The organism is Fusibacter sp. A1, from assembly GCF_004125825.1.
Taxonomy (GTDB): Bacteria; Bacillota; Clostridia; order Peptostreptococcales; family Acidaminobacteraceae; genus QQWI01.
In genome coordinates, this window is sequence record NZ_QQWI01000003.1 from 57672 (window position 1) to 382663 (window position 324992).

Annotated in this window: 303 protein-coding genes, 2 rRNA genes, 4 riboswitches and 2 other annotated features; of the genes, 57 read left to right on the top strand and 248 right to left on the bottom strand. The window is 44.2% G+C overall.

The window, feature by feature from the left end; genetic code table 11:
* Window positions 1-107: 107 nt before the first annotated feature.
* From DWB64_RS04280 to DWB64_RS04290, 3 genes are all read left to right on the top strand, one after another.
* Complete coding sequence (locus DWB64_RS04280; protein ID WP_129486964.1) at window positions 108-1007, top strand: response regulator; 900 nt, start codon at window positions 108-110, stop codon at window positions 1005-1007.
* Window positions 992-2119 (top strand): esterase family protein, encoded by a 1128-nt coding sequence (locus DWB64_RS04285; RefSeq protein WP_129486965.1) that lies wholly within the window; start codon window positions 992-994, stop codon window positions 2117-2119. Before DWB64_RS04280 ends, DWB64_RS04285 begins: the two co-directional genes overlap by 16 nt.
* 101 nt (window positions 2120-2220) lie before the next feature.
* Entirely contained in the window at window positions 2221-3339 is a 1119-nt protein-coding gene (locus DWB64_RS04290) for an HD-GYP domain-containing protein (protein ID WP_129486966.1), read from the top strand.
* Window positions 3340-3472: 133 nt separating this feature from the next.
* On the opposite strand, the gene abc-f (DWB64_RS04295) is transcribed toward DWB64_RS04290, so the two are convergent.
* Window positions 3473-5155, bottom strand: coding sequence for a ribosomal protection-like ABC-F family protein (gene abc-f / locus DWB64_RS04295; protein ID WP_164980230.1), 1683 nt, complete (start codon window positions 5153-5155; stop codon window positions 3473-3475).
* A 346-nt stretch (window positions 5156-5501) separates the two neighbouring features.
* On the opposite strand from abc-f (DWB64_RS04295), the gene DWB64_RS04300 reads away from it, so the two are divergent.
* From DWB64_RS04300 to DWB64_RS04310, 3 genes are all read left to right on the top strand, one after another.
* Window positions 5502-5777 (top strand): CD3324 family protein, encoded by a 276-nt coding sequence (locus DWB64_RS04300; RefSeq protein WP_129486968.1) that lies wholly within the window; start codon window positions 5502-5504, stop codon window positions 5775-5777.
* 253 nt (window positions 5778-6030) lie between these two features.
* A complete protein-coding gene (locus tag DWB64_RS04305) occupies window positions 6031-6621 on the top strand; it encodes a DUF1062 domain-containing protein (protein ID WP_164980231.1) in 591 nt (196 codons plus the stop codon).
* A gap of 233 nt (window positions 6622-6854) precedes the next feature.
* The gene (locus DWB64_RS04310; RefSeq protein WP_129486970.1) at window positions 6855-7628 is read left to right on the top strand and encodes a GNAT family N-acetyltransferase; all 774 of its coding nucleotides are present in this window, start codon (window positions 6855-6857) and stop codon (window positions 7626-7628) included.
* Between the two features lie 92 nt (window positions 7629-7720).
* On the opposite strand, the gene DWB64_RS04315 is transcribed toward DWB64_RS04310, so the two are convergent.
* The 19 genes from DWB64_RS04315 to purR form a co-directional block, all read right to left on the bottom strand.
* Window positions 7721-8113 carry an NUDIX domain-containing protein gene (locus DWB64_RS04315; protein ID WP_129486971.1) on the bottom strand — a complete coding sequence of 131 codons (393 nt, stop codon included), beginning with the start codon at window positions 8111-8113 and terminating at the stop codon, window positions 7721-7723.
* A 55-nt stretch (window positions 8114-8168) separates the two neighbouring features.
* A complete protein-coding gene (locus tag DWB64_RS04320; RefSeq protein WP_164980232.1) occupies window positions 8169-8279 on the bottom strand; it encodes an AAA family ATPase in 111 nt (36 codons plus the stop codon).
* A 682-nt stretch (window positions 8280-8961) separates the two neighbouring features.
* A complete protein-coding gene (glmS, locus tag DWB64_RS04325) occupies window positions 8962-10791 on the bottom strand; it encodes a glutamine--fructose-6-phosphate transaminase (isomerizing) (RefSeq protein WP_129486973.1) in 1830 nt (609 codons plus the stop codon).
* A gap of 473 nt (window positions 10792-11264) precedes the next feature.
* The gene (gene glmM, locus DWB64_RS04330; protein WP_129486974.1) at window positions 11265-12611 is read right to left on the bottom strand and encodes a phosphoglucosamine mutase; all 1347 of its coding nucleotides are present in this window, start codon (window positions 12609-12611) and stop codon (window positions 11265-11267) included.
* Window positions 12612-13035: 424 nt separating this feature from the next.
* Window positions 13036-13578 (bottom strand): 2-oxoacid:acceptor oxidoreductase family protein, encoded by a 543-nt coding sequence (locus tag DWB64_RS04335; RefSeq protein WP_129486975.1) that lies wholly within the window; start codon window positions 13576-13578, stop codon window positions 13036-13038.
* A gap of 1 nt (window position 13579) precedes the next feature.
* Window positions 13580-14326 (bottom strand): thiamine pyrophosphate-dependent enzyme, encoded by a 747-nt coding sequence (locus DWB64_RS04340; RefSeq protein ID WP_129486976.1) that lies wholly within the window; start codon window positions 14324-14326, stop codon window positions 13580-13582.
* The gene (locus DWB64_RS04345; RefSeq protein WP_129486977.1) at window positions 14326-15387 is read right to left on the bottom strand and encodes a 3-methyl-2-oxobutanoate dehydrogenase subunit VorB; all 1062 of its coding nucleotides are present in this window, start codon (window positions 15385-15387) and stop codon (window positions 14326-14328) included. Before DWB64_RS04345 ends, DWB64_RS04340 begins: the two co-directional genes overlap by 1 nt.
* Window positions 15388-15402: 15 nt before the next feature.
* Window positions 15403-15618 carry a 4Fe-4S binding protein gene (locus tag DWB64_RS04350; protein ID WP_129486978.1) on the bottom strand — a complete coding sequence of 72 codons (216 nt, stop codon included), beginning with the start codon at window positions 15616-15618 and terminating at the stop codon, window positions 15403-15405.
* A 48-nt stretch (window positions 15619-15666) separates the two neighbouring features.
* Window positions 15667-16344 (bottom strand): ATP-binding protein, encoded by a 678-nt coding sequence (locus DWB64_RS04355; protein ID WP_129486979.1) that lies wholly within the window; start codon window positions 16342-16344, stop codon window positions 15667-15669.
* A gap of 101 nt (window positions 16345-16445) precedes the next feature.
* Entirely contained in the window at window positions 16446-17519 is a 1074-nt protein-coding gene (buk, locus tag DWB64_RS04360; RefSeq protein ID WP_348983823.1) for a butyrate kinase, read from the bottom strand.
* A 14-nt stretch (window positions 17520-17533) separates the two neighbouring features.
* On the bottom strand, window positions 17534-18436 hold the full coding sequence (locus DWB64_RS04365) for a phosphate butyryltransferase (RefSeq protein ID WP_129486981.1): 903 nt from the start codon (window positions 18434-18436) through the stop codon (window positions 17534-17536).
* Window positions 18433-19518, bottom strand: coding sequence for a butyrate kinase (gene buk, locus DWB64_RS04370; protein WP_129486982.1), 1086 nt, complete (start codon window positions 19516-19518; stop codon window positions 18433-18435). Before buk (DWB64_RS04370) ends, DWB64_RS04365 begins: the two co-directional genes overlap by 4 nt.
* A 192-nt stretch (window positions 19519-19710) precedes the next feature.
* Entirely contained in the window at window positions 19711-21420 is a 1710-nt protein-coding gene (locus DWB64_RS04375; RefSeq protein ID WP_129486983.1) for a sigma-54-dependent Fis family transcriptional regulator, read from the bottom strand.
* A gap of 16 nt (window positions 21421-21436) precedes the next feature.
* A complete protein-coding gene (locus DWB64_RS04380; RefSeq protein WP_129486984.1) occupies window positions 21437-22684 on the bottom strand; it encodes a YbbR-like domain-containing protein in 1248 nt (415 codons plus the stop codon).
* Window positions 22668-23492 (bottom strand): diadenylate cyclase CdaA, encoded by an 825-nt coding sequence (cdaA, locus tag DWB64_RS04385; protein WP_243118952.1) that lies wholly within the window; start codon window positions 23490-23492, stop codon window positions 22668-22670. Before cdaA ends, DWB64_RS04380 begins: the two co-directional genes overlap by 17 nt.
* Window positions 23493-23652: 160 nt before the next feature.
* Window positions 23653-24603: a ribose-phosphate pyrophosphokinase gene (locus tag DWB64_RS04390; RefSeq protein WP_129486985.1), complete on the bottom strand. Its 951-nt coding sequence runs from the start codon at window positions 24601-24603 to the stop codon at window positions 23653-23655.
* A 44-nt stretch (window positions 24604-24647) separates the two neighbouring features.
* A complete protein-coding gene (locus DWB64_RS04395; RefSeq protein WP_243118945.1) occupies window positions 24648-25871 on the bottom strand; it encodes a DapH/DapD/GlmU-related protein in 1224 nt (407 codons plus the stop codon).
* A 162-nt stretch (window positions 25872-26033) separates the two neighbouring features.
* Window positions 26034-26330, bottom strand: coding sequence for a septation regulator SpoVG (spoVG, locus tag DWB64_RS04400; protein WP_129486987.1), 297 nt, complete (start codon window positions 26328-26330; stop codon window positions 26034-26036).
* Between the two features lie 139 nt (window positions 26331-26469).
* Entirely contained in the window at window positions 26470-27303 is an 834-nt protein-coding gene (gene purR, locus DWB64_RS04405; RefSeq protein ID WP_129486988.1) for a pur operon repressor, read from the bottom strand.
* Between the two features lie 201 nt (window positions 27304-27504).
* On the opposite strand from purR, the gene murC reads away from it, so the two are divergent.
* A complete protein-coding gene (gene murC / locus DWB64_RS04410; protein ID WP_129486989.1) occupies window positions 27505-28872 on the top strand; it encodes a UDP-N-acetylmuramate--L-alanine ligase in 1368 nt (455 codons plus the stop codon).
* 37 nt (window positions 28873-28909) lie between these two features.
* Here murC and DWB64_RS04415 read toward each other — a convergent pair whose 3' ends face one another.
* The 8 genes from DWB64_RS04415 to DWB64_RS04450 form a co-directional block, all read right to left on the bottom strand.
* The gene (locus tag DWB64_RS04415) at window positions 28910-30163 is read right to left on the bottom strand and encodes a chloride channel protein (protein ID WP_129486990.1); all 1254 of its coding nucleotides are present in this window, start codon (window positions 30161-30163) and stop codon (window positions 28910-28912) included.
* 12 nt (window positions 30164-30175) lie between these two features.
* The gene (locus DWB64_RS04420; protein WP_129486991.1) at window positions 30176-31150 is read right to left on the bottom strand and encodes an LCP family protein; all 975 of its coding nucleotides are present in this window, start codon (window positions 31148-31150) and stop codon (window positions 30176-30178) included.
* 78 nt (window positions 31151-31228) lie between these two features.
* The gene (gene lspA, locus DWB64_RS04425) at window positions 31229-31675 is read right to left on the bottom strand and encodes a signal peptidase II (protein ID WP_129486992.1); all 447 of its coding nucleotides are present in this window, start codon (window positions 31673-31675) and stop codon (window positions 31229-31231) included.
* Window positions 31676-31684: 9 nt separating this feature from the next.
* Window positions 31685-33235 (bottom strand): cardiolipin synthase, encoded by a 1551-nt coding sequence (gene cls / locus DWB64_RS04430; protein WP_129486993.1) that lies wholly within the window; start codon window positions 33233-33235, stop codon window positions 31685-31687.
* 8 nt (window positions 33236-33243) lie between these two features.
* Entirely contained in the window at window positions 33244-33873 is a 630-nt protein-coding gene (trmB, locus tag DWB64_RS04435) for a tRNA (guanosine(46)-N7)-methyltransferase TrmB (RefSeq protein WP_129486994.1), read from the bottom strand.
* A 114-nt stretch (window positions 33874-33987) separates the two neighbouring features.
* Complete coding sequence (pyrE, locus tag DWB64_RS04440) at window positions 33988-34620, bottom strand: orotate phosphoribosyltransferase (RefSeq protein ID WP_243118946.1); 633 nt, start codon at window positions 34618-34620, stop codon at window positions 33988-33990.
* On the bottom strand, window positions 34621-36192 hold the full coding sequence (locus tag DWB64_RS04445; RefSeq protein WP_129486995.1) for a putative glycoside hydrolase: 1572 nt from the start codon (window positions 36190-36192) through the stop codon (window positions 34621-34623). It abuts the gene before it with no gap.
* A 72-nt stretch (window positions 36193-36264) separates the two neighbouring features.
* Entirely contained in the window at window positions 36265-37167 is a 903-nt protein-coding gene (locus DWB64_RS04450) for a nitroreductase family protein (RefSeq protein WP_129486996.1), read from the bottom strand.
* A 168-nt stretch (window positions 37168-37335) separates the two neighbouring features.
* Here DWB64_RS04450 and DWB64_RS04455 point away from each other — a divergent pair, with 168 nt between their 5' ends.
* The gene (locus DWB64_RS04455; protein ID WP_129486997.1) at window positions 37336-38721 is read left to right on the top strand and encodes an MBL fold metallo-hydrolase; all 1386 of its coding nucleotides are present in this window, start codon (window positions 37336-37338) and stop codon (window positions 38719-38721) included.
* A 66-nt stretch (window positions 38722-38787) separates the two neighbouring features.
* On the opposite strand, the gene DWB64_RS04460 is transcribed toward DWB64_RS04455, so the two are convergent.
* From DWB64_RS04460 to DWB64_RS04545, 18 genes are all read right to left on the bottom strand, one after another.
* The gene (locus DWB64_RS04460) at window positions 38788-39168 is read right to left on the bottom strand and encodes a response regulator (protein ID WP_129486998.1); all 381 of its coding nucleotides are present in this window, start codon (window positions 39166-39168) and stop codon (window positions 38788-38790) included.
* A 17-nt stretch (window positions 39169-39185) separates the two neighbouring features.
* Window positions 39186-39893 (bottom strand): chemotaxis protein CheX, encoded by a 708-nt coding sequence (locus tag DWB64_RS04465; protein ID WP_129486999.1) that lies wholly within the window; start codon window positions 39891-39893, stop codon window positions 39186-39188.
* 130 nt (window positions 39894-40023) lie between these two features.
* The gene (locus DWB64_RS04470; protein ID WP_129487000.1) at window positions 40024-40614 is read right to left on the bottom strand and encodes an ECF transporter S component; all 591 of its coding nucleotides are present in this window, start codon (window positions 40612-40614) and stop codon (window positions 40024-40026) included.
* A 101-nt stretch (window positions 40615-40715) separates the two neighbouring features.
* Window positions 40716-40830, bottom strand: a riboswitch (FMN riboswitch).
* 56 nt (window positions 40831-40886) lie between these two features.
* The gene (gene tpx, locus DWB64_RS04475) at window positions 40887-41390 is read right to left on the bottom strand and encodes a thiol peroxidase (RefSeq protein ID WP_206736645.1); all 504 of its coding nucleotides are present in this window, start codon (window positions 41388-41390) and stop codon (window positions 40887-40889) included.
* A 190-nt stretch (window positions 41391-41580) separates the two neighbouring features.
* On the bottom strand, window positions 41581-42123 hold the full coding sequence (gene thiT / locus DWB64_RS04480) for an energy-coupled thiamine transporter ThiT (RefSeq protein ID WP_129487001.1): 543 nt from the start codon (window positions 42121-42123) through the stop codon (window positions 41581-41583).
* Window positions 42124-42175: 52 nt separating this feature from the next.
* Window positions 42176-42270, bottom strand: a riboswitch (TPP riboswitch).
* Between the two features lie 362 nt (window positions 42271-42632).
* A complete protein-coding gene (gene groL / locus DWB64_RS04485; protein WP_129487002.1) occupies window positions 42633-44261 on the bottom strand; it encodes a chaperonin GroEL in 1629 nt (542 codons plus the stop codon).
* A 13-nt stretch (window positions 44262-44274) separates the two neighbouring features.
* Entirely contained in the window at window positions 44275-44544 is a 270-nt protein-coding gene (locus tag DWB64_RS04490) for a co-chaperone GroES (RefSeq protein WP_129487003.1), read from the bottom strand.
* 106 nt (window positions 44545-44650) lie between these two features.
* Window positions 44651-44998: a metalloregulator ArsR/SmtB family transcription factor gene (locus tag DWB64_RS04495; RefSeq protein ID WP_129487004.1), complete on the bottom strand. Its 348-nt coding sequence runs from the start codon at window positions 44996-44998 to the stop codon at window positions 44651-44653.
* A 15-nt stretch (window positions 44999-45013) separates the two neighbouring features.
* Window positions 45014-46231 (bottom strand): EAL and HDOD domain-containing protein, encoded by a 1218-nt coding sequence (locus DWB64_RS04500; protein WP_129487005.1) that lies wholly within the window; start codon window positions 46229-46231, stop codon window positions 45014-45016.
* 90 nt (window positions 46232-46321) lie between these two features.
* Window positions 46322-46999: a DUF554 domain-containing protein gene (locus tag DWB64_RS04505; protein ID WP_129487006.1), complete on the bottom strand. Its 678-nt coding sequence runs from the start codon at window positions 46997-46999 to the stop codon at window positions 46322-46324.
* A gap of 8 nt (window positions 47000-47007) precedes the next feature.
* Entirely contained in the window at window positions 47008-47856 is an 849-nt protein-coding gene (locus tag DWB64_RS04510) for a DNA glycosylase (protein WP_129487007.1), read from the bottom strand.
* 139 nt (window positions 47857-47995) lie between these two features.
* Window positions 47996-49324, bottom strand: coding sequence for an NCS2 family permease (locus tag DWB64_RS04515; RefSeq protein ID WP_129487258.1), 1329 nt, complete (start codon window positions 49322-49324; stop codon window positions 47996-47998).
* Window positions 49325-49497: 173 nt separating this feature from the next.
* On the bottom strand, window positions 49498-49746 hold the full coding sequence (locus DWB64_RS04520; RefSeq protein WP_129487008.1) for a hypothetical protein: 249 nt from the start codon (window positions 49744-49746) through the stop codon (window positions 49498-49500).
* Window positions 49747-49750: 4 nt separating this feature from the next.
* The gene (locus tag DWB64_RS04525; RefSeq protein ID WP_129487009.1) at window positions 49751-51388 is read right to left on the bottom strand and encodes a PucR family transcriptional regulator; all 1638 of its coding nucleotides are present in this window, start codon (window positions 51386-51388) and stop codon (window positions 49751-49753) included.
* A gap of 236 nt (window positions 51389-51624) precedes the next feature.
* Entirely contained in the window at window positions 51625-52674 is a 1050-nt protein-coding gene (gene cobT / locus DWB64_RS04530) for a nicotinate-nucleotide--dimethylbenzimidazole phosphoribosyltransferase (protein ID WP_129487010.1), read from the bottom strand.
* Between the two features lie 90 nt (window positions 52675-52764).
* Window positions 52765-52936: riboswitch (cobalamin riboswitch) on the bottom strand.
* Between the two features lie 7 nt (window positions 52937-52943).
* The gene (locus DWB64_RS04535) at window positions 52944-53297 is read right to left on the bottom strand and encodes an MGMT family protein (RefSeq protein WP_129487011.1); all 354 of its coding nucleotides are present in this window, start codon (window positions 53295-53297) and stop codon (window positions 52944-52946) included.
* A 498-nt stretch (window positions 53298-53795) separates the two neighbouring features.
* Entirely contained in the window at window positions 53796-55142 is a 1347-nt protein-coding gene (gene gdhA, locus DWB64_RS04540; RefSeq protein ID WP_129487012.1) for an NADP-specific glutamate dehydrogenase, read from the bottom strand.
* Between the two features lie 317 nt (window positions 55143-55459).
* The gene (locus DWB64_RS04545) at window positions 55460-56278 is read right to left on the bottom strand and encodes a hypothetical protein (RefSeq protein ID WP_129487013.1); all 819 of its coding nucleotides are present in this window, start codon (window positions 56276-56278) and stop codon (window positions 55460-55462) included.
* A gap of 243 nt (window positions 56279-56521) precedes the next feature.
* Here DWB64_RS04545 and DWB64_RS04550 point away from each other — a divergent pair, with 243 nt between their 5' ends.
* Window positions 56522-56692: a 4Fe-4S binding protein gene (locus tag DWB64_RS04550; protein WP_129487014.1), complete on the top strand. Its 171-nt coding sequence runs from the start codon at window positions 56522-56524 to the stop codon at window positions 56690-56692.
* A gap of 39 nt (window positions 56693-56731) precedes the next feature.
* On the opposite strand, the gene DWB64_RS04555 is transcribed toward DWB64_RS04550, so the two are convergent.
* The 3 genes from DWB64_RS04555 to DWB64_RS04565 all read right to left on the bottom strand — a co-directional run bounded on the left by DWB64_RS04555 (window position 56732) and on the right by DWB64_RS04565 (window position 59329).
* On the bottom strand, window positions 56732-57184 hold the full coding sequence (locus DWB64_RS04555) for a MarR family winged helix-turn-helix transcriptional regulator (RefSeq protein ID WP_129487015.1): 453 nt from the start codon (window positions 57182-57184) through the stop codon (window positions 56732-56734).
* A 12-nt stretch (window positions 57185-57196) separates the two neighbouring features.
* Window positions 57197-58375 (bottom strand): acetyl-CoA C-acetyltransferase, encoded by a 1179-nt coding sequence (locus DWB64_RS04560; RefSeq protein ID WP_129487016.1) that lies wholly within the window; start codon window positions 58373-58375, stop codon window positions 57197-57199.
* A 324-nt stretch (window positions 58376-58699) separates the two neighbouring features.
* A complete protein-coding gene (locus DWB64_RS04565; RefSeq protein WP_129487017.1) occupies window positions 58700-59329 on the bottom strand; it encodes a redox-sensing transcriptional repressor Rex in 630 nt (209 codons plus the stop codon).
* A 224-nt stretch (window positions 59330-59553) separates the two neighbouring features.
* Between DWB64_RS04565 and DWB64_RS04570 the strand changes: the two genes are divergently transcribed.
* The gene (locus DWB64_RS04570) at window positions 59554-61476 is read left to right on the top strand and encodes an ATP-binding cassette domain-containing protein (protein ID WP_164980233.1); all 1923 of its coding nucleotides are present in this window, start codon (window positions 59554-59556) and stop codon (window positions 61474-61476) included.
* Between the two features lie 53 nt (window positions 61477-61529).
* On the opposite strand, the gene tsaD is transcribed toward DWB64_RS04570, so the two are convergent.
* From tsaD to DWB64_RS04675, 21 genes are all read right to left on the bottom strand, one after another.
* The gene (gene tsaD, locus DWB64_RS04575) at window positions 61530-62537 is read right to left on the bottom strand and encodes a tRNA (adenosine(37)-N6)-threonylcarbamoyltransferase complex transferase subunit TsaD (RefSeq protein ID WP_129487019.1); all 1008 of its coding nucleotides are present in this window, start codon (window positions 62535-62537) and stop codon (window positions 61530-61532) included.
* Window positions 62534-62986: a ribosomal protein S18-alanine N-acetyltransferase gene (gene rimI / locus DWB64_RS04580; protein ID WP_129487020.1), complete on the bottom strand. Its 453-nt coding sequence runs from the start codon at window positions 62984-62986 to the stop codon at window positions 62534-62536. The genes tsaD and rimI overlap by 4 nt, the downstream gene beginning before the upstream one ends.
* Complete coding sequence (gene tsaB, locus DWB64_RS04585; RefSeq protein ID WP_164980234.1) at window positions 62980-63657, bottom strand: tRNA (adenosine(37)-N6)-threonylcarbamoyltransferase complex dimerization subunit type 1 TsaB; 678 nt, start codon at window positions 63655-63657, stop codon at window positions 62980-62982. The genes rimI and tsaB overlap by 7 nt, the downstream gene beginning before the upstream one ends.
* Before the next feature lie 3 nt (window positions 63658-63660).
* A complete protein-coding gene (tsaE, locus tag DWB64_RS04590; RefSeq protein ID WP_129487022.1) occupies window positions 63661-64110 on the bottom strand; it encodes a tRNA (adenosine(37)-N6)-threonylcarbamoyltransferase complex ATPase subunit type 1 TsaE in 450 nt (149 codons plus the stop codon).
* A 168-nt stretch (window positions 64111-64278) separates the two neighbouring features.
* On the bottom strand, window positions 64279-64932 hold the full coding sequence (locus DWB64_RS04595) for a hypothetical protein (protein WP_129487023.1): 654 nt from the start codon (window positions 64930-64932) through the stop codon (window positions 64279-64281).
* Between the two features lie 98 nt (window positions 64933-65030).
* Complete coding sequence (locus DWB64_RS04600) at window positions 65031-67184, bottom strand: Tex family protein (protein WP_164980235.1); 2154 nt, start codon at window positions 67182-67184, stop codon at window positions 65031-65033.
* Between the two features lie 53 nt (window positions 67185-67237).
* Window positions 67238-68360 (bottom strand): peptide chain release factor 2 gene (gene prfB, locus DWB64_RS04605; protein WP_371682595.1). Its coding sequence is split into 2 segments (ribosomal slippage): window positions 67238-68287 and window positions 68289-68360, totalling 1122 coding nucleotides; the frame shifts between segments, so codons are not numbered across the junction.
* 23 nt (window positions 68361-68383) lie between these two features.
* Window positions 68384-71059: a preprotein translocase subunit SecA gene (gene secA / locus DWB64_RS04610; protein WP_164980236.1), complete on the bottom strand. Its 2676-nt coding sequence runs from the start codon at window positions 71057-71059 to the stop codon at window positions 68384-68386.
* A 160-nt stretch (window positions 71060-71219) separates the two neighbouring features.
* Window positions 71220-71798 (bottom strand): DUF5317 family protein, encoded by a 579-nt coding sequence (locus DWB64_RS04615; RefSeq protein WP_129487025.1) that lies wholly within the window; start codon window positions 71796-71798, stop codon window positions 71220-71222.
* The gene (locus DWB64_RS04620) at window positions 71788-72369 is read right to left on the bottom strand and encodes a DUF5317 family protein (protein ID WP_129487026.1); all 582 of its coding nucleotides are present in this window, start codon (window positions 72367-72369) and stop codon (window positions 71788-71790) included. The genes DWB64_RS04615 and DWB64_RS04620 overlap by 11 nt, the downstream gene beginning before the upstream one ends.
* A complete protein-coding gene (locus tag DWB64_RS04625; protein WP_129487027.1) occupies window positions 72359-73636 on the bottom strand; it encodes an HD-GYP domain-containing protein in 1278 nt (425 codons plus the stop codon). The genes DWB64_RS04620 and DWB64_RS04625 overlap by 11 nt, the downstream gene beginning before the upstream one ends.
* A gap of 253 nt (window positions 73637-73889) precedes the next feature.
* Window positions 73890-74519 (bottom strand): hypothetical protein, encoded by a 630-nt coding sequence (locus tag DWB64_RS04630; RefSeq protein ID WP_129487028.1) that lies wholly within the window; start codon window positions 74517-74519, stop codon window positions 73890-73892.
* Between the two features lie 71 nt (window positions 74520-74590).
* Window positions 74591-76540, bottom strand: a complete 1950-nt coding sequence (locus DWB64_RS04635; protein ID WP_129487029.1) for a PAS domain-containing sensor histidine kinase — start codon at window positions 76538-76540, stop codon at window positions 74591-74593.
* Window positions 76541-76703: 163 nt separating this feature from the next.
* Window positions 76704-79025 (bottom strand): ATP-dependent DNA helicase, encoded by a 2322-nt coding sequence (locus DWB64_RS04640; protein WP_129487030.1) that lies wholly within the window; start codon window positions 79023-79025, stop codon window positions 76704-76706.
* A gap of 74 nt (window positions 79026-79099) precedes the next feature.
* The gene (locus DWB64_RS04645; protein WP_129487031.1) at window positions 79100-79873 is read right to left on the bottom strand and encodes a lytic transglycosylase domain-containing protein; all 774 of its coding nucleotides are present in this window, start codon (window positions 79871-79873) and stop codon (window positions 79100-79102) included.
* 248 nt (window positions 79874-80121) lie between these two features.
* Window positions 80122-80625 carry a MarR family winged helix-turn-helix transcriptional regulator gene (locus tag DWB64_RS04650; protein WP_129487032.1) on the bottom strand — a complete coding sequence of 168 codons (504 nt, stop codon included), beginning with the start codon at window positions 80623-80625 and terminating at the stop codon, window positions 80122-80124.
* Window positions 80626-80640: 15 nt separating this feature from the next.
* Window positions 80641-80886, bottom strand: a complete 246-nt coding sequence (locus DWB64_RS04655) for a hypothetical protein (protein WP_129487033.1) — start codon at window positions 80884-80886, stop codon at window positions 80641-80643.
* Between the two features lie 18 nt (window positions 80887-80904).
* Window positions 80905-81435, bottom strand: a complete 531-nt coding sequence (locus DWB64_RS04660; protein WP_129487034.1) for a hypothetical protein — start codon at window positions 81433-81435, stop codon at window positions 80905-80907.
* Window positions 81436-81583: 148 nt separating this feature from the next.
* Window positions 81584-82837, bottom strand: coding sequence for an aspartate aminotransferase family protein (locus DWB64_RS04665; protein ID WP_129487035.1), 1254 nt, complete (start codon window positions 82835-82837; stop codon window positions 81584-81586).
* 145 nt (window positions 82838-82982) lie between these two features.
* Window positions 82983-83693, bottom strand: a complete 711-nt coding sequence (locus DWB64_RS04670; protein WP_129487036.1) for a sulfite exporter TauE/SafE family protein — start codon at window positions 83691-83693, stop codon at window positions 82983-82985.
* 136 nt (window positions 83694-83829) lie between these two features.
* The gene (locus DWB64_RS04675) at window positions 83830-85644 is read right to left on the bottom strand and encodes a heme NO-binding domain-containing protein (RefSeq protein WP_129487037.1); all 1815 of its coding nucleotides are present in this window, start codon (window positions 85642-85644) and stop codon (window positions 83830-83832) included.
* Between the two features lie 164 nt (window positions 85645-85808).
* On the opposite strand from DWB64_RS04675, the gene DWB64_RS04680 reads away from it, so the two are divergent.
* Window positions 85809-86327: a peroxiredoxin gene (locus DWB64_RS04680; protein WP_129487038.1), complete on the top strand. Its 519-nt coding sequence runs from the start codon at window positions 85809-85811 to the stop codon at window positions 86325-86327.
* 126 nt (window positions 86328-86453) lie between these two features.
* Window positions 86454-87245, top strand: a complete 792-nt coding sequence (locus DWB64_RS04685) for a histidinol-phosphatase HisJ family protein (protein WP_129487039.1) — start codon at window positions 86454-86456, stop codon at window positions 87243-87245.
* Window positions 87246-87443: 198 nt separating this feature from the next.
* On the opposite strand, the gene DWB64_RS04690 is transcribed toward DWB64_RS04685, so the two are convergent.
* The 10 genes from DWB64_RS04690 to speD form a co-directional block, all read right to left on the bottom strand.
* On the bottom strand, window positions 87444-88193 hold the full coding sequence (locus tag DWB64_RS04690) for a hypothetical protein (RefSeq protein WP_129487040.1): 750 nt from the start codon (window positions 88191-88193) through the stop codon (window positions 87444-87446).
* 8 nt (window positions 88194-88201) lie between these two features.
* Window positions 88202-89410 (bottom strand): HD-GYP domain-containing protein, encoded by a 1209-nt coding sequence (locus DWB64_RS04695; protein ID WP_129487041.1) that lies wholly within the window; start codon window positions 89408-89410, stop codon window positions 88202-88204.
* A 25-nt stretch (window positions 89411-89435) separates the two neighbouring features.
* Window positions 89436-89786 carry a hypothetical protein gene (locus DWB64_RS04700; protein WP_129487042.1) on the bottom strand — a complete coding sequence of 117 codons (351 nt, stop codon included), beginning with the start codon at window positions 89784-89786 and terminating at the stop codon, window positions 89436-89438.
* An 11-nt stretch (window positions 89787-89797) separates the two neighbouring features.
* Complete coding sequence (locus DWB64_RS04705) at window positions 89798-91192, bottom strand: ATP-binding protein (protein ID WP_164980237.1); 1395 nt, start codon at window positions 91190-91192, stop codon at window positions 89798-89800.
* A 1-nt stretch (window position 91193) separates the two neighbouring features.
* A complete protein-coding gene (locus DWB64_RS04710) occupies window positions 91194-91886 on the bottom strand; it encodes a response regulator transcription factor (protein WP_129487044.1) in 693 nt (230 codons plus the stop codon).
* Between the two features lie 17 nt (window positions 91887-91903).
* Window positions 91904-93262 (bottom strand): hypothetical protein, encoded by a 1359-nt coding sequence (locus DWB64_RS04715; RefSeq protein ID WP_129487045.1) that lies wholly within the window; start codon window positions 93260-93262, stop codon window positions 91904-91906.
* Between the two features lie 177 nt (window positions 93263-93439).
* Complete coding sequence (locus tag DWB64_RS04720) at window positions 93440-93601, bottom strand: XapX domain-containing protein (RefSeq protein ID WP_129487046.1); 162 nt, start codon at window positions 93599-93601, stop codon at window positions 93440-93442.
* Between the two features lie 8 nt (window positions 93602-93609).
* Entirely contained in the window at window positions 93610-93762 is a 153-nt protein-coding gene (locus DWB64_RS04725) for a XapX domain-containing protein (RefSeq protein WP_129487047.1), read from the bottom strand.
* A gap of 138 nt (window positions 93763-93900) precedes the next feature.
* A complete protein-coding gene (gene sfsA / locus DWB64_RS04730) occupies window positions 93901-94575 on the bottom strand; it encodes a DNA/RNA nuclease SfsA (protein ID WP_129487048.1) in 675 nt (224 codons plus the stop codon).
* A gap of 55 nt (window positions 94576-94630) precedes the next feature.
* The gene (gene speD, locus DWB64_RS04735) at window positions 94631-95461 is read right to left on the bottom strand and encodes an adenosylmethionine decarboxylase (RefSeq protein ID WP_129487049.1); all 831 of its coding nucleotides are present in this window, start codon (window positions 95459-95461) and stop codon (window positions 94631-94633) included.
* A gap of 256 nt (window positions 95462-95717) precedes the next feature.
* Between speD and DWB64_RS04740 the strand changes: the two genes are divergently transcribed.
* Window positions 95718-96416: a response regulator transcription factor gene (locus DWB64_RS04740; protein ID WP_243118947.1), complete on the top strand. Its 699-nt coding sequence runs from the start codon at window positions 95718-95720 to the stop codon at window positions 96414-96416.
* Window positions 96413-97273, top strand: coding sequence for a sensor histidine kinase KdpD (locus tag DWB64_RS04745; protein WP_129487050.1), 861 nt, complete (start codon window positions 96413-96415; stop codon window positions 97271-97273). The genes DWB64_RS04740 and DWB64_RS04745 overlap by 4 nt, the downstream gene beginning before the upstream one ends.
* Before the next feature lie 52 nt (window positions 97274-97325).
* Here DWB64_RS04745 and DWB64_RS04750 read toward each other — a convergent pair whose 3' ends face one another.
* The 6 genes from DWB64_RS04750 to DWB64_RS04775 all read right to left on the bottom strand — a co-directional run bounded on the left by DWB64_RS04750 (window position 97326) and on the right by DWB64_RS04775 (window position 103710).
* Window positions 97326-97805 carry a GNAT family N-acetyltransferase gene (locus tag DWB64_RS04750; protein ID WP_129487051.1) on the bottom strand — a complete coding sequence of 160 codons (480 nt, stop codon included), beginning with the start codon at window positions 97803-97805 and terminating at the stop codon, window positions 97326-97328.
* Window positions 97806-98048: 243 nt separating this feature from the next.
* Window positions 98049-98573, bottom strand: a complete 525-nt coding sequence (locus tag DWB64_RS04755; protein ID WP_129487052.1) for a hypothetical protein — start codon at window positions 98571-98573, stop codon at window positions 98049-98051.
* A 335-nt stretch (window positions 98574-98908) separates the two neighbouring features.
* Window positions 98909-101275 (bottom strand): glycogen/starch/alpha-glucan phosphorylase, encoded by a 2367-nt coding sequence (locus tag DWB64_RS04760; protein WP_371682597.1) that lies wholly within the window; start codon window positions 101273-101275, stop codon window positions 98909-98911.
* Window positions 101276-101305: 30 nt separating this feature from the next.
* On the bottom strand, window positions 101306-102319 hold the full coding sequence (locus DWB64_RS04765; protein ID WP_129487054.1) for a LacI family DNA-binding transcriptional regulator: 1014 nt from the start codon (window positions 102317-102319) through the stop codon (window positions 101306-101308).
* Between the two features lie 273 nt (window positions 102320-102592).
* Entirely contained in the window at window positions 102593-103315 is a 723-nt protein-coding gene (locus DWB64_RS04770) for a DUF2161 family putative PD-(D/E)XK-type phosphodiesterase (protein ID WP_129487055.1), read from the bottom strand.
* Window positions 103316-103323: 8 nt separating this feature from the next.
* Window positions 103324-103710 carry a VOC family protein gene (locus DWB64_RS04775; protein WP_129487056.1) on the bottom strand — a complete coding sequence of 129 codons (387 nt, stop codon included), beginning with the start codon at window positions 103708-103710 and terminating at the stop codon, window positions 103324-103326.
* A gap of 189 nt (window positions 103711-103899) precedes the next feature.
* On the opposite strand from DWB64_RS04775, the gene DWB64_RS04780 reads away from it, so the two are divergent.
* Window positions 103900-104865 (top strand): nitronate monooxygenase family protein, encoded by a 966-nt coding sequence (locus tag DWB64_RS04780; protein WP_129487057.1) that lies wholly within the window; start codon window positions 103900-103902, stop codon window positions 104863-104865.
* Between the two features lie 54 nt (window positions 104866-104919).
* On the opposite strand, the gene DWB64_RS04785 is transcribed toward DWB64_RS04780, so the two are convergent.
* From DWB64_RS04785 to DWB64_RS04815, 7 genes are read right to left on the bottom strand one after another with little or no spacing between them, the layout of a single operon-like run.
* The gene (locus tag DWB64_RS04785) at window positions 104920-106272 is read right to left on the bottom strand and encodes a lycopene cyclase family protein (RefSeq protein WP_129487058.1); all 1353 of its coding nucleotides are present in this window, start codon (window positions 106270-106272) and stop codon (window positions 104920-104922) included.
* Window positions 106273-106291: 19 nt separating this feature from the next.
* Window positions 106292-107074 (bottom strand): inositol monophosphatase family protein, encoded by a 783-nt coding sequence (locus DWB64_RS04790; protein WP_129487059.1) that lies wholly within the window; start codon window positions 107072-107074, stop codon window positions 106292-106294.
* Window positions 107071-108276, bottom strand: a complete 1206-nt coding sequence (locus tag DWB64_RS04795; protein ID WP_129487060.1) for an ABC transporter permease — start codon at window positions 108274-108276, stop codon at window positions 107071-107073. Before DWB64_RS04795 ends, DWB64_RS04790 begins: the two co-directional genes overlap by 4 nt.
* Window positions 108269-109051 carry an ABC transporter ATP-binding protein gene (locus DWB64_RS04800; RefSeq protein ID WP_129487061.1) on the bottom strand — a complete coding sequence of 261 codons (783 nt, stop codon included), beginning with the start codon at window positions 109049-109051 and terminating at the stop codon, window positions 108269-108271. The genes DWB64_RS04795 and DWB64_RS04800 overlap by 8 nt, the downstream gene beginning before the upstream one ends.
* A complete protein-coding gene (locus DWB64_RS04805) occupies window positions 109048-109263 on the bottom strand; it encodes a hypothetical protein (protein WP_129487062.1) in 216 nt (71 codons plus the stop codon). The genes DWB64_RS04800 and DWB64_RS04805 overlap by 4 nt, the downstream gene beginning before the upstream one ends.
* A 33-nt stretch (window positions 109264-109296) precedes the next feature.
* On the bottom strand, window positions 109297-109860 hold the full coding sequence (locus DWB64_RS04810) for a helix-turn-helix domain-containing protein (protein WP_129487063.1): 564 nt from the start codon (window positions 109858-109860) through the stop codon (window positions 109297-109299).
* A gap of 10 nt (window positions 109861-109870) precedes the next feature.
* Entirely contained in the window at window positions 109871-110578 is a 708-nt protein-coding gene (locus DWB64_RS04815; RefSeq protein ID WP_164980238.1) for a radical SAM protein, read from the bottom strand.
* A 220-nt stretch (window positions 110579-110798) separates the two neighbouring features.
* Between DWB64_RS04815 and DWB64_RS04820 the strand changes: the two genes are divergently transcribed.
* From DWB64_RS04820 to DWB64_RS04830, 3 genes are all read left to right on the top strand, one after another.
* Window positions 110799-111992: an ABC transporter permease gene (locus DWB64_RS04820; RefSeq protein ID WP_129487065.1), complete on the top strand. Its 1194-nt coding sequence runs from the start codon at window positions 110799-110801 to the stop codon at window positions 111990-111992.
* The gene (locus DWB64_RS04825) at window positions 111989-113158 is read left to right on the top strand and encodes an ABC transporter permease (RefSeq protein WP_129487066.1); all 1170 of its coding nucleotides are present in this window, start codon (window positions 111989-111991) and stop codon (window positions 113156-113158) included. Before DWB64_RS04820 ends, DWB64_RS04825 begins: the two co-directional genes overlap by 4 nt.
* Before the next feature lie 120 nt (window positions 113159-113278).
* Complete coding sequence (locus DWB64_RS04830) at window positions 113279-114295, top strand: hypothetical protein (protein ID WP_129487067.1); 1017 nt, start codon at window positions 113279-113281, stop codon at window positions 114293-114295.
* Window positions 114296-114366: 71 nt separating this feature from the next.
* Here the strand turns inward: DWB64_RS04830 and DWB64_RS04835 are convergent, their stop codons facing one another.
* Window positions 114367-115842 (bottom strand): YjjI family glycine radical enzyme, encoded by a 1476-nt coding sequence (locus tag DWB64_RS04835; protein ID WP_129487068.1) that lies wholly within the window; start codon window positions 115840-115842, stop codon window positions 114367-114369.
* A gap of 257 nt (window positions 115843-116099) precedes the next feature.
* On the opposite strand from DWB64_RS04835, the gene DWB64_RS04840 reads away from it, so the two are divergent.
* Window positions 116100-116372: a GNAT family N-acetyltransferase gene (locus DWB64_RS04840; RefSeq protein WP_129487069.1), complete on the top strand. Its 273-nt coding sequence runs from the start codon at window positions 116100-116102 to the stop codon at window positions 116370-116372.
* 57 nt (window positions 116373-116429) lie between these two features.
* Here DWB64_RS04840 and DWB64_RS04845 read toward each other — a convergent pair whose 3' ends face one another.
* The 4 genes from DWB64_RS04845 to DWB64_RS04860 all read right to left on the bottom strand — a co-directional run bounded on the left by DWB64_RS04845 (window position 116430) and on the right by DWB64_RS04860 (window position 120161).
* Window positions 116430-116882 carry a rhodanese-like domain-containing protein gene (locus DWB64_RS04845; RefSeq protein WP_243118948.1) on the bottom strand — a complete coding sequence of 151 codons (453 nt, stop codon included), beginning with the start codon at window positions 116880-116882 and terminating at the stop codon, window positions 116430-116432.
* Between the two features lie 12 nt (window positions 116883-116894).
* Window positions 116895-117956 carry a M42 family metallopeptidase gene (locus DWB64_RS04850; RefSeq protein ID WP_129487070.1) on the bottom strand — a complete coding sequence of 354 codons (1062 nt, stop codon included), beginning with the start codon at window positions 117954-117956 and terminating at the stop codon, window positions 116895-116897.
* 27 nt (window positions 117957-117983) lie between these two features.
* Window positions 117984-119363 carry an MATE family efflux transporter gene (locus tag DWB64_RS04855; protein ID WP_129487071.1) on the bottom strand — a complete coding sequence of 460 codons (1380 nt, stop codon included), beginning with the start codon at window positions 119361-119363 and terminating at the stop codon, window positions 117984-117986.
* 90 nt (window positions 119364-119453) lie between these two features.
* Window positions 119454-120161 (bottom strand): uracil-DNA glycosylase, encoded by a 708-nt coding sequence (locus DWB64_RS04860; protein WP_129487072.1) that lies wholly within the window; start codon window positions 120159-120161, stop codon window positions 119454-119456.
* 202 nt (window positions 120162-120363) lie between these two features.
* Here DWB64_RS04860 and DWB64_RS04865 point away from each other — a divergent pair, with 202 nt between their 5' ends.
* Window positions 120364-121251, top strand: a complete 888-nt coding sequence (locus DWB64_RS04865) for a fumarylacetoacetate hydrolase family protein (protein WP_129487073.1) — start codon at window positions 120364-120366, stop codon at window positions 121249-121251.
* A 34-nt stretch (window positions 121252-121285) separates the two neighbouring features.
* On the opposite strand, the gene nagB is transcribed toward DWB64_RS04865, so the two are convergent.
* The 8 genes from nagB to DWB64_RS04905 form a co-directional block, all read right to left on the bottom strand.
* Window positions 121286-122035 carry a glucosamine-6-phosphate deaminase gene (nagB, locus tag DWB64_RS04870; RefSeq protein ID WP_129487074.1) on the bottom strand — a complete coding sequence of 250 codons (750 nt, stop codon included), beginning with the start codon at window positions 122033-122035 and terminating at the stop codon, window positions 121286-121288.
* Window positions 122036-122046: 11 nt separating this feature from the next.
* Window positions 122047-123177 carry an N-acetylglucosamine-6-phosphate deacetylase gene (gene nagA, locus DWB64_RS04875; RefSeq protein WP_129487075.1) on the bottom strand — a complete coding sequence of 377 codons (1131 nt, stop codon included), beginning with the start codon at window positions 123175-123177 and terminating at the stop codon, window positions 122047-122049.
* 8 nt (window positions 123178-123185) lie between these two features.
* Window positions 123186-124265, bottom strand: coding sequence for a DUF871 domain-containing protein (locus tag DWB64_RS04880; protein WP_129487076.1), 1080 nt, complete (start codon window positions 124263-124265; stop codon window positions 123186-123188).
* Window positions 124266-124277: 12 nt separating this feature from the next.
* A complete protein-coding gene (locus tag DWB64_RS04885; RefSeq protein WP_129487077.1) occupies window positions 124278-124583 on the bottom strand; it encodes a PTS lactose/cellobiose transporter subunit IIA in 306 nt (101 codons plus the stop codon).
* A gap of 226 nt (window positions 124584-124809) precedes the next feature.
* Window positions 124810-126096: a PTS sugar transporter subunit IIC gene (locus DWB64_RS04890; RefSeq protein ID WP_129487078.1), complete on the bottom strand. Its 1287-nt coding sequence runs from the start codon at window positions 126094-126096 to the stop codon at window positions 124810-124812.
* A 116-nt stretch (window positions 126097-126212) separates the two neighbouring features.
* Entirely contained in the window at window positions 126213-126512 is a 300-nt protein-coding gene (locus tag DWB64_RS04895) for a PTS sugar transporter subunit IIB (protein WP_129487079.1), read from the bottom strand.
* Between the two features lie 283 nt (window positions 126513-126795).
* Complete coding sequence (locus tag DWB64_RS04900; protein ID WP_129487080.1) at window positions 126796-127062, bottom strand: HPr family phosphocarrier protein; 267 nt, start codon at window positions 127060-127062, stop codon at window positions 126796-126798.
* Window positions 127063-127250: 188 nt separating this feature from the next.
* Window positions 127251-129941: a sigma 54-interacting transcriptional regulator gene (locus tag DWB64_RS04905; protein WP_129487081.1), complete on the bottom strand. Its 2691-nt coding sequence runs from the start codon at window positions 129939-129941 to the stop codon at window positions 127251-127253.
* A 189-nt stretch (window positions 129942-130130) separates the two neighbouring features.
* Here DWB64_RS04905 and DWB64_RS04910 point away from each other — a divergent pair, with 189 nt between their 5' ends.
* From DWB64_RS04910 to DWB64_RS04920, 3 genes are all read left to right on the top strand, one after another.
* Window positions 130131-130898 carry a hypothetical protein gene (locus DWB64_RS04910; RefSeq protein WP_129487082.1) on the top strand — a complete coding sequence of 256 codons (768 nt, stop codon included), beginning with the start codon at window positions 130131-130133 and terminating at the stop codon, window positions 130896-130898.
* Between the two features lie 62 nt (window positions 130899-130960).
* Window positions 130961-131926, top strand: a complete 966-nt coding sequence (locus DWB64_RS04915) for an FAD-dependent oxidoreductase (protein ID WP_129487083.1) — start codon at window positions 130961-130963, stop codon at window positions 131924-131926.
* 73 nt (window positions 131927-131999) lie between these two features.
* Complete coding sequence (locus tag DWB64_RS04920) at window positions 132000-132629, top strand: thioredoxin family protein (RefSeq protein WP_129487084.1); 630 nt, start codon at window positions 132000-132002, stop codon at window positions 132627-132629.
* Between the two features lie 232 nt (window positions 132630-132861).
* On the opposite strand, the gene DWB64_RS04925 is transcribed toward DWB64_RS04920, so the two are convergent.
* Entirely contained in the window at window positions 132862-133374 is a 513-nt protein-coding gene (locus DWB64_RS04925; RefSeq protein WP_129487085.1) for a QueT transporter family protein, read from the bottom strand.
* Window positions 133375-133670: 296 nt separating this feature from the next.
* Between DWB64_RS04925 and DWB64_RS04930 the strand changes: the two genes are divergently transcribed.
* A complete protein-coding gene (locus tag DWB64_RS04930) occupies window positions 133671-134129 on the top strand; it encodes a YbhB/YbcL family Raf kinase inhibitor-like protein (RefSeq protein ID WP_129487086.1) in 459 nt (152 codons plus the stop codon).
* A gap of 798 nt (window positions 134130-134927) precedes the next feature.
* Here DWB64_RS04930 and DWB64_RS04935 read toward each other — a convergent pair.
* From DWB64_RS04935 to DWB64_RS04960, 6 genes are all read right to left on the bottom strand, one after another.
* Window positions 134928-136220: a hypothetical protein gene (locus tag DWB64_RS04935; protein WP_129487087.1), complete on the bottom strand. Its 1293-nt coding sequence runs from the start codon at window positions 136218-136220 to the stop codon at window positions 134928-134930.
* Window positions 136204-137376, bottom strand: coding sequence for an HlyD family secretion protein (locus DWB64_RS04940; protein WP_129487088.1), 1173 nt, complete (start codon window positions 137374-137376; stop codon window positions 136204-136206). The genes DWB64_RS04935 and DWB64_RS04940 overlap by 17 nt, the downstream gene beginning before the upstream one ends.
* A 12-nt stretch (window positions 137377-137388) precedes the next feature.
* Window positions 137389-138231: a carbohydrate ABC transporter permease gene (locus tag DWB64_RS04945; protein ID WP_129487089.1), complete on the bottom strand. Its 843-nt coding sequence runs from the start codon at window positions 138229-138231 to the stop codon at window positions 137389-137391.
* Window positions 138231-139082, bottom strand: coding sequence for a carbohydrate ABC transporter permease (locus DWB64_RS04950; RefSeq protein WP_129487090.1), 852 nt, complete (start codon window positions 139080-139082; stop codon window positions 138231-138233). The genes DWB64_RS04945 and DWB64_RS04950 overlap by 1 nt, the downstream gene beginning before the upstream one ends.
* Window positions 139083-139097: 15 nt before the next feature.
* Window positions 139098-140387 carry a hypothetical protein gene (locus DWB64_RS04955; RefSeq protein ID WP_129487091.1) on the bottom strand — a complete coding sequence of 430 codons (1290 nt, stop codon included), beginning with the start codon at window positions 140385-140387 and terminating at the stop codon, window positions 139098-139100.
* Between the two features lie 62 nt (window positions 140388-140449).
* A complete protein-coding gene (locus DWB64_RS04960; RefSeq protein WP_129487092.1) occupies window positions 140450-141739 on the bottom strand; it encodes an ABC transporter substrate-binding protein in 1290 nt (429 codons plus the stop codon).
* Window positions 141740-142379: 640 nt separating this feature from the next.
* Between DWB64_RS04960 and DWB64_RS04965 the strand changes: the two genes are divergently transcribed.
* Window positions 142380-142565 (top strand): hypothetical protein, encoded by a 186-nt coding sequence (locus tag DWB64_RS04965; protein WP_129487093.1) that lies wholly within the window; start codon window positions 142380-142382, stop codon window positions 142563-142565.
* Window positions 142566-142634: 69 nt separating this feature from the next.
* Here DWB64_RS04965 and DWB64_RS04970 read toward each other — a convergent pair whose 3' ends face one another.
* The 4 genes from DWB64_RS04970 to DWB64_RS04985 all read right to left on the bottom strand — a co-directional run bounded on the left by DWB64_RS04970 (window position 142635) and on the right by DWB64_RS04985 (window position 146683).
* On the bottom strand, window positions 142635-143972 hold the full coding sequence (locus tag DWB64_RS04970) for an RNA-binding domain-containing protein (protein ID WP_129487094.1): 1338 nt from the start codon (window positions 143970-143972) through the stop codon (window positions 142635-142637).
* 233 nt (window positions 143973-144205) lie between these two features.
* Window positions 144206-144514 (bottom strand): hypothetical protein, encoded by a 309-nt coding sequence (locus DWB64_RS04975; RefSeq protein ID WP_129487095.1) that lies wholly within the window; start codon window positions 144512-144514, stop codon window positions 144206-144208.
* Between the two features lie 69 nt (window positions 144515-144583).
* Complete coding sequence (locus tag DWB64_RS04980; protein WP_129487096.1) at window positions 144584-145063, bottom strand: pyridoxamine 5'-phosphate oxidase family protein; 480 nt, start codon at window positions 145061-145063, stop codon at window positions 144584-144586.
* Between the two features lie 66 nt (window positions 145064-145129).
* Complete coding sequence (locus DWB64_RS04985) at window positions 145130-146683, bottom strand: hypothetical protein (protein WP_129487097.1); 1554 nt, start codon at window positions 146681-146683, stop codon at window positions 145130-145132.
* Between the two features lie 264 nt (window positions 146684-146947).
* On the opposite strand from DWB64_RS04985, the gene DWB64_RS04990 reads away from it, so the two are divergent.
* On the top strand, window positions 146948-147304 hold the full coding sequence (locus tag DWB64_RS04990) for a carboxymuconolactone decarboxylase family protein (protein ID WP_164980239.1): 357 nt from the start codon (window positions 146948-146950) through the stop codon (window positions 147302-147304).
* A gap of 147 nt (window positions 147305-147451) precedes the next feature.
* Here DWB64_RS04990 and DWB64_RS04995 read toward each other — a convergent pair whose 3' ends face one another.
* The 6 genes from DWB64_RS04995 to DWB64_RS05020 form a co-directional block, all read right to left on the bottom strand.
* On the bottom strand, window positions 147452-148066 hold the full coding sequence (locus DWB64_RS04995) for a DUF2812 domain-containing protein (RefSeq protein ID WP_129487099.1): 615 nt from the start codon (window positions 148064-148066) through the stop codon (window positions 147452-147454).
* Complete coding sequence (locus DWB64_RS05000; protein WP_129487100.1) at window positions 148053-148385, bottom strand: PadR family transcriptional regulator; 333 nt, start codon at window positions 148383-148385, stop codon at window positions 148053-148055. The genes DWB64_RS04995 and DWB64_RS05000 overlap by 14 nt, the downstream gene beginning before the upstream one ends.
* A 471-nt stretch (window positions 148386-148856) precedes the next feature.
* Window positions 148857-150398, bottom strand: a complete 1542-nt coding sequence (yjeM, locus tag DWB64_RS05005) for a glutamate/gamma-aminobutyrate family transporter YjeM (RefSeq protein ID WP_129487101.1) — start codon at window positions 150396-150398, stop codon at window positions 148857-148859.
* A 479-nt stretch (window positions 150399-150877) separates the two neighbouring features.
* On the bottom strand, window positions 150878-152224 hold the full coding sequence (locus tag DWB64_RS05010) for an MATE family efflux transporter (RefSeq protein ID WP_129487102.1): 1347 nt from the start codon (window positions 152222-152224) through the stop codon (window positions 150878-150880).
* A 2-nt stretch (window positions 152225-152226) separates the two neighbouring features.
* Entirely contained in the window at window positions 152227-153174 is a 948-nt protein-coding gene (locus DWB64_RS05015) for a tocopherol cyclase family protein (RefSeq protein ID WP_129487103.1), read from the bottom strand.
* An 88-nt stretch (window positions 153175-153262) separates the two neighbouring features.
* On the bottom strand, window positions 153263-155383 hold the full coding sequence (locus DWB64_RS05020; protein WP_129487104.1) for a UvrD-helicase domain-containing protein: 2121 nt from the start codon (window positions 155381-155383) through the stop codon (window positions 153263-153265).
* A 173-nt stretch (window positions 155384-155556) separates the two neighbouring features.
* On the opposite strand from DWB64_RS05020, the gene msrA reads away from it, so the two are divergent.
* Window positions 155557-156036, top strand: coding sequence for a peptide-methionine (S)-S-oxide reductase MsrA (gene msrA / locus DWB64_RS05025; protein WP_129487105.1), 480 nt, complete (start codon window positions 155557-155559; stop codon window positions 156034-156036).
* A gap of 68 nt (window positions 156037-156104) precedes the next feature.
* On the opposite strand, the gene DWB64_RS05030 is transcribed toward msrA, so the two are convergent.
* Window positions 156105-157334 carry an MFS transporter gene (locus tag DWB64_RS05030; protein WP_129487106.1) on the bottom strand — a complete coding sequence of 410 codons (1230 nt, stop codon included), beginning with the start codon at window positions 157332-157334 and terminating at the stop codon, window positions 156105-156107.
* Between the two features lie 281 nt (window positions 157335-157615).
* Between DWB64_RS05030 and DWB64_RS05035 the strand changes: the two genes are divergently transcribed.
* Window positions 157616-158104 carry a transposase gene (locus DWB64_RS05035; protein WP_164980240.1) on the top strand — a complete coding sequence of 163 codons (489 nt, stop codon included), beginning with the start codon at window positions 157616-157618 and terminating at the stop codon, window positions 158102-158104.
* A 218-nt stretch (window positions 158105-158322) separates the two neighbouring features.
* Here the strand turns inward: DWB64_RS05035 and DWB64_RS05040 are convergent, their stop codons facing one another.
* The 11 genes from DWB64_RS05040 to DWB64_RS05090 all read right to left on the bottom strand — a co-directional run bounded on the left by DWB64_RS05040 (window position 158323) and on the right by DWB64_RS05090 (window position 176113).
* Window positions 158323-158628 carry a hypothetical protein gene (locus DWB64_RS05040; protein ID WP_129487108.1) on the bottom strand — a complete coding sequence of 102 codons (306 nt, stop codon included), beginning with the start codon at window positions 158626-158628 and terminating at the stop codon, window positions 158323-158325.
* Between the two features lie 102 nt (window positions 158629-158730).
* Window positions 158731-160149: an amidohydrolase gene (locus DWB64_RS05045; RefSeq protein ID WP_164980241.1), complete on the bottom strand. Its 1419-nt coding sequence runs from the start codon at window positions 160147-160149 to the stop codon at window positions 158731-158733.
* Between the two features lie 636 nt (window positions 160150-160785).
* Window positions 160786-162009 (bottom strand): MerR family transcriptional regulator, encoded by a 1224-nt coding sequence (locus DWB64_RS05050; protein ID WP_129487110.1) that lies wholly within the window; start codon window positions 162007-162009, stop codon window positions 160786-160788.
* A 10-nt stretch (window positions 162010-162019) separates the two neighbouring features.
* Window positions 162020-164830, bottom strand: a complete 2811-nt coding sequence (locus DWB64_RS05055) for an EAL domain-containing protein (RefSeq protein WP_164980242.1) — start codon at window positions 164828-164830, stop codon at window positions 162020-162022.
* A 122-nt stretch (window positions 164831-164952) separates the two neighbouring features.
* Window positions 164953-167220, bottom strand: coding sequence for an ATP-dependent Clp protease ATP-binding subunit (locus tag DWB64_RS05060; protein ID WP_129487112.1), 2268 nt, complete (start codon window positions 167218-167220; stop codon window positions 164953-164955).
* Between the two features lie 140 nt (window positions 167221-167360).
* Window positions 167361-169310, bottom strand: coding sequence for a threonine--tRNA ligase (gene thrS, locus DWB64_RS05065; protein WP_129487113.1), 1950 nt, complete (start codon window positions 169308-169310; stop codon window positions 167361-167363).
* Window positions 169311-169603: 293 nt separating this feature from the next.
* Window positions 169604-171973 carry a right-handed parallel beta-helix repeat-containing protein gene (locus DWB64_RS05070; protein WP_129487114.1) on the bottom strand — a complete coding sequence of 790 codons (2370 nt, stop codon included), beginning with the start codon at window positions 171971-171973 and terminating at the stop codon, window positions 169604-169606.
* A 67-nt stretch (window positions 171974-172040) separates the two neighbouring features.
* Window positions 172041-173003, bottom strand: coding sequence for an ABC transporter ATP-binding protein (locus DWB64_RS05075; RefSeq protein ID WP_129487115.1), 963 nt, complete (start codon window positions 173001-173003; stop codon window positions 172041-172043).
* The gene (locus tag DWB64_RS05080) at window positions 173003-174037 is read right to left on the bottom strand and encodes an ABC transporter ATP-binding protein (RefSeq protein ID WP_129487116.1); all 1035 of its coding nucleotides are present in this window, start codon (window positions 174035-174037) and stop codon (window positions 173003-173005) included. Before DWB64_RS05080 ends, DWB64_RS05075 begins: the two co-directional genes overlap by 1 nt.
* A gap of 14 nt (window positions 174038-174051) precedes the next feature.
* Window positions 174052-175182 (bottom strand): ABC transporter permease, encoded by a 1131-nt coding sequence (locus tag DWB64_RS05085; protein ID WP_129487117.1) that lies wholly within the window; start codon window positions 175180-175182, stop codon window positions 174052-174054.
* 1 nt (window position 175183) lies between these two features.
* Window positions 175184-176113, bottom strand: coding sequence for an ABC transporter permease (locus DWB64_RS05090; RefSeq protein WP_129487118.1), 930 nt, complete (start codon window positions 176111-176113; stop codon window positions 175184-175186).
* 361 nt (window positions 176114-176474) lie between these two features.
* Here DWB64_RS05090 and DWB64_RS05095 point away from each other — a divergent pair, with 361 nt between their 5' ends.
* Window positions 176475-176906: a DUF3899 domain-containing protein gene (locus DWB64_RS05095; RefSeq protein WP_129487119.1), complete on the top strand. Its 432-nt coding sequence runs from the start codon at window positions 176475-176477 to the stop codon at window positions 176904-176906.
* 56 nt (window positions 176907-176962) lie between these two features.
* Here the strand turns inward: DWB64_RS05095 and DWB64_RS05100 are convergent, their stop codons facing one another.
* Genes DWB64_RS05100 through DWB64_RS05115 form a run of 4 tightly spaced genes read right to left on the bottom strand, consistent with a single transcriptional unit; the run spans window position 176963 to window position 182209 of the window.
* Window positions 176963-179614, bottom strand: coding sequence for a calcium-translocating P-type ATPase, PMCA-type (locus DWB64_RS05100; RefSeq protein WP_256369610.1), 2652 nt, complete (start codon window positions 179612-179614; stop codon window positions 176963-176965).
* Between the two features lie 15 nt (window positions 179615-179629).
* Window positions 179630-180433, bottom strand: a complete 804-nt coding sequence (locus DWB64_RS05105; protein ID WP_129487121.1) for an ABC transporter permease — start codon at window positions 180431-180433, stop codon at window positions 179630-179632.
* 1 nt (window position 180434) lies between these two features.
* Window positions 180435-181235, bottom strand: coding sequence for a hypothetical protein (locus DWB64_RS05110; RefSeq protein WP_129487122.1), 801 nt, complete (start codon window positions 181233-181235; stop codon window positions 180435-180437).
* Complete coding sequence (locus DWB64_RS05115) at window positions 181232-182209, bottom strand: ATP-binding cassette domain-containing protein (protein ID WP_129487123.1); 978 nt, start codon at window positions 182207-182209, stop codon at window positions 181232-181234. Before DWB64_RS05115 ends, DWB64_RS05110 begins: the two co-directional genes overlap by 4 nt.
* A gap of 372 nt (window positions 182210-182581) precedes the next feature.
* Here DWB64_RS05115 and DWB64_RS05120 point away from each other — a divergent pair, with 372 nt between their 5' ends.
* Window positions 182582-183856 (top strand): stalk domain-containing protein, encoded by a 1275-nt coding sequence (locus DWB64_RS05120; protein ID WP_129487124.1) that lies wholly within the window; start codon window positions 182582-182584, stop codon window positions 183854-183856.
* Between the two features lie 49 nt (window positions 183857-183905).
* On the opposite strand, the gene DWB64_RS05125 is transcribed toward DWB64_RS05120, so the two are convergent.
* From DWB64_RS05125 to DWB64_RS05160, 8 genes are all read right to left on the bottom strand, one after another.
* A complete protein-coding gene (locus DWB64_RS05125; RefSeq protein ID WP_129487125.1) occupies window positions 183906-185897 on the bottom strand; it encodes an aminopeptidase in 1992 nt (663 codons plus the stop codon).
* Window positions 185898-186008: 111 nt separating this feature from the next.
* Window positions 186009-187610: a CTP synthase gene (locus tag DWB64_RS05130; RefSeq protein ID WP_129487126.1), complete on the bottom strand. Its 1602-nt coding sequence runs from the start codon at window positions 187608-187610 to the stop codon at window positions 186009-186011.
* Between the two features lie 270 nt (window positions 187611-187880).
* A complete protein-coding gene (locus DWB64_RS05135; protein ID WP_129487127.1) occupies window positions 187881-188273 on the bottom strand; it encodes an OsmC family protein in 393 nt (130 codons plus the stop codon).
* Window positions 188274-188352: 79 nt separating this feature from the next.
* Window positions 188353-189711, bottom strand: coding sequence for a S41 family peptidase (locus DWB64_RS05140; RefSeq protein ID WP_164980243.1), 1359 nt, complete (start codon window positions 189709-189711; stop codon window positions 188353-188355).
* 11 nt (window positions 189712-189722) lie between these two features.
* On the bottom strand, window positions 189723-191246 hold the full coding sequence (locus DWB64_RS05145; RefSeq protein WP_129487129.1) for an S-layer homology domain-containing protein: 1524 nt from the start codon (window positions 191244-191246) through the stop codon (window positions 189723-189725).
* 20 nt (window positions 191247-191266) lie between these two features.
* Complete coding sequence (locus DWB64_RS05150; protein WP_129487130.1) at window positions 191267-194230, bottom strand: S-layer homology domain-containing protein; 2964 nt, start codon at window positions 194228-194230, stop codon at window positions 191267-191269.
* A 10-nt stretch (window positions 194231-194240) separates the two neighbouring features.
* On the bottom strand, window positions 194241-200942 hold the full coding sequence (locus tag DWB64_RS05155) for an IPT/TIG domain-containing protein (protein ID WP_129487131.1): 6702 nt from the start codon (window positions 200940-200942) through the stop codon (window positions 194241-194243).
* 10 nt (window positions 200943-200952) lie between these two features.
* The gene (locus DWB64_RS05160) at window positions 200953-201936 is read right to left on the bottom strand and encodes an S-layer homology domain-containing protein (RefSeq protein WP_129487132.1); all 984 of its coding nucleotides are present in this window, start codon (window positions 201934-201936) and stop codon (window positions 200953-200955) included.
* A 242-nt stretch (window positions 201937-202178) separates the two neighbouring features.
* On the opposite strand from DWB64_RS05160, the gene DWB64_RS05165 reads away from it, so the two are divergent.
* Together DWB64_RS05165 and DWB64_RS05170 are read left to right on the top strand one after the other, a co-directional pair.
* Complete coding sequence (locus tag DWB64_RS05165; RefSeq protein ID WP_129487133.1) at window positions 202179-202973, top strand: mechanosensitive ion channel family protein; 795 nt, start codon at window positions 202179-202181, stop codon at window positions 202971-202973.
* Window positions 202974-202985: 12 nt separating this feature from the next.
* Window positions 202986-203192 carry a DUF4250 domain-containing protein gene (locus DWB64_RS05170; RefSeq protein ID WP_129487134.1) on the top strand — a complete coding sequence of 69 codons (207 nt, stop codon included), beginning with the start codon at window positions 202986-202988 and terminating at the stop codon, window positions 203190-203192.
* Window positions 203193-203236: 44 nt separating this feature from the next.
* Here the strand turns inward: DWB64_RS05170 and DWB64_RS05175 are convergent, their stop codons facing one another.
* Together DWB64_RS05175 and DWB64_RS05180 are read right to left on the bottom strand one after the other, a co-directional pair.
* Window positions 203237-204958 (bottom strand): DUF4153 domain-containing protein, encoded by a 1722-nt coding sequence (locus DWB64_RS05175; protein WP_129487135.1) that lies wholly within the window; start codon window positions 204956-204958, stop codon window positions 203237-203239.
* A gap of 96 nt (window positions 204959-205054) precedes the next feature.
* Window positions 205055-206647 (bottom strand): hypothetical protein, encoded by a 1593-nt coding sequence (locus DWB64_RS05180; protein ID WP_129487136.1) that lies wholly within the window; start codon window positions 206645-206647, stop codon window positions 205055-205057.
* A gap of 217 nt (window positions 206648-206864) precedes the next feature.
* On the opposite strand from DWB64_RS05180, the gene DWB64_RS05185 reads away from it, so the two are divergent.
* The gene (locus DWB64_RS05185) at window positions 206865-208106 is read left to right on the top strand and encodes a helix-turn-helix domain-containing protein (protein WP_129487137.1); all 1242 of its coding nucleotides are present in this window, start codon (window positions 206865-206867) and stop codon (window positions 208104-208106) included.
* Between the two features lie 10 nt (window positions 208107-208116).
* Window positions 208117-208569 carry a hypothetical protein gene (locus DWB64_RS05190; protein ID WP_129487138.1) on the top strand — a complete coding sequence of 151 codons (453 nt, stop codon included), beginning with the start codon at window positions 208117-208119 and terminating at the stop codon, window positions 208567-208569.
* An 86-nt stretch (window positions 208570-208655) separates the two neighbouring features.
* Here DWB64_RS05190 and DWB64_RS05195 read toward each other — a convergent pair whose 3' ends face one another.
* The 25 genes from DWB64_RS05195 to DWB64_RS05315 all read right to left on the bottom strand — a co-directional run bounded on the left by DWB64_RS05195 (window position 208656) and on the right by DWB64_RS05315 (window position 233698).
* Window positions 208656-209843: an MFS transporter gene (locus DWB64_RS05195; protein ID WP_164980244.1), complete on the bottom strand. Its 1188-nt coding sequence runs from the start codon at window positions 209841-209843 to the stop codon at window positions 208656-208658.
* A gap of 114 nt (window positions 209844-209957) precedes the next feature.
* Window positions 209958-211262: a hypothetical protein gene (locus tag DWB64_RS05200; protein WP_129487140.1), complete on the bottom strand. Its 1305-nt coding sequence runs from the start codon at window positions 211260-211262 to the stop codon at window positions 209958-209960.
* A 191-nt stretch (window positions 211263-211453) separates the two neighbouring features.
* On the bottom strand, window positions 211454-211984 hold the full coding sequence (locus DWB64_RS05205) for a helix-turn-helix domain-containing protein (RefSeq protein WP_129487141.1): 531 nt from the start codon (window positions 211982-211984) through the stop codon (window positions 211454-211456).
* Between the two features lie 289 nt (window positions 211985-212273).
* The gene (locus DWB64_RS05210) at window positions 212274-212657 is read right to left on the bottom strand and encodes a VOC family protein (protein WP_129487142.1); all 384 of its coding nucleotides are present in this window, start codon (window positions 212655-212657) and stop codon (window positions 212274-212276) included.
* Window positions 212658-212752: 95 nt separating this feature from the next.
* Window positions 212753-213181, bottom strand: coding sequence for a GNAT family N-acetyltransferase (locus DWB64_RS05215; RefSeq protein ID WP_129487143.1), 429 nt, complete (start codon window positions 213179-213181; stop codon window positions 212753-212755).
* Window positions 213174-213497, bottom strand: a complete 324-nt coding sequence (locus DWB64_RS05220) for a YciI family protein (RefSeq protein ID WP_129487144.1) — start codon at window positions 213495-213497, stop codon at window positions 213174-213176. The genes DWB64_RS05215 and DWB64_RS05220 overlap by 8 nt, the downstream gene beginning before the upstream one ends.
* Before the next feature lie 47 nt (window positions 213498-213544).
* Window positions 213545-214225 (bottom strand): lysoplasmalogenase, encoded by a 681-nt coding sequence (locus DWB64_RS05225; RefSeq protein ID WP_129487145.1) that lies wholly within the window; start codon window positions 214223-214225, stop codon window positions 213545-213547.
* 33 nt (window positions 214226-214258) lie between these two features.
* Window positions 214259-215740, bottom strand: a complete 1482-nt coding sequence (abc-f, locus tag DWB64_RS05230; protein ID WP_129487146.1) for a ribosomal protection-like ABC-F family protein — start codon at window positions 215738-215740, stop codon at window positions 214259-214261.
* A gap of 566 nt (window positions 215741-216306) precedes the next feature.
* Complete coding sequence (locus tag DWB64_RS05235) at window positions 216307-217053, bottom strand: OAM dimerization domain-containing protein (RefSeq protein ID WP_129487147.1); 747 nt, start codon at window positions 217051-217053, stop codon at window positions 216307-216309.
* A complete protein-coding gene (locus DWB64_RS05240; RefSeq protein ID WP_129487148.1) occupies window positions 217053-218609 on the bottom strand; it encodes a lysine 5,6-aminomutase subunit alpha in 1557 nt (518 codons plus the stop codon). Before DWB64_RS05240 ends, DWB64_RS05235 begins: the two co-directional genes overlap by 1 nt.
* Before the next feature lie 24 nt (window positions 218610-218633).
* Window positions 218634-220262 (bottom strand): hypothetical protein, encoded by a 1629-nt coding sequence (locus DWB64_RS05245; RefSeq protein WP_129487149.1) that lies wholly within the window; start codon window positions 220260-220262, stop codon window positions 218634-218636.
* Window positions 220250-221305: a hypothetical protein gene (locus DWB64_RS05250; RefSeq protein ID WP_129487150.1), complete on the bottom strand. Its 1056-nt coding sequence runs from the start codon at window positions 221303-221305 to the stop codon at window positions 220250-220252. The genes DWB64_RS05245 and DWB64_RS05250 overlap by 13 nt, the downstream gene beginning before the upstream one ends.
* 8 nt (window positions 221306-221313) lie before the next feature.
* Window positions 221314-222567 (bottom strand): lysine 2,3-aminomutase, encoded by a 1254-nt coding sequence (ablA, locus tag DWB64_RS05255; protein ID WP_129487151.1) that lies wholly within the window; start codon window positions 222565-222567, stop codon window positions 221314-221316.
* Window positions 222568-222578: 11 nt separating this feature from the next.
* On the bottom strand, window positions 222579-223616 hold the full coding sequence (locus DWB64_RS05260) for a zinc-binding dehydrogenase (RefSeq protein WP_129487152.1): 1038 nt from the start codon (window positions 223614-223616) through the stop codon (window positions 222579-222581).
* A gap of 202 nt (window positions 223617-223818) precedes the next feature.
* Entirely contained in the window at window positions 223819-225195 is a 1377-nt protein-coding gene (locus DWB64_RS05265; RefSeq protein ID WP_164980245.1) for a sigma-54-dependent Fis family transcriptional regulator, read from the bottom strand.
* Between the two features lie 30 nt (window positions 225196-225225).
* A complete protein-coding gene (locus DWB64_RS05270; RefSeq protein ID WP_129487153.1) occupies window positions 225226-225756 on the bottom strand; it encodes a hypothetical protein in 531 nt (176 codons plus the stop codon).
* A gap of 5 nt (window positions 225757-225761) precedes the next feature.
* Window positions 225762-226175, bottom strand: coding sequence for a DUF1934 domain-containing protein (locus DWB64_RS05275; RefSeq protein WP_129487154.1), 414 nt, complete (start codon window positions 226173-226175; stop codon window positions 225762-225764).
* A complete protein-coding gene (locus tag DWB64_RS05280) occupies window positions 226172-227203 on the bottom strand; it encodes a D-alanine--D-alanine ligase family protein (RefSeq protein WP_129487155.1) in 1032 nt (343 codons plus the stop codon). Before DWB64_RS05280 ends, DWB64_RS05275 begins: the two co-directional genes overlap by 4 nt.
* Window positions 227204-227899, bottom strand: a complete 696-nt coding sequence (locus DWB64_RS05285) for a GntR family transcriptional regulator (protein ID WP_129487156.1) — start codon at window positions 227897-227899, stop codon at window positions 227204-227206.
* A 4-nt stretch (window positions 227900-227903) separates the two neighbouring features.
* The gene (ispE, locus tag DWB64_RS05290; RefSeq protein WP_243118949.1) at window positions 227904-228767 is read right to left on the bottom strand and encodes a 4-(cytidine 5'-diphospho)-2-C-methyl-D-erythritol kinase; all 864 of its coding nucleotides are present in this window, start codon (window positions 228765-228767) and stop codon (window positions 227904-227906) included.
* Between the two features lie 170 nt (window positions 228768-228937).
* Window positions 228938-229876 carry a carbamate kinase gene (gene arcC / locus DWB64_RS05295; protein WP_129487264.1) on the bottom strand — a complete coding sequence of 313 codons (939 nt, stop codon included), beginning with the start codon at window positions 229874-229876 and terminating at the stop codon, window positions 228938-228940.
* A gap of 100 nt (window positions 229877-229976) precedes the next feature.
* Complete coding sequence (argF, locus tag DWB64_RS05300; protein ID WP_129487157.1) at window positions 229977-230969, bottom strand: ornithine carbamoyltransferase; 993 nt, start codon at window positions 230967-230969, stop codon at window positions 229977-229979.
* Window positions 230970-231108: 139 nt separating this feature from the next.
* Entirely contained in the window at window positions 231109-232341 is a 1233-nt protein-coding gene (gene arcA, locus DWB64_RS05305) for an arginine deiminase (RefSeq protein WP_129487158.1), read from the bottom strand.
* A gap of 310 nt (window positions 232342-232651) precedes the next feature.
* Window positions 232652-232924: a Veg family protein gene (locus DWB64_RS05310; RefSeq protein ID WP_129487159.1), complete on the bottom strand. Its 273-nt coding sequence runs from the start codon at window positions 232922-232924 to the stop codon at window positions 232652-232654.
* A gap of 117 nt (window positions 232925-233041) precedes the next feature.
* Window positions 233042-233698, bottom strand: a complete 657-nt coding sequence (locus DWB64_RS05315; protein WP_129487160.1) for a YkgJ family cysteine cluster protein — start codon at window positions 233696-233698, stop codon at window positions 233042-233044.
* Between the two features lie 42 nt (window positions 233699-233740).
* Here DWB64_RS05315 and DWB64_RS05320 point away from each other — a divergent pair, with 42 nt between their 5' ends.
* Complete coding sequence (locus DWB64_RS05320) at window positions 233741-233977, top strand: hypothetical protein (RefSeq protein WP_129487161.1); 237 nt, start codon at window positions 233741-233743, stop codon at window positions 233975-233977.
* Between the two features lie 226 nt (window positions 233978-234203).
* Here the strand turns inward: DWB64_RS05320 and DWB64_RS05325 are convergent, their stop codons facing one another.
* Complete coding sequence (locus DWB64_RS05325; protein ID WP_129487162.1) at window positions 234204-234482, bottom strand: hypothetical protein; 279 nt, start codon at window positions 234480-234482, stop codon at window positions 234204-234206.
* A gap of 177 nt (window positions 234483-234659) precedes the next feature.
* Between DWB64_RS05325 and DWB64_RS05330 the strand changes: the two genes are divergently transcribed.
* Together DWB64_RS05330 and DWB64_RS05335 are read left to right on the top strand one after the other, a co-directional pair.
* Window positions 234660-235823: a hypothetical protein gene (locus tag DWB64_RS05330; RefSeq protein WP_129487163.1), complete on the top strand. Its 1164-nt coding sequence runs from the start codon at window positions 234660-234662 to the stop codon at window positions 235821-235823.
* A gap of 20 nt (window positions 235824-235843) precedes the next feature.
* Complete coding sequence (locus DWB64_RS05335; RefSeq protein ID WP_129487164.1) at window positions 235844-236278, top strand: Lrp/AsnC family transcriptional regulator; 435 nt, start codon at window positions 235844-235846, stop codon at window positions 236276-236278.
* 64 nt (window positions 236279-236342) lie between these two features.
* Here DWB64_RS05335 and DWB64_RS05340 read toward each other — a convergent pair whose 3' ends face one another.
* The 3 genes from DWB64_RS05340 to DWB64_RS05350 all read right to left on the bottom strand — a co-directional run bounded on the left by DWB64_RS05340 (window position 236343) and on the right by DWB64_RS05350 (window position 239407).
* A complete protein-coding gene (locus DWB64_RS05340; protein WP_129487165.1) occupies window positions 236343-237935 on the bottom strand; it encodes a hypothetical protein in 1593 nt (530 codons plus the stop codon).
* 106 nt (window positions 237936-238041) lie between these two features.
* Complete coding sequence (locus DWB64_RS05345; protein WP_129487166.1) at window positions 238042-238965, bottom strand: SPFH domain-containing protein; 924 nt, start codon at window positions 238963-238965, stop codon at window positions 238042-238044.
* A 1-nt stretch (window position 238966) separates the two neighbouring features.
* Window positions 238967-239407: an NfeD family protein gene (locus DWB64_RS05350; protein ID WP_129487167.1), complete on the bottom strand. Its 441-nt coding sequence runs from the start codon at window positions 239405-239407 to the stop codon at window positions 238967-238969.
* Window positions 239408-239592: 185 nt separating this feature from the next.
* On the opposite strand from DWB64_RS05350, the gene DWB64_RS05355 reads away from it, so the two are divergent.
* From DWB64_RS05355 to DWB64_RS05365, 3 genes are all read left to right on the top strand, one after another.
* Entirely contained in the window at window positions 239593-240435 is an 843-nt protein-coding gene (locus DWB64_RS05355; protein ID WP_129487168.1) for a sensor histidine kinase, read from the top strand.
* 65 nt (window positions 240436-240500) lie between these two features.
* Complete coding sequence (locus DWB64_RS05360) at window positions 240501-241868, top strand: sensor domain-containing diguanylate cyclase (RefSeq protein WP_129487169.1); 1368 nt, start codon at window positions 240501-240503, stop codon at window positions 241866-241868.
* A 63-nt stretch (window positions 241869-241931) separates the two neighbouring features.
* Window positions 241932-243689 carry a M3 family oligoendopeptidase gene (locus DWB64_RS05365; RefSeq protein ID WP_129487170.1) on the top strand — a complete coding sequence of 586 codons (1758 nt, stop codon included), beginning with the start codon at window positions 241932-241934 and terminating at the stop codon, window positions 243687-243689.
* Window positions 243690-243763: 74 nt separating this feature from the next.
* Here DWB64_RS05365 and DWB64_RS05370 read toward each other — a convergent pair whose 3' ends face one another.
* The 9 genes from DWB64_RS05370 to DWB64_RS05410 form a co-directional block, all read right to left on the bottom strand.
* Window positions 243764-244219 (bottom strand): GNAT family N-acetyltransferase, encoded by a 456-nt coding sequence (locus DWB64_RS05370; protein WP_129487171.1) that lies wholly within the window; start codon window positions 244217-244219, stop codon window positions 243764-243766.
* 88 nt (window positions 244220-244307) lie between these two features.
* A complete protein-coding gene (locus tag DWB64_RS05375) occupies window positions 244308-244517 on the bottom strand; it encodes a heavy-metal-associated domain-containing protein (protein ID WP_129487172.1) in 210 nt (69 codons plus the stop codon).
* Window positions 244518-244539: 22 nt separating this feature from the next.
* A complete protein-coding gene (locus DWB64_RS05380; RefSeq protein ID WP_129487173.1) occupies window positions 244540-246993 on the bottom strand; it encodes a heavy metal translocating P-type ATPase in 2454 nt (817 codons plus the stop codon).
* Window positions 246994-247002: 9 nt separating this feature from the next.
* On the bottom strand, window positions 247003-247269 hold the full coding sequence (locus DWB64_RS05385; RefSeq protein ID WP_129487174.1) for a DUF1294 domain-containing protein: 267 nt from the start codon (window positions 247267-247269) through the stop codon (window positions 247003-247005).
* On the bottom strand, window positions 247262-247744 hold the full coding sequence (locus DWB64_RS05390) for a helix-turn-helix domain-containing protein (protein ID WP_129487175.1): 483 nt from the start codon (window positions 247742-247744) through the stop codon (window positions 247262-247264). The genes DWB64_RS05385 and DWB64_RS05390 overlap by 8 nt, the downstream gene beginning before the upstream one ends.
* A gap of 100 nt (window positions 247745-247844) precedes the next feature.
* Window positions 247845-248228 (bottom strand): hypothetical protein, encoded by a 384-nt coding sequence (locus DWB64_RS05395; RefSeq protein ID WP_129487176.1) that lies wholly within the window; start codon window positions 248226-248228, stop codon window positions 247845-247847.
* An 85-nt stretch (window positions 248229-248313) separates the two neighbouring features.
* Window positions 248314-249093 carry an ABC transporter ATP-binding protein gene (locus tag DWB64_RS05400; RefSeq protein WP_129487177.1) on the bottom strand — a complete coding sequence of 260 codons (780 nt, stop codon included), beginning with the start codon at window positions 249091-249093 and terminating at the stop codon, window positions 248314-248316.
* Complete coding sequence (locus DWB64_RS05405) at window positions 249090-250145, bottom strand: iron ABC transporter permease (protein ID WP_164980246.1); 1056 nt, start codon at window positions 250143-250145, stop codon at window positions 249090-249092. The genes DWB64_RS05400 and DWB64_RS05405 overlap by 4 nt, the downstream gene beginning before the upstream one ends.
* A 95-nt stretch (window positions 250146-250240) precedes the next feature.
* Complete coding sequence (locus DWB64_RS05410) at window positions 250241-251215, bottom strand: ABC transporter substrate-binding protein (RefSeq protein ID WP_129487179.1); 975 nt, start codon at window positions 251213-251215, stop codon at window positions 250241-250243.
* Window positions 251216-251292: 77 nt separating this feature from the next.
* Window positions 251293-251459, bottom strand: a riboswitch (cobalamin riboswitch).
* 649 nt (window positions 251460-252108) lie between these two features.
* On the opposite strand from DWB64_RS05410, the gene DWB64_RS05415 reads away from it, so the two are divergent.
* Genes DWB64_RS05415 through DWB64_RS05425 form a run of 3 tightly spaced genes read left to right on the top strand, consistent with a single transcriptional unit; the run spans window position 252109 to window position 253591 of the window.
* Entirely contained in the window at window positions 252109-252396 is a 288-nt protein-coding gene (locus DWB64_RS05415; RefSeq protein ID WP_164980247.1) for a helix-turn-helix transcriptional regulator, read from the top strand.
* Window positions 252377-253336: a permease gene (locus tag DWB64_RS05420; protein WP_129487181.1), complete on the top strand. Its 960-nt coding sequence runs from the start codon at window positions 252377-252379 to the stop codon at window positions 253334-253336. The genes DWB64_RS05415 and DWB64_RS05420 overlap by 20 nt, the downstream gene beginning before the upstream one ends.
* A 12-nt stretch (window positions 253337-253348) precedes the next feature.
* Window positions 253349-253591, top strand: coding sequence for a thioredoxin family protein (locus DWB64_RS05425; RefSeq protein ID WP_206736646.1), 243 nt, complete (start codon window positions 253349-253351; stop codon window positions 253589-253591).
* A gap of 46 nt (window positions 253592-253637) precedes the next feature.
* Here the strand turns inward: DWB64_RS05425 and DWB64_RS05430 are convergent, their stop codons facing one another.
* The 5 genes from DWB64_RS05430 to DWB64_RS05450 all read right to left on the bottom strand — a co-directional run bounded on the left by DWB64_RS05430 (window position 253638) and on the right by DWB64_RS05450 (window position 257756).
* Window positions 253638-254000 (bottom strand): methylglyoxal synthase, encoded by a 363-nt coding sequence (locus tag DWB64_RS05430; RefSeq protein ID WP_129487183.1) that lies wholly within the window; start codon window positions 253998-254000, stop codon window positions 253638-253640.
* Complete coding sequence (locus tag DWB64_RS05435; protein WP_129487184.1) at window positions 254001-254498, bottom strand: hypothetical protein; 498 nt, start codon at window positions 254496-254498, stop codon at window positions 254001-254003.
* A gap of 56 nt (window positions 254499-254554) precedes the next feature.
* Window positions 254555-255553 carry a tryptophan--tRNA ligase gene (trpS, locus tag DWB64_RS05440; RefSeq protein WP_129487185.1) on the bottom strand — a complete coding sequence of 333 codons (999 nt, stop codon included), beginning with the start codon at window positions 255551-255553 and terminating at the stop codon, window positions 254555-254557.
* A gap of 51 nt (window positions 255554-255604) precedes the next feature.
* Window positions 255605-255811: a binding site (T-box leader), on the bottom strand.
* Between the two features lie 59 nt (window positions 255812-255870).
* On the bottom strand, window positions 255871-257301 hold the full coding sequence (gene glnA, locus DWB64_RS05445) for a type I glutamate--ammonia ligase (protein ID WP_129487186.1): 1431 nt from the start codon (window positions 257299-257301) through the stop codon (window positions 255871-255873).
* 14 nt (window positions 257302-257315) lie between these two features.
* On the bottom strand, window positions 257316-257756 hold the full coding sequence (locus tag DWB64_RS05450) for an Lrp/AsnC family transcriptional regulator (RefSeq protein ID WP_164980248.1): 441 nt from the start codon (window positions 257754-257756) through the stop codon (window positions 257316-257318).
* 224 nt (window positions 257757-257980) lie between these two features.
* Here DWB64_RS05450 and DWB64_RS05455 point away from each other — a divergent pair, with 224 nt between their 5' ends.
* The gene (locus DWB64_RS05455) at window positions 257981-258517 is read left to right on the top strand and encodes a ribonuclease H (RefSeq protein WP_243118950.1); all 537 of its coding nucleotides are present in this window, start codon (window positions 257981-257983) and stop codon (window positions 258515-258517) included.
* Between the two features lie 66 nt (window positions 258518-258583).
* Here DWB64_RS05455 and DWB64_RS05460 read toward each other — a convergent pair whose 3' ends face one another.
* The 4 genes from DWB64_RS05460 to DWB64_RS05475 all read right to left on the bottom strand — a co-directional run bounded on the left by DWB64_RS05460 (window position 258584) and on the right by DWB64_RS05475 (window position 264003).
* Window positions 258584-260365, bottom strand: a complete 1782-nt coding sequence (locus tag DWB64_RS05460; RefSeq protein WP_129487189.1) for an ABC transporter ATP-binding protein — start codon at window positions 260363-260365, stop codon at window positions 258584-258586.
* Complete coding sequence (locus tag DWB64_RS05465; RefSeq protein ID WP_129487190.1) at window positions 260352-262121, bottom strand: ABC transporter ATP-binding protein; 1770 nt, start codon at window positions 262119-262121, stop codon at window positions 260352-260354. The genes DWB64_RS05460 and DWB64_RS05465 overlap by 14 nt, the downstream gene beginning before the upstream one ends.
* A 159-nt stretch (window positions 262122-262280) precedes the next feature.
* Window positions 262281-263522, bottom strand: a complete 1242-nt coding sequence (locus tag DWB64_RS05470) for an NADH-quinone oxidoreductase subunit F (protein ID WP_129487191.1) — start codon at window positions 263520-263522, stop codon at window positions 262281-262283.
* Between the two features lies 1 nt (window position 263523).
* Entirely contained in the window at window positions 263524-264003 is a 480-nt protein-coding gene (locus DWB64_RS05475; protein WP_129487192.1) for an NAD(P)H-dependent oxidoreductase subunit E, read from the bottom strand.
* Window positions 264004-264150: 147 nt separating this feature from the next.
* Here DWB64_RS05475 and DWB64_RS05480 point away from each other — a divergent pair, with 147 nt between their 5' ends.
* Complete coding sequence (locus tag DWB64_RS05480; RefSeq protein WP_129487193.1) at window positions 264151-264576, top strand: hypothetical protein; 426 nt, start codon at window positions 264151-264153, stop codon at window positions 264574-264576.
* Window positions 264577-264804: 228 nt separating this feature from the next.
* On the opposite strand, the gene DWB64_RS05485 is transcribed toward DWB64_RS05480, so the two are convergent.
* The 8 genes from DWB64_RS05485 to rd (DWB64_RS05520) all read right to left on the bottom strand — a co-directional run bounded on the left by DWB64_RS05485 (window position 264805) and on the right by rd (DWB64_RS05520) (window position 269864).
* The gene (locus DWB64_RS05485) at window positions 264805-266256 is read right to left on the bottom strand and encodes an aminotransferase class I/II-fold pyridoxal phosphate-dependent enzyme (RefSeq protein WP_129487194.1); all 1452 of its coding nucleotides are present in this window, start codon (window positions 266254-266256) and stop codon (window positions 264805-264807) included.
* Window positions 266257-266276: 20 nt separating this feature from the next.
* Window positions 266277-267380 carry a M20/M25/M40 family metallo-hydrolase gene (locus DWB64_RS05490; protein ID WP_129487195.1) on the bottom strand — a complete coding sequence of 368 codons (1104 nt, stop codon included), beginning with the start codon at window positions 267378-267380 and terminating at the stop codon, window positions 266277-266279.
* Between the two features lie 126 nt (window positions 267381-267506).
* The gene (gene rbr / locus DWB64_RS05495) at window positions 267507-268082 is read right to left on the bottom strand and encodes a rubrerythrin (RefSeq protein WP_129487196.1); all 576 of its coding nucleotides are present in this window, start codon (window positions 268080-268082) and stop codon (window positions 267507-267509) included.
* A 23-nt stretch (window positions 268083-268105) separates the two neighbouring features.
* On the bottom strand, window positions 268106-268615 hold the full coding sequence (locus tag DWB64_RS05500; protein WP_129487197.1) for a ferritin: 510 nt from the start codon (window positions 268613-268615) through the stop codon (window positions 268106-268108).
* A 24-nt stretch (window positions 268616-268639) separates the two neighbouring features.
* On the bottom strand, window positions 268640-269014 hold the full coding sequence (locus DWB64_RS05505) for a desulfoferrodoxin (RefSeq protein WP_129487198.1): 375 nt from the start codon (window positions 269012-269014) through the stop codon (window positions 268640-268642).
* An 82-nt stretch (window positions 269015-269096) separates the two neighbouring features.
* Window positions 269097-269507: a Fur family transcriptional regulator gene (locus DWB64_RS05510; RefSeq protein WP_129487199.1), complete on the bottom strand. Its 411-nt coding sequence runs from the start codon at window positions 269505-269507 to the stop codon at window positions 269097-269099.
* A 12-nt stretch (window positions 269508-269519) separates the two neighbouring features.
* Complete coding sequence (rd, locus tag DWB64_RS05515) at window positions 269520-269678, bottom strand: rubredoxin (protein ID WP_129487200.1); 159 nt, start codon at window positions 269676-269678, stop codon at window positions 269520-269522.
* 27 nt (window positions 269679-269705) lie between these two features.
* Window positions 269706-269864, bottom strand: coding sequence for a rubredoxin (gene rd / locus DWB64_RS05520; RefSeq protein ID WP_129487201.1), 159 nt, complete (start codon window positions 269862-269864; stop codon window positions 269706-269708).
* 365 nt (window positions 269865-270229) lie between these two features.
* Here rd (DWB64_RS05520) and DWB64_RS05525 point away from each other — a divergent pair, with 365 nt between their 5' ends.
* Window positions 270230-272827: an FAD-dependent oxidoreductase gene (locus DWB64_RS05525; RefSeq protein ID WP_129487202.1), complete on the top strand. Its 2598-nt coding sequence runs from the start codon at window positions 270230-270232 to the stop codon at window positions 272825-272827.
* 39 nt (window positions 272828-272866) lie between these two features.
* On the opposite strand, the gene DWB64_RS05530 is transcribed toward DWB64_RS05525, so the two are convergent.
* The 5 genes from DWB64_RS05530 to DWB64_RS19205 form a co-directional block, all read right to left on the bottom strand.
* The gene (locus DWB64_RS05530) at window positions 272867-273223 is read right to left on the bottom strand and encodes a DUF3795 domain-containing protein (RefSeq protein ID WP_129487203.1); all 357 of its coding nucleotides are present in this window, start codon (window positions 273221-273223) and stop codon (window positions 272867-272869) included.
* A 68-nt stretch (window positions 273224-273291) separates the two neighbouring features.
* Window positions 273292-274215 carry a YafY family protein gene (locus DWB64_RS05535; protein ID WP_129487204.1) on the bottom strand — a complete coding sequence of 308 codons (924 nt, stop codon included), beginning with the start codon at window positions 274213-274215 and terminating at the stop codon, window positions 273292-273294.
* A gap of 17 nt (window positions 274216-274232) precedes the next feature.
* Window positions 274233-274943, bottom strand: coding sequence for a gamma-glutamyl-gamma-aminobutyrate hydrolase family protein (locus tag DWB64_RS05540; protein ID WP_164980249.1), 711 nt, complete (start codon window positions 274941-274943; stop codon window positions 274233-274235).
* Window positions 274944-275003: 60 nt separating this feature from the next.
* Entirely contained in the window at window positions 275004-275498 is a 495-nt protein-coding gene (locus DWB64_RS05545; RefSeq protein ID WP_129487206.1) for an NUDIX domain-containing protein, read from the bottom strand.
* 473 nt (window positions 275499-275971) lie between these two features.
* Entirely contained in the window at window positions 275972-276109 is a 138-nt protein-coding gene (locus tag DWB64_RS19205) for a hypothetical protein (RefSeq protein WP_164980250.1), read from the bottom strand.
* Between the two features lie 159 nt (window positions 276110-276268).
* On the opposite strand from DWB64_RS19205, the gene DWB64_RS05550 reads away from it, so the two are divergent.
* Window positions 276269-277219 carry a helix-turn-helix transcriptional regulator gene (locus tag DWB64_RS05550; protein ID WP_129487207.1) on the top strand — a complete coding sequence of 317 codons (951 nt, stop codon included), beginning with the start codon at window positions 276269-276271 and terminating at the stop codon, window positions 277217-277219.
* A 66-nt stretch (window positions 277220-277285) separates the two neighbouring features.
* On the opposite strand, the gene DWB64_RS05555 is transcribed toward DWB64_RS05550, so the two are convergent.
* From DWB64_RS05555 to DWB64_RS05570, 4 genes are read right to left on the bottom strand one after another with little or no spacing between them, the layout of a single operon-like run.
* A complete protein-coding gene (locus DWB64_RS05555) occupies window positions 277286-278365 on the bottom strand; it encodes a Gfo/Idh/MocA family protein (RefSeq protein ID WP_129487208.1) in 1080 nt (359 codons plus the stop codon).
* Entirely contained in the window at window positions 278366-279331 is a 966-nt protein-coding gene (locus tag DWB64_RS05560) for a sugar phosphate isomerase/epimerase (protein ID WP_129487209.1), read from the bottom strand. It abuts the gene before it with no gap.
* A gap of 21 nt (window positions 279332-279352) precedes the next feature.
* Window positions 279353-280081: a sugar phosphate isomerase/epimerase gene (locus DWB64_RS05565; protein ID WP_129487210.1), complete on the bottom strand. Its 729-nt coding sequence runs from the start codon at window positions 280079-280081 to the stop codon at window positions 279353-279355.
* 26 nt (window positions 280082-280107) lie between these two features.
* Window positions 280108-281184: a Gfo/Idh/MocA family protein gene (locus DWB64_RS05570; RefSeq protein ID WP_129487211.1), complete on the bottom strand. Its 1077-nt coding sequence runs from the start codon at window positions 281182-281184 to the stop codon at window positions 280108-280110.
* Window positions 281185-281381: 197 nt separating this feature from the next.
* Here DWB64_RS05570 and DWB64_RS05575 point away from each other — a divergent pair, with 197 nt between their 5' ends.
* Window positions 281382-282287 carry an AraC family transcriptional regulator gene (locus tag DWB64_RS05575; protein WP_129487212.1) on the top strand — a complete coding sequence of 302 codons (906 nt, stop codon included), beginning with the start codon at window positions 281382-281384 and terminating at the stop codon, window positions 282285-282287.
* Between the two features lie 162 nt (window positions 282288-282449).
* A complete protein-coding gene (locus DWB64_RS05580; protein ID WP_129487213.1) occupies window positions 282450-283649 on the top strand; it encodes an OFA family MFS transporter in 1200 nt (399 codons plus the stop codon).
* Window positions 283650-283703: 54 nt separating this feature from the next.
* Here DWB64_RS05580 and DWB64_RS05585 read toward each other — a convergent pair whose 3' ends face one another.
* From DWB64_RS05585 to DWB64_RS05615, 7 genes are all read right to left on the bottom strand, one after another.
* On the bottom strand, window positions 283704-284552 hold the full coding sequence (locus DWB64_RS05585) for a DMT family transporter (RefSeq protein WP_129487214.1): 849 nt from the start codon (window positions 284550-284552) through the stop codon (window positions 283704-283706).
* 87 nt (window positions 284553-284639) lie between these two features.
* Window positions 284640-284906 carry a metal-sensitive transcriptional regulator gene (locus DWB64_RS05590; protein WP_129487215.1) on the bottom strand — a complete coding sequence of 89 codons (267 nt, stop codon included), beginning with the start codon at window positions 284904-284906 and terminating at the stop codon, window positions 284640-284642.
* Window positions 284907-284917: 11 nt separating this feature from the next.
* Window positions 284918-285526: a TlpA disulfide reductase family protein gene (locus DWB64_RS05595; protein WP_129487216.1), complete on the bottom strand. Its 609-nt coding sequence runs from the start codon at window positions 285524-285526 to the stop codon at window positions 284918-284920.
* A gap of 11 nt (window positions 285527-285537) precedes the next feature.
* On the bottom strand, window positions 285538-286218 hold the full coding sequence (locus DWB64_RS05600) for a cytochrome c biogenesis CcdA family protein (protein WP_164980251.1): 681 nt from the start codon (window positions 286216-286218) through the stop codon (window positions 285538-285540).
* Window positions 286219-286324: 106 nt separating this feature from the next.
* Window positions 286325-288811 carry a DsrE/DsrF/DrsH-like family protein gene (locus DWB64_RS05605; protein WP_129487218.1) on the bottom strand — a complete coding sequence of 829 codons (2487 nt, stop codon included), beginning with the start codon at window positions 288809-288811 and terminating at the stop codon, window positions 286325-286327.
* A 384-nt stretch (window positions 288812-289195) separates the two neighbouring features.
* Window positions 289196-290845, bottom strand: coding sequence for a hydroxylamine reductase (gene hcp / locus DWB64_RS05610; RefSeq protein ID WP_129487219.1), 1650 nt, complete (start codon window positions 290843-290845; stop codon window positions 289196-289198).
* 26 nt (window positions 290846-290871) lie between these two features.
* Window positions 290872-291597, bottom strand: coding sequence for an ATP-binding protein (locus DWB64_RS05615; protein WP_129487220.1), 726 nt, complete (start codon window positions 291595-291597; stop codon window positions 290872-290874).
* 174 nt (window positions 291598-291771) lie between these two features.
* On the opposite strand from DWB64_RS05615, the gene DWB64_RS05620 reads away from it, so the two are divergent.
* Window positions 291772-292443 carry a Crp/Fnr family transcriptional regulator gene (locus DWB64_RS05620; RefSeq protein ID WP_129487221.1) on the top strand — a complete coding sequence of 224 codons (672 nt, stop codon included), beginning with the start codon at window positions 291772-291774 and terminating at the stop codon, window positions 292441-292443.
* A gap of 58 nt (window positions 292444-292501) precedes the next feature.
* Here the strand turns inward: DWB64_RS05620 and DWB64_RS05625 are convergent, their stop codons facing one another.
* Window positions 292502-292729 carry a glutaredoxin family protein gene (locus DWB64_RS05625; protein ID WP_129487222.1) on the bottom strand — a complete coding sequence of 76 codons (228 nt, stop codon included), beginning with the start codon at window positions 292727-292729 and terminating at the stop codon, window positions 292502-292504.
* Between the two features lie 204 nt (window positions 292730-292933).
* On the opposite strand from DWB64_RS05625, the gene recU reads away from it, so the two are divergent.
* Entirely contained in the window at window positions 292934-293485 is a 552-nt protein-coding gene (gene recU / locus DWB64_RS05630) for a Holliday junction resolvase RecU (protein ID WP_129487223.1), read from the top strand.
* Here recU and rsmA read toward each other — a convergent pair.
* From rsmA to metG, 5 genes are all read right to left on the bottom strand, one after another.
* On the bottom strand, window positions 293464-294339 hold the full coding sequence (gene rsmA, locus DWB64_RS05635; protein WP_129487224.1) for a 16S rRNA (adenine(1518)-N(6)/adenine(1519)-N(6))-dimethyltransferase RsmA: 876 nt from the start codon (window positions 294337-294339) through the stop codon (window positions 293464-293466). The two genes, recU and rsmA, sit on opposite strands and share 22 nt — an antisense overlap.
* Complete coding sequence (gene rnmV / locus DWB64_RS05640) at window positions 294332-294883, bottom strand: ribonuclease M5 (RefSeq protein WP_129487225.1); 552 nt, start codon at window positions 294881-294883, stop codon at window positions 294332-294334. The genes rsmA and rnmV overlap by 8 nt, the downstream gene beginning before the upstream one ends.
* A gap of 1 nt (window position 294884) precedes the next feature.
* On the bottom strand, window positions 294885-295940 hold the full coding sequence (locus DWB64_RS05645) for a 3D domain-containing protein (protein ID WP_129487226.1): 1056 nt from the start codon (window positions 295938-295940) through the stop codon (window positions 294885-294887).
* Window positions 295941-295948: 8 nt separating this feature from the next.
* Window positions 295949-296716 carry a TatD family hydrolase gene (locus DWB64_RS05650; protein WP_129487227.1) on the bottom strand — a complete coding sequence of 256 codons (768 nt, stop codon included), beginning with the start codon at window positions 296714-296716 and terminating at the stop codon, window positions 295949-295951.
* 154 nt (window positions 296717-296870) lie between these two features.
* A complete protein-coding gene (gene metG / locus DWB64_RS05655; protein WP_206736647.1) occupies window positions 296871-298793 on the bottom strand; it encodes a methionine--tRNA ligase in 1923 nt (640 codons plus the stop codon).
* A 49-nt stretch (window positions 298794-298842) separates the two neighbouring features.
* Window positions 298843-299067 (bottom strand) — a binding site (T-box leader).
* Window positions 299068-299237: 170 nt separating this feature from the next.
* Between metG and DWB64_RS05660 the strand changes: the two genes are divergently transcribed.
* The gene (locus DWB64_RS05660) at window positions 299238-299639 is read left to right on the top strand and encodes a hypothetical protein (RefSeq protein WP_129487229.1); all 402 of its coding nucleotides are present in this window, start codon (window positions 299238-299240) and stop codon (window positions 299637-299639) included.
* Between the two features lie 44 nt (window positions 299640-299683).
* Here DWB64_RS05660 and DWB64_RS05665 read toward each other — a convergent pair whose 3' ends face one another.
* Window positions 299684-301117 carry an NAD-dependent succinate-semialdehyde dehydrogenase gene (locus DWB64_RS05665; RefSeq protein ID WP_129487230.1) on the bottom strand — a complete coding sequence of 478 codons (1434 nt, stop codon included), beginning with the start codon at window positions 301115-301117 and terminating at the stop codon, window positions 299684-299686.
* 120 nt (window positions 301118-301237) lie between these two features.
* On the opposite strand from DWB64_RS05665, the gene DWB64_RS05670 reads away from it, so the two are divergent.
* On the top strand, window positions 301238-301717 hold the full coding sequence (locus DWB64_RS05670; protein WP_129487231.1) for a hypothetical protein: 480 nt from the start codon (window positions 301238-301240) through the stop codon (window positions 301715-301717).
* Between the two features lie 221 nt (window positions 301718-301938).
* Window positions 301939-302181 carry an AbrB/MazE/SpoVT family DNA-binding domain-containing protein gene (locus DWB64_RS05675; protein WP_129487232.1) on the top strand — a complete coding sequence of 81 codons (243 nt, stop codon included), beginning with the start codon at window positions 301939-301941 and terminating at the stop codon, window positions 302179-302181.
* Window positions 302182-302239: 58 nt separating this feature from the next.
* Here the strand turns inward: DWB64_RS05675 and rsmI are convergent, their stop codons facing one another.
* The 7 genes from rsmI to DWB64_RS05710 are packed head-to-tail and all read right to left on the bottom strand — an operon-like array spanning window position 302240 to window position 308300.
* On the bottom strand, window positions 302240-303055 hold the full coding sequence (gene rsmI, locus DWB64_RS05680; RefSeq protein WP_129487233.1) for a 16S rRNA (cytidine(1402)-2'-O)-methyltransferase: 816 nt from the start codon (window positions 303053-303055) through the stop codon (window positions 302240-302242).
* Window positions 303056-303059: 4 nt separating this feature from the next.
* Window positions 303060-303818 (bottom strand): tRNA1(Val) (adenine(37)-N6)-methyltransferase, encoded by a 759-nt coding sequence (locus DWB64_RS05685; RefSeq protein WP_129487234.1) that lies wholly within the window; start codon window positions 303816-303818, stop codon window positions 303060-303062.
* A gap of 54 nt (window positions 303819-303872) precedes the next feature.
* Window positions 303873-304817, bottom strand: a complete 945-nt coding sequence (locus DWB64_RS05690) for a stage 0 sporulation family protein (RefSeq protein WP_129487235.1) — start codon at window positions 304815-304817, stop codon at window positions 303873-303875.
* Complete coding sequence (locus tag DWB64_RS05695; protein WP_164980255.1) at window positions 304810-305766, bottom strand: DNA polymerase III subunit delta' C-terminal domain-containing protein; 957 nt, start codon at window positions 305764-305766, stop codon at window positions 304810-304812. Before DWB64_RS05695 ends, DWB64_RS05690 begins: the two co-directional genes overlap by 8 nt.
* Window positions 305759-306463 carry a thymidylate kinase gene (locus tag DWB64_RS05700; RefSeq protein ID WP_129487237.1) on the bottom strand — a complete coding sequence of 235 codons (705 nt, stop codon included), beginning with the start codon at window positions 306461-306463 and terminating at the stop codon, window positions 305759-305761. The genes DWB64_RS05695 and DWB64_RS05700 overlap by 8 nt, the downstream gene beginning before the upstream one ends.
* A gap of 9 nt (window positions 306464-306472) precedes the next feature.
* Window positions 306473-307828: an aminotransferase class I/II-fold pyridoxal phosphate-dependent enzyme gene (locus DWB64_RS19555; protein ID WP_129487238.1), complete on the bottom strand. Its 1356-nt coding sequence runs from the start codon at window positions 307826-307828 to the stop codon at window positions 306473-306475.
* Window positions 307818-308300 carry a hypothetical protein gene (locus DWB64_RS05710; protein WP_129487239.1) on the bottom strand — a complete coding sequence of 161 codons (483 nt, stop codon included), beginning with the start codon at window positions 308298-308300 and terminating at the stop codon, window positions 307818-307820. The genes DWB64_RS19555 and DWB64_RS05710 overlap by 11 nt, the downstream gene beginning before the upstream one ends.
* Before the next feature lie 425 nt (window positions 308301-308725).
* Here DWB64_RS05710 and DWB64_RS05715 point away from each other — a divergent pair, with 425 nt between their 5' ends.
* Window positions 308726-309901 carry a pyridoxal phosphate-dependent aminotransferase gene (locus DWB64_RS05715; protein ID WP_129487240.1) on the top strand — a complete coding sequence of 392 codons (1176 nt, stop codon included), beginning with the start codon at window positions 308726-308728 and terminating at the stop codon, window positions 309899-309901.
* Between the two features lie 24 nt (window positions 309902-309925).
* On the opposite strand, the gene DWB64_RS05720 is transcribed toward DWB64_RS05715, so the two are convergent.
* The 11 genes from DWB64_RS05720 to DWB64_RS05775 all read right to left on the bottom strand — a co-directional run bounded on the left by DWB64_RS05720 (window position 309926) and on the right by DWB64_RS05775 (window position 320340).
* Window positions 309926-310165: a hypothetical protein gene (locus DWB64_RS05720; protein ID WP_129487241.1), complete on the bottom strand. Its 240-nt coding sequence runs from the start codon at window positions 310163-310165 to the stop codon at window positions 309926-309928.
* Window positions 310162-310938 carry a glutamate racemase gene (gene murI / locus DWB64_RS05725; RefSeq protein ID WP_129487242.1) on the bottom strand — a complete coding sequence of 259 codons (777 nt, stop codon included), beginning with the start codon at window positions 310936-310938 and terminating at the stop codon, window positions 310162-310164. The genes DWB64_RS05720 and murI overlap by 4 nt, the downstream gene beginning before the upstream one ends.
* Window positions 310939-311505: 567 nt before the next feature.
* Window positions 311506-312345, bottom strand: a complete 840-nt coding sequence (nadC, locus tag DWB64_RS05735) for a carboxylating nicotinate-nucleotide diphosphorylase (RefSeq protein ID WP_243118951.1) — start codon at window positions 312343-312345, stop codon at window positions 311506-311508.
* A 1-nt stretch (window position 312346) separates the two neighbouring features.
* Window positions 312347-313873: an L-aspartate oxidase gene (gene nadB / locus DWB64_RS05740; RefSeq protein WP_129487244.1), complete on the bottom strand. Its 1527-nt coding sequence runs from the start codon at window positions 313871-313873 to the stop codon at window positions 312347-312349.
* A 9-nt stretch (window positions 313874-313882) separates the two neighbouring features.
* Complete coding sequence (nadA, locus tag DWB64_RS05745) at window positions 313883-314794, bottom strand: quinolinate synthase NadA (RefSeq protein ID WP_129487245.1); 912 nt, start codon at window positions 314792-314794, stop codon at window positions 313883-313885.
* 219 nt (window positions 314795-315013) lie between these two features.
* A complete protein-coding gene (locus DWB64_RS05750) occupies window positions 315014-315667 on the bottom strand; it encodes a GntR family transcriptional regulator (RefSeq protein WP_206736648.1) in 654 nt (217 codons plus the stop codon).
* Window positions 315668-316123: 456 nt separating this feature from the next.
* Entirely contained in the window at window positions 316124-317680 is a 1557-nt protein-coding gene (locus DWB64_RS05755; protein WP_129487247.1) for a cell wall metabolism sensor histidine kinase WalK, read from the bottom strand.
* Window positions 317667-318359 (bottom strand): response regulator transcription factor, encoded by a 693-nt coding sequence (locus tag DWB64_RS05760; protein WP_129487266.1) that lies wholly within the window; start codon window positions 318357-318359, stop codon window positions 317667-317669. The genes DWB64_RS05755 and DWB64_RS05760 overlap by 14 nt, the downstream gene beginning before the upstream one ends.
* Before the next feature lie 132 nt (window positions 318360-318491).
* Window positions 318492-318917, bottom strand: coding sequence for a hypothetical protein (locus DWB64_RS05765; protein ID WP_129487248.1), 426 nt, complete (start codon window positions 318915-318917; stop codon window positions 318492-318494).
* Between the two features lie 104 nt (window positions 318918-319021).
* Window positions 319022-319858, bottom strand: a complete 837-nt coding sequence (locus DWB64_RS05770; protein WP_129487249.1) for a PhzF family phenazine biosynthesis protein — start codon at window positions 319856-319858, stop codon at window positions 319022-319024.
* Between the two features lie 8 nt (window positions 319859-319866).
* Window positions 319867-320340: an LURP-one-related/scramblase family protein gene (locus tag DWB64_RS05775; RefSeq protein WP_129487250.1), complete on the bottom strand. Its 474-nt coding sequence runs from the start codon at window positions 320338-320340 to the stop codon at window positions 319867-319869.
* A 151-nt stretch (window positions 320341-320491) separates the two neighbouring features.
* On the opposite strand from DWB64_RS05775, the gene DWB64_RS05780 reads away from it, so the two are divergent.
* Window positions 320492-321676 carry an MFS transporter gene (locus DWB64_RS05780; RefSeq protein WP_164980256.1) on the top strand — a complete coding sequence of 395 codons (1185 nt, stop codon included), beginning with the start codon at window positions 320492-320494 and terminating at the stop codon, window positions 321674-321676.
* Window positions 321677-321794: 118 nt separating this feature from the next.
* A complete protein-coding gene (locus DWB64_RS05785; protein WP_129487252.1) occupies window positions 321795-322385 on the top strand; it encodes a metallophosphoesterase family protein in 591 nt (196 codons plus the stop codon).
* Here the strand turns inward: DWB64_RS05785 and DWB64_RS05790 are convergent.
* The 3 genes from DWB64_RS05790 to DWB64_RS05800 all read right to left on the bottom strand — a co-directional run.
* Complete coding sequence (locus DWB64_RS05790) at window positions 322378-324279, bottom strand: BMP family ABC transporter substrate-binding protein (protein ID WP_129487253.1); 1902 nt, start codon at window positions 324277-324279, stop codon at window positions 322378-322380. The genes DWB64_RS05785 and DWB64_RS05790 overlap by 8 nt on opposite strands.
* Before the next feature lie 457 nt (window positions 324280-324736).
* Window positions 324737-324853, bottom strand: a 5S ribosomal RNA gene (gene rrf, locus DWB64_RS05795).
* A 47-nt stretch (window positions 324854-324900) separates the two neighbouring features.
* Window positions 324901-324992: ribosomal RNA gene (locus tag DWB64_RS05800) — 23S ribosomal RNA — on the bottom strand; the annotation flags it as partial.

Below are 324992 nucleotides of genomic sequence, written 5' to 3' on the forward strand. Positions count from 1 at the left end.
GAGCAGATTGGGCAATAATTTTGAGGCTGTCGTTTTCCACTTTTGTGTTGACTCTCGTGCCACACCAGAGTGTACAATAGTAAGTGACGAACTTAAAGGAGAAAACCATGTATTCAATCGGACAGATTTCCAAACTGGTAAACCTATCAACAGACGCCCTGCGCTACTACGACGAGATCAACCTGCTTAATCCGTCTTATGTGAATAAGAAGAGCAACTACCGCTATTACTCGAAAGACCAGATACAGCAGTTACTGTCGATCATCGAACTGAAGCATCTCGGATTCAGTCTGGATGCAATCAAGCAGCTCATGGACTGCACCGATCCGAAAGCGCTCGAATCCGCATATCGGCTGAAGATGAATCAGATGACAAATGATATCAAGGAAATGCATCAGCTTGCCGACCGGCTAAATAAAAAATTGTCTAACGTGACAGGTTCCGTTGAACCTGTCACAGTGCTGCTTATCGACGATTCCGATTTTATGAGGTTTATGCAAAAGGACATTCTTGAAAAGAACGGCTACAAGGTGGTTGCCGAAGCGGCGGACGCCATGGACGGTATCGCGGCATTCTTAAAACATGCTCCGGACCTTGTCCTGATGGACATCGACATGCCTAAAATGGACGGCATCACAGCGTTAAAAAGACTGATCGAAATCGACTCGACCTGCAGGGTTGTCATGTGCGCGGCTTGCAGTACGCTGCAGACAGTGGTCGATTCGCTCAGCTTAGGAGCCACCGGATTTATCGCTAAGGCCTTTCATGTCGACGATTTTCTAAATACGATCGACGTATCCATGAAGGGTGAGTTCGACACCTCAAGACACATGCTCACAACCCTTTCATACGATAAGACCTTCATGAAAAAACACTCCTATCGCATCTGTACCCAGCACGAAATCGACCGAATAGCACGATCGCATCATTCCTATCAAGCAAACGATTCGGCAAACTTGATCAGGACGAGTTCTGGAACACCGTTGAACGCATGGAGTATCCTCTAATCGAAGCGATCGACGACCAGTACTGCACAGTGACTTTTCTTTATCATGAGGGACAGTCGCCTGTTGAAAACATCGTCCTTCACGGAACAGGCATCGGCTTTGAATACATGAAAAACCGAATGGAAAAAATCGCTGATACGAACATCTGGTACAAGACCTACCGTCTGCCGAACGATATCGAGTTCATCTACTGGATGTCCATAAGCGATAGGCTTGATGATGACAGCGTCTACAGACACAACAACTTCACGTTAGATACGCTCAACCCAAAGACCTTTTTCATGAAAGACGACCCCGAAAAGCCTGTAGGCAAAGACTTTGTCAGCTCCTATGTCAGGATGCCTAAAAATCCAAACAAGGAGTGGACCCAAAAGAACCACAAGGTCCCTGAAGGCGACTTGGAGAAGGTCCTCTTTAAAAGCGAACGCCTCAACAACGAGAGAAGACTCTGGATCTACACTCCCATTGGCATGAAAAGGGACAACTGCCAAGTAAAAAAACTGCTTATTTTGAATGACGGCAACACCTATGTGAATTGGCTGTCTGCAACAAAGGTGCTCGACCATCTGATCCATGCTAAAAAAATCGAGCCCGTCATAGTTGTCTTTGTAAGCTCTACCGCCACAAGGGTGGACGAACTGACCTTCAATGACGAGTATAACGCCTTTTTAACAACTGAGTTGCTGCCCTATATTCAGACCAGGCACCCGGCGGACAGGACAAAAAACGACACCCTCCTCGGTGGATTCAGCCTAGGTGGATTGGCTTCTGCATACGCCTGTCTCAAACACCCCGATGTCTTTGGCAAATGCATCTCACAGTCCGGTTCGTTCTTCTGGAAGGATAGCACGTACAAGCAGGATGAATGGCTGCTCGACCAGTACGAAAAACACCCACCGCTTGCAGTCGAATTTTACATCACCTACGGAATACTTGAGAACACACCGATCGCCAAACCGACGCTTATCGAATCCAACGAGCGTATGATCTCCATTTTGAAAGCTAAGAACTACAAAGTAACCAGCGAGGTATTCAGGAGCGGTCACGATTATCTAAACTGGGGTGAGACCTTCGCAAGCGCCATGATCGCACTGATTGCATCGGACAGATAGATTTTCCATTCAAAGCATGAAGTCAAATCAAATATTTATGATGAGACCCCAAAGAATTTGGTATAATAGGCTTAAGTAATAATACGTATAGGAGCCTACTCATGGAAAATGTGATTTCAAAAGAAGTAAATAGACTGATTGATTATAAATTCTCACTCCTTGTAAACTCATTTGTAAACACAAATCATTTGTCTAAGACAGATTTTATCAATCATTCTTTCGATACCGTATTTGACCTAATCGATGAAGCCCAAAAAGGATCCTATTATGAACTGATCGGCGATCATTACGTACCCATCGCTTCAAAAGGATATGACCTCAATTTATTGAACCAACTCAAATTTACAAAATACGACGCCTTCATCGACTACAAAAGCCCAGACAACCAGTTGATAGACGCCTATGAGATAAAAGTCACAAAACGCGACGACGCACGCTTTTCTAAAGAAATGCTCGACATCTTCAAAGCGCTGGGCACCTACGAAAACTATATCTCCCTGTATGCGCCGATAAAACTCAGCAGTGAGAAAATCGGTGTCATCTGCCTTGAAAACTTTAGCGGAGTTCCCTTCACAGAACAGTCGAAGATGCTTTTAAAACTATTCGCACAACAGTTTTCAAACATCTACACGCTAAAGCACTATCAGGAGCAGTCCGACATAAGGTATCAGAACATCACAAACGTCCTTGTCAACGCTATCGAGGTCAAGGATTCCTATACGGTAGGCCATGCCAACAGAGTGCAGGAGCTTTCGCTTAAGATCGCTTCAAAAATTAAGTTGTCGGACGAGCGGATCAACGTTCTTAAAAACGCCGCCATCCTTCACGATGTGGGTAAAATAGGAATTCCCACCGAAGTCCTGATTAAACCTGCAAAATTGACCGACCAGGAATACAAGACCATCCAGGAACACCCCTTGCACGCTCAAAAAATTCTAAGCGGCATCGATGGTTTTGCAGAAATCGCGGAGTTGGCCTATTGCCACCACGAACATTATGACGGCACCGGTTATCCCAGAGGCCTTAAAAACGAACAGATCCCATTCGAAGCACAAATCATTCAAATCGCTGATGTGTTCGATGCGATGACCTCCGAAAGAGCTTATCGTCAGGCATTTTCGGTAGAAAAGGCACTCGCTGTCCTGATCGAGGAAAAAGGTCGCCAGTTTCATCCAGAGCTGGTCGATATCATGATCGAACTTAACCAAGATGAACGCTAAATAAAAACCGCATCTTAATCGAGATGCGGTTTTTTGCTTATGTTTTATCACTTGCTTTGAATATCACACTGACCCAATCCTATATTTCCCAAATATCTCTCTAATAATCCATCCGCTCTCAATACTGCTTGTTTTATTGTCTAATTTTTACTATCAAGCAACTTGATTTATAGTCGTCGTAATCCCCTAAGTAATTGACCAGTTTTTTCTCTTCTAGCGCAACAATTCTATTGCACATGCGATTGATGAAGTATCTGTCATGTGAGATGAAAAGCAGCGTGCCTTTAAAGTCAGCCAGTGCCGATTCGATGCTTTCTATAGCTTCAATGTCCAAGTGATTTGTAGGCTCATCAAGGATGATTGTGTTCACGTTTTCAAAAAACAACTTGCTCAGCTTTAAACGAATTCGCTCACCACCGGAGAGGTGCCTTATCTTTTTATGGACATTGCCACCGTAAAACATGAATCGAGCCAGGTGTTCCCTCGCTTTTCCTTCTAGCACCTTCAAGTCATCGCAAAAGCATTCCAGTACCGTATCGTTCTCGTCCTCAAAAACAAGGTTTTGCGGCAAATAGGCGATTTTCGTACTCGCACCCAGCCTGATTTCTCCCTTATCCTGTTCAAGTTCATTCAGAAGCATTTTGACAAAGGTGCTTTTACCGCTACCGTTGGGGCCGATGAGCGCCACTTTATCGCCGTACATAACATGCATGTTGGCGTGTTCAAATAGGACCCTGTCCCCGAACTTCTTGCAAAGGTCAGTCACTTCGATTACCGAGTTTCCAGACCTTGAACCAGACGCAATATCCAGTTGCATGGTCCGATTTTGGGTTTTCACCTTTTCAACTTTTTTCATCTTGTCTAGCTTGATCTCCAGACTCGCGGCACGCTTGTTGAACTTTGAATTGTCAGCTTTATCAGCCCAGCGTTTCAATTCTTTAATGCTTCCCTTGATTTGCGAGATTTCCTTGCTATGCTGTTTGTACTTGTTGGACTGAATAAGCCTTTCTTCCTCTCGCTGCCTGATAAAGTCGGTATAGTTTCCATGATAGGTTTTACACCGTTTGTCACTCAGCGCTACAATCTTGTTTACGGTCTTATCTAAAAAGTATCTGTCATGAGATACAATAACGACAATCCCCTTATAGCTGTTAATAAATGTTTGCAACCATTCAACCGACTCCATGTCAAGATGGTTGGTCGGTTCGTCGAGCAGCAGCACGTCGGGTGTCTCAATGAGGAGTTTTCCTAAAAGGACGATCTTCTTCTCGCCACCGCTCAACCTTTCGAAGGCGCTACTTAAAAACTCATCGTTGAACTTGAGCCCTGTGCAGACTTTCTTTAGTTTTTCCTCGGTCTCATAACCGCCTTTCACTTCGTATTCCTGGGTAAGCCGGCTATAGTTTTCAAGGGTCCTTGTCAGTTCCACATCCTTCAAGTGTGTCATCTCACCCTCTAGCCGTCTTAGCTGAGCTTCCAGCTCTAAAAGGGCTGAAAAGCTTGAATTCAGAACATCATAAACGGTCTCACCGCTATCGAACTTTGGAACCTGTTCCAAATAGGCCGTGCTAGTATTTTTTGTGACCTTCACCCATCCCTCATCGTAACCCGGTGGCACGGGAGCATAAGGGTAACCCGCACAGTGCCTCAACTGTATCATTCCTGCTATCAGTTTCAGTATCGTTGTTTTCCCGGTACCGTTATTTCCTACAATACCGACTCTTTCAGCCCCTGTTATGTGAAAACTGACTGTATTGAACAAAAGATGGGCATCTAAAAACTTTTTCACCTGATCAAATCTAATTTCGTGCATCATAAACCTACTTCCTTGCATTCCTCAATAACTGTGTCACTAAAAAAGTATCATTTTCCAAAGAAGATAGACACCTCATCTTCTTATCTAGGTAGAAGTTGAGGTCCATTCACCAACCTTTCAAAATATGACACTTGCGTTACATGATTACTCACTTTATTGAAGAATTATCCATATCGGTCTATGATGAATTTAACATAACAAAGGAGGACCCCATTTTATGCTAAGATATGTTATTACTGCGTAGCAAAAGCTATCGCGTAAATTGAATAGGTTGTAACAACCAAATGTCAGTAAAGATAGCTTTTGCAAATCCTTAAATCAGTCACATTACATTTAGGAGGCGCAGATGAGCTATACCAATGCAAAACAAATATTACCAGACGAGATTATTGAACTCATTCAGAATTATGTCGAAGGTGAATACTTATATATCCCTAAAAAAGCGGATAACAGAAAAGCTTGGGGGGAAAACACGAAGACAAGGAATGAGCTTCATACGCGAAACTCGAGTATCTACAAGGACTATATCGAAGGCTTAAGCACCGCTGAACTTGCCGATAAATACTATCTGTCGATAAAGAGCATTCAACGTATCGTTCTAAACCTAAAGAAGTCATCTTAAACCAACGCTTGCCGTTGGTTTTTTATTGCGCTTTAAACGCCTATAACTTGATTCATAAACAAACATGAGGTCGTATCTTCACCCTACCAGCCCTATACTTAAGCTATCAAGAATACGAAAGGAGCGCACATTTATGCTTAGAGAGATCTCAATTGCATAGCAAAGGCTATGCATAGATAGATAAATTATTTATGAATAGCCTTTGCTTTCCCTAATGTAACTTTAGTTTCTACACAAAATTAGGAGAATGCATATGAGCTATTTGAACACTGTAACATGGACCATCGAACCGCTGGCATTGCCAACCGTTATCAAGACTTGCTCCAAATGCGGGCACAAGGCCACTTTTGTCAATACTGAAAAGTTCAGAGTCAACGCAAATAAAATGAGTCTGGATATCTGGTTGATTTACTGCTGTGAAAAGTGCAAGTCGACTTATAACCTCACCGTCCACGAACGTATTAGTCCGCAAGAGATGCCCCTTACCATGCTTGAGCGTTTTATGGGCAACGACTTGCAGTTAGCAAGAGAGGTGGGCTTTGACTCGATACTCCATCAAAAGAACAAAGTGCACCTCGACCTTGCATCCGTACCCTTTGACATTACAGGAGAGATGGTGAACTTGGATGCCCCCGGCATGATAGAGTTAAAGTGCCCTTTCAATTTAGGGCAACGCGTCGACAAAATCTTGAGTAAGAAATTGAACGTCTCAAGATCAGTCATCAAGCGGCTGCATGAGTCTGGAAAGTTAACCGGTCCCAAAGCAAAAGGATTGCTGAATGAAAAGGTCAAGTCCGATAGGTCTTTGAGGATTTCAATTAATACCATGAAAGCAATTGGTTAAAGCGCTTGCTGAAATAAAAAAGCACAAGATACTTGATGTCTTTCATCAAAATCTTGTGCTTTTAAGTTCTCCATGTCATAGTCAACCACACAATTCAGAATCGGTTTGTTCATCATAAATAAAATATTCCAGAACTTTAATACTAATTACTTTAATTGTAAAAATGAGCTTTCAAAGATACAATATAACTCATAAGGGAAAAACTACGTCCTATAATTTCAAGGAGTTGCAATATGAAAAATTTAGAAAAAACACTATTGTATCATGAGCTATCAATGACTTATAGCGATACTTCAAAGATTCAAAAATATGATTTACCCAGTGGTTATCACTATGAGTTTTATCGTCCTGGCGATGAGGAAGAATGGGTGGAAATTCAAATGGAATCAGGTTCTATTTGCAATTCCAAAAAAGCTTTGGAATATTTCCATGCTTTCTTTGATTATTTTAAGGTTGAATTAGATAAACGTTGTTTTTTTATAGTTAATGATAATTATGAAAAAATAGCAACCGCAACCATTTCTTTATTGGAGAATAATGAAGATGAGTATGAAGCCACAGTTGATTGGGTTGCCATAAAAAGCGAATATCAAGGGAAGGGTTTATCAAGACCGTTGATATCAAAGCTTTTGGAAGTTGCTAATAATTTAGGTCATGATAAATTAATGTTGCACACACAAACGCATACTTGGTTGGCAGCCAAATTATATCTAGATTTTGGCTTTGAACCATACAATATGACGAATGGTTCAGAAGGATGGCAAATATTGAAAAAGCTTACTAACCATCCTAAGCTAAAAAATATTTCTTCGATAAGTAACGATAAGATGTTTTCAAAACTTGCACTATTAATAGATGAGAAGCTAAGTACTATGTTTGAAAAAGATTATTCCTATTCCATTTGGTATAAAAATGGTAGAAACGATGTTTACGTATATTGTGATGGAAAAGAATATGAGTACAAATATTATGAAAAACAAGAGGCTATTGAATTAGAAGTGATTTGATATAAAAAGGTGAAACATGAAATTGCAATTCTTAATATCTGATGTTTTCAACTAAATCAGAATTCTTCTTTTCAATGCTTTAATAAAAATGCTCAAGAAGTGAGATATTCATTCAAAATCATCTGACACGTACTACAAAAAGGCGAAGGTGGGTTATTTTCATCAAATTGAACGATTTCACTAAAATGACTATTATCTATAAATGATGAAACATCTTGTACATATCCTTTAACAGTTCCCATAGTCATCTCATTAACATGGTTTTCAAAGACAATATTCAAGTCACCTAAATAGTCAGTGGTCACTAGGTTAAGATTTGTCTGTTCCAAGCAATACCGTACTGCAGTTTCCAACACACTTTCGTTGATCCTTGTAGGACCTGCAGGCAACTCCCAATAACCACTTTTTCTGTTTTTGAAAAGTAGAACACCACTATCAGTTATTGGCAGTATAAAGACTACATCTATATTTTTTTTGATATACATATGAACATCTCCTTGTATATGAAAGCAAATCAAGCGACTCCTTATATCTCTTCTTTCAGTACGCTATATTCTCGAAAACAGTTTTGGGAACTGTTTTTAATACTTCTTTTGCTATTGTTGTTTTCCCTACTCCATTTGGTCCACATATGAATATCAGCTTTTTCATAAAGTAATTCTCCTTTCGGTTCCTGATCATCTATGAAGATACACACACGATACCGCTTTAAAGGAAGAGGCATGCCTATACCATTTGCATTCCTCAAGGGTAGTCAATACAAATATGTTACGCTCATCAATTTGGCACCACTTCTCACGAAAACACTTTATGATTGGTTCAACATATACAAATCCCTCTTCAATGTAAGCATTAATAATGTCTTGGGCTTTTTCAGTCTCTTGGTATTCACTCCATATTGTAGCAGCTCTCATGAAACATTCTTCGAAAACCCTAAACCAGGAAGTAGCAGACGAATCCCATGCATACAGATAATCTATCATTTGCCTGTGAATCGGCGTCAGTAACTCAACTTGTCCGTGTATCTCTGGCTTACACGCTACAAGTGCGTCCTTAAAGTAATGATGTAAGTATTCGCAACCCTGTATTGGTACTTTGAGAGAAATGTAAAATCGGATCGCTTATCACGCCTTGGGGTTAAAGTATTTACCAGCTACTTTGAACTGCCGTTATGGCGTATCTTATTATTTTGCTCATTCAAGCTGTAGAAAATGTTACACAAAAACACGTCGAAAAGTACAAGGGCATCCACGTTCCTCCAACTACAAAACCCTTCTATCCAAAACCACCCTATCCATAAAAAAAGGTGCACCATATCGGTACACCTCAGTTTCTATTCCACTGTTACCGACTTAGCCAAGTTTCTTGGCTTATCCACATCGTTGCCGCGGTTTAGGGCAACATAGTAGGCAAGGTACTGCATTGGGATTACTGATAAGAGCGGAGCTAGAAGGTCATCGCATTTTGGAATGTAGATGACTTCGTCGGCAACGCTTACGATGCTCTTGTTTCCTTCTTGTGCGATTGCCACCACGTAGGCACCACGCGCTTTTACTTCTTTGATATTGCTTACGGTTTTTTCGTATAGTTTCGACTGTGTGGCAAGGGCGATTACCAGTGTTCCCTTTTCAAGCAGTGCGATTGTGCCGTGCTTTAGCTCGCCAGCAGCGATTGCAAAGGAGTTGATATAGCTTAGCTCTTTAAGTTTTAAAGAGGCTTCCATTGCGATGTCCACATCGGCTCCTCTCCCCATAAAGAAGACGCTGTCGTTGTTGAACTGTTCTGATGCGACCTTTTGGATCTGCTTTTCTGTTTCTAGTGCGTCGGCAGTCAAGGCTTCCATTCCGCTTAGTTTTTCAATCCATGTCTTGTACTGTACATCGTCCACGTTGCCATTGAGTGAACCAAGGTGCAGCCCTAGCATGTAGAAGGCCATCAGTTGGGTTGTGAAGGCTTTTGTAGAAGCGACGCCTATCTCAGGACCTGCCCAAGTATAGAACAGGTCGTCTGAATCCCTAGCGACTGACGAGCCAACTACATTGACGATGGATAGGACTCTTGCGCCCAGTCTTTTCGCTTCTCTTAGCGACTGCAGGGTATCGAGTGTTTCTCCCGATTGTGACACTGCGATAAAGAGCGTGTTCTCATCGACAAAAGGCTCGCTGTATCTGAATTCGGACGCGACTTCTACCGATACTGGAATTTTAGCGATTTTTTCTATGGCGTGTTTGCCGATCAGTCCTGCGTGGTATGCGGTACCGCATGCAACGATATAGACTTTATTGATCTTTCTAAGCATTTCTGGTGTTAGGTGGATATGTTCAAAATTGAATTTACCCTCACTGTTGATTCTTCTGTGTAGCGTATCGTGAAGTCCTTTTGGCTGTTCATGGATCTCTTTTAGGGTAAAGTGCTCGTAACCTTCTTTTTCTGCCGATTCTGCATCCCAAGTCACTTCGAAGATGTCACGCTGAACCGGTTGTCTGAAAGCGTCGAATATTTGAACGCTATCTCTTTTTAGGATCACCACCTCATCATTTTCGATCAGGTATACCTGTTTTGTGTATTTGAGTAGCGCAGGAATATCCGATGCGATAAACTGTTCGTGCTCTCCAAGTCCGACCACAAGCGGGCTGTCTTTTCTTACTGCGATCAGTTCGTCAGGGTGGTTCTTGCTTACAACACCAATCGCATAGGCGCCTTCCATTCTGTCTATCGCGCTGTATACGGCATCCACCAGGTTGCCTTCGTAGTAATAATCAATTAGGTGGGCGATGACTTCTGTATCCGTTTCAGATTGGAACACGATCCCCTTTTCAGCAATCAGCCATTCCTTGATCTGCGAGTAGTTTTCGATAATACCGTTATGGATGACTGCGATATCACCTGCGACATTCGTATGCGGGTGCGCGTTCAGGTCTGACGGCTCACCGTGAGTGGCCCATCTTGTATGACCGATACCGATATGGCTGTCCATCGAAAGCGGCTCGATATGGTCCGCCAGATTTTGAAGTCTTCCCTTATACTTGTGTACTTCTAGGTTGCTGCCGTTCAAAATAGCGACTCCCGCAGAGTCGTACCCTCTGTACTCGAGTTTCGCAAGTCCTTCAAGAAGAACAGGAACTGCGTTTCCTACACCAATATAACCAACTATTCCACACATATTATTCACCTCTAGTATTTGACTGTTTCGTATATACCCACCACGGCGATGGATAATAAAAAAGCCTTCAGCAGGCTGAAGGCATTAAAAAAAGCGGCACAATATGCCACTTTACACACGCAAAAATGCGCACGAAGAAACTTTGCTTAAGTTGTCTCAGCTAACCTAGGTATTGTCTCTGTGATTGCTCACAGGTTTTGACCTGTCGTTAACGGCACTGAGTTGCCGCAGGGTACCCGCCGAACTTTCGATAAACCCTGTCCTCGTCCCCCACTGTACATATTATCTATCATCACTATCTGACAAATAACTCATAACCAGTGGATCTGGCGCTTGAAATGAAATTGTAAGTTTCTTGTATTTTCTCACCTCCTGTTTTGACAGTATACCATAAGTAGGCCGACCAAAACCAAAATTCATAAAAAATTCATCAAAAAGTAATGTAGGAGCGTAAAACGCCCCTAGTAGCCACTCTATTTGTAAACATCCTCGATCACTTTGATAAGCGTGTCGCAGTGCTGTCTGATCACTTCAAGATTAGATCCTTCGAGCATGACCCTGACAAGCGGTTCTGTACCAGACGCTCTGATCAGCAGTCTGCCATCGTTGCCTAAGGCCTTTTCCACCGCGTCGATCTCCGTTTTTATTTCAGGACGGTCCAGGATCTTATGTTTTTCGTCATTTGGCACATGCGTGTTTTTCATTATCTGAGGATACACTGTCATGATGCTGGCAAGCTCAGACATTTTCTTGCCGCTTTCCTTAAGTACCGTCGCAAGATGCAGCGCCGACAAGAGGCCGTCACCAGTGGTGTTGTATTCAAGCATGATCACATGCCCGGACTGTTCGCCGCCGATAGAGTATCCGCCTTCTTTCATCGCTTCAAGCACGTATCTGTCGCCCACTTGTGTTTTAACCGATTTCAGATTCACCGATTCAAGCGCCTTGTCAAAGCCCATATTGCTCATGACTGTCGACACTACGGTATCATGCTTGAGCTTACCCTGACCAGCAAGCGCCTTTGCGATGATGACCATGATCTTGTCGCCGTCTACCTCTTCGCCGTTCTCATCGACTGCAAGCATACGGTCGGCATCGCCGTCAAAGGCAAGACCAAGATCCGCTCCGACTTCTTTTGTCAGCCTAGCCACTTTATCAAGATGCGTCGAACCGCAGTCCTTGTTGATGTTAAGCCCGTCCGGATGGTTGTTGATCACGACGACTTCAGCGCCAAGTTCCCTTAAGGTGCTCGGTGCCACTTCAAAGCTCGCCCCGTTAGCGCAGTCCATCGCTATCTTAAGACCTGTCAGGTCTCCTGTGACGGTTTCTTTCACTTTTGTCGCATAGACATGATTGGCCTCAAAATGGTGGATACGTCTACCGACCTTGGTGCCGCCGATTTCTTGCTCGTACTCGATGGCTCCGCTGATAAGACCTTCGATCTCATCTTCTTGCTCGTCAGTAAGTTTGAATCCGTTACCGCTGAAAAACTTGATTCCATTGAACTCCACAGGATTGTGGCTCGCAGAAATCATCACACCGGCATCCGCATTGTAGTGCTTGATCAGATGCGGTATAGCAGGCGTCGGTGTAACCCCGACAAGATATGCGTCGCAACCGGCCGACATGATCCCCGCCATCAGGGACGCTTCAAGCATATAACCCGATACGCGCGTGTCTTTACCGATAACGATACGAGCGCCCTTCTTGCCTTTTGACAACACATACGCGCCGTATTTTCCTAATTTAAAAGCTAGCTCCGAAGTCAGTTCCACGTTAGCAACGCCCCTAACCCCGTCAGTACCAAATAATCTACTCATTGATAACTCCCTATTCTAATCGATTGATATTATACTTCCAGTTGTAACATTCATCCTTCTAATTATAACGTTTATCCCACCATTTTAAAAGCGCAGAAAATTTGGTCGTTTGGTAACCGTCAGAAGTAGCTATTCTTTATGTCCTTGTACGGGTAGGCTTTATGTCTACCCACCCTTAAAACAGTTTTTAGCATTTATTCAATTCGTGTCTCAGTGCCCTCAGAAAGCGCAGCGTCTCACCATAGTGGACATTTGAAATACTGACAAGCGTCTGATGCTATCTTAGATATGCGACTAAAGCCTTGCAACAAAAAATTCTCCGTGTGGTTTTCAAATTAAAAGCTCTTCCCCCTCACCAAACACCCCATCCCCGCCAATCAAAAAGAACAGCCGAAATCGGCTGTTCCTTTATTTGCTGCGAATTTTATGAAACGAGCGCAGCTCCTCGTGTGAGGGCTTCTTCATTCATTGGTAGCAAGTGAGCTTTAGAAGGACCGAACACTTTTTTAAGTGCTTCGATGATCGTTTCTTGCTTTACCGCACCAGTTAGTTTGATGTAGGCGCCAAGCATTACCATGTTGGCAACTTTTGCGTTACCTAGTTCAAGCGCAACTTCGTTTGCTGGAATGTAGTAAGCTGTAACATCGTCACGTGATGTCTTTTGTTCGATGAGCGAACTGTTGATCAGTAGCGATCCTCCAGTTTGAACATCGGTTTCGAACTTTGTAAGTGAAGGCAAGTTCATCACGATAGCGCATGTCGCGTTGTTCGTGATTACTGGAGAGCCGATAAGGCTTTCGCTTACGATTACGTTACAGTTGGCAGTACCGCCACGCATCTCAGGGCCGTATGAAGGCAACCAAGACACTTGCTTTCCTTCGATCATGCCAGCGTATGTCAAAAGCTGACCCATCGACATGATACCTTGTCCACCGAATCCGGACATGATTACTTTTTCATTTAGCATATTACTTTTCCTCCCCTGGTGTTCTGAAGTTGCCTAGTGGATAGTAAGGAATCATGTTCTCTTCTAACCATTTTAGCGAGTCAACAGGGTTAATACCCCAGTTTGTCGGGCAAGTAGAAAGTACTTCTACCATTGAGAAGCCTTTGCCATCAAGCTGATATTGGAAAGCATTTTTGATCGCTTTTTTCGCTTTTCTGATCGCTGCAGGACTGTGAACCGATACACGCTCGATGTAAGCCGCGCCTGGAACTGTCGCAAGCATTTCAGACATTCTAAGAGGCATTCCCATGCCTTCAACCGTACGACCAGCTTGAGCAGTTGTCGCCTTTTGACCGATTAGAGTCGTTGGAGCCATTTGACCGCCTGTCATACCGTAGATCGCATTGTTTACAAAGATCGTAGTGATGTTCTCTGATCTGTGCGCAACGTGTACGATTTCAGCAGTACCGATTGAAGCCAAGTCGCCATCACCTTGGTACGTGAATACGACATTGTTTGGTTTTACTCTTTTGATACCTGTTGCAACTGCAGGAGCTCTACCGTGAGCGGCTTCGTGCATGTCGCAGTTGAAGTAATCGTAAGCAAGAACCGAGCAACCAACTGGAGCTACACCGATTGTATCGCCAAGGACATCAAGTTCTACAAGTACTTCTGCAACTAATTTATGGATAACACCGTGTGTACAGCCAGGGCAGTAATGCGTTTGAACATTTACTAAACCTTCTGATCTTTCATATACCATAGCCATTATTTTGCACCTCCAACCATACTTCTAAGTTTTTCTTCAATCGCTTCTGGAGTTGGAATCATACCACCCGAACGACCGTAGAAGTCTACTGGTAAACGGCCTTCGTTTACGATTCTGATATCATCGATCATTTGACCCATACTCATTTCAACACAAAGAATTGATTTTGCTGTCTCAGGATACTCAGCAAATGCTTTCTGTGGGAAAGGCCATAATGTGATCGGACGAATAAGACCGACTTCGATGCCTTCTTCTTTAAGTGCAACAATCGCATTTTTAACGATTCTTGATGTCGTACCGTATGCTACACAAACAACTTCCGCTTTTTCCATGTTGAACGTTTCAAAGCGTTGCTCGTTTTCTTTCATTGTCGCGTATTTAGCAGTAAGACGAATATTGTGGTCTTCAAGCTGCTCTGGCTTCAAGAAAAGTGAGTTGATGATATTCGGTTTTCTTTCGCCTTTTGTTCCTGTAGTCGCCCAAGGTTGCGCAGGCAAGTCCATTTTAGGTGCTGGTCTGAACTCGATCGGTTCCATCATCTGACCGATCATACCGTCACCAACTACCATTACAGGGTTTCTGTAGTAATCCGCTTTATCGAATGACTCTTGAACAAGGTCAACCATTTCTTGCAGGTTACCTGGAGCATAAACAAGCAGTTTGTAGTCGCCGTTACCGCCGCCACGAGTAGACTGGTTGTAGTCCGATTGTGCCGGTTGGATACCGCCAAGACCAGGACCGCCACGAACGATGTTGACGATGACACATGGAAGCTCAGCGCCTGCGATATACGAGATACCTTCTTGCTTAAGCGCGATTCCAGGTGATGAAGATGAAGTCATCGTACGGACACCACATCCTGCAGCACCGTAAACCATGTTGATTGCAGCGACTTCTGATTCGGCTTGAACGAATACTCCGCCGTTTTTAGGCATTTCTCTTGACATATATTCAGGAATTTCATTTTGCGGTGTTATCGGGTAACCGAAGAACGCTTTACAGCCTGCTCTAATCGCAGCTTCACTAATTGCTTCGTTACCTTTCATCAATACTTTAGACATATTAGGCCTCCCCCACTAAAATCTTTCAACTGTGATAACAGAATCTGGACACATGATCGCACAGTTACCACAACCGATGCATTTATCCATCTCTACAACTGTAGCTGGATGATATCCTTTTGCATTAATATTTTTAGTATCCATTGTGATGATTTTTACCGGGCACGCCGTTGTGCACAGTTCACATCCTTTACAGATGTTTTGATCGAATGTTACTTTGCCTTTTGCCACGCTAATTACCTCCTAAACGTTATTGGTCACGTTTTCATTTATCAAAAGCTACATCCATGCGTCACGCATGTACATGTTTATGCTGAGCAGTTCCCCTTCTACTTGACTAGGGAGCACTTCAGCAACACTAGGAATCGCAGATGTATATACAATTGGAATCTCTAGTTTTTTTGCAGCTTGTTGAATCACTTGTTGTCCATGCATCACATGGTCGACTGTCGTTTCACGGAGCATGTGTGTGTTGTTGATGATGCCTGTCACTTTCACTCCGACTGTCGACTCTATCGCTTTGATATGCATGATGATCCCATCCACGCTTTGCGTTTCAGGCCTGCTGCAGTTGACCACTGCGAACATATCGTAGTCGCCTTCCACAAGGTATTTTTTGTATCTAGCCATCACTCTCGCTCCGGCAGCATCACCACCGACATCGAGAACCACATTGTAATCCTTGTTCTGTAGCGGACCGAGAATGCCTGGGTCCATGGAAGGCAGATCGAAATTGACGCCATTTCCCATGATACTCGATATGACAGTCACCCCTGCCTCTTCCATGATTTCATGCCGTTCTCTGGATCTGAAGTAGGGATTGACCACATCAAGATCTGCGATCGCTACCTTCTTATCGCTTTGTTTAGCTAGTTTAATCGCGTAATTTACAGAAAACTCTGTTTTACCGCTACCGTAATGTCCAATTATCACTCTGATTCTTGCATCGTTAATCATTTTAAGCCCTGCTTTCTATTCTACGTCAAGGTGTATCATTACGTTGTTATCGTAGAAAACACTACCAACAATTTGCCGATACATTCATACTCGCTAATGAACTAGCAGTAAACCTTAGCCTCTTCTTCACCCTTAAGCACGCGAAGTCCCCCAAGAGCAAGTGCTGACATCTCATCCTCACCTGGGTAGATGATCACTTTGCCTAAGAATTCGATATGTTCCTTGATCCAACCTGTAAGCACTTGACCATATGCTAGTCCGCCAGTCAGGATAATCGCATCGATGTCGCCTTTTAAGACTGCTGCGCACATGCCGATTTCCTTAGCTACCTGATACGCCATCGCCTCAAAGACAACTTTTGCGTTCTCGTCGCCGGCTTCGATCATTTTGATCACGTCTCTACCGTCATTTGTATTCAGGTAAGCGACAAGACCGCCTTGACCTTTGATCAGCTTTTTGATTTCGCCATGCGTGTATTTTCCTGAGAAGCAAAGTTTAGCAAGATCGCCAACCGGTAATCCACCGGAACGCTCAGGTGAAAACGGACCGTCACCATCAAGTGCGTTGTTGACATCTACCACTTTACCTTTTCTATGGGCACCCACTGAAACACCGCCACCCAAATGAGCTACAATAAAGTTGCACTCAGTATAGGCTTTGCCCATCTCGTCAGCCGCACGTCTTGCAACAGCCTTTTGGTTAAGTGCGTGGAAGATAGACTTTCTTTCAATTTCAGGCATTCCAGAAATTCTTGCGACATCTTGCATCTCGTCTACTACAACAGGGTCGACGATGAATGCAGGGATATTTAGGTTTGATGCGATCTCATTGGCAATGATGCCGCCTAGGTTTGATGCATGTTCACCTAGAACGCCAACTTTTAAGTCCTCGATCATTTCAGGAGTTACTCTATAGGTACCGCCGGCGATTGGCTTTAATAGACCGCCTCTACCGACTACAGCGTTTAATTTTGTCAAATTGATTCCCGCTTCGTTTAACGCGTCGAGAATCACTTGCTCTCTAAAATCATATTGGTCGAAAATCTTGTCGAATGCGTTGATTTCTTCTGTCTGATGTCTCAAAGTCGTTTCGAACACTTCTTTATCGTTGTCGTAAATCGCGATTTTTGTAGATGTCGAACCTGGATTTATCGCTAATATTCTAAAAGTTTCCATCATCTAGTACCCCTTTACTTAGCTGCCATCAATACGCCAAGAGCGATTGAATTTAATTTTGCATCGTCTGAATCCGCACGTGAAGTTAAAATTACAGGTGCTTTCGCTCCAACAATCACACCCGCACTTCTGGCATCTGTCAAGAAGCCAAGCGTCTTGTAAAGGATGTTTCCACCTTCAATGTTAGGAGCAAGTAGGATATCGCAGTCTCCTGCCGCCGGGTGGTCGATTTTCTTAAGCTTAGCCGCTTCTTTAGAAACTGCATTGTCAAGAGCGAATGGACCGCCTACCACACAACCTGTCAGTTCGCCTCGTTCGTTCATCGCAACAAGTTCACCCGCATCGACGGTCGCCGGCATTTTAGGATTCACTTTTTCTTTTGCACAGATCACGCCGACGTTCGGCACCTCGATGTCAAGGGCGTATGCCACTTGAAGTGAGTTTTCTATGATCTGCTTCTTAGCTTGCAAGTCAGGGGCGATATTCATCGCAGCGTCTGTAACTAAAAGTAGCTTATGGTATTTAGGCACATCGAAAAGTGCTACGTGAGAAAGAACATTGCCTGTTCTTAAACCGACTTCCTTATTGAGCACCGCTTTTAAAATCACAGCTGTATCTACAAGACCTTTCATCACCATCTGCGCTTTGCCTGATGATACAAGCTCAACTGCTTTAAGCGATGCATCAGCCATATCTGCGATATCGATGATCTCATACTCGCTAAGATCCACTCCGACTTCGCTGGCGCGTGCTTCGATTTCTGTCTTGTCACCTACAAGAATCGCTTTTACGATCCCTTGCGCTCTCGCACCGTCAACAGCCTTAAGAACATCACTGTCCTGAGCCACTGCTACTGCCACTGTTTTAGGTCCACGTTCTCTTGCGACTTTTAGCAAATCATCAAATGATGTAATCATGCTTTAACCTCATTTTCATATATCTTAACAGGATCTTCACCTGTTACCGTTCTTAAGTAACCTTCATTTAACGCTGTCATTTCATCTTCGCCCGGCTTAACGATCACAGGCGCCATGAAACCGACATGTTCTTTAATATAGTCAGTCAGGTACTTCGAGTAAGCGACTCCACCAGTGAGTACGATCGCATCGATATCGCCTTTAAGAACAGTGGCCATCGCCCCGATCTCTTTTGCGATCTGATATCCCATCGCCTCAAAGATAAGCTTCGCATTCTCATCTCCATTTTCAATCATCTTAAGGACTTCTCTCGCGTCATTCGTTCCAAGATATGCCACAAGACCGCCTTTACCTCTTAATTTAGGCTTTAGCATGTTCATCGTGTATTCTCCCGAATAGCACATTCTGACGATGTCGCCAACCGGTAATCCACCTGCGCGCTCTGGCGAGAAAGGACCCATTTCATTGGCATTGTTCGCATCGATCATCTTACCCTTTTTGACAGGAACCACAGAAATCCCGCCACCCAAGTGAGCGACAACCATGTTCAACGTTTCAAAAGGTCGCCCTAAATCGCTTGCGACATTGTGTGAAATCGCACGTACATTAAGTGCGTGTAACAATGATTTTCTCTCTATATCCGGCATACCAGATACTCTGGCTACCGGTTCGAACTCATCCACCGCCACAGGGTCTACGATATAAGCCTCTACACCTTCAACATCTGCGATAGAACGAGCGATGATTCCGCCTAAGTTTGAAGCGTGCTCGCCTTGAACTCCGATTTCCAAATCTTTGATCAGTGCCGGTGTTACTTTGTAAGTACCCGATGGCATAGGCTTCAATAATCCACCCCTACCAACTACGGCTTTTAGTGAAGTAGTCGGATAACCTTCTTCCGCCATCCACTCTAAAATCATGTCTCTTCGATAAGCATATTGGTCTGTAATTTTATCAAACTTATCGAGTTCCTCAGTTGAATGACTCAAATTCTTTTCTACCACCAAGTCAAGGTCTTTGAACAACGCCACTTTTGACGATGTCGAACCAGGATTGATGACAAGTACGTATTCTCTTGACATAGAAACACCTCCAGTATTCTTAACACCCCTATATAATGCAATTAGCATGCCAAAATAATAACAATCAGACAATAGCACTGTTGTGGGGTTCAAGTACCCCCTTATGAAAACGTTTTTCAGTTAGAGCACAACATGCGCAACATGATGCATGCAAAATAATGCACATAAAAATAACGTGCAATTACTTGCACGTTACATGAGTTTATATTTTTCCATCTTGTAATAGAGACTCCTAATGGAAATCCCAAGTTTTTTTGCTGCTTCCGTTCTATTTCCACCGTTTGCCTGAAGCACCTTCGCAAGGTAGGCGGCTTCTGACTGACCTAGATAGTCGGATAATGAAACCACGTCGAACTCGTCGACATTGCTTTCGGGTTCATAGATCACTGCACGTTTTTGGTCGTTGAAGAGCGGTAGATGTTGTGTGTTGATTCGCGTTTCTGTGATGCGCATCTGTATCATCGTTCTTCCGATGTAGTTTTCGAGTTCCCTGATATTCCCCGGCCATTTGTAAGCCCCAAGCGCGCAGATCACCTCATCAGAAACCGTCTGAATACTTCTGCCGAATTCCTGGTTGAACCTGAGCACTATACCGTCCACCAGTGATTTTAAGTCTTCGATACGGTCCCTCAGCGGGGGAATGACAATGGGAATGACATTGAGCCGATAGTAAAGGTCTTCTCTAAAACTTCCGGTCTTCACCGCTTTTTCAAGATCGACATGTGTAGCAGAGATCACCCTTACATCCACCTGAATGGGTTTTGTAGCACCCACCCTTACGATTTCGCGTTCCTGAAGCACCCGAAGGAGCTTCACCTGCGTACTGATGCTGATTTCGCCTATTTCATCAAGAAAGATGGTTCCTCCAGAGGCGCGTTCGAACAGTCCCATCCGCCCACCTTTGCTCGCACCGGTGAATGCTCCTTCTTCGTAACCGAAAAGTTCGCTTTCGAGTATGCTTTCACTGATCGCGGCACAGTTGACACGAACAAATTGCGCGTTTTTTCTGTTGGATGCGTTGTGGATGGCGTGAGCGAATAACTCCTTACCAGTACCACTTTCTCCGCGAAGGATCACCGTCGCAGGTGTAAGCGCGGCAATCTTCGCCTTTTCGATGGCATCCTTCATTTTTAAGCTTTCACCCAAAATATCATCGAAGGTATATTTGGCCTCAAGGTTTCTTATGATCTGCTTGGCCTGAGCCAGTTCCTTATTAAGTCTTCGCATCTCTGTGATATCGTGGAGTACGGCGACGGAACCTTTGATTTGACCGTCGACAAGTATGGGCGCCGCTGATGTCACAATGTCCTTTTTTGTTTTTCCAGACCTTACGACCACATTGTCAACCGGTCGTCCTGTTTTTAGCACCTGTCCGTGAACACTGTCCCCTTCTAGAAGGTCGACCGTGTAATCCTTGCCGATCACTTCCTCGGCTGTGTAGCCGGTGATCTGAGTATAGGCAGGGTTGATCAGAATATGGATGCCCTCCTGGTTCACAACGCTTATCGCATCCTGCGTGGCATTGAATACGGCCGCCATCGTCATTTGAATTTCTTTCAGGTTGGTGATCTCCTCAGCAAGCTGAACCATCTCCGATATATCCCTAAAGATCGCAACAGCTCCGATCAGAGTCCCTTTGTCCATCAGGGGCAACCTGCTTGTGATGATTTCGATGTCCCCAAGGACCTGCCTTTGATTAAGTTCAGGAGTTCCGGTGAGCACCACATCCATGAGCCTTGAGTTTTCGATGACATCTCCTACGAATCTGCCTATTACGTCATTGGCAGACATTTTAGTCAGTCGTTCGGCCGCATGGTTGAACAAGGTAATCGCACCATGGACATCGATGGCTATCATCGCGTCATGGGTGGAATCCAATATTTTTTGTAGGGCTTTTTCCATGAAAAATCTCCTATAGTTATTCTGTTGATTCTGTAATCAGAACGTTGACTTGGCGATCCTCCACTGGAAGCAACCACTCGACATCCGCATCCACCACAAGTGTGACGGGTAGGATGTATTCACCTGGTGCTTTTTCGGATAGTTCGATCAGCAGCTTGATGTCCTCAAGTTCGATCTGATTGATTTGACTCTCCACGCCGCTAAGGACGATTTCCAAAAGTTGTGGATCGGTTATGACGACCTCTGTGTTCTCAGCCTGGTTCAACCAAGTGATTTGATCGCTTGTCGGGCTAAAAGCTCGTTCAACAACTGCTTCGATTTCGAGGTTCAGCACGTGAACCGACTCAACCGATTCAGTCACACCCGCAGGCAGTGACAAAATCACTTCCTCCGCTTTTGACTCCGTGCGGTCCTTAAGGCTAATCGGTTCGATGGTCACACCATCGAGCTGATCGATCACTTCGGTGATTCCAACCAGGGTCACAAGCTGATTATCCAGTGCCGCACTGATCAGCTTATATCCGAGCGGCAGTTCATCTACGATAAGCGGTACGATCCTCACCGTTTTTTCTTCCATGATGTTGGCAATAAGTTTGGTTTCTTTAGAGGACAGAGTCACTTTATTGACCACTTCATCGTTCTCATCAAGCGGCACCAGCGTCGACACCCACTCGAACGTCGAACGGGCTTCAGTTAAATCGATATGGGCGACCACATGCGTCACCTTGTCGACAAATCGCCTAGGACCGGATACCACCACATCTTTTGGCACTGAACTGACTCCACCAAAAATATATGGCGCTTCTACACTTCCCTTTTGAACGATTTCTATTGGCATCTCCTTGTCGGTCAAACCGTCAAAGCTCAGCTCGATAATCGATTTCTCTATGGATTCAATCGAGATGTCATCGTTTAGCAAGGTCACCATGATGGAGAATTTTCCTTCTCCCTCAGTCGCCCTGTATAGATCGACAGTGATGCGTATATCATCCTGCGTCATCGCAAGCACTTCCTTACGCCTGCCTTTTACTTTCACATCGATCGCACGCGTGTAGTCACCGAAAATTTCTAGCTGCTCATCCGCAAGCTGCTCGATACCTAAGAAGTCAATCGGCACCCGATTGAAGGTTTTAATGATTTCAGGGTTCTCGATATCCATCACAAAAATCCAGAAGACGATTGCAAATAGTAAGGAGATTAGTTTCTGTGTCGTATTTTTAGTTAAATTGAACCGATCCCAAATATCCTTAAATATGTTCTTCACGTTTCACCCTCCCTGTCAACCAGCTGAAAGGAGATTCTTTTTTGGCTACTTTGAACTTCGAGCGCAAGATACTCGTCAGCGAATTCTTATCGATGAATCTCGAGAGCTTGCCATCCATCGCAAGGGAGATGACACCTGTTTCTTCTGATACGACAATCACCATCGCATCGCTTCTTTCCACTAGACCAAGGGCCGCACGATGTCTTGTTCCAAGATCGTTGCTTAGCGTGGTGGAATGGGTGAGCGGCAACAGGCAAGAAGCCGCAGTGATTCTATTCTTCTTGATGACGATCGCTCCGTCATGCAGCGGGGCATTGTGGAAAAAGATATTTTTGATAATTTCCGCAGTGATGAAAGCATCGATTTTGACACCGGTGTGCACCACCTCGTTAAGTCCCGTTTCACGTTCAATCGCAATGATCGCACCTGTTTTGGTACTTGCAAGACTTACGACAGCCTCGACGATCTCGCTTAACATCTGGTCCATCTCCTCTTCCATGATATCCGAGATGGATTTTCTAAGAAACTTGCTCCGCCCGATGTACTCAAGGGCGCGTCTAAGCTCCGGCTGAAATACGATAATGAGGGCCACCAGCCCTAATGTCATCATATTCTTGATTAAGAAATTGACCATTCTAAGCTCTGCCCACTCCGAAAGCTTCCAGACTATCAAAATTACAATTAGACCTTTAATCAGCTGTTCCGCCCTCGTTTCCTTCACGAGCATCAAGAACTTATAAAACAAAAATGCAATGATTAAAATATCTAACAGGTCATTGATTGTAACACTCATAAAATTGCTGATCACCTGTTCCAAGACTCATCACTCCCTCTATTGAAATCGTGTAAAACGACATTAGCTACAAGATATTGTCATAAGATTATTTTAACATACACATCTAGTGGACGATAGCATATTGTGCAAAGATTTGCATAAAAAAGACAGTCCTGATGGACTGTCTTGGGTGTTAATCGAATAAGCGACTTACCGAATCGTTATTGAAGATTCTTCTAATCGATTCTGCAAATACCGGTGCTACAGATAGGTGTTTCATGTTATCTGACAACTGATCTTGAGGAAGATAGATCGTATCAAGACAAACCAGCTTCTTAATCACTGAATTGTTGATTCTCTCAAGAGCAGGTCCTGACAGGATACCATGCGTGCAACAAGCATATACGTCTTTAGCACCTAGGTCCTGAAGCGCTTTTGCACCGTTGCAGATCGTACCAGCCGTGTCGATCATATCGTCGATAAGAATAACATTCTTACCCTTGATATCGCCGATGATGTTCATCACCTCAGAAACATTCGCCTCTGGACGACGTTTATCGATGATTGCGATCGGAGCGTTCAGATGTGTTGCAAAATCTCTGGAACGTGTAACGCTGCCAAGGTCAGGTGAAACGACTACCAAATCTTCGATATTCAAGTTTTTAAAGTAGTTGGCAAGAATCGGTCCGCCGATCAAATGATCGACAGGTATGTTGAAATATCCTTGTATCTGCGCAGCATGAAGGTCCATTGTAAGGATGCGGTCAGCACCGGCAGCCGTTATCAAATCCGCCAAAAGTTTTGCCGAAATCGGATCACGTGCTTTTGCCTTACGGTCTTGCCTTGCGTATCCATAATACGGAATAACCGCCGTGATTCTTCCTGCAGACGCTCTTTTAAGCGCATCGATCATGATTAACAGTTCCATCAAGTAACGATTGACAAGCGGTGGACTGACTGGCTGTATGATAAACACATCACAACCACGAACCGTTTCGCCGATGTTTACAGAAATCTCACCATCTGAAAATGCAGAAACCGTAGCATCACCTAACGGAATCCCCAACTCCTTACAGATTTTTTCTGCCAATGGTTTGTTGGCATTTCCAGAAAAGAGTTTAATCTTCTTACCTTTGCTGTGCATGTACATCCTCCTCAACACTTAGCGAATTCATCGCCACAACGAAATTATTTCTCCCTTTTGTTTAAAACCCAATCCTTCTTCTGAACCTGTCTTCCTCTAGCGATAGCTAAGCTATACTTATCGACATCATCTGTAATTGTCGACCCTGCAGCGACGTAGGCGCCTTCTCTTATTGTAACAGGAGCTATGAGGTTTGAACCGGATCCGACGAAAGCATCGTCTTCCACTGTTGTCTTGAACTTATTTTTGCCGTCATAATTCGCAAAAATAACTCCACAACCGATATTCACGCGTTTACCTACATGACCATCGCCAATATAACTAAGATGGGATACTTTCGCACCGTCATCAATACGTGCATTTTTTACTTCGACAAAATCGCCGATCTTTACGCCTTTTCCGATATCCGATTTCGGTCTCAGATAAGCATAGGGTCCAATCGTCGATTCATCATCCACTTTCGATGAGATCAAAGTGGAATCCTTGATTTTCACTCCGTTGCCGATCTGGCAGTCCTCGATCCGCACAGCCGGTCCGATTTCACAACCTTCTCCGATGACTGTCTTACCTTTTATAATCGACCCTGGATAAATGACACTGTCACTACCCACGACCACATCCGTATCGATCCAAGTCGAACTCGGGTCAACGACCAAGGTGCCCATCTCGAGGAGCGATTCTATTTTTTCTTGATTATAGGAATAGATGATTTGCTGAAGCGCCTTCATTGAGCTTGCTTCTTCTACATCTTCGGGTTCTAACTCATACATAAGGTGATCATTGAATAGTCGCATCAACGCCTTTTGAATATCTTTCAAAATCTCATCGCTGCTAAAGACTTCATAGGCTTCACTCACGATGGTCTTTAAGTGTTCGCTGGACATGGCGATCGCAAGAGGTCTACCATCAAGCATATAGGTCACATGCTCTTTATCCAAATGATCCGCCCGTTCACTGATATCGCTGATCAGCTGTCTGTTTATAAACGAAATCTTAGATTCGGTGATGATGACGGGCTCATGCGAAACCTTGTCCCAGTCAAAATCATCAATCAGATAATGCTCGCCTAAAAGTTCATGCCCAAGCAGTTCATCCGTAACCGCTTTTGGAGCGCTTGAGAAGATCACAACAGGATTGTTCGCAGCTTCATTGAGTTTAGCGACTTTTCTAATTAAGAGCGCCTGACCTAAAATCGGTTGAATATCTCGATGTTTTTTCGATCCTTTTAAATACTGGTTCTTCCCTGAAAATACGATCCATTTACTCATTAAGCTCTCCTTTGCTATCCTTATACTAACATCTGTCATTATAACATGTACGTATTAAATCTCAACCCACCAGTCAAGTTATTAAGCAATATTAAAACGTACATAAGGAAACCCACAACAAAATTGAAGTGGGCGTTTCATCTTCCTATTCGGTTACCACTTTTAAAAGGTGGCTACTTCAGCGTAGTTTCCATCAACAAACAGATCTTTTTGCTTTTCGTATGCGTCAAAAATAACATTTTGTAGGATCAATCTCGCATCACTGTTGATCGGATGTGCGATATCCCTATAATCCGCTTCCCCAACTTTGCGGCTTGGCATAGCAACGAATAATCCATTTTGTCCCTCAATGATCTTGATATCATGAATCACAAACATGTCATCGAGCGTAACCGAAACTACTGCTTTCATTTTTCCATCATTCTTAATTTTACGTACTCTAACATCTGTCACATTCATCGATTTACTCCCTACCTTCCATTCTGTCAGAAAATTTAAAAAATGAGCTCTGAGTTCATTTTACCTTAATTTTTTATCCTCTGCCAGTATTTAAGTAAAAATTTTAGAAATTTTTCCAATTGTGGAAGTATCGCCTTAATTACAGTTCCAGTTTGAGTGATTCCACCACCTCAAGATTAGGTGAAATATCGATGTTCTCAGGCGAAACATGTTTCAAATGCAATAAGGCATGGTAGTTCGTAAGCAATTTCTCTTTTGGTGTGCTTGACTCAAGAAGTACGCCGATACCCACCACGTTTGATTCAAACTCCTTCACCAAGTCGACCATTCCTTTAGCGGTTCCGCCGCCCTTCATGAAATCATCGATGATCAACACATTCGACTTTGCCTTGATCGCACGTTTAGGAGCGAACATCGTACCCAGCTTTTGCGAAGAACCAGAAACGTAGTTGATGCTCACCGTCGGACCGTCAGTCACTTTGTTGTCTTTTCTTACAATCACGAGCGGCACATTAAGATAATTGGCAGTCATAAACGCCATGGGTATACCTTTTGTCTCGATGGTAACCACATAATCCACATCATGACTCGAAAAAGCTTCTGCGAATATTTCTGCGACGCCTTTGATGAGTTCTGGATTATAAAGAAGGTCTGCAATATACAGGAACCCACCAGGAATAATTCTCTCCGGCCGCTTGATTTCGTCACACAGCCTGGTCAGAATCTCCATTTTATAACTCGACTCCACTCTAGGAATATATTTGACACCACCCGCTGCGCCAGGAATCGTAACGACCCTTCCCAAACGATTCTTATCCATAATCGATTTTACGATAGCGATATCTTCACTGATACTCGACTTGGCCGCCTCAAACATATCTGTGAAATGCTTAAAGGCGATCACCTTATTTGGATGCTCACTCAAAACCTTGACTATCAAACCAATTCTTTCGTTTCTTTTGATTTTACTCATAATGCCACCCATCTTTATCGTTAATTCCGAATTATTTTAAGTTCTGTAATCATTTTATTCGTATTCTTCGCTTAAATCAAGCATTTGAAAGATTATTACTCGCTTCCTACCATTAGCTATATGAAAATAGAGCACTTTTTGATATAATGCAATACGTATACTGTGTCACCTTAGACACTTTTTGAGAGGAATTTAATTAACATGAAATCATTATTAACAGCTGAACGTGTTCATTTCATAGGTATTGGCGGCATTTCAATGAGCGCTATCGCACACATCTTTATCGAAAAAGGAATCAAAGTAACCGGTTCTGATGCCAAGGCTTCTCCAGCCACCTTAAAATTGGAAGAAGCAGGCGCGACAATTTATATCGGTCACAGTTCCGATAACATCACCGACCAAGATGCTGTGGTATATACCGGGGCGATCTCAGATGACAATCCGGAGTTCGCAAAAGCACAATCGCTTGAAATCCCAACTTATAGAAGAACTCAAGCCATCGATGCGATTATGGAATCGTTTGAAGTCTCGCTTGCGGTCACCGGCACACATGGTAAGACAACGATAACCTCCATGCTTGCGATGATTCTTGAAGAAACTCCACAGGATGCCAGCTACCTTGTCGGAGCCAAGCTTCCGCATACCCACAAGGCATACAAGCTTTCTCCCTCAACACATATCGCTGTTGAAGCCTGTGAATATAAGGCTAGTTTTTTAGATCTTCACCCTACCACCATCATCGTCAACAATATCGAAGAGGAACATCTGGATTACTATGATGATTTGGACCATATCATAAGAACCTATCAGGAGTTTGCGACTCATTTGAAGCCTAAGAACTACCTGATACTCAATCATGATGATTTCAATACGAGAAGACTAATCAAAGATTGCAACTGCAATTTTGTGACGTACGGAATCAACGAGAGCTCCACATTCGAGGCAAGACAGATCACCTTTGACATGCATGGATACCCAAGCTTTGAAGTATTCTATGAAGATGAGAAGCTCATGGAGCTGACACTCAAGGTATGCGGTAAGTTTAATGTCTACAACGCTCTTGGTGCCATTTCAGCAGCTTACGTGAACGGAATCTCGATAGAAAGCATACAATCCGCGCTCTCAAAATTTTCTAATGCCGAGCGTAGATTCGAGATACTCGGTACCTATAAAGGCGCCACTCTTATTTCTGATTACGCACATCACCCTTCAGAAGTGAAAGTTACCGTTCAGGCTGCTAAGAACTTCGACAACAAGGAGATTTGTGTCGTATTCCAACCGCACACTTACTCACGCGTCAAGAGTCTGCTTCTTGAAATGTCAAGCGCCTTTAAGGATGTCAACCATCTCTATATCACAGATATCTACGCCGCAAGAGAAGCAAACACCTATAACATCCATTCACAGGATCTGGTGGATCTGATTATTGAAGAAGGTCAGAACGCCACCTATATCAAAGAACTAAAGGATGTAATCCCGCATTTGGATACTATCGCAAAGGACAACATGCTCATCATCATGATGGGAGCAGGCGATATCGACCAGTTCGCTCGAACCATTGTAGATTAATAAAACCGCTGATTACTCGTAATCAGCGGTTTTTTTATTACTTGAGCATATATACGTTTTCTTTCACAAGAAAATCAGAAACAAAGTGACCGATAAGCGCGACAGTCAGAATAGGAACGATCAGCTCGATACGCCCTGTCAGTTCAAGTGCTAAAACGATCGCGGCAAGCGGAGCGTGAGAAAAACCGCTTAACATCCCCACAATCGAGAACATCATCACATGGGGCAGTGTAAACAGCTCCAGACCCATCATCAGCATCACCCTGTGGATAATCACAGAAAAAATCAAACCTATCAACAGACCCGGGGTGAAGTTACCCCCACAGATTCCCGATCCAAGTTGTACGCTAGTCAATAAGAACCTTAAGACTAAAAATAGCAAAAGTGAACCTAGCGTGAACATCCCGCCGTTCGAAGTGACCAGCAGATCCAACCTGGTGTATAGGGTCTGCGGCACCAAAAGGGCTACGATCCCTGTAAATACACCTGCAAGCAGCAGCTGTTGGTTGCTTGAGAGCTTACTTTGCATGAGTGCGGAGACCGCTTTTAATCCAACCACATAAAAGGCAGCCAGGAATCCCATGAAGATTGCAATGACAATCACCATAAGCCATCCCGCCATTCCAACAGTTTCTATCTTTGCTACATCAGGAAATGCGATAAATGAATAGTTTCCGTAAATCAACTTATCAAGGCTCACCGCTACCACGCTCGATAAAAGGATCGGCACGATATAGTCAAAATACCGCCTTGCGAAAATCACTTCGACGACAATCAACGTTGCAAATAGCGGAGCATGCATCACTGCCGACAGCGCTCCTGCCACACCACAACCGATCAGCAGTCTGACGACTTCCCTTGGCAGCTTCAGATAGTGACCTAAATTTGAGCCGATGGCACCGCCTATATGTACTGTCGGTCCAAACTGACCGACTGCAAAACCGGTACCTAAGGCAACGATGGCATTCAAAATCTTTACAAAAACCTTGTTGGGTATCATCAGCCTTCTATCGATGGTATCGAGTTCATGTTTGACCGCTGTGACGCCAAAGCGTGTGTCTTTTTTTAACAGCACGTTGTGGGTGAACATGAATAAGAAGACGCTCGCCATGGGAATCATAAATCTAAGAAGGGCCTGTTTTTGATAAAGTCCGCTAAAATAACCGTTCATCATACTCACCAGATAATGGAACACAATGGAAAGCACGCCTGCGATGACTCCAATAAAAAAAGCGTACGCAACCATTTGAACGCGAAATCTTCTCGAAGTCACTTGATCATCTGAATGCATACGCCCCTCCTGTTATTCGCTGTCCACACCTCTGCGGTAGACAGCTATCAGTAATTCTTCTGTATCCTCTGCATCATGAATATAATAGCTCAACTTATTGAACATCACCTCACCCGGCAACATCGAAGCATAGATATCCGTTGAAGGATTAAATCCTACGACCGTCGTCGAGTAATAAAGCATATCTTGAAGCGGCATGTCCGTATACACGTAATTGAAAGCCGTTTCAATGACTTTGATCAATTTGAATTGAGATAAGGATTTTGTAATGACCGCTTTGACAAAACCGACCTGCCTCTGTGTCCTGTCAAGATCCGAACCTTCTTCACCGTTGTTTTTTCTCCATCTTAGGTACTCAACCGCTTTTTCACCTTTGAGCACTTGCTTGCCTTTTTGAATGTTTATATGCAGCGGTGGTTCAGCAGTCGGATCATCGTATACCAAATCTTTGTGTACATCGATTTCGACCCCACCGATGGTATCGACAATGTCAGCGACACCGTTATAATCGAGTGTCACAAAATGATGGATCGGTATCCCAAGTAGTTTGGACACTTGTGTTTTCATACCGTTGGAGCCACCGTCGACTTTGCCGTAACCGAACACGGAATTGATTTTATGCTGACCTGGCTTATCATAGCCGGGCACCTCGTTATAGGTATCTCTTGGCACTGTGATGATATCTAAAAGCTGATAATCCGGATCATATGAGGCTACCATGATCGTATCCGCTCTACCACCATCCGTACCTAGGATCACTACGTTTATCCTGTTAGAATACTCAACAAGATCTTCAAGCATTGTCAGATCAGCCAAATTCACATCTATGGGCTTCTCTTTTCCTTGAGGGCTCTGATCGGTGATATTGGGAACTTCAACAATCGACACTTGCCGTTTCATATGATTCAGATACGCATATAATCCCGATCCGAACAAAAGGGATGTGACTACAAGTGATAATAGAAAGACTTTAAAATAAAACTTCATGATTCGCTCCAGACTTAAAAATTGTGGTTTTTTTACTCTATAATTCTACCATAGCGACTGCGCTATTTTTCCAATGACTTATTTTTTTAATATAATTGAAAGCGCGAACAGGGCACATCCTACTACGATGAACATGTCCGCAACATTAAAAATAGCAAAATTAATAAATCTGGCATCCAGGAAATCCACCACAAAATCGATTCGCGCCCTGTCGATCAGATTGCCTATTCCGCCTCCAAGCATCATGGCAAAGGCGACCTTCGACATCACTTCGTCAGGACTTTGCGACCATTTCACCAAGTACACAAACATGATCGCCATGGCAATCGCTGTGACGATGACTAAGAACGACTGTTTATTCGATAAGATACTAAACGCAGCACCTGTATTTTCTGTGTATGTCAGATGAAAGACATCTTTGATGATCGGTAGGCTACCTATGGGTTTTACATAACTGACCACCAACCATTTTGTCAGCTGGTCAAGAATTACTGCAAGAATGATAATCGCTGTATATAAAAGCATGTTCTTCTCCTATTGAAGTGGGGACGCAATTCTACCGACTGCTTCAAGCAACCTATGCCACCACGGTCTCTTTGCGTGTTCTTCTAACGTTAACATATGTGACATTGTTATGTCATCAAGAAAATCTTCAGAAAGTCGTAGGATTTGCTCTTTGTCATATAAAAACGCGTTGATTTCAAAATTGATCTCTAAACTTCTGATATCCAGATTCGCGGTTCCTACCGTAGCGACGCTTTCATCGATGATCATCGTCTTTGAATGAACAAAGCCTTTTTCATACAGATAAATCGCCACTCCCGATTTAAGCAACTTTTCAATATTGGCCTTCCCCGCCCAGTAAACTAGAAAATGATCCGGCGTCGATGGAATAAGAATCCTTACGTCAAGACCCGACAATGCAGCGGTGATCAAACCTTCCATAATACTTTCTTCAGGGACAAGATAAGGCGTCGTGATCCATATCCTGCTTTCAGCTGTGGCAATCATCGTAAAGTAAGCCTGAAGCATGACTTCCCAGTCCGCGTCAGGTCCGCTCGCGGCAATCTGCACTAGGGAATGGTTGGTCACAGTCGTCTTGACTGAATAATCCTCATACATCAGCAGTTGCCTGCTGACAAAGGTCCAGTCCATCAGAAAGCAGTGCTGAAGTCCGTTGACGGCTTCGCCATGAATCCGTAGATGGGTATCTCTCCAAAAGCCTAAGTACTTATGCTTGCCGATATACTCATCACCAAGATTCATTCCTCCGACATATCCGTATTTTCCGTCGATCACGGTTATTTTTCTATGGTTCCTGTAATTCATCTCACGGCCGAATAAAGGCAGAATGAGGGGTAGGAACTCATAGCACTGAACTCCGGCCGCCTTTAAGCTGTTGATGTATTTGTTACCTAGCTTCCAGCACCCTACACTATCGTAGATCAGTCTAACTTCGACACCCGCAAGTGACCTTTCTATCAGCGCCTCCCTGATCATGTTGCCTATTTCATCATTTCTGATGATAAAATATTCCAAGTGGATATGATGCTTAGCACTCGAGATATCTTTTATCAGCTGGCTGAAAAAGGACGCTCCGTCAGAATAAATATCAATTTCATTCTCCAAAAAGAAAGGAGCTTTCGAATTGTTGAGCAGTAGATTCACAAGTCGCGAGTTCACAAGGCTATCATTGAAGTGATCCACAATATGGACCAGTCCGGACTGAACATCCGCACGCCTTGCCATATAGTCCTTTGTAAACTCAAGCTTAGACTGTGACAACCTTCGTTTTCTAAAGCTTCTTCCAAAAATCAGATAAGAAGCAAACCCCACAACGGGAAAAGCGATGAGTACGATCAACCACGAGATGATCTTATAGGGATTTCGGTTATCAAGAAAAATGAAAATTCCTATTCCCAGTACATAAAACGAGAAAAAAGCCTTGATCACAACTGCCAAGTCGGACCAATGGAGAAAATTGAAGATATGCCATTTTTGAAGCACACTTACCACCAGGAAACTGAGGATGGATAGCATCAGGATAATAGCAAAGTTGATTGCCCGTTTTAAAAGTCGTCCCATAGAACCCCCTAGAATTTCGCAATAATTCTATGAATCTTAAACCCTCTCTTAGCAAATCTTCTTTCGTATTCCGTCATGACATTGCTTTCGTCGTTAAGCGCGTGTAAGTCATCGGTATGTTCAACCACATCCAAATGCTCATTTAGGCTCTCAAGAGAAAACTCATATAGCGCTTTGTTGTCCGTTTTAAAAATCAACTTTCCATCTTGCGCGATGATGTCCTTGTAAACATCTAAAAATCTGAAGTGAGTGAGTCGCCTTTTCGCATGTCTTGCTTTCGGCCATGGATCGCTGAAGTTGAGAAAAATCCCGTCCACTTTCAACTCACCAAACCATTCTTTCATTTCAAGGGCATTGCCTCTAATGAATTTTATGTTCGTTACGTCTTTTTTAATCGCCTTCTCCACAGCAGTTAAAAGAACTTCTTCTCTTAATTCAACACCGATGAACTTGGCTTCGGGATGCCGTTTTGCCATCTCAGTTAAAAAACCACCTCTACCTGTTCCAATTTCAAGATAGACCTTTTCACCTGCTATGAACTCCTTAAGTTTATCATTTAATTCACTATTTGCATCAAGCGCATAGTCCACATTTGACATGTAGGCTTCAAACGCACCTGGAATTTTTCTTAATCTCATCAGTATTCCTCCTAGCTTTCTTTGCGATTATACCACATTTGTCGAGTTTTTTTTATAACTTACGTAAAAAAGCCAGTCTCAAGCACTAGACTTGGACTGGCTCTGGCTATTTTACTATTTTGTGAAAATTCTTGGATTTTCGCTCCACGCCTTAAGCGCCTCGAAATCCGCTTCTTTGATATAGCCTTCCTCTTTTGCGATAGGAAGCAGTGTCTTATAATCAGTCAGACTGAACTGTTTGATTCCCGCATCGGCAAACTTTTTTTCTACCTCAGGGAAATTGTAGGTAAAGATAGCACCGCAAGCCAGTACATCCGCACCCGCCTCTATTAACGCATCCACAGCTTTTAACGAACTGCCGCCTGTAGAAAAGAGATCTTCTACAAGGAAGACACGTTGTCCGACTTCCAACTTACCTTCGATTTGATTTCCTTTGCCATGTTCCTTCGCAGTGGATCTGACATAGACCATCGGCTTGTTCAGGATATCCGCGACCCAAGCAGCATGAGGTATACCCGCAGTTGCTGTTCCGGCAATGATATCCACTTCACCGAACTCCTCAGTGATACGGTCGGCAAACCCTTGTGCGATTAGCCTTCTAACTTCAGGATAACTCATCGTTAGGCGGTTATCGCAGTAAATCGGCGATTTGATTCCTGATGCCCATGTGAATAGGTCATCGGTTCCCACAAGGCTTACAGCCTTAATTTCCAAAAGTTTTTTGGCGATTTGTTCTCTCAGTAACATTTAATCCTCCTGTTCAGCTCTTAGAGCATCTTCTGAATAGACGTTTCCTGGATTCCATAACATGTACTCGTAGACACCGTTGTCTTCAAGCGCTTGAATCTGTGCCTTTACTTCATCAGCCCGGTAAGGAATATATCCCTTGACCCAGCGTGCGGTAAAATCTTGAATCCAAGGTCTCAATTTCGCAGGTGTTTCAAGGTTCGCATTACGCATGATCGCATCCTTTATCGAAGCGTCAATTGTCGCATACGGTTGCGCATCAGGCACAGCGAGTCCAAAATTATTAGGTCCATAATGTGAAGGATACATCATCGGAGCGATATAGTCAACCACATTGGTGACAGATTCCCAGTGCTGTCCGATGCCGACATCATTGATCGAAGTAGCCGCCCAACCGAAAACATCGGCTGTTATGTAGACTTCTTTCTTCGATAGACGCTCATAGGCGTAGGACAAGAATTTATGTATCGCTTCGGTTTTCGATTCGTCAAGATCGTTCTGAAAATCAAGATTCTTATCTAATTTCGCGCCCGTCGCAGGGAATCTGACGTAGTCGAACTGAATTTCATCGAAGCCTACATCCGCAGCTTCTTCGCAAATTCCGATCACATACTCCCACAAGTCCCTGTCGTATGCGGTTGACCACGAAATCTTGTCCCTGTCCGAATATAGCGCCCCGCTGTTCAGGTAGTGAAGCGCCCTATCAGGATAAGTCCTCGCATATTGTGGCGACTTGAAGGTTACAATACGGGCAATCAGGTAGATGTCATTTTCCTTAAGCTTTTGAATAAAAGGCGCAATCTCTTTGATCGCGATCTTGTCATTCATCTGCGGTAAATATTTCTCAGCGGATTCTGAATGGAACAGCAGGTATCCGTCGTCGTTTTTAACATCGATGACAAACGCGTTGATTTCAGTTTCATTGGCCAGTTTGATCAGATCATCAAGTCTTCCGTTGTCGTTTCGAGCGGTTGCTTGAGTCAGATACACCGCTTTTACTTCAACCGGTGGATTCTTCTCATATGTTGTCTTTTCAAAAGCGGAATAGTCTACCCCGTCGTAACTCATCTTGATCTGTTCCTGCCTGGTCTTGAAGAGTCGAGCGGCGTTTACGAATCCTTCAACCGCTTCCCCGTCAATTGCTTCTATTTGATAGGCTACGACTTCACCGGCTTCATTCAAGATACTTCCCTTCACCCAAACCGAAGTCTGGTGATCCAGCACCATACCAGACTCGACCGTCATCGCCTCATCCGAGTAAACATAAGTCAAATCCTTTGAGTAGTAAGTCTTTTCGGCGATTTCCAAGAGCTTCGCCGCTTTTTCCTCTTCTAGTCTTTTTGCTTCCTCAGCCAGTCTTTTTTCTTCGGCAGCAGCAGCCTCTTCGGCTTCCTTTTTAAGTCTTTCTTCTTCAAGACGTGCAGCTTCAGCTTCAGCGGACTTGTCCTGATCACTTTGAGTCACTTGCTGGCTCTCGTCGGTTTGACCTGATGCCCCTTCAGCCGCAACGTTTGTCGCGCACCCAGTAAGCAGAAGGACCGATATCATCATCACAATCATTAATTTTTTCATAAATTCCTCATATCATCCAATTTAGCTAAGTTCATTTAAAAGTGCCTCGCCAGCGAAGCGAAGCACTATTCTTTACATAAACGTATACGTTCCTGCAAGTAGATAATTCTCAGGAATACTATATTTGTTTTCTACTGATTCAAAATGCCATTTGCCTGGATACCCTTCGCCGTGCATCGCCACTTCGAAGTAAAGCATCGCGATACCCGCTTCTAAAAGTGCCATCCTGTCATCTTCAAAGCCGTCCTCTCTAGAAATAGCTAGGACAAATTGGTCGCGGTCGATAATAAAGCGCCACGGTTGTCTGTTCACAGAAGATGGTGCAAGACGCATATAGAAGAATACCGACGCATATCCGAGTTCTTCCAATTTTTCGACTGTGGCATTCTCACCCCAGGTCTTCATGTAGACGATATCTTCAATCGACATGCGACCGCTGACTGGATTGTTCAGGTACTCCGAATCAATATGCGGATACCCCAGTTGCTTTAGCGCCGATAAACCTGAATCCGCGTTTCCATAGATGTTTCCTATGCGGCTTTCATGTTTCGCATAACCGATTGCAATGATTCCAACCGCTTGTTCTCCCGATGGTAATTCTATGTATTCACCGATCATGTCCTCTGCGTTATTAGCACTTACCCAGCAAGTGGCGATTTCTTCTTTAGTCAGGTTCAGAACCAGCCATTCCCCTGCGTAGCCGCAAGCCTTCAAATTGTGCACCGATTCATTTGAACTAATCACAATATAATGAGGTGCTTGAATCATCACTCCATGATAGCCGGCATGTCCATCCATCGAAGAATAGAACTTTTGCCCCTCTTTTACAAATGTCATCTTAACGTTGACACCCTCCACTACCTGTGGGATTTCTTTTAGCAAGGAGTTGAGCGTATCAACATCTTTTGTCTCTAATGCTTTTTCTTTATACTCTCTAACCGAACGTCTTTTTTCAATTACCTTTAACATTTTCATTATATTAGTCCCCTTTCAACCGAATTCGTACCACTTTAAGTATAGCCTAATCGCACGCTAAATTCAGCAACAAATCATCAACAAAAGAGAAAATATTAATGTTTGCATGAGCCATATTCACTTTGGGTATACAGTAGTTAACAAAAGTCACAGACTAAGGAGCTCACTATGAAACTATTCTTCCACGGCGCAGCTGGTTGTGTCACCGGCTCAAACTACAGACTGGTCACAGAAAAGCAGACATTGGTTATCGATTGCGGTTTATTTCAAGGCAGCGTAACCGAAGAAAAACTCAATTACAACCCCTTTGATTACGACCCCGCCACCATCGACAACATGATTCTGACCCACGCCCATATCGACCACTCCGGCCGAATACCAAAGCTTGTAAAAGACGGATTTCACGGAAAAATCTACTGCTCCAAAGGCACCAAGGATCTCGCGGAGATACTCCTGCTGGACGCAGCAAAGATTCAAGAAGCCGACACGGAATGGGAAAACAAAAAAAGAAAACGCGCAGGCCTTGAACCTGTCGAACCGCTCTATCATACCGACGACGCCTACAACGCCCTCTCCTATTTTTACCCGATACCCGAAGGAGAACCCGTCACCATCGATGGCGGCTTAACTTTGGAGCTGACACCGACAGGACATCTTCTGGGTGCTTGCTCTGCCACCTTGACCGTCGAAGGAAAGAGAATCACCTTTTCAGGTGATCTGGGAACTGCCAATCCGATTCTGCTACCGGCACCAAAATCGATGCCGCCCACAGACATCGCAATATGTGAAACAACTTACGGCAACAGGATCCACCCACCAAGCGAAAAAAGGATCGCAGATCTGATAGAAGCGCTGACTGATACGCTCTCCCATGGCGGAACAGCGATCATCCCAGCATTTTCAGTAGGTCGAACCCAGCAAATTCTATATGATATCTATTCGCACATGAAAAACAATCCGAATTCGGAGATTGCCAAGTATCCGATTTATGTGGACAGTCCGCTTGCGATCGATGCCACTCAAATCTATTTGCATCATATGGATGAACTAAAAAAAGAAGTGAAGCTTAATTTAATGAAAAACCAATCGCCCTTCGCACCCGATAATCTGACCATTGTCCACGACATGAAAAAATCGATGGCGCTAAACAGCGATGTCACACCCAAACTCATCATTTCCGCCAGTGGCATGTGTGATGCCGGAAGAATTAGACACCACTTGAAGCATTACCTTTGGAAACCTAATACGGCCATCATATTTGTCGGGTACCAGGCCGAAGGTTCTGTAGGCAGGGCCATACTCGAGGGAGAACCTCAGATTGATCTGCTTGATGAGGTAGTCGCCATAAAGGCGAGAATCTACAAGTTGAGTGGTTATTCGGGTCATGGCGACCAGACCGACCTGATCAATTGGTTGAAGTCCACGCCTAAACTTGAGCACATCATTCTCACCCACGGCGAGACCGATGCGATCGAAGCGATGAGAGAACTGGTCTCACCGTTCGCAGAGCGAATCGACACCCCGCAAATCGGCGATGAAGTCGAACTTACATGAAAACAAAAACAAAAAAAATCGCGAAAGCGATTTTTTTATTTGCCTATTCAGCAGAAAGATACTCATTCAGAATCCTTCACCTTGACTGAAGTCCATGACGACATCTAAAATTTTTAGAACGGTATTTTCGTTAAACGGCTTAATGATATAGTGTTTAGCCCCACACTCGAGCGCTTCAAAGACCTGGTTCTTTTCATCAATCGCGCTGATCATGATAATCTTCGCATCGTGATATTTGTTTACGATATTCTTCACTGCTTCTATACCCGACATGATCGGCATGGAAATATCCATCGTCACCATATCAGGTTGCGATTTTGCATATAGCTCCACCGCTTCCACACCGTTTTTAGCTTCTTCAACCACGTCATGTCCAGCGCCAATTAAAATTCTTTTAAGCGTTTTTCTGATTACAGCTGAATCGTCAGCAATTAATATTCTGGCCATTTGTTTCCCCCTAATGTCTAGTAATTTATACCGATCAATTTGATATGAGTGCTTACTGATCCACATTCCGACTGCTTCACAGGTAAGTCTGAGATCACGCGCGCCCCGTCGATGGCTTGAATCAAAAGCGGGGTTCCCAATTTCACCTGATTTTGTTCATTGAAGTATTTTAACGACTGTCCCATCACGATATTGATGAGTTCTGAAACGCTTGCTTTGAGCAAAACCTCTTTTTCACTTTCTGGTATGGGTTCATAGAGGATTCTGTCCATAATCCTTACCGCCATTTCCTCACTTATGCTCAAGATTGCTACCCGAATAGCGTCGCTCCATGTAATCAGCAGGACATTATACTGATTGAGAATCAATTCTGTTGTTTCTTTATAGGCACCGAGCGTAAATTTCTCACACCCGAACTCATCTCTAATTATTTGACTCGCCTGCTCGGTCAACAAACTGAAGCAGTCGTGACCGCCGGATGCCGCATTTTGGCCCTCAACCTTTAAAATCGCATCATGGGCATCATGATAAAAATCTATTCTCTGGTCAGTACCTGCAATATCGATATCCGAAAAATCGAGTTCATGGAATTTCACCATTTGGGCATCCGCCGGTCTATGATTGAACCGTTTGACCAATTGCATATCACTTCGAAATCGTTTTGAACTGGAAAATGCCACATATGAAGCATCACAGTAATTTTCGACCCGTAACATAACTGGCATACTTGCCTCCCAAATCATTTTCTGCCTGATACTATGGTAATTATTATACCTCATTTAAACAATTTATAACACGTTTTTCCATTTTAATCAAAAAAACAGACGAAGCGAGCTTCGTCTGTTCAAGGTTAATTTATTTTTGCTTGTTTAAGAATCCGGATACTCTCTTATAGACCAAAAGTGTGACAACAGATACGATTGAACCCTTTATTAGGTTGAACGGCGCTATCGCAAAGATGAGGAATGTCAGCTTGTTTGTAACCAGTGGATTCATGAAGTTTGTAGCATCTACGACCATCTCCATCGTAAAGCCCATCATCGCAGCATAAAAAGGTAGAAGAATGAAGTAATTCGCCAAGACGCCAATGACTACCATCGAAATCACACCCGTGATCAGACCCATAATCGCACCTTTTTTATTTTTTTGCTTTGCGTAGACAAGCGCGGCAGGATAGACAAACGCACTACCTACTATGAAGTTTGCCAGCTCTCCGACTCCAGAAGTCTGAGACAGAGGAAGGTGTAACAGATTCTTGATAAGCTGTATCACCACACCTGCAATCGGACCAAGGGCGAACCCTCCGATCACTGCGACAATGTCACTGAAATCGAATTTTAGAAACGATGAAAAGACAGGTGGCGTCTCTAGAAACATCACTACAAAAGCGATGGCACTGAGAATTGCGATTTTTACCAGTTTGTTAAGATTTACATTCCTATTCATTGTTAACCCTCCAAAGATTATCTAATAATTGCGATATAACAATTCTCGGGACAAAAAAACCCTGATTCATCAGAATCAGGGCGTGGTCTTATCACTTAATTAAAGTTCTTCTCCCATCCAGACTATAACTGTCGGCTCTGGAATCTAACCAGATCAACCTTTCGGCTCGCGGGCTTTACCGCCGGTGGGGACTCGCACCCCGCCCTGAAGAAATTGCTATGCTATTGACATCAGATTAACAATGTTTGAGCGCTTTGTCAACAGGAGAATTATTAGATCAGTGCTTGAATCGCCTCAAGCGCCTTATCATAATCAGGATGATTAGTCACTTCATTTACATATTCAACATATTTGATCGTGTTGTCCCTATCCACGACAACCACACCGCGTGACAGCAATTTGAACTCTTCGATCATGAATCCATACTTTGAACCGAAATCACGGTTCTGGTAATCGGATACCACATCGATGTTCTCCACACCTTCAGCAGCGCAGAAACGCTTTTGTGCGAATGGCAGGTCGACTGTGATCGTCACGATTTGAACATCTTCCTTCAACTTACCCGCTTCCTCATTGAAGCGCTGAGTTTGAAGTGAGCAAACGCCCGTATCAATTGATGGCGCGACGCTGATCACCTTTACTTTATTATCTGTTTTAGAGTAAAAGTCAAAAGGAGATAAGTCTTGAGCCGTCGCTGTGAAGTTAGGAGCCTTTTGTCCAACCGCAGCCGCTTGTTTCACTGTAACAGTATTGCCGCCAAAAGTAATATTCATCATAATTCATTTCCTCCGCTTGGTTTATTAGTTAGGTTGATTCTTAATTGATAATGATTCTCTATGAGAATATAATACCTTTTTCTAAAGGGAATAGCAAGAGCAAATATAATAAATTATTGTAACGAAGTGGCTTCTAACGAAAAGCGCCGTGTAGGAAGGTCTACACGGCGTACATTTGAAATAGTACAGATTATGCCTGAAGCAGCATCTCACGTTTGATCGATTTTGCAAGCACCACGATAACTACAAACGAGATTAAGGCTTCAACACCCATGTATCCACCGTTGTATGTCATGGAGTAAATCCACGGATTTATACCTTCTGGAGCGTATTCTGCGAAGAAGACGGCACCAGAAACGACGTGTGCTGCAAATCTTGCGACCATCGCCAAGATGATTCCTGAAAAAGCTCCTGTGATCTTCACTTCTTTGGAAGTAGCAAACAGACCAGCTAGTCCAAGAACAGCAAAAGCTATCGGATAATCAAGCAGTGCTTGCACAGGAGTCGCTATATAACCACCCAAGGCGAGTTGAAGCAGACCGAACACTCCACCTGCCAAGAATCCAGGGCCGATACCCCAACGAAATGCGAAAATCAGAATAGGTATCATACTACCTGCTGTAACCGAACCACCTTGCGGCATCTCAAACACCTTCACAAGGTTTAGCACATAGGCAAGTCCAATCATGATCCCCGCCTCGACAAGCATACGTGTGTAATTTCTTGATCTCATAACTAGTATTCCTCCTCAAAAATATAAAAAACTGCTACAAAAAATATGCACCAGGATATCAGTCTCACTTCCCTACGCCAGTACTAACTGGATCAGGTTTGAAGGGTTGCTATTGCTCTCAGCCCGAAGGCACCCCTAGTGCAAATATTTACTTAACTACAACTTAACACGGTTTTGTGAAGTTGTCAACTAGTTGGGAGTCGTTCTCAGGTGAGTGTAAAGGGGATGAAAACAAAATGCAATATAATGCAATGAAATACCCTTCGGGTGTGATATATCGCTTTGCGATGTAAATAGTCGCTATACAACCATGATATAATATCCTTTCATATGCACTGGGCATATATCATACCGAAGGTATTTCATGTGTTTGCACATTTCACCCGGCCGTAGGACGGATATCATTGATGTAAATAAAAAAGAGGCCCATGGCCTCTTTCTTCACCTCTTCGGTACCTACAATACAAGCTCCCTTGCCGGTGGGGCGGTTCGAACAAAGTACGATCGAACTACATCATCCCCATGCCGCCCGGCATTCCGCCTGGCATTCCTGCTGGTGATTCTTCTTCTATGTCAGCGACTGCTGCTTCTGTTGTCAAGAACATCGCTGCAATAGATGCCGCGTTTTGTAGCGCGGACCTTGTCACTTTCGTCGGGTCGACGATTCCAGCTTCTTTCATGTTGACATACACGTTGTTGAGCGCGTCAAATCCGATACCGATCTCAGAGTTAAGTACTTTATCCACTATCACAGAACCTTCAAGACCTGCATTGTGTGCGATCTGTCTCACAGGTTCTTCTAGCGCTCGTCTGATGATAATCGCGCCTGTCTTTTCATCACCCATCAGTGTTTCGATCAGCGCTTCGACTTTGGCTACCGTATTGATATAAGCCGTTCCGCCACCTGGCACGATTCCTTCTTCAACAGCTGCACGAGTCGCGTTTAAGGCGTCTTCTATTCTAAGTTTCTTTTCTTTCATTTCAACTTCAGTCGCAGCACCTACTCTGACAACCGCTACACCACCTGAAAGCTTAGCCAGGCGTTCTTGTAGTTTTTCCCTATCGAAGTCTGAAGTTGCAGCCTCAATTTGAATTTTTATCTGTCTCACACGCTCCTGGATGACATCGTGGGCACCTTCACCGTTAACGATCGTCGTGCTGTCCTTATCGACTTTCACAAGGTGCGCGCGACCTAACATGTCTACTGTCGCTTCCTTTAGGTCATATCCAAGCTCAGTCGAAATCACTTGACCGCCTGTGACAATGGCGATATCTTCAAGCATCGCTTTTCTTCTGTCGCCAAATCCTGGTGCCTTGACGGCAACCACATCGAATGTACCGCGCAGCTTGTTCACTACGAGTGTCGCTAGCGCCTCGCCTTCGATATCTTCAGCGATGATCAGCAGTTTTCTGCCCTCTTGAACGATTTTCTCAAGGATCGGAAGTATCTCTTGGATGCTTGTGATTTTCTTATCTGTGATTAAAATATATGGTGATTCCAAAGAGGCAACCATTTTTTCATGGTCACTAGCCATGTAAGATGAAATATATCCTCTATCAAATTGCATACCCTCAACCACTTCAAGGTCAGTAGTCATGGTCTTTGATTCTTCAACAGTGATAACGCCTTCTGTTCCCACTTTTTCCATCGCTTCAGCAATCAGCTCTCCAATTTCTGAATCGGCAGCTGAAATGGAAGCGACATCGGCGATCGCCGATTTAGTGTCCACAGTCGCTGAGATATTCTTAATCTCCTCTACTGCCACCTTCACCGCTTTTTCAATGCCTTTTCTAAGAATCATAGGATTAGCGCCTGCAGCCACGTTTTTCAGGCCCTCGCGTACAATCGCCTGTGCAAGCAATGTCGCAGTTGTCGTACCGTCACCGGCGACATCGTTTGTTTTAGTAGCTACTTCTTTAACCAGCTGCGCGCCCATGTTTTCAAACTTATCTTCAAGTTCGATTTCTCTTGCGATCGTCACGCCGTCATTTGTGATAAGGGGCGATCCGAATTTTTTTTCAAGTATAACGTTTCTGCCCTTTGGTCCAAGTGTTACTTTTACTGTGTTCGCTAATTTATCAACGCCGATTTCCAGTCTTTTTCGCGCGTCTTCACTAAATAAAATTTCTTTTGCCATGTCAAAAACCTCCCTATTCTACAATTGCCAATATGTTTTCAACATCAATTACTGTATACGTATCGTTACCGATTTTCACATCAGATCCCGAGTATTGTTTAAAGATCACACGGTCACCGACACTTAATGGAAACTCAGCATCAGTATTAAGCGGTATTTCAACTACTTCGGCAATTTGTGGTTGTTCTTTTGCCTGTCCAGGTAAAACAATCCCGCTAGCTGTCTTTTCTTCTGCTTCAACGCGTTTGATTACTACTCTTTCTCCTAATGGTCTAATTTTCATGATGACCCTCCTTGTTTGATTTTAGCACTCTATAAAGACGAGTGCTAACTATACCAATATAAACTAAAAAAGGGATGATTTCAACCCCTTTTAATGCAATCATCATTCATCCATGCGTCACATGATGTCTTCCAGTATCAAAAACTGAAAAAACATGTTCATCATCGAGCGAATAATAAACTACTTTCCCTTCTTTCCTGTATTTCACCAACTTTTCCTGCTTTAAGATTCTCAGTTGATGTGAAATTGCCGATTGAGACATATCCAGTAGATTTGCCAAATCACAAACACATAATTCCTGTTCCTTTAATACACTGATAATCCTCAACCTGTTATAGTCGCCAAAGGCTTTAAAAAAGCTAGCTAGTCCCAGGTACTCGTCATTATCCAGCATATGCTTTCTCGCGGACTCGACCTTTTCAGGATGAATCACATCGCAATCACATATTTTCATTGAAGTTCCTTTCTGCTAATAGGTGTCCAATATCTCCTCTACCCACTGCATCGACTCAAAATAGACAGTTGGCAGTGATTGCTCGCTGAATGAGAGTTCATTGCAAAACTGATACATGCCAGTCCAGTCCGTCTGTTCATAACTTTTGACAAGTCCAAGCATATGACCTAGTTTGTTGATGTTCCCCTTTAAGGCACTGATGATGATATCGTCAAGCGGCAACTCGCTTAGCACATCGTCAAGCGACCTGTTCGTCATAATATCGATCAGCGATAAGAGACCAGTTAAAAAGGATTCATCGGCAAGCGACTTCAGACCAAGATGCTCAGCGAGCTTCTCCATCATTTTCCCTCGGATAAGGACCGTCCTGACCAGCTCGTCCGGCTTGTCCGCACTTACTTCTTGAAGCATCAGAAGCATCACCCATTTATTAAGCTCTTTGAGCCCCAGCATCACAAGCGCCTGACTGATCGTTTGAATTTTCGCGCTTCTGTAGAACGCCGCCGAATTGATGAGTTTTAACAACTTAAACGACAAGGACACATCGGATTCCACAACCTTCGACAACTTTTCATAATCAGGCGATTCGCTTGAAAGTTCCTGCATCAGCCTAAGGTATGAAGTCGAGATGGTCTTGATATCCGTCGTCTTTATCAGATCCGGTTTTGCAAAAAAGTAACCCTGAAAATAATGATAGCCTAGTCTTACCGCTTCGCGGTAATCGGTCATCGTCTCAACCTTTTCTGCCAGTAGTTTTACCGAGAACTGCTTGAGTCTCTCTGTCAGGACCAACCTATCCATAGGCGAGGTCATCATAAAATCTACTTTTACAATATCCGCATACTTCATGAGCGGCTCTGTGGGTCCATCAAGAACCATGTCGTCAAGAGCGATTGTATATCCCATCAGCTTGAATTTGATAATGGCATCAATCAGCTTATCAGTGACCGGCACATCTTCAAGCACTTCAACGACAAGCTTATCCTTATCGAAAAGAAGCGGAATTTCTTCAAGGATCAACTGATCGGTGAAGTTGATGAATGCCATTTTATTTGCAACAAGCTTTGAAAAATCAGTAACCATCATCGATTGGGTGATCACTTTCGACGTAGCCTGATTGCCATCAAAAAAAACACTGGTATTGAAACGGTCATCGCTTCTATATAACAATTCATAAGCAAATACATTAAGTTTTGTATCAAAAATAGGTTGTCTAGCTAAAAACTGTTCCATATTCCACCACCAGATCTATCGCTATCAATCATCAGTCATTTAACATCTATCCCATCCTATACCCAAAACCATGAGTTAAAATAAAATTTATCAGTTTAAAGTCAAAGAAAAGACCACAGCCATTGCGATGGCAGGCAAAAGATTTCCAACTCTGATTTTCATAATACCCAGCATGTTGATTCCAATCGCTATAATCAGCACACTTCCGACGGTTGAAATATCTGCGATAAGCACTTCGGTTAAAAACGGTTTCAAAAATCCCGCTCCGATGATGATACTACCTTGATAAAGGAGAACAGGAATCGCTGAGAAGGCTACTCCGATACCAAGAGTGCTCCCTAACAGGACACTGATCACGCCATCGATCAACCCCTTGGCGACAAGTACGCTGTGATCGTTATAAAGTCCGCTGTTCAAACTTCCTACAATCGCCATGGATCCAACACAAAAGAGTAGCGTCGCAGAGACAAAACCGCCAACAAAGCCATCCGACTTGATCGCAAATGTATCTTTGATCCATTGCGAAAAATTAGTCAGCCTATCCTCAATGCGCATCCATTCACCAAGAAGGGCTCCGCTTGCTAGCGACATCAGCATGATCAGCGGATTTGTCACCTTCAGCGCGCCCTGAAATCCGATAATCAGCACCCCAAGAGCCATGGCCTGAAGGATAAGGGTTTCAAAGCGCTCACTCACACGCCCTTTTAAGGCGATTCCCAAGCTTCCCCCTATGAGAATCGCAGCCGCATTTACAATATCACCAAACATGAAGTCACCTACTTCCTTTCAAGCTTTATGCTTCGCTCATAATAAAACATGTATTGTTGTACCAGGCCTCTTGCGACAGGAAACTTTCTTTCCAGCGCAAGCCTGATTTCTTTATCTCCACCTGCATCGATTCCCCATTTGTCCTTGGCAGCTTTTTTTATCCATGTATCTACAGGGAAAACTTCCCATCGGCCATAACCGAAAAGCGCGATACAGTCTGCCACCTTGCGGCCTACACCTTTTAGAAGCATCAGTTCTTTTACAAGCGCCTCGGTATCAAGCTCACACCAGTTTCGCCACTCTTTTGAAGCTGACAAATACTCGATGGTTTGTACAAAATAGGGCGCGCGGTAACCTACCCCCATCGCTCTAAAGTCACCTTCAGTAAGGTGTGTCACCTCTTCCACTGTCGGAAAAGCATAAACTTCCTCACCTTCCACAGTCCCAATGAGCCGTCCTGAGCAGATAGAAAGCTTATCAACAAAGTTACGGATTCTTGGAATATGATTGTTCGCGGACATGATGAAGGTCATGATCATCTCAAAGGGATCTTGCCTAAGTAGCCGTATGCCCCTGCCAAACTCGATTGAAGTTTTAAGGGTGGACTCCCGCTCAAGAATCGCATCGTTCGCGTCCTTATAAGACCTTTGCCCGTCCAGATAGGTGATCCAGTCCACCGGTTCTCCGATCATATTTTCTATCTGTACCGTACACTCATCAATCTGTACCATCTCACATAATCCATTCAAATGAACCACAAGAAACCTATTTTCTGCAAGCTCTTTCCACCGAAAGGATTGGCCGCTTTCATGAATTTTTTTTAAGTCGATTATGTCGCCAGTAAATCTAATCATCATGTCACCTCATAGATAAAAGTATACCTCAAGTACCTAAGGGTGTGAAGTAATTTAGAGATACGAAAGTCATCGTTCTTATCTTTTATAAGTAAAAACCGCCCTGGAGCGATTCATCACTCCAGAGCGGTCGATTTTAGGGTTATAGGAATTTCTCGATAATGAACTTGGCGATAAAGATTGCCGCTAGAACATAGGTTAATGTTGGAATATCTTTAGATTTTCCAGTAAATACTTTAACCACTACATACGACACGATACCAAAGATGATACCGTCTGCGATGGAGTAAGTGAAAGGCATCATGACAAATGTCAAGAAAGCTGGTAGGGCGTCTGAGAAATCATCCCATTTGATTTTAGCAACAGGAGCCATCATGAACATACCGACGATGATCAGCGCTGGAGCCGTAGCTGCCGCAGGAACAATTAAGAACAGCGGTGCAAAGAATAAAGCGACTGCAAAGAAGAACGCGGTAGACATCGCTGTAAGACCTGTTCTACCACCGTCTGCAACACCTGCTGCCGATTCAACATATGTCGTTACAGTAGATGTACCTAAAACGGCGCCGACAGTAGTTCCAATCGCATCAGCCATAAGCGCTTGCTTAGCGTTAGGCACCTTACCGTCCTTATCGAGCATACCCGCTCTATCGGATACACCAATCAGCGTTCCGACCGTATCGAACATATCTACAAATAGTAAGGTAAACAGAATGACCAGCATATCGCCGTTGAAGATGCTCGAAAACTCAAACTTAAAGAGAATCGGCGACAAAGAAGGTGGCATTTGAACCAGTGTGAAATTATCAAAATTGATTAGACCGAACGGTACGGCAATGGCAGTAGAAATCGCAATACCTATGAGTATCGCTCCACGTACGTTTCTAGCCAGCAGCACACCAGTGATTAAAAGTCCGATGATTGCGACAAGCGCACCAGGTGATGTCAAATCACCAAGCGAAACGATAAGTCCATCAAGCGACCCGTCAGGCAATGCGAATTTTCCGGATTGTACGATTCCCGCATTGACAAAACCGATCAAGGCGATAAATAGACCGATACCGACTGAAATAGCGTGTTTGATTCCCAAAGGAATGGCATTGATGATCGCTTCACGCACGTTGAAGAATGTAAGAAGAATAAATATGATACCTTCAATTAAAACGGCTGTTAAAGCGGTTTGCCAGCTATACCCCATCGCACCGACAATAGTGAATGCGAAAATGGCATTAAGTCCCATACCAGGCGCAAGTGCGAATGGTAGGTTCGCCATCATACCCATTGCGACCGTCCCCACGATTGCAGCGAGCGCTGTAGCAGTGAATAATGCACCCTTATCCATGCCTGTAGTACCAAGGATGAATGGGTTGACTGCCAATATGTAAGCCATAGTCATAAAGGTTGTTAAACCGGCTATCAACTCTCTACTTACAGTTGTTTTGTGTTCTGAAAGCTTGAAAAACTGCTCCAGAAAACCCTTGTTTTTATTCATGTAATACCTCCTGTCTTATATGTCAGATGACATAACCCCAAAACATTATATCAGATGATTCATGCATTAAAAGTGTTTTTAGTGTTTTTATCTATATATTTTTGTTAATATTACATAAAAAAAACGACTGCTCTTAGTCGTTTTCTTACAATTCATTCATCCCTATTGTCATGCTTTGATGGAACCACAATCAGTCCGCCATTGTTGATCATCCGGTCGATGACTTTTAAACTGACCCCTGTAGCCCTGTGGACCTCTATCATCTGGGCGTTGGGATGTGCGCTCACATAGTTCTTGACCACCTCATAATCCTGTCGTTCAAGCGGTTGGCAAGCGCTGCAATAGCCAGTATTGGCAGCTGTTTTATTGATTTTTCCACATCGTTTGCAGACAGTTTGCATAAGCTTACCTCTTGAGTTCTAAAATATGCTTGATTTTTAGTGCAGTCTGGAGGCCATAACGATCCTGTTCATCATCCAAATCCTTATTCGTAATTTCTTTAATACGGGTGATGCGATAGAGAATGGTGTTGTAGTGGGTAAACAGCGATTCAGACATCTTTTTTAAGTTGCCGTTCATCTCAAAATAAATCTCAAGTGTCTTTACAAGATCGGTATCCCTCTTTTTATCGTACGCGACTAGGGGTTCGATCGACGCCTGATAAAACTCAGTCAGTTCATCCCTAAGCACATCATGACTTAACAACTTATATATACCCAATTCGTCAAATATAATCGTTTTAGTTTGATTAATTCCAGAAAGTTCAATCGCTTTTAAGGCGTCTGTCAGACTCTGATGTGTATTGATGATGTCCTCATAGATTCTACCGACACCCACAATGAAATCAGGTACAAGCGATTTATCGCTCAAGGTCTCTTCGACATGGTTAAGAATTGTTCCGATGTTCTTTTTATAACTTACTTTGTCTTTCCACATGAACAGCAAGTTGATTGTCTGCTCTTTTGTAGAGACCAAATAGGTTTGAGAGACTTTCATCAGCATGAGTTCAAGTAGGTAGATCACCTTGGTCATCCGCTGCGACTTGATCAGACCTCCCTGATCTTCATCTCCGATCAGCTTGATGCTGACTATGCTATAGTGGCTTTCCGGTCTGAATCCATAGTTGCCAGCCCGTTCAATGGCCTTTTCCCGTCTGATCGAATCGTTTGCTATCAGGTCATCGAAAAATTCTGCCTTATACTTGTTTTCGACTTCCTTGATCGAAAGTTTCTTTAAGGATTCAATCGCCAAAAGTGAGGCAGCCGACTCAAGGCTTAATATATCGACATTTCCAATCGGTCTCTTATGCCCGTAGACGACTAAATGTCCATGCACCTCATCTTTTACAAGCACCGGGATGAATGTTCGCTCAACTGACTGTTCATCCACCGTTATCGTGTCTGTACGCTTTCTACCGATCACCATTTGCCTGGTTCTGGCATAGGTGTTGGTAATCTTTAAAAATCGTTCGTCCACTTTATATGGAGAGATCACCTCATCAAACTGATAATCGACATAAAAAGTAGGATGTTCGAGATTGCCTGTCAACATGTCTACGATATCCACAGCTGTACCGCCCTTAAGAAGGATAGCCATCGTCTCATTGTGGACAGCTTCCACCTTATCAAGAATTAGAGCTTGTCTATTGAGAAGTAATTTATAGATAGGGGTCATGATATCGTTGAAGGGCACTTCATAATCCAAATCGATTACGGGAAAACCAAGTTCATCAGCAAGTGCTACTAGCGATGGATCAAGTTCTTGGATATAAGGATAGATCTTCACACACAGACCGGCCAGACCTTTTTCCTTAAATTCAATAATCATTTGCTTCACTCTATTTAGCGGTTCATTTTTAAATACATATGCGGTAGTAAGCAAAAGCTCGCCTGGTTTCACCCAGTTCATGATGTCAAGATCGACCATGATGTTTACATTTACTACAAGCTCGTTGATGCCTTTTTTTCCGGCAATCAACTTTCCGCCTTTAAAAAAGTCCATCTCCATCAAGTCATTCAGTCCAATACCCTTTTCATTTATCATAACTGCCCCCCTGTTGTAACTTTTATACAGTTAACATACCCAAACTTTAAGCAATTATACCTAAAGAAGTAATATCCTTTTATATATTATCACCAATATCATACTTACTTAAGAGATACATTGCAAGAGAAAAATGAAGATTCTGAGAATTGACTTACTTACACAAATGAATAAAGCTGTGCACCAGCACAGCTTCAGTCTTATAACCATATGTTTTGAAAAACGCAACTCTCTTCTTAAACAACTCCGATTCCAGCTTCATCAAAAGTGATCATCTCTATCCCCATAAAGCAGGCGGCTTCTAGAATGTTGAACATCAATGCTCCACCTGTACCTTCACCAAGTCTCATATCCAAATCCAGCGGAGGGTCGACACCTAAGAGTTCAGAAGCGAATTTCGCCCCTTTTTCCTTGCTTTTATGCGAAGGAATCAAATACTCCTTGACCTTCGGGTTCAAACGAACAGCGACCAGTGCTGATACCGTCGCGATGAATCCGTCGACCACAATCGGTACCCCTTTAGAGGCCGCACCGATAAAGGCTCCACACATCGCACCAAGTTCAAATCCACCCACCTTGGCAAGCACATCGATCGGATCGTTTACATCCGGATTGTTGTTCCTTATCGCATCTCTGACTACATTGATCTTGTGCTTCACCCGTTCGTCGTCAAGGTTGGCTCCCATGCCTGTCACCTGTTCAGGATCTACATTTCCAAAGACAGACAGAATCGCAGCGCTAGGTGTTGTGTTGCATATTCCCATTTCACCGGTCGCCAATATATTATACCCTTCGTCAATCGCATCGACGGCAGTTTCAATACCTACCTCTATCGCACGAATCGCTTGCTCGCGCGTCATCGCAGGTTCTATTCTTAGATTTTTCGTTCCAAATGCAATTTTCTTATTGATGATTCCTGGCATTTCAATAGTCGCATTGACACCTACATCAACAGGTATAAGTTTAGCTTTAGCCTGTTTCGCAAGCGCACAGACCCCGGTATATCCTCTGACGAAATTCAGCGTCTGCTTCAGCGTCACATCTTGAGGGCACACCGCTACATTTTCATCGATCACACCATGGTCACCGCTAAATACAAGAATCGCCCTTTTATCGACAAGTGGTGAAAGCGTCTGATTGATGGCACTGAGTTGCACATAGTACGACTCAAGTTTTCCCATGCTTCCAACAGGTTTTATCAGATTATCGACCCTTGTCTGTGCTGTGTCCGACCATTTCGAGTCCACTTCCTTGATTGCATTTAACGCGTCATTCAATTTACTCATCGTAATCCCCTTTCGTACCTTCACTAGGCTTTTCGACATAAAAAAAGCCCAGATTCTTCTTTGACAAAAAGAACCTGGACTTTACCGTCATCCAAATTAAGCATGTATGGCAGGTCTCCTGGCTTAGCTTCAACACGACTTATGCCTTCCCGCTTACGCAGTGGCTGTGATAAGTCGTTCCACATTACAGTGATGGGTTCGCTGAGGATTTAAACCTCATTCCCTATTCTCCCTTACGGGCACCGATACCCCTATATTATAATCTGTTTTTACTTAAGTGGCAAGTCATCTTCTGGATCCACCACATGATGGAAGGGTCCCCTATAGGCATAGACATTCAAATTGACGCGGTCCTTATCGCTCATCACCACACCCTCCATCAGAAGCAGCGATTTCTGAAGCTCATAACCCTCATAGGTAGGCAGGGAAATATGCCCCGAGCTGTTGAGGACCCTATGCCAAGGCAGATCCGAATCTTGATAGCGCCTCATAGCCCCACTTACAAACCTAGCAGCCTTCGGGTTTCCTGCCGCCGCAGCCACTTGCCCGTAAGTCATGACATTCCCCTTAGGAATAGACATAATAACCGCAATCACCTTATCATAAAAACTCATCTGAGCCATAGTATACCTCTCTTTACCAAGAACGTAGTGTGTTCTTGGCGATGTAAGTCAACGTCTTTTGTTGACGGATCGGACAGTCTGTTCTTGGCGATGTAAGTCAACGCATTTTGTTGACGGATCGGACAGTCTGTGAACAACACTTTCCATCTTTATTCTACACGCTATCACAATCAATTGCAAATGGTTATCACTGAGAAGGAAGTTGATGGATAAGGACTATTATAATAGGAAGAAATAAAATAAAAGAAATAATAGAAGAAAAAATAAAAGAAATAATAAAAAGCGAATGATATGCCCTTCGGGCGTGAAATATCTTCGATATGATATAATCGCTTCGCGATTGTGATATGAAATCCTTTTATGGGCCGAAGGCGTATATCACATCCGCAGGATATTTCATGCACGCAGGGCATATCACCCGGCCGAAGGACGGATTTCATTGGTAACTATTAATCAATAAAAAAAAAGCTAGACCGAAGTCTAGCTTTTATTTATTGATTAATAGTTACCTTGTTGGTGCATAGCGTCAGCAACTTTTACGAAGCCAGCGATGTTAGCACCAGCAACTAGGTTGTATCCTAAGCCGTAAGCTTCAGATGCAGTAGCTGCGTTGTTGTGGATGTCGATCATGATTTGGTGAAGTTTTTCGTCAACTTCTTCAGCAGTCCAAGAAAGTCTCATTGAGTTTTGTGACATTTCAAGTGCAGAAGTAGCAACACCACCAGCGTTAGCTGCTTTAGCTGGACCAACAAGAACACCTTTTTCCATAAGGAACTTAAGTGCTTCGTTTGTAGTTGGCATGTTAGCGCCTTCTACTACGAATTTGATACCGTTAGCTACGATTGCTTCAGCATGCTCAAGGTGGATATCATTTTGAGTTGCACATGGCATGATGATATCAACTTTTCTGCCCCATGGTTTTTCACCAGCAAAGAACTCACAACCGAATTTATCAGCGTAGTCTTTTACTTTATCTCTACCAGATGCTCTCATTTCAAGAAGGTAGTTGATTTTCTCGTCTGTTACGATACCGTCTGCATCGTAGATGTATCCATCTGGACCAGAAAGAGTAACAACTTTACCACCAAGGTCTCTAACTTTGATGCAAGCGCCCCATGATACGTTACCGAAACCTGAAACAGCAACAGTTTTACCTTCGAAAGATAAACCTTCGTGCTTAAGCATTTCGTTAGCGAAGTATGTTACACCAAAACCAGTAGCTTCTGGTCTGATTAGTGAACCACCGTAAGGGCGGCCTTTACCAGTTAACACGCCGTTTTCAAACGCGCCTCTGATTCTTCTGTATTGACCGTACATGTAGCCGATTTCACGACCACCAACACCGATATCGCCAGCTGGAACGTCAACGTCTGGTCCGATGTGTCTGTAAAGCTCAGTCATAAAGCTTTGGCAGAATCTCATTACTTCAGCGTCTGATTTGCCGTTAGGATCAAAGTCAGAACCACCTTTACCGCCACCGATTGGTAAGCCAGTTAAAGAGTTTTTAAAGATTTGCTCAAAACCTAGGAATTTAACGATTGAAATATAAACAGTTCTGTGGAAACGAAGACCACCTTTGTAAGGTCCGATAGCTCCGTTAAATTGTACACGGAAACCTCTGTTTACTTGAAGGTTACCTGCATCATCAACCCAAGGAACTCTAAAGATGATTTGTCTTTCAGGCTCAGTGATTCTTTCAAGAATGTTTGCCTGTACCCACTCAGGGTGTTTGTCCATTACTGGCTCCAACGACTCGAATACTTCTTCTACTGCTTGTAGAAATTCTGGCTCATTAGCGTTTCTTGCCTGTACGCGCTCAAATACTTCCGAAATGTACTTGTTCATCATACCTCTCCCTTTTCGTGTTGCCGCATTATTTACGGCAAAGATTGTTAAGTTCTTAACCATTTCTATGGCTGCAAACCTTTTCCTAATCAATTTTCGCCTTTATCATAACGAATATTATCAAGTAAAACAATGTTTTTTTGTAAAAACATTTTTTGATTATGAAATTAAACTTGCAGTCTATTTACATAAAATAGCCATTACCAATACTTGCACAAACCAGACTGATAGTGGTTTTCACTTAACCGTGAAATATTTATCGATTTTTTAACATTTTCATTGCAAAATTAAATCGTCAGAAAATTTTGAACAATTCGTTAATTTTTTATCCGCTTCACTTGCCTTACATAGACTTCAATCCGAATCACATGTAACTGGGTCATTGCTTCAAGTCCATCTTTAAGAGCAATAATCAGCTTATTGATCCCTACGTGCAGCTTGCTCCCTAAACCACCGATGATCTCGACATGAATAATCACACCTTCTGGTTTCTCATTAAACTTTAGCTTAACAACAGAATGCACCACCTCACTTCGATCAAGATAGTAACCTGCAATTTGAGTGAGCGCCTTTGTCGAAATCGTATATTTCCCCAAGTAGCTGAAGGTCGGTCTGACAACAGACTTTTCCGCCATCTCAAGCCCGGTCTCCCGTTTAAAGGAAAACACCTTAAGCTTGTCTAGGAAATAACCGCTAAAATCACTTTTCAGCTCGACAGAAGGCACAGGTATAACGTGCTTGCCATGTTTACTCCTCATATCCCTTGCTGTCTGGATTTCTTCAGGAGTAGAAATATCATCGATATAGACCGTTTCGCTGATTTCTCCTATCCCCAACCGTCGTGCGATTTTCTCAACCATGGCATCCGAGGTTCCGATGATCAACAGCTTCTTAGGATTGTGAAGATCTAAGGCCGCCTTGACCTCCTGTAAGTGGCTGTCGTGATGGAATATCGCTCGTTTGACAGCGGCGATATACGTCTGCTCGCGCTTTGCGGACTTACCTGCAATTTTCTTATTGTGTTTGATCAGCAGACCATCATCGATAATGTAATGAATATCATGTTGTCTTGCGACAAATAGAGCGCGATGGCTTTTTCCTGTACCACTTGATCCTACCAGTGCATATACTTTCATAACCTCACCCATTTCTATGTACCCAGCAAACTTCTGGTCAACCCACTTCGTTTTAAAAATTTTAATGTTTAGATTTATATCGCTTAATTTATAACGATTCTCAATATAAAGACAGCATATTCACGTTTTTTTAACTTCACCTTACTTGTTATTGTAAATCATATCTCATATAATTCAATTACAAACTGACACATCAACACATAAACGTGTACCTCGTGTCAAATTTATAGGAGGATTCAAATTATGGCTTATATCATTAATGATTCTTGCATCAGCTGTGGCGCTTGCGAACCAGAATGCCCAGTATCATGCATCACTGCTGGCGATAGCATCTACGTTGTAGACGAAGCTTCATGCATCGACTGTGGCGCTTGTGCGAATGTTTGCCCTGTAGACGCAGCACAACCTAAATAAGGTATTTAAAAAGCTACTCGTAAGAGTAGCTTTTTTAGTTTATTTTTCAGATTTGTCTTCAAGCTGCTTGAATCCTTGATGAAGCCTACTCAAATATTTGAGTACGGCTTTTTCTTCATTTATGGTAAGCTCTGAAATTGCAAACTCGAGCGGGGCGTGCAACTTACTGCTCGCAACCGCCAGTTGCCTATCACCGAACTCGGTAAGACCAAGAACCACAAGTCTCTTGTCGACTGGGTCTTCTGATTTTTCTATCAGTTTTGACTTCAGTAGCCTAGAAACAAATTTCGCAAGATCCGCACGTGGATAATTCATATTTGTGCAAAGCGATTTAAGGGACTGAGGCTCATCATTCAAAACTTCCAATATGGCCACATCCATAATGTCGAGCTTGCACGTAGCTGTTCCAAGTTTTTTATTGCTATGGATGCGGTTCACACGCATTAGCGTTTTATTCAACATGGTATTCAGTTCTTTGCTGTACTGCGACATAGATAGACCTCACTATTTTTTTACGATTACCGCTTCACCCATACCGCCACCTATACAAAGTGTAGCTAGGCCAGTCTTAACTTCTCTTTTTTGCATTTCATGAATAAGTGTCACAAGAATCCTTGCACCACTTGCTCCAATAGGATGTCCAAGCGCGATTGCTCCGCCATTGACATTTGTAATCTCCATGTTTAACTCAAGCTCTTTTGCAACAGCAAGCGCTTGAGATGCGAAAGCCTCGTTTGCTTCCACCAAATCCAAATCAGCTACGGTCAAGTTCGCTTTTTTCAGCGCTTTCCTAACTGCAGGAACAGGACCGATACCCATGATTTCAGGAGCGACACCTGCAGATGCGTGGCTGACAACCGTCACAAGTGGCGTTAATCCAAGCTGATCCGCCTTTTCTTTGCTCATTACGATGATACAAGCTGCACCGTCGTTGATGCCTGATGCATTTGCCGCCGTTACACTGCCGTCTTTTTTGAATGCCGGGCGAAGTTTAGCTAATTTCTCAACAACCACGCCATGCTTGATATATTCATCTTCTTCAAATACAATAGGATCGCCTTTTCTTTGAGGAATCACTACTGGAATAATCTCGTCTTTAAATCTACCGCTTTTTTGAGCCGCCTCAGCACGGTTTTGTGAAACAACTGCAAACTCATCTTGTGCTTCTCTTGAAATTTCGTATTTTGAAGCTAAGTTTTCAGCCGTCTGACCCATATGGAAGTCGTTGAAGGCATCCCACAAGCCGTCTCTCACCATCGTATCATAAAGTTGACCATCGCCCATACGTTGGCCCCAACGAGCCTCTTTTAATAGATATGGCGCCATTGACATGGTCTCCATACCACCAGCAACCACGACTTCGTTGTCGCCACTGATGATGGACTGAACAGCAAGTGAAACCGACTTTAATCCAGAACCACAAATCATATTGATTGTCATCGCCGGTGTTTCGATAGATAGTCCCGCCTTAATCGCAGCTTGTCTGGCAACCCCCTGCCCTTGACCCGCTTGAATAACACAGCCCATCATCACTTCATCTACTTCTTTAGGATCCAGATTGATCTTTTCAAGGGCGCCCTTGATAACAGTCGCACCTAAATCCTGAGGAGTCACTTTACCGATTGCCCCACCAAATGATCCTATCGCTGTACGAACAGCAGATACAATTACTACTTCTCTCATATTCAATACCTCCAAGTTAATTATCGGGGAACCAGCCCGACTAGTGCCATTATAGCATATAGTGCTGGGATGGTGATAGTTATTGTGGCATATGCAAATGCATATCTAATAGCCGAAGGCTATATCATACACGAAGTGTATTTCATGCATTTCATGCATATCACCCGAACGCAGTTTGGATATCATTGTAGTAATAAAAAAACTAGACTTCGTCTAGTTAAAGAGCTCTAAGAGGTTATGCACCTCTACGGAATAACAAAATAAGTTATCCTGGCCGGTGGGGCGGTAATAAAAAAACTAGACTTCGTCTAGTTTTGTTTATTACTACTTACTCGCTCCCTTTAGGAAGTATGAGATTGTGAATAGGTCTTCGATTAGGTGAACGTTTTCCACGATGACATCTTCTGGGACCTTTAAATCGATTGGAGCAAAGTTCCAGATGGCTTTTATTCCATTGTTGACTAGCTTCTCTGCAACGTTCTGTGCCGCATCTCTGTTGGTGCATATGTAGGCGATGTCTATAGCTTCTTTTTCCAAATATTCGCTGATGTTTTCTACATCAAGCACCTCTACATCATGTATTTTCATACCGATGAGACGTGGGTTAAGGTCAAACATCGCTTGCAGATTGAATCCGAACTTTTCGAAACTTGTGTAATTCGCTAAAGCTTGTCCAAGATTTCCGGCTCCGATGATGATTGTCTTATAATCGCTTACAAGACCCAATATGCTACCGATTTCAGAAAAAAGTTCCTCTACATTGTAGCCGTATCCCTGCTGTCCGAATCCGCCAAAATTATTTAAGTCCTGTCTGATTTGTGACGCTGTGAACCCCATGATTTCTGAAAGTTCCTTAGAAGATATTCTTTTAACATCTTTCTCGAGCAAATCCTTTAAGTACCTGTGATACTTTGGCAAACGTTTAATAACCGCTCTTGAAATTTTTTCGCTCATCGCTACACCCACCCATTACTGTTTATTTGAAAGCATTGCTTTCTATCTAATGTTCGTTAAATGATAATTTATTTACCTAATAAAAATTATAGCATCCTGTTTTCACACTGTCAAACATCCAACCACCCCAAACATAGCGCTCTCAAGGTATATATCATGATTTTTTAAGTCGGGCACTATCACATAATATGATTTTCTGCTAAACTTGTATGGAGGTGATTTCAGTGATTGCATTATCATTTAGTCAAATAAAAAAAGCATATTACGAACAAACTGTGTTGGATTCGATTTCATTTTCGATAAACGCACAAGACAAATTGGGACTTATCGGCCGTAACGGCACTGGAAAAACAACCATATTACGCCTTATTGCAGGTGTTGAAGAACCAGATAGCGGTATGATTTATATGGACAGCAAACTCAAGGTAGGTTATATGAAGCAAACCGATGAGTTGGATGAGGACTACACATTACTCAGTTACTGCATGTCCGCATTCGAAGATTTGTTGTCTCTAGAAGAGAACCTAACTGCCATGGAACATGAAATGGCTAGTTTTAAGACAGACAATGAAGATTTTAAAATCTTCATGAGCAAGTACGAAGCCTTATCCCACAGCTTCGAACAGCAAGGGGGATACATATTCAGATCAAAGGTCAGGGGTATTCTAAATGGCCTAGGGTTTGGCGACGAATCACATGATCGCGCTGTTAAATCCTTAAGCGGTGGCCAGTTTGCAAGACTTAAGCTAGCCAGACTTCTGATCGACGAGCCCGACATCCTTATTCTTGATGAACCTACAAACCATTTGGACATCGCTACGACCAGTTGGCTTGAGAACTACTTGAAGCAGTATCCAAAAACATTGCTGCTAGTGTCGCATGACAGGTATTTTTTAGATAGCGTATGCACCAAAATCATGGAAATTGAAAATAGCAATACGATGATTTACGATGGCAACTATACGGTCTTCAAAAAGAAAAAGGAAGCACATCTTGAACAGCTGAAGCGTCAATATGAAAAGGCTCAGTCAGAGCGCGCCAAACAAGAAGAACTCATACGAAAATTCAAGCAGCGTGGAACCGAAAAATTGGCTAAGCGCGCGAAAAGCCGCGAAAAACGCCTAGAACGACTGGAAACTCCTGAATATGTCGCTAGCCGCGACAATAAGATGAAGCTGAATCTGAAGGCTGGTTTGAGTTCTGGAACCGAAGTCCTCCATGTCGAAAATCTTTGTAAATCCTATGGCGAACAAGAAGTCATACGCGATGTTTCCTTCAACGTGTTTAGGGGTGAACGGATCGGACTGATCGGACATAACGGCACGGGCAAATCAACCATACTCAAAATACTTGAAGGTTCTCTGGATTTTGATGAAGGTCAGATCAAATTTGGTCACCAAGTACTTTGCGCTTACTATGATCAAAGTATGGAAGATCTGGATCCCGAGTGCACGATTATCGAAGAAATTCATAATTTCGTCCCTTTGATGGATGAAGTGGATATAAGAACCCTCTTAGGTAGATTCCTGTTTACAAGCGATGATGTCTTCAAGCCGATCAAAGTGCTTAGCGGCGGCGAGAAGGCAAGGGTCATGCTTACAAAGCTCTTCTTGACCGACTCTAACTTCTTGATGATGGATGAGCCGACAAATCATCTTGACATCTACAGTAAAGAGGTGCTCGAAGACGCGCTTGGCTCGTATGACGGTACCATGATCGTCATCTCTCATGACCGGTATTTTCTTGATAAGATCTGTGACCAGATCCTAGAAATCGACAATCATGAACTGACGCTTTATCACGGAGGCTATAGCTACTACACAGAAAAGAAAGCTGCCTTGGCCGCAAAAGACGAACCGGACAAGCCACTTGTCACAAAGACTGAAAAGAGACAGGACAAGAAAAAAGAACGACAGATGATCAATCAAAAAAAATCGCTTCAATCACAGGTAAGTGAAATCGAAGCAATCATACACTCTACCGAAACACGCCTAGAAGAAATCGCCCACGAGCTATGCGATGAAGCGGTTTACAGCGATCCTGAAAAGACAAAGGCGATTTTGTCAGAAGAGAAACAGCTGAAAACCACACAAGAGGAATTATATGAGAAGTGGGAAGAAATCAACGAACAGTTGAGTGATATGTAAACGTTTAAAAGGACAGCGAACTCCATCGCTGTCCTTTTCTTATAGTTATAGCTCTATTCTCCAAGTCTAAGATTTGGTGTCGCATTCAGTGCGAGGTCGCATCCTACATGCTCCTTGCTATGATAAAAGGCGCTTGCTCCGATCATTGCGGCATTATCTGTACAAAGCACCAATGAAGGGTAGTAGACTCTGCAGTCCGTTTTTGAGATCGCCTCTGTGAGCGCCTCCCTAAGTCTTGAATTGGCAGCGACTCCACCTGCGACAACAAGGGTATCCATCTCATAGTCGGCTAGGGCGTCCATAGCCTTTGTCACCAAGACCTCGATGACCGCCTCTTGGAAACTGGCAGCAACATCCGCATCGACAACTTCGATGTTTTTCTGCTTTGCCTGGTTCAGATAGTTGAGCACTCCTGACTTGATACCTGAAAAACTAAAGTCATAGGAATCCTTTTCTAAAAAAGTTCTTTTAAAATGAATCGCCTCACGGTTTCCTTCTTTTGCGAGTTGATCGACATATGGTCCACCAGGGTACGGCAGTCCTAAGGTCCTAGCCACTTTATCATACGCCTCACCTATCGCATCGTCACGCGTCCTGCCGATCACCTCAAACTCGGTGTAGGACTTTGCAATAGCAAGATGGGTATGCCCGCCTGATACCACAAGACACATGTATGGCGGTTCGAGTTCTTTATTTTCAAGCAGTACAGAACTGATATGTCCTTCGATATGATTGACAGGTATCAGGGGTTTTCCTAGGGCAAAACTTAGGGTTTTGGCATAGTTCACACCCACAAGCAGCGCTCCTACAAGTCCAGGACCCTCTGTCACAGCAATCGCATCGACTTCATCAAACTCAAGACCTGCTGCCTCTAAAGCCTGGTCTATGACGTGTGCGATTTTATCCAAATGGTTTCTCGATGCGATTTCTGGTACCACACCACCATATAATTTGTGAATTTCTATTTGCGAATAGATTATACTTGATAGAATAGTTCTACCGTTTTCAACGATTGCGACCGATGTTTCATCACAGCTCGTCTCTATGGCAAGTATCTTCATTGCTTATCTCCTCTTAGATCGGCCCACATGATAAGAGCGTCTTCTCCTGTATCCTGATAATACTTCGGTCTCACTCCACGACTGACAAATCCAAAGCCCTTATAAAGTGCGATTGCAGGCTCATTCGATACACGTACTTCAAGTGTCAAGTGATTGATTTCCTCAGAAACGGCACGATTTACTAAATGTGCGATCAAAGCCTTTCCCAAACCATGTTTTCTGAAAGCCGGGTGGATCGCTACATTGGTGATATGTCCTTCATCCATAACGTGCCAATAGCCCGCATAACCGACGATCACACCATCTACTTCAATGACCATATACCGAGCCAGTCTATTAAGTGTCAGCTCACTCTCAAAGGACGCCCTATCCCATGGCGTTTTGAAAGATAAGGATTCAACAAGCATCACGCCGTCCAAATCACCTAGAGTCATATCACGTATCAGCATTTGGACTTCTCCTCAAGTTCACGCTCCGCCTGAGGTTTTCTTAAATAATCGGCTTCAAGCGACTTATAGTCGCTCAAGGTATAATCACCCTGTTCGTAAGCGTCAAATAGACCAATCGCAGTGTTTAAAACTTCCCTTTGGTCACCGAAATAGGCGCTTTCACCGAGTATATCCGAAATCAATCCACGATGAACAGGAACCCCGTCACCCACAAAAAGTACTTTTTTACCTTCAAGTTTCTCAAGCAGATCAACCATCTTCCATGTGTCAGCCTTTATAACGGCTCCTTGATGATCATAGACAGCCGTGTATACCTGTCCCCTTCTTGCATCGAGAATAGGGCAAACCAGTCCGCTGAACCTTTTTCCGTGGTAGCTTAGCGCCTTTAGTGTGGAAACCGCGTAAATAGGAGTGTTAAACGGATGCGCCAGTGCCTTAACCGTCGACAAGGCGATTCTAAGCCCTGTAAATGAGCCTGGTCCGTTCGCTACGATTATTCCACGGATATCAGATACCTTCGCATCACACTGTTTCAAAATCTGATCGATCAGCGGCAACAGGGTCTGCGAGTGCGTCTTTTTGCTGTTAAGTGTCGTGAACGCCAATAACATTCCATCCTTAGACAGCGCGCAGCTTGCTGTCTTAGTCGTTGCATCAATTGCAAGTAACATCATCTACTCCTTTATCTCAAAATCAAACGATTTATATCCATTTAATTCGAGTATTCGACCTTCTTCATGATTGTCAATCGTAATCAGAATCAACTGATCGGTTTCGACCTTCAGCTCATCAAGAATCTTGTCAGCCCACTCTATCAGAACTATTCCACCCTCATGCAGGTACTCGAAAAATCCGATTTCATCTAACGAGTCTATCGTATCGATTCTATAGACATCCGCATGATATAAAGGTCCTAACGAACACTCATACGCGTTTACAATATTATAAGACGGGCTTGCCATATACCCAGGTATATTCAGCGCCTCACCGATCGCTTTAGTAAGCGTGGTCTTGCCTGTACCTAAATCGCCAATCAAGGCGACAACATCCCCTTTGGAAAGCTTACCCGCTATCAGATGCCCTACATGCATCATCATCTCTTCATTTTTAGCATGAATTCTCATACAATGCCCTCGTTTCAAAATTGTGTGTTCAACATATGATTATATCACTATGTGGCGTATAAATGAAGTACATAGCGACATTTACAAGGCTTTGTAAAAAAGCGGCCGGAGCGAACAAAAAAAACCGTGCATCAGCACGGTTTTTGAATTTACTAGATCAGCCTGAACTTATGCTGTCTTCACTTTTACTTTTTTACTGAACGCAAGTATCGCTCCAAGTGCGATCGATAAGAACGCAGCCGCCATCACTCGGTATTCGGCAGGCAACATGAATGTGATCGTATGTGCAGGAATCCAGAAAAACGGAATCGTCTTCAGCACGATAAACGAAATGAATCCATCCCAGTCAATCGCAGCAGTGATGTCAGAAATCGAAATTTTGCCACTGCGTGAAGCCTTAAGGTCAAGGTAAGTATCCGTATACTTGTGCAGGCCCATAAAGGCAGGTGCGAAGAAACAGTTCATGATGGCACTTGTGAAGAATGCAAAAGCAAGTTGCACCCCTTCAAAAGGTAGGTACCCTTTTGCTTGAGCCGAAATAACGCCGCCGGCAAACACATTGAACATCAAGGTGATCAACATACCGATGCCACCCCAGATGACGATACGCCAAATAAGACCGGCTGGCTTCGAGTAATCGCCTTTGACGATTCTAATCGCCATCAGCTCACCCATCGTAGCCAAAATCGCAAATTTAACAAAACCCATTACATAAGGAACATCATGTGTCCACTTGTTAAAGTATACCTGAGTGGATGGCACTAGCATAAATGCAACGACAGCTGCAAGAGCCAACAACCAAATAAAATCGCCTTTTTTCATATTATCTCTCCTTTAGAATTGTATAATGTCACTATCATTATACCTAAATTCTCAAATTTTACAAAATAATTTTAAGGCTTGTCAAATAATTTTAAACTCTATTTACCGACCTGCTTCATACTGAGGGCGACTTTTTGACGTTTGACATCAATTCCTATCACTCGTACTGTAACAATGTCACCAACACTAACCACATCCATCGGCTTCTTGATAAAGCGGTTCGCCAACTCCGAAATATGAACCAGACCATCCTGCTTAACGCCTATATCCACAAACGCGCCAAAATCGACTACGTTTCTGACAGTCCCCTGCAGCTCCATTCCGTCGGTCAAGTCATCGATGGTCAGCACATCGCTCCTAAGTATCGGCGGCGCCATGTCTTCTCTGGGATCACGACCGGGCTTATCAAGCTCTTTAAGCAAATCTTCAAGTAGGATCATATGGATATCGAGCTCTTCCTTGAGTTTTCTCATACCATACAGATTTGCGAGCCCCTGGGCATTCGGTGCCTCAACGCCTATCATCTTAGGATCAATCTTCAATATCTCCATCAATTTTTTACATACTTCATAACTTTCGGGATGTACACCAGTACGGTCAAGCGCTTCTTTTCCAGTTGGAAGTCTCAAGAATCCAGCCGCCTGATTGAACGCAGCCTGACCGATCCCCTTAACCTTCAGTACTTCCTTACGGGTTTTAAACTCGCCCTTATCATAGCGATAAGAGACAAGATTCTTCGCAGTCGTCTTACTGATTCCCGCAATATGTCGCAGTAACGACTCTGAAGCTGTATTGATATCAACACCAACGCTGTTGACCGCATCTTCAACCACACCGTCTAGTACTTCTGTAAGCCTTTTTTGGTTAACATCATGCTGATACTGACCTACACCTATGGATTTTGGATCGATCTTTACAAGTTCAGATAAGGGGTCCTGTACACGCGCACCAATAGAAATAGCCCCTCTGATCGATACGTCGATATCCGGGTACTCGTCAGATGCGAGCTGCGACGCCGAATAGACCGAGGCTCCCGCTTCATTGACGATCATGTAATGCACTTCGCGGTCGATCGACTTAATCACATCTGCGACAAACTGTTCTGATTCACGTGAACCTGTCCCATTGCCTATCGCAATAAGATCCACCTTGTGTTTCTCGATAAACTGCTTCATGATTTTTGCGCTTTTTTCAATATCCATCTGAGGTTTTGTCGGAAAAATCGTCGTGTATTCCAACACTTTTCCAAGTTCATCCATCACAGAAATCTTACAGCCGGTCCTGTATGCCGGGTCAAAACCCATCACAACCTTTCCACGCAGTGGAGGTGACATCAATAGTTGCTTCAGATTGACGCCAAATATGCCTATCGCATGTTCTTCAGCCCTTTCCGTCATCGCGCTTCTTAACTCACGTTCAAGCGCAGGACTGATTAGACGCTTATAGGCATCCGTAAAGGCACTGTTCACAAATTGATTTTTCAACATATCTTTTAAAACACCACTACCGACCATTTCAACGGCCTTATCATGGTCCAGATCCATTTTCACCTTGAGGATGTTCTCCCGTTCGCCGCGGTTGACCGCTAAAATTCTGTGCGGAGGCATCTTCATGGCATTTTCCTGATAATCATGGTACATCGTATATGTTGCGGCTTCGTCACCTGATTTTGAGACAGCAGTCACGATCATCGCTTCTCTTTCATAGATTTTTCTAAAAGCGTCACGTACACTGGCCATATCGGATATGTGCTCTGCTACAATATCCATCGCGCCTGCAATCGCATCCTCGGCGGTATTTATACCCTTTTCCTCATCAATCAGCCTCTCTGCCTCATGGCGGATCTTAACTTCATCCGAAAGCAGCAATAGGATGTTTGAAAGCGGCTCCAATCCTTTTTCCTTCGCGATTGTCGCTTTGGTTCTTCGCTTTGGCTTAAAGGGCCTATAGATATCTTCAAGCTCCGATAGTTTCTCTGCCTTTGAAATCGCACGTTCAAGCTCGGGAGTCATTTGCTCAAGTTCAGTGATATGTCTTGTCACTTCGCTTTTTCTGTCCTCAAGACTTCTTAAATAAGTAAGTCTGTCACCAAGTTCGCGAAGTTGGGTATCGGTGAGCTTGCCGGTGACTTCTTTTCTATAACGGGCGATAAAGGGAATTGTATTCCCCTCGTCGATCAGTTCCACTGTCTTTTCAACTTGTCCAATTCCAATATTGAGTTCCTTAGCAATCTGTTCAAACATGCGTTTCATCATTCTTCTCCTAGCAAAAACACACCGCCTCATAAGCTGGCGGTGTGTCAAGTCTAAATTTCGTCGGTGTCATCACTTTTCTCACCTATCAGGTAGGCATCGATAAACAGATCGATATCGCCATCCATCACATTTTGCAACTGTCCATTTTCTGCACCAGTTCGGTGATCCTTGACCAGTTGATACGGATGAAAGACATATGATCTTATTTGGCTGCCCCATGATATCTGCGAAAAGTCGCCTTGAATATCTTCAATTTTTTCCTTATGTTCCTGCTCTTTTAAGACAATCAACTTCGCCATCAGCATTTTCATCGCTGTTGCTCTGTTTTTAATCTGAGACCTTTCGTTCTGACATTGTACTACAACACCAGTCGGTAAATGCACGATTCTTACTGCAGAATCCGTTGTGTTGACATGCTGACCGCCGGCGCCGCCAGATCTAAAGGTATCAATTCTAAGATCCACAGGATTGATATCGATCGCTTCCTCGTCATCAAGCTCCGGAATCACATCGATTGCTGCGAAAGAAGTATGCCTTCTGCCCGATGAGTCAAAGGGCGATATGCGAACAATCCTGTGGACGCCTTTTTCCGACTTTAAAAAGCCGTACGCGTTTGGTCCGCTATATCTGATCGTCGCACTTTTCAGGCCTGCCGTGTCATCCTTAAGATAATCCAGTATTTCAACCTTAAAGCCGCGTCTTTCACCCCATCTGAGATACATGCGGTAAAGCATTTCAGCCCAGTCGTTCGCATCTAAACCGCCAGAACCCGCATGAATTGACAAAATAGCGTTTTGCTTGTCGTACTCACCCGAAAGGAGCGCTTCGAGCCTGGCTTTTTTTAACGTCTTATCCAGCGTAGCAAGTCCTTCGACAAACTCCGCCTCCATGCTGTCGTCCTCTTCTTCAAGGGCCATCTCGCATAGCATTTCAAGTTCTTCATATTGCGTCACCAGCGACTCGTACATACCCAAGATCCGCTGGACATCCTTTTGTTCTCTCATTAGAGCGGTCGATTTAGCTTGATCGCTCCAAACACTTGGGTCGACAAGTGCTGCTTCAATTGTTTCAAGTCTCATTTTCAGCCGAGCTGAGTCAAAGTGAAACACTCAGATCTTGTAAATTTTCATGAAGTATTTTGAGCGTTTGCTTACCACGTTCAAAAGTTAACATGTAATCCCTCCTTTTAATTGGTATTAAAGATCAATACCATGGCACTTTTTGAATTTTTTACCGCTGCCACACGGACATGGATCATTTCGACCCACTTTTTCTTCTTTGCGTTTTACCGATTTCTTAGGCAGATCACCTTGATGTGACGCCTGTATCACCGCAGCCTCTTCACGTTTTGTTTCTGTCTTTACAGAAGCATGGAAAAGCATTTTTACAGTGTCCTCTTTAATATTGTGGATCATCTCGTTGAACATGTCAAATCCTTCGATCTGATATGTTTTAACTGGATCTTGCTGACCGATCGCGCGAAGGTTCATACCTTGTTTTAACTGATCCATCGCATCGATATGGTCAATCCACTTATCATCCACAACTTTAAGAAGCACATAGCGTTCAATTTCTCTCATCTTTTCTTCTGGAATCTCTGATTCGAGCTTATCATAGAAAGCTTTTGCCCTTTCAATGACTTTCGCTTTTAGATCTTCAACAGTAAGGTTCGCATCAAAAGGAAGTTCCATCCTTTCAACAAACATCACTTGGTGAAGGTGATCCTCAAGCGCTTTTAAGTTCCAGTCATCGACATATTGAGACGCCGAAGTGTGCTGATCGACGATAGAGTCTATCACATCCTCAACCATCGTCCATATATGATCCTTTAAATTATCTCCGCGAAGTACGCTTTGTCTTTCGCCGTAGATGATTTCACGTTGCTTATTGATGACATCGTCATACTGAAGAACATGCTTTCTGATACCAAAGTTGCGACCCTCGACTTTCTTCTGGGCTCCTTCAATGGATTTTGTAAGCATCTTCGCTTCAATCTGCATCTCGTCTTCCATACCGAGCTTATCTACCATACCCTTGATACGGTCAGACAAGAAGAGTCTCATCAAATCATCTTCAAAGGAGATATAAAACTGAGTCGAACCCTGGTCACCTTGACGACCGGCACGGCCTCTAAGCTGATTGTCGATACGTCTGGATTCATGACGTTCTGTACCTATGATATGGAGTCCGCCGGCGTTTTTCACCTTTTCGGCTTCAATATCCGTTTCGGCTTTAAAACCTGAGAAGATCGTATTGTAAATTTCTTTTGCAGCCCTTATCTCATCATCATGGTAATCAAGCGGCGAAGTGACTTTATTGAGCACATCATCACTGTAACCGCGTTTTCTCATTTCTTTTAAGGCCATAAATTCCGGGTTACCACCCAAAATGATATCCGTACCACGACCGGCCATGTTTGTAGCGATCGTTATCGCACCGAAGCGACCAGCCTGAGCGACTATTTCAGCCTCTCTGTCGTGATGCTTGGCATTAAGTACTTCGTGTTTGATGCCGCGTTTTTTAAGCAGACTGCTTAGGTACTCAGAAACCTCAATCGTGATCGTACCGACAAGTATAGGCTGTCCCGACTGATAACGGTTAGTGATTTCCTCTATGACAGCATCGTACTTGCCTTTTAACGACTTAAATACGACATCTTGCATATCGACACGCGCGATGGGTTTATTGGTCGGTACGATGACTACGTCCATACCGTAGATATGTTTGAATTCATCTTCCTCTGTTTTCGCTGTACCTGTCATACCAGAGAGCTTGTTATACTGTCTAAAGTAGTTTTGAAGTGTAATCGTCGCAAGCGTCTGCGATTCTCTACGTACTTCAAGACCTTCTTTGGATTCGATCGCCTGATGTAGTCCGTTGGAGTATCTACGTCCATTCATGAGTCGACCGGTAAATTCATCTACAATAAGAATTTCACCATCTTTAACGACATAGTCTACATCTCGTTTCATGGTAAATCTGGCACGCAGCGCTTGATTGATATGGTGAGAAAGCTCCATGTTTTCAGGGTCAGAAAGGTTTTCGATGTTAAAGAACTTCTCTGCCTTGACAACACCGCCCTCATCCGTAAGTACAATCGACTTCTCTTTTTCTTCAATCGAAAAATCAACTTCTTTTTTTAGTGTAACGACAAACTGATCCGCAAGGCCATATAGATTTGTCGATTTTCTTCCGTTACCGGATATGATCAGAGGAGTTCTCGCCTCATCGACCAAGATACTGTCGACTTCATCGATAATCGCATAATTCAGTTTCTTTTGAACCAATCGCTCCTGATGAACTACCATATTGTCTCTTAGGTAGTCAAAACCGAATTCGTTGTTCGTTCCGTATGTGATATCGCACATGTACATCAAGCTTCGTTCTTCGCCCTGCACATCATTCGTCAGGCATCCTACAGTAAGTCCCAAGAACTCGTGAACCTTACCCATCCAGTCTCTGTCACGCTTTGCCAGGTAATCATTGACGGTAACGACGTGAACGCCATCACCAGTCAGCGCATTTAAGAAAGAAGGAAGGGTAGCGACCATTGTTTTACCTTCACCGGTTTTCATCTCTGCGATTCTACCCTGATGTAAAACGATCCCCCCAAGTAGCTGAACCGGATAATGTCTTTTCCCAAGCGTTCTGACTGCAGCCTCTCTAACCAGCGCGAATGACTCATACAATAAGTCATCTAGTGTCTCACCCTTTTTGTAGCGATCCTTCAGGATACCTGTCATCGCCTGTAGTTCTTCGTCTGACTTCGCTTTCATCATCGGTTCTAAAGCTTCGATTTTCTCAACTTCCTTGTAAAGCTGCTTAATTTCCTTTTGTGATAACTTATCTGACATCCAATCCTGAAAACCCATACATGACCACCCTTTTTTATTTTTACGCAATCGCGCTAATATTCCGTCAATCATAGTGCAGTACTTCTATTTTAGCATACAATAGATTAATTATAGCGCTAAATTATGAATGTAATATGAACTAAAAAAATCAGACAAGCGCTTGTCTGATTTGATCGATCTAATATCTTCGTTTACCAGTATACGTTCTATAAGTGCGCACAATTTGAAGCTCGTTCTGTATAAACAGGATCATGCCTATCGCAATGATAAGATCAGGAATTCCGATCGCCACTGTAAAAGGATAAACATCCGGCATCAGAATGGTCTTGCCTAAGAACTTGCTCCAGTGAGTCGATTGGTTGAACAAAACATAATTCGCAATCTCGCCTGATTCAATCGCAAGTCTCATTTGAACCAGCTTTGCAGATGTGGCTCCTGCAAGTCGAATCGGCATAAGCATGTCGTTTAAGATCAATACGACAACTTGTAGTATCGCACCTAATCCCACTAACCATATTCCGCGTTTTTTTAAGTTTAGAAGTAGTGCAATAATCGCCATGGCAAGCCCTGCGATGGTAAAATACTTAGCATTGGTTGCAACAAACTCGACCGCATGTAGAAAGAACGGAATCAACTGCAACAAGAGTCCTAAGACAATCAGCATTGCACCCTTGACGTGGCTGTTTTCCAAATTGGATAAACGTCCACCTCTAATTACGCCTATGATCAACCCTAATAGAATCGCTTCAAACCACATTTTCAACCTCCGATATTTCAACTGATTCAACTGATTTCGATAATGAATAGGCTAATACGATAATCCCTATATCAATAATCAGATCCCCGATGCTTAACGTCTTTGGAAAAGGATAAGGTGGTCCAATAGAAATCCAGTCAGAAAGCACAGATAACTTAGTGCTGGAACTAATCAGCGCATGTCCAAAAATTTCAAATCTATTTAGGCTTTCAAGCGTCAAATCATATCCATATTTAACGGCCAACTGATCGCTTACAGGCATATATCCATTGTTCGAAAACACGACAACCGCATTTAATAAGATGCCCACGCCTGTTATTCCTAGTGACTTAAAACTCTTTATGTTATACGCAATAAAGATAAATAAAAGACCATAAATACCTAAATGTATAAAAAAAGTATACTCAACTACTCGAAAGACACCAAAATCAATCAGTAGTTGCGCAGACTGCTCGGTGATGATACTCGCCCACAACCAAGGCAGTCCTTTAAACTCATCGAATTTAAATTTATGCTTGTTTCTAGTGATAAAGAGCCAAATCACAGCTAGTATGACCGTCTCAACCAACATTTTCACGAACCTCATCAACGGTTACCTTAGACATCAGTTCGATGAAAGCATCAACAACCCTCGGATTAAATTGCCTTCCCGACGCATCGACTAGATTTTTCATCGCTTGATCATGCGTCAACGCCTTACGATAGGACCTGTCCGAAGTCATCGCATCGTAAGCATCTACCACCGTAATGATAGCAGCCTCAAGTGGTATCTCATCGCCTTTTAAACCGTCTGGATATCCTGTACCGTCATAGGATTCATGGTGGTGTCTGATTACTTCAGAAGCATTCTTCAAAAAATAAATTTCGTTGATAATACTTGCACCTATTTCAGGATGCTTCTTTATTTCATTGTATTCTTCTTCTGTAAGTTTTCCGGGTTTATTAAGTATCGCATCTAAAATCCCTATCTTACCAATATCATGAAGTAATGCGGAAGTGCGTAAATCGTCAATTTTTTTATCGCCAAACTTCATTCTTTTTGCAAGCTTAACAGAATAATCGGCAACTCGTTCAGAATGACCAACTGTATATTTATCTTTAGCGTCTATCGCTTTTGTGAATGAGTTTATGGTTTTAATATAAACATCCTTCATTTTTAGATACTGCACAAAAGTAAATCTCGCTAATAACAGGGGACCTAAGAAGAGCAAAACAATAAAAAATCCTAACTGCATTTGAGTAACTGCCATCAATATTCCTATAGGTGCAATTCCTAAAAATTTTGAAAATAGCCATAGGTTCTGCCTTAAGACTTTAAGAATAGGTGTATCTAGTACAAATGCAAATAACAAAGAAAACAAGGTTATATTGAGAGTAATATATGTTAGTATTGCGGCAATAACGCCTATTATATTTATTCCGCTTACAGTCCATCCAATTGAATTATTCAAGCAGTAATGATATAACGCACCAGATAATAGTGCAACAGATGCATCGGCACAACTATTAAACAGCCTTTTTAATAGTGAAGTATTAAACAAGTGTAAGTATTTCCCATTCTCGAACTCGACATGAAATAATGCACCTAGAAATGTCATTAACCCAGCATATACCGGGTCAAAAATAATCATTCCAGCTAACCCTATCGCAAATCCAAGAGATATATATCTGTTAGCTTCAATCTCGATTGTAAGACTCTCAATCAGTATCGCTAATCCAATATAACCAATTAATTTCCAAACCGGTACCATACTTAAACTTAACGCACTTGCTATTAAAACAACTGATCCAAATGATAATACTGTAGCATAATATATTTTAAATGAAATTTTGTCCATTGTATCTCCTAAATTAAAAGGTCAACTCAACAATCTATTTCCACTGTAAATGTGCACCACCAGCTAACGCCAATGACATAAGTGACATGAATAATACCATCAATCTTTTTTTCATAATTAGATAATCCTCCATTTTTTTAATCTCTGCAGGCTACGCTAAAGCAGACAGGAGTATTCGCTACGCTGTAAATGAAATTTGATTTTAGTAGTTCGTAGTTAAAGAAATAGTGTTTTGTTGACCTTTTAAAACATTTTAAACGAATAAGACACGATTCAAAGCATCTAAGACTGACTTGACGTATGCGTCGTGGGCGTGTTCTGTTACAACCGCCGTGCCGACAAGAGGAAACTCTTGCCTTCCGCGCATGAACGTCAAGACTGCATTGGCAATTTGAACACCGCCGATTTCATGCAGCTTAAATCCTTCAAGTACTATGTGTTCATTCGTGCTGAGGTGTTTTCTAACCACCTCAAGTGTTGCATTCGCTACTACTCGGTACTCACCATTTTTAGTGGCGACATCTGTGTAACAACCTTCAAATAAAACATCCTGGAGAGCGTACTTGACAGTAGCCGTTAGGTGTTGTCCGTGTTTAGTGACTTCTACCGACTTGTAGATGATTCTTGGCAACATTTCTTGCAGTGAATTATTCGCAACTTGAGCAACGCTGATCACCCTATGGTCGATCAACTGCTCATACTTTGCGGCAAGTACCGTTTGAATGTCTTTTGAAATCTGTTTTGCATGCCTTTTTTTGTCGGCGACAATGTGACACTCGATAATTTGGTCTTTTTCGTCTACGACCAGCTTCGATGAAATGACTCCTTGAACTTGAACCAATGAATTTTCCATCGATTCAAGCATAACAGATAAGCTCTCCATAATAAATGCCCCCATATACCTATTTCGGTATTTTTCTATCTCTATTTTTTATAGTTGACACAGTCATTGGTTTAATTTTCTATTGGCAACACAACTTTAAATGTGTTTTTTTGGTTGTCATACGCACAACCGATACTGCCTTTCATGTGAGACTCGATAATTTGACGTACGATGTGTAGTTCCATACCTTCAAGCGCATTGACATTCTGATTGATAATCCCTGCGAACATTTCGTCAATCACATCCGCCTGTATCTTTTCACCATCGTCCTTATATGTGATAAACACTTGTTTACCTACTTTTTCCACACTGATTTCAATTTTTCCGTTTCTAACTTGAGCAAAACTGAATTGCAAGGAGTTGATGATCATATTGTTGATGACATGCTCAAATAGAGTTTTGTCGACATCTAGCTCAATGCCTCTAGGACAATCGATCTCGATGATATGTTTCGTATGCTTGAAAAAGTGCTTGAGCTTTAAAACAGACTCTTCCAATAAAGACCGAAGCTGATAGGTGCGTACATCAAGTGTATCTGACGCCATTAGGTAATGGTTGAACAAAGAAATTCGGTCTGTAAGTATGTCCAGACTGTTCGATGTGTCATGAATTTTCTTTTTAGCCAAATTGAAATAGTTTTCAAGATCGTATTTGCTCATCGTCATTTCAGTAAACTTGTCATTAATGATTTCAAGTTCACGGTGATGGGCCTCTAGCTGTACTTTTGTATTGTCGGCATAGTGCTCTGCGACTTTTTCGAGTGCTTCTGCTAAAGCATACATCGGCACTTCTTCCTTTTTGTCTTGCTCTTCATGAACTCTGTGGATCTTATGCTTTAAGTCATCCACTTCTGTCATCAGGTTCGAGTTGAGTTGCCTTAAATCCTCAGTTTCTTCCTGAAGCTTTTTCATTTGGTTCTCATCAGTCGCTCTTGCTTCGACAGCGTCATCTGTAAGCGGTCTTGTAGAACCTACATAACCTTCACCAAACCGCTTGTCCGAATGGCTCTTTACAAAAGCCTCACCCATTTTAATGAGTCCGGCCTTCGTTTTGTATTCGTAAGTGGCTTGCACGATATTCTTGTCTCGATACAGTCTTGATGCAGATCTGTCAAATGCGGCATAGGCTTCATTCGTCATCATCATTACCGATCTCTTACCAATCAGTTCTTCCGGTTCATAACCTAAGAACTCCTTCACCGAGCTCGAGATGTACTTTATTTCACCATCTAGTGAAATGAACCAGATGACATCTGTAATGTGTTCAAACAATTTATTGACTGGCGATTCCACCGTCCGAACGACAGGCTTCACCTCCACCTGTGTCTCCTTGCTCCTTTTAGTTCTGTGCTCTTCCACCTTTGTGCGTCTGCTTACTGTTGTCAGATAATAGTTTCTTCTTTGCGAATAATCGGCAAAATAACTTCCAACACCAGAGATGATAAAACCAAGCAGCGTCATCAATGTGACCGTAAGTCGTTGTGGTCCCTCTAGCGGACTGAGTCCATAGACATATCCGATAAAGGAAAGTGTAAGCACAGCCATTGAGATAAATGCATATAGGTACTGTGTTCTTAACACCATAAATCCATAAACGATAAAGATCAAAATTCCAAGATCATATACTTGTACCGCACTAGCTGGTGCCTGCATTAAAATGAGTATATGTCCCACACCGGCGATAAACATCAATAAGGCCATCAAATAATGAAAGGACTTCTTAGCGAACTCGGTATAGGTGACGATAAAAACAATCAAGGAAGACGCTATGTAAAAAGTGAATCTGAAGAACCACGCCAAATCTTTGACTTCGGGCATGATCACAGCATCGGTTAATGCAAATAGCAGATAGATCAGTACACCGATAATAATTCCAATTCTCTTTTGACCAAGTTCCTTATCGAGTCGCTTGGACCAATAGTTCGCCTCCTCTTTTCCTTTGAACATCATAGTCAATGGGTTTAGATTCATCTCGTCCATGGACGTTGGAAAAATTGATAGAAAATCTGATTTAAGACTCATTTAAGTTGCCCCTTTTATCGTTAAGCAAATCGCTTTAATTGTATATTAACATTATCGCATATAATAAGCATCTTGATATGCAAGATGCTTATTTACTGCACTACAAATACACTCTACTCTATTATAGTAATGTTTGAGCCAATTGTTAATGTATTATTAACATTTAATCAAATAAATCGTGTATTTTTTTGATGTTTTCCTTGAATTGGTGTTCATTTGCCACAATTTCGTATGGTCGCCAGTGTCCTGGGAGTTCGGACAGGTATCTTGACTGCCCAAATCGTTTACCAATTAACATTAAAATTCCCTTATCCTGTTCGGTCCTAATTAATCTTCCACCTGCCTGAAACACTTTATTCAGTCCGGGATAGGTAAAAGCGTAGTCGAATCCGTTGAGTCCATGGGCGTCATAATAACTCTTCATAATCTGTCTTTCCTTACTTAGTGTCGGAAGGCCTACTCCGATGATGATCACACCTGTCAACCGATCGCCATGAAGGTCTATCCCCTCAGAAAAAACACCGCCCATGACAACGAGGCCGACATGTGTTTTTGTAGGGTTTGGGACAAAGTCTTCTAAAAACTCTGCACGGTCTTTTTCTGTCATACCGCTGCTCTGAACCGAAACATGGCCTTCATAGTCTTCATCGAAAAGCTCTTTGATCGTTTTCAGGTACGCATAGGATGGGCAAAAAACAAAGTAATTGCCTCTTCTTTCAGCGATTGTTCGCTTCACATCTTCAAAAATGGGTCTTAAGGTAACCTCACGATCCTTAGAATAAGTGGAATGCACCTGATTGATCACCAAGAGCCTATTTTTCACATCAAACGGACTCCCGACCTGAAGCCGCTTGCTACCGCTGTGTCCGAGCACCTGCTGGTAAAACTTGAGCGGCGAGAGCGTCGCCGAGAAACAGACCACATTATTGACCATGCCATAGGTTTCATTCAGTGCTTTTGAGGGATCCAGACATCTGATATGCAACTTCTTTTCTTCGTTCTCATCCAGCATGATGACGAACTGGTCGTCAAAATACTCGTAGATTCTTAAAAACCGGTGCATTTCAAAAAAATGATCCAGTACTTCATCATCCTTTGTGATGTCAGAAAACCTTCCCTCGTCTAGAAAATAGGCCAGTGCCTTATTGATGCTGTTGACCAACCTCAGCTTGATATCTTCCATCAGCCCCTGCTCGTCTTGAGTTTTCAGTTGCTCGTTAAATGCGGTATTGACGCTTCCAAGTAGTTTATGATAGCCCTTGTCCATCTCCTTGACATGAGCCCTAATCTCTAGCAGTCTGTTCTTATCTAAAAACGCAGAATACATATCCCGCGCTCTTTCATGTAAATTATGTGCCTCATCGACTAAAACGGCATAAGCGTTCTTTTGCGTAAAATGTCTCTTGATCTGAATAAAGGGATCAAAAAAATAATTGTAGTCACAAACGATCCCCTGCGCAAAGTTCGTCAAATCGAGTGCGAACTCAAAGGGACACAGTACATGTTGCTCGCAAAAGGTCTGGATGGATTCTGGTGTTTCTAGTCCGGCATCCTGCAAGAACAGGTGTAGCGCATCATTGACCCTGTCAAAATGTCCATTGGCATAAGGGCACTGATGCGGCTGGCACTTATAGACGTCGTTGATACACATCTTCTCCTTCGCCTGTAAACCGATGACAACCATATTAAGCCCCTCGTCCACGAGCTTCTGGTATGAATCAAGCGCCACTTTCCTATGGACCGTTTTTGAAGTCAAATAGAAGACTTTGTCCACAAGACCTTCCCCAAGCGCCTTAGTCGCAGGGAACAAGGTCGACATGGTCTTACCTATCCCTGTCGGTGCTTCAATGATGAGATTCTCGCTGTCCCTAATTGTCGCATATACAGCTTTAGCCATCACGTCTTGTCCAGGTCTGAAGCTTCCAAACGGAAACTTGATCTCTTTTGCAGTGACTTCGGCCCTGCTTTGTAAAAATGCTGTAAGTGTCGCCCAACGCTTATATTGCTCAACTGTTTCATATAAAAAGTCCGTCAGTTCCTTATAGGTGAAAACTACAGGAATGACTTTCGCGGCTTCGTTTTTTAGTGAGTAATACGTCAGCTGAACAGTGACGTCCCTTTTACCATGAGCTTCAGAATAGATGGCGCCATAGATTTTCGCCTGTGCCCAGTGAAGAAAAGAATAGTTTTCATCCAAGTCATCAAGATCCTGATAGGTCGACTTTATTTCATCGATTACGATACCGTGCTCATCATCTTTGATCCCATCAGCCCTTCCGCTCATTAAAAGAACGGTCGCATCATCAATAGCGAACTCCTTTTTCAGATGAACCTCTTTTTCAAAACCCTCATACTCGCTTTGAATCATCTGATGGATCTGTGTACCTTCTTGCATGGTGACAGCGCTCTTCAGTGACGAATCGATATCGCCTTCCCTATATATAAATTCAATTATGCCTCTAACCGATTCTTTTATCGTCTTCATTATCCACCTCTAAGAACATGTGTTCTTATTATAACACAGAAAAACCGCCTATCACATGTGACAGACGGTTAAAACTAATCGATATGATCGTACTTGTCCACCCTGCTAAGAATAGCTCTCGAATAGGTGGTCTGATACGTATGGTTTGCTTCAAAATACTTTGCCAAGTTATAAGGACCTCGATTATATTCTGATAGTATTCTGTGGTAATTCTCGCCATAAGCGTTTTTAAGCAAATGGATATAGCTGAGTGCAAGCCCTAAGTTGTATTCGGGTTCGAAAATCAAATCAGGATCGTAAGTAATCCCTATCTCATTGCCAAACTCTTCCGCCAACCATTTTTCAGTTGCAGGGATGATCTGCATCAGTCCTCTGTCTGCAGCTCCACCTACAGCTTCAGCATCAAAGTTGCTTTCGATTTCGATAATCGACAACACCAGCGATGGGTCAATATCGTACAAGTCTGTGTACTTGATCAGATACAACGACGATTCAAAATCAAGAGGTGTTTCCTCAAATACCTGATAGGCTCTTTTAACCTCTTCTTCAGAATAATTGATTATTTCTAAGAATCGATGCATCGCATCAAACATAACCTCTTTTTCCTTAGTATCCGTTACTTTTTTTGAAAGCTCCAAATTCTGCTTTCTAAGTTTGATGATTCTTTCTTCCTGATCATTTATCTGATTCAATAATTCAGTTTCTCTTTGTCCATGTTCAACATCCACAGTGTTCAGGATATTTTGATCTTTTGTTATTGTCTGATAACTCGCACCGATTGCGAACAATAACATCACGATAATCACGATTAGTAATATGTGAGCATGAATTTTTCCTTTTGAAAACATCACGTCACTCCTTTCCTATTTGTTATGCCAATAAAAAAGACAAAGCCGAAGCTTCATCTCATGACATAATACATAGGTTCGCCTCATATGGCAAGCTTAATTGCGATTTTCTAATGTTCATCACTTGACATGCAGTTATTTTTAACGTCCGTTAATAAATCGGCAATAGATTATACACTTGTACCCGCCTACCCTTTGCAGGTCTCAAAAAAAATAAAACGCCACTTGTCATGGCGTTTTATTAATTGTTATTTCGTTTTTGTCGTATTTCGCTCTAAATCGTCCTTGATCGCTTGAGCAGAAGCCGGTAATTCTGGTAAATCCAACTCATTTGTATACGCTAGTAAATCTGATAAGCACGCGATCATCCGATCTCGGCACGGATCTTTGATCCCGTCTGATATTTGTTTGTCAAGCGTATCTAAGATATCAAAACTCGCCTTGTGTAGCGCCATTCCTTTTTCAGTTAAATGAACATACTTGCTGCGTCCGTCGTTTTCACCGCGATGCCTAACGATCAGACCTTTCTTTTCAAGTGTGACAAGTAATCCGGTCAAGGTTGCCGGTTTGATCAACAGATCCTTTAGAATTTCGTTCTGCGTCTTCTCTTCACTTCCCCAAAGACTGCATAGAATTCTAAATTGACTATACGTCAATCCAATTTCCTCAAGCATTGCGTTATGACGATACGTCAGCATTTTAGATAAGTTTTGAACATAGTAGCTCACAAACTCAGAATAATCACGTTGCATAATTTTGACCCCCTGTTATAAAGTCATTACACCTACCTTTACAGATGTAAGAACTTCAAGTTCTGCTTTCAATTTGTTAATTTCAACCTCTTTATCTGCGACGAATTCAATAAGGATCAGACCTGTCGATGAGCACATATTACCCGCCTCATGGACGCCCAATCTGGTTTTAATGATACATCCGTGCGTAGATAGCAGCTCCTGTACCTTTAAGGCCTCTTCTTCGCGGTTGCCTACTTTAATACCCATAACTGTTGTCATCATGTTACTCCTTTCACATTAGTCATCATTTGTTATTATGATTCCTTCGCTTCTTAGAAACGCAATTTCATAGAGTGTCATAAATGCATACCAGTCGGGGTGAATAAAACGTTCTCGTAAGTCACGAATCATCATTGCCGTCAGATCGAACTTCTGCTCACTCGCTATCGATGTGATTGATCCATCAATCCAGTCATCAATACCGTTAATTACAATAGGTTCGATTAATACGGTCAGTTCAGTACGCTTCCAATTATTGCTTGATTTGCTTTGTGTCAGCACCTCTGAGTAGATCTTTTGATGAACATGTTCGATATCTAAAGCACCTAACTTTACTTCTAGCGATTTTACGACTGAAGCGATTTTCAGTTCGCTCTCTATCATCTGCTCACTTTCAGCTTCAGCATTTAAGTCCACTTCAACTTGCTCCACATAACTTTGGACCACAATAGAAGATGGATCAGGCAAAATCGCTAGGGCGATAAGAACGCCTGTTGCGACAGCGGTCACCAAAACAAGAAGACCGATTAAAATCCATTTCAGTTTCATCTAGCAATCCACCAACTCTCAGCACGATATTGAATTCACACTTATTACTATCATACCTTTTTTTAACCGACATTAAAATTAAATTTCAGATTCTACGCGTTTTTAATCTAAAAAAGCCAGAGCGTACGCTCTGACTTTTAGATAGGACTTATTTTGTTGGGAACATCTCGCCAATCACAGCTAACGCTTCGTCAATTGCTAGAAGTGCCGCGTCTAGATCTTCTGTCGTATGTCTAGCAGCGATATAACCGTGGTGGTAAGGTTGAATGAACAAACCTCGTCTGATCGTTTCCGTGTAAAACTGTGTACGTCTTTTTTTGTAATCGGCATCCACTTTGTCGAATGTGATGAATGGCATCGGTGGTATACCGGATAATGTTACAGGCGCATTATGCTTAGCGATCAACTTTTCGATACCGTCAAGGAAATATTGTCCTTTTTCCCAAACTGTTTCGATAATGTTGTCTCTTTCTAAGATCTCAATACATTTAAGCGCTGCAACCATTTCAAGACTGTTTGGGAAGAATGTGGACGAAACAAATACTTTCTCCTCAAGCACTTTCATGATTTCGGCTTTACCGACACAGGCGCTGATCGGATAACCATTTGCCATAGCCTTACCAAATACCGATAAATCAGGAGTGACTCCGTAACGCTCACCGGCTCCACCCATTGCAACTCTAAAACCTGTTCTTATCTCATCAAAGATAAGTACTACATTGTATTTGTCTGCAAGCGCCCTTACACCTTGAAGGTATCCTTCAGGAGGTGCCATAACAGGAAGCGCTAACGGATGACCTACTGGAGTGACAATGATGCACGCTGCGTTTTCATGATGAGCTTTCAGCGCTTCTTCAAGACTTTCCAGACTGCCGTATTCAAATTCAATCGTCAGTTCCTTGATGGCATCAGGTACACCGCCACCACTTTCAACACACCAGTCGTGCCATCCGTGGTATCCGCATCTTAAAATTTTGTCTTTACCTGTATAGCCTCTGGCAATACGTGTTGCGATACTGGTAACATCTGAACCCGTTTTCGCAAGAACAACCATCTCTGCACAAGGAATCAAGTCAATTAACTTTTGCTCCAACCTGTTCTGAACTTCTTGAACCATTGAAAAACAAAAACCCTTGTCCATTTGTGCTTTTACCGCATCATTGATTTCCGGCTCGTTATATCCAAGAATAATTGGGCCGTAAGCGCAAAGCATATCAATGTAGTCATTGCCATCGACATCGACGATATGTCCGCCATAACCGTGATCGATGAATATTGGGTATTCATCTGGAACAAAGTTATATGGACGTCTGATGCCTAAAAGTCCGCCTGGCGAAAGTCTTTTTGCTTCTTCATAAAGAGCCATCGACTTTTCTAAATTCAGTTTTGGTGCACTTTTCATAGTATCTCTCCTTACCTCTAACCGGTCATTTGGGGAATGACCGAACTATAGGGGAAATCATTATCGCGCCTTCATTATATCGTGCAATCGTATAAGACTCAATAGCTGATTTTTAAACCTGAAATCGCTTTGGTCTAATCACCGTTTATGCAGTCACAATCGCTGCGATTCCAGACACAATCATCAGAAACAAGGTCAGTCGCTTAAAAAGACGTTCGTTGATTCTATTTGATGAAAACATCCCGATCGCAAGTCCTCCAAGCATAAAGGGAAGAAGCGTAAGCGATTTTGACATCACAAGCGGAGTGATGACTCCACTTAAGATAAAGCCGGGAATACTCACCACATTCAGAAGTGTGAAGAATGCGGTCAAATTCGCTCTAAATGTCAACTTGTCCACATCCTGATTCGTTAGGAACAACACGACGGGTGGTCCGCTAAGCGATAAGGCGCCCTGCAAGATGCCAGAAACCAGGCCGACCACACCAAACCACTTCTGTGGCTGCTTGAGATGCGCCCGATACCCCTTAAGCATCAAAAGTCCCACAATCACAATGACAACTCCTGCCACTCTTTTGAGCTGGTCGGCGGGCACGCTTTTTAATAGCCAAACACCCACAGGTATGCCAAGGGCTCCTCCGATCACAAGAAACGTGATCATCTTAAGGTGAACATGTTTGTAAAGCTTAGACAACAAGATCACATTCAGCAAAATGCTGTAAAGTACTAGAATCGGTACTACAACCGTGATGGGAAGCAGCAACGTCAAAAGCGGTAGTGCCACTAAGGAAAACCCAAAGCTTGTCATTCCCTGTATCGCAGCCGCCAGTAAAATCATCAATCCCTGTAAAATCATTCATCCTACCTCGTTATTTTCTAAATGTCAAATGACCGCATGCCTGTCTATACTTAAACTATAACCATTGTAACAGATACTCTTGCAAAAACCGCAAAAAAAGCCGTGCATCACGCACGACTTTCTAGTTCGACTGTTAAATCTTATAACGCTTGAGCTCGTCCTTCAAGTTGTTTGTCAAGTTTCCTAACTCATGAATATAAAGGTCAAAATCTCGTAGCTGCTCGCTAAACTCAGTGACATTCGCACTCATTTCCTGAGAAGACGCGGAGTTTTCCTCTGCAATCGCAGCTAAGGTATGCATGTTCTCAAATACATGGTTGATCTTTTCCGTTTCACTTGAAAGCCTATCCGAAATTTCAGCGATGCCGATCGCCACCTGTTTGATTTTGTTTGTGGCCGTCTGATTCGATGAAGATACTTCCGTTAGCGTGTCATTGCTTTTTTCAAGTTGTCTATATTGGTCGGACACTTTCGTAATCATGCTATTCACATCACCTACAAAGGTCTTCAAACTGGTGTTGATCGTATTCACAGCACCTTTTGAATTTTCTGCGAGTTGGCGGACCTCCTCTGCGACGACTGCAAAGCCTCTGCCGTGCTCACCAGCGCGGGCAGCTTCGATCGATGCGTTAAGCGCCAGTAGATTGGTCTGTTCAGCGATTGCCTCCACCGTAGAGACGATTTGAATGATTCCATTCACCTTTCTTGCAAGCTCGTCTCCTTGCTCGTTCACAGAAGCGAAACTTTCCTTCACCTCATTCAAGTTTCCGGATACAGCGACCAGCTCATTGAATGACTGCTCAATATCAGACACCGCCTCCTCAAGATAGGCTTTCCTTTCAATCTCTTCAGAAGAAATTGAATTAAGCGTCATGATATTCTCATTTAAAACCGCTACGGACCGTTCAGTCTCTTGGGCTTGATGGGTTGCCCCTTCAGCCACTTCTTGAACCGCAAGTGCGATCACATCGGATACACCTGTCAAGTTTTGCACTACTGACTTGAACTTCAAATTGAAATTGTGAATATCATCCATCCCGCCTTTAAATAAGATGAAATCCGACTTCATGTTTTCCTTGATGGAAGAGACACTCTTGAATGTCTCTTCATAGCTATCGCCAGTCTTCACATGCACATTCCTATCAAAATTGAGTTTTCTAAGCTCGTCCAGCTCCTCTACAATCCCCTTGACGGGTCTGTTCACATGATAGGCGACAAATTGAGTGACCAGTAAAGAAACCACACCTAGAATCACAGCTTCAACAAAAGGGCTGACTCCTGTCAAACTCCAAGCAAGCAGAAAGACGACTATACTTGCAGGTATAGCTGTTTTAACAGCTACAGAATTGATAAAGCCCAGCGAGAAAACCCTTGATAAAGTGAAGGACTTTGTGATTCTATCCTCTTTTTCTGTTTTGAGTAGTACTTTCAGATAGTAGGTCCCATCCGGATCCTTTCCCTGATCCAGTATTTCAATCTCTAACTTCTCATTGAAAAACTCGGAGCTTCCGATCAATAAGCCTTGGAAGTAATCAAACATACCTCTTTTGGACCTATACGTGATAATAAACTCATTCGCAGAAATTTCTTCGGGAAGCATCCGCGGCGGTTTTGCCCCTGGTATCATTTTCGTCAGATTCGCATGGACAGTATCCATCATCATCAAAAATGCTTTTAATGAAGACCTTTCAAAAAAGGAAGGAAACCACTTGCTGAAACTTTCGATATTGTGTTTACCTATAATTCTCCAAAGCTCTGATGCAGGTTGGTTGATTACTCGTGCCACCGCCTCGACACCAGAGAATATTTCCGCATCCGATACATTGTCAGACGGTTTGATAACGATGTCCTCAGTCCAACCCGCTCCTTTATATAGGGCTTGAATCGCAGTCGGTCCATATAACTTTTCGATGGTTGTCATCCATACCGATACAACTGTTCCTTTCATACTCCACCTCTTTCAATCTAATTCTTCTGTTAAAATGAATAATACCCATAATTTATTATACAATAACACGTTAAAAGTTTTTTGTAAATGTAATCATTACATACTTGAATTAATTACATCATATGTTACAATAGATTTGTAATCAACTAAGGAGGAATTAATAAATGAGATTAGTAGGAAATAAAGCACCTGGTTTTTCAATGGCAACCGTTGATGGAGCAGGAAAAGAGTTTGGTAGGATATCACTAGAAGACTATAAGGGTAAATGGCTTGTACTATTCTTCTACCCACTTGATTTCACATTTGTTTGTCCAACAGAGATCACTGGATACTCAAAACGCATAGCAGACTTCAAAGCCCTCGATGCTGAAGTTCTTGGCGTAAGCGTTGACAGTGAGCATTCACATAAAGCTTGGATCAACGGCGATCTGGGAGCACTCAATTTCCCACTCGCTTCTGATATGACTAAACAGGTTTCACGAGACTACGGCGTACTTCTAGAAGATGCCGGAATCGCACTTCGTGGACTATTCATCATCAATCCTGAAGGCGATATTAAGTATTCAGTCGTTCACGACTTGAATGTCGGCCGCAGTGTAGATGAGACAATTCGTGTTCTAAAAGCACTTAAAACCGGAGGTTTGTGTCCTGTGGACTGGACCGAAGGCGAAGTGCTTTTATAATAAAAACATTCATACTCCCTCAAAACACCAACGTCCCCCAACGTTGGTGTTTTTCTTTTTTGAAGCATAGGATATCTCTTTCAAAATCGGGTATACTATAACTAGAAACCATAAAGGAGGCCCAACATGATAGATGCGCATATACACACCCACTTTTCACCAGATAGCGAAGCCGAACCACTAGAATACCTAGAAGAAGCGATCATAAAAGGAATCAACCACATCACATTTACAGACCATACGGATTTACTTTATCCTCATGATATGTCATTCGAGTTCGATCTGACAAAATACGACCACATGATTTCAGACTTGAAGCAAAGATACGGACATAAGGTGCATATTTATAAGGGCATCGAAATGGGACTGCAAAAAAACTGCATCATCGATTCTGAGCTGTTGCTGGAACGCTTTAAACCCGATTTCGTGCTTTGCTCGCTTCATACCGTAGAGGGACAGGACCTTTATTATGGTGACTTTTTCAGTAAGCATACCCCTCTTGAAGCAATCAGGATTTATCTACAAACCCTGCTTGATATCGTAAAACGCTTTAAAACCTTTAACGTGATCGGTCATCTGGATCTGCCCAAAAGGTATCAACCCGCGATTTATGATGTTCCTCTAAGCGAATATGTCGACTTGATCGATGCGATCTTCGACGAGATCATTCCACGAGGTCAAGGCATAGAAATCAACAGCTCGGGGCTCCGGGGTCCACACAAGCGTCCCTTCCCTGACTACGAGATTATCGCTCACTATATCAGACGCGGCGGCAAAATCATTACCTTCGGATCGGATTCGCACAGTGCCGACTCGCTGGGAGTCGGATACGACCTGATTACAGAATTTTTAAAGCACGAGGGCATCAAATCACTTTACGTCTTTAAGGACATGATCGGACAAGAAGTGCCTATCTAACTAAAAAAACCGGAGCGAGAGCTCCGGTGAGGTTGTTGATAAAGTCAACAAAATCGCAGACTGTTGACAAAGTTCAAGTTCAAGGAATGAGAAAAAGCAGCGGGCGCAGTGTATATAGACATACATAAGCGTGCTGCTTTTTTGAAATGACGAAGAAATTGGGCTTTGTCAACAGTCTGACCGGAGCGAGAGCTCCGGTTATTTTTTATTCTGCTGTTTCTGATAAAGGCTTTTGATTCGGCCTAGGTTGATCTGCGTATTCACTTTGTGTCCAGATGTCGGATCCTGAGTCGCAACCGCCTTTTTTTCAAGTTCCTCGAACAACGACTCCGTCTCAACGCTGCTCAACAACTCATGACCGCTCGACTCCTCCACACTACGTGTTCCTGATTCATCAGCAACACGCGTATCCGATTCATTGTCATCCTCCGAATCTATACCTTGTAGCGCGTCAGCCAAGGCCTCGATAACGTCGAAGGGATCTTTCGCCTTCGTCTTTTCATAGACCGACTTTAGCGTAGTGAGGTTCCTGCCAGCAAGCTCAAAAAGAATCAACGCCTGTCGTTTGCTTACGACTTCTTCAAAGATGGCTTTCACGTCATCCGATGTCACAGGCTTCTCTTCTTCAATATCCTTTTTATCAACAGATTCAACAATGGGTTCAAAACTTGCCGCAGCTGCGCTAGCATTGTTTTTCAGTACGTTTGAATGGTGAGGTTCAAGTCTTTCGACACTCTCCCTTTCAATCATGCCTTTTTTCATAAGGCCTTCAAGAGCAACTTTCGCCTCTTTTGAGTCAACACCCATTTTAAGTGCAAGAATATCCACACTCAATAGGCCTTCAAAGGCAGGTTGATTCGCATACCTTGCTATGACAACACACGCCATCTTCTCTTGTAAAGTTAAGTCATCACGATCGATGACGCTTGTTGAAACATAAAAATACACATGATCACCTATTCAATCTCTACTATTTGAATGTTATGTTGTTTCGATAAATCAATAAATCGACTTTCTATTTGCACGATCGGTCTTGTAGGATAATTGACATCGATATAGATGATTTTTCCTTGCTCACCAGTGTTCAGCGTGCATTTTTTGCCCAAATAAAAGGTAGCCAGATTGCTGAGGAGCGTATAGACGACCTGTGTGTCAAATAGTGTTCCGCTGTGCATCGCCAGATAGTCCGAGGCTTTAAAAGCGGATACCTTCTTCTGAAAAACCCTATCGTGGGTCATCGCGTCAAAGACATCGCAGACCATGATGATCTTAGCGTAGTCGTTGATCTGATCCCCTTTAAGCCGTAGCGGGTAACCGCTGCCGTCAATCCTCTCATGATGCTGCAGGGCGGCGAATTTAACACTCTGAGAAACACCTTTTGTCTTAAGCAGGGTCTGATATCCCCACTGGGCATGGTTCTTGACCACTTCAAACACCTTGTCGGACAGTTTTCCTGGATAGTTCAGCACTTCTGTGGGGAGCTTGAGTTTTCCGATATCGAATAATAGTCCTGTGAAGGCCAACTCCTCGATATGCTCCTGATCATAGCCCATCCACTTTCCTATCATGGCCGCCAGTATGCTCACCCTAAGGGCATGGTCGAATGTATAATCATCCGCTTCCTTAAGCTGATTAAGCCTCATCAACACGTCGTTGTTTCTAATCATGTCAGGAAGCATCTCTTTTACATTATCCTTAATCGCATCCGCATCAAGTACGTTATCGCTTACGATCGCATTGAGCAATTCCTTCGTATCATTGATCGTTTCGCCATGACGCTTGTCCAGCGGTAGATTGCCCTCGCCAGTCAGGAGTGTAATCGGCATCTGAACATTACAAATGCTTGCGACCTCTTCATCTATCTCTAGTTCTCTTAACTCTTCAAGTGCGATTCTAAGCTTTTTGGTATCCGTTACAAAGTTGTTTTCCGCCTGAAGCGATTCGATGCTCTCGATCATCTCATCTATACTGATCGATTCCTCGATCTGTTCAGGAAGATTTTCGAAAATAACGACTTCGAACACGCCAAGATTCTCAAGCATGTCGATATGTTTTCTTTTTATCACCGTTCCCTTGCTTAAGAGTTCTAAGCTGAAATCGGAATTATAGACAGGTTCAGCCAGTATCATGCTAGGTTCTAACGAAGAAACAGAAATTTTTCTCATCAAATCACCTCTTTCACATCAAGATTCAGTCATCTTTTAGCAACAGGCCTGCGTTATTGAACTTATTGCCGATCAAATCCATTCTATAATTGATCCACCTGCTATGATTGGTAAGCTCCGCTGTCTGAAGCATGAACTGACCACGTTTGAAAACGACTTCAGCCTTGAACTCCTCTTCTTTAAACGTATTGTAGACCTTCACGTAGTCCCCCTCGTAAAGCGGTGTGGCGTCATTCGCCAGCAGACCTGAAACGATCATCAACCGTCCTTCATCCTGCGCAGTCTTTATGTCATTCCACGTCATATCCATCCAATCGGACGAATAAGACATGATTTCTTCGTTCTCATTCCAAATCCTCATCGAAAAGTTCTTCATATGTATGCCTCCTATTTCATCGGTAAAATTACTGATACGGCAGTTCCTTTACCCAGCTCACTCTCTATTTTTAGAACTCCGTCATGCAGTTCTACGATTCTTTTAGTGATCGCCAGACCTAATCCGCTGCCTCCCTGATTAGGATTTGCTTTATAAAACCGATCGACGATCCGATCCAAATGCTCCTTTGCAATACCGGAACCGTTATCCCTGATCGTCAGGATCACCTTATCCTCCATAAGCGAAATCTGGCATACTACCGCCCCGCCTGTGGGCGTATGCTTGATCGCATTGTCTACGATGTTGATTAAGACCTGCTTCAGTCGATTTCTATCTCCATTAATAATTACCTCTTTTTCTGCGCTTGAAACATGGTAGGTCAAACCGCTTGTTTTTATCACCGTCGAAAACTGTTTAAAGACCCTTTCTATCAACTCCACTAGATTAAGAGGAATTTTGCTTAACACGATCCTCTCCGCTTCCAGCTTTGAAAAATCGAGCAGGTTTTCAACAAGTCCGTGTAATCGCTCCGTTTCTTTTGAGATGATCTCAAGCCCCAATTTGGTTTCTTCAACGTTTTCTATGCTTCCGGTCAAAATTGTCTCGCTCCAACCCTTAATGCTTGTAAGCGGGGTCCTCAGCTCATGGGAGATCGATGAAATGAAATCGTGTTTCAGCTTTTCGGTTTTCATGATTTCCTCAGCCATATAATTGATGGTATCCGCAAGCTCGCCTAACTCATCCTCCGCGTATTTCTGCGCTTTGATATTGAAATTTCCAAGGGCGATATTGTCAGCCACAGCTTTAAGCTCATAAATCGGTTCTACAATCCTTTTAGCCATAATCGTACTCAAGTTGAGTACGACAACCAGTACGCCTACGCCGATAAGGTAGGCGTACAACAGGTAGACCTTAACCGTCTTGTCCACTTCTTCGATGGAAGTCATGTACCTTAGCACTCCGATGATATTGCCAGACTCTGACAAGGGTGTCGAAACGGCCATGATCAGCTCATCGGTTTCCGGGCTTCTGCCACGCCAAACGCTGGTACTACCAGATTTCGCACTTAAAAACTCCTTGGTGGACACTTGATGGTCGCTGTTGAATCTTGCAGTAGACTCGATGATGTTCCCCTGTTTGTCGAGTATTTGCGCATCTACATACTCAGGGACAGAAGCGTTCTCCAGGATGAATTTGGCTTTCGAGCCCAAGGACTCGTATCCTAAAAATGTGTCATAGACCTCTACTGTGATCTGCATCCTGTCTTTGAGTATCTGCTCGATATTCTGGTAGTAGTAGCTATTGATTCCGAATGTGAAAATCAGTTCAAAGATAAGCACTGTAACAAAAATGATCACAACAAAAGTAAGTGTCAATTTTCGCTTGATACTCGATTTACGTGGCATATCAGTCCCTCTTCCACTTGTATCCTTTACCCCAAATCGTTTCGATATACTGCGGTGTAGACGGATCATCTTCAATCTTGCGACGTAATCGTCTGATGTTCACGTCGACAATTTTCATATCACCGTAGAAATTTTCGCCCCAGATCTTGTTTAAAAGATCATCCCGATTCAGCGTCAGATCCTGACTTTCGATAAATATCTTAAGCATCATGAACTCCGTCGGTGTCAGTACGATTTCCTTATCGTTTTTAAAGCACTGCCTCGTATTGATATTCAACCTGAAAGGACCGCTCTTCACTTCTTCTTCAATATATTTGTTTTCGTTGACTTTGACCCTTCTGTTAAGCGCCTTGACACGGGCCATCAGCTCAACAGGCGAAAATGGTTTTGTAAGATAGTCATCCGCACCGTGCTCAAGGCCCATCACCTTGTCAATTTCCTGTGCTTTTGCAGTCAACATGATAATACCCATGGTAGCGTTGTTTTCCCTAAGTCTCTGGCACACGGTAAGACCGTCGATACCGGGTAGCATCACATCTAAAATCGCTATGTCTATGTCGTCATGCTCTTCAAAGAGAATTAACGCTTCCTCTCCGGTTTGAGCCTCAATTACCTCATAGGCATTCCTTGCTAAATTGATTTTCACAAAACTTCGAATAGACTGATCGTCTTCAAGTACTAAAACTTTAGCCATGACTTCCTCCATCTTCACTAATCCAGAAACTGAAACTGAGTCCGTATTTCTATTTCCTTAAGCAGCATATCATCATAAAACGCTCTGTAACTTTCAAGTATATTATCAATAGGTAACCTATTATAACCTAAATACACCAAATTTCTCAGCTCGCCCAACTTATAAAAAGGCACGCCTTCCTCCTGAAGTTCCTTTACAAGATCCTTATACCCTTCTTGCGAAACCGCTTCTAGCGTGAACACTTTGTATAATACCGATTCGTCAGGGGTGATGTAGACATCCAGGTACTGTCTGCTCAAGTAGGCTCTAGACTTGATGATGATCATTTTGCCTTCGATGATCGCATCCGCCCACCTTTTTGGAAAATCGAACCTATACCCTTCACTTTCACTGATATAATTCATCTTATCAAGATCCAGACTGTCACCTGACCATTCATACCAGGTATTCAGATAAGGCAGCTCGGATTTGTCTTCATCATAGATATGGGGCAAGAACCGGTTACCGATCTCATAGATCCCGTCACCATCGATATCCTGACTGATGATCGGTATGTCTTTTACAGTAAGCTGATACCTGCTATCCGAAACCGATTCATCAAAAACCCTTTTCAGTCTTCCGTCATCATAGGCGATGATGTTCGTCGCAGACTTTGAACCGATCTTTGAATCTAGGAATACTCCATACAGTTCCTTGGACGCTTTAGCGAACACCACATTGTAGTAGCCGTTCACATTCTCATCAAGTGCGATTTCATCTACAATGCGAAACTCTCCCACCTCGTATTTGAGCAGTGTGGCCGATGCGAAATTATTGCGGTCCAGTTTGAGCACAAACAGATCCTTCAGAAAATCCCTGTCGATATCGTCGATGATTATTTCAGTATAAAGGTCTTTATAAAGCTCCACATACCCGTCTTTTTGCCATTCATAAACCACCAGGCTCTTAAAGGCTTCGCCCTCTGTGGTAAGACCCAACACAATATCTTCGATGCCGTCTTCGTTAAAGTCGATGAAGGAGGCGAAGGCTATATCTGATCCCACCGCTTCTACAGTGGCGCGTTTTTCCCATCCGTCTTCGTTTCGGTCGATGATCATCACACCCGAGGTGACTCTTGTCTTATCCGTGTAAAAGGCATAGACTTCATCCTCACCATCCTTGTCCCAATCGAAAAAATCGACCGAACTTAGGTTTTCAGAGATATATGGACGTACAAGACGGGCATTTGCAGGAAGATTTTGATCGATAACCTCCCTAGCCACCTCTTGATTGCCGATCAGTTTTGGTTTGCTGATTAACTCTTTTGGCGACTTCAACATCCCGCTGCAACCACTTAGCATTATCACAGTGATAAACAGACATATTAATCGTTTCACAAGTATTCCTCACTTTAAAGGTATTGTACAATTTGTACAGTCTTAGTCTAATTATACTGTTAAATCGTGGATTTTACTATGTTTGTGGATAATAAAAAAAGTAGTCCCCTAAGTGATGACACTTAGAAAATCTACTTTTTTGATATTTGCCATTTAATTATTGAGCCTTGCAAAAGACTAGAGTACGGTCATAACCCATCCTGCCAGTTTTCCACCCAGCAGTACGCCAACGACACCTAATACACCTGCAAAGACAGCTGGTGCAGGCGCTGGCAATTTAAGCTTTTTAAATACCACACCAAGTACAACACCTGCAAATAATGCTTGAAGCCATTCCATTCCATCACCTACTTTAGTATAATTGTACCTAGAAATACACCAACAATTCCCATTACTCCGCCAATTGTTCCTGGAGCAGGTAGTGGAAAACCTAATATGGTAAATACACCACCTACTATGACACCTGCAGCGAATGCTGTAGACCATTCTTTAATTTTCATATACTCACCACTTTCATAATACTGAACACCAATGTGCCCATAATCTATATTATAAGAGTTCACATGAAAATACTTTGTAAACCTTTCACCAATCAAAGGTCCTTTTTAAGCCTAATAAGGGTGGTTGTTATGGATAGTTTACAAGAACACCGGAATTTCACCCTCATAAATATAAGCCTGCTCCGTTATGGACATTTTAAAGGCCCTAATTTCAACGCCGGCACGACTTGCACTTCTTACGGCCTCACCAAAATCAGGGTCGTTTTTATCATTGGGTGTAAACTCAAATGCGTCGCTTCGTTGGACTAGAAAATAAATCGCACCGCGTCCCCCATGCAGGACATAATCCTTAAGATGGTTCACGTGCTTCACACCCCTTACAGTCGGCGCGTCAGGAAACATCGCAACACCGCCTACCACCAGGGTGACTCCCTTCACTTCTATAAACTGATCCGTCTCCTTGCAATAAAGGTCAAACCTTGAATCCCCATGCTTCACTTCTCTTTTATACACGCGTGGCTTATCCGAATTCTGTATCGTGCCGTCGCTTAACCAGTCAAAAATAAGTTTGTTTGGAAGCTGTGAGTCGATGGAGACCCACAATCCCTTGTGCTTTACAATTCTAAGCGTATATCTTGTTTTTCTTTCCGGCTTGTAATCATCACTAAGCAGCACCTCAACACCACTGGTCAGTAGCTCCTTCAACCTTCCGGTATTGGCCACATGCACCTGCTGAAGTTCTCCGTCGACTGTCACCTCGGAAACAAAACGATTGATTCTTTTTTTGAAAACACCCTTGACCCAATCACTCATCTTCCTACTCCTATAAAAAAGAGGCAGATTGAAATCCGCCCCTATTCCTTACCTCTTATAGATCTTCCATTTTACCCTTTGGAATGTTTCTTCCGTAGAATACTTCAAGCATCTCTTTTTTAAGACTTTCCTTCACCTTTTTACGTTCCTTAGGCTCCAGGTCCTTTTTCTTCACACCAAACAGGTAGTTATCCAGATCAAAATCCTTCAGAAGCAATTTCGTATGGAAGATGTTCTCCTGATAGACGTTAGTATCGATCATCTGATACTTGTCTTTGGTCTCTCTGTCCAAGAAGTTCTGAATGGAATTGATCTTGTGATCGATAAAGTGTTTTTTACCGGTGACATCTCTAGTAAAGCCTCTCACCCTGTAGTCCGCATAGATGATATCAGATTCAAAACTATGAATCAGATAGTTCAGTGCTTTCAGTGGTGAAATCTGCCCGCAAGTGCTCACGTCGATATCCGCCCTAAAGGTACTGACACCTTTGTCCGGATGGTATTCAGGATACGTATGGACCGTAATATGACTTTTGTCCAAATGTGCCACTACGGAATCGACATTCGGAAGCGGTCCAGGTGATTCAGAAGTCAAACTCTCATCCGGATTTTCCACAGCGCCTTCTGACACGAGGATCGTCACTGAAGCTCCTTGAGGATCATAATCCTGTTTAGCGATATTCAAAACATTCGCACCGATGATATCTGCGACGTTTGTTAGTATTTCTGTAAGCCTTGCCGCATTATAAGCCTCATCTATATAGCTGATATAGTCCTTCTTTTGACCTTCGTTTAAAGCATAACAAACATCATAAATATTGAAACTCAACGTTTTTGTCAGATTATTAAATCCGTATAATCTTAACTTGTTATTAGATTCAACCATTGTCAACCTCACTCCCAATTCATTATTCTCATCTATTAAAATCAGGTTTTATTATATGCCTTTTCATCCTCATTTTCAAGTAAAATTTTATATTATAAATTTTAAGTTTACCAATACTAAACTTTTGTACACAAAATCCACCTAACTCGAAATTATACTTCTTAAAACTTAAATTTACCTTAAATCAAAGCGTTTGCTATGGCAATCTACAAAATTTTCAGCTATCATTAAATCAGCTATCATAAGGAGAGATTACGTGAGACATACAATACTGGTTTGTGAAGATGAATACGACATTAGAGATCTAATTGTCACTTATTTGAATAGAGAAGGCTTTAATACCATTTCGGCTCATAACGGAGTAAAGTCCCTTGATATGTATCAGGCCAACAGCAACGAGATATCCTTGATCCTACTCGATATCATGATGCCCGGACTTGACGGATACGAAGTGCTTAGAAAAATACGCGAGCAGAGTAATGTTCCAGTCATCTTCTTGACCGCCAGGTCGGATGAAGAGGATAAGATACACGGACTAGGGCTTGGAGCTGATGATTATGTCGTAAAACCTTTCAGCTTGAAGGAAATCAGTTCTAGAATCAAAGCACAGATAAGAAGAAACACACAATATATCGAAAATAGCTCATCCACGCTGATTGTAAATGGTCCACTTACCTTAGACCTCAACCAGTATTTCGTGAAAAAGGATGACGAGATTTTGAATCTCAATCCAAAAGAGTTCAGCATGATGAAATTGTTTATGGAGAATCTGGAACAGGTTTTCACAAAAAAACAACTATATGAATCCATCTGGAACGACCCCTTTTATGGTGATGCAAATACCATCATGGTGCATATCAGCCATATCCGCGAAAAAATCGAAGAAAATCCAAAACAGCCGAAGCTCCTTAGAACGATCAGAGGCATCGGTTATCGAATGGAGAGAATAGAATGAATAAACGACAATTTTTGATGATTCAGTTCATCCTATTGAGCATATGTGCGTTCGGACTGGAGTTTTTACTGTTTCAGGACTACATGATGTTTTTTGCTCTAATCAATCCCTTGGTTTTGATGATTGTCATCATCTTCATTCACCCTAAAAATATGAAAGTGGCAAAACCTGCTGTGTCATCAAATGACGAAGTCGAAAAACTCGTCATGCACATCAACCACGACATCAATACGCCACTCACAAAAATCATTGGATTTTGCGAGTCAGCCCTCATGGAAGACACACAATCCGATTCCGCTTCCTACGAGAAGATCCTTTCGAGCGCTTTGGACTTAAAATCTATCAATACAAGCTATGTCAAGCTGATGCAGTTCAGCAATTCTACAAAGATCTCAAAATCACCACTCGACCTATGTGAAACACTAAGGTTGGTTCTGATTGAGTTCATTACGACGCTCGATCAGCATAACGTGCAATATGCCATAAGCATCCCCGAGAAGCCCGTCTATGTCCACGGTAACGCAAGGCTCATCAGAGAGGCTCTCAGAATCCTTATCGACAACGCTCTTACAAAACACTTGCCAAGTTCAAAGATCATGATTAAGCTCAAGCAGCATACCAATCATTGCCAGATCATCATCGAAAACCACGGCCAGGCGCCAGATCTTGAAAACGATCAGATCGCCCAATCCATTTTCACGTTTTCCAATGAAGGGTCAAGAGGAAGTTTGGGAAAGACAGGGGTGTCGCTTAAGCTCACAAAGGCGATCATCGAAAACCACAGAGGCTTAGTGGATTATAGCAGCGAAGGACCTAGAGGCCTGACCTATCAGGTGACGCTTCCAGTCCATCAATAAACAAATTAAAAGTGCCGTATCGACGAATTATTCGTCTATACGGCACTTCTTTTTACCTAAACGCTCCAAGCACAAGCCTCAGCGTCAATTCATGTTCTATTCTGATCTGATTGTCATAGAGAGGAATCGATGGCTTGATCTCCCTGGCCCTATCGACAGCACCGAAATCGACTTTCACTAGTGTGAAACCGAATTTTTGATAAAATCTCAGCGCATCCGTGTTATCATTTGTCGTTGTCACTTCCACAACACTTAAGTTGGCTTGATTGGCCTTGTTAAGTAGGGTCTTGATCAGCTTTGAACCATATCCACGCCCTTTTTCAGTTGCATTTAGCGATATGATTTCAAAACAGTCTTCTCTCAAGCGATACGTAGCAAATCCAAGCAGTTCATTCTGTTCATTCACAAGGGATATTCCTTCGAGTTCATTCGCATCATATCTTGTCTCATGGACGACAATGAACTCATCTTCCCAGTATTCTAAAAACAATTCCTTGATATCCGTGTCATTCAAAATTTTAATTTTAGTCATAGCACCCTCACCTCCAGTATATTATACATCAGATTTTCAAAAAAAAAAGGAAACCTGTGTAAGAGGTTTCAATAATTGAGGAGAGCTAATCTTGCTATAGGAAATCACCAACAGTATTGGCTTCTAACAGCAAAATAACAACTTAATAATACCATATCCTCATTCTTAAATCAGCGATTTAAGGTAATTTTAAGGTTAGAGAAAGGTTAGAAATTGATGAAGAAAGTATGAAGGTTTCTCCACTTAAAAAACCCACTGCGATGCAACTGCGATTAAGGGCACAAGCATGCTGAAAAACATGCCTAATTTGGGCTTCACAAACTGCATTTCAGAACATGTCCTAGTTCTTATGAGCGCAATCAGATCTTCAAGCGACTCGTAATGTTCAAGTACCGTTTGTCTGTCTTTCGTTGAAATTTTAATCCTTTTCACCTTACCGCTTACGCCCTCGATTACTTTCACTTTTTCAATTTCATGAAAAAAGATCAGTTCTCTTTTGGTGTCCCTGATATGGACGATATGCTCGGGAGAAGCTTCTATCCTGTGGTTCTTTAGTGTCTTGATTACTGATTTTCCCTCATAGAAAGTCACAAATGCCACAAGAACATTCAAAATGACAATAATTGAATTCACCGAATCATCGAAACTGATTCCCATACCATAGGCGACCCCTAAAAAGACACTAGGAAGCGCGATTGTTACAAGTCCTAAAAAGACCTGCAGGTATATGATGATTCTTTCAGAATATTTAAGTATGGTAACTTCCATACGAGCACCTCCTAACCTTATCAAACAAACTAATTAAAGCGATTACTCAACTTGTGTCCCTATACTATCACAGACTTGCCAAATTCATAATAACAATTCAGCAACAATTCGTTAATAGCTTTGTTATGTAACCGTAACATTTGAAACCGTTGCAAATACTAGGTTTGAATATCTCGAAATCGGTTTCGTTTTAAGTGTTACGAAAGTGATAAAACAAAAACATTTTCCCACCTTCATACTTTTTTCATAATTAGCCGGTCAGTCAGACGATCTCACAACCCTATTAGGAATGAAAATAAAGAAAACGTAGGGCAAGCCCCTACGTTTTCTGGAAATTATAATTTTTGATCTGTAACATGCCAGATTTCAGATGCATATTCTGCGATAGTCCTATCACTACTGAACTTACCTGAACCACACATGTTCATCCAGCACTTCTTAGCCCAACCAAGCTCATCCTTGTAACTGACAGCGACTCTGTCATGAGCCTCTCTGTAGCTTTCAAAATCTGCAAGGATGTAATAGTTGTCCGCTTCATGCCATGATGCGCCCTTCATCAACGATTCGAACAGTTCCTCAAACATGCCTGTCTCTTCATCATCAAAAGTACCGTCAACAAGGCTGTCGACAACCTTTTTGAGTCCCGAAGTGTTCTTGTACGGTTTCGTTGGAGAGTATAGGGAGTGAAGCACAGCGATATCTTCCACTTTAAGACCGAAAATAAAGTTGTTCTCCTCACCTGCCTCTTCTACTATTTCAACATTCGCGCCATCCAGCGTACCGATAGTCGGAGTACCGTTTAGCATGAACTTCATGTTTCCGGTTCCTGAAGCCTCTTTACCGGCAGTTGAAATCTGTTCAGAAAGGTCTGCACCCGTAAATAGACGCTCCGCATAGGAAACACGGTAGTTTTCAACAAATACCACTTTGAGAAGATCGCCGATTTCCGGATCATTGTTCACAAGGCTTGCGATATCATTGATAAATTTGATTACGCCTTTTGCTCTAAAGTAACCTGGAGCAGCTTTAGCTCCGAAGATAAAGGCTCTTGGAACCCAGTCACCCTTAGGATCTGCTTTAATTCGGTGATATAGGTCAAGAATATGGAATGCGTTAAGTAGCTGACGCTTGTATTCGTGAAGACGCTTGATCTGAATGTCGAATATCGCATCCACGTTCAGCTTAATGCCTTCGTGTTCCTCGATATAATCGGCAAGCTGCTGCTTCTTCACGCGCTTGATCGCCATGAAACGCTTAAGCACTTCTTCGTTATCTGCGAATTTTTCGAGTTTTCTAAGCTGGTCAAGGTCCGTCACCCAGCTCTCATCACCGATGAGTTCAGTGATCAGATCACTTAACTCCCTGTTTGAGTAATAGATCCATCTACGCTGCGTGATCCCGTTCGTCTTATTTACGAATTTTTCTGGGAACAGCTTGTACCAGTGGTTCAACTCCGAATCGATCAGTATTTGAGTGTGAAGCGCGGCAACGCCGTTCACTCTGCTCGAACCATAGATAGAAAGCCAAGCCATCTTGATATTACCATGGTCGATAATCTTGTAATCCAGCATGTCGACGATATCGATGTTCTTTTCTGTAAGGAGCTTATGCAGATGCAAGTCGATTTTTTTGATGATCTTGACGATTTCAGGCAAAATGCTTTCATAAGCTTCCACCGACCACTGTTCAAGCGCTTCTGCAAGAATAGTATGGTTTGTGTAGTCGCAAGTATTTTGACAAATCATCAGCGCTTCTTCAAACTTAATGCCGTCTGCCATGAGCAGTCTGATCAACTCAGGAACAGCGACAGCCGGATGAGTGTCGTTAAGCTGGATGCTGTGGTACTTATGGAACTTGTCCATTTTTCTGCCTGCGGCCTTATGCTTTTTCACCATATCTTGAATGGATGCGGATACAAAGAAGTACTGTTGCTTGATTCTTAGCAGTTTACCTTCTTCAGTATCATCGTTTGGATATAATACTCTAGAAATATCCTCGGCTCTATTTTTACCTGCAACGGCCTTATCATATGCCTGGTGGTTAAACGCTTCAAAATCAAACGGCTCCACTGATTCAGCTTGCCACAATCTTAGGGTATTGATATTTTTCGTATCAAAACCGATGATCGGCATATCGTAAGGAACCGCCTTTACCGTCATATCTTCAAATACGACTTCAACCGCTTCGCGGTCTTTACGAACCGTCCAAGGGTCACCGTGTGTCATCCATGCATCCGGTAGTTCCTTTTGGAAACCATCTTCAAAATACTGCTTGAACAAACCGTATTTATATTTGATACCGTAACCTGTTACAGGTAGGTTTAGCGTCGCACAAGAATCCAAGAAACATGCGGCAAGTCTTCCAAGACCGCCATTACCAAGTCCTGCATCGTACTCGACTTCTTCAAGGGCATTTAAGTCAACGCCAAACTCTTCCATCAGCGATTTTACATCGTCATAAGATCGCAGGTTGATCAGGTTATTGCCAAGCGCTCTTCCCATCAGGAACTCAGCAGATAGGTAAAACGCTCTTTTTCCTTCCTGATACTTGGCTTCAGTAGCGCTCCAGTCTGGTGAAATCTGACTGATGATCGCTCCAGAAAGCACTTCGTATTTGCCCTGTAGATCAAGTCTTTCAAATGGAACCCCATACTCTTTTTGCGCAACAATATTCATTGCTTGTTTTAAGTCATCTCTTCTCAACATACTATTCCTCCATGTACTCAACTTATGCTATTTGCTTATTACCTCTGAAACAGATGCTCTAATCAATAGTTCCGTGTCCAATATGACCTGTCTTCCACCGATTTTACTCTTTATGTGTTCCAGTAGAACTTCTGCGCTGATCCGTCCCATTTCTAAGACGGGTTGACTCACTGTTGCTATCGATGGATGGAAGTATTGACTGTAATCAAGTCCGTCAAAACCCATCACCGAAATGTCTTCCGGAATTCTTAATCCCGCATCCAAAATCGCCTTACCGACACCGATAGCCATTACATCGGAAATAGCGAAGATGGCCGTTGGACGCTCGTCCAAGTCCAGCATGTGTTTGCATGCGTCATAACCGCATTTGAACGTGTAGTCCGAGTCGACGATCAGAGACTGATCGATTTTTATGCCCGCATCGACAAGTGCGTTCTTATATCCCTGCATTCTCAGTCTGCCGACAGACGTGTCGTTTTCACTCGTCGTGACAAGGCCGATACGCCGGTGTCCCAATCGGATGAGATAGGCCACAGCATACTGTGCTGCGTGTTCGTTCTTTATCGTCACCGTAGACACATTGTGACTTGTCACACCACCCATATCTACAGAGGTCAATACGATAGGCACATCCAGACCTTCAAGGGCATTCATCCGTGCTTCAGTGAAATCACCACCCAAGCAGATCAGGCCTCTAAGTCTTTTTTCTTTAATAAATTCAATCGCCGCATCGGTATCATCCAGTGGCACATGGTGATAGTGCAGCACCATGCTATAGCCCTCTCTGGCAATCAGGTCCTCAATCGCTTGAATCATTTTACTGAAAAACGGATTGTCTCGACCCTTTACCATCACCCCAATCGTGTTGGTGGAAACCCTCTTTAAGTTTCTAGCACTGTTGTTGGGAATGTAATTGTACTGATCAATTATCCTTAGTACATGTTCCCTAGTTTCTGAGGATACATCCGGGTGATCGTTTAAAACCCGAGACACCGTGCTAACAGCTACTCCAGCAACCTTAGCAATGTCTTTAATATTCATAAACGCTCCTTACGGAAACGATATCGGTAACGTTTCCAACAAAGCCACAATATCATGTTTTAAATTTCATCACAATGGTAAAATAAGTTTTTTGTTAAAACTCACAAAAGCCATGTAATAAAAAATAGTCGAGAATCCACTCGACTGTCAATTGAGAAAGTTTCATAATAGATCACAAGGGATATTGCATAATAGATATTGATATGCTAAAGATCCTACTCCACTAGATATAGTTCGATCTTCTTTTTGAATGTAATTATGCAATTTCCTTAATTATTCATCCTTATCCACCAAACGGTCCAAATAGTAGTTTTCATAAAATACCACCAGGGCATCGAACTCCATCAACTTGCTCATCTGGGAATCGTCAAACTCATAAATGCCTTTTGCAGTCCTATTGAACCAACCATAGTGATTGCCGCTTACAATACTTTGCACGTCCACAAGTTCCGTCGCTTGTTTGATCACTTTTACCTGGGTCGGACCATTCATCCGTAAAAAACACGCAACATTAATAACACGCTCTCGATATGCGGTGACAATTTTCGATTTTGTCATCCCACCGGTATTCAAATCAAACTTTCGTTCATTGAACTCCTTTAAGAGTGCCTTCTGTGCCTTTTTGTCTTCCCTAAAGACTTCAAACTTCGGTAGCAAAGCCACTTCGACTAAAACACCGGACGGTCGTTCATCAATTAGAATCATTCCCAGGTGCAGTCTTTTAAGAAGCAGTTTCACTTCTGACATCCGTTTTCGTGCACGAATAGCTTCTGTGACAGGAAATGCCACATACACACTGGAGCAGTATTTTTGCCTTTCCACCGCCTGCATCACTAACTTTAGAGAAAAACTTTTCTTTAACTCAACTACCAGAACGTCTTCGCCTTTTACAGCGACAACATCGCATTTTTTTACTTCAGATTTAACCACATAACCTTTCTTTTCAAAAAAGGACTTTACGTGTGGATATAAGGCCGCTTCACTTTTAAATCCCATGGCATTACCTAAAAAATCAACTTCAGTGTATCATTTAGGAACATTTGAATTTCAAAATCGTATCCCTCAGGACCCTTAAAAAAGAAAGACTTTAATCCCAAATCTTCGAAGTGCTTAATCTCAGTAATTGTGTTTGGCGTATAGGATTTGATTTTTTCAAAACTGGCTTCAAGATCATCAACAGTCAGACTGATGAGTGTGCCACCTTTATATTCAGTCTCCACTGAACCTTTAGATCGATCAACAGCACCTAAAAACGCACCACCGGAAGTCTGATAAACGCGAGCCCATCCAGGATCAAACACCATCTCGAGTTCAAGTACGCTTTCAAAAAAATCGGTAGCCGACTCAAACTGATCAAAATATAAAAATGTCATCATAGAAGAAAATTTCATAATAGTCACCTCACAATTACGTTACCATAAATGCAATTGACGGACAAGTAATCATACCTTGAAACCAATCCGTTTGCCTTACAAAAAACATGATTAGTCATCATTTAATTGTTCCATAGTTTTTTATATGTTATAATAAGACCAGATACTAAATCTAATTTCAAATACTTCGAGAATTGAGGAAAGCATATGAAGTTTCCAAGCTTACAAATCAGCAAACTAAAGCCGAAGTTCCCTATTATCCAAGGCGGAATGGCAGTGAAGATCTCAACTGCAAGACTTGCCGCAGCAGTTGCGAATGAAGGCGGAATAGGAATCATCGCCGGCACTGGACTGACAATAGAAGAGCTTAAAGCAGAAATAAGAAAAGCACGTGAACTCACCGACGGCATCATCGGGGTAAACATCCTTTTTGCGGTCTCTGAATTCGCGGATCTTGTCAAGGTCTCCATCCAAGAAGGCATCGACCTTGTCATCTCAGGAGCAGGCTTCTCACGCGACATGTTCCAGTGGGGAAAAGAAGCGGGCACACCGATCGTTCCGATCGTATCCTCGTCAAAAGGCGCAAAAATGGCCGAAAAATTAGGCGCAAGTGCGATTATTGTCGAAGGCAAGGAAGCTGGCGGTCATTTGGGTACCGACAGAAGCATCAAAGACATCATCACAGAAGTAATCGAAGCGGTAAAAATTCCTGTTGTCGCCGCCGGTGGCATCATGGATGGTTTTGATATCCACGAGTTCGTAAAACTGGGCGTGCAAGGTGTTCAGATGGGCACAAGATTTGCAGCGACTCACGAATCCAATGCGTCAGAAGAGATGAAAGCGCATTATATCTCCTGTGGCAAAGAGGACGTGGTTCTAGTGGATAGTCCAGTGGGACTACCTGGCAGAGCGCTCAAGAGCACATTTACAGAAAGAATTAGAATTGACGGCGGAGAAACAATCGAACACTGCGTCAACTGTTTGAAGCGCTGTTCGAGATCCTTCTGCATCATGAACGGATTATATGCCGCAGTAGGTAATGACATCCCCGAAAACGCACTTTACTTTTCTGGCGAGAACATCCACAAGATAACAAGCATCCTATCCGTAAAAGAGGTCTTCGAAAACCTGAAAAGGGAATTCGCACAAGCGGATGCGATGGACAATCAGTAAAAAACACAAAAGTCATGGTTGAAAAACCATGACTTTTTTATGCAAAACTTCCGTTTATTCGTAAGCCTTATTATCAGAGATATCAAATGCAGGTTTAAACCCGATATCCGCTTTTTTTGTTTTTGCAACCGCCTCTCCGATGGTGTCTGCAAGAAAATAGGGTATTTCCTTCAGTAGCAGATTCCAATCCTCTTTTGGATAGATGCTCAAGAGTTCCAGCGGATTGAAGAATTTTACAAATTCCTTTGCGACTCCGCGGATCTCCTCCTGACTGATTGTCAGCGTAAAGATTTTTTCACACATGAGCGGTTCATTGTTGTTGAAGAAATCGATAAACTTATCGAGCTGTTCGGGTGTCCCGTTCGCCAAGAAGTGCGATGCGATGGCATCCATCAGAATCTGATGCTTTTCGTTGATATTGAACTGAATCATTCCTTTTAACGACGCTTCATCCAGCCTGTCCTTATCAAGAAGCTCCTCGATCGATTTGGCATAATGCTTGTAATTGTAAACGATAAATCCAAATCCCCAGCCGCATGGCGTGGTCCAGCAACCCGCATCGCCGATAAAGTCCACCCGGTCCTCAGCCTGCTTGACCGTAAGGTCTCCCGAAGGATACCATCCCCATTTCTCCTCTTTTATGACCGCATCCTTGAACTGACTGGTTCTGTCCTCATTATAGAGCACGTGTTTGAACTCAGTTCGCATCAAATCCTTTTGCACCTTGCTTTTTCTTAGATAGAGGATCAGCGGGAAGGAACTGTTTTCTGTCAGCACTTCGTATTCAAATACCGGTCTTCCGCCTTCAAGCGTCACATCATCACCCGCCTGGGTATCCTTAAAGGTCTGCCAAAGCATGTAATCTCCATTTTCCATGCCATGCAGACCATTGGGATGTTCGACGATCGCTCCATAAACAGACCACCAGTAATAGTTCTCATCGGTCTTATAATTCTTTTTCACCTGAGAGTCATGCCCCGAAGCGTCAATCAAGAGTTTCGCTTCGAATCTTCCCTTTGTAGTTTCCACAACCACCCTGTCCTCTTTGGTAACGTGGTCCGTATAGTAGGTTTCGAGAATAATCTCAGCACCCCGATCTAGAGCCTTTTCGCCCCAGAATTTGAGTATCGCATGTTCATCCACATAATAGTAACCCCCAGGCAGCGAAGTCTCCCATACGGTGTCCTTACCCGATGCTGTCGAACACAAGAGGCGGTTGATGCCTTTAGTCATAAAAGGTAGCACCTCGTCGTTTCCCTCTACAAGCGAAGCCGGTATGAACCAGCTCTTGGTGCAATCCTCAATCGAAGATTTTCCGTCAAGGATGAGAACACGCTTACTCCTTGCGAGTTCCGACCCGACACTTAATCCTGCAGGACCAGCTCCTATAACAATAACATCAAACATAACTTCCCCCTTGTCTTGTCTATACGACCTCTAAACCAAGTGCTTCTATCACATGCTTTACAATGCTTGAGTTGCCGCAAACCACCGATTGACCCCTTGCTTTCAACTTAAGGACCAACCCTCCGGCTTCTTCGATCAACAGCTTGCCCGCTGCCAGATCCCACGGTGCCAGATTATATTCCCAGTATCCGTCCAGATGGCCGCAAGCCACTTGCGACAGATCGAAAGCCGCAGCTCCCATCCTTCTGATCCCCCTTACAAGCGGAACCATTCTCTTGACTTCCTCAGCATTGTTTTGCGGGTGGGTGGCCCTATCATAGGGAAACCCCGTCGCGATGACACAATCGACAAGGTCCTCCTTTAAAGACACCTTGATTCCCGTGCCGTTGAGGCGGGCACCCTCACCCGCTATCGCCGTATAGGTCTCATCAAGTCTCGGAACATGGACCACTGCCAGTTTTGCTTCATTTTTAAAGGTTAAGGCGATTGAAATCGCGTAAATAGGAAGCCCTTGGGCATAATTTGTCGTCCCGTCAAGAGGATCTACAATCCAAAGCCAGTCACCGGTTTGACCGGTAAGCCCCGACTCCTCACCTAACATCTGACTACCTTTTATCAGCTTAAGCAGTTCCTTACAAAGCATGATCTCCGACTTCTTATCTACGCTTGTCACAAGATCTACCCTGGATGATTTCGAATCTACAGACAAGGACTCTGAAAACTGCTCCTTCACTTGGTAACGGCCCACTTTTTTCACAAGTGCGATCACCGCCTCAAGGATCACATTCAAGTTTTCATTCATGACGGAAACACCACCTTCTCCTTATGCATCATCGCTCTAGCGATCAAAATCAAAGCCACTGTGAATGCCATGGACGTGAAAAAGGCGATCATAACCATCAGCGTGTTCGCATTCCCTAAAAGAATTTGCTTCATGTTCACAAGGTTGTTGAAGATCGGTATGTAATACTGAACCGATGCCGCCTCGCTGCCTCCGAACATGTTCATAAATGCAGAAACCATCACAGCCATGTAGGCTGGTGTGATATATGCGCCAGCTTCCTTCACGCTGCTGGCGATCATGGAAAGCACAGAAATTATCGTCACATAAACCCCGACAAGTCCCAGCATGCACACAAGAAACAGAAACAACTCATAGGGCCCCAAGATGAACTCAGATAGGGTGAATCCTTCACCAGAGGATAAGAAACCCGCCGAAAAGGGAATCGAGAGCAGCACTCCCAAAAATGACGAAATCGTCGAGCACAGCGCGACTACCCCGAGACTGAGCATCTTGCCTCCGATGATCACTCCGCGATCAACCGGTGTGACAAGCATGGTCGCAAGCGTTCCCCGTTCTTTTTCGCCGGCGATCGAATCGATACCGATGCTCATCGCCCCAGCAAAGATGAATACCGAAATAAGCATTGGAATCAAGTCGGCGAACGACCGTTCAATGCCTCGTTCCTCCTGGGGTATGGCTATCTCCGAAGCGTCAAAATCATATACTTTAAGTTGGTTCTCGCCACCCAGCCGATTTGCGAGCACCTGATTACGGTAGCCCTCAAGCAGCTCATACACCTTTACGTTCGCTTCCTGAGCATAGTCGCTTTTAGGCGAGTATCTTCCAATCACAAGCGGCGAGGAACTCGTACTGCTATCAGCGACCTCTTCTTCAAAGTTTTCATCAAAATATAAGTAATAATCGAACACGCCGTCTAAAAGTAGCGTTTCAACTTCCTCTTCGATCAGTTCGCCTTTGGTGAGCCTAAGACTTTGATTCTGGTCGAACAGCACCACAATCGGGCCTGGAACATTCACGCCCAAGACTTCTGTCAAATGCTCGTCGATATCGTCAGATGTCTTTTGAATCATAATGCCCATTACCGAATAGATGAGGGCGATACTGATCATGGGTAAAATAAAGCTGGTCACCACAAGTCTTCTATCGGTGAACACACGCCTCAACTCTTTTTTCATAACAATCATCAACTGTTTAAACATCACCTGTCACCTGCGTTTCTTCATAGTAGTAACTGAAAAAAGCGTCCTCAAGACTGTTCGTTCGCGTTTGAGCCTTGATTTGATCGGCGGTACCTACCACTCTGATCGAACCATCAAGGAGAATCGCGATGCGGTCGCACAGTTTTTCGGCGACATGCATCATATGCGTCGAGAGGATAATGGTCTTGCCGCTCTTTTTCAACTCCACAAGATAGTCGGTAACAGCCTTTGCAGTGATTACGTCAAGTCCGTTGGTAGGCTCGTCGAAAATGACCACCTTGGGATCGTGAATCAGACTGACCACAATCGAAAGTTTCTGTTTCATCCCGGTAGATAAGTCCTTGATTTTGGTGTGTCTAAAGTCGCTTACACCAAATGATTCAAACAGATGCTCCATCCTGTCTTTCAAAAGCTGCACATCCATCCCGTGAAGCCGCCCAAAAAACTTTACAGTGTATTCGGGTGTAAAATGAGGGTCCAGCTTAAGCTCGCTGGTTAAAAAGGCAAGCGACTCCCTTACCTTTTCGCCTTCCCTTACACCGTGAAATCCGTTGATGTACACATCACCTTCTGTGGGCACGATTAGGGTCGATAGGCATCTTAAGGTTGTCGTCTTGCCGGCTCCGTTGGGTCCGAGCAAGCCAAAGATCTCATTCTTCTTCACCTCAAAGTCAATGCCTTTAAGGGCATGTTTGATCGGTGAATCCTCCTTGTTCGCAGCCCTCTGTTTTTTGGACAGCACAAAAGATTTCTTCAGCCCTTTTACAAGAATCATTGCTCCGAACCTTTCCTCTTGTCTTTGACAAACATGAGTAGGAATGCCAGCACCGCAGCCGCTATACCCGTGTACAACCATGGCTTTTGCAGAGGTACAGGACATGCACCACCCAATCTATATGATTCAATCCTTTGGTATAGCGTTATTCCTGCAATAATGACCGCGTAACCCATCAGAACGTTTGTCAGTCCTTTAATCCAGTTTTTCATTTTTCATCACCTTTCTTAGCTTACTATGATTCCCTACTCCTGTTCAGCAAGTCTGTTAGGATGGGAGACCGCAAGTATTTTAACAAGTTGGTTCGTGGCATTGTACCAGTTATGGCTTCTTGCAGAATTGAAATGAGCCGTTTCGCCCGGATACAGCTCATAGAGTTCATCGTCTACGACCAAAGTCAGAATCCCTTCAACGACATAGATGAACTCCTCCCCTTCATGTGAAAAGGTATCGATCTTCTCGAGTTCCTTTTGCGGCAATAGCTCGATCATTCGTGGAAAAAGCAATTTATCCGTATAGTCGCTGCTCATCTGGTAATAGATGAACTGATTTTCAACAGATAGGATGCTGCGCTGATGCCTCTTAAGTACGACGTCTTCGCGCTTCACAGCCGTCTTGAAGAAGTAGTTTAGGTTCACTTCTAAGGCATCGGATAATTTTTGAAGCGAGTCCACTGAAATTGTCGTCAGTCCCCGTTCAAGCTGTGAGATAAAGCCTGTGGAAAGCCCTGTCGCATCGCTCAAATTCTTTAGTGTCATTTCTTTTTTCACACGCATTTCCTTAATGCGCTTACCTAATTGATTCAACATTGATGACCTCCTAATCGACCAACACCACTTCTACACCGTAACTTTTCGCGGTGGCAACCAGTTCCTTCAGATAAGGCCCTCCGACCTGTTTATACTTCGCCCAATCGCCCTTGACACCATGAGGTCTAAAGGCGATGATCTTATACCGTGCGCCACTGTCTGCCTGCTTCAATCGCCCGCAAACCCATTTTACAGTCCGCTCAGAATCCAGTGATTCATGGACCACCGTTCGCACTTCATAAAGCATGTCCGCCTCAATCAGCATTTCAAAGGTTCTTAGTACGCCTGAGGGTTTCATTCCGGTCAAGTCCTTACTTTCCTCATCATCAATCGATTTTATATCCAGCATCACACCGCTGATAAAAGGCATGATCTGTTCAATAACTTCTGGTCGAGAACCGTTCGTATCGACCAGTACATCAACCTTCAGCTTATTGAGGGCCCTCACAAGCTCAAGCAGAAACTCGGCCTGAACCGTGCATTCGCCTCCAGAAACGGTTACTCCGCTGACAAAATTCAAGTAGGGTTTTAAGACCTCTACTATCTGGTCAACGTCCATCTTCGACACATCCTCGTCGGCCTGTGTGCAAATCGGAATCGTTTCGGGGTTGTGGCAGTAGCCGCAGTTCATATTGCAGCCCTGAAAAAAGATTACACTCCTGTTGCCGGGCCCATCCACATAACTAAAGGGTAGTATGCTACGAATATATCCAAACAAATTGTTCACCTGTCCTAATCTAACTTTAAAATCCATTTGTTTCTATATACATCATACCCAACCCCACAAGCCAAAACAAGAAATAAAAAAGCGCGTCGACCCCGTAATTAAAGATTGCATCCTCCTTCACACGGCCTTGTCAACAAACTTTTACCAATGCCTCAAGTGTTAAGTTCACTAATCTTTGTTATAATAAGGTAACTCGACAGGAGGAACCGCCATGACGCATTTAATCGCAGCGACGCTCAAGCGACAACTGAAATGGAAAAATACAATCATCATCCAGCTAGCACTCATTCTACTGACCCTGTTTATGCAGTTTTTGTTTTCTGGCTATGAGACCACACTTGTCAGTTCCGAGCAAATAAGGTTCGGTGTCGCAAGTGAGGACACGCATCCGGCTGCGACACTTCTGATCAACAGCTTTGCCACCAATGAGAATTTCACGTCGCTCTTTACCGTAGTGATCGATGAAAAGGACAGCGTCATCGATCAGTTCAATCGGGGAACGCTTGATGCATACATCATCATACCGGAAGGTTTTTCCTATGGCCTGATGTACTACGAAAATAAGCCCCTCAGCATCTATACCCATGCGGACAATCCTGTGAAGAATCGTCTGCTAGAAGGCGTATTCAACAGCTACAGCGAATATGTGACAGCAGTCGACCTGACTACCCTAAGCCTCTATAGGACGATGGACGATGCGGGGAGCACCGATGAAGCCAAGGTTAGCGCCAATGAGCAGTTTTCGGTCGAAATGATCACCGCTGCCATGGGAAGAGGGCGCCATTTCACCACCTCCACCCTTTCCTACTTGCCTAAGATCACAACGCTTCATTATATACTCCTTGCACTTCCCCTGAGTCTCATCGCATTTATGAGCATCGGATTTGGCCTATCGACGCTTGAAAGCAGACAGACCTCCACTTTTAAACGTCTGCTCACCACAGGAACCTCGCCGCTATTTATCGTTATGGCAGAGATTATCGCACAGACACTGCAGCTTGTAGGCGTCCTATTGCCCGTTGTGCTGGCAGTCTATTATACAGCAGACTTAAGCTTTGCCGGATCGGCCTTTCTGGCCTTTATCCTGTGCAGCATGCTTTTTGTAAGCATTTGGCGCAGCGTCAGCTATATGTTCAAAGACGCTCAGTCCCTCAGTTTTCTTGCCACCATCGTGACAAGTCTCTTGGTTTTGGCGGGTGGAGGACTGATTCCCTTTGTGCTGCTGCCTCTGATGGTCAAAAAAATCGGCGTATTCAGTCCTATTTATCTGATCCTACGCCTCGCCATCACCGGTGTCGGCTCTTCCTTTGTCACACTTGGCATACTTATGTCCCTGTTTGCCTTGTTCGTATCGATCGAGGTGATTCTAATTAAGAACACCCCTGTCCTGGAGGTACTAAAATGAGCCCTTTCAAATTGCAGGTGACACAGTTGTTAAGAGCAAAGGGATTTCTGGTGGTTTATGTCCTTTCGCTCCTACTTCTTTTCATAAGTCTTAGGGGCTGGCTACCCTTTAGTACCGTTCAGATGGAGCTTTCTATTGCGGTGATCGATAACGACGAGTCGCAAGACAGCCGTACCTTCATCGACTTGCTAGAAGAAAACACACTTGTCCGACCGATTCTCACATCAGAGGCAGACGCGGTCAAACTGCTGAAGCGTGAAGTCATAGAAGCATACCTTGTGATTCCAAAGGATTACTTCAAGCCATTCGGCAGACAACAGCTCTCGCTAAACTACTTGACCTACAATGCCGTAGCTCCAGTCCTTGTCGACGTGATCGCCCAGGACCTAATGCCCTTCATCGCAAAGTCGAGGCTAATACGCGCCACCACAACCTATCTGGACGATTCCTGGACAGAAACAGCGCTTGAGTATTACACCCTTTATGAAGAGGATAGCTCTTTTTCACTGACAACCCAGCTAGTGCTAGTGGATACGTGGCTTGGTATCAAGGGAGATATCAATCAAAAGAAAATCAATTATGCCCGCAGCCTTATCGGCTACGGTTTGACCCTGATCATCTTGCTGCTTGTTCTGACACTTTCTGGTAGCGGACTCACAGACTACGGCTTGCAGCCGAGAACAGGCACCATATTCGGACTCAACCGCTCCCTCTTCATTAGCCGTAGGGTCGTCCACTACACCTTGGTCCTACTGCCTTGGTTTTTCATACTCAACAGCATCGCCGGTCAGATCGGACTGACCTTAAACGCGGCGCTTGCGATTCTTGTGATGGGGGTTCTTGTGATTGTACTTTACTACGAACTGCTCAGTCTTTTTCAGCTAAAGTTCCAAAGGCACATCTATGCTCAGCTGATCACCATCAGCCTGGTACTCATACCGGCGCTATTGGGAGGAGCCTTTTTCTCCATCGACCTCTTGTCCGGCCCCATACTCGAATTAGTCGGGTGGCTCCCCTTTTATCATATCACCCAGGTGTTTTACGAATGCCTCACCTCCGGTGGGCTTTCAGCGCAACATCGGTTGTTAATCGGTTGCTATGTGCTTGTGATCGGGCTTATCATGAGCTATAATTACAAAAAAACAAGCACAAGGATTAGTGTCTGACATATTACAATTTGATGAACTTAATTGTTAATCATTGTAAATGCGGCCTATCCACAGTAAAATAAGGCGTAAGTACCTAGTCTGTCTATAACAAAAGGAGGATGGCTTCGGCCTACTATTATGAAAAAACTTTTATCTTTAACACTTGCACTTTTGTTAGTGCTTTCATTTGCAAGCGGTTGTGCTAAAAAAGAATCGGCAAGGGACCTCTTGACTCAAACCTTTGAGCAAAGTGCCAATCTGACTTCTTCTCGCGCACTTATGGACCTTACCATGAACGTCGATGCGTCAGAGGACTTCTTGGCTCAAGATCCAGCAGTACCTACTTATATCGATATGATCAACGCAGGCAAGCTGACGCTTGACATCGCTTCCGATTCTATAAAAGGCAACATGAACGGAACGGTATCTGTAGAGTCCAATGGAATGGCGTTTAAATTTGACCTCTACATGAAAGACTTTGAAAGCATGATTATCAAAACTCCATTCTTAGATGAGTATCTCACTCTAGATACCTCGGCATCGATGGAACTTTCAAAGGATACTGAAAAACTCAAGTCCCTTAATACGGATATGACATCGATCTTCTTAAACGCAGTCAAGGATGAGAATCTGACTGTGGAATACGGCGTGGACTTTGAAGGCATGGACGGCAGCACAAAACTTGATTATGTGACAATGTCATTCGACCAAGACTCCTTCCTAGCGCTTATCAAAGAGTTGATTCCAGCGATTTATGGCAACGAAAGCATTCAGGAAACCATGAAGAAAAGTATCATCGCTCAGAATGAGACCTACGGAATAGAACTTTCAGACGAAGAGATCGAAGCGCAAATCGCAATGCTTACAGAAGGCTTCCCTCAAATGCTCGACGAATTGGACGATACCATCAGCTTCGACTCATTGGTCGTTAAAATGGGTATCGACTCGGATTACAACACAAGAGTGATGGATATGACGATGGGTATGACAGTCAAAGAGCTTGACTCGCAAGTCAGTATGACCATGAACATGAACACAGAAGCCTATGCGTTCAACCAACCTGTTGAACCTCATACCATCGTAATCACAGAAGAAAACAGCATCTCATTTGAAGACTTCATCATGCAGATGATGTTTGGCGGAATGGGAATGTAATAGAACTACTAAAAAAGCAGCCGTCGGCTGCTTTTTTTATGCTTTTATCCTATATACGGTGCTTGCGGCGCCTACAGTTCTCTTTTCTTTCTTTCAAGCACCTTCTGATTGTCCACGGCTCCCTTGCCGAGAACGACAGCATCATTGAGCACCTGCTCGCCTCTGCGTAGCTTTTCGATATCCGACTTCTTCACAAGATAGCCTGTGATTCTTACCACATCGGCATTGTCCTCATAAAGCGAGAAGTATCTCAGACCCGATTTGAAAGCGCCTCTGATGATATCCACAATCGCCATTGGATTTCTTCGCACCGTTTCGTCGAATCTGAAAATATCGCCGATTCCCGAAGGGAAATGGCTGTGGTAAGGTGCGGACTTTAGAATATGGTCGTGGATGGCCGGCTCGTCATGGATAGGAATTCTGCATCCCGGGCTTACACCTTCGTCCGTATCAAGTCCGACCTGCGCATGCAGGACATATCTTGAATCGGTCGCGTACAGCATCTCGTTCTTATGTCTGTTCACTAAGCTTTCAAGGGTTTCGATCACACGCTTGCCAAAGGCCTCAGACACGTCATCGTGTCCGAACTTGAACTCATCATGGACCGTGTTCACAGCGTCTGCAAGTCCTACGATACCAAACATGGCAGTGAACTTTTTAATATCGATAAAGCCTTCTTTTACTAAAAAATGAGTCGAGAAGAAATCCGTGTCATTCAGTAGGAAGGAAACCCTCTGATCCATATAGTCAAGCATCAAGGGCACCGCCGTCTCAAGCCTGACGATAAAGGATTCTTCCGAATCGCCCTTTTGTGCAAGTTTTGCAAGATTCATTCTCACAAGCGTATAGCTCCCGCCACCGATAGGTAGTCCGTTATAGCAGCTGACGATACCGTATTCATTTGGCTCAAAATCCGATCTGAACATCGCATCGTTGGCAAAAGAAGGTTTCGCTACCTTTAGGGACGTCTGAATCGCTTCCAGTAAAAAATCATCGGTCGTATGTTCATTCACCTTTACCGTGATATTCGGAATCGCATTTTCAAGCTCACGCTCCGCTTTAAGAATCATACGTGCGACCTTGGTATCCTTACCGCTCAAGTTCGCATGGCAGAAGGAATCTGTTATCGTGCGGTCGATATGGATCAAAAACATCTTGATCTGTTCGAAAGTCCCATCGTCAGCCGCTGTGACAAAGGGCTCCAAAAGCGTATCCAGTTCTCCGATATAGACAGGAAGCGTAGTTATCGAAGGAACGTGTTTGTACATGATAAGCAGGGCATGAATCGCCTCCTGCAAAGTAGTCGGCGCGCAAAGCCTTAAAAAGTCACAACCCTGATCCATCAGTCTCGTGTAATCCGGAACAATATAACGTGGACGATACGGTGCGTTTCCCTCGAACATATCTGAAATCACCTCACGCTCAAACCACTCCCTCGCTTCAGGCGCAATCGCTATGGGCTCGACACTGTTCTCAGCAAACCTAGCAAGCGCAATCACCTTCTGTTCATAAGTCAATGTCCTATCTTTAAGAATATCAAGTACCATGAAATCACTCCTTTTTGCCTTTTGTGATTATCGTGCTGTAGAATGTAGTATGTAGTATGTAGAAACCTTTGAAGCTTTGCTTCGCAGGAAATGCCCGCGCACCGAAGCGCAAGGGTTTCCACATTCCGCATTCCACATTCATCATCTAATCCCATTATACCCCCTTTCCAACAAAAACTCATTATAACTTTGTAACAATAACAACTTGTTAGCAAAAGCCAAGTGTTGGGTATCACTTTTAAAAAGGAGGATTCACAGTGATCAGACATAACAGCGAACAACTAAAATTCGAAGCAGTCCTTGAGGGCTACGAAGCCGAACTGACTTATCAAAAGCAGGGATCGATCCTTGTCTTTGACCACACCCATGTTCCAGCCGAACTACGCGGCAAAGGTATCGCAAAGCAGCTTGTCGAATTCGGCATAGCCTATGCTCGAGAAAACGGATACAAGATCAAACCCAAATGCACTTATGTGATCGGCTATTTTGAAAAACAAAGCGCAGCGCTTGAGGATGTCGTCGCGCACTGATCCTAATAAAAAAAGGAAGACAAGTCGATTGTCTTCCTTTTTACTTTATCGCACAATTCACTTTTCAATATCATACGGCCAGGAGATGATTCCGCCTAAATCGAATACGTTTTCATATCCGAGGTCGATCAACTCATATGCGGCCCTCTTGCTTCTGTTTCCCGATCTGCAATAAACGATGATTGTCGCTGACTTGTCAGGCGCGATGGCCTCGATGCCGCTAGCGATCTCATCCACTGGAAGTAGAACGCTTAAAGGTATATGCCCTGTCACGTATTCTTCTTTTGTCCTGACATCGATTAAAAGCGCTCCATCGTCCATTAGACTAAGCGCCTCATCCGGTGTCGCAATCCGGTAGCTATCCACTTGATCCACCTGTCCATCCATTTTCGTATCAGATTCCGTTTCAACCGTTTGCTCTGTGGCAGGCGCCTTTGGCGACTGAAAAACCAACACCAGTCCTACAATGGCAGCAATCACAATAATAATGCCTATACCTATTCTCTTCATCCAACCACACTCCTAAAAATCAAGGCCATTCGCCTTTACATATTCAATAACAGCGATGGCAAGCTCTCTGGCGGCCTCGTAGTCGTGGTATTTCGCGATACCGTAATGGGCATGCACATACCTCACAGGCACACCGAGTACGATGCACGGGATTCCCTTGCCTTTGATATGGTAGGTGGCTCCGTTCGTACCTCCACCACGTCTTACCGTCTCTTGATAAGGTATACCCTTTTCTTTTGCCAGTCTAACAGCAAGTCGCGTAAGTCCCGGGTGAGAAATCATCGTCCTATCAGCGATTCTGATCTGAACACCTTTTCCGATCGCGCCCTGTGCCTCACCCCTAGAAGTAAAGGTATCGTCAGCTGGTGAGCCTTCGAATACGATACAAAGGTCGGCATTCACTACATTACCGACAACCTCTGCGCCTCTTCCACCGACTTCTTCCTGTACCGACAAGGATCCGATTATGTGGCGGTGCCCCTTAGCGGTGCACTCGTTAAGCGTTTCCACGACAAGGCTGCATCCCAAACGGTTGTCAAAGGCCTTACCGATCATCGTTTGAGTCATCTGCTGGTACTCAAAAGCCACATCAGGCACAAGGGCAAGTCCGATCCTTATTCCAAGTCCGACCACCTCTTCTTTTGAAGAAACGCCCACATCCACCAGTAGGTCTTCGATCGCAACCGGTTTGTTACGCTCTGAATCGCTTAGAAAGTGCACGGGTTTTGAAGCCACAATCCCTTTGATTACAACACCGTCATCTGTGACAAGCCTCATCTTCTGTGAAAGCAGATTCTTGATGTCCCATCCGCCGATATTGATGACGCGCAGTAAGCCGCTATCCGTAATCGACTGAACCAAAAGTCCGAGTTCGTCCAGATGCCCGTCGATAAGCACAGTAGGTGATTTTTCATCTTTTTCCTTAGGCACAAGATAGCAGTTGTTCATCTTGTCGACCGTCACATCGATAGAGTCATTCACAAATTTTAGTGCAGTCTGAACGGCATCGTTTTCAAAACCCGAGATACCATTCGCATTGGACATCGCTTCGATAAGTGCAAGAGCTTTCATCATAACTACCCCTTTCAAGAGATCAAACGGCTACGCCAACCTTTCCACTACTTGTTTCGTGCTGAATTCCTTATTGGTTTTTAACATCCATACAAACCAGACAAATACGATGACGCCTTTGAAAACACTGCTTATGGAGATGCTCCACCAGACCCCGTTCAGTCCAAGCAGGGTTTCTGAAGATAAAATGTAGGCAAAAGGTACCCTAAGCCCTGTAAATACAATACTCACAATCGAAGGCGGAAACGTCTTTCCAAGACCGTTGAAAGCACCTGCTGTCGCAATCTCGATACTCATGAACAACTGCGAGACCCCAAGTATCCGCAAGTACACCGCCCCAAAAGGAATGACATCGGGGTCCGGTATAAATAAGGAGAACAAGGGTTCTGCAAACACGATTAGGCCAAAACTGGCTGCAAAACCAAGTACGACCATGATCTTGAATGCTTCCCGGTAGCCCTCTTTGATTCTGTCGTAGGCCTTGGCGCCGTAGTTTTGACCCACAAACGCGCTAAGCGCCGTACCGAATCCGCTTGCGGTCATCCACGAGATCGACTCGATCTGAGACCCGACCTTTTGAATGGCGATCGGCATGTCTCCAAAGTAAGACAGCCTTCTTGCGATGATCATCGCAAACAGAGTGAATGCGCCACTTTGCACCGCTACAGGAAGTCCCAGCTTGATAATTTTTGAAATCACATTCCAAAGAGGAACCCTAAAGAAGTGAAACTCTGAAAACGGAGATTTTGAAGATTCGATATGAAACACAAACAGCACGGTCACCACTAGTTGAGAAAACACCGTGGCGATCGCCGCCCCGTTCACACCAAGCGCGGGTGCGCCGAACCACCCGAAAATAAGCACCGGGTCAAGGCAAATGTTCAGTACAAGTCCCGCCATATTGAACCAGAGCGGAACCTTGCTGTTGCCAGACCCGTTGTAGATTCCAGAAAAGACCATGTTGGTGAAGGATAATGGAAATCCAAGCGCGACTATGCCTAAATATCCGACCGCCCACTGGTTGATCTGAACACTTGGGACTTCAAAAAAGTCGATCAGCGGTGTTTTCAGCACCTGAACAAATACCATATAGATAAAGGCGTTGAATACCGCAAACTGCAGCGCGCTTCTCGCATAGTCCCTTGCGCCGAGCTCATCTCGCGCACCTAAGGACTGCGCCACACCGACCTCCGCTCCCACCTGGGAAAGCCTGACAAGCGCCATCGAAAGCCACATATAAAAACCCGCAGTCCCGACAGCGGATACCGCATCGTAGCCTAACCTTCCGATCCAGACCATATCGAACATGTTATAGGCCATCTGTAAAAATGACGTCGTCATGATAGGAAGAGCCACCTGAACAATACTCTTTAGAATTGGCCCCTTCGTTAAATCCTTACGCTTATCCATATACACCTCAAAAGTTAACTATTTAGATTGTCGAAATAACTAGTAGTATTATATAACTTCTCAAGTCAATTTCATAGCTGAATTTGATTTTTAATCAACTTCCATTTCAAGTCGCATCTGCGACTGCTCAGGCGATATCGCACACCAGTCGACAGGTGCCTGCCCGACACTTACTAAAAAAGCATTCGCTCTTGAATAGGGCTTGCTACCAAAAAAACCACGATAGGAAGACAGCGGACTCGGATGCGGTCCTTCGATGATATGGTGCCAGGGGTTTGTGATAAGCTTGCTCTTTTTTTGCGACGGTTTACCCCAAAGGATGAACACCACAGGAGTCTTCCTGCTGTTCAGCTCACAGATCACAGCGTCCGTGAAGGTCTCCCACCCTATGCCTTTGTGTCCGTTGGCATTTTTTTCAGGCACGGTCAAAACCGTATTGAGCAGCAATACGCCGTCCTTGGCCCATTTGACCAGACTTCCGCTTGTGGGCATCTCGCAGCCCATATCGTCTGCAAGTTCCTTATACATATTCACAAGCGAAGGCGGAACCTTCACCCCTTCCTTCACAGAAAAACTTAGCCCTTCGGCCTGACCGTAACCGTGATAAGGATCCTGCCCCAGTATCACCACTTTGACATCCTCATAATCGGTCAGTTCAAAGGCTCTGAAAACAGCTTCCTTAGGCGGATACACAACACCTTCGTCATATGCGCGGTCCACATTTTCTATCAAGTTCAGAAAATAGTCTTTTTTCATTTCATCTTTTAACAGTTCATGCCATACCGTATTTTCCAACATAACTTATGTCGAGCATGCCTTCACTCGACTCCCCCTTACCCTTTAGTTTAATGACTTTGCCTTTATAGGCATACTCAGTCGTTTAAGCATCTCTTTTCATTATAAACCGATCACTTGTCCAAATGATATTCCAAATTCAAAAAAAATTGCTATACTGAAGTTAAGTGATTTAGCACTACATATTTTTCATCTGGAGGCTTATATGAAATTTATCACATATAGTATCAATAATAAGGAACATCTCGGAATACTCTCCCTTGACGGAACCAGGGTATGTGAGATCAACGCTTTTTTAGACACGAGGTTCACCGACATGACCCAGCTCATCACAGAGATTTCCGACTCCGAGCTGGATCTGATCGCCAAGAAGCTTGAAACCGCTTCTGAAAGCGACGGTCTCCCTGTTACAGAAGTCGTGCTGAAAGCTCCGATCCCCTATCCGATCAGACCGCTTTTTTGTCTAGGTAAAAACTATATCGACCACGCACTCGAAACAAAAGGACTGCCGGGCTCTGACGATGAGGTGCCAAAGCATCCGATCTTCTTTATGAAGATCGCACAGCCTGCTACTGCCACTGGCGATATCATTCCTAACCACAGGGCGATCACCGATATGGTCGATTACGAAGTGGAGCTTGCTGTCGTCATCGGAAAAGACGGCATCGACATCACAAAAGAAGATTCACTAGAACATATCTTCGGCTACACCATCGTAAACGACATTTCGGCAAGAAACCTTCAACGAAAACACAGCCAGTGGTTTAAAGGTAAAAGTCTTGAGGGCTTCAGCCCCATGGGCCCATGCATCGTTCATAAAAGCGCATTCACGCATCCTTTGGCTCTAAAGATCACTTGTGATGTGAATGGTCAAAGACGACAGGATTCCAACACCGAAAACCTCCTGTTCGACATACCGACCATCATCGAGGAATTATCAAAAGGAATGTACCTAAGAGCCGGCGATATCATCCTGACTGGAACCCCGGCAGGTGTGGGACTTGGTTTCACACCCTTCAAGTTCCTCAAGTCAGGCGATAAGATCACATGCCAGATCGAAGGCATCGGAACACTTGAGAACACGTTCGAATAATGCTAAAAAAGCAGCCCGAGGGCTGCTTTTGTTTTTAGTACACTTCGTCCAGTCTATCCATAATCTTTGATGCGGCCGCCTTATCGGCGATGATCACCACATCCGGGTGCAGCTGAAGCGCCGATGCAGGAAGGTCGGGTTTGATCGGTCCGAACAGCATGCCGTACAGGGCATCCGCTTTTGACTCACCATAAGCTAAAAGCAGTATTTTTTTTGCATGCATGATGGTCCTGACCCCCATCGAAAGGGCTGTTTTAGGTACTTCGTCCACACTATCAAAAAATCTCGCATTCGCATCGATCGTATCCTGATCGAGTTTTACAAGATGGGTTTTCGCTTCGAACTTCAGGTCTGGTTCGTTAAATCCGATATGGCCGTTTCTACCTATTCCAAGGAGTTGAAGGTCGATTCCGCCGGAATTCTTTATTTGTGCCTCGTAGTTCAGGCATTCTTCCTGTACGTCTTTTGCAAGACCGTTTGGAATATGCAGCTGTGTTTCTGTAACACCCACATGCTTGAATAGGTTTTCTTTCATAAAATAGGCATAGCTCTGGTCATGCTCTTTACCTAGACCGTAATACTCGTCCAGATTGAATACCGTCATCTTGTTGAACTCAAGACCTTCTTCCTTATGGTGTCGAATGAGTTCCTCATAGGTTCCGACAGGTGTCGAGCCCGTGGCAAGACCTAACACAGAATCCGGCTTTATCCAGAGCTGGTTGGCGATGATCGCGGCGGCTTTTCTACTTAAATCCTGATAATCATTAGCAATAATTACACGCATCTACCTTCTCCTTAACTTCTTAACTTAGGCTCTCCGTTTACATAAGTCTGTAAAACTTCAAATGACTCGTTCATTAGGACGATATCCGCATAAAATCCCTTTTTTAATTGTCCGATTCCCTTCATGTCAAGTAATTCCGCTTGATTTTCACCCATCATGGACATGACCGAACCAAGCGGTTCCTCGGAATGCTTCACAAAGTGTTTCAGCGCATGGTTCAACGTCAAGATCGAACCGGCAAGCGTTCCATCTTCAAGTGTCGCTTTTTCATGATCGACCACCACGTTGAGCGTACCTAGGCTATATTTGCCAGCAGGCATCCCACCCGCGCACATGCAATCTGTGATAAGCATGAGCCTCTTGTTTCCCTTTTGTTTGAATAAGGTCTGATATAAAACCGGATTCACATGGATGTCGTCAGCGATCAGTTCGGTATACACATCCGCATTGAATGCGGCGCCTACAACACCGGGTTCGCGGTGATGAAGTCCTGTCATGGCATTAAAAATATGCGTTACGGAGTGCACGCCTTTCTTGAAGGCATCCATAGCCTGGGCATAGCTTGCGTTCGAGTGCCCGAGCGACAACTTGATACCCGTTGCTTTTGACCACTCTAGCATGGTCCCCTCCGGGTCAAGTTCCGGGGCATAGGTGACAAGTCTGATCACGTCGGCATCGTCCTTAAACACATCGGCGTCTGGAGTAAGAATGAACTTTTCATCGTGTGCGCCTTTTTTTAACGGGTTGATGAAAGGACCTTCAAGGTGGATACCATGACATTTCGCCCCCTGTACGCCCTTCCGGTGCATGCGGACGTTGTCGATCGCTTTTTTCACCTTTTCCAGTTCGTGGGTCACAGTCGTCGCTAAAAAGCTGGTCACTCCGTGCTTGACCATTTCTGTCGAAAGCGTATCCAGCGCTTCTTTTGTCGCGTCCATTGTATCATATCCACCCATGCCGTGCACATGGATATCGATAAAACCAGGAAGCACATAGGCGCCCCTCGCATCGATTAGCTCAGCGTCTTCAGGTAGCTCGTCAAGCGCAAGCAAGCCCTCGATCTTGTCCGAAAACACAAGTCCTTTGCCCGAAATCAGTTCGTCACCTATCAGGCATATTCCATTGATGATGATTTTTTTCATAAGTTATCCTATTCTTCAAATGCGAACTTATCCCAAGGTTTGATATGGTCAAGAAGCCTAAGCTCTTTCGGATCAATCCTTGCGACGACGTTTGATTTGCCGCTGTTCCTCATCGCTTTTCTGGCGACTTGCAGTTCACCCGCATAGCGCTTGTACAGATCGCTTTCTATGATGATATCGCCCGGTTGAATCTCTGGAGTATTGAACACGGGGAACGATTCGCCCTTGTATTTGACACGGGACTGCGTCGAACGGATCAGATACTCAGAGACGTCACCCCTGTTGAAGTGCGGTTCATTCAGAACAATTGTCTTTTCAAGCTCACGGGACTCAGGGTGAAGCTCGACCTTAAGGGTTTTAAGGGTCATCGACACCTTGGCAAGACGTTCTAGTTCTTCATGGCTTGGAATCGCATTCGCGATGATCACATTGTCGATGAGGTCTGTATAAAACAGGTCTTTGGCCTGAACTTCGATAGCAAGCTCCCTGTGTTCTTCCAGGGTGCATAGTCCCTCGTTGACAGGCCACGGCCCGAACGAGGCGCTCTGCGCGTTCACAAAAGCCGAAGTTCCTATATTATAGTCCTTGAACTGCTCAGAGCACTTCAAGAAATGTTCTCTTGAGATCCCTGTATACGTGTGCGGATAAAAGTTATGGCATCCGATGAGATTGTCCTTATTGGGGCGATGGCTGATGATGTTATCCAGGTACCTGGTGCCGTTTGACATGTTGATCTCGATCTTAAGGTCGTAGGGATTGTAGGTCATGATACTCTCTTCGATGCCTGTAAAGCCCAAATCAAGTCGTATGCCATAAAGCCCCATTTCTTTAAAATACCCGAGATTCTGATAGTCCAGTCCGAGGGCGCTGAAAACACCGGGGTCTACATCGGCGATCACTTGCATGTTACGTTCTGCTGCAAATCCGACAAGCTCCTTAAAGGGTTTAAAGGGATCATCCCCTTCTCCCGCGCTGATCATGCAGGTGAAGATACGCTTATAACCAAGCGCGTTTGCTTCTTCTATATAGCGTTTAAACGCTTCGACAGAAGCGTTTCCAGGATAAATCGATATGCCTAGTTGTCTCATAAGGACTCCTCCTTACTTCGCTTGAATCGCAGCGTGGATGTCGATAATTTCGTTGGCAAGATCTTTGAGTAAAATGGCGTTCATCAGGTGGTCCTGCGCGTGGATAAGCAGTAGCGATACGATCGCCTCTTCACCTGCCGCTTCTTTTTGTATCAGCTCCGTCTGGAACCTATGTGCCTTGTTCAGCTGTTCGATCGCCTGTTCTACTTTTTCCCTGGCATCTTCGATACGACCCGCTTTTGCATCTTGAATTCCTTCAAGCATGTAGCTCTTGGCCTCGCCGCTAAATGTAATCAGTTGAAAAATAATCTCTTCCATGAAATTGCCTCCCGTATAGTTGACCCTTTGTGGGTAGTGTTCGTTACCCGAAAGGGTAATTCGTCGTTTATCTGAAGTCGCAACTTGCGAACTTACCTTCCAGTTTCATTGTATAGTAAATAGTATGATTGCATAAGCGATAACCTTTGGATCCATCAAGTAAAATACGTCTGATAAAAGAATAATGACTGAATAGGGCGGCGCCCTATTCAGTCTTTGTCACTAATTATGCTGCTTGCTTTTCAAGATTTTTCTTTTCCATTCTTTCAGAAAGCATAACGAAAGGAAGGTAAATCGCAAAACCGATCACTAAGTTGATTGCTGAAAGCGCAGCACCCATCAAGCTACCGCCCGTGGCTAAGAATCCACCGATGATCGGAGGAGATACCCAAGGAATAACAACTGTTGTAGCTGGAACAATGCCCGCCACAGTAGCAAGGTAAGAAATGATCGTAAGGATCACAGGTACCGAGATAAACGGAATGAAGAAGATCGGATTAAGTACGATCGGCAAACCGAAGATCACAGGCTCATTGATATTGAAGAGACCTGCAGGTGTTCCCATGGCCGCCATCATTCTGTAGTGCTTGCGCTTTGAAGCTACAAAGATAGCCGCAAGAAGTGTGATTGTAGTACCCGAACCACCCATGTAAACGAATGCGTCGAAGAACGATTTTGTCACTACCCATGGAGCTTTCAAGCCTTCTGCGATAGCTGCGGCGTTTTCTGCAACTGCAGGAACATAGAAAGTCTGCATGATCGGCTCAAGGATGTTCGAACCGTGAAGACCGAAGAACCAGAAGAAGTGGTTGAAGAACGCGATTGCGATTGCAGCACCCATCGAGTTACCGATCTTCATAAGCGGAGCTTGAATGATCTCTGTAATCAAAGCGAAAAGGCTCTTGTCCGCAAACAGGAAGATTTGCAGTAAAGCGACTACTGATAAAATGATGATCGAAGGTAAAAGCGCTGCGAAGCCTCTAGCAACAGCCGGTGGAACACCTTCTGGCATTTTGATCACAAGCGCCTTCATCTTAGAAAGCAGTCTGAAAGCCTCTGTTGTCAGAATCGCAATAAGAATCGCTGCGAACAAGGCTGTGGCATTGGTGAAGCCCCAGTTGATGTCTCCCCAACCGCCGCTTGCAGGTGATACCTGCGGTACTAGTACAAAATACGTTGCAAACGAAAGTACCGCTGCAGATAATGGGTTGGCATCATATGATTTTGCCAAGTTGTACGACACTGTAAATACGATAAACAGTGACATGATTGCGAAAGTTCCCCACCAGATGTTTCCGCCAAAAGCTTTCCAGCCGTCGCCGAAGATGCTGGTCATCAGGTTCTGGTAAGCTTCGATTCCCATGTTGTTAAGTAAAACACCTAGAGAACCTGCGATGATTAATGGCATGATAGCCGCAAAACCGTCACGTACTGCTACCAAGTGACGTTGAGCACCGATTTTAGCTGCAACCGGTACGAATTTGCTTTCCATGAAATTCATAAAGCCGCTCATAAAAAGTAATCCCCCTTGTAGAATTATAATTGCTTATATAAACCCACCCTATGTGGTTTTATACCATGATTTGTACTGCGACACTCAGGCAACCGTTTTCAGGCCGCTTAAAAAAATTATTTCTTCATGCCTAATGCTTGGTCCAGGACCGCGCTTCCGTTCATCGTACCGTAATTGATCGAGTCGATGACTTCAACCGGAGTACCTTGTGGTTCGAACACACCTTTGAGCTGAGCCAGCAGGAATCTGACTTGAGGTCCCAAAAGCACAACGTCGATACCCTTTTGCGATTTGGCTTCCGCTTCAGCAAGAGCGAAGATCTCTGCCTTTACGCCTCTTTCAGCCGCCGCTTTCTCCATCTTTACAACCAACATGCTTGTAGACATACCTGCCGAGCAAACCAACATAATTTTCATAACTGACCTCCATCTAGCCTTGTATAATGAATCCATGATTGTGATTAAAAAGAGTTGTCCGCTGCCCTCAAAGTGAAAGCGGACGAGATAATGCTATTTCAAAGCCAAGGGTTGAACACGGTCACTTGCGCCATCTTCGGGCTAGCCAATACTTATTTCTGGGCGAATTAGGTACTTGTTGAAGAGGAGCTGCCTTATCGAACTTATTGTTGAAATGACGCTTGTGCCGGATCAAACTTAAACTTTGGTGACGTGATTCTAAGTAAATCGACTGCTGGTCTTGCTATTCATGCGCGAGAACGTTTTCAAACAACTCAACCAAACTGTCGACCGCCATCACTTCATCGGCGCCATCGGCCTGAATCGTCAGTTCGTCACCGCTTGCAGTGCCTAAACTTAAGATGCCCATAATCGATTTAGCGTTGATCACTTTTGTTCCCTTTACGATCTCTACATTTGCTTCAAATTCTTTTGCCTTGCTTACAAGAAGTCCCGCAGGTCTGGCATGTAATCCTGATGCGCTTGATACTGTTACCTGTTTACTAGTCATATTGAATGACCTCCTTTACACGCTTATATAAAGCAAGACCCGTGCCAACTTTCAAATCAGCTAAAAATTTTCTTTTCATCGTCTATTTGCAGGTGTTGCGGCATAGGCGCATAAAAAAAAGAAGTGTGTAAATCGCTTACACACTTCTTTGCACACATTATTTAAATTGCACACATGCACACTTGAGTCTATTGATTGTCTTTATTTTCGATGACCATTCTGCACAAATAGGCTTGCTCGTTCGCTCCGATATAGAGATCATAGGTCTTTTCAAGCCTCGTCACTGCCTCTTGTATCACAATCATGTTATGCTGATTGTCTTTCAGATAGGCCTTCAGGTTCTCAAACGGCACCTCTTCCTCACCCTTTTTCAGCCGGTTCATCATAAAGGCCATATGCAGGATGATACCGAGTTTCACATCGGTATGAATCATGAGTTCAAGGCCTTTTTCCACCTGGTCGATCACGTGCAGGATGTCAGAAATCAGCACTCCCGCATCAAATCCTTCGATATGCTGCTCCACAGTCATCGCAACCCGGTCATAGACGTTCTCAGACTCGATGATCTTATCAAAGAGGCCGTCGGCCTTACCGGTCATAAAGTCGATGGCAGGAATAAACTCGAACCCCTGCGGATCGATCTGCACGGTCGAGATGATGCACATGATCCGATAGACTTGGGCATGCATCTTGATGGCATCGATAAAATCCTTCTTGTTCAGCACGTTCAGGGTCTTCACTTCGATATCGGTTCGGTTGCCAAGACGTTTTACGGCGATATCCTTTAGGGTTTTCGAAGCCCCTTCGCCGGTAAAGCAAGCCGTGATGATTACTTTCTTTCGGGTCATGGACGGCGGTTTTTCTTGACCGTAATCCCTGATGTCGGTCTTAAGGCTCTTGTAGATCTCGATCAGATCCCGGCCCAGAATCGCCTTTCTGCATGCCTCAAGCACAATCGGAGTACTTACCATGTCGATGCTTCTGACAGTAACACCGGTCTCCTCGACGATCATGTCAGAAAAATTAGTGAGCGAACCCATGTCGACCAAAAGCATCACGCCCATGCCGCGGTCCATCTTTTTCACTTCATCTTTTGCGATAGCGTACATGCTTTCTGCCGACATGCTAAGGGGCATATCGAGGGCTTTGGCATGCTCGGTTCCAAGCAGGCTGTTCGCCACATTCACCATCGAACTTGCAGTCGAATTACCGTGCATGATCACCAGGATGCCCACTTTCTCTTCTTCAAGAAAGGTCTCGTCAGTACGGTCGGACGCCAAGAACATGGTCAAGTAGCCGATTTCATCAAGCGGTGTCTCGATCTGCATTTCCTGGTCGATCATTTTGGCAAGCCTCATCGCGACGATAAACTCCGCCTCGTAGGTCACACGTATATAGTTGAGTTTAGGATGGTAGATCTTCACACCCTTTCTGATCCGGTCGATGCTCCCCTGAAGGTGAAGGCACAGTCCAAAGAAGATCCTTTCGTCAAATTTCTTGTTCAAAGCTTCAGAAGCGACGTTCAAAAGCATCGTGGTGAGCTTTAAAACAGGTTCATCGACAACCTTCGAGAGTTCGTCGAGATGAACGCGGTTGGAAAGTGTACCGATATACGAATGAAAATGCTCTTCAATGTCGATGTTCAAAATCTCATTGATCGCCTCATCTTCAATGCCCTGTTCCTTTAGCTTGTCCATCTTTCTTTCGATAATGTCGTAGAATATGCTATTGTCATCCGGCATGCTAAGACCGGTGGTTTCTCCTTGTTCAAGTCCAAACTTATACAGGTCGTCTGTGGGATTTAACAGCTTGTCGATATCCTCACGCCTGTCTTTCAGTTGCATCAGACCACGCTTCACATGCGTAGGCAAGTCGCCCTGGTTGATCAGGATGTAGATCTCGTCCTTTGTCTTAAACCTTAAAAAGGCCTTGGCGCAGGCAAGCTGCAAATCGCTTTTCATTTGTCCTATATTGTTGGGGCACTCATATAAGAGCAGCGAAGCCAAACTGTTCCTGTTGATGTAGATGCTTTTCTGAAGCCTCGCAGCCTCTTCCTTTAAAAAGGCTTCGATCAGATAGTAGCGTTCGACAAGTTCTCTGTCTCTTAAGGCAGGCAGCGTGATCATCATCGGAATTCGTCGCATGAAGGTTTTAAGCAGCACAGAACCTGGGTCCTCCGTGGTAGCGGCAATCAGCTGCACATCCGAGGTAATCACCGCATCTGTGTCCCCCATCCTTCTAAAGATGCCCTTATCCATAAAGGTGAACAGCATCTCCTGACCTTGCGGAGACAACCTGTGCACCTCGTCTAAAAATAGAATCCCCGTGTCCGCACGCTTCAAAAGCCCTACCCTATCCTCGCCGGCACCGGTAAAGGCGCCCTTTTTCACCCCGAAGATCTGAGACATCAAAAGCTGTGGATTGTCAGCATAGTCGGCGCAGTTAAATCTTATAAAGGGAGCGCTTGGCTCAAGCATCTTCGACTGCAGGGCGAACTCGTACATCAGCTCGGCGAACATCGATTTACCTACCCCGGTTTCTCCAAGCACCAGGGTATGCAGGCCCCTAGGAGGATAAAGAATCGCAGCCTTCGCCTGTTGCACGGCGGTAGAAAGACTCATCGTCGTCCCAACCAGTTTTTCAAACGCCCTGCCTGTCACAACCGATTCCTTTGGTTCTTCCCTGCGATTTTCAGCAAGTTTAAAGTAGACAGGCTTACCTGGGATTTTTTTAACGACACCGTCCCGTGTCAACTGATTAAGATACCTGCTCACACTCGAACGGTCAAGTCCCAAGGCTTCAGATAAGCTGGTGGCTGTCAGGCCCTTTGGGTTATCACATTCTTTTAAAGCATCCAGCAGTTTGTCCCTTGTCGTCAAATCATCACCTCCAGGTAAATTAGTTACACTTAGTATAGAATAGTTTTCGCCGGTGCGCAACGTCAGGCGCTCAGGCGGCCGATGAAAATCAGTCAAAAAAAAATTAAAAATTCACAGGGACAGAACTTGACAAATGTAAAAGTTAGGCGTATATTTGAACTAGATAAAGATATCAAGGGGGTGGATCATTTGGCTAGGAAAGCACGGATCAAAGCGTTGTACTCTACTTATTTTGTCGAACAGCGATGCCGTCATACGCAAATATTCGAATGCGACGACGAGAAAAAGACGTTTATCAAATGCCTAAAGAGCGCGCAGCAGCAATACGGTTTCTTACTCCTTGCCTACTGCCTGACAAACGACAGATATCAGCTGGTCCTTTATGACAACGGCAACGACATCACAAAAATCATGCGCACCATCAATATAGAATACGCCTTAAAAGTAGACCGTAAAGATTTCAAGCTGACCGAAAGGTTCAAATCCGAAATCCTTCATACCAACGAGGAGCTTATCGAAAAAGCAAAGTCCATGCACTGCAAGGACAACTGCAATCCTTTCAACAGCTACAGCGGCTACTGCGACAACAAAAACAAACTGATCGACGACACCATCATGATGGCGATCTTCGGCAACAACCGCGAAACCTATACGGCATTCATCAAAGACCAGCTTAGCCTGGTCGGCGACAAGGTCCTTGGGGATCCGGTGGATATCTCATGCGAAAAAAACTGCATTAAAACACTTTCAGAGGGTAAGAGTAGGTTGGAAGAACTGTTAAACGCTTATCATCTGGATTACGAGGAACTGCTTGCAGATAAGAAAAAACGCAACGATTTGATTGTTCACTTCCGAAAAGCATCGGTTTTATCTTTAAAAGAGATCGGCGAATTATTTGGTGGTATCAGCGAATCGGCAATCAGTAAAATTATCAAAAGGATGACATCAGACGATTAGTCTGATTCCTTTTTCAAACATGATTCAAGTACCGTCCCTACATGGGCAATCAGGAGGAGCAAATGAATTTATCTTTTGATGTATCAAGCTCGATTTTACCAAAAAATGATTTTGAAAAGGCCTATGACGTCGTCATCGTCGGCGCAGGACCAGCAGGGCTGACAGCCGCAGTCTATTCCAAACGCAAGGGACTGACAACACTTGTGGTCGGTGAAAAAATTGGCGGTCAGGTGATGGATACCACCTCGGTTGAAAACTATACGGGGTTCGACTACATCACCGGCGAAAACCTTGCACACGCCTTTAAGGACCACGTCAAATCACTTAAAGTACCCATCAAGGAGTTCGCTAAAGTTACCACCATCCTCAGCGAAGACAGCAAACACGTCCTGACGCTTGACGACGGCAGCACGGTAGAAGCAAAAGCTGTGATCATCGCCACAGGATCAAAACCAAGAAAACTAGGAGTACCCGGCGAAGACGAATTCTACGGCAGGGGCGTGACCTACTGCGCCATATGCGACGGTCCCCTCTTTGAAGGAAAGGACGTCATCGTGGCAGGGGGCGGCAACAGCGCCATCGAAGCGGCGATAGACCTTGCCAAAATAGCCAAAACCGTAACCGTCATCCATAGAAGCAAACTAAGGGCCGACCAGATCGTCATCGACCAGCTTGCCAAATACGACAACGTGAAAGTGATGCTCGAAACCCAGATCGAATCGGTCTACGGCGAAAGAATGCTAGGCGGCGTGAACGTCATCGACAAAGCTACCGGTCAAAAGACACAAGTCGCAGCAAACGGCATGTTTGTCGAAATCGGTTACCTGCCGAACAGCGACTGGTTAAAAGGCATCGTGACCCTTAATACACATGGCGAGGTCATCGTCGACGGCCACGGAGCAACCGACAAGCCTGGTATCTTCGCAGCAGGCGATATCACACAAGTGCCATTCAAGCAAGTCGTCATCGCAGCCGGTGAAGGCGCTCGTGCGGCACTATCGGCAAACGACTACATCAACCGATTATAAAGGCCATTTCATTAATCGCCTTTAAGCATACTACGACAACATCAACAAATGAGGATTTCCTAAGGAGGAAAACATGAGTTTATTAAATCAAGAAATTAAAGATCAACTGAAAGACCACTTTACCGTAATCAAAAAAGAAGTGAACATGCACCTGTTCGTAAACGACTGCGATTCTTGCGATGACACAAAGAGCCTGCTCGAAGACGTATCGGGCCTTAGCGATAAAATCAACCTGAACATCGCCGACCTAAAGTCAGAAGAAGCAGCCAAGTTCAGCATCAACCAGGCACCGGTCATCATGTTTACAGACGACAAGGGTGAAGACCTGCGAATCAGATTCAACGGTATCCCTGCAGGGCACGAGTTCAGCGCTTTCATCACAACACTTACAGAAGTGGGCGACGGCGGCGAAGTCTTGCCTGACGAATTAATCAGCAGAGTCAACAGCGTCGAAAAACCAGTCGACATCAAAGTGTTTGTTACCCTTTCATGCCCTCACTGCTCTGGTGCTGTGGCCAAAGCCCACAAACTTGCGCTGATGAATCCAAACATCAAGGCAGAAATGATCGAATGCGGAACCTTCCCTGAGCTTGCAGACAAATACAATGTCAGCGGAGTTCCAAAAATCGTCATCAACGAAACAAACGAATTGGTAGGAAACCAACCGATCGACATGTTCCTTGACACCATCGATAAATTATAGGCTATAAAATAAAAAGCTCGAAACCATCGGTTTCGAGCTCAGACTGGAGACAAAGTCTTCAGGATGGCAGGCTGTAGAGAAAGTTCAAGTTCAAGGAAAAAGAAAACCCTGCGGGCGCAGCGTATACAGACATACGTAAGCGTGCAGGGTTTTTGAATTGACGCAGAAATTGGACTTTGTCTACGGCCTGAGCTCGAAACCATCCGGTTTCGAGCTTTTTTCAGTCTACACGTTATTTCATCAATCCGTTGAACTGCTTGTTGTTCTTTAGTCCCATGAAAATTGCGATACCTATGATAGAAACCACCACAAACTCACCGATAGCCACAGAAACACCAATTGCGGAAAACGCCGCCCACGGTGTGTCAGGGTCCACCAAAATGATCAGCGCAGGCACATAAAGTGCGTTTAAAAGCACCGGCCAAAGCGAGGCCACAAACAGTGAAGGCAGCTTGTCGCCAAGCATCTTCCTTGTCTGCCAGATCATGAGCATCGCCACAAGCGATGCCGCAGAACCTGCAAGCGCGTCGATAATTCCAAACGGACCTACAAAATTCGCAATAAAGGTTCCTATCGTCACCGCTGGAATAAACGCCGGATTAAAGAACGCCAGAAGCACCAGGATCTCAGACACTCTAAATTGGATCTCACCGTACGCAAGACCCGCAATACCTAAAGTAAGCACTACATAAAGGGCAGCGATAAGACCGGATACCACCAATTGCTTTGTCGTAAATTTTTTCATAAAAAAAACTCCTTTCACACAAAAGCGCGCATGGAGTCTCTAAATGAAGAACAGCATAAACCTGTCCAACATGTTTTTTAAAGTGGGTCACCATGCAAACACTAATTATTCAATTATACTCGACAATTATATCAGAAAAGTCCTACTTGTAAAGCAAAAGTCGTCATCTTGTGATTGCCCGTGTTGTACAATCGGCAACCAAACGTTGGAAAATAGCGTGTTACATGGTTTTTTTGAGTTTAGTTTAACAAGTTTGGGGTATAAAATAACTAACAAAACTTCTAGGAGGTAATCTTATGAGTATGATTTTAGAAACCAAAGGCGTTGACACAAGCAGTGCTTTAGACCCAACATATACTTGCGACCTTACAAACGAAAGCTTCGAGATATCATGGTACAACTACCCTAAAAGAACCAAAAGCTTCGCCATCGTGTTCGACGATCCCGATGCGCCACGAGACTTTGTCCACATGGTCGCATATAATATCCCACTAACAAGAGATTTTATGCCAAAAGGGCTCAAACACGTGCAAAAGCTTGACGACGGAACCAGCTTCGGCATCAACGACTATAACCAACTCGGTTACGACGGACCATGCCCACCAAGCGGCACCCACCACTACAGGCTGACCGTCTACGCACTAGACATGATGACCGATTTCCCAGTCGGCCTAACCCGCGCAGAACTAAGAAGACGCATGGAAGGCCACATCGTAGACATCGGCAAAGCCACCCTCACCTACCGAAGACACTAAAAAAGCGCACAAGCGCTTTTTTTTATGCCCCTCTACGGGTAGGCTTTATGTCTACCCGCTCTACTATTTACCAAATGAAAATACGGAAAAGAGGGCTGGCACAAGGCGCAACAACTACGCGAGGGACTTTTTCCGTAGGACTTATGAAATCTAACTCGGCTCGCCCACCATATTCTTACCACTATGCCCTTTGCTAAAAGATTGAAAACTTGTCTCAGAGTCCTCCTATGTTTATTCTCAGCAGTTGATGATGCTTTGTTATTAGAGAGAATAATTAATCATTGGATTGAAAGTAGAAAGCAAAATCAAAGTAGCAAAGTTCTCAGTGTGGTTTTCAGAGGTTTATTCTCTTTAAAACCACACTGAGCGCATGTATTGCAAAGCCTCACTTGCTAACTTAAGTAGCATAATTCACCCGTCTACCTTTCAACTAGCAAACATTGTGAGACGCTGCGCTTTCTGAGGGCACTGAGATACGTTCTAAATAAATACTGAAAACGGTTTTAAGGGAGGGTAGACATAAAGCCTACCCGTACAAGGACATAAAACTCTTTGTTTGTCGTAGGGGTAGGCTTTATGTCTACCCGCTCTGCTATTTACCAAATGAAAATACGGAAAAGAGGGCTGGCACAAGGCGCAGCAACTACGCGAGTCTTACGTTCCGTAGGACTAATGAAATCTGCCTCGGCTCTCCCATCATATTTTTATCTCTTAGCCCTTTGCTAAAAGTTTGAAAACTTGTCTCAGTGTGGTTTTCAGAGTGGGTAGACATAAAGCCTACCCGTACAGGATATAAACTTAGCTATATGATTGTGTTAGACTGCTTCTGATTCCTACTAGAGCAAAACAAATGGCTACCCATTCAAATCCGATGCTAATGTCTTTTATCACGATAAGCAAAAGCATACTTGCAAAACCTGCAAGTACCGATCCGAACGCATCCGATTTTACAGCCTGTAAATTTGTCAACTCTTTGCCGGCACTAAAATAGCCAACCATGAGCAAGACCTGTATAACAGGCACTAATAAAGCAAAACGGTATACAAATTGCCAGTAACCCCACACTAAATTTTGCGACTCTACATTTTTACCTAGTATTTCTAAGGCCCAGTACTTAATCGAATCAAGAATCGCGTGAATACTGGTTGGATCGGCAGGGTAAAAGGTCCTGTCCAGATAGCTTGTATTTCCAATCTGCACATAAACGATAACCAATAGATAAAGGGTGCCACTACAAGCGATAAGAAGTCCTAAGATTTTCAAACCATGCTTAAAAAACCATGGTTTCCATTCGATAACCCTGTTCCAAAGCGACCAGTTCTCCACAAAAATAGTAAATCCCTTTAAGGCCAACCGGTAGATCATCACCACTAAGGATAATGCAAATAGAATTAGAACACTGTTAAAGGCAACCCTTAACCTTTGTAATAGCCAGGATTTTGTAATGGAAGTATATAAAGAGTCCCTGACTTGGTACTTACTTAAAAGAGGAACAAAGACCCTTCCTTGATAGTCGAGATTTTCACTTGTAGCAATGGCACCAGAATAAAAGACCTGCCCATCACCATATAATTCTTCTACCTCAAGCACCCAGTGATCATTTGAAAGAAACGACTTCATAGTGCCCGCAGCATCTGCAACACCCACAATTCGCTTCGCGTTTTCACCGTATCCAACCTCTAGTCCAACAACATCCAAATGCCCAAAAGCCTCACTAGCAAAAGAAGAACTGACCACAAGTCCCTTTTGAATCATATCATTCGTTTGTAAGACCCCTTTTAAGACTTTAAACTCCGAAGTATCTAAATAATCCGTCACAAAAATATGATCATATTTAACAAGGTCCCGCCCCTTATAAAGCACTTGCTTCTCACTTCTTAACCAGGTAATATCAATTCCTTCAGGCACACTTGGTATCCATTCCTGAACATTGAGTTTAAAAAACCCATTGGTATCAATTTCACTATAAAGAACATCGACCACTTTTGAAGCTTCTATTTTGGTACTATAGTTTTTTGTCATTAACAGAATCAAAAGCATTACAGCAAGTAAGACTGCCCTTAATGCGCTTTTCTTATTTATCTTCAACATAAACGATATCACCAGCCTTAAGCATACGAGAAGAAAAGCTCACAATTTTTGTACCAGCCATGATCGATTCCTCAACTAAAACATTTGATGTACCTGTGTTTGTTACCGTAACAGTCATTTCCTTAACAACATTTCTTTTACCAAAGACGCCTTCTTCCTCACTGATGATATACAGGGTTTGTTTATCTGTTGCCGAAGGATTTAAAGAAGCTTTTGGAATCAAGGTTCCCGAACCAATACGTTTAATCATATTGAAGCTTAACTTTTCTCCTATTGAAAACATGCCTTCTGTAATTTCAAAAGTTAAGACCTCGATATCACTTCTTTGGGGGCTAGGTTCCTTACTTATCAACTTACACTCCGTAGTATCAAAAGCTGTTGCCCGTTTCACCTGTGCTTTATCACCAAGTGATAAACGACTTGCATATTCTGAATCCATTTCAATAGCCACACTAAAACCTTCTGTCGTATTTTGAAGCGACATCACCTCTTGATGTATACTTACAAAATCACCTTCCACAATTGTCACATCCTGTACTTGTAAGTTACTGCTAGCAACAAGTGTGCAAGCATTTAATCTATCCTCTACTAAATCAATTTCTCTATCAATAGTGGCAAGTTCACTCGAATACTGGGCAACCGTTGACAAAAGCCCATTTGCTGCAAGTTTTTTATCTGTAGCCGCAGTTAACTTGGCCTGATACTCCGCTTTTGCAATCACACCCGACTCATAAAGGGTTTTTGCCACTGCAAGCGCTTCACTTTGATCTGATTTTTCAATGTTTGCCTTTTCTTGATTCACTAAAGCAAGTTGAGTACTCACAGCCTTTTTATTCAGTTCAAGCCCTGCCAGTTGTTCACGAAGGCTAGCATCATCAAAAATGACCAGAACATCACCCGCTTTAACCCTATCGCCCTTCTTAACCAGCACTTCTTTTACACTAGCAGAAACATTCGCTAAAACTCGCTCAACATTAACACTTTCAACCTCAACCGTACTAAACCATTCAATAGAAAGTGCATCATCATAAACACTTGTCACCTCTACTACAGGTAGGGATAAATGATAAAATGTTTTGCTAAAAAAAGTGAGTAACAACATCGTTATAGCAAATATCCTAAAAATCTTCCACCACACACTTTGATTCTTTTCCACAGCTTTATCCCCCTATTTAATCGCAGACTGAGAAATACCGTCTATCAAATACTTTTCACCTAAACCAAATACAATCAGTACTGGCACCATATAAATCAAACTCGATGCAAAGGCGACACCCATTTGATTGTCATTAATAAATGACAAGAATACCGAAAGTGGGTACTGAGTCACTTCTTTCATAAGTACCAGTGGTTGTTCTACCATGTTCCAGTAATCGATAAAAATAAGCATTCCAAGGGCTAAAATACCGTTCCTTGCAAGGGGAACCACAATTTTAAAAAACACCTGTAATTGACTGCAGCCATCAACACTTGCTTGTTCAAACAATTCATTTGGAATCTGCTTAACAAACTGGGTCATTAAAAACACGCCAAAAGCACTGAAAACACCAGGTAATATCAAAGCCCCCTTCGTATTAATCAGTCCCAAATAATCCATCACTAAATAGTTGGGAACAAGCGTAACCTGAAAGGGCATTACCATCAAGATTAAATACACTAAAAACAAAAGATTCTTGCCCTTAAACTTGAACTTAGCAAAGGCATAACCAGCCATTGTCGCAACCAGTAACTGTCCAAATAGAATTGGCAAAACAACAAAAACAGAATTCCAAAAAAGTTTTAAATAAAGAGGTTCTTTCACAAGCACCGTATAAAATTGATTGATCGAAAACATTTCCGGTATCAATTTAAATCCAAAAAAAGTTCCTTCACTACCACCACTACTCAAAGGATAGGCTTCATTAATAGCATCCGCTGTCATAAATGCATTCGTAATCGTAACAAAGAGTGGCAGAACAAAAAATACCAGCAGAATCATTAATGTAATAGATAACTTTTTCTTGTCCCTCATTATTCCACCTCGAATAACTTACGTTGCACATGCATCATCACAGCCATCATCACAATAATAATGATCGAAAACAAAATACTTGCAGTAATTAATTTAGTGTATTCCAGTTTATCAAACATATTATTTAGGTAGTGTTGTATCATATAAATCTTGTCGTGAGGATACTGGCCAAACAGTAAGTAGTTCACCTTAAAAATCTTAAAGGTATTAATAAGGCTAATCACCACAACAAAGAAGGTTGTCGGCAACAAGTAAAAAAAAGTGATATTCCAAAACACTTGGACTTTACCCGCACCATCAATATGGGCTGCTTCATAATAATCCTTAGGAATTGACTTTAAGCCCGCAAGAAATAAGATCATATTGTAGCCAATATTCTTCCAAATAAAAATAACCGTAATCACTAAAAGTGATAAGTTCGAATTAAAAAATTTCAGCGGATCAACACCAAACTTATCCAAAATTCCATTAATGAGTCCCCTGTAATTAAACATGATTTCAAAGAACAAAATAATAGAAGCTGTGGGAATCACCAGTGGCATAATAAAACCACTCTTCACTTGTTCCCCATATGTAATTGGTTTATTAAGCTTTAAAGCAAGTAACAAAGAAAGTAAAATGATTGCAGGTCCAGAAACCACCGAAAAAAGCAGGGTATTCTGCATAGCAAGTTGAAAGGCACCATTACCAAGTAAAGAGCTGTAATTTGCTAGCCCGACAAATTCAGGATTTTTTAACCCCGAAAAAAAAGACATATAAATCATAAAGACATATGGAATTAAGTAAAAAACACTAACCCCAACAAAACTAGGCAGCAAAAACATCCACCCCGTAAGTTTTTTTCTAAACATTTTACCCCCTCTAAATCATTTGTTTTCAAGTTGATAAAGGTTGATTTTATTGATTATTTCCTCTGCAGTTGATTTAGCTTCTAGGTTATTAAGTAGCATTCTATTCACTTCCTCATGCACGAGTTTATTAATTCCGGTTTCGAAATAGAAAGTATTTTGTTTTTTAAACATTTGCCAGTAGGTATTATAGTCCTCTACAGTCACCCAAAGAGTTGGATAGGCCTTAATATCTGCAAGGACAGCTTTGTCTCGTTCTTTATCCGCTGACAATGTTCTTAATTCACCAAAAGAAAAATCATCATAGGGTGCATATTTAAGATAGTGATTAGTAAAACTAACCGCTAGCTCTTTTAGCACACTGCGTTTGCTTATACTTATGTAGTCACCATACTTATAGGTGACCTTGCTTTTTTCACCATACATTCTTCCTACAGGGTCATGTTCATCATTATTATTCAAATCAAGTCCGCTACCAATTCCTATCCAATTATTTAAATGTGTTGGTAGCGCTACATTTGTATACAATTCTCTTACTAAATTCGGATTATCATAAACTCTTTCAACATCTTCATAATATTTGTAAACATCAGGTGAAAAAATATACTTTAGCTGTTCAAGACATAAAAATAACGCCTCTTTATCATTAACTAAGTAAGACAAATCAGAGATGAGGAAATCATTGATAATTACCCTTTTTATACTTGGCATTTCTCCTATAGCAGAATTGATAGCAGCTGTAAATTTAGAATCGCCACCTAAAAACACATGAAACTCTGGATGTTCCAACTTAAATGCTTTAATATAATCGACAAACTCATTTAGTGGTAAAGGTTCTTTTAATCTATCCTTTTTTTCTAGCTGGGTAGAATTAAAAAAAGTAATAGGCGAAGCCATATTCATAATGAAATAAGGATTCTCTGAATCATAAAACTCAGTGTGAATATTTTCTAGCAAACCAGTATCAGATAAATCATGTAAATAACCCTTTGAAGCTAAAAATGGAATATCAAGTTGTGGTCCACATATGATGATATCTGGTTCGGTTCCAGTTAAAAAGCTGTTGTATAATCTGCTCTTAAACGTTTCAAAATCAAGACCTTCATATTTTTCAAGCACAACTTCAACCTCTGGGTCCATTTCATTAATAAAATCCTGAACAAAGTTATCCAGTTGATATCCTTGACCCTGATAATAAGCAATCATAAATACATTTGGATCCCGTTCTGCAAGTGGTATAGCTTCTCCTTGCGCGGAACAACCTGCCATCACACAGATTGTAAGTAGTAGAATAAATAGTTTTTTCATAAGCTCCCCCATTCTTATAGGCCAGATGTATTCTGTTCCAACAGTTTGTTTTTTTGCTAAAGTTATTGGTTTTCTTTTTCGTAAAGTGCTACTTTATTCAGAATTTCTGTTGTGACCATTTGTGGATCTCGCTTTTCATCGAGCATTTGATTGATCTGTTCATGTACAAGTTTATTGACGGTTGTTTCAAAGTAAAATGCATTTTGCTTCTGAAAAAGTTCCCAATCTGTCCGATAATCCTCCAGTGCCACATTCATATTTGGGTTCATCTTAATATTTGCCTGTATTACCTCTTGCCTACCTTTTTCAGCTGCTAAAAGCCAATACTGATCCACTGAATAATCATCAAATGGACCTACTTTCATATAGTGATTCATAAAACTTTCTGCAATTTGTGGAAGTAATGTTTGATTGCTCATTATGATGTAATCCCCATACTTATATGAAGTACCCGAATAACTTCCATGAGGTCTTGCTAGCGGATAATAATTGTAATTGCCGGTATTATCAAAGAACTTTCCAATAGCGATATCCGAGTAAATCGTGGTGTTGATTCCGACATTGTTATACGCATTTCCAATCACCTCAGGATTGTTATATATCTGTTCTATTCCAACTTGATACTTGTAATTTTCTGGTGAGAACAAAGTTTTTAGCTTAGTTAATCTATCTGTTAGTTCTGTGGTGTTATCGAGTAAGTAAGGTAAATCCGAAATAAATAGGTCGTTAATCAGCAGTTTTTTAATACTTGGAACTTCGGATACCGTTAAATAATTTGTTGCTGTAAATTCTGAATCACCACCTAACAAAACATGCCAATCAGGGTACTTTTCTTTGAATGCTGTGGCGTATGCGAAAAACTCATCGACATTCAGAGCCTGATCAATCCTATCCTGCTCATCTATTCCTGTTGAGTTGAACAAGAGTGCAGTTACAGCACTATTCATAACAAAATACGGGTTCTCAGCGTCAAAAAATTCAGGACTCACGTTATCAAAAATACTTGTAGCAGACAAATCTTTTAGATACCCCTTCGATGCTAAAAAAGGAATATCCAGCTGCGGTCCACAAATAATTACATCCGGCTCTGTGCCAGTTAAAAAACTGTTATATAATCTATCTTTAAACGTTTCAAAATCGTGGCCTTCATACGTCTCGAGTACCACCTCAACCTCTGGGTCCATTTCATTAATAAAATCCTGCACAAAGTTATCCAATTGATATCCTTGACCCTGATAATAGCCGATCTTAAATACATTCGGATCTCGTTCTGCAAGTGCAATCGCCTCTCCATTTGCTGAGCACCCCGCCATCACACAGATTGCCAACATTAATAACAATACTCTTTTCATAGCTCCTCCTCGAATTCCTATCATTTAATCATAAAACAATCAATCAACTATCATAACCCGGTTTAAATCGGGCTAAGTTCTCAGTAAGGTTTTAAGAGGTTTATTACTCTCTAAAACCACACTGAGCGTACGTATTGCAAAGCTCTAATTACTAACTTAAGTAGCATGATTCACCCATCCACATTTCAATCTGCAAACCACTTGAGACGTTTCACTTTCTGAGGGCACCGAGACACGTTTTGAGTGAATACTGAAAACGGTTTTAAGGGCGGGTAGACATAAAGCCTACCCCTACAAGGACATAAAACTCTTTGTTTGTCGTAGGGGTAGGCTTTATGTCTACCCGCTTTACTATTTACCAAATGAAAATACGGAAAAGAGGGCTGGAACAAAGCGCAGCGACTACGCGAGGTTTTGATTTTGGTTTAGTGTAAAGAATTTTCTGATAATTCAATTGTAATAAAAAAACACCCTTTCAGGTGTTAAAGAATGTTAATATAGTCATTTGATGTATGTAGTTTTGGTAACTTTTAGGTGTTCTGGGCTAATCCTATATTTTTTGGCTTTAGAATCAGTAGCATCAGGAACACATAATCGTCACACATTCGGGGTATACACTAAACCTAAGGAAGGTGAGCTTATGATGATATTTGGATGGTTGATTCTTGGCGGGGTGATTTATTACGCCAATATCAAAACGCAGAGCAAGCCGAGGAAGGACAAATCGGTGATGGAACTTCTCGATTATAGGTATGCCAAGGGCGAAATGGATGAGGATACGTATTTGAGGATGAAACGTAATATTGAAGAAGATGGTGAGTGGTAAATAGCGAAAAAGGGAAGACATGACATCTTCCCTTTTTATGAATTTTTGCTTAATGATACTTGGTTTTCATCAAGTGATTGTTTTGTATCTAGTTGCTTTTCCTTGCCCTAGTTTTATGATTAATCGCTGCTCGTATAGACTGTTTAGCAGTGATGTCGCTTTTGTTTTTCCTACATTCAAGTAAGCTTCTATTTGTAGGCGGCTAACTCCAGGATTTGTTTGAACGAACGCCAGAAGCTTTTCCTCCTCTGGTTTTAGTGATGCTATATGATAAATCGATGACTCTTCTTTGCTTGTTAAATTGCCATGAATCACAAACGGCAGTACCACTTTAACTGAATTGTCCATTGCAATTAAATCCGGTTTTGAGTGCGAATCCATATAAGCCCCTTTGATTCTTCTGATACCTGTACCCATTTTTTCGATATAGCCTAATCGATAGAACAAGTCTGCTAGAATTCTATTTCTTTGATTGGAAAAAACCCCTGATACAAACTCACTTTCAGAAATACCTGTTGGCAATGATCCAATAGATACAATTTCGATGCGATTAGTAAAGAACTCTATACGATTGTTACCGACTCTATTGTAATTTCTGTGAATGATTGCATTTGCCAGCGCTTCTCTAAAAGCGATTAAAGGTACGTCTTCGTAACTTTCTCTTCTTTCTTTTTTGATGATGTCCCTTTTATTGATGTGCTTATGATAAAAACGCATAGCCTGATGATAGTGTTCTAGGATCGAAACACCTTTAAGTTGGACACGGTCAACGATTTCTTGAAGTGAATCATCTTTGTAGCAAATTAGATCTAGTCCGATTGTAAGCACACTGTTTTTATCGGCCATCAGTGCTGCAGCATTGGTATAGTAGTCATGATGAATCAAATTAAATGATTTTAGAACATTGTCGTCCAAGTTCGATAACATGACCGCCTCTTGAAGTTCTTGTTCTAGCAACCTAAAAGTAAGGTTCTTATCAGGATAGGGCAGTTCTTCAAATGATTTATTCTTTCCTGCTAAAATGAGTTCCTCGTAAGTCAATTTATCTACTTCAACAGAAGATGTGTCTCGTCTTTGATAAGCCTTCTTTTCATACGTATAGGGTGTATGTTCACCTTTATGAACAGTAATGTTTATAAGTTCGACATTCTCAATTGCGATTGTTCTTATCTCATAGTAGGGTCTTGGTTTAATTGCATCGTTGATTGCGTTTTCGATGGTTAGTCTCAGCGACTCGACTTGCTGCACACCAATAAGAGCACCACTATTTGATACACCAATAAGGATTGTTCCAGTATGATAATTCGCAAATGCGGATACTGTTTTTAGTAGTGTTTTACTATACTTTTCTTTTATTTCAAAGTACTTATTTTCACCTTCAGCGATCTGGACTATTAGGGAACTCATCTGCAATTCCGCCCTTCTTTCGACCTTGTTCGAATACAAATACGACCTTACGACTTTTTTCTTAGCATATCATTTGAAATACGCGACGTCAACTAATCCGAATAGGCGATTAATAATAAATACGACCTTTTACGACCGCGGTCTTAAGATCGTAAATTTGAATGAATCTAAACAGTCAAAACGCGTAAGTCACCATTTAAACAATGTAAATGATGACTTACGCGTTTTACTTTTTAGTGCGATTTTATAGATAAACCCGTTGGTTCAATCGTTTTTACAAAGAGCTGTTTGACTAATTTAAATGAGAGCACAGGGGCTGTTACCCTAGCCATTTTAGAGACGTACACCGTCACACCGTCAACATCGAACTCATTATAAAGGTCGGTATTCTTTGGTGCCTTATACGTAAGCTGCGTCGATTCGATGGTATCGCAACACCCGCCACCCGTGATCAAGATATCCAGCCTCAATATATTGACGTTCTTTTTACTTAAATGGTCCACTACTTCTTCTGCCAGTTTTACACGATAGCTTTGTGCCATGTTTTATCACCTCTTACTCAGAATATGCCTTATGGCGCTATCTTGCAAGGTGTCTGACAAATTGTCCGATTAGATCTTACCCACAGCTTCGGGATGCCCCTTTGCCGACAAGGCTTCTATCTCAAGCACCAACACGGCAGTACGCTTGGTTGCCTTATCAAGGTCTTCCTGCGCCATTCGTTCAGTGACCTTGTAGTGTTCAAGCATGGCAATCAGAAGGTCGCGTCTTTCCTGGATGTCTTCAACTAGGCTTACCTTGCCAAATGCCATGGCACTCGCATAATTGGTCGTAAGGTTTGGCAGATCCACATCACTAGCATGTACCACTGTGAAACAGGCTTTGTTTTGGTGCTTTATAGCATCTATCTTTTGCCCAAGGAGCGCGCCGTGCATGATGAGCTTGTTTTCCTTAAAGCCGTAATTGATAGGTACCCCGTAAGGTGTTCCGTCTGGCAGCACCAGCGATAAGATTCCATAGTTGTTCTTCTTCAATATGGTCGTCGCTTGTTCTTGTGTCAGCTGTCTATCGTGCCTTCGCATGTTTTTCATCGTGGCTCCTCCGTTTTCTTTTCCCCATTATATCGCCTGATCACTGGAGTTGTAAACAGCTTCTCGCTACATGACACTCCTAAAAATATTGAGCATTGGTGAATAGAGCGCAATCGCATTATTGTAGACTACCGCTATGATTAGCGCACTGACAAGTGCCGTTGGCCAAGGGCCTATGGACGTCTTTGCAATTTCGAGCAGTCTCGCAACAAGTCCACCTACTACGACGCAGGCGATAAAGAGTAGGACTAGCGCGACCGGGCTACTCATCCAGGCAGGCATTAATGGTAAGTCGCCTGCCTTTGACACGATATTTGTCATAAACAGTCCGAACAATGCACTTATAAAAATGAGGTAATAGAGAACCAATTTGGATTTACGGTTTTTACCTTCATCCTTTTTATCAAGCTTATTTAACAGCGCCATGAGTGCTGCGCCAAGTATCAGTATTGGAACAATTGTAATCATGCTGGACATCACCGAACTGATGACAACGACATAGGCGCTTGTCGCGTAGGTATCCTTCGTAGTTTCCTTGATCAAAAATTCTTCACGTGTTGATGTCAATTTCAGCACTTTGCCTTCCGACTCTATCGATATCCACATCAGATCCTCATAGCCGTCTTTTTCGAATAGCATCGGTTTATTGGGGAGTGTCTTTTCACGTGTCATACGCTTACTCCAGTCAATATCGGCCTCTACATCCCACCCAAAATAGTCGAGGCCTGTACCCGTTGGAACCGGCATGATCATTGAGGAGTCATTCATAAGTTGTCCACCAGTTATTAACCACCATTCATCCTTAATGCCTTTGACGCTTGTCTGATGGTCGTCTATACCAAGCACCGAGTAAGTGATGCGTTGTTTTTGACCTACTTTATCTTTTGCCATAAAGAGCGCCGTGTAAGAGCCATCCCTTTCTACAAAATCAACTACAGCCTGCAACTGCCTTTTTTCGGGATTCTCGATCACTGTTTCATGAACATCGCCATCTGCTAACGAGTAAGTCAAATGCTTATTTGTGAACGATCCATCACCTAGTGTGTAGACGATCGCTATTTCATCTTCAGATTCAACCGCTCTCAAATCAGTCACCTTCTCAGCAGGTGTGCGGTAGACTTCTTGACCTTCATGTAGGACGATAAGCTCTGATTCAGTGCTCATGACAAGTGATCGTCCATCAGCTGTAAAACGCTTGATTTCCTCGCCCATCACCTTTTCACCTTTAACCGATGCCTTTTTCACATCTATCAGCAGTTGAGTGACTGTTTCACTCCCGTACAAGTAAAGTTCCAATGTGTCCTTTTGCAAGGATCCGACTTCAAAGTTCCAAACACTTTTGACAGCATGAGCCACACTGCTGGAGCTTGTCACTTCACCTTCTGGACTGATTGACTTTAAATCGATCGCTCCGTTTGCAAGATAAACCGCTAAGTAACCCTCTTCAGCGGGCAGCACTTCAAGCGGTGTGAATGGTTTAAGGCTTTTATCAGGATAGGTCGTGACCTCTCGTGAGTATCCCCAACTACTAGATGGCGGACTGTTCAAAAATCGTGTGACATGAACAATTGGATAAGCAAACAAGGATAATAAGATAATGACTGCCAGTATTCTTTTCATGTGGATCCCCCTATGTCTCTCTTTTAATAGATTTTATAATGCAACTATAGCAAAATCTGCAAACATTGCAGCAATTTTGGAATGAAACTGACTCATTGAGCATGAAAGTGTAGTTTTTTTGAGGTTCAATTAAGCCATTGTTACTCGATAAGTGAACATAATGCTTCATTTTGCATGCAATCGACAGTGTAACCTATGTTACAGATAATCGTTATCAATTCTGGGTATAATGACACCATAGAAAACAACTTGAAAGGAGAATTAATGATGAAAGATCAAGATAAGAAGATGTTCAAAGAAGAAATAGGTTGGGTTCCACCAGGCGTAAAGCTAGCAGAACACTTTGGCGAAGCCTTTCAGAACAGACTTGCGGACTACCACCACGAAATATGGGGCGAGTCTGATATCCCCTTAAAGTACAGGTACCTCATGGCCCTTGCAACCGCCATCGCAACAGGACACGAAAAACGAAGCGTACTCGAATTAAGAAAAGCGATCAACGCAGGAGCGACCAAAGCCGAAGTGATCGACACCCTAAAGCAACAAGTCTGGATGTTCGGGTCACCCACATTGGTATCGATCGCTCCGCTATTTGAAATGATTGAGAAGAGTTATGAGTAATAAAGGGTAGTTATTTGGGAGGGTAGACATAAAGTCTACCCGTGTTTAACATTTACCAATCGCCTCAAAAACCTACCGACCTTCATAAAAGTTCTCAGTGTGGTTTTCAGAGAGTTTTTGTCTCTTTGAAACCACACTGAGAACTTTTTATGCCTTTATTTGCCTATTATAATCTACTTGAATTTTATAGCTGTAGATAATGTAGATGGTGATTAGTACTGGTAGTGCGTACATGAAGATCGCTCTTAGTAGTGCGAATGGTGTTTCAAAAAGGAATGCGGACCAGAAGCTACTGCCTGTTTTGTCCCAAATTCCCGGTGTCAAGTATAATTCGCTAGGATGTAGCAGTGTCGAGATCGAAAACCAACTTTGAGTAAGTAGAACACTAAAGTTGACTAGAAGTACTGCCATGGACTGTCTTAATTGACTCCGCATCCTTTTTACCCTTGCTGCTTGTGAGGCTTCATCTGAAAAGATGTCTTCCTCGGCATTTGGATTCTCATGAATAAAATACTGAGCTCCAGAGCGCCTGCTGCCTGCGATATGCTTCCATCCAAAATCCTCGAATAGACTTACATACGCTTCAAAGTCCTCTTTTTTAGAAAAAACCCGATAGTCCATTTTAAGAGTTTCAATTTGAGTATCTTGCTTTTTAAAGGTATAACCGAATCCGATCTTATCGATCAGCCATCCGCTTTTTGCCATTTCATTGATCCATGCTTCTTCTTTCAAATTGTTGATAAAGAGTTTATATACTTTCATTAGGTTTTCCTCCTAAATTTTCTTCTGAAACCTGTAGCATATGTTTCATCCGATCCATATCGAGTGAGAGTATCTCTGATCCAAGACTTGTCCGCTTATACACTTTCCTTCGTTTGTCCTCGCTTGGTGCGGGTTCGATAAACTTTAACTTCAATAGATTTTCAACTGCTCCATAAAGGGTACCAGCTGCCATTCGCACGTCACCCTTGGATAATTCCTCCACCCGCTGCATGATCAGATAGCCATGCATCGGTTCTTTCAGTGCCAACAGAATATAAAAAACGGTCTCTGTCAGTGGTAGGTTTTTATTTCGCTTCATTTGAACCTCCTATTACTTAGTTCAACTATGTCGTTCAACTGTATAGTTGTAGTACATATAGTTCTACTGTATATGTCAACTGTATATTTTGTTTTTTTTGCGGTTAGTGATGGTTGGCGATAAGAAATAGTGCTTGATTGTTGGATTTGAGATAGATGACGAAAGTAATAAATACTTGATGGGAGAGTAGACATAAAGCCTACCCGTACAGGTAATGGAGCATAGCCGTACAGGGCAAAATCTCTATGCATTTCACCTTACTCTTCTGTTGTAGGGGTAGGCTTCATGTCTACCCGTGTTTAGCTTGAAGGACAAATACCTTTATAAAGGGCAAGCGTGAGGCGAATACTATTTAAATCAAAAACCGCGTAGATATAAAGCTTCTCTTGCGGGGATCACAAGGGTGCTTTATCTCTACCCGGTTTATTAGGGGTGCTGGCATAAGGCCAGCGGTTTCTGCTTATTCAGTTATTAAGATGCCTTTTCACTGTTAAGTGAGACTGTGCTTGATTTTTTCGCTACGCTTAGGTGCTTTCTATCGTAGTTGTTATAGATTGCAAATGCAGCGACTGTGAAGAACACAGGACCTGCGATACTCCAGATTGTCGATGAAAGGTTGCCTTCCATCGCTGGCTGGATGATGGTGAAGAAGTTTGCAAAACCTACGACTACCGCCACCACAGCACCGAAGATCACACCGCTGTTTACTGTCTTGAACACGACAAATGGCTTGTGGATGTCTTGCTTCTTTTTAAATCCGATGAATGCGATAGCGATAAACACATATGGTAGCGTCATTGCAACGTTGGTCATCAGTACCAGCTTATTGAAGAACTCCTTAGCCGAGTCGCCGCCGAAAGATACAAGAAGCATCATCACGATAACGATCGCACCTTGAATCCACATTGCGTTTTTAGGGATTCCGTCTTTGACTTCACCCATTTTACCAGGCCATAGCTCTTTTGGAGTTCCTTCGATCATTTGTTTGAGCGGTGCGTAAGTCAGTGTGAAGAACGCGCCAGTTAGGGCAAGCAGCATTGAGATGCCGACGTATCTGCCCATCCAGTTGCCCATCGAAACCGCTACCGCTTCAGATACGCCAAAGGTATGACCCATCTGGTAGCCTAAGTTGTTCATGATCAGGTAGGTTACATTACCCATTGTCACATTGTCAGCCATCAACACATCTGTAAAGTTGGTGAACATGCCTACAAAGAAGATACCAAGCGCGTAGCCGACCGAAATCACTACTGCAGAGATCGCGATTCCCTTAGGGAACGTCTTTTCAGGATTTTCAGTCTTGTCTACAAGTCCGCCTGCTACTTCTGTTCCACCGAAAGCGAAGATCGCATAAACGAGGAAGCCTAGTACGGCGAAGATGTTTTGGAACCCGCCGTTAGGCGATCCGATAAAGTCGCTTGCAGATGTGATAGGTTGAGCGAGTGTGAACCCGTTACCTACAAACACCACCAACGCTCCGACGATCAACACAACATTAAGCAGTGCGACTGCAACCCCACCTACCGAAGTGATCTTTTTGATCATGCCGATACCGTTGGTCGAGATATAAGTGACTACTGCGATCCACGCCACACCCAATAGTCCCAGTGTTTGAGTCGACGATAGTCCAAACAGCGACCAGCCCGATGTCAAGTCCGTACCGAATACCGCTGTAGACATAACGATCCAGACCGCGGAACCGACGTTTACCATCCAGATGATATAAGACGCATACCACATGAATGTTCCGATAAATGCGAACTTAGGCGAAATGGAACGTGACATCCACGAATAGATACCGCCCTTTTCATCCTTGAACGCCGCACCGAACTCGGCCATCATAAATGCGAAAGGCACAAAGAAAGTGATTGCTGCAAAAACATACCAAGGAATAGCAGCATAACCCATTAAGTAAAACGAACGTGGCATGTTGGCAAAACCAAATACCGATGTGAAGATCATAAGTACAAGTGATACCAGCGTTAATTTGCCGGCATTATTTTTTGTTGACATATTCTGTCCTCCTAGATGTATAAATTCGATTTCATTATGGCACCTAAAGGGCTATATCTCAACGGTTTTGACGATTGAAGAAAAATTCTGATTGTCGAACATTTCAAAAAAAATCATAACTGTAACAGTTGTCATTTGTGTGTAACAAGTTTCAAAACATAGCAGTTTCAAATGGTATACATAAATACAGTTATGTGAAAAACACATTATCAGAAAACGTTTTCACAAGGTAGGTACTTCATTTGATACAAATTTGTCAAACGGATTACACCGGCTTAACAGATATATCGTTGGTATATTTGAGGGATGGAGAGGTTTTTCTTGAAAACCACACGGAGACATGTTTTGTATAAATGCAAAACTAAGTTTTAAGAGAGGGTAGGCATAAAGCCTACCCGTACAAGACAAAACCTCTATGATTTTTAAAGCAAATTCGTTTAGGGGGATGGCACAAGGCGCAGAGACTACGCGAGTTTTTTCTATGTGGTGTAGGCTTTGATTTGTTGCCAGCGGCCTTTTTTGAAGTATAGGCTGATGATTAGGGCTTCTATGACTACGGATAGGCTGATTGCGAGCCAGATGCCGCTTATGCCCATGGGGGTTTTATAGGCCAGTATGTAGGCTAGTGGCAGTTTGAGCGCGACATTTGCGACCATGCTTGCGACCATGGGTTCTCTTGTGGCTCCTGCGCCTTTGAAGATGCCTCCGAAGATCATCGGGAAGATGACAAAAATCACTCCAGGGTATACCCACCTCAGGTAGGTGACTCCGTTTAAGATGATACCGGGATCGTTTCTGAAAAACCTGAAGATGCCTTCTGCAAGCAGTAGGTAGGGGATGGCAAAGAGCAGCATGTTGATGCCTGCAACTAAAAACGATTCTTTCATCAGCCTCTTCACCGCATCGGCGTCGCCTTTTCCAAGGGATTGCCCTGTCATGATGCTGATCGACATGGATAAGCCCACAAGGATGATGAAGGTGTAGTTGAACAGCTGTCCGCCTATTCCAAACGCGGCTGTTGCCGGTGGTCCACCGATATTGAGCACCATTCTGAACATCATCATGCCTGTGATGGGTCTTGCGACGGCTTGAAGCAGATCCCATGATCCTATTTTGAAGATATCGTAAAGCGCCTTTACCTTAAAGGTGGCACTGGTTAAAAATTCGCTGATTTTTCCGCCGTATAGCCGCTTGATAATGATCGAGTAAATGACGATGCAGGCGATCAGATTGGCGATGACCGTTGCAAGAGCGGCGCCCATGATCCCCATATCAAAGGTGAAGATCAAGAGCGGGTCAAGTACCATGTTGAGTACATTGGCACCCCCAAAGACAATCAACGGTGTCATGGTATCTCCAAGAGCCTGAACGATACTTCTGCCGTTCGAGCTGACAAAGAAGACCACATATCCCCCAAAAAGCACATTCAGATACGCGCTGATCAGGTTGAGCGTGACAGGGTTCGGATTGTATAAGAAAGTGATGATGCCGGTCTGATAGGTTTTAAGCACAAGTCCCAGTCCTAGTCCTAAAATGACCGACAGGATGCTGGTAAGGCTGCCGAAGGCCTTGATCGTTTGCGTGTCCTCAGCGCCTTTGGCCCTAGCGATGATCGCCATCGTCGCCGATGTGACAAGCACCGTGATTGAGATCATCGTCCAAAACGCAGATCCACCAAGGGATGCTGCGGCGGCTTCTTCTGTTCCTAGTTTTGCTACAAAGTATAAGTCGACCATTGAAAACAATGACTGCATCAGCATGCCGATCATGATCGGCGTCGACAGTTTAAAAAGCTTGATAAAGTCCGATTTGAAAAAACGTTTCATGGTTACCCCTTTAAACGGTCGATGTCGCCGCAGCGTTCGATGCCTGCATATTCCGATGTGCCCTTGTAAACGAGCTCGCTGTCTTTGTATACCTCAAGACTGACAAGACCGTTGAGGTCTTCTTTCATTTTTCTAGTCATGTTTCCTAGGCTCGGTGCGACAAGGTCGATCGGCGTCCGCTGCTGGGCGGTGATGACGATATGGTATTTCCCTTTTGCGACTGCTAGGATGATCTTGTCGTCGTCCTCTTCAAGTGAGTAATGCGAATTCCTATAGGTTCCCAGACCGATTCGAGTCTCTCCCAGCCATACATAACCCAGGTGGCCGTTGAAGGCCTTGCCTATCCAGGGAATGTTCGCAACAGAAAACATCAGATGCACATTTTCCTCTTCAAAAGCACCGGCTTCCAACCATATCCATTCACGTGGAAAGCTCTTGCCCCAATCCTTTTCGAGATACAGCTTCGCATTTTCGAGCTTGTGGGTTTCGCCTTCTATGGTGACTGTGCCCTCTACAGAACTCGTGATAAGGTGCACGCCGTGGTAGCATTCCATAAAGGGCGCAAACCTGAAGGGACCCATGATTCCAGGGTGTGTGATGCTCACAGGGTAGCTGACATGGTTTGAGATAGATACGTCGATGTCATAGGGAATCTTGTCATCGGCATGCAGGTCGATATGCCTGTCAGTCAGCGTGTGCTTGCCTATCTGCAAGACCAGGGACTGCTGTGAAAAGTCGAGCTCTTCCAGAGTGTATCTAGCATATCCGCTGGTTCCTGTGATGCTGTCCGCATACTGGATAAAACCGTGCGGATCGCCGTCTATGGCGACCCCGGCAATCAGGCAAAGGCTTAGTCCGATCGACGGATCGACCAGTTTATAATACCAACCTTCAAAGTAGGTCGTCTTTTTAAAGTTTCCTTGGAACACATGTGGTTTATATAGTTTCATCTTGCCCTCCAACGCTATGTCACGAGCGGTACGTTAACTTCATTGTAACAAAAAACACGCCTAAGTAGACGTGTTTTCTTCACACACTTCAGATCTCGATGACCACCAGCTCGTGTAGGGCTCTGGTCATTGCGACGTATTTCATCTTGTGGTGCAGTTCTGTCGGATTTTCATGCTTTAAGTCGATCAGGATGACCGCATCGAACTCAAGCCCCTTCGCTTCATAGATGGGCATGATCGAATAACCGCCCTCATAATGCTTTGTCTGGTCGTCGATCAGGTGGATGCTTTGACCTATCGCCTCTTCGATAACCGGCTTCAGCTCGTTTGCCCACTTGCTATCGGGGGTTAGGATCGCCACTGAGTGTGCCGTTTTGAAACGGTTCGCATAAGCGATGACCTGTTCTTTAACGTCCTCTTTGGTGGACCCTTTAATATAGACGGGTTCGCTGCCTTCCCGGATGACCGGTTTTGGATACACAGGCACGTGTTCGAGCTGGTCCAGACACGTATTCGCAGCACTCACGATTTGCTTTGTCGACCGGTAGCAGGTCACGATCTCGTCATAGGTCCTTTTGTGCTTTGGAGCCATTGGCGCGATGTCCGACCACTTGTCGATTCCGCGGTAGCTTCTTATGCCCTGGTTCAGGTCGCCTACGATGGTGAAGATGTTCGCCCGGTTCAGCTTTTTAAGTATGTGGTACTGGAAGATGTTGAAGTCCTGTGCCTCGTCCACCACGATGTGCGCATAGTGCTGCTCGTCGTTTAGTCCTAAAAGTTGCTCGTGCATATACAGGTACTGACCTATCACGACTTCGTTCACCTGTTTTTTCTTACTATTGATCAACAGTTCCGATTCGACAGTGCCGTAGTCCGCAACCGCCTTAGCAAAGAGGTCGATCACCGTTCTTGGTTTGAGCATGGCTTTCGCGTTTTTAATTTTTTCAGTCAGCTTAGCCTTGTCGCTGGCCATTTTGGCGTTATAGGTGTCAAAGGTTTCCCTTCGCTCGATTGCCTCCTCTTCAAAGGATTTGACCGATTTTAACAGTTTGTCCTTGTGATAGGATTCATATCTTGCCCATCTTTCCTTTAGCGCCTTGTCGAGCATGGCAGTCACTTTGGGAAGACGTTTATAGACAGGCAGGTATTTGTAATCCTGTAGGTAGACCTTCTTGTAGTCATCGGGATTCAGTTTGAAGGTCGTCGCGACCGCTTCGATGACGAGTTCAAAATGAGCTTCCTCCTGTTTGACCATGCTGTCGAGATGGGACCGGAAGGCTTCTGATTTCAGGCTAGAAATCGCCTGCATATGCTGGTGTCCGTTCTGGCTTTCAAAGAAATCCTCGATAAAGCGGTCCGGTATGATGCCGACCTTGTCCTGCAGCAGCAGGGCAAGCTGGTTGAAGGTCTTCTGTTCGATATGATGTACTCCAAGATCCGGCAGCACATCGGACACATAATCAAGGAAGAGCTGGTTGGGCATGATCATGAGTATCTGCTCAGGCTTTAGCGTATCCTGATGGTTGTATAAGAGGTAGGCCATCCTATGCAGCACGATGGTCGTCTTACCGGACCCCGCAACCCCTTGCACCACCACAAACTTGTCTTTTGGGTGCCTGATGATCGCGTTCTGCTCGCTCTGGATGGTCGACACGATGTCTGTTAGCCTGTTGTCCTTCGATTTGCCCAGTTCAAGGTTTAAAAACTCGTCCACAGGAGCGATGTTCTTGTCAAAGACGTTCACAAGCTCGCTGTCTTCAATCTGATACTGCCTTTTAAGCGGCATGTCTCCAAACACCACACCCTCAGGTGCTGTGAACATCACTTCTCCCAGTTCGCCCCCGTAATAAAGGGATGCCACAGGAGCGCGCCAGTCCACGATAAAGGGCTGACCGGTTTCTTCGTTCATAATGCCGACTTTTCCGATGTAATAGGGATTTGTCGTTTTTTCGTCGTCGCGTTTAAAGTCGACCCTACCGAAGTAAGGCTTCTCCTTTGCGCGGATCAGGTTGTCGTAGTACTCAGAAATACCGCGGTGTACGTTCATTGCCACCTGCAACTCGTCGTCATAACCGCTGCTCTGTTTCTGGAGCTTTTCGACTCTGGTTTGGCTCTTTTCTTTGTCACTCTCGGTTTCGGCTGTCGCTGCGGCCAAATGCTTTTTCGTGTGATCTAAATGCGCCACTTCAAGTCTGAATTCTGGATGCATAGTACCCTCCTTATTTGTCAACTTTCAACAAGGTATATATTGTACCAAACCGTCCCCATAAATCAAGGCAATAAGAAACTTGTAACTGTTCTGTTACAAACCGATAAAATTAGGCTGGCGAACACGCCTTTTTTGTAGTACGCTGAAAAAAAGAAACCAATGGAGGATAACCTATGAAATCGATTGTATTAGCAGGTGGTTGTTTTTGGGGGCTTGAAGCCTACCTAAAAAAATATGAAGGAATCATAAGCACAGAAGTGGGTTATGCGAACGGAATCATCGAAAACCCGACTTACGAACAGGTAAAGACAAGCGGCACAGGACACGCCGAAGTGGTCAAAGTCACCTTTAACCCCGCTGTCATAAGCCTTGCAGAGGTACTCATGCGCTTTTGGATCGTTGTCGACCCGACCGTCGAAAACAGACAGGGACCCGATATCGGACACCAGTACAGGACGGGCATCTATTATATAGACAAGGGCGACCTCGAAGTCATCGAGCAGTCCCTTGAAGAAGAACAGAAAAAATACGAGCGTAAGATAGTAACCGAAGTCGAACCGCTAGGGCTTTATTACACTGCGGAAGACTACCACCAGAATTATCTTGAGAAGAATCCAAACGGCTACTGCCATATCGATTTAAGCTTGTATTAGGATACAAAAGTAAAACCTCCGTTTTTAAGCGGAGGTTTTTTCGTTTATAGGGCGGGTAGGCTTTATGTCTACCCTACTCTTTCAACCTCAACACTTTCTTTCACTCCCATCGACTTGCTCTTAAACATCAAGAAGCTCCCGGTAAGCGCGAAGGTGATGACGACCATCCACATGGCAGTCAGTCCAAAAGCCGTGCTGACTAAGCCTGCCAGCGCCGGACCGACTACAAAACCTGTCCTTCTGGCAACCGGCGCTAAGGCTGACACCCTTCCCCTATGTGAAGGTGGTGCGTTTTCAGCGATGTACACGTCCATGTTTGTCGCTCCAAGAATTTCTCCTACAGTCCAGATGACGGTCGCCGCTACAAATAGAGGAACCGAACCGATAAAGGCATACATGCCAAATCCGATGGCGTATAGAAGACCGTTCAGGGCTATGATCGTACTTACTTTCAAAGGCTTAACAAGTATGCTGACAAATGGCGTCAGCACCATACAGAGCACACCATTGATCGATGCCAGCACTCCGTAGACTTCTGGTCCCTTAATCTCTCCAAATACATTTTTTGCAGTGATGGGAACTCCAAAGCTAAACTGCGAGAAGGCTACAAAGTAGAGCATGATTACCCCTACTACGATTATGATGTTCGGATTCTTAATCAGGAGTGCGATCGTCGATAGTTCCTTTTGAGTCTGTTTTGATTTTTCTTCTTTTGGAACATCATTTCCAGGAATCAGCACAGCAATCATAAGTACTGAAACAAACGACGACAAGGCATCACCGATAAAGAGTAGGTTTAAGTGGTTCTCGTACAATAAGACGGCGATCAGCGGACCAATGGAAAATCCGACGTTGATTGCGATATAGTTCAGCGAGAACGCCGACTTGCGTTCCTCGGGTTTGGTGTTTGCCATGATAAGCGTCGACCCTGTAGGCGCTTGAATACCAGTGAAGAAAGATGCCAAAGTCAAAAGTGGAATTACTGCCAGACTCGCGCCAAGCGGCACGCAAAGAAGGTACATCAGACCGTGCAGGCCATGAAAAATGACACGGGTGTTTCTACTGCCGAACTTATCGATAATCCGACCGCCGATCAGTGTGCCGATAATGCTTGCTATGGAGTTGATCGCTACCACAAAGCCAATGGTCGCATTACTCAGTCCCATTTTGGATGACAGAATAAGTGCCAAGAACGGACCTACAAAACCACCCATACGATTGATGATCGTAGACCCCAAGATCACATACGCCCGCCAAGGAAGACTAAAATAGTCCTTTAAATCCTGTTTTAGTTTCATCTTAATACCCCCAGTTTTATCTATGTAATAGCATACAGCTTACCACTATGGGAAGGTCAAGTCAAATTTTAACACTTTCCCTTTTAGAGGCTTGAGAGGGGGTAGACACAAGGCCTACCCGTATATTCGTTGAGGCGGGTTTATGTCTGCCCTTTGCATTTGTAGGGGCTGGCCTTGTGTCTGCCCTCTCTCCCCAACAGTCTGCAAGCTGCAGACTACACCTCCAATTCTCTATAAATCTCCTCTTCAATTTGCTATGCTAATTAAAAAGGAGATACATGATGGAAATTAAGCTCCCCAATCGAAAGTCAATTCGATTAAAACATTTTAATTATCAAGCAGGCGTCTACTTTATTACTATTTGCACTTATAAAATGAAAAGAACGCTTAGTGAAATAAAGGAGAACGCAGTGAGTTTGACAGAGTTTGGTCATATCATTGAAAACAGCCTTTTGATGACCCAGCAGTCATTTAAGTCTTCTGAAATACATCATTATGCCATTATGCCAAATCACCTTCATTTTATTCTTCAAATTCACGATGAATCACTATCTCAATCTACATTGAGTGACTTCATATGTTCCTTCAAATCCAATTCGACCATACAAATAATCAAAGCCGTCAAATCTGGAAAACTTGAACCCTTTGACAAGAGAATTTGGCATCGTAACTATTATGAACACGTTATTCGAAATGAAAAGGAATACTTATTGAAGCGCGATTATATAGTAAGGAATCCCTATCGGTGGGAAGAGGATGAGTTTTATTAGGCGGGATGGGTGAAGAGAGGGTAGACACAAGGCCTACCCGTACATTCGTTGAGGCGGGTTTTATGTCTGCGCTTTGCATTTGTAGGGGCTGGCCTTGTGTCTGCCCATTGCATTTATAGGAGCTGGCCTTATCTCTGCCCGCTGTATAAAAAAACCATCAAGCGGATTTATCTTAGCTTGATGGTTCTTGTATTTTGAACACTATCTACAATCAGCTTCTATTCTTCCTTTTGCCAGATAGATTTCAGTTCAGTATAATTTGTCTCATAGTAGAAGGGTATTTCTACGGTGTCTTTTGTGTTATTTTGATGAAGTCTCACTAGATAGTGATCGCCTTCATGCAAGTCCTCAATCCATTCATAACGCTCATTCAGAAGTTTTTCAATTACCTCTTTGTGATGCGTCATCTCGTGTTCCTTGTCTTTTTTCTCTAAATTGTAGCGTTGCCTTGATGCTTCCCTAAACATACCTCTTGATTTGTCGTGTACGGATTTGTGGTTTGATCTTGATTGATTAAAACTCATACATTCACTTCCTTTTCGTTATAATCTCCACATGAAGGTACTACATATATACACTTGTCACATGGATTTAAACATAAAATAAAGCCCACGAATGTAAACTTTTTACAACACCCATTCTCCGTTTACCCATACATTGACCACATGGTTTTCATGGGGCGTCTTCAAACAGTCCGCCAGTGGCATATCAAGCAGTACCCAGTCGTCTTGTGAGTCCTTGTCCCTGACATAGCCTTCCAGAGCCTGGTCTATCGTGAGCGATTCTCCTTTTAAAAAGCTTATCGGCTGCTGGTCCAAGGTTTTTCTTTCGACTGCACAGTAGAGCCCTTTGATGACATCCGGTGTATCGATGGGTGCGTCTGAACCCATAAACAGCGGTATTCCCATCTCGTGCATGGTGCGCCATACATAGGCTTCGCACGCACGATTCTCACCCAGCCTGTCATAGACTATCTTCGCATCTTCATGCAGGAAAATCGGTTGAACATACGCCCTAAGTCCAAGCGCTTTCATTCTGACAAGTAGATCTTGTGATGTGATCTGACAGTGTATGATGCCGGACTTTCCATAATACTCTTTAGGTGCGCTGAGGGCTTCAAAACAGGAAAGCACACGTTCGATGGCCCTATCTCCTATGGCATGGATAGATAAGGGTATACCTGCTTTATAGGCTGTCTCCATCTCTTTTATTAGTTGCTCATCCGATTGCAGCTGAATTCCAAACTCTTGCTGAGCATCGTTGTAGGGCTCCCTGAGATGGGCTGTCCTAGCCCCTAGCGACCCGTCCGTAAAGCGCTTGATGCTGCCTATTTCAAAGCGCTTTCCCCTTAACCTTGAAACAGTATCCCTCAGTTCTTTCGCATCGCTTACGTTTGCCTGCTCCACCACTTTTAGGATCAGTTGCCCGCTTTCCATCAGGTCTTCAAATGCTTTTACGACCACTTTCCAGGATAAGTTCGGAAAACTGGCAAGATCGTCCGAATGAACGGTGGTGACTCCCTTCTTCAGAAGGTCCTCTTGGGCTGTAAGTATATATTTTTTAAGATCGTCGGGTGTCGCGTCATAATAGCCTTTTTCTTTGAGAAGATCCCTTGCTTTCTCTCTGAATATACCGGTTGGATTGCCATCGCTATCGACATCGATCGATCCACCGTCCACTGCGGGAACTCCCTCCATAGCCAGCGCTTCGACCACATAGCTGTTCACAACCGTCACATGACCGCAGATTCTGGACAGTAGGACAGGTCTGTCATCTGCTATCTTGTCCAGATCGTATCGATTGGGATACCGCTTTTCCACAAAGTTTTCCTGGTTCCATCCAAAGGATTCCACTTTCTCAAGCTCTGCGTCAGGTTTCAATAGACCGATCATCTCAGAAATGCTCTTCACCGCTCTCAGATCAACCTGACTTAAGAACTTTCCATACTCGATAAGATGCATATGCGAGTCTTGAAATCCGGGTACCAAAACTTTTTTTAAACTATTTTTTTGTGTTTCATTCAAAGACAAATCCAGTGCTTTCATTTTTATCCTCCTGCGTTCTTTTTCCTGTAACATAGATTATATCACACTTACAGCGGGTTTTAGTGCAAATGTGATAGTATGGGGTATACCCAACACTTAATCTTCTTTTAATGATACCCATTATCAAATAACGTTTTCCTAAGTGAAGACCCTACACTTAACCTGATTTTAATGAAAAAAAACTGTATTCCACTATTGTAGTTGTGACGTCCCGATAGTCTATACTTAAATCAAGTTAAAGAACAAAACATAAACACTTAAGCGAAAGGAGCTTAGAACATGAAACTATTTAAACTTTTCACTAACTCAGACAGAAACCAAAACAGATTGGTACAATTCGAAATCGTTCAAGCAAAAATCGCTGAATCTTCAAGATTGTTCAACATGTAATTTTAAGTTCAGCGACTACGAAAGGAGCAGACTTATGAAAAAGACTATTGCTACTTATTTACAAAGAGCTAAAGCTCAACGCGAAAGAGACACATACATCGACGGTGCTGTAAGCCAAATGGCTTTCGAGAAAATCGTCATTGGTTTATAGATAATATTTAAAATTCCCCCCCCTATGATTTTAAATATTAATCCACACATTAAAAAGCATGCGTTCATCAGAACACATGCTTTTTTTCATTTTTGCTATTTTTTTCTTCGCTGTCCGTAAAAACCATAGTTGATGATCCGATTGGTGATCTCGAACAGGTCGTCCTTATCCGTCGATTCATCCTGATATCCGATGAAGTTATCCATCTGCATTTCAAAACCTAGGTTCTTTAGGCCTTTTTTTATTTCATCCCGATTGAACAGGTACTTTGATTCCTCTGCGACCTTCGAATTCTTCTTAAACTTATCAAAGCACATGAATACCGCCATAATCCCGCAATCGTCGGCATAATAATGCTTCAAGCGTTCATGTAGAAAAGAGGTGTTCTTAAAGTGATAGCTACTGGATCCGTGAAAATCGACAATGAAATCGAACGTCTTATCCTTAAGCGGAATTCTTCTAAAATCGGCGCAAATGAAATTCACCTTGGCCTTGTAATCCACCCGCTCAAGCATCTTCTTCAGGTATTTAAGTCTGCTAAAATCATAATCGACTGCGATATACCTTGTGCTTTCAGGAAGCGCTTTGATGATATGGCTTAAGAAGAGGCCGTTGCCGACACCTAATTCCACCACGGTCTTTCCTTCGATTTTTTCAAGTTCTATATGACGATATCCCCATTCCATCGATTTATAGATGTTGTCTAGGTAGACCGCGCTGTTTTGCTTCACATATCTGATAAAATACGACTCGTCCGATTCAAAGATCGACTTCATGGATTCCCGATTGACAAGTATCCCCTGATCGATGTGGATTTGATGTCCGCATTTACAAGAAAGGGTGCCCGTCTGTATGGTGTTGTTCTCAATATTGGCTTGGCTGAGCATCAAGTCCGAGGAACAAACAGGACAGCTTAGGATGGACAGAAAATCTAGTCCAAATCCGATGACATGGCTCTTTTTAACTTTAGCGGACTTCAAGGTCTCCACCTTGCTGTCCAGCTGGCCGATCATCTCGTCTAACTCTTCTCTCTTTTTAACAAGCTCATCCCTTTTGTTCTCAAAAAAACTTTGGTAATGCTGAAGCTCCATCCCGGTAGCCATTTTTGAGAATCTGATGATAAGCAGTATGTTTCGGATTTCTATTAACGAAAATCCCATATCCTTCATTTCAATTACTTTTGCATAATCTTTTTTACATCGCTCGTCAAAATAAAAATATGTGCCTTGCCTCTCGGGCACAATCAGCCCAAGATCCATATAATGCCTGACCGTATCGATGCTTGTTCCGACCTCTGTAGCAAATTCCCCTATGCGCATAAGTTTCCTCCTATGCTATCGGCTCATGAGGCCAATTCTCTAAAGTTCTTTGTATATCACTAATTTCTATCGGTTTTGAATAATAGTAGCCCTGAATGTTGTCGCAGCCTAGCTTTATCATCGCATTTAGCTGCATGCTATCCTCCACACCTTCTGCAACTACATAAATACCTGTCTGGTGACAATAGGAAACGACCGCCTCTACAAGCGCGTTCACATGCTGACCGTTCGTCTTTTGCACTAGGTTCCTATCCACTTTCAAGGTGGTGATCGGTAAATTGAGAAGGTTGTTGATCGAGGAGTATCCGCTGCCAAAATCATCCAGTGAAATTCCGATTCCCAACTCCCTTAAGGTCACAAGTTTTTCAATAATCTGTGAATCGTGTTCAAGGGCGAGCGATTCGGTAACTTCTAGCGTCAGCTCCTGCGCAGGTAGATCATAGGTCTTCAATAGATTGACGACCTTTTCCACAAACTGATTGTTAAGAAGCTGCACTACCGATATGTTTACAGAAATATGCCTTTTCACTTCGCTCCCGCTGTTTATTTTTTTGATCTGCTTGATGGACGACTCTAGGACATACAGTCCGATAGTGTTGATCAGTCCTGTTTTCTCAGCGATCGGAATGAACTGAACCGGCGATATGAGACCGATTTCAGGATGTCTCCACCGGATAAGGGATTCAAAGCCCACAATCGTCTGATCAGGTACCGAGACGATAGGCTGGAATACGACAAAGATCTCGTCATAATCCAGGGCGCTTTTCAGGTAGTTTTCCATATGGATACGCTCTAGCATTTCGGATTTGATGGTCTCATCATAGAAGATGAAATCCCTATCGGTACGTTCCTTGGCGGAATACATCGCCAAATCGGCGTTTCTAAGCAGGCTTGTCAGATCCTTGGCGTCACTCGGATAAATGGTTATTCCTATGCTTGCGCTGACTTTCAAAATTCTATCTTCGATGACCACTTGTTCTGTGATAACCCGAAGAAGCTCTTTGACCTGATCGATCAGCGCCCTACGCTCGGTGATTCCTTTTAAGACCACGACAAACTCATCGCCGCTTATTCGAGCGATCTGCAAGTCATTCACAGCCAGACTTCTAAGTCTGTCCGCCAGTTCTATCAAGACGACATCACCAAGTGTATGTCCATAGGTATCGTTGATGTATTTGAAATTGTCGATATCGATATAAAAGATCGCGCCCTCACTACCGCTATCAAATTCACTTGTCAATACTTCGTGCAGTGTGACTCGGTTGCCAAGACCTGTAAGCGCGTCCCTGTAGGCCAGATTTTTTATATGCTGGGCACTTTCCTTGCGCTTTGTGATGTCAACATGCGATCCCACAATGCGGATCCAATTTCCTTCCTCATCAAAGCTCGCTTTTCCTACCCCCTGCACCCATCGATACTCTCCACTTCTGTTAAGCACTCTGAACTCACACATGTACTGCTCTGTGTTGTTCAAGATATGGGCCCCTACGGTTTCATCCACCAGTTCCTTGTCCTCAGGATGGATGAGAAGCTTCCATTCGTTAAGGGTTGAGCTTTCAAGGTCGATCTCAAACTGCCTGTACCAGTCTTTTGTGACAAACTCCATCGTGACATCCTTGTTAAGAATCCAAAGACCTTCTTTTGAAGCGTCGAATATCTGTTTATAGAGCGCCTCACTCTCTTTGATCATTTCCCTATTGAAAAAGAGCTCGTCGTATTGCTCTTTCAGTGCCTCTTCTGAGGCGTACAGCTCTTCATAAAGCGCGGTCATTTCTTCGTTCTTCTCATGTATGTTGCCTATCATCTCATTGAATCCGTCAACAAGCAATCCGACCTCGTCGTTGTTGCTCACCTCGCAGCGGACACGATAATCTCCATTCACGGTTGTTTTCATCGTTTCTGCAAGTTGGAAAATCGGCTTGGTCAAATGACCCGCTATCCTGCCTGCAATGACGATAGCCAGCACAATGACGACAAGTCCCAAAATCAGCGAATAGTTCAGCAGCTTCGAGGCGCTTTTCTGAATTTCGCTGTTAAGTACTCTTCCTAGGAAGTAATTTGTCGAATCCTCGATATTTCTTTTAAAATAGGTGTAGGTTCCATCGTCAAGACGATCACCATCAGCTAGGTCTGCAAGCCCCGGTGCCAGTTCGCCAACTTTCATCGAAACAAGGGGGAATTCCTTGCCGACGATAATCGTATCCGAACCATTCACCAGCATGATTTCTCCGCTATCTCCGATATTGATGTTATTGATGGTCGTTTCGATATTTTCAAGTAGCACATCAATGCCGATTACTCCTGAAAAGGATCCGATGCTAATGTATTTCGAGCCACTGATTACTAGCGATTCTGTGCCCATATCGACATAGGGTTGTGTCCACTCGATGACAGACGGATTCTTTTTAGCAAGCAGATACCAGTCTCTCAGCCTTGGATCATAACCTTCTTCTACAAAACGCTTAGGCTCAAGGTAAAAGTCGCCTTTTTCGGTACCAAAATAAAGCGTCGTCGCTTCAACCACACCGAGTTTTATTACTTTTAGCTGCTCATCTATCTTACCTGCCGACAACCCATCTTTAGAAAGAAAACTATCTTTAAATTGCGCTTCTACTACATTGATCGCATTGCTCGAATCACTGATAATATCTTCTAGCAAGTAATTGGCAGCATCCATGATTTCATTCATTTCATTCAAATAACGAGTCTCAAGTTCGTTTTTTGTAAACCAGTAGGTCTGCAAACCCATGATAATGAAAACGACTAGTACAAGTGCGACTAAACTGAATTCTATTTTTTTTCTTATGCTAAAAAATTTCATATGCCACCATCCATTGTCTTGTAGTACCATTATAACCTAAGAGACAGTTGATAACCAATATAAAAAAAGAACCGTCACAGAATAGGTATAAATACCTATCCGGTGGCGGTTTCTTCCATATTTTATTTAACTGCGAAAAGCAATTTGACTGCTTGAGGATCAAATGTGACGCTTAACTGCGCTTCTTCGGGCACAAGACCTCGAAGGTAGAGTTCGGCGATTTCATCTTCTATCATTCTTTGGATCTGTCTTCTAAGTGGTCTCGCCCCATATTGGTGGTCGTACCCTTTTTCGGCCAAGTAGTCTTTTGTCGCCTCATCGACAACAATTTGAATGCCTTTCTCACTTGCATCTCTGTAAACCTCGGATAGCTGCAAATCAACGATTTGTCTAACTTCTTCTTTTTTCAGATGATCAAAGACAACAATCTCATCCACCCTGTTTAAGAACTCAGGTCTAAAGTAATCTTTAAGGGCATCTTTGAGTTTTTCATCTCTTCGCTCTTTTTCATTATTCGAAAAACCGATCCCAGAAGATTTCAGGGCGGTTCCGGCATTTGAAGTCATGATGATCACAGCATTCTCGAAGAAGACCGTTCGGCCCTGGCTGTCTGTCAGCCTTCCGTCTTCAAGGATTTGAAGCAGCATGTTGAACACATCCGGATGCGCTTTTTCCATCTCATCCATCAGGATGACAGAATAGGGTCTTCTTCTGATTTTTTCAGTCAGTTGTCCACCTTGATCATATCCAACATATCCAGGAGGAGCTCCAATCAATTTGGAAACCGTGTGTTTCTCCATGAACTCACTCATATCAAGTCTAATCATCGCTTCTTCAGAACCGAACAGTTCTTCAGCAAGGGTCTTTGCAAGCTCTGTCTTACCCACGCCTGTAGGTCCCACGAAGATAAACGATGCCGGTTTCTTACGCTTCTTAAAGCCCGCCCTACTTCTTCTGATCGCTCTTGCAAGTCCTGATACCGCGGTATTCTGTCCAATCACCCTATGGTGAAGTCGCTCTTCAAGATGAAGTAGCTTTTTCGCCTCTTCCTCCGTGATTTTAGTGACAGGTATTTTTGTCCAGGCCTCGATCACATAGGCGACATCCGAGACGGTCAACAGGTGGTGTTCGGCTACGCCGCGAAGCGATTCTATTTTATCTTGAAGTATCACTTCTTCACTTTTGTAGTTGGCCGCGTCCTCAAAATGGTCGTGGATGGAGGCTTCCTCTTTGAGCTCTATCACTTCTTTTAATCTGCTTTGCAGTTCTTTAAGCTCTTTCATATCCCTATTTTTCAAGTTGACCATGGCTCCGGCCTCGTCGATCACATCGATTGCCTTGTCGGGCAAGAACCTGTCGGTGACATAACGGTTTGACATGATGACCGCCTGCTCCACGACTTCGTCTGAAATATCGACTCTATGATAGTCGGCATAGTAGGACTTGATGCCCTTAAGTATTTCTATGCTTTCCTCGACAGTAGGCTCATCCACCACAACTGGTTGGAATCTTCTTTCAAGGGCCGCGTCTTTCTCGATATGCTTTCTGTACTCTTCCATCGTCGTGGCACCGATGACTTGGATCTCACCCTTTGCAAGAGCTGGCTTAAGGATGTTCGCTGCATTCATCACGCCGCCATGCACTTCGCCGGCTCCCATGATGTTGTGCACCTCGTCGATCACCAGGATGATGTTTCCTGTCTCCTGGGCTTCTTTGATGATTGCTTTCATCCTACCTTCAAATTGACCTCTAAACTGCGTACCGGCTACGATAGAAGTAAGATCTAAAAGATAGATTTCTGCATCAAGTAGCTTTTCTGGAACACTTCCAGCTGCGATTTTCAGCGCGAGTCCCTCTGCGATCGCGGTCTTACCTACACCCGGCTCGCCTATCAGTATCGGATTGTTCTTTGTGCGTCTGTTTAGGATATGCATGACCCGCTCAATCTCTTTTGAACGCCCGATAACCCTGTCAATCCCTCCAGCCGCTGCCTTTTCATTTAGGTTTTCACCGAACTTATCCAAGTTTTTTCTTTTCTTACGTTTCTTCGATTGTGAACTGACTTCCTTGTCCTTCACCTCAACTTCAAACTCTTCTTCTTCGTCCTCGTCCTCAAAATCCTCGTCCTGATTCATACCGATCATATTGAAAAGAGGATTGTCTTCCATTTGTTCAGGATCTTGTTCTTCCATGAACTTTTGCATCTGTTTTGAGATGTTTTCCATGTCCTCAGGTGAAAAATCCACTTGTTTCATGAGTTCATCCATAATGGGAATGCCCATTTTATTTGCGCAGTCCATACAGATGCCTTGCATGGTGCTTTTTCCATTTTCAATTTTAGTAGTGTACATAATCGCAATATTCTTATTGCATATTGAACATTTTTTCATCTGAATCACTCCAATGTTAGATTAGTCTATGTTTAAGCTAGTGTTACAGCAGTTTTTACTTTAACTAAGACTAACATCATATTATGACGTAAATATGAATAAAAAATGAAGAAAAGATGCGCACAAGGCGCATCTTCTTATTATTGATAGTTTAAAACTCTTGTATCCACTTCTTCCTTCACCTTTGAAGCGAAGTCGGCAAGTGACAATTGACCCAAGTCGCCGTCTGTACGGCTTCTTACGGAAACAAGTCCCGCATCAGCTTCCTTCTCACCTACGATGAGCATATAAGGAACCTTTTCAAGTTGCGCTTCACGGATTTTGTAACCGATTTTTTCTGCCCTGTCGTCAAGTTCCACCCTAAAGCCGGAATTTCTCAGTTCAGCATATACCTTGTCGGCGTAGTCCTGATACTTGTCAGAAATAGGAAGAACTTTTACTTGTATCGGCGCAAGCCATGTTGGGAACTTGCCGGCGTATTTTTCAATAAGCATCGCAAGCGTTCTTTCATAACATCCGATTGAAGTCCTATGAATGATGATCGGACGTTTTTTCTCGCCGTCTTTGTCGATGTAAGTCATATCAAATCGTTCTGCAAGAGAAAAGTCGATTTGCACTGTGATGATCGTATCTTCCTTGCCGTGAACGTTCTTGAACTGAATATCAAGTTTTGGACCATAAAACGCCGCTTCGCCTTCTACTTCTTTGTAGTCAAGCTCCAGGTGGTCGAGTATCACGCGCATCGAATCCTGAGTGGCTTCCCACTGCTCTGGATCACCGACGTATTTACCCTTGTTGTTCGGATCCCATTTAGAAAACTGATAGGTAACATCCTCGATGATACCGAGTGTGTCCATCATGTAGTTTACTAGATCCACAACGCCTCTGAATTCGGATTCCAGTTGCTCCGGAGTCACCATCAAGTGACCTTCAGAAATCGTAAACTGACGAACACGTATCAGACCGTGCATCTCACCTGAGGATTCGTTTCTGAAAAGAGTCGAAGTCTCGGCGTATCTGATCGGAAGATCTCTGTAGCTGCGTTGTTTGTTCTTATAAACGTAAAACTGGAACGGACAAGTCATCGGACGAAGCGCTAAAGCGTCATCTTCCTCTTCGCCATCTGGAATCACAAACATTCCGTCCCTGTATAGGTTCCAATGACCTGATATTTTGTAAAGGTCCGCTTTGGCCATGAGTGGAGTTTTAGTGAGCTCATAGCCCCTTCTCTCTTCTTCATCCTCTACAAAGCGTTGCAGCGTCTGAACGATTTTTGCGCCCTTTGGCAATAAGAGCGGCAAGCCTTGACCGATCACATCTACTGTAGTGAACAGTTCAAGTTCTCTACCTACTTTGTTGTGGTCGCGCTTTTTTGCTTCTTCAAGCATTTCAAGATGGGCTTCAAGTAAGCCTTGTTTAGGGAATGTAACACCGTAGATACGTTGTAGCATCTTTCTGCTTTCGTCACCCTTCCAGTATGCTCCTGTCGCACTTAGAAGTTTAATTCCCTTCACATCGCCAGTACCTAACAGATGCGGTCCAGCGCACAGGTCAGTGAATTCGCCCTGCTTATAAAAAGATATCACGGCGTCTACAGGCAAGTCTTCGATGAGTTCCACCTTATAGTCTTCACCTTGCTCTTTGCAAAATTCGATCGCTTCAGCTCTAGCAAGCTCAAAGCGTTCGATAGACAGTTTTTCCTTTACAATTGCCTTCATTTCCTTTTCGATCTTCTCTAGATCTTCAGGTTTAAACGGAGTTTCCACATCAAAATCATAGTAGAATCCTCTTTCGATAGACGGTCCTATCGCAAGTTTTGCTTTAGGGTACAACCTTTTAACCGCTTGCGCTAGAATATGTGCGGAAGTATGTCTGAAGGTATCCTTGCCGCCTTCGTCTTCAAATTTTAATATCTCCAGTGAGCAGTCTTTGTCTATCACAAAACGAAGATCCACCACTTCACCATTCACAACACCTGCCATTGCTTCTTTCGCAAGTCGTCCACTGATTGATTTTGCAACCTCGAACACAGACATGCTCGACTCGAGTTCTCTGATTGAACCATCTTTCAACGTTAGTTTTATTGCCATGATCACACCTCCAAAAAATTAAAAAACACCCATCCCGTGTTGGGACGAGTGTGTTTGCTCGCGGTTCCACCCAAATTAATAAAACCTCTTCATTACAGATAACGGCTCTCACCGATGACTTTTCACAAAATTGCTAATCAGCCATAGCTCAGGGCTAGTTTTCTTAAATGTCCGGCAAGATGCTTACAGCCTTGGCATCTCTCTCTTTAGCGCGTCTACATTTAGTACTCTTCCCATCATTGCAGATTCATTAAGTTAGTTCTATTTTACTCAAAATCAGACGTTTGTCAAGTTTATTCCTCATCGCCTATGATTTTCAGTCCGTCCTGGTCTATTGAAGGCGAAAACGTGTTGTCCTCGAATAGGTTATTGATCAGCTCAAGCGATGATTTATTCAGTTCGAACATGACCGTATCATGCGAATCTACCTTGTTCGCCGCTAAGAACTCAACAAGGTCAAAAACCATGTTTTCCGACTTATAGGCGCTAAGTACGGTGGCACCTACATAGGAAACAAACGAATCCTTCACCGTCAAATCTTTCACATTATCCATTGTAAAAGTCACATGATCGATGTCATAGAACTGAGATTCCGTGATCACAATATTGTCTGTATACCTCAGTTCGATTCCCCTTCCCGATGGTCCGGCGAAGATGCACTTATCAATATGAACATCGCTGGAATGTTGGATACCCATCAGCGGCGTTTGGGCGCCTGTGTTTGCTCGAGTGATTCTTAACTGCTTGAGTATGATGTTTTTTGAACTGTCGAATTTAATCACTGTGCCTTCCACATTCGAAAGCAAGTGGACAAAGAGTCCTGCGTTTTCAGATTGAAGCGTCAAGTTTTCGACGTGATGGATCACAAGCTGTCCAAAATCATACCGTACATTCGGCGTTGTGATTTCTGTGTTCAAATCATAGATGCCGGGCTTCAGATAGATGATGCGATTGGAGCCGATTGCTTTAAGCAGTTCCTCTCCGCTGCTGACAACAATCTTCTCGACTTCTTCCGGTTGCTGGATTACCTCATTAGATGACGAATCAACCGCCTGGTTCTTTATCAGTAGTCTAAACTGTGCCAACTGCTTGATCGCATGTTCATTATAACCGCTGTCAAAGGCTACCGATCTTGGTTGAATGCCTAGGCTCATCACCCTTTTCTCATAAGCCTTCGTCCATATCCATGCATCGGATTTCAACTGGGCATAGATCCCGACGACATCGTTGAAAAGTTCTGTTCCAAGATGGTTTTGCAGGCAATATTCATAGGAGTCCTTTATCCCTTCCTGAAGGAGTCCATTATTGAATTTTCTTTGTGAAATCTCCTCTGTGACGGGGGCCAAATACATTGTGCGGCTGGCTGACAACTGCTGCTGCATTTCCTTGATGAGAGGATAATCAGGATAGGTAAGCACAAAGCGCTCCAGTTCGACGATGTGGTCTGCAAGATCGTTCCAATTCAGCACATGTCGGTCCCCGGGTATCTTGCCGGCGTGTTTGTACTGCCATTCTTTAAGTAGTATGAATAGCTGATTGGCACTGTCAGAACCTGCGATGGCATTTGATAGGAACTCTGGCTGAGCCTGCAGCGTGGTGAACTCCTGTCCATAATCGATCCCTATGCCGTTTTCTACAAACACCTGCCCTATCGCCCTCAGCTCGGGTTCTAAAATGTCATTTGATTCTTTCACTTTGAAAAAACCCTTCGCTTCGTCGTAATAAAAAAGTTGTGCCAGTCTGTCAAAGCCAAGTGCGGTTTCAAAATCCGACTTGTTGAGCGCGATGACTTCTTCATAGTAGCTGATGAACAGGCTTAGTATCTTCGTATCTTCCTTAGCGGATAACATCATCTCATTTGCCATATCCGCCGCAAGCGCGATAGTCCTCAGATCCTTCTTATCCTGTTCATCCAGCGTCTGATCATATAAAATGTGCAGAGACTCCTCTGGAACTCGGTTGATATCGTCTTGAAAGTTGATAAAAGTAGTCGTATAGACTCTAGGATCCTCTTTGTAGAAAGAAGATACCAGCTCTGATGGCATCACATATCGGCTTACGAATGATTTTGGCGGCAAATTGTGACTTACTAGAAAGTCGATGGTTCGAGATTTACCTTGTATGACTACTTTGGATTTTATGATACCCATGTTCTTCTTTATCGTATACGTCCATATCGCATCGACAGTGGTGCCTTTCACGGTGACGACCAGCTGATCGTCCGAATGCGAATCAATTGTCGCTACACCGTTGGTCCACCCGATTTCAGGAAGCCATAATGGCGTCTGCCAAGTTTCCTTTTCTTTAAGGGGAGTTCTGAGTAGGATGATTTCACGTTCATCGATAGACTCATATAAGAAGTCCTTTGCAAGTTGCAGTTTTCTGTAGTGACCTCCATCGATCCGCATATCGATACCCGTGATTCCCTCTCCTTCGTACCAGAACGTCTGCACATCCTGATCCGGACTCTGTTCGATTTTAAGAAGCGTCTCATAAGCTCTTGCATTTGTCGGCACGACAAAGTAGTTGGTATATCCAACGTGATCAGGCAGCCATTCCCTTAACACATCCGTTTCAGCTTCGAGCGTGCTATATGAATTTTTTACCTGACATCCTGTAAGCAGTATGACAAGTACAAGTATAATTGCCAGTTTAAATTTCAAATGCACCACCTCCACCTCTCATGTTAACAAAAAACGCCCCGACTGTCATCGGGGCGTTTCACTTTAATTAAACTAATGTTTCCATACCTTTATCAAGCAGGTATTTCTTCATTTCAGCTACTTCTGAAGGAGATGCCAACACGTAGTGTTTTTCACGGATCTCAACCCATTCAGGTTTTTCAACATCGTAGTTGTGCATTGCGCGGTCGTATCCAAAACGCTTTCTAGTTCTCTCGTATCTTGGGTCCGGTAACGGAATCGCAGATAGTAGGGATTTAGTGTATGCGTGTAGTGGATTCTCATAAAGCTCGTCAGAAGACGCAAGCTCTACGATCTTACCCTTGTTCATAACGCCGACTCTGTCCGAAATGTATTTAACCATCGAAAGGTCATGTGCGATAAAGAGGTAAGTTAAGTTACGACCTTTTTTTAGGTTGTTCATCAGGTTGACTACCTGTGCCTGAATCGAAACGTCCAGTGCAGAGATCGGTTCATCCGCAATGATCAGTTTTGGCTCGATGGCAAGCGCTCTTGCGATACCGATACGCTGTCTTTGTCCGCCTGAGAACTCATGCGGGTAACGGTTGGCATGCTCTCTGTTAAGACCAACAGTCTCAAGCAGGTCATACACGCGTTCCATTCTATCTTTTTCAGTAGGTGACATCTTGTGAACGTCAAGACCTTCAGCGATGATGTCCGCAACCGTCATACGAGGGTTAAGAGACGCCTGAGGATCCTGGAAGATCATCTGCATGTCTTTGCAAAGTTCTTTTTTCTCAACTTTAGACATTTTGCCGCTGATCAGTTTTCCGTTAAACCAAACTTCACCGCTTGTTGCTTCATATAGTCTGATGATTGTACGACCTGTTGTCGATTTACCAGAACCCGACTCACCAACAAGACCGAAAGTCTCACCTTCGTAAATATCGAAAGTTACGTTGTCTACCGCTTTTACAAGCGCGTGACGACCTAATTTAAAGTGTTTGTTCAGGTTTTTAAGCTCAACTAGTTTTTTTCTGTTATCTACCATTAGAATCCAGCCCCTTCCCATAACTTTCTAATTGCTGAAGGCGGTGTCACTTTAGGTGCATCTGGATGCAATAACCAAGTAGCCGCATAGTGCGTATCAGAAATTTTGAACAGTGGTGGTTGCTCTTCAAAGTCGATTTGCATTGCAAATTCAGAACGGATTGAGAAAGCATCACCGACTGGTGGCGACATCATATCCGGTGGCGAACCAGGGATAGAGTAAAGCTCGTCGTCATCCGAATCAAGAGCCGGCATCGAACCCAACAGACCCCATGTATATGGATGTTGTGGTTTGTAGAAGATCTCATCTGAAGTACCGACTTCTACAAGTTTACCAGCGTACATAACGATTACACGGTCTGCAACGTTTGCTACAACACCAAGGTCATGTGTGATAAAGATTACAGAGACACCCGTTTTTTCTTGAAGCTCATTGATCAGCTCAAGAATCTGCGCCTGAATTGTAACGTCAAGTGCCGTTGTAGGCTCGTCACAAATCAGAATTTTTGGGTTACAAGCAAGCGCGATCGCGATTACGATACGCTGTCTCATACCACCCGAAAATTGGTGAGGATACTGCTTGTATCTGTCAGGAGCATCAGAGATACCAACAAGTTCGATCAGTTCGATCGCCTTTTGTTTTGCTTCTGCCTTCGACATGCCTTGGTGCTTGATCATGCCTTCAGCGATTTGTCTACCTATTGTCATTACAGGGTTTAATGATGTCATTGGATCTTGGAAGATCATCGCGATCTTCTTACCGCGCATCGCCTGTAAGTCTCTTTCGTTCATTTTTGTTACGTCTTCGCCTTCAAAGATGATTGAACCCGAGCTGTAAAAACCGTTACCTGCAACGATACCCATGATCGCTTTTGTTGTAACCGACTTACCAGATCCTGACTCACCTACGATTGCAAGTGTCTCACCTTGATAAAGTTCAAAATCAACGCCTCTTACTGCTTTAACAGTTCCACCATGCGTGTGGAAAGAGACACCAAGATCTTTGACTTCAAGTACTACATTGTTATTAGTCATATCTAATCTCCTCCCTAGTTATTACGCATTCTTGGGTCAAGTGCGTCACGAAGCCCATTTGCGAATATGTTGATTGAAAGCATCAGTACAGATAGAACCGTTGATGGAATGAATACCATCGATGGTTGGAATCGTAAGAACGCTCTAGAGTCATTTACTACAGAACCAAGCGATGCATTCGGTGCTGGAATACCAAGACCGATGAACGATAGGAAGGCTTCTGCAAAGATCGCACCAGGAATCGAGAAAGTGATCATGATGATGATCTGTCCGATTACGTTTGGAATCAAGTGACGTCTGATCAGATCAGCGTTTGATGTACCAAGCGTTCTGGCTGCCATAACAAATTCTTGTCCTCTGATTTTAAGGAACTGCGCACGTACAACACGCGCCATACCGATCCATCCACCAAAGGCGATCGCCAGCGACATCGAGAACAGGCCGGAACCCAAGATCATGATGAAGATGATGACGATAACAAGCCACGGAATACCACCGATGATTTCTGTGATACGCATCATGACCATATCGATACGTCCACCGTAGAAACCTGCGATTGAACCGTATGTCACACCGATCATAAAGTCGATGATTGCCGCTAGGACACCAACATAAAGGGATACGCGAGTACCTCTCCAGATACGAGTCCACATGTCACGGGCAAGGTCATCCGTACCGAACCAGAAGTATTCGTCTTCGATACCGTTTTTGATATAAGAGAACTCTTTGATGTTGTAACGGACAACTTGGTTGCCTGCCTCATCGATTACCGAGTATTCTTTTAATAGTTCATATTCGCCTTCTTTATAAAGCGCTAGACGATTCTGACCCATTTCGATTTCTTTTGTACCATCTAGGAAACCGATCTTTTCAAGACCTGGTACTCTAGGTGGTAACTTTGAGTGTGCTTTAAGCGGTTGAATCTGTTGGTCATACGAGTATGGGTTCATCATCGGGCCAAAAGCAGCCATGAAAAGGATGAACAAAAGCATGAACATTGCGATAACCGCACCTTTATTTTGGAAAAGTCTTACTCTAGCATCCTGCCAGAAAGTCAGACTTGGTCTTGAGAATTTTTCTTGCTCGCTCAGGTTAAGAGCCACCGGCTTGAACTGCTCGGGAGAGATCTTTTTAATTTCTGACATCTTAGTTACCTCCCGCAATTCTGATACGTGGGTCGATTACTCCGTATAGAAGGTCAACCACAAGTACTACTGCGATAAATAGTCCTGAGAACAGCGTCGATACCGTAAGTACGATAAAGTAGTCGTTCAACGTGATACCTGAAACCATCAATTGACCGACACCTGGAATACCGAAGATGTTTTCCATGATAACACCACCGTTAAGTAGTGAAAGTACCATTGGGCCGACGATAGTTACTACTGGAATAAGTGCGTTTCTTAGTGCGTGTCTGAAGATGACTTGTGTACGAGTCAATCCTTTTGCACGTGCTAGTAAAATGTAATCCGATGCGATAACTTCTACAAGTTCTGTTCTTACAAAACGAGTAAGGGAAGAAATCGGACCAACCGCCATTGATACCGCTGGTAGTATGATGGACCAGAAGTTGCCGTCCTCATATAATACCGGGAATATCGGAAGTTTTACACCTAAGTAATACTGTAATCCCATCGCAAATACGAAACTCGGAATCGAAACACCAAGTACTGCGAGGAAAACGATAAAGTTGTCGTAGAACTTTCCACGATTAAGTGCCGCAAGAGCACCAAGGATAATACCGATAACCACACCCATCGATAAAGCCAGTGATCCGACTTTGATCGTTCTTGGCCATCTTGGAACAACCAAGTCCTTAAGCACATCTTGGTTGTCGTACATGAACGACTTTCCAAAATCACCTTTAAGCATGTTTGTCATGTACCGCCAGTACTGCATCGGTAATGGGTCGTTAAGACCATACTTCTCGTTTAAAATTGCAACTTGTTCCGCCGTTAACTTGTCGTCTTGGAACGGAGAACCTGGTAGCATTTGAAGTAGTAAAAATGTCACTGTGACAATCAACCACAACGATAATGCACCGTACACGATTCTTTCTAATGTGTAACGTAGCAAACAACTCACCTCCATAGAATTTTGTAATGTAATTAATCCACACTCATAATTATAAACTAAAGATGAACATTTTAATTTAAAATAAATTTAACATTTAGGTTATCCACAGTTGTGGATAACTCAACACCTTACTACACAACGTTCACAGGAGTTGTCAACAGTTTAAAAATAGTCAGAAAATTGCTTGCAATGGCGTTTTTGTTAACATTTCATTCATATTTTCGTTTTTTTTGAGCAAAATGCTTGCATAATGCCACCGAAGTGAAACGTTTTCCTGCAATTGTGGCCGTATAAACTTTCACTGATATGAATACTTGCCACTCCAGTGCGGTTCATGTAAAATGCAACTAGGAGGAAGAGTATGAAAACATTTAGACAATCACTTATGATAAGCGCAGTGATGATCGGCTTATCTGCGTTGCTTTCCATTTTAAAGGCAGACTTCATAAAAGAGACACTCAATTCCATGTTCATCATTGCAGGGATTTGCGTGGTGGTATCCGGTTTTAAATTCATGCACGAGCGCGGCGCCTTTAGGTTCATGTCGTATTCCTTTTACAAATCAGGAAGAGCTGTCGGTCTGACTGGCAGATCAAAACGATCAGAGTATGTCGACCGAATGGAGCACGAAGCTGGTGTCGAACCACATCAACTCAACAGCAGAAGAAAAGAGAAGGAACTTGATGATTTCATCTTGAACGAGATCCCCTCATGGGGATTCACCAATGCCTTGTTCTACAGTTCCCTGCTGGTCTTGTTTTTAAGTTTCTTAGGCAGTATCGCGGTATCATAAATAAAAGCTGTAAAAAGAAGGTTCTACCTTCTTTTTACAGCTTTTTTTAGTAGCTTCTAATTTCTTCTGAAAAATTTATAGGTTTCCATGATAATCAGAGGCGTTATGGCCAGACACACTGTCGCTATCACCTCTAGACTTGAAAGCCATGTCAGCTTAAATACACTTCTTGCCTGTGGTATCAGGTATACAGCCATTAGGGCGAAAAAGGACAAGAGCGTACCTTGATTCAATCGCTTATTGCTGAATATTCCAAGCTTGAGCACCGACCCGAACCTGCTTCTGACATTGAAGCTATGGACGAGCTGTGACATGCTAAGGGTTAAGAAAGTCATCGTTCTTGCGGCTTCCACACTATCCTTCAAGCCTATTTTGAACGCCAAAAGGCTCAAGCTTCCAATCATGATTCCCTGTAGCAGGATGTCCAAAATCAGACCCTCTCCAAGTATTGAAACATCGGGATTCCTAGGCTTTCTTGTCATCAGATCGGGTTCACTGTGTTCGACTCCTAAAGCAAGAGCGGGGAAGGAATCGGTGACCAGGTTGATCCACAAGATGTGTATGGCCAAAAGAGGCATCGGCAACCCGAAGGAGATGGCGATCAGAAGCGTGAAGATTTCACCCATGTTCGATGCCAATAAGAAGTTGACGGATTTTTTTATATTGTCATAAATCGTTCGGCCTTCTTTAACGGCGCTGACGATGGTGGTAAAGTTGTCATCTGTAAGGATCAGATCGCTTGCTTCTTTCGACACGTCCGTCCCTGTGATTCCCATCGCACATCCAATATCTGCGCCTTTAAGTGCCGGAGCATCGTTTACTCCGTCCCCTGTCATCGCGACTATTTGTCCTTTTGCCTTCAGTGCTTTTACAATCCTAACCTTATGCGAGGGCGAAACCCTTGCGTAAACAGAAACCTCGTTTACAATGTCTAAAAAGTCATCCTCTGACAACGCATTCAGCTCGGTACCCGAAATCGACCTGTCTCCTTCTTTTAGAATTCCGAGTTGTGTCGCTATCGCCACAGCGGTATCCTTGTAGTCACCGGTGATCATGACCGTTCTTATGCCGGCACGCGTCGCTGTTGCGACAGCCGACTTGACCTCTTCACGCGGGGGATCGATCATTCCCATCAGACCGACGAAGGTCAAGTCTTTTTCGACATTCTCCACATCGACATCCTCCGGAAGTTCATCGAAGGTCTTTACAGCGAATGCCAGCACTCTGAGAGCCCTTGCGGACATTTCAGAAATTCTGGCGGTTATCCGCTGCCTTGCTTCCTCCGTCAGCGCCTTTTTTCCATCCGGTGTCATGATCGTACTGCATTTGCTAAGCATCTGGTCCGGAGCGCCTTTAACATATGCCACAACTCCGTTTTTTTCACGATGTAGCGTGCTCATCATCTTCCTATCCGAATCAAAGGGAACCTCTGCGATTCTTATGATTTGCTCAAAACTTTTTTTAGTCAAGTCATAGGAGTTGCCAAGAGCCAAAAGTGCGGTCTCCGTCGGATCCCCTATCTGATCGTCTTTTCCATCCCTCTCCACAACCGAAGCGTCATTGCATAGCACTCCTGTTTTAATGAGTAGCCTATCTATGTCTGTGAGTTCAATGCCACCTGAAACCTGCTTATGTTCATCCGTATAGATTTCTGTAACGGTCATCTTATTTTGTGTCAGTGTTCCTGTCTTATCAGAACAAATCACCGATGCCGATCCAAGTGTCTCCACAGCAGGTAGTTTTCTTACAATCGCATTCGAGCTGATCATGCGGTTGACACCCATTGCCAGTACGATCGTCACAATCGCAGGTAGCCCCTCCGGAATAGCCGCAACCGCCAAGGAAATCGCGATCATCAGCATTTCAAACATGTCCCGACCTTGTAAATAACCGATGAAAAAGATAAGCGCACAAATAATCACAGCGCCTATGCCGAGCATTTTTCCCAGCTCTGCAAGTTTAACCTGAAGGGGAGTCTTTTCCTCCTCTTCCTGGTTCAAAAGATCTGCTATCTTACCGATTTCGGTGTTCATTCCAGTAGCTGTCACAAGCATGCTTCCCCGCCCTGATGTCACTCGGGAGGTCGCATAGGCCATGTTCTTTCGATCACCGATCGACAGGTCCTCATTTTGTAGTGCTTCAACCTGCTTGTTTACAGGTACGGATTCACCGGTCAGCTGGGCTTCCTCGATGCTAAGCGATGCCGCTTCGATCAGCCTTCCGTCGGCGGGAATCACATCTCCCGCGTTTAGTCTTACAAGATCACCGGGCACAAGCAGGGGCGACGGCACCTGTATGACTTGTCCGTCTCTGACCACCTCGGCGTTAGGTACCTGCATGTTCTTTAGCGCCTGCATGGACTTTTCGGCGTTGTTTTCCTGAACAAAACCAAGAACACCGTTTAGCAGAACAATGGTGAGGATGATAAATCCGTCGGCAATTTCATGGGTGAAAAAACTGATTACTGAAGCACCAATCAGAATCCATATCATGAAGTCCTCAAATTGCCTTAGGAATCTGACTACAACAGGAGTTGGTTTTTCCTGCTGCAGCACATTTTGGCCCATTTCAATCATCCGTTTTTGGGCTTCTTGGCCAGTCAGCCCGGATATCAGATCTGATTTCAGTTCAAGTGCGACTTCGTCCGTACGTTGGTTGTAAAACATAAAAGCTTTCTCCTTATCACTCGTGTCCGTTTTTCTTAGTATACCACTTAAGAAGGTTTACGAACCTGTCGATTTATACTGCGACAAACCGAATCTGAAAAACAGCAGCGAGCCGATCAAAAACAGTATGCAAAATGGCGTGCTTACCATCGCAAGCGGTTTTGCCACTCCAAAATAACTGTCTCCCACCTTGTTTAGCACAAGAAGGACAGGAAAATAGACAGTCATGGCTATGGGTACGATATAAGTGAAAAAGGTCGCAAACCATTTTTCATAGATACTCAGGGGAAACTGCCCCATTTGAAGTCCGCCGTAGGTAAAGGCGTTCATCACCTCAAGGCTCTCGACAGCCCAGAAGGAGAAGGTCGCCTGCACAAGAAGCAGCGCGAAGTAGACAATCATCGCATTGAGGATTCCCATACTCAGCAGCCCCCACTGGCCTAGCTTGACAATCCCAAGGCTTGTCACAGCATAGGCAAAAGGAATCGCTCCTTGAAGGAAGCGTCCGATATTCGCGGCTTTGAATTCTGATCCGAGTACTTGAAGGATGATGGATCTGGGTCTTACCAGAAAACGGTCAAGCTGGCCGGTTCTTATGAGATTTCCGAACATATCAAACCCTCTTGCCACCGCCTCCACCACAGAAAAGCTCATATGAAGAAGTCCGTACAGCAGGCAGATTTCCGGGAGCTTCCAGCCGTCGATCATGCTGAACCGCTCAAAGATGATGTAAAGCCCTATCACATCGATAAAGGACGCTAAAAAGCTGCCCCAGGCCGACATGAAAAAGCTGAGTGGATACTGCATCTGACTTGCGATTTTAGCACCTGCGAGTTTTATATACAATGTTGAATTTTTCAAATCAACCTCCTTGAACGACTACGTTTTTCAGCTTGCTCTCCAGTAGACGGTCATTGAGGAGCAAGACAAAAATGATCCAGAAGACCTGCACCGCCATCGAAAACAAAGCATCCCCGCCGCTCAAGTGGCCCATCAGCACCCTTGCTGGAGTATCCATAAGACCTGCGAAGGGAGTATAGCTGAAAAAGACCTGCAGTCCGTCCGGGAAAAGCGGTATCGGTAGGATCAGTCCGCTGAAGAACATCATTACAATTGGAAACAGCTTTGCTATTCCATCCGCAGACATCAGATAGATGGTCAGTATGTTAAGCGTATTGTTGAGCATGCCGGCGAGTATCCATGCCAGTAGGAGCACAATCACCGATAGGATCGCAGTCCGCACCGACAAAGGTAGCACCAACTTGTAAGGCGCAGGCAACAACATGGCTACTATCAAGATCGGTATTCCCCTCATCATGGGCATCACCCCGCGTCTGGCGAGGGACCGCATGAGCCAGGCCGTGCTGATCCTTACAGGGCGAACCATCTCGTAGGCGATCGATCCTTCCCTGATCATTGCAAGCACCTCGGGATCGGGACGCCATGCCATGAGGGTGAGCAGCATCTGGGTCATCCATATGTAGGTGACCACCTGCTCAAGGCTCATCGGCTGTACCGCGGCACTCCCTGCGTAAAATGCGATCATCACAAACACCCGCATGAATCCGAATGCGAACTGTGTGAAGACACCCGCGAGCGCTTGCGCCCGATACTGCAGGGCCATCATGCTTTGTGTCTTGAGCATCAGCAAATAGGCTTTCATGACCATTCACCGTAAAGCCTTGCGATAATCTCCTCGATAGGCGGATTCTCTACCAGAAGGTCTTTGATGTTCACTTGTTCCGCAAGCCACTGGATCGCATGTTGCGGCAAAAGCTCTTCGGGATTGAACTCCATGATCAGCTTACCGCCCTTTTGACTCATCAAATCCAGTTTAGGCATGGACTGAGTGATCGGTTTACCGTCATAGTCGACGATAATCCTTTTTTTATTGTGAACGCGTTTTCTAAGGTCGAGTAGGGATCCGTCAAAGGCGAGGCTTCCATGGTCGATGACCATCACCCGGTTGCATAGGGCTTCGATGTCGTCCATGTCATGGGTTGTAAGGATGACAGTGGTTCCATACTCCCTGTTGAGCTCCTGAACGAAGCCTCTGACCGTCTGTTTTGACGTGGCGTCAAGACCGATTGTAGGTTCATCTAGAAAGATGATTTCGGGTAGATGCAATAAGGATGCGACCAGTTCCGCCCTCATTCTTTGCCCCAGGCTCAGCTGTCTGACAGGTCTATTTATGAACTCATGAATACCGAGACCTTCAATCAGCCAGTCAAACTGTTTTTTATAAATATCATCGGGCATCCTGTAGATCGCCTTTAAGAGATCAAAGGAATCCGCAAGTGGCAGATCCCACCAAAGCTGCGACTTTTGTCCGAAGACCACACCAATTTTGGAGGCGTGTTCCTTTCTGGACTGGTAGGGTACAAGTCCGCCTACTGAGATGCTGCCCCTATCCGGCACAAGGATACCTGTAAGCATTTTTATCGTCGTCGATTTGCCGGCGCCGTTTGGCCCCAGATACCCGACTAACTCACCTTTTTTAATTTCGAATGATAAATCTCTGATTGCTTGAACTTCTTGATAGCTTCGTTTGAAGAACTGCTGGATTGCGGCTTTTGAACCGGACCCTCTGACGGGTACTTTAAAACTTTTGGAAAGATCTGATACTTTGATTTGCATTGGTTACCTCCTGTAGCGACAATTTCAAAAATGACAACTACTACAGCGCTCCACATGTCACTCGTGGAGAATATAGGTTTGCGCTCGGCAGTGTCCATTGGGATTTACCAAGTCGGAAAATCAGTATATCACTTTGAATTCAAGCTGTCCAGACCGTTTAAACACCTCATGGAACCGAAAATTTTTATAATGGTTTTTTCCAACATCATCCGTAAATCCCTTAAAAGAGACAGTTCTACACCCATCGGGATTTATTAAGTTTTCATGTCCTGTCACAGCGGTGTGTAAATCTAACACAGTTTGGTATATATTAATAGTAGGACTGCAAATTTTCTGTCAGCAGTACCACTAGTCTAAGAAAAGGAGGTCAATATGTCAAAACGAATGCTTTTAGTATTTTTAATCGCTATATTTGCAATTCTGCCGCTAAGTGCCGACGCTTATCAACCGATAACCGTGCTGATCGATGGACAGCCGCTCGTTTCAGATGTTGACCCACAAATCGTCAACAGTAGGACACTTGTCCCGCTGAGGGCTATCTTCGAATACTTCGGTGCCGATGTGATGTGGGATGGAACCACAAAAACCGTCACAGCGACCACTTCTGATAAGACCATCAAACTGACCATCGATGAGGTCACCGCTTATGTCAATAATAAGCCAAGCCTGCTTGATGTTCCAGCAACCATCATCGATAGTCGCACCATGGTACCGCTTCGATTCATTTCAGAGGCCCTAGGGGCCCATGTCGAGTGGCAGGCGGATACCCGAACGGTTCTGATCACAACTAAAAGCACCAAGCCATCCGGGTCCTACGAGGATATTTCTCTGGGGATGTCATTTGATGAGGTGGCTTCTGTCTTAGGCGATGTGGACCGAGTGGTGGAGAGCATGTTCGGTTTTCAGTGGAACATGTTTCATAACGACTATGCGGATTTCAACATGATCGGCATACGTGATAACCGGGTTGTCGCGATCTATTCGATGGCCGGGATTCAAATCGGAGACAAGACCATCAAGCTTGGGGATACCCGGGAACTTGCAAGAGACACTTTTGGTTCGACGATCGACTACATCATCAAGGGCTCCAGCAAATACTACTATAACGAGACCGACATCGATATCTTCAAATTGAGCACATCCTATCTGAGAGTCTTTTATGACGACTACGAGGGCACTACCGTCACTTCTGTTTATCTACTGGATCAGTCCGAAGAGACCCGGCTTAGGGGGTATTACGGAACACCGACGGAAACGCTTCGGGATTCATTCGAAAAGCAGCTATTCGATCTTGCAAACGCCGAGAGAAAATTGAGTGGCTTAACCCCCTTTGAATGGGCACCGGAGCTGGTTCCTATCGCAAGGGCCCATAGCCAGGATATGATCGACCGTGCCTTCTTCGACCACGTCAATCCAAGCGGCCTGTCACCACATGACAGACTTAGACTTAGCGGGCTTGATTACCAGACTAGCTCTGAAAACATCGCCTGTGGTCAGATAAGTGCTATTTTCGCACATGAGGACCTGATGAACTCAATCGGTCACCGCAAGATAATCTTAGGTGATTCACAGCGTTTTGCCGCGGGAGTGGCATTCGGAGGCACCTATTATCAGTACTTCACTGAAAATCTATACACTCCCAACTGAATGAGTTCAAAAAAGACAAATACCGCAGAAACCTCTGCGGTATTTTTTATTAGTCTTCAAATGGTAAGTTCAAATCCTGTGTCCCTTCAAGTACAAATCTTCCGTTTTTAATGATGTCGATTTGCTCTGCGTTTTGGACTTCGACATAGATCGCTTCGAGGCTATCGTATGGAAGCGTGATATCCGTATGGACATTCGTATAGGCCTTGTCCATATCCGTGTGGCGTCTTTCGGAATACTCGTTGGTTCTAGCGATAATTTCCTTGCCATCCATCGGATTGTATACAGGATGATCTTCAGCATAACTGAAGCAGGTGTCCCCGATAGCAAAATGCGGACCCATTTTTTCAATGATCAGTATCGGCAGCTTGTCCTGTATGCCGTACTTTTGTGCCACCACGTAGGCTAAGGTGTTGGTTCCGATGGCGAACTCGCCGATCGGCAAGGATTTATGCGGGAAGATGAGGTTTTCTTCGATGTACTTTCTATTTTCCTCTTCTGAGTCGAAATTCGTACAGCTATAGTCGGAGATCATACCGTCGACAAAGGTCAGCTTTAGGTTGTGGTATCTGAAATCATCAAGGTAGATGTCCTCGACATGCAGCACTCCCTGCGTTCCCTTTAAGACCGGCGAGGTAAACACCTCACCTACCGGTATGTTCACATCGGCGACGCAGTTTACAAAATTCGTCTGTTTTTCTTTGTCTGCGATCGGATACATGGCTACCTTGATGTCTGTCGCATTGCCGTCTTTGCCTTTGACGACTACGAACTCACCCTGGTCCAAGGCGCTGATGATATGGTGTTGCATGCGTTCATAGCTTTCACTGTCTAGTTTGTTGACCTGGTAGATGTCCTCGAAGATCGCCTCAAACTCATCACCTATCTCAGGTGTCGGGAATGCGATGATGCAAAAACTTCTTTCCTTTTCGGGAACGTGTTTTTCAATCAATTGCCTTCTAGAACCCATCAACTTCTGATACAAGGCATTTTGATTGTCTTTGAGTGTGACTCTTGCCTCATTCGGTTGTGGGCTGAATGGAACCTCGCCGAACTTTTCAACAAAAAGTATTCCCGAATAATCAGCCAAAAGATCATGTGTGCAGTCGCATGCCTCAGTCATGGCTTTGACTTGTTCCTGTACAGTCTCTTCATCCAGATACAAGCCCACATCGAATTTATGGTCGTAAGCGACCTGCTTGTTGTATGCGCTGGTTTCCAGTTCTGAGACAAAACCTGAAAGCCCTTTTGTTTTTAAGTATTTAAGTATGGATTTTGTCAATCGTTCCTGACCTAAGACGCCAACAACCCTAACGCTGTTTCTTAGGGACATGTCCTTGTTGTCCCTAACGAAGCCGTTGACATAGGCCTCGACAATGTGTTTTCCCATTTCATCGAGCTTGGCTTCCGGGTAAGTGCTTAAAAATCTAGCCGTACGCTCCTCGTATTCGCTGACGAAGTCTCCGAACGCGTAGAGGTAGTCTGTAGTGGAAAGGTCGCTTTTTTCAACCAATCTTGTATAATGACTTTCTTTTGTCGACATCACCTGCTCGACATAGCTTTCAAATCTGTCTTTGGCATGTTCTAAAACATCGCCTTTTAGCAGCTCGCAAGCTACTTCATAGGTCAAAGTCTCCGACTCATAGTGCTCAAAAGCCGCTAAAGCGAGCTCGTTCAAGGCTTCTATGTTCTCAAGTCTCGTTTGATAGGCATAACCGATTCCCGATTTCATTTTATAGTACATCGCAGATAAGGCCACACCCAGTTCTCCAAGTTCCTTCTTGGCATGAACAGGATTCGCATACGAAGTCTCGTAAGACTCAGGTCTGAACTCTTGATAAAGCGCATTGTTGAGCGTTTTCATCTTTTCTACAGGCTGATCCTCTACTGGCTTGTCGGTAAACTCGATACCCAGCTGTGTGATTCTCACATTCCATGCGAGCATCGTGCGAAGCAGGCTGGAAACCTTGCTTTCATCCTCTTTTAAAAAGAACTGGGCCTGTTCCAGCTGATCGATTTGTCTTTGCAATATGTTTTTCATGTGTGATATCCTCCTAATAATATTATGCACTAAATCTGGAAATGATGATAATAATTTTTTTCTTATAAAAAAAATCCCCGATGGGCATCGGGGATTCGTTTCATCATTTACTTATTTGAATGCTTTTGCCGCTTTAATAAAGTCTCTGAACAGCGGATGTGCTTTTAATGGTCTCGACTTGAACTCTGGGTGGAACTGACCGGCTACATACCACGGATGATCTACCAGTTCGATGATCTCGATCAAACGTTCGTCAGGTGAGATACCGCTAAACACCATACCGTTTTCAATAAACATATCTCTGTAATGGTTGTTGAACTCATAACGGTGACGGTGGCGCTCGTAGACAAGCTCATGTGAATAAGCGTCATGGGCCTTTGTACCGTTTTGAACCTTACAAGGGTATAGTCCAAGTCTCATCGTACCGCCAAGTTCTTCAAGATCTTTTTGATCATGCATGATATCGACAATAGGATTCGTCGTCGTCTTGTCGAGTTCCGCCGAGTGGGCATCTGTAAGGCCAAGAACGTTTCTTGCAAACTCGATCGCCATCACTTGCATTCCAAGACATATGCCAAAAGTTGGGATCTTATGTTCGCGGGAATACTTCATCGCAGCGATTTTACCTTCAACTCCGCGGTCACCGAAGCCGCCCGGCACCAATACGCCATGCGCTCCTTCAAGCATTTCCTGCGCATTCTCATCGTTTATCTCTTCGGCGTGTATCCAGTCGATTTCTACTTCGACGTTATTTGCTAGTCCCGCATGCTTTAAGCTTTCTGCAACTGAAAGATAAGCATCCTTAAGCTCTACATATTTACCTACTAGAGCTATTTTCACCTTTTCTGTCAAGTTGAGCTCTTTTTCTACAAGAGCCTCCCATTCTGACAAGTCAGGCTCGCCGCAAGTCAGATTAAGGTGATGGCATACCTTTTCGGCAAGTCCTTCCTTTTCAAGTACTAGCGGCACTTCATAGATAGAACGGGCATCTAAGTTCTGGATGACGTTATCCGCATCCAAATTGCAGAATAGACCAATTTTTTCTCTTACCTCACGTACGATGTCATGCTCTGTACGGCAAACGATCAAATCAGGTTGAATACCGATTTCTCGTAACTCCTTGACGCTATGTTGCGTCGGTTTAGTCTTAAGCTCACCTGCTTTTCCAAGGTATGGAACAAGGGTCAGGTGGACATACATCACGTTTTCCTTACCTATGTCGTACTTGACCTGTCTGATCGCTTCAAGGAAAGGCAGACTCTCGATATCCCCTACGGTACCACCGATCTCGATGATGACGACATCCGGATTGGCATCTTCAGCTGCTCTGAAGATTCTCTCTTTGATTTCGTTGGTGATATGCGGGATAACCTGCACAGTCGCACCCAGATAGTCACCTCGACGCTCCTTGGCGATGACAGAACCGTAGATTTTTCCAGTTGTGGCATTTGAGTTTTTTGTCAGGTTGATATCGATGAAACGTTCATAATGGCCTAGATCCAAATCGGTTTCTGAACCGTCTTCTGTCACATAGACTTCCCCATGCTGATAAGGGCTCATCGTGCCCGGATCGACGTTTATATACGGATCCAACTTTTGAATGGACACCTTAAGCCCTCTAGCTTTAAGTAGCTGTCCAAGCGATGCCGCTGTGATACCTTTACCTAGCGATGAGACCACACCGCCTGTAACGAAAACAAATTTAGTACGCATACCTACCTCCATAACTTCGCTGACTCCACAGATTATCTATATTCTATACCTAAGGAATGCAGAATTACCCCAAAAAAAGGTGAGAGACCACCCCTGCGGATGGTCTGCTAAACTCCGAAGTACTTAGGCAGCCACCCGCGCGGGCTCTGCATATTTAGTTTATTAATACAAATTGGCCAAGCGATGCTTGACCAATACTCTAACTAATATATCTTCTTTCAAACTGAGTGTCAAGAAGAAAAACCGTTAGATTTTCTAAATCTTTTCTCTCTATTTTACTTCGATTTCAAACGTAGGAGGATTTTGCATATGTTTCTTTACTGCACATAAATCCATCGAGTTTATAATTGCTTTATGGTATTTTTCTGGAAAATCCGCAGCCGTATGAAGCACAAGCTTGACATTACCGATAAGTCCCGTCTCCTCATCTTTTTCAGTATCCAACTCGAGAGACATCCCTTCTGTGGACAAACCTCTCTTTTCGCAAAAACCAGCCGCGTAAATACCTGCGCATGTCGCGATACTTGCCAAGAACAATTCAAAAGGCGTTGGCGCCGTATCGTCGCCACCAGCGCGTTCGGGTTGGTCGGTCGCAACTACAAAATCTCTCACCGAGCAGTTTACTTTTTTGTTTCCTGGAAAAGACACTACCATTCTTGCCATAAGTTACTCCTTTATCGTCAATCGGATCGATGGTTACTTTCCTACTTATTCTAACACCCCTCTTAGCAGGGGGTCAACCTCACTTCAATAGATTGATGGCATAAGTCAGCTGCGTATCGGTCTGCTTAGATCGTGCTTCTGTCTGAACAGCGTTTTCTATTGCAATTTTGGTATCCACGTCCAATAGACCGTTAACAGGAATCGCAAGCTTCTCCTGAAGCGTTCTAAGCAGCTTCTCCGTTACAGGTCCGAAAGATCCGTCCACTGTAAGCTCATATCCAAGGTACCTCATTCGCTCCTGGAGTCCGTAGGTATCGATATCTCTGCTACCGCGTCTAGAAATACTTAAGGAGTTCATCGGCTTGAAGGTCGTAAGCACGGTTTCATACTCGGTCTGGTTTTCAAGGACCACATCCGGTGTCACGCCGATGCCATGGATGCTGACGTTGTCTGGCGTCAAATACTGTGCGATTGTAAGCTTCATCGCGCTATCGTCCGGCAGACCTACGATGTTCTGAACGGTTCCCTTGCCGTAGGTCTGTGTTCCGACGACTGTCGCGCGGTCGTTTTCCTTCATTGCTGCCGCAAAAATTTCTGATGCCGACGCGCTTCCGCCGTTGACCAGTACGACCATAGGTATGGTATACCCCTCAGAAAGGGAGTTATAGATGTAATCGGTGCTGCTAGCGTAATCGATCGTAACGATCCTGTCTCCGACAGGTAAGAAGTAATCGCAGATTCTGACCACCTGATCAAGCAACCCGCCTGGATTGTTCCTCAGGTCGATGACCACGCCGTGTTCAAAGACCTCTTCACTGAGTACCGCACTTAAATGCGCGGCCGTGTTCTGGTCAAATGAGCTGATGGAAATGATATCTACACCGTCCACCTCGCTGTGCTCGACGGTATTCAGTTCGATCACCGCACGGGTGATGGTGATGTCGAAGGTCTCTTTGACATTTACCCTTCTCACGGTCAAGGTGACATCCGTGCCCGTGATACCTCTAATCATGCTGACGACTTTCTCCATCGAAAAGTCCTTGATATCAACTCCGTCCACACCGACAATCAGGTCTCCGGATAGGATGCCCGATGCTTCACCAGGCGTTCCTTTGATCGGCGCGATCACTTCGATGTAGCCGTCCTTAGGCGAAATGGAAATCCCCACACCTGAAAAGCTTCCCTCCATGCTCGAATAGAAGTCATCGTACTCACTTGGAGTGAAATAGTTGCTGTGCGGGTCAAGCGCCTCCATTACACCTTTGTACATGGCGTTTAGAAGATCTTCATCGGTGATTTCCTGGTAGTAGTTCGCCTTGATATAGTCGATCATCACTTGAAGGTTTTCAAAACCCTTATCAAACTTTTCGACGCCGTCCGCATAGATAGGCATGATTGCCATAGAAAATGCAAGTAGCAGAATTATTACTTTTTTCATGTTCGCCTCCATCAATACTGGTGTAAGAGTTTTTCCTTATAGTCGACTGTGATATCCTCACGCAGGTGGTCGATAAAATCGCTTAACATCTTCGCGGCTTCCGCACGCGTCATGAGTTGAAGCGGTCTTATTGTCCCGTCTGGATACCCTTTGACAATTCCAGTTTCCCTTGCCATGTAAAATGCATCTTTTGACCATATCGGTATCTCATAGTCGTCGTTGAATCCCGTATCATAAGGAAGCGCTGGAGCAATTTCCTGTATGCCGATCGCACGAATAAGAATCGTGACCGCCTCGGCTCTTGTAAGAGGTCTTGTAGGCAAGAACTGATTGTTTCCCTCACCGAGCATGAGTCCCTCATTATAAGCGCGTTCAATGTAGATATAATAAAGGCTTTCCCGTTTTATGTCGTCAAAAGGAAGCGGCTGAGCGTTGGGACGGGTAAGTCTTATCACCGCTTCTCTTCTTTGATCCTCTGTCTCTGGTTTCATGTAGTCGATCGTGTTGATGATCGCCCGTGCAAACTGTTCTCTTGTCACATAGGTGTCTGGGAAAAAGAAGGTGTCCGTGTCAAAGGCTTCAAGGCTTCCCATTCTAAAGGATTCCTCTTGCGCCCAATGACCGCCCAAGTCGTTGTACTTGGGTACCGGAAGCCGCGTAGAAGTCTCAAAGGTATAGGTGTTGAAATTGTCCTCCCCTTTGCTCCTTACAACATTCGACCTAGCGCCCGTCGAATCTTTCCCAGGCATGTCGTAGGTGTACTGTAGGACGACTTCGGAGTTTTCGGTTTTTAACAGACCGCCTCTAAAGCTGATATGCTGAACATCGTTTAAGACATAATTGAACTCTGTTCCCTTGTTCGTCGAATATTTGAGCACCACTTTGCCGTCCCAGTTGCTCGCAGATTCGCCGCCGATCATCTCGTAGGAATAGTTGACATCCATCACCTGGGTGTTCAGTGTGGACCACTGGTTCTTATACCCCAAATCCGTCTGTGACTCACCCAAAATTGTCATTTTAGCTTCCGCATTGGTTTCATCACCGTTGATATGAAACACTTTTTTGTAATAGATGTTTCCCGAGTCAAAGCTGATTCCCGGGTGACCGTCGGATATGACCGATTTTGAATACTGGTAGCTGGTCAGGTTATACGTATCGGTGCCCACCACAATTGTTTCCTTGAGCGCACCTACAGGTAGGGTGGTATCGATGATGGTCTGCCCCATGCTGTTGTCACTGTTTTTAACCACGCTGAAGCTGACTGTTCTTTCAAGCGTGGCTTGAGCGGCCTCATTGGCCAAGCTGTACTTGACCGCAAGCGTATAGGTGTCCTTATCCGGAACAGTCGGAATCGTCACTGTTCCAGATAGAATCACAGGCTCACCGGTCACGAAGCTGACTTCCTGATAATAGTATACACCGCTTTTTAAGGTCAAATCTCCCTTGATGCCTCCAAATACCGCGTATTCATCCGCAAAGCTGAGCGGTGCGATAAGTAGTAGAAGGCATAGCAATATGCTGACTGTACGTTTCATGATGTCCCTTGCCCCCTAGCTTATGGTTCGACAAAGAGCACTAGCGCATCTTCATCATATCTTACAATGTAAACCTTATCGTCAATGGACAGCTCATCATAGGTGATTTGCTTATCGTTTTTCATGATAATCGCATTTGTAAGTTCCACAAATGTTTCTGTGGTGTTTGGTACCCATTCGCCATGATGCCTTAAGAAGTTATAGGAATCATAGAGACCGATTCGCTTCCACTGATTGTTGAACTCACTGATTTGTCCTGTCGTGAGTACCGTATCCTCCAAAATGTTGTTCAAGACATCGTCTATCTTCGTTTCTGAGGTAATCGTGTCATCGATATTGTCGAATTCAATGAACTCCTTAAATCTTAGGTTCATGGCCAGAACATTGTCCGATCCATCTGTGATATAGATACCGTAATACCTTTCCTTGCTTAAGCCTTTTCCGTCGATACTGTCATTTTCGGTTCTGCTATAAGATCCGTGGAAGAGTTCTTCCCTGGTGATCGTTGACTTGAGCTTATAATCGTAGATATCGGTGTCGTCGCTCAGGCCCAGTAGCAGCTCACCCTGGTCCACCTTTGTCCAGTCGCTGTTCTCTATGCTCGAAAAATTATTTAACAGCAGACTATAGGAATTCACTTCTTCCAGCGCACCAATGTAGATGCTGTCGAAGATGGTATCGAAATTGCCCACGACTTTGATGAGCTGCGCATAGTCTATGCCATTGACCTGATTCGATACGACAAACACATTGGCATCGTCTCTAAGTGCGTTTTCATCTACAAGGCGGTTCTCCTGCATGAAGATAGTCGCTTCGTCATAGCGGATGTTCCGATTGTTCTTAAGCTCCATACGGTCTAAAACGTTGCTGTAGTCCTTTATTCCTTCGGCATAGTTTTTCTCATATCCTTTTTTGAAGATGAGCTGTGCGATTTCTTTTGTTCCGAAATTGTTCCTTATCACAAAATAAGCATCTTTTTCCTGATAGCTCTTATTGAGCTGCGCTTGGGTGATGATTTCGCCGTCATCATAGATCAGCGCGTCGTTTGCAAGCCTGTAGGTCTCAGTGTATGGATCTGATTCGGATATCCATACTGAGTTTTGTAACCTGAAACGGTTGTTGATGCTTAAAGTGTCTGTAAACTGATTGTAATTGGACACACGGCCCTTTAGCACTTTCGTAAGCAGCTGTTCCGCGCCTTCGATGACAACGCGCGATGGAATCTTAGAATAGATGTTGTCGAAATACAGCTTGACCCTGTCGCCTGTCTTTAAGGTACTGACATTGACTCTCTCATTGTCCTTGTAGATCAATGTGGAAGGTCCGATTTCGTACATGGTGCTTTCATCTTTCAATATTACTTTACCGCCGACGATCGACTGAATCGTAGCCATTTTAATTTTACCGTCATCCGGAATATAGCCGGGTATCGGCTGATAGGAGTCCGATACGATATGGACGGCACGATTGTTGATGACCTGAACTGTCGTAGACGCGCCTACTTTCAAATCAGCGAGTGTCGCCTTATAGAAGTTGACGCTGATCTGCGCATCCGGGTCCACTGCCAGTATCACCAGTTCGTTCTTATAATCGAACAGTACGATCTGTGCAGGATCGGTGGTCTGATCTACAAACCGTAAGGTTCCTTTCACTTCTTTTACTTCGGACTTTCCAACGGATACATAAAGCACTTCATTTTCAAGCGAGTAAACGGTCACCAAGTCCCCTGCGACCAGGTCCTTAGGCTGTTTATATTGTATGCCGTCAACGACGATGTAGTCGTTAGCAATTCCCGAAACATTGTCTTTGACACTTAAAAGGTCTATCATGGCGTCATCGTCAAGCTCTACTCTGATTCTTCTGTTGGTCTGATCGATCGCGTCGACGGTCAGATTTTCAGTCAGATTGGACAAGACCCTTCCCTGGCGCACCTGAATGTCGTCAAGATTTTTAAAGTACTGCAGAAGACGGTCTGTGGTCTGATGGTCCTCCAGAACAACAGTGAACTTGACCATCTCGTCCTGGGTGATATAAGAGATCTCATCACCCAAGCGAAGTGCTGTCTGGTTCTTTAACCCCTGCTTATACACCGCAAGTCCTGTTTTTGCTCCAAAGGTAGGCGCACCTACCTGAATCCGTTTGATCGAATTATCGATATTTCTGATGTAGTAGTCAGTGAAGGTTCCTGTAGGATCTGTGGATTCCTTCATTCCGATGACGACACCGTATTGGGTCAACAAACCTAAGTTGTCTTCAAACTGTTCAAAGACTTGCCCAAGTACAGCTGCGAACTCTTTTCTGCTCATCGGGCCGTACGGGTTGAATCGACCATCGGCTTCAAGGCTCATGATTCGTTGGTCGATCAAGGTTTCAATAGCATCCAGATTCTCCACTCTGATCTGCTGCCAGTCCGAGGCTCCATATAAGGCATTCTGCCCAAACTGGGAATCGATACCCGATGCCTTTACAATCCAGACACCGATATTCTCTCGAGTCGCTTTCTGAGCATAGCCGACCTCTTCGACTACGCCCAGTATTCCAAGGGTTTTCGCTTCTTGATAATAGGCGTCATAAAGCGCCATCATCAAAGTCGACGCAGGCACACCGGGATTGTTGTTGATCACCCTTTGCTTGATCGCCTGATCATCTCCGAACATCCTGACGAGCATGGTGAGCACTTGAATGTTGGTTATCTCCTGGTTGGCGCCGAATTTATTGCCGCCAATTCCTTTTGTGATATCGAACATGGCAAGTCTCACGGCGTTTATCTTATCCTGCCCCGAAACATCGGTAAAATCATATTGGCTGATACGAAGCTGAAAATCCTTGTCGCCAACATAGTCCACAGGTATTTCTTCTGGCAAACTCAAGGCACGGTATTCCTGAACGTATTGAATTTGATTGTAGGGATTGTCGTAAGGGTTCATCCACGCGACTTGCAGTAGCATGAATGTTACGAGTATTAAGCTAATTAATCGTTTCATCTTGCGCTCCTTAATTGTTAACAGTCAAAACATAATAACCACTCGACATGACTTGAATTTTAACTTCATTCGTTGATCTATCAATTGACGAGTTAACAATTGACCATTTCCTTGCGTTTGTATCATAGTGATAAACAGTATAGCTAGATGCTTTTACACTTACTTGCTGTGAGGCGATATTGAATCTGACATCGATTGGAATGATCAGATTGCCTAAATTTCGAGTTCCTGTGTTGTTCGCGATTGTAAAATCGATGCTCACCACAGGCGAGACCGTCTTGACGGTTCTTGGCAACTGGCTTATCGCACTGCTTGTGGAACTGTTCTGCTGCAGGTCTGTCGACCATGTCACATATTCCTTGCTGATTGTGTTGTTCAGTTTAAACTGATCGTTATTGAATCCATAGGGAACATAACTCAAATCCAGTAGTTCCGATCCCAGCGTCATACGCGAATAGTTGCTTTGAATCATCGCATCAGGCATGATGATCTTGATCTTTTTCATGTCCTTGAAGGCGTCCGAAGTCAGATCCACCTGAATGTTTGATGAGAACCTTTCATCCGTAAAGAGGATGGTCAGGTCAGATCCTAACATTTCGCTGGTCGCAATCTCTTTTAATCCTGGAAGCAGTCCACCGTCGTTGTCGGGATCGCCCAAGGTTACTATCTTCTCATACTGAGCGTACTCGAGATAGACGATGTTCGACCATGCCGATGAGCCGTATTCATTGACTGCCTTTACGACAAAATAGATTTTGTCAGGGGAAACCAAATCGTAAAACCCGTCGAGTCTAGTAATCTTATAGGGTTCTAGGGTTGTTGTCCCTAAAGAGTTGAAATCCCTATAGTCGTTACTTGTCAGCTGTGTTCTCGATTTTCTTCCAAGATAGGTATAAAGCTCATAATACTTCACATTATCCACGTGGTAGTTGAACAGCTTGATATACTGGTCGTTCACCACTTCAACCTTTAACGAAGTCGGCGCTGAAGGAACAGGAACACTATACCTGATCTTCGCATTCGAATCGCTAAGTCCCGTATCGGGATTGATGACTGTGAGTACATATTCCCTTTCTTCGAAGACTTCGGGTGTGGTGACAAGCAGCGTGTTCTCATCGACAAACTCCACTTTAGGCGCCAGCACTCCACCTTGTATCACATAGGTCTTGTCGTCCTTGTAAAATCCGATTTCACCGGTACTTCCAGCAATCTGAAGTATCCGCTGCCCTCCGAAAACGACTTTCGCACCGCTTTGGAAGTTGGTGCCTGTCAGTTTGATCACTTGACCGCCTTCAGTGGAAACCACTGATACGGGACTTGAACCGTCTTTTGAAACTATCTCATCTGCCACTGTAGGGTAGCTGATTACCGTCAAGGCGCCGTTAAGTGTCACTGTACCGAAGTCGGTATTGATGACCTGAATATTTTTGGGACCGGCTGTCAAATTGGCCGGAACCACAAATTGGATGAATCGTCCGACATCCTCAATTGCAAAAGGCGTAACCGGAACGCCACCTATGGAACCGATGATGACTAAGGCTCCTGCCCTGAAGTCTGTTCCGCGTATCTCTACCACATTTCCGCCATACTGGGATGTGCGATTTGGAACCAGTCCCTTGATCACAGGTAAACTGAGCGGCTTACGGTAGATGAAGTAGATCAGACGCTTATCGGTTCCCAGCTTGTTCACATCCGTCGTATTGGCGATACCTCCATCGGTGTTTTCAATGATGATAGGCAGCTTCACGTTGATGTCTGTGGCGCTCCCCGCCGGAACTTTCGCAATGATGACCTCAAGGTCGTTCACTTCATCGTAGGTGATGTCGAGCACTTGTGCGGCTTTCGTTCCAAGATAGACCTTGACCCCGTCCCTAAAATCATGTCCTCTGATTTCGATGTCTATTCCACCGCTTATCGAGGCCTGTACCATTCGCTGTTCCGTACCGGTCGGATTCTCTACCGAATTGGCCGGTATGGGTTCGAAGGGACTTACTGATTGTATGGTCGGTTTTGATGCCGGGTTGGTGAACTTGAATCCGATGGTTGCGACTCCACCGTCCGGATTGAACACATACACGGTGACAGGATCCACAGTGTAATATGCGGGTGTGGTTAATGTCAGCTTGCCGGTCGTTTCAAAATCGACCTTTGGCGCATAGCCTCTACCAACAAACAAACGCTTACTGATAGGATCCACTTTTACCCTGATCCATTCATAATCCGTTGCTGTATTGAAGACTGTCGGCGTGGTGTAATTGTAGCCGACGGGTTGATAATAGTAAATGTCATTTTTCAGCATTCCCGTAGGAATGAATACTTCCGAACCGTCATAGTTTGTAAAGCTCCTGGAATAGATGACTCCGCCTTCTTCGAGTTTAACATCGATGCCGCCTGCATTTCCGTCATAGGATACACTCAGGCCGCCTTCGATGTTCACTGTCGCCCTATTCGCGTTGATCCGTCCATCGTTCGCGTTTCCTATAGGAACAGAGGTGTTGGTCAGGTCTCCAAAGCGCACAAGCGCTTCGACCTGGTTTCCAGAGTCCACAATCTGCGTGGCGTCGTCGTTCAGATAAGCCATAAAGGAGTCATCGGCAAATCCGCTACCGACGATCTCGCGTAGTTCTCCGCCTGTTCTAGCGCCTTGGTTTGGATTGATATAGGTGACTTTCGGTTTTGAAGCTTCAAAGGTGTAGCTCATTTTGTTGGATACGCCCGCGTCGTTGTTCATCACGATGACGTCTTTTACGCCTTCTGTGTTCGTCGGCACGATCACCTTAAGATAATCCACATCAAAGTCAACTATTTTTGCCAGCTGCGTTCCAAAGTAGACCCTTGGTAAAATCGGTGAGGCATAGTAGTAGTCATATCCGTAATAGTTGGCCCCGCCCGGCATCGACGTCTGTTCCCATAAGTCGACACTTCCTTCATATCTCTTCTGAAGCAGATGGTCCCATTTGACCACGGTAGCGAGTTTGCTGTTGATATTGGTGAAGGTGTCGATTCCGGTGTCGTAGCCAGAGCCTCCGCCTAGATTGACGTAGGGTTCAAAGAATCTGAAGTCTTCGCCGATGATCTCGACTACCTCTCCACCGTTGGTGCTACCTTTATTTAGAATAACCTGACTTATTTTTGGCGTCGATGCAGGCTTCACATAGGTAAAACCGTCTTTGAGCTGCGCGCTACCGCCGTCGTTGTTGACAATAACGACGGATACCGCCAGTTCACCGACTCCGAAAACTTCAGTGATATCGACTGGATACGTCGGCACCTTTACTTCCATCTGCGTCCCTGCCAGATTGACCGACTTGTTTGCAGGAGGTACGAGTATTCCGTCAAAATAGATCTGAGAGGTTTCTTTAAAATCCTTACCGATCACTGTAACGATATATCCGCCCGATACCGATCCGCGGTCCGGGGTGATGCTTGCGATGCTCGGTTGAGTCGCCGGTAGGTGATAATAATAGAATCCGTCGATCTTCGTATCCGACTTGGTATCTGGATTGACTACCGTAACATCCTTGGGTCCGGTGCTCGAAGCGATATTCGGAACGACGAACTCGAGCTTGTCTTTTGTAGCGACCTTCACACGGCTTCCGACAATACGTTTGTCGTTACTGTCATAGGTAAAGGCTGTGCGCATCTTCAGCACGATCGGCTGAGCCGTGTTCACGGTCAAGTTCGTCTGGTTGATGCTCACGTCATAAGCGTTGAGCGACTGGTCTATGGCCTTGAATACGGGAACATCGACACTAGAGCCCGTGGCTTTTATGGTAAATACGTTGAACTGTCCGTTTGTCAGCCTTAGGCTGTTGTCCGCCAGCTTTTGAAGTGTGAAGAAGTCACCTGTGTTCTCATCTTCAAGAATCACTGCATACCAGTAGTCGGAAAGATCCGCGGTCAACTTTTTATTGATCGTATAGTTGGCCCTTAACAGGTTGTTGTCAAGTCTTACCTTAAAGGTGACGGGACTTGCAGCGTTTATGGTGATTGAGCTTGCATTGAACGTAAAGGCTCCTACTAGGGCGCCGGTATTGTCAAAGGCCTGGTAGCCGCTGATCTCATTGTACTTCAAGGTGTAGATGATCTGATTCCCGTCATAGATCTGAGGGTTTCCATCCGCATCAAAAGTAAGCTCGTAAACCACCTGATCGTCTTGGCTTGTGATCAGTGTATTTACATAAAACGGCGACACTTTGATTCTACCCGCTTCATTGCTCACCAGATTATAGGTCGAATCGGGAGAGGTGTAGTCTATAAATTCGATTTCTCCGAAGCTGTTGTAGTTATAGGTATTGATATCCTCACCGTCAAGCAGCACTCTTGTTCCCAGCAGCCTGAATCCGTCAAGGCCTTCGGCTGTCGCTGCCGCAGCATCGGGTTTGAAGTAGTTGTCTCCAGAGACAACCACCAAGGTGTCCACAGTTCCCTTATTGGGCGAAACCACATTGATGAGCGGGTCCTGATTGAAGGACTGCACATAGTAGAAGTCCCTCACTGCAAGTCCACCAAGCGGATTAAGCACCTGAACCTGAGTTTTTGTGACACGTCCGACAGGAGCCCTGAAGGTCAGCGTCATGCTGTTACCCTGGGGGTCGATCGCACGGACGACTTCACCTACATCGATTCCGTCGATGTACACCTTGACGCCGTCCTGAAAGTTCGAACCTGTGATAACGATCTCTTCTCTTGAATCCGCAGTGACAATGCTTGGTACCACCGATTCAATCACAGGCGTGTCTGTAGCAAGCACAAAGTCAATGATGTCGAGCACGACATAGCCGTCCCCTAAGTCATTGGAATTTCTTTTTGGATTGATGACCTGAATGTTTTTCTTCCCACCGGACGGCAGGGTCACTTCCCTTGGAAGGTAGACATTGATTCTCTGCCCGATCTCGTTGCCGACCGAGCCGTCGATGATGTTCTTATTGCTATCAAGGATGACCATGTCCACACTGACTCCCGGCACGATCCCGTCTTTATCGTAGATCGTTCCGTTAGGCGAGCCGCTGGTGTCGTTCTTATCGAATTTGACAACATAGTCGCCGTCACCTAGGGTGTCGGTCACCTGGATGAGCACGACTGGGTAGTTAGTGTGGATGATTCCAGAGGAATCGGTATATTTATTAACCAGGAAGTCGTCCCCTTCAATGGAAAGAAGGGTGTTTTCCTTTGGACTGAATGCAGGATTGATCTGCACCTTGTCCGGAGTCACGCTGTTGATGATCGGTTCTATCGAACTTGGAATAAACTCGAATCCGTCAAGTACGGTGACCGATTGGCTGAAGGTGAAGACTAGACCGTTTTCATCCACGATTTCCGTATCGAGTTCCACGATGACGTCTTTGAATGGATCAGCCTGGGCATCGTCGATGATATCGGATATCGTATAAAGATAATCGTCCGCACCGATTTTTGCATACTTGACTGTTCCTGTACCCGTCAGTTCGAAGAAGGCCTGCTTTGAGATGATCGCTTTGATTGTTCTTGATAGCGTATCGACAGGCACCCCCTTGAAGGTCAGGTTTGTTTCATCAAAATCGATGTTCATCACCCTGTTGGCAGCCGATGGCGTCGCAGAAGTGATTCCGATCGATCCTGATCCCGAGACAAGTTCCGGGATGTTCGGTGTAATCAGATTACGACCGATGATCTGTATGTTGGCTCCCTCATCCGTTCCGGTCTTGGGATTTATCTTTGTAATCGTTGGTTTGAAGACCGCATCGAGCAGGTTGAAGCCTTCGGTCAGATCGTATCTAGCGACGATCTCGTTGTTCACCACATCGACAACCACAACCCTCTTGGTACCAAGGGCGATCTGGGTGTTGTTGGGTATCTGAACGCTCATTCTCTGCTTATCGGACGACAGGGAGACGCTCGGCGACCTCTTATCCTCAGAAAATGCGAAATCATTGTCGGTCGTATTTAAAAAATAGACCTGATAGTTTCTGGCATCTGAGAATTTAGTCGAACTAAGCGTGATGATATCACCCTTGCTGGCGGCATTGGGATACATGCTTACAGGAGCGATATCCAGGTTTTCTAAAATTCTGAATGCGTTTTGATAATAATACGTAACTTCGATATTGGGATCACCGGCAGCGGTCTGCGTGAGCGTGATGTCCTGGTATCCCAAGGCTCCTGGCGCTGTAGGTGAAAAAGCCACATCCGAAGCGGTCTGACCGATTCCGGATAGGTAGTCTCGAATGTTGTACTGCTGGATACCGCGACCAAAAGTTCCCGTGATGGTGGTATCGTTGATTCTGTCAAGATTGGAACCGCTGATCACAATTTCCTCCGCCTCGTCCTGGTTGACGATCGCAGTGCTTGAGCTTGTGATGTTCGGGAAGTTCGGCGTGTTCAGGTTGATGATCTTGTTCCCGATGTATATTTTACCTGTAAACGAGTCCGCCTCATCGAAGTCCAACACGTAATTCAAGAAGAAATCGTTCGAATCCGCATGCAAGGTTCCAAGCGCTGTCGGAATACCGCCCTCTATTTCAAACAGGACGTTGATTCCAGTAAGGTTGCTACCGATCAGGATGACATTACCGCCTGTGACATCGTAGCCAACATGTTGCTTGATGAACTTGACATTGGTGACGGTCGCGCCGTCCCCGACATCGAGCGCCCAAGCGGTAAGTGGCGCGACATAGGTGAAATGACTGAGCATCAAGAGTGCGACTAGGATCAGTGAAATTATTTTTTTCATAGTGCGCCTCCTAATTGTAGATATCAAGCAGCATCACCCCTTGGTAACGTACCTGAATATACGGTTTCGATTTGGGTTGTGTCGATTGAAGCGTCCCGGTCGAAGTCAAGTAGTAGACTTCACCAAAGGAATATTGCAGATTTGTGCTTTCCCATTTATCTTTGGCCTGCAGCAAAAGACGCTCCACTCCCGTATAGGACCATTTTTGAATTAGAATGTCATAGAGGTCCAGCCACTGCTGCTCGATGTCGATCGCCGACCTATCCTCCGGTGCGAAGCCGGACTGAATTCTGAGGGTTATGCCCATGTCGGATCGTTCGCTGAGCACCAGCTGGGTTGCGCCTGTGGTCGGGGTCTTGTAAGCGTTGATAAAGTCCGTCGACGCCTGTGGTCTATCGAGTCCCCACTTATACTTGGTGAGTATGTTGTCGACGAGCATGAAGACCTGTTCTCTTGTCGCGTCATTTTTAGGCGCGAATCGGTTGTTGCCGACTCCGTTGACTAGACCGTGGAATTTACAGTAGTTGACACCGGTCTTTGCCCATGAGGCAATTTGACCGTCGTCTGAAAAAGGCGTCTGAGTCCCGTACTCAGGAGAAAGACCCAAGATCGTAAGCTCCCTATAGAGCATGGTTGCGATCTGTTCTCTTGTAACTTTGGCCTTAGGCGCGAAAACGGTCGATGACATGCCGTTGACAATCCCAAGCCGGTAAGCGGCCCCCACATACGGATTGTCCGTGTCTTCAAAGTTATGGGTCTGCGGCAAGAGCTCTAAAACCGTACCGCTCGCCTTGATATATAGCCTTACCGCCATTTCAGCGAATTCTTCCCTTGTGATGGCTTGCTGCATCGCGTTCAAGTCCGAAAGGGCTCCTTCGACGACGCCTTGAATATTAAGCTTAAAGACTGCGCGCTGCGACCAGGTCGCGGGAAGCGCCCATGCCCCCTGAAGGGTCAGCAGTAAAGCAAGGATCAGTATTAACGTTCTTTTCATATATTACGCACCTTTCCATCTTGGTGATATAAACATTGACCTACAGTATGTTATCGGCAAAACTAGGCCATCCATAAAGGGTCTAGAGTACTAAAACAGCTAATTCGCCTAATTTAATTATACCTTATTCGCACCCTGCCTTATTTTAAATTCAGATTACGAGTTTTTTGAAATTGAAGTGGCCATCACCCGTGACTTCTGATAAACTACAGTCATACCATTACAGTAAGAAGGAGGCTACTATGGATTTTGTTAAAGAATACCTTACCGCGGTAGATATCGCAGGCATCGCATATGCGCTGATCACATTCCTTGTCGGTTGGAGCATCATAGGCGCTGTCAATAAATACATGCCCAAAACCCTTGCAAAAACAAAATTGGACGACACACTCAAGCCCTTCGTCACTTCACTTATCATAATCGGAGCAAAAGTGATTCTGATTGTAACCGTCATAGGAATGCTCGGTGTTGAGAACACCAGTTTCGTCGCAATTCTGGGGGCGGCAAGTTTTGCAGTAGGTCTCGCCTTTCAAGGCACGCTCTCAAACTTCGCAGGTGGCGTACTGCTGATCACACTGCGACCCTTCAAGGTCGGCGATGTCATCTCAGCCGCTGGATTCACAGGCACCGTCGAAGCGGTACACATCTTCAACACCGTCATCGTCACACCCGACAACAAAGTCGCGCTCATTCCAAACGGAACATTATCAAACACAAGCATACTCAACTATTCCATCAAGGATACAAGACGTGTGGATTTGAATTTCGGTGTAGGCTATGATGCGGATATCGACCGAGTCAAAAGCATCTTGTCAGAGATCATCGCAAATCAGCCGGGAACCCTTTCCGATCCAGCGCCCTTTGTCGCCGTTTCTGAACACGCCGACAGCGCAGTCATCTTTGTCGTTCGCGTCTGGGTCAATGCAGCCGACTTCTGGGCGGTTCACTTTGGACTTCTCGAGACGGTTAAAAAGCGATTCGACCAAGAGAACATCAGCATTCCTTATCCGCAAATGGATGTTCATTTAGACAAATAGAAAGGACTCTTCATGTTCGCACCTAAATTACCTAATGATCCGCACCTGCTGCTAAGTATGGTCAACATGAAATTGAGAGATGAGTACGATTCACTTCACGCGCTTGTCGATGATTTTCATATCGACAGCCACGATCTGATCAACAAACTCGCACTTCATGGATATGTCTATCATGAGAAGAACAACCAGTTTGTTCATCAAGAGGTTTTTCAGAAATAAGAAAGTCCACCCGATATTGATTTTGTCGGGTGGACTTTTATCTTTTATTCGATAAGCAGGATCAGGTTCATGTTTTTGATTGAGATGGTGGTTCTATCACCGTTCATTTCGCCATTGATGTTTTGAACGATGGCCTTATAGGTTTTTCCGTTTTCCTCAAAGACGATTGTCGCATCATCGGCACTTACCATAGCGTCCCTGTTCTCTCTCCCTTCGATCCATTTGATGATGGGAAGGTTTGTGAGATAGACGTCCTTATCGTAAACGTCAAAGTCTCCCGCCTCATTTTCAATCAGATGGACTCCCAGCTTATTTTGAACCCCGTCATACCAGTTGATCCTGACGAGCCTTGTATATCCCTCGATATCCATATCCATCTGTTCGTTATCCGACCAGTAACTGAAGTATTCTTCCTGGAATCTAGGATATCCGTATCCGTCATACTCAAAACCGAAGACCTCTTTTGTGTCGCTCGTTTCAAACCCCTCAGGCAGGAGCTTTAGGTCGCTTAGTTCGTGCTGCCAGCTGAAGTAGTGGATGGCGTCGATGACCACACGCTCTTGTTCCTCTGTCAGATCGGTCCTTGCTATGATGACTGAGTCTGTCAGCATGCCATACTCGGTAAGAGCCTTTTCAAATCTTGCATTTTGCTGCCATATGCTCATAGGATACGCGCCAAGCGGTCCGTACATGGTTAGGAGCATTACGATTACAGCGGTCATCACAATCACCTGATTGACCTTCTTCTTACTCACAATCAGGTAGATCATATTCCCGAGCACCCAGATGCCAAGCGCCACCACGAAGTAGCGTTTGACCGTCAATCCATACGCGTCGATGCGTATGAACATCGCATAAAACATCATGGCAAGGGGCAGGAGGATGGCGATAGGCATGTATTTATGAAAGAGCTTTGAGAACGCGTTGGCATCCTTTTGGCCGCTGGTGAAAAAGAGAACCACAAGTGTGATGCCGCTGTACCAGATCACAAGGTTTCCTATAATGTTTTCAGGTAGCGTCATGCCTATCATAAGCTTTATGAAATAGGCGTATAGGATGCCTGTGTAGATGCTGAGAATCGGCATTACGATATAGACAAAAAGTATTTTGAACACATTCGAATAGGAGAAATTCTCGATTTCCTGCGCTGATCTTATCAGACCGCCTAAAAAATAAGTAGGTGCGAATCCTGTCGCCACGACCACAAACGTGTCGGAGTATAGGTCGCTTTTGATATCGATACCGAACAGCTCTTCAAGCGCGAAGTAGATCGCAGCCAGTCCCAGAAACAGTACCAGCGAGTACAAGAAGGTGACTGCAAAATCAGCGATCAGTTTCAGTACATAAAGCGCATACCCCCTTTTCTGATAAAAGAAGGGAATCAGCGTGAAGGACAAATATAAGCTTACATTGACGACAAACACCCGAAGGGCGAAGATGTCGTTGATCTCTTTAGGAATCGTCAGATAGAAAAGGATCAGTAAAACCCCTGCAAAAACGTCCATCGCGATCCTATGCCAGTTCTTTTTAAAATAGGATTCATGAAGCATCTTAACACTCAGGAGCATCGGTACCCCCAGTGAAAAAGTGAGCAGCAGGTGTTCAAGCATGTTACGGTAATCCGTCTGAGTGTATGAGGCATGATTCATGAGAATCGCCGTCACACCAAAAGCATACGCCAGCAAAAGTGCTTCAGGGTACCTTTCGATGGAGTGTTTTAGTGTTTTGAATGCGGTGATAAACCAAGTTTTCAATTTTATGATCATAACATAACCTCCTCGTTTCCACCATTATACCCTTATCAGCATAAAAAACCATTACAGGCACATTAAAAAACCTAGCATAAATGCTAGGTTTAAGAATTAAAATTTAACGCTCATGATTTCAATGACCGAATAGATGCCAAAATTAATCGCTAAAAAGAAGGTCGAAACTGCTGCAAAATAGGCAAACCACGTCAGCTTTCGATTACCGTCCGTATGGGTATTCGCAAACAATGCGATCAGTCCGCTTGCTCCGATGATCAGCGCGTAAACCACACCGGCGAATAGATCATGGGATACCAGTATGTCGGCGAATGTATACCCCTTGAGCTGTTTGATCATGCTCATGTACAGCACCATCAAGAGATACACAACGTGGATTCCGCCAAGGTAAACACCCACGCCGATCAATTTCTTATCCACTTTTCTTAGCTGCTGGTTGATAAGATGTGCGATACCGATCAAGATGAGATCGAACATGAACAGCGGTATGAATGTTGTGATCAGTACCGGGAAAGCACCCGCCAAAATGATGATATAAGGTATGGTCCAGTAGTCATTCTTACTTGGTTTCATGGATATGTCGACAAGCTTTTGCTGATTGCTCGACAACTTAAGCTCCTTGCCTGAGGTGGTCAGATCAAACCAAAGCAGATACTCAGCTCCGCCAAGTGTAAGGTACTCCGGGTTTAAGCCGGTTTGCTTTGTATTGGTGAGCCTTGTTCCCTGCCTATATCCCTTGTCCGTGTTCCATTTCACAAAATCTACGTTTCCTGAAACATCGATCAGACTGACTACCTCAAAATTATCAGGTGTCGCATCCAAGATGAGTCCGGCCTTTTGAAGTGCGGCATCCTTATAGGATTCGACATGGATCACATTTGAGTCGTCCATCAGGACATAGGAGATCACGCCATAAGCTACACCTTGCTCAATCACTGTTTTTGAGTACATGATTGCGATACCGTCATCGGTGATGACGACATCCTTTACATCACCAAATGCCAAACTGTTCTCGGGTTCGAAAATAATGGATTCTGTGATTGATTTTGTAGCGACATCATAACTTGTGTATACGCCTTTATAGCTTCCAGATACTCCGATATTGGTGATGATGGTCAGCTTACCCTCATCATGGACCGCCCCAAGGCTTTTAATCCTTCCGACTTCCCACTGATCGATCAACTCACCGCTTTTGAATATCCTTATCTCGGTTCCGTCATGGGTCACCGCGTACTGGTCTGAAGCCGAGAGCCCCATGTCCCCTTCGGATACGTTGACCGACCTGTCCAGCTGAAGTGTATCCGTGTCAATGCGCCCGAAGTTCAGGTTCTTTTCTTCGCGGTAGTAAACACCGATGGTCTGATCATCGATCAGGCTCGCATCGAGCATCCACACCGTATCGGTTCCAAGTTCGATGTCAGAAGCCCCGATCAGCTCACTGAGCTCGTTATATTTTTGCACATGCAGCTTTGTACCTTCAAATGCAAGTGCGATGAAGTGACTGTCGTCGACCTGAAGTATCTTTGAAGGAAAGAACCTTCTCATCGCATAATCGTCATAGTCCGCAAGAACAAACTCGTTGCTCCATCCTTCTGACGGCGTACGTGTCAGGTATTCAAGTAAATTTGAGATAGGTAGTATCAGCGACGCCATCAGAACCACCAAAAATAATGCGATTGCCTTTTTCATAAAACTCCCCCCTAGAGATACGAATAACCTCGAACATCACAGCCATCACGCTTTTTCTGTCTCCATACAGCGATGGAATAGAAGATGTGAACGAAGTTAACACAATTAGATGCTTTCAATTATATAACAATTCAGAAAATTGTCAATTGTACAGTTTGCGCACCTTGATAAAGAAATGTTCCTATGGTACATTTAAAGAATCAAGGGAGGTGATGAAGTGGCGACACTCGGTGAAAAGCTTAAACTATTAAGAAAAGAGATGGGACTCAGGCAAAGCGACGTGGTCGGCGAGGCCCTAAGCAGAACATCGCTATCCAAACTCGAAAACGATTTGACAAAGCCTTCGATCGAAACTCTCGAATACCTGTCGATGCGCTTTAAAAAACCTGTCGCTTACTTTTTCGACCACCCAAGCGACCTTGCGAACCCCAATCATGACAGAGAAGTCTATTACACCGAACTGCTTCAGACCATCCACTACGGCCAAGTCGCACTTCTCGATGAGTATCTGAAAGAATCCCATCCAGAAAACCTTAGTGACGAGGATCCTTTCAAGGGCAGGAGTTATCAAGCGGTGGCGGAGGCGTTCTTGACACATCGCGACTACGAGCGCTCAGAAGCCTATATCGCCATCGCCATTCCTTTATTAGACGTTTTTACAGACCTCTACCATTTGTCAAAAGCAAAATTGGTAAAAGGACATATTCTTCTATATAAGGAGCTTCAGGCAGAGGCGCTAGATACCTTCAAAGACGGACTAAACGACTTAAGGCACTCCTTCATTTCAGATTACGCGCTTGAAACGGAGTTTCTGTTGAATATCGCTACAGGATTCAAGAAAAAAAATCAGCCGATCGATGCGATCAACACTCTTCAGGATGCGCTCAGACTCGCCGACAAGCACCTTGTCTATACCTACACAGGTGAATTACTATCTCTGCTCGCTCAACTTCAAAGCGAGATCGGAGATATCAACAGCGCGATCAGAACCGCAAGACGCAGATGTTACCTATATGAGTTTACAGGGTCTTCACGTAAGCTGAACGAGACCTACGTGACCTTAAGCAGGTACTACTACAGCTGCCAGTCCTATAAGGAAGCCCAGGATCTAGTGACTGCGGCCACCGCCTATTTTACAGACGAAGACATCAGACTGTTTAGAATAGACGTTCTTCAGAAACTGCTTAACATCCAGCTCAATAGCGGCAAGCAGTTCGAATCGGACCTCATCCATGCCGTCTGGACCCGGTTCAATCCGGTCGAACGACTCCAGTGGCTAAGCGCCCTAAAGGAAAACATGCAGCGCCTGTCCTTCAGCATACAAAAGCTAGAACCGCTAAAAAAAATTCTGATCGGTGAAGATCCACTCGATAAGGATGCAATCACAGCCTTAGCTGACATCTACTCCTTAAGCGGAGAATACGAGACCGCATTTTCCCTTATAAAACTTACCAGATGAGGAGCCGATCATGAAATACTTAATAAATAGCGAAAAGGCCATTACGGATCCACTTGATAAGAGTAAGAGGCGTCACCTGTTCCCTTTTCTAGTGTTCATCATTTTTATCGCAGTGCTTTTATTCTGCATCAGCCTGATGATTCCAAATATCGAGTTCAAGATCGCTCAGGATCCTACTCCGACAGAGGCCAACCAAACGATGTTCCTCGCACAGTCGTTTTTCACAGGACTAGCTGGTCTGGCGATCTTCATGATCACAGTCACAAAACGAAACAGCTACTGCATCGGACGCAAATACTCCGCGAAAGAAATGCAGGAGATGGCAAGAGAAATCCAACTCTCCCCTTATGACTCGACACCTCAAACCGAAGAGCTTATCAGCAGGCTTAAGACGTCGACGTTGCGGGTGAAGGATCAAAAGATGCTAAAAAGGCTCTTAAAAAGCACGCGACAGTCATACTGATCCCTTGACATCTTTTAGCGCAGCTTCATACAAAAAAAGTAAAACAGCATTCAGTCTCGAGGATTGAATGCTGTTTTTATGTGGAATTACATATTGCTGGCTTGTTTTCTATGATTAAATATCGCAAAGGCGATGTTAAAGGCGATCAGCACAGGTAAGATGAAAAGGATCGCCTTATAGCCGTATTGAACGGATATGGCAGCTCCTGTCATCGGCGATACCATCCACCCGAAGCTTCCCACCATGCCCATGTACCCGAAGAGGGTCCCTCTATTCTGAGGAGAAGTGAGTTCTGCGGCAGATGAGGTGAGCATGGGCTCGATTCCACCCAAGATAAAGAACAATAGTGTGTACGAAAGCATGAATCCGATCAGTCCGCCGCTTGCTATCACAAAAAAGCTAAAGACAAAGGCAATACCCAACAGGATTACGATCAGCTTCGATTTCTTGAACTTGTCCCCAAGCCTCGAGAGACTCAGACCGGCAACCGCCGTGGCAAGTCCCACGAACATATTTACCATACCTGTGACCGTGGCGATTCCGTCCTCGCCATGAATCGTCTTTAGGTAAAGCGGCATATAGGGTGCGAACACCGATCTTGTGAACCGCTGCATGAAGAGAATCACAAGCAGCGACACAATCGCAGAGCTTAAAATCTTTCCTTCGTGCTTATCCTTATGCTTTTTAAGCGCTGCGCCATAAGTTTCAGGGTCTTCCTTAATGAAAAGGAGTACCAGCAGCACACCGACAGCCATGAACAAGGCGCCTACAAAAAAACTGACCCGGTATCCGAAACGGTCTGCCACAAGGCCTCCTAAGGCGGGTCCGATCGAATATCCGATAAAGGTGGATGAGGCCATAAAACCAAGCGCGTAAGAAAGCCTCTCCTTTGGCGTGTTCGATGCGATAAAGGCCGACGCCGCGGTCACAGTACCGGTAAATAGACCCTGGGCGCTCCTAAGCGCCACAAGCGCGTAGATGTTCTGAACCAGTCCCATTCCACCGATGACGAAGACTGCAGCGAACATCGCCCTGAGGATCATCAGCTTACGCCCATACTTGTCCGCAAGCTTTCCCCAGATTGGAGCCATAAAGGCCATCGAAATCGCGGGCGCCGTGCTCAAAATTCCTGTAAAAAGATTGATCGCTTCAGGCGTATTCACACCTAACTCTTCAATATAAAAGGGGATAAAGGGGATCCCGAAGCCGAAGCTCATCAAGGAGATCACCTGCGTCACCCAGAGTATAAATAAGTTTCTTTTCCAAATAGGCATACATACCTTCTTTCTATCCATAAGTAGAGTATACCAAATTCATTCGGAAGTCGAAATTAATATATTGGCTTGTACTAGTACAGCGCTAAGGAAACTGCCCCCAACCCCTGTGTTTTACTCCATCGCCTTAAAGACCAACTCGTTTTCCAGTTGCTCCAGCTTTCTGGTAAAATCCCTGTCCGTGGTATGCTTATCCAGCATGTAGTCCAGTAAAAGTTCACTGAAGCGTTCCATCGTTTCCTCATTTAGCGGATAGTCCCGATTCAGATAGATCAGGTCTTCCGATTGCAGCCTTTCGTAGAACCTCACCACCCTGTCTTTTTCAAACTGGGCGACTTTAAGCTCTTTTAAGGATTCGATCACATCGGCACAGGTATCCCCGTTGGAACTGACAAAATTTAAAAAGGCATACACATCCTCAAGGTTGCTTGTCTGCCGGTTGATATAATAGCCCGATGTCCTAAAAGAGTCCGAATCGTCCAGCAGCACGACACCTCGTCCCTCATACCAGTCCAGATCTGTATAAAAATTCGTACTGGTCGGATAATAGATATAATCGTCATACCTCGGCAACCAAAATCCCTCATGGATGGCTTTTTTCATCTCGGCCTTTTGTGAGTAATCGTCGTTCAGCACATATTTTTTCGCCTCGCTTACGGCCAATCCCGTAGGTCCGACAAACGCATCCTCCACATAAAGACTTTTCAGTCGGTCCGCCCGTTTCTGCAGTTCCTCCGTATCGAAAGAGACGGCCTTCGACTCAAGGTCGACAAAGAGGTCGATAGGGAAATACATATCCAGGATCTGCTGATAGGTCGTACGTGTCAGAGGCAGGTCCCTTTCCTTCAGCCACGAGTCGATCACAGCACTCTTCTCTTCCATAGTGAACCGGTCTAGAAAAGTCTTACCGATCGCCTCGGTCTCCTCCCTGTCGTAAAGGTAACCTACCACCTCGATCCCTGTTGGCAGGTAGTACTGTTCCATAAATCCAGGTAGAAGTTCGGTCTTCAACTTGGTAAAGTCGATTTCTTGAAAATAACCGACCGCCTGCAAGTCCCTTGCCAGGGAGTAAATTTTCGTTTTCTCGCTGTACTGGCTATAGTCAAACACAAGATCCGGAGGCTGATCGCTTAACATCAGCGTCATCACCTTGTCCACATAGTCATCGTAAGTCGCAGCGTCGATTCGTATCGTTCTGACACGCGCGAAATCCTTGTTCACCATATTGTAGATCTCTACATCGCTGTAAAAGGACTGCAGCACCGGAGAATTTAAAAAGTAACTGCTCTCGTCCAGCGCGACATACGGAAGCACAATACCTATCTCACCCTTTTTCACATTGCCGGACCCCTCATTTGTACATCCAGTAGCTGCCAAAAGCGCGATCGCAATTACAATAAGCATCCATCTCCTATCCATTCCACTCGTTCCCCCCTCTTAAAGATAGCAATATTATAACATATACATAAAATGTAATACAATTACATATTAACAGGGGTGACACCGACCAACTCATCACTCGGTCCATAACCACAGCTCATAAAATCGCATCAAAAGTGCCAGTCACCGTTTGAACTATCCAAACGGTGACTGGCACTTTTTGACGCGGCTTATATTCGATATTGCTTCAAACTCTTATGCAGCACACTTTTCCAGTGCTCGAACTCGAGCACATGGTCAACATGTTTTTCATCCAGACCATGTCCGTTCATCAACTTTTGAATAGCTACTTCCACAACAAACGCCTCACGTTTATAGTTGTCTTTCAGCGCGCTTCGAAAGTCGACATTCATCGTAGTTCGCACGCCTTTCATCACACTTTCGAACAGCGTGTTATCACTCCCGATCAGTTCTTCGAGTTCGCTTAAGTAATTCACAGCACGCTTTATCTTAACAAGATCAATCATTCCTCTACCTACCACACCACCATTTCCAGCAGTTAGAATCAAATCCACACTCGTATGCAACAATCCGGAAAGGTCCACTAACAACGATACATCCGGTAAGGATTCGCCCCTTTCCCACTTAGAAACCGCCTGAGAGCTGACCAATAACCTTTCACCGAGCTCTTGCTGTGTGAAACCAATTTGGTTACGCCTCTCTTGAATATATGTTCCGATTTCAACGTTACTATACCTCATTACTGTTACCTCCAAATTATATTGAACATGTTCTGCTTCAATTATACCTATCTCTGCCTCTATAAAAAAGCAATCGTTGGTTGGATCGGGCAAAATCACACAACCTTCAGTTGATTCCACCGCGTCAAACCGTGCTGTTTTCGTATGATCATCCGCAAGTAAAAAGACTGAAGCTTATGCAGTTTATGCATCACTTCAGTCTTATTGGTCACTCTATTCTTGGCCTAATACCTTCATGCCCTATCTAGTATGGATCGCATGTATTCTGCCTTTTTTACTTTACTTAACTTCACTGCACCACATCCGGATTATAGCAGAGGATGATCTGATTGCCATCAGGGTCTTTGATGAGCACGCCGTTCACCTGCCAATATGGATTTCTTGGAACAAACTTTTCTACGTCTTTTAATCCTTTTAGCGTATTGAAGTATTCTTTCTCCGACTTGTAATAGAGCACGATCATGTCGTCCGGATCGCTTTTTCTTTCCATCTTCTCGCTGGACTGGGTGAACTCCAGATGCCATCCCTGATTCTTTAATCCGAGGAATATGCCGTTATATCCGTCGTTTCCATCAAATGATCCGAGAACCTCGAATCCTAGTTTTGTCGTATAGAACTCCTGAACATTATCGATTGAATTGGTGTGTTTTGCTACTCTCATCTGTTGATACATAGGTCACCTCGTCTACCTGTCTATGATTAAGGTCCGTCTTTATCTTAGATACCCAACTTAACTAGGCAAACATCACTCAAATCACATCTTGTCATTTAAAGGTTTAGATCGTTCAGACTGATATTCCTATACGTCAGGTCTTCTCTTGTGGCAAACCCGTAGCGCTTCCAGAAGGTATTACCTAGTTCATTCGCGCTAAAGACGACCAGACAGGCTTTGTTGATGCCGTCCTTTTTAAGAGCGTCCAGGGCATGGTCCACAAGGGCTATGCCGTAACCTTTGCCCCTAAATTCAGGATGCACTGCCGCATGATAGATGTATCCCCGTCTTCCGTCGTGACCGGCCATGATGCATCCGATCAGCAGGCCTTGCTCCTCTTTTACAAAACAGGAGGTCGGATTACGTTTTAAAAACCTTTCGATACCTTCTTTGGAATCATCCAGACTTCGTAGACCCATGCCCTCGATGCTCAGCCAAAAGGCATGCACCGCTTCATAATCCTCTATGCGCATCACCCTAATCATGTAGTTCACCGCGGCTGATGCTTTCAAGCGCGATCTGATACTCAAAAAGGGTCGCTGTCATGATTCCTTTTTTCACGGCAGGATCCTTCCTCATGATTTCCTCGGCCTGTTCTTTGGAATCGGCTTTAAGGATGACGATACCGAATCCGTCATCTGTCTCCCTATCGGTCTTGCCGGCCAGCAAGACGACGCCTTTTTCTGTAAGCGTCTTAAGATTTAGAAAGTGCTCGCCTACGATTTCCTCATCTTCTTTTGTCCATGTGTTGCTTTTAACAATGCGGTCCACCAGTTTGAGCATGTATAGGTACTGCTTCATAGGATAATCCTCACTTTCTTCAAATCAATCTACCAGAAACGTCAAAGTCAGTTCAAAATACCCAAGATGATCAGAAACTGTCCGCTGATGTAGCTGAACATGACATAGCTGTTAGGCAGCAAATCGACGCCTCTGATTTTTCTGAATGCCAACACAGAATCCGACGAACCGAATAGGATCGCCCCAAGTGCGATGAAGGTCGCTGCCAGGTCAAGGCGTATGTAAAAGAGCGCCAATGCGGATACGATCATGGTGCCTATGACGACCATGTACAGCACCACTCCGACAAGCATCACACCTTTTGGCCTGACTCCCTTTAAGATGATCAGCCCGTACCACCCTACGATGCAGACGATTCCATAAAAAAGCATGGGAATCTTCGACCAGTCGACGATGGTGAAGAAGAAGTACACATAGGCAAGATGCCCCAGTAAGAAGGATAAGAGTCCAAGCATGAACATCCACTTGGGATCACTGATTACCACTGCGCCTGAAGCGTCTTTTTTTCTGATTCCCATTAAAAACAGATCGCCGATCCAGCCGAGCGCGAGCGCGATCACAATCGCAACGTTCACATCAGCGGCGCTACTGATATAGATGGATGCGAGTAGCGGCATCAAAAGCGCTTTTGAATACCTTCTGATCAGGCAGAGCCTTAAGTCGGTTTCTCTTTGCGTCAAAAGATTGGCGCTGGTCACCAGTATGAATAGTCCCCATAAAATGTACATCGATTCTCCCCCTATTTTTTATATTTACTAAGACTAGTTTACCACACTTACGACATCCACAACCTTGGTTGCTATTCTACTGACAAAGGTTTTATCGTGCTCCACAAAAATCATGGTCGGGCGGTAGCTGAGGATCGCTTCTTCTATCTGGATCCTCGACAGCACATCGACATAGTTTAGCGGTTCGTCCCAGATATAGATATTGGCCTTTTCGCACAGGCTTGCTGCGATCAGCACCTTCTTTTTTTGTCCTTCGCTGAAAGCGCTCATATCCTTTTCAAACTGGATTTGCGACATATCCATCTTATGAAGGATCGTTTTGAACTGACCCTCGTCGATCCCACGCTCCTTGGCATAGGTTGACAGGTCACCCGATAATGCAGCTGTGTTCTGAGAGACATAGGACACCTTCAACCTAGTCCCCTTTTCCAAGCGGCCGGAATAGGCGATGTCCTCGTTTGTCATAAGCTTTAGAAGACTCGACTTGCCTGATCCGTTGAATCCTGTTATCGCAATCCTTTCCCCTCGGTTGACTGCAAAGGTCACCGGCTGATTGACCTTGCTTTCGCCGTAGGATACGACCACGTCCTCAAAGTGAAAGAGCCTTTCTCTAAAGTAGTCCTGCGCCTGTATGGCAAGTGGAAAGGACTGTTCGATATTTTTAAGCAGTTTCGACTTGTCCTCAAGCACCTTTGTCTGTCTGGTTTCAATGGCCTTTGAACGTTTCATCATCTTGGCGGCCTTGGCTCCAATCGCCCCACGGTCGCAAGGTCCGAATCCAATTTTCGTCGCTTCGACATCGTCCGACCATTTCGCGGTTCTCTTCATGGCGGTCATCAGCCTTTTCACATCTTTCTTCAGCTTTTCGTTTTCATTGATTTCGTTCTGGTCTTCCCTTGTCTTGTTGAGGTACCAAGAGGAAAAGTTCCCTTTTTGTACGATGATATCGGTCTTGTTGATCGTCAGGATATGGTCGATACAGGCGTCCAGAAACAAGCGGTCGTGCGAAACCAGTATGAATCCCTTTTTACTTCTCAAGTAGTCACTGACTATTTTTCGTCCTTCCACATCCAGATGATTTGTTGGCTCATCGATTAAGAGAAACTGATTCTCTTTTAAAAAGAGAGCCGCGAGCATCACTTTGGTCTGCTCACCTTGACTAAGGGTATTGAAGGGTCTATACAATACCTCGTCGTCCACTCCTAAAAGGGACAACTCCTTTTCAAGCTGCCACTGTTCAAATGCGGGGCACACGTCTTCCAACACATGAACCGTGAGCATGTTGTCCTCTTTTACTTCAAAGGGGAAATAATCGAATGCCACCGAACTTGAGATCGTCCCCCTGTACTCATACTTTCCTAGCAGGAGCTTCATAAAGGTCGTTTTACCGCGACCGTTCCTCCCTGTGAAACCAAGCTTCCAATCCGTATCCATCTGAAAGGATACGTTGTCAAAAATCAAATCATAACTTCCATCATAACCAAAGGTCATGTTATTTACTTTCACTATCGACATATGCTGCCTCCATTCTATTAAAAAACCGCAAGAAAATGAATTCTTGCGGTTCAAAAAACAAATGAATAGGCAGTGACAAAGTCACCACATCCATCAAGGTATTTTGAAGAATCATTTTCTCGCTACGCACACAAAAACAAGCAGTTAACATCCATTAAACGCCGTACTTGTCCTATGCAGTTCAGTTATCACTGTAATTAGCAAGAAATAGTATTCATCCTTCGTTCTCCTTTTATTTAAGCTTCCCTTTATTATATCATCTCATACACAAAATAATCCTCAGCCTCCAGCGTCCATTTCAATTATAACCGTTTTTTCCATACCCCACGTAGTTGCTGCACCTTGTGCCAGCCCTTAAAACAGTTTTCAGCATTTATTCAAATCGTGTCTCCGTGTCCTCAGAAAGCGCAGCGTCTCACAATAGTAGGTGTTTGAAATAGTGACGAGCGTAGGATGCTATCTTGGGTACACGACTAAAGCCTTGCAACAAAAAAATTCTCCGTGGGCTTTTAAAAGAGAAAACTCTCTAAAACACCTCACGGAGAACTAATCATTCAAATGCTATTCTATTCTCTTTCCTTCAACTGCGTAACAATAAAGGATGCCACATTCTCAGCAAAGGTTCCTGGTCCGAATCCTGCGTCAAAGCCTAGCTCTTTAGCGATTTCGTGGTTGAGTCTTGGGCCGCCGCAAGCGACGATCATCTTGTCTCTCAACCCTTCCGCTTCAAGCAGTTCGATCAGGTTTGTCAGGTTGTGGATATGCACATCCTTTTGCGTGACGATTTGTGATACTAAAATCGCATCGGCGTTTACTTCCACCGCTTTTGCAATCAGTTCTTCATTGGGCACTTGCGAACCCATGTTGATGGCGTTGATGCCCTTGTATCTTTCAAGGCCGTAGTGTCCGTCAAAGCCCTTCATGTTGAAGATCGCGTCGATTCCTACCGTATGGGCGTCAGTTCCTGTGCAAGCGCCGACGATTGTGATTTCGCGGTCGAAGTTTTCTTTGACGAAGTCTTCCACACCGTACTTGTCCATCACGTCACCCTCTACCTTAGGTACGTGAATCGTCGTGAAATCAACGGTGTGCGTGCATTTGCCGTAGGCGACGAACATGGTGTAGCCGACTCCAAGATCCGTTGCGTTGACAACCGCCGGTTCGTCCATTCCCATTTTAGCGAGCAGCTGCTTTGCAGCTTCTATCGCCTCGTCGCCATGTGGAACTGGAAGCGTGAAGTTGAACTGCATGAGTCCGTCGTTGAGTGTGTCGCCGTAAGGCTTAATTTTTGTCAAATCGATCTTTTGAGACATTAACGGTCACCTCCAAGCATGAGTGGAATAAACGGATTGAAGTAATGTTCACCTTTAGTGGTTACGCCGCTAAGACCCTTACCGCCGTCTTTGGCGCGCTTGACATCGGCGAATCCACCTTTTTCGATGGTTTCCATCAGGCCGTCTTTTTCAATTCTTTCAAGCATGTCGGCAGCTTCTTTCACAATTCCTTGTGCACGAGACTGGATGATTCCGCCTGTTTTGAACTCGATCTCAGAAGAGATGTCCTTCATGTTGTTGAATACGTATTTCGCGTTGTCGATAGAAAGCGCCCTGTCTTGCAGTAGTGGCGTATGGATCGCTTCTGTCAACATGCCTAGCAGCTGGATTCCTTGGTTTGTCATGATCGACACCGTGTTGAACAGCGCGTTTTGAACATGTCCTTTGTAGATGTCGCCTGTCATGTACTTTGTCGGCGGCATGTATTTGAGCGGCGCCTTAGGGAAGATTTCTCTAGCCATTTGCGCTTGTGACAACTCGTATAGGAATCCATTTTCTAAATTCGGATTCATTTCGAATGCATGACCCAGTCCCATCTGTTCTTCAGGAAGACCCGCAAGCAGTGCGAACTGCTCGTTGATGAACTGAGAAGCCAGTACCGTATGCGCCTCTTCAAATGCGTCGGCAGTTGTCAGGTAGTTGTCCTCGCCCGTGTTGATGATGACACCTGCAAAACCGTTGATTACTCTTGAGAAGAACTGGTCCACCAGGGTACGCTGCATGTTGATGTCTCTGAACAGGATGCCGTATAGTGCGTCGTTGAGCATAACGTCCAAACGTTCAAAAGCGCCCATCGCTGCGATCTCAGGCATGCAAAGACCTGAACAGTAGTTACAAAGTCTGATGTATTTTCCGACTTCCTCACCGATCTCATCGAGTGCAGATCTCATCAGTCTGAAGTTCTCTTGTGTGGCGTAAGTTCCGCCAAAACCTTCTGTGGTCGGTCCGTATGGCACGTAATCGAGTAGCGACTGGCCAGTTGTGCGGATAACCGCGATGATGTCGGCGCCTTGTCTTCCTGCCGCCTGAGCCTGCAGGATATCCTCGTAGATGTTGCCTGTGGCTACGATGACATAGAGGTAAGGTTTCGCACCTTCGCCAAGATTTTTAAGGTAGTCTTCGCGTTTGTTTCTATTCGATTTGATGAACGCCGTTTTTTCAACAGCGATCGCATTGATTTTTTCGCTGATTTCTTTGGCAGACGCCATTTCAAGTTGTGTTAAATCAAGCGTTCCCGCTGAAATCGCTTCTGCTATCTCTTGTGGTGTCAATCCCTTTTGGATCATCGCGTTACCGATAAAGTAGGCGATACCCTGGTTCAGCACACCCGCCTGAGCGATATGGTCGACGATGATGTTTGGAAGCGGTGTTCCGATCTCATCTACGCCGTCGATTCCTAAAAGTCTTGCGATCGTTCTTTCTACGGCAACCGTCGTATGGTTGTCGATGAAGAGTTGTATGTCTTCAGCGATTTTCTTAGCTGAGCCTCTGGCCTTGCTAATCAGATGCTGGTCCAAATTCAATTTACTTTGCACGCTTTTCCTCCCTTTACCTAGTAACTACTTATCTTTATGCAAGTATTTTCTTGCACTATCTATAATGGCCTTGTCCAGTCCAAGTAAGGCCGCGATGGTTAGCGCGTCCTTAGGTGGATTGATCGTCTGGTCCACTTCTTCGAGCTCGTAATCCATCATCAGAGACAACTGCTCTATGATTTCTTTGGCACCCGTTTTGAACACTTCCTTGTCAATGGCTTTTAAGCCTTTCACCTGAAGGTGTTTCACATCGTCATGCCTGCCGATGCCGTCAAAATGCGTGGTGATCACCGATTTCGACCTGCTCTTTCTAAGCGCCTCGATGATGCTTTCTGAAAGTGCGGCGCCCTCTGTAGGATTTGTTCCCCTTGCCAGTTCATCGATTAAGATCAAACCCTCGCGATCAGCTTGATCCAGTACTAGCTTCAGGTGCATCATTTCGGCACCAAAGGTGGATAGACCTAGGTCTATGCTCTGTTCATCTCCTATCAGGCTTGCTATGAATTCAAACATCGGCATTTCAGCTTTTTCGGCAGGCACATACAACCCCATATGCGCCATGCCTACAATCAAGCCGATCATCTTCAGTGCGATGGTTTTACCACCCATGTTCGCACCAGTTATCAAGGTAACCGGAGTACCGAACCTCACCGATACCGGTGTGTACATCCTTTTGTCGCGCTTTAGCCGCGACTCGACAAGGCTATGTCTACCCTTGACGATGGTTACCTCCGACCCAGCCTTTAAAAAACTTGGTCTTACACCATTTACCCCAATGGCAAGAAACGCTTTCGCTAAATAAAAATCGAGGTATCCTATCGCTTGCAGTGAACTTCTGAACCTGTCCACCTCAAGGCTTAGGCTACTCGTCAAATCTACTCTCACTTCATACATGGCTTCTTCTTCTTCTTGAAGCAGTATTTCGTGCTTTTGTTTTTTCGCCTGTACCGCCTCATCGGGCACCACCGCGAAGGTGACATGCTGATAGTGTTCGTCCACCTGATACAGTCTTGAATCCGCGACCATTATCTCGAATAGTCCCTCGACAGACCGGTTGATCGTCGTCGTACCGTTCGGTTTGAATCTGAGTTCAGGATAATCTCCGACCAAGGCTCTGATCTGCTTGATCCTGGCGCCTTTAAGTTCCTTTTCGCATTCGCCGAGCAGCTCTCTGACAGACTTAAGCCTCTTAGAATAGCCGTCCGAAATGTAAAAGGTCTCTAAGGCTTCCCCCGTAGGATCCAGCAGCTCATAGGACCCGCTTGGAAAACTGATCTTGAGTGCCTCAGGCAAGTTCTGAAAGAAAGTGCCGTACTGGCAGATCAGTTCTTTCATCTGAATGAGCAGGCACTTGATTTCATAGAGTTCGACTTGCGTCAGTGTCACAAGATCTCCGATATTGTCGATGGTCACCTGCAAATCTTTGATATGCATGAAAATCGTGCGCATCTTGGAAAAATAATGCGCATCTGATTTAAGCCTTTGTACAAACAGGTCCAGTACGTCAAAGTCCGATTCAAGTCTGAAAAGCTCCTCAGTTTGATAAGGCCTTAGCTCGGCTTTGACCGCCCGACCGTATGCGGTCTGCACTTTGATCAGTTTTAGTACATCATCAAGTCCCAGTGTCGTTTGACTGTCCATCAAAAATTCCATGTTGTTTCCTCAAATTTCACGTTGTACACAGGTGTATCTATCAGCTTTTGTTCTAGTTGGCACCTTAATAAGTCGGCATCAAAACTGTATCCCGCAGGTGCTGTCGGATTGACCGTCACACCGATCAGGTGGATGGTCTCACACACTTCTACTTTTAAACCCCGTTTGGTATAGATGGACCATTCCCTCGGGTGTAAAAAGATGCGCGTGGCATCCTTCACTACCCAGGTCAGTCCTTTTAACGTTCCCCTTACTTCAAGTACATCCGCTAGCAGTTTTTCCCCTAAACTGCCGGGAAGCAGTATATGCGTTGTCTCTTCTTCTGCTTCCCTTGCGATTGCCCTACCCGCTCCTAGAGCGGTTTTAAGCGCTAGAGTCTTTACTTCTGTTCCGTCCGCCGTCGGCTTCATAAGACCGACGTTCCGTTCGCGGATGACGCTCGAAGCTTCACTGTGAAACTCAGGCTTTATCTTTTCCAGTCCAAAAAGCCGCACGCGGTGCGCGGTCTCATCGATTACCGTATTCATGTTTCTGCTTAGTACCGCACCCGTTGCAAGTATGGTCGCATCGGTCACTGATGGTGATGCCAGACTTTTTCGATCAAGCGCCCCATCTACCAGTACCACATCGGCGCCAAGACCTTGCATTTTAAGTGCAACAGTCTGTATGCCTATCGTGGTGGATGGTCCTGCAATTTGAACATATCCGTCATGTCGAATCTTTGCGATAATGATTTTTCCCATGGCTGTTTGTATGTCCGTCATATGCACAATTTCCATCCTGGCAGTCGCTTGTTCAAATAACCCTTCAGCGGTCGCTATCAGTGTTCCCTCATATACATAGATGGTCGGCTTATCGGTTTGGGTTACCAGATCGAGCGTTTCACCGTCCCGTCCGATCGATGTGATGCCCAGAGCCACCCCATGGCTGTAGGCCTCATCTATCAGATAGTTGAGTGTCACGGTCTTTCCGGCATTTTTCGCCATTCCGATGACCGAGATGCTTTTGTACTTGTTTTGAGCAATTGTATCTAAGAGACCCATGTCAACTCCTAGTCGTGTTTATTTCGCTTATGTCTGTCCAGTTCCTTAAGTTCGATGCTGACACGTTCGCCGTGAAGCAGGCTTAATACGCCGTCTTCATGCGGTTTGTTTTCTGATGTGCACACATCGCACTGGCAGTTCTCTTCGTATCTGGTAGGCTCTGTATACGTTGTTACAACACCTTCATAGTTACGAAGCACTACACGGTTAGGTGATTGCGACAAGACATAGTTAGGCATGACAGGTGTCTTACCGCCGCCGCCTGGAGCATCGACAACGAAGGTAGGAACCGCATAACCGGAAGTATGGCCGCGTAATCCTTCGATGATTTCGATACCTTTTGATACAGGCGTTCTAAAGTGCTCGATACCTAGTGATAGGTCACACTGATAGATATAGTATGGTCTTACACGCATTTTTACCAAGTCGTGAACCAGTTTTTTCATAACGTGGACGCAGTCGTTGATGCCTCTTAATAAGACTGACTGATTACCTAACGGTATACCCGCGTTCGCAAGTAGATCGCATGCCGCTTTGGCTTCTGGAGTGATCTCTTTTGAATGGTTGAAGTGAGTGTTCAACCAAACCGGGTGGTACTTTTTAAGCATTTCGACAAGAGCCGGTGTGATACGCTGCGGCATTACAACAGGTGTTCTTGAACCGAGTCTGATGATTTCAACGTGCGGAATCTCTCTTAGTCTCTTGATGATATACTCAAGTCTTTCATCAGAAACTAACAGACAGTCGCCACCAGAAAGCAATACGTCTCTGATTACTGGAGTCTTTGCGATATATTCGATCGCAGCATCGATTCTGTCCACACCGATCTCATCGTCAGATTGACCTGCGAATCTTCTACGTGTGCAGTGACGGCAGTACATGGAACACATGTCTGTGATCAGTAGCAGTACTCTGTCAGGATAACGGTGTGTAAGTCCAGGTGCCGGAGAATCCTCGTCCTCATGCAGTGGATCGTCCATGTCCGCAAGTGATCTGTGCGTCTCCGATTTTGTTGGAACCGCCTGCATTCTAACCGGGCAGTGCGGATCGTTCACGTCCATCAGCGTCGCATAGTAAGGAGTGATACCCATTCTTAAGATTTCGAGCGATTTAGTCACGCCGTCCTCTTCTTCTTGAGTCAGGTTGATTACCTTCTTAAGCTCCTCAAGTGTCGTGATGCGGTTTCTCACTTGCCAGTGCCAGTCATTCCACTGCTCGTCAGTCACGTCTTTCCATAATTCTATGTCTCTAAAATGTCTCATGAAATCTCCTCTTAAGCGTATAGTTTTTCGTAAACATCTCGAAGTTCTTTAGATTCTCTCATAATATTTAGTGCTATTTGAGCATGTCCTCTTGCATAACCGTTACCGATGATCATTTGAGTGTCCATACCCACGCCTTCAGCGCCAAGAGCTGCAGCTGTGAAGCTTGTCGCCATTGAGAAGAAGTAGATCAGTCCGTCAGGATTCGTGCATAAGATCGTTGACATTTCTGTATTTGGCACGTTTACGCAGTTGATCGTAACATCAGCCATCTTGCCATCTGTTATTTCTTTGATGATGTTCATCATTTCAACAGGTTTAGTCGCATCTGTAGCGATGTAGTGGTCGGCAAGACCAAGACCTTTTACTTTTTCCAGCGATTTTTCAGAGTGGCCTAGGCAGATGACCTTACCAGTGATGCCCGCTCTTTTTCTTGCTTCGTAAAGGCAAAGCATTCCCGATTTACCGGCACCGCCGATAACAAGAACCGTATCACCCGGTTTAACAAGTTTAGCCGTTTGCGCAGGTGCTCCAGCTACATCCAGTACAGAAAGCGCTAGGTTTTCCGGCATGTCGCTTGGAAGTACAGCGTAGATTCCGCTTTCGAACAAGATCGCCTGTCCTGTCACATCCACTTGGTCTATGTCTTTTCTTACTTCGTTGATCGACTCGATGTTAAGCGGTGTTAAAGAAAGCGAAACAAGCGTAGCCAGTTTGTCGCCTACCTTCAAGTCCGTTTTGCCTGCAAGTTCAGAACCGATTTCTTTTACTCGGCCGATAAGCATACCACCAGAACCGGTTACAGGATTGTGTTGCTTTCCTCTTTTGGCTACCGTATCCAAGATGATGTTTTTGATGCCTTCTATGTCTCCGCCTGCTTGTTCTTTGATTTGAGTGAAGCTCGCTGAGTCGACATTGAGTGTCTGAACATCAATAAGTACTTCGTTGTCGTAGATTTCCATTGTGTTGTCAATTTTCCAAGCTGGTTGTGGTAGTGTACCCACTGGCTCGATCACGCGATGCGTTCCGAATTTGCATCCTTGTTTCATAAATTGGCCTCCCTTAAATGCCAGCAAACGCTGGTCTACTCATTTTCCATATAGGTATAATGCAAGCTTTATGCCAAGTTGATGAAATCGTTGTCATGCTCTGTTTTCAAGGCCTAAACCCAATTGATACCCACTCTCAAATTGTACTGATGACACTCTGCCCAAAATTGGGCGCAGGTGGATAAATTAAAGGCCGACCCCCTTAATAGAGTGTCAGCCTTTTCAACTTGTATTGTAGCGTCTGTCTTGGAATCCCAAGCTGTTTAGCAGCCTCAGACACATTACCCGCTGTCGTCAACATCGCCTGCTGGATCATCTTCTTCTCTAGTTCGTTCACCGCGTCCGCCAAGTTCACATTGGGGTCGAATTCCTTCTGTACAGGGCCAAGTTTCTTCAGCAACTGAGGAGGAAGTTCTGCAAGCGTGATCCACATACCATCAAGCATACTTATGGCTCCTTCTATCACGTGCTCCAGTTCCCTTACATTGCCGGGCCAGTCATAGATCTTAAAGAGCGCCATCACATCCTCTGTTATCCCTCTGACTTGACGTTTTAGCTTCTTGTTGAAATAAGTGGTGAAATGAGCGACCAAAAGGGGCAAGTCCTCAAGCCTTTCCTTAAGCGTCGGCAGTTCCAAGGTGATGGTGTTGAGCCGATAGAAGAGGTCTGTTCTCAAGTCACCATTTTCGAGCACAAGCTCCGGTGATGTGTTGATCGCAGCGATCACACGCACATCCACTTTTCTTGAGTGATTGTCTCCAACCCTCCTAAGCCAGCCGTCCTGTAAAAATCTTAGCAGCTTGGCCTGCAGTTCCAGTGGCATGGAATTGATCTCATCCAAAAATATTGTGCCGCCATTTGCAGTCTCAAGCAGTCCTGCCCGGTCCCTTGCACCTGTATATGCTCCTTCTACCGTGCCAAAAAGAATTCCTTCGAGCAGGTTTGCAGGAAGCGCCGCACAGTTTTGTGCGATAAAGGGCGCATTCGATCTTGCACTTGCATGATGTATCGACTGCACGAACAGTTCTTTACCGGTCCCCGTATCACCAGCCACAAGCACAGGACTGGAGAGCTTGGACGCCTTAAAGGCCTTGTCCTTCAATTGGATCAGCTGTTCGTTTTGCGTGATGATATCGTCAAAATGGAAGGAGAGCATGGAGTTTTCAGTGACTTCGGCTTCTTTCACCGAGCTATAAACCCTGCGCTGAAGATCCGCGATTCTCTCACTCATGTCCTTTACTTCTGTAATATCCCTCGAAATCTCTATCGCGCCTCTGATTCGACCGTTTTCCTTGATAGGCACAGTCGAATTGATTGTTGCGATGGTCTTTCCTTTGTAGGTTACAAACGACTGTTCGACATTAAGGATCGGTTCACCTGTCTGCAAAACCTTATAAAGGGTCGAGGTGTTTCTTTTTAGGGATGGATAGACCGACAGCAGGGGTTTTCCAAGCACATCCTGAATCGCAATGTCGTCAAGTGCCGCAGCTTTCTTGTTGCAGTAGACGATAATTCCGTTTGCGTCAATCTCCATTAAACCATCACTTAAGTGGTCAACTACGATTTTTAACTTGTCCATCACTCACCGCCCATTTTTCGGCATGCGCGCCTAATTTTCGGCATGCTTTGTAAAAAAATAAAACAACCGCTTCCACTGCTTTTTTTCATCTTCAGAAACCCCTCTCATCGACACTTGGTCAAGAGCGTTCTGTATCATAGCGTATTGCTCTTCAATCTCGCCTGCCGCTTTAAGTTCACCGACTAGGTGAATGAACTTTTCATCTGTGAACTCATCAGAGATGCCAAGTCCTTCCACCGTCATCCTATGGCTTAACCTTTTCATGCGCAGGTAGGTTTCATTCTTTTCATGATACCCTAGGGTCAATCCTTCAGTCCTTGCGCTTTGTGTCAAGGTCAGGTTTACAAATCCCGTGGTTGTCAATTCATAACTTTCAAATAGATCCATGCTATCCAGGGCAGCTCTTAAGAGAAGCATCGAGTCCTTATCCCTGATAAAAAAGGAATGGAAGGCATAATCGAAAGGAGGTGTGCCCCGCCTCAAATTCACATGGATGGAATCATCCTTAAGAACGGACCTAATGTCCTGTTCAAGTCTTTGACGTACTTGCTCTTTCGTCATCTTTCTTACCAGTACCTGATGTGAAGCTTGTGATTCGCTTCATGCAGTCCATGGATGGAGATGGCATATTCGACAACCACGCTGCCTTCCGTGTCTCCCAGATCGATTTCGATCCGATGTGTCAGTATTTCCAATTTGAACACACCATAGGGAGTTTCGTAGTTCGACGTTTCACGCAGCCCCATTTCAAAATGCATGGTCGAGTTGTTTTCGCCAAACCTTTTCATCTGCACCTTGTCATCATGTATTTTTAGTGTCGTCTTATGGTTCTCAAGACCGGACAACTCAGTTTCATCATATACAAGATAGGTCGCCCCACCTTTTAAATAGAGTTTTCCTTCAGTAATAAAATCAATTTCGACAGGTTCTTCGCCCATCGCTTTTTGAACGGACTTCACCTGAAGGGTAATGTCTCTCATGAGTTCCTCCTTAAGGCAAGCGTGATCAGTTCTGTGATAAGATCGGAATAGCCAAGCCCAGAAGCCGCGCAAAGCAGTGGATACATACTGAACTTAGTGAATCCGGGGAGCGTATTGAGCTCGTTGATGTACACCTCGTCTGTGAGCTTGTCTACAAAGAAATCGACTCTGGCCATGCCCTCGACCCCCAATAGCTGGTAGGCTCTGACAGCCTCAGTTCGGATGGTTTCTATGACCGCCGCGTCAGCGACAGCAGGAACCATCAGTTCGCTAGGGCAGTTGTCGGAATACTTCGCCTCATAGTCGTAAAAATCATGACTGGAAACAATCTCCCCGACAGACATGGCCACAGGATGTTCGTTTCCAAGCACGCCGCATTCCAGTTCCCTCGCATTGATACCTTCTTCAATCACAACAGACCGGTCATAGGCAAGTGCGGTATTGATCGCTGCTTCAAGCTGCGATGGGTCTCCCACTTTTGTAATTCCTATGCTCGATCCCAAATTGCTGGGCTTCACAAATACCGGGTACTTAAGTGTCCTTATCGTCTCATCCACGATTTTTTGTGGATTTTCTCTAAACAAATGACCCAAAACACTGACATAGGGCGCTTGTTTGAAGCCATTCATCCTAAGTATCTCTTTAGCCAGCCTCTTGTCCATGCATATGCCCGACGCTGTCACATCCGCACCGACAAAAGGAACGCCGACCACCTTTAAAAAGCCTTGCAGCTGGCCGTCTTCACCACCTGGTCCATGAATGATCGGAAAAACGACATCCACTTCACTTTGTAGTTTTTCCACTAGCGATGACGTGCTCATCTTATTCGCTTTTTCAAAAACGACAGCGCTTTCGGTGCTCGCAAGGTCCTCCACATGGTAGGGAACGTTTGAACGGTTGAAGCCTATCATGACCACTTCGAAGAGATTTCGATCGATATGGGTCAGAATGGATTTCGCACTCATGATCGATACGTCGTGCTCCTCAGATGAACCACCAAAAAAAATAGCAATCTTCTTCTTAGCCATTTATTTTCCCTTTCTGACGTGCTTTTCACTAGACCATTCAAGCACGGAACGTTCTACAATATTGATGTGCTTCTCAGCGACTTCTCTGGCTTTTTCACCGTCTTTGAGCTTAATCGCTTCCAGTATTTCCTTGTGGCCTTCGCTGATATTGCCGTAATCGTCAAACTCGCTGAAATAGATGATCCTAAATCGATGAAACTGGTCCTGAAGCCCTTTTATGATTTCTTTCAGTTTATCATTTTTTGTCGATTTATAAATGATATCATGAAATTTGTTGTCTGTTTCGATCATGCCTTCCTTATCTTCAAGTAGAATCGCCTTTTCGAATTTTTCGGTAAGCTTTTCCATATCTCTTATGTCTTTGTCGCTCATCGCGCTCGCAGCCTGAAAAGCCGCGAAACCTTCAAGCAGGGCTCTTATTTCTAAAACATCCAACATGTCTTTTGCGTGGATGTCCTTCACATAGGCTCCTTTACGGGGAACCATTTCGATAAAATTCTCCTGCTCGAGCTTTTTCATGGCTTCTCTCACAGGAGTTCTGCTGACGCCAAGCTTCTCTGCAAGCTGAATCTCCATGAGTCGTTCGCCCGGCTTCAGTTTTCCAGTCAGGATGGCATCTCTCAAATATTCAAAAACCACATCTCCGAGCGGTTTATAATCCTTTAGCGATAATTTCCCTAATCCCTTTGTCTGCATCTTGCTACCTCCTTGCGACCGGTCTAACCAAATAGGCTTCAGTATAGAACCTTTGCATATTCTTAAGTGCTTTTTTTGCCTGATCCGTGCGCCTGAAAAGTCCAAACACACTTGGACCCGAACCGCTCATCTGGGCAATGATCGCACCATAATTCATCATTTGTGACTTGATCTGATCGATCTCTCTGTGCTCTACTGCCGTCACCGTCTCCAGTACATTGCCCATATGTTCTGACAGCTTATATACGTTGTCTTCCCTAAGGGTTTTGATCAGCTCTTCAGTACTCGGATGATTCACTACCGTGTCCCATTTCAATGTCTTATAAACATGAATTGTCGAAACACTAAGCGAAGGCTTGACGAGCAGCACCCAATAATCATTTTTCACTTCAATCGGCGTAAGCTTCTCACCGATCCCTTGCGCAAGGGCTGTTCCACCTTGGATGCAGAATGGGATATCGGACCCGATCGCAAGCGAAAGCTCCATCAGCTCCTCATCACTCACCTCGAGATCCTCAAGGCTTCTGATTCCCTTCAATACCGCTGCCGCATTAGATGACCCGCCAGCAAGACCGGCTGCTACAGGTATTCTTTTTTCAATATGGATATCGTATCCGCCTTCGAGGTTGAACTTCTCTTTCATCAGTTGACAAGCCTTATAGGCGATGTTTTCCTCATTGACTGGAATGTAGCTTACAGACGATGTGATTTGAATTCTACCGTCTTTTCTTTTGGTGATGGTCACCAGATCAAAAATACCGATTTCCTGCATCACCATCTCAAGCAGATGGTAGCCGTCTTCTCTCTTGCCGATAACATCAAGCGATAAATTTATTTTTGCATATGCTCTTAGTGTAATCGTATCCACTATTTCACCTCTTATGTACTTTGTATACACTCTATTTTTTATTATAAACCAATTTAATCCCTTCTACCATAGGGATTCCTTTGTTAATTGAACGATCCCACTAAGTTTTTTATGCAAAAAAAAATAAAACCCGCCACATAGTTTATGTGACGAGCCCTATATCTGTTTGATTATGATTGAACGATCACTGTACCGGTTTTTCCTTCGATACCTTCTTCAGCTCTTTCAAGTGAAGTGATCAGTGCCTTTCTTCCTGGTTTTGAAGCCGCGAACGCCATTGCCGCTTGAACCTTAGGAAGCATCGAACCTGGAGCGAAGTGACCTTCTTCAATGTACTGGTTTGCCTCTTCAAGACTTAAAGAGCTTAACCATTTTTCATTTTCCTTACCGAAGTTGATCGCAACCTGGTCGACTGCAGTTAAGATGATCAGGTAATCCGCGTCAAGAATCTCTGCAAGTTTCGCACTTGCGAAGTCCTTATCGATAACCGCAGGAACACCGATCAGTTTATTCCCTTCAGCAATTACAGGAATTCCGCCGCCGCCGACAGAGATAACCACGTGACCATGGTCGACAAGCGCTTTAACCGTCTCTTTTTCTGCGACATCCACAGGTTTTGGTGAAGCGACTACTCTTCTCCAGCCTCTGCCTGAATCCTCTTTCATCTGGTATCCTTTAGTCTCGATAAGCATTTTAGCTTCTTCTTCCGAGTAGAAGGCACCGATAGGTTTTGTAGGATTTTGGAATGCTTGGTCATCCTTATCGACAATCACTTGTGTGATGACGGTGGCAACCGGTACATTCAAGCCTCTATTTAACAGTTCTTCCCTGATTGCATTTTGCAGGTGGTATCCGATGTAGCCTTGGCTCATCGCGCCACATTCAGGGAATGGCATTTCAGGAGTCTTCGCCTCTGAATTTGCAGAAGTGGACATCGCAAGGTTTATCATGCCTACTTGAGGACCGTTACCATGTGCAAGAATTACTTCATGACCATGTTCGATCAGATCAACAATCGGTTTTGCAGTGTTGAGTACCAAACTTAATTGTTCTTCAGGAGTATTGCCTAAGGCGTTACCACCAAGAGCGACAACAATTTTGTCTTTCATTTTCATTTTTTCCACCCCGATATCAGTCGTTTTATGGTTTTTTAAGCTAGAAATAGCGCTATGCGACTTAGGCACAGCGCTATACTCTATTCAGTTGATTTTATAAGTTACCGATTGACGCAACCATTACCGCTTTGATTGTGTGCATTCTGTTTTCTGCTTCGTCAAAGACTACTGAATGTTTGCTTCTGAATACTTCATCCGTTACTTCCATCGCTTCGATTCCGAATTTTTGGAAGATATCCTCACCAACTTCTGTCATTCTATCGTGGAATGCAGGCAAGCAGTGCATGAAGATCACATCGTCGTTTTCAGTTTTCTTGATCATGTCCATGTTTACTTGGTAAGGCATCAACTGCTTGATTCTTTCCTCAAACATGTGCTCTTCGCCCATCGATACCCAAACGTCTGTGTAGATTGCATCAGCGCCTTTTACATCATCAACGTTCTCAGTAAGCGTGATCGAACCGCCAGTCGCTTTACATACTTCATTCATTTCCGCTACAAGAGCTTCTTCTGGGAACAATTCTTTTGGAGCAAGAGCCACAAAGTTCATACCCATTTTAGCAGCGCCGATCATCAGTGAGTTACCCATGTTGTTTCTAGCGTCACCGACATAGACGAATTTAACTTTGTTTAACGGCTTGTTCACATGTTCCATCACTGTCAAGAAGTCAGCAAGGATCTGTGTTGGATGGTAAAGGTCAGTAAGACCGTTCCAGATCGGTACACCTGCATATTTAGCAAGTTCTTCCACTGTTTCTTGTTTGAATCCACGGAACTCGATACCGTCGTAGAATCTGCCAAGTACTTTAGCAGTGTCTTCAATCGACTCTTTTTTACCCATTTGGCTATTTGTAAGGAATGTCACGTTAGCGCCTTCATCAAAAGCCGCAACTTCAAAAGCACAACGTGTTCTTGTAGATGCTTTTTCGAACAACAATACGATGTTTCTTCCTTCTAATAAGTTTCCTTTGATACCCGCTCTCTTTTTCGCTTTTAAATCAGCAGAAAGTTGAAGCAAGTATTTAATTTCTTCTGGTGTGAAATCCTTCAATGTGATTAAGTTTCTGTTTCTCAAATTTACTGGCATTTTACATCCTCCTAGAATTTTAAGTAGGCCAAGGCCTTATAATCTATTGATGACTGCACAAGGCAGTTCAAAACAAGTTTAAACCTTTGTGTTACTCCAAAGTCAATGATAGTCTCTGATTTTAGAACTTGATACCTTATTATAGCAGTTCCCTATACAGCGGCATAGACATACACCTAGGACCGCCTCTGCCACGCGAAAGTTCGCTTGAAGGCATGATATGTAGCTTGACGCCAGACTCAGTCAGCAGCTTGTTGGTAACGTGATTTCTTGAATATACGATTACTTCCCCTGGAGCTATCGCAAGGGTGTTTGATCCGTCGTTCCACTGCTCACGGCCGGCATCTATCGCATTTCCGCCACCACATCTGATCAGCTCCACATCGTCTACCTCAAGATATTTCGACAGGACATCCTTCAGTTCCAAGGTTTCCTCTTCGATATCAAGCTTGCCGTTTTGACCTTTTCTGATCGAGTAGACCGTAAGCGGTCCTTCGATTTCCGGGTGAATCGTGAACTTGTTGTAATCCACCATTGTGAATACGGTATCAAGATGCATGAAGGCTCTTTTTTTAGGAATATCAAACGCGAGTATCACCTCGAACTTCTGACCGTCTGCGAAGATGTTCTTCGCAAACTCGTCGATCGCAGCGGCATCTGTTCTTTCAGATACGCCTATGGCAACGACTTTGTTGGAAAGTACAAGCTGATCTCCACCCTCGATGGAATACTTATAGGTTCTATCATACCATTTAGGTACTTTAATATCCTTGTAATCATCATGATGGTCGAACACGTACTTTGCAAATAGGGTTTCCCTATTTCTTGTTACGGTTCTCATGTGGTTCAAGGAGATCCCTGTACCGATCGATGAGAACGGATCTCTAGTAAAATAAAGATTCGGCATCGGATCAACGACAAACGGGTAATTGGAAGCAACCATATCCGCAAGAGTCGTCTTTTCATAATTCGTGATTTCTTCTTTTCGGATACCTTCCATCATTTTATCAATCAAGGCCCTGTTGTCATCGAAGTTTAAAAAATAGTCTTTGACGCTCGACTTGAGATGATGGCTTTTAATGCTCGTTTCAGAAATGAACTCATCAATAAGAGCCCTTTTCACACCTTCATCCGCAATAGCCTCTGCAGCCAAGTTTTCAAGATAAACGACATCAACTCCGTTGTTTTTAAAGATATCGGCAAAAGCATCATGCTCTTCCCTTGCGACCTCAAGATACGGAATGTCGTCGAACAGCAATCTGTCCATTAAATCTGGTGTTAAATTTTCAATTTCTTTGCCCGGACGGTGTAGCATAACCTTTTTCAGTTGTCCGATTTCGGAATAAACTTGAATCCCTGTAACGCTTTTCATATCGACACCTCAATCTGGTAAACATTTGAATTTTATGCACTCGATCTGTACTAATTTAAAGTATACACATAAGATGTAATCAAAGCAAACCATTAATTTACAACAGATTTAGAGTTTTTTTGAATGTTTATGAGAATTCTGAATATTCATGCCGTGAATAAAGTGGCATAATATGTAAATATCCGTCTAACACCTAATAAGCCTGTGCAATCAATCTGCAAACGTTTTCAGGGGATGTATTTTTATAAGTCAAAAAGTATAAGCAAGCTTATAAAAAAATACAAAAAAAAATTAGGCATAGCCTAATTTATCAATTTACTGCAGCGGTAACTGTTGTTTCTGATGTACAAAGTGTCACTTCGACAGTTTCTGTCAATACGTCTGAATAGCTGAATGATACTTTTCTCTGCGACATCATGCCATCGTCAATCCTTACAACGAAAACATTTGGATATGCTTCCTCAAGAACGCCTTCTCTAACTTTAACTTTTTTTCTGCCCTTGTTTGTTCTTAGTACTACTTTTTCTCCGATACACCCTTCAATAGTTTTACGGATTTCACTTAAAGTTTCCCTAGTTGCCATAAGAACACCACCCCACATAGTTTTTTACATCCTCTAAATGATAACATCATGGCAACTAAAAGTCAATTATTATACATAACTAGCGTTTTTTTGTCAATAGCTTTAGCTAAAATCAAACTATTCTGGTCTTTTCGACATTTCAGTCAACAGTCGCTCAAAAAGTTGGTCTTCATCTATATATAGCGCAACAAACCATTCGATCAGCGACAGGTTGATCAGCTCCTCATCAATCAGATCTCCCAGGTAGTAGTCCTTGTCCTCCTGCTGGATAAGATCAAACAACTTGGCACGTTCGGCTTTTGTCAGTCTTACCTGCGGTTTGAAGTCACACTGCCTGATCGCATGTTCTAGTACTTCCTCGCTGACGGCTATACCGTATTCCTCACGTAAAAAATGCTTGGCCTCTTGGTTTTGCTTCAGTACAAGCTCTACCCTACCGCTTTGCTCAGCGGCCTCCTGATGTCCGAACAACCGGCAAGTAAGGGGTCTGACCTCATATACAGTGCATCTGTTGTCTTTTAGGAAGATACAAGGTTGCACTTTCACATACTGATTCATATACCAGTTTTCCACAGTGGAGACTGTTTCCTTGATACGATCCTCCTTTTGAAGGAAGTCGAGGATATTTAAAAACTCACATGCGCTGAGCCCTACATTGTCGTAGCAGCATTTACCGCAGCTACTGCATGTCCCGCCTGTTATCACGGAGTAGATTCTATTCAGTTCACTTTTCGTATCCATATCGTTAAATCGTTTCAGTGCCTGCTTTAACATTGCGTGCTCCTTTGCTATACTGTTAAAAAGGGGGTTGATTTCATGTGGCAAGTCATTGGAAAAACCTATTCCGCTGAGACAGTAAAAGTACGGGAATACCTTGATGCCAAAGGCATCCTTTATGACTATATCGATCTCGACGAAGAACCGGACTGGATGGTCTGGTTTAAGGCAAATCGAATCATCGCGATTCCCGCGGTTAGAGTGAAGGGCCATTTTAGTGTAGGATTCGATCTTGCGGCGATCGATCAGTTGATCGCGGCGTTTCAAAAGGATTAACAAAAGATTACAAAACGATGACACAAGGCTGTCGCATCCACATTCATGATATACTCTAGTCAAACATGACAGGAGGTGCGACATGGAAATGTTAGTGATCGTTCTGCTGGTGGGACTCTACGTCGCACTTGATCAGGATACGGCAGAGCAAAAACAGCATAAAACGCAAGTATAAAAGACGACGTTGTCAAATGGCCAATCGCCAAAGAATAGAACGTGGTCTTTTTTATTGCCCGTATTTCAATAGAATCGCGGCAACTAGGGTCAGTATCACAGAAAAGAAGAGTAGATAATACCCGTTTCTTCTTCGTCCTGTCAGTACGAACTTCAACCCGGTGGCTGCTGTGTAAAAGATGATCAGGAATATCACTAGCCAGTTCGTATCCAGAGGGTAGGCGCCTAACTTGAACAATCTAAAGAAGCCCTCTCCAAGTACACCTATAAGCCCCAATATTCCAACCGCCAAAGTAGCGACGTTGATTCGATGAATCGTTTTGTCACCCATACCTACATCCCCCCTTTATCGGCAATCACCATTGCAACTGCACTCATGGCGATTATCAAAGATGGTTTTATCATATCAGACCCCCAATTCAAGGTCAACAAAGCGGTCGTTCGGTTTCAGAAATGATTTCAAGGGTATAAATGCAATAAGGGTAAGTGTGTCAAAGAGGCGATGACCATGTTAAATTCCGTAACGTCCTATGGATATTATGCAAACATTATCAAGCAGCTGGATAAGGCTTTTCCTGCATATGAATCCCAGACCAACAGTCTTTTTAATTCGGTTGTTGCAGCTAGATATATGCCGCAAATTGTGAAAGACACCTTGAATAGCTTCAATTCCTATATGAAGATAGCTACAAAGGGCTTGAATGCACTGGCTAACGCAGCAAGTTTTGACGAATCTTCACTACTGACTGCCACAAAAGCATCTGAGCCATCCGAAAATTCAATTGCCATTGGCTTTTCCACAATGGAAGTAGCCAGCGATCAACTCGATCAGAGTGACTTTCTGAATCCGGGCGCCTTGGATTTTCAAAGCGACGTTTCAGCGCTAACCTTTAATCAGGGCGATGAAACCACCGATATCGAAGTTGATCTGACACAAGCCGATACCAATGAGGATGCGCTCAGAACCATTGCACGGGAAGTCAACAAGACTGGCTCCTTTAAGGCAAAACTAGTCTATGCCGATGAAGGTATCAGACTACAGCTATCTTCCACAGCAAAAGGCAAAAGCAGCGAATTTGAAGTGACTGGTACTTTCACCAAACCGCTCAACTTAAACCGTCTTGCAGGCGCAAGTAACACAAGGATCACCTATTTAGGAGATGAATACACTTCGGACACAAATAAAGTTCAGTTGGAAATCGCGGGAGAAGGCGTTGAAATCAGCCTGACCGAAGAGGATATCGGCTTCAACCGATATGAGATCACACTAAAAGAAGAAGTGCTTGAGAGGACTAAAAACCTGATAGAGCGATCACGTGATAGCCTCCAACTTTTTGAAAAAAACCGAAGCCTGCAAATAAACAAGTCAGTAAAAGCGTTGAGCATGGACCTGCAAAGAATTTCCTCAGCTAGTGGCAATCCAAACGAAGATAGGGTACAATTAGAAGACCGGAGCATCGAACGGTTATCAAAGGAAACCCCTTTGGATTTGTCCCGTTCGATCAAAGCACTAAAAAGTAGCGCGATATCCTTCGCCAAAACTTCAGAGCCCGAACTTGCACGACTGGCAATTGAGCAGATAACAAGGGATAGTGCGAAAACCCCGGATTATGCCGGCAACCAATATCGAATGAGTGTACAATCCGGAACACTATTCGATTTGATTCTTTAGGCGTTACTAGGAGGACTTTAGTGGATCAGACAGATTATAGAATACTGGAAATCATGCAAGGCAGCGGCCGCATATCGATGAAAGATCTAGGGCAGAAAGTAGGATTGACTGCTCCAGCTGTATCGGAACGCGTTAAAAAAATGGAAGACTCAGGGATAATTGCAGGTTACAAAGCGATGATTGATTTTTCAAAACTCGGCAAAACCGTAAGTGCATTTATCGACATCAGTATGGCATCAGAGTCGTATAACAAGTTCCTGAAATTTGCTACAGAAAGCGACTTGATCGTTGAATGTCACCACGTCACAGGTGGCGACAGCTTAATCATCAAAGTCCTTGTAGACAACATTTCTGAACTCGAAGCGATGATTGATGAGATTAAACAGTTTGCAAAAACAAACACCTCGATCATTTTATCGAGCCCGATCGCCAATAAAGTGATCGAATTTGACTAGACGCATTTACCCTAATATGACAAAACTGAAATGACGGCCTTTCGGCCGTCATTTTTTAGTTATGTTAAAGTCTTGTGAGCATCAGCATGCTGTAACCATATACTTGATAGGTAAGCATCAACGCCGCCAAATCGACCACCGCGAAGAAAGCATAGGTATAATGTTCAGAATCAAGTTCGTGATGTTTCCTGTAATTGAAGGTTGCTACTGCGACAATCAGCGAAGTAAGGACGAGTACACCGGCAACCAAGGCGCCGTTTCCGAAAAACTGCTCGAACATGATACTCAAACTTTCAGGTTCCATCAGGACCATCACATAATACAATTTGATCGCCACATGAGCGACCATAACGAAAATCACCGCATATTCACTTTTAAAGCCCTTCTTCCCCTGCAACCAAAGAGATAGGAAAATAAGAAACACACATGGAAGTACGATAATGCTACCCGCATGCATGACCATCAGGAGCGAACCGAAGATTCCCATTATTCCGTTACCCACCATCGTAGTAAGAGACAAATCAAGGCTCGCGTAGCTGTCTTTTACAACCACCTCGTTTGTAGATGCCAGCATGATTGCGGACATCTCATCCTCCACATCGAACCAAACCACGTACTCTTCTCCATCCAGTTCAAAATAAATCGGATTTGTCACCGCCCTGAGCGTCTTGGTCAATGGGTATCTCTCTAGAATATCCTCTCCGTAAATCGACGTCTTTAAGACATTCGATCCGAACTTGGTGCTTCCTGTAATGACCAGCTCCGTTTTTTCCTGCGTTACCCCTTTCACCTGAACCGGCTCATCCGTATAGCCGAACAAACCGCTGTCTTTTCTTATGAGCTCGTTTGTTATTCCGTCCCATATCATCGTAGTGAACCTAGTCGTTTTCTTTTCGGAGCTCTTGAACTTTGAAAATGTCACGGCGATCTTCTGATCAAAGACATCGATGGACTGTGCGTAACCAAGGATGTCGCGTTCGTTAGGCTCTGTCACATCAAACTCCTTGACACGAATGCCATCACTGCCATACACGACAATTTTCGCCTGGTCCAGGTCGCTGATATGCATATAGACAAGAGAATCCTTCTCAGATGCGATCATTTTGGTCTTATAGTTGATTTCACCGGTTTCAATGACAATCCCCTCAGCATCCAGCAACTGATATTCATCCAAGAACTGAAGTAAGATCAAACTGTCAAAAATCTGAATGCTTCTGACATCTCCGTAGCTTCCTTCATAAAGGACCTGATCGAACGCGACCGCTCCATCAAGAGTCAATCCCTTGTGTCTGATCCCTTCTTCGTCGAGCACCAGTACGCGCAGCAAGCTTCCCGTTTCATCCCAGTGTGCAGCCACCTTCACGATATCAGACCCGAAGTCGGCAAGTGATAGTACTTCACTAGTTTCAGCTTTAGGAGACGAATGAATCAGATGAAATGAATCATGTTTAATAAAGTACGTGTAAAATCCGTCTGATGCAGGCAATATGCCAAGGCGTCTTTTCATATATCCGTCTACTTCATCCGCAATCATAACATGATGGCTCCAGTTTTCTGATGGCGGCGTCTTTTTCACTTCATACAACCTTGAAACATACACACTAAACATTGCAGATAACAAAATAACGATTACAATTTTCCAATATCTTTTTTTCATAATACCCCCTAGTATTCTTCCTCATACCTATTATAGTTAAAATTACCTGAATGTGCACACAAAAAAACAGGTCAAGGGGCTTTATTCCCCTGACCTGTCGCTCAATTTACTTTTTAGCGATCTCCGAAACGCTTGCAACAAGCGATGCGAGATTTTGCATTTCTGACGGGATAATCAGCTTAGTGGACTGGCCGTCTGCGACTTTGACGAGTGCCTCAAAACTCTTAAGGGCAAGCACGCCTTCATTCGGTGCAGAAGCCTTAATGAATTCGATACCTTCTGCTGTAGCCTTTTGAATCGACTTGATCGCTTCTGCCTGACCTTCTGCGATTTTAATCGCAGCGATCTTTTCACCTTCGGCAGATAAGATAGCAGACTGTTTTTCACCTTCCGCTCTTAGGATTCTTGCTTCTCTTTCACCTTCGGCAGTTAGGATCGCAGCCTTTTTCATACCTTCGGCTTCAAGTATCGCACGTCTTCTTTCACGTTCGGCACGCATTTGCTTTTCCATCGCTTCCTGGATGTCTCTTGGAGGCAAGATGTTCTTCACTTCTACACGGTTTACCTTGATTCCCCATGGATCGGTTGCTTCATCAAGAATCGCGCGCATCTGTCCGTTGATAAGGTCACGAGAAGTGAGCGATTCGTCCAGCTCGAGTTGACCTATGATATTACGAAGTGTCGTCGCTGTCAAATTCTCGATTGCGACAATCGGTCTTCCCACACCATAAGTAAATAGTTTCGGATCCGTCACCTGATAATAGACAACCGTATCGATCTGCATCATGACGTTGTCCTTTGTAATAACCGGTTGTGGTGGAAAATCGACTACCTGTTCTTTCAAAGAAACTTTAGTCCTTACCCTATCTAAAAATGGAATTTTCAAATGAAGACCCACAGCCCAAGTTCCCATATATCCACCAAGACGCTCAATTACATAAGCGTTCGATTGAGGAACAATTCGGATATTTACAATTACTAATACGATTAAAAATAAAATTACTACAATAAAAATTCCAAAGCCTAACATCTTAATCCTCCCATTCTGTTCTTTCGCTAACGACTAACTTGACACCTTCAATCGCTTCAACTATAACTTCCTGACCTTGTGCGATAGTCGCATCTGAGATACTTTTCGCAGTCCATACTTGTCCGCCAAGCCTTACTTGACCGTAGTTGTGTTCTGTGATCTCATTCACCACAACACCTTTTTTTCCGATCAGGCTATCCACATTGGTTTTTACACTGCCCACTTTCATGTATTTGACAACAAGCGGTCGTGTGATAAGCAAGAACAGTATCGAGCTGACGATGAACGAAACCACCTGCACATATACATTGAATCCTATCCATGTCATAAACAGGGCGACTAGCGCTCCTGCAGCGAACCATATCGTTGTCAGTCCGAGGGTGGCACCTTCGATTACTGCAAATAGAATCGCTAAGACTGTCCAAATAATTGCCCAACTCATATCTCCACCTCCTTTTATACTCTTATAGTAGCATAACGAAACCTCCTTTGCTTTAAAATCGGCATGGAAATGACTGTACAGGTACGAAAATGCAATCCCCTACGAAAAATATCATTGCAGCATAAAAAAACATCTGGTTTTAGTGTACAATAAACTTATCGATATACAAAATTTGGAGACTGTTTATGAGAAAAGCACCTATTTCAATGACACTTTACTTTAGCGGACTTACCATCGCGATTATCGCCCTCATCTACCTATTGACCGAGTTGATAGAAGGCCCCAATATTTGGGCTCTGAGAACCATGGTTGTCCTTTCAATCGCAAACTTCACTTTTTTGATGGTCCGATTCAAAAAGGTGAGTACCACACAGGAAAAAACGCAGCTGGAACTTCAGAAACTAAGCCATATCTCCGATGAGATCATTTACTATAGGCAGCACAGACACGATATCAAGAACCACCTGATTGTCATGTACGAGCTTGCAAATTCGGGTAAGGTCGAGTCCTTGATCGACTATGCGAAAAACCTGATCGATAAGACCACTCATGCCTTTGTAGAATGCCAGACCGGTTCGAACGAACTCGATGTGCTCCTATACAGTAAGATCGACATCGCTAGGGAAACAGGTATCGACATCCAGATCGATCTTGACTGCACGCTTCAGTTAAGCCCTAAAAGAACCATCGACCTGATCTCCATCTTTTCCAACATCATCGATAACGCGATTGAGGCTACACTTGCCATCGAAGTCGCAAGTGAACGAACCATTCAGATATCACTGACAGAAGATCCCATAAACGCGACCATTGTCATCACCAACAGTTTTAGCCCAAGAAAGCTCATCGAGCCGGATAGGGTTTTTGAAAAAGGATATAGCACAAAAATGGAATCCGGCAACCAAGGGCTCGGTTTATCCATCGTATCAAGAATTGTAAAGTCGCTTGAAGGGGATATCCACCTTGAAATCTTCAATGGTATCTTCTTTCAGCTGAAAATCAATCTACCAAAACATAACCTGAGCTGATAATTCTGATTACCACGGTAAAATTGAGGTAAATATTAAACACGAATTATCGGAAAGGAGTTCTTATGAAACAGCAATATAGATTTTGGTTGAATAGTCTTCTTCTTGCAGTGCTGATCTTCCTATTCTTAGCGGTCGCTGAATGGCTTATCGGGAATCCTAACTTCATTTCAAGAGCGATCTCCATCCTTGTAGCGGTCCTCATTTATCGGTTCATCATGTTTTATCGACTAAAGGACAGGCTGAGGAAGCTTTTCAGCTCCATCTCCGACCACAACAAACAGTCAAGCGACCACCCTTTGGGATTTTCATTCGACGAACTTTTTATCCATAACCTCGACGCCATGGAACAGCACCTGCTTTCACTCTTTGAAAAGACACACGATCTGAAAAGCGACCAGGTAGAAATGATCAGTGAACTGGAACGTCTTGCAGAAGTAAGAGATGCCATGTTTAAGATCAGTACGAGTATTCTGATGTCTGATGACGAGGATGAGCTATATGACAGCATCGTTGAAAATGCGATAAAAGCCGTCAAAAACGCTTCCCACGGTTCACTCGCTAAGTTAAGCGACCAGAACATCATGAGGTTTCTATCCGTCCACGGTTATAATGAAGCGATCAAAAACATTCCTATCGACCTGAAAAAGACCTTTCTTTGGATCGAGGAAAAAGGACAGATAGACCGTTCAGTCATTATCAACGATATTCTCGCCTTCAATAAGGCCAACTTCACCGATGAGGAGTATAACCGTTTCGTCCATGACCACCCTTCGGATATCCAATCCGCGATAAGCTCTCCCATCATCGTCGACGGAAGGATCTACGGTATGATCAATGTCGATAGCGGTATCAAGAACGCCTTTAAGGAACGAGACATCGCCATTATGGAGTATTTCTCAAAACAGGTAGCCATTCTCTTTAAAAACAAGGAGCTAATGAAAAAAACAAATTATCTTTCGAGGTTTGACACGCTGACAGGCGTCTACAACCGTAATTATTTTGAAGAGGTCTTCTCAAACCACATAAAAAAAGCACTCAGGTACAACGAGGAGTTCTGCATAATCAAAATCGACGTCGCAGGTCTTAGCTCTATCAACGACTCTTTCGGTCAGAGCGCAGGCGACCAGGTACTCAAACACATCGCCCAACTGCTTCGCGCCCAGATTAGGGATTCAGACCTTTTGGCACGACTTGGCGGCGATCAGTTCATCATGGTATTCTTCGGTAGCGATTTCGAAGGAGCACGGTCAAAAGTAATCCATATGAAAGAACTGCTCTCACTAGACACCGTCGTCTATAAAGAGGAAAAGCTAGTCGCCGATTTTCATTTTTCAATCGCCCACTGCCCTTTGGACGGCAAGACCTATGACGATCTTATCAGAAGAGCTGACGAACGTCTGCGACTTGCAAAAAAAGAAAGAAACGACTAAAATAAAACTAACCGGTCTGTCACAAAATGGCAGACCGATTTTAGGTTAATAGGAGGAATTTAAATGCAACATTATTGGGATTTAACATCGATCTATCCAGGTTTCGATTCGGACGAGTACAAAAACGACCTGTCTTCTCTACTCGAGAACATCGAAAAGCTTTCTACGCTTAATTTTACAGAGGGATTCACAGTTACTGCAGAGTCCTTTATCAACCAGTTGAACGGGATCATGACGCTTCTTTATCCACTTAGCGGCTATGCGAGTCTGACCTTCTCTACGGATACTACTAACGAAACAGCACTTAAGTATATGAACAAAATGGAAGAAGTCGGATCGCTGCTTACGGCACCGGTTGTTCGTTTTCAAAAAAGGCTTGCGGAATTTTCTGTTGAAGATATCAAAAACAGCGATTCAGAAGTTGTCAAAGTTCACGAGTTCTATTTAACGGAGCTACACACCAACGCCTCCCATCTTCTATCGGATGCGGAGGAAGTCTTGCTTTCTAAGTTGCAAACCGTCGGTTCAAGCGCATGGAGCAATCTTCAGGGAAAACTTACCTCAGGTCTTATGATCGATTTCGAACTGGATGGCGAGCTTAAGCCATACAGTCTTTCAATGATCAGAAATTTGGCCAACCACGCCGATGCAGATGTCAGAAAAAGAGCCTACACAGCAGAGCTCAGCGCATACGACAGAATCGAAGAAGCCGTCGCCGCTTCACTTAACGCGATTAAAGGAGAAGTCAACCTGATCTCCAATCTAAGAGGCTTCGATTCACCGCTGCAGGAGTCCGCGAACAACGCACGTCTTGACCTAGAGTCGCTCAATGCGATGATCGAGGCGATGAAGGAAAAATTACCGACCTTCCATAAATACCTTAAAAGAAAAGCTCGACTTCTTGGTCATGAAGGCGGTCTTCCATTTTACGACCTGTTCGCTCCGATCTCATCAAGCTCGTTAAACTACACCTACGACGAAGCAAAAACCTTTGTCATCGAAAACTTCGGCGCCTTTTCAAAGGAGCTTGCCGACTATGCGACTACCGCATTCGATAAGCAGTGGGTAGACGTTGAACCTAGACAAGGCAAGCGCGGCGGAGCTTTCTGCTCGCATATCCGCGGAAGAAGACAAAGTAGAATCATGCTTAACTTTGACGGTAGCTTTTCGGAAGTCAGTACGATGGCGCATGAGCTTGGACACGGATACCACAACAGCCAGGTCTACAATGAAACGATGCTTAATGCGGGTTATACCATGCCTGTCGCTGAAACAGCAAGCATCTTCTGCGAGACAATCGTCACAGGTGCGGCTATCGCAAAGGCGAGTCCTGAAGATGCTACCTTCATCCTTGAAAAATCGATCGAAGGCGCCACACAGGTCATCGTGGACATTCTTTCAAGATTCATCTTCGAAAAGAACGTGTTCGAAGCAAGAACGGAAGGTCCGCTTTCTGTCAAGCAACTCAAAGGGATCATGTTCGATGCCCAAAAAGAGGCGTATGGCGACGGTCTTGATCACGAAAATCTTCATCCCTACATGTGGGTTTGCAAACCGCACTATTACTCATCAGGATTCAGTTTTTACAATTACCCTTACGCCTTTGGTCTTTTGTTCGGCAAAGGACTTTATGCGCAGTACAAGGCCGGCAGGGAAAACTTTATCGAGGATTACAACAAACTCCTTAACAACACGACTAAAATGGATGTGAAAACAGTCGCTGCGACGATGGGGATTGATATCACTAAGAAGGATTTCTGGCTTTCGTCCTTAAGCATGGTAGAAGAAGAGATCGAACAGTTCCTAGCTCTGACTGAGTGATACTGATCAGTAAGAAATAGTTAAAAACCCACCCTTACTTTTGTCTGTAAGGGTGGGTTTCATCATTATCTGCATCAGAGCAGTATTTTTGACATGATATAATTTGTCACTAGATCGGTATGTACCTTCATTCCATATTTCTTATAAAGACTGATGGCAGGTGTATTCTTGACGCTTACTTTCAAGCGGTACTCCTTAAGTCCTTTTTCTTTAAAAAAAGCTTCGGCCCGGTTCAATATCTGAGCGCCGTAGCCTTGACCTCTTGCGGTGTTTGTCAGATATAAAAGGCTGATGTAACCGAAGGTGGCATCCGCCTCTTCTTTGATCACCATACCCAGCTGCCCTATGATCTGATTGTCTTTCAGTACCAGCAGTTGGCCTTCCGGCAGCTTTTCGATCCTACCAGTGAGTCGGTTCTCATACGCGGTCGCATCAAAATCTTCCGTACTGCCATAGGCCACAAACTGAGTATCTTCTCTAAATCCAATAATCATTTGAACATCATTCAGGCTGACTTTTCTAAACTCCATGGCAATACCCCCTATTTATACTTCATTATAACATACCAAAAATAAAAAAATGGCAAGAGGAACACTTTCACTCTTGCCACTTTGTAACTTATTCTATGCCGACTACGTCATAACCCGCATCATCGACAGTTTCAGTAAGCAGTTCGTTAGAAATCTCAGCTGTCAACTCAATAGTCGCTGTTTTCGCTTCCAGGTTCACCTCGACGCTTGCTACTCCGTCAAGTCCTCCGAGCGCCTTTTCCACTCTACCTTTGCAGTGACCACAAGACATACCTTCGATTTTTAGTGTTTTTTTCATGAGTTCCTCCGTTTGATAGTTTTTAATAGGGTTTTGGTTTAAATCCTTTAAGTCTCAAAGCATTAGTTACAACGCTTACGCTAGACATACTCATCGCAGCTGCCGCAAACATAGGGTTCAAAAGCGGTCCGCCGAATATATGAAATACACCCGCAGCAAGCGGTATGCCTAATGTGTTGTAAAAGAACGCCCAAAACAGATTTTGCTTGATGTTCTTTATGGTCGCCCTACTCAGTTCTATGGTAGTGACTACATCGTTAAGGTCGTTCTTCATGAGTACGACATCCGCGCTTTCGGCAGCAATATCCGTTCCAGAGCCGATAGCGAAACCGACATCCGCTCGTGCCAGTGCGGGAGCGTCGTTGACCCCGTCTCCCACCATGGCCGTATGGTAGCCTTCGGCGATTAGTTTTTCAATGACTGCAGCCTTTTGATCGGGCATCACTTCGGCGATTACCTCATCTATGCCAGCCTGGGCTGCGATAGCATTCGCCGTATCTGTATGGTCACCCGTGAGCATCACCGTTTTGATGCCCAGGTTTCTAAACCTTTTGACTGCTATGATACTGCTTTCTTTGATAGGATCCTGCACGGTGATAAGTCCACCATAACTTCCGTCAACAGCAATCAGCATCGTTGTCTTTCCTTGCTTGGCGTAATAAGAAACCGATACCTCGCTAGGCAGTGCTATATTTTTGTGTTTCATCAGCGCTTCGTTGCCGATCATGACTTCACGTGGTCCAAGTGAGACGACAATTCCTTTTCCAGTGATGTTCTCGAACTTACTTATCTCTTCAAACTCCTCTGTCACCGTCAATGCTTTACGAACAATCGCTTTTGCCAGAGGATGTTCTGATCCCGCCTCAGCAGAGCCAATCAATCTTAAAAGTTGCACTTCGTCACCTAAACGTGCAGGTACCACATCAATCACTTCAGGTTGTCCATAGGTGATAGTTCCTGTTTTATCCAGCACCACTGCGTTCAGCTTATGCGTGTTTTCAAGGGCTTCGCCACTTTTTATAAAGACTCCGTGCTCAGCGCCTTTTCCTGTTCCTACCATGATAGCCGTAGGTGTCGCAAGTCCGAGAGCACATGGACATGCGATGACAAGTACTGCAATGAATATCTTTAATGAGAACCGTATGTCACCGGTCGCGATAAACCATGCGATACCGCTTAACGAAGCTATCGCCATGACAATGGGTACGAAGTATCCTGAAATGATATCCGCTATCCTGGCGATCGGAGCTTTTTGCCCTTGGGCGTCCTCCACCATTTTTATGATGGATGCAAGCAGTGAATCACTTCCAATTTTCAGGGTTTCGACTTCAAGTAGTCCGTTGGTGTTGATACTGCCACCAACCACATCGTCACCCACCGTCTTATCAACCGGTATGCTTTCACCGCTGATCATCGATTCATCAATAGAGGAACCGCCTTTTGTGATTCTGCCGTCAACAGGAATCGCCTCACCAGGTCTGACCAGTACGATATCCGAGACCTCTACTTCATCGATACGCATCACGACAACTTCTTTACCAACAATGACAGACGCTTCTTTCGGCTGAAGGTTGATCAGTTTCTTGATCGCTTCGCTGGTTCTTGACTTGCTTCTGGTTTCCAGATACTTACCAAGCATGATGAGTGCGATAATCACAGCAGCTGTTTCGTAGTATAGGCTTTCCACATAAGTGGTGACGCCGGTGCTGATCATGTATGTCGCATAAAGGCTATAGATTATCGCAGCAGATGTTCCTACTGCAATGAGAGAGTCCATATTCGGGTTTCTCTTGATTAGTGTCTTGAAACCGACCGTGTAAAACTTATACCCTGCCACAATAACCGGTATTGTCAGTGCCAGCTGCACTAAGGCGTATCTAAGAGGATACATGCCCGAGTGCAAGAAGGCGGGAATCGGCAAGCCTACCATGTGGCCCATTGCAAGGTACAACAGCACTATCGTGAATCCCATCGCAACTTTAAACTTCAGCCACATGATTTTTGTCGCATTTTCCTTTTCGATCGTATGGTAATCCGTGATCTCATCTTTGATCACTTCTTTTGGCGTATAGCCGATTTTTTGTATTTTGGATTTGATCTCAGAGACTCTGAGCATATCGACATCAAAGTCGATCACAGCGATATTGGTAGTCAGGTTCACACTGATACTGTTGACACCATCCATTCTTCCAACACCGCGCTCAATGGCGCTCGAACATGCGGAGCAGGTCATTCCATCCACAGCAATCTTGACTACCTTGCTGTTATGGTGTACATTCGCACCGTAACCGGCTTTTTCAATGGCGGCGATCACCATCTCTTCTGTCACATGCTCATCTTCATAACTTATTTCAAGTTGATCCGTCGTAAGGTTCACAGCAGCTGCGGATATACCGGGAACCTTTCCCACGGCACGTTCCACCGCCCTAGAGCAAGCGGAACAGGTCATCCCTTCAACATCAAATTTTTTCTTCATAATATCCTCCTAAACAACTACCTTTATAAATAATGCTAGCTCAAGCAAAATCACTGCGGGTATTCCCCATATGAATTGCCATTTTTTTGTTTTGTGTCTGAACCAGGTCATACCGAAAAAGGTTCCGATTCCACCACCTAGAAGGGTGATTGTCCAAAGCACCTTTTCAGGAATTCTCCACTTCGACTGCTTGGCCTTTTTCTTGTCCACTGCCATCACCAGCAGACCTGTGATATTGATTAGGGCTAAGTAGATTAAGATCAATACACTATTCATGTCGCTTCACCAGCTGCATGATCTGCTCGATGCTGGATGGGGTTCCCCAAACTACAAACCGGGCGATCTGCTCTTTGTCCTTATAGATATACTGGAACTTGGCGTTGTTGCCGCAACATGCGTCGTCGCTATTCAAAAGTTCCATAATCTCATTTGCTATGGGTGTGGCTTCTTGTTTATCCTTCAAATTGATGTCGATGATCGAACAGATCTGTATCCTGCTGTCAGAACGGTAGTATTCGCTGTCCATAAAGACACATAGGTCGTCTTCCTTGATATGGTCGTGTGAGACCTCCTTAAAGGGACCTCGATCACCGTTGAGATAAGCAGTCAGGTCTTCCTTCTTGACCTTCCACTGCCCTCCGATTCTAACCGCTTTGATCGCATCCGCATTGATATATCTTCTGACCGTTCTTGGACTGACATCTAATTTTTTCGCAATTTCATCTACTGTATATAAAGATTCGTTATTCATTTCTTATACCTCCTCTTACTTTTAGTATATTCCTATCCCAAAACAAAACAAGACACAATGGTCAAAAAAAGACAAAGCGGACAAATTGTCCGCTCGTTGGTCACTTAAATTCTAATGTCTTTAACCCAGAAAAATTTTTCGCCTCTTGTTCGTCTTCAATGACAAAGGCCTTGAAACGATCCTCCACACCGACCTGTTTAAAGATGTAGTTCGTTTCAAGTTTCGTGACCGCATTATGGCAAATGGCCACATATTTATCAACATGGTTTGGTAGCGATTTGAAAAGTTCAATAAAGATACGATCCACTTCAGGAGGATATTCCGACAACATATTCCTTGTGTCTCCTACTACAATCGACGCATGATGCATCTGAACCATTTCTTTAATGTCCCTTGTGAGTTCAATCGCATCTGTCAAGGTCACCTTGTCCGAATCGATTTTGAAATACACGATACCGCTTTTATAAATAACTGGATTCACCATTTGTTAGCCTCCTTTTTATAGACGCTAATTACATACCCTGCAATGCTTTTGCTCACACTTTTTTTAATCGTTTTTACATAAGCAGCTAAAATATAGGCATAATGTGCACCAGTTTGTTTTCTTTTTTGATAAGTTCGACTTCTATTCCATAGGCGGCTTTAAGATTTTCTGGAGTAAGCACCTCTTCAGGGGTGCCAGTACTCAAAACAGTTCCCTGTTTCAAGAGCACGATGAAATCGCTGAATCTAAGTGCGAAGTTAAGATCATGCATCACAGCGATGACCGTCTTATTCGCTTCCCTTGCATGCCTGTGAATCAGTGATACCACATCTATCTGATGATGAATGTCAAGGTAGGTGATCGGTTCGTCAAGAAGCAGTATTTGAGCATCTTGAGCGATTGCCCTTGCAAGCACAACCCGTTGCCTTTCGCCACCGCTTAAGGTATTGATCGCACGGTCCCTAAACTGATAGGTATCTGTCTGCTCCATCGCTCTTTTCACAACACCAATATCCGCTTTTGTTTCACCCTTGATTCCAGATACGTGCGGATGCCGTCCCATCATGACAACATCGAATGCGGAAAATCCGTATTCAAAATGATTGACTTGGGGCACTAGCGACATGGTCTTTGCAAGCTCCATCGCCTTGTAATCATGAATGTCCATCTCGTTCACCCAGACCGTATTTCTGCGGGTAGGAATCAGCTTAGCAATATGTTTGAGTAAGGTGGTTTTGCCAGAACCGTTGGGGCCGATGATACTTACAAAGTCACCTTTTGCAATCTTCAATTCAATCTGGTTTAAAACCGTTTCCTTGTCATAGGCAAAGGTCAGCTTATCGATCTTTATGGGGTAATTTGTCATGATAACCCTCTTTTCTTATTACGAACGATAAGGTAGATGAAATAAGGCGCACCTATCGCCGAGGTAATAATTCCAATCGGAATCTCCATCGGTATGATCGCCGTCCTTGCAACCGCATCACAGACCAGCATGAAGATACCGCCTGCGATAATGGTATAGGGAAGCAATGACCTATTGTCAGGTCCTGTGATAAGTCTCAGCATATGGGGCACGACAAGACCGACAAATCCGATGATTCCTGTAACAGCGACTGCGGCAGCTGTTGCAAGTGACGCAACCGCTAAAAGTATTTTTCTTTCCTTTTGAACATCCACTCCAAGGGACGATGCGCTTTCTTCACCTAGGGTAAGGATATTGAGCACCCTTCCCTTCAAGAGGAAGAACCCCATCGAAACCGCATAAAAGGGCAGTACGGTATAGATATGACGCCAACCGGTCGTCGACAGTGATCCATACGACCAGAATACGATCTGCTCGAGCTGGTCCCTATTGAATGTGATTAAAAGAGATAGGATCGAACTAAGGAAAAAGCTCATCGCTATCCCGGTAAGAATAAGTGTCATCACGGGCGTTTTTCCACCGGATGAGGATACGCGGTATACAATAAACGTGGTCACCAGAGCGCCTATAAATGCGGCGACACTGATACTGCTGATTCCGAACAGGCTCATCTCTAGTCCGAAGATCATCGTAGCGGCGGCTCCAAGAGCAGCTCCTGAAGATACTCCCAATACAAACGGATCAGCCATTGGGTTTCTGAAGACACTTTGATACACCGTACCCGATCCGGCAAGAAGACCTCCCACCATGATGGCAAGAAGAATCCGAGGTATTCTTAGGTTTAGGATGATGGTCTGATGCATCTTGCTGATATCATCAATGTCTATCAGATTCCCAAGTAACGGAATACGATGGGCCATCACTCTCCACGCGCCGCTGAAAGATATGTCCGCAGCGCCTAGCGTTGCAGAGAATACCGCTAACAGCACCATCGCAAGGATACCGATAGCACAGATCAAATAGATCCCTCTTCGTTTTTCATAAAAAGTCATAACCGCCACTCTCCACATCCAATAAACTTATACTTGCAGTACGTCTGATACTATCCAATAAACAGGAAAAAGGGACAGATTTGTCCCCTAGTCACCTAAAATAATTCCGGATGCAACAATTCTGCAATCGCTTTTAGTCCTTGCGCAATTCTTGGGCCCTGGATGCTAAGCAGGTCGCTGTCGATTTCAAGCACTCTACCTTCTTTTACAGCATCCAACACCTGATAATTCTCATGAGTTGAAAAACCAGCCAAGGAGTCATATTTGTCAGAGACCAGAACCACCTCTGGATTATGTTCAACGAGCTTCTCTAAACTATATACCCAGTGCTCGCCGTCTTTAGCGATATTATCGCCGCCAGCCATCGTAAGCATGTCGTTGATGAAGGTATCACCTGTCGCAGTATAATCGCTTTCACCGAAACCGACAACATAGTAGACTGATTTGGCTTCCACGCCGTCCAGAACATCCGTTACAAGTTTTACATCCGCACGCATCGAATCGATCACTGCCTCGGCATCCGCCTTGTGGTTTGTGATCAGACCTGCGTTAAGGGTAGTTTCATATACTCCTTCAAAACTCTCTTGGGCTTTTAATACGAACACTTTAATATCAAGTGCCTCAAGTTGAATCAGCACTTCTTCTTTAAACAGACTCGCTACGATAACCACATCCGGTTCAAGAGCGACGATTGATTCCACATTAGGTTCTCTGATCGTGCCGACAGAAGGCACTTCTGTCGTTTCTTGAGGATACAGACAGTAATCCGTTCTTCCAACGAGTTTGTCTCCAGCACCGACAGCATACAGCGTTTCAGTCACCGATGGAGCAAGTGAGACGATTCTCATCGGTTCTTTCTCTAGTACTACTTCCCTATCTTCCCCATCGACTATTGTCAGTGGATAAACAGTAGCTTCAGCAGTCTTTTCCTCATTTGCCGATTCGACCGCCACGTTTTCAGTTGTCTGCTGACCGATATCGGTCTCCGTAGTTTCCACTTCTTGTGTACACCCTGTGAACAACGCTGCCATCAGCATCACGCACATCATTAAAATACTTATCTTTTTCATCTTATCCTCCTGGAAATAAAAAAATAACCGCACAAAAAATGACGCGATTAATTTCAATCGTGACTCATCATTCCTCGTGATTATCAACAAATATCGGCAGGTCTCCTGACTTCACATCATCATCATTTCTACCCTTCCCGGCTTCCCAGTGGTCGTAGTTGACTCCGTGTTACAGTGGCGGGACCGCGCTGGACTTGAACCAGCTTCCCTATTAAGCATATGCACCAATATTTCATGTTATTAAGTTCACTATCAGTATATAGAGACTGCACAGATAAAGCAAACGTTTTTTAGCACAGATTCACTTGAGTTCTCCGTGCATAGGGTTAGTTTTTATACATTTTATTAGCTATCCACATAATAAAGGGCTCTATAAAGCCGATTGCACTCATTTTTGTACACATTGTCCACAAGTTACCCACAGAAATTGTGAGTAACTTATAGGGTAAATTGCCCGTTTTTCATGTGCGAAAATTCATAAACTAAGTCCATTTCTTCATAATGAAACATATTTATGCATAGGAGTGTATAAAATTCTGTTTGCATAATTGACTCACCCCGCATTTGGGATCGACAAGATGTAATCGACCGCCGCTTAAATGTTATCCTTAGTATCCACATGTTATCCACACACATTTCACAGAAACTTTCGTAAATAGAACGTATTTTCGCCCTTGCAATTACATCAATCTATCGCTCCATCGCTAATACCCTCACTTCGTTTATACACAGCTTATCCACATGCCTGTTAATTCTCATTTTTCAGAATATACACGCATAACAAAATACCGATGTCAATACTCTAGAAAAAAAAACTAAAATGAAAATGCATAAAAAGTGTGGCGCGAAACATAAGTATATGATAATATTCTAATATAGAAATGGAGGTCGACATGACAAAAGAAACAATCATCCAAGTCTATAAGGCGATCGGGCATGAGACAAGATTGAATATCCTAAAGTTTCTGTGGATAAACTCGCAACAATGCGTCTGTGAGATCCAAAAAGACTTGGAACTTGAACAATCAAACATATCACAACACCTGAGACTCTTAAAGACATCCGGAATCATTACCCATACTAAAGTAGGAAACTTCATGCATTACCGTATCAACGATCAACACGAGATGTATCCAATCATAAAGGAGGCGATTCTTCATTATGTTCGAAGCACTAGCTGATTATCTGATCATCGACCTCCTGAAGATCGAACCGGGTTTTCTTAGGGAGGCACTCCACTTTTTCGTTTATGACACGACAAAAATACTGTTCCTGCTTACTGTCATGGTTTTCATCATATCCTTCATCCGAAGTTTTGTCCAAGTGGAGCGTGTGAAAGAGCTGCTCAATAAGCAAGGCGGGTGGTATGGATACCTTATGTCGGCAACACTTGGCGTATTCAGTCCCTTCTGTTCGTGTTCGACAGTGCCTATCTTCATAGGTTTTGTGGAAGGCGGCATTCCGCTTGGCATGACGTTCACCTTCCTGCTTACAAGTCCGATAGTGAATGAAATCGCCCTATCCTTCCTTCTGATCACCTTCGGTTGGAAAATCGCACTGATCTATACCCTATCGGGAATGGTCATTGGTATCGTCAGCGGTATCATCATCGAAAAACTTGACCTTTACCACCATGTGGCACCTTATATTTTTGAAATGAACCTCCCTGAGGGACAAGTGCAGGAAAGGACCTTGAAGGACCGACTCGAATTCGCGGTTCAGAACGTCTTCGATATCATAAAACGCGTGTGGCTCTTTGTCGTCATCGGTATCGCACTCGGTGCGCTCATGCACGCGCAGGTCCCGGCAGACTGGTTCGTAAAGTATGCAAGCGCCAGCAATCCATTTGCAGTTTTCGTGGCCGTCGCAGGAGGGATTCCTCTTTACAGCAACTCCATCGGAATCATTCCTGTTGTTGAGGTGGCTATCAACAAAGGCGTCGGTCTCGGTACGGCACTAAGCTTTATGATGAGCGTCGTGGCACTGTCCTTACCAGAAATGATCCTACTTAAAAAGGTGATCAGCACAAAACTCATCGCGATTTTTGTCGGCATCACAGGATTCGGAATCCTACTTACAGGCTACCTATTCAACGCACTGACCTTATCAGGCATACTTTAAAGGAGACATATGATGAGAAAACTATCCGTACTCGGCTCAGGCTGTAAAAAATGCAACGATCTTGAAGCTAGCGTCAAGAACATAGCCGCTGCAAAACAGTGGGATGTTGAAATTGAAAAGATCACAGATTACCCGACGATTCTCGGTATGGGTGTTATTAAAACACCAGCCCTTGCGCTCGATGGGAAAATCCTCTTCAGCGGCCTCCTACCGTCTGAAAAGAAACTTGAGAAACTGCTTGAGAAGCACTTTTAGCATAAGACACTATAAAAAAACTCCTTCACGTGTGAAGGAGTTTTTCTTATTTAAAGGATTCTATCAAGCGATGCGCTGTTTTTGTGTTGGTCGCAAGTGGAATATTGTGAACATCGCAGATTCTCAAGAGGGCCAGAATGTCTGGTTCATGCGGCTGGGCAGTCAAGGGATCTCTTAAAAAGATAATCAGATCCAACTGTTCTGTGGCAGCAAGAGCACCGATCTGCTGGTCTCCACCTATAGGTCCTGACAAGAGCCTGTTCACTTCAAGTCCTGTCGCTTCTTGAATTCTTAAGCCGGTTGTACCAGTCGTATAGATCTTACAGCCGCTTAAAAAATCTGTATGGTCTATGACAAACTGGACCATCTCATCCTTCTTCTTATCATGTGCAACGAGTGCGATGTTCATCTAATTCTCCTTGAGTTTTAAGGTTGTGATCATTGCTTTGACTTTCGCTTCCTCTTCTTTTGTAAAATCCTCGCCGTTGATGAACAGAATGGTATACACTGTCGTTCCCGCGTTAAACTTATAGTAGAACATCATTCCTGCCAGCTGGCTGTCGTCAAGCAGCGCTCCATAGACTTTGCCGAACCCTTCAATATCAAGGATCTCAGTTCGTTCCACATGAATTTCATCCACCTGTGTGAGTTCCTCTTCAAGCACGGATTCATCGACCACATACGCCGCGTTCTCTTCACTTACAATTCTGATCTGCTTTCCGTCCGCCTTTTCATACGTTGTCATATGAAAGTTTTCAATGACCTCGTCATCCTTTAGTTCGTAGGCCTTCTCCATATTGAAGTTGATGTCACCTAGTGATGATGTGATGGTCTGATACTCGATGCTGTCTTTCTGACATCCGGCTAACAGCAATACTAAGATTAAAGCTCCAATTAACTTTTTCATATATGTCACCCCTTACTATTATCATACTAAAATATGGTTACAAGGTCGACATAAATTTAGCCTCTCGGAATAAAACCTGTCTTCTTGTAGACTTTTCTCAAGGTTTTTCTTGCAAGATCCTGGGCTCTGTTGGCTCCATCCGTATAGACTTCCTTCAGGTAGTCCTTATTCTTCATCAGTTCATCATAACGGTCGCGGGTGGGTCTTAAGGACTCGATGATCACTTCTGCGACTTCGGTCTTGAACTCTCCGTAACCTTTGCCTTCGAATCGACTGACGATGTCTTCCATTTTCTCGTCAGAAAGCGCGGAATAGATGGATAGCAAATTCTTAATACCAGGCTGATCATCGCTGACTTGAACGATACCGACAGAATCTGTGACAGAGCGTTTTAGTTTTCTCATAATGTCATCTGGTGAATCGACGATATAGATCGAAGCGTTGTCATTGTCATCCGATTTCGCCATCTTATTTTGAGGTTCCTGAAGACTCATGATGCGCGCACCCACTTTTGGATTGTATACCTCAGGTACGACAAAAGTCTCTGAGTAACGGTTGTTGAACCTGATTGCGATATCCCTCGCAAGCTCAAGGTGCTGTTTCTGATCGTCGCCGACAGGTACGACATCCGTCTGATACAAGAGGATATCTGCAGCCATGAGCGTAGGATACGTGAACAGACCCGCATTCAGATTTTCAACATTTTTTTTCGATTTATCCTTGTACTGCGTCATTCTGCTCAGTTCACCCATGTAGGTCATACAATTGAGCACCCAGGCAAGTTCGGCATGTTCTGGAACATGCGATTGGATGAACAAGGTGTTTTCCTTGGGGTCAAGGCCGCATGCGATGTACTGGGCAAGGCTCTCGAGTGTAAGTTTTCTAAGCATTGCCGGTTCTTGTCTTTCTGTAATCGCGTGCATATCCACCACGCAGTAAATGGCGTCAAAATCTTCCTGCATCTTCACCCAGTTGTTGATCGCTCCAATATAGTTGCCCAGGGTCAATCTACCCGATGGTTTTATGCCGCTGAAAATCCTTTTTTTAGCTTCCATGTCATCCTCACCTTTCGTATCCATTCAAAAAACAAAAAACCTTCCGTCCCGTAATGAGACGAAAGGTTCAACTTCCGTGGTACCACTCAAATTGGTCGATAGACCCACTCAAAAGCTTTAACGCAGCCATACGTCGTAAGCTACTAAATTCACCCACGCACTCCTGAGTCCATTCCAATTGGCGCATTACCAGTTCACACCACCCACTGGCTCTCTTAAAACACTACCGACTGTACTACTCTCAATCATCGTTTTACTTATTGAAAGAATTGTACACCCAAGCGTTCTTAATGTCAAGATGAGAGATTTAGGACCGCTTATAGGTCAAAGTACAACTCATACTCCTTTGGATGAGGCATGTTGTTGACTTGAGCCGCATCTTTTCTAATCGATTTTAAAATATCCCTGATCAGCGCTTCTGTGAACACATCTCCCTTCAAGAGGAAGTCATAGTCGGCTTCAAGCGCATCCGCAGCTTCTGAAAGCGAAGTAGGAAGTCCCTTGATTTTAGCCTTTTCCTCATCCGGCAGATCGAAGATGTTCACATCATACGGACCGTATTCGTTTTCAACAGGATCGATCTTGTTTTCGATACCGTCAAGCATGGCCATGAGTAGCGCGGCATTTGCAAAATAAGGGTTGCAGGTGGCATCGGATGATCTGAATTCGAATCGTTTTTCATGCGGTTTATTGGCATAGCCCGGTATTCTGATCACGGCACTTCTGTTGGCGGTCGCAAAACAGATGCTGACTGGCGCTTCATAGCCTGGAACCAGTCGTTTGTACGAGTTGGTGCTAGGATTTGTGATTCCAAGCAGGGCTGGCGCGTGTTTCAAAAGACCCCCGATGGCATAAAGAGCTGTCTGAGAAAGTCCTGAATACCCGTTCTCGTCATAGAAGACAGGCTCGCCTTCCTTAAAGAGATGCATATGCACGTGCATGCCGTTTCCAGCTTCTTTATAAAAAGGCTTAGGCATGAACGTTACCGTCTTGCCGGCTCTGATCGCAGCGTTTTTCACTACGTATTTAAGGAGCATGGAACGGTCTGCCATCTTAAAGCTGTCCCCGAAGCTCAGCTCGATTTCAAGCTGACCAGGACCGCCCACCTCTGGGTGATGGTATTTTACAGGCACATCCAACTCCTCGAGAAGCAGCGCCATTTCGTTTCTTAAGTCATAGTTCACATCATAAGGTAGATCCACATGATATCCGCCCTTGTGACGCACCTTGTAACCTAGGTTTTTAGTCTCTCCTTGCCCTGTGTTCCACTCCGCCTGTTCCGCATCAAGGTCGATGCAAGTAAAGTGGGGGGTAATCTGGTAAGAGAAATGATCCAGGATATGAAACTCGAACTCAGGACCAAAACTTGAAGTGTCGGCGATTCCGGTCTTTTTCATATAGCCTTCTGCTTTTTCGGAGATGAATCTAGGGTCGCCTTCGAATCTGTGAATGCCACCGGCTAAATTGTATATATTGGATACAAATACGAGTGTCTTCTCTTTAGTGAACGGATCGATAAATCCCGTGCTTAGATCAGGAATAAATACCATGTCCGATTTTTCAACAGTCTTAAAACCATAGCTAGAACCGTCAAACCCGATTCCGCTGTTCATCACCCCTTCATCCATTTTTTGAGAAAGTATCGTCAGATGATGCCACCTTCCGGCCAGGTCTACTACTTTAAAATCAACAAGTTTAACTTCTTGTTCTTTGATAAATGCTTGGACTTCCTGTAAGTTCTTAAACACGTCTTATCCCCCTGTTATTCAGAGATAGGCACCTGCCCATTCTCCTTAAGCGTTGATAACGCCAAATACGTGTATGTATTGCGCGCATAATCGTTTATACCGTCTACAAGGTGTTCCAAATGGTCTGCATCTTTCACCATTACTTTTATCAAAAAGCAAGTGTTTCCAGTCACTTTATGGCATTCTGTCACTTCTGGAAGAGCGGTAAGCCTATCACCCATTTCTTTGATGCCTATGTCACCGACAGGAATCGTGATAAAAGCAGTCAATCCGTATCCGACAGCCTTCTGGTTGATGATCGCCGCATAACTCTCTATCACGCCTTCATCCTCTAGCTTTTTCACACGCTCTTTTGTAGCAGTCGTCGATAACCCGATTTTTCTACCCAGTTCAGCTGTCGAAATTCGACCGTCTCTCTGTAGGAGCGAAAGTATTTGTAAATCAAATTGGTCCATTTGGTCTTCCTCCATTTTCATTTTAATCTTAATCTTCTGATTATTCAAGCTATTTCAGTTGAATGAACACTATATAAATTATTTTATAGTTAAATCGCTTATTGACACCGTTTTCATTCAGTTAATAGAACTTATGTGGTCTTTCGATGCGCCTGTGCTGCTAATCTCCATTATACTACTAACATATGCTATAATAAGGCATGAATCAACAGGAGGAAGTAAGAATGATCAATATTTATTGCGATGGAGGCTGCTCCGGTAATCAATCCGATACCAATATCGGCGGATGGGGAGCCGTCCTTGAGTACAAGGGAACCGTCAAGGAGCTTAAAGGTGGGGAGCTCAACACCACCAATAACCGTATGGAGATGACCGCCTTGATTGAAGCACTTAAGTCGATAAAGAATACAGACATGAATGTAAGCGTCTATTCAGACAGTGCCTACATCATCAACTGTTTCCACCAGAAATGGTATGTGAACTGGCAAAGAAACGGATGGAAGAACAGTAAGAAGGCACCTGTGGAAAACAAGGATTTATGGGAAGAGATGCTTCTACTTGTCGAAAGGCACCCGAAAGTGAACTTCTTTAAAGTGAAGGGTCACATCGACATCGACGATACCGCCTCAATAAAAAAATGGCATGCCAAGTTTAAAAAAGATTATGGCTTCGACATGCCGATCGAAGCCTACACGCAAGGCATCATCTACAACAATAGGGCGGATGAGCTTGCCAATGAAGCGATGGACGAACTAAGATAAAAGGACATGTGGCCAGGAAGGTTTAATCTTCCTAGTCGCATGTCCTTTTTTATCGCATAAAATATATTATGAAACCTGATACTGCTCTGCCTGGGCCTTCCACAAGGTTCGGTAGTAGATATTGTCTTCCAGTAGCCTTTCATGACGATCAAAGCCTACCACTCTTCCCTCTTTGATCACCAGTACCTTATCCGCTCTTTTTACAGACGCCAAGCGATGGGTGACGATAATTGCGGTCTTCCCGCCAATAGAATCAAAAAACATATCGTAAAGTCTGGCTTCCTCGATGGGGTCGATCGCAGAGGTCGGTTCATCCAGAATGATGATCTGGGATTCCCTGTTCATCGCACGGGCGATTGCCACCCTTTGCCACTGACCGCCTGATAGGTCAGTCCCGCCAAGTTCTTTTGACAATAGGGTATCAAGGCCATTTTCCAATGTAGTGGATATGCAATCGATGCCATACCTTTCAAGATGAAGTTCATTGATGTCACTCATCGAAACACCTTTTAAAGAGCCTAGCTCAAGGTTCTCTTTAAGCGTCATCGGATACCTTGCGTAATTTTGTCCAACTACCGTGACATAGCAGTGGTTATGAATCGACTCTGTCTTAAGGTCGTTGTGAAGTACTGCACCAGTTGTCGGGAGATAGACTCCGGATAAAAGCTTTGTAAGGGTGGTTTTTCCAGAACCGTTCTCACCGACTACAGCGATTTTCTCACCTGCTCTGATTGTCAGACTTACGTTTTCAAGGGCAAATCCATTAGAGTTCGGATAGCTGAATCCGACTTTCTCAAACGTCAATCGGCTTATCGCTTCCATACTTTCATCCGATTTGTATCGAATCGGCGTTTTAAAGGCATTCAGCAAATGTGTCACTTGACCCAGGTTCTTTGCGGCACTACCAAATCGCCAGATCACAAGACTCTCAAAACTTGCAAACATGTCATCGGTTGCAGCGAGTACGGCAGCAAATGCTCCGACACCGATTCTGCCGATTGTCAGCTCATGGTAGGCAAGCCATAACACGCCGCCATAGCCTATTAGGGTGATCAGTTTTCCAGCAGCCTGAACCTTTGCCGACTTCAGATCGGTATTCCACTTGACTTGCTTCATGCCCTTTAGCGCATCTTTCATTTTTGCTATAAAGTAGATGGACGCCCCAAGCCCCCTTGTCTCCTTTGCCATACTCTTTTGACAGATCGCGTCCTCATAGTGTTTCGCTTTTCTTCTTAAAGGTGAAACCTGATCCTCCAAATGAGCATACTGCCTTACTCTCAGCATCTGGGCTAAGACCACGGGAATAAAGATCATGGGGAGCACAAAGGCAAGAACTGGGCTTAAGCTGTACAGATAGATTCCTAAGAAGAGATACTGGGGCAGGTAATATAGAAAGACGTCATTGAGTACGTTGACATAGCGTATGGCATGTCTGATCCCCTCATATGCCTTTTCGACTTCTTCAAGGAGATGCACATCTTCAAAGTCAAGCGCGTTTCTCTTAAAAGTGATTTCATTCAGTTTTTTTGTCAGGTGCTCTTTTGCGATGGTATCGTAGGTTTCACCCAGAAACATGTCAACACCGCTGATCACCTCGTGAAGAACCTTCATGACACCTAAAAGCAGTAGGCCGATCATTAACTCCTTAAGACTTGAGGCTCCGCCGGGAAGCTTCGAAACCGTCTCAAACACTTTAGAAAAAACGTAGATGCCAGCGGCGAACAGTCCTCCATCGATCATGAAAAAGAGATTGGCAAGCCAGAAGCGTCTTGGATTTGCAGCGGCGACCATCTTAAAGAGTCTAAGGGATTTCTTCACGGATTCCTTTATGGATTTAAGCAATATCATGATACCAGCTCCTTTGAGTATTGTACATGCCGGCGTAGATTCCTTCTTCTGCCATCAGCTCCTCATGGGTGCCATGCTCGACAATCGCCCCCTCCTCAAGTACTAGGATTTCATCGGCGATGCTCGCCGCGGCGAGGCGATGGGTGACCAATATGCTTGTTTTGTCTTTGCTCAGCCTCTCAAACTGTTCATACAACTCCCGTTCCACTAATGGGTCGAGCGCGGCAGTTGGCTCATCCAAAATCTGAATCGGCCTGTTTTGAAGGAGAACCCGTAAAATAGCGATTTTTTGCCATAACCCTCCTGATAACTCCACTCCATCTTTTTCAAGTTTACCTAGATGGGTATCCAGTCCAAAGGGCAATGAGGCGAACCAGTCCTCCATTTTCAGATCCCTTAGGGCCTGAAGAAAAGATTGCTTGTTCTCATCCAGCTCGACACCTGCCAGTTTAAGCTGTTCTCTAAGCGTCAGATGATAGGCGGTGAAATCCTGATGCACGATTCCAAAATAAGCCCTGAGTTCATCCTTATTCATTTCTGATATGGACTTGCCCCCAACCATGACGCTCCCCTCAAACTCATCATAAAGACCTGTCAAAAGCTTGATGAGTGTAGATTTTCCAGCTCCATTCGCTCCTACGACAGCATAGGTTTTGCCCGGTTCCAAGCTAAAGTCGATCCCCTTTAGAATCGGACCCGTCGTACTCGGGTACTTGAAGCTCACCTTATCAAAAGAGATCCTCCGACTTTCAGAATCATGTCGTAGGGGCTGCAATGAGTCAATCTCCTTGTCGTAGTTGTAAAACCGGTTCAAATCGGCGACCAGCAAACGATATTTGCTATAATCCTTCACATTGACGATCAGTTCCCACGACAACACATCAACCAGCTTGAAGACAGCTGTAATCAGCCCGATATATAACCCCGGGCTCATACTCCTATCCGCCACTGACGGCGCCAGTAGAAATGCGATCGACATGGAGAAGAAGATCACCGCCAAAGAGGAGCTTTTCATCCTCACAAAGTTTTGCAGTGTGACCTTATAGTCGATTCGTCTCGCTTCAGTAAAGGATTCCTGCCATTTTTTATTGATAAAATCACCAAAGGAGAAAATGACACGCTCATAAGCATGTTCTCTCGAGCTTAAGATATTGCGGTAGATATCCGCTTTTCTAAATAGCTTTGTACTTTGCTCGTAGGCGTCATAGACCCGTTTTCCACCTTTGAAGGCTACGATCAGAAGGGGTAGTGAGATGACTCCGATCACAAGTGTCATCACGACGGTCTGCTGATATAGGACAACAAACATACTCGCGATTTTGAGCATGTATGTCAGCAGATTCAATCCGTTGATGTAGGATAGCTGGATCTTCTCGTGAATATCCTCTTTAATGCGCTTCAGCTGGTCATAGGTGGCGGCATGTTCAAAGTACTCATACTTGATTCTCGAACAGTGCTCTACGATATCCGGTGTCAGCGTCACACTCAGTTTTAACCCTAGAGCGTCCTTTAAGAGATCAAAGCTCTGTTCAAGGGCCCAGGCCGTACCGATCAGCCCTATCATGGCGCACAGTGCAAGAAGCATTTCTCTTGTATCGCCGCCACGGCTCTTTATCGCAGTATCGATGAACCATGCGCTAAGGTATACCGTCGCGACGGGTACTGCTGATAACATCACCCTGATCACCAACATCAAACTGCTGGTCAGAGGCGCGTATCCAAATACAAGTTTAGGTGTAGTGACTTCACGTTTCATTTTATCCCCCAAAGCATTTTATTACTCTAAAATTGAACTACTCTTCTAAGATATGGCATCGAAGTGGAAGTGTCAATATCTTCAGACAAGTTGACTCGCGTCGGTTCAAGAATAAAAAAAACAGGTGAATCATAGATTCACCTGCCTTATCCTATCTTTTTATTCAAAGAATGATTCACGCATGTTCTTGATCGCCGACAAGAGAGGCGCGTTCGCGGTCTTACCAAGCCCGCAGAAGGAAACCTCTTTCATGAGTCTCGCATACTTTTCCGCTTTTGCGATCAGCGCGTCATCGTGCTCGCCATGTGCGATTCTTCCTAAGATATGTGTGATCTGTCTGTTTCCTTCCCTACAAGGCGTGCATTTACCACAGCTCTCATCTAAGAAGAACTCATATACCGTTTCGAGATAGTCCACTAAACGGACCGATTCGTCCGCAACCACGATGGCACCAGAACCGACATCGAAACCATGTTCCCAAAGTTCTTGATAGCACAGTCTCAAATCGAACTCATGAGCCGGAACGATAGGACCTGACGCTCCGCCTATCTGTAAAAACTTAGGCTTGGCTCCGTCCTTCATCCCGCCGCAAAGCTCGTTAATAATATCATTAAGACTCGCACCGAATTCTACCTCAAAGGCACCAGGTTTGTTAACTTTACCACTAACAGAGATCACTTTTGTTCCAATCGAATCCGGTGTTCCCAGTTTCATGTACTTCTCTACGCCGAATTCTAGCACCGCAGGAATCGCAGCCAAGGTCTCGACGTTCATGACAAGTGTCGGTAGCTGGAACAGTCCACGCACCTTCGTATAAGGTGGTTTCTTTCTCGGTTTTCCAGGGTTTCCTTCAATCGACTCGATCAAGGCCCCGCCTTCGCCGCAAACATATGCTCCAGCTCCCGAGAAGACTTCAAGTGAAAAGTTGAAACCCGATCCTTTGATATTCGTGCCTAAATAACCAGCCTCTTGTGTTTTTTGAATCGCATTGTGCAGCAGCCCGTGTAAATGGAAGTACTCTTCCCTCACATAGATATAACCGTCTGTAGCGTCTGCGACAAGGGCACTTATAAGCATGCCCTCTACAATGCTGTAGGGATCGAATTCAATGAACTGACGGTCCTTATAGGTTCCAGGTTCGCCTTCATCGGCGTTACAGATGATATATTTCTTCTCTCCAGGCACCACTTTTGATTGCTCAAGTTTGATTCCTGTAGGATAGCCCGCACCGCCTCTGCCTCTTATTCCTGATTTTTTGATGTCTTCGATCACATCCTCGGATTTTCGGTTGAGACAATTCTCAAATTGCTTGAAACCACCAAGTGAGATATAACCCTCGATCGACATCGGATCGTATTCCTTAAACTTCTTTGTGAGTATCCTTTGTGTTTTAACAGCCATCCTATCGCCCCCTTATTTCGCTTAAAATCGTAGCGACTTTTTCGTGTGTAAGGTTGCCATGTACTGTTTTATCAATTCGAATAGCCGGTGATACATCGCAAGCTCCAATACATTCGGTATACTCCAGTGAGAACATCTGGTCATCTGTTACCTGACCCACTTTAATTCCTAAATGCTCTTCTAGACTATCACGAATATTTTGGTAACCGTTCACTAGACATGCTGTGCTCTTACAGATCTGAATGACGTGTTTGCCTCTTGGCTCTGTAGATAGCGATGAAAAGAACGAAATTACCGCCGAAACATGAGCGAGTGTCACATTGAGTTTCGATGCTATATAGCTTGCCACCTCTTGTGAGATATAGTGGTAGGGGCTAAGCTCTTGCGCCTCTTGAAGAATGGGCAAAAGATGTGACTCATTGTTTCCATGAGCTTCACAAATAGCGTCGACTTGTTGACAAGTTTCTCTTGTAAATGTCACTAATCAAATCCTCCTTTTCCTTTATCGGTTCCCTTTGGTATAATAGCAATAGGGAACGTTAATTTGTGGACAATATCAGTGTATCACAATTGACAGAATAGTCGAACAATTGTTACTATTTTAACATCTAATTTTATACGAGGTGAAATGATGCGAGAAACTCTTTACACAGAAGCAGTGGAATTAGTAAAAAACCGTCAATACCAACAAGCGGTAGATTCGATCAAAGAAATACTTGAAGCAGAACTGCAAGACGATGTGCACTATAAGGCTTTAAAGCTATATGCAGACCTGATCGGACCGATTGCCAACAAAGATTATATCGCCGCAATCGACATGTACCAGAGCATCATCAACGAAACCGAAAACGACGACCTATACGCCCAAAGCCAAATCGCGATACTTAACGCCTACCTTAGCCTAAGCATCGACATGATGGACGCCTACGAAAGCACAAGAGACGTCATCGAAACCGACGACGACAGCGCCAACGACTTCATGCAACAGCTCGACCAAAGAAGAGAAGACTTCCTAACCGCCCGAGCAGAAGCCGTTTATAAAAAAAGGATGTAGCACGAACGTACCCCAGTTCGTGCCGCCCCTACGGCAAAGCAGCTCGTCTTTCAGGTGCTGAAGAGTAGCTTCAATCTCTCAAAGCCCTAAAGCCTCAGAACGTACCCCAGTTCGTGCCGCCTCCATGGCAAAGCAGCTCGTCTTCCAGGTGCTGAAGAATGGCTCAAATCTAAAAAACAAAAGACAGTTCGCAAGAACTGTCTTTTTTATCTTCTATCTTCCAATCACCTAATACCCCAACACCTTGATAAAATCAACATAAGGGTCTTCAGTCCCCTGCATCAGCGAAGGTTGGCTCTTTAAACGAACAATATGCTCCACCATCTGCGCACTGATTTTCTCGCCTGGTGTCACAATCGGTATTCCAGGCGGATAGGTCATGATCGACTCGCCGCTGATCTCACCAACGGCATCTTCAAGCGCGACCACGTGCTTGGTCGCATAATAGGCATCCCGTGGAGAAACGATCACTTGAGGATTTGTAAGCGTCGCCGTATAAAGTATCACCGGCTCGCTTTTTCGTCTGTTGAGTGCAATATCTTCAAGTGCGTCTACAAGCGCGCTCAAACTCTCTTTTGTATCGCCTAAGCTGACGATTGCTAGAATATTGTACATGTCCGCCATTTCAATCTGAATATTATAGTGCTCAAAGAGCATGTCATATACTTCAAAACCTGTGAGCCCTAGCTGAGCGACATTAACACCTAGTTTTGTCGTGTCAAATGCGAACACACCGGGATGACCGATCTGGTCTGGTCCAAAGGCATATAATCCTTCGATTCCCTCTATTCTCACACGAGCCTCTTCACATAACTTCAAAATGTTACTGATTCGCTCCTCCCCCTCTGTCGCCAGCTGAGCCCTTGCGATATCAAGACTAGCCATCAGAAGGTAGGATGCCGAAGTCGTCTGAGTCAGACTAAGTGTGGTCTTGACCTTGCTGTGCGCGATTCTCTCTTCATTCAACAAAAGGATAGAGCTTTGTGTTAAAGATCCTCCTGTCTTATGAAGGCTGACAGCGCTCATGTCGGCACCAAGCTTCATTGCCGATTGAGGTACGTCGGGATGAAAATGAAAATGTGCTCCGTGCGCTTCATCGACAAGCACCATCATATTGTACTGGTGGGCAAACCTGATGATCTCCTTGAGATCCGATGCAGCTCCATAATAAGTAGGGTTGATGATGAACACCGCCGCCGCTTCAGGGTTGTCCGCGATGGTCTGCTTGATGTCTTCAAGTTCGACACTCATGGCTATTCCAAGCTGCTCGTCAATCTGGGGCTGAACATAAATCGGTATCGCACCCGATAGGATAAGCGCCGAAGTCGCCGACTTGTGACAGTTTCTTGGCAAAATCACCTTATCCCCCGGTTCACAGACACTCATGATCATCGCTTGTATACCTGCCGAGGTACCATTGACAAGGAAATATGCCCTATCTGCTCCAAATGCCTCTGCTGCAAGTGCTTCGGCTTCCTTGATCACACCGATCGGATTGGATAGGTTATCTAGACAAGGCATCGAGTTCACATCGAGCTCAAACATCTTATCTCCGTAATATTCCCTCATCTTTTCAAGACCCTTGCCATGCTTGTGCCCGGGAACATCAAAAGGAATCACTTTTCTCTCATCGTATGCTTTGAGTGCGTCAAATAGAGGTGTTGCCAGTTGTTTATTCAAATCATGTCACCTTCTTTACTTTACTGTGTAATCAACTGATATGCCAGTTGCGCTGTTTTCGTCAGATTTTCGATACTGATACGTTCATCGAGTGTGTGTACCTTTTCCATACCTACCCCGAGATTGACTGCCTCAATACCTTTTTTGTTATAATTGTTGGTATCCGAGCCTCCACCTGTTCCCTTGTAATGGGCTTTAGCTCCTATCGCTTCGATCGCTTTTGCGACTTCTTTTACTATTTCACTTTCCATCGACACTTCAAAAGCGTCATAGGCTCTTTCGATGTTGATCTCTGCCACCGCGCCGAACTCTTCAGCCGCTTGTTCGAAACACTCGACCATATGTGCCGTCTGATGATTCAGCTTATCATTTTTTTGTGATCTGGCTTCTGCCTTGATGATCACTTCAGGACAAACGATATTGGTCGCTTGACCCCCTGTGATCGTACCCACGTTGGCAGTGGTGTCTTCATCGATTCTAAGCAGGTTCATACGATTGATCGCAGATGCGGCGATTTGAATCGCACTGATTCCTTCTTCAGGACAAACACCCGCATGGGCAGGTTTGCCTTTTATCACAACATCGATCTTATCCTGAGCTGGTCCGTTGACGATCACTTCGCCTGGAGCGCCGCCACTATCGAATACTACGGCCATTTTAGCGTCGATCATCGAATAGTCGAGAAACTTGGATCCATTGAGTCCACCTTCTTCCGCTATGCAAAATACGATCTCAAGCGGTCTGATGGCATCTCCGTTTTCTGTAGCGAACTCAATCGCCTCAAGTATAGCTGCGATTCCCGCCTTATCGTCTGAACCCAATACCGTAGTCCCGTCACTGACGATGTATCCGTCTTTTATCTCAGGCCTTATGCCGATACCAGGTCTTACCGTATCCATATGGCTTGAAAGCAATAGTGTGCGCTGAGATTTGGTATCCCCGTATTTAGCAATCAGATTGCCTGTATTGGATGGAAAAGAAAGATTAGCCTTATCATAACTTACGCTAAATCCAAGGCGTTCAAGTACTGGTTCAATATAATCAGCAACCGGTTTTTCATTGCCTGTCTCACTATCGATCCGAACTAAATCCATAAAGTTTTTTACTAACCGATCTGTATTCATAAATTCCTCCTAATCCACCTTATAGGGGTATGGTTTGTCTAACATAAATCTGAACATTGATATGTTGAGCATAACAAAGAAAAAAGGCAGACACAAGTGTCTACCTTTACAAATATTCTTTAAAATTTAGTAATTTGACTCTTTAACTTCAAAGTAGTTTTGCGGATGAAGACACGCTGGACATTTCTCAGGTGCTGATTCACCTTCGTGAACATAACCGCACTTATCACATTTCCATCTTTCTACTTCGCCTTTTTTAAATACTTCATCGTTTTCAATGTTGGCAGCAAGTTTAAGGTAACGCTGTTCGTGTTCCTTTTCTACTTTTGCGATCATTGTAAACGCAGCAGCCACCTGCATGAATCCTTCTTCTTTGGCAACTTCAGCAAAGTGAGGATATAATTCTGTGTATTCTTCATTCTCGCCTGCAGCGGCTTCTTTAAGGTTCTCAAGTGTTGAAGCAACTTTTCCAGCTGGGTACATCGCAGTGATCTCCACTCCGCCACCTTCAAGGAAGCTGAAAAATCTTTCCGCATGCACTCTCTCGTTGTCGGCAGTCTCAAGGAATAGTGCCGCGATTTGATTGAAGCCTTCTTTTTTTGCTTGCTTTGCAAACATCGTATATCTGTTTCTCGCCTGTGATTCACCAGCGAATGCCTTTAATAGGTTTTGCTCAGTTTTTGTACCTTTAATTGAAGCCATCGTATCTCTCCCTTATTATCTCATTATGCGTTTGTCGGTGGAACAAATGTACGTGTCGCAAGTTCTCTGTCAAGCATTAAAACAGCGTGTCCTTCGCCGTTGATCAACTTCAGTTGATCGAGGATGCTGTTCACATTGGATTCTTCTTCCACTTGCTCATCAATGAACCATTGCAAGAAACTTGTAGAAGCGTAATCTCTCTCTTCAATTGCAAGTGCCATCAGATCATTTATAAGACTTGTCACGTGTTCCTCATGTTTTAGTGTTTCCTCGAAAACATGGATCATATTATCCCAATCGGTGATCGGCTGATCCATTGCTTCCAACACCACCCTACCGCCACGTTCGTTCACATAGTTGTAGAATTTAAGTGCGTGGAACTGTTCCTCTTCAAATTGAATTCTCATCCAGTTTGCAAAACCTGGCAGATTTCGGTTTTCAAAATAGGCAGACATCGACAGGTAAAGAAATGCCGAATAGAATTCTGCATTGATTTGTTTATTATAGGCTTGATTCAATTTATCCTTAAGCATGTATTCACTCCTTAGTGGCGGGTATTATGATTTCCAGTGGCCATGAAGGTTACAATATTCACGAGCAACCACTTCGTTTGCTTCAACCATAAATATGGCAACCGGTTCTTGACCCGGCTTTAAATATTCTGTGTAGACTTTTCCATCCGCAACAAGTTCAATCCACTCGATAAAATGTTCTTCTGTCATCGGGTGAAGTGTAGATCCAACAGTCACCTTAAAGCCGCCATCGATTTTTTCGATTACAGGTACATGTTTCTCAGTAGTCTTATCAGCAGTTTTTTCTTCTAAAAGCTGCATTTCCTCATCACAACATACAAGTGCGCCTGGACCACCATGATAGACTTCCACGATGTTGCCACAAGCCTCACATTTGTAAACTTCAAGTCTTTTAGCCATTGTTATCCTCCTGTTTTTGGGTATGTAGGTTTCTCATAAAAAGAGATTCTTCGATTAGTTACGAGAATCCCCTTAATGTTTCTTAAAGACACTTGTTACAAATCCCTTTAAAATAAATATGTTTTTGATTAATCTGGAATGCATCAAGTGAACCTGATTCAATGTTGATTATATCTGTTTCAAAGTCATAAACCTCTTTACATTTTTCGCATTTAAAATGTCCGTGAACCTTTGTATTCGCATCATACCTAGCTTCAGTTTCTTCGATTGTGATAAGTTGTGCGATATCTTTTTCTACGAAAAGATTGAGCGTATTGTATACAGTTGTCTTTGATAATGTGGGAATTTCAGAAACCAATTCCTTGTAGATTTCATCAACTGTCGGGTGTGTACGATTTTGATACAGGTATTCAAAAATTTTCATGCGCTGAAATGACGGTTTGATGTTATGACTTTTCAGATAATCACCGATGTTGTCAATTCTTAGCTTCATTTTAAACTCTTTCTAAGCTGGCTCGAACATATCCTTGCCAACTCCACATAATGGGCAAACCCAATCATCTGGGATATCGTCAAAAGATGTACCTGGCGCTACTCCACCATCTGGATCACCGATTTCTGGATCATATTCATATCCACATGCTACGCAAACAAACTTTTCCATATCATTCTCCTTTTGTCCTAATTTTAGTTAAGCTGGTTCAAACATGTCTTTGCCGACTCCGCATAGAGGGCAAACCCAATCTTCTGGAATGTCATCGAATGATGTTCCAGGTGCTACTCCGCCATCCGGATCACCGATTTCTGGGTCGTACTCATAACCACAAGCAATACAAACATACTTTTGCATGATAATTCCTCCTTGTATAATTGTTTTAGTCACGTCATTGTTACCCTCAATCGCGTTTTGAAAACACCTTAAAAGGTAAAATTATTTAAACGTGTAATAACTTTTAATTTGTAATCATTACATATTTATAATATCAAACTTGTTAAAAAAGTCAACAGGATTGCGCAAAAATATGAAAAAAGACGACTTTATGTTCACGCCGGCGAGAGTGATTATCATTCGCGCATGTTATGCAAACACTTGGTTTGATTAGAATTTTTATAGGTATAAATAATAGAGAAACGATTGACAGAAAGGTATCAATCTACTATAGTGTATTTAGTTTGTAACGATTACATATTTGCATTCAATCAAGGGAGGATTTTATGAAAACCTTAAAACTCAAAGATGGTATCACTTGGATCGGTTCACTTGATCCCGATTTAAGAATATTCGATATCGTAATGCACACGGAATTCGGTACGACGTACAATTCCTATGTGGTGCAGGGCACAGAAAAGACCGCTGTGTTTGAAACTGTTAAAGTAAAGTGTTTTGATGAATATATGGAAAAGTTGCGATCGGTAGTAGACCCTGCGAGCATCGACTATATCGTTGTAGATCACACCGAACCCGACCATGCGGGTAGTGTGGAGCTGCTGCTTGATTATGCTCCAAACGCTGTCGTTTTAGGATCAGCAGCTGCCATCAACTTTTTAAAGGCGATTGCCAACCGTGACTTCAGATATGAGGTCGTCAACTTCGATACTGAAATCGACCTTGGTGGAAAAACACTCAAGTTCATCTCAGCACCTTTCCTACATTGGCCGGATTCGATCTATACCTATATAAAAGAAGACAAGACCATCATCACCTGTGACAGTTTCGGTTCACATTATTCCTTTGATGATATCTTGTACTCGAAAATGACCGATGGGAATAAAAAGGACTACAACAAAGCCCTTCTCTATTACTATACGATGATTATGGGACCTTTCAAGCCGCATGTGCTTGCTGCGATAGATAAGATCGAGGACCTTGATATCGACCTGATCTGCCCTGGACACGGACCTGTGCTTGATGAAAATCCAAGACAGATCGTGGAAACCTATCGCAACTGGTCGACTGAGAGTAATCCGAATACGAAAAAAACCGTCATCATCCCTTATGTGGCAGCCTACGGTTACACCAAAGAACTGGCAGACAAGATCACAGAAGGTATCCGCTCGGCAGGTGATATCGATGTCAAACTCTATGACATGGTGTATGCGGATAAGTCCGAGGTGATGGAAGAAATCAAGTGGGCGGACGGTTACCTGTTCGGCACACCGACCATCAACGGCGACGCGCTTCCACCAATCATGGATCTTGTGATGGGCATGTCTCCTATCGTACACGGCAGAAGACTTGCTGCGGCCTTCGGTTCTTACGGATGGTCTGGCGAAGGAGTTCCAAACGTCGATGCGAGGCTTAAGGCCCTTAGAATGAAAATGTACGCGCCTGGTCTCAGAGTCAACTTCAAACCTTCTGAGAGCGAACTGGAAGCGGCTTTCGAATACGGATTGGGATTCGGTGAAAAACTGCTTGGCCGAGAACCTTCCATCCACTTCAGCCTTGATGTGAACGACGGCGAAAAACATATCAATCCAAGCGGTGAGATGAAGCTTTGGAAGTGCGTTGTCTGTAATGAGGTGTTCGAAGGGGTTGAACCGCCAGACATCTGTCCAGCATGCGGCGCCTCCCATGAACAGTTTGAAGAATATGTCGTAGTGGAAAACACATTCGCATCACAGGAAGAATACGATGTCGTCATCATCGGCGCATCGGCTGCCGGTGTCGCCGCAGCAGAAGCGGTAAGAATGAGAAACCAAAACGCAAGCATCGAGCTGATAAGCGCGGAAAACCACCTGGGTTATTACAGACCCATGCTCTCAGACTACCTCAACGGGTCGCATCAGGAAAGTATGTTCTACCTACACGACAAATCCTGGTACGAAGAGAACAAGATCGTCACCACACTCGGTGTAAGAGTGGAGATGATCGACACAGAAAACAAACTGCTTGAGCTTTCAAACGGAGCCAGTAGAAAATACGAAAAATTGATTCTGGCAAATGGATCGCAGAACATGATACCGAAGATCAACGAAATCGAAAAAACCGGCGTGTTCAACCTAAAGACGATCGAGGATGCGGATGCGATCAAAGCCTATGCGAAAAACGCGAAAAAATGCGTGGTGATCGGCGCAGGCCTCTTAGGTCTTGAAGCGGCGTGGGAACTGAAAGAACTCGGACTTGAGATCGTCGTACTCGAACGTGAGAACAGAGCCCTTCCACGACAACTCGACAAAGATGCTTCAAGCCTTTTCGAGTCGGGCATCGACCACGCGGGCATCGACTTCTACAAAGACACGATGGTAAGCGCTATCACAGGCAAAGAGCACGTTGAAGGGGTCCAGCTATGCGACGGCGAGTTCATCGCATGCGACATGGTCATCTACTCGACGGGAGTAAAACCGAGCATAGACTTATTTGACAACACAGGTATCATCACCAACCGAGGCGTCATCGTAAACGACCAGATGATGACCAACGCACGGGACGTGTTCGCCTGCGGCGACGTATGCGAGCATGAAGGCATTGTCTACGGCATCTGGCCGACAGCCATCGAACAGGGCACCGTAGCCGGCGCGAACGCGGTCGGAGACACAATCGCCTTCAAGCCGTCCATCCCTGCCAATGTCTTTAACGGTATGCACATGAAGGTGTTCTCCATAGGCGATATCGGCCGTGATGAGAACCATAGCTATAAAGAAGTTGGAGACATCCAAGAAAAACAAGGCGTCTATAAGAAGATGTTCTTCAGAAACAACCACTTCGTCGGCGGCATCCTAATCGGCGACGTGGCAAAATCACTCACCATGATCCGCGGAGTCGGCAAACAGGCTGACATCAAGGAAATGGTGGAGGAAATCGTACTTAAATAGCCAAAAGGACGCATTCGCTTGCGTCCTTTTTTTGGTCCATTAGCTTTTTATAAAGGCCTCTATCGCCTCTTGTGATGGCATCACATCATAATCGCCAGGCGACTGGTCCGCTTTATGGTACTCTACTCCCTGAGCCTGCTGCTGCAGCAGCTTGTCCGCAAAAGCGTCCACACCCATGTCGCGTGCGCAGCAGTTGAATGCCATGACGCGTTTATTTTTGAAGAGGTCCTTCTCACAAGGAAACTCCTTGCAGGCATGACAGCCTCCGACACCTTTTTCCATGCTGCACGCCTTCACTTCACATGATTTGGCCTTTTCCTGTACGCATCCTTCACACTCGTAGCTGCATACGACACAGGCCAGACCGCAACTGCCGATTTTAGTTTTTCTTTCCATGACTACCTCCTAGCCGTTCCTCACTTATGTATCAGATCATTGTCATTATAAAGAAGAAAACACGACAACTAGCTGTCGTGTTTCGAATAAATAGTCATTATTTTTCTTGTATGCTCCTCAAGGAGCGTTCTTATCTCTTGCGGTTCAACAACTTCGAGATCACTGCCGAAACTGAGTAAGATTCCCTTCCATAATCTTTCTTTGGGGATGATGTGCAGTTTTGCACATAAAGTTTCCTCGTCAACCCTTTTGACATCCATAGGCATGAGATACTCATCGACAGAAACAGCGATCTTATCCGCGTATTTAATTTCCACTTCGACGGTCTTTAGCTCTTCCTGAGAGACCAGAGACCGAATCTGAGCATGGTCTGGATGATGATTAGAAAAGGAGGATCCCGTGACTTTCAACTCGGTGATACGAGCCACCTTATAGGTCCTGTAGACTTGTTTTTGCGTATCAAAAGCTACAAGGTACCAGCTGTACCACTGATATGCCAGGTAGATAGGCTCCAAACGTTTCTCGCTTGAACCGTGATCGGCATTTACATAAGTGACTGCAAGTTGTTTTTCACTTCGAATCGCGTCTTCGATACCGGTCAGCAAAGTAGTGATTTTTGGATTTTCATTCGCGGAGCTAAAGTCCAGTTTGACAGGATGTGCAGACGTTGATGTCAACGAGCCTATCTTTTCATAAGCACCCTTCAACTTCTTGTTTTCCCAAGCACTCATCGCCGACTCCAAAGCCATCCGCATCACCTGTAGATCCTGTTGGTCGGCAACTTGCCTGGACAGCCTAAAGGTATCCAGTAGCTGATAACCGCCCTTTACACCCCTTAGCGACACCACAGGTATGCCTGCCATATTGATGCTCTCGATATCCCTTTGAATGGTTCTTTCAGAAACCTCAAACCTCTCAGCCAACACCTTTGCGGTTGCAAACTCCTTATTGAGCAGGTAGGTCACTATCCTTAGCAATCTTTGTAGTTTCATTTCATGTCCTTACTGACTTATTTAGTATTGGCACCTTCAACAAAGTGCTTGAATATGATGATATGGTCTTCCTCGGATCCTATCAGGTTCTCTGGATGCCACTGCACGCCCATCACATTGTCAGTCCTATGTTCAATCGCTTCAACGATTCCGTCATTGGCTCTCGCAGTAACCCTCAGGCCGTCGCCCAAGAGGTTGATTGCCTGATGGTGCATGGAATTGACTCCTAGCGTTCTCTTTTTGTACACATCAAACACCTTGCTGTCTTCAACCAGTTCGACATCATGCGCCAGACCGCCAGTACCCACCTGTTTTCCCTGATGGTCGAGACTTGTATCATATTCCGTATTGATGTCCTGATACAAGGTACCGCCGTAATAGATGTTGATCAGCTGGAAGCCCCTGCAGATTCCCATCACCGGTATCCCTTTTTCGATGGCGAGTCTTAAGAGATGCATCTCTACGCTATCCCTGATATCAGAAACATGCTTCGTATGGTCGATCGGCTCATGTCCGTATAAAGATGGATTGATATCCACACCACCAGTGAAGATGATCCCATCAATCGTATCGATGTAACCCTCTAGTTTGTCATGTTTTACGGACAAGGGGATGACAATCGGTATGCCGTCCGCCGAGTCAATCGCCTTCACAGATGAGGTACTGATCATGTTCCTGTTTTTCTTACCACACGTGTCGATGTAAGTGGTCACTCCGATTTTCTTCATTGTGCTCTCCAATCTGCCGAATACTTTGCTTAAATCTATCGTATAAGAATCACATGTCATTTACAATAGGTTTTCAAAGTACTCCACCACCCTAGGAATGCCTGCCATAAAGAGACCTTGCTCATACAACGCCATAATTTTGTCCTTCGTCGCCACCTGAATCTCACTGACCTCGCCGGGCTGGCATCTTAGATCATCGAGTTGGAACTCCTGCTCAAATAGCCACACATCTGCAAAATGAGAGCATTCGGACTCTATCCTATAGGTTTGGATCAGGTGCCCGACGCTTTGCACCACTAGACCGATTTCTTCTTCCAACTCACGTTTCACCGCATCATAGCTGCTTTCACCCGCAGTCGCGGAACCGCCTGTGACTTCCCATGTATTGGCAAAGGTCTTTTCGGGTGACCGTTTTGACAGGAGAAACTCATCTTTGGCGTTTTTGACAATCCCAAAAACGACCAGGTGATACTCGCCTTTTTCCAAATTGTCTCCCCTGATCGTCGTCCTACCCGTCAGGCGCTTATTTTCATCGTATATATCCCAAATCTCCATCTTGATTCCTTTCTGTACATTTCAATGTATGTCATCTAGTTTCATCAGTTCATCTATTTTGAGCCGTTTCACTAACAACGAACACGGAAACAGCTCCTTCATTACTTGATTATAATAAAAGAAACACCATCTTGTGGTGTTTTAAGGTAAACGTAATATGCAATTATACATCTTAACAGAACTACCTACCACTTTCTGAGCATCCCCCTTGAGAATAGCTACGGTTACCCTAAGGAAGATTCAAAAAACTTGTCGAGAGTCAGTGATCACTTAAGAGAACGATTACTAAAACCCTGGAGAAAGCTCAGAAAGTTGTAGCTGTATTCAACTGAATATGCCAAAAGCACCAATGTGTCACCTTCAGATTCACAACGGCACTTTTGACGTTTGCTATGGTTACTGGTTTGTCTATTGGTTCAGCGGTTAGTCTATGAATTGGTTTATCTACTAGTATGATTATTCTTCAGTTTGGATTATAGTGTGACAGGTCTTCCGAAATCCGGTGGAAAGTCTTCTTCTCCTGCCATGAACTTGTTCTCATGATGCTGAGTGAATGCAACCGACAAACATAATACAAGGACCATTACAAAACCGACAACGCTTCTTTTCATAGATTAGCTCTCCTTCTCTCTCAGATAATTCAAAGATACAGGAGATTTAGATAGCTAATTCACCCACAAATGGGGTAAACTATGATTGTAAAAAAGCTAGTTAGGATTTCCTTAACATAGCGACGTTAACGATAATCAGTTTGGAATTCGAGGTTTGCTGTGAAAGACAATTACATTAAGTTTGGCCTTGAGGCAAAAAAAATACGGGTGGATTTAGGGTATTCAAGAAGTTATGTTGAAAAAAACGCCCACGTGCCACAAGAAACCTTAAGAAGATTTGAGGATTTGGGTCACGAGCCTAAGCTGAAAACCTTGGAACGCTTATCCGATTTGTATAAGATCGACATGATCAACGTCTTTATGAAAAACAGGGCCTATACCAACATGTTCTCGACAGAACTCATAAGTGACGTGAGCAACCTGTCTAAGAATCTTGAGTATGGCATCCTTAGCGCTAAGTTGCTTGAACTTATAGATAACTTATCCTCCCGTTCGAAAGACGAAACCAAAACAGAACTCATCATCCATTTTTTGACTTGCTGCCTGTCACTTGGGGAGAAATCGACCAAGGATATCAAGCGCAACATCATGAACCTGGAAGACACGTTAATCGAGCTCAGTCGAAATCGAAAGCGGATCTTATCCGATGTTTACCTTTATGACTTTGAGATAACGATCGCACTATTGCTGGTAATCCAATATAGGCGTATAAAGGATAATATGAGGGCGATCGAACTTATCGAGAACGTGATTGCCATTGTAGACTCCAATCCCTACCGGTCAGAGCACCAGACCAATCAGCTAGGGTTTCTTTATCTGAATTTGAGCTACTCCTATCACTATTTCGACAATCATGAAAAGGTGATTTCCATTGTCGACAAGGCCATTTTCAACCCCCAGCTTCGCTTCTCCAATACGACCTATAACAATTTGATGCTAAGAAAGGTCATCGCACTTTTCAAGTTAAATGACCCCTCTTACAAACTCCTCGTCGCATCGATTTGCATGAATGAGACACCCACTCGTAAATCGGCCATTGTAAAAACGCTAAGGGATCAGTATGGTATCGATTTGGATACCATTTATGCGGAGTTTGAAATCAAGCGCTAAAAGGCCATAGAAAAAGAGCTGATTCATTTTGAACCGGCTCTTTTTGTTTTCATATTTTAGACCAACTTAAATACTTACCAGTTGCGTACGACCAGTTTTATCCGCTTCGAATGCGGCCTCCATCACCTTCATGACCCGCATGGCCTGCTCCGTTGTGATACTGAGCCCACGCTTTTCTTCGATGGCGTCTATCCATCCGTCGTAGACGACACAAAGGTGGTCTGTGACATCAAGAGGCTCTGTCAGCACAAGTGTTTCTGTAGACTCTTTGCGACGTGGCGCCATGGTTTTTGTCGGACCTGCCTTGGTGTAGACGATTTCATCCTCCCACGTACTGTCAGGATCGATGCAGCGTACGATTTTGCCGTCGCAGTTCCAGTCATCGATTTGAAGGGTACCTTCTGTTCCAAGCACGTACCATCTGGGATGGGTGATGTAGTTGTTTGTGGACACTTCGACATGGGCTATAAGGCCCTTTTCGAAGGTCAGCGTGAGTCTGAAATTGTCATCGACTTCAGGGTACTGGATACTGAACATTTTACATGACACGCTTACCACGCGGTCATCACTCATGTGAAGGAGCTGATCGATAAGGTGCACACCCCAGTCGAGCATCATTCCGCCACCCAGCTCCTTGATCGTGCGCCAGCCTTTTGGCATTCCGCGCGAACCCTCGACGCGTGATTCAATCACATACACCTCACCCAAAAGTCCGGCTTCCACAGACCGTTTCATCAGCACGAAATCCTTGTTCGAACGCCTGTTGTGGTTGATGGTGAAGATTTTTCCGTACTCTTTTTCAGCCTCCATGATGGAACTGAGCTCAATCGAACTGAGTGTGACCGGTTTTTCACAGATCACGTGTTTGCCGGCAGCCATCGCTTCTATAGATAGTTCCATATGGACTTCATTGGTGGTGGCGATCAAGATCAGATCAAGCTCCGGATCATGGAGAATCGCTTCTTTGGACGAGTACGCCTTCAATCCGTTTTGCACTGCCACTTTCATTCGCTCTGGATTCACATCGTAAACGCCCTTCACTTCAAGTCGTTCGTATGCCTTTAAGCAGTCCACATGGTAGCTTGCCATGCCACCATAGCCTATGATACCCATTTTCAACATCTGTTTTCCTCGCTTAACTATCACTTATGCCCACCACATGTCCGCCGGTGATTCGAAAACGATGACCCTATTTAGGAACTCGCACGCCTTTGACATGCCCTCGTCAATCGACATCAGCGCGTCCTCATGCTCGATGCTGATGATGCCGTCGTAGCCGACCGCTTTTAGCATGCTGATGATGTCGTTCCAAACTTCAAGTCCGTGCCCGTAACCTACAGTTCTAAACACCCACGACCTGTCGAGTCCATCACCGTAATGTTTGTTGTCAAGCACGCCGTTTATGACTACATTGCGCTCATCGATTTTGGTGTCTTTGGCATGAAAGTGATAGATCGCACCTTTTAATGCCTTGATCGCACTCACAGGATTGATGCCCTGCCAGAACAGATGGCTCGGGTCCACGTTCGCTCCGATCACATCACCCACAGCTTCTCTAAGTTTCAGTAGCGTCTCTGGATTGTACACGCAAAAGCCGGGGTGCATTTCTAGGGCGATCTGGTTCACGCCATGCTCCTTTGCAAAAGCGGCGGTCTCTTTCCAGTAGGGAACAAGCACTTCATCCCACTGATACTCAAGCACGCGTCCAAAATCATCCGGCCAAGGGCATGTCACCCAATTGGGGTAGGTGGCACCCGGACCGTCACCCGGGCATCCTGAGAAGGTCACTACCGTGTCCACACCTAATTTTTCTGCAAGAAGCACAGCGTCTGTAAACTCATCGTGGAATTTTTTTGCGATCTCCTTTTGCGGATGAACCGGGTTTCCGTGGCACGCGAGTGCCGAGATCTGCATGCCGTATTTTGATACTAACGCTTTGACCTTTTCTACCGCACCCTGATCCACAAGTAGTTCCTTGACATTCAGGTGGGCGCTGCCAGGGTAGCCACCCGCACCCAGTTCAAGGGCCCCAACGCCCATTTTACTGAGTTTGATCAGTGTTTCTTCTAATGTAAGTGCGCTATATGGTACCGTCAATACTCCTAATTTCATGGTCTTACTCCTTTATTGTCATCATTTATGTGATAGCAAGCTCCTAAGTGAACGTTCCATGCTCTCAAGGCTAGTACCGCTAGAAGTCTCTTGTTCATAGATAAAGTCCTTCTCAGGATAATCCATGATCATGCGCTTAAAGTCGATCACACCCTCACCCGCTTCCACGTTTAGCCTTTCACCAAGTACTTTCGTCTGTTTTAAATGAACCACAGGGCATCTGCTTGAATTGATTTTAAGATACTCCTCTGGATCAAGTCCTGCCACCGCTATCCAGTAAAGGTCGGGCTGTAGAACCACATAGCGGCTGTCCACGTGTTCAAATAGGACTTCAAGGGGGGATTGTCCCTGCGATTCTTCAAATTCATGGTCGTGATTGTGGTAGGCGAAAATAAGGTCTGACTCCGCGCATTTTTTTCCGATCGCACTGAAGAGTTTCGCATGCTCCAACGCGCTTTCCACCGACGTGATGTCGGCCCATGGACAAACGAGATACTTTGCACCCAGATCGTTTAAAAATTCGATTTCCTCCTCCAGATGTGTGGTGAGCCTGTCAAGGCTTACATGCGAAGAGATCGCAATCAGTCCCAAGCTGTCGAGTTTTTCTTTGAGCTCCTTTGCTGCATATCCCCCATATCCTGCGAATTCGACACCCGCATATCCCATGGCTGCGATTTTTTCAAGCGTACCCATATAATCCTTAACCATCTCGTCTCTGATGGAATACAGCTGGGCGTATATTTTTTTCATCCTCTTCTCCCTATTTAGCCACAAGGTTAAAATTCAATTTCTTTACCCGTTCTTGCCGATTCGTAGATCGCCTCGAGGATCTCGGTGACCACCAGGGCCTGCTCCGCCTCGACAACTAGTGGCTCGTCTTCTATCACAGCCCTATAAAACGCTTTGGCTTCTAGTACTTCAGGCTTGTCCTCGCCGCCTTCGTAAAAGTCCACGCCTTCTGCGCCAAGCGACGGCTTCAGTGTCGTAAGCTTTCCAAAATCAGTACTGTTGATCCGAAGACCGTCTTCCATGTCTGCTCCTGCCTTTGTCCCGCAAAGGGTAGTACGCGCTTCTTTCACATCCAGGGTGTTCAGCGCCCAGCTCGCCTCCAGCATGATTGTCGCACCGTTTTCCATGGTGATGAACCCGAAAGCCGAATCTTCCACAGTAAAGGCTTGAGTGTCCCAGTCTCCCCATGCGTTGCCCGTTTGGGTCTGGTCGCCCAGCTTTTTATAGACGCTGCCCTTGACACTTTTGACCTTGTAATTGTCCATAGCCCAAAGCGTAAGGTCCAGGGCATGGGTTCCGATATCTATAAGGGGGCCTCCGCCTTGTTCCTCTTCGTTTAGGAACACGCCCCATGTCGGTACGGCGCGACGTCTTATGGCATGGGCTTTGGCAAAGTAGACCTCTCCCAAATCTCCACGCTTTACGGCCTTGTGCAGGTACTGACTATCCGCCCGATACCTGTTCTGATAGCCGATCGTCAACAGCTTGCCTGTTTTCTTTGACGCTTCTAGCATCAGTCGCGCATCCTTTGCCGTCTTTGCCATCGGCTTCTCGCACATCACGTGTTTGCCAGCCACCATGGCGGCAACGGATATCTCCATGTGCGACTTGTTTGGGGTGCATACATGGATGGTGTCGATCGATTCGTCTTTTAAAAGCTCATTGAAGTCCTGATACGCCTTTGCTCCCTTTATGCCGAAGTCTTTTACAGCCTGTTTCGCCTTTGTAAGATCGATGTCGCAAAAGGCCACCATCTCGACCTGATCAAGCTTTTTAAGCACCGGCATATGTTTGTTGTTTGCAATACCGCCACACCCTATAATTCCAACGCGAATCTTCTTCATCACTAACTCTCCTTGTCCTTGACTCACAGTTTAAATTCCTTTTAATGCTGTCAGTATAGCTAAAATAGCGTTTTCATAATATAATAATTGCATCAAGAAATATCAATTATTTGTCATAGCAAATACACTTTCAGACTTTTATATAACTGTAACTTCTCGAAAACCTACTTATTTCAACGCTTTCATAAGGAGCACAGATGAAAAGCTTTTACGAAAACCAAAAATTTATTGTGGGTGGCGTCTCCTACCCCTTCAGAAGCCATATACAAGAAGCCGTGGGGCAGCGCGTCATGGTCGAAGCGCATTATCATACCTATATTGAAATCCTCTACTGCCTAAGCGGCAGTTTCAGCATTTTCTTGGACGGTAAGGGCGATACGTTTTACAAAGGGGATATGGTCGTCATCAATTCGATGGAAGTGCACTATATCAGGGCCCTCTCAGAAGGAAACAACAAGTACATCGTCATACGCTTTGACCCAGAACTCCTCTACACCACGACGCAAACCATCTTTGAGGCGAAATACGTGTTGCCCTTCACCATGCTTCACGCCACGCACCAGAAGATATTCAGGCATCACGAGATCAGCGCCACTTTTCTCCCCCAACTTTTAAATGAGATCCTCGTGGAAGACGCACAAAAAAAATACGGGTTCGAACTCGCGGTTCGTACCCATATCGGTCGTATTTTTTTATGGATTTTAAGAACCTGGAATGAGCAGGGCCTCGACCTCAACCTCTGCTATGCCTTCAACCAAGAGACCATCGAGCGGCTTCAAAAGGTGTTCGACCATGTTGAAAACCACTACGACCGGGTAATCACCATAGACGAGATGGCTCAGCTTTCGAACATGAGCTACAGTTATTTCTCTAGGTTTTTCAAATCCGCCATGCAGCGCAATTTCAGCGACTACGTCAATCACGTGCGCGTATCCAAAGCCGAGAACCTTTTGGCTACGACCGACTTCAGCATCACCGATGTAGCACTAAGCGTAGGATTTTCAACATCCAGCTACTTTATACAGCAGTTCAAACACTACAAGAACATGACCCCCCGTCAATTCAGAGCCAACTTCAAGTCTTTGGTGGATAGGTATGAGTGAGCGTTCAAATTATACGCCCCCTAAGTACCTTGCATTGATACAACTTCTCTTCTTTCATGATAAAAATAATTTATTGTAATTTTTCGTGTTGACCTTAGAGTAACTCAAACGTTTATGATTGGTGTGAAATCGTTTTCTAAATAAATTTTAAGAGGAGAGAATATGTTTACAGTTAAAAACAAGTATATGGTTTTGGTAGGAGCATTACTCGCTCAAGTTACCATAGCGGGCTTATACGCATGGAGTATATTCGGCACCGCACTGCAAGTGGAACGTGGTTGGGATGGAAATTCCATACTTTTACCTTACTCACTGGCACAATTCGTCTTTGCATTCAGTACGCTTGCATCAGGCCGCCTAGTGGATAAGCACGGTCCTAGAATCACATTGATGATCGGTGGTCTTTTATATGGAACAGGACTCATCTTGTCTTCATTTGTAACATCTCCAAGCATGCTTTACTTGACTTATGGTGTCTTGACAGGCGCAGGTGTAGGTTTTGTCTATGTTTGCCCGCTTTCAACACTGATCAAATGGTTCCCTAAGAACAGAGGTATGATCACAGGTCTTTCTGTCGGCGTATTCGGTGGTGGAAGTATCATCTTCCAAAAGGTCATTTCAAACTTCTTGACTACAACGGACGTTTCTGGCGCTTTCCTTAAACTTGGTATCATCTCAATGGCGCTGATCATGACAGGTGCCTTATTCACAAACAATCCAGTCGGCTTTGTAAAGCAATCCGCTCAAAAGGGCGAAGGCGACTATACTACTAAAGAAATGATGAAGACATCGAAATTCAAGATCACTTGGGTGATGTACTGGTTGGCAGTAATTCCAGGTCTGCTTGTACTTGGTGCCGCTAAAAACATCGGTATCGAAGTTGCTGGTCTTGATGTGACAATGGCTGCAGGTGTCATCTCTATCCTGGCGATATCCAATGCCGGCAGTAGACTTGTTTCCGGTACCTTGTCCGATAAGTTCGGCACGCTCAATGTGCTTAAGCTGATCTTCGTGATTACGATCGCATCACTCCTGTCACTAAGCTTCTTAGCGGATATCAAAGCGGTATTCTACCTAAGCGTTATCGGTGTGGCAGTGGGTTACGGCGGTTTCCTGGCACTTTTCCCTACGTTCACAAATCAAGAGTTCGGTTCATTCAGATACGGATCCAACTATGGTGTGGTTTACCAGGCATACGGCCTTGCGGCACTATCCGGTATCTTCATCAAGTCAATGGTCGGTAGTTATACGACTACATTCATCTTCTCGGCGGTTGCCGCGATGATCGGTCTTGGACTTTCCTTCTTCATCAAAGAGAGAGCGAAAGAAGAAGCTACTGCTAAAACAACTAAATCGGCATAGTAAAAAGGCAAAAAATCAGACCACTCGAATGAGTGGTCTTTTTATTTCATTCTATTAGCGAACCGCTCTAGCAAGAGTTTCCCTTCCATCGATCATCTGCTTCCAAACAATCGATCCAAGTACGACCCCTCCACCGATCAGCGAGTACACCGTCGGCTTCTCACCGATGAAGATCAAGACCCAGAGCGGATTGAAGAGGGGTTCTATGACCGGTATCAGAGCGGCTTCAAGCGCTGTCACATGTTGAACCGATTTTGTGAACAAGACATATCCAAGCCCTAATTGAAAAATCCCAAGCACTAGAATGCTGGACACGCTTTGAACCGTGATGGACGGTGGAAAGAGCAATGCGAAGGGTAGCGCCAGGACAAACAGAATCGCACTTCCCAAAAGTGTCATATGAAGCGGATTGTTTTCTTTTTTACGATTCATCACAAGAATCATCACCGCAAGCATGATACCCGCTAGGATAGCAAGGAGGTTTCCCAGCATGTTTCCGACCGACAGGTTTCCGACAAAAAACAGGACCATGCCCGTCATCACAGATAGGATCACCAGCACATCCCTTTTGCGAAGCACTTCCTTGTACACTACTGTAGAGATCATCAAAACCCATATGGGTGCGGTAAACTGAAGCAAGATCGCATTGGTCGAGGTCGTCAGCTTATTGGCAAAGATAAAGCAGGTTGCAAGTGTCGCATAGCAAACGGCGCCTATCCAGACGTCCTTTGAAAACCGCTTTGGCAGTTTTCCTGAAAAGAACAGCATGAGACTACCTGCGATACCGCTTCTTATCCCTGCGATGACTAACGGATGCCAGTCTACAAGTTTGATGAACAAACCGCCTAAGCTCCATAAGAGAGCGGCGCATACCATGTATATAATCGCTTTATTTCTACTCATTCTCAACCTCGTTTTTATGTCTTTAATGACATTATAGGGCCCAGGCAATTATTTGTAAATTAAAAAAGCTCCCCGTAGGGGAGCCAGTTATTTTGAATAGTTCAAAAGCGTTTTTATCACGTTTTCCATCTGCTTCTTATCCACCAGATTACCATCGTCGTCTGTGACCATGCACTGCATCGCATGCTCTTCCATGATGACGATTCCCACCTTATGGACACTCGATTTGATTGCTGCGATCTGTAGCAGGATGTCCTCACACGGCTTATCCTCTTCAATCATCTTCTCTATGCCTGCGATGTGTCCCTTGATTGTTTTCAGCCTATTGATAATCTTTTTCTTCGCATCATTCATAATAGCCCCTCCTATTGTCTTGCGTTCTCTACTAGCTTTAAAAACTGCTCTTTATTTATCGTTCCGACATGGTAATCTGTGATGATCCCATCGGGACCGACGACCACACTCGTTGGAATCGAACGCACTTTGTAATCTCTTGCAGCAACACTTTTTTCATCTAAGAGTATCGGAAAAGCGATTTCGAATTCCTCGAGCAGCGCATACATGTCCTCTAACTTATCCTGTTCAGTCAGGTTGATTCCTAAAACGACGACACCATCGTCCTTGTTTTCAAGATAGGCTTCGTTGATGTAGGGCATCTCTGCTCTACAAGGGGGACACCAGCTTGCAAAGAAGTTGAGTATCACTACTTGTCCCTCGAAATCGGATAAGGATACAGGGTTGCCGTCTATGTCATCAAGACTCACGTCAATCGCCTTCTTACCCGGTAAAAATCCTTCTTCTACACTCGCCTCTTCGACAGCTTCAGAAACAGCCTCCGTACTTTCCTGCTCATCCGCTTGAACGGTTTGAGGCTGATCGCCTTTTGGCGGTTCTATAGAAAGATTGACTGGCTGACAGGCCAGAAGTATCACGCTGAGTACGATGAGCAGTACACTTACCATTATTTTTTTCATATTTCGCTCCTTTACGAGAAGAATGCTGTTATCTTATTGAGATAATTGAAGTAAATCATAAATCCTACGGCGATAATCAGAAGTCCTGACAGGACTTTGACGACATGCAGATACTTTCCCGACTTTTCAAGCAGGATCACAAGCTGACTCATGAGCAGCACCGAAGCTATAAATGGAATCATGAAACCGAAGGCATAGATCAGCAGTAAGAACATTCCTGTTCCAATCGTCTGACTGTTCGCAGCGTACAAAAGCACCGTAGCCAGTATGGGGCCGACACAGGGAGTCCATCCAAAGCTGAAGGCCATTCCCATAACCACCGCAGTACCGAATTTTGCTTTTTTCGCACGAACCCTTACTTTACGTTCTCTCATCAGGAAACTTGGTTTGATGATTCCGAGCTGAAAGACCCCCAGTAGGATGACAAGTATACCGAATACTTTTCTTAAGGTATCTGAAATTCCAAGTAAAAATCCGCCCACGCTCGTCGCGACCGCGCCAAGTAAAATGAAGACCAGTATGAGTCCTATGAAAAAGCCTGCTCCGTTCACATATAATTTTCTCCTGCTTCCACCTTCCTCATCCATCTCACCGGCTAGAAACCCGGCTAACATGGGAATCAGAGGCACGATACATGGCGAGAAAAAGGACAGCAGACCTGCTAGCCATACACCAAAATAGGTTATTTGCACGTTCAGCTCCTTATCATTGATTAAAAATCAAGGCTGTTTCATAAGAAACAGCCTCGTTTGTCATGTTGCTTTATTATACTATACCCCCACGGGGGTGGCTAGTCAATTAGATAAACAAATTCACATTCGATTCTTCCGCAGCGCCTAAATAAGAAGCGACACCGCCGAATTCAATACCATCGATCAGCTCATCTTTTGTGATTCCCATCAGATCCATGCTCATGGTACAGGCAACGATTCTAACACCGTTATCGATCGCCTGCTGCATCAGTTCTTCAAGTGAATCCACATTGTGCTTTTTCATGACCATCCTAACCATCTTAGGACCCATTCCAAACATATGCATGTTCGAAAGACCAAGTCGCTTTGAGCCTCTAGGCATCATTCCGCTAAACATTCTTGCAAGGAAATCTTTTTTGACAGACACCTTATCGTGTTTTCTAAGAATGTTAAGTCCCCAGAAGGTGAAGAACAAGGTAACCTGTCTTCCCATTGCCGTCGCACCGTTGGCGATGATGAAGGTCGCAACAGCCTTATCGAACTCGCCGCTAAATACGACCATCGACTTGTCTTCAGGCATTTTGGACTGAGTTCCGCTATGCATGATAGGGTGACCTTTTTTTATGACCGCATAAAATTCATTGGACCTTTTTCCAGAATCGATCAGGGTATTTCCAGTGCGTTTGCACCACGTCTTGATATCTGATGCAAAGCCGGGATCTGTAGCAGCTACTTCAAGGATGTCGCCACGATTCATCTCATCCATTCGCTTATACACTTGCATGATCGGTCCTGGACACTGTAAGCCGCAAGCGTTTAGTTTTACATTTACCCCAGTGCCCTCATTAAAAGACTGATCAGCGTCAGAATCACCCGAATCGTTGAAGTCGGCATCGGCTTCCTCAGAAGGAATCGGACACGAATGGTCGATATCGCTGTGCACCATCTTATAGCTCGTATAACCGCCGTTTAAGTTCTTCACGTTCTCAAATCCTAGGTTGTTAAGGATTCTTGAGGCCACATAACCTCTAAGTCCGATCGCGCAGTAGATGATGATCTCTTTAGTTCTATCGAGCTCTTCCACTCTTTCACGTAGGCTGTTGACAGGTATGTTCATCGAACCTTCTACAAAGCCGAAATCACGTTCTTCAGGGTCACGTACATCGAGGATGATTGTCTTATCAAAATCGATGTCCGTCATCTCATGGGCGTTCACATAATCCATTTTTCCAGTCAAGACGTTTTCCGCTACAAAAGCGATCATGTTTGCAGGATCTTTAGCAGAACTGTAAGGTGGTGCGTAAGCAAGCTCTAAGTTTTTCAAGTCGTTTACAGTTCCACCGAATCGGATAGCTGTTGCGATTACGTCAATACGCTTGTCTACTCCCACATAACCGACAGCTTGCGAACCAAGAATTTTTCCGTCCGTTGCGTAAATCAGTTTCAGCGCCATTGGAATCGCGCCCGGATAGTAGCCCGCATGTGATTTTACATGGATGAGTGTGGAATGATAGTCCTTTTTATAAATCTTACCCATACGGGCAAGTGTCTTTTCATTTAATCCTGTATTTGCAACCGTAAGGTCGTATACTTTTGCAATAGAAGTACCTTGTGTACCCTTATAGGTCTCTTCGATACCGCAGATGTTGTTGGCAACAATCCTACCTTGCTTGTTGGCAGGTCCTGCAAGCGGAACCATCGCCTTTTCACCTGTGATGAACTCATCGACCTCGATCGCATCGCCAAGTGCATAGATATTCGGATCTTCCGTTTTCATGTGCTTGTCTACGATAATTCCACCGCGGGCGTTCACTGGAAGCTTTGCCAGTCTTGCAAGTTCTGACTGAGGCTTCACACCGATAGAGAGCATGACGATCTCCGCATCCACAGTTTCGCCGCTTTCAAGGTAAATTGTAGTTACACCGTTCTTGTACTCGAACTTTTGAACGCCGTCATTAAGGAACAATCTGACGCCCTGGTCACCCAAGTGATGATGTACGATTTCTGCCATATCCTTGTCGATAGGAGTCATGACCTGGTCCGCTTTTTCGATTAGAGTGACATCAAGCCCTCTTTCAGAAAAGTTTTCAGCCATTTCGATACCGATGAATCCTCCACCGATGACAGCCGCTCTTCTTGGTCTGATCGTATCTACAAAGTTCTTGATCGCATCTGTGTCGGGAATATCCCATAGTGTGAAGATATTGGGTGAGTCGATTCCTTGGATAGGTGGCTTAAGCGGTGTGGAACCAGGGGAAAGGACCAATACGTCATAGCTCTCCTCGTAAGTCTCACCAGTATCCACTTTTTCCACTTTCACAGTCTTTGCTTCCCTGTTTATATCGACCACTTTATTTTTGACGCGCACATCGATATTGAATCTTGCTTTCATCGCTTCTGGAGTTTGAACAAGCAGAAGGTCACGCTCTTTGATCGTCTCGCCGATATAGTACGGCAGTCCACAGTTTGCGAAGGAAATGTAATCCCCTTTTTCAAACATGATGATTTCAACATTCTCATCTAATCTTCTAAGTCTGGCAGCAGTTGAGGCTCCACCGGCAACTCCACCGACAATAAGTACTTTCTTATCCATTGAATATTTCTCCTCTCGAAACCCCCTACCCTTAGGGGTTGTCTTGTGTTAATATAATAACTAACAAACTGCGGTCTTGTCAATACTTTTTTAACCCCTCCCTTGCAGGGGGTGTTTTTTCAACACAGGGAGTGAGCATTTTCAATCGTTATATATTCAATTATTCAGATATTACGTTTTTGTAGCAATGTTGATAAAGAGGTCTGTTGAATGTAGAATGCGGAGTGTAGAAACCCTTGCACCTTTGGTGCGTGGGAAGTTGCCTGCCAAGCGCAGCTTCTAAGGATTCCACAAACTAAATTCCACATTCCACAAATCCCTGCCATCCCACATTCACCTAAAAAAAGAGCAACCCATCAAGATGGATTGCTCTTTTACTAATAGTTAACCTAAAAACTGTTCTAAATCATCTTCCACTGATCCGATACCGTTGATGCCGAAGCTTTCAACCAGTACTTTAGCCACATTCGGTGAAAGGAATGCTGGAAGTGTAGGTCCTAATTTGATGTTCTTGACGCCTAGGAAGAGGAGGGCAAGCAAGACGATGACGGCCTTTTGCTCGTACCAGGCGATGTTGTAAGCGATTGGAAGTTCGTTGATGTCGTTAAGCTCAAACACTTCTTTAAGTTTAAGCGCGATGACAGCAAGTGAGTAAGAATCGTTACATTGACCTGCGTCAAGCACTCTTGGAATACCGCCGATATCACCAAGGTTCAACTTGTTGTATCTGTATTTCGCACAACCCGCAGTAAGAATCACTGTGTCTTTCGGTAATTTTTCTGCAAACTCAGTGTAGTAGTTTCTGTCTTTCATTCTACCGTCGCAGCCTGCCATGACGAAGAACTTTTTGATAGCGCCAGTCTTAACAGCATCAACCACCTTGTCTGCAAGGGCAAGCACTTGATTGTGAGCGAAGCCGCCGACAATCGTACCTTCTTCGATTTGAGTCGGAGCAGGTAATTTTTTAGCGTGTTCGATGATTTCTGAGAAGTCCTTCTGTCCGCCATCCACTCTGTCGGCGATATGCTTGAATCCTGGGAACCCGGATGCGCCAGTCGTGTAAACTCTATCCGCATAATCCGCTTTTGGAGGCACGATGCAGTTTGTAGTAAACAGAACAGGACCGTTGAATGTAGCGAATTCCTCTTTTTGTTTCCACCAAGCGTTGCCGTAGTTGCCTACGAAATGCTCGTATTTTTTAAACGCGGGATAGTAGTTGGCTGGAAGCATTTCTGAGTGGGTGTATACATCCACGCCGGTACCCTCTGTTTGCTTAAGCAGCTCTTCCATATCCTTAAGGTCATGACCAGAAATCAGGATCGCCGGCTTGTTTCTTGTTCCGATGTTCACTTCAGTAAGCTCTGGATTACCGTAAGCTTCTGTATTGGCAGCATCAAGCAGTGCCATGACGTCAACACCGAATTTACCTGTTTCAAGAACAAGTGCCACTAACTCGTCAGCAGACATCGTATCGTCAAGTGTCGATACTAGCGCTCTTTCGATGAATGCGAAGATCTCAGCATTTGCTTTTCCTAAGTTTAGTGCGTGCTCACCGTATGCGGCCATGCCTTTTAATCCGTAAATCACAAGTTCTCTAAGAGAACGAACGTCTTCATTTTCTGTTGCAAGCACGCCCACTTCAGCCTCAACCGCTTTAGTATCGTAGTGCGCACGTGCAAGTTCGAATGTGGCAGAAGTATGGTAAGCCTTGTCAGCAAGTTTGCCTGCTGCCTCTAATTTACCTTTTAACTCGTCACGCTTGTTCAGTACCGCTTCAATTCTATCTTTTAACGCCTCATTGTCAAAGTTTGCATTTGTGATGGTCGAGAATAGACCGTCCACCATAATTCGGTCCGTATCCGAATCGTTAAGACCAGCAGCTCTTGCCTGGCCGGCATATTCCGCCAAGCCTTTTAGCGAATAGATCAACAGATCCTGGATTCCTGCAGTTTCAGGCTGCTTACCGCATACGCCTACTTTATTACAACCCTTACCACCAGCTGCTTCTTGACATTGATAACAAAACATACTCATCGTGTAATTCTCCTTTCAGATCGGGTCTACTTTTTAAGACCTTCCAGTGTAATGGTTACTTCGTTATAAGTAACAATCATGCCTGAATTCAGCATGGCTTGTTTAACCGCTGAGACGATGCCGCCGCAGCAAGGAACTTCCATTCTGACAACGGTGATGCTCTTTGGTGCGTTTTCACCGAAAATCGTTGTCAACTTTTCGATGTAGTAGTTATTATCATCAAGCTTCGGGCACCCGATCAGCGCCACTCTGCCCTTAATGAACTCCTTATGAAAATCAGCGTATGCAAATGCAGTACAGTCGGCGGCGATCAACAGATCTGCCCCTTTAAGGTACTCGGCTTTCGGATTCACTAGGTTCAGCTGCACCGGCCAGTTCGTAAGTTGCGAGAGGGCCTGGTTGTAATCATCCACCTCTTTGACAGAAACCTTCTGGATACTTTCCCTAGGCTTTATGGCTTTTGCCATCGAACCAGGGCACCCGCAGGCAAGTTCTTCCTCAACCGGCTGACTCACAGCGGCGATCCTCTCATCGACCGCTTCCTGTGAATACTCCTCGGCTTCACGCTCGATCATCCTGATAGCCCCTGTCGGACAGTTGGGCAGACAATCGCCTAAGCCGTCGCAGTAGATGTCGCTGACAAGTTTCGCTTTGCCGTCGACCATCTGGATCGCGCTTTCGTGACATGCGCTTACACATAGCTCACAACCGTTACAGAGCTTTTCATCTATTTCGATTATTCTTCTTTTCATCACGCACCCCTCTCTCTTATATCCAATTTAACCACTTGTAATCACAAAATGCGGTAACCTATGTTACAATTATGTTGAGATGCGCTTTCAAGTAGCTTTTCTCTTCTTTCAATAACTAAATGATAGCAGACCAAACTTAAATTGACGGTAACCGATGTTACCGAGGAGATACTTATGGAGACAAACTGGGTAAACGACTGTATTTTATTTCGAGGCTTCGACAAAAAGGAACTTGAAGATACGATCCGATTGAGATTCCTGCGGTTCAAATCCTATAAAAAGGGTGAAGTTATCGTTCATGAAGGAGATCCCGTCACTGGAATCGGTATTGTAAGAGAAGGCACGGCAGAAATTCAATCGATCTATCCTTCCGGCAAGGTTTTGACACTCGTCAGACTCTCAAGAGGAGATGTGTTCGGCGAGGCTGTCGTGTTCAGCAAGAATCCGACGTATCCCGTCACGGTGGTCGCGCTTACGGACATCACAGTGGGTTTCATCGCCACCGATCTCCTTCTTGAGCTCTTTCACGATTACCCGCTGGCGCTGAACAACTACCTGAACGTCCTCTCAAACAAGCTGACGACGATGAACAAGAAGATCAAGAACCTTTCGCTGGATACCATCAGAAAAAGGGTGGCGAATTTCCTACTGATGCAGTATAAGAATAAAGGAACAAAAATGTTTCAGACGGGACTCACCCGCAAGTCCATGGCGGACCTGATGGGCATACAAAGGCCCTCTCTCTCAAGGGAGCTGATGAAAATGAAGGAAGACGGTCTGATCGACTACGATGGGGAGACGTTCAAGATTCTGGATATCGAAAGACTTGAGGAGTCACTCAACTGAAAAACTGCAAATGGAGACAAAATAAAAAGCTTCCCGTGATGGGAAGCTTTTCTTCTTGCTATCCTAGAAGTTCATCTAGTCTTTTTTTATCAAAACCTTGAACGATATCTTCTTCGACTTGGATTACAGGAACGCCCATGAACCCTTGGTCCATCAGTTCTTTTCTTGCTTCCATATCCGTAGAAACGTTCTTTTCTGAGTAAGATACGCCTTTAGCATCAAGGTAACGTTTTGCTTCGTGGCAGTATCCGCATGTGTTAGATGTGTAAATTACAACGTTTTTCATTGTTAATCCTCCATTCAATTATCCCCTGTATATGGGGCTTATATTGTCATTGTAATTGAGGTGACGGATGTTGTCAACCTACGCATTATGTTTATATCCAAATTTGTACGGATTCAATCATCCAAGTCGCAATCTTCGAGAATCACTTGCAATAATCATTTGACTTATCTAAAATGAAACCATCACTAACAAAGGGGATGACATATGACTGTTTGGAAAACACGTGGCAAACGTGGCGACGCGCTTGAAGATTTGATCCTACTGAGCAACGACTTTTACCAGACCCACGGCATCGCCCGGGTGGATAAGGCTGCGACTCCGGTTACCGTTGTGGAGTTGGACGGCAAGGGTCTGATCACCAAGGCCTATTTTGAAAAAAAGGCGACCATCGACTTTTACGGCATCGTTCAAGGTATTTACATCACCTTCGACGCGAAGGAAACCCATCAAAAATCGCTGCCGCTAAAAAACATACATGCCCATCAGGTGGACTACATGCGCGATGTCACAAGGCAGGGCGGACTCGCCTTCTTAATCGTTCATTTCAAACACGACGACACCTATTACCTGCTCCCGTTCGAGCTCCTTGAAACCTACTACCAAAAAGCTCAGTTCGGGGGGCGAAAGTCCATTCCCTATACTGAAATGGCGGACGAATTCAAGATAAAGCGCGAAAAAAACGGCATCCTGGCTTACCTGAATGCCGTCAATGCCTATATCGATTGGAAAAATGCTCAGTCCAATGCTTTGAAGTAGTCGTAGATTTCATTTGACAGTCTACCAAAGGCGACGATGTCAAGATTTTCAGCACGTATGCTTGGAGAAATAGCTAGCTTCTCACAAATCGCCTTAAAGGCATCCTTATCGATACCCATGGTGGACGTTACTGTATTCAGTAACGTCTTTCTGCGTTTAGCGAAAGACGCCTTCACCGTTTTAAAGAACATTTCCCGAGAGACGACATCCACCGGAGGATTCTCTCTGATTTTAAGTCGGATCACCGAGGATTCGACATTGGGTTGAGGTACAAAAACGGTTCTTGGAACCTTAAAGAGCACGCTAGGCTCCGCATAAAACTGAACTGCCACAGAAAGCGAACCGTAGGTCTTGTTGTCCTTATCAGCACTCATCCTGTCAGCCACTTCTTTTTGGATCATCACGACGATATCCGACACAGGGATGCCGTCTTCAAGAAACTTCATGATGATGGGTGTGGTGATATAATAGGGAAGGTTGGCGACAACCTTCACTTTTTCACATTCAGAGAACTTTTCAGCGATCAGGGCTTTCAAATCGAGTTTAAGCACATCTTCCTTAATTAGTTCAAAATGCGGTGCACTGCCGAAATGGGATTCAAGTATCGGCCACAGCATTCTGTCGATTTCGACAGAAACCACTTTTTTCGCACGGTTCAGCAGCGCTTCGGTCAAAGATCCGATGCCGGGTCCGATTTCCAGCACGCCGTCATTCGGACCGATCTGCGCGCCGTCCGCGATATTTTCTACAATGTTGGAGTCGATCAGAAAGTTCTGCCCTAAACTCTTTGAAAAATTCACACCGTGTTGTTCCATGGTGGATTTTATATAATGAAAAGATGTTAATTTACTCATGATTATCCTCATATTCTTCAATAAATTTCAGTACGCGCTCGCGCTCTATCTGGTACTTGTTCAACCTTGCCAGAAACTGTTTTCCGTTACCGTAACCGATGCTTAGATGCTTTCCAAGCGCGATTCTCTTTGCCTTTGAATCCTCTTCCCCGACAAGCCCTAAAAGAATCAGGTCCTTGTTAGTGTAAAGAGTTTCCATACTGTCACTCTGCGCGTGTGCCCCCATCAGTGCGGACAAGATAGCTTGTCCAGAAGCGTTCTCCACACCTATATTTCCAGCTCTGGTTCCTTCTTCACGGGTGATGTAGGCTTGCTTGACATTGCCCTTTATGATCGCAGTGAGTTGCTTTCTGATCTTGTTTCCAACAAAATCCGGATCGGTGAAGATGATCACCCCAAGCGTATCCGCTGCAAATTGAATCCTCTTTATCGTGCTTTCCGATAAACCGTACCCGTGGGTGATGATGATCTGCGCGTCCACAAACTGTTTGATGTTCGCCTCGTCATCCCTGCCTTCGACCACGATGATTTCTTTTATCCGCATTTTATTTTCCATAACCGACAATTAAATGATCCTCTACCTTTTCATCGAGTACATAGACTCTGACATTTCGTCTTCCATAGCGTCTTGCTGATGAGTTGTCTCCAATAAACAAATCGATGCGATTTCCCTTGATGGCTCCGCCTGTATCCTCTGCGGATGAAAATCCATAATCTCTTGTGTAATCGAGCGACTCGACATAGAGCACGCTTCCAAGCGGCACTACCTTGGGATCCACAGCCACTACGCCGGGTCTTGCATGCGTTCCCGATCTTGTGATTCCATAAAGCGGATGGTCGGGATATTTCCCACAACTTGCGAACGACAGGTCATATGCTGTCGCCTGCATCGTATAAACCGCCTTCACGGCATATGGCGCTCCCGTAGGTGTGACAAATAGATTTTCTTTCCCCAACTGATAGACTCTAGAAGTCGGTAGACTGATCTGTGAGTCGCCGACGATTTCGGATTGGAACCACTGCCCGTTTTCCATATACTCGTTGATCTTGACGATTCTTTGACCGCTAGATCCGTCGCTCACCAGTTTGGTAGTTCCAGCTTCCAGTTCACTGCTGACTTTGTAAAGGATGGGCGCTGTCGTTTCAAGCACCTTTTCGCTGTGCTCTTTTTGCACACGGTCCAGATAGATGACTTCACCTGCTGCAACTGGAGCCTTCAATCCGGGTCTGACCCTATCGAGGTCTGTCAAGACGATATTCGCGTCCATCAGGATATCGGCGACCCGCCTGCCTGTCGTATAGACGGTCTGAAGATGTTCTCCTGTCTGGATGGTAACCTGCTTGGCCCGTTCAATGACAATCCGTTCATTTTTTTTAAGCTTATCCCCTAGTCCGTGTGATAATTTATCATAGGACTCGATAGTGACCTTTGAAAGCTCTAGAATCCTATCCACACGGTGATGTATGGTATAGACATCATAGACCACATTGCCGTCTTCAATCGTATAATGTGCCATCAGCACTACTTTTAACCCAAGACCGATTGACAACATGATACAGACAATCAGTATCGGAAGTTGCCACGGTAACCGCTTTTTCATCTTCTCACCTACTTGATTTTAAAAAACCGTTTTGCATTCTCTTTGGTTGCGGCTGCGACTTCCTCATATGTCACACCCTTTAGCTTGGCCATCTCCTCGCACACGAAATGAACATAGGCGGGCTCGTTTCTTCTTCCTCTAAAGGGCATGGGTGTCAGATAAGGCGCATCCGTTTCTATCATCAGCCTGTCTAGCGGCACCGCTTCGACCACTTCGTGGCTTTTTCTCGCATTTTTGTACGTCAAGGGTCCTGCGATTGAAAGATACGCGCCGAGTTTGACGTATTGCTTGGCAAGTTCTGCACTTCCGGAGAAGCAGTGCATCAAAACGCCTGTCTCAAAGGCCTGCTCCTTTTTCAAAATATCCAGCACATCCTGATTGGCCTCCCTGTCATGGATGATGATCGGAAGTCCCAAGGTCTGTGCCATCCTTATTTGTTCGATAAAGACTTGCTTTTGAATATCTCTTGGAGAATTGTCGTAGTGGTAATCAAGACCGATCTCGCCGATCGCCTTTACCTTATCCTCTTTGGCAAGCTGCTCGATCATCTCAAGTACCATCTGATCGACATCCTTCGCATCGTGCGGATGTACTCCGACCGCCGCATAGACCATGTCGTATTTTTTTGCAAGCTCCACCGCACGCTTGCTACTCGCAAGGTCGGCACCAGGATTCATCATCAGCTCGACCCCACGGTCCAAAGCTCTTTTGATTACCTGGTCACGGTCGTCGTCAAATCGTCTGTCATCAAGGTGTGTATGTGAATCAAAAAGCATAAGATGCTCCTCTCTTGTTACTATTAATATAGGCTGTACGTTTAAACAATGAATATTTTATCACAACATCATACTTTTAGCTAATTTCATTTCTCTCTTATCTTAAAATCGCGAAAAATAAAAAGGGCAGCTCGCGCTGCCCTAAACCTGTTAACTACGAAACGACCGTTCCGCTTTCCATATCCACATTTGCAAGTTTCAGCTTATCGTCAGTCGAAGCCGCAAGAATCATGCCTTGGGACTCGATCCCCCTTAGTATTACAGGCTTCAGATTTGCCACAAGAATCACCTTCTCGCCCACTAGCTCTTCCGGCTTGTAGAACTTGGAGATTCCAGAGACCACCTGACGCTTTTCGGGACCCACCTGCACCTGAAGCACCAATAGCTTGTCGGCCTTCGGATGCTTTTCGGCCGACAGGATCTCAGCGACCCTAAGGTCAAGCTTTGCAAAATCATCGATTGTGATTTCTTCTTTAAGTTCCAGCTTCTCAGGTTCTGGTTCCCCGTATTTCGCACGGATCGCTTCGACCTCTTCCATCTTTTTAGCTTCGTCCATACGGGCGAACAAGACTTCTGCCTTGCCGACGCTATCTCCCACCACGGTTCCGTCAAAGGAACTGATCGAGTCATAACTTGTGGTAGTCGCGTTGATCTGCTCGAGAATCCTATCGGCCGTATCCGGAATGAACGATTTCAATAGAATCGCAGAAATCCTGATCGACTCCAAAAGGTTGTAAAGCACAGTGCCCAACCGTTCCTTGTCCTCTTCGTTCTTTGCAAGGATCCAAGGTGTTGTCTCATCGATGTATTTGTTGCTGCGTCTAAGCAGCGTCCAGATTTCTTCTAGGGCGTCGGCGATTCTGTACGCATCGACAAGTTCTTCCACCTTTTTAGGGGTCTCCAGCGCAAGCGCTTCGAGTTCCTTGTCGAACTCACCAATAGCAGTCGGCGCCTGTATGACTCCGTCAAAGTATTTTTGAACCATCGCCACAGTTCTGTTGACAAGGTTTCCAAGCACATTCGCAAGATCCGTGTTGATTCTACCGATCATCATCTCGTAGGTGATCGTACCGTCATTGGCAAAAGGCATTTCCCTTAAGACGTAATAACGCACCGCGTCCACTCCGAATAGGTCCACAAGATCGTCTGTGAAGATCGCATTTCCTCTTGATTTGCTCATCTTATCCTTACCGACGAGCAGCCACGGATGTCCGTAGACCTGCTTAGGCAGTTCGACTTCAAGCCCCATCAAGATGATCGGCCAGTAGATCGTGTGAAAACGAACGATGTCCTTGCCGATGATATGCACATCTGCCGGCCAAAGTTTTTTAAACTGCTCGGAAGATCCGTCCGGATCGAATCCGATTGCCGAAATATAGTTTGAAAGCGCGTCGATCCATACGTAGGAGACATGTCCCTCATCAAATTCAAGCGGTACTCCCCAAGAGAAGGACGTACGGGATACGCAAAGGTCCTGAAGCCCAGGTTTGATGAAGTTGTTGAGCATCTCGTTCTTTCTGGCCTCGGGCCAGATGAACTCAGGATGCTTCTCAATATGTTCTTCCAGCTGTTTCTGATATTTCGATAGCTTTAAGAAGTAAGCCTCTTCGCTCGATTTTTGAACAGGACGACCGCAGTCCGGGCAGTTTCCATCCACAAGCTGTGATTCCGTCCAGAAGGATTCGTCAGGGGTACAGTACCATCCCTCGTATTTCCCCTTATAGATATCGCCTTTGTCATAAAGTTTCTTGTAGATCTTTTTGACCACGTCCTTGTGCTTGTCGTCAGTGGTGCGTATGAACTGGTCGTAGTCCACGTTCACAAGATCCCAGATTCTTTTAATTTCTCCCGCGATCTCATCCACGTGCTCCTGAGGCGTTTTTCCCATTTCTTCGGCTTGTTCTTGGATTTTTTGTCCATGCTCGTCCGTACCTGTCAGAAAGTACGTGTCATATCCCTGTTCCTTCTTAAAACGTACAAGCGCATCGGATAGAATCGCTTCATAAACGTTTCCTATGTGTGGAATTTTCGATGTATACGCAATCGCCGTTGTTAAATAAAATTTTCCCTTACTCATTTGACACACTCCTCGTTTTCATTCAAAAAAACAAAAAACTCCCAATCCCAATAGGGACGGAAGTAAACTCCGCGGTACCACCCTAGTTCTGCAAAGTTCGCAGCCCTCGTCGCAATGTGCATGTGTGCTAACGTTCACCAACGTTCTTACCTACTCGAATTTCAGTAAAACAGCTCCGGGGCCATCTTCAACACTTCATCGCCGTTATCTTTCACCAATTCGATAACTCTCTGTAGGACAAATCCATCTCTACTCTTCCCATCATTGCCTTTAAAGTGATTACAGTTTATCACAGCGCTTTGAGGATTGTCAATGTACTTATCCGCTTGAGGTGAAAACCACGGTCGATACTAGATATTTCTTTCTTTTAATGATATTTTGACTTGTGTACCTCACGATTGTGTGATAAAACTATACAGGACAAATGCTCAAGGAGGAAAACAATTGACAAAACGAGTGACTGAGATACTAAATGATTTAAACCTAAATAAAATCAGCAAGCTGTCTTTCCAAACGGAAGAAAAAAGGGTAGCTGTTCAATTCCTAGATAAATATGAAAGCATACACGATGTGGAATTCTCACATGTCGACACCTATTTCTTTTTAGATGAGAAATTCCTGGATTCCATGTATGAGGAGACAGGCATCAAACATCCGATCACTTTCTTTGACAACGGTTACGGAGAATTCGTGGCAGTAGACGAATACGAAGACGGCACACGAGAAGAAACCATGCTCTCCCAGCCCAACGTGATACTTAACACAGATGAAGCCAGCATTTTAATTGAAGCGAAAAAAGTGACTATCAACGGTGAAAGTTACCAGCTGCACGGAATGATGAGTTAAAACAGTCAAAACCACTCAAAGGGATTGAGTGGTTTTTTTATTGTTTAGATTTCAATTCCAATATATTTGAGCTGAAGGTATTCCTCAATTCCGTAGGTGCCGCCTTCTCTTCCATAACCGCTCATCTTAACCCCGCCAAAGGGCGCTTGCGCAGTGCTGATCCTTCCGGTGTTGATACCTATCATGCCGTACTCGAGCGCCTCAGAGACTCTTGTCGCACGGCTGAGACCTTCTGTGAAGGCATAGGCCGACAAACCGTATGGAGTATCATTGGCGATCCTGACGGCTTCCTCTTCCGTTTTAAACGTGATGATCGGAACGACCGGTCCAAACGTTTCCTCATTAGCGATGAGCATCTCACCCGTCACACCTGCAAGTACCGTCGGCGGGTACAAGAAACCTCCCTCGGTCACGTCCTGCCTAAATCCTTTACCGCCCAACAGGCAGGTCGCACCCCGATTTACTGCATCATCGACATGCCTTGAGATTTTGTCAAAACCCGCCTCGTCGATGATCGGTCCCATATCCACCGCCTCTTGTCCGTTACCGACCTTGAGCTCACGCACCTTGACAAGCAATCTTTCCGTGTAAGCCTCTACTATGCTTTCGTGTACGAGCACCCTGTTGGTAGCGATACAAACCTGACCACAGTTTCTGAATTTTGAATCGAGCGTTCCCTGAACCGCCTTCTCAAGATCCGCATCCTCAAAAACGATCAGCGGCGCATGTCCTCCAAGTTCGAGAGATAGCTTCTTGAGTGTTTTTCCTGCCTGACTGGCTAGAAGCTTACCTACTTCGGTTGATCCTGTAAATGAAATCTTGCGGATTCTCTCGTCATCCATCAACACCTTACCGATGAGCGCGGCATCCCCAGTCAGCAGTTGGCAGACGCCTTTGTCAAAGCCTGCCCTGTCTAGCAGCTCAAAGAACTTCACCGCAGTAAAAGGAGTCTGTTCTGCAGGTTTAACGATGACCGTACATCCTGCAGCGAGTGCGGGAGCCATTTTTCTGACAAACATCGCAAGTGGAAAGTTCCATGGGGTGATGATCCCGACAGGTCCTATCGGTTCTTTGAGCACCTTGAGTCTCATGCTGCTGTGCGTGGGTTCCAAAAGGTCGCCTTTTATCCTGATGGCTTCTTCAGCGTACCACTGCACATAGCTTGCGGCGTACCTGACTTCACCGATCGCTTCTGTGTATGGTTTTCCCTGTTCCTCAGTCATGATGGCCGCAAGCTCCGATTCGTGTTCGACCATCAGGGCATAAAGCTTTCTTAAAAGAACGGCGCGTTCATAGCCGTTTGATTTCTTGTAACTGCAAAACGCGTCATATGCGGCGTCGACCGCCTCTTCGCAGTCGCTTACAGACGCGCTGGCCTGTTCTCCTATCGCAGACAGCGTGTAGGGGTTGTTCACCGTAAATTTCCTATTGAACTGCGCATCTTTGAATTCGCCTTTGATATATAGTCTTCCGTTCATCGCAATCTCCTCTTTTTTTGTGTTTTAATCCAATTCTTAACTAAATTATACTAGAAACGTTTGAACAAGCAAATAATTAGGCATATACTGATAATAGAATAATTTTAGGAGAGGTGACTTATGAATATGTTTACACAATTGGCATCAAGCGACATGATGATTACCATTAGTATGAAGGACTTGCTTTTATCTGTGTTTTGGATCTTTATGATCGTCGCAGTAGGCATGATCATCGCCATTCTTTTTAAAGCTTATCAGGCGGTAAGGGATTTCAGGGCGATCGTAGCTGAAAATCGCGAGAACATCAACCTGACACTCAACGAAGTGCCTCAGATCACGAAGAATGTTCAAGAAGTGACGACCGAAGTGACACACGCCGCAAAAACGTTTAGACCCACAGTGGACAATATCGCCGAAACTTCAGAAAGCGTCACAGAAACCATAAAGAACAACAATCCTGTGAACGAAGCGATCGTCAGCGCGTACAAAACAGTCAATAACGTCCATAAGCTTGTCGACAGCTTTAGCAAGAAACACAAAGGCAAAGAAGAAGCCGAATTCGATATCGTTGCCGAAGTGATCAAACCAAAATCCGAGTGATCTTTTTTCGACCGAAACCTTACCTATTTTGTCAGTCTTTGTTTATTACCAGATTTTGAGGGTAATTAGATACTGAATCACTTAAAATTTAAATGATAAAGATTTTCAGTTCGGTTACTAATTAGTTTTTGAGTAAGTCTTGACTTTTTATGTCAATCTTGTTACTATTTTAAGTGAGAAATTTGTCGAGATTTGTCAAATTAGTTAAGGAGGAGAACATTATGAAATCAACCGGTATTGTTAGAAAAGTGGACGAACTAGGTCGTGTTGTAATTCCGATCGAGTTGAGAAGAACACTATCCATTGGCGAGAAAGACGCGCTAGAAATCTTCACAGAATCTGATACGATCATTCTTAAAAAGTATGAGCCTGCTTGCATCTTCTGCGGTCAAGCAAAAGGTGTTACAAACTTAATGGGTAAGAACATTTGTCCAGAGTGTATCACTAAGATTGGCAACTTATAATTCCAATTCAATCAGCAAAGGACAGCATCTTTACGATGCTGTCCTTTTTGTATGTTCCTTATCGCTCTTGGTTTGCAGTCGCCTTATAAAGCTCCTGGCGGTCAACTCCGTAAACTTTGGCAAGTTCTTTGACGACTTCCTTTTGTCTTTCACCGCCAAGGACTCTTTTGTGGACTTCATCAATGGCCTCTTCCAAAGTCATCTCTTCCTTGATTTCCTTATAGCCTTCTACAACCACGACGAACTCGCCTTTTGGCGGTGTCTGCTCATAGTGCCTTATGGCTTCTGAGACGGTCGTGTGGAAATAGGTCTCATACTTTTTTGTAAGTTCCCTACCAAGTGTGATGTTCCTGTCGCCTAGGACTTCGAGCATATCCTCAAGCGCTTTCAGAATTCGATGGGGCGACTCGTAAAAGACCAGCGTCGCTGTGATTCCCTTGAGTTTCTCCAAATGTTTTTTTCGCCTTTGCCTGTCTAAAAATCCCTCGTAATGGAAGGGTTGGGTCTGCATGTTCGAAGCGATCACTGCTGTGACAGCTGCGCTTGCCCCCGGCAAAACCGTGTACTCGATGTTTTCCCTAATACAGGCCTTGATCAGTTCCTCCCCAGGATCCGAAATACCAGGCATGCCCGCGTCGCTGACGAGTGCGATATCCATACCGCTTCTTAATTTTTCAATGATTTTTTCTGTCATCGCCTTTTCATTGTGTTCATGGTAACTGAAAAGATGCTTCTTTATTTCAAAATGATTGAGTAATTTTACCGTCACGCGTGTATCCTCGCATGCGATCTCATCCACAGACTTCAACGTTTCGACTGCTCTGTAGGTCATATCGCCTAAGTTTCCGATAGGCGTAGGGCAAATATAAAGCATGTTGTCACTCCTTTTCTCCAAAGACGGTGATACTCGCATTCCTATAGATGGAGTAGATCATCTCGGTATATCCACCATCCTCATCATAGACGACAATCGGATCCTCGAACTTTAGCTCGTGGTTGCCATATTTCACAAACTTCATCAGCATGATATTGGGTCTGGAATTGAACTTAGGCTGAACAAACTGGATCCGTTTGGGTTCGAGCCTCATTTTTCTTGCTATCTCCACGATATCCACCAGTCGGTCCGGTCGATGTACCAGGTAGAACCTACCGTTGGGCTTGAGCACGTGGAATGCGGCTTTAAAGATATCCTCTAAGGAACAAGCCACCTCATGTCTTGAAATCGTCTTATAATCCGATTCGTTCTTGATTCCCCCGTTGACTTTAAAGTAGGGTGGGTTCGATGTGACCACGTCCATACATCCTTTTGAAAAAGTGGTCGGAACCTCTTTTATGTCGCCGGTCACAATGGTGATTCGATCTGAAAGCTTGTTGTGCTTCACAGTCCTATCCGCCATTTCAGCCACTTCGGCTTGTAACTCGACTCCTGTGATATGTTTCGCATCGGATTTTCCTACGATCAACAGGGGAACGATTGCGGTACCTGTTCCAAGATCCATCACTTGGTTGTTTTTTCTTATTTCAGTCCAATTGGCAAGCAACACGGCGTCGATGCCGAAACTGAACCATTTCTTGTTTTGAATGATCTGAAGTCCGTTTACTTGCAGATCATCCAGTCTTTCACCGTCTTTTAACATGCTACCACCTCATAAGAAGAGACTCTAAGTCTACCTAGAGTCTCTTCATGATCGTTACTTATCAAAAACCTCATCCGGTTGATCTTCAACTATTACGGTTTCATCTGATTTTCCCTTGCAGTTTCCGTCCTCGCAAGATTTTTTTCCTTGCTTGACACGTTTGCGGTCTTCACGAAGGATTAAACTGTTGTGATACTCAAAAAAGTCATCGCTGAGTTCTGGATGGCCACTTTTGGTCTGGTTGCCTGTCAGTAATTTTACCTTCACCATCTCTTTAAGTACGCTTACATTGAACACGACAGCCGGTCCGTCAGGTGTCTTGACCGTCTCACCCTGCTTAGGAAGTTCTTTGTTGAGCTCTCTGTAGGTATCGTACTCATATCGTAGGCAGCACATGAGTCGTCCGCAAATTCCCGAAATCTTAGTCGGATTGAGCGAAAGGCTTTGATCCTTGGCCATTTTAATCGAAACGGGAACAAAATCACCAAGCCAAGTCGCACAGCACAGCTGATAACCGCACTGGCCTATTCCGTTGAGCATTTTCGCTTCGTCGCGCACTCCGATTTGTCTAAGTTCGATTCGAGTTCTGAAGATCGACGCAAGGTCCTTCACCAGTTCTCTAAAATCCACTCGTCCATCCGCTGTAAAATAGAATATCACTTTATTGTTGTCGAACGTGTATTCCACATCCACAAGCTTCATGTCCAAGTTATGTTCTTTGATTTTCTCGACGCATAGTTCAAAGGCGTCAAGCGCTTTTTCCTTGTTTTGCTCGTGCGCCATCGAATCTTCTTCCGTTGCGATTCTGACCACCTTTTTCAGTGGTGACACAAGCTCTTCTTCCGCGATTTCCTTGATGCCGACAACCACCATGCCAAACTCGATACCGCGGACCGTTTCGACGATCACACCGTCATCTTTTTTTATCTCGAAATCACCTGGATCAAAATAATAGATCTTACCAGCTTTTTTAAACCTTACTCCTATGACCTTAACCATTTACTGCCTCCTGTATTTTATACAGCATAGCTTCTGTTACCAGAATATAATTTTGCTGACGTTTAATAGCGACTTTTGCTTCTTCAACCGCACCCATGGATTTTGTGATGCATGGGATACTTAATTTCTTACTACATTGTATCATGCTTTCGCGCTCAGCCCCAAGACGTAAATATTCGCTTGAAACTCCTTCTTTTAAAAGCAACACATCCTGTAGCCAGATGAGTATCAGGTCAAGCAGGTCGTCGCAGTCGTTTTTCAGATTTTCAAATACAGGTACCAGCGGCAACCATTTTTCAGGCTTATTCATCAAAAGGCCGCAAAGCAACTGGTACAGCTCTCTTACTCCTTTTGCAAACACATCATCTGTTGACCATTTCAGATACTTTCCATAACTCCCTTGGGCGATGGAAACCAGTTCATGATCAAGTTCCATGTTGTCTTTCTCGATCAGTTCTAGGATGCCCTTGTCAGGAATCGGATTGAATGCGATTCGTATCACACGGCTTCTTATGGTAGGAAGCAGACGCGTGATGTTGTCTGCGATCAGGATAACCATAGCATGTCCCGGGGGTTCTTCAATCAGTTTGAGCATTTTGTTTTGTGCCTGCTCCGTCATCAGGGCGGACTCGTCGATGATGACAATTTTCATATCGGAAAGATAGGGTTTTACATGAACATATCCATGAATCTCATCTATTTGCTCCGTCTTTATGGATGCGCCCGTTGGAGCGACCACCAATATGTCCGGGTGGTTGCCCGATTCGAACTTCGCCCTTAAGGCTTCATTTTCTCCACAAAGCAGATATTTTGCCAGCGATTTTGCAAAGGTGAACTTTCCTATGCCTTTGATGCCTTCAAAACAATAGGCATGCGCATACCGGTCCTCGTGCACTATTTGCTCAAAATATTCTTTTTGCCTTTGATGTCCCATAATCGAATCAAACATCGCTGCGCTCCACTTGAAAACGTTCTTTAAGCAGTTTACCCACCACACGGTAGATATCCTCATGGATGGCGTCAATGGGTCTGAACTCACGATCTAACATGCATTCGATCCTATGCCATCCAAAGAGCTCGCCTATATGCTTAGACGCCTCATAGGCGCGACTGAGGTGGCTGTGGTCTCTTTCATGAATGTCCTTTACTTCCGAACCGTCTATCTTGTTCGCTCTTTTCTCGATTACTGCAATCGAATGCTCTACAGGAACATCGAGAAAGAAGGTCAAATCAGGTCTAGGAATACCCATTAGCTCATATTCGAAGTTCTCCAACCACATCAGAAACTTATCCACTTCCTCCACACTCTCGAATTTAGTGGATTGATGCACCATGTTCGCAGTGGTATATCTGTCAGCTATGACAATTCCGCCTTCAGCGTAAAAATCAGACCATTCCTTTTTATAGGAAGCGAAGCGGTCAACCGCGAAAAATACCGAGGACGCGAACGGGCTCACATCATCCGCATTTTGACCGAAATCGCCTTTCAGGTACATTTTCACAAGGGCGGAGGACTCGCTTTCATAATTTGGAAACGAAACCAGTCGCACAGGATAACCCTCATCGGTCAATCGTTTTAGCAGTCTCTTGCTTTGCGTTTCCTTGCCGCTTCCGTCGTTTGCTTCTATCGTAATTAAAAGTCCCATAATCTCTCCTCATCTACTGACAACTCTGATGTTCTCTCTTTCCATCTCCATACCGATGATTTCATGATGGTCGCCCATCAGTCCCCTGATGATTGTAACGTGTTCCTCAGTGATCAGTTCACCAGGCATGATAAGTGGAATACCCGGCGGATATGGCACGATTCTCTGGGCAGCCACTTTTCCAGCCGCATCATCTAGGTTGACCACTTCCTCACAGAGTCTATCTAGTTGGTCCTTGTCGTAAAGACGTATCGGTGCCGGATACATCACCCTAATCGGCGCAAGGGGTGTTTTCATGACCACGCCATCAAGTACATCCGCAATGGCTTCAAGTTCGGCTTCTGTATTCATGATACTTAAGTACAGCAGAACACCGCTATGGTTGCTTAGCTCACAGTAGATGCCATGGCTTATGAGCAGTTGGTTGATCTCATATCCTGTATAACCTACAGGAGCGGTATGCAGCCAGATCTTAAAGGGATCATCCTGCTCTTTTACTCCACTTAGCCATCTTTTTAATCTAGTAGCCTTAAGTTCCACGATATGGCCGAAAAGATTGTCTTGCCTCTGTCTGTTGTCGACCATATAATGGATGGCTTCGTCTATGGAGGCGATCAGCACATAACTTGGTGAACTCGATTGCAATATCTTCAGATACTCGGTAACTCCCGAATAGCATCTATGCGCATTTTTAAAATGTATCACACCTGTCTGGGTCATCGCGGGCAGGGTCTTATGAGTACTTTGCACAACGATATGCGCCCCCATATTAAGCGCGGAAACGCGACTTTTAGAGCTGAAATTAAGGTGTGCGCCATGCGCCTCGTCGACAATCACGATGCCTTCTCTTTTATCCATCAGCTCGACTACAGAACCAAGGTCTGTCGTATAGCCGTAGTAACTCGGAGAAGTGATCACCACGACCTTAATCGATTCGTTCTTCGCTAAGCAGTCCAGTATCGCCTGTTCCTCATATCCCTCAATGGTTCCGCTCGAACTCCAGATCGGCCCGACCGTCTCATAGGTCAAACCTTTCAGCATACAAGCGTGGTATACAGACTGATGGCAGTCTCTTCCAACGAGAATTTGCTCGCCTCTCTTTGTCGATCCCATGATCGCGGCGAGTATTCCAACCGTCGATCCACCCACTAAAAAGTGCGTGGCATCACTTCCATAGGCATCCCTTGCATGATCCATCGCTTTTTTTATGATTCCCGTGGGATGATGTAGATTGTCCGTTCCCTCAATTTCTGTAGTATCCATCTTAAGCAGATTTCCACCATGGATACGCTTATATTTATGTCCAGGCATGTGTGCGGAAATCAAATCCTTCTTCAGGACCTTCATCAGGTCATCACGAAACATGTTTCGGTACCAAGCTTTCCAAATAGACTCTGATATCCTTTTGCGGTTCTATGATGATCTGTCTGACCCGACCCTCTTTTTTAAAGGTCAATACAAGCCAATGTTTCTTATTCAAGCTGTTTGTGAAGATATCACGCTTTGCGATTTTTTGCTTATGATAGGCTTCCACATTGATGACTTCATCGGGTTTCATGGTAATAAATGCGTGGTTCGATCTTCCTACCACTCTTTCAAAAACCAGGTCATCCGCCACGATACGGTAGTGGAACTCCGCAAGTCTGAAGTAGATGAGCTGGTAACAGAAATAAACGCATGCGATAAACATGACGAGCGATCCCAAGGACCGCACAAGAGGTGAAAACCCGATAAGGACGATATCCACACCCTCTATCGCCATCAGCAGCAAGATGATTGCGATAAGTATCCAAAAAAAACTTATTGATTTCTTTTCAATCGACTGTTTCAGTAACATGTAAGCCTCCAGTATGTGGTTTATCTACGTCTTCTCTTTTTTGGGGAACGTGTTTCAGGCAGTGCATGATACCAAAACCACATCACTAAATATGCGAATACAAATACGATGATTCCACCTATTAAAAGATTCACTTGATTCATTATTTTATCAACCTCGTTTTCTCTAATCATTACCCTTAAGTATGACACATTTGGTGTATAAATAAAACCACTCTCTTAACTTTTGAATCGATGGTCAAAAACGTTTAATCCCATGTATAAAAAGTTTCATTAAGTTAATAATCATATAAATAAAAGCAATAAGATGAATTACTTTTGTATTTTAAATTTTAGGTCGAAATTCCTTTTTAATCGCCTTTTCAAGTAGTTTGATTTCTGTTACTCTTGTGATAGTAAACCAAGACCAATTACTGGAGGGATTTCATGTTATCAAACAGAGTAAATAATATTACACCGTCAATGACATTAGGTATCAGTACGAAGGTAAAGGAACTAAGTCGTGCTGGAATAGAAGTATTGAATCTTAGCATCGGCGAACCGGACTTCTTCACTCCAGATGGAGCGAAAGACTCAGCAATCGAAGCCATACACTCCAACAAGACAAAATACGATGCCGCCACCGGCGTATTGGAACTGAGACAAGCCATTTGCAAAAAACTCGAGAAAGAGAATTCGATTAGCTATAGACCGGAGGAAATCGTGGTTTCCAGTGGTGCGAAACACTCCATCACGAATACTCTCATGGCTATTACAAACCCAGGTGATGAAGTCATCGTACCTATCCCTTACTGGGTAAGCTATCCGGAGATGGTCAAGCTGACAGAAGGCGTGCCTGTATTTGTAGAGACTGAATTCGAGAACAACTTCAAGCTGAAGCCGCAAGAGTTGAGAAATGCGATTACCGATAAGACCAAAGCCATCTTCATCACAAATCCTTCGAATCCGACTGGCGCCGTTTACACAAAAGATGAGCTTAAAGCGCTCGCTGACATTTGTGTGCAGCATGGCATCTATATCATTGCCGATGAAATCTATGAGCGCATGTGCTACTTGGATGAATTCACATCCATCGCCTCGCTTTCAGAAGAGATAAAAGAGATCACGATCACCATCAACGGTTTGAGCAAATCGGTTTCCATGACCGGTTGGAGAGTCGGTTACACAGCGTCCAGAGCGGATATTGCCAAGGGAATGGGTTCAATTCAAGGTCATCTTGTTTCTCACCCAAGTACCATTTCTCAATATGCCGCGATAGGTGGTCTGACAAATTGTGATGACGACATCGCCCACATGAAATCCGTCTACAAGCAAAGAAAAGATCAAGCCATCGAGTGGATAGAAGCCATTGAAGGATTATCCGTCGTTAAGCCAGACGGTGCCTTCTACATCTTTATCAACATCGGTCCACTCAGAGACAAGATCGATTCAAAGGACTTATCCTTGACGGTCTGCAACCGACTTCTTGACGAGTATAAGGTCGCCTTCGTTCCTGGTGTAGCTTTTGGTCATGATGATTTCATCAGAATGTCTTATGCTACTGATCTTGATACGATTAAGGAAGGCATCGAACGACTTAAAAACTTAGTAGACACTTTATAAAGCTATAAAATACAAGGGCAGCGGTCATTCGACCACTGCCTTTTTTAGCAAATTGTAAAGTTTTTTATCCAGTTTTTCAATATCTCTGACAATGTGTTTCATCGGTTTATGGAACTCCCTGGACATTCTTCTGACATCCAGCTTCTGATTGCCATCAAGATACTTCTGCCTGATGATGACAACCTCTATGGGTGTGAAGTCCTCACTTTCCAGCAGTTCTTCAATTTTACCGGTCAAGTGTTTTATGTTTTGCAGATTAATCATATATCCTTCTCCAACAGCTCTGTGGCTAATTCAACCATTTGCTCTCCTGCCGAATTCTCAATCGTCACACTGCCTTTACCTGCATCATCACATAAAAGATCCAAGTCTTGTAAGGTCCGCTTTAAATGAAAGGATGTGCCCAGGTTACCGTCATAGATATTGACGGTATGATTGAAATACGCGCTGATTGTTTGCTTTAAAAAAATGAAATGCGTGCAACCTAGAACAACGCCGCTAATTTGATTACGTTCCTCTTTTGAAATGACCTGATCCAAGATGCGATAAACCTCTTGATAGGTCACCTTCTGACTTTCCACCAGTTCGACAAACTCCGGAGTGGGACATTTGATAATGGTCACCTCATCCAAATATTGATCCATCAACTTTTCAAATTTAGACTCCCTAAGCGTCATCTCAGTGGCAAGGACTGCGATATGGCCACCGGGATGGGCGAGAGCGGCTGGTTTAAGAGCAGGTTCCATACCGATGATTGGCAATTCATACTGGTTACGAAGATGGGACGCGGCAGCGCTTGTCGCCGTATTGCAGGCTATCACCACAGCCTTGACCCCCAACGTTATAAAATACTCGACAATCCTCTGTGAATGTCCAATCACCTGTTCTACTGTCTGTGGTCCATACGGGGCGTGCTTGCTGTCGCCATAATAGATTATATTCTCATTGGGCAGTATTTTCCTAATCGTGTTTACGACGCTAACTCCGCCAAGTCCTGAATCGAACACACCGATTGGCGCACATTTATTACTCTTCACCCTTATCCCCTCCCTTATCTTTTACCTTTTAAGTATAAACCATACTGCAATTTTGACAAGACCAATAAAACTGGTTAAAATACATATTATCAACACAATTATGCACATAATCCATGATGTTTGTCTTGTTACCTTTTGTTATACACAACCACATGGAGATAGAATCGTGTATTTTCAACCATTACGTAAAAGTCAGCCTGAATAAGCAATCTTAGATAATTCAGAAAGCTTTACTTATCAACAAGTTATTAAGAGGTGGTGGATAAGTTGCCAACAGTTAACTGCAAAAGGTGTGCCTATTACTTTGTAACTTGGGAACCACAGCGTCCACATGGCTGTAGATATTTCGGTTTCAAGTCTATGCAAATACCAAGCATCGTCGTCAAACGGTCCTCAGGAAACGAATGCGGGGCCTATAAAGCCAAAATTATCACAAAATAAGGCATACAAACGGAGACTTCCCCAATTTAATCCACAGGTTATCCACGTTTTGTGTATAACTTATGGTAACAAGGAGATAATAAAAAAACGAGCGAAGATCCGCTCGTTTTCGTTTATCGCTGAACTTTAGTCCAAAATGATGTTAAAACTAATATCCATCACCGGATAAGAGTGAGTCAACGCACCTGACGAAATCACATCGATTCCAGTTTTTCCAAGTTCATTCAACCGATCGATTGTAACATTGCCAGAAACCTCGAGAATCGCTCTTTTCGCATTGATAGCGACCGCTTCCCTTATCATTTCAGTGCTCATGTTATCAAGCATGATGATATCCGCATTCGCTTCGATCGCTTCTTTCAATTGATCCAATGACTCAACTTCAACTTCTATCTTGATCGTGTGCCCCAGCATTTTTCTCGCTTTATCAACCGCCTGCCTTATTCCACCGCATACAAGGATATGATTATCCTTGATCATGACAGCGTCAGATAAGTTGTAACGGTGATTGCATGCGCCTCCTATGAATACGCTATACTTTTCAAAGGGTCTGAATAAAGGTGTGGTCTTTCTCGTATCGACAAGTTTGACCAGTGGATTATCAAGGGCCTCAACGAAAGACTTCGTCATCGTTGCTATTCCACACATGCGCTGCATGAAGTTGAGTGCGATTCTTTCCGCTTTGAGCAAGGCTCTGGCATCGCCATCCACTTTCATCAATTCTTGTCCGACAACTACCGCTTCGCCTTCACCCACATACCAGGTGATTTTCGCACTCGGATCCAAGAGTAAAAACGCCTGATCCACAACTTCTGTTCCACAGATGATGCCATCCGCTTTAGAGGTCATCAGGCCAGTCGCCTGTAGATGTTTCTCTATCAGCATATCAGAAGTCACATCGATATAATGGTTATCTTCGATAAAGGCGTTCTTCAGTGCAGCTTCAATAATAAACGTATTCAGCATCTCAATTCTCCTTTAGTAACTGGTGTGAACCCAAACTCTCTTTTCGGCTGAACGCCGCCTTGAATATTGCTTTTGCGCAAACCAGCATGTTCAGTACGCCTATCCCCTTCAACGTATCCGCATCATATTCCGAATACTTCTTTTCCAATTCCTCAATGGTAAACAAGGCATTTCTCAAGTCTGACGCTTTTCTATAAATAAACGCGTGATGTACCAGTAAATCCTGAATACTGCCTTTCAGGTACATGCACTCCTTTTCATCCAGTAGCTTATGGCTACGTTCCTCAGCTAGAACCGTCCCTTGTATCACTCTATTCGAAGCGGCGATCGCTTGTGCCGCACGATATCCGAACACCAGACCTTCGAGTAAGGAGTTGCTCGCCAGTCGATTAGCTCCATGTACTCCTGTACAGGCTGTTTCACCCACTGCATATAGTCCATCTAGCGATGTTATACCCTCAAGGTCCGTATGGATTCCACCCATGAAGTAGTGTTCAACCGGTCTAACCGGTACCAGGTCTTTTGTCAAATCGATACCCATCTTAAGACAAGTATCGTAAATCATCGGAAAACGTGTCTTGATATACATGGGGTCCAGGTGGGTGACATCCAAAAATACGTATTCGATGCTGGATCGTTCAATTTCATCCAGTATCGCCCTCGCCACGATATCCCTAGGCGCAAGGTCCTTTAGGGGATGTTTGTTCTCCATAAAGGCCACACCCGCCTCATTTCTCAGAATAGCACCTTCTCCCCTAACCGCTTCAGAGATTAGAAACCTTTTATCAGTCTGATCCTGATAAAAAGCCGTTGGGTGAAATTGAATCATTTCCATATCCCTTACCTCGGCTCCCGCCCGTATGGCAGCGGCGATACCGTCTCCCGTTACAGATGGCGAATTAGTGGTATGCGGATAGATATGTCCTATTCCTCCTGTTGCAAGCACAACAGAAGGAGCTTTCATCATAAGCTTGCTACCACCACTTAAGACCGTGATCCCACATATCCCCTCTTCACAATCCACTAAGTCCACCATGGTCGTTTCAGTCATCGTAGTGATATGCTCCAAACCGCTGACATGCTCCTTAAGCGCTCTGATGATCTCCTTGCCGGTTGCATCTTTGACATGCAGCACTCGTCTTTCGTTATGTCCGCCTTCTCTTGTCACCAGAAGTCTTCCCTCAGAATCACGATCAAAAGTCACACCGATTTCACACAGCTTATCGATATGCTTTTTCCCTTCACTGACCATCATGTCGACCGCCACAGGATTGTTAAAATGACACCCTGCTTCAAGGGTGTCATCTATATGACCTTTTCTTCCGTCCAAATCCAACGTTGCAGCAATACCACCCTGTGCAAGATTGGAATTGTTTTCTTCAAAAGTGGATTTACTGACTAGTGCCACTTTAAGGGAACTTGGTAGCGACAACGCGGTATATAGGCCGGCAATACCTGTACCGACGATAATGACATCGTATTCAATTGTATTCTCAAACAGGTTCAAAGGTATTAAATATCTTCCCATTATATTCCTCTAGTTTGTAGCAACCATTTTACTAAGTGCTTCCGTCGCAAGAAGTCTGGTCTCCTCATCTACCTCGATGATATGTTTGTCATTTTTGAGTGCCAAGTACACATCCTTTAAAGAAGTCTTTTTCATGTTCGCGCAGATCAAAGAAGGCGAGAGCATATAAAACTTTTTCGTAGGATTTTGTTTTTTTAGCGCATGTAATATTCCCATCTCCGTACCGATGATAAACGCCTCATCTTCGGAGCCTTTGACATAACTTATAATTTGAGCTGTAGAACCCGTATAATCGGCATGTTGCACGACCGCAGGATTACATTCCGGATGAACAAGTACCTTCACATCAGGCATCGCTTCTTTGACAGCGATGATCTCACTTTCATTTACCCGTTCATGAGTGATGCAAAAGCCATCCCAATTTATGATTTCCACTTCAGGTAAAAGCGAATCGATATAGGAACCCAGATTTCTATCCGGTGCGAAGATCACTTTTTTCGCGTTAAGTGATTTTACAACATTAAGCGCATTTGACGATGTGCAGGTGACATCACACTCCGCTTTAACTTCTGCCGAAGAATTGACATAACATACAACAGGAACTCCTGGATGCTTCGCCTTAAAGGCTCTTAGTTCTTCTCCAGTGATCATATCCGCCATAGGACATCCGGCATCCAGCACAGGTAACAGAACCTTTTTAGCAGGCGAAAGTATTTTTGCGCTTTCTGCCATAAAATGCACTCCACAAAAGACAATAACATCCGCAGTAGTGTCTGCAGCTTCTTGTGACAGTTTCAATGAATCACCGACGATATCGGCGATGTCTTGTACTTCCGGCACTTGATAATTATGCGCAAGTATAACGGCGTTGCGCTCTTCCTTTAGACGCATGATTTCGTTGATCATTTGTTGTTGATCCATGATGAACTCCTTTTAATAGGCCACTTGAGCCTAATTGTGATTATAAGACAACTACTTTGTCTTTCTCCCGAATACAGTCTAAACTATTGTACCCTTATTTTGAATGAGTTTCAACCGAACAATTTGTAAAGAAGCTTGCCTAAATCCCGCATAATGTTCGTGATTTTGTTAAAGAGTTAACAACAAAAAAGGTTGTAGATTTTCATCTACAACCTTGACTTAAACAAGTTGTGCGTTTGCTTTTGATTTATCGACATGGTGGTTTATACCAGCCTTAGCAGCTTCAATATCCTTTGCCATGATGGCATCTAAAATGATTCTATGCTCTTCAAGTGCCTCTTCAAGTCTACCTTTTGATTTCAGTGATTTATTTCTAGTGGACTTAATGAATATTTGAAAATCTTTTAACACATGTTCCAGATATCTGCTCTTTGTCGAGTGGTAGATTACCTCATGGAATTTCGTATTCAACTCAGATATCTTGTCGACGTCTTTCTTAAACGTGTAAAATTCCATCAGTTCAAACAGCTCTTTGAGTTCATCGATCTCACTCTGGCTGATCCGTTCAATACACCAGGTCGCAGCAATTCCTTCAATCGCCTGACGAATAGTATAGATATCGGTGATATCCTGCTTAGAGATTCCTTTGACTACGACACCTCTATTTGGAATGTTTTCAACTAGACCGTCAAGTTCCAACTGCTTTAAAGCTTCCCTAACCGGTGTTCTGCTTACTCCGAGTTCTTCGGCAAGTTTCGCCTCTACGATTTTGTCACCTGTGATATACTGATCATTTAAAATGTCTTCTCTAATACGATCAAATATAATCGAAGTTAATGATTTATTCTCTTTTTTCTGGTCAAATAAGTCCACGGGTGAGACCTCCAAGTCTGCACTATCATATTCATCGAATGTAAAGTGCTCAAGGCACTGAATTTGCAACTTAATTCTATAGTTTTTTAACCCATAAGTCAAATGATTACGCATCAAAAAATGCATAAATATATGAATTTTTAGTAAAAATGAAAGTATACTTGCACCCGACAATTTGTGAATCTCCACATCAGAAATTCTTCACCTCTACGAAGGGGGTGCTGTTAGTCATTGTACAGAAAAAAATACAAAATGTTCATTTTTATTTTTTGCAAGTATTAAATGAAACCTTGCACTTTATTTAGTTTCCGAACTATCATACTCTCTATTTTGATCCTCTGCGCCATTTAATGTAGACCCTCAAAGTGCAATTCTGCAATTTCACCATCATTCGCTTCAATTGGCTATGATACAGATCCTTAATTCAAAAAAAAACACATCGCAGATTGCAATGTGTTATTCCCTATCCAGATCAAGCGAGTTGACTTCTTCTTCATCAACAAGACTTACACGTTCATTAAACCAGATCTCAACCTTGGTTCCAACATTCAGCTCGCTGAATACCTTCACCTCTGCGCCGTGCTGATCGATAATCCATTTAGCAATAGATAAGCCAAGTCCGCTTCCGCCACTGGATTTTGTCCTGGACTTGTCCGCACGGTAGAACCTGTCAAAGATCTTTGCGATATCCTCTTTGGGAATACCGATACCGGCATCCTTTACAGCCAACATCGTCCGATCGCCAACCACGCGCATCATCAATGTGATCTGTTTGGATTCCTCTGTGAACTTGATGGCGTTTTCGATAAATATGCGTATCATCTGCTTGATAAGCTTGTTATTGCCATAAATCATCGACTCACCTTCGACATCACAAACAATATCGTGTTTCGAATCGATCATTCGTGTTTCTCTACATATCTCTTCCATCAGCTCGTTCAAGTCGACACGCTCAATTTCCATTTCGATCTTGTTGCGGTCGCTTCTAGCAAGGAAAAGCAGTTTTTCTATCAGTTCTTTCATCTGAATCGTCTCACCTTTGATGGCTTGGATCGATTCATCCAGAATCGCCTCATCCCGTTTTCCCCACCTATCGAGCATACCGACATAACCGTTGATAACGCTGATTGGTGTTCTCAGTTCATGTGAGGCATCAGATACGAATTGGTTTTGCTTGCCGTAGGCATCCTCAATATGGTCGAGCATGCTGTTAAACTGCATGGCCAAATCCTTAAGCTCGTCTTTAGCATCTGTGACATCCAACCTTCTGTCCAGATTTTTTATCGAAATCGCTTTAACCTGCCCCGTCATCGTCGTGATCGGATCCAGTAGGTTCTTACTGATCCTAGATCCGATAGCGGCGATGGCCAAAATGAAGATGATGGTCAAAATGACTCCGATGACTATAAGGGAGTATACATTTTCATATAGGCTACCCACGTCCTTGATCAGTTGAATATAATAATAGGTATCTCCAACCTTTGTTTTTGCGGACGCCACCAGGTACCGCTCCTCGTTGATCTTAAGAAGCACGGGAATATTGCTGGTCAAATTGTATTTCACGGGCTTTAACAAGCTATCTGTCGAGTAGACGTTTTCGGTGTTCTCATCAAGAACATTGATGATCACATTGTCTTCACTGGCGACAACACTTAAATGATCGGCATCGATCAGTTCATCTTCATGAACAATGTTGAGTACCCTTATACGCGTTTGAACCAAAGCGCTGGTCTCCGTATCCACCATAAAATACTTAAAGAAACTGATCAGACTCGCATTAAAAACGATTAGCACAACTAATACGAGCATCGTGTAGATCAGACTGATTTTAAAGGTCAACGAGAATCTAAAAAGATTGCCGAGTTTATTCAAAAGAAGCATCAGTAACCGGACTGGTAATAGAGCGATATATTTTATCAATAGACCTACAGCGATGGCAATCCTCTTAAAAACAGTAGAAATCAACACCAAAAAACGCGATTTTTTACGTTCGGTTTTTTTAGAAGTTTTCATCTTTAATTGTATAACCTACCCCTCTCACGGTGTGAATGAGTTTAAAGTCGAATACATCATCGATTTTGGAACGTAGGTAACGAATATAAACATCTACGACATTCGTATCTCCTATGAAATCGTAACCCCATACCTCTTCCAAAATCTTTTCGCGCGAGATGACGATGTTCTTATTGGCCATCAAAAATCGCAGCAGGTCGAACTCTTTTTTCGTGAGTTCGATGATTTGCCCTTGATAGGTTACGATGTGCTTATCGATATCGAGCAGTACATTTTTTACGAGAAGTTGATTTTTGGGAGTTTGCTCACCTCTACCTTTTTTAAGATGCGCACGCATCCTTGCAAGCAGTTCTTCAATCGCAAAAGGTTTTGTGACATAATCGTCCGCACCGGTATCAAGTCCAGTCACCTTATCCATTGTATCGTCTTTCGCAGTAAGCATGATGATAGGTACATCACTGAACTGTCTAACCCTTCTGCAAACTTCCATACCATTCATTCTTGGCATCATCACATCAAGAAGGATCAGATCGGCACTATGTTCTTTGTAGTAATCCAGACCTTCTTTTCCATCGTAGCAGATTGCGACCTCATAGCCTTCGTATTCTAGTTCCAACTGTAAAAAGCGTGTTATCTTTTCTTCGTCTTCAATAATGAGAATTCGATGTTTCGTCTCCATCATTCCACCCCTTGACCGCTTAAATTATTTTCGTTTATTATAACACGACAAAGGACCAATGTCGGAATCAAATAAGCATTCCAACAATTGGCCAAGACGATTCATCAGTAATCTTTAAATTTCCAATTATCGTTACTTGTTGTCGTGATTTTGAACTTCTTCCACTACCACATTTTCTTTTCTAGAAGGCACCTTCACTTCGAACTGATACCCGGTAGCCCAGCCGACGACTAGACCGATCATTAGAATCGGCATCATAAAGAGCGATAGGGCTAAAATGACTGTGAGTGGCAATCCAATAATAAGTTTACCCTCTTTCGTCATACAGAAATTGATCGCATGCAGTTGTTTAAACACGTCGACTGCTCCTTGCGAAAATTTCTCAAATCCAGCCTTAGCTGTGGATTTTGCACCTTGCTTTGAGTGCCCGCTTCCTTCAAGAAGGATCATTGCCTCAAGTTCGTTTCCATCCGTTCTCTCAAGTGCTTCTTTCGCTTCTTTGTAAGTAACCGCCATTCTATTTTTAATTCTTTCCACTTGCTCAATTGTGATATGCATAGATAACCATCCTTTCAAGTTCTACTTGTCATTTGATAGTTACATCATATCCAATTGTCATTAAACGCTTGTGTAAATCAGTTTAAAATAAAATTAGATACTCCTTAGAATTTGAACGTGAGAGCCCGATCTATCTTTCCACTTCCACCTACCCAATAGGAATCCTTATCGCTATCATATTTTGTAATGATATCGGAAGGGGCGTTCATCCACATCCCCTGATGAAACCGAAACACATCCTCCACCCGTCCGTTTTCACGAAGCAGTGCGGATAAGGCGCAGTTTGATGTACCTGTCGCCGACTCCTCATCTATCCCGAGTATCGGCGCGAAATTTCTGACATAGGCTGTATAATCTCCTTCTGTGAGTGCGTAAACATGGTAGCCGCCCACCTCGTAACTTTCGCTGATCTTTCTGATCTTATCAAAATCCGGTATGATTTTCTTTAGCGTATCCTTAGAATCGACACCGACCATCAAGTCCATGATGCCGGTACTCACCGCCCTTATTTTAGGATTTTCCAGTAGCTCACTTTCACATATTCCAAGCGACAGGGCGATCTCATCTGAAGGTACACCTCTGCCGAAGATGGCTTTAGGCTGTTCCATATGGATTATATCACCTTCAATTGCCACTGTAAGATCATAGGATCTTGTCGACAGACGGTAATTTCCATCACACAGTCCCACGCTTTCCTTCAAGAAGAAAAATGAAGCGATGGTCGCATGTCCGCATAATTCCACCTGCTCTGTCGGTGTGAAATAATCGATATGAAATCTGCTTTCACTCAGCCTTCTTACAAACGCGGTTTCAGAATAAGCGACCTCAGCTGCAATCCTAAGCATCTCGCTTGCGTCGATCCCATCATCCACTAAACACACCCCAGCCGCATTGCCACCCAAGTTGCCATGCGTAAATGCAAACACAGTATAGACTTTCATCACAGCTCCTATTCATTCAGTAAGACATCCATAATAATCAGCAGACATAGAATAAACTCATCATCCGCATCCTCAGCAATTTCTACGCCATATGTGTCTTCATCCTCAGTCATTAGGTCATCGACAATCGCAATTACCCGATCCTCCATATCTTTCAACCTAAAGTCCAGGTTGATTATATCCCCCTCGGAGATAATGGCTCCATACTCAGAAATGATATGGACTCTCGCATCAAAAAAAGAAAACTCTTTTGTCAACTCTCCAAAGACTTCTCCATCTATGATCACCTGAAATTTCGGTTCAAAACTTGGTATGACTCTCTTGATTTCAGCTATTTTCTCATCCTCATCGGAATAAAGGGTCATCAACCGCTGGCCGAGGAAGAGTTTACTATCCATATAGTAAATTGTTTCTCCGTCTTCATCAAATATGTCGATTGTATTCTGCAGTCCCGGTATATGTTTTTCAATCTCATAGATCATCTGCCATCTCCATTTTGTTTGTATACGTTTATTTTACCACAATTTTGAATATAACAAGTGTATGACAATTCAAAAGGTTTTTTATATTTTGTTGACAAGCCAAATACATTTGAGTATCATAAAAACCATTATTAAAAAGGAGATCGTACCCATGAAAAAGAATATCAGGCTTTACTACCTATACTACGCGCTCAGCGACCTTCTCTTCATAGGACCTGTGATCGTCATCTACCTGCTCAGTAAAGGCTTTTCTTTTACAGAAATCCTAGCGCTACAATCCATTTTCAGCATCGCTATCTTTATCACCGAAGTTCCGACAGGGGCCACCGCCGATAAGTTCGGCAGAAAAAACAGTCTGATTCTTGGAACCGTTTTTCGATTTTTGGCCATGCTGCTCCTTATTTTCGGTAAAAGCTTCCTTCCACTCGCATTATCAGAGATTCTGTTCGCCCTAGGACTCTCCCTTAAGAGCGGAACCGATTCGGCGCTTTTATACGACACGATGCTCAGCCTCGAAAGGGAATCGGATTACCAGCGCATCGCAGGAAAGGGACACTCCAACCTTTATATCACACAGGCGGTAGCATCCCTTTTGGCCGGTGTGATGTACAGCTATGATCCACATCTTCCATTTATCGCAGCTACCGTATTCGTCGCCTTAAACGGTCTTGTGTGTCTCTTTTTCAGCGAACCGCCGATTCATGGAAAAACTTCTAAACACGGTCTTGGCTACTATGATCAGATGAAATCAAGCTTCAGTCATGTCGCAAGTCAAAAAAAGATAATTGCGGTCATACTATTTGCCTGTGTCTATATCACTTTTTCAAAGACAGCATTTTGGTTTTATACCCCATATTTCGTGGCAGTGGACATCAATGTCGTCTACTATGGCTTAATGTTCTTCCTATTCAACATCATCGCCGCGATCAGCTCAAGATACAATCACCTGTTTATAAAAGCGACAAGAGGCCGCACAATGGTTGTGATGAATCTTATGATGGTGGTATCCTTCGCCATCCTCGGCACAGTCACACATGCGATAGGAGTGATGGGTATCTTCTTGCAGCAAGCCAATAGGGGGCTCTTTAAACCCGTCGTAGACAAGTACGTCAACAAACATACTGCGAGTGACAAAAGAGCTACCGTGCTCTCTATCGTCAGTCTCATGTCAAACCTCTGTGCTGCGGTCTTCATGCCTTTGTTCGGCCTTGTTAAGGATTCTCTTGATGTTTACAAAACACACCTGACACTTGCCGCTACCTTACTGATCGCCACACTGTTCATGAGCTATACCATAAAAAGACTACAAAAAAAAGCAATAGGGTCAGCGAAGTGATCGCTTGTCTATTACTTTCTCTTGCTATCATAGAAATGCTATAAAAGTTCTCTAAAGCCTACAATGCCATGCAGGCTCAAATTTGATATAATTGACTCATCAACCAAGAGGTGTTCAAATGAAAATACTCCTGATAAGCGATGAAGAGTCGCCAATTCTAACAACCCAATATTTTAAAAGCAATCTGCAGGATATTTCATTTGTCATCTCATGCGGAGATCTCAAAAGCAGTTATCTTGAGTATATTGCCAGTATCAGCAATCTGCCAATCTATTATGTTCACGGCAACCACGATGAACACTATATCAAGACGCCGCCAGGCGGTTGTATCTCTATCGACGACCAGCTGATCACAACTTTGGGACTCAACATTGCGGGCATCGGGGGATGCAGAAGATATCGAAAGGGTGAGTTTCAGTACACTGACTTTCAGATGTGGCTGAGATACTTCAGAATGCTCCCCAGAATACTTATTAAAGGGGTCGATATCCTAGTTACCCATGCTCCCGCATATGAGTTAGGCGACCAGCCAGACCAATATGTCCACAGAGGATTTAAGGTCTTCAATCGAATTCTAAAAAAGCATGCTCCAAAATATCACTTCCATGGACATAATCATCTTAACTATGGAAGACAGCCAAGACAACTTCAATTTGAAAACACAACCATAATCAATGGATTTAAACACACCATCGTCGAAATCAAGTAGAATGTGTGATCACACCGTCGACAAACCAGTCCATATTCAAGATTTCATCTACAGAGAGTGTATCATCACTCTCTACTTTTATTACTCCCTTACTATCATAAATCGGTCCTGTAAACGGATGGAACATGTCCTGAATCATCATTTTTTTCATCAGCTCCACCAGTTTTACCGTATCCGCAGGAACCTTTGACTTATTCAGATAGATGTCTAAGGCACCAGATGCGAGTCCCCACCAGTAATTGATCAACTTTGGATTATCATTGTACAGATTAGTCACCGCACGGTAGGTTCCACTGAGAATACTGTTGATGATTTTTTCATAGAAAACTCCCCAATGCCAGATAGGGGATGCCAGATAAGTCTTCGGTAGCCTTGTCACAGGATCCACTTCACAAAGCATCGCATACACACCATACTTCCAAGTCTCTTCTCTAGGAACAGCCAAGGTCTTATTGTTGATGATATCTGCACCAAGAGCAGCCAGCTGTTCGTTTACTTTAGTCTTCTCCGGATGGTTCCAATCGTTAGTCCATGCGACCTGTACGATAGCCCTCGGATTAACCATCTTAGCTCCTAAGGTAAAGGCGTTTATTCCCGCAATCACTTCTGATGTGGGACTGGTCGCCGCATAACCAATGATATCCGTTTTCGTCATACTGCCTGCTATCATTCCGGTCAAAAATCTTGGCTCATATGTTCTTCCGAAATAGTTGCTCATGTGCACAAAGGGTCTACTTTCAGAGCAGTTGAAGAACTTGACCGTCGGATTCTCCATCGCACATCTCATCGTCGCCTTCATGAATATTTCAGAAGTGGTGAAGATGACATCATAGTTTTCCTCAGCCAAGCCTTTGATCACATCGTAAGCGCTGTCATCCTCCGGTACATTTTCAACAAAAGCAGTCGTCACTTGAGAACCAAAAATCGATTCAACGTGCTGTCTTCCTAGTTCGTGGGAATACGTCCATCCAGACTTCTCAATCGTTCTCGCATAAATGAAGGCCACTCTCAATTTCTTAAAGGGCTTTAAGAGCATGTTGATTGGAGAAATGATAGATGGGGGCTCCTGTATATCATCATCCACAGAAATATCTATCGCATCGGGATCTCCATAAGCACTAAGCTCCTTTATCAATCTCGGCATTGTTTCAGAAAGTTCCTCGTAAGTGCTCTCCTTAACTCCGTAGAACTGGGCATAAAGAATAAAGGCATCTGCAGTCGTATTTTCCAACTTGCCGCCACCATCAGCCAAATACTTCGATCTGAACGGCTCATAGATACGTCGATAAAAGTAAACGAACTTTTCTTGGTCCGCAGGCGCTTCAAACTTTTCTAAATACCTAAGCAGCCTACCGAATCTGGATTTCTTGGAAAACCAAAGCTGATGTAGTCCTGTCACCTGATAGAATGACATATAGGCATAATAGATCTGATGAAGTTCGCTCTCCTCATCGTATTTTGGAACAATTCTTGTCACATCCGCATCTATCGAAACCGCATCATAGTATTTCAAGACGCTAACGCGCTTGTTTCCTTCCATCACATAATAGAAACCCATATATTCATAGACCTTGATAGGATCCCTTATACCTTCTGTCAGATGCGCCTCGCATAATGCGATCCACTTTGTCGCAAATTCACTGGTTCTGGATTCAAGTGGCATAAAGTTTTTAGCAAATGTCATACGGCGACCCTTTGTATAGGTCCCCTTTACTTTTTTTAGCAAAATATTCATCGTACCCAAATGAACAGTGGATATGATATCAATCTCCTTCAGTAAACCGTCAAGAGCAGTCAAATGCCCCGATTCACCTTGAGCCTTAGATCTCTGATATGATTTCTTAGCCAAACTGACCGCTTTGGAATATTCCTCAATAGCATGCACATCAATCATAAAAATACCTCCACAATAATTATATACCTAATCCCCTAAAACGTACCTCACAATTGTCACAAAATCTTGTGGATGACTATGAAAAAGAATCGAGTTATACACAGTTTTATGTATAACCTGTGGGTACCACGAACAAAATGAACTAACTTCGTTCATTTTGTTCGTGGGGGCTGAAAGTGAAATCTTTTTATTCACGGGCAGAGTTCACGGAGCCCGACCCCAGATAAGGTCTCTCCAACCCCTTTTACCAAAAACGAAAAAACACACCAGTTAAACTGATGTGTCTTTTTCAAATAGGCAACGTTCTATCCTTGCGAGTGTTTTTTACTCGCAACCGGTGGAAGTGAACGTACTTTGTTCACGGACCGGCCACTGGGAACAAAAGATCGTTGCTGTCCAATAAATCATTCTGTACATACGAAAAAACACACCAGTTATAAACTGATGTGTCTTTTTAAATAGGCAACGTTCTATCTTCCCAGCCAGCTGCCCGGCAAGTATTTTCGACGCTAAGAGACTTAACTTCCGTGTTCGAGATGGGAACGGGTGTATCCCTCTTGCCATCGTCACCTAATCTTTGATTTTGGCTTTGCAAAATCAAAACTTCATATAATCACATTTTGGGTCAAGACCTCGACCTATTAGTATCTGTCAGCTGAATGCATTGCTGCACTTACACCTCAGACCTATCAACCTTGTGGTCTACAAGGGGT

Coding starts and splice junctions, on each gene's coding strand:
- DWB64_RS05210 (WP_129487142.1), bottom strand. CDS start 212,657: ATGTATCAACAGATGAGAGTAGCAAAACACACCAATTCAATCGATAAT.
- DWB64_RS04785 (WP_129487058.1), bottom strand. CDS start 106,272: ATGTTTGATGTTATTGTTATAGGAGCTGGTCCTGCAGGATTAAGTGTC.
- DWB64_RS05470 (WP_129487191.1), bottom strand. CDS start 263,522: ATGGCTGTTAAAACACAAAGGATACTCACAAAGAAGTTTAAGGAATAC.
- DWB64_RS05330 (WP_129487163.1), top strand. CDS start 234,660: ATGTTAAATTCCGTAACGTCCTATGGATATTATGCAAACATTATCAAG.
- abc-f (WP_164980230.1), bottom strand. CDS start 5,155: ATGATGCACGAAATTAGATTTGATCAGGTGAAAAAGTTTTTAGATGCC.
- DWB64_RS05500 (WP_129487197.1), bottom strand. CDS start 268,615: ATGCTTAAGGATAAATTGAATCAAGCCTATAATAAACAAATCAATGCA.
- DWB64_RS05355 (WP_129487168.1), top strand. CDS start 239,593: ATGAGAAAAGCACCTATTTCAATGACACTTTACTTTAGCGGACTTACC.
- DWB64_RS05690 (WP_129487235.1), bottom strand. CDS start 304,817: ATGGTTAAGGTCATAGGAGTAAGGTTTAAAAAAGCTGGTAAGATCTAT.
- groL (WP_129487002.1), bottom strand. CDS start 44,261: ATGGCAAAAGAAATTTTATTTAGTGAAGACGCGCGAAAAAGACTGGAA.
- DWB64_RS05110 (WP_129487122.1), bottom strand. CDS start 181,235: ATGAAAGCCTATTTGCTGATGCTCAAGACACAAAGCATGATGGCCCTG.
- rd (WP_129487200.1), bottom strand. CDS start 269,678: ATGGAAAAGTTTGTTTGCGTAGCATGTGGATATGAATATGATCCAGAA.
- DWB64_RS04980 (WP_129487096.1), bottom strand. CDS start 145,063: ATGAAAAACATGCGAAGGCACGATAGACAGCTGACACAAGAACAAGCG.
- DWB64_RS05670 (WP_129487231.1), top strand. CDS start 301,238: ATGAATATGTTTACACAATTGGCATCAAGCGACATGATGATTACCATT.
- DWB64_RS04885 (WP_129487077.1), bottom strand. CDS start 124,583: ATGGAAGAGATTATTTTTCAACTGATTACATTTAGCGGCGAGGCCAAG.
- DWB64_RS05545 (WP_129487206.1), bottom strand. CDS start 275,498: ATGGAGATTTGGGATATATACGATGAAAATAAGCGCCTGACGGGTAGG.
- cobT (WP_129487010.1), bottom strand. CDS start 52,674: ATGAGTAAATTGAATGACGCGTTAAATGCAATCAAGGAAGTGGACTCG.
- DWB64_RS04620 (WP_129487026.1), bottom strand. CDS start 72,369: ATGTTGGTTGAGACGGTCATACTAGCTGTGATTTGGCTCTTTATCACT.
- DWB64_RS05720 (WP_129487241.1), bottom strand. CDS start 310,165: ATGATTAATCTGCAAAACATAAAACACTTGACCGGTAAAATTGAAGAA.
- nagA (WP_129487075.1), bottom strand. CDS start 123,177: ATGAAAAAAATCATCATCAATGGAATATGCCTGATAGGTGACGAACTG.
- DWB64_RS04725 (WP_129487047.1), bottom strand. CDS start 93,762: ATGAAAATTAAAGAATGGTCTACAGCATTCGCTGCAGGTGTCATAGTA.
- DWB64_RS05060 (WP_129487112.1), bottom strand. CDS start 167,220: ATGAAAAAATGTTCAATATGCAATAAGAATATTGCGATTATGTACACT.
- DWB64_RS04930 (WP_129487086.1), top strand. CDS start 133,671: ATGAGTATGATTTTAGAAACCAAAGGCGTTGACACAAGCAGTGCTTTA.
- DWB64_RS05400 (WP_129487177.1), bottom strand. CDS start 249,093: ATGACAAATTACCCCATAAAGATCGATAAGCTGACCTTTGCCTATGAC.
- ablA (WP_129487151.1), bottom strand. CDS start 222,567: ATGAGACATTTTAGAGACATAGAATTATGGAAAGACGTGACTGACGAG.
- rsmA (WP_129487224.1), bottom strand. CDS start 294,339: ATGAGTAAATTAACATCTTTTCATTATATAAAATCCACCATGGAACAA.
- rnmV (WP_129487225.1), bottom strand. CDS start 294,883: ATGCGGATAAAAGAAATCATCGTGGTCGAAGGCAGGGATGACGAGGCG.
- DWB64_RS05430 (WP_129487183.1), bottom strand. CDS start 254,000: ATGAACATCGCACTCGTTGCACATGATAAGAAGAAGGATGAGATGGTC.
- DWB64_RS04850 (WP_129487070.1), bottom strand. CDS start 117,956: ATGATGAAAGCTCTTGCACTTATCGAAGCGATGTCCAATGCGAATGGT.
- murC (WP_129486989.1), top strand. CDS start 27,505: ATGAAATCATTATTAACAGCTGAACGTGTTCATTTCATAGGTATTGGC.
- DWB64_RS04285 (WP_129486965.1), top strand. CDS start 992: ATGGAGTATCCTCTAATCGAAGCGATCGACGACCAGTACTGCACAGTG.
- DWB64_RS04375 (WP_129486983.1), bottom strand. CDS start 21,420: ATGGAAAAAGCCCTACAAAAAATATTGGATTCCACCCATGACGCGATG.
- thiT (WP_129487001.1), bottom strand. CDS start 42,123: ATGAGATCAAGAAATTACACACGTATGCTTGTCGAGGCGGGGATCATG.
- DWB64_RS05080 (WP_129487116.1), bottom strand. CDS start 174,037: ATGACTAATAACAATGTAGTACTTGAAGTCAAAGATCTTGGTGTCTCT.
- DWB64_RS04720 (WP_129487046.1), bottom strand. CDS start 93,601: ATGGAATGGCTTCAAGCATTATTTGCAGGTGTTGTACTTGGTGTGGTA.
- DWB64_RS04420 (WP_129486991.1), bottom strand. CDS start 31,150: ATGAAGTTTTATTTTAAAGTCTTTCTATTATCACTTGTAGTCACATCC.
- DWB64_RS04780 (WP_129487057.1), top strand. CDS start 103,900: ATGAAGTTTCCAAGCTTACAAATCAGCAAACTAAAGCCGAAGTTCCCT.
- DWB64_RS05570 (WP_129487211.1), bottom strand. CDS start 281,184: ATGAAGAAGATTCGCGTTGGAATTATAGGGTGTGGCGGTATTGCAAAC.
- DWB64_RS05480 (WP_129487193.1), top strand. CDS start 264,151: ATGATGCGAGAAACTCTTTACACAGAAGCAGTGGAATTAGTAAAAAAC.
- rimI (WP_129487020.1), bottom strand. CDS start 62,986: ATGCTGATACGTGATATGACTCTAGGTGATTTGGACGGCGTGATGCTT.
- DWB64_RS05565 (WP_129487210.1), bottom strand. CDS start 280,081: ATGAAAAAAATATACGCCCAGCTGTATTCCATCAGAGACGAGATGGTT.
- purR (WP_129486988.1), bottom strand. CDS start 27,303: ATGAGTAAAATCAAAAGAAACGAAAGAATTGGTTTGATAGTCAAGGTT.
- nagB (WP_129487074.1), bottom strand. CDS start 122,035: ATGCGTGTAATTATTGCTAATGATTATCAGGATTTAAGTAGAAAAGCC.
- DWB64_RS05535 (WP_129487204.1), bottom strand. CDS start 274,215: ATGAAACTACAAAGATTGCTAAGGATAGTGACCTACCTGCTCAATAAG.
- metG (WP_206736647.1), bottom strand. CDS start 298,793: ATGAGTAAGGGAAAATTTTATTTAACAACGGCGATTGCGTATACATCG.
- DWB64_RS19205 (WP_164980250.1), bottom strand. CDS start 276,109: ATGAAAAGAAGCGTTGTCGGTTTTGTAATGGTCCTTGTATTATGTTTG.
- DWB64_RS04460 (WP_129486998.1), bottom strand. CDS start 39,168: ATGGCCAGAATATTAATTGCTGACGATTCAGCTGTAATCAGAAAAACG.
- DWB64_RS04890 (WP_129487078.1), bottom strand. CDS start 126,096: ATGAGCGGCTTTATGAATTTCATGGAAAGCAAATTCGTACCGGTTGCA.
- DWB64_RS05115 (WP_129487123.1), bottom strand. CDS start 182,209: ATGCAAATCAAAGTATCAGATCTTTCCAAAAGTTTTAAAGTACCCGTC.
- DWB64_RS05235 (WP_129487147.1), bottom strand. CDS start 217,053: ATGTCTCAAAAGATCGATTTGACAAAAATTAAGCCTTACGGCGACACA.
- DWB64_RS05140 (WP_164980243.1), bottom strand. CDS start 189,711: ATGAAAAAAGTAATAATTCTGCTACTTGCATTTTCTATGGCAATCATG.
- DWB64_RS05130 (WP_129487126.1), bottom strand. CDS start 187,610: ATGCGTACTAAATTTGTTTTCGTTACAGGCGGTGTGGTCTCATCGCTA.
- DWB64_RS05765 (WP_129487248.1), bottom strand. CDS start 318,917: ATGCATATCACAATTGAGCAAGTGGAAAGAATTAAAAATAGAATGGCG.
- DWB64_RS05170 (WP_129487134.1), top strand. CDS start 202,986: ATGTTCGCACCTAAATTACCTAATGATCCGCACCTGCTGCTAAGTATG.
- gdhA (WP_129487012.1), bottom strand. CDS start 55,142: ATGAACAAGTACATTTCGGAAGTATTTGAGCGCGTACAGGCAAGAAAC.
- DWB64_RS05455 (WP_243118950.1), top strand. CDS start 257,981: ATGATCAATATTTATTGCGATGGAGGCTGCTCCGGTAATCAATCCGAT.
- arcA (WP_129487158.1), bottom strand. CDS start 232,341: ATGAAAAGCGTTACAGGGATTCAAGTTTATTCCGAAATCGGACAACTG.
- abc-f (WP_129487146.1), bottom strand. CDS start 215,740: ATGTCGATAGTGAAAGTAAATAACATGACCTTTGGTTATGATGGAAGT.
- DWB64_RS04555 (WP_129487015.1), bottom strand. CDS start 57,184: ATGTCGCAGTACAGCAAAGAACTGAATACCATGTTGAATAAAACGCTA.
- DWB64_RS04565 (WP_129487017.1), bottom strand. CDS start 59,329: ATGAGCGAAAAAATTTCAAGAGCGGTTATTAAACGTTTGCCAAAGTAT.
- DWB64_RS05755 (WP_129487247.1), bottom strand. CDS start 317,680: ATGAAAACTTCTAAAAAAACCGAACGTAAAAAATCGCGTTTTTTGGTG.
- DWB64_RS04645 (WP_129487031.1), bottom strand. CDS start 79,873: ATGTTTTCAAAAGGAAAAATTCATGCTCACATATTACTAATCGTGATT.
- DWB64_RS04315 (WP_129486971.1), bottom strand. CDS start 8,113: ATGTATATCAAAAAAAATATAGATGTAGTCTTTATACTGCCAATAACT.
- DWB64_RS05685 (WP_129487234.1), bottom strand. CDS start 303,818: ATGTTAAAAGACGGTGAAAGACTGGATGATCTGCAAGTAAACGGACTT.
- buk (WP_348983823.1), bottom strand. CDS start 17,519: ATGGAAACTTTTAGAATATTAGCGATAAATCCAGGTTCGACATCTACA.
- secA (WP_164980236.1), bottom strand. CDS start 71,059: ATGGGTTTTCAGGATTGGATGTCAGATAAGTTATCACAAAAGGAAATT.
- DWB64_RS04395 (WP_243118945.1), bottom strand. CDS start 25,871: ATGAGTAAATGGATCGTATTTTCAGGGAAGAACCAGTATTTAAAAGGA.
- argF (WP_129487157.1), bottom strand. CDS start 230,969: ATGCCAGTAAATTTGAGAAACAGAAACTTAATCACATTGAAGGATTTC.
- thrS (WP_129487113.1), bottom strand. CDS start 169,310: ATGGCAATAAAACTAACGTTGAAAGATGGTTCAATCAGAGAACTCGAG.
- DWB64_RS04860 (WP_129487072.1), bottom strand. CDS start 120,161: ATGTTGGAAAATACGGTATGGCATGAACTGTTAAAAGATGAAATGAAA.
- DWB64_RS04665 (WP_129487035.1), bottom strand. CDS start 82,837: ATGAAAAGTGCACCAAAACTGAATTTAGAAAAGTCGATGGCTCTTTAT.
- DWB64_RS05220 (WP_129487144.1), bottom strand. CDS start 213,497: ATGAAGCAGTACCTATACATGCTCAAACTGGTGGACCGCATTGTTAAA.
- DWB64_RS05270 (WP_129487153.1), bottom strand. CDS start 225,756: ATGACGAAAGAGCAAGTACGTCAAAGACTTGAACAGGACATTAGGTCC.
- sfsA (WP_129487048.1), bottom strand. CDS start 94,575: ATGAGTGATTGGGTCAAGGGTGTTTTCAAAAAAAGAATCAATCGTTTT.
- hcp (WP_129487219.1), bottom strand. CDS start 290,845: ATGAGTATGTTTTGTTATCAATGTCAAGAAGCAGCTGGTGGTAAGGGT.
- DWB64_RS05405 (WP_164980246.1), bottom strand. CDS start 250,145: ATGACTTTTTATGAAAAACGAAGAGGGATCTATTTGATCTGTGCTATC.
- DWB64_RS05380 (WP_129487173.1), bottom strand. CDS start 246,993: ATGAAGAAAAAATTTGATGTTGAAGGGATGACCTGTTCCGCTTGCTCT.
- DWB64_RS05385 (WP_129487174.1), bottom strand. CDS start 247,269: ATGAATAGTGTATTGATCTTAATCTACTTAGCCCTAATCAATATCACA.
- DWB64_RS04525 (WP_129487009.1), bottom strand. CDS start 51,388: ATGATAAATGAAAAGGGTATTGGACTGAATGACTTGATGGAGATGGAC.
- DWB64_RS05410 (WP_129487179.1), bottom strand. CDS start 251,215: ATGAAAAAGATAAGTATTTTAATGATGTGCGTGATGCTGATGGCAGCG.
- DWB64_RS04685 (WP_129487039.1), top strand. CDS start 86,454: ATGATAGATGCGCATATACACACCCACTTTTCACCAGATAGCGAAGCC.
- DWB64_RS05675 (WP_129487232.1), top strand. CDS start 301,939: ATGAAATCAACCGGTATTGTTAGAAAAGTGGACGAACTAGGTCGTGTT.
- DWB64_RS05510 (WP_129487199.1), bottom strand. CDS start 269,507: ATGAAGCTAAGAATTGACAACATCGGTGATTATCTGAAAAGTCATAAC.
- DWB64_RS05425 (WP_206736646.1), top strand. CDS start 253,349: ATGAGAAAACTATCCGTACTCGGCTCAGGCTGTAAAAAATGCAACGAT.
- DWB64_RS04305 (WP_164980231.1), top strand. CDS start 6,031: ATGAGCTATTTGAACACTGTAACATGGACCATCGAACCGCTGGCATTG.
- DWB64_RS05785 (WP_129487252.1), top strand. CDS start 321,795: ATGAAAATACTCCTGATAAGCGATGAAGAGTCGCCAATTCTAACAACC.
- DWB64_RS05580 (WP_129487213.1), top strand. CDS start 282,450: ATGTTTACAGTTAAAAACAAGTATATGGTTTTGGTAGGAGCATTACTC.
- DWB64_RS04300 (WP_129486968.1), top strand. CDS start 5,502: ATGAGCTATACCAATGCAAAACAAATATTACCAGACGAGATTATTGAA.
- rbr (WP_129487196.1), bottom strand. CDS start 268,082: ATGGCTTCAATTAAAGGTACAAAAACTGAGCAAAACCTATTAAAGGCA.
- DWB64_RS04345 (WP_129486977.1), bottom strand. CDS start 15,387: ATGTCTAAAGTATTGATGAAAGGTAACGAAGCAATTAGTGAAGCTGCG.
- DWB64_RS05395 (WP_129487176.1), bottom strand. CDS start 248,228: ATGGTGAATCCAGTTATTTATAAAAGCGGTATCGTGTATTTCAAAATC.
- DWB64_RS05250 (WP_129487150.1), bottom strand. CDS start 221,305: ATGGGTCTCTTAGATACAATTGCTCAAAACAAGTACAAAAGCATCTCG.
- DWB64_RS05200 (WP_129487140.1), bottom strand. CDS start 211,262: ATGGATAGGAGATGGATGCTTATTGTAATTGCGATCGCGCTTTTGGCA.
- DWB64_RS04950 (WP_129487090.1), bottom strand. CDS start 139,082: ATGTTTAGAAAAAAACTTACGGGGTGGATGTTTTTGCTGCCTAGTTTT.
- DWB64_RS04505 (WP_129487006.1), bottom strand. CDS start 46,999: ATGTTTGGTGATATTGTAAATGCGGCTGCGATTCTCATAGGGGGAAGC.
- DWB64_RS05155 (WP_129487131.1), bottom strand. CDS start 200,942: ATGAAAAAAATAATTTCACTGATCCTAGTCGCACTCTTGATGCTCAGT.
- DWB64_RS04755 (WP_129487052.1), bottom strand. CDS start 98,573: ATGGAAGTTACCATACTTAAATATTCTGAAAGAATCATCATATACCTG.
- tpx (WP_206736645.1), bottom strand. CDS start 41,390: ATGATGAATATTACTTTTGGCGGCAATACTGTTACAGTGAAACAAGCG.
- DWB64_RS04695 (WP_129487041.1), bottom strand. CDS start 89,410: ATGAGAAAAATTTCTGTTTCTTCGTTAGAACCTAGCATGATACTGGCT.
- DWB64_RS05040 (WP_129487108.1), bottom strand. CDS start 158,628: ATGAGTTTTAATCAATCAAGATCAAACCACAAATCCGTACACGACAAA.
- DWB64_RS05760 (WP_129487266.1), bottom strand. CDS start 318,359: ATGGAGACGAAACATCGAATTCTCATTATTGAAGACGAAGAAAAGATA.
- DWB64_RS04510 (WP_129487007.1), bottom strand. CDS start 47,856: ATGATGATTAGATTTACTGGCGACATAATCGACTTAAAAAAAATTCAT.
- DWB64_RS05505 (WP_129487198.1), bottom strand. CDS start 269,014: ATGGCTAAAAGACTTGAAGTTTACAAATGTGAGGCTTGTGGCAACATC.
- DWB64_RS04390 (WP_129486985.1), bottom strand. CDS start 24,603: ATGCACAGCAAAGGTAAGAAGATTAAACTCTTTTCTGGAAATGCCAAC.
- DWB64_RS04445 (WP_129486995.1), bottom strand. CDS start 36,192: ATGAAAAAATTAATGATTGTGATGATGATATCGGTCCTTCTGCTTACT.
- DWB64_RS05095 (WP_129487119.1), top strand. CDS start 176,475: ATGAAAACATTTAGACAATCACTTATGATAAGCGCAGTGATGATCGGC.
- DWB64_RS05465 (WP_129487190.1), bottom strand. CDS start 262,121: ATGAAACGTGAAGTCACTACACCTAAACTTGTATTTGGATACGCGCCT.
- DWB64_RS05310 (WP_129487159.1), bottom strand. CDS start 232,924: ATGGCAACTAGGGAAACTTTAAGTGAAATCCGTAAAACTATTGAAGGG.
- DWB64_RS05175 (WP_129487135.1), bottom strand. CDS start 204,958: ATGATCATAAAATTGAAAACTTGGTTTATCACCGCATTCAAAACACTA.
- DWB64_RS05700 (WP_129487237.1), bottom strand. CDS start 306,463: ATGGGACTTTTAATTACGATAGAAGCAAACGACGGAAGCGGCAAGGAA.
- DWB64_RS05075 (WP_129487115.1), bottom strand. CDS start 173,003: ATGGTAGATAACAGAAAAAAACTAGTTGAGCTTAAAAACCTGAACAAA.
- DWB64_RS05225 (WP_129487145.1), bottom strand. CDS start 214,225: ATGTACATTTTATGGGGACTATTCATACTGGTGACCAGCGCCAATCTT.
- DWB64_RS04290 (WP_129486966.1), top strand. CDS start 2,221: ATGGAAAATGTGATTTCAAAAGAAGTAAATAGACTGATTGATTATAAA.
- DWB64_RS05195 (WP_164980244.1), bottom strand. CDS start 209,843: ATGCCTATTTGGAAAAGAAACTTATTTATACTCTGGGTGACGCAGGTG.
- DWB64_RS05180 (WP_129487136.1), bottom strand. CDS start 206,647: ATGAAAAAGGCAATCGCATTATTTTTGGTGGTTCTGATGGCGTCGCTG.
- DWB64_RS04845 (WP_243118948.1), bottom strand. CDS start 116,882: ATGAAGAGAATAGGTATAGGCATTATTATTGTGATTGCTGCCATTGTA.
- DWB64_RS04700 (WP_129487042.1), bottom strand. CDS start 89,786: ATGAAGAACTTTTCGATGAGGATTTGGAATGAGAACGAAGAAATCATG.
- DWB64_RS05160 (WP_129487132.1), bottom strand. CDS start 201,936: ATGAAAAGAACGTTAATACTGATCCTTGCTTTACTGCTGACCCTTCAG.
- DWB64_RS05775 (WP_129487250.1), bottom strand. CDS start 320,340: ATGATCTATGAGATTGAAAAACATATACCGGGACTGCAGAATACAATC.
- DWB64_RS04795 (WP_129487060.1), bottom strand. CDS start 108,276: ATGTTTAAACAGTTGATGATTGTTATGAAAAAAGAGTTGAGGCGTGTG.
- DWB64_RS05770 (WP_129487249.1), bottom strand. CDS start 319,858: ATGAAAGTCTATACTGTGTTTGCATTTACGCATGGCAACTTGGGTGGC.
- DWB64_RS04335 (WP_129486975.1), bottom strand. CDS start 13,578: ATGCTAAATGAAAAAGTAATCATGTCCGGATTCGGTGGACAAGGTATC.
- msrA (WP_129487105.1), top strand. CDS start 155,557: ATGAAATCGATTGTATTAGCAGGTGGTTGTTTTTGGGGGCTTGAAGCC.
- DWB64_RS04990 (WP_164980239.1), top strand. CDS start 146,948: ATGATGAAAGATCAAGATAAGAAGATGTTCAAAGAAGAAATAGGTTGG.
- DWB64_RS05050 (WP_129487110.1), bottom strand. CDS start 162,009: ATGCGCATAGGGGAATTTGCTACAGAGGTCGGAACAAGCATCGATACG.
- DWB64_RS05010 (WP_129487102.1), bottom strand. CDS start 152,224: ATGAAACGTTTTTTCAAATCGGACTTTATCAAGCTTTTTAAACTGTCG.
- DWB64_RS04750 (WP_129487051.1), bottom strand. CDS start 97,805: ATGACTAAAATTAAAATTTTGAATGACACGGATATCAAGGAATTGTTT.
- DWB64_RS05260 (WP_129487152.1), bottom strand. CDS start 223,616: ATGAAACAAGGATGCAAATTCGGAACGCATCGCGTGATCGAGCCAGTG.
- DWB64_RS04800 (WP_129487061.1), bottom strand. CDS start 109,051: ATGATTCTTGTAAAAGGGCTGAAGAAATCTTTTGTGCTGTCCAAAAAA.
- DWB64_RS05525 (WP_129487202.1), top strand. CDS start 270,230: ATGAAAACCTTAAAACTCAAAGATGGTATCACTTGGATCGGTTCACTT.
- DWB64_RS05790 (WP_129487253.1), bottom strand. CDS start 324,279: ATGATTGATGTGCATGCTATTGAGGAATATTCCAAAGCGGTCAGTTTG.
- DWB64_RS04595 (WP_129487023.1), bottom strand. CDS start 64,932: ATGAAAAAAGGCGATTTTATTTGGTTGTTGGCTCTTGCAGCTGTCGTT.
- DWB64_RS04835 (WP_129487068.1), bottom strand. CDS start 115,842: ATGGTACTTGATATTCTTAAAGATAGGACATTGACTTATGAACAGAAG.
- DWB64_RS05420 (WP_129487181.1), top strand. CDS start 252,377: ATGTTCGAAGCACTAGCTGATTATCTGATCATCGACCTCCTGAAGATC.
- DWB64_RS04280 (WP_129486964.1), top strand. CDS start 108: ATGTATTCAATCGGACAGATTTCCAAACTGGTAAACCTATCAACAGAC.
- yjeM (WP_129487101.1), bottom strand. CDS start 150,398: ATGTCAACAAAAAATAATGCCGGCAAATTAACGCTGGTATCACTTGTA.
- recU (WP_129487223.1), top strand. CDS start 292,934: ATGACTGTTTGGAAAACACGTGGCAAACGTGGCGACGCGCTTGAAGAT.
- DWB64_RS04710 (WP_129487044.1), bottom strand. CDS start 91,886: ATGGCTAAAGTTTTAGTACTTGAAGACGATCAGTCTATTCGAAGTTTT.
- DWB64_RS05625 (WP_129487222.1), bottom strand. CDS start 292,729: ATGAAAAACGTTGTAATTTACACATCTAACACATGCGGATACTGCCAC.
- DWB64_RS05205 (WP_129487141.1), bottom strand. CDS start 211,984: ATGAGGTATAGTAACGTTGAAATCGGAACATATATTCAAGAGAGGCGT.
- DWB64_RS04925 (WP_129487085.1), bottom strand. CDS start 133,374: ATGAAAAAATTTACGACAAAGCAATTGGTGGTATCCGGTCTTATCGCT.
- spoVG (WP_129486987.1), bottom strand. CDS start 26,330: ATGAATGTGACAGATGTTAGAGTACGTAAAATTAAGAATGATGGAAAA.
- DWB64_RS04635 (WP_129487029.1), bottom strand. CDS start 76,540: ATGAGTCTTAAATCAGATTTTCTATCAATTTTTCCAACGTCCATGGAC.
- DWB64_RS04600 (WP_164980235.1), bottom strand. CDS start 67,184: ATGAAACGCATGTTTGAACAGATTGCTAAGGAACTCAATATTGGAATT.
- DWB64_RS05460 (WP_129487189.1), bottom strand. CDS start 260,365: ATGATATTGCTTAAATCCATAAAGGAATCCGTGAAGAAATCCCTTAGA.
- DWB64_RS05540 (WP_164980249.1), bottom strand. CDS start 274,943: ATGAAGAAAATCGGAGTGACCACTTACATCGACACGTGTGGTAAGAAA.
- DWB64_RS05125 (WP_129487125.1), bottom strand. CDS start 185,897: ATGAAAAACATATTGCAAAGACAAATCGATCAGCTGGAACAGGCCCAG.
- pyrE (WP_243118946.1), bottom strand. CDS start 34,620: ATGTTACTGAGAGAACAAATCGCCAAAAAACTTTTGGAAATTAAGGCT.
- DWB64_RS04650 (WP_129487032.1), bottom strand. CDS start 80,625: ATGCAACGTGATTATTCTGAGTTTGTGAGCTACTATGTTCAAAACTTA.
- DWB64_RS04865 (WP_129487073.1), top strand. CDS start 120,364: ATGAAATTTATCACATATAGTATCAATAATAAGGAACATCTCGGAATA.
- DWB64_RS04770 (WP_129487055.1), bottom strand. CDS start 103,315: ATGGGATTTAAAAGTGAAGCGGCCTTATATCCACACGTAAAGTCCTTT.
- DWB64_RS04320 (WP_164980232.1), bottom strand. CDS start 8,279: ATGAAAAAGCTGATATTCATATGTGGACCAAATGGAGTAGGGAAAACA.
- DWB64_RS05415 (WP_164980247.1), top strand. CDS start 252,109: ATGACAAAAGAAACAATCATCCAAGTCTATAAGGCGATCGGGCATGAG.
- DWB64_RS04340 (WP_129486976.1), bottom strand. CDS start 14,326: ATGGCTATGGTATATGAAAGATCAGAAGGTTTAGTAAATGTTCAAACG.
- DWB64_RS04995 (WP_129487099.1), bottom strand. CDS start 148,066: ATGAAAGTATATAAACTCTTTATCAACAATTTGAAAGAAGAAGCATGG.
- DWB64_RS04495 (WP_129487004.1), bottom strand. CDS start 44,998: ATGAAAATATGTGATTGCGATGTGATTCATCCTGAAAAGGTCGAGTCC.
- DWB64_RS19555 (WP_129487238.1), bottom strand. CDS start 307,828: ATGTTTCGTGATGACCTGATGAAGGTCCTGAAGAAGGATTTGATTTCC.
- DWB64_RS05695 (WP_164980255.1), bottom strand. CDS start 305,766: ATGTTTGATTCGATTATGGGACATCAAAGGCAAAAAGAATATTTTGAG.
- DWB64_RS05710 (WP_129487239.1), bottom strand. CDS start 308,300: ATGTTACTGAAACAGTCGATTGAAAAGAAATCAATAAGTTTTTTTTGG.
- DWB64_RS04355 (WP_129486979.1), bottom strand. CDS start 16,344: ATGATTAACGATGCAAGAATCAGAGTGATAATTGGACATTACGGTAGC.
- DWB64_RS04765 (WP_129487054.1), bottom strand. CDS start 102,319: ATGAATATTAAAGACATTGCTAAGGTTGCTGGAGTAGCTGTTAGCACG.
- DWB64_RS04975 (WP_129487095.1), bottom strand. CDS start 144,514: ATGGCACAAAGCTATCGTGTAAAACTGGCAGAAGAAGTAGTGGACCAT.
- DWB64_RS04830 (WP_129487067.1), top strand. CDS start 113,279: ATGAAAAAACTTTTATCTTTAACACTTGCACTTTTGTTAGTGCTTTCA.
- glmM (WP_129486974.1), bottom strand. CDS start 12,611: ATGAGTAGATTATTTGGTACTGACGGGGTTAGGGGCGTTGCTAACGTG.
- trmB (WP_129486994.1), bottom strand. CDS start 33,873: ATGAGATTAAGAAAAATTCCAGGTGCGTTTGAAGCCTACATGTCAAAT.
- tsaD (WP_129487019.1), bottom strand. CDS start 62,537: ATGAAGATACTTGCCATAGAGACGAGCTGTGATGAAACATCGGTCGCA.
- DWB64_RS04745 (WP_129487050.1), top strand. CDS start 96,413: ATGAATAAACGACAATTTTTGATGATTCAGTTCATCCTATTGAGCATA.
- DWB64_RS04960 (WP_129487092.1), bottom strand. CDS start 141,739: ATGAAAAGAGTATTGTTATTAATGTTGGCAATCTGTGTGATGGCGGGG.
- DWB64_RS04915 (WP_129487083.1), top strand. CDS start 130,961: ATGAATTTATCTTTTGATGTATCAAGCTCGATTTTACCAAAAAATGAT.
- DWB64_RS04790 (WP_129487059.1), bottom strand. CDS start 107,074: ATGAATGAAAACTTGAATGTGATCCTTGAGGCGGTGATCGCACTTGTG.
- DWB64_RS05055 (WP_164980242.1), bottom strand. CDS start 164,830: ATGAAATTTTTTAGCATAAGAAAAAAAATAGAATTCAGTTTAGTCGCA.
- DWB64_RS04640 (WP_129487030.1), bottom strand. CDS start 79,025: ATGAAGACGATAAAAGAATCGGTTAGAGGCATAATTGAATTTATATAT.
- DWB64_RS04465 (WP_129486999.1), bottom strand. CDS start 39,893: ATGCCAGTTATGTTACGGGTCGAAAATTACTGTGATGCTTCATATGTG.
- DWB64_RS04810 (WP_129487063.1), bottom strand. CDS start 109,860: ATGTTGAATCAATTAGGTAAGCGCATTAAGGAAATGCGTGTGAAAAAA.
- DWB64_RS05340 (WP_129487165.1), bottom strand. CDS start 237,935: ATGAAAAAAAGATATTGGAAAATTGTAATCGTTATTTTGTTATCTGCA.
- DWB64_RS04500 (WP_129487005.1), bottom strand. CDS start 46,231: ATGGAACAGTTTTTAGCTAGACAACCTATTTTTGATACAAAACTTAAT.
- DWB64_RS05135 (WP_129487127.1), bottom strand. CDS start 188,273: ATGGCAAGAATGGTAGTGTCTTTTCCAGGAAACAAAAAAGTAAACTGC.
- DWB64_RS04535 (WP_129487011.1), bottom strand. CDS start 53,297: ATGGCTCAGATGAGTTTTTATGATAAGGTGATTGCGGTTATTATGTCT.
- DWB64_RS05605 (WP_129487218.1), bottom strand. CDS start 288,811: ATGGATAAGAAAGTACTTATTGTCGGTGGAGTTGCCGGTGGAGCCTCA.
- DWB64_RS05620 (WP_129487221.1), top strand. CDS start 291,772: ATGGAGACAAACTGGGTAAACGACTGTATTTTATTTCGAGGCTTCGAC.
- DWB64_RS05285 (WP_129487156.1), bottom strand. CDS start 227,899: ATGCAGACAAAGGGATTAGGGAAATTATCGCTAAAGGATTATAAACCG.
- rsmI (WP_129487233.1), bottom strand. CDS start 303,055: ATGCTTTATATTTGCCCTACGCCTATCGGAAACTTAGGCGATATGACC.
- DWB64_RS05585 (WP_129487214.1), bottom strand. CDS start 284,552: ATGAGTAGAAATAAAGCGATTATATACATGGTATGCGCCGCTCTCTTA.
- DWB64_RS04655 (WP_129487033.1), bottom strand. CDS start 80,886: ATGACAACAGTTATGGGTATTAAAGTAGGCAACCGCGAAGAAGAGGCC.
- DWB64_RS05615 (WP_129487220.1), bottom strand. CDS start 291,597: ATGAAAAGAAGAATAATCGAAATAGATGAAAAGCTCTGTAACGGTTGT.
- DWB64_RS04825 (WP_129487066.1), top strand. CDS start 111,989: ATGAGCCCTTTCAAATTGCAGGTGACACAGTTGTTAAGAGCAAAGGGA.
- DWB64_RS04545 (WP_129487013.1), bottom strand. CDS start 56,278: ATGAAAGTATATGCACTGGTAGGATCAAGTGGTACAGGAAAAAGCCAT.
- DWB64_RS04455 (WP_129486997.1), top strand. CDS start 37,336: ATGAAACTATTCTTCCACGGCGCAGCTGGTTGTGTCACCGGCTCAAAC.
- glmS (WP_129486973.1), bottom strand. CDS start 10,791: ATGTGTGGAATAGTTGGTTATATTGGTGTAGGAAACGCAGTTCCTGTT.
- DWB64_RS04470 (WP_129487000.1), bottom strand. CDS start 40,614: ATGAATAGGAATGTAAATCTTAACAAACTGGTAAAAATCGCAATTCTC.
- DWB64_RS04895 (WP_129487079.1), bottom strand. CDS start 126,512: ATGAAAATTATGTTGGTTTGCTCGGCAGGTATGTCTACAAGCATGTTG.
- DWB64_RS05650 (WP_129487227.1), bottom strand. CDS start 296,716: ATGCTTTTTGATTCACATACACACCTTGATGACAGACGATTTGACGAC.
- DWB64_RS04675 (WP_129487037.1), bottom strand. CDS start 85,644: ATGAAAGGAACAGTTGTATCGGTATGGATGACAACCATCGAAAAGTTA.
- DWB64_RS05665 (WP_129487230.1), bottom strand. CDS start 301,117: ATGAACGGAAGACTATATATCAAAGGCGAATTCAAAGATGCGCAGTTC.
- nadA (WP_129487245.1), bottom strand. CDS start 314,794: ATGGATCAACAACAAATGATCAACGAAATCATGCGTCTAAAGGAAGAG.
- DWB64_RS04310 (WP_129486970.1), top strand. CDS start 6,855: ATGAAAAATTTAGAAAAAACACTATTGTATCATGAGCTATCAATGACT.
- buk (WP_129486982.1), bottom strand. CDS start 19,518: ATGTCAAGAGAATACGTACTTGTCATCAATCCTGGTTCGACATCGTCA.
- DWB64_RS04965 (WP_129487093.1), top strand. CDS start 142,380: ATGATGATATTTGGATGGTTGATTCTTGGCGGGGTGATTTATTACGCC.
- DWB64_RS05085 (WP_129487117.1), bottom strand. CDS start 175,182: ATGTCAGAAATTAAAAAGATCTCTCCCGAGCAGTTCAAGCCGGTGGCT.
- DWB64_RS05020 (WP_129487104.1), bottom strand. CDS start 155,383: ATGCATCCAGAATTCAGACTTGAAGTGGCGCATTTAGATCACACGAAA.
- DWB64_RS04945 (WP_129487089.1), bottom strand. CDS start 138,231: ATGAGGGACAAGAAAAAGTTATCTATTACATTAATGATTCTGCTGGTA.
- speD (WP_129487049.1), bottom strand. CDS start 95,461: ATGGTTGAATCTAATAACAAGTTAAGATTATACGGATTTAATAATCTG.
- DWB64_RS05370 (WP_129487171.1), bottom strand. CDS start 244,219: ATGGAGTTTAGAAAAGTCAGCCTGAATGATGTTCAAATGATTATTGGA.
- DWB64_RS05120 (WP_129487124.1), top strand. CDS start 182,582: ATGTCAAAACGAATGCTTTTAGTATTTTTAATCGCTATATTTGCAATT.
- DWB64_RS05575 (WP_129487212.1), top strand. CDS start 281,382: ATGAAAAGCTTTTACGAAAACCAAAAATTTATTGTGGGTGGCGTCTCC.
- DWB64_RS04935 (WP_129487087.1), bottom strand. CDS start 136,220: ATGTTGAAGATAAATAAGAAAAGCGCATTAAGGGCAGTCTTACTTGCT.
- tsaE (WP_129487022.1), bottom strand. CDS start 64,110: ATGAGAATTCATGCTAAAAATGAAGAGATGATGATGCATGTAGGGCAT.
- DWB64_RS05315 (WP_129487160.1), bottom strand. CDS start 233,698: ATGTTAAAGCAGGCACTGAAACGATTTAACGATATGGATACGAAAAGT.
- DWB64_RS04880 (WP_129487076.1), bottom strand. CDS start 124,265: ATGAGACAACTAGGCATATCGATTTATCCTGGAAACGCTTCTGTCGAA.
- DWB64_RS04955 (WP_129487091.1), bottom strand. CDS start 140,387: ATGAAAAAACTATTTATTCTACTACTTACAATCTGTGTGATGGCAGGT.
- DWB64_RS05450 (WP_164980248.1), bottom strand. CDS start 257,756: ATGGACCAATTTGATTTACAAATACTTTCGCTCCTACAGAGAGACGGT.
- DWB64_RS05275 (WP_129487154.1), bottom strand. CDS start 226,175: ATGAGAGACATTACCCTTCAGGTGAAGTCCGTTCAAAAAGCGATGGGC.
- cls (WP_129486993.1), bottom strand. CDS start 33,235: ATGGGACGACTTTTAAAACGGGCAATCAACTTTGCTATTATCCTGATG.
- DWB64_RS05350 (WP_129487167.1), bottom strand. CDS start 239,407: ATGAGTTGGGCAATTATTTGGACAGTCTTAGCGATTCTATTTGCAGTA.
- DWB64_RS04415 (WP_129486990.1), bottom strand. CDS start 30,163: ATGCATTCAGATGATCAAGTGACTTCGAGAAGATTTCGCGTTCAAATG.
- DWB64_RS05000 (WP_129487100.1), bottom strand. CDS start 148,385: ATGAAGCGAAATAAAAACCTACCACTGACAGAGACCGTTTTTTATATT.
- DWB64_RS04625 (WP_129487027.1), bottom strand. CDS start 73,636: ATGGACAAAATTTCATTTAAAATATATTATGCTACAGTATTATCATTT.
- DWB64_RS05190 (WP_129487138.1), top strand. CDS start 208,117: ATGAAATACTTAATAAATAGCGAAAAGGCCATTACGGATCCACTTGAT.
- DWB64_RS05150 (WP_129487130.1), bottom strand. CDS start 194,230: ATGAAACGATTAATTAGCTTAATACTCGTAACATTCATGCTACTGCAA.
- DWB64_RS05365 (WP_129487170.1), top strand. CDS start 241,932: ATGCAACATTATTGGGATTTAACATCGATCTATCCAGGTTTCGATTCG.
- DWB64_RS04630 (WP_129487028.1), bottom strand. CDS start 74,519: ATGGAGAGCTTATCTGTTATGCTTGAATCGATGGAAAATTCATTGGTT.
- DWB64_RS05595 (WP_129487216.1), bottom strand. CDS start 285,526: ATGAAAAAAATAATGGTAAGTGTACTGCTCATCGTACTCAGCGTGATA.
- DWB64_RS05145 (WP_129487129.1), bottom strand. CDS start 191,246: ATGAAACGTACAGTCAGCATATTGCTATGCCTTCTACTACTTATCGCA.
- lspA (WP_129486992.1), bottom strand. CDS start 31,675: ATGCTTTTATATACAGCGATTATCATTCTTGCAGTAATTCTTGACCAG.
- DWB64_RS04680 (WP_129487038.1), top strand. CDS start 85,809: ATGAGATTAGTAGGAAATAAAGCACCTGGTTTTTCAATGGCAACCGTT.
- DWB64_RS05280 (WP_129487155.1), bottom strand. CDS start 227,203: ATGGCTAAGAAGAAGATTGCTATTTTTTTTGGTGGTTCATCTGAGGAG.
- DWB64_RS05590 (WP_129487215.1), bottom strand. CDS start 284,906: ATGAATGATGCGAAGAAAAAGATTATCAATAGGCTGAAAACAATCAAG.
- DWB64_RS05645 (WP_129487226.1), bottom strand. CDS start 295,940: ATGAAAAAGCGGTTACCGTGGCAACTTCCGATACTGATTGTCTGTATC.
- DWB64_RS04450 (WP_129486996.1), bottom strand. CDS start 37,167: ATGAAAATGTTAAAGGTAATTGAAAAAAGACGTTCGGTTAGAGAGTAT.
- nadB (WP_129487244.1), bottom strand. CDS start 313,873: ATGGGAAGATATTTAATACCTTTGAACCTGTTTGAGAATACAATTGAA.
- DWB64_RS05215 (WP_129487143.1), bottom strand. CDS start 213,181: ATGATTAGGGTGATGCGCATAGAGGATTATGAAGCGGTGCATGCCTTT.
- DWB64_RS04900 (WP_129487080.1), bottom strand. CDS start 127,062: ATGACTAGTAAACAGGTAACAGTATCAAGCGCATCAGGATTACATGCC.
- DWB64_RS05345 (WP_129487166.1), bottom strand. CDS start 238,965: ATGTTAGGCTTTGGAATTTTTATTGTAGTAATTTTATTTTTAATCGTA.
- DWB64_RS04985 (WP_129487097.1), bottom strand. CDS start 146,683: ATGAAAAGAATACTGGCAGTCATTATCTTATTATCCTTGTTTGCTTAT.
- DWB64_RS05245 (WP_129487149.1), bottom strand. CDS start 220,262: ATGGAATTTTTGATGGACAGTCAAACGACACTGGGACTTGATGATGTA.
- rd (WP_129487201.1), bottom strand. CDS start 269,864: ATGCAAAAGTATGTTTGTATTGCTTGTGGTTATGAGTACGACCCAGAA.
- DWB64_RS04705 (WP_164980237.1), bottom strand. CDS start 91,192: ATGCCACGTAAATCGAGTATCAAGCGAAAATTGACACTTACTTTTGTT.
- DWB64_RS04520 (WP_129487008.1), bottom strand. CDS start 49,746: ATGCAAACTGTCTGCAAACGATGTGGAAAAATCAATAAAACAGCTGCC.
- DWB64_RS05320 (WP_129487161.1), top strand. CDS start 233,741: ATGTGGCAAGTCATTGGAAAAACCTATTCCGCTGAGACAGTAAAAGTA.
- arcC (WP_129487264.1), bottom strand. CDS start 229,876: ATGAAAGACAAAATTGTTGTCGCTCTTGGTGGTAACGCCTTAGGCAAT.
- DWB64_RS05715 (WP_129487240.1), top strand. CDS start 308,726: ATGTTATCAAACAGAGTAAATAATATTACACCGTCAATGACATTAGGT.
- DWB64_RS05035 (WP_164980240.1), top strand. CDS start 157,616: ATGGAAATTAAGCTCCCCAATCGAAAGTCAATTCGATTAAAACATTTT.
- DWB64_RS04550 (WP_129487014.1), top strand. CDS start 56,522: ATGGCTTATATCATTAATGATTCTTGCATCAGCTGTGGCGCTTGCGAA.
- tsaB (WP_164980234.1), bottom strand. CDS start 63,657: ATGTTACTTGCAATTGATGCAACGACTAAGACAGCAAGCTGCGCGCTG.
- DWB64_RS04670 (WP_129487036.1), bottom strand. CDS start 83,693: ATGATTTTACAGGGATTGATGATTTTACTGGCGGCTGCGATACAGGGA.
- DWB64_RS05015 (WP_129487103.1), bottom strand. CDS start 153,174: ATGAAACTATATAAACCACATGTGTTCCAAGGAAACTTTAAAAAGACG.
- DWB64_RS04805 (WP_129487062.1), bottom strand. CDS start 109,263: ATGAAAAACTGGATTAAAGGACTGACAAACGTTCTGATGGGTTACGCG.
- DWB64_RS05560 (WP_129487209.1), bottom strand. CDS start 279,331: ATGAAATTAGGAGTATTGACGGTACCATATAGCGCACTTACATTAGAA.
- trpS (WP_129487185.1), bottom strand. CDS start 255,553: ATGGAAGCTAAAAAAAGGATTTTCAGCGGCATAAAACCATCGGGTAGA.
- DWB64_RS05435 (WP_129487184.1), bottom strand. CDS start 254,498: ATGAAAAAGTTAATTGGAGCTTTAATCTTAGTATTGCTGTTAGCCGGA.
- DWB64_RS05030 (WP_129487106.1), bottom strand. CDS start 157,334: ATGAAACTAAAACAGGATTTAAAGGACTATTTTAGTCTTCCTTGGCGG.
- DWB64_RS05325 (WP_129487162.1), bottom strand. CDS start 234,482: ATGGGTGACAAAACGATTCATCGAATCAACGTCGCTACTTTGGCGGTT.
- nadC (WP_243118951.1), bottom strand. CDS start 312,345: ATGCTGAATACGTTTATTATTGAAGCTGCACTGAAGAACGCCTTTATC.
- DWB64_RS05045 (WP_164980241.1), bottom strand. CDS start 160,149: ATGAAAGCACTGGATTTGTCTTTGAATGAAACACAAAAAAATAGTTTA.
- DWB64_RS04615 (WP_129487025.1), bottom strand. CDS start 71,798: ATGTGGTTTGAAGCGATTCTATTAGGGTTGATCATAGGCGTAATTAGA.
- DWB64_RS04490 (WP_129487003.1), bottom strand. CDS start 44,544: ATGAAAATTAGACCATTAGGAGAAAGAGTAGTAATCAAACGCGTTGAA.
- DWB64_RS05375 (WP_129487172.1), bottom strand. CDS start 244,517: ATGAAAAAAACACTAAAAATCGAAGGTATGTCTTGTGGTCACTGCAAA.
- DWB64_RS05530 (WP_129487203.1), bottom strand. CDS start 273,223: ATGGAAAGAAAAACTAAAATCGGCAGTTGCGGTCTGGCCTGTGTCGTA.
- DWB64_RS05165 (WP_129487133.1), top strand. CDS start 202,179: ATGGATTTTGTTAAAGAATACCTTACCGCGGTAGATATCGCAGGCATC.
- DWB64_RS04855 (WP_129487071.1), bottom strand. CDS start 119,363: ATGGATAAGCGTAAGGATTTAACGAAGGGGCCAATTCTAAAGAGTATT.
- DWB64_RS04660 (WP_129487034.1), bottom strand. CDS start 81,435: ATGAAACTGAAATGGATTTTAATCGGTCTTCTTGTTTTGGTGACCGCT.
- DWB64_RS04970 (WP_129487094.1), bottom strand. CDS start 143,972: ATGAGTTCCCTAATAGTCCAGATCGCTGAAGGTGAAAATAAGTACTTT.
- DWB64_RS04820 (WP_129487065.1), top strand. CDS start 110,799: ATGACGCATTTAATCGCAGCGACGCTCAAGCGACAACTGAAATGGAAA.
- DWB64_RS04560 (WP_129487016.1), bottom strand. CDS start 58,375: ATGAGAGAAGTAGTAATTGTATCTGCTGTTCGTACAGCGATAGGATCA.
- DWB64_RS04920 (WP_129487084.1), top strand. CDS start 132,000: ATGAGTTTATTAAATCAAGAAATTAAAGATCAACTGAAAGACCACTTT.
- DWB64_RS04365 (WP_129486981.1), bottom strand. CDS start 18,436: ATGATTACATCATTTGATGATTTGCTAAAAGTCGCAAGAGAACGTGGA.
- DWB64_RS05360 (WP_129487169.1), top strand. CDS start 240,501: ATGAAACAGCAATATAGATTTTGGTTGAATAGTCTTCTTCTTGCAGTG.
- DWB64_RS04775 (WP_129487056.1), bottom strand. CDS start 103,710: ATGAAATTTTCTTCTATGATGACATTTTTATATTTTGATCAGTTTGAG.
- DWB64_RS05265 (WP_164980245.1), bottom strand. CDS start 225,195: ATGGACAAGTTAAAAATCGTAGTTGACCACTTAAGTGATGGTTTAATG.
- DWB64_RS05390 (WP_129487175.1), bottom strand. CDS start 247,744: ATGAATAACGAATCTTTATATACAGTAGATGAAATTGCGAAAAAATTA.
- DWB64_RS05490 (WP_129487195.1), bottom strand. CDS start 267,380: ATGAATACAGATCGGTTAGTAAAAAACTTTATGGATTTAGTTCGGATC.
- DWB64_RS05780 (WP_164980256.1), top strand. CDS start 320,492: ATGAAAAAGAATATCAGGCTTTACTACCTATACTACGCGCTCAGCGAC.